General features: G+C 68.7%; 412 protein-coding genes, 6 tRNA genes, 7 pseudogenes and 1 riboswitch (1 of these 426 only partly in view). Of the genes and pseudogenes, 221 read left to right on the top strand and 204 right to left on the bottom strand.

Annotated elements, in window-relative coordinates:
- Both H1Q64_RS07485 and H1Q64_RS07480 read left to right on the top strand, forming a co-directional pair.
- On the top strand, nt 1–751 hold the 3' portion of the coding sequence (locus H1Q64_RS07485) for a PP2C family protein-serine/threonine phosphatase (protein WP_237903014.1). Its footprint begins 509 nt before the window's first position; 751 of the gene's 1,260 nt are visible here — the last part of the coding sequence; its start codon lies off the left edge, out of view; the stop codon is at nt 749–751.
- Nucleotides 752–844: 93 nt separating this feature from the next.
- Entirely contained in the window at nt 845–1,057 is a 213-nt protein-coding gene (locus H1Q64_RS07480; protein ID WP_014241290.1) for a hypothetical protein, read from the top strand.
- 58 nt (nt 1,058–1,115) lie between these two features.
- Here the strand turns inward: H1Q64_RS07480 and H1Q64_RS07475 are convergent, their stop codons facing one another.
- Nucleotides 1,116–1,586 (bottom strand): ferritin-like domain-containing protein, encoded by a 471-nt coding sequence (locus H1Q64_RS07475; RefSeq protein ID WP_237903013.1) that lies wholly within the window; start codon nt 1,584–1,586, stop codon nt 1,116–1,118.
- 269 nt (nt 1,587–1,855) lie between these two features.
- Here H1Q64_RS07475 and H1Q64_RS07470 point away from each other — a divergent pair, with 269 nt between their 5' ends.
- The 5 genes from H1Q64_RS07470 to H1Q64_RS07450 all read left to right on the top strand — a co-directional run bounded on the left by H1Q64_RS07470 (nt 1,856) and on the right by H1Q64_RS07450 (nt 9,399).
- Entirely contained in the window at nt 1,856–3,622 is a 1,767-nt protein-coding gene (locus H1Q64_RS07470) for an ABC transporter permease (protein ID WP_237903012.1), read from the top strand.
- Between the two features lie 13 nt (nt 3,623–3,635).
- The gene (locus H1Q64_RS07465; protein ID WP_237903011.1) at nt 3,636–4,949 is read left to right on the top strand and encodes a nitrate/sulfonate/bicarbonate ABC transporter ATP-binding protein; all 1,314 of its coding nucleotides are present in this window, start codon (nt 3,636–3,638) and stop codon (nt 4,947–4,949) included.
- 88 nt (nt 4,950–5,037) lie between these two features.
- The gene (gene hrpB, locus H1Q64_RS07460) at nt 5,038–7,578 is read left to right on the top strand and encodes an ATP-dependent helicase HrpB (protein ID WP_237903010.1); all 2,541 of its coding nucleotides are present in this window, start codon (nt 5,038–5,040) and stop codon (nt 7,576–7,578) included.
- A 17-nt stretch (nt 7,579–7,595) separates the two neighbouring features.
- Nucleotides 7,596–8,123: a DNA-binding protein gene (locus H1Q64_RS07455; RefSeq protein ID WP_237903009.1), complete on the top strand. Its 528-nt coding sequence runs from the start codon at nt 7,596–7,598 to the stop codon at nt 8,121–8,123.
- 43 nt (nt 8,124–8,166) lie between these two features.
- Nucleotides 8,167–9,399, top strand: a complete 1,233-nt coding sequence (locus tag H1Q64_RS07450) for an adenylate/guanylate cyclase domain-containing protein (protein WP_237903008.1) — start codon at nt 8,167–8,169, stop codon at nt 9,397–9,399.
- A gap of 114 nt (nt 9,400–9,513) precedes the next feature.
- Here the strand turns inward: H1Q64_RS07450 and H1Q64_RS07445 are convergent, their stop codons facing one another.
- The 4 genes from H1Q64_RS07445 to H1Q64_RS07430 form a co-directional block, all read right to left on the bottom strand.
- Nucleotides 9,514–11,070, bottom strand: coding sequence for a SpoVR family protein (locus tag H1Q64_RS07445; RefSeq protein WP_237903007.1), 1,557 nt, complete (start codon nt 11,068–11,070; stop codon nt 9,514–9,516).
- Nucleotides 11,071–11,191: 121 nt separating this feature from the next.
- Complete coding sequence (locus H1Q64_RS07440) at nt 11,192–12,484, bottom strand: YeaH/YhbH family protein (protein ID WP_035682340.1); 1,293 nt, start codon at nt 12,482–12,484, stop codon at nt 11,192–11,194.
- 50 nt (nt 12,485–12,534) lie between these two features.
- A complete protein-coding gene (locus H1Q64_RS07435; RefSeq protein ID WP_237903006.1) occupies nt 12,535–14,481 on the bottom strand; it encodes a PrkA family serine protein kinase in 1,947 nt (648 codons plus the stop codon).
- An 816-nt stretch (nt 14,482–15,297) separates the two neighbouring features.
- On the bottom strand, nt 15,298–15,687 hold the full coding sequence (locus H1Q64_RS07430) for a response regulator (protein ID WP_014241309.1): 390 nt from the start codon (nt 15,685–15,687) through the stop codon (nt 15,298–15,300).
- Nucleotides 15,688–15,834: 147 nt separating this feature from the next.
- Here H1Q64_RS07430 and H1Q64_RS07425 point away from each other — a divergent pair, with 147 nt between their 5' ends.
- Nucleotides 15,835–16,683, top strand: coding sequence for a DUF4743 domain-containing protein (locus H1Q64_RS07425; RefSeq protein WP_237903005.1), 849 nt, complete (start codon nt 15,835–15,837; stop codon nt 16,681–16,683).
- 27 nt (nt 16,684–16,710) lie between these two features.
- On the opposite strand, the gene H1Q64_RS07420 is transcribed toward H1Q64_RS07425, so the two are convergent.
- The 3 genes from H1Q64_RS07420 to H1Q64_RS07410 all read right to left on the bottom strand — a co-directional run bounded on the left by H1Q64_RS07420 (nt 16,711) and on the right by H1Q64_RS07410 (nt 19,565).
- On the bottom strand, nt 16,711–18,270 hold the full coding sequence (locus H1Q64_RS07420; RefSeq protein WP_237903004.1) for an ATP-binding protein: 1,560 nt from the start codon (nt 18,268–18,270) through the stop codon (nt 16,711–16,713).
- A 168-nt stretch (nt 18,271–18,438) separates the two neighbouring features.
- A complete protein-coding gene (gene gluQRS / locus H1Q64_RS07415) occupies nt 18,439–19,290 on the bottom strand; it encodes a tRNA glutamyl-Q(34) synthetase GluQRS (RefSeq protein ID WP_237903003.1) in 852 nt (283 codons plus the stop codon).
- 107 nt (nt 19,291–19,397) lie between these two features.
- A complete protein-coding gene (locus tag H1Q64_RS07410; RefSeq protein ID WP_014241314.1) occupies nt 19,398–19,565 on the bottom strand; it encodes a hypothetical protein in 168 nt (55 codons plus the stop codon).
- A gap of 332 nt (nt 19,566–19,897) precedes the next feature.
- On the opposite strand from H1Q64_RS07410, the gene H1Q64_RS07405 reads away from it, so the two are divergent.
- Both H1Q64_RS07405 and H1Q64_RS07400 read left to right on the top strand, forming a co-directional pair.
- On the top strand, nt 19,898–20,461 hold the full coding sequence (locus tag H1Q64_RS07405; protein WP_237903002.1) for an HNH endonuclease: 564 nt from the start codon (nt 19,898–19,900) through the stop codon (nt 20,459–20,461).
- A gap of 42 nt (nt 20,462–20,503) precedes the next feature.
- Nucleotides 20,504–20,656 carry a DUF1289 domain-containing protein gene (locus H1Q64_RS07400; protein ID WP_237903001.1) on the top strand — a complete coding sequence of 51 codons (153 nt, stop codon included), beginning with the start codon at nt 20,504–20,506 and terminating at the stop codon, nt 20,654–20,656.
- Nucleotides 20,657–20,692: 36 nt separating this feature from the next.
- Here the strand turns inward: H1Q64_RS07400 and H1Q64_RS07395 are convergent, their stop codons facing one another.
- Both H1Q64_RS07395 and H1Q64_RS07390 read right to left on the bottom strand, forming a co-directional pair.
- Nucleotides 20,693–21,313 (bottom strand): demethoxyubiquinone hydroxylase family protein, encoded by a 621-nt coding sequence (locus tag H1Q64_RS07395; protein WP_237903000.1) that lies wholly within the window; start codon nt 21,311–21,313, stop codon nt 20,693–20,695.
- Nucleotides 21,310–21,837: a disulfide bond formation protein B gene (locus tag H1Q64_RS07390; RefSeq protein WP_237902999.1), complete on the bottom strand. Its 528-nt coding sequence runs from the start codon at nt 21,835–21,837 to the stop codon at nt 21,310–21,312. The genes H1Q64_RS07395 and H1Q64_RS07390 overlap by 4 nt, the downstream gene beginning before the upstream one ends.
- A gap of 137 nt (nt 21,838–21,974) precedes the next feature.
- Here H1Q64_RS07390 and H1Q64_RS07385 point away from each other — a divergent pair.
- The 3 genes from H1Q64_RS07385 to H1Q64_RS07375 all read left to right on the top strand — a co-directional run bounded on the left by H1Q64_RS07385 (nt 21,975) and on the right by H1Q64_RS07375 (nt 23,107).
- A tRNA-Leu gene (locus H1Q64_RS07385) sits at nt 21,975–22,061 on the top strand.
- A gap of 111 nt (nt 22,062–22,172) precedes the next feature.
- Nucleotides 22,173–22,568: a cupin domain-containing protein gene (locus tag H1Q64_RS07380; RefSeq protein WP_237902998.1), complete on the top strand. Its 396-nt coding sequence runs from the start codon at nt 22,173–22,175 to the stop codon at nt 22,566–22,568.
- A gap of 146 nt (nt 22,569–22,714) precedes the next feature.
- Nucleotides 22,715–23,107: a c-type cytochrome gene (locus tag H1Q64_RS07375; RefSeq protein WP_014241321.1), complete on the top strand. Its 393-nt coding sequence runs from the start codon at nt 22,715–22,717 to the stop codon at nt 23,105–23,107.
- 15 nt (nt 23,108–23,122) lie between these two features.
- Here H1Q64_RS07375 and H1Q64_RS07370 read toward each other — a convergent pair whose 3' ends face one another.
- Nucleotides 23,123–23,680 (bottom strand): PQQ-dependent catabolism-associated CXXCW motif protein, encoded by a 558-nt coding sequence (locus tag H1Q64_RS07370; RefSeq protein WP_237902997.1) that lies wholly within the window; start codon nt 23,678–23,680, stop codon nt 23,123–23,125.
- 441 nt (nt 23,681–24,121) lie between these two features.
- On the opposite strand from H1Q64_RS07370, the gene H1Q64_RS07365 reads away from it, so the two are divergent.
- From H1Q64_RS07365 to H1Q64_RS07350, 4 genes are all read left to right on the top strand, one after another.
- The gene (locus tag H1Q64_RS07365; protein WP_237902996.1) at nt 24,122–25,108 is read left to right on the top strand and encodes an ABC transporter substrate-binding protein; all 987 of its coding nucleotides are present in this window, start codon (nt 24,122–24,124) and stop codon (nt 25,106–25,108) included.
- Nucleotides 25,108–25,866, top strand: coding sequence for an ABC transporter permease (locus H1Q64_RS07360; RefSeq protein ID WP_237902995.1), 759 nt, complete (start codon nt 25,108–25,110; stop codon nt 25,864–25,866). Before H1Q64_RS07365 ends, H1Q64_RS07360 begins: the two co-directional genes overlap by 1 nt.
- Nucleotides 25,796–26,566: an ABC transporter ATP-binding protein gene (locus tag H1Q64_RS07355; RefSeq protein WP_237902994.1), complete on the top strand. Its 771-nt coding sequence runs from the start codon at nt 25,796–25,798 to the stop codon at nt 26,564–26,566. The genes H1Q64_RS07360 and H1Q64_RS07355 overlap by 71 nt, the downstream gene beginning before the upstream one ends.
- 90 nt (nt 26,567–26,656) lie before the next feature.
- A complete protein-coding gene (locus tag H1Q64_RS07350) occupies nt 26,657–27,091 on the top strand; it encodes a hypothetical protein (protein WP_237902993.1) in 435 nt (144 codons plus the stop codon).
- A gap of 19 nt (nt 27,092–27,110) precedes the next feature.
- On the opposite strand, the gene H1Q64_RS07345 is transcribed toward H1Q64_RS07350, so the two are convergent.
- From H1Q64_RS07345 to pedF, 6 genes are all read right to left on the bottom strand, one after another.
- Nucleotides 27,111–27,776 (bottom strand): response regulator, encoded by a 666-nt coding sequence (locus tag H1Q64_RS07345; protein ID WP_014241328.1) that lies wholly within the window; start codon nt 27,774–27,776, stop codon nt 27,111–27,113.
- 227 nt (nt 27,777–28,003) lie between these two features.
- A complete protein-coding gene (locus H1Q64_RS07340) occupies nt 28,004–29,755 on the bottom strand; it encodes a methanol/ethanol family PQQ-dependent dehydrogenase (protein ID WP_237902992.1) in 1,752 nt (583 codons plus the stop codon).
- Nucleotides 29,756–30,027: 272 nt separating this feature from the next.
- The gene (locus H1Q64_RS07335) at nt 30,028–30,960 is read right to left on the bottom strand and encodes a quinoprotein relay system zinc metallohydrolase 1 (protein ID WP_237902991.1); all 933 of its coding nucleotides are present in this window, start codon (nt 30,958–30,960) and stop codon (nt 30,028–30,030) included.
- Nucleotides 30,957–31,772 (bottom strand): quinoprotein dehydrogenase-associated SoxYZ-like carrier, encoded by an 816-nt coding sequence (locus H1Q64_RS07330; protein WP_237902990.1) that lies wholly within the window; start codon nt 31,770–31,772, stop codon nt 30,957–30,959. The genes H1Q64_RS07335 and H1Q64_RS07330 overlap by 4 nt, the downstream gene beginning before the upstream one ends.
- Nucleotides 31,773–31,912: 140 nt before the next feature.
- Nucleotides 31,913–32,773 carry a substrate-binding periplasmic protein gene (locus H1Q64_RS07325; protein WP_237902989.1) on the bottom strand — a complete coding sequence of 287 codons (861 nt, stop codon included), beginning with the start codon at nt 32,771–32,773 and terminating at the stop codon, nt 31,913–31,915.
- Nucleotides 32,770–33,213, bottom strand: coding sequence for a cytochrome c-550 PedF (gene pedF / locus H1Q64_RS07320; RefSeq protein ID WP_237902988.1), 444 nt, complete (start codon nt 33,211–33,213; stop codon nt 32,770–32,772). Before pedF ends, H1Q64_RS07325 begins: the two co-directional genes overlap by 4 nt.
- Before the next feature lie 263 nt (nt 33,214–33,476).
- Between pedF and H1Q64_RS07315 the strand changes: the two genes are divergently transcribed.
- The 4 genes from H1Q64_RS07315 to H1Q64_RS07300 are packed head-to-tail and all read left to right on the top strand — an operon-like array spanning nt 33,477 to nt 37,207.
- Nucleotides 33,477–34,649, top strand: coding sequence for an ABC transporter substrate-binding protein (locus H1Q64_RS07315; RefSeq protein WP_237902987.1), 1,173 nt, complete (start codon nt 33,477–33,479; stop codon nt 34,647–34,649).
- Between the two features lie 38 nt (nt 34,650–34,687).
- On the top strand, nt 34,688–35,656 hold the full coding sequence (locus H1Q64_RS07310) for a YVTN family beta-propeller repeat protein (RefSeq protein WP_237902986.1): 969 nt from the start codon (nt 34,688–34,690) through the stop codon (nt 35,654–35,656).
- A 4-nt stretch (nt 35,657–35,660) separates the two neighbouring features.
- On the top strand, nt 35,661–36,401 hold the full coding sequence (locus tag H1Q64_RS07305; protein WP_237902985.1) for an ABC transporter ATP-binding protein: 741 nt from the start codon (nt 35,661–35,663) through the stop codon (nt 36,399–36,401).
- Nucleotides 36,398–37,207 carry an ABC transporter permease gene (locus H1Q64_RS07300; RefSeq protein WP_237902984.1) on the top strand — a complete coding sequence of 270 codons (810 nt, stop codon included), beginning with the start codon at nt 36,398–36,400 and terminating at the stop codon, nt 37,205–37,207. The genes H1Q64_RS07305 and H1Q64_RS07300 overlap by 4 nt, the downstream gene beginning before the upstream one ends.
- A 32-nt stretch (nt 37,208–37,239) precedes the next feature.
- Here H1Q64_RS07300 and H1Q64_RS07295 read toward each other — a convergent pair whose 3' ends face one another.
- From H1Q64_RS07295 to adh, 4 genes are all read right to left on the bottom strand, one after another.
- Complete coding sequence (locus H1Q64_RS07295) at nt 37,240–39,969, bottom strand: NahK/ErcS family hybrid sensor histidine kinase/response regulator (protein ID WP_237902983.1); 2,730 nt, start codon at nt 39,967–39,969, stop codon at nt 37,240–37,242.
- On the bottom strand, nt 39,966–41,219 hold the full coding sequence (gene nosP, locus H1Q64_RS07290) for a nitric oxide-sensing protein NosP (RefSeq protein ID WP_237902982.1): 1,254 nt from the start codon (nt 41,217–41,219) through the stop codon (nt 39,966–39,968). Before nosP ends, H1Q64_RS07295 begins: the two co-directional genes overlap by 4 nt.
- Before the next feature lie 328 nt (nt 41,220–41,547).
- A complete protein-coding gene (locus tag H1Q64_RS07285; protein ID WP_237902981.1) occupies nt 41,548–41,931 on the bottom strand; it encodes a DUF779 domain-containing protein in 384 nt (127 codons plus the stop codon).
- 95 nt (nt 41,932–42,026) lie between these two features.
- Nucleotides 42,027–43,547 (bottom strand): aldehyde dehydrogenase, encoded by a 1,521-nt coding sequence (gene adh, locus H1Q64_RS07280; RefSeq protein WP_237902980.1) that lies wholly within the window; start codon nt 43,545–43,547, stop codon nt 42,027–42,029.
- A 253-nt stretch (nt 43,548–43,800) separates the two neighbouring features.
- On the opposite strand from adh, the gene H1Q64_RS07275 reads away from it, so the two are divergent.
- The 6 genes from H1Q64_RS07275 (at nt 43,801) to H1Q64_RS07250 (ending at nt 47,677) form a co-directional block, all read left to right on the top strand.
- On the top strand, nt 43,801–44,208 hold the full coding sequence (locus H1Q64_RS07275; RefSeq protein ID WP_237902979.1) for a winged helix-turn-helix domain-containing protein: 408 nt from the start codon (nt 43,801–43,803) through the stop codon (nt 44,206–44,208).
- Nucleotides 44,209–44,265: 57 nt separating this feature from the next.
- Nucleotides 44,266–44,661: a c-type cytochrome gene (locus tag H1Q64_RS07270; protein WP_237902978.1), complete on the top strand. Its 396-nt coding sequence runs from the start codon at nt 44,266–44,268 to the stop codon at nt 44,659–44,661.
- 72 nt (nt 44,662–44,733) lie between these two features.
- Nucleotides 44,734–44,979 carry a hypothetical protein gene (locus H1Q64_RS07265; RefSeq protein ID WP_237902977.1) on the top strand — a complete coding sequence of 82 codons (246 nt, stop codon included), beginning with the start codon at nt 44,734–44,736 and terminating at the stop codon, nt 44,977–44,979.
- Nucleotides 44,980–45,088: 109 nt separating this feature from the next.
- Entirely contained in the window at nt 45,089–45,667 is a 579-nt protein-coding gene (locus H1Q64_RS07260; protein WP_145677520.1) for a YqaA family protein, read from the top strand.
- Nucleotides 45,668–45,763: 96 nt separating this feature from the next.
- On the top strand, nt 45,764–46,747 hold the full coding sequence (locus H1Q64_RS07255) for an SDR family oxidoreductase (protein ID WP_237902976.1): 984 nt from the start codon (nt 45,764–45,766) through the stop codon (nt 46,745–46,747).
- 66 nt (nt 46,748–46,813) lie between these two features.
- A complete protein-coding gene (locus H1Q64_RS07250) occupies nt 46,814–47,677 on the top strand; it encodes a TrmH family RNA methyltransferase (protein WP_237902975.1) in 864 nt (287 codons plus the stop codon).
- Between the two features lie 12 nt (nt 47,678–47,689).
- On the opposite strand, the gene H1Q64_RS07245 is transcribed toward H1Q64_RS07250, so the two are convergent.
- Nucleotides 47,690–48,139 (bottom strand): RNA polymerase sigma factor region1.1 domain-containing protein, encoded by a 450-nt coding sequence (locus tag H1Q64_RS07245; protein WP_237902974.1) that lies wholly within the window; start codon nt 48,137–48,139, stop codon nt 47,690–47,692.
- A gap of 151 nt (nt 48,140–48,290) precedes the next feature.
- Here H1Q64_RS07245 and msrA point away from each other — a divergent pair, with 151 nt between their 5' ends.
- From msrA to H1Q64_RS07225, 4 genes are all read left to right on the top strand, one after another.
- On the top strand, nt 48,291–48,932 hold the full coding sequence (gene msrA / locus H1Q64_RS07240; RefSeq protein ID WP_237902973.1) for a peptide-methionine (S)-S-oxide reductase MsrA: 642 nt from the start codon (nt 48,291–48,293) through the stop codon (nt 48,930–48,932).
- Nucleotides 48,933–49,138: 206 nt separating this feature from the next.
- Nucleotides 49,139–49,888 (top strand): PAS domain-containing protein, encoded by a 750-nt coding sequence (locus H1Q64_RS07235; RefSeq protein ID WP_237902972.1) that lies wholly within the window; start codon nt 49,139–49,141, stop codon nt 49,886–49,888.
- Nucleotides 49,885–51,939 carry a DNA translocase FtsK gene (locus H1Q64_RS07230; protein WP_237902971.1) on the top strand — a complete coding sequence of 685 codons (2,055 nt, stop codon included), beginning with the start codon at nt 49,885–49,887 and terminating at the stop codon, nt 51,937–51,939. The genes H1Q64_RS07235 and H1Q64_RS07230 overlap by 4 nt, the downstream gene beginning before the upstream one ends.
- A 33-nt stretch (nt 51,940–51,972) precedes the next feature.
- Complete coding sequence (locus tag H1Q64_RS07225) at nt 51,973–52,464, top strand: DinB family protein (protein WP_237902970.1); 492 nt, start codon at nt 51,973–51,975, stop codon at nt 52,462–52,464.
- Nucleotides 52,465–52,477: 13 nt separating this feature from the next.
- On the opposite strand, the gene H1Q64_RS07220 is transcribed toward H1Q64_RS07225, so the two are convergent.
- The 3 genes from H1Q64_RS07220 to H1Q64_RS07210 all read right to left on the bottom strand — a co-directional run bounded on the left by H1Q64_RS07220 (nt 52,478) and on the right by H1Q64_RS07210 (nt 54,516).
- Nucleotides 52,478–53,206: an MgtC/SapB family protein gene (locus tag H1Q64_RS07220; RefSeq protein WP_237902969.1), complete on the bottom strand. Its 729-nt coding sequence runs from the start codon at nt 53,204–53,206 to the stop codon at nt 52,478–52,480.
- 84 nt (nt 53,207–53,290) lie between these two features.
- Entirely contained in the window at nt 53,291–53,641 is a 351-nt protein-coding gene (locus tag H1Q64_RS07215) for a hypothetical protein (protein WP_237902968.1), read from the bottom strand.
- Nucleotides 53,642–53,700: 59 nt separating this feature from the next.
- A complete protein-coding gene (locus H1Q64_RS07210) occupies nt 53,701–54,516 on the bottom strand; it encodes a hypothetical protein (RefSeq protein ID WP_237902967.1) in 816 nt (271 codons plus the stop codon).
- A 322-nt stretch (nt 54,517–54,838) separates the two neighbouring features.
- Between H1Q64_RS07210 and carB the strand changes: the two genes are divergently transcribed.
- Both carB and greA read left to right on the top strand, forming a co-directional pair.
- Nucleotides 54,839–58,090: a carbamoyl-phosphate synthase large subunit gene (gene carB / locus H1Q64_RS07205; protein ID WP_237902966.1), complete on the top strand. Its 3,252-nt coding sequence runs from the start codon at nt 54,839–54,841 to the stop codon at nt 58,088–58,090.
- Nucleotides 58,091–58,172: 82 nt separating this feature from the next.
- Nucleotides 58,173–58,646, top strand: coding sequence for a transcription elongation factor GreA (greA, locus tag H1Q64_RS07200; RefSeq protein ID WP_079285121.1), 474 nt, complete (start codon nt 58,173–58,175; stop codon nt 58,644–58,646).
- 134 nt (nt 58,647–58,780) lie between these two features.
- Here the strand turns inward: greA and H1Q64_RS07195 are convergent, their stop codons facing one another.
- Nucleotides 58,781–59,740 carry a dienelactone hydrolase family protein gene (locus H1Q64_RS07195; protein ID WP_237902965.1) on the bottom strand — a complete coding sequence of 320 codons (960 nt, stop codon included), beginning with the start codon at nt 59,738–59,740 and terminating at the stop codon, nt 58,781–58,783.
- 190 nt (nt 59,741–59,930) lie between these two features.
- Entirely contained in the window at nt 59,931–60,485 is a 555-nt protein-coding gene (locus H1Q64_RS07190) for an Lrp/AsnC family transcriptional regulator (protein ID WP_035675586.1), read from the bottom strand.
- 176 nt (nt 60,486–60,661) lie between these two features.
- Here H1Q64_RS07190 and H1Q64_RS07185 point away from each other — a divergent pair, with 176 nt between their 5' ends.
- The 4 genes from H1Q64_RS07185 to trxB all read left to right on the top strand — a co-directional run bounded on the left by H1Q64_RS07185 (nt 60,662) and on the right by trxB (nt 64,276).
- Complete coding sequence (locus H1Q64_RS07185) at nt 60,662–61,651, top strand: mitochondrial fission ELM1 family protein (protein ID WP_237902964.1); 990 nt, start codon at nt 60,662–60,664, stop codon at nt 61,649–61,651.
- A gap of 164 nt (nt 61,652–61,815) precedes the next feature.
- A complete protein-coding gene (locus H1Q64_RS07180; RefSeq protein WP_237902963.1) occupies nt 61,816–62,472 on the top strand; it encodes a 2OG-Fe(II) oxygenase in 657 nt (218 codons plus the stop codon).
- Between the two features lie 25 nt (nt 62,473–62,497).
- Nucleotides 62,498–63,142, top strand: coding sequence for a 2OG-Fe(II) oxygenase (locus H1Q64_RS07175; RefSeq protein ID WP_237902962.1), 645 nt, complete (start codon nt 62,498–62,500; stop codon nt 63,140–63,142).
- A gap of 147 nt (nt 63,143–63,289) precedes the next feature.
- Complete coding sequence (gene trxB, locus H1Q64_RS07170) at nt 63,290–64,276, top strand: thioredoxin-disulfide reductase (protein WP_035675595.1); 987 nt, start codon at nt 63,290–63,292, stop codon at nt 64,274–64,276.
- A 32-nt stretch (nt 64,277–64,308) separates the two neighbouring features.
- Here the strand turns inward: trxB and H1Q64_RS07165 are convergent, their stop codons facing one another.
- From H1Q64_RS07165 to H1Q64_RS07155, 3 genes are all read right to left on the bottom strand, one after another.
- A complete protein-coding gene (locus H1Q64_RS07165) occupies nt 64,309–64,764 on the bottom strand; it encodes a DoxX family protein (RefSeq protein WP_237902961.1) in 456 nt (151 codons plus the stop codon).
- A gap of 153 nt (nt 64,765–64,917) precedes the next feature.
- A complete protein-coding gene (locus H1Q64_RS07160; protein WP_035675596.1) occupies nt 64,918–65,385 on the bottom strand; it encodes a Dps family protein in 468 nt (155 codons plus the stop codon).
- A 265-nt stretch (nt 65,386–65,650) separates the two neighbouring features.
- Nucleotides 65,651–66,142, bottom strand: coding sequence for a cache domain-containing protein (locus H1Q64_RS07155; RefSeq protein WP_237902960.1), 492 nt, complete (start codon nt 66,140–66,142; stop codon nt 65,651–65,653).
- A gap of 247 nt (nt 66,143–66,389) precedes the next feature.
- Here H1Q64_RS07155 and H1Q64_RS07150 point away from each other — a divergent pair, with 247 nt between their 5' ends.
- The 3 genes from H1Q64_RS07150 to nhaA all read left to right on the top strand — a co-directional run bounded on the left by H1Q64_RS07150 (nt 66,390) and on the right by nhaA (nt 70,980).
- Entirely contained in the window at nt 66,390–67,313 is a 924-nt protein-coding gene (locus H1Q64_RS07150) for a ketopantoate reductase family protein (protein ID WP_237902959.1), read from the top strand.
- A gap of 246 nt (nt 67,314–67,559) precedes the next feature.
- On the top strand, nt 67,560–69,599 hold the full coding sequence (locus tag H1Q64_RS07145; protein ID WP_237902958.1) for an elongation factor G: 2,040 nt from the start codon (nt 67,560–67,562) through the stop codon (nt 69,597–69,599).
- 154 nt (nt 69,600–69,753) lie between these two features.
- Nucleotides 69,754–70,980 (top strand): Na+/H+ antiporter NhaA, encoded by a 1,227-nt coding sequence (gene nhaA, locus H1Q64_RS07140; protein WP_269145329.1) that lies wholly within the window; start codon nt 69,754–69,756, stop codon nt 70,978–70,980.
- 75 nt (nt 70,981–71,055) lie between these two features.
- Here nhaA and H1Q64_RS07135 read toward each other — a convergent pair whose 3' ends face one another.
- On the bottom strand, nt 71,056–72,261 hold the full coding sequence (locus tag H1Q64_RS07135; RefSeq protein WP_237902956.1) for a pyridoxal phosphate-dependent aminotransferase: 1,206 nt from the start codon (nt 72,259–72,261) through the stop codon (nt 71,056–71,058).
- A 263-nt stretch (nt 72,262–72,524) separates the two neighbouring features.
- Here H1Q64_RS07135 and H1Q64_RS07130 point away from each other — a divergent pair, with 263 nt between their 5' ends.
- A complete protein-coding gene (locus H1Q64_RS07130) occupies nt 72,525–72,953 on the top strand; it encodes a c-type cytochrome (RefSeq protein ID WP_038529411.1) in 429 nt (142 codons plus the stop codon).
- A gap of 63 nt (nt 72,954–73,016) precedes the next feature.
- Here the strand turns inward: H1Q64_RS07130 and H1Q64_RS07125 are convergent, their stop codons facing one another.
- Nucleotides 73,017–73,724, bottom strand: a complete 708-nt coding sequence (locus H1Q64_RS07125) for a cytochrome b/b6 domain-containing protein (RefSeq protein ID WP_237902955.1) — start codon at nt 73,722–73,724, stop codon at nt 73,017–73,019.
- A 212-nt stretch (nt 73,725–73,936) separates the two neighbouring features.
- Here H1Q64_RS07125 and H1Q64_RS07120 point away from each other — a divergent pair, with 212 nt between their 5' ends.
- The 3 genes from H1Q64_RS07120 (at nt 73,937) to H1Q64_RS07110 (ending at nt 76,119) form a co-directional block, all read left to right on the top strand.
- Complete coding sequence (locus H1Q64_RS07120; RefSeq protein WP_035675610.1) at nt 73,937–74,176, top strand: DUF4170 domain-containing protein; 240 nt, start codon at nt 73,937–73,939, stop codon at nt 74,174–74,176.
- A 149-nt stretch (nt 74,177–74,325) separates the two neighbouring features.
- A complete protein-coding gene (locus H1Q64_RS07115) occupies nt 74,326–74,712 on the top strand; it encodes a hypothetical protein (protein WP_237902954.1) in 387 nt (128 codons plus the stop codon).
- A 570-nt stretch (nt 74,713–75,282) separates the two neighbouring features.
- On the top strand, nt 75,283–76,119 hold the full coding sequence (locus H1Q64_RS07110) for a DUF4344 domain-containing metallopeptidase (protein ID WP_237902953.1): 837 nt from the start codon (nt 75,283–75,285) through the stop codon (nt 76,117–76,119).
- Between the two features lie 427 nt (nt 76,120–76,546).
- Here the strand turns inward: H1Q64_RS07110 and H1Q64_RS07105 are convergent, their stop codons facing one another.
- The 8 genes from H1Q64_RS07105 to arcD all read right to left on the bottom strand — a co-directional run bounded on the left by H1Q64_RS07105 (nt 76,547) and on the right by arcD (nt 86,015).
- Entirely contained in the window at nt 76,547–77,071 is a 525-nt protein-coding gene (locus H1Q64_RS07105) for a DUF3106 domain-containing protein (protein WP_237902952.1), read from the bottom strand.
- A gap of 97 nt (nt 77,072–77,168) precedes the next feature.
- Nucleotides 77,169–78,191 carry an alcohol dehydrogenase AdhP gene (adhP, locus tag H1Q64_RS07100; RefSeq protein ID WP_237902951.1) on the bottom strand — a complete coding sequence of 341 codons (1,023 nt, stop codon included), beginning with the start codon at nt 78,189–78,191 and terminating at the stop codon, nt 77,169–77,171.
- Between the two features lie 133 nt (nt 78,192–78,324).
- Nucleotides 78,325–79,548 carry a porin gene (locus tag H1Q64_RS07095; RefSeq protein WP_237902950.1) on the bottom strand — a complete coding sequence of 408 codons (1,224 nt, stop codon included), beginning with the start codon at nt 79,546–79,548 and terminating at the stop codon, nt 78,325–78,327.
- 104 nt (nt 79,549–79,652) lie between these two features.
- Nucleotides 79,653–81,158 carry a Na+/H+ antiporter NhaC family protein gene (locus tag H1Q64_RS07090; RefSeq protein WP_237902949.1) on the bottom strand — a complete coding sequence of 502 codons (1,506 nt, stop codon included), beginning with the start codon at nt 81,156–81,158 and terminating at the stop codon, nt 79,653–79,655.
- 43 nt (nt 81,159–81,201) lie between these two features.
- Entirely contained in the window at nt 81,202–82,155 is a 954-nt protein-coding gene (arcC, locus tag H1Q64_RS07085; RefSeq protein ID WP_237902948.1) for a carbamate kinase, read from the bottom strand.
- A gap of 16 nt (nt 82,156–82,171) precedes the next feature.
- The gene (locus H1Q64_RS07080; RefSeq protein ID WP_038529468.1) at nt 82,172–83,176 is read right to left on the bottom strand and encodes an ornithine carbamoyltransferase; all 1,005 of its coding nucleotides are present in this window, start codon (nt 83,174–83,176) and stop codon (nt 82,172–82,174) included.
- 47 nt (nt 83,177–83,223) lie between these two features.
- A complete protein-coding gene (locus tag H1Q64_RS07075) occupies nt 83,224–84,453 on the bottom strand; it encodes an arginine deiminase (protein ID WP_237902947.1) in 1,230 nt (409 codons plus the stop codon).
- A gap of 71 nt (nt 84,454–84,524) precedes the next feature.
- On the bottom strand, nt 84,525–86,015 hold the full coding sequence (gene arcD, locus H1Q64_RS07070) for an arginine-ornithine antiporter (protein WP_237902946.1): 1,491 nt from the start codon (nt 86,013–86,015) through the stop codon (nt 84,525–84,527).
- A 949-nt stretch (nt 86,016–86,964) separates the two neighbouring features.
- On the opposite strand from arcD, the gene H1Q64_RS07065 reads away from it, so the two are divergent.
- The 4 genes from H1Q64_RS07065 (at nt 86,965) to glgX (ending at nt 95,112) form a co-directional block, all read left to right on the top strand.
- Nucleotides 86,965–87,759, top strand: coding sequence for a cyclic nucleotide-binding domain-containing protein (locus H1Q64_RS07065; protein ID WP_237902945.1), 795 nt, complete (start codon nt 86,965–86,967; stop codon nt 87,757–87,759).
- A 136-nt stretch (nt 87,760–87,895) separates the two neighbouring features.
- A complete protein-coding gene (locus H1Q64_RS07060) occupies nt 87,896–90,388 on the top strand; it encodes a phosphoketolase (RefSeq protein ID WP_419468801.1) in 2,493 nt (830 codons plus the stop codon).
- A 69-nt stretch (nt 90,389–90,457) separates the two neighbouring features.
- On the top strand, nt 90,458–92,983 hold the full coding sequence (locus H1Q64_RS07055; protein ID WP_237902944.1) for a glycogen/starch/alpha-glucan phosphorylase: 2,526 nt from the start codon (nt 90,458–90,460) through the stop codon (nt 92,981–92,983).
- Nucleotides 92,968–95,112, top strand: a complete 2,145-nt coding sequence (gene glgX / locus H1Q64_RS07050; protein ID WP_237902943.1) for a glycogen debranching protein GlgX — start codon at nt 92,968–92,970, stop codon at nt 95,110–95,112. The genes H1Q64_RS07055 and glgX overlap by 16 nt, the downstream gene beginning before the upstream one ends.
- A 155-nt stretch (nt 95,113–95,267) precedes the next feature.
- On the opposite strand, the pseudogene H1Q64_RS34095 reads toward glgX, so the two are convergent.
- From H1Q64_RS34095 to H1Q64_RS07035, 3 genes and pseudogenes are all read right to left on the bottom strand, one after another.
- Nucleotides 95,268–95,573, bottom strand: a pseudogene (locus H1Q64_RS34095) (transposase); the annotation flags it as partial.
- A tRNA-Ser gene (locus H1Q64_RS07040) sits at nt 95,539–95,629 on the bottom strand. The gene H1Q64_RS07040 and the pseudogene H1Q64_RS34095, both read right to left, overlap by 35 nt.
- 119 nt (nt 95,630–95,748) lie before the next feature.
- Entirely contained in the window at nt 95,749–96,552 is an 804-nt protein-coding gene (locus tag H1Q64_RS07035; RefSeq protein ID WP_237902942.1) for an alpha/beta hydrolase, read from the bottom strand.
- A gap of 42 nt (nt 96,553–96,594) precedes the next feature.
- Here H1Q64_RS07035 and H1Q64_RS07030 point away from each other — a divergent pair, with 42 nt between their 5' ends.
- Both H1Q64_RS07030 and H1Q64_RS07025 read left to right on the top strand, forming a co-directional pair.
- On the top strand, nt 96,595–97,821 hold the full coding sequence (locus H1Q64_RS07030; RefSeq protein ID WP_237902941.1) for a glycosyltransferase family 4 protein: 1,227 nt from the start codon (nt 96,595–96,597) through the stop codon (nt 97,819–97,821).
- A gap of 38 nt (nt 97,822–97,859) precedes the next feature.
- Nucleotides 97,860–98,735, top strand: a complete 876-nt coding sequence (locus tag H1Q64_RS07025; RefSeq protein ID WP_237902940.1) for a TIGR01459 family HAD-type hydrolase — start codon at nt 97,860–97,862, stop codon at nt 98,733–98,735.
- Nucleotides 98,736–98,760: 25 nt separating this feature from the next.
- Here the strand turns inward: H1Q64_RS07025 and H1Q64_RS07020 are convergent, their stop codons facing one another.
- Nucleotides 98,761–99,081, bottom strand: coding sequence for a ribbon-helix-helix domain-containing protein (locus H1Q64_RS07020; protein ID WP_082188189.1), 321 nt, complete (start codon nt 99,079–99,081; stop codon nt 98,761–98,763).
- 269 nt (nt 99,082–99,350) lie between these two features.
- On the opposite strand from H1Q64_RS07020, the gene H1Q64_RS07015 reads away from it, so the two are divergent.
- Together H1Q64_RS07015 and H1Q64_RS07010 are read left to right on the top strand one after the other, a co-directional pair.
- Complete coding sequence (locus H1Q64_RS07015; protein WP_237902939.1) at nt 99,351–100,487, top strand: hypothetical protein; 1,137 nt, start codon at nt 99,351–99,353, stop codon at nt 100,485–100,487.
- A gap of 8 nt (nt 100,488–100,495) precedes the next feature.
- Nucleotides 100,496–101,170 carry a hypothetical protein gene (locus H1Q64_RS07010; RefSeq protein WP_237902938.1) on the top strand — a complete coding sequence of 225 codons (675 nt, stop codon included), beginning with the start codon at nt 100,496–100,498 and terminating at the stop codon, nt 101,168–101,170.
- Here H1Q64_RS07010 and H1Q64_RS07005 read toward each other — a convergent pair.
- The 6 genes from H1Q64_RS07005 to H1Q64_RS06980 form a co-directional block, all read right to left on the bottom strand.
- Nucleotides 101,167–103,008 carry a transglycosylase domain-containing protein gene (locus H1Q64_RS07005; protein ID WP_237902937.1) on the bottom strand — a complete coding sequence of 614 codons (1,842 nt, stop codon included), beginning with the start codon at nt 103,006–103,008 and terminating at the stop codon, nt 101,167–101,169. The two genes, H1Q64_RS07010 and H1Q64_RS07005, sit on opposite strands and share 4 nt — an antisense overlap.
- Nucleotides 103,009–103,196: 188 nt before the next feature.
- Nucleotides 103,197–103,724, bottom strand: coding sequence for a translation initiation factor IF-3 (infC, locus tag H1Q64_RS07000; RefSeq protein WP_035675720.1), 528 nt, complete (start codon nt 103,722–103,724; stop codon nt 103,197–103,199).
- Nucleotides 103,725–103,808: 84 nt separating this feature from the next.
- Nucleotides 103,809–105,773: a threonine--tRNA ligase gene (thrS, locus tag H1Q64_RS06995; RefSeq protein ID WP_237902936.1), complete on the bottom strand. Its 1,965-nt coding sequence runs from the start codon at nt 105,771–105,773 to the stop codon at nt 103,809–103,811.
- A 151-nt stretch (nt 105,774–105,924) separates the two neighbouring features.
- On the bottom strand, nt 105,925–107,133 hold the full coding sequence (locus H1Q64_RS06990) for an EAL domain-containing protein (protein ID WP_237902935.1): 1,209 nt from the start codon (nt 107,131–107,133) through the stop codon (nt 105,925–105,927).
- A gap of 8 nt (nt 107,134–107,141) precedes the next feature.
- Nucleotides 107,142–108,215, bottom strand: coding sequence for a quinone-dependent dihydroorotate dehydrogenase (locus H1Q64_RS06985; protein WP_237902934.1), 1,074 nt, complete (start codon nt 108,213–108,215; stop codon nt 107,142–107,144).
- Nucleotides 108,212–108,574, bottom strand: a complete 363-nt coding sequence (locus H1Q64_RS06980) for a DUF952 domain-containing protein (RefSeq protein ID WP_237902933.1) — start codon at nt 108,572–108,574, stop codon at nt 108,212–108,214. Before H1Q64_RS06980 ends, H1Q64_RS06985 begins: the two co-directional genes overlap by 4 nt.
- 306 nt (nt 108,575–108,880) lie before the next feature.
- On the opposite strand from H1Q64_RS06980, the gene H1Q64_RS06975 reads away from it, so the two are divergent.
- Nucleotides 108,881–109,129 (top strand): hypothetical protein, encoded by a 249-nt coding sequence (locus H1Q64_RS06975; RefSeq protein ID WP_237902932.1) that lies wholly within the window; start codon nt 108,881–108,883, stop codon nt 109,127–109,129.
- Nucleotides 109,130–109,226: 97 nt separating this feature from the next.
- On the opposite strand, the gene H1Q64_RS06970 is transcribed toward H1Q64_RS06975, so the two are convergent.
- The 9 genes from H1Q64_RS06970 to H1Q64_RS06930 form a co-directional block, all read right to left on the bottom strand.
- Entirely contained in the window at nt 109,227–109,709 is a 483-nt protein-coding gene (locus H1Q64_RS06970) for a cell wall hydrolase (RefSeq protein WP_237902931.1), read from the bottom strand.
- On the bottom strand, nt 109,706–110,041 hold the full coding sequence (locus H1Q64_RS06965) for a hypothetical protein (RefSeq protein ID WP_237902930.1): 336 nt from the start codon (nt 110,039–110,041) through the stop codon (nt 109,706–109,708). The genes H1Q64_RS06970 and H1Q64_RS06965 overlap by 4 nt, the downstream gene beginning before the upstream one ends.
- 88 nt (nt 110,042–110,129) lie before the next feature.
- Complete coding sequence (gene terL / locus H1Q64_RS06960) at nt 110,130–111,674, bottom strand: phage terminase large subunit (RefSeq protein ID WP_237902929.1); 1,545 nt, start codon at nt 111,672–111,674, stop codon at nt 110,130–110,132.
- Nucleotides 111,674–113,704, bottom strand: coding sequence for a glycosyl hydrolase family 28-related protein (locus tag H1Q64_RS06955; protein ID WP_237902928.1), 2,031 nt, complete (start codon nt 113,702–113,704; stop codon nt 111,674–111,676). Before H1Q64_RS06955 ends, terL begins: the two co-directional genes overlap by 1 nt.
- A gap of 37 nt (nt 113,705–113,741) precedes the next feature.
- Complete coding sequence (locus H1Q64_RS06950; RefSeq protein ID WP_237902927.1) at nt 113,742–114,407, bottom strand: hypothetical protein; 666 nt, start codon at nt 114,405–114,407, stop codon at nt 113,742–113,744.
- Nucleotides 114,407–116,302 (bottom strand): hypothetical protein, encoded by a 1,896-nt coding sequence (locus H1Q64_RS06945; protein WP_237902926.1) that lies wholly within the window; start codon nt 116,300–116,302, stop codon nt 114,407–114,409. Before H1Q64_RS06945 ends, H1Q64_RS06950 begins: the two co-directional genes overlap by 1 nt.
- The gene (locus H1Q64_RS06940) at nt 116,302–116,871 is read right to left on the bottom strand and encodes a hypothetical protein (RefSeq protein ID WP_237902925.1); all 570 of its coding nucleotides are present in this window, start codon (nt 116,869–116,871) and stop codon (nt 116,302–116,304) included. Before H1Q64_RS06940 ends, H1Q64_RS06945 begins: the two co-directional genes overlap by 1 nt.
- A gap of 176 nt (nt 116,872–117,047) precedes the next feature.
- Nucleotides 117,048–117,317 (bottom strand): hypothetical protein, encoded by a 270-nt coding sequence (locus H1Q64_RS06935; protein ID WP_237902924.1) that lies wholly within the window; start codon nt 117,315–117,317, stop codon nt 117,048–117,050.
- A 37-nt stretch (nt 117,318–117,354) separates the two neighbouring features.
- Nucleotides 117,355–118,173 (bottom strand): phage capsid protein, encoded by an 819-nt coding sequence (locus H1Q64_RS06930; RefSeq protein WP_237902923.1) that lies wholly within the window; start codon nt 118,171–118,173, stop codon nt 117,355–117,357.
- Between the two features lie 420 nt (nt 118,174–118,593).
- Here H1Q64_RS06930 and H1Q64_RS06925 point away from each other — a divergent pair, with 420 nt between their 5' ends.
- Complete coding sequence (locus tag H1Q64_RS06925) at nt 118,594–119,031, top strand: PRC-barrel domain-containing protein (protein ID WP_237902922.1); 438 nt, start codon at nt 118,594–118,596, stop codon at nt 119,029–119,031.
- Nucleotides 119,032–119,076: 45 nt separating this feature from the next.
- On the opposite strand, the gene H1Q64_RS06920 is transcribed toward H1Q64_RS06925, so the two are convergent.
- The 7 genes from H1Q64_RS06920 to H1Q64_RS06890 form a co-directional block, all read right to left on the bottom strand.
- Nucleotides 119,077–121,416, bottom strand: coding sequence for a putative bifunctional diguanylate cyclase/phosphodiesterase (locus H1Q64_RS06920; protein WP_237902921.1), 2,340 nt, complete (start codon nt 121,414–121,416; stop codon nt 119,077–119,079).
- 230 nt (nt 121,417–121,646) lie between these two features.
- Complete coding sequence (locus tag H1Q64_RS06915; protein ID WP_237902920.1) at nt 121,647–122,348, bottom strand: capsid assembly protein; 702 nt, start codon at nt 122,346–122,348, stop codon at nt 121,647–121,649.
- 25 nt (nt 122,349–122,373) lie between these two features.
- On the bottom strand, nt 122,374–122,646 hold the full coding sequence (locus H1Q64_RS06910) for a hypothetical protein (RefSeq protein WP_237902919.1): 273 nt from the start codon (nt 122,644–122,646) through the stop codon (nt 122,374–122,376).
- The gene (locus tag H1Q64_RS06905; protein ID WP_237902918.1) at nt 122,639–124,156 is read right to left on the bottom strand and encodes a portal protein; all 1,518 of its coding nucleotides are present in this window, start codon (nt 124,154–124,156) and stop codon (nt 122,639–122,641) included. Before H1Q64_RS06905 ends, H1Q64_RS06910 begins: the two co-directional genes overlap by 8 nt.
- A gap of 4 nt (nt 124,157–124,160) precedes the next feature.
- The gene (locus H1Q64_RS06900) at nt 124,161–124,472 is read right to left on the bottom strand and encodes a hypothetical protein (RefSeq protein ID WP_237902917.1); all 312 of its coding nucleotides are present in this window, start codon (nt 124,470–124,472) and stop codon (nt 124,161–124,163) included.
- A 186-nt stretch (nt 124,473–124,658) separates the two neighbouring features.
- Nucleotides 124,659–125,087 (bottom strand): hypothetical protein, encoded by a 429-nt coding sequence (locus tag H1Q64_RS06895; protein WP_237902916.1) that lies wholly within the window; start codon nt 125,085–125,087, stop codon nt 124,659–124,661.
- Nucleotides 125,088–125,095: 8 nt separating this feature from the next.
- On the bottom strand, nt 125,096–125,461 hold the full coding sequence (locus tag H1Q64_RS06890) for a hypothetical protein (protein ID WP_014241595.1): 366 nt from the start codon (nt 125,459–125,461) through the stop codon (nt 125,096–125,098).
- 196 nt (nt 125,462–125,657) lie between these two features.
- Here H1Q64_RS06890 and H1Q64_RS06885 point away from each other — a divergent pair, with 196 nt between their 5' ends.
- Entirely contained in the window at nt 125,658–126,290 is a 633-nt protein-coding gene (locus tag H1Q64_RS06885) for a S24 family peptidase (RefSeq protein WP_014241596.1), read from the top strand.
- 74 nt (nt 126,291–126,364) lie between these two features.
- Nucleotides 126,365–126,706, top strand: coding sequence for a hypothetical protein (locus tag H1Q64_RS06880; RefSeq protein WP_237902915.1), 342 nt, complete (start codon nt 126,365–126,367; stop codon nt 126,704–126,706).
- 13 nt (nt 126,707–126,719) lie between these two features.
- Here the strand turns inward: H1Q64_RS06880 and H1Q64_RS06875 are convergent, their stop codons facing one another.
- A complete protein-coding gene (locus H1Q64_RS06875) occupies nt 126,720–127,301 on the bottom strand; it encodes a hypothetical protein (RefSeq protein ID WP_237902914.1) in 582 nt (193 codons plus the stop codon).
- 137 nt (nt 127,302–127,438) lie between these two features.
- Nucleotides 127,439–128,287, bottom strand: coding sequence for a branched-chain amino acid aminotransferase (locus H1Q64_RS06870; protein ID WP_237902913.1), 849 nt, complete (start codon nt 128,285–128,287; stop codon nt 127,439–127,441).
- A gap of 153 nt (nt 128,288–128,440) precedes the next feature.
- Between H1Q64_RS06870 and H1Q64_RS06865 the strand changes: the two genes are divergently transcribed.
- Nucleotides 128,441–128,644: a hypothetical protein gene (locus H1Q64_RS06865; protein ID WP_035675800.1), complete on the top strand. Its 204-nt coding sequence runs from the start codon at nt 128,441–128,443 to the stop codon at nt 128,642–128,644.
- A gap of 88 nt (nt 128,645–128,732) precedes the next feature.
- Here the strand turns inward: H1Q64_RS06865 and H1Q64_RS06860 are convergent, their stop codons facing one another.
- The 5 genes from H1Q64_RS06860 to H1Q64_RS06840 form a co-directional block, all read right to left on the bottom strand.
- On the bottom strand, nt 128,733–129,509 hold the full coding sequence (locus H1Q64_RS06860) for a succinate dehydrogenase iron-sulfur subunit (RefSeq protein ID WP_145622811.1): 777 nt from the start codon (nt 129,507–129,509) through the stop codon (nt 128,733–128,735).
- Between the two features lie 30 nt (nt 129,510–129,539).
- On the bottom strand, nt 129,540–131,321 hold the full coding sequence (gene sdhA, locus H1Q64_RS06855) for a succinate dehydrogenase flavoprotein subunit (RefSeq protein WP_035675802.1): 1,782 nt from the start codon (nt 131,319–131,321) through the stop codon (nt 129,540–129,542).
- A 6-nt stretch (nt 131,322–131,327) separates the two neighbouring features.
- Nucleotides 131,328–131,723 carry a succinate dehydrogenase, hydrophobic membrane anchor protein gene (sdhD, locus tag H1Q64_RS06850; protein WP_014241602.1) on the bottom strand — a complete coding sequence of 132 codons (396 nt, stop codon included), beginning with the start codon at nt 131,721–131,723 and terminating at the stop codon, nt 131,328–131,330.
- A gap of 11 nt (nt 131,724–131,734) precedes the next feature.
- Entirely contained in the window at nt 131,735–132,124 is a 390-nt protein-coding gene (sdhC, locus tag H1Q64_RS06845; RefSeq protein ID WP_237902912.1) for a succinate dehydrogenase, cytochrome b556 subunit, read from the bottom strand.
- Between the two features lie 248 nt (nt 132,125–132,372).
- On the bottom strand, nt 132,373–132,636 hold the full coding sequence (locus H1Q64_RS06840) for a hypothetical protein (protein WP_014241604.1): 264 nt from the start codon (nt 132,634–132,636) through the stop codon (nt 132,373–132,375).
- Nucleotides 132,637–132,768: 132 nt separating this feature from the next.
- Between H1Q64_RS06840 and H1Q64_RS06835 the strand changes: the two genes are divergently transcribed.
- Nucleotides 132,769–133,788: an aspartate-semialdehyde dehydrogenase gene (locus H1Q64_RS06835; protein ID WP_237902911.1), complete on the top strand. Its 1,020-nt coding sequence runs from the start codon at nt 132,769–132,771 to the stop codon at nt 133,786–133,788.
- Entirely contained in the window at nt 133,785–134,252 is a 468-nt protein-coding gene (locus tag H1Q64_RS06830) for an acetyltransferase (protein WP_237902910.1), read from the top strand. The genes H1Q64_RS06835 and H1Q64_RS06830 overlap by 4 nt, the downstream gene beginning before the upstream one ends.
- A 4-nt stretch (nt 134,253–134,256) precedes the next feature.
- On the opposite strand, the gene H1Q64_RS06825 is transcribed toward H1Q64_RS06830, so the two are convergent.
- Entirely contained in the window at nt 134,257–135,126 is an 870-nt protein-coding gene (locus H1Q64_RS06825) for an NAD(P)-dependent oxidoreductase (RefSeq protein WP_237902909.1), read from the bottom strand.
- Nucleotides 135,127–135,152: 26 nt separating this feature from the next.
- A complete protein-coding gene (locus H1Q64_RS06820; RefSeq protein WP_014241609.1) occupies nt 135,153–135,557 on the bottom strand; it encodes a tellurite resistance TerB family protein in 405 nt (134 codons plus the stop codon).
- A 147-nt stretch (nt 135,558–135,704) separates the two neighbouring features.
- On the opposite strand from H1Q64_RS06820, the gene H1Q64_RS06815 reads away from it, so the two are divergent.
- From H1Q64_RS06815 to H1Q64_RS06800, 4 genes are all read left to right on the top strand, one after another.
- On the top strand, nt 135,705–136,652 hold the full coding sequence (locus H1Q64_RS06815) for an AEC family transporter (RefSeq protein ID WP_237902908.1): 948 nt from the start codon (nt 135,705–135,707) through the stop codon (nt 136,650–136,652).
- A gap of 253 nt (nt 136,653–136,905) precedes the next feature.
- Entirely contained in the window at nt 136,906–138,597 is a 1,692-nt protein-coding gene (locus H1Q64_RS06810) for a HAMP domain-containing methyl-accepting chemotaxis protein (RefSeq protein ID WP_237902907.1), read from the top strand.
- Nucleotides 138,598–138,797: 200 nt separating this feature from the next.
- Nucleotides 138,798–139,196, top strand: a complete 399-nt coding sequence (locus tag H1Q64_RS06805; protein ID WP_237902906.1) for a hypothetical protein — start codon at nt 138,798–138,800, stop codon at nt 139,194–139,196.
- 66 nt (nt 139,197–139,262) lie between these two features.
- Nucleotides 139,263–139,367: riboswitch (SAM-I-IV-variant riboswitch) on the top strand.
- A 49-nt stretch (nt 139,368–139,416) separates the two neighbouring features.
- The gene (locus H1Q64_RS06800) at nt 139,417–140,340 is read left to right on the top strand and encodes a homoserine O-succinyltransferase (protein ID WP_237902905.1); all 924 of its coding nucleotides are present in this window, start codon (nt 139,417–139,419) and stop codon (nt 140,338–140,340) included.
- 7 nt (nt 140,341–140,347) lie between these two features.
- Here H1Q64_RS06800 and H1Q64_RS06795 read toward each other — a convergent pair whose 3' ends face one another.
- On the bottom strand, nt 140,348–140,836 hold the full coding sequence (locus H1Q64_RS06795; protein ID WP_237902904.1) for a hypothetical protein: 489 nt from the start codon (nt 140,834–140,836) through the stop codon (nt 140,348–140,350).
- A gap of 751 nt (nt 140,837–141,587) precedes the next feature.
- Between H1Q64_RS06795 and H1Q64_RS06790 the strand changes: the two genes are divergently transcribed.
- The gene (locus H1Q64_RS06790; RefSeq protein WP_237902903.1) at nt 141,588–143,267 is read left to right on the top strand and encodes a methyl-accepting chemotaxis protein; all 1,680 of its coding nucleotides are present in this window, start codon (nt 141,588–141,590) and stop codon (nt 143,265–143,267) included.
- Between the two features lie 25 nt (nt 143,268–143,292).
- Here H1Q64_RS06790 and H1Q64_RS06785 read toward each other — a convergent pair whose 3' ends face one another.
- Nucleotides 143,293–146,061 carry an ATP-dependent DNA helicase gene (locus tag H1Q64_RS06785; RefSeq protein WP_237902902.1) on the bottom strand — a complete coding sequence of 923 codons (2,769 nt, stop codon included), beginning with the start codon at nt 146,059–146,061 and terminating at the stop codon, nt 143,293–143,295.
- 118 nt (nt 146,062–146,179) lie between these two features.
- On the opposite strand from H1Q64_RS06785, the gene mtgA reads away from it, so the two are divergent.
- Together mtgA and H1Q64_RS06775 are read left to right on the top strand one after the other, a co-directional pair.
- A complete protein-coding gene (mtgA, locus tag H1Q64_RS06780) occupies nt 146,180–146,866 on the top strand; it encodes a monofunctional biosynthetic peptidoglycan transglycosylase (protein WP_237902901.1) in 687 nt (228 codons plus the stop codon).
- Nucleotides 146,867–147,020: 154 nt separating this feature from the next.
- Nucleotides 147,021–147,824, top strand: coding sequence for a hypothetical protein (locus H1Q64_RS06775; RefSeq protein WP_237902900.1), 804 nt, complete (start codon nt 147,021–147,023; stop codon nt 147,822–147,824).
- Nucleotides 147,825–147,828: 4 nt separating this feature from the next.
- Here H1Q64_RS06775 and H1Q64_RS06770 read toward each other — a convergent pair whose 3' ends face one another.
- Complete coding sequence (locus H1Q64_RS06770) at nt 147,829–148,152, bottom strand: DMT family transporter (RefSeq protein ID WP_145622824.1); 324 nt, start codon at nt 148,150–148,152, stop codon at nt 147,829–147,831.
- Between the two features lie 143 nt (nt 148,153–148,295).
- Here H1Q64_RS06770 and H1Q64_RS06765 point away from each other — a divergent pair, with 143 nt between their 5' ends.
- On the top strand, nt 148,296–149,864 hold the full coding sequence (locus H1Q64_RS06765; RefSeq protein WP_237902899.1) for a lysine--tRNA ligase: 1,569 nt from the start codon (nt 148,296–148,298) through the stop codon (nt 149,862–149,864).
- Nucleotides 149,865–150,472: 608 nt separating this feature from the next.
- A complete protein-coding gene (locus H1Q64_RS06760) occupies nt 150,473–151,702 on the top strand; it encodes a DUF2336 domain-containing protein (protein ID WP_237902898.1) in 1,230 nt (409 codons plus the stop codon).
- Nucleotides 151,703–151,732: 30 nt separating this feature from the next.
- On the opposite strand, the gene H1Q64_RS06755 is transcribed toward H1Q64_RS06760, so the two are convergent.
- Entirely contained in the window at nt 151,733–152,221 is a 489-nt protein-coding gene (locus tag H1Q64_RS06755) for a hypothetical protein (protein WP_237902897.1), read from the bottom strand.
- A 272-nt stretch (nt 152,222–152,493) separates the two neighbouring features.
- On the opposite strand from H1Q64_RS06755, the gene mdh reads away from it, so the two are divergent.
- From mdh to odhB, 5 genes are all read left to right on the top strand, one after another.
- Nucleotides 152,494–153,462: a malate dehydrogenase gene (gene mdh, locus H1Q64_RS06750; protein WP_237902896.1), complete on the top strand. Its 969-nt coding sequence runs from the start codon at nt 152,494–152,496 to the stop codon at nt 153,460–153,462.
- Between the two features lie 250 nt (nt 153,463–153,712).
- Nucleotides 153,713–154,909, top strand: coding sequence for an ADP-forming succinate--CoA ligase subunit beta (sucC, locus tag H1Q64_RS06745; protein WP_237902895.1), 1,197 nt, complete (start codon nt 153,713–153,715; stop codon nt 154,907–154,909).
- 1 nt (nt 154,910) lies between these two features.
- On the top strand, nt 154,911–155,786 hold the full coding sequence (gene sucD, locus H1Q64_RS06740; RefSeq protein WP_109469207.1) for a succinate--CoA ligase subunit alpha: 876 nt from the start codon (nt 154,911–154,913) through the stop codon (nt 155,784–155,786).
- A 149-nt stretch (nt 155,787–155,935) separates the two neighbouring features.
- A complete protein-coding gene (locus H1Q64_RS06735; RefSeq protein ID WP_237902894.1) occupies nt 155,936–158,860 on the top strand; it encodes a 2-oxoglutarate dehydrogenase E1 component in 2,925 nt (974 codons plus the stop codon).
- 42 nt (nt 158,861–158,902) lie between these two features.
- Nucleotides 158,903–160,153 carry a 2-oxoglutarate dehydrogenase complex dihydrolipoyllysine-residue succinyltransferase gene (odhB, locus tag H1Q64_RS06730; RefSeq protein ID WP_237902893.1) on the top strand — a complete coding sequence of 417 codons (1,251 nt, stop codon included), beginning with the start codon at nt 158,903–158,905 and terminating at the stop codon, nt 160,151–160,153.
- A gap of 128 nt (nt 160,154–160,281) precedes the next feature.
- Here odhB and H1Q64_RS06725 read toward each other — a convergent pair whose 3' ends face one another.
- A complete protein-coding gene (locus H1Q64_RS06725) occupies nt 160,282–162,558 on the bottom strand; it encodes an ATP-binding protein (RefSeq protein ID WP_237902892.1) in 2,277 nt (758 codons plus the stop codon).
- A 247-nt stretch (nt 162,559–162,805) separates the two neighbouring features.
- Between H1Q64_RS06725 and H1Q64_RS06720 the strand changes: the two genes are divergently transcribed.
- From H1Q64_RS06720 to H1Q64_RS06695, 6 genes and pseudogenes are all read left to right on the top strand, one after another.
- Nucleotides 162,806–164,176 (top strand): diguanylate cyclase, encoded by a 1,371-nt coding sequence (locus H1Q64_RS06720; RefSeq protein ID WP_237902891.1) that lies wholly within the window; start codon nt 162,806–162,808, stop codon nt 164,174–164,176.
- Between the two features lie 101 nt (nt 164,177–164,277).
- Nucleotides 164,278–165,432 (top strand): cell division protein ZapE, encoded by a 1,155-nt coding sequence (gene zapE, locus H1Q64_RS06715; RefSeq protein WP_237902890.1) that lies wholly within the window; start codon nt 164,278–164,280, stop codon nt 165,430–165,432.
- A gap of 231 nt (nt 165,433–165,663) precedes the next feature.
- Complete coding sequence (locus H1Q64_RS06710) at nt 165,664–167,328, top strand: anti-phage dCTP deaminase (RefSeq protein ID WP_237902889.1); 1,665 nt, start codon at nt 165,664–165,666, stop codon at nt 167,326–167,328.
- A gap of 646 nt (nt 167,329–167,974) precedes the next feature.
- Nucleotides 167,975–168,631 (top strand): annotated as a pseudogene (locus tag H1Q64_RS06705) (transposase); the annotation flags it as partial.
- 260 nt (nt 168,632–168,891) lie between these two features.
- Nucleotides 168,892–169,858, top strand: a protein-coding gene (locus tag H1Q64_RS06700) for an IS630 family transposase (protein ID WP_419468825.1) whose coding sequence is annotated in 2 segments (ribosomal slippage) — nt 168,892–169,259 and nt 169,258–169,858 — 969 coding nt in all. Because the reading frame shifts where the segments join, the coding sequence is not laid out codon by codon here.
- A 194-nt stretch (nt 169,859–170,052) separates the two neighbouring features.
- Nucleotides 170,053–170,217 (top strand): annotated as a pseudogene (locus H1Q64_RS06695) (ISL3 family transposase); the annotation flags it as partial.
- Nucleotides 170,218–170,399: 182 nt separating this feature from the next.
- Here H1Q64_RS06695 and H1Q64_RS06690 read toward each other — a convergent pair.
- The 5 genes from H1Q64_RS06690 to H1Q64_RS06675 all read right to left on the bottom strand — a co-directional run bounded on the left by H1Q64_RS06690 (nt 170,400) and on the right by H1Q64_RS06675 (nt 178,955).
- On the bottom strand, nt 170,400–173,222 hold the full coding sequence (locus tag H1Q64_RS06690) for a site-specific DNA-methyltransferase (protein WP_237904890.1): 2,823 nt from the start codon (nt 173,220–173,222) through the stop codon (nt 170,400–170,402).
- Nucleotides 173,223–173,294: 72 nt separating this feature from the next.
- Nucleotides 173,295–175,211, bottom strand: a complete 1,917-nt coding sequence (locus tag H1Q64_RS06685) for a GmrSD restriction endonuclease domain-containing protein (protein WP_237904889.1) — start codon at nt 175,209–175,211, stop codon at nt 173,295–173,297.
- A gap of 13 nt (nt 175,212–175,224) precedes the next feature.
- Entirely contained in the window at nt 175,225–178,260 is a 3,036-nt protein-coding gene (locus H1Q64_RS06680) for a BPTD_3080 family restriction endonuclease (RefSeq protein WP_237904888.1), read from the bottom strand.
- Between the two features lie 214 nt (nt 178,261–178,474).
- Nucleotides 178,475–178,684, bottom strand: a complete 210-nt coding sequence (locus H1Q64_RS34090) for a helix-turn-helix transcriptional regulator (protein ID WP_419468824.1) — start codon at nt 178,682–178,684, stop codon at nt 178,475–178,477.
- On the bottom strand, nt 178,674–178,955 hold the full coding sequence (locus H1Q64_RS06675) for a helix-turn-helix domain-containing protein (RefSeq protein ID WP_237904887.1): 282 nt from the start codon (nt 178,953–178,955) through the stop codon (nt 178,674–178,676). The genes H1Q64_RS34090 and H1Q64_RS06675 overlap by 11 nt, the downstream gene beginning before the upstream one ends.
- Before the next feature lie 103 nt (nt 178,956–179,058).
- Here H1Q64_RS06675 and H1Q64_RS06670 point away from each other — a divergent pair, with 103 nt between their 5' ends.
- The 6 genes from H1Q64_RS06670 to H1Q64_RS06650 all read left to right on the top strand — a co-directional run bounded on the left by H1Q64_RS06670 (nt 179,059) and on the right by H1Q64_RS06650 (nt 182,681).
- The gene (locus H1Q64_RS06670; RefSeq protein WP_237904886.1) at nt 179,059–179,397 is read left to right on the top strand and encodes a hypothetical protein; all 339 of its coding nucleotides are present in this window, start codon (nt 179,059–179,061) and stop codon (nt 179,395–179,397) included.
- A gap of 238 nt (nt 179,398–179,635) precedes the next feature.
- A complete protein-coding gene (locus H1Q64_RS34085) occupies nt 179,636–179,827 on the top strand; it encodes a helix-turn-helix domain-containing protein (RefSeq protein ID WP_419468823.1) in 192 nt (63 codons plus the stop codon).
- A complete protein-coding gene (locus H1Q64_RS06665; RefSeq protein WP_237904885.1) occupies nt 179,814–180,038 on the top strand; it encodes a hypothetical protein in 225 nt (74 codons plus the stop codon). The genes H1Q64_RS34085 and H1Q64_RS06665 overlap by 14 nt, the downstream gene beginning before the upstream one ends.
- The gene (locus H1Q64_RS06660; protein WP_237904884.1) at nt 180,038–180,286 is read left to right on the top strand and encodes a hypothetical protein; all 249 of its coding nucleotides are present in this window, start codon (nt 180,038–180,040) and stop codon (nt 180,284–180,286) included. Before H1Q64_RS06665 ends, H1Q64_RS06660 begins: the two co-directional genes overlap by 1 nt.
- Nucleotides 180,283–181,701, top strand: a complete 1,419-nt coding sequence (locus H1Q64_RS06655) for a DnaB-like helicase C-terminal domain-containing protein (RefSeq protein WP_237904883.1) — start codon at nt 180,283–180,285, stop codon at nt 181,699–181,701. The genes H1Q64_RS06660 and H1Q64_RS06655 overlap by 4 nt, the downstream gene beginning before the upstream one ends.
- A gap of 20 nt (nt 181,702–181,721) precedes the next feature.
- Nucleotides 181,722–182,681 (top strand): hypothetical protein, encoded by a 960-nt coding sequence (locus H1Q64_RS06650; RefSeq protein WP_237904882.1) that lies wholly within the window; start codon nt 181,722–181,724, stop codon nt 182,679–182,681.
- Nucleotides 182,682–183,400: 719 nt separating this feature from the next.
- Here H1Q64_RS06650 and H1Q64_RS06645 read toward each other — a convergent pair.
- Nucleotides 183,401–183,652 (bottom strand): hypothetical protein, encoded by a 252-nt coding sequence (locus H1Q64_RS06645; RefSeq protein WP_237904881.1) that lies wholly within the window; start codon nt 183,650–183,652, stop codon nt 183,401–183,403.
- Entirely contained in the window at nt 183,649–183,966 is a 318-nt protein-coding gene (locus H1Q64_RS06640; protein WP_237904880.1) for a hypothetical protein, read from the bottom strand. The genes H1Q64_RS06645 and H1Q64_RS06640 overlap by 4 nt, the downstream gene beginning before the upstream one ends.
- A 350-nt stretch (nt 183,967–184,316) precedes the next feature.
- Between H1Q64_RS06640 and H1Q64_RS06635 the strand changes: the two genes are divergently transcribed.
- The 8 genes from H1Q64_RS06635 (at nt 184,317) to H1Q64_RS06600 (ending at nt 189,303) form a co-directional block, all read left to right on the top strand.
- Nucleotides 184,317–184,676, top strand: coding sequence for a hypothetical protein (locus H1Q64_RS06635; RefSeq protein WP_237904879.1), 360 nt, complete (start codon nt 184,317–184,319; stop codon nt 184,674–184,676).
- The gene (locus tag H1Q64_RS06630; RefSeq protein WP_237904878.1) at nt 184,673–184,909 is read left to right on the top strand and encodes a hypothetical protein; all 237 of its coding nucleotides are present in this window, start codon (nt 184,673–184,675) and stop codon (nt 184,907–184,909) included. Before H1Q64_RS06635 ends, H1Q64_RS06630 begins: the two co-directional genes overlap by 4 nt.
- On the top strand, nt 184,906–185,232 hold the full coding sequence (locus tag H1Q64_RS06625) for a hypothetical protein (RefSeq protein WP_237904877.1): 327 nt from the start codon (nt 184,906–184,908) through the stop codon (nt 185,230–185,232). Before H1Q64_RS06630 ends, H1Q64_RS06625 begins: the two co-directional genes overlap by 4 nt.
- Nucleotides 185,232–186,656, top strand: coding sequence for a hypothetical protein (locus tag H1Q64_RS06620; protein ID WP_237904876.1), 1,425 nt, complete (start codon nt 185,232–185,234; stop codon nt 186,654–186,656). The genes H1Q64_RS06625 and H1Q64_RS06620 overlap by 1 nt, the downstream gene beginning before the upstream one ends.
- A 52-nt stretch (nt 186,657–186,708) precedes the next feature.
- Nucleotides 186,709–187,236 (top strand): hypothetical protein, encoded by a 528-nt coding sequence (locus H1Q64_RS06615; protein WP_237904875.1) that lies wholly within the window; start codon nt 186,709–186,711, stop codon nt 187,234–187,236.
- A 197-nt stretch (nt 187,237–187,433) separates the two neighbouring features.
- Complete coding sequence (locus H1Q64_RS33795) at nt 187,434–188,057, top strand: DUF5681 domain-containing protein (RefSeq protein WP_330874517.1); 624 nt, start codon at nt 187,434–187,436, stop codon at nt 188,055–188,057.
- Nucleotides 188,044–188,370 (top strand): hypothetical protein, encoded by a 327-nt coding sequence (locus tag H1Q64_RS06605; protein ID WP_237904873.1) that lies wholly within the window; start codon nt 188,044–188,046, stop codon nt 188,368–188,370. Before H1Q64_RS33795 ends, H1Q64_RS06605 begins: the two co-directional genes overlap by 14 nt.
- Before the next feature lie 123 nt (nt 188,371–188,493).
- A complete protein-coding gene (locus H1Q64_RS06600; protein WP_237904872.1) occupies nt 188,494–189,303 on the top strand; it encodes a DUF7662 domain-containing protein in 810 nt (269 codons plus the stop codon).
- A gap of 99 nt (nt 189,304–189,402) precedes the next feature.
- Here H1Q64_RS06600 and H1Q64_RS06595 read toward each other — a convergent pair whose 3' ends face one another.
- Nucleotides 189,403–189,678 (bottom strand): hypothetical protein, encoded by a 276-nt coding sequence (locus tag H1Q64_RS06595; RefSeq protein WP_237904871.1) that lies wholly within the window; start codon nt 189,676–189,678, stop codon nt 189,403–189,405.
- Nucleotides 189,641–190,978 carry a tyrosine-type recombinase/integrase gene (locus H1Q64_RS06590; protein WP_237904870.1) on the bottom strand — a complete coding sequence of 446 codons (1,338 nt, stop codon included), beginning with the start codon at nt 190,976–190,978 and terminating at the stop codon, nt 189,641–189,643. Before H1Q64_RS06590 ends, H1Q64_RS06595 begins: the two co-directional genes overlap by 38 nt.
- Before the next feature lie 452 nt (nt 190,979–191,430).
- On the opposite strand from H1Q64_RS06590, the gene H1Q64_RS06585 reads away from it, so the two are divergent.
- Complete coding sequence (locus H1Q64_RS06585; RefSeq protein WP_237904869.1) at nt 191,431–191,844, top strand: hypothetical protein; 414 nt, start codon at nt 191,431–191,433, stop codon at nt 191,842–191,844.
- Nucleotides 191,845–191,856: 12 nt separating this feature from the next.
- On the opposite strand, the gene H1Q64_RS06580 is transcribed toward H1Q64_RS06585, so the two are convergent.
- Nucleotides 191,857–192,435 (bottom strand): TIGR00730 family Rossman fold protein, encoded by a 579-nt coding sequence (locus H1Q64_RS06580; protein WP_014241640.1) that lies wholly within the window; start codon nt 192,433–192,435, stop codon nt 191,857–191,859.
- A 48-nt stretch (nt 192,436–192,483) separates the two neighbouring features.
- Entirely contained in the window at nt 192,484–193,344 is an 861-nt protein-coding gene (gene pdxY / locus H1Q64_RS06575; protein WP_237904868.1) for a pyridoxal kinase PdxY, read from the bottom strand.
- A 156-nt stretch (nt 193,345–193,500) separates the two neighbouring features.
- On the opposite strand from pdxY, the gene H1Q64_RS06570 reads away from it, so the two are divergent.
- The gene (locus tag H1Q64_RS06570) at nt 193,501–194,382 is read left to right on the top strand and encodes an HpcH/HpaI aldolase/citrate lyase family protein (protein WP_237904867.1); all 882 of its coding nucleotides are present in this window, start codon (nt 193,501–193,503) and stop codon (nt 194,380–194,382) included.
- 29 nt (nt 194,383–194,411) lie between these two features.
- On the opposite strand, the gene H1Q64_RS06565 is transcribed toward H1Q64_RS06570, so the two are convergent.
- The gene (locus tag H1Q64_RS06565; protein ID WP_237904866.1) at nt 194,412–194,930 is read right to left on the bottom strand and encodes a hypothetical protein; all 519 of its coding nucleotides are present in this window, start codon (nt 194,928–194,930) and stop codon (nt 194,412–194,414) included.
- A 199-nt stretch (nt 194,931–195,129) separates the two neighbouring features.
- On the opposite strand from H1Q64_RS06565, the gene H1Q64_RS06560 reads away from it, so the two are divergent.
- Nucleotides 195,130–195,450 carry a general stress protein gene (locus tag H1Q64_RS06560; RefSeq protein WP_079285003.1) on the top strand — a complete coding sequence of 107 codons (321 nt, stop codon included), beginning with the start codon at nt 195,130–195,132 and terminating at the stop codon, nt 195,448–195,450.
- A gap of 105 nt (nt 195,451–195,555) precedes the next feature.
- Here the strand turns inward: H1Q64_RS06560 and leuB are convergent, their stop codons facing one another.
- Together leuB and leuD are read right to left on the bottom strand one after the other, a co-directional pair.
- Complete coding sequence (gene leuB / locus H1Q64_RS06555) at nt 195,556–196,671, bottom strand: 3-isopropylmalate dehydrogenase (RefSeq protein WP_145622841.1); 1,116 nt, start codon at nt 196,669–196,671, stop codon at nt 195,556–195,558.
- Nucleotides 196,672–196,810: 139 nt separating this feature from the next.
- Complete coding sequence (gene leuD, locus H1Q64_RS06550) at nt 196,811–197,422, bottom strand: 3-isopropylmalate dehydratase small subunit (protein ID WP_145677319.1); 612 nt, start codon at nt 197,420–197,422, stop codon at nt 196,811–196,813.
- A gap of 261 nt (nt 197,423–197,683) precedes the next feature.
- Here leuD and H1Q64_RS06545 point away from each other — a divergent pair, with 261 nt between their 5' ends.
- The 32 genes from H1Q64_RS06545 to H1Q64_RS06385 all read left to right on the top strand — a co-directional run bounded on the left by H1Q64_RS06545 (nt 197,684) and on the right by H1Q64_RS06385 (nt 232,011).
- Nucleotides 197,684–199,312, top strand: coding sequence for a hypothetical protein (locus H1Q64_RS06545; RefSeq protein ID WP_237904865.1), 1,629 nt, complete (start codon nt 197,684–197,686; stop codon nt 199,310–199,312).
- 55 nt (nt 199,313–199,367) lie between these two features.
- Nucleotides 199,368–200,414 carry a glycosyltransferase family 2 protein gene (locus H1Q64_RS06540; protein WP_419468822.1) on the top strand — a complete coding sequence of 349 codons (1,047 nt, stop codon included), beginning with the start codon at nt 199,368–199,370 and terminating at the stop codon, nt 200,412–200,414.
- A gap of 2 nt (nt 200,415–200,416) precedes the next feature.
- A complete protein-coding gene (locus tag H1Q64_RS06535; protein WP_237904864.1) occupies nt 200,417–200,851 on the top strand; it encodes a GtrA family protein in 435 nt (144 codons plus the stop codon).
- Between the two features lie 155 nt (nt 200,852–201,006).
- Entirely contained in the window at nt 201,007–201,321 is a 315-nt protein-coding gene (locus tag H1Q64_RS06530) for a hypothetical protein (RefSeq protein WP_237904863.1), read from the top strand.
- A gap of 74 nt (nt 201,322–201,395) precedes the next feature.
- Complete coding sequence (gene dapF, locus H1Q64_RS06525; RefSeq protein ID WP_237904862.1) at nt 201,396–202,232, top strand: diaminopimelate epimerase; 837 nt, start codon at nt 201,396–201,398, stop codon at nt 202,230–202,232.
- Nucleotides 202,233–202,277: 45 nt separating this feature from the next.
- A complete protein-coding gene (gene mtaB, locus H1Q64_RS06520) occupies nt 202,278–203,537 on the top strand; it encodes a tRNA (N(6)-L-threonylcarbamoyladenosine(37)-C(2))-methylthiotransferase MtaB (protein ID WP_237904861.1) in 1,260 nt (419 codons plus the stop codon).
- Between the two features lie 16 nt (nt 203,538–203,553).
- Nucleotides 203,554–204,774 carry a signal recognition particle-docking protein FtsY gene (gene ftsY / locus H1Q64_RS06515; RefSeq protein WP_237904860.1) on the top strand — a complete coding sequence of 407 codons (1,221 nt, stop codon included), beginning with the start codon at nt 203,554–203,556 and terminating at the stop codon, nt 204,772–204,774.
- Nucleotides 204,775–204,868: 94 nt separating this feature from the next.
- Nucleotides 204,869–206,398 (top strand): AMP nucleosidase, encoded by a 1,530-nt coding sequence (locus H1Q64_RS06510; RefSeq protein WP_237904859.1) that lies wholly within the window; start codon nt 204,869–204,871, stop codon nt 206,396–206,398.
- A gap of 87 nt (nt 206,399–206,485) precedes the next feature.
- Nucleotides 206,486–207,559, top strand: a complete 1,074-nt coding sequence (locus H1Q64_RS06505) for a lipid A deacylase LpxR family protein (protein WP_237904858.1) — start codon at nt 206,486–206,488, stop codon at nt 207,557–207,559.
- 66 nt (nt 207,560–207,625) lie between these two features.
- Complete coding sequence (locus H1Q64_RS06500) at nt 207,626–208,201, top strand: septation protein A (protein ID WP_237904857.1); 576 nt, start codon at nt 207,626–207,628, stop codon at nt 208,199–208,201.
- A gap of 34 nt (nt 208,202–208,235) precedes the next feature.
- Complete coding sequence (gene puuE / locus H1Q64_RS06495) at nt 208,236–209,153, top strand: allantoinase PuuE (RefSeq protein WP_237904856.1); 918 nt, start codon at nt 208,236–208,238, stop codon at nt 209,151–209,153.
- A 192-nt stretch (nt 209,154–209,345) separates the two neighbouring features.
- Nucleotides 209,346–210,491 carry an SPOR domain-containing protein gene (locus tag H1Q64_RS06490; RefSeq protein WP_237904855.1) on the top strand — a complete coding sequence of 382 codons (1,146 nt, stop codon included), beginning with the start codon at nt 209,346–209,348 and terminating at the stop codon, nt 210,489–210,491.
- 219 nt (nt 210,492–210,710) lie between these two features.
- Nucleotides 210,711–211,115: a response regulator transcription factor gene (locus H1Q64_RS06485; RefSeq protein ID WP_237904854.1), complete on the top strand. Its 405-nt coding sequence runs from the start codon at nt 210,711–210,713 to the stop codon at nt 211,113–211,115.
- Nucleotides 211,112–213,319 carry a 3'-5' exonuclease gene (locus tag H1Q64_RS06480; protein ID WP_237904853.1) on the top strand — a complete coding sequence of 736 codons (2,208 nt, stop codon included), beginning with the start codon at nt 211,112–211,114 and terminating at the stop codon, nt 213,317–213,319. The genes H1Q64_RS06485 and H1Q64_RS06480 overlap by 4 nt, the downstream gene beginning before the upstream one ends.
- Entirely contained in the window at nt 213,316–213,549 is a 234-nt protein-coding gene (locus tag H1Q64_RS06475) for a hypothetical protein (RefSeq protein ID WP_237904852.1), read from the top strand. Before H1Q64_RS06480 ends, H1Q64_RS06475 begins: the two co-directional genes overlap by 4 nt.
- 1 nt (nt 213,550) lies before the next feature.
- Nucleotides 213,551–216,289, top strand: a complete 2,739-nt coding sequence (locus H1Q64_RS06470; RefSeq protein WP_237904851.1) for a sensor histidine kinase — start codon at nt 213,551–213,553, stop codon at nt 216,287–216,289.
- 180 nt (nt 216,290–216,469) lie between these two features.
- Nucleotides 216,470–216,781 (top strand): STAS domain-containing protein, encoded by a 312-nt coding sequence (locus H1Q64_RS06465; protein ID WP_237904850.1) that lies wholly within the window; start codon nt 216,470–216,472, stop codon nt 216,779–216,781.
- Nucleotides 216,766–217,143, top strand: coding sequence for a response regulator (locus H1Q64_RS06460; protein WP_014241666.1), 378 nt, complete (start codon nt 216,766–216,768; stop codon nt 217,141–217,143). Before H1Q64_RS06465 ends, H1Q64_RS06460 begins: the two co-directional genes overlap by 16 nt.
- 30 nt (nt 217,144–217,173) lie before the next feature.
- On the top strand, nt 217,174–219,408 hold the full coding sequence (locus H1Q64_RS06455) for a chemotaxis protein CheA (protein WP_237904849.1): 2,235 nt from the start codon (nt 217,174–217,176) through the stop codon (nt 219,406–219,408).
- A gap of 10 nt (nt 219,409–219,418) precedes the next feature.
- On the top strand, nt 219,419–219,976 hold the full coding sequence (locus tag H1Q64_RS06450; protein ID WP_014241669.1) for a chemotaxis protein CheW: 558 nt from the start codon (nt 219,419–219,421) through the stop codon (nt 219,974–219,976).
- Nucleotides 219,977–220,267: 291 nt separating this feature from the next.
- Entirely contained in the window at nt 220,268–222,838 is a 2,571-nt protein-coding gene (locus H1Q64_RS33965; RefSeq protein WP_330874515.1) for a methyl-accepting chemotaxis protein, read from the top strand.
- Nucleotides 222,835–223,743, top strand: a complete 909-nt coding sequence (locus tag H1Q64_RS06435; RefSeq protein WP_237904848.1) for a CheR family methyltransferase — start codon at nt 222,835–222,837, stop codon at nt 223,741–223,743. The genes H1Q64_RS33965 and H1Q64_RS06435 overlap by 4 nt, the downstream gene beginning before the upstream one ends.
- A 3-nt stretch (nt 223,744–223,746) precedes the next feature.
- Entirely contained in the window at nt 223,747–224,373 is a 627-nt protein-coding gene (locus H1Q64_RS06430; protein ID WP_014241672.1) for a chemotaxis protein, read from the top strand.
- 3 nt (nt 224,374–224,376) lie between these two features.
- Entirely contained in the window at nt 224,377–225,441 is a 1,065-nt protein-coding gene (locus H1Q64_RS06425) for a protein-glutamate methylesterase/protein-glutamine glutaminase (RefSeq protein WP_237904847.1), read from the top strand.
- Nucleotides 225,442–225,452: 11 nt separating this feature from the next.
- Nucleotides 225,453–226,619, top strand: a complete 1,167-nt coding sequence (locus H1Q64_RS06420) for a methyl-accepting chemotaxis protein (RefSeq protein ID WP_237904846.1) — start codon at nt 225,453–225,455, stop codon at nt 226,617–226,619.
- A gap of 109 nt (nt 226,620–226,728) precedes the next feature.
- Nucleotides 226,729–227,034, top strand: a complete 306-nt coding sequence (locus H1Q64_RS06415; protein WP_014241675.1) for an STAS domain-containing protein — start codon at nt 226,729–226,731, stop codon at nt 227,032–227,034.
- Nucleotides 227,035–227,039: 5 nt separating this feature from the next.
- Nucleotides 227,040–227,768, top strand: coding sequence for an ATP-binding protein (locus tag H1Q64_RS06410; RefSeq protein ID WP_237904845.1), 729 nt, complete (start codon nt 227,040–227,042; stop codon nt 227,766–227,768).
- Nucleotides 227,768–228,961, top strand: coding sequence for a fused response regulator/phosphatase (locus H1Q64_RS06405; protein ID WP_237904844.1), 1,194 nt, complete (start codon nt 227,768–227,770; stop codon nt 228,959–228,961). Before H1Q64_RS06410 ends, H1Q64_RS06405 begins: the two co-directional genes overlap by 1 nt.
- Nucleotides 228,958–230,160: a PP2C family protein-serine/threonine phosphatase gene (locus H1Q64_RS06400; RefSeq protein WP_237904843.1), complete on the top strand. Its 1,203-nt coding sequence runs from the start codon at nt 228,958–228,960 to the stop codon at nt 230,158–230,160. The genes H1Q64_RS06405 and H1Q64_RS06400 overlap by 4 nt, the downstream gene beginning before the upstream one ends.
- A 24-nt stretch (nt 230,161–230,184) precedes the next feature.
- On the top strand, nt 230,185–230,637 hold the full coding sequence (locus tag H1Q64_RS06395; protein ID WP_237904842.1) for a putative toxin-antitoxin system toxin component, PIN family: 453 nt from the start codon (nt 230,185–230,187) through the stop codon (nt 230,635–230,637).
- Between the two features lie 114 nt (nt 230,638–230,751).
- Nucleotides 230,752–231,180 carry a hypothetical protein gene (locus tag H1Q64_RS06390; protein ID WP_237904841.1) on the top strand — a complete coding sequence of 143 codons (429 nt, stop codon included), beginning with the start codon at nt 230,752–230,754 and terminating at the stop codon, nt 231,178–231,180.
- A gap of 255 nt (nt 231,181–231,435) precedes the next feature.
- The gene (locus H1Q64_RS06385; RefSeq protein ID WP_237904919.1) at nt 231,436–232,011 is read left to right on the top strand and encodes a DedA family protein; all 576 of its coding nucleotides are present in this window, start codon (nt 231,436–231,438) and stop codon (nt 232,009–232,011) included.
- 73 nt (nt 232,012–232,084) lie between these two features.
- Here H1Q64_RS06385 and H1Q64_RS06380 read toward each other — a convergent pair whose 3' ends face one another.
- From H1Q64_RS06380 to H1Q64_RS06370, 3 genes are read right to left on the bottom strand one after another with little or no spacing between them, the layout of a single operon-like run.
- Entirely contained in the window at nt 232,085–233,242 is a 1,158-nt protein-coding gene (locus tag H1Q64_RS06380) for a PP2C family protein-serine/threonine phosphatase (RefSeq protein WP_237904840.1), read from the bottom strand.
- 19 nt (nt 233,243–233,261) lie between these two features.
- On the bottom strand, nt 233,262–234,044 hold the full coding sequence (locus H1Q64_RS06375; RefSeq protein WP_237904839.1) for an ATP-binding protein: 783 nt from the start codon (nt 234,042–234,044) through the stop codon (nt 233,262–233,264).
- A 7-nt stretch (nt 234,045–234,051) separates the two neighbouring features.
- The gene (locus H1Q64_RS06370; RefSeq protein WP_014241684.1) at nt 234,052–234,357 is read right to left on the bottom strand and encodes an STAS domain-containing protein; all 306 of its coding nucleotides are present in this window, start codon (nt 234,355–234,357) and stop codon (nt 234,052–234,054) included.
- Nucleotides 234,358–234,594: 237 nt separating this feature from the next.
- On the opposite strand from H1Q64_RS06370, the gene H1Q64_RS06365 reads away from it, so the two are divergent.
- The 3 genes from H1Q64_RS06365 (at nt 234,595) to H1Q64_RS06355 (ending at nt 241,318) form a co-directional block, all read left to right on the top strand.
- Entirely contained in the window at nt 234,595–236,931 is a 2,337-nt protein-coding gene (locus tag H1Q64_RS06365) for a PAS-domain containing protein (protein ID WP_237904838.1), read from the top strand.
- A gap of 10 nt (nt 236,932–236,941) precedes the next feature.
- Nucleotides 236,942–239,893 (top strand): hybrid sensor histidine kinase/response regulator, encoded by a 2,952-nt coding sequence (locus H1Q64_RS06360; RefSeq protein WP_237904837.1) that lies wholly within the window; start codon nt 236,942–236,944, stop codon nt 239,891–239,893.
- Between the two features lie 84 nt (nt 239,894–239,977).
- Complete coding sequence (locus H1Q64_RS06355) at nt 239,978–241,318, top strand: DUF1329 domain-containing protein (protein ID WP_237904836.1); 1,341 nt, start codon at nt 239,978–239,980, stop codon at nt 241,316–241,318.
- Nucleotides 241,319–241,367: 49 nt separating this feature from the next.
- Here the strand turns inward: H1Q64_RS06355 and H1Q64_RS06350 are convergent, their stop codons facing one another.
- Both H1Q64_RS06350 and H1Q64_RS06345 read right to left on the bottom strand, forming a co-directional pair.
- Entirely contained in the window at nt 241,368–241,592 is a 225-nt protein-coding gene (locus H1Q64_RS06350) for a hypothetical protein (RefSeq protein WP_014241688.1), read from the bottom strand.
- Nucleotides 241,589–242,059, bottom strand: a complete 471-nt coding sequence (locus tag H1Q64_RS06345; protein WP_237904835.1) for a Fur family transcriptional regulator — start codon at nt 242,057–242,059, stop codon at nt 241,589–241,591. Before H1Q64_RS06345 ends, H1Q64_RS06350 begins: the two co-directional genes overlap by 4 nt.
- 465 nt (nt 242,060–242,524) lie before the next feature.
- Here H1Q64_RS06345 and H1Q64_RS06340 point away from each other — a divergent pair, with 465 nt between their 5' ends.
- Complete coding sequence (locus tag H1Q64_RS06340; RefSeq protein WP_237904834.1) at nt 242,525–243,961, top strand: DEAD/DEAH box helicase; 1,437 nt, start codon at nt 242,525–242,527, stop codon at nt 243,959–243,961.
- A gap of 37 nt (nt 243,962–243,998) precedes the next feature.
- Here the strand turns inward: H1Q64_RS06340 and H1Q64_RS06335 are convergent, their stop codons facing one another.
- The 9 genes from H1Q64_RS06335 to H1Q64_RS06290 form a co-directional block, all read right to left on the bottom strand.
- The gene (locus H1Q64_RS06335; protein ID WP_237904833.1) at nt 243,999–244,508 is read right to left on the bottom strand and encodes a hypothetical protein; all 510 of its coding nucleotides are present in this window, start codon (nt 244,506–244,508) and stop codon (nt 243,999–244,001) included.
- 262 nt (nt 244,509–244,770) lie between these two features.
- The gene (locus H1Q64_RS33785; protein ID WP_269145364.1) at nt 244,771–245,400 is read right to left on the bottom strand and encodes a calcium-binding protein; all 630 of its coding nucleotides are present in this window, start codon (nt 245,398–245,400) and stop codon (nt 244,771–244,773) included.
- A 445-nt stretch (nt 245,401–245,845) separates the two neighbouring features.
- Nucleotides 245,846–246,280, bottom strand: a complete 435-nt coding sequence (locus tag H1Q64_RS06320) for a VOC family protein (protein ID WP_237904832.1) — start codon at nt 246,278–246,280, stop codon at nt 245,846–245,848.
- A gap of 48 nt (nt 246,281–246,328) precedes the next feature.
- Nucleotides 246,329–247,402, bottom strand: coding sequence for a sn-glycerol-3-phosphate import ATP-binding protein UgpC (locus H1Q64_RS06315; RefSeq protein ID WP_237904831.1), 1,074 nt, complete (start codon nt 247,400–247,402; stop codon nt 246,329–246,331).
- Between the two features lie 3 nt (nt 247,403–247,405).
- A complete protein-coding gene (ugpE, locus tag H1Q64_RS06310; protein ID WP_237904830.1) occupies nt 247,406–248,278 on the bottom strand; it encodes a sn-glycerol-3-phosphate ABC transporter permease UgpE in 873 nt (290 codons plus the stop codon).
- Complete coding sequence (gene ugpA, locus H1Q64_RS06305; RefSeq protein ID WP_237904829.1) at nt 248,275–249,159, bottom strand: sn-glycerol-3-phosphate ABC transporter permease UgpA; 885 nt, start codon at nt 249,157–249,159, stop codon at nt 248,275–248,277. The genes ugpE and ugpA overlap by 4 nt, the downstream gene beginning before the upstream one ends.
- Before the next feature lie 254 nt (nt 249,160–249,413).
- Nucleotides 249,414–250,751 (bottom strand): sn-glycerol-3-phosphate ABC transporter substrate-binding protein UgpB, encoded by a 1,338-nt coding sequence (gene ugpB / locus H1Q64_RS06300; RefSeq protein WP_237904828.1) that lies wholly within the window; start codon nt 250,749–250,751, stop codon nt 249,414–249,416.
- Between the two features lie 314 nt (nt 250,752–251,065).
- Nucleotides 251,066–251,458, bottom strand: coding sequence for a hypothetical protein (locus tag H1Q64_RS06295; protein ID WP_237904827.1), 393 nt, complete (start codon nt 251,456–251,458; stop codon nt 251,066–251,068).
- 206 nt (nt 251,459–251,664) lie between these two features.
- Nucleotides 251,665–252,795: a PAS domain-containing sensor histidine kinase gene (locus H1Q64_RS06290; protein ID WP_237904826.1), complete on the bottom strand. Its 1,131-nt coding sequence runs from the start codon at nt 252,793–252,795 to the stop codon at nt 251,665–251,667.
- A 198-nt stretch (nt 252,796–252,993) separates the two neighbouring features.
- Between H1Q64_RS06290 and H1Q64_RS06285 the strand changes: the two genes are divergently transcribed.
- Entirely contained in the window at nt 252,994–253,812 is an 819-nt protein-coding gene (locus tag H1Q64_RS06285) for a M48 family metallopeptidase (protein ID WP_237904825.1), read from the top strand.
- A 63-nt stretch (nt 253,813–253,875) separates the two neighbouring features.
- Complete coding sequence (locus tag H1Q64_RS06280) at nt 253,876–255,060, top strand: multidrug effflux MFS transporter (protein WP_237904824.1); 1,185 nt, start codon at nt 253,876–253,878, stop codon at nt 255,058–255,060.
- Here H1Q64_RS06280 and H1Q64_RS06275 read toward each other — a convergent pair.
- The gene (locus tag H1Q64_RS06275) at nt 255,044–255,517 is read right to left on the bottom strand and encodes an MgtC/SapB family protein (RefSeq protein WP_237904823.1); all 474 of its coding nucleotides are present in this window, start codon (nt 255,515–255,517) and stop codon (nt 255,044–255,046) included. The two genes, H1Q64_RS06280 and H1Q64_RS06275, sit on opposite strands and share 17 nt — an antisense overlap.
- Nucleotides 255,518–255,959: 442 nt before the next feature.
- On the opposite strand from H1Q64_RS06275, the gene H1Q64_RS06270 reads away from it, so the two are divergent.
- A complete protein-coding gene (locus tag H1Q64_RS06270; RefSeq protein ID WP_237904822.1) occupies nt 255,960–257,108 on the top strand; it encodes a type III PLP-dependent enzyme in 1,149 nt (382 codons plus the stop codon).
- A gap of 165 nt (nt 257,109–257,273) precedes the next feature.
- Here H1Q64_RS06270 and H1Q64_RS06265 read toward each other — a convergent pair whose 3' ends face one another.
- A complete protein-coding gene (locus H1Q64_RS06265; protein ID WP_014238561.1) occupies nt 257,274–257,492 on the bottom strand; it encodes a DUF1127 domain-containing protein in 219 nt (72 codons plus the stop codon).
- A 311-nt stretch (nt 257,493–257,803) separates the two neighbouring features.
- Here H1Q64_RS06265 and H1Q64_RS06260 point away from each other — a divergent pair, with 311 nt between their 5' ends.
- Nucleotides 257,804–258,490 (top strand): HAD family hydrolase, encoded by a 687-nt coding sequence (locus H1Q64_RS06260; RefSeq protein ID WP_237904821.1) that lies wholly within the window; start codon nt 257,804–257,806, stop codon nt 258,488–258,490.
- A gap of 29 nt (nt 258,491–258,519) precedes the next feature.
- On the top strand, nt 258,520–258,876 hold the full coding sequence (locus H1Q64_RS06255; RefSeq protein WP_237904820.1) for a cupin domain-containing protein: 357 nt from the start codon (nt 258,520–258,522) through the stop codon (nt 258,874–258,876).
- A gap of 150 nt (nt 258,877–259,026) precedes the next feature.
- Here H1Q64_RS06255 and H1Q64_RS06250 read toward each other — a convergent pair whose 3' ends face one another.
- The 6 genes from H1Q64_RS06250 to H1Q64_RS06225 all read right to left on the bottom strand — a co-directional run bounded on the left by H1Q64_RS06250 (nt 259,027) and on the right by H1Q64_RS06225 (nt 262,667).
- Entirely contained in the window at nt 259,027–259,416 is a 390-nt protein-coding gene (locus H1Q64_RS06250) for a hypothetical protein (RefSeq protein WP_237904819.1), read from the bottom strand.
- A gap of 162 nt (nt 259,417–259,578) precedes the next feature.
- Nucleotides 259,579–259,983, bottom strand: coding sequence for a gamma-butyrobetaine hydroxylase-like domain-containing protein (locus tag H1Q64_RS06245; protein ID WP_038529747.1), 405 nt, complete (start codon nt 259,981–259,983; stop codon nt 259,579–259,581).
- Nucleotides 259,983–260,219, bottom strand: coding sequence for a Trm112 family protein (locus H1Q64_RS06240; protein WP_237904818.1), 237 nt, complete (start codon nt 260,217–260,219; stop codon nt 259,983–259,985). Before H1Q64_RS06240 ends, H1Q64_RS06245 begins: the two co-directional genes overlap by 1 nt.
- A gap of 44 nt (nt 260,220–260,263) precedes the next feature.
- A complete protein-coding gene (locus H1Q64_RS06235; protein ID WP_237904817.1) occupies nt 260,264–260,956 on the bottom strand; it encodes an LON peptidase substrate-binding domain-containing protein in 693 nt (230 codons plus the stop codon).
- Between the two features lie 127 nt (nt 260,957–261,083).
- Nucleotides 261,084–262,046, bottom strand: a complete 963-nt coding sequence (locus H1Q64_RS06230) for a thioredoxin family protein (protein WP_237904816.1) — start codon at nt 262,044–262,046, stop codon at nt 261,084–261,086.
- 54 nt (nt 262,047–262,100) lie between these two features.
- Entirely contained in the window at nt 262,101–262,667 is a 567-nt protein-coding gene (locus tag H1Q64_RS06225) for a prolyl-tRNA synthetase associated domain-containing protein (protein ID WP_014238570.1), read from the bottom strand.
- Between the two features lie 163 nt (nt 262,668–262,830).
- Here H1Q64_RS06225 and H1Q64_RS06220 point away from each other — a divergent pair.
- From H1Q64_RS06220 to H1Q64_RS06200, 5 genes are all read left to right on the top strand, one after another.
- Nucleotides 262,831–262,905, top strand: a tRNA-Gly gene (locus tag H1Q64_RS06220).
- A gap of 669 nt (nt 262,906–263,574) precedes the next feature.
- On the top strand, nt 263,575–264,252 hold the full coding sequence (locus H1Q64_RS06215) for an RraA family protein (protein ID WP_237904815.1): 678 nt from the start codon (nt 263,575–263,577) through the stop codon (nt 264,250–264,252).
- A gap of 78 nt (nt 264,253–264,330) precedes the next feature.
- Nucleotides 264,331–265,260 carry an AEC family transporter gene (locus tag H1Q64_RS06210; RefSeq protein ID WP_237904814.1) on the top strand — a complete coding sequence of 310 codons (930 nt, stop codon included), beginning with the start codon at nt 264,331–264,333 and terminating at the stop codon, nt 265,258–265,260.
- A 546-nt stretch (nt 265,261–265,806) separates the two neighbouring features.
- Complete coding sequence (locus tag H1Q64_RS06205) at nt 265,807–266,790, top strand: Bug family tripartite tricarboxylate transporter substrate binding protein (protein WP_237904813.1); 984 nt, start codon at nt 265,807–265,809, stop codon at nt 266,788–266,790.
- Nucleotides 266,791–266,946: 156 nt separating this feature from the next.
- The gene (locus H1Q64_RS06200; protein WP_237904812.1) at nt 266,947–268,644 is read left to right on the top strand and encodes a methyl-accepting chemotaxis protein; all 1,698 of its coding nucleotides are present in this window, start codon (nt 266,947–266,949) and stop codon (nt 268,642–268,644) included.
- Nucleotides 268,645–268,761: 117 nt separating this feature from the next.
- Here the strand turns inward: H1Q64_RS06200 and H1Q64_RS06195 are convergent, their stop codons facing one another.
- Entirely contained in the window at nt 268,762–269,733 is a 972-nt protein-coding gene (locus H1Q64_RS06195; RefSeq protein ID WP_237904811.1) for a Bug family tripartite tricarboxylate transporter substrate binding protein, read from the bottom strand.
- Between the two features lie 247 nt (nt 269,734–269,980).
- Entirely contained in the window at nt 269,981–271,648 is a 1,668-nt protein-coding gene (locus tag H1Q64_RS06190; protein WP_237904810.1) for an HD-GYP domain-containing protein, read from the bottom strand.
- Nucleotides 271,649–271,867: 219 nt separating this feature from the next.
- Between H1Q64_RS06190 and H1Q64_RS06185 the strand changes: the two genes are divergently transcribed.
- From H1Q64_RS06185 to H1Q64_RS06160, 6 genes are all read left to right on the top strand, one after another.
- Nucleotides 271,868–276,724: an NAD-glutamate dehydrogenase gene (locus H1Q64_RS06185; RefSeq protein ID WP_237904809.1), complete on the top strand. Its 4,857-nt coding sequence runs from the start codon at nt 271,868–271,870 to the stop codon at nt 276,722–276,724.
- A gap of 128 nt (nt 276,725–276,852) precedes the next feature.
- Entirely contained in the window at nt 276,853–278,487 is a 1,635-nt protein-coding gene (locus H1Q64_RS06180; RefSeq protein ID WP_237904808.1) for a tetratricopeptide repeat protein, read from the top strand.
- A gap of 69 nt (nt 278,488–278,556) precedes the next feature.
- Nucleotides 278,557–278,796 carry a hypothetical protein gene (locus H1Q64_RS06175; RefSeq protein ID WP_237904807.1) on the top strand — a complete coding sequence of 80 codons (240 nt, stop codon included), beginning with the start codon at nt 278,557–278,559 and terminating at the stop codon, nt 278,794–278,796.
- 102 nt (nt 278,797–278,898) lie between these two features.
- Entirely contained in the window at nt 278,899–279,669 is a 771-nt protein-coding gene (locus H1Q64_RS06170; RefSeq protein ID WP_237904806.1) for a hypothetical protein, read from the top strand.
- A gap of 93 nt (nt 279,670–279,762) precedes the next feature.
- Nucleotides 279,763–281,073, top strand: coding sequence for an MFS transporter (locus H1Q64_RS06165; protein ID WP_237904805.1), 1,311 nt, complete (start codon nt 279,763–279,765; stop codon nt 281,071–281,073).
- An 81-nt stretch (nt 281,074–281,154) separates the two neighbouring features.
- Nucleotides 281,155–281,406, top strand: coding sequence for a hypothetical protein (locus tag H1Q64_RS06160; protein WP_237904804.1), 252 nt, complete (start codon nt 281,155–281,157; stop codon nt 281,404–281,406).
- A 129-nt stretch (nt 281,407–281,535) separates the two neighbouring features.
- Here the strand turns inward: H1Q64_RS06160 and purH are convergent, their stop codons facing one another.
- The 6 genes and pseudogenes from purH to htpX form a co-directional block, all read right to left on the bottom strand.
- Nucleotides 281,536–283,140: a bifunctional phosphoribosylaminoimidazolecarboxamide formyltransferase/IMP cyclohydrolase gene (gene purH / locus H1Q64_RS06155; protein WP_237904803.1), complete on the bottom strand. Its 1,605-nt coding sequence runs from the start codon at nt 283,138–283,140 to the stop codon at nt 281,536–281,538.
- A 219-nt stretch (nt 283,141–283,359) separates the two neighbouring features.
- Nucleotides 283,360–284,991 carry a heparinase II/III family protein gene (locus tag H1Q64_RS06150; RefSeq protein WP_237904802.1) on the bottom strand — a complete coding sequence of 544 codons (1,632 nt, stop codon included), beginning with the start codon at nt 284,989–284,991 and terminating at the stop codon, nt 283,360–283,362.
- A gap of 149 nt (nt 284,992–285,140) precedes the next feature.
- A pseudogene (locus H1Q64_RS06145) lies at nt 285,141–286,455 on the bottom strand (RsmB/NOP family class I SAM-dependent RNA methyltransferase).
- A gap of 86 nt (nt 286,456–286,541) precedes the next feature.
- Nucleotides 286,542–287,306, bottom strand: a complete 765-nt coding sequence (locus H1Q64_RS06140) for a hypothetical protein (RefSeq protein ID WP_237904801.1) — start codon at nt 287,304–287,306, stop codon at nt 286,542–286,544.
- A gap of 8 nt (nt 287,307–287,314) precedes the next feature.
- Nucleotides 287,315–288,247 carry an exopolyphosphatase gene (locus tag H1Q64_RS06135; protein WP_237904800.1) on the bottom strand — a complete coding sequence of 311 codons (933 nt, stop codon included), beginning with the start codon at nt 288,245–288,247 and terminating at the stop codon, nt 287,315–287,317.
- A gap of 91 nt (nt 288,248–288,338) precedes the next feature.
- On the bottom strand, nt 288,339–289,229 hold the full coding sequence (htpX, locus tag H1Q64_RS06130; RefSeq protein WP_237904799.1) for a zinc metalloprotease HtpX: 891 nt from the start codon (nt 289,227–289,229) through the stop codon (nt 288,339–288,341).
- 154 nt (nt 289,230–289,383) lie between these two features.
- Between htpX and H1Q64_RS06125 the strand changes: the two genes are divergently transcribed.
- From H1Q64_RS06125 to H1Q64_RS06115, 3 genes are all read left to right on the top strand, one after another.
- Nucleotides 289,384–289,581 (top strand): DUF1674 domain-containing protein, encoded by a 198-nt coding sequence (locus tag H1Q64_RS06125; protein ID WP_237904798.1) that lies wholly within the window; start codon nt 289,384–289,386, stop codon nt 289,579–289,581.
- Nucleotides 289,582–289,743: 162 nt separating this feature from the next.
- Nucleotides 289,744–290,229, top strand: coding sequence for a thermonuclease family protein (locus H1Q64_RS06120; protein ID WP_237904797.1), 486 nt, complete (start codon nt 289,744–289,746; stop codon nt 290,227–290,229).
- An 80-nt stretch (nt 290,230–290,309) separates the two neighbouring features.
- On the top strand, nt 290,310–290,666 hold the full coding sequence (locus H1Q64_RS06115) for a hypothetical protein (RefSeq protein ID WP_237904796.1): 357 nt from the start codon (nt 290,310–290,312) through the stop codon (nt 290,664–290,666).
- A gap of 69 nt (nt 290,667–290,735) precedes the next feature.
- Here the strand turns inward: H1Q64_RS06115 and acs are convergent, their stop codons facing one another.
- A complete protein-coding gene (acs, locus tag H1Q64_RS06110; protein WP_237904795.1) occupies nt 290,736–292,676 on the bottom strand; it encodes an acetate--CoA ligase in 1,941 nt (646 codons plus the stop codon).
- A 311-nt stretch (nt 292,677–292,987) separates the two neighbouring features.
- On the opposite strand from acs, the gene H1Q64_RS06105 reads away from it, so the two are divergent.
- Nucleotides 292,988–293,335, top strand: a complete 348-nt coding sequence (locus tag H1Q64_RS06105) for a hypothetical protein (RefSeq protein ID WP_237904794.1) — start codon at nt 292,988–292,990, stop codon at nt 293,333–293,335.
- A gap of 45 nt (nt 293,336–293,380) precedes the next feature.
- On the opposite strand, the gene H1Q64_RS06100 is transcribed toward H1Q64_RS06105, so the two are convergent.
- The 7 genes from H1Q64_RS06100 to H1Q64_RS06070 form a co-directional block, all read right to left on the bottom strand.
- On the bottom strand, nt 293,381–293,794 hold the full coding sequence (locus H1Q64_RS06100; RefSeq protein ID WP_237904793.1) for an EVE domain-containing protein: 414 nt from the start codon (nt 293,792–293,794) through the stop codon (nt 293,381–293,383).
- A 16-nt stretch (nt 293,795–293,810) separates the two neighbouring features.
- Entirely contained in the window at nt 293,811–294,095 is a 285-nt protein-coding gene (locus tag H1Q64_RS06095; protein WP_014238599.1) for a YciI family protein, read from the bottom strand.
- A gap of 537 nt (nt 294,096–294,632) precedes the next feature.
- Complete coding sequence (locus tag H1Q64_RS06090) at nt 294,633–296,042, bottom strand: heme biosynthesis protein HemY (RefSeq protein ID WP_237904792.1); 1,410 nt, start codon at nt 296,040–296,042, stop codon at nt 294,633–294,635.
- Complete coding sequence (locus H1Q64_RS06085; protein WP_237904791.1) at nt 296,039–297,886, bottom strand: mitofilin family membrane protein; 1,848 nt, start codon at nt 297,884–297,886, stop codon at nt 296,039–296,041. Before H1Q64_RS06085 ends, H1Q64_RS06090 begins: the two co-directional genes overlap by 4 nt.
- A gap of 62 nt (nt 297,887–297,948) precedes the next feature.
- A complete protein-coding gene (locus tag H1Q64_RS06080; protein WP_237904790.1) occupies nt 297,949–298,704 on the bottom strand; it encodes a uroporphyrinogen-III synthase in 756 nt (251 codons plus the stop codon).
- 13 nt (nt 298,705–298,717) lie between these two features.
- The gene (gene hemC / locus H1Q64_RS06075) at nt 298,718–299,644 is read right to left on the bottom strand and encodes a hydroxymethylbilane synthase (RefSeq protein WP_237904789.1); all 927 of its coding nucleotides are present in this window, start codon (nt 299,642–299,644) and stop codon (nt 298,718–298,720) included.
- An 87-nt stretch (nt 299,645–299,731) separates the two neighbouring features.
- A complete protein-coding gene (locus H1Q64_RS06070) occupies nt 299,732–300,568 on the bottom strand; it encodes a class I SAM-dependent methyltransferase (RefSeq protein ID WP_237904788.1) in 837 nt (278 codons plus the stop codon).
- A gap of 72 nt (nt 300,569–300,640) precedes the next feature.
- Between H1Q64_RS06070 and tsaD the strand changes: the two are divergent.
- The 3 genes and pseudogenes from tsaD (at nt 300,641) to H1Q64_RS06055 (ending at nt 303,291) form a co-directional block, all read left to right on the top strand.
- Nucleotides 300,641–301,715 (top strand): annotated as a pseudogene (tsaD, locus tag H1Q64_RS06065) (tRNA (adenosine(37)-N6)-threonylcarbamoyltransferase complex transferase subunit TsaD).
- Nucleotides 301,716–301,993: 278 nt separating this feature from the next.
- Entirely contained in the window at nt 301,994–302,197 is a 204-nt protein-coding gene (locus H1Q64_RS06060) for a GNAT family N-acetyltransferase (RefSeq protein WP_237904787.1), read from the top strand.
- Between the two features lie 83 nt (nt 302,198–302,280).
- Nucleotides 302,281–303,291, top strand: a complete 1,011-nt coding sequence (locus tag H1Q64_RS06055) for an NAD(P)H-dependent glycerol-3-phosphate dehydrogenase (RefSeq protein ID WP_237904786.1) — start codon at nt 302,281–302,283, stop codon at nt 303,289–303,291.
- A 91-nt stretch (nt 303,292–303,382) separates the two neighbouring features.
- Here the strand turns inward: H1Q64_RS06055 and H1Q64_RS06050 are convergent, their stop codons facing one another.
- A complete protein-coding gene (locus H1Q64_RS06050; RefSeq protein WP_237904785.1) occupies nt 303,383–304,621 on the bottom strand; it encodes a pentapeptide repeat-containing protein in 1,239 nt (412 codons plus the stop codon).
- A 43-nt stretch (nt 304,622–304,664) separates the two neighbouring features.
- Nucleotides 304,665–305,642, bottom strand: coding sequence for a protein phosphatase CheZ (locus tag H1Q64_RS06045; RefSeq protein WP_237904784.1), 978 nt, complete (start codon nt 305,640–305,642; stop codon nt 304,665–304,667).
- 510 nt (nt 305,643–306,152) lie between these two features.
- Between H1Q64_RS06045 and H1Q64_RS06040 the strand changes: the two genes are divergently transcribed.
- Both H1Q64_RS06040 and H1Q64_RS06035 read left to right on the top strand, forming a co-directional pair.
- Nucleotides 306,153–307,202, top strand: a complete 1,050-nt coding sequence (locus tag H1Q64_RS06040; RefSeq protein WP_237904783.1) for a Do family serine endopeptidase — start codon at nt 306,153–306,155, stop codon at nt 307,200–307,202.
- A gap of 34 nt (nt 307,203–307,236) precedes the next feature.
- Complete coding sequence (locus H1Q64_RS06035) at nt 307,237–307,959, top strand: hypothetical protein (RefSeq protein ID WP_237904782.1); 723 nt, start codon at nt 307,237–307,239, stop codon at nt 307,957–307,959.
- A gap of 19 nt (nt 307,960–307,978) precedes the next feature.
- Here the strand turns inward: H1Q64_RS06035 and H1Q64_RS06030 are convergent, their stop codons facing one another.
- Both H1Q64_RS06030 and H1Q64_RS06025 read right to left on the bottom strand, forming a co-directional pair.
- Nucleotides 307,979–308,248: a DUF2934 domain-containing protein gene (locus H1Q64_RS06030; RefSeq protein ID WP_237904781.1), complete on the bottom strand. Its 270-nt coding sequence runs from the start codon at nt 308,246–308,248 to the stop codon at nt 307,979–307,981.
- Nucleotides 308,249–308,325: 77 nt separating this feature from the next.
- The gene (locus H1Q64_RS06025) at nt 308,326–308,991 is read right to left on the bottom strand and encodes an NnrU family protein (protein ID WP_237904780.1); all 666 of its coding nucleotides are present in this window, start codon (nt 308,989–308,991) and stop codon (nt 308,326–308,328) included.
- Between the two features lie 220 nt (nt 308,992–309,211).
- Here H1Q64_RS06025 and H1Q64_RS06020 point away from each other — a divergent pair, with 220 nt between their 5' ends.
- The 4 genes from H1Q64_RS06020 to H1Q64_RS06005 all read left to right on the top strand — a co-directional run bounded on the left by H1Q64_RS06020 (nt 309,212) and on the right by H1Q64_RS06005 (nt 312,790).
- Complete coding sequence (locus tag H1Q64_RS06020) at nt 309,212–309,736, top strand: hypothetical protein (protein ID WP_237904779.1); 525 nt, start codon at nt 309,212–309,214, stop codon at nt 309,734–309,736.
- A gap of 229 nt (nt 309,737–309,965) precedes the next feature.
- A complete protein-coding gene (locus tag H1Q64_RS06015; RefSeq protein WP_237904778.1) occupies nt 309,966–310,442 on the top strand; it encodes a DUF4398 domain-containing protein in 477 nt (158 codons plus the stop codon).
- A gap of 26 nt (nt 310,443–310,468) precedes the next feature.
- The gene (locus H1Q64_RS06010; RefSeq protein ID WP_237904777.1) at nt 310,469–311,209 is read left to right on the top strand and encodes an OmpA family protein; all 741 of its coding nucleotides are present in this window, start codon (nt 310,469–310,471) and stop codon (nt 311,207–311,209) included.
- A 273-nt stretch (nt 311,210–311,482) separates the two neighbouring features.
- Nucleotides 311,483–312,790, top strand: coding sequence for a methyl-accepting chemotaxis protein (locus H1Q64_RS06005; RefSeq protein WP_237904776.1), 1,308 nt, complete (start codon nt 311,483–311,485; stop codon nt 312,788–312,790).
- Nucleotides 312,791–312,811: 21 nt separating this feature from the next.
- Here H1Q64_RS06005 and H1Q64_RS06000 read toward each other — a convergent pair whose 3' ends face one another.
- A complete protein-coding gene (locus tag H1Q64_RS06000; protein WP_237904775.1) occupies nt 312,812–314,395 on the bottom strand; it encodes a phospholipase D-like domain-containing protein in 1,584 nt (527 codons plus the stop codon).
- 316 nt (nt 314,396–314,711) lie between these two features.
- On the opposite strand from H1Q64_RS06000, the gene H1Q64_RS05995 reads away from it, so the two are divergent.
- A complete protein-coding gene (locus H1Q64_RS05995; RefSeq protein WP_237904774.1) occupies nt 314,712–315,131 on the top strand; it encodes a hypothetical protein in 420 nt (139 codons plus the stop codon).
- A 59-nt stretch (nt 315,132–315,190) separates the two neighbouring features.
- Here H1Q64_RS05995 and H1Q64_RS05990 read toward each other — a convergent pair whose 3' ends face one another.
- From H1Q64_RS05990 to H1Q64_RS05975, 4 genes are all read right to left on the bottom strand, one after another.
- On the bottom strand, nt 315,191–317,521 hold the full coding sequence (locus H1Q64_RS05990; protein ID WP_237904773.1) for an ATP-binding protein: 2,331 nt from the start codon (nt 317,519–317,521) through the stop codon (nt 315,191–315,193).
- A 125-nt stretch (nt 317,522–317,646) separates the two neighbouring features.
- Nucleotides 317,647–318,360 (bottom strand): gamma-glutamyl-gamma-aminobutyrate hydrolase family protein, encoded by a 714-nt coding sequence (locus tag H1Q64_RS05985; RefSeq protein ID WP_237904772.1) that lies wholly within the window; start codon nt 318,358–318,360, stop codon nt 317,647–317,649.
- A gap of 10 nt (nt 318,361–318,370) precedes the next feature.
- Nucleotides 318,371–319,384, bottom strand: a complete 1,014-nt coding sequence (locus H1Q64_RS05980; protein WP_237904771.1) for an amidoligase family protein — start codon at nt 319,382–319,384, stop codon at nt 318,371–318,373.
- A 52-nt stretch (nt 319,385–319,436) separates the two neighbouring features.
- Entirely contained in the window at nt 319,437–321,134 is a 1,698-nt protein-coding gene (locus H1Q64_RS05975) for an ATP-binding protein (protein WP_237904770.1), read from the bottom strand.
- A 286-nt stretch (nt 321,135–321,420) separates the two neighbouring features.
- On the opposite strand from H1Q64_RS05975, the gene H1Q64_RS05970 reads away from it, so the two are divergent.
- Together H1Q64_RS05970 and H1Q64_RS05965 are read left to right on the top strand one after the other, a co-directional pair.
- Nucleotides 321,421–322,077: a hypothetical protein gene (locus tag H1Q64_RS05970; RefSeq protein WP_237904769.1), complete on the top strand. Its 657-nt coding sequence runs from the start codon at nt 321,421–321,423 to the stop codon at nt 322,075–322,077.
- A gap of 325 nt (nt 322,078–322,402) precedes the next feature.
- Complete coding sequence (locus H1Q64_RS05965) at nt 322,403–325,360, top strand: PAS domain-containing protein (RefSeq protein WP_237904768.1); 2,958 nt, start codon at nt 322,403–322,405, stop codon at nt 325,358–325,360.
- 21 nt (nt 325,361–325,381) lie between these two features.
- Here the strand turns inward: H1Q64_RS05965 and H1Q64_RS05960 are convergent, their stop codons facing one another.
- Complete coding sequence (locus H1Q64_RS05960; RefSeq protein ID WP_237904767.1) at nt 325,382–325,603, bottom strand: hypothetical protein; 222 nt, start codon at nt 325,601–325,603, stop codon at nt 325,382–325,384.
- Between the two features lie 289 nt (nt 325,604–325,892).
- On the opposite strand from H1Q64_RS05960, the gene H1Q64_RS05955 reads away from it, so the two are divergent.
- The 3 genes from H1Q64_RS05955 (at nt 325,893) to H1Q64_RS05945 (ending at nt 328,561) form a co-directional block, all read left to right on the top strand.
- A complete protein-coding gene (locus H1Q64_RS05955; RefSeq protein ID WP_237904766.1) occupies nt 325,893–326,843 on the top strand; it encodes an ABC transporter substrate-binding protein in 951 nt (316 codons plus the stop codon).
- 131 nt (nt 326,844–326,974) lie between these two features.
- Nucleotides 326,975–327,763, top strand: a complete 789-nt coding sequence (locus tag H1Q64_RS05950; protein WP_038529855.1) for an ABC transporter permease — start codon at nt 326,975–326,977, stop codon at nt 327,761–327,763.
- A 9-nt stretch (nt 327,764–327,772) separates the two neighbouring features.
- Nucleotides 327,773–328,561 carry an ABC transporter ATP-binding protein gene (locus H1Q64_RS05945; protein ID WP_237904765.1) on the top strand — a complete coding sequence of 263 codons (789 nt, stop codon included), beginning with the start codon at nt 327,773–327,775 and terminating at the stop codon, nt 328,559–328,561.
- Between the two features lie 77 nt (nt 328,562–328,638).
- Here the strand turns inward: H1Q64_RS05945 and H1Q64_RS05940 are convergent, their stop codons facing one another.
- Nucleotides 328,639–329,031: a hypothetical protein gene (locus H1Q64_RS05940; RefSeq protein WP_237904764.1), complete on the bottom strand. Its 393-nt coding sequence runs from the start codon at nt 329,029–329,031 to the stop codon at nt 328,639–328,641.
- A 418-nt stretch (nt 329,032–329,449) separates the two neighbouring features.
- On the opposite strand from H1Q64_RS05940, the gene H1Q64_RS05935 reads away from it, so the two are divergent.
- On the top strand, nt 329,450–329,677 hold the full coding sequence (locus H1Q64_RS05935) for a YMGG-like glycine zipper-containing protein (RefSeq protein ID WP_014238634.1): 228 nt from the start codon (nt 329,450–329,452) through the stop codon (nt 329,675–329,677).
- Between the two features lie 116 nt (nt 329,678–329,793).
- Here H1Q64_RS05935 and H1Q64_RS05930 read toward each other — a convergent pair.
- Nucleotides 329,794–329,867 (bottom strand) — tRNA-Gly (locus tag H1Q64_RS05930).
- Between the two features lie 35 nt (nt 329,868–329,902).
- Nucleotides 329,903–330,562 (bottom strand): GNAT family N-acetyltransferase, encoded by a 660-nt coding sequence (locus H1Q64_RS05925; RefSeq protein ID WP_237904763.1) that lies wholly within the window; start codon nt 330,560–330,562, stop codon nt 329,903–329,905.
- A gap of 417 nt (nt 330,563–330,979) precedes the next feature.
- Between H1Q64_RS05925 and apaG the strand changes: the two genes are divergently transcribed.
- The gene (gene apaG, locus H1Q64_RS05920) at nt 330,980–331,372 is read left to right on the top strand and encodes a Co2+/Mg2+ efflux protein ApaG (RefSeq protein WP_014238636.1); all 393 of its coding nucleotides are present in this window, start codon (nt 330,980–330,982) and stop codon (nt 331,370–331,372) included.
- 295 nt (nt 331,373–331,667) lie between these two features.
- Nucleotides 331,668–332,333: a GTP cyclohydrolase I FolE gene (folE, locus tag H1Q64_RS05915; protein ID WP_014238637.1), complete on the top strand. Its 666-nt coding sequence runs from the start codon at nt 331,668–331,670 to the stop codon at nt 332,331–332,333.
- Between the two features lie 12 nt (nt 332,334–332,345).
- Here folE (H1Q64_RS05915) and H1Q64_RS05910 read toward each other — a convergent pair whose 3' ends face one another.
- A complete protein-coding gene (locus tag H1Q64_RS05910; RefSeq protein ID WP_237904762.1) occupies nt 332,346–332,933 on the bottom strand; it encodes a helix-turn-helix domain-containing protein in 588 nt (195 codons plus the stop codon).
- Nucleotides 332,934–333,168: 235 nt separating this feature from the next.
- Here H1Q64_RS05910 and ybaK point away from each other — a divergent pair, with 235 nt between their 5' ends.
- Nucleotides 333,169–333,651, top strand: coding sequence for a Cys-tRNA(Pro) deacylase (gene ybaK / locus H1Q64_RS05905; protein WP_103040437.1), 483 nt, complete (start codon nt 333,169–333,171; stop codon nt 333,649–333,651).
- 19 nt (nt 333,652–333,670) lie between these two features.
- Here the strand turns inward: ybaK and H1Q64_RS05900 are convergent, their stop codons facing one another.
- The 4 genes from H1Q64_RS05900 to H1Q64_RS05885 form a co-directional block, all read right to left on the bottom strand.
- Nucleotides 333,671–334,603 carry a DMT family transporter gene (locus H1Q64_RS05900; RefSeq protein ID WP_237904761.1) on the bottom strand — a complete coding sequence of 311 codons (933 nt, stop codon included), beginning with the start codon at nt 334,601–334,603 and terminating at the stop codon, nt 333,671–333,673.
- Complete coding sequence (gene folE, locus H1Q64_RS05895; RefSeq protein WP_237904760.1) at nt 334,584–335,273, bottom strand: GTP cyclohydrolase I; 690 nt, start codon at nt 335,271–335,273, stop codon at nt 334,584–334,586. The genes H1Q64_RS05900 and folE (H1Q64_RS05895) overlap by 20 nt, the downstream gene beginning before the upstream one ends.
- Nucleotides 335,274–335,345: 72 nt before the next feature.
- Entirely contained in the window at nt 335,346–336,890 is a 1,545-nt protein-coding gene (locus H1Q64_RS05890; RefSeq protein WP_237904759.1) for a sensor histidine kinase, read from the bottom strand.
- A gap of 11 nt (nt 336,891–336,901) precedes the next feature.
- Nucleotides 336,902–337,372, bottom strand: coding sequence for a molybdopterin-dependent oxidoreductase (locus tag H1Q64_RS05885; RefSeq protein ID WP_237904758.1), 471 nt, complete (start codon nt 337,370–337,372; stop codon nt 336,902–336,904).
- A 244-nt stretch (nt 337,373–337,616) separates the two neighbouring features.
- Here H1Q64_RS05885 and H1Q64_RS05880 point away from each other — a divergent pair.
- Nucleotides 337,617–337,982: pseudogene (locus tag H1Q64_RS05880) on the top strand (2-amino-4-hydroxy-6-hydroxymethyldihydropteridine diphosphokinase); the annotation flags it as partial.
- Nucleotides 337,983–338,153: 171 nt separating this feature from the next.
- On the opposite strand, the gene H1Q64_RS05875 reads toward H1Q64_RS05880, so the two are convergent.
- Nucleotides 338,154–338,882 carry an SDR family NAD(P)-dependent oxidoreductase gene (locus H1Q64_RS05875; protein ID WP_237904757.1) on the bottom strand — a complete coding sequence of 243 codons (729 nt, stop codon included), beginning with the start codon at nt 338,880–338,882 and terminating at the stop codon, nt 338,154–338,156.
- A gap of 60 nt (nt 338,883–338,942) precedes the next feature.
- Nucleotides 338,943–339,019 (bottom strand) — tRNA-Arg (locus tag H1Q64_RS05870).
- 162 nt (nt 339,020–339,181) lie between these two features.
- On the opposite strand from H1Q64_RS05870, the gene H1Q64_RS05865 reads away from it, so the two are divergent.
- Nucleotides 339,182–340,861 (top strand): hypothetical protein, encoded by a 1,680-nt coding sequence (locus H1Q64_RS05865; protein WP_237904756.1) that lies wholly within the window; start codon nt 339,182–339,184, stop codon nt 340,859–340,861.
- A 26-nt stretch (nt 340,862–340,887) separates the two neighbouring features.
- Here H1Q64_RS05865 and H1Q64_RS05860 read toward each other — a convergent pair whose 3' ends face one another.
- The 5 genes from H1Q64_RS05860 to H1Q64_RS05840 all read right to left on the bottom strand — a co-directional run bounded on the left by H1Q64_RS05860 (nt 340,888) and on the right by H1Q64_RS05840 (nt 346,531).
- Nucleotides 340,888–342,186 (bottom strand): bifunctional folylpolyglutamate synthase/dihydrofolate synthase, encoded by a 1,299-nt coding sequence (locus tag H1Q64_RS05860; RefSeq protein WP_237904755.1) that lies wholly within the window; start codon nt 342,184–342,186, stop codon nt 340,888–340,890.
- Nucleotides 342,187–342,193: 7 nt separating this feature from the next.
- Nucleotides 342,194–343,189, bottom strand: a complete 996-nt coding sequence (gene accD / locus H1Q64_RS05855; RefSeq protein WP_237904754.1) for an acetyl-CoA carboxylase, carboxyltransferase subunit beta — start codon at nt 343,187–343,189, stop codon at nt 342,194–342,196.
- Between the two features lie 35 nt (nt 343,190–343,224).
- Nucleotides 343,225–344,067: a tryptophan synthase subunit alpha gene (gene trpA / locus H1Q64_RS05850; protein WP_237904753.1), complete on the bottom strand. Its 843-nt coding sequence runs from the start codon at nt 344,065–344,067 to the stop codon at nt 343,225–343,227.
- A complete protein-coding gene (trpB, locus tag H1Q64_RS05845) occupies nt 344,064–345,281 on the bottom strand; it encodes a tryptophan synthase subunit beta (protein WP_014238652.1) in 1,218 nt (405 codons plus the stop codon). The genes trpA and trpB overlap by 4 nt, the downstream gene beginning before the upstream one ends.
- A gap of 209 nt (nt 345,282–345,490) precedes the next feature.
- Nucleotides 345,491–346,531: an amino acid ABC transporter substrate-binding protein gene (locus H1Q64_RS05840; protein WP_237904752.1), complete on the bottom strand. Its 1,041-nt coding sequence runs from the start codon at nt 346,529–346,531 to the stop codon at nt 345,491–345,493.
- Nucleotides 346,532–346,722: 191 nt separating this feature from the next.
- Here H1Q64_RS05840 and H1Q64_RS05835 point away from each other — a divergent pair, with 191 nt between their 5' ends.
- Together H1Q64_RS05835 and H1Q64_RS05830 are read left to right on the top strand one after the other, a co-directional pair.
- Nucleotides 346,723–350,367: an ATP-binding protein gene (locus tag H1Q64_RS05835; RefSeq protein WP_237904751.1), complete on the top strand. Its 3,645-nt coding sequence runs from the start codon at nt 346,723–346,725 to the stop codon at nt 350,365–350,367.
- Between the two features lie 87 nt (nt 350,368–350,454).
- Complete coding sequence (locus tag H1Q64_RS05830) at nt 350,455–352,866, top strand: PAS domain-containing sensor histidine kinase (RefSeq protein ID WP_237904750.1); 2,412 nt, start codon at nt 350,455–350,457, stop codon at nt 352,864–352,866.
- Nucleotides 352,867–352,876: 10 nt separating this feature from the next.
- On the opposite strand, the gene H1Q64_RS05825 is transcribed toward H1Q64_RS05830, so the two are convergent.
- The 3 genes from H1Q64_RS05825 to H1Q64_RS05815 form a co-directional block, all read right to left on the bottom strand.
- A complete protein-coding gene (locus H1Q64_RS05825) occupies nt 352,877–354,238 on the bottom strand; it encodes an NAD(P)/FAD-dependent oxidoreductase (protein ID WP_237904749.1) in 1,362 nt (453 codons plus the stop codon).
- A gap of 297 nt (nt 354,239–354,535) precedes the next feature.
- On the bottom strand, nt 354,536–355,915 hold the full coding sequence (locus H1Q64_RS05820) for an ATP-binding protein (protein ID WP_237904748.1): 1,380 nt from the start codon (nt 355,913–355,915) through the stop codon (nt 354,536–354,538).
- Nucleotide 355,916: 1 nt separating this feature from the next.
- Nucleotides 355,917–356,642: a response regulator gene (locus H1Q64_RS05815; RefSeq protein ID WP_237904747.1), complete on the bottom strand. Its 726-nt coding sequence runs from the start codon at nt 356,640–356,642 to the stop codon at nt 355,917–355,919.
- Between the two features lie 186 nt (nt 356,643–356,828).
- On the opposite strand from H1Q64_RS05815, the gene H1Q64_RS05810 reads away from it, so the two are divergent.
- A complete protein-coding gene (locus H1Q64_RS05810) occupies nt 356,829–357,407 on the top strand; it encodes a Spy/CpxP family protein refolding chaperone (protein WP_237904746.1) in 579 nt (192 codons plus the stop codon).
- 66 nt (nt 357,408–357,473) lie between these two features.
- Here H1Q64_RS05810 and H1Q64_RS05805 read toward each other — a convergent pair whose 3' ends face one another.
- A complete protein-coding gene (locus tag H1Q64_RS05805; protein ID WP_237904745.1) occupies nt 357,474–358,496 on the bottom strand; it encodes an NAD(P)/FAD-dependent oxidoreductase in 1,023 nt (340 codons plus the stop codon).
- Nucleotides 358,497–358,707: 211 nt separating this feature from the next.
- Between H1Q64_RS05805 and H1Q64_RS05800 the strand changes: the two genes are divergently transcribed.
- From H1Q64_RS05800 to H1Q64_RS05760, 9 genes are all read left to right on the top strand, one after another.
- Entirely contained in the window at nt 358,708–359,139 is a 432-nt protein-coding gene (locus H1Q64_RS05800) for a hypothetical protein (RefSeq protein ID WP_237904744.1), read from the top strand.
- A 32-nt stretch (nt 359,140–359,171) separates the two neighbouring features.
- Nucleotides 359,172–359,684, top strand: a complete 513-nt coding sequence (tsaE, locus tag H1Q64_RS05795) for a tRNA (adenosine(37)-N6)-threonylcarbamoyltransferase complex ATPase subunit type 1 TsaE (protein WP_237904743.1) — start codon at nt 359,172–359,174, stop codon at nt 359,682–359,684.
- Nucleotides 359,681–360,694 carry an aminoglycoside phosphotransferase family protein gene (locus H1Q64_RS05790; protein ID WP_237904742.1) on the top strand — a complete coding sequence of 338 codons (1,014 nt, stop codon included), beginning with the start codon at nt 359,681–359,683 and terminating at the stop codon, nt 360,692–360,694. Before tsaE ends, H1Q64_RS05790 begins: the two co-directional genes overlap by 4 nt.
- A 2-nt stretch (nt 360,695–360,696) precedes the next feature.
- Nucleotides 360,697–361,476: a nucleotidyltransferase family protein gene (locus H1Q64_RS05785; protein ID WP_237904741.1), complete on the top strand. Its 780-nt coding sequence runs from the start codon at nt 360,697–360,699 to the stop codon at nt 361,474–361,476.
- Between the two features lie 114 nt (nt 361,477–361,590).
- On the top strand, nt 361,591–364,569 hold the full coding sequence (addB, locus tag H1Q64_RS05780) for a double-strand break repair protein AddB (protein WP_237904740.1): 2,979 nt from the start codon (nt 361,591–361,593) through the stop codon (nt 364,567–364,569).
- A gap of 148 nt (nt 364,570–364,717) precedes the next feature.
- Nucleotides 364,718–368,188: a double-strand break repair helicase AddA gene (gene addA / locus H1Q64_RS05775; protein WP_237904739.1), complete on the top strand. Its 3,471-nt coding sequence runs from the start codon at nt 364,718–364,720 to the stop codon at nt 368,186–368,188.
- A 211-nt stretch (nt 368,189–368,399) separates the two neighbouring features.
- Nucleotides 368,400–368,723 carry a thioredoxin TrxA gene (gene trxA / locus H1Q64_RS05770; RefSeq protein ID WP_014238663.1) on the top strand — a complete coding sequence of 108 codons (324 nt, stop codon included), beginning with the start codon at nt 368,400–368,402 and terminating at the stop codon, nt 368,721–368,723.
- A gap of 93 nt (nt 368,724–368,816) precedes the next feature.
- On the top strand, nt 368,817–369,713 hold the full coding sequence (gene gcvA, locus H1Q64_RS05765) for a transcriptional regulator GcvA (protein WP_237904738.1): 897 nt from the start codon (nt 368,817–368,819) through the stop codon (nt 369,711–369,713).
- A 107-nt stretch (nt 369,714–369,820) separates the two neighbouring features.
- Nucleotides 369,821–370,018, top strand: coding sequence for a DUF1127 domain-containing protein (locus tag H1Q64_RS05760; protein ID WP_237904737.1), 198 nt, complete (start codon nt 369,821–369,823; stop codon nt 370,016–370,018).
- Nucleotides 370,019–370,028: 10 nt separating this feature from the next.
- Here the strand turns inward: H1Q64_RS05760 and H1Q64_RS05755 are convergent, their stop codons facing one another.
- Nucleotides 370,029–370,502, bottom strand: coding sequence for a low molecular weight protein-tyrosine-phosphatase (locus tag H1Q64_RS05755; protein WP_237904736.1), 474 nt, complete (start codon nt 370,500–370,502; stop codon nt 370,029–370,031).
- A gap of 69 nt (nt 370,503–370,571) precedes the next feature.
- On the opposite strand from H1Q64_RS05755, the gene cobB reads away from it, so the two are divergent.
- Entirely contained in the window at nt 370,572–371,333 is a 762-nt protein-coding gene (gene cobB / locus H1Q64_RS05750; protein ID WP_237904735.1) for a Sir2 family NAD+-dependent deacetylase, read from the top strand.
- 14 nt (nt 371,334–371,347) lie between these two features.
- A complete protein-coding gene (locus H1Q64_RS05745; RefSeq protein ID WP_237904734.1) occupies nt 371,348–371,938 on the top strand; it encodes a uracil-DNA glycosylase family protein in 591 nt (196 codons plus the stop codon).
- 1 nt (nt 371,939) lies between these two features.
- Here the strand turns inward: H1Q64_RS05745 and H1Q64_RS05740 are convergent, their stop codons facing one another.
- Complete coding sequence (locus H1Q64_RS05740) at nt 371,940–372,353, bottom strand: metallopeptidase family protein (protein WP_035669725.1); 414 nt, start codon at nt 372,351–372,353, stop codon at nt 371,940–371,942.
- A gap of 150 nt (nt 372,354–372,503) precedes the next feature.
- Between H1Q64_RS05740 and H1Q64_RS05735 the strand changes: the two genes are divergently transcribed.
- Nucleotides 372,504–372,806, top strand: a complete 303-nt coding sequence (locus H1Q64_RS05735; protein WP_137139450.1) for a 4a-hydroxytetrahydrobiopterin dehydratase — start codon at nt 372,504–372,506, stop codon at nt 372,804–372,806.
- Between the two features lie 21 nt (nt 372,807–372,827).
- On the opposite strand, the gene modD is transcribed toward H1Q64_RS05735, so the two are convergent.
- From modD to H1Q64_RS05710, 5 genes are read right to left on the bottom strand one after another with little or no spacing between them, the layout of a single operon-like run.
- On the bottom strand, nt 372,828–373,655 hold the full coding sequence (modD, locus tag H1Q64_RS05730) for a ModD protein (RefSeq protein ID WP_237904733.1): 828 nt from the start codon (nt 373,653–373,655) through the stop codon (nt 372,828–372,830).
- Between the two features lie 20 nt (nt 373,656–373,675).
- A complete protein-coding gene (locus H1Q64_RS05725) occupies nt 373,676–374,665 on the bottom strand; it encodes a magnesium transporter CorA family protein (protein ID WP_237904732.1) in 990 nt (329 codons plus the stop codon).
- A complete protein-coding gene (gene folD / locus H1Q64_RS05720) occupies nt 374,662–375,570 on the bottom strand; it encodes a bifunctional methylenetetrahydrofolate dehydrogenase/methenyltetrahydrofolate cyclohydrolase FolD (protein ID WP_237904731.1) in 909 nt (302 codons plus the stop codon). The genes H1Q64_RS05725 and folD overlap by 4 nt, the downstream gene beginning before the upstream one ends.
- Entirely contained in the window at nt 375,563–375,922 is a 360-nt protein-coding gene (locus H1Q64_RS05715; RefSeq protein WP_237904730.1) for a DUF167 domain-containing protein, read from the bottom strand. Before H1Q64_RS05715 ends, folD begins: the two co-directional genes overlap by 8 nt.
- A complete protein-coding gene (locus H1Q64_RS05710) occupies nt 375,922–376,206 on the bottom strand; it encodes a YggT family protein (protein WP_237904729.1) in 285 nt (94 codons plus the stop codon). The genes H1Q64_RS05715 and H1Q64_RS05710 overlap by 1 nt, the downstream gene beginning before the upstream one ends.
- Nucleotides 376,207–376,413: 207 nt before the next feature.
- On the opposite strand from H1Q64_RS05710, the gene H1Q64_RS05705 reads away from it, so the two are divergent.
- Nucleotides 376,414–376,489 (top strand) — tRNA-Ala (locus tag H1Q64_RS05705).
- 140 nt (nt 376,490–376,629) lie between these two features.
- On the opposite strand, the gene H1Q64_RS05700 is transcribed toward H1Q64_RS05705, so the two are convergent.
- The 7 genes from H1Q64_RS05700 to H1Q64_RS05670 form a co-directional block, all read right to left on the bottom strand.
- Nucleotides 376,630–377,676, bottom strand: a complete 1,047-nt coding sequence (locus tag H1Q64_RS05700) for a DMT family transporter (protein WP_237904728.1) — start codon at nt 377,674–377,676, stop codon at nt 376,630–376,632.
- An 83-nt stretch (nt 377,677–377,759) separates the two neighbouring features.
- On the bottom strand, nt 377,760–378,449 hold the full coding sequence (locus H1Q64_RS05695; RefSeq protein WP_137103661.1) for an ABC transporter permease: 690 nt from the start codon (nt 378,447–378,449) through the stop codon (nt 377,760–377,762).
- A gap of 3 nt (nt 378,450–378,452) precedes the next feature.
- Entirely contained in the window at nt 378,453–379,157 is a 705-nt protein-coding gene (locus H1Q64_RS05690; RefSeq protein WP_014238679.1) for an ABC transporter permease, read from the bottom strand.
- A 122-nt stretch (nt 379,158–379,279) separates the two neighbouring features.
- Nucleotides 379,280–380,116: a transporter substrate-binding domain-containing protein gene (locus H1Q64_RS05685; RefSeq protein ID WP_200475413.1), complete on the bottom strand. Its 837-nt coding sequence runs from the start codon at nt 380,114–380,116 to the stop codon at nt 379,280–379,282.
- A 121-nt stretch (nt 380,117–380,237) separates the two neighbouring features.
- Complete coding sequence (locus H1Q64_RS05680) at nt 380,238–381,044, bottom strand: ABC transporter ATP-binding protein (RefSeq protein ID WP_237904727.1); 807 nt, start codon at nt 381,042–381,044, stop codon at nt 380,238–380,240.
- Between the two features lie 139 nt (nt 381,045–381,183).
- On the bottom strand, nt 381,184–382,863 hold the full coding sequence (locus H1Q64_RS05675) for a putative transporter (RefSeq protein WP_237904726.1): 1,680 nt from the start codon (nt 382,861–382,863) through the stop codon (nt 381,184–381,186).
- 35 nt (nt 382,864–382,898) lie between these two features.
- Nucleotides 382,899–384,578: a putative transporter gene (locus H1Q64_RS05670; RefSeq protein WP_237904725.1), complete on the bottom strand. Its 1,680-nt coding sequence runs from the start codon at nt 384,576–384,578 to the stop codon at nt 382,899–382,901.
- Between the two features lie 409 nt (nt 384,579–384,987).
- On the opposite strand from H1Q64_RS05670, the gene ccmA reads away from it, so the two are divergent.
- Both ccmA and ccmB read left to right on the top strand, forming a co-directional pair.
- Entirely contained in the window at nt 384,988–385,677 is a 690-nt protein-coding gene (ccmA, locus tag H1Q64_RS05665; protein ID WP_237904724.1) for a heme ABC exporter ATP-binding protein CcmA, read from the top strand.
- Nucleotides 385,674–386,339, top strand: a complete 666-nt coding sequence (ccmB, locus tag H1Q64_RS05660; protein WP_014238686.1) for a heme exporter protein CcmB — start codon at nt 385,674–385,676, stop codon at nt 386,337–386,339. Before ccmA ends, ccmB begins: the two co-directional genes overlap by 4 nt.
- 10 nt (nt 386,340–386,349) lie before the next feature.
- Here the strand turns inward: ccmB and H1Q64_RS05655 are convergent, their stop codons facing one another.
- From H1Q64_RS05655 to H1Q64_RS05645, 3 genes are read right to left on the bottom strand one after another with little or no spacing between them, the layout of a single operon-like run.
- A complete protein-coding gene (locus H1Q64_RS05655; RefSeq protein ID WP_237904723.1) occupies nt 386,350–386,529 on the bottom strand; it encodes a type II toxin-antitoxin system VapC family toxin in 180 nt (59 codons plus the stop codon).
- 33 nt (nt 386,530–386,562) lie between these two features.
- Complete coding sequence (locus tag H1Q64_RS05650; RefSeq protein ID WP_237904722.1) at nt 386,563–386,796, bottom strand: type II toxin-antitoxin system VapC family toxin; 234 nt, start codon at nt 386,794–386,796, stop codon at nt 386,563–386,565.
- On the bottom strand, nt 386,793–387,044 hold the full coding sequence (locus H1Q64_RS05645) for a FitA-like ribbon-helix-helix domain-containing protein (RefSeq protein ID WP_237904721.1): 252 nt from the start codon (nt 387,042–387,044) through the stop codon (nt 386,793–386,795). The genes H1Q64_RS05650 and H1Q64_RS05645 overlap by 4 nt, the downstream gene beginning before the upstream one ends.
- 216 nt (nt 387,045–387,260) lie before the next feature.
- Here H1Q64_RS05645 and H1Q64_RS05640 point away from each other — a divergent pair, with 216 nt between their 5' ends.
- The 8 genes from H1Q64_RS05640 to H1Q64_RS05605 all read left to right on the top strand — a co-directional run bounded on the left by H1Q64_RS05640 (nt 387,261) and on the right by H1Q64_RS05605 (nt 394,258).
- Nucleotides 387,261–387,980 (top strand): heme ABC transporter permease, encoded by a 720-nt coding sequence (locus tag H1Q64_RS05640; RefSeq protein ID WP_137103663.1) that lies wholly within the window; start codon nt 387,261–387,263, stop codon nt 387,978–387,980.
- Nucleotides 387,981–388,011: 31 nt separating this feature from the next.
- Nucleotides 388,012–388,230 carry a heme exporter protein CcmD gene (ccmD, locus tag H1Q64_RS05635; protein ID WP_035669739.1) on the top strand — a complete coding sequence of 73 codons (219 nt, stop codon included), beginning with the start codon at nt 388,012–388,014 and terminating at the stop codon, nt 388,228–388,230.
- Nucleotides 388,227–388,682, top strand: coding sequence for a cytochrome c maturation protein CcmE (gene ccmE, locus H1Q64_RS05630; RefSeq protein WP_038525715.1), 456 nt, complete (start codon nt 388,227–388,229; stop codon nt 388,680–388,682). The genes ccmD and ccmE overlap by 4 nt, the downstream gene beginning before the upstream one ends.
- A gap of 55 nt (nt 388,683–388,737) precedes the next feature.
- A complete protein-coding gene (locus H1Q64_RS05625; protein WP_237904720.1) occupies nt 388,738–390,729 on the top strand; it encodes a heme lyase CcmF/NrfE family subunit in 1,992 nt (663 codons plus the stop codon).
- Nucleotides 390,730–390,742: 13 nt separating this feature from the next.
- The gene (locus tag H1Q64_RS05620; RefSeq protein WP_014238694.1) at nt 390,743–391,279 is read left to right on the top strand and encodes a DsbE family thiol:disulfide interchange protein; all 537 of its coding nucleotides are present in this window, start codon (nt 390,743–390,745) and stop codon (nt 391,277–391,279) included.
- Nucleotides 391,276–391,764 carry a cytochrome c-type biogenesis protein gene (locus H1Q64_RS05615; RefSeq protein WP_237904719.1) on the top strand — a complete coding sequence of 163 codons (489 nt, stop codon included), beginning with the start codon at nt 391,276–391,278 and terminating at the stop codon, nt 391,762–391,764. The genes H1Q64_RS05620 and H1Q64_RS05615 overlap by 4 nt, the downstream gene beginning before the upstream one ends.
- Complete coding sequence (gene ccmI, locus H1Q64_RS05610; protein WP_237904718.1) at nt 391,764–393,206, top strand: c-type cytochrome biogenesis protein CcmI; 1,443 nt, start codon at nt 391,764–391,766, stop codon at nt 393,204–393,206. Before H1Q64_RS05615 ends, ccmI begins: the two co-directional genes overlap by 1 nt.
- 122 nt (nt 393,207–393,328) lie before the next feature.
- On the top strand, nt 393,329–394,258 hold the full coding sequence (locus H1Q64_RS05605) for a DMT family transporter (RefSeq protein ID WP_237904717.1): 930 nt from the start codon (nt 393,329–393,331) through the stop codon (nt 394,256–394,258).
- Between the two features lie 4 nt (nt 394,259–394,262).
- On the opposite strand, the gene H1Q64_RS05600 is transcribed toward H1Q64_RS05605, so the two are convergent.
- Complete coding sequence (locus H1Q64_RS05600; protein WP_237904716.1) at nt 394,263–394,676, bottom strand: YkvA family protein; 414 nt, start codon at nt 394,674–394,676, stop codon at nt 394,263–394,265.
- A 156-nt stretch (nt 394,677–394,832) separates the two neighbouring features.
- Between H1Q64_RS05600 and H1Q64_RS05595 the strand changes: the two genes are divergently transcribed.
- The 3 genes from H1Q64_RS05595 to H1Q64_RS05585 all read left to right on the top strand — a co-directional run bounded on the left by H1Q64_RS05595 (nt 394,833) and on the right by H1Q64_RS05585 (nt 397,572).
- Complete coding sequence (locus H1Q64_RS05595; RefSeq protein ID WP_237904715.1) at nt 394,833–395,246, top strand: rhodanese-like domain-containing protein; 414 nt, start codon at nt 394,833–394,835, stop codon at nt 395,244–395,246.
- Entirely contained in the window at nt 395,247–395,681 is a 435-nt protein-coding gene (locus tag H1Q64_RS05590; protein ID WP_237904714.1) for a VOC family protein, read from the top strand.
- Nucleotides 395,682–395,901: 220 nt separating this feature from the next.
- Complete coding sequence (locus H1Q64_RS05585) at nt 395,902–397,572, top strand: methyl-accepting chemotaxis protein (RefSeq protein WP_237904713.1); 1,671 nt, start codon at nt 395,902–395,904, stop codon at nt 397,570–397,572.
- A 79-nt stretch (nt 397,573–397,651) separates the two neighbouring features.
- On the opposite strand, the gene H1Q64_RS05580 is transcribed toward H1Q64_RS05585, so the two are convergent.
- From H1Q64_RS05580 to H1Q64_RS05560, 5 genes are all read right to left on the bottom strand, one after another.
- Nucleotides 397,652–398,887, bottom strand: coding sequence for an argininosuccinate synthase (locus H1Q64_RS05580; protein WP_237904712.1), 1,236 nt, complete (start codon nt 398,885–398,887; stop codon nt 397,652–397,654).
- A 78-nt stretch (nt 398,888–398,965) separates the two neighbouring features.
- On the bottom strand, nt 398,966–399,277 hold the full coding sequence (locus H1Q64_RS05575) for a hypothetical protein (RefSeq protein ID WP_114857868.1): 312 nt from the start codon (nt 399,275–399,277) through the stop codon (nt 398,966–398,968).
- Complete coding sequence (locus H1Q64_RS05570; protein WP_014238704.1) at nt 399,277–399,513, bottom strand: hypothetical protein; 237 nt, start codon at nt 399,511–399,513, stop codon at nt 399,277–399,279. Before H1Q64_RS05570 ends, H1Q64_RS05575 begins: the two co-directional genes overlap by 1 nt.
- Nucleotides 399,514–399,540: 27 nt before the next feature.
- A complete protein-coding gene (gene rlmN, locus H1Q64_RS05565) occupies nt 399,541–400,710 on the bottom strand; it encodes a 23S rRNA (adenine(2503)-C(2))-methyltransferase RlmN (protein ID WP_237904711.1) in 1,170 nt (389 codons plus the stop codon).
- Between the two features lie 78 nt (nt 400,711–400,788).
- A complete protein-coding gene (locus tag H1Q64_RS05560) occupies nt 400,789–401,337 on the bottom strand; it encodes an invasion associated locus B family protein (protein WP_237904710.1) in 549 nt (182 codons plus the stop codon).
- Between the two features lie 404 nt (nt 401,338–401,741).
- Between H1Q64_RS05560 and H1Q64_RS05555 the strand changes: the two genes are divergently transcribed.
- Together H1Q64_RS05555 and H1Q64_RS05550 are read left to right on the top strand one after the other, a co-directional pair.
- The gene (locus tag H1Q64_RS05555) at nt 401,742–402,317 is read left to right on the top strand and encodes a sigma-70 family RNA polymerase sigma factor (RefSeq protein WP_237904709.1); all 576 of its coding nucleotides are present in this window, start codon (nt 401,742–401,744) and stop codon (nt 402,315–402,317) included.
- The gene (locus H1Q64_RS05550) at nt 402,314–403,000 is read left to right on the top strand and encodes a ChrR family anti-sigma-E factor (RefSeq protein ID WP_237904708.1); all 687 of its coding nucleotides are present in this window, start codon (nt 402,314–402,316) and stop codon (nt 402,998–403,000) included. The genes H1Q64_RS05555 and H1Q64_RS05550 overlap by 4 nt, the downstream gene beginning before the upstream one ends.
- Nucleotides 403,001–403,050: 50 nt before the next feature.
- Here the strand turns inward: H1Q64_RS05550 and H1Q64_RS05545 are convergent, their stop codons facing one another.
- Nucleotides 403,051–403,635 (bottom strand): RNA methyltransferase, encoded by a 585-nt coding sequence (locus H1Q64_RS05545; protein WP_114857863.1) that lies wholly within the window; start codon nt 403,633–403,635, stop codon nt 403,051–403,053.
- A gap of 130 nt (nt 403,636–403,765) precedes the next feature.
- Here H1Q64_RS05545 and H1Q64_RS05540 point away from each other — a divergent pair, with 130 nt between their 5' ends.
- Nucleotides 403,766–404,875 (top strand): asparaginase, encoded by a 1,110-nt coding sequence (locus tag H1Q64_RS05540; RefSeq protein WP_237904707.1) that lies wholly within the window; start codon nt 403,766–403,768, stop codon nt 404,873–404,875.
- Between the two features lie 104 nt (nt 404,876–404,979).
- A complete protein-coding gene (locus H1Q64_RS05535) occupies nt 404,980–406,218 on the top strand; it encodes a class I SAM-dependent methyltransferase (protein WP_237904706.1) in 1,239 nt (412 codons plus the stop codon).
- A 105-nt stretch (nt 406,219–406,323) separates the two neighbouring features.
- On the opposite strand, the gene H1Q64_RS05530 is transcribed toward H1Q64_RS05535, so the two are convergent.
- Nucleotides 406,324–407,640 carry an ammonium transporter gene (locus H1Q64_RS05530; protein ID WP_269145362.1) on the bottom strand — a complete coding sequence of 439 codons (1,317 nt, stop codon included), beginning with the start codon at nt 407,638–407,640 and terminating at the stop codon, nt 406,324–406,326.
- Nucleotides 407,641–408,189: 549 nt separating this feature from the next.
- On the opposite strand from H1Q64_RS05530, the gene glgC reads away from it, so the two are divergent.
- From glgC to H1Q64_RS05510, 4 genes are all read left to right on the top strand, one after another.
- Nucleotides 408,190–409,461 carry a glucose-1-phosphate adenylyltransferase gene (gene glgC / locus H1Q64_RS05525; RefSeq protein ID WP_237904705.1) on the top strand — a complete coding sequence of 424 codons (1,272 nt, stop codon included), beginning with the start codon at nt 408,190–408,192 and terminating at the stop codon, nt 409,459–409,461.
- A gap of 40 nt (nt 409,462–409,501) precedes the next feature.
- Nucleotides 409,502–411,019: a glycogen synthase GlgA gene (glgA, locus tag H1Q64_RS05520; RefSeq protein ID WP_419468821.1), complete on the top strand. Its 1,518-nt coding sequence runs from the start codon at nt 409,502–409,504 to the stop codon at nt 411,017–411,019.
- Nucleotides 411,020–411,161: 142 nt separating this feature from the next.
- Entirely contained in the window at nt 411,162–412,964 is a 1,803-nt protein-coding gene (gene lepA / locus H1Q64_RS05515; protein ID WP_237904704.1) for a translation elongation factor 4, read from the top strand.
- Nucleotides 412,965–413,113: 149 nt separating this feature from the next.
- Nucleotides 413,114–413,860 (top strand): hypothetical protein, encoded by a 747-nt coding sequence (locus H1Q64_RS05510; RefSeq protein WP_237904944.1) that lies wholly within the window; start codon nt 413,114–413,116, stop codon nt 413,858–413,860.
- A gap of 7 nt (nt 413,861–413,867) precedes the next feature.
- Here the strand turns inward: H1Q64_RS05510 and H1Q64_RS05505 are convergent, their stop codons facing one another.
- Nucleotides 413,868–414,038, bottom strand: a complete 171-nt coding sequence (locus tag H1Q64_RS05505; RefSeq protein ID WP_237904703.1) for a hypothetical protein — start codon at nt 414,036–414,038, stop codon at nt 413,868–413,870.
- A 144-nt stretch (nt 414,039–414,182) separates the two neighbouring features.
- Here H1Q64_RS05505 and H1Q64_RS05500 point away from each other — a divergent pair, with 144 nt between their 5' ends.
- The 3 genes from H1Q64_RS05500 to H1Q64_RS05490 all read left to right on the top strand — a co-directional run bounded on the left by H1Q64_RS05500 (nt 414,183) and on the right by H1Q64_RS05490 (nt 417,900).
- Nucleotides 414,183–415,067, top strand: coding sequence for a LysR substrate-binding domain-containing protein (locus H1Q64_RS05500; RefSeq protein WP_237904702.1), 885 nt, complete (start codon nt 414,183–414,185; stop codon nt 415,065–415,067).
- 129 nt (nt 415,068–415,196) lie between these two features.
- A complete protein-coding gene (locus H1Q64_RS05495; RefSeq protein WP_237904701.1) occupies nt 415,197–416,156 on the top strand; it encodes an SH3 domain-containing protein in 960 nt (319 codons plus the stop codon).
- 157 nt (nt 416,157–416,313) lie between these two features.
- A complete protein-coding gene (locus H1Q64_RS05490) occupies nt 416,314–417,900 on the top strand; it encodes a DUF3369 domain-containing protein (RefSeq protein ID WP_237904700.1) in 1,587 nt (528 codons plus the stop codon).
- 28 nt (nt 417,901–417,928) lie between these two features.
- Here the strand turns inward: H1Q64_RS05490 and H1Q64_RS05485 are convergent, their stop codons facing one another.
- From H1Q64_RS05485 to H1Q64_RS05455, 7 genes are all read right to left on the bottom strand, one after another.
- Nucleotides 417,929–418,438, bottom strand: a complete 510-nt coding sequence (locus tag H1Q64_RS05485) for a response regulator (protein ID WP_237904699.1) — start codon at nt 418,436–418,438, stop codon at nt 417,929–417,931.
- Nucleotides 418,439–418,964: 526 nt separating this feature from the next.
- Complete coding sequence (gene pheT, locus H1Q64_RS05480) at nt 418,965–421,361, bottom strand: phenylalanine--tRNA ligase subunit beta (RefSeq protein ID WP_237904698.1); 2,397 nt, start codon at nt 421,359–421,361, stop codon at nt 418,965–418,967.
- A 13-nt stretch (nt 421,362–421,374) separates the two neighbouring features.
- Nucleotides 421,375–422,442, bottom strand: a complete 1,068-nt coding sequence (pheS, locus tag H1Q64_RS05475; RefSeq protein WP_109072671.1) for a phenylalanine--tRNA ligase subunit alpha — start codon at nt 422,440–422,442, stop codon at nt 421,375–421,377.
- A 122-nt stretch (nt 422,443–422,564) separates the two neighbouring features.
- The gene (gene rplT, locus H1Q64_RS05470) at nt 422,565–422,936 is read right to left on the bottom strand and encodes a 50S ribosomal protein L20 (RefSeq protein WP_014238729.1); all 372 of its coding nucleotides are present in this window, start codon (nt 422,934–422,936) and stop codon (nt 422,565–422,567) included.
- A 21-nt stretch (nt 422,937–422,957) separates the two neighbouring features.
- Entirely contained in the window at nt 422,958–423,158 is a 201-nt protein-coding gene (gene rpmI, locus H1Q64_RS05465; RefSeq protein WP_014238730.1) for a 50S ribosomal protein L35, read from the bottom strand.
- 165 nt (nt 423,159–423,323) lie between these two features.
- A complete protein-coding gene (gene pip, locus H1Q64_RS05460; RefSeq protein WP_237904697.1) occupies nt 423,324–424,274 on the bottom strand; it encodes a prolyl aminopeptidase in 951 nt (316 codons plus the stop codon).
- Nucleotides 424,275–424,404: 130 nt separating this feature from the next.
- A complete protein-coding gene (locus H1Q64_RS05455) occupies nt 424,405–425,244 on the bottom strand; it encodes a thermonuclease family protein (RefSeq protein ID WP_237904696.1) in 840 nt (279 codons plus the stop codon).
- 207 nt (nt 425,245–425,451) lie between these two features.
- On the opposite strand from H1Q64_RS05455, the gene H1Q64_RS05450 reads away from it, so the two are divergent.
- Both H1Q64_RS05450 and H1Q64_RS05445 read left to right on the top strand, forming a co-directional pair.
- Entirely contained in the window at nt 425,452–426,966 is a 1,515-nt protein-coding gene (locus H1Q64_RS05450) for a M48 family metalloprotease (RefSeq protein ID WP_237904695.1), read from the top strand.
- Nucleotides 426,967–427,057: 91 nt separating this feature from the next.
- Nucleotides 427,058–429,031 carry an adenylate/guanylate cyclase domain-containing protein gene (locus tag H1Q64_RS05445; protein ID WP_237904694.1) on the top strand — a complete coding sequence of 658 codons (1,974 nt, stop codon included), beginning with the start codon at nt 427,058–427,060 and terminating at the stop codon, nt 429,029–429,031.
- Nucleotides 429,032–429,151: 120 nt separating this feature from the next.
- Here H1Q64_RS05445 and H1Q64_RS05440 read toward each other — a convergent pair whose 3' ends face one another.
- From H1Q64_RS05440 to H1Q64_RS05420, 5 genes are all read right to left on the bottom strand, one after another.
- Nucleotides 429,152–430,054 (bottom strand): RNA polymerase factor sigma-32, encoded by a 903-nt coding sequence (locus H1Q64_RS05440; protein WP_145675807.1) that lies wholly within the window; start codon nt 430,052–430,054, stop codon nt 429,152–429,154.
- 273 nt (nt 430,055–430,327) lie between these two features.
- Nucleotides 430,328–431,143: a hypothetical protein gene (locus H1Q64_RS05435; RefSeq protein ID WP_014238738.1), complete on the bottom strand. Its 816-nt coding sequence runs from the start codon at nt 431,141–431,143 to the stop codon at nt 430,328–430,330.
- Nucleotides 431,144–431,341: 198 nt separating this feature from the next.
- On the bottom strand, nt 431,342–431,842 hold the full coding sequence (locus tag H1Q64_RS05430; protein ID WP_014238739.1) for a CarD family transcriptional regulator: 501 nt from the start codon (nt 431,840–431,842) through the stop codon (nt 431,342–431,344).
- 319 nt (nt 431,843–432,161) lie between these two features.
- A complete protein-coding gene (fdxA, locus tag H1Q64_RS05425; RefSeq protein ID WP_014238741.1) occupies nt 432,162–432,494 on the bottom strand; it encodes a ferredoxin FdxA in 333 nt (110 codons plus the stop codon).
- Between the two features lie 144 nt (nt 432,495–432,638).
- The gene (locus tag H1Q64_RS05420) at nt 432,639–433,562 is read right to left on the bottom strand and encodes a LysR family transcriptional regulator (protein ID WP_237904693.1); all 924 of its coding nucleotides are present in this window, start codon (nt 433,560–433,562) and stop codon (nt 432,639–432,641) included.
- 70 nt (nt 433,563–433,632) lie between these two features.
- Between H1Q64_RS05420 and H1Q64_RS33780 the strand changes: the two are divergent.
- The 4 genes and pseudogenes from H1Q64_RS33780 to H1Q64_RS05405 form a co-directional block, all read left to right on the top strand.
- Nucleotides 433,633–434,340: pseudogene (locus H1Q64_RS33780) on the top strand (YbfB/YjiJ family MFS transporter); the annotation flags it as partial.
- A gap of 88 nt (nt 434,341–434,428) precedes the next feature.
- Entirely contained in the window at nt 434,429–434,884 is a 456-nt protein-coding gene (locus tag H1Q64_RS33775; protein WP_330874519.1) for a YbfB/YjiJ family MFS transporter, read from the top strand.
- 9 nt (nt 434,885–434,893) lie between these two features.
- A complete protein-coding gene (locus H1Q64_RS05410) occupies nt 434,894–435,508 on the top strand; it encodes a DUF938 domain-containing protein (RefSeq protein WP_237904691.1) in 615 nt (204 codons plus the stop codon).
- Nucleotides 435,509–435,642: 134 nt separating this feature from the next.
- A complete protein-coding gene (locus tag H1Q64_RS05405; RefSeq protein ID WP_145623349.1) occupies nt 435,643–436,071 on the top strand; it encodes a cyclic nucleotide-binding/CBS domain-containing protein in 429 nt (142 codons plus the stop codon).
- Between the two features lie 73 nt (nt 436,072–436,144).
- Here H1Q64_RS05405 and H1Q64_RS05400 read toward each other — a convergent pair whose 3' ends face one another.
- From H1Q64_RS05400 to H1Q64_RS05390, 3 genes are all read right to left on the bottom strand, one after another.
- Nucleotides 436,145–436,876: a TerC family protein gene (locus H1Q64_RS05400; RefSeq protein WP_237904690.1), complete on the bottom strand. Its 732-nt coding sequence runs from the start codon at nt 436,874–436,876 to the stop codon at nt 436,145–436,147.
- A 122-nt stretch (nt 436,877–436,998) separates the two neighbouring features.
- Nucleotides 436,999–437,433: an RNA-binding S4 domain-containing protein gene (locus H1Q64_RS05395; RefSeq protein ID WP_237904689.1), complete on the bottom strand. Its 435-nt coding sequence runs from the start codon at nt 437,431–437,433 to the stop codon at nt 436,999–437,001.
- Nucleotides 437,434–437,566: 133 nt separating this feature from the next.
- Nucleotides 437,567–440,077 (bottom strand): helicase-related protein, encoded by a 2,511-nt coding sequence (locus tag H1Q64_RS05390; protein ID WP_237904688.1) that lies wholly within the window; start codon nt 440,075–440,077, stop codon nt 437,567–437,569.
- A gap of 172 nt (nt 440,078–440,249) precedes the next feature.
- Between H1Q64_RS05390 and H1Q64_RS05385 the strand changes: the two genes are divergently transcribed.
- On the top strand, nt 440,250–441,884 hold the full coding sequence (locus H1Q64_RS05385; RefSeq protein ID WP_237904687.1) for a hypothetical protein: 1,635 nt from the start codon (nt 440,250–440,252) through the stop codon (nt 441,882–441,884).
- Between the two features lie 278 nt (nt 441,885–442,162).
- A complete protein-coding gene (gene htpG, locus H1Q64_RS05380; protein ID WP_237904686.1) occupies nt 442,163–444,052 on the top strand; it encodes a molecular chaperone HtpG in 1,890 nt (629 codons plus the stop codon).
- Between the two features lie 56 nt (nt 444,053–444,108).
- Here the strand turns inward: htpG and H1Q64_RS05375 are convergent, their stop codons facing one another.
- A complete protein-coding gene (locus tag H1Q64_RS05375) occupies nt 444,109–445,302 on the bottom strand; it encodes a sensor histidine kinase (protein WP_237904685.1) in 1,194 nt (397 codons plus the stop codon).
- 103 nt (nt 445,303–445,405) lie between these two features.
- Complete coding sequence (locus tag H1Q64_RS05370; protein ID WP_237904684.1) at nt 445,406–446,347, bottom strand: transglutaminase family protein; 942 nt, start codon at nt 446,345–446,347, stop codon at nt 445,406–445,408.
- Nucleotides 446,348–446,391 lie beyond the last annotated feature (44 nt).

Below are 446,391 nucleotides of genomic sequence, written 5' to 3'. Positions count from 1 at the left end.
CGCCTTCCACGAGCGGGTGGAGCGCGACCTGCGGCAGGCCCGCGCGATGCAGCTCGCCCTGGTCCCGGAGGCGGCGGAGCTGGCCGCCCTCGCCGAGCGGAACGGGCTGGCGGTGGATTCGGTCTTCCGCGCGTCGGACGAGATCGGCGGCGATTTCTGGACGGCCTTCGCGTTCGACAGGACCCGCGTCGGGGTCTTCGCCGCCGACCTGTCGGGCCACGGCATCGCCGCGGCGATCAACGCCTTCCGCCTGCATACGCTGCTGACCCGCACCCCGCCGGAGGATTTGCGCGATCCCGCCCGCCTGTTGCGCCAATTGAACGGTCGGCTGTGCGAGATCCTGCCGCTGGGCCAGTTCGCCACCGCCTTCTACGGGGTGATCGACCGGGCCGACGACACGCTGCTCTACACCGCCGCCGCATCGCCCAGCCCCCTCCTGATGACCAACTTCGGCATCCAGCCGCTGGACGCCTCCGGCCCGCTCCTCGGCGCCTTCCCGGATTCGGCCTACACGAACCAGCGCGTGCCGCTGCGGCGCGGCGACAGCCTGTTCCTCTATTCCGACGGGCTGAGCGAAGCCCGGGACGCCGAGGGCGCCATGCTGGGCGAGGACGGCCTGCTCCGTCTGGCCGAGCGGGCGGCGGCGGACGCCCCCGAGCGCCCCCTGCCCGCCCTTATGGCCCGCCACGCCGCACTTCATGGCGAACATTTGAACGACGACGTGACCGCGCTCTGGATCACCCGCCGCTGACGCGCCGCAGCAATTTATCCATTGGCCCCATATCCTTATTCGAGTTATGGATATTGCTGCGTCGGGCGACGTGTAACAGGAGACGGAACGGATATGGCTTCGATCATGATCAAGAAGGCCGGCGAGGGCCTGATTTCCCAGGCTCACCGCAACGCCGACGTTGGCCCGACCAGCGGCAGCTCGGTCGTGTACGAGATTCTCAACGTGCCGGCGGGCGTGTCGGTGGACGACGTCATCGCCGCCTTCAAGACCTTCAAGCCGGCGGACAAGAAGTACGAGTACGACTACGCCGACCTGTCCAAGTAAGGCGCTCGTTCGCCCTTCCCGCGGTTCCCGCAAGGGCGGAAACCGCGGGAAACGGCCTTTACCCCTTCTTGGGGAAGCGCTCGATCCAGCGCTCCAACTCCGCCACATGCTCCGCCTCTTCCGAGGCGAACTCCTCGGCCATCATGCGGACCTCCGGGTCCGTGGTGGAGGCCGCCACGTCGGCGTAGAAGGCGTGCCCGCGCTTTTCGCTGTCGAGCGCCAGTTCCAGCGCGTAATCCACCGTCATCAGATAGTGCGAGCCTTCCATGGAGGCCGCTTCCGGGCTCTCCTCGTCCGGCCACTGGAAGTCTTCCGGGGCGAGCGCCGGCACATCGCGGAAGGCAGAGCGCTTGCGGGCGTCCGCCAGATGCAGGCGCGAGAACTCGGCCATCTTGGCGAAGAAGGCCGCGACGTCCGCATTGCCGTAGGTCTTCATGGCCTCCGACAGGTCGGCGAAACGGTTGGCGGCGTCCTCCTCCAGCGCGCAGGCGTGGGCGAGGAACAGGGCAGGGTCGTGAATGTTGGCCATAGGGTCCCGAGATCGTTAAGTCACAAATGGATTGTGGTTATTTGAACCATAACGCCTTGTTGCGAAAGGTTCTCGGATCGCTGGCCGGTTGCGGGTGTCTGCGACACTTTGACACGCCTTCGATGATCTGCGTCCGGAGGCGCGCCTGCTGACCGCCCTCCCCCACCCTTGACGCCAATCCGACGCCGCACGGCTCCGGGTGCCCGCACACGCCGATTGCGCATGCCGAAGGCGACCGGACTCCGATCCGGCCGCAGGATGGAGGGGCCATGGTCTGGACCCAGACAAGCGTTTCCGTGAAGACGGCGGCCGCCATGCCCAACCGCTGGGACCTCGTGGCCCTGCCGCTGGTCGTCGGTATGCTCGCCCTGGCCGCCGTCGGCGGTCACCAGATGGCCGCACCGCTGGCGAGCCTCGATGCGCCGGCCGTCTCGCTCGACCCCTGGAGCCTGCCGGACTACGCGCTGCGCTCGACGCTGCGCATGCTGGCGGCGATGGCGGCCTCGCTGCTGTTCACCTTCATCTACGCCACATTGGCGGCCAAGAGCCGGCGGGCCGGCATGGTGCTGATCCCGGTTCTGGACGTGCTCCAGTCGGTGCCGGTGCTCGGCTACATCTCCTTCACCGTGGTCTTTTTCCTGTCGCTGTTCCCCGGCAGCGTGCTGGGCGCCGAGTGCGCGGCGATCTTCGCCATCTTCACCAGCCAGGCCTGGAACATGACCTTCAGCGTCTACCAGTCGCTGCGGTCGGTGCCTCGCGACCTTGACGAGGCGGCGACCAGCTTCCGCTTCTCCGGCTGGCAGCGCTTCTGGCGGCTGGGGGCGCCCTTCGCCATGCCGGGGCTGGTCTGGAACATGATGATGTGGATGTCCGGCGGTTGGTTCTTCGTCGTCGCGTCGGAGGCGATCACCGTCGGCGACCGGACCGTCACGCTGCCCGGCATCGGCTCCTATCTGGCCGAGGCGATCGCGCAGAAGGATCTCGGCGCCGTCGGCTGGGCGGTGCTGGCGATGCTGGCGGTCATCCTGCTCTATGACCAGTTCCTGTTCCGCCCGCTGGTCGCCTGGGCCGACAAGTTCCGTTTCGAGCAGACCGGCGCGCAGGAAACGCCGCAGTCCTGGGTGCTGCGGCTGTTCCAGCGCACCCGCGTCTGCCGCTCGCTGCTGGCGCCGGTCGAGGCCCTGCTCGGCCGGGCGGCGTGGCTGCGCCTGTCGCCGCTTTCCTCCCTCGCCGCCGCCCTGCCCCCGGCCCTGACGCGCCGGTTCGCCGACCCGCCCTCCCCCGCGCTCGAACGCTGGCTCGACCGGCTGTGGTACGCGGTCATCGCCGCGGCGGCGCTCGCCCTGGGCTGGCCCCTGGTGCGGTTCATCGCCGGCGGCGCCGGCTGGGGCGACGTCGGGACCGTGCTGCTGTTCGGGACGGCGACGCTGCTGCGCGTCGTGGTGCTGATCGCCATCGCCTCGCTCGTCTGGGTGCCGCTCGGCGTGCTGATCGGGCTGCGCCCGCGGCTCGCCGAAAAGGTCCAGCCGCTGGCCCAGTTCCTGGCGGCATTCCCGGCCAACCTGCTGTTCCCGGTCGCCGTGGTCACCATCCTGCGCTTCGACCTGAACCCGGATGTCTGGCTCAGCCCGCTGATGATCCTGGGCACGCAGTGGTACATCCTGTTCAACGTCGTCGCCGGGACGTCCGCCTTCCCCAGCGACCTCAAGGAGGCGGCCTCCAGCTTCCGCATCCGCGGCTGGCAGTGGTGGCGCGACGTCATGCTGCCCGGCGTCTTCCCCTACTACCTGACCGGTGCGGTGACCGCGGCGGGCGGCTCGTGGAACGCCAGCATCGTCGCCGAGGCGGTACGCTGGGGCAACGCCGAGGTCACCGCCCACGGGCTGGGCAGCTACATCGCCAAGGCGACCGCCGCCGGAGACTACCCGCGCATCGTGCTCGGCATCGCCGTGATGTCCCTGTTCGTCATCCTGCTCAACCGGCTGCTCTGGCGTCCGCTCTACGGCTACGCCGAACGCCGCCTGCGCCTTGCCTGACGGAGGCCGTACCATGACGCAGAACTCGCCCCTCTTCGAACTCCACGGCGTCCGGCAGGCCTACCGCAAGCCGTCCGGCCAGCAGTATGTCGTGCTCGACGGCGTGGACCTGACGCTGCGCAACGGCGAGATCGTCGGGCTGCTCGGCCGCTCCGGCTCGGGCAAGTCCACGCTGCTGCGCATCGTCGCCGGGCTGGCGCGGCCGACCTCCGGCGAGGTTCTGCACCACGGCGCGGCGGTGGCCGGGCTGACCGGCGGGGTGGCGATGGTGTTCCAGTCTTTTGCGCTGTTCCCCTGGCTGACCGTCGAGGAGAATGTGCTGGCCGGGCTGAAGGCGCTGCGCGTTCTCGCGAACGAGGCGGCGGCGCGCGCCGGGGAGGCCATCGACCTGATCGGCCTGTCAGGCTTCGAGAGCGCCTACCCCAAGGAGCTGTCCGGCGGGATGCGCCAACGCGTCGGCTTCGCCCGCGCGCTGGTGGTCCAGCCGGAGATCCTGCTGATGGACGAGCCCTTCTCGGCGCTCGACGTGCTGATGGCGGAGACGCTGCGCACCGACCTGCTCGACCTGTGGATGGAGCGCAAGCTGCCGACCCGCTCGATCCTGATGGTCACCCACAACATCGAGGAGGCGGTGCTGATGTGCGACCGCATCCTGGTCTTCGCCTCCAACCCGGGCCGCGTGGCGGCGGAGATCCGGGTGGACATCCCGCACCCGCGCAACCGGCTGGCTCCGGACTTTCGCGATCTGGTCGACGACATCTACGGCCGGATGACCGCGCGCAAGCCGCTGACCGCACCGGCGGCGGCACCGGGACCGGCGACCGGGCGGCCGCGGCCGGTCTACGCCGAGCCGCTCCAGCACGTCTCGACCAACCGGCTGTCCGGCCTGATGGAGACGCTGGCCGCCCCGCCCTACCACGGCAAGGACCTGCCGCACCTCGCGGCGACGCTGCGGCACGAGATCGACGACCTCTTCCCCATTGCCGAGACGCTCCAGATGCTGGGATTCGCCGAAGTGGCGGAGGGCGACATCCGGCTGACCGAGCCGGGCCGCCTGTTCGCCGAGGCCGGGACGGACGACCGCAAGGCGCTGTTCGCCGAGCATCTCGTCCATTTCGTGCCGCTCGCCGCCCACATCCACGCGGCCCTGTCGGAGCGCGCCGACCACCGCGTTCCCTACGCCCCGTTCGCCCGCGAGCTGGAGGCCTTCATGAGCGAGGACTACACCGAAGAGACGCTGAACGCCGTCACCGGCTGGGCGCGCTACGCCGAACTGTTCACCCACGACACCGAGGCCGGAGTCTTCTGCCGGGAGGAGGCCGAATAGCCGCCAGGACCCGGCGGAAGGCTTGACCGGGGCGCCCGCCGCTGCCAGGAACACGGGCGGCGCCCTTCTCCACCATCTTGCAGTGTCCATGAGCTTCCCGCCCCTTCCCATCGACCCCGTGCTTCCCGAGCTGCTGGCCGCGCTGGACGGGCGTGGCGTGGCGGTGCTCCAGGCGCCGCCGGGGGCCGGCAAGACCACCCGCGTGCCGCTGGCGCTGCTCGACCAGCCCTGGCTGGCCGGGCGCAAGGTGATCGTGCTGGAACCGCGGCGGCTGGCCGCCCGCGCCGCCGCCCGCCGCATGGCCGCGATGCTGGGGGAAAGCGTCGGCGAGACCGTCGGCTACCGCGTCCGGCTGGATACCAGGGTCGGGCCGAAGACCCGGATCGAGGTGGTGACCGACGGCCTGTTCCTGCGCCAGCTTCAGGAGGACCCGGAACTGCCGACGGTCGGCGCCGTGCTGTTCGACGAGTTCCATGAGCGCGGCATCGACAGCGATCTGGCGCTGGCCCTGGTGCAGGAGGCGCGCGGCGCGCTGCGCGACGACCTGCGGCTGGTGGTGATGTCGGCGACGCTGGACGGCGGCCCGGTCGCCGCCCTGCTCGGCGACGCCCCGATGGTGACCAGCGAGGGCCGCGCCTTCCCGGTGGAGACCCGCCACCTCGACGCCCCCGCTACCGGCACCCGCGTCGAGGACGCCGTGGCCGCCGCCGTCCGCCGCGCCCTGCGCGAGGAGAGCGGCAACGCGCTGGTCTTCCTGCCTGGCGCCGGGGAGATCCGGCGGGTGCAGAGCCTTCTGGAGTCGGCGGACCTCGGCCCCGGCACGGTGATCGCCCCGCTCTACGGCGACCTGACGGCGGACGCCCAGGACCGCGCCATCGCCCCCAGCCCGCCGGGCACGCGCAAGATCGTGCTCGCCACCCCCATCGCCGAGACCAGCCTGACCATCGAAGGCATCCGCATCGTCGTGGACGGCGGGCTGATGCGCGTCCCCCGCTTCGACCCGCGCAGCGGCATGACGCGGCTGGTCACCGCCAAGGTCTCCCAGGCGTCGGCGGAGCAGCGGCGGGGCCGCGCCGGCCGCCTGGAGCCCGGCGTCTGCTACCGCCTGTGGCTGGAGCCGTCGCACAAGGCTCTGGCCGCCTTCACCCCGCCGGAGATCATGGACGCCGACCTCGCCCCGCTGGCGCTGGAGCTGGCGGTGTGGGGAGTCGCCGACCCGTCGTCGCTCGCCTGGCTCGATCCGCCGCCCGCCGCCGCCATGGCCCAGGCGCGGGAGCTGCTGCGCGAGCTGGGGGCGCTGGACGCCGACGGCGGCATCACCGCCCATGGCCGCCGGATGGCCGGCTTCGGCGTGCATCCGCGGCTGGCCCACATGATGCTGAAGGGCAAGGCGATGGGGCTGGGGGCGCTGGCCTGCGAGGTCGCCGCCCTGCTCGGCGAGCGCGACATCGTCCGCGCCCAGCCCGGCTTCCGCGACGCCGACCTGCGGCTGCGGGTGGAGTTGCTGCGCGGGCTCGACCATGAGGGCCGGGTGCGCGGTGCCGGGCGCGGCCTGACCGTGGAGCGCGGCGGCGCCCAGCAGGCGTTGAAGCAGGCCCGCAACTGGAAGCGCCAGTTGGGCGTCAAAGGCAACAGCGGAGACCTCGGCGCCACAGGCCTGCTGGTCGCCCTCGCCTATCCCGACCGCATCGGCCAGCGCCGCCCCGGCGGCAACGCAGGCGGGGCCGCCGCGCAGTACCGGCTGTCCAACGGGCGCGGCGCCTATTTCCAGGACGCCGAGCCGCTGAGCGCCGAGGACTGGCTGGCCGTCGCCGACCTGGACGGGGCCGCACGCGAGTCGCGCATCTTCCTGGCCGCCCCGCTCTCCCTGGCGGAGCTGGAGGAGGCCTTCGCCGAGCACATCCACAGCGAGACCGTGGTTGCCTGGGACGGGCGGGAGCAGACGGTGCTGGCCCGCCGCCGCCGCATGCTGTTCGCCCTGGCGCTGGAGGACAAGCGCCTGCCCAACCCGCCCGCCGAGGCCATCGCCGCCGCCATGCTGGAGGGCATCCGGGAGATGGGGCTGACCGCCCTGCCCTGGACCGACGAGCTGCGCAAGTGGCAGACGCGTGTCCTGTTCCTGCGCCGCCGCGAGGGGGAGGAATGGCCGGACGTCTCCGACTCCGCGCTTCTGGAATCCATGGAGGAGTGGCTGGCGCCCTTCCTGAACGGCGCGTCGCGCCGCGCGCATCTCGACCGGGTGGAGCTGGGCAACGCGCTGCGCGGGTTGCTGCCCTGGGCCATGCAGCAGCGGCTGGACAAGGAGGCGCCGACCCACGTCGAGGTGCCCAGCGGCTCCCGCATCCCAATCGATTACAGCGGGGACGAGCCGGTGCTGGCCGTCCGGCTGCAGGAGATGTTCGGGCTGGCCGAGACACCGCGCATCGCCGGCGGCCGGGTGTCGCTGCTGCTGCACCTGCTGTCCCCGGCCCGCCGCCCGGTGCAGGTGACGCGCGACCTCGCCAGCTTCTGGGCCAACGCCTACAAAGCGGTGAAGGCCGACCTCAAGGGCCAGTATCCCAAGCATTATTGGCCCGACAACCCGCTGGAGGCCGAACCCACGGCGCGGGCGAAACCACGCGGACGGTAAAAGGGAGGCGGATGGAGATGGCGATCATCGGGGTGATGGGGTCGGGGCAGGAGGAATGGGCGGATTACGCGGAGCCGCTCGGCGCGTGGATCGCCGGGGCCGGGCACGACCTGCTGACCGGCGGCGGCGGTGGGGTGATGCGATCGGCCGCGCGGGCCTTCCACGGCACGCCGGGGCGCCGCGGCCGCTCCATCGGCATCCTGCCGTCCGAGCCCGATCCGGTCCGCGGCCATGTGCCCCTGCCCGGCTTCCCCAACCCCTACATCGACCTGCCCATCCTGACGCCCTTCGCGCGCAAGCCGGCCGGCGCGCCGCCGGCGGAGCTGAGCCGCAACCACGTCAACATCCTGACCAGCGACGTGATCGTCGTCCTGCCGGGCCGCCACGGGACCTTGGACGAGGTGCGGCTGGCCCTGCGCTTCGGAAAGCCTATGATCGGTTTCGGACCGGAGCTTGACTTTCAGGCCATGCCCGCCGAATTGCGGACAACCGGCGACTTCGGAACGGTCACGGCCTTCATCGCGGACGCCCTGTCCCGCCGCTGACCCTCCGTTCCCGGACAATACGACCTGTGGCAGGATGGCGGGCATGGATGCGCAAGGGATTCTCGACCTCAGCCGCTGGATCGCGGAGGCCGGGCTGCGGGGGGTGCCGGAGACGGACCTCATCGGCGGCTTCTGCGAGCGGCTGGTCGCGGCGGGCGTGCCGCTGACCCGGACGGTGGTCGGGGCGGACACGCTGCACCCGACCATCGCCGGCCATGTCGTCACCTGGGACAGCAGCGGGCGCAACGCCGCCGAAGTGCGCCGGACCGAGTATGGCGGCGACGGCAGCGATCCCGACATCGACGAGAAATGGCTGCGCAGCCCCTTCCACCGGCTCTACACCTCCGGCGAGACGATGCTGCGCCTGCGGCTGACCGATGGCACGGAGGGCGGCGAGTTCCCGATCGTCGACGAGCTGCGGGCGCAGGGCGCCACCGACTACATGGCCATCGTCAACCGCCTCGGCCCCCGCGCCGCCATCGGGGAGCTGGACTGCATCTTCTCCTCCTGGGTGTCGCACCATCCCGACGGATTCAGCGACGCCCAGCGCGACGCTCTGCTCACCCTCACCGGCAGCTTGGCGCTGGCGTTGCGCGGCCACGCCATGGCGCACATCGCCAACACGCTGGCGGAGACCTATCTGGGACGGGACGCCGGCCACCGGGTGCTGCGCGGCCACATCCGCCGTGGCGTCGCGGAGGAACTGGACGCCGTGCTGTGGTTCAGCGACCTCCAGGGCTTCACCCGCATCACCGACACGGCGGCCCCGGAAACCATCCTGCCGCTGCTGAACGACTATGCGGAGCTGGTGGTGACGGCGATCCATCGGCACCACGGGCAGGTGCTGAAGTTCATGGGCGACGGCATCCTGGCCGTCTTCGACCGCTCCAATGCCGAGGACGCCTGCCGGGCCGCCCTCGACGCGGCGGAGGAGGCGCGGGAGCGCTGCAAAGAGCTGAACGCCCGCCGCTCCGCCGCCGGGCTGCCAGTGACGCGCTTCTATCTGGGGCTGCACCAGGGGAAGGTGTTCTACGGCAACATCGGCGGGGTGGACCGGCTGGACTTCACCGTGGTCGGCCCCGCGGTGAACGAGGCCAGCAGGATCGCCGCCATGTGCCGGTCGCTCGACCAGGACATCCTGCTGTCCTCCGCCTTCACGGAGTCCGCTCCGGAATGCCGGGAGCGGCTGATCTCGGTCGGGCGCTACCTGCTGCGCGGCGTGGGCCGCCCGCAGGAGCTGTACACGCTGGACCCGGAGGCGTCGCCCCCACCCTAACCCTCCCCCGCTCTCGCAGGGGAGGGGACTGCCGCCGCCTCGCTAAAATCTCCCTCCCCTGCGAAAGCGGGGGAGGGCCGGGGTGGGGGCAACACGCAGCCCCACCCTGCCCCATCACCCCCCGATGCCGCTGGGCGCGGTGACCGCGTGCTCCTTCAGGATGGCGTCGGACAGGGCCGATACCTCGACGAGCTGGACCTCGTAGCCCCACAGGTTGGCGATGTGGCGCAGCACCGCCTTGGCGTCGCTCTCGTCCAGCAGCACGCCGTTGGTCACGCGGTGGTGCAGTATCAGCTTGCGGTCGCCGGCCAGATCGACGTCGACGATCTGGATGTCCGGCTCCAGGAAGCCCAGGTCGTACTGCCGCGCCAGCAGCTTGCGGATGCCGCGGTAGCCGCGCTCGTTGTGGATGTTCTCGACCAGCAGATAGGGGTCTTCCGCGTCGTCGCGCACGCTGAACATCTTGAACTTCCGCATCAGGTGCGGGCTGAGGTACTGGAGCACGAAGCTCTCGTCGCGGAAGTTGGCCCAGGCGTCGCGCAGCGCGCCCATGCCATCGCCCCGCCCGGCGAGGTCGGGGAACCAGTAGCGGTCCTCGTCGGTCGGGGTCTCGGCGATGCGCTGGATGTCCTGCATCATCGCGAAGCCGAGCGCGTAGGGGTTGATGCCCGAGAAGCGCTGGTCGTCGAACTCCGGCTGGAACACCACCGAGGTGTGCGAATGCAGGAATTCCAGCATCGCGCCTTCGCTGATCATCCCGCGCCGGTGCATCTCGTTCAGGATCGTGTAGTGGGTGTAGGTCGCACACCCCTCGTTCATCAGCTTGGTCTGCTTCTGCGGGTAGAAATACTGCGCCATGTGGCGGACGATGCGGAGGATCTCGCGCTGCCAATGCTCCAGCCGCGGCGCCTTCTTCTCCAGGAAATAGAGCAGGTTCTCTTCCGGCAGGCCGAGCAGCTTCTTGCGCTCCGACACCGACTTGGACGGGCGGTTGCCGCCGACAGCGACCTTCGGCACGGTGCGCCACAGGTCGTTGAAGGTCTGCTCCTGGTACTCCTGCCGCTCCCGCTCGCGCTTCTGCTCCAGCCGCAGGTCGAGGCTGCGCTTCTTCGGATACTTGTGCACGCCCTGGTTCATCAGCGCGTGGGCGGCGTCGAGCACCCGTTCCACCGCGTGGTGGCCATAGCGGTCCTCGCACTGGGCAATGTAGGACTTCGCGAATTCCAGATAGTCGAGGATGCCCTCGGCGTCCGTCCACTGCTGGAAGAGCTGGTTGTTCTTGAAGAAGTGGTTGTGGCCGAAGGCGGCGTGGGCGATCACCAGCGTCTGCATCGTCATGGTGTTCTCTTCCATGATGTAGCTGATGCAGGGGCTGGAGTTGATGACGATCTCATAGGCGAGGCCGCGATAGCCCTTGCGGTAGAGCATCTCGTCGCGGGCGAAATGCTTGCCGAAGGACCAGTGCTTGTACATCAGCGGCATGCCGATGGACGAATAGGCGTCGAGCATCTGCTCGGCGGTGATGACCTCGATCTGGTTGGGATAGACGTTGAGGCCCATATCCTTCAGGGCGATGTCCTCGATGGCGTCGTAGACGCGCTTGATCTGGTCGTAATCCCAGTCCGCCCCGTCGTAGAGCAGGCTGTTGGGCTTGTCGATCACAGCGCTCATGCCTCACATCCTCTCGATGCTCTGCGGGGCGTTGGCCCCGATTCTTGGTGCAGCCTCGCGGTGGCGGCTGTCGCCCCCTCCCCGACCCTCCCCCGCTTCGCAGGGGAGGGGGAAAGTGTGCCTAAGCCCCCGCCTTCTCGCGGGCGAACAGGTCGCGGAAGACCGGGAAGATCTCCCGGCGGGAGCGGACGCGGCGCATGGCGATCGGCAGGTCCGGCCCCTGGACCGTTTTATAGGTCCGCCACAGCTCCGTCTCGCGGCCCAGCGCCGACAGGCCCATGTTGTGCTCCGCCGCCACCTCGATGTAGGCGAAGTACTGGCACAGCGGCAGGATGCCGTCCCGCAGCAGACCCGCCGACCGCGCGTTGTCCGACGACATGTTGTCGCCGTCCGACGCCTGGGCGGCGTATATGTTCCACTCGTTCTCCGGATAGCGCTCCTTGACGATGCGCTGCATCTCCTCCAGCGCCGTGGACACCACGGTGCCGCCGGTCTCGGTGGAGTAGAAGAAGGTGTCCTCGTCCACCTCCTTGGCCTCATGGGTGTGGCGGATGAAGACGATGTCCACCGAGCGGTAGCGCCGCTTCAGGAACAGGAACAGCAGCATGAAGAAACGCTTGGCGAGGTCCTTCATGTGCTCGGTCATCGAGCCGGAAACGTCCATCAGGCAGAACATGACCGCCTGCGCGATGGGCTTCGGCACCGTCTCGAACCGGTTGTAGCGGACGTCGATCGGGTCGATGAAGGGGATGCGCTTGGAGCGGAGATAGTGCCGCTCCAACTGGTCGCGCATCTCCCGCAGCTTCTCGGGATCCTCGCCGCGGTCCTCCGCCTCGCGCAGAAGGGCCTCCAACTCCAGCATGTCCGCCGGCTTGGGCCGCTTCAGCGCGATGCGCCGGCTGAGACTGTTCCGCATGGTGCGGACGAGGTTCAGGTTGGCCGGCGAGCCGGTCACCGAATAGCCCGCCCGCGTCAGCGAGTGGGACTCCGTCTGCTTAACCTTCTGCTTGACGAGGTCGGGAAGCTCCAGGTCCTCCAGGAAGATGTCCAGGAACTCCTCGCGGGACAGGACGAAGCGGAAATCGTCGTCGCCCTCCCCGTCCGGACTGCCTTCGTTGCCGCCGCGACCGCCGCCGCTCTCCGGCCGCGCGATGGTGTCTCCTTCCACATACTCCTTGTTGCCCGGCACGACGTAGTCGCGCACGCCGCCGGCCCCGGAGCGGTGGAAGGAGGGCTCCCGCACGCCGCCGGTCGAGATGGTCACCTTCTCGCCGTTTTCGATGTCCTGGATGCCGCGTTTGCCGGAGGCATCCCGCACCGCCTTCACCACCTGCTCCTTGGCACGGCGCAGGAAACGCTGGCGGTTGGCCAGGCTCTTGCCTTGCGGATTCAGGCGACGGTCGATGATGTTCATCAAGGGGGAGCCCCTCCTACCCGTTCACGCTCGTGTGGCGAAGCGGGCCGTCAACCGGCCTGCTTCACGCGCATGTACCACTCGACCAACCGGCGGACCTGCCGCTCGGTGTAGCCGCGCGACATCATGCGCGACACGAACTCGTTGTGCTTCTTCTCGGTCTCGCCGTCCTTCTTGGACCCGAAGCTGATGACCGGAAGCAGATCCTCCACCTGGGAGAACATGCGTTTCTCAATCACCTCACGGATTTTCTCGTAGGACGTCCAGGAGGGATTGCGCCCGGCATTCGCCGCCCGCGCACGCAGCGCGAACTTGACGACCTCGTTTCGGAAGTCCTTCGGGTTGGCGATCCCGGCGGGCTTCTCGATCTTGGTCAGCTCCTGGTTCAGAAGCTCGCGGTTCATCAGCTGGCCGGTGTCCGGGTCCTTGAAGTCCTGGTCCTCGATCCACGCGTCGGCGTAATCCACATAGCGGTCGAACAGGTTCTGCCCATAGTCGCTGTAGGATTCCAGATACGCCTTCTGGATCTCGTTGCCGATGAACTCCGCGTAGCGCGGCGCCATCTCGGCCTTGATGAACTCGATGTATTTCTTCTCGGTGTCGTCGGGGAACTGCTCCCGCTTGATCGACTGCTCCAGGATGTACATCAGGTGGACGGGATCGGCCGAGATCTCGTTGGAGTCGTAGTTGAAGGTCGCGGCCAGGACCTTGAAGGCGAAGCGGGTGGAGATGCCGTCCATGCCCTCGTCCACGCCCGCCTGGTCGCGGTATTCCTGCATGGACTTGGCCTTGGGGTCGGTCTCCTTCATGCTCTCGCCGTCATAGACGCGCATCTTGGAGTAGAGGCTGGAGTTCGGATGGTCGCGCATGCGCGACAGCACCGAGAACTTCGCCAGCATCTCCAGGGTCGACGGCGCGCAGGGCGCGGTCGCGAGGTCGGAGCCCTTGACCAGCTTGTCGTAGATCCGCTGCTCCTCCTGCACGCGCAGGCAGTAGGGGACCTTGATGACGCAGATGCGGTCGATGAAGGCTTCGTTGTTCTTGTTGTTCTTGAAGGACTGCCACTCCGCCTCGTTCGAGTGGGCGAGGATGATGCCCTGGAACGGGATGGCGCCGATGTTCTCCGAGCCGACGTAATTGCCCTCCTGGGTCGCCGTCAGCAGCGGGTGGAGCATCTTGATCGGGGCCTTGAACATCTCGACGAATTCCAGCAGGCCCTGGCTGGCCCGGTTCAGGCCGCCGGAGAAGCTGTAGGCATCGGGATCGTTCTGGCTGTAGACCTCCAGCTTGCGGATGTCGACCTTGCCGACCAGCGAGGAGATGTCCTGGTTGTTCTCGTCGCCCGGCTCCGTCTTGGTGACGCAGATCTGGCGCAGCTTGCTGGGGTGCAGCTTGACGACGCGGAAGCGGGAGATGTCGCCGCCGAACTCGTCCAGCCGCTTCACCGCCCACGGGCTCATCAGGCCGGTCAGGCGGCGGCGCGGGATGCCGTAGCGATCCTCCAGCAGGTCGCCCATCTCGTCCGGGTTGAACAGGCCGAGCGGGCTTTCGAAGACCGGGCTGATCTCCTTGCCGGCCTTCAGCACATAGACCGGGCACTTCTCCATCAGCGACTTCAGCCGCTCCGCCAGCGACGACTTGCCGCCGCCCACCGGACCCAGCAGGTAGAGGATCTGCTTGCGCTCCTCCAGACCCTGCGCGGCGTGGCGGAAGAAGCCGACGATCCGCTCGATCGTCTCCTCCATGCCGTAGAAGTCGGCGAAGGCCGGATAGATCTTGATCGTCCGGTTCATGAAGATTCGGCCAAGGCGCGGGTCCTTGGCGGTATCGACGATTTCCGGTTCGCCGATGGCGGCGAGGATGCGCTCCGGTGCGGAGGCAAACATCATCGGGTCGTCGCGGCATTCCTGGAGGTATTCCGTGAGGCTCATCTCAACCTCACGGCGCCCCTCATAGGACTGTGTGTAGCGCGTGAACAGTTCGTCGGCCGGGAACATTCCGCTCTCCGTGTCTCTTAGTCCGATGCGTCGGGGCTGCCGCCGGGAGACCCGGGCGGCGGGGGCGGCACCTGCCGCAGGTGCGAACTCTGGGGTGTCACGGACACAACGGTCCCGCGGCACCCCCGCTCACCGTCGAAAGCCAGACCTTTTATCCAGTTGCCCTTCAAATGAAGCGCCCCCTTCGGAGTGCTAAACTCGAATGCTTCAAAACTGAATGTAATGCTCGACCTAGAGCTTTCCAGGAGGAAAGCCTTGATAGTCTGAAAAGAGAGGCGGCCGGAGACACCGGTCATTTGTAATAGACCACGCGGCCGGGTTGTCCGGAATGGCCGGGGTGCAAGCACCGGCGGAGCGGGCAGCAAGAAAAACGAAGGTCGGCCGGGCTGAGACTTGCAACCGGCTTCCGGAGCACAGCCCGGATGCCGTTTGTCGGGGACTCGCTGGACCTTGCCGATCACCCATCGACCTCCAGTGCATCCTCGCGCCTTAACCAACTAAGGCGCTACGGTTAACAGCAAGCGTGACGGATATTCCTTAACAACCCGCTTCCACGCCCATCGCCGCCGCCTTGCCTCAGGATATTAACGCATGGGCGACGGGCATGGTCCACACCTTCCAAAGAAGGATGGTGAGCCTCATCACAGCAGATCAACAAGGCAGAATTTGGGTGAGCCGCCTTTGCCATTGCGGCGCACAATCCGTAGGGAATCCGGAAGGCGGCTGGAATCAAGCACTTGGCCGCGTTTTTGCAGTCCTGCCACAGGTCGGGGAAAAAGTGTGACCGACGGGGCCGCCCCAGGTCGTCCCGCGTCCTCAGCCGAGCTTAGCGCCCAGCGTCCCCTTCAACGACTCCGGCGTGGCCGGCTTGACAATGAAGGTGTCGGCGCCGAAGGCTGCGGCCTCGTCCATGCGGCTCTGGTCGGCGCGGTTGGTCATGAAGACCACCGGCAGCGCGCGGTGGCGGGCGTCCGTGCTGGCCCGCAAGGCCTTCAGGAACCCCAGCCCGTCCATCGGCTGCATTTCCACGTCGCAGACGACCAGATCGGGTTCGTGCGCCTGCACCGCGGCCAGCCCGGCCTCGCCGTCGGCGGCCTGATGGACGGAGCGGAAACCCAGCGTGGCCAGCATCTTCGCCAGCACCATGCGGGTGAAGCTCTCGTCCTCGATCACAAGAACCGAAAAATCCCCGAACGCCGCCGGCATCGCCTTGTTCCCCCGAGTCCGATAGGTCGTGTGTGTACGCCGCAAGCACGTCCTTTGCAACCGGCTCGCAACGCCTCCGGCCGGCTGGGAATCGTCTCGCGGAAGAACGGTTGCACGGCGGGGGGCGCTGGGGCTACACGGAGTCGCATGAGCTATCTCGACCACATCCGCGCGTGCAACGCGCACGACCTCTCCGGCTTCCGTCCGTTCGAGCTGGAAGGCCATCGCCTCGGCTGGATCCGCCACGCGCTGGCCGAGCAGCTTCCCGGCGTCGATCCCGGCTTCGTCGTCACCGCCGACCGGGTGACGCTGGCCCCGGAGGTCCGCGATTTCGAGGCGCGATCCTCGGTGCTGGCGCACGCCGCCCAGTTCCTCGTCGAGACGGGGGCGGTCTCCGCCCTGCGCGGCGAGTTCTACCCTGTCACGCCGGCCTGGGGAGCGGAGCCGCTGATGCGCATCGACCGCGCGGTGGTGGCGCAGTTCGGCACCCCCGCCTACGGGCTGCACGTCAACGGTTTCGTCCGCCAGCCGGACGGCGGCCTGTCGCTGTGGATCGGGCGCCGCGCCCGCGACCGCGAGGTGGCGCCGGGCAAGCTCGACAACATGATCGCCGGCGGCCAGCCGATCGGCCTGACGCTGGCGGAGAACCTCGTCAAGGAAGCGCAGGAGGAGGCCGGGATCGACGCCGCCCTGGCGTCCCGCGCCGTCCCCGTCGGGGCCGTCACCTATCGCATGGAGACGGAGGCCGGGCTGAAGCAGGACACGCTGTTTCTCTACGACCTGGAACTCGACGCGGATTTCGTCCCGCAAAACACCGACGGCGAGGTCGAGCGGTTCGAGCTGTGGCCGCTGGACCGCGTCGCGGAGTCGGTGCGTGCGACGAAGGACTGGAAATTCAACGTGAATCTCGTCGTCATCGACTTCATGGTCCGTCACGGCTGGCTGACGCCGGATGAGCCGGACTATCTGGAGATCGTGACCGGCCTTCGGCGGTAGACGCCGCCTCGGCAGCCATCGCCACGGTCACTCCGCCGCGGCCCGCGCCCGCGCCTCCTCCAGGTGGGACGACAGCTCGGACAGGGTGACCGGCTTGTGCAGGACGGTGAAGCCGCTGCGCCGGGCCTCGCGGATGCGGTCGGGGCTGGTGTCGCCGGTCAGCAGGATCGCCGGGATGAGGTCGCCGGCGAAGGCGTGGATGTCGCGGATGGCGTCCACCCCCGTCCGGCCAAAGCGCAGGCGGTAGTCGGCAATGATGACGTCGGGAAGCCGCTCCGCTCCGTCGAGCTGGCGCAGCGCCTCCTCCCCCGATGCAGCGGCCAGCACGTCCCATCCCCACTGCTCCAACACCAGCCGCAGGCTTTGCAGGATCAGTTCCTCGTCGTCGATGATCAAGGCCAGCGCGCCGGGACGGTCCAGGGACGGCATGGCGCGTTCCGTCCCGTTGGGATTCCAGGAAGCGTGCAAGGGAACCTCCACCGTAAAGCATGTGCCCCGCCCAGGACGCGACCGCACGCGAACCGGCAGGCCGAGCAGACGTGACAGCCGCTTCACCACCGCCAGCCCGAGGCCGAGGCCGCGGCTGCGGTCGCGTTCGGCGTTGCCGAGTTGGACGAACTCCTCGAAAATCTCATCGAGCTTGTCGGTGGGAATACCGACGCCCGTGTCCGCCACCTCGATGCACAGCATCATGCCGCGCCGCCGGCAGCCCAGAAGCACACCGCCCGACGCCGTGTAGCGCACCGCGTTGTCGAGCAGGTGGCGCAGCAGCCGTTCCAGCAGAGTGGCGTCGCTGCGGACTTGCGCCTTGAGCGGGCGCACCCGCAGCTTCAGTCCCTTGGCGGTCGCGCGCGGACCATAGTCGGCCTCCAGCCGCTCCATCATCTCGGCCACCGCGAAGGGCGCCATGTCGGGCGACACGATCCCGGAGTCGAGCCGGGCCACGTCCAGCAGCGCGTCGAGCAGGCCGCGCATCGCCTCGACCGCCCGGTTCATCGTCTGGACCAAGGGCAACTGCGGATGGCCGGACAGCCGCTCCGCCAGGACCGCACCGAACAGGGTCAGCGACTGGGCGGGCTGGCGCAGGTCGTGGCTGGCGGCGGCCAGGAACCGCACTTTGGCCTGGCCGGCGCGCACCACCTCATCCCGCGCGGCGCGCAGGGAATCCTCCTGCCCACGCAGCCGCGCCTCCACGCCCATGCGGTGACTGGCGTCCGCCGCGGTCATGACGATGCCCGTGGGCTCGCCACCGGGCTCCGCCGTCAGCGGCGTCAGCGCGATGTCGAACCAGTTTCCGTCACCCGTCAGGGTCAGTTCCTGGACCAGTCCCCGGCCCGCGGCGGCCATCGCCTGGGTGAAGCGCTCCGCCGCGTCCTCCCGGCCGCCCCAGACGAACGCGCCAACCATGGGTTGCCCGATCAGCAGAGCTTGCGGGCATCCGATGGCGCGCAGCATCGCCGCGTTGAGATCGGCAATGCGCCCCTGTCGATCGAGCAGGGCGATCGCCACGCCGATCGTGTCAAAAACCCGCCGCAGCCCGGCGGGGTCGGCGGGACAAGGGTTGTCCTGCGCCTCCTCCTCTCGCATTGCTTGCCTCCTTCGGATTGCAAGCCGACCGACCGTTTGGCGCCAACCATTGGGCGGTGCAAACAATCGGTCGCGATTCAAAAGATACGTGCAAGAGGAAGAAGATTCCAGACAACCCGCCTCAAACGGATAGTTTGATCATCGTTGTAATACACACTTGGTGGTAGATCATAATTCTTCTGGAAAGCCGGCCTGGACGCGCACCGCCGCCGCCGTCAGCCCTGATTCCCGAAGGGATCGCAAGGTCTTGGCGTTGTCCCGCTTGGCAAGACGCTCGCCCCGCTCATTCACCAGCAGAGAGTGATGATCGTAATCAGGAGGGACGACTCGAAGAAGTTCCTGAAGAAGTCGATGCGCGTGTGTCGCGAAAAAGAGATCACTTCCACGCGTAACCAGCGTCACGCCCTGGAGGTGATCGTCCAGGGTGACCGCCAGATGATAGCTTGTCGGGACGTCCTTGCGGGCCAGGACGATGTCGCCGAGGAGGCTCGGCATGGCGTCCTGCCAGCCGCGCCGCCGGTCGTGCCAGCGCAGCGGCCCGGTCATCGCCATGGCCTTTCCCACATCCAGTCGCACGGCATAGGCCGCCCCTGCGGCGATGCGGTCCTGCCGCTCCGGCTCCGACAGACCGCGGCAGGTGCCCGGATAGAGCGGACCGTCCGGACCGTGCGGCGCGTGGCCGGCGCGGGCGATCTCCGCGGCGATGTCCTTGCGGGTGCAGAAGCAGGGATAGACGGCGCCCAGATCGGCGAGCCGCGCCAGCGCGGCGCGGTAATCGTCCAGATGCTCCGACTGGCGGCGCACCGGCTCCTCCCAGGTCAGGCCCAGCCAGGCCAGATCCTCGCGCAGGTCGCGGTCGAACTCGGGACGGCAGCGCTGCGGATCGATGTCCTCGATGCGCAGCAGGAAACGCCCCCCGGCCTTGCGGGCGGTGATCCAGCCGAACAGGGCGGAATGGGCGTGCCCGAGATGGAGGTGGCCGGTCGGGCTCGGCGCGAAGCGGGTGACGACGTCGGTCATTTCCGCCTTATACCCCAACCGCGCCCGGCCCGCATGCGGGACCGCGGGCGCAGCGGGTGGGAGTGCAACGGGCGGTCAGATGTGGGGGCGGTCAGATGTGGGGGCGGTCAGATGTAGGGATTGTCCTTGATCGGTTCGACCGGGATGTCCTCGCCCTCCAGATACATGGCGAGGCGGCGGCGCAGTTCGCGGTCGAAGGCGTCGATGCGGCGCTGGCGGTCGCGCTCCTCGCGCTCGGCGCGTTTCTCGGCAAGGTCGATGATCGTGGCGCTCATGGATGTTCCCTTTGAAAGCGTCCCCCTCGGGCGCCGCCACCATCTCAGAGCATGGTTAACGCTCAGTAACCACGATGTCGGAAAATGCATGTTCAAGGCACCACAACCAAATGTCACAGGTTTCCGGTCGGCCTGCCGGAAACGCCGGAACCCAGTCCATCGAAAGGGTTACAGGATCGTGAAGAAATGACGCAGTGCGGCGCGACATATTGAGTTCGAAGCACAAATCAACTATGTATCTGGTGTTCCGGTCACCCGGCGGCGTGTCATCCCGCAAGGGGGAGCGGAACACCAGAAAGGTTCCAGACACGTCTCAGATAAGGGAGTGGCCATTGGCTCCACCACCCGATCACTGTCCGGCCCTGGTGCTGAACGCCGACTTCCGGCCGCTCAGCTACTTCCCTCTGTCGCTCTGGTCCTGGCAGGAGGCGGTTAAGGCCGTCTTTCTGGACCGGGTGAACATCATCTCCGAGTATGACCGCGTCGTCCGCTCCCCCACCTTCGAGGTCAAGCTGCCGAGCGTCATTTCGTTGAAGGAGTTCATCCCGGCGACGCGGCGGCCGGCCTTCACCCGATTCAACGTTTTCCTGCGCGATCGCTTCGCCTGCCAGTATTGTGGTCACCACTTCCCCACCCAGGAACTGACCTTCGACCACGTCATTCCACGGTCGCGCGGCGGGCGCACCACCTGGGACAACGTCGTCACCTCCTGCTCGGCCTGCAATCTGGCGAAGGGAAACAGGCTGCCGCACAGTTGCGGCATGATCCCCCTCAGTCCCCCGTTCCAGCCGAGTGCCTACCAGCTTCAAGAGAACGGACGTGCATTCCCGCCAAACTTCCTTCACGAAAGTTGGCGGGATTTTCTTTATTGGGACACCGAACTCGATCCGATGTAGAAACGCCGCGATCGGAAAGGCTGGACCGGGAAAGATTTGGGTATGGACGACGAGAACCCCTGCGTGGGCATCTGCATCATCGGCGAGGATGGCTATTGCGAAGGCTGCGGGCGGAGCGAGGACGAGATCTACGGGACTCCGCCCGCCCCGTCCCCCATTCCGGCGGAAACGGGAGTGGACGATAAGGCCGCCTGAGTCCGCTCCACCCGCCCCCGGTCACACCCGCGCCCGTCATACCCGTTCTGCCACCCAGATGACCGCCTTGGTGCCGGCCTTGATGGCGGCGGACAGCACCGGATAGGCCGGGGCCTGCTCCGCGCCGTTGAGCAGGCCGATGTCGCGGTGCTCCACCTCCTCCGCCTGGAATTTGAGGATGGAGGTCTTCAACTCCTTCTCCTCCGGGCCGAGGTGCTTCAACTGCGCCTCGTAATGGCCGTCGATGACCTGCTCAACGGCGACGGTGCAGGCCATGGCCGCCCGCTCGCCCATCACCGCGGTCCCGGCGCCCAGCAGGAAACCGGCCACGTGCCACAGCGGCTGCAGCACGGTCGGGCGCACCTGACGGGCGACGAGCTGCTTCTCGAAATACTGGAGATGCTCCAGCTCCTGGTCGGCCATGTGGCGCAGGGTCTTGGCGTGCCGGCCCCGGCCCATGACGGAGAGCTGGCCTTCGTAGATGCGCTTGGCCCCATACTCGCCAGCATGGTCCACGCGCACGATCCGCGCCAGCCGCTGCTCCGGAGTCGGGTCGCCGGGCAAGCGCCCGCGCGGACGGGGCCGGGGGGCGGGAGACTCGCCGGTGGACGGGGCAGCGGCGGACGGAACAGCGGCAGCGGTGTCGAGCGGGGTCATGCGAAGGTCCTGGAAACCGAGGTCCGGATGTAGGCGGCGCGGGCCGCCGCGAAGGCGAAGGCGGACAGCGCCAGCGAAATCACGACGTTGTAGCCCGCCATCGAAATCCCGAACAGCGACCACGCCACTTCGTCGCAGCGGGTGACCGGGGCGGCGAGCACCTGGGCGCGCAATTCCTCCAGAGTCTGGGGCGCGCGCCCGCCGGCGCCGCAGGCCGAGGTGCCGGCCCACCAATGCTGCTCCACCCCCACATGATAGGCGGCGATCCCCGCACCGGCCAGCAGGGCCAGCCCGCTCGCCACCAGCAGCGCGTCGCCCAGCCCGCGCCATTGGCGGAACAGCAGGGTGACGATGCCGAAGGCCATCACCGCACCGTAGGGCACGCGCTGCCACAGGCACAGCACGCAGGGCTGGTAGCCCAGCACGAACTGGAAAAACAGCGCGGCGGCCAGCACGCCGGCACTGGCGATGGCCAGAAGCCCGGCGGTGTAGCGCGGATCGTCGATCGGGAGGCGGTTCATCATGCGGGTGAGATTAGCGCGCCCCACAGGCTTAGGCCAGACACGCCGACGCATCCGCACAAAACACTTTGTCCCAGGGCGATTTCCCCTCTATATAGCGGGCACCGGTCGCCGCGAGCGCCGGGTCCGGCAGGCACCGTGCGGGCGTGGCGGAATTGGTAGACGCAGCGGACTCAAAATCCGCCGTCCTCACGGATATGTCGGTTCGAGTCCGACCGCCCGCACCACCTTCCCTCCTGTGCCTGCTCCACGGACCGCCGCAAGGCCACATCCGCCCTCCCCGCTTGTTTCCGTCACGCAGCCCCGGCCTTGGGGACCACAGCGGAGGATTCGCGACCATGGAGATCACTCGGGTTGGCGCTCAGCCATCCGTCACCGGACCGGCCGACTGGTTCACCGGCACGGTCCGCATCGACCCCCTCGTTCAGACCGAAGCCCCGGCCCGCACCGCGGCGGCCAACGTCACCTTCGAACCCGGCGCCCGCACGGCGTGGCACACCCATCCCCTGGGGCAGACCCTGATCGTCACCGCCGGCTTCGGCCGGGTCCAGCGCGAGGGCGGCCCCATCGAGGAGATCCGCCCCGGCGACGTCGTCTGGTTCCCGCCCGGCGAGAAGCACTGGCACGGCGCATCGCCGACCATGTTCATGACCCACATCGCCATCCAGGAGCAGTTGGACGGCAAGACCGTGGACTGGATGGAAAAGGTCTCCGACGAACAGTACGGGGCGTGAAGCAACAGGACCGCCCCAAAACCTCATTGCGTATGCGGGCTTGTTCCAAAGTCCAATTCGGCGGCCCGCCCCAGCCACTTAAAATGCGCAGCATCGACCGCCGCCGCGACCGGCGCCGCGGAGTTTTGGCTGGGGAGCCATCTCACATGACCGTTTCCAGATTCGTCATCGCCGCCGCCCTTCTGCTTGCCGCCGGCACGGCCAACGCCGAAAGCGGGCCGCAGCCCAAGACGGCCGAGGAGGCCGCCGGCAAGCAGATCTTCCATCAGTGCGCGGCCTGCCACTCGCTGGATTCCAGCAAGAACGCCTTCGGCCCGAGCCTGTACAACGTCGTCGGGCGCAAGGCCGGCTCGATCCCGCGCTTCGACTATTCCAACGCGCTGAAGACGTCCAACATCACCTGGACCGAGGACAACCTGCGCCACTGGATCGCCGGCAACGACAATTTCGTCCCCGGCACCCGCATGCGCCACGTCGCCATCACCGACCCGGCGGAGCAGGACTACCTGATCGCCTTCCTGAAGTCGCTGAAGCAGTAAGCATCGAAAAGCCGGTTACGGTGCGGCGACCGGAACCGGCTTTCCCTCCTCGGTCGGCAGGCCCGCCTCGGCCCAGCCGTCCGCCCCGTCGCGGTACCAGAGGACGCGGCGGTAGCCCATCTCCAGGGCTCGCTTGCCCGCGTTCCACGACATCCAGCAATCCGCCAGACAGTAAAACAGCAGGCCGCGCCCGCGGTCGCCGCCGGTCAGCCGCTCCAGGCTGGACCGGAAATAACCGTCCAACTCCGGCGTCAGAGTTCCAAGCCCGACGTTGGGAAGCCAGACGCTGCCGGGGATCTGCGGAAAGGGCTTTGGAACCAGCCAGGGACCGCCGGGCAGCGTGCTGCGATCCAGCTTCATCACGTTGATGGGAAGAGCGGCACCCGACTCCACCAGCGCGCGGGCCTGCGCCGTGTTCACCGTCTCCGCCCCGGGCAGCGACGCCGGGGTCGGCGACCGGTATTCGGTCATCCGGTAGCCGTCGGGCACCGGAACCGCGTCCGCTGCGGCGCCTCCCGCCGGCCCGGCCAGCAGCAGCGCCAGTCCGGCGGCGCTCAACCAACGTGCGCGCACCACATCCCTCCCCCATTGTTCTGTGGCATCCACGAAATCCCCCCGTGCCCGACAGGGTCAAGTTGCCCGATAGTCGAATACCGGGGACCGGCGGGCGGGGCCTAAGCTCAGCGTTCGCCATCGTGGGATTCCCGCGTTCCGCTGCGCCACCGCACCGCAGAGGCCTGCCTTGCAAACGACCGCAGGACGCATCATCATCAGGCTAGGGAGACAGGGGTGGCTAGACCCCTGCCTCCCGGCCCGATCCTTAGCGGTTCAGGAGATCAAGGATGTCCTTGATCAACCGAACCAGCAGGATCAGGAGAGTGAGGATCTTTTCCATCCTCGACGCCTCCTTGTGATGGGACGCGGGCGGTGGCCGATCCGCCGCCCGGTCCGCCGCACAACCATGGCGCGGCACACTACCCATACAAATGCAATTTTTGACGCAGGGGCGGAGCCATGCGCCTGATGCCCCTCGTCCGGCTGTTTCTGCTCCTGGCACTGGTCTGCGTCGCCACCGTGGCGCGTGCGGCGGACCGGCCCGCGGTGACCATCGGGGTGCTGAAGTTCGGCACGGTCAGCTGGGAGCTGGACGTCATCCGCCACCACCGGCTGGACGAGGCCGCCGGCTTCGAGCTGAAGCTGATGGAGCTGGCGAGCGGTCAAGCCGCCCAGATCGCCCTGCAGGGCGGCGCGGTGGACATGATCGCCAGCGACTGGCTGTGGGTGGCCCGCCAGCGCGCGACGGGGGCCGACCTGACCTTCATCCCTCATTCCGCGGCGGTCGGCGCGCTGATGGTGCCGGCGGCCTCGCCCATCGCCTCCGTCGCCGACCTGAAGGGCAAGCGCATCGGCGTCGCCGGAACCCCCATCGACAAGAGCTGGCTGCTGCTGAAGGCGCTGGCCCGCGACCGCTACGCGCTCGACCTCGACGCCGCGGCGACGCCGGTCTTCGCCGCCCCTCCCCTGCTCAACCAGAAGGCCACGACGGGGGAACTGGACGCGGTGCTGAATTTCTGGCCCTACGCCGCCCGTCTCCAGGCGGCGGGGATGCGGACGGTCATTGGGGTGGACGGGATGATGCGGGATCTCGGCCTGTCGGCCAGCGTGCCGGCGGTCGGCTTCGTCTTCCATGAGGGCTGGGCCAGGACCAACCCGGCGGCGCTCGACGCCTTCGTCGCCGCCTCGCGCAAGGCCAAGGCGATCATGGCTCAATCGGACGCAGAATGGGACCGGCTGCGCCCGCTGATGAAGGCGGAGGACGAGGCCACCTGGGCGGCGCTGCGCGACCAGTTCCGCGCCGGCATCCCGCAGCGCTGGACGGAGGAGGAGCGGGAGGCCGCCGCCAAGCTCTACGGGCTGATGGCCAAGCTCGGCGGGCGGGAGCTGGTGGGCAACGCCATGGCCCTGCCGAATGGCACCTTCTGGCCGGGGGTCCGCTTCTGATGCGGTGGCGGCGGCTGGCCCCGGTCCTGTCGCTGGCTCTGCTGGTCGGGCTGTGGGCCGTCGCCGCGGAGCTGGCGGCAAGCCGCAGCCTGCCCGGCCCCGCCGCCGTGCTGTTCGTGCTGGTCCGCGAGGCGGCGGACGGCGCGCTGTTCCATCACCTGGGGATCACGCTGGCGCGCATGGCCGCGGCCTTCGCCATCGCCATGTCCATCGGCTCGGCGCTGGGCATCCTGCTCGGCCGCTCGGCCACGGCGGACCGGCTGTTCGGGCTGTGGCTGACCGTGTTCCTGAACATCCCGGCGCTGGTCGTGATCGTGCTCGCCTATGTCTGGTTCGGCCTGACCGAGGCGGCGGCGGTCGGCGCGGTCGCCGTCAACAAGATCCCCAACGTCGTGGTCGTCCTGCGCGAGGGAACGCGCGCCATCGACGAGCAGTATGTCGAGATGGCGCGGACCTTCCGCATGGCGCGGTCCGACGTGCTGCGCCATGTGCTGCTGCCCCAACTCACCCCCTACTTCGCCGCGGCGGCGCGGTCCGGCCTTGCGCTGATCTGGAAGATCGTGCTGGTGGTCGAGCTTCTGGGCCGCAGCGACGGGGTGGGATTCCAGATCCACCTTTACTTCCAGATGTTCGATGTGGCCGGCATTCTTGCGTACACCGTCGCCTTCGTGGCCGTCGTCCAACTCCTTGAACTCTGCGTCCTGCAACCCGTCGAGCACCGGCTCACCCGGTGGCGGCCGGTGCGCGCTGAGGCTTGATATCCGCTCCAAGCGCTTCGCCGGGCGGGAGGTCATCCGTGGCCTGTCGCTGACGGCCGCGCCGGGGGAGTTCCTGGCGCTGGTCGGCCCGTCCGGCTGCGGCAAGACCACCGCGCTGACCATCGCCGCCGGGCTGGACCGTGATTTCGACGGAACGCTCGACTTCGGCGGGCCGGAGCCGATGCTGGGCTGCGTGTTCCAGACGCCCCGCCTGCTGCCCTGGCGCACGGTGCGGCAGAACGTGGCGCTGGTGCTGCCCAAGGAGCGGCGCGGCGACGGCACCGCGGAGCGCTGGCTGGCCGCCATGGGTCTGGAGGCGGTGGCCGACGAATACCCGGGCCGCCTGTCCGGCGGCATGGCGCGGCGGGTGGCGCTGGCCCGCGCCTTCGCGGTCGAGCCGGGCCTGCTGCTGATGGACGAGCCCTTCGTCTCGCTGGACGAGCCGACGGCGCAGCGGATGCGCGCCCTTCTCGCAACGATGCTGGAGCGGTCCCCGGCCACCGTGCTGTTCGTCACCCACAATCTGCGCGAGGCGATCCAGCTGGCCGACCGCATCCTGGTGATGGCCCCCGGCCCGACGCGGGTGGCGGCGGAGGTGCCGCTGGAGACGCCCCGTGCCGTGCGCGACGACGCGCTGGTCGAGCGTGTGCGGGCGGACCTGCTGGCCCGGCCCGAACCGGCCTTCCGGCTGCTCGCCTGACTCTTTCGCCGAAACTGTGAAGCGGCTCACACCCGCCGCCGTCCACCCGGCGCAGTCTGTCCCGCTGTGATGACACCGGCGGAGACGACGATGCGCACCCTGTTCCTGCCCCTATTGCTGCTGGGCGCCGGCCTGACGCTCCTGTCCGGCGCGACGCTCGCCGGGGAGATCGTGATCCTCGACTCGCACGGTCCCGGCCCCAACCACGCGGACCGGTCGCGCGATCTGGCGATCATCGGCGATTCAGCCACCGCCTCCTCCATCGTCATCATCGAACGGACGACGCGCGACGAACAACTCGGGCGGCGAGACCCCGGCCTGGAGGCCCGGCGCGCCACGCGCAAGGCGGAGGCGAAGCGGCGCAGCAAGGACAAGGACTGGTCGGATTGGGCGGAGTTCGACGGCCACGCCCTGGACGGCTTTGGCTGGCTCGACGGCCCGGTGCCGCTCGGCTTCGGGCGGGGCGATCCGGGACAGGAGGCGGCGCGCGCCGCCGCGGACGCGCGGCGGATGCGGAACCGCTGAACGGTAAAGGCCCGCCGACTCAAATGCCGAAGCGGGCCTTCTCCAGTTGCAGGCGGTTGGCGAAGACCACGGCCTGGGTGCGGCTGTAGACCTTCAGCTTTTGCAGGATCGCCGAGACGTGGGCCTTCACGGTGGTTTCCGTGATGCTCAGCTCATAGGCGATTTCCTTGTTCAGCTTGCCGGTGCCCAGCATCTCCAGCACGCGGAGCTGCTGTGCGGTCAGGGTCGACAGGCGGCGGGCGATCTCCGCCGTTTCCTCGTCCTCCGCCGCAGCTCCCTCCTCGACCGAGGCGGGCAGATAGACCTCCCCGGCCAGGATCTGGCGCAAAGCGCCGGCGATGGCGTCCCGGGGCGTCGATTTCGGGATGAAGCCCGCAGCGCCGCAGCGCACCGCCTCCAGCATCACCTTGCGGTCCTCGTGCGCCGAGACGACGGCGACGGGGATGGCGGGGAAGCGGCGGCGCAGGGCGATCAGCCCGGTCAGACCGTTCATGCCCGGCATGTTGAGGTCGAGCAGGACGAGGTCCGGCTCCCCCTTGCCGCCGTGCATGGAGTCGAGGATGGAGATGGTTTCGTCCAGGCAACCAGCCTCGTGGATCTCCTGCGCTTGGCAGGAATAGAGGACGGCGCTGCGCAGGGCGTCGCGCACCAGCGGATGATCGTCCGCAATCAGAATTCGGCTCATGGCGTGGTTCCCACGCTCATCGTTTCGGGGCGTTTCCGGGTGCGATCATGCCGGACTGTTCAAGAATGCGCAAGGACGGGAACGGGCATTCCCCAAAACAGCCGATCGTAGGCAATTCCGTTTTAAATCCATGCCCAAATCCTCTTGCAAGCGGTTCGCAAGAAAAGACGGCCCGAAGTTTTCGGGCCGCCCTTTCCTGGTCCGGTCACGGCACGGGGTTTCCCCCGTCAGGCCTTCGGCAGCTTGAAGACCCAGAGCGAGCCGCCCTGGTTGATGTCCTTGACCAGCTTGGCGACGTCGCCGCCCCACAGCGGCACCGCACCGCCCCAGCCGGAGACAACGGCCACATACTGCTCGCCGTCCTGTTCCCAGGTGACCGGGGAGCCGACGACGCCGGAGCCGGTGTTGAACTTCCAGACTTCCTTGCCGGACTTCGCGTCGAACGCCTTCAGATAGCCCTCCGGCGTGCCGGTGAAGACGAGGTTGCCGCCGGTGGTCAGCACGCCGCCCCACAGCGGCGCCGGGTTCTTGTATTCCCAAACGATCTTGCCGGTCTTCGGGTCGATGGCACGCAGCGCGCCGATGTAGTCGTCATAGAGCGGCTTGATGGTGAAGCCGGCGCCCAGATAGGCCGCACCCTTCTTGTAGGTGATCGGCTCGTTCCAGATGTCCATGCCCCACTCGTTGGCCGGGACGTAGAACAGCTCGGTTGCCGGGCTGTAGGCCATTGGCATCCAGTTCTTGGCGCCGAGGAAGGCCGGGGCGGCGAAGACCGACGTGCCCTTCTCCGCGCCGACCGGGGTGCCCGGACGGTTGTCGTCGTTGTAGACCGGCCGCCCGGTCTTCACGTCGATCTCCTTGGCCCAGGTGATCTTGGTGACGAAGGGCGAGGCGCTCAGCAGCTTCCCGTTGGTGCGGTCGAGCACGTAGAAGAAGCCGTTGCGGTCGGCCTTGGCGCCGGCCTTGATGGTCTGTCCGTCCTTCTTCAGGTCGAAGGACACCAGCTCGTTCACGCCGTCGAAGTCCCAGCCGTCGTGCGGCGTGGTCTGGTAGTGCCACTTGATGTCGCCGTTGGCCGGGTCGATGGCCAGCGTCGAGGAGGTGTAGAGGTTGTCGCCCGGACGCAGGTGCGAGTTCCAGGGCGCCGGGTTGCCGGTGCCGAAGAACAGCGTCTTGGTTTCCGGGTCGTAGGTGCCGCCCAGCCAGGTGGCGCCACCGCCGGTCTTGTAGAGATCGCCCGACCAGCTCGCGTTCATGACGCCGGTCATGGTCGATTCCTTGCCATTGAGGGTGCCCATGTTGCCCTCGATGGTCGGGCGCTGCCAGACCAGCTCGCCCGTCTCGGCGTCGCGCGCCTCGACCATGCCGATGATGCCGAACTCGCCGCCGGAATTGCCGGTGATGACCTTGCCGTCGACGATCAGCGGGGCGGCGGTCGCCGAATAGCCGGCCTTGTAGTCCTCGATCTTCTTCGACCAGACGACCTTGCCGGTGTCCTTGTTCAGCGCGACCAGACGGGCGTCCAGCGTCGCGAAGTAGATCTTGTCCTTGTAGAGCGCGGCGCCGCGGTTCACGACGTCGCAGCAGGGCATGATGCCTTCGGGCAGGCGGTGGTCGTACTGCCACTTCTTCTGCCCGGTCTTCACGTCCACGGCGTAGAGACGCGAGTAGGAGCCGGTGACGTAGATCGTGCCGTCATGGATGATCGGCTGCGACTCCTGCCCGCGCTGCTTCTCGCCGCCGAAGGAGAAGGACCACACCGGGGTCAGCCCCTTGACCGTGTCCGGGTTCAGCTTGTCGAGCGGGCTGAAGCGCTGCGCCTGATGGCCCATGCCGTAGGTCAGGACGTCGCCCGTCGACTTGGCGTCGTTCAGCAGGTCGTCGTTGCTCGGCACATCGGCTGCCAATGCGGGGCCGCTCAGGCCAAGGCCGGCGGCCATGGCGCTCGCAAGCAGGCAGGTGCGGAAGAGACGCTTCATGGTGCGGATACCTCCCAGGGGAATGGACAGCCGGAGTCGCGGGCAGAGATCATGCGCAGACGAATTGGCGGAACCCGCCTGCTTTGTCCGCCCGGCCTCGGCTTCTTTTCGGAACATTCAGGGGTTCGACGCGGGGCGACGCGGCATCGCGAAGCCCGTATCCTTTTGACAGTAAAGCAGTCTATCGGCGTCCCGGATGGGGTCCATTGGCAAATAGTAGGATGGGCGGAGCGTTCTGCTGATGGACGAGAACCGTTTCATTACGAACGGCCTCAATTCACCCGCGGCAACACAGCCTTCTCGATCCGTGGCCAGAGATGCGAGACGGAGCGCCGGTACTCCTCGCGCAGCACGCCCATCCCGGCAAACCGCTCGGGGATCGGCGCGTCGAGCAGCTCGGCCATGTCGGCCCCGGCCTCCGCCCGCTCGCGCAACTTGCGGTCCAGCCACGTCAACCAGTCGCGGGTCTGGGCGATGGCCGCCTTGTCGGTGCGGATGCGGCCATGGTTGGGAACCAGCACCGTCACGTCCAGAGCGTCCAGGGCATCCAGCGCCGCCAGCCATTGGCCGATGTCGGCGTGGGGCGTCGTCGGCGTCCGGTCGGAGAAGACGACTCCACCGGCGAACAGAACGCCCGTCGTCTCGTCCAGGATGGCGAGGTCGGCGGCGGTGTGGCCCTCCAGCGGGATCAGCCGCAGCCGGTGCGCGCCGAAGACGACTGTGGAGCCGTAGACCGTCTCGGTCGGGACCAGCGGCTCGGTGCCGCGCATCCAGTCGCCGACAAGGCGGTACATATTCTCGGTCATCCCCGGACCCTCGGCCTTGATGCCCTCGATGGTGCCGGGCAGCGCGGCGATGGGCACGTCGGCGAAGGCGCGGTTGCCCAGCCAATAGTCGGGGTGCAGGTTGCTGACGAAGACCTTGCGGATCGGCTTGTCGGTGACCGTCGCGATGGCCGCGCGCATCTCCTCGCCGAAGCGGCGCGACGGGCCGGTCTGGATCACGATCACTCCGTCGTCGGTCACGATGAAGCCGGGGTTGAGGATGTTGCCGCCGTTGCCGCGGGTGAAATGCTCCCGAGTGCCCTCGAAGACCCAGGTGTCCGGCGCGATGGCGACGGGCTTCAGGTGATAGCTCAGCGGACCGGCGGCCCAGCCGGGCGCGGCGGAGACCGCCAGCAGGAGAAGGGCGAGAAGCGCTCTCATGGCAATGCCCCCTGCACCCAAGGAAGCGGGATGGCCGCCTTGACCTCGCCGCCTTGGTTGTCGCGCCCGTCGAGCGTCAGGCTGCGCGCGCCCGCGCCGGGCTGCACCTCCAGCGTGAAGACGGGGTTCTCGGACAGCGGCTCCGCGGTCTGGAGCCGGGCCAGCGCCCGCCCATCGGCGTCGCGCAGGGTCAGCGCCTCGATGAAGTAGGCGGGGATGCCGGCGACCAGACCGGTGTCCATGGGGTGGCGGACGAGGAAGCGCACGCGCGTCGCCTTGTCCTCACCCGCAGGAGCCCAGGCGCGGCCCTGCACCTCCCCCACATGGTCGGCCCAGTCGGCGGCGGCGTAGGTGGCCGGCGGCGCGGTGCAGCCACCGCCCGCCGCGTCGAGCAGCTTGCCGCCGATGTGCCACACCCCGTCCGGCGTGCGGGCGGCGGCGCGCAGCGGTGTGGCCTGCTGGACCTTGAAGCGCGTGGCGATCACCGGCTTCGCCGCCAGCGGCTGGAAGCGCAGGATGACCGGGAAGGGGTTGAGGTCGGCGAACAGCACCATCTCCTCCACCGCGCCCAGAGCCGTGGCGTCGGCCATCACCGGGACGGCGGCGGCGTTCTCGGCGTTGTCGGGGGCGGTGACGGTCACCCGCTCGTCGAACTGCACGGGGGCGGTGCCGAACAGCTCCGGCCGCAGCACGTCCCACATGACGGAGGCCAGCGGGTCGGCGGGGTCCGGCGGGCCGGCCACCGCCTGGACGGACAGGGCTGGGTTGGAGAGCGCGGCCAGGAGCGCCGCGGCGGCGAGATGGCGGTTCATGGCGGTTTTCCCCTCCCTTGCGTCGTTCTTCTTGTGCGGGCTCTTGCCCCCTCCCTAACCCTCCCCCGCTTCGCAGGGGAGGGAATCTAGTGCCTCCTCCCCCGCCCAGCGGGGGAGGGCCGGGGTGGGGGCACGGATCGTCACTCCAGCGGAATCGCGTTGTGCGTCACCCCATGCGTCCGGAAGATCGCCGGCAGCGTCCCGTCCTCCAGCATCGCCGTCACCGCGTCGCCCACCGCGTAGGCGAGGTCGCGGGAATTCTCCTTGACCGCCATGCCGATGTCCCAGTTCGACGCCATCATGCCGGGGAAGGTCACCGGGGTGATCGGGAAGCCGGCGGCGCGGTCGCCCAGCGCGGCCTCCACCTGGCTCTGCGTTGCGACGACGGCGGCGACGTCGCCTTTGACCAGGGCCTCGACCGCCTCGGGGATCGTCATGTAATGGACCAGCCGCTCGCGCAGCCGACCGCCGAAGGCCCCCAGCAGGTAGAAGTCGGGGATGCTGTCGATCTCCACCCCCACCGGCTCGTCGGGCAGGGAGGCCAGCATCGGCTGGGTCATGCGCATCGGGTTGCGCGCCAGCGCGAAGCCCTCCCGCTGGTAGGGGCCGAACAGCACGGCCTCCGGGTTGCGCAGCCCGAACTCCTTCTGATAGGGCACATGCATCATCACGTCGGCCACGCCGCCCCCGACGACCGGGCCGCGCCACACCGCGTTGCGCAGGTCGTCCGACACGGCCTCCCCGGCGGTCAGCTCCATGAACTCGACGCCGACGCCCAGCCGCCCGGCGATGGCGCGGGCAATGTCCACGTCCACACCGACCAGGGCGCCGCCCTTGCGGTGGGAGAAGGGCGGGTTGTCGCGGTAGACCGCGACCATCAGCCGCCCGGCCGCCACCACATCGTCCAACGGGCGCGCGCCGGCGCGCCGGGGGAGAACCCCGGCGGCCAGCGCGGCGGCGGCGAAGGACAGCAGGTGGCGCCGCGTCGGAAGCGCCGTCATTCCTCGTGCACCGTCTCCAGCCACGACCGGATGGCCCACAGCGCCTCCTGGCCCAGCGCCTCGCCGAAGCGCGGCATGTAGGTGACGCCGTTGCGGATGGAACCGTTGATCACCCGCTCCTTGAACCACTCGTCCCCGGTGTCGCCCTTGTCCAGAAAGCGCAGGTCCGGGGCGATGCCGCCCGACACCGCGCCCAGCCCGTGGCAGCGCGCGCAGTTCTGGTTGAAGGCGGAGGATCCGATCTCGATCGCCCGTGGGTTGCCGCGGTAGGGGTTCGCGTCGCGCCAGTCCTCGCCCAGCTTGTCGAGGCCGGTGGTGTCCACCGCCTGGGGGGTCACGTCGCCGTGGGCGAAGGCCGCCGTGGGGACAACCGTGGAGGCGACGGCGGCCGCGCCGGTCAGGAAACCGGCCATCGCAAGCCGGAGAAGCCGTGCGTTCATAAGGGGCGTCCTCATTCAGAAAAATGCGAAGGGAGCGTTGTCCGTTGCCGCGGAGCATAGCGGGCGGTCCGTGCCGCCAATAATTGGACTTTGGTAGCAACCGTGCGTCGAGCCCGCCGCGATCGGACCGAACCGCAATTTTCCGACCGCGCAATCGTACCAAAGTTGCATTCCGGGACGTTGCCCGGCGGGGATACCCTGGTCTCCCGAAACCAGGCGAGTGCAAACCCGCGATGCGTTTCAGCCTTTGGTTACCCTCCTTGATGCAGATCGCCTTGCTGGCCGGCGGGCTTTGCGCCTCGCCGGCCGCCCTTTCGCAGGAGGCGGCGCCAGCGGACAACTCCACGGTCCGCATCGCCTACCTGACGCAGGAGGTCGAGCATCCCCCCGCCCTGTCCAACCTCGACGAACCGCCCGCCGACGAAGGACTGGCCGGCGCCCAACTCGCCGTGGCGGACAACAACAGCACAGGCCGCTTCCTCAAGCAGCGGTTCGAGTTGGAGGCGGTGACCGTCCCCATCAACAGCGACCCGGCGCAGGCGCTGCGCGACCTCGCCGCCGCCGGCCACCGCATCGTCGTGCTGGACCTGCCCGGCGAGGCGCCCGGCGCGCTGGCCCGCCTGCCCGAGGCGGCGAACCTGCTGCTGTTCAACGCCGGCTCGACCGACGACAGCCTGCGCAACGCGCTGTGCGCGCCCAACCTGCTGCACACGGCCCCCGACCGCGCCATGCTGGCCGACGCGCTGGCCCAATATCTGGCGGTCAAGCGCTGGACGAAATGGCTGCTGATCGTCGGCACCCGGCCCGAGGACCGGCTCTACGCCGCCGCGGTGAAGCGGGCGGCCAAGCGCTTCGGCGCCGAAGTGGTCGAGGAGAAGACCTGGAGCGAGGACCACGACGCCCGCCGCACCGCCCAGGCCGAAATGCCGGTCTTCACCCAGGGCAAGCGGCACGACGTGGTGATCGTCGCCGACGAGATCGGCGACTTCGGCGACTATGTGCTGTACCGCACCTGGGAGCCGCGCCCGGTCGCCGGAACGCAGGGCCTCGTCCCCACCAACTGGCACCGCGCCCACGAGGCCTGGGGGGCGGCACAACTCCAGTCCCGCTTCAAGGCCGCCGCCCAGCGCATCATGTCGCCCCGCGACCACGCGGTCTGGGCCGCCATCCGCGCGGTGGGCGAGGCGGCGACCCGCACCCGCTCCACCGATCCGGCGGCGCTGGCCGCCCACATCCGCGGGCCGGATTTCACGCTGGCCGCCTTCAAGGGCGTGCCGCTGTCCTTCCGCAGTTGGGATGGGCAACTCCGCCAGCCGGTGCTTCTGGCCGCCGACCGCTCGCTGGTGTCCGTCTCGCCGCAGGACGGCTTCCTGCACCCGAAGACCGAACTCGACACGCTGGGCCACGACCAGCCCGAAACAGGCTGCCGCCGCTGATTCTTCCCAATCATTTCCGCCAAAAGGACGCCGCATCGATGACCACCGCCCGCTCCCTTCTCCTCGCCGCCCTGCTGGCCGGCTGCGCCGTTCCTGCTTTGGCGGAGACCGTCTATATCTCGAACGAGAAGGACAACACCCTGTCCATCATCGACGGCGCGACCCTGACGGTGACGGAAACGGTGAAGGTCGGGCGGCGCCCCCGCGGCATCACGCTGAGCGCGGACGGCAAGCACCTCTACATCTGCGCCAGCGACGACGACACGGTGCAGGTGATGGATCTCGCGACGAAGAAGATCCTGCACAACCTGCCCTCGGGCGAGGACCCGGAGCTGTTCGCCCTGCACCCCGACGGCAAGCACCTGTTCATCGCCAACGAGGAGAGCAACGTCGTCACCATCGTGGACGTGCCCAGCCGCAAGGTCGCCTATCAGGTGGATGTCGGGGTGGAGCCGGAGGGCATGGCGGTCAGCCCCGACGGCAAATGGGCGGTGAACACGTCGGAGACGACGAACATGGTCCATTGGATCGACACCGAGAAGCGCGCCGTCATCGACAACACGCTGGTCGACGCCCGCCCGCGCTACGCCCAGTTCAACAAGGACGGCAGCCGCCTGTGGGTGTCGGCGGAGATCGGCGGCACCCTGTCGGTTATCGACACGGCCGACCGCAAGGTGGCGCAGACCATCCGCTTCAAGATCAAGGGCGTGCCCCAGGACCGCATCCAGCCGGTGGGCATCAAGCTGACCGACGACGGGCGCTACGCCTTCGTGGCGCTCGGCCCGGCCAACCACGTCGCGGTGGTGGACACCCAGACCTTCGCGGTGAAGGACTATCTGCTGGTCGGCCGCCGCGTCTGGCAGCTCGACCTGTCGCCCGACCAAAAGCGGCTCTACGCCACCAACGGCGTGTCGGGCGACGTGTCGGTGATCGACGTGGACAGCCTGAAGGTCGTCAAGTCGATCAAGGTCGGCCGCTACCCCTGGGGCGTCGCGGTGAAGGGGTAACGGAATGGGGACGCCCGCGCTGTCGATCGAAGGGCTGAGCTACGCCTACGGGCGCGGGACCTTCGCGCTGAAGGATGTGTCGCTGTCGGTCGGGGCTGGGTCCTTCACCGCCCTACTCGGCCCCAACGGAGCGGGCAAGACGACGCTGTTCGCTCTGGTCACCCGCCTGTTCGAATCGCCGGGCGGCACCATCCGCATCGGCGGCATCGACCTGCGGCGGGAGCCGGCCAAGGCGCTGGGCCGCATGGGGGTGGTGTTCCAGCAGCCGACGCTCGACCTCGACCTGACGGTGCGGCAGAATCTGCTCTATTTTGCGGCCCTGCACGGCATCCCCCGCCGCACCGCCGAGGCGCGGGCACGGGAGTCGCTGGAGCGGCTGGGCATGGCGGAGCGCATCGGCGAGACGGTGCGGGCGCTGAACGGCGGGCACCGCCGCCGGGTGGAGCTGGCCCGCACCCTGCTGCACGAGCCGGCCCTTCTGGTGCTGGACGAGCCGACCGTCGGGCTGGACGTCCCGGCGCGGCGCGCCATCGTCGAGCATGTCCACGCGCTGTGCCGGGAGCGCGGCATCGCCGTGCTCTGGGCCACCCATCTGATCGACGAGATCGGCGACGGCGACCGCGTGGTGGTGATCCACCGCGGCCGTGTCCGCGCCGCCGGGCCGGTGACGGAGGTGAACCGCGCGACCGGGGCGGACACGCTGACCGAGAGCTTCACCCGGCTGACCGCGAAGGAGGCGGCGTGACGGCTTTTGCCCATTATACGCGCGCGCTCGGCGGGATCGTCGGGCGCGAGGTGCTGCGCTTCGTCCACCAGCGCGAGCGCTTCCTGTCGGCCCTGGTCCGCCCGCTGTTGTGGCTGTTCGTCTTCGCGGCGGGCTTCCGCGCGGCGCTGGGCATCGCCATCACCCCGCCCTACGAGACCTACATTCCCTACGAGGTCTACATCGTCCCCGGCCTTGCCGGGATGGTCCAGCTGTTCAACGGGATGCAAAGCTCGCTGTCGATGGTCTACGACCGCGAGATGGGCAGCATGCGGATGCTGCTGGTCAGCCCCCTGCCCCGCTGGTTCCTGCTGACGGCGAAGCTGCTGGCCGGGACGGCGGTGTCGATCCTCCAGGTCTATGCCTTCCTCGCCGTCGCCTGGGTCTACGGGGTGCAGGCGCCGCCGCTCGGCTACCTCACGGTGCTGCCGGCGCTGGTGGTCAGCGGGCTGATGCTGGGGGCGCTGGGGATGCTGCTGTCCTCGGCCATCCGGCAGCTGGAGAATTTCGCGGGCGTGATGAACTTCGTCATCTTCCCGACCTTCTTCCTGTCCACCGCGCTCTATCCGCTGTGGAAGATGCAGGAGGCGGGGGAGCTTCTGTATTTCCTGTGCACCGTCAACCCCTTCAGCCAGGCGGTCGAGCTGATCCGTTTCGCGCTGTATCTGGACGTGAACCTGCCGGCACTGGGCTGGACGGTGCTGGCGCTGGCGGTGTTCCTGGGCGGTGCGGTTTACGGCTACAACCCGGCTCGGGGCTTCCTGGCGCGCAAGGCGGGTGGGGAGTAGGTGGGGCCCGTCGCCACCACTCCCCACGAAGGCTACCCCAGCAACCCCGTCATCACCGCCCGCAGCTGCGCCGGCCGCACCGGCTTGTTCAGCACATGGCAGCCCTTGGCCTGCGCCTCCTCCACCACCTCCGCGGTGCGGTTGGCGGTGATGAGGACCGACGGCAGATCGGCCCCGCAGCGCTCGCGCACCCGTGCGATCTCGGTGAAGCCGATCACTCCATCGTCCAGGTGGTAGTCGGCGAACAGCACGTCCGGAGCCACCGCCCCCAGCCCGGCCAACGCCTCGTCGCCCGACGCCGCGGTGGCGACGCTGCACCCCCAGCCCTCCAGCAGCGCGCGCATGCCGGCGAGCACCGCCGGCTCGTTGTCGATCACCAGCACCCGCGTGCCGGCCAGCCGGTTCGAGGCGGTCTGCACCGGCGCCTCCAGCGCGCGCACCGGGCGGGCGTAGCGCCCGAAGGGCACCGTCACCGCGAAGACTGAGCCCCGCCCCGGCTGCGACCGCACGGTGATGGGATGGTCGAGCATCCGCGCCACCCGCTCCACGATGGCGAGGCCGAGGCCCATGCCGCGGACCCGCTCGTTGGCGCAGGGCGTGTCGAGGCGGCGGAACTCCTGGAAGATCTCGCCCAGCTTGTCGGCGGGCACGCCGGGGCCGGTGTCCCACACCTCGATCCGCAAACCTTCCGGCGTCCGTCGGCAGCCGACCAGCACACGCCCGGCCCCGCCCCGCGCCCCTCTCTTCGCCTGGGTGTAGCGCAGGGCGTTGGACAGGAAGTTCTGCAGGATCCGGCGCAGCAGACGGATGTCGCTGCGCACCACGGCGTGGCTGGGAACGACGCAGAGGTCCAGCCCGCGCTCCTTCGCCACCGCCGCGTATTCGGTGGCCAGCGCGCCGAACAGGCTCTTGATCGGGAAATCGGCGATCTCCGGTCGCACCGCACCGGCGTCCAGCTTGGAGATGTCCAGCAGCGCCGACAGCAGATCCTCGACCGAGGCCAGGGCGACGTCGATGTTGTCGACCAGCCCGCGGTTCGGCTCCGGCTGCTCCAGGTCGCCCAGCGCCGAGACGAACAGCCGCGCCGCGTTCAGCGGCTGCAGCAGGTCGTGGCTGGCCGCCGCCAGGAAGCGCGTCTTGGACAGGTTGGCCTGCTCCGCCTCCGCCTTGGCCAGCCGCAGCGCCTCCTCCGCCGCGATGCGCTCGGCGATCTCCTGCTGGAGCTGGCCGTTGAGCCGGGTCAGCTCGGCGGTGCGCTCGACGACGCGGCGCTCCAGGCTGTCCTTGGCGTCGGCCAGCGCCTCTGCCGCCATGCGCCGCTCGGTGATGTCGTGGATCAGGCCGAAATAGCCCAGCACCTCCGGCTTGCCGCCGCCGCGCCGCTCACCGAAATGCGGGATGTAGGTGGCGACGGCGTAGCGCGGCGACCCGTTCTCGCCGGGCAGTTCCAAGTCGAAGGTGACCTCCTCGCCGGCCAGCGCGCGCAGCACGTAGGAGCGCCGCACCTCGTAATAGAGGTCGCCCAGCGCCGCCCACATCGGCTGGCCCTCGATCTCCTCGCGCTTGCGGTTGAACCAGCCCTCGTAGGCCTTGTTGACGAAGCGGAAGCGCTGCTCGGCGTCGACGTAGGCGATCAGCGCCGGCACGGCATCGGTGACCAGCCGGATGCGCTCCTCGCTGTCGCGCAGCGCCTGCTCGGCGCGCTTGCGCTCGGTGATGTCGGTGAAGGTCAGGACGAAGCCGCCGCCCGGCATGGGGTTGCGGCTGATCTCCAGGACCGTGCCGTCCAGCCAGGGCTGCTCGACGAGGCAGCTCGGCATCATCAGCGCCTTCAACGACAGGCCACGGTCGCCGAGCGCCGCGTGGTGCAGCACGAAGTCGGCGAAGCCCGCCCCGCGCTCCGCCACGTTGGCGGGCAGGCGCAGCAGGCCGGTGAAGCGCTCGTTCCAGGCGACCAGCCGCTGGTCGCGGTCGTACACCCCGACCCCCTGGGCGATGTTGTCCAGCGTCGCCTGCAAAAGCGCCGACTTCTCGGCCAGCTCGCGCTCGCGGCGGCGGGTCTCATGCTCCTTGATGTCGGTGATGTCGGTGTAGACGCCGACCACCCCGCCGTCGCGGGTCCGCCGCTCGTTCACCTGGACCCAGCGCCCGTCGGCCAGCCGGTAGACGTAGGGGCCCTTCAGCGCGCGGTGCTGGGCCAGCCGCTCCGACAGCCAGCGGTCGGGCCGCGGGTAGGCGTCGGCGATGGTGCGGGAGGAGGCCGCCAGCTCGGCGATCTCCTGGAAGCGGATGCCCGGCAGGATGCGGTCGCGGATCTCCGGCCACAGGGCCAGATACTTGCTGTTGCACAGGACCAGCCGATCGTCGGCGTCGAAGATGGCGAAGCCCTCGTTGACCGACTCGATGGCCTCCGACAGGCGGCCGCGCATGGTGTCGGCCAACTCCTTGGCGCGGGCCAAGGCGCGGTGGCTGTCCTCCAGCTCGCGCAGGGCGCGCTCCAGCTCCAGCGTGCGCTCGCGCACCTTCTGCTCCAGGACGATGGCGGTCTGGAACAGGGAGAAGGCGCCCCCCTGCACGTCCATCGACCGCTCCACCCGGTCCATCAGCACTTGGTTGATGCGGCGGAGCTTGGCGTTCTCGCGTTCCAGCGCCTCCAGTCGGCCGCGCTCGTCGGGTGACGACGGACGTGCGGACAGCGGAGCGGGAGACGGCGGTTCGGCGGGTGGGCGGGACGGTTCCCGCCAGTCGAAGATGAGCGTCATCGCGCACCTATCGCAACACCGGTGAAGGTCTGGTTGACGTGCATGGCGTTGTACTGCTCGCCGTAGGCGCAGAAGCCGACGACGTTGTGCCGCGCCAGCGCCGCCGACATGACGTGCTTGAGCTGCCGCTGCTCCAGCTCCAGCCGGCGCAGGATGCAGTCGCAGCCGAGCACGAGGTCCGGCGGCCCGCCGACCTCCGCGGCCAGCTTGCGCATCATCTCCTCCAGGTTCTCCACCGGGTCGACGCCGCGCGCGACGGTCAGCACGATCCCTTCGTCGATGGCGCAGTAGAAGGTCAGGCTCTCGTCGTCGTTGACCTTCTGGATGGAGCGGACATGGTACTCGCCCCCCACCCGTACGACGACGGGATAGGCGGCGAAGATCAGGGGGGTCAGCGGCTCCCCCTCCAGCCCGACCATGCGGGCGTATTCGCGGCCCGCCGGCTCGGCGTTGATCTCGGTGACGATGCGGCGCTGCGGATCGGCGCCGGTCACCACCATCTTGGCGTCGGACGCCACGAAATGCTCGGTCCGGAAGACCACGAAGCGGCGCGCGGTGGTGACCAGCATCAGCACGGCGGCGTTGGTGTGGAACCGTCCCTCGTGCAGAACGAAGGTGCGCTCGAAGCGCAGCTCGTCCCCGGCGGAGCCGCCGAACAGCGGGATGTCCATCAGTACGCTGTGCAGCGCGCTGACCACCATCTCCTCCGCCCGCGACATGCCGTCGATCATCAGGAAGGCGAAGCTGCCATGGTCGGGGAAGGCGTCGGCGCGGGCGGCCAGCGCGACGTCGCGCTGCTCCATCAGGTTGCGCAGGACGCGCGGCGCGTCGGCGATGGAGAAGCGGTCGAGATCGTCGATGCGCTGGGTGGCGATGGTGAAGTCGGCGCGCGGAAAGCCGATCCCGACCAGCGACCCGGCGGCGTAGCCGAAGGGCGTGATCTCGCCCGCCGTGGTGCAGCCGATCACCGGCACCGGCCCGAACAGCTCGGCCAGGGCCGCCGCCAGCTCCACCCGGTCGTAATGGGCGGAGCAGAAGACCAGCACCATCTCCAGCTCGGCCACGGCGGCGGGGTTCCGTCCGCACAGCCCCTCGAACAGGTCACGCGCGGCGGCGCGGGCGTCCTCCGCCATCGAGACGGCCCGCGGCAGGGACGGGCTGGGCGCGGGGGAACTGGGCGGAGCATCGGAGAGAAGAGCGTCCGAGGCCGGATGGCTGGTCACAATGCGGGTCCCGAAAAGCATCGGCATGGCATCCAACACCCCAGACGGCCACCCGACGCCGGAAGGCCGGCCGGGAAACGTGGGCGGATGACCTATAGGTTACTTCAGCGATGCCCGCCGGGCAAAGCCGGCGCGGGGGTGCGGGCATGCGACCATGGTCTAAGGTTCGGCGTGGGACTGTTTCCCAAGCAACGAAAAAGGCGCCTTCCGCCGTCGCGGAAAGCGCCTGAGTTCGGTTCCATATGCACCACCACGCGGGGGAGCCGGTCTGAACACGGATCAGACCGCCCGGCGGCCGTGCCGACTGGGAAAGTCCCGAAGTCGAATCCTGAATACCGCATTCCACGGAACAGCGCTATGCCTTTTTAATCATATCGCGCGGATCGGAACGCAGCGCCTCCACCTCGCCATCGGAGAACAAGCGCGAGCGGGTGAGGAAGCGCACGCCCTCCGGCGCCTCCAGCGAGAAGCTGGCGCCGCGGCCCGGCACCACGTCGATGATGAGTTGGGTGTGCGACCAGTATTCGAACTGCGCCGCCCCCATGTAGAAGGGACAGCCGCCGATCTCCCCCAGCCGGACGTCCTGCCCGCCGGGGCGGAACTCCCCGTCCATGAAGCACATCGGCGCGCTGCCGTCGCAGCAGCCGCCGGACTGGTGGAAGAACAGCGGCCCGTAGAGCCCGCGCAGCTTTTCAATCAGTTCCAGGGCCGCCGGTGTGGCGACGACTCGTTCGACCATGGGCGAATGCTCCCAGAAGGAATTCAGCCGGACGAGAAAAGGGCCGGAGGCCGAATGGCCGCCGGCCCAAGGTCGTCAGGGAGGAGACAGGGAGGTTAGAAGAAGCCCAGAGCCTTCGGGCTGTAGCTGACCAGCAGGTTCTTGGTCTGCTGGTAGTGGTCGAGCATCATCTTGTGGTTTTCGCGGCCGATGCCCGACTGCTTGTAGCCGCCGAAGGCCGCGTGGGCCGGATAGAGGTGGTAGCAGTTGGTCCACACGCGCCCCGCCTGGATGGCGCGGCCCATGCGGAAGGCGCGGTTGCCGTCACGGCTCCACACGCCGGCGCCCAGGCCGTAGAGCGAGTCGTTGGCGATGGCGAGCGCCTCTTCCTCGGTCTTGAAGGTCGTCACGGACACCACCGGCCCGAAGATCTCCTCCTGGAAGATGCGCATCTTGTTGTGGCCTTCGAAGACCGTCGGCTGGACGTAGTAGCCGCTCTCCAGCTCGCCGCCCAGATGGGCGCGCTCGCCGCCGATCAGCACCTTGGCGCCCTCGGCCTTGCCGATGTCGATGTAGGAGAGGATCTTTTCGAGCTGGTCGATGGAGGCCTGGGCGCCGATCATGGTGGCGGGGTCCAGCGGGCTGCCCTGCTTGACCGCGGCGACGCGGGCCAGGGCCCTCTCCATGAACTTGTCGTAGATGCTCTCCTGCACCAGGACGCGCGAGGGGCAGGTGCAGACCTCGCCCTGGTTCAGCGCGAACATGGCGAAGCCTTCCAGCGCCTTGTCCAGGAAGTCGTCCTCCTCGGCCATCACGTCCTTGAAGAAGATGTTCGGCGACTTGCCGCCCAGTTCCAGCGTGACCGGGATGATGTTCTCCGTGGCGTACTGCATGATCAGGCGGCCGGTCGTCGTCTCGCCGGTGAAGGCGATCTTGGCGATGCGCGGGCTCTGGGCCAGCGGCTTGCCGGCCTCGACGCCGAAGCCGTTGACGACGTTGATGACGCCGTCCGGCAGCAGGTCGGCGATGATCTCCATCATCACCATGATGGCCATCGGGGTCTGCTCGGCGGGCTTCAGCACGACGCAGTTGCCGGCGGCCAGCGCCGGAGCCAGCTTCCACACGGCCATCAGCAGCGGGAAGTTCCACGGGATGATCTGGCCGACGACGCCCAGCGGCTCATGGAAATGATAGGCGTAGGTGGTGTTGTCGATCTCCGCGATGGAGCCTTCCTGGGCGCGGATGCAGCCCGCGAAGTAGCGGAAATGGTCGATGGCCAGCGGCAGGTCGGCGTGGGTCGTCTCGCGGATCGGCTTGCCGTTGTCCAGCGTCTCGGCCAGCGCCAGCACGTCCAGACGCTCTTCCAGCCGGTCGGCGATCTTGTTGAGGACGCGGGCGCGCTCCGCCGGGGAGGTGCGGCCCCAGGCGTCCTTGGCCTTGTGGGCGGCGTCCAGCGCCTTTTCGATGTCTTCCGCGGTGGAGCGGGCGACCTCGCACAGCGGCTTGCCGGTGATCGGGGTCAGGTTGGTGAAATACTGGCCCTTCGTCGGCGCCACCCACTGGCCGCCGATGAAGTTGTCGTAGCGCGGCCGGATGGCGACCTGCTTGCTGAGCGTTTCCAGGGCCTGATGGATCACGGCGGTTTCCTCCCGAAGCGGATTGCCCGAACTGAATGTCGTGGAATGACGTTTGGCGGGTTGTGCGCCCTGTGTCCGTTCGTCCGATGATCGGTATCCGTCACAGCGCCCCGCCGTTATCGCGGTTTCGGGGAAGGCCGGTAAATTCGACTTTGGTTGCAGAAGCTCGGACCCCCAGATTCGGGACCGACCGTTGGCCGACAGATGATACCTTGGGCGGAGACCCTTCCGTTTCCCGGCGAGACTTCAGGACATGACGACCGACATCCGGCTGCGCTTCCTCCACCCCTCCGGCGCCATCGGACCCGGCAAGGTGTCCCTGCTGGAGGAGATCGACCGCACCGGCTCGATCTCGGCGGCGGCACGGGCGCTCGGCATGTCCTTTCGCCGCGCGTGGTTCCTGGTGGAAACCATGAACTCCGCCTTCCGCGAGCCGGTGGTGCGCACCAACGTCGGCGGGCGGGAGGGCGGCGGGACCGGCCTGACCGCCTTCGGCCAGGAGGTGATCGCCCGCTACCGCCGCATGGAGGAGGAGGCCCGCCGGGCCGCCGCCCCCCACCTCGCCTGGCTGGACGAGGCGCTGAAACCGGAGGCGGCGCTCGAAAAAGGCGCGGAACCCGCTGATCCAAAGTCCAATGGCCCGGACTCCGGCGATCCGTAAAGTCTCCCTCGACGCCGCGACCTTCCGCCGCGGCGAAACGAAGGAGGCCCCCGACCCATGCGCACCGCCGCCCGCACCGCCGCCCGTACAGCCTTGGCCGCCCTGGTCCTTCTCGCCGCAGCGCCGCTCCCGGCCCTGGCCGACGGCGATCCGGCGAACGGCGAAAAGCTGTTCCGCCAGTGCAAGGCCTGCCACACCGTGGAGGCGGGCAAGAACCGCGTCGGCCCCACGCTGCACGGGCTGTTCGGGCGTAAGGCCGGAGCGGTGGACAACTACGCCAATTACTCCGAGGGGCTGAAGGCGTCGGGCATCGCGTGGGATGCCAAGACGCTCGACCCCTATCTCGCCAACCCGAAGGCGGTCATCGCCGACAGCCGCATGGCCTTCGCCGGGGTGGCGAAGCCGGAGGACCGCGCCGACCTGATCGCCTATCTGGAAGCCGCGACGAAGTGAGCGTCAGCGGGACGGGAACCGGGACCGCGGCCAGCCTGTTGCCCGGTTTCCCCCCGCAGCCGGAGAACGGCCATGGCCGACGACACCGCAGGACAAAAAGGCGCCGAGCCCAAGGACATTCACAAGACCGACATCGAGCCTCTTTGCGACGAGCAGAGCGGCGGCGGCGGGTCCAACCCGGACACGCGCTACCGCGGCATGCCGGGCGGTCATCCCGGCGGTTCCCGCGACGGCGACTGCGATCCGGTGTCGCGCGCCGACCCTGAGAAGGCGGAACCGCACACCGCCGAATCCGGGAGCAAGCCAGCGCCCCGCTAGGCCGATGGCTTAGCCTTTCCGGGGCCGCCCCGAATTGGTCGTAGCCGCTGACACGGTCCCCCGCTAAAACAGGGGCTCCCTCACCGGCACAACACGGGCTGCGACCGGCATGCTGAAGCGCCTTTACGACTGGACGATGGCCAAGGCGGCCTCGAAGAACGCCACCACCTGGCTGGCGGGGGTTTCCTTCGCGGAAAGCTCCTTCTTCCCGATCCCGCCGGACATCCTGATGGTGCCGATGGTGCTCGCCAATCGGCAGGCGGCGTGGCGGATCGCGACGATCTGCACGCTGGCCTCGGTGGTGGGCGGCATCGCCGGCTACATGATCGGCTTCTTCCTGTACGAGGCCATTGGCAAGGCGGTCATCGACTTCTACCACCTGGAAGCCCAGTTCGAGACGCTGCGCCATACCTTCGTCGAATACGGCGCGGAAATTCTCATCATCAAGGGCATGACGCCCATCCCCTACAAGCTGCTGACCATCACCGCGGGTGTGGCGAAGCTGAACATCTGGGTGTTCATCGGCGCCTCGATCCTGTCACGGGCCATCCGCTTCTATCTGGTCGCCGCCCTGCTCTACTGGTTCGGGGAGCCGGTGCGCGCCTTCATCGAAAAGCGGCTGACGCTGGTCACCACCGCCTTCGCCGTCGCGCTGATCGGCGGCTTCCTGGCGATCAAGCTGATCTGATCCACGGCAACGCCACCCCAACTCCACCGCGGCACCGCGACGCCGGGCCGTCCTGTCCTGTTGATGCGGCATCGAGGCATTGACGGGAGAGGATGGATGGACAGCGTGCGCGGGGCCGTGGTGGTCATCACCGGCGCGTCGAGCGGAATCGGGCGGGCCACCGCCCTGACCTTCGCGCGGGAGGGCGCCCGGCTGGTTCTGGCCGCCCGGCGGGAGGCCCTGCTCGGTGAGGTCGCCGAGGAATGCCGGGAGCTGGGCGGCGAGGCCGAGGTGGTGCCCACCGACGTCACCGATGCGGAGGCGGTGCGGAGGCTCGCCAACCGGGCGGTGCAAATGTTCGGCGGCATCGACGTCTGGGTGAGCAACGCCGGGGTCGGCGCCGTCGGGCGGTTCGAGGACACCCCGCTGGAGGCGCACCGCCGCGTCGTCGAGACCAACCTGTTCGGCCCGCTGCACGCCGCCCACGCCGTGCTGCCGCTGTTCCGCCGGCAGGGCCATGGTGTGCTCATCAACACGGTGTCGGTCGGGGCCTGGGCGCCCGCCCCCTACGCCGCCGCCTACGCGGCCAGCAAATTCGGACTGGAAGGGCTTCTGGAAAGCCTGCGGGCGGAACTGGTCGACGCGCCGGGCGTCCATGTCTGCGGCGTCTATCCCTTCTTCACCGACACGCCGGGCATGTCCCACGGCGCCAATTACACCGGCCATCAGCTGGACGCGGAAAGTCCCTTCTACGATGACCCGCAGGACGTGGCGGACACCGTGCTGGCCGTGGCGCTGCGCCCGCGCGCCCAGGCGATGGTCGGTGCGATGACCCCGCTGACCCGGCTGGGGCACGCGGTGGCGCCACGCCTGATGGAGAAGATCGCCGGCCACGGCGCACACCGCCATTTCAGTCGGACCCCGCCCGCCGCGACGAGCGACGGCAACCTGTTCCGTCCGGTGGAGCGCGGCCGCGGCGTCACCGGCGGCTTCCGCACCCCGCCGCCCGCCTGGGTGTCGCCCCTGCTCGTCGCCGGGGTCGCGGCCGCTGCGGCGGCGGCCTACGCCGGCTACGCGCGGAGCAAGAACGGAAACCACTGAGGGCTTTGAGTTCGGGAACGGGTTGGTCCAGAATGCCGGCCCGTTCCCCCAAACCCTGAGTCCATCATGCCGAAGCCGGCGACCCCGCGCGGCCGTCCGCCCGCCCCTGCCCCTGCCCGCTCCCCGCGTCCGGGTCCGGCCCGCGCTGGCAAGGAGATGCGCCGTGAAGAGGTGCGGGAGGAGCCGGGGAAGCTGTTCCGCGTCGCCGGCCTGTCCGCCGTCTCCGCCCTCTTCGCCCATGACGCGGCGCAGGTGGAGCGGCTGTTCTTCGAGGAGCGGCTGAAGGCGAAGACCGGCGACTTCTGCAAGGCGATGGCCGCGGCGCGCAAGCCCTACCGCATGGTGGAGGCCGATGAGCTGGCGAAGGTCGCCGGGACGGTCCTTCACGGCGGGGTGGTCGCGCTGATCCCGCCGCGCCCGGTGCCCGCCTTCGACACCGAAGCGGCGAAGCGCTGGGCGGCGGACGGGCAGCCGCTGCTGATCCTTGACGGAGTCGGCAACCCGCACAATCTGGGCGCCATCCTGCGCACCGCCGCCTTCTTCGGCCTGCGGCGGGTCGTGGTGTCGGACCATCCCGGGCAGGCCCTGCCGTCGGAGTCCGCCTACCGCGTCGCCGAGGGCGGGTTCGAATGGGTGGAGCTGTACCGGGCGTCCAACCTGCCGACGGTCCTGAAGCGGCTGCGCGACTCCCACCGGGTGGCCGGAACCGCGCTGGGCCGGGGCCGGGCGGTGGTCACCGACCCGGCGGTCCTCGCCACGGGGGAGCGGCCCGCCGCCGTCGTGCTGGGCAACGAGGAGGACGGGCTTCCCCCCGCCACCCTCGCCGCTTGCGAGGACATCCTGACCTTGCCCGGCACCGGCCGCATCCAGTCGCTGAACGTCGCGGCGACCGCGGCCATCCTCATCCACGCGCTGGCGAAGCCGGGTTGACAGTCTGGCTGATCAGCCGCCCAGGGCGATGATCAGCACCAGCGCCACCACGATGACCGAGACGACGGGCAGCATGTCCACACCGCCGCGGTCCCAGGTCGGCGCCCGGCGTGAGCCGTGATGCGCGCCATGGGCATGGCCCAGCCCCTCGTCGGCCCAGCCATGTTCGGACGGGCGGGCGCCGGGTGCGGAGACGGCGGGAGCCGCCGGGCTGGCGATGGTGACCACCCCGGCCCCGCGCTGGTAATCGCCACCGCCGCCGCCGCGTGGGCGCTTCAGCCGCTCGTCGGTCAGCTCCACGTCGATGCCCGCGGCCTCCAGCCGTTCCACCACCACGGCGACCTCCTCCGGGGTCATCGTCTCCACCGGCACGTCCTGGCCGAGCTGCTCGACGCTGAGCCGGTTGCCGTGCTGGCGCCCCTTGTCGATCAGGCGCTGGAGGGTGGCGTCGTCGATCGTCATGATTCTCTCCCCGCGGTTCCACCTTGGACTGAACATTCCGAAGGGTAAACACGCGGGGCCGCGGAAGGCTCCCGCGCAAAGGCGCCGACTTGCCTCCGGGGCGGGGCGACCCGACATAATCCCCAAATCCTACGCCATCGGAGAGGCCGAGATGCTCGGAATGTTCATGCGCAAGCCCCTGGCGCTGCCCAGCGCGGAGGAGGCCCTGCCCGGGCGCGACACGCCGGTTCCCGTGCCGCCGCGCCACCATGTCAACGGCAACCCGCTGACCCCGCCCTATCCGGAGGGGCTGGAGGTCGCCGACTTCGGGCTCGGCTGCTTCTGGGGGGCGGAGCGCAAGTTCTGGAAGGTGCCGGGCGTCTGGACGACCATGGTCGGCTATCAGGGCGGCCACACGCCCAACCCGACCTATGAGGAGGTCTGCTCCGGCCGCACCGGCCACACCGAGGTGGTGCGCGTCGTCTACGACCCGGCCAAGGTCGGGTTCGAGGAGCTGCTGCGCGTCTTCTGGGAGGCGCACGACCCGACCCAGGGGATGCGCCAGGGCAACGACGTCGGCACCCAGTACCGCTCGGCCATCTACACCCACACGGACGCCCAGCGCACCGCAGCCGAGGCCAGCCGCGAGTCCTATCAGGCCCGCCTGGAGCAGGCCGGTTTCGGCCCGGTGACGACGGAGCTGCGCGAGGCCCCGCCCTTCTACTACGCCGAGGACTATCACCAGCAGTATCTGTCCAAGAATCCCGCGGGCTACTGCGGGCTGGGCGGCACCGGGGTGACCTGCGCGGCGTGACGCGCTCTTGCGGTGCGGGGGCTGAACCATGGAGACGGTTCCCGCCCCCCACTGCGGCATCCGGGCGACAGGGTTAAGCCGGCTTGAACGGGGCGGTCCCTTGCGGTTGCGCCTGCCCGTCGCTTGCGGGTATGGTTCCGGCGGTCCATGAAAGCTCCAGGGGGTAGCCCCGCGGGGCGCCGCCCGAGACATTCCGCGCCCAATCCATGATCAAGGAAAGAACCGAGCTGGCGACGCCGCACCTGAGCGGCCTGCTTGACTTCTGGCTCACCAAATGCATCGGCGGGAAGCCGCCGGTGTCCAGCAGCATCGCCCCGGCCGACCTGCGGCCGTGGAAGGATAATATTGTGATTTTCGAGGTCATCGGCGACGACGACTTCGTTTATTCCTATTACGGCCAGTCGCTCGCGGCGGCCTTCGGGCATTCGCGCCTGGGCGCCACGCTGGACGATCTGCCGGAGGAGCAGCGGGCCATCCTGCGCCCCGAATACGCCTCGCTCCTGCGCGAACGGCTGCCGGTCGCCCGTGTCTACACCGCCGATTTCAGCGGCGTCATGCGGACCTGGGAGCGGCTGGCGCTGCCGATGTCCAGCGACGGCGAAACCATCGACAAGATCCTGGTCGCCGCCTATGAGCTGCCGCCGGACGAACCGCCCTGCGCCGTGCTCGTCCCCGACGCGACGGAGGATGAGGCGGAGGTGGAGATCGACAGTCCGGATGATGACGGGCCGGATGATGACGGGCCGGATGATGACGGGCCGGAGGCGGACGACACGGTGGACGGCGAATCCGAGTCCCTTGCGGACGAGGGCACCGACATCGACGACGATACGGACGGGGCCGCGGACACTGAAGCCGGAACCGAGACCGAGACCGAGACCGACGATACCCCCGACGACGACGCCGACGACGGCGAGTCCTTCTCCACCGAACAGAAACCGGGAGCCCCGGCATGACGCCGCGCACGCCCCACCTGACCGCGCCCGCGACCCAGTCGGGAGTCGTCACCGCCGACGAGTTCAATCTGTGGTGCGCGCTGAACGGCCGCCCCTTCAACCTGATCCCCAACGCGCGCCCGGACGGGCGGCTGCTGTGGGACGTGGAGGTGCTTCCCGGAACCCCGCGCGCCGGCACGGTCTATTCGACCAACCTCGGCGACGAGGCGCTGGCGGTGGTCGCCGGCTTCGCCTTCCTGTCCGGCGTCGAGTGGGCCTATGAGGCGCGCCCCGCGGAAACCGCCGTCCCGCCCCCGGCGTCGGACGCGGCGGTGGACGCGCCGGACGAGGTGGAAGACGTCCTCATTCCCGACGCCGAGGATCTGCCCGAGGCCCTGTCCGAGGAAGCGGAGTCGGAGGAAGCCGAGGACGACACCTTGGCCCACGAGGACGACGCGGCCTATGAGGACGACGCGGAGGACATCGACGACACCGACACCTTCGACGACGAATCCGAGCCCGAATCCGACGAGGCAGCGCTGTCCGTCGGCGAGGATGATCCCTACGCCCTGCCCGGCACCACGCTTCTCCAGAACCCGCCGCCGCGGCCGCCGCAGCAGCATGACGAGACGGTCCTGGCCCGCAACGCGCGGATGCTGGAGACGGTGCTGCGGAACTTCCGCGTCCGCGGCGAGATCATGGACGTGCGCCCCGGCCCCGTCGTGACGCTCTACGAGTTCGAGCCGGCGCCGGGCACCAAGTCGGCCACGGTCATCAACCTGACCGACGACATCGCCCGCTCGATGAGCGTGGTCACCGCCCGAATCGCCATCGTGCCGGGCCGCAGCGTGATCGGCGTCGAGTTGCCGAACCCGGTGCGCGAGATGGTCTATCTGCGCGAGATGTTCGATCACACGGCCTTCGCCGAATCGCAGGCCCATCTCGCCATCGCGCTCGGCAAGGACATCAGCGGAGAGCCGGTGGTCGCCGACCTCGCCCGCATGCCGCACCTGCTGGTCGCTGGCACCACTGGCTCGGGCAAGTCGGTCGCCATCAACACGATGATCCTGTCGCTGCTCTACCGGCTGCCGCCCGACCGCTGCCGCTTCATCATGGTGGACCCGAAGATGCTGGAGCTGTCCGTCTATGACGGCATCCCGCATCTGCTGACCCCGGTGGTGACCGACCCGAAGAAGGCCGTCATCGCGCTCCGCTGGGCCGTGCGCGAGATGGAGAGCCGCTACGAGGCGATGTCCAAGCTCGGCGTGCGCAACATCGAGGGCTACAACGCCCGCATCGCCGAGATGATCGCCAACGGCGAGCCGATGCCCCGCCGCACCGTCCCCGGCGAGGCCGAGGCCGTCTTCGACCTGACCCCGCAGGAGCCGACGCCGCTCCCCTACATCGTGGTCATCGTGGATGAGATGGCCGACCTGATGCTGGTGGCCGGCAAGGAGATCGAGGCGGCGATCCAGCGCCTCGCCCAGATGGCCCGCGCCGCCGGCATCCACCTGATCATGGCGACGCAGCGCCCCTCGGTGGACGTCATCACCGGCACCATCAAGGCCAACTTCCCGACCCGCATCAGCTTCCAGGTCACCAGCAAGATCGACAGCCGCACCATCCTCGGCGAGGCCGGGGCGGAGCAGCTGCTCGGCCAGGGCGACATGCTCTACATGGCCGGCGGCGGCCGCATCACCCGCGTCCACGGCCCCTTCGTCTCCGATTCGGAGGTCGAGGAGATCGTGCAGTTCATCAAGTCGCAGGGCGCCCCCAACTACGTCACCGCCATCACCGAGGAAGAGGATGAGGCGGTCGCCGACGAGGACGACGAGAGCGGCGGCGGCAACTCCGGCGACGACCTCTACATGCAGGCCGTCAACCTGGTGGTGCGCGAGGGCAAGGTGTCGGTCAGCTTCATCCAGCGTCAGCTCCAGATCGGCTACAACCGCGCCGCCCGTCTGGTCGAGCGGATGGAGACGGAGCGCGTGGTCGGCCAGGCCAACCACCAGGGCAAGCGCGAGGTGCTGCTGTCCCCCGCCGGCCTGTCGGCCAAGCGCGCCGGGGTCTGAACGCAGGAGCCTTCGAACACAGGAGTCGGAGCGATGAAGGCGCATTTCGAACGGTTCGCGCGCTACAACCGCTGGGCCAACCGCCGCCTCTACGCGGTGGCGGCCGACTTGTCGGACGCCCAGTACCGCGAGGACCGCAGCGCCTTCTTCCGCTCGGTGCGGGGAACGCTGAACCACATCCTGGTGGCCGACCGGGTGTGGCTGCGCCGCATCGAGGGGGACGGGCCGACGCCCTTCGCCCTGGACGAGATCCTCTATGACGGCTTCGAAGAGCTGCGCGCCGCCCGTGACGCGGAGGACGAGCGCATCGTCCGCGTCGTGGCGGAGCAGGAGGAGGCGCGCTTCGCTACGGACCTCCACTACCGCTCGCTGGCCGGGCAAGCCTTCACCATGCCCTTTTCCGCGGTGCTGGCCCATGTCTTCAACCACCAGACCCACCACCGCGGGCAGGCGCACACGCTGCTGACGCAGTTCGGGCTGGCCGCGCCCAGCATCGACTTCGCCTATTTCCTGTTGGACAAGTAAAGGCGCCGGCCCCTCACATGCGCGACGGCGACAGGCGGAATTCCACCACCCGGCTGGTGTGGGCGAGCTTGTCGATCAGCTCCATCGGGTCCGGCGTGCCGTTGGCCTGGAGCGTGAGCTGATACTCCAGGTGGCCGCTGCCGTTGCGCAGGTGGAAGGCCCAGGACACGATCTCGTAGCCGTGCTCCAGCGCCTTGACGCGGATCACCTCCGCCGGGGGCGCCTGGTCGCGCTCGAAGACGAGCATCACCTGGACCACCGTGTGGTGGGGCAGCACCGCCTCCAGCCGGCGGAAGGCGCTCATCACCAGAATGACCAGAAAGGCCAAGCCGATGGCCGCGGCGTAGAAGCCCAGCCCGATGGTCACCCCGATCGCCGCCGCCGTCCAGATCGATGCCGCGGTGGACAGGCCGCGGATGGAGAAGCCCTCCCGCATGATGACCCCGGCGCCGAGAAAGCCGATGCCGGTCACGATGCCCTGGATGACCCGCGTCGGGTCCCCGCCCCCGCCGCTTCCGCTCCCGATGCCGCCGTACCACAGGCCGGGATAGGCGTTGACGACGGTCAGCGCCGTCGAGGCGAGGCAGACCAGCGCGTAGGTGCGCATCCCCGCCGCCCGCCCGTGGAAGGAGCGCTCGTACCCCATCAGGATGCCGAGCCCCAGCGCCCCGACCAGATGCAGCAGGATGATGCCGTTCACGGCCAGTTCGGCCGGCGACCAGTAGGCGGACAGGTTCAGCATGACGCCCCTCCCCCCAGGACGATCGGTCCCGGAAAGCACAGTGTAGCGCCGATTGGTTGGCGAAGGATCACCCTACCCCCCACCCTAGCCCAGCGCACCCAGCGTCCAGCGGGCGAACAGGGCCACCAGCATACCCTCCGCGATGGCCAGCATCAGCCGCAGCATCAGGCTCACGAGGTCGGTGAAGCGGTCGCGGCGGGGGAATACCTCGGCCAGCATGCCGGCGACGGCGCGGCGCAGGCTCAGGCTGACGAGGCCGATCACCAGCGCCACGACGGCGGTGCCGACCACATAATAGAGTGCGCCCTTCCAGCCGGCGAAGCTCTGCGGATGTTCCAGATAGAAGAGCGTGCCGACGACGATCCAGACGGCGGACGGCCAGACTCCCACCATGTCGGCGCCGCCGGCCGGCCCGGCACCGCCGGGCGCCGGCATCGGAGACTCCGGTGGGGGCTCCGGCGGGGGCTGCGCGCTCCAGGGCACCGCGGCCTCCGTCAGCCCCCCGGCACGTGCCGGAAGGCCAGCACGCGGGCCGGGCGGCCGTCCTCGTCGGACAGCGGCAGCAGCAGTTCGACGAAGCGCGCGCCCGGCAGCATCGGGTCGTCGCGCACCAGCAGGCCGCGCGGCTCCCCCGTCTCCAGACAGGCGCGCAGGTCGGCGTTGAAACGCGCCGCCGCTTCGGCGGGGTGGCAATCGCTGACCGGGCGCGGCACCGCGCGCTGGCCGATCCGGCGCTGCACCGCCCGCCCGCAGGCGCGGTAGAGGAAACCCTCGCCGCCGCGCAGCGGCTCCATCAGGCACAGGCGCGGCACGCATTCGCGGATCTGCGCGGTGTCGATGTCGCGTGCCTCCGGCATCGCGCGCCCGCGACGGACGCGCCGCCAATGGACGTAGATCAGGCTGGCGATCTGCGGGATCTGCTCGAGGTCCAGCGGCTCCGACCGGCAGACCGGCGGCGCGGGCGGCGGCGGCGGAACGGCGGCGGCGGCCGGAACCGCGCGCACCGGCGCGGCCACCACGGCCTCCGCAACCGGCTTCGCGGCGGCGGGCGCCGGGCGGCTGGCGAAGACCGGCTGACGCTCCGGCCGTCCGCCGTGCTTCTTCAGCATCGGCAGCGGCGCCCAGGTCTGGCAGGTGTGGTAGGAGCGCGTGACCTTCCGGTAATCCTGGCTGGTCGCCGTCCGGCACTCCCCCTCCGCGCTGTAGCGGTCGACGTGGACGAGCGTGTTGTCGTCCGACAGGGCGCGGTCACCCCCCCACGAAACGCAGGCGGCGCAGGCGCGGCTGTCCTTGGCGAAAGCGTGGGTCATCGTTGGGCACGAACTCCGGCGGCAATCAGGATCAGGTGTGCGGGTTTCTCCCGCTGGACGAATTCGGAACACGCCGGGTTTCCGGCGCACCCCGATTGATGACGCCCTTTCGGCGCGGGTTCAAGCCTTGCCTCGCCGCCCGCTGGCGATGTTTCAGACATGTGGCCCGCGCATCATCCCACCCCTTCCCCCGCGCCGCCTTGTTCCCTATAAAGGGGCCTCGCAACGACATATTGATCCGTGCCCTCTCACACCCGCGCCCCTGCCAAGGGGCCAATGGCGCGAGGGGGCTTTTGCTGCACGAACGTCGAGAAGCGGACCCATGCCCAAGCGCACTGATATCAAATCCATCTGCATCATCGGCGCGGGGCCGATCGTCATCGGCCAGGCTTGCGAGTTCGATTACTCCGGCGTCCAGGCGTGCAAGGCGCTGCGCGAGGAAGGCTTCCGCGTCATCCTGGTCAACTCCAACCCGGCCACCATCATGACCGATCCGGGTCTGGCCGACGCCACCTACATCGAGCCGATCACCCCGGCCGTGGTGGCGAAGATCCTGGAGAAGGAGCGCCCCGACGCCCTGCTGCCGACCATGGGCGGCCAGACCGCGCTGAACACCGCCATGGCGCTGTCCGACGATGGCACGCTGGAGCGGCTGGGCGTGGAGATGATCGGCGCCAAGCGCGACGTCATCGCCAAGGCCGAGGACCGCATCCTGTTCCGCGACGCCATGGACAAGCTGGGCCTGGAATCGCCGCGCTCGCGCCTCGTGCGCAACATGCAGGAGGCGACCGAGGCGCTGGAGTTCGTCGGGCTGCCCGCGATCATCCGCCCCAGCTTCACGCTGGCCGGCACCGGCGGTGGCATCGCCTACAACCGCGCCGAGTTCGAGGACATCGTGCGCGGCGGCCTGCGCGCCAGCCCGGTCGGCGAGGTGCTGATCGAGGAATCGGTGCTGGGCTGGAAGGAGTATGAGATGGAGGTCGTCCGCGACAAGGCGGACAACTGCATCATCGTCTGCGCCATCGAGAACATCGACCCGATGGGCGTCCACACCGGCGATTCGATCACCGTCGCCCCGTCGCTGACGCTGACGGACAAGGAATACCAGATCATGCGCAACGCCTCGATCGCGGTGCTGCGCGAGATCGGGGTGGAGACCGGCGGTTCCAACGTCCAGTTCGCGGTGAACCCGGCGAACGGCCGCCTGATCGTCATCGAGATGAACCCGCGCGTGTCGCGCTCCTCCGCGCTGGCCTCCAAGGCCACCGGCTTCCCGATCGCCAAGATCGCCGCGAAGCTGGCCATCGGCTACACGCTGGACGAGCTGACCAACGACATCACCGGCACCACCCCGGCCAGCTTCGAGCCGACGATCGACTACGTCGTCACCAAGATGCCGCGCTTCACCTTCGAGAAGTTCGCCGGCACCGAGCCGCTGCTGACCACCTCGATGAAGTCGGTGGGCGAGGCCATGTCGATCGGCCGCACCTTCCAGGAGTCGGTGCAGAAGGCGCTGCGCTCCATGGAGACCGGCCTGACCGGCTTCAACGAGGTGCGCATCGGCGACAGCGACACGCCGGACGCCGCCGCCATCCGCGGCGCGCTGGCCCGCCCGACGCCGGACCGCCTGCTGGTCATCGCCCAGGCCTTCCGCCACGGCTTCACCGTCGCCGAGGTCCAGCAGGTCTCCAAGTACGACCCGTGGTTCCTGGAGCAGATCAAGGCCATCGTGGACCGCGAGCAGGCGATCCGCAGCGGCGGCCTGCCGACCGACAAGGCCGGCTGGCAGGCGCTGAAGCAGATGGGCTTCTCCGACGCCCGTCTGGCCGAGCTGGCCGGCACGAGCGAGGGCGAGGTCGCCGAGGCCCGCCGCGCCGCCGGGGTCACGCCGGTCTTCAAGCGCATCGACACCTGTGCCGCCGAGTTCGCCTCGCGCACGCCCTACATGTACTCGACCTACGAGACCGACGGCACCGGTGCCGCCGAGTGCGAATCGGACCCGACCGAGAAGAAGAAGGTCGTCATCCTGGGCGGCGGGCCGAACCGCATCGGCCAGGGCATCGAGTTCGACTATTGCTGCGTCCACGCCGTCTACGCGCTGCGGGAGGCCGGCATCGAGACCATCATGGTCAACTGCAACCCGGAGACGGTCTCCACCGACTACGACACCGCCGACCGCCTGTATTTCGAGCCGTTGACCGCCGAGGACGTGATCGAGCTGGTCCGCGTCGAGCAGCGCAACGGCACGGTGCTCGGCTGCATCGTGCAGTTCGGCGGCCAGACCCCGCTGAAGCTGGCCGACGCGCTGGAGAAAGCCGGCATACCGATCCTCGGCACCTCGCCGGACGCCATCGATCTCGCCGAGGACCGTGAGCGCTTCCAGAAGCTGCTGCACCAGCTCGACCTGCTCCAGCCGGCCAACGGCCTCGCCCGGTCGCTGGAGGAGGCGGAGACGGTCGCCGCACGGATCGGCTTCCCGGTGGTCATCCGCCCGTCCTACGTGCTGGGCGGCCGTGCCATGGAGATCGTCCACGACATGGCCGGGCTCAAGCGCTACATGGGCAACGCCGTGAAGGTGTCGGGCAAGAACCCGGTGCTGATCGACAGCTACCTGCAGGACGCCATCGAGGTGGACGTGGACGTGGTGGCCGACGCCACCGGTCAGGTCTACATCGCCGGCATCATGGAGCACATCGAGGAGGCCGGCATCCATTCCGGCGACTCGGCCTGCGCGCTTCCGCCCTACTCGCTGCCCGCCGAGACCATCGCCGAGATCGGCCGCCAGGGCGAGGCGCTGGCCCGCGCCCTGCACGTCGTCGGCCTGATGAACGTCCAGTTCGCGGTCAAGGACGGCACGGTCTACATCCTGGAGGTCAACCCGCGCGCCAGCCGCACGGTGCCCTTCGTCGCCAAGGCCACCGGCACCGCCATCGCCAAGATCGCCGCCCGCGTCATGGCCGGGGAGAAGCTGGCCGACTTCACGCTGAACGGCCCGACCCCGCCGCACACCGCCGTGAAGGAGGCCGTGTTCCCCTTCGCCCGCTTCCCCGGCGTGGACATCGTGCTCGGCCCGGAGATGAAGTCGACGGGCGAGGTGATGGGCCTCGACCACAACTTCGCGCTGGCCTTCGCCAAGTCGCAGCTCGGCGCCGGCGTCACCCTGCCGGTCCAGGGCACCGTCTTCATCTCGGTGAAGGAGCGCGACAAGCCGTCGGCCGTGCAGATCGGGCAGAAGCTGCACGCCATGGGCTTCCGCGTCCTGGCGACCACCGGCACCGCGGCGGCGCTGCGCCAAGCCGGCGTCCCGGCGGAGTCGATCAACAAGGTGGTGGAAGGCCAGCCGCACATCGTCGACGCGATGATCAACGGCGAGGTGCATCTGGTCATCAACACCACGGACGGCGCGCAGGCCCTGTCCGACAGCTTCAGCCTGCGGCGCACGGCGCTGACCTACAACCTGCCTTACTACACCACCATGGCCGGTGCACGCGCGGCGGTGGAAGCGATTGCCGCACTCCGGAACGGCAGCCTTGAAGTCGCGCCGTTGCAGTCGTACCTTAGCGGTTCCTATTAGGACAGTTTACGGCGCGGCGGACCTCCTCCGCCGCGCCGTAGCTTTCCCAGGGCGCTGCGTCGGCATGGTGATGGATTGAACGATGGAAAAAGTTCCAATGACTGCGGCGGGATACAACCGCCTGCAAGAGGAGTTGAAGCACCTCAAGACTGTCGAACGGCCCAACGTCATCAAGGCGATCGCCGAGGCGCGTGAGCACGGGGACCTGTCGGAGAACGCCGAATACACCGCCGCTCGTGAACGCCAGAGCTTCATCGAGGGCCGCGTCGCGGAGCTGGAGGACAAGATCAGCCGCGCCGAGGTTATCGACCCGACGAAGCTGTCCGGCAGTTCGGTGAAGTTCGGCGCCACTGTCACGCTCGCGGACGAGGACACCGACGAGGAGATCACCTACCAGATCGTCGGCCAGGACGAGAGCGACATCAAGAACGGCATGCTGTCCATCCAGGCGCCGCTGGCCCGCGCGCTGATCAACAAGTCGGTCGGCGACAGCGTGGAAGTCTCCACGCCGGGCGGTTCCAAGGTCTACGAGATCGTCACCGTCGCCTTCAAGTAAGCGCGGGTTCAAGCTTGAGGGGCCGGTTCGCAAGACGCGGCCCCGCCACCGACCGCGAACCGAAACGCCCCGCACCGACAACCGATGCGGGGCGCTTTGTTTTTATCCTTTGTTTCCATCCTTGGAACAGCCTGCTAGCCCCGCAGCCGCTCCGCCAGGAAGGCGCTGACCCGTTCGATGGCATCCTTGCGGGCGGACTCGTCGGTGCCGACCGTCGCCTCGCCCGCGGGGGCGGTCGCCAGATTGCGGCGCTTGCGCAGCGGCGCATGGGGGGAGTCGAAGCCGTGATGGGCGTCGGGATAGACCACCACCTCGGTGCGCTCCTTCACCGGCTCGCGGCTCGCCAGTTCCAGGCAGCGCTCGGCCGGGGTCCATTCGTCCTTGCCGCCCAGCAGCATCAGCAACGGCCCTTCCGGCTGCCAATCGGCGTCGCTCAGCGGCGTCCGGCAGCCGGGATAGAAGGCGATGGCGGCGCGGAATCCGTTCCCCTGCCCGCCCGGCCCATAGGCGGCCAGCACCGTGCCCGCCCCCTGCGACCAGCCCATCAGGGCGATCCGGTCGCTGTCCACGTCGCTGCGCGCGCGCAGATAGGCCAGCGCCGCCCAGGCGTCGCGCTTGCGCTCCTCCGTCGCCCGGACAGGGCGGTCCTTCACCGTGCAGACCTCCGCCACGCCGCGCGGGCCGAAGCTGTCGACCATCAGCACCGCGTAGCCCTGCTCGCGCAGCGTCAGCGCCCAGTCGATGTGCCGGGAGGCCACCCGCCCGGTCTTGGCATAGAGGCCGCTGCAGCCATGCAGCAGGACGACGGTGGGATAGGGGCCGTCGGCCCTGGGGCGCAGGAAGCGCCCGGTCAGGGGCGTCGGGGCGCCACTGTTCAGGTCGGCGTCGAGCGAGGGGAAGCGGACGATCTCCTCCGCATGGACGCCCGGCGTGGCCGCCACCGCCGGCGGGGAGCCGAGCAGGGGCGGCAAGGCCAAGGCGGCGGCGAGCGCCAGCGTCGGCAGGAAAAGGCGCGGCGGAAGGGCACGGCGTCGGGGTGAGGCCATCATCGTCTCCCGGTCACGGGCAAAATCGGCATAGTCGGTTGCGCGCAAGTTTATCACCTTCGCCGTGGAAAGCATCGCACGTGCGAAGATGGGCAGAAATCCATTTTCGGAAACGCTCGGTGTTACGAAATTGCGCGAGGGCCGCGCTCCCGAAACGCGAACAGCCGACACCACATCCCATGCGCGGGGTACGGTGCCGGCTGTCCTGGAAAAGGCTTCGCGTCGGTGCGGCGCCGCGTCAGCGGCGCGCCACTCGGGTCGAGGACTCGCCCTCGTCCTCCTCGTCGTCATCCTCCAGCGAGTCGGGGATGTCCGGCGAGTCGACGTCGATCGGCACACCGGGGGTGTGCTTCGACGTGCGGATCGACAGGGCCGACTTGACGTGCGCCACGTTGGGCGCCGCCGTCAGCTTCGTGGTCAGGAAACGCTGGTAGTCGTCCCAGTCCTCCGCCACGATCTTCAGCAGGAAATCATACTCGCCCGCCAGCATGTTGCATTCACGCACCATGGGCCAGGAGTTGACGAGTTCCTCGAATTTCTTTAGGTCCACTTCAGCTTGGCTGGACAGGCCGACCTGGGCGAACACGGTGACACCGAACCCGAGCGCGTCGGGGTTGATGTCGGCGTGATAGCCGCGGATGAAGCCCGCCTCTTCCAAGGCGCGGACACGCCGCAAACACGGAGGGGCAGAGATGCCGGCACGCCTCGCGAGTTCTACGTTGGTCATCCGGCCGTCATTTTGCAGGTCGCGCAAAATCCGCCGGTCAATTCGGTCGAGTTTGACCCGCCGCATGGTTTGCTCGGTCGCTCCGGGGGTGATTTGAAGAAAGGATATTACACGGCGAAGCCATCCACGCCAAGCAAGAAACCCGTATCGGCGTTGGTGGAAAAACTTTCTATCGATGTATCCGGCCCCGACGCCCACCCAGACGCGACAACCAGCCGCACCCCCAAACCATTCGTGTGACGATGCAGTCCTCTCTTTCCGGTTCCCTTACCTGCTGGGTCGTGTCGGACGGCAAGCCCGGCATGGAAAACCAGTGCATCGGCCTTGCCGAGGCGCTGGGCCTCACTCCCGTCGTGAAGCGCGTGCGGCTGCGCAGCCCGTGGCGTCAGCTCAGCCCCTTCCTGCGGCTGGGAAACCGCTTCGCCGCCGGGCCGGAGGGCGATCCCATCCGCGCGCCCTGGCCCGACCTGATGATCGGCTCGGGTCGCCAGGCCATCGCGCCGCTGCTGGCCGCCAGCAAGCAGTCGCGCGGGCGGACCTTCACCGTCTACATCCAGGACCCGCAGATCAACCCGCGCCATTTCGGTCTCGTCGTGGTGCCCCGCCACGACCGGCTGCGCGGCCCCAACGTGATGGCCACCCGCGGCGCCCTGCACCGGGTGACGCCCAAGCTGCTGGCCGAGGCCGCGCAGCGCCACGCCCCCCGGCTCGCCGACCTGCCGCACCCGCGCGTCGCCGTGCTGATCGGCGGCACCAACGGCGTCTACGCCCTGACCCCGACCATCATGGGCGACGTCGCGGAGAAGCTGTCGGAGCTGGCCCGCAGCAAGGGAGCCGGGCTGATGGTCACCCCGTCGCGCCGCACCGGCGCCGACAACGAGGCGATCCTGCGCGCGCGCCTGAACGGCCTGCCGGCGGAGGTGTGGGACGGCACGGGGGAGAATCCCTATTTCGCCTATCTCGGTCTGGCCGACGCGGTGGTGGTGACCTGCGACAGCGTGTCCATGACCTCGGAAGCCTGCTCCACCGGAAAGCCGGTCTATGTGATCGAGCTGGAGGGCGGCTCGCCCAAGTTCCGCAGTTTCCACGAAGAACTCTACAAGGAAGGCATCACCCGTCCCTTCACCGGGGCCCTGGAACACTGGACCCATCCAACGTTGGACGACACCCGGCAAGTCGCCGAGGAGTTGCGCCATCGCCTTCTGGCCCACCGCGCCAAGCACGGCGCCTGAAATCCGGCGCGCACCACGCTCCGCGATGCCACGGCGTGTTGTTGTTTGCTTGCGCTGTTCAGGAAGGAATCCTGTCAAACGGTTCATGAACGCTAATTCATTTAGCGCGTGTGCCGCCCTATGGTAGTTCGCCTTTACCGCTGGGACGCATTGGATCTTTTCGCATGGTTTCGCCTGACGCGGTCCAGGATGCCTTCATCCGCTCCCTGGACGGTGCCCCGACCAAGGATGACCCCTACCGCCACTGGCTGCTGTCGCGCGCGCTCACCGACGAGGCCGCGGACGGCATCGCCGCCTTGCCCTGGGCGCCGCCGCCGATCGGCGACAGCATGGGCAAGCGGGACACCAACAACGCCACCCGCAGCTATTTCTGCGCCCGCAGCCGGGCCGAGCATCCCGTCTGCGACGCGGTCGCCACGGCCTTCCAGCGCCGGGCTGTGACGGAGGCGATCGAGCGGACCTGCGGCGTCGATCTGGCCGGCACCTCGCTGCGCATCGAATACTGCCAGGACACCGACGGCTTCTGGCTGGAGCCGCACACCGACATCGGCGTCAAGAAGTTCACGATGCTGATCTATCTCTCCAAGGGGCCGGACTGCGCCGACTGGGGCACCGACGTGCTGAACGCCACCCGCACCGTCGTCACCCGCGCGCCCTACGCCTTCAACAGGGGATTGGTCTTCGTTCCCGGAACGAACACGTGGCATGGCTTCGCCCCGCGCCCGATCCGCGGCGTGCGCAAGTCGATCATCGTGAACTATGTCGGCCCGGAATGGCGCGCGCGCCACGAGCTGGCCTTCCCCGACACGCCCGTGGCCTGAATTGCTGCCGTCTGGAGACCGCCCCATGTCCATGCCCACCTCCCTGCTGGATCTGGACCGCTTCCGCGCCACCCCGCTGCAGCACGAGCCGTTCGATTTCCTCTGCGTCCCCAGCTTCGTGAAGCGGGAGCATCTGGAGGCCCTGCACCGCGACTACCCCAAGGTGGACAAGCCCGGCTCCATCCCCCTGGGCGTCTTCCCGCAGGGGCCGGCCTTCGACGCCCTGATCGGGGAGCTGCGCGGCGAGGCGGTCTGCCAGGCCTTTTCGGAGAAGTTCGGGCTGGACCTGTCGCGCTACCCGACCATGTTCACCGCCCGCGGCATGTGCCGGGCGACCGACGGCAAGATCCACCCCGATTCGGCCAGCAAGATCGTCACCGTCCTGATCTACATGAATCCGCCCTGGGAGGCGTCGGGCGGACGCCTGCGCGTGCTGCGCAGCCCGAACATGGAGGATTACGCCGCCGAGGTGCCGCCGGACGAGGGCACGCTGCTGTGCTTCCGCCGCTCCGACACCTCCTGGCACGGGCACCATTCCTTCGAGGGCCGGCGCCGCGCCGTGCAGATGAACTGGGTCCGGAACAGCGTCTACATCTGGCACGAGCAGTGGCGCCACCGCGTCGGCGCTTGGCTGAAGAACCGCAAGGGCGCCGCGCCGGCCCACTATTGAGGGGCATTCCCCGGGCGGTCGGGGTGAAACATCGTCCCCATGATGGGCCGGCATGGCAGGCTTTCCGATGACAGCGCGCCGGAACTGGACCATATGTTCGGCGCGGCCCTATGGTCCGCGTCAGATCAGATCGTGACGGACAGAGCGATGCCCAGCACCCACCACACCAAGGTTCTCATCATCGGCGCCGGTCCTGCCGGCTACACCGCGGCCATCTACGCGGCGCGCGCCAACCTGCAGCCGCTGATGGTGCAGGGCATGCAGCCGGGCGGCCAGCTCATGATCACCACCGACGTCGAGAATTATCCCGGCTTCGCCGACCCCATCCAGGGGCCGTGGCTGATGGAGCAGATGCAGAAGCAGGCGGAGCATGTCGGGACCAAGATGGTCTTCGACCTGATCACCGACGTCGACTTCAGCCAGCGCCCCTTCGTCTGCAAGGGCGACTCGGGCGACACCTACACCGCCGACAGCGTCATCATCGCGACCGGCGCGCAGGCCCGCTGGCTGGGCATCTCCAGCGAGGAGATCTACCGCGGCTTCGGCGTGTCGGCCTGCGCCACCTGCGACGGCTTCTTCTTCCGCGGCAAGGAGATCGCGGTGATCGGCGGCGGCAACTCCGCGGTGGAGGAGGCGCTGTACCTCACCAACCACGCCTCCAAGGTGACGGTCATCCACCGCCGCGACAGCTTCCGCGCCGAACGGATCATGCAGGACCGGTTGTTCCGCAACCCCAAGATCGAGGTGGTCTGGGACAGCGTCGTCGAGGAGATCGTCGGCGAGGGCGACGGCTCGCTGGGCAACCCGCGCGGCGTCACCGGCGTGCGCGTGAAGAACGTGAAGTCGGGCGAGGAGCGGGTGATCCCGGTGGCCGGCGTCTTCGTCGCCATCGGCCATGTCCCGGCCACCGCCGTCTTCCAGGGCAAGGTGGAGACCGACTCCGAGGGCTACATCGTCACCGCCCCCGACTCGACGGCCACCAACGTGCCGGGCGTCTTCGCCGCGGGCGACGTGAAGGACAAGATCTACCGGCAGGCCGTCACCGCCGCCGGGATGGGCTGCATGGCCGCCCTGGAGGCCGAGCGCTGGCTGGCCCACCACGAGGGCGAGCCGAGCCCGGCGGGCAATTGGTAAACTGTTGGCGGGGCCGGGCGACCGGTCCCCTCTTACCGCCGATGCATCATCCCATCGACGCTGAACCGCCCGGCCCCGGAGGCGATCAGCGCGAGGAAGCCGCCGATGATGGCGAGGTTCTTCATGAACTGGATGCGCTGCATCCCCTGGGCCTCCGGCGGGTAGGTCCAGTAGCGGTGAGCGATCAGCGTCGCCATGATGGTGAAGAGGACCAACGCCGCGGCGGCCAGCCGCGTCCAGGCTCCCAGCACCACGGCCAGCCCGCCGAAGCACTCCACCGCACCGCCCAGCGCGGCCAGCAGCATCGGCATCGGCAGCCCCTGCCCGCCCAGACTTTCAGCGAAGCCGCCGAGATTCATCAGCTTGCCGAAGCCGCTTTCCACGAAGATCGCTCCGATCAGAAGCCTTGCGGCCAGCAGCAGCGCGTCCTGCGCGCCCGTCGCCTCGCGGTCCGCTCCCCGCGTCCGGTCGAAATTGTAGGAGGTCATGGCGCCCTCTCCCGCGTCCATAGGACATCCCTTAAGAACGCGTGCCGCCACCCTCTTGTTTCGCCCCCTGTTGTATTGTCTGGCCCCAAAAGGACGGGGCGCCGCCCCGAAGGACGGCGCCCCATCAAATCGCAAACTGCTGTTCAGCGCCGACTACTCCAGCATGGAGCGCAGCATCCAGGCGGTCTTCTCGTGGATCTGCAGGCGCTGGGTCAGCAGGTCGGCGGTCGGCTGGTCGTTGGCCTCCTCGGCGGTCGGGAAGACCTTCCGGGCGGTGCGGGCGACGGCCTCATGTCCCTCGACGAGCTGGCGCAGCATCTCCTGGGCGTTCGGAACGCCCTGCTCCTCCTTGATCGAGGCGAGCTTGGTGAACTGCGAGAAGCTGCCCGGCGCCGGATAGCCGAGGGCGCGGATGCGCTCCGCCACCTCGTCCAGGGCGGTCCACAGCTCCGTGTACTGGGTCATGAACATGGTGTGGAGCGTGTTGAACATCGGCCCTGTGACGTTCCAGTGGAAGGAGTGCGTCTTCAGGTACAGGGCGAAGGTGTCGGCAAGCACGTTGTTCAGGCCTTCGGCAATGGCCTTGCGGTCGGCTTCCGCGATCCCGATGTCGATCTGCATGGTTTCTCAATCCTCCGAGGGGTTGTCTTCCATTCTTGGCTGCAATCGAGGCTACGCCCCGCTGCGCCCCGGGTAAAGACCCTACTTTAGAAACTTTCTAAAAAGCAGCCCTGCGCAACCCGCATGCCCCGGCATGCCGTGAAGGCCACCCCGACAAGCTTGGGCGCACCCGGTGCGGGTCAAGATGTGCGCCGCAACAGCATCCGTATCAAGCATCGGGATCGGGCATCGGTATCGAGCGCCCCGAACGCGCGGCCCCACGGCGTCAATGGTACAGCCCGACATAGGCGACCAGATCCTGGCCCGGCACCCGTTTCACGAAGGTGGTTTTCGGCTCGATCCGGTCGCTGGCCGGGTTCAGCCAGCGGTATTCCACCCAGCCCTCGCCCGCGTCCCGCGCCACCGACAGGATGTCGCGGACGATGTCGCGGCCGTCCGGGTCCTTCACGTTGATCACGCTGACCCCGACCCCGGCGGGCCGCGGCGGATAGACCTTCCACACCCCGGCGAAGTCGATGACCGTGACGTAGAGCGCCCCGTGCTTGAACTCCCCGTCGCGGTTGAACGCCGCCGCCGCGGCCTCCAGCCCCCGGGCGGCGATCAGCTCCGCCGCCTTCAGCGCAACGGCGCGGACCTGCTCCCGCTCCGGATCACCGGGCTGGGCGTGGGCACCCGCGGGGTGGAGCGCTACGATCAGAAGGGCGGTCAGCAAGCCCCGTAGGACGCGGAGCGGCGGCACTCGGACGAAGGCGCTCATGGCAAATCCCCCGGACCGGCCAATGCGGGAACGTCATGCGGAAAAGGGCGCCGATCGGTTCGCCCACTGTCGAAAGAAAGTCGGCCTCCGGCAATCCGCCAATCCTGCGGCCTATTGCCGCAAAGTTCCGCGCGGGCCACACTGTCCCCAGCGTCCGGCACCACGAAGGCACGCCCGGCCTCTGCCGATCCCTCGGCCCCATCCAACGGTGCGCGCCGGCCCGGACCGTATTTGGGAGGAGCATCGCATGCGCATCGCAATCATGGGGGCGGGCGCGGTCGGCGGCTATTTCGGCGCGCGCCTCGCGGCGACCCACGGAGCCGAGGTGCATTTCATCGCCCGCGGCCGGCATCTGGAAGCCATCCGCCGCGGAGGCCTGCGCATCAAGAGCGAGGCCGCCCCCCTGCATCTGACCGACGTCCGCGCGACCGACGACCCGGCGGAGGTCGGGCCGGTCGACCTCGTGCTGTTCGCCGTCAAGCTGTGGGACACCGACCGCGCCGCGGAGGCCTGCCGCCCCCTGGTGAAGCCGGGCACCGTGGTCGTCACCGTGCAGAACGGCGTCACCGGGATGGACACGCTGTGCCAGCTCCTCGGGCGGGAGCATGTGGCGGGCGGCGTCGCCCACATCGGCGCCACCATCGCCGCCCCCGGCGTGATCCGCCACACCGGGACGCTGGCCCGCCTGACCTACGGGGAACTGGACGGGCGCCCCTCGCCCCGGCTGACCGCCTTCCACGCTCTGGCCGAGGCGGCCGGGTTCGAGGCGGTGCTGTCCGCGGCGATCCTGCGCGCGCAGTGGGAGAAGTTCGCCTTCCTGGCGCCCTTCAGCGGGGTCACCGCGCTGACCCGCCAGCCCGCCGGGGTGATCCGCCGCGTTCCGGAAAGCCGCGCCCTGTTCCTCGACGCGGTGGCGGAGGTCGCCCGGCTGGCCCGCGCCCGCGACATCGATCTGGGCACCGGCATCGTCGCCCGCGTCGAGGCGCTGCTCGACGGCCTGCCGCCCGCCATGACCTCCTCCATGCTGAACGACCTGACGCGGGGCGGGCGGCTGGAGCTGCCCTGGCTGTCCGGGGCGGTGGTGCAGCTCGGCTCGGAGCTGGGGGTGCCGACGCCCGTCCACCGGGTGGTCGCGGCGGCCCTGGCACCCTACGCCGACGGACCGCCCTGAGGAAGGACACCCCAGCGGGGGCGGCGTGACGTCATGCCGCCCCTTTTTTCCATCGACACGTCCCCCGCCACGGGTGGACCATAACCTTGAAAAGGCACTGTTTTTAAAGCACCGGACCAGTCCGGCACCCTGTCAGGGCCATGCGCGCCGCCGGTGATTCCGGCCACAGCGTCCCACCCGGCCCACCCAGGCCACCCGGCGTTCCGGCCGATGCCCACTCGGGAAGACGCCATACGGGAGGTGTGCATGCCCCATACTCAGATCCAGACGGCCCGCTGCGCTGCGCTGGTCGGCCCCTATCTCAGCGGCAAGACATCGCTTCTGGAAAGCCTGCTGTCCGCCGCCGGGGCGACCACGCGCAAGGGCAGCGTCCGCGACGGCAACGCGGTCGGCGACAGCTCCCCCGAGGCCAAGGCCCGGCAGATGAGCGTCGAGGTCAACGTCGCCTCCTTCGAGTTCCTGGGCGAGCGCTGGAGCGTGCTCGACTGCCCCGGCTCGGTGGAACTGGCCTGCGAGACGCAGAGCGCCCTGATGGTGGCGGACGTCGCCGTGATCGTCGCCGAGGCGGTGCCGGAAAAAGCCGTGCTGCTCGCCCCCCTGTTCAAGTTCCTCGACGACAACCGCATCCCCCACCTGCTGTTCATCAACAAGGTGGACAGCCTGGGCGACCTGCGGGTTCGCGACGTGGTGCAGGCCTATCAGGCGGTGTCGGCGCGCAAGCTGGTGCTCCGCGAGGTGCCGATCCGCGAGGGCGGGAAGATCACCGGCTTCGTCGATCTGGTCAGCGAGCGCGCTTGGCACTTCAACCCGCACAAGCCGTCCAACCTCGTCCAGATCCCCGACAGCCTGAAGGACCGCGAGCACGAGGCCCGGCAGGAGATGCTGGAGGCGGTGGCCGACTACGACGATGCCCTGCTGGAAAAGCTGCTGGAGGACGTCGCCCCCGACACGCAGGAGGTCTATGACCGGCTGGCCAGCGAGCTGGCCGACGATCTGATCGTCCCGGTCTTCTTCGGCTCGGCGGAGAACGACAACGGCATCCGCCGCCTGCTGAAGGCGTTGCGCCACGAGGGGCCGGACGTCGCCACCTCGGCGGAGCGCGCCGGCATCCCGGCGGATGCCACGGTGGCGGCCCAGGTCTTCAAGACGTTGAACGGCTCCCACGCCGGCAAGATCAGCCTCGCCCGGGTCTGGCGCGGTACGGTCAACGACGGCATGACGCTGGGCGGGGAGCGGGTGTCCGGCGTCTTCCGCATGATGGGCCACAATCAGGAGAAGCTGTCCCAGGCGGCGGCCGGCGAGGTGGTGGCGCTCGGCCGGCTGGACAAGGCGGCGACCGGTGACTTGCTGACCGACAAGGGCAACGCCGGCCGGGCGGCGCTGTGGCCGGAGCTGCCGCCGCCCGTCTTCGGCCTCGCCCTGCACGCCCAGAACCGCAACGACGAGGTGAAGCTGACCGCCGCCATCCAGAAGCTGGTCGAGGAGGACCCGTCCCTGCGTCTGGACCAGTCCACCGACACCGGCGAGCTGGTGCTGTGGGGCCAGGGCGACATCCATCTCCAGATCGCCATGGACCGGCTGCGCAACAAGTTCAACGTCTCGGTCAAGGGCGTGCCGCCGCAGGTGCCCTACCGCGAGTCGATCCGCAAGGGCACGGCCCACCACGCCCGCTACAAGCGGCAGACCGGCGGACACGGCCAGTTCGCCGACATCCATGTCGAAGTGAAGCCGTTGCCCCGCGGCACCGGCTTCCAGTTTGAGGACGGCATCGTCGGCGGCGTCGTGCCGCGCCAGTTCATCCCGGCGGTGGAGACCGGCGTGCGCGACTACGCGGTGCGCGGGCCGCTGGGCTTCCCCGTGGTCGATTTCGCGGTGAAGCTGACCGGCGGCCAGTTCCACGCCGTGGACAGCTCCGAGATGGCCTTCAAGACGGTGGCGCGGCAGGCGATGACCGAGGCGCTTCCGGCCTGCGAGCCGGTGCTTCTGGAACCGATCCTGACCGTCTCCATCGCCGTGCCCAGCGACTTCACCTCGAAGGTGCAGCGGCTGGTCAGCGGACGGCGTGGGCAGATCCTCGGCTACGACGCGCGCCCCGGCTGGCAGGGCTGGGACGAGGTGAAGGCCTATCTGCCGCAGGCAGAGATGCACGACCTGATCGTCGAGCTGCGCTCCCTCTCCCTCGGCGTCGGCACCTTCACCTGGAGCTTCGAGCGGCTGCAGGAGCTGACCGGCAAGGCCGCCGACAAGGCGGTGGAGATCCGCAAGGAGACGCTGGCCGCGCAATAAAACCTCGAATTCCCTCTCCCGCCCCTTTCCGGGAGCGGGAGAGGGGAGCCGTTTTCGGTCCAAACCGGTCGATTCAACCTGTCCGTGGCCCTTCCGCATCCCCAAGTGTCGTCCGATCCATTCAATCGACCGCATACGAAAGGAACAGCGCGCCATGGATGCTCACAGGCAACCCGCCGGCCGGCGCCCGGCAGCCTTCATCCGGGAGTTCATGAGCAACGAGGCCTCGGGCGGCATCCTGCTGATGGTCGCCGCGGCGCTGGCTCTGGTGGTGGCGAACTCCCCCCTGTCCACCGCTTATTTCGACACGCTCCACACCTACATCCTCGGGCTCAGCATCGGCCATTGGATCAACGATGGCCTGATGGCGGTCTTCTTCCTGCTGGTCGGGCTGGAGATCAAGCGGGAGATGCTGGATGGCCAGCTTTCCACTTGGTCGTGCCGCGTCCTGCCCGGTGTCGCGGCGGCGGGCGGCATGCTGGTGCCGGCGCTGGTCTATCTCGCCTTCAACGCCGGCAACCCGGCCACGGTCAACGGCTGGGCCATCCCGGCGGCGACCGACATCGCCTTCGCGCTCGGCGTCCTGTCGCTGCTCGGGCCGCGCGTCCCCGTCTCCCTGAAGATCTTCCTGACCGCCCTGGCGATCATCGACGATCTGGGCGCCGTCATCATCATCGCCCTGTTCTACACCGCCGACCTGTCCCTGCCGGCGCTCGGCGTGGCGGCGCTGCTCCTGGCGGCGCTCATCGGCCTGAACCGGTTCGGCGTGCGCAGCCTCTTTCCCTATCTGGTCCTCGGTGCGGGCCTGTGGGGCGCGGTCCTGCTCTCCGGCGTGCACGCGACGCTGGCCGGCGTGACCCTGGCCCTGACCATTCCGCTGCGCCCCGCCGCCGGCGAGGCGGCGGACCCGCACGCGCCGCTGCTCCGGCTGGAGCATGGCATCCACCCCTGGGTGGCCTTCCTGATCGTCCCAGTCTTCGGCTTCGCCAACGCGGGCGTGTCCTTCGCCGGAATGGACGCCTCGATCCTCACCGGCCCGCTGCCGCTGGGCATCGCGCTTGGCCTGTTCCTCGGCAAGATGGTCGGCGTGTTCGGCACCGCCTGGCTGACCATCCGGCTGGGCTTCGCCGGCATGCCGGCCGGGGCCAGCACCGCGCAGCTCTACGGCGTCGCCCTGCTGTGCGGCATCGGCTTCACCATGAGCCTGTTCATCGGAGCGCTGGCCTTCCCGACCTCGCCGGAGCTGGGCGACGCGGTGAAGGTGGGTGTCTTCGCCGGCTCGATCCTGTCGGCGACGGCGGGCGCCTTGGTTCTGCGGCTGGTGTCGGCCAAGGACGCCGCGCCGGCCCTGCAGGCCGCGGGCACCGACCGCCGCGCGTAAAACAGAAGCGCACAAACGAAAAGAGGGGGCCTTGCGGCCCCCTCTTCCTTTTCCACCGGTCGCGAGCGCCGGGGATCAGTCCTTCAGATTGCCGCAGGCGCGCTGGATGCGCTTGCAGGCCTCTTCCAGGGCCTCGGTGCTGGTCGCGTAGGAGATGCGGAAGTGCGGGGCGAGGCCGAAGGCCGAACCCTGGACGACCGCCACACCTTCCGACTCCAGCAGGTAGGTGACGAAGTCCTCGTCGGTCTCGATCACCTTGCCGTCCGGCGTCGTCTTGCCGATGGTGCCGGCGCAGGACGGGTAGACGTAGAAGGCGCCTTCCGGCTTCGGGCAGGAGATGCCCTTGGCCTGGTTCAGCATCGACACCACCAGATCGCGGCGCTGGGCGAACACCGCCGCACGCTCCGCGATGAAGTCCTGCGGGCCGTTCAGCGCCTCGACGGCGGCGGCCTGGGCGATCGAGGTCGGGTTGGAGGTCGACTGGCTCTGGATCACGCCCATCGCCTTGATCAGCGCCTTCGGGCCGCCGGCGTAGCCGATGCGCCAGCCGGTCATGGCGTAGGACTTCGACACGCCGTTGACGGTCAGCGTGCGGTCGTACAGCGCCGGCTCGACCTGGGCCGGGGTCACGAACTCGATGCCGTCGTAGAGCAGGTGCTCATACATGTCATCGGTCATCACCCAGACCTGCGGGTGCTTCACCAGCACGTCGGTCAGGGCCTTCATCTCGTCGCGCGTGTAGGCGGCACCCGACGGGTTGGACGGGGAGTTCAGGATCAGCCACTTGGTCTTCGGCGTGATCGCCTTCTCCAGGTCGGCGGGCTGCAGCTTGAAGCCCTGCTCGGCCGGGCAGGACACGAAGACCGGCGTGCCTTCCGCCAACTCCACCATGTCCGGGTAGGACACCCAGTAGGGGGCCGGGATGATGACCTCGTCGCCGGAGTTCAGCGTCGCCATCAGGGCGTTGTACAGCACCTGCTTGCCGCCGACGCCGACCGTGATCTGGTCGGGCGCGTAGGTCAGGCCGTTCTCGCGCTCGAACTTGGCGCAGATGGCCTTCTTCAGCGCGGGCGTGCCGTCCACGGCCGTGTACTTGGTGTCGCCGGCCTGGATGGCCTTGATGGCGGCGTCCTTGATGTTGTCGGGGGTGTCGAAGTCCGGCTCGCCGGCGCCGAGGCCGATGACGTCGCGACCGGCCGCCGCAAGCTCGCGGGCTTTCTGGGTGACGGCAATGGTCGGCGAGGGCTTGATGCGCGACAGACGGGACGCGATGATCGACATGGCGTACTGGCCCCTATGACGAAGGTGGCGGAAGGTTCGGGTGAGAACTTGGTATGACCGCGCGAACGCGACGCGGGACCTTACTTCCGCCTTATTGCTCTTGCAAGCCGATCACTCCCTGAGCGGAGCGGTTTCCCGGCCGGCGGACGCGCCATGCGGCGCGGAAGCCGCTTGCTGCACCGCACAGGCCCGGCTTGACAGCCGGCGCGGCGGACGGGGTATCTTACCTCTTTCTAATCAAACCCATCATCCGGAGGATCTGCATGCTCACCCGCGTCACGCTGGCCGCCACGGCCGCCCTGCTCCTCGTCGGCGGCACGGCGATGGCCCAGGACTCGATCAAGGCGCGCAAGGACGGTTTCCAGACCAGCAAGAACGCGATGGCCGAGATCAAGGACCTGCTGGGGAGCGACAAGGTCGCCCAGGTCGGCCCGGCCGCCCAGCGCATGAGCGCCTTCGCCGCCCAGATCCCCACTCTGTTCCCGGCGGGCAGCGACAAGGGCGACACCAAGGCCAAGGCCGACATCTGGGCGAACAACGCCGACTTCACCGCCAAGGCCCAGGCCTACGAGGCGGCCGCCAAGGGGCTGGAAGCCGCCGCGGCGTCCGGCGACAAGGCCGCCACCGCCAAGCAGTTCGCCGCCGTGGGCGGCGCCTGCAAGGCCTGTCACGAGCGCTACCGCGCCGACTGATCCGGCCGGTCCGCAAACGCGTCCTTCCCCGCCAAGCGTGGGGAAGGACCCTTGCGGCGACCCTCAGCCCGCCTGCACCACCGCCGCCACCAGACCCGCCGCCGCGGCCAACACCGCCAGGGCCAGAGTGGCCGGACGGCGCTTCGGCGATTCGATCGGCGCATCCGCCGGAATCGCCTTCCGCCCCGTGACCATCGGGCGGATCAGATTGTCCCGCTTGACCAGCAGATAGGCCAGCACGGCCAGCACATGCACGCCGATCAGGATGAGGATTCCGTCGGCCAGGATGCGGTGCAGCGTGCTGAACCCCGCCACCATACTCCCCGATGCCAGCGCCACCAGCGGCCCGTCCACCAGGATGTCGTCGGAGGTGAAGAGGCCGGCCACCGCCTGGAGCGTCAGCGCCCCCAGCAGAGCCAGCACCATCAGCCCGCCCATCGGATTGTGCCCGACGACCGGCGCGGGTTCCTTGCCGCCGCGACCGGCGCGGAGCATCCCGCAGGCGTAGGCGAGGACGGCGCGCGGACCCTTCACGAAGTGGCTGAAGCGCGCCGTCTGGCTGCCGATCAGCCCCCAGACCAGCCGGAACAGCAGGAGCGCCAGGATCGCCTCCCCCGCCAGCATGTGGATGGTCATGCGGTCGGTCTTGGCGGAGACGACCGCGACCGTCACCAAAAGGACCAAGCTCCAGTGAAACAGGCGCGTCGGCAAGTCCCAGACGGCCACGTCGCGCCGGGCCTTCGTGCGATTTGTGGTATTACCAACAACCATGAATCACCCCTCGCTTCGTCTGTTCTTCCTTAGACTATGCCCCAAGGCGGTGCCTTTTGCCCAGCTTTCGGAAAAAAAGCGACAATCGAGAGGGTAGGCGGCGGCGCAGCACTGTCATTGCACTTGAAGAAGCGGGTGGACGACGGATATGACGTACTCAAAAATCCGGCCCAACCCCGTTCCACCCCCGTCCAATCAAGGATGCCCGCGTCATGCCCGACAAGCAGCTTCTCCACCTCGTCTTCGGCGGCGAACTCGTCCGTCCCGATTCCGACCAGTTCGTCGATCCGACGAAGGTCCACATCGTGGGCATCTTCCCCAACTACGACGAGGCGTACAAGGCGTGGCGCGGCGCCACCGGGATGACCATCGACGACGCCCACACCCGCTATTTCATCGTGCACCTGCACCGCCTGCTCGATCCGTCGGCGGATGGGCACAAGCACGATTGACGGACGGCCGCAGCGGCGGCGCGGGGAACCCTCCGCGCCGCCGCTGTGTTGAGGCCTCCCGATGGCGGTTCTTATTCACCAGCGACACGCATTTCGGCCACGCCGGCGCACTCAGCCGCTTCCGCCGCCCCTTCACGTCGGTCGCGGAGATGGACGAGGTCATGGCGGCCAACTGGAACGCCACGGTCGGCCCGGACGACGAGGTGTGGCACCTCGGCGATTTCGCCCTACACCGCAAGCCGGACGCCATGGCGGCGCTTCTGGAGCGGTTGCACGGCACCAAGCACCTGATCACCGGCAACAACGACGGCCCCGCCACGCTGGCCCTGCCCGGCTGGGCGAGCGTCCAGCCTTACGCGGAACTTTCGCTGGGCGAGCGGCGGCGTGCTGTGCCACTACGCCTTTCGCACTTGGAACGGCATGTACAAGGGCGCTTTGAACCTGCACGGCCACAGCCACGGCCAGTTGAAGGGTATGCCCCGGCAATTCGACGTCGGTGTGGATGTGTGGGATTTCCGCCCGGTGACCGTCGATGAAATTCTTGCCTCACGGCAACGGACGAAGAAACGGGAATAGTCCATGCGACGCCCGCCTCGGCCTTCCGCAAAGAAAGGGCGGCGCAGCGGGAATGGCGTGGATGGCGTCCGATGGAAATCGGCTGAGCCGGCTTGGTCTATGGACCGGCTCCACTCAGCGGCTTGCTGAGAAAATCTGGCGGAGGGCGAAGTCCGAGGCGAGGTTCCCTGACCCCAACAAGGCCGACAAGAGACAGGTTCCGTCGGAGTCCGAGACCGTTCCACTGCTCAACAGGGAAAATACAGGGAAATGCGGCTGGTGCGCTGACGTGGGCTAGCTTCGGGGATACCGTTTGGTGCTGACATTTTCAGCCTTGCGGCGCGCTCAACCGATTCGGACGCCAATCGGAAACAGGGAATTCCTGTTCGTTGTATCCGCGGCCCTGAACGCTTGGTCGTGCCCCACAGTTCCTACACCACGCTCGGGGACGCGACCCCCCTCAGGATATCTGTACAGCGGATTGGAGATCATGTTGGATGATCTCTGTGGGACTGATTAATGTCCCCTTGGCCGACAGAGGAGCGCGGCCCATGCGTACTCATTCACGTTGCACCCGTTTCGCTTACACGTTTTGCGGCGTTCTTCTGATCGCACTGGCGACCGTTGCCATTGCTTGCCCGGCGGACGCCCGTCCAGGCGATGTCCGGACCGTCTACGCCGTGCCAAAAAACCCTTCGCACGAGGCGATTTACCGGACGTTGCAGGACAAGCGCGTGTTGGAACGCATCCGCGACCGCGTTGAGGGAATCGACCTGCCGCGCGTGCTGACCATCAGGACCGAGGGGTGCGACGGTGAGATCAATGCCTCCTACGAGACCTCCGACGCCACGCTGACCATCTGTTACGAATATCTCGCCTACATCCAGGAACTCGGACAGAACATCCCACCGGCCGGTGTCAGCGAGGGGCTGACGCCTGCGAACTACATCGTCGGCCCCTTTCTGGAGGTCGTGCTTCACGAACTCGCCCACGCCATTTTCGATCTGAAGAAAGTGCCGATCCTGGGCCGTGAGGAGGATGCCGCCGATCAAATTGCCGCCTACACGTTGTTGCAGTTGGGTAAGGACGAGGCCCGCCGGGTAATCGCCAGCGTTGCCGTGATGTACGCGAGCGAGGCGAAGGAAGCGCCGACGGAGTTGAAGGACTTCGCGAACGAGCACAGCTTGCCAGCCCAACGTTTCTACAACTTGATATGTATCAGCTATGGCTCCGACCGGAAGAGCTTCGGCGATTTCGTGGAGAAGGGCTATCTGCCGGCCGAACGGGCCGAACTGTGCGAAGAGGAGTACCGGCAGGTCAAGTTTGCCTACGAAAAGCTCGTGGCGCCCCATTTGAAGGGGGTGCGAAAGGCGAACCGCTCCGGGTGAGCATCCGCTCCGACCTTCCCGCGTTGGAAAGGCCAAATGAAGTTTGACCATCCCCGTTTTCCGTGCAGAGGGAAGCTGGTCAAGTGGCCTCAAGACCGCGATGGCAAAAAAGATAAAATCAATTCCAATGAAAACCTGCCTCTATCGCAGAAGCGGCACGACCATAGGTTTGCTCTCGAGCAGGTGGACATCATTATTATAGCCAAAAATTAGATACCCTGCGATGGCTATTGCCCCAATGACAACGACCGTTTTTGCTATCAGGATGATGAGGTATTTATACTGTGATTTTTCCATTGGCTTCCTGCGGTTGTGCATCATGTTCATTGTCCCGAGAGAACCGAATGTTTTTTTTGGAACGCGAGGCGCCCGGACGTTCGCAATTTTTCCTGATCTGCGAACGCCGAAGCCCGTTTGATCCATGCCGCTAACGCCGACCACCCAACCGACCACCACCCAGCCTGCCGCCACCAAAGCTGCCGCGATCAAACGAGCCGGTCCGGGTTCCTGCACCACTGCGATCCAGGCCACCGCTGGATCCTGCCGGGAAGCGCGATGGCCCGGCCGCGGCAGGCGTCACGGAACGGAGCGTCCCATCGCGGACGCGGGTCTGCATGCTGGAAACCACCTGTTGTCGCTTCTCCGCATCCAAGCCGCTCCATGCTTGTTGCACGCGCTCGCGCTCGTCGGCACTGAGAGCGTTCCACCGGTCACGAATCTGCTCCTTCTCCTCGGGTGAGAGCGTGTCCCACTTCTGCTTGAGCGCAGCCTTCTGCTCGTCGGTCAGCCCGGCAAGGAAGTCCACGTCACCCTCATCATAGTAGTAGACCCAATCGTCATCATAGAACGGGTAGCCCCAAGGGTCGTTCACATAAGCAACGCTTCCCGATCCGGCACAGCCGGCCAGGACGACCCCCAGTGCCCCCGCCAGAAACCTGCGTCGCGACCACATGCCGATCTTTCCCTCGTTTGCAGGTTGGAATAACGTAAGTCTTGGTCGAAATCACGGGCGTTCTACCGGTCACATGGATTGGCTGCCATTTGGTTTTTTACATCCGCATGACCACCCGCCCGTCGATCTCGTTGTTGCGCATCCGGCTGAACACGTCGTTGATGTTTTCCAAGTGCTCGACCGAATAATGAACCTTCACCTTGCCGTCACCGGCGAACTGGAGGCATTCGGCGAGGTCCAACCGGGTGCCGACGATCGATCCGCGGATCGTCTTCCGCATCAGAACCGTGCTGAAGATGTCCAGTTCGAACGATCCGGGCGGCAGGCCGACAAGGGCCATGGTGCCGCGCTTGGCGAGCATGCCGAGAGCCTGGTTGAAGGCATGCCGGGACACGGCGGTGACGAGCACGCCCTGGGCGCCACCGCACAATGCCTTGACCTCGGCAACCGGATCGGCCGTCTTCGCGTTGATCGCGGCGTCCGCGCCCATGGCACGGGCGAGCGCCAGCTTTTCGTCGGAAATGTCGACGGCGATCACGTCGAGCCCCATGGCCTTCGCGTACTGCACGGCAATGTGGCCGAGCCCGCCGATCCCGGAGATCACAACCGTGTCGCCGGGCTTGGTGTCGGTTTCCTTCAGCCCCTTGTAGACGGTTACGCCGGCGCACAGGATCGGGGCGGCCATTTCCCAGTCAAGCCTGTCCGGCAGGTGGCCGACATAGTTGGGATCCGCGAGCGTGTACTCCGCGAAGCCGCCGTTGACGGAGTAGCCGGTGTTCTTCTGCAGGTCGCACAAGGTTTCCCAGCCGGCGAGACACTGCCGGCAGTGCCCGCAGGCCGTGTGCAGCCAGGGAACGCCGACCCGGTCGCCCTCCTTCACCGCGGTCACGCCGGCGCCCACCGCGGCAACGGTGCCGACGCCCTCATGGCCTGGAATGAAGGGCGGGTTCGGCTTCACCGGCCAGTCGCCGTCGGCCGCGTGCAGGTCGGTGTGGCAAACACCCGAGGCTTCGATCTTGACCAGGATCTGGCCCGGACCGACCTCCGGCACCGGAACCTCTTCGATCGACAGCGGCATTTTGAATTGGCGGACCACCGCCGCTTTCATCGTTTTTGCCATGGTTCACTTCCTTGCCGTGGCTTCCATAGGAACGTTGATGATATCCAGCATGGCGGCGACGCCGTTGCCGGGCATTCCGGCGCTTTTCGGTTCAACGCTCCACGCTGGATCAGCTTTTCCGCTCCCTTGACGATCAGAACGCCAGGACCGTGCGAAGCACGATGACGTGCGCCTTGTCATCCGGCGAGCCCGTGGCCGCGGTCTCGGGGCGATCGCTGTTGGCGAGCACATAGTCGTACTGGGCGTTCACGGTCAGGCCCGAAGCGACCGTGTAACCGGCACCAACTTCGTAGGCCGTCACCCGCCGGCTGCCCGGATCGACCATGGAACCGGGGTCGACGCCGTACTTGTAATTCGCACCCACCACGATGGCTCCGGCGGTGTACTGCACACCCGCGGTCCAGTTGTACATATCGTCCGCGAAGAAACCCGAACGCTTGTTCTGGCCCGATTTGCCGAAACTGGTGTAACTGCCACCCACGGCGAAGCCGGCATAACCGAACTGCGCGCCAACCTGCCAAGCGTTCAGGTCGCGAAAGGAGTCCGCAGCCACCGTGCTGTCCGAGGACGTGCCCCAGAAATAGCCGGCACTGGCCTTGACGTCGAAGCCGAAGACGTTGCCGTCATAGTTCGCGCCGACCTCGACCAGATCGGTGAAGGAGTTGGTGACGCCCTGGTCGGCGATGGCGGAAGACGCTTTCGACCGGTTGACGTCCTGATTGAAGGAGTCGTTGCGCGGGGTGTAGCTGGCACCGAACTGCACGCCGGCAAAGCGTGGGGAGAAGTAGACGATCTTCGTTGCGTTGGCGTCCGGCGTCAGCGACGGCCACAGGATGCTGGCGGCATTGACGGCTTCGGCGACCCCACCGAGCACGTCGGAGCCCTGATACCGTCCGTTCGTCGGGTTGATGGACTGCCCGGCCGTCGTCGGGCCGACCCAGTTCGTCACCTGATCGAGATCGATGATGCTGGTCGGCAGATAGTCGCCCGGCGTCGAAATGAAGGTCTCATCGTTGAAGGAGTTGGACACGCCGAGGCGCACCTCGCCAAGCCTGCCCTGTGCGAAGATGAAGGCACGGTCGGCGTTGACGCCGGTGTCGGAACCGGAGGCGCGGAGGCGGATGCGGCCACCGTACTCCAGGCCGTTGTCCGCTTTGGCGACCGGCGTGATGTGCACGCGGAAGCGGTTGCGGAACTCGGTCGAACGCAGGCCGGAGTCAAGGTCCTGATTGACGAAGCCGGCTTCGAAGAAGGCATCGCCACCGATTTTTATCTCGTACTTGGCCTGAGCATTGGCTTCCCCGGCGGCCATTGCCAGAGCAGCGGCAGCGCAGCCTGCCAGAAAACAGCGGTTCATGATTGTCCCCTCCATCCTGGCAGTGATCACTCCACACGTTGAGCCAGAAGACGGAACTGCTCCTATCCGCGCCGGGCAGCGGTCGACACCATGTGCAGGGCTCGTCAGCCTTGCAGCGGCGGTGCGTTGCCCGGAGGCGTGTCGATGGTCGTTCTCCAAACCCGCAGACCGGAGACAGCGAAGAGAATCGTCACCAAGGGATTGAGAATGTTGAAGAAGCAGTACATGGCGAAGCCGGTCGCCGACACGCCGAGCGCTGCCGCCATATAGGCCCCGCAACTGTTCCAGGGGATCAGCGGTGAGGTCACCGTCGCCGAATCGCCGACGACGCGCGACAGCAGCACGGGAGCGAGGCCCCTCTTCGCGAATTCCGCCTTGAACAACCGGCCCGGCAGGGCGATCGAAATATACTGGTCCGAGGTGACGATGTTGGCGCCGATGCAGGTGGCGACCACGGTCGCCACGAGCCCGCCGACGGACCTCATCCGATGGATCACCGGGTCGATCAGGCGATTGAGGAGCCCGGCATGCTCCACCGTCGCGCCGAACGACAGCGCGGTGATGATCAGCCACACCGTGTTCATCATGCTGGACATGCCGCCCCGCGTCAGGATGACATCGAGGGACTCGTTGCCGCTGTGCGCGACGTAGCCGTTGGCGAGCGCCATCCACACCCCCTTCAGCATGGCGACGGCGGCAGGCATCTCCGGTGCGGCGGCGAAGGCGACGACGCGCGCCGGCTCCAGGACGACCGCCAGAAGCCCGCCCGCCAGGGCGCTGAAGAAAATCGTGATGAAGGGCGGAAACCGGGCGATCGACAGGCCGAGGACCAGAAGCAGGGGCGTGAAGGCCCAGAGCGACACCGTGAAGTGGCTTTCGATGCCGGACATCATGGCGGTCGCGTCGAAATCGCCGGGCGCCCCCAGCATCCCGAAGAGAAGGATGGCGACGAGCAGCGCCGGAACCGAGGTGAACAGCGATTCCCGGATGTGCTCGTAAATCCCGGCCCCCGTCACCGCGGTCGCCAGATTGGCGGTGTCGGACAGCGGGGAGGCCTTGTCGCCGAAATAGGCGCCGGAGATCACTGCTCCGGCCGTGATTTCCGGCGACAGGTTCATGCTGGCCGCCACGCCCATCAGGCCGATGCCGATGGTACCCGCAACGGTCCAGGAGCTTCCGATGCTGAAGCCGACCAGGGCGCAGATGATTGCGGTCGTCGCGTAGAAATAGTGGGGACTGAGGATCTGGAGGCCATAATAGACCATCGCCACGATGGTGCCGCTGAGCGCCCAGGTGCCGATCAGCGCGCCCACCGCCAGCAGGATCATGATGGCCGCGAGCCCGGTGGCGATGCCGTCGACCACGGCCTGGCGCACCCCGTCCCAGGGCATCCCGTTCTTGTAGGCGATCCCCGCCGCGATGATCCCGGAGAACAGCAGCGCCACCTGGTTCGGCCCGGCGGAGGCGTCCTTGCCGAACAGGAGGTAGGACAACGCGAGCAGGGCGATGAGGGCGATCATCGGAAGCAAGGCGTCAAGCAGGGTGGGCTGACGCGCCTTCCGCTTTTCTCCAGCCGCTGTCGGGATATGGTTCGAGACGTGGTTCGTCATGGTCGCAGCCCCCTTTTCCGGATCGCCGCCCCAATCAGGCCGACTACCCGTGCCAACTCGTCGTCGTGAAGGCGTTGTCGATCAGCGTGCCCTTCTCCCCGCGCACGATCGCCGGAATGTCGGCGAGCGACCCGATCGCCGCGGTTCGCCCCGTCGCCGTCGCGAACCGGCAGGCGGCGTCCACCTTCGGCCCCATGGACCCGGCCGGGAACGTGTGCCGGCCCATCGCGTCGGGGCTCGCGCGGTGGATGGCCCGCGCATCCGGCGTTCCCCAGCCGAGGAACACGGCCTCGGCGTCGGTCGCCATGATGAGGAGGTCGGCACCCAACTCGCGCGCCAGCAGCTCCGAGCAAAGGTCCTTGTCGATCACCGCCTCGACGCCGACCAGCGTGCGTTCCTTGTCCGGCTGGTGCATGGCCGGCTGGTACATGGTGGGTATCCCGCCGCCGCCGGCGCAGATCACGATGGTTCCCTGGTCCAGCAGCCAGCGGATCGGCCGGATCTCGAAGATGCGCTTGGGGGCCGGCGACGGCACGACCCGCCGCCAGGACGCGCCGTCCGCCTTGAACACCCACCCCTTCTCGGCCGCGATGCGCTGGGCCTCGGCGGCCCCGTAGACCGGCCCCACGAACTTGGTAGGGTCGTTGAAGGCCGGGTCGTCGCCGTCGACCTCCACCATGGTCAGCAGCGTGGCGAAAGGCACCTCGAACGGCAGCAGGTTGCCCAGCTCCTGCTCGATCATGTAGCCGATCATGCCCTCGGTCTCGGCCCCCAGGACGTCCAGCGGATAGGCCTCGTCCGGCCGGTAGGCGGCGCCCTGGAGCGCCAGCAGCCCGACCTGCGGCCCGTTGCCGTGGCTGATCACGAGCTGATGCTCCCGGGCGACGGGGGCCATGGCCTCGGCGGCGATGCGGATGTTGCGGCGCTGCACGTCGGCGGTCATCGGCTCGCCGCGTTTCAACAGAGCGTTGCCTCCCAAAGCGACGACGACGCGCATAGTCTCATTCTCCCCCTCATTCCCCCAGCGTGGCGACGAGAAGCGCCTTGATCGTGTGCATGCGGTTCTCCGCCTGCTCGAAGGCGATGTTCGCCTCCGATTCAAAGACTTCGTTGGTCACCTCGAGCCCGTTGGGCATCCCGTAGTCCTCGGCGATCTGCCGGCCAAGCGTCGTCTCGCTGTCGTGGAAGGCCGGCAGGCAGTGCATGAACTTGACCTGCGGGTTGCCGCTTGCCGCCATCAGCTCCGGGTTGACCTGATAGGGCTTCAGCAGCGCGATCCGCTCCCGCCACACGTCCTTGGGCTCGCCCATCGAAACCCAGACGTCGGTGTGGATGAAATCGACCCCGGCCACCGCTTCGGCGGTGTCGCTGGTGATGGTCAGCCGTGCGCCCGAGGCAGCCGCGAGCTTGTGGGCGATGGCGGTGTACTCCTCCGACGGCCACAGGCTCTGCGGTCCGCAGATGCGTACGTCCATGCCCATCAGGCAACCGACGATCATCAGCGAATGGCCCATGTTGGACCGGGTGTCGCCGACATAGGCGTACGTGATGTCGGTGATCGGCTTGTCGCTGTGCTCGCGCATCGTCATGACGTCGGCGAGCATCTGGGTCGGGTGGTATTCGTCGGTGAGGCCGTTGTAGACCGGTACACCCGCGTACTTCGCCAATTGCTCCACGCCGCCCTGCGCGGCGCCGCGGTACTCGATGGCGTCGTACATCCGGCCGAGGACGCGCGCGGTGTCCTTGAAGGACTCCTTGTGGCCGATCTGCGAGCCCGCGGGATCGAGGTAGGTGACGTTGGCGCCCTGGTCGTGGCAGGCGACTTCGAAGGCGCAGCGGGTCCGCGTCGACGTCTTTTCGAAGATCAGGCAGATCTCCTTGCCGCGCAGGTGCTGCTGCTCGGTCCTGGCGTACTTCGCACGCTTGAGGTCGCGCGCGAGGTCGAGCACATAGCGGAACTCCCGCGGCGTGTAATCCTGAACGGTGAGCAGCGACCGGTTGCGCAGATTGAAGCTCATCTTTTCCTCCTGGGGTTCCCTCCGGGTTCGTTGGCCGCGGCGGGTCGTCAGTAGGCGGGCTCCCGCCAGATCGGGCAGGTCATGCAGTGGCCGCCGCCCCGTCCGCGGCCGAGTTCCGCCCCGCGGACGGTGATGACCTCGACGCCGGCCTTGCGCAGCAGCGTGTTGGTGTAGGTATTGCGGTCGTAGGCCACGACCACGCCGGGTTCGAGGGCGACGACGTTGTTGCCGTCGTCCCATTGCTCGCGCTCCGCCTCGTAGGCGTTTCCGCCGGTGCCGACAATGCGGAGCCTGGAATAGCCCAGCGCGTCGGCCACGACCTCCAGCAGCGGCCTCGCCTCGGGCCTCACCTCGAAGCGCCCCTCGTCGTCCAGGGGATAGGCGCTGTAGCAGCGGATCTGGTCGACGACTTCCCGGAAGACCGTCACCAGATCGCGGTCGCAGAACGAGAACACCGTGTCCAGATGCATCGCCGCGCGGCTTTTCGGCATCAGGCAGGCGATCACCCGGGACGCCGCGTTGTTGCGGAACAGCGCGCGGGTCACCTGGCCGACCGCCTGACGGTTGGTACGCTCCCCCATGCCGATGAGGACGATGCCCTTGCCGATCGGCATCACGTCGCCGCCCTCCAGGGAGGCGCCGGTGAAGTCCTCGTCGGAATCGCCCCACCAGATCGTGAAGCCGCCGTCCCGGAAGCGGGGATGGAACTTGTAGACCGCCCGCTGCAGCAACGTCTCCGGCTTGCGGGCCGGCCAGAACATCGGGTTGCAGGTCACGCCGTTGTAGATCCAGCAGGACGGGTCCCGCTGGAACAGCGTGTTGGGAATCGGCGGCAGCACGAAATCGGTGCCGCCGAACGCCTCGTTCAACAGCACGCTCACGGTGTTGTCCGGCAGGTCCGATATGGCGATGCCGCCGATGAGATGGACGGCGAGTTCCCTGGACGGCATCTCGTCCAGCCAGGGGCGCATGACCTCCACGGCGGCGACCCCGACGGTGTTGGCGGTGACGCGGCGGTCGAGCACGAACCTGCGCGCCTGAGGATCGTCGAGCGTTTGCGCCAGCAGATCGTGCAGGTCCAGCACCTCGACCCCCCGCTCCTCCATCTTCAGCACGAGGTCGTGGTGGTCCTTCTGCGCCTCGTGCACCCAGATGACGTCATCGAACAGAAGGTCGTGGCAGTTGCCGGGGGTGAGGCGCTGGTGCGCCAGCGACGGCCGGCAAACCAGGACGGTCCGCAGCTTGCCGACTTCCGAATGCACGCCGACTTCAGACATGACGCATCTCCCTGCTTCGATGGCCCGGTATTCCGTGCGGGCCTTGTTGTCTTGTGACGGCGCGGCGGCCATCACAGCGGGCTGATCGTGCCGGTCCACATGAGCCAGGCGGCGAGCACGGCGAGGACAGCGATGGCCGCCGCGATGACTATCTCCACGCTGGTGAAGGCGCGCTCCCCGTGCTCGCGTCGGGCCCGGACATAGACGAGGATTCCCGGTGCGAAGAGGACCGCGCACATCAGCAGGTACTGAAGGCCGGCCGCGTAGACGAGCCAGAGGCCGTAGGCCATCGCCAAGGCACCGACCAGGATGCCCTTCGTCCGCGATTCGGCACCGTAGCCCTCGCCGGTCAGGGCCAGTTTCAACGCGTAGGCGCCGGACAGGACGTAGGGGGGAAGGATCGCGACCGAGGCGATGAAGTAGAAGAACTGGTACGCGCTGCGCGAAAAGAAGCTGAGCGCTAGGAAGAGCTGGATCAGGAGATTGGTCGCCCACAGCGCGTTCACGGGCGAGCCGTTGGCGTTCTCAGCAGCGAACCATTTCGGGAAGGTCCCGTCGCGGCCGCAGGTGTAGGGAATCTCCGCGCACAGCAGCGTCCAGGAGAGGAAGGCGCCGCCGACCGAGATCACCAAACCGATGTTGATCAGGGCGGCGCCCCACGGGCCGACGAGGGACTCGAACACGCCGGCCATGGACGGCACCTTGAGGTCGGCGAGTTCGGGTTGCCGCAGAACGCCCGTCGCCAGCAGCGAGACCAGCACGTAGATTCCCAACGCGCCGACGAAGCCGATCACGGTCGCCCGCCCGACGTCGGAGCGGCGGGCCGCGCGGGCGGAATAGACGCTGGCGCCCTCGATGCCGATGAACACCCACAGAGTCACCAGCATGGTGCTCTTCACCTGCTCCATGACCGAGCCGAGGCCGCCCGTGCCGGACCCGGCGCCGGTTCCCCAGAAATCCACCGTGAAGCGATCCCAATGGAAGCCGACGATGGCCACCAGGACGAACAGGAACAGCGGCACCAGCTTGGCGATCGAGGTGACGACGTTCACGAAGGCCGCCTGTTTGATGCCGCTGAGCACGAGCGCGTGGATCAGCCACAGGCACAGCGACGCGCCGACGATGGAGGGCAGGTTGTTGCCGTCGCCGAAGATGGGGAAGAAGTGGGACAGGGCCGAGAAGATGGCCACCGCGTAGGCCACGTTTCCAAGAAAGGCGCTCAGCCAATAGCCCCAGGCGCTGTTGAAGCCGACGAACGGGCCGAAGCCGGCCTTGGCATAGGCATAGGGGCCTGCGTTCAGGTTCGGTTTGCGCACGGCCAGGTTCTGGTACACGAAGGCGAGCATCATCATGCCGATACCGGTGATCATCCAGCCGATCAGGATGGCGCCGGGCGACGCGCCCTTGGACATGTCCGATGGAAGATTGAAAACGCCGCCGCCGATCATCGAGCCGACAACGAGCGCAACGAGTGGGAGCAAGGTCAGTTTGTCCGACTTCCGGGTCTGCGCCACGCCAGCGTTCTTCACCGACACGAGATCGTTCACGTCAGCCGTCGTCATCGCCGTCTCTCCGCTATCCTCGCCTCCCTGCCGTCATCTCCCTGTCGTCAAGGATTTCCTCCAATGAGGCGGGCAATGAGGCGGGGCGTCTTCCGCTCCAGCGCCGACCGGTCACGTCCATTGAATGGCCTTCAAGGAATGGAGACCGAGAATGGAAGTCCCAAACTTGACTGTTCGACGGCCCGTTACATAAGTTCGATACGGTTTCCACGTCGCTATTCGTCGCTTGCATTGTTTTCTAAGGACTTTGCGGAGCAAAAAGGGCTTTTGCCACGCCGTGAACAGGGGCGTGATACGGTATCTCAACCGATGACTTTTGGCATATCAAAGGAAAAGCTCACTTGCGCAATATATTTATTTCGCAATTGCGAATTTGCAGTTGCGAAATAAGAGGACCGCTTGGCTCCAGCTTAAGGAAGTGCGATTTTACTTTTCATCGACCGCCAAATTTTGATGAATCCGCCGTCGGCAGAACGCAGCTCCAAAGGACTGCGGATTTTCGGCGGTGATCTGGGGCGGTGATCTGGGTAGTCTTGAAACCGTACGTCTTGAGCATCCTGTGTGTCAGCGCGAGGAGCGCGGCTGGATAACGAAAACCGCGGTACGGGTTGGTGAGCATGCCTGGCAACCAGCCATGCCGGACCGTTTACCACCAAACTGACAACACCCGACCGTTCACTGGAAACGGCGAAGTGCCGGTTTATGCTTGGGTTGATCCGATGGATGACATGAACTGCGTGTTCAATCGAACGCGCGATGGAAAGAATCACGGCCGTACAGTCATGACCGTCTGGTCGTCTGATGAAACGATGCACCAAAAGAAAGGAGAGTTGGAACTCTGTCGTGTGCGTCCATTTTCTCGGTGGGTTTCGCTTCTGCTTTCATCGTACAGAATCCCCGTCTGTCGTGCCATTGCGACGCACGGCCAAACAGCGGAGAACTTCCGGATATGGCCAAATCCATTCAGTTCAAATCAGGCGATTTGCTGTTCCGGCGGGGGGACGCGAGCGACTGCGTTTTTTGGGTCAGGCACGGTGAAATTGAAGTCCTGCGCGAGAATGGAGACAACGCCATCCTGATCGGGCATGTGCGGGGCGGCGAGTGGCTGGGCGAGATGGGCGTCATTGAAGGCCGCAGCCGGAGTGCCACCGCCCGAGCCGTCAGCGATGGCGCCGCGGAAGTCCTCACCCCGCAGGAGTTCCTGGACCGGGTGAGCCGGGACGCATCCCTGGCGCGCGGGTTGATCCAGCGTCTCAGCATCCGCCTGCGGACGATCGAGGACAAGATTGCCGGCGATCTGCTGCTCTCGACGCGCGAGGCGGAAACGTCAGAGAACGGCGCGCCGTCGTCGGAGGCACTTCCCAACGACAACGAACGCATTCTATTGACCGCCGGGTCGGACTCCCTGCGCAGCCGGATCGGTCCAAGCTCAATTCAGGTTGGACAACTGCCCTTCGTGGTCGGTCGGCTCCCGATCAACGGCGAGGCACCGCCCCAACGGTCACCCGATCTGTCCATAGACGATCAGCCGCCGTTTCGCCTGTCGCGCGATCACTTCATGATCAGCCGCAGCCAGGGCCGGCTGCTCGTGTCCGATCTTGGCAGCACGCTTGGGACGGTCGTTAACGGACAGCCGATCGGGCACGATTTCATGAGGGACACCGCCCTTCTGAACCACGGTGAGAACCGCGTCGTTGCGGGCGGCTGGGGATCGCCCTTCGAGTTCAACGTTTCCATCGGCTGAAGGGGCGTTGCCGGACAAAAGCGCTTTTTCGCATCCCGCGAAGCGGATGCCGGACCCAGGTCATACACCGATGAGACCGAGACGGAATGGGCGGTCACTGGCACTCTGACCGCTGCCACGCTTGGTGGAATGATGGATGCCGCACACCGACCCGATCCAACGCCGAGAGGCCGGGCATGGCATCGCAGAGGACCGCGTCACATCACTAGGGCTGCGGGAGGCGGGCATGGCCGAAGCGCTGTCAGTCAAGGAAAAGGCTCTCATCGACGCATACTGGCGGGCAGCAAACTATTTGTCCGTCGGGCAAATTTATCTTTATGACAATCCATTGCTCAAAGTTCCCCTTACCCTCAAACACATAAAGCCGAGGTTGTTGGGGCATTGGGGAACCACACCCGGCTTGAATTTCATCTATGTCCATCTGAACCGGATGATCCGGCAATTGGATCTGAACATGATCTGTATTGCCGGTCCCGGGCATGGCGGACCGGCCATGGTCGCGAATGCCTATCTTGAGGGAACATACAGCGAAGTCTACCCGAACATCTCGCCGGATGAGGAGGGCATCAAGCGCCTCTTCACGCAATTCTCGTTTCCCGGCGGGATTCCCAGCCACGTGGCGCCGGAGACGCCCGGTTCGATTCATGAAGGCGGCGAACTCGGATACGCCGTGTCCCACGCGTACGGAGCCGCCTTCGACAACCCCGACCTGATCGTCGCCTGCATCGTCGGCGACGGGGAGGCGGAAACCGGGCCGCTGGCGACGAGCTGGCATTCCAACAAATTCCTCAATCCACTCAGCGATGGCGCCGTTCTGCCGATCCTGCACCTCAACGGCTACAAGATCGCCAACCCCACCATTCTCTCCCGGATCAGCCACGAGGAGCTGGAGCAGCTGTTCCACGGGTATGGATACATCCCCTATTTCGTGGAAGGCCACGAACCTGACGACATGCATGAACGCATGGCCTCCACTCTGGACACGGCCATCGCCGACATTCGGCGGATCAAGGACGACGCGCGCCGAAACGGGGTCACGCAGCGTCCCCGCTGGCCCCTGATCGTGCTCCGCACACCGAAGGGATGGACATGCCCGAAGGAGATCGACGGCAAGCGGGCCGAGGATTTCTGGCGTTCGCATCAAGTCCCGATGGGGGAAATGCATGAGAACCCGGACCATGTGCGTGTTCTCGAAGAGTGGATGAAAAGCTACCGACCCGAGGAGCTTTTCGACGAGGGAGGCCGCCTCCGCCCCGACCTCGCCGACTTGGCCCCCCGCGGCATTCGCCGTATGAGCGCCAACCCGCACGCCAACGGCGGCACGCTCCTGCGCGATCTGCGCCTTCCGGATTTCCGCGACTACGCCGTCCCGATGGAGGCTCCCGGCGTGGCCGTCGCAGAAGCCACCCGCGTGATGGGGCAGTTTCTGCGCGATGTGATGAAGCTGAACCTCGACGCGCGGAACTTCCGGCTCTTCAGTCCCGATGAGAACAACTCCAACCGCTGGCAGGACGTGCTCCAGGTCACGGATCGGACATGGGTTGCCGATACCGTCCCGTGGGACGACCATCTCGCCCCGGACGGACGGGTCATGGAGATGCTCAGCGAACACCAATGCCAGGGGTGGCTTGAAGGCTATCTGCTGACGGGTCGTCACGGTTTCTTTTCCTGCTACGAAGCTTTCATCCACATCGTCGATTCGATGTTCAACCAGCACGCCAAGTGGCTGAAGGTCTGCCGGACCATTCCCTGGCGGCGTCCCGTCGCCTCGCTGAACTACCTGCTGTCCAGCCATGTCTGGCGCCAGGACCACAACGGCTTCAGCCACCAGGACCCTGGCTTCATCGACCATGTGGTGAACAAGAAGGCCGACGTCGTCCGGGTCTATCTGCCACCCGATGCCAATTGCCTGCTGTCAGTCACGGACCATTGCCTGCGCAGCCGGAACTGCGTCAACGTCGTCGTCGCCGGGAAGCAACCGGCCCCGCAGTGGTTGACGATGGATGAAGCCATCAGGCATTGCACGGCCGGTCTGGGGATCTGGGAATGGGCCAGCAACGACCGCGGCGGCGAACCCGATGTGGTGATGGCCTGCTGCGGCGACGTGCCGACGTTGGAGACCCTGGCGGCGGTTGATCTCCTGCGCCATTACGCCCCGGACCTGAAGGTCCGCGTCATCAACGTCGTCGACCTCATGACCTTGCAGCCCCCGGGCGAGCATCCGCACGGACTTCCGGACCGCGACTTCGACGCGCTGTTCACCACGGACAAACCGATCATCTTCGCCTTCCACGGCTATCCCTGGCTCATTCATCGGCTGACGTACCGGCGGACCGGCCACGGCAACCTGCATGTGCGCGGCTACAAGGAGGAAGGCACCACCAGCACGCCCTTCGACATGTGCGTGCTGAACGATCTCGACCGGTTCCACCTCGTGGGCGACGTGATCGACCGGGTTCCGGCGCGCGGCGCGAGCGCCGCCTACGTCAAGCAGGCAATGCGCGACAAGCTCATCGCGCACAAGGAACACATCAGACGGTATGGCGATGACATGCCCGAGATTGCGGGATGGACCTGGGGCCAACCCGGAGCGGTCGCAGCCGCCTCGACCGAGGCCGACAATGTTTGAACCATAAGACGATGGTCGGGCCATCCGTCGAACGGCGCGGCGGCTGCGACCGGGCGAGGAGGAAACGCCATGAGCAGCGACATGACCATGGCCGACGCAACGGCGTCGAATGTCTCCGGATCGACGGACCTGCTCCAGCAATATGGATGCGGCCCGATCCACTTCACCGGAACGCACGATGCGCTTTATGAGCGGCACCTGATGTTCGACCATGTGGTCGATCCCACATCGGTCGGTCCCCGCGAACGCTACGAGGCGGTCGCCCGCTCCGTGCGCGACGTGCTGTCACAGCGGTGGCTTCGCACCGAGCAGACCTACGAACGCGAGAATCCGAAACGCGTCTATTACCTTTCCATGGAGTTCCTCATCGGGCGCTCCCTGGCCAACAACGTCATGAACCTCCTTCTCGATCCGGTCGTGGCGCGGGTCGCCGACGAGAAGGGGATCGACTGGCTTGCCCTGCTCGACGAGGAGCCCGACGCCGGACTGGGGAACGGGGGGCTTGGCCGGTTGGCGGCCTGCTTCATAGACTCCATGGCCACAATGCAGATCCCGGCCATGGGATATGGGCTCCGCTACGAATACGGCATTTTCCGGCAGAGCCTGCGGGATGGCTGGCAGCAGGAACAGCCCGACAACTGGCTGCGCCGGCCCGATCCCTGGGAGGTCGCCCGGCCCCAGGAGGCCGTGGAGATCACGCTCGGCTGCTCGTTCGAGGTGCGCAACGGGACGTTCGCCGCCGTGCCCGGCCGGCCGTCCAACCTGCTCGGCATTCCGTTCGACCGCCCCGTTGTCGGGTACGGCGGCCGAACGATCAACACGTTGCGGCTCTGGGCGGCGGCGGCACCGCACGCGCTGGACTTCCAGGCGTTCAGCGCCGGCGACTTCGTCAGTGCGCTCGCCGAACGGCTCTCGGCGGAGTCCCTCACACGGGTCCTGTACCCCGACGATTCGACGAGCATGGGGCAGGGCCTGCGCTTCGTGCAGGAGTATTTTCTGGTCGCCTGCTCCCTGGCGGATCTCGTGCGGCGCTTCCGCCGGACCAATTTGGTCGGTAGCCCGGCCGATTGGCGGGTGCTTCCCGACAAAGTCGCCGTCCAGCTCAACGACACCCACCCGAGCCTGACGGTGTCCGAACTGATGCGGATCCTGCTCGACGACGCGGGGCTCGGCTGGGAGGAGGCGTGGGACATCACGCGGCGGACACTCGCCTACACGAATCACACCCTGCTGCCCGAAGCGCTCGAAAAATGGCCGCTGCCCTGGTTCGAGCTTCTGCTGCCGCGCCACCTGGAGATCATCCTGGAGATCAACCGCCGGCTTCTCGACGAAGTGCGGGCCCGCTTTCCCGGCGATGAGGGCCGTATCGAGCGTGTGAGCTTGGTCGAGGAGGGCGGTCCGCGGAAGATCCGGATGGCCAACCTCGCCATCGTCGGATCGCACAGCACCAACGGGGTCGCTGCGATCCATTCCGATCTGCTGCGCACCGTGACGGTCAAGGATCTGGCCGAACTGTATCCCGAGCGCTTCAACAACAAGACCAACGGCGTGACGCCCCGGCGTTGGCTTCGGCTGGCCAACCCCGCCCTCTCCCGCTGCATCACCGACGCCATTGGGGACGGATGGATCACCGACCTGTCCCAATTGGCCAAGCTGACGCCGCTTGCGGACGACGGGGCTTTCCAGGACGCCGTGCGGGAGGCCAAGCGCGCCATGAAGCACCGCTTCGTGGCGTGGCTTGCATCGACCAACGGCATCACCGTCGATCCCGACACGATCTTCGACTGCCAGATCAAACGCATCCACGAATACAAGCGGCAGCTTCTGAACGCGTTGCGGATCGTCGTGCTCTACAACCGGATGCGGCAGAACCCCGGCCTCGACATGGCGCCGCGGACCTTCTTCTTCGCGGGAAAGGCGGCTCCCGCCTACCGTCTCGCCAAGGTGATCATCAAATTCCTCAACAACCTCGCCGTCGCCATCGACGACGACCCGGTGGTGCGCGGCCGTCTCAGGGTGGTGTTCCTGCCCGAGTACGGCGTGTCCCTGGCCGAGAAGCTGATTCCCGCCTCCGACGTGTCCAACCAGATCTCGACGGCGGGCTATGAGGCGAGCGGCACCAGCAACATGAAGTTCATGATGAACGGCGCATTGACGATCGGCACGCGCGATGGCGCGACGATCGAGATGGCGCAAGCCGCAGGCGAGGAAAACTTCTTCCTGTTCGGGTTGACGGCGGATCAGGTGAGCGGCAGCGCCGGCTGGTACAGCCCTTTCTGGCATCACCACAACGAACCGGAAACCCGCGCCGCGCTGGACCTGGTATTTTCCGACCATTTCAACCGCAACGAACCAGGCATCTTCGAACCTCTGCGCGACGCGCTGCTGACGGGCGGGGACCGCTTCATGCATCTCGCCGATCTCACGGCCTATCTGGAGGCGGACCGGCGGTTGCTGGCGTCCTACGCGGCCCCGCAGGACTGGACGCGCAAGGTCATCATGAACATCGCCAACTCTGGCCGGTTCTCCAGCGATCGCACCATCGCCGAATACGCCGCCGAGATATGGGATGCGAAGCCATGCCCGGTGCCGTAAGGGCCGGATCGGCGGTTCAGGTGGACGCGGATACGGGGCGGGCCGGCACGCCCAGTCCTCCCGCTCGGGGAACCGCGGCGCCGCTGGGAGCGATCCCCACCGGCCAGGGGACGAACTTCAGCGTGTTTTCGAAGCACGCGACCGGAATGGAGTTGCTGCTTTTCGACCGCGCCGAGGATGCGAGGCCTGCGCGCGTGATCCGCCTCGATCCCTCCACCCATTGCACCTATCATTACTGGCACGTGTTTCTTCCCGACGTGACGGCCGGCCAAATCTATGGTTATCGCGCCGAGGGGCCATGGGACCCCGCCAACGGCCTGCGCTTCGATCGGGACAAGCTTCTCCTTGATCCCTATGGCCGCGCGGTGGTCGTTCCGGACCGCTACAGCCGCGACGGCATCCGCAAACCCGGTGACGATTGCGGCGGCGCCATGAAAAGCGTGGTGGTGGATCCGGGGTCCTACGATTGGGAAGGCGACGCACCGTTGCGCCGGTCGTCCGCGCAGACCATCGTGTATGAGATGCATGTGCGCGGATTCACACGCCATCCCAGTTCCGGCGTCGGCGAGAAGACCCGCGGCACGTTTGCCGGACTGATCGAGAAGATTCCGTACCTGCAGAAATTGGGCGTCACCGCGGTGGAGCTGCTGCCGGTGTTCCAATTCGATACGCAGGATTGCCCGCCGGGAAAGGTCAATTACTGGGGATATGCGCCGGTCTCGTTCTTTGCGCCGCATGCGGCGTACAGTTCGCGTTCCGATCCGCTCGGTCCGCTGGACGAGTTCCGCGACATGGTCAAGGCGCTGCACCGCGGCGGCATCGAGGTCATCCTCGACGTCGTTTTCAACCACACGGCGGAAGGCGACCACAACGGGCCGACCCTGTGTTTCCGAGGGTTGGACAATCCCACCTACTATCTTCTCGAGGACGACCGATCCCGCTACGCCAACTACACGGGCACCGGGAACACCTTGAACGCCAATCACCCTGTCGTCCGGCGCATGATTGTGGACAGCCTTCGATACTGGGTCGAGACGATGCATGTGGACGGCTTCCGCTTCGATCTGGCCTCGGTACTGTCCCGCGACACATCGGGACATCCGATCCCGAACGCGCCGATCCTGTGGGACATCGAAACGGAACCGGCGCTGGCCGGTACGAAGCTGATCGCCGAGGCTTGGGATGCGGCGGGCCTTTATCAGGTCGGCAGTTTCGTCGGCGACAGCTGGAAGGAATGGAACGGACGGTTCCGTGACGACGTGCGTGCGTTTTTCCGCGGTGAACCGGGATCGGTGACCCAGATCGCGGACCGCATCCTCGGCAGCCCGGAGATCTATGGGCATGAGGAGCGGGAGGCTGAACAAAGCGTCAACTTCGTGACCTGCCATGACGGCTTTACGCTCAACGACGTGGTGTCCTACGACCGCAAGCACAACGAGGCGAACGGCGAAGGCAATCGCGATGGCGCGGACGACAACCGCAGTTGGAACTGCGGCGTCGAAGGCCCGACCGACGACCCGGCAATCGAGCGGCTGAGAAACCGTCAGGTAAAGAATTTCCTGACCGTGACGATGCTATCGCTCGGCGTCCCGATGATCACGATGGGCGACGAGGCGCGGCGCACTCAGTCCGGCAACAACAACGCCTACTGCCAGGACAACGAAACCAGTTGGTTTGATTGGACGCTGGTCGAGACGCACGCGGACGTGCACCGGTTCGTAACTGCGCTCAACACACGCCGAAGCCTGCGGGACAGGATGTACGAGCGTGTGCCTTTGCGGCAGCTGCTCCGGAAGGCGAAGATAACCTGGCACGGCGTGACCCCCGAGCAACCGGATTGGAGCCGCGATTCCCACAGCATCGCCGTCGAAGCGAAGGTGGAGCAGGGCCGGCTTCGCATTTACCTGATCCTGAACGCCTACTGGAAACCGCTTCGCTTTGAACTTCCGCCAGCAAATGACGGCCGTGTTGGCCCATGGCGCCGATGGATCGACACCTCGCTCGACCCCCCATGTGATATCGTCGAGTGGAGCTTAGCGCCGACGCTGAGTGAGTTGTCCTATCTGGTGGAAGCGCGGTCCGTCGTCGTGCTGATCCATGACACCGGCGAACCGACCCACCTGTCGTGACCCGTACCAAGCGTTGGTGTCTGGTTTTGGTGGAGGGAGACCGTGAGCATCCCCCGGCACAATGGACGGCGGGTTATGCGACCTGCAACTTGGCCTGCTCAGGAGTTCTGTAGCCAATCGCCGAGTAGAGGCGTTGGCGATTGTAGTAGGGCCTGTTAGCGCTTGATCCAATCGAGGGCGGCGGCGAGGCAAAGGACGCCCGTGAAGGAGTTGGCAGTTTTCTCATAGCGGGTGGCAATTGCCCGCCACTCCTTGATCCCGGCCCAAAAGCGCTCGACGAGGTTGCGGTTGTTGTAGATCCATGCCGGACAGGCGACCGGCGCATCGGTCTCGCTTATGCGTGATGCACTCTCTCGCATAAGCACCAATTGCCGCTTAAAGAGGAAAGCGACAAAAGTCCCTTGTTTCCAAAGGGAAAAGTTGAACTGGCGGAGGGAGAGGGATTCGAACCCTCGATACCCTTTTGAGGTATACACACTTTCCAGGCGTGCGCCTTCAACCACTCGGCCACCCCTCCGCAGAGGCCGCGTTTATATCCAGCCCGAAGGCGGCGCGCAAGCCCCTGATATCACTTTTTTGGAAAAATCTTGCGCCGCCTTCGTGATGATCCGCGGGGCGGATCGAAGCCACCTTCCCTCAGCCGAGGCCGCGGACGAGATCGCCCACCGTGCGGCACAGCAGGTCGATGTCCTGGTCGCGCGACAGGCGGTGGTCGCCGTCCTTCACCAGCGTCACCCGCACATCCGAACTGCTAAGGCGATCGGCCAGGGTCAGGCTGACCTGCCAGGGCACGTCCGGGTCGGCCATGCCGTGCAGCAGGCGCACCGGCTTGTCGAAGGCGATGGGCTGGCGCAGCAGCAGGTGGTTGCGCCCGTCCTCGATCAGGGCACGGGTGATCGGCTGCGGCTCCGGCCCGTAGTCGGAGGGGCGCAGCCAGCGGCCCGTCTCCAGGATCTCGCGGCGGACGGACTCGTCGAAGAGGTCCCACATCAGGTCCTCGGTGAAGTCCGGGGCGGCAGCGATGCCGACCAGCCCGGCCACCCGCTCCGGACGGCGCAGCGCGGTCAGCAGCATCATCCAGCCGCCCATGGAGGAGCCGACGAGGATCTGCGGCCCCACCGTCACGCGGTCCAGGACGGCCAGCGCGTCGTCGGCCCACAGCCCGATGGTGCCCTCGTCGAACCGTCCGCTGGAGGCGCCGTGCCCCTGATAGTCGAAACGGGTGAAGGACAGCCCCTCGCCCGCCGCCCATTCCTCCAGGGCCAACGCCTTGGTGCCGGTCATGTCGGACATGAAGCCGCCGAAGAACATCACGCCGGGGGCCAGCCCTTCCGGGTCGCGGCCCGGGGTGTGACGATAGGCTATGGTCGCGGCGCCGCGCTTCAGGCTATGGTGCGCGCCGCCCGGCGACGGGACGGGGCCGGCTGCGGGTTCGTTCATATCGGACACCTCTGTGGGCCAGGACTTTAGGAATCTGTGACTATGGACGTCGAATCCCAGCTTAGCACCGGCGAGGACCCGCGCAACCCGGCCGGCGCCTTCGCGGCCGCCGGCCGCCGGCCCGTCGTTCTCCAGGTGCTGCCGGCGCTGGTCACCGGCGGGGCCGAGCGCGGCTGCATCGACGTGGCGCTGGCGCTGGCCCAGGCCGGAGCCTTGCCGCTGGTGGCGTCCGAAGGCGGGCCGATGGCGGCGGAGCTGGACCGCGCCGGCATCCGCCACATCACCCTGCCGCTGGCCTCCAAGAACCCCCTGGTCATCCGCCGCAACGCGCGCAAGCTGGAGGCGATCATCCGGGAGAACGGCGTGGACATCGTGCACGCCCGCTCCCGCGCCCCGGCCTGGAGCGCTTGGCTGGCCTGCCAGGCGACCGGCGCACGCTACATGACCACCTTCCACGCCCCTTACAATTACAAGAACGGGCTGAAGCGCTGGTACAATTCGGTGATGGCGCGGGGCGAGCGGATCATCGCCATCTCCGGCTTCATCCGCCGCCACATCCTGGAGAATTACGACGTCGATCCGGCGGTCATCCGCACCATCCACCGCGGCATCGACCCGCTGTCCTTCGCGCCGGAGCGGGTCAGCTCCGCCCGCATGATCCAGCTCGCCCAGAAATGGCGGCTGCCGGACGACAAGCCGGTGATCCTGCTGCCCGGCCGCCTGACCCGCTGGAAGGGCCAGACGGTGCTGATCGACGCGCTGGCGAAGCTGGGGCGCAAGGACGTCTGCGCGCTGCTTGTCGGGTCCGATCAGGGCCGCACCGGCTACCGGCAGGAGTTGGAGGAGCAGGTGCGCCGCGCCGGGCTGGAAGGCGTCGTCACGATGACCGACCATTGCAACGACATGGCCGCCGCCTACCGGCTGTCCACCGTCGTCGTCTCCGCCTCGCAGGAGCCGGAAGCCTTCGGGCGGGTGATCGTGGAGGCGCAGGCGATGGGCCGCCCGGTGATCGTGTCCGCCATCGGCGCCTACCAGGAGACGGTGATTCCCGGCGAGACCGCCTGGGTGGTGCCGCCCGCCGATCCCGACGCGCTGGCCAAGGCGCTGGACGAGGCGCTGTCCCTGACGACGGAGCAGCGCGACGCCATCGGCGCCCGCGCCCGCGCCTTCGTCGCCGAGCGCTACACCAAGCAGCGCATGTGCGCCGACACGCTGGCCGTCTATGCGGAGCTTCTCGCCGAGCCCAAACGCGCCGTAAAAGGCCGCTGAGCCGCCCTTTCTTCCCGCCCGTCACACCACCGGACATCATGACCGACATCGTCCAGCTTTCCGGAATCGCCTCCGTCATCGACCGTTACGACGGGGTCATCCTCGACCTGTGGGGCGTCCTGCACGACGGGGAGCGGCCCTATCCCGGCGTGCCGGAGTGCCTGGACCGGCTGCGCGCGGCGGGCAAGGTGATCTGCCTGCTGTCCAACGCGCCGCGCCGCACCGGCGGCGTCATCGCCAAGCTCGACGGCATGGGAATCGGGCGCGAGCGCTACCACCATGTCATGACCTCGGGCGAGGCCGCCTACGACGCGTTGCGCGACCGCGACGACCCGTGGCACGCAGCACTGGGCCGGCGGCTGTACCACATCGGCCCCGACCGCGACATGGACGTGTACGAGGGGCTGGGCTACACGCTCGCGGCATCGCCGGACGAGGCCGATTTCGTCGTGAACACCGGCATCGTCGACTTCGGGGAATCGCTGTCGGTCTACGAGCCGGCGCTGGAAGCCTGCCGCCGCCGCAACCTGCCGATGGTCTGCGCCAACCCCGACCTGATCGTGATGGTCGGCGAGCAGATGGTCATCTGCGCTGGCACGCTGGCCCAGCGCTACGAGGCGATGGGCGGCGACGTCTTCTGGCATGGCAAGCCACACGCCCCGGTCTATGACCGCTGCCTGTCGCTGATGGGCATCAAGGACAAGCGGCGCATCCTGGCGGTGGGCGACAGCCTGCGCACCGACGTGGCCGGAGCCAACGCCGCCGGGATCGACGTGGCGCTGGTCACCTTCGGCATTCATCGCGAAGAGCTGGGAGGGGCCTGGGGCGAGGCGGTCGACCCGGACAAGCTGGCCGCCGCGGCGGCGGCGGCCGGCCACCAGCCGACCTACGGCCTGCCCAGCCTGCGCTGGTAAGAGGGACGGCGTCCCGCTCCTCGATTCAATCGAAGGGCGGGATGGCGTCGTCCATGGCCTTGCGCAGAATGCTGGACGGCCCATCTTCGGAGAAGCCGCGGCTTCCGATGGCGTTGCGGAAATAGCTGACAATGAAGACGCGGATCGAGGCGGTCAAATTCGCCTCCCCGCGCCTTTGATCGATCTGGGTGCAGATGTCGTTCAGAGTCAGCCCCTCACGCTCACAGATTTCCTTCAAGGAGTCCCAAATATAGGGCTCCATCCGAAGACTGGTGCGTCGGCCCGAAACCTTGACATTGCGACAGACCAGGACCGGCCCTTCCTTGTTCCCCTGTCTGCCCGCCATATCGTTGCCCTTGGTCCCCTGCCGTTGCGGAAAGGCGCTCGCGTTTCCGGCGAATATACATTCACTTGTATGATGATATTGCAAGCGGCGTGTGGGCACAAAGCCAATTTCGACCGGGGGTCGCGATCCCGGCCCGGGGTTCACCGTTCCCGCCACCGCGCAACCTTGGCCCGGGCAAAAGCCGCTTCCCTTCCCGGGCGCCTTCGCTGTACCAGTGCTTCGATGGGCCGACACAAGCTGTAGTGGTCACTTCCGGTGGAGAACGAGCGATGGTGCGACCGGCGGCGTGGGGGATCGCGGTGACGCTGATGGCCGGGCTGGCGCCCGTCCTGCCGGCCCGCGCGTCCGACCTGCCCATCGACCGCATCCGCGCCGAGGTGTCGCGCCTCGTCCCGCCGCTCTGGACCGTCGAGGAGATGACGGCGGACCCGGTTCCCGCGCCAGCGCCTGAGGGCAGGACCGCCGCGAAATCCGCCGAATCGCGGGCCGCCGTCCGAATCGGGGCCAAGCTTCGGCTCGCCAAGCCGACCTATATGGTGGAAAGCCGGGACGGCGCCATCACCTTCATCCGCCCCGTCGCCGAGGCCGGTCTGGAAAAGACGCTCACCGCCACGGCGCTCGCCACGCTTGGCCCCAACGGCTGGAATGCCCGCATCGAACTGCGCAACCCGGAGGTGCTGGAAGGCATCGGCCAGCCGCTGGAAGAGCTTCCCGGCCGCCCGGTGCTGGCCGGCTCCGCCGAGGCCAACCGCTTGCGCGAGCAGATCGCCCGCGACGCCGAGGCCCGCGGCGCCGAGGAGGACGCCCGCCGCCGCCGCGAGGAGGATCTGCTCGCCCGACAGGCCGCCGCCACCAAGGCGGAGGAGGAGCGCGCCGCCGCCGAACGGCGGCAGGAGGAGGCCCGTGCGGCGCGGATCGCCGACCTGCGCACCCGGATTCAGGGCGCGGACCGCCCGGCGCGGATCGCCGCCTACGAGGCGGCGCTGGGCGGCAACGACCCGTCGCTGCGCCAGATCGCCATGGAGGCGGCGCTGCAGGGCCGCGACCCGGTGCTGGGGAATCTGGCGCTGAAGGACTGGATCGCCCGCCGCAAGGCGGTGCCGGTGCAGCTCTACGCGACGAAGGAGGACCCGCATTCCGAAACGGTGCTGAACAACCTGGGTCCGCTGACGCTGGAGATCGATTCCGTCAACCCCGTCAACGGCGCGCTCGCGGGACGTCTGGGCGCCCCCGGCTACAGCATCGCCAAGCCCTCCGCCGCCATCGGCACGCTGGCGCAGACCACCCTGACGGTGAACGCCTACGGCTGCGTCCTGTCGCTGCGCCTGACTGAGCAGCAGGCCCTGGACGGGCTGTTCCGCTGCCAGACCCTGCCTGCGCTGATCGCCCGCGTCGTCGTGGACTGAGGCGGCGGATGCGCCGGGTCGCCCTTCCCCTTCTCGGACTTCTGGCGCTGTTCGGCGGCCCCTCGGCGCGGGCGGACGAGGCCGAAGCGACCTTCACGCCACGCCCGCCGCCGACCGCCGTTCTGCCCCGGCTGACGCCGCTGGGAGCGGCGGGGAAGGCGACGCCGCAGCCCCTGGCGCCGCTGCTTCCCTTGCCGGTGCTGACGCCACCCGCGTCGGCGACGGCGCCGGAGCCGGTTACCCCCGTTGCCTCTGCCGCTGCCGGGGTGGAGCCTCCGGCGCAGGCGACCACCGACACCGTCGCCATCCCTCTGCCCGCCCGCAAGCCTTCCGGTCCGGCGCCCGCGGCGGTCGCCGATGGCACCCCGACGAACCGCTTCAAGGGCGGCTACGCCAAGGCTTCGAAGGAGGACCGCGGCTGTGCCCTGCCCGGCCATATCACCGAGGAACGCGGCACCGACACGCGCCGCCCGGCCATCACCATGGGAACACGGGTGCGCGTCCGCGCCGCCGCGAACCTGCGCGTCGCCCCCTTCTGCGACGCCAAGGTGGCGGACGTCCTGGAGCGTGGGGAGACGGTCACCGTGATGGCCGCCTTCGGCTCCTGGTACGAGGTCGGGCGGAACGGGCGGGCGCTGGGCTTCGTCGGCGCATCCCTCCTCGCCGGGACGAAGGGCCGCTAACCCTTCACCCGGGCGGCCTCGACCATGAAGCGGCGCCAGATCTCCGCCGGGACGGAGCCGCCGGTAACCCCCTTCATCGGCGTGTTGCCGTCGTTGCCGACCCACACCCCCACCGTCAGCCCGCGCCCGGCCACGCCGTCGGCGAAGCCGATGAACCAAGCGTCCCGGTAATCGTTGGTGGTGCCGGTCTTGCCGCCCGCCCCGCTCTTGGCGAGCGCCGCCGGCAGGCGGGCCGTCTTGCCGGTGCCGTCCCGCATGACCGACGCCAGCATGGATTTCAGGGTGGCGGCGGTCTGCGGGTCGATCACCCGGTCCGCTTTCGGCGGGGTGTAGCTGTAGATCGTCCGCCCGGCGGGATCGCCGATGCGCTGGAACAGATGGCCGCTGACCGTGCTGCCGCCGTTGGCGACCACCGCGTAGGCCTGGGTGATCTCCAGAAGCGACACCTCGCTGACCCCCAGCGCGAGGCCGAGGTCCGGCTCCAGCGGCGACTCGACGCCGAGACGGCGGGCGGCGGCGGCGATCTCCTCCGCATGGCCACGGGTCAGCCGGGCCGAGGCCGTGTTGGTCGAATGGGCGAAGGCGTCGGCCAGCGTCAGCGAGGACGGGTAACGGTTGTCGAAGTTGCGGATGGCCCGCCCGTCGGTGAACTCCATACGCGAGCCGTCGACGCGGGAATCCGGAGTCAGCCCGCGCTCCAGCGCCGCCAGGAAGACGAACAGCTTGAAGGCCGAGCCGGGCTGGCGGCGCGCCTGGAGCGCGCGGTTGAAGTGGTCGCGCCGGGCCGCCGCGTCGCGCCCGCCGATCATCGCCAGGATCGCCCCGTCGCCGTCCAGCGCGACCAGGGCGACCTCCGCGTCCCCCAGGCTCTTGGCGTGGCGCTTCAGGGTGGCCTCCACGCTGCGCAGGGCGGCCGCCTGAAGGTCGCGGTCGAGCGTGGTCCGCGCGGTAAAGGTCGGCCCCGGAAGGTCGCCGCCGTAGCGGTCGGCGGCGAAGCGGTCGAAACGGGCCTTGGCCGTCTCGCGGAAATGGCCGGTGGACAGCACCGCTGCCTTGTTGGCGGCGGCCAGCATGGGGCGCTGGCGCTTGGTCTGCTCCGCCGTGCGCTCGGTGATGAAGCCCACGTCGGCCATGGCGTCGAGCACCAGGGCGGCCTTGGCCTCCGCCTTCTCCAGGTCGGCGAAGGGGTTCAGGCGGGAGGGGGCGGGCAGCGCGCCGATGAGCATCGCCGACTCCTTCAGCGACAGCTTGCCCGCCGGCTTGCCGAAGAAGACACGTGCGGCGGCGTCCACCCCGTACGCGCCGAAACCGAAATAGGCGCGGTTGAGGTACAGGTACAGGACGTTCTTCTTGCCGAGCTGCTCCTCGAAATCGCTGGCGCTGTACAGCTCATACGCCTTGCGGGACCAGCGGTTGTAGCGGTTGAGGAAGATCAGCTTCATCGTCTGCTGGGTCAGCGTGCTGCCGCCCTGGCTGAAGCGGCCGGACGTCACCGCCACGGCCAGCGCGCGGGCCAGACCCTGGAAGTCGATGCCGTCATGCTCCAGATAGCGCCGGTCCTCCTTGGCGATCAGCGCCTGGATCAAATGCTTCGGCAGCTTCTCCAGCGTCAGCGTGTCGCCGTACGTCTCGCCGATGGAGCCAATGAAGCGCCCCTGCCGGTCGAGGAAACGCACACCATGGCCGCGGTTGTACGCCAGCACATCGTCGACGGTGCGGAACTCGTCCCCGAACAGGTCCATCGCCTGGGCGGGGGGCGGCACTGGGAGGCCGGACAGCAGCGGCAGCGCGAGCGTCAAAGCCAGGGCAGCGCGGCGGAGCAGGGATGATCGGAGCATCGGCCGAATGGTGGAGGCGGAATGAGCCTCACGTCGGCGCACCGTCCCGCTTCCGCAATGCCGCTACCCCGTAATTGCGGAGCGTCGGAACGGCCCCGCCGCCCAACAAAAAAGCCCGCCGGAACCGGCGGGCCTTTTTGGGGACGCGTGTGCTCTGCGGACGGCGGGCGGGCCATCGCGCCGAAGGGTCACCTCGGCGCCAGGACCATGACCATCTGGCGGCCTTCGAGCTTCGGCATCTGTTCGACCTTCGCCAGTTCGTCCAGCTCGTCGCGCACGCGGACCAGCACGTTCATGCCAAGATCCTGGTGCGCCATCTCACGCCCGCGGAAGCGCATGGTCACCTTGACCTTGTCGCCTTCCTCAAGGAAGCGGCGGGCCGAGCGCATCTTCACGTCGTAGTCGTTGTCATCGATGTTGGGTCGGAGCTTGATCTCCTTCACCTCGATGATCTTCTGCTTCTTGCGCGCCTCGGCAGCCTTCTTCTGCGCCTCGTACTTGTACTTGCCATAGTCGAGGATCTTGCAGACAGGAGGCTCAGCCTGGGGGGCGATCTCGACGAGGTCGAGACCCGCATCCTCAGCGGCCAGCAGCGCATCGCGCAGCGAAACGACGCCCACCATCTCGCCGTCGGCACCGACGAGACGGATCGAGCGAGCCGTGATCTCCCGGTTTACCCGCGGTCCATCGCGGGTCGGAGCGGCTTCGGACGGTATCCTGGCTATGGACGCTTCTCCATGACTGGAAACCCACCGGGGCGCGACCTCCCGGAGGGAAGCCCGCCCGAACGGTGCGGTCGGTTAAAACGGCGAATCGAAGGCGGCGGCGCCCGCGGGGGACCGCGCCTCCTCACTCAGTTTATTGAGAGCGGCGTCGAGGGCAAGAACTTCCTGATCCTTACCACCGAGGGTACGCAGCGCGACCGTCCGCTCCTCCGCCTCGCGCTTGCCCACAACCACCAGGACGGGAACCTTCTGAAGGCTGTGTTCGCGGACCTTCAGGTTGATCTTCTCGTTCCGGGTGTCGAGTTCGGCACGGATGCCGCGGCGCTTCAGCAGGCTGACCACCTCCTGCCCGTAACCGTCAGCCTCGTTGGTGATGGTGCAGACCACCGCCTGGACCGGGGCGAGCCACATCGGGAACTTGCCGGCGTAGTGTTCGATCAGCATGCCGATGAAGCGTTCCAGCGACCCCAGGATCGCCCGGTGCAGCATCACCGGGCGGTGGCGGGCGCCGTCCTCGCCGATGTAGGAGGCGTCGAGCCGCTCGGGAAGGTTCGGATCGTACTGGAGCGTGCCGCACTGCCAGGTGCGCCCGATGGCGTCGGTCAGGTGGAACTCCACCTTCGGGCCGTAGAAGGCGCCCTCGCCCGGCAGGTCCTCATACTCCAGCCCGGCGGCGTCGAGCGCTTGGCGCAGCGCGCCCTCCGCCCGGTCCCACAGATCGTCGGAGCCGGTGCGCACGTCGGGACGCAGCGCCAGCTTCACCGCGATCTTGTCGAACCCCAGATCCCGGTAGACGCCGAGCTGCAGCTTGAAATACTCCGCCGCCTCGCTCGCCACCTGATCTTCCGTGCAGAAGATATGGGCGTCGTCCTGGGTGAAGGCGCGCACGCGCAGGATGCCGTGCAGCGCGCCCGACGGCTCGTTGCGGTGGCAGGACCCGAACTCCGCCATGCGGATCGGCAGGTCGCGGTAGGAGCGCAGCCCGTGCTTGAAGATCTGCACATGGCCCGGACAGTTCATCGGCTTGATGCCGAGCATCTTCTCGCCGTCGTCCGCCGAGACCTTGAACATGTTGTCGCCATACATGTCCCAGTGGCCCGACGCCTTGAACAGCGAGCTGTCGATGAGCTGCGGCGTCTTGACCTCGACGTAGTCCGCCTGGCTCAGCTTGGTGCGGATGTAGGTCTCCAGCGTGCGGAACAGCGTCCAGCCCTTCGGGTGCCAGAAGACCGAGCCGACGGCCTCCTCCTGCACGTGGAACAGGTCCAGCTCCTTGCCCAGCCGGCGGTGGTCGCGCTTCTCCGCCTCCTCGAGCTGGTGCAGGTAGGCCTTCAGCTCCTTCTCATCGCGCCAGGCGGTGCCGTAGATGCGCTGGAGCATGGGGTTCCGGCTGTCGCCGCGCCAGTAGGCGCCGGCCACCTTCATCAGCTTGAAGCCGTTGCCGACCTTGCCCGTGGTCGGGGCGTGCGGGCCGCGGCACAGGTCCAGCCAGTCGTCCTGGCGGTAGACGCTGATGTCCTGGTCCGCCGGGATCGCCTCGATCAGCTCGGCCTTGTAATGCTCGCCGAGCTTCTTGAAGTAGGCGACCGCATCGTCGCGGGTCCAGACCTCGCGCACGATGGGAACGTCCTTGGCGACGATCTCGCGCATCTTCGCCTCGATCTTCTGCAGATCGTCGGGCGTGAAGGGCTCCTCGCGCGCGAAGTCGTAATAGAAGCCGTTGGCGATCGCCGGACCGATGGTCACCTGCGTGCCCGGATAAAGCTTCTGCACAGCGTCGGCGAGGACGTGGGCGGCGTCGTGACGGATGACCTCGAGCGCGTCGGGATGACTGCGCGTGACGATCTCGATCTTGGCGTTGGTGGTGACGGTGGTGGTGAGGTCCTTCACCTCGCCGTCGAGCTTGACGGCAAGCGCATCCTTGGCAAGGCGCGGTCCGATCGACTGGGCAATCTCAAGCCCCGTCACCGGCCGGTCGAACTCCCGCACGCTGCCGTCGGGCAGCGTGATGGCGATGTTGGACGTCACCGAAGTCACCATTTGACTGTTTGCATCGCACCCGGCGGATGCCGGGAGGCGAAATCTCTAATGCGGGCGGGCTTTCTGTCAAGGGCGCCGCGGGCATTTCCGGCCCGAATCCGCCGCCCGAACCGCGAATTTTCTTGCACTATTAATTCACGGCAAAATTATCTCATGACGGTTTGCGCGCCGGACGCGGCCCGCCGAACAGGTAGCCCTGGCCGAAATCGATGCCGCTGCGCAGGATCGCGTCGAGCTGCGCCTCCGTCTCGATCTTCTCGGCGATGAGGTCGATCCCCGTGCCCTCCAGGCGATGGCGCAGCGCCTCGACGCGCGGCGCCAGCGCGGGGTCGAGCAGCAGGGTGCAGTCCAGCTTCAGATAGCGGATCTCGTGGCGCAGCAGCGAGTCCAGGTCGATGTCCAGATCGCTCACCCGGTCCATGGAGAAGCGGAAGCCGATGCGGGACAGCTGCGACAGAATGCCCATCATCACCGCCCCGCCCGCCCGCAGTTCCTGCTGGCTCAACTCGAACACCAGCTTGGGCACCAGCGTCGGGTTCTGGGCCAACAGATCGAGGAACTGCCGCATGAACGCCGCGTCGCTGAGCGTGGCGGCGGACATGTTGCAGAAGAAGCCGATGGCGTGCTGGCGCCGCTCCGTCTCACGGATCAGCTGAATGCAGCGGACCAGCAGGAGATTGTCGATGGTGGCCATCAGCCCCGCGCGCTCCGTGATCTCCAGATAACGGTCGGGCAGGATCAGCGCCCCGTCGACGGCGCGCACGCGCGAGAACACCTCGAAGAAGCGGTGCTTGCGCTGGGGCAGGCTGACGATGGGCTGGAGGTGGATGTCGATCCGGTCGGCGGCCAGTGCCTCGCGCACCGCTTCCAGAACCGCGGCGTCGTCCATCGGCGTCGCTTCGGCTCCGGCCGCGGGCGGTGGATCCGGAATGCGCGGGGCTTGTGCCCCTGGCCGGGCCGGGCGGGATGCCGCCGGCGGTTCATGCTCTCGCGGCGATCGGGATTCGCCGAGCCGGGCAACCAGCGTGTGCAGGAGCTTGACCTCCTGAAGCACGGCCTCGTGGGCGGCGGAAGAAGGAGTGTTGTCGGTTTCCTCCCTTGGTGCGATCCGCTGCTCCAGCCGTTCGGCCAGCGCGTCCACGCTTTTCTGAAGGTGGCCCAGCCGGCGCAGGGTGTCACGCTGCCCGCGGGCCAGGCGGCGGTGCAGGTCCGCGACGCCGCCCGCCAGAAGGACCAGCCCACCGCCGATCCAGCCCACCGCCGGGTCGGTGCCGGGTCGCAATTCCGGCAGGCCAAGGGCGACCGAGGCCGCCGCCGTGGCGACGGCCAGCCCATGCAGGAAGGCCGCCAGGGCCGCCATGCGCCCGCTCAGCGGTGATCCGCCCCCACGGCGTCGCTCAGCGAGGCGAAGCCGTCGCGGCGCAGCAGGGCGGCGAGGTCGCGCCGGATCGCCAGAACCAGCGCCGGCCCGGCATAGACCAGCGCGGAATAGAGCTGCACCAGCGAGGCGCCGGCGCGGATCTTGGCGTAGGCGTCGGCGCCCGACGCGATGCCGCCGACTCCGACCAGCGGCAGCTTGCCGCCGGTCAGCCCGTACATCTCGCGCAGGACCGCGGTTGAGGGCGCGAAGAGCGGCTTGCCGGACAGGCCGCCGGCTTCCCCGCGCAGCGGCTCCGGGATCTCCGCCGGGCGGGCGATGGTGGTGTTGGAGACGATCAGCCCGTCGATGCCCGACTCCAGCGCGACCGCGGCGATGTCCGCCTTGTCCTCGTCGGTCAGGTCCGGGGCGATCTTCAGCAGGACGGGCGGCGCTTTGGCCAGCCTGCAGGCGGTCCGGGCGTCCAGCACGCGGCCCAACAGGGTGCGCAGCGGGTCGCGCCCCTGGAGAGCGCGCAGGCCCGGCGTGTTGGGGGACGACACGTTGACGACCAGATAGTCGGCCAGAGCCGCCACCCGGGTCACGCCGAGGACGTAATCGTCGGCCGCCTCCACCGTGTCCTTGTTCTTGCCGAGGTTGGCCCCGACAAGTCCCGGCGCCTTGCGCCCGCCGGACAGGCGTCGCTCCAGCCGTTGGGCGAAGGGTTCCAGCCCCTCGTTGTTGAAACCCATGCGGTTGATGACGGCCCCCTGCTCCGGCGCGCGGAACAGGCGCGGCTTGGGGTTGCCGGGCTGCGGGCGGGGCGTGACGCTGCCCGCCTCGACGAAGCCGAAGCCCAGCCGCAGCATGGCGTCGACCACCTCGGCGTTCTTGTCGAAGCCGGCGGCGAGGCCGACCGGGTTGGCGAAGTCCAGACCGAACACCCGGCTCCGCAGGATGGGATCGTCCTTTTCCCGCACCAGCGGCATCAGCCCGCTCGACAGGGCCTTGATGGTCAACCCGTGCGCCGTCTCCGGATCGAAGCTGCGCAGGACGGGGCCGACGATGGGAAACAGGTCGATCACGGTGTGGTGTCCTTGAAGGTCGCCGGAAAGATGTGACGGCCGTCCGGCCCCAGCGGCAGCGGGTCGGCGCGCAGCACCGCCGCGGGCGGCAGCGGGCCGTAGAGATGGGGGAAGAGCTGGCCGCCGCGCGACGGCTCCCACTTGAGCGCGTCGCCCAGCGCGGCGCCGTCCACGGTCAGCAGGACGAGGCCGTCCTGCCCGGCGCGGTGCTTGGCGGCACTTTCCTCGACCTGGGCACCGGTGGAGAAATGGATGAAGCCGTCCGCCGCATCCTGCGACGAGCCGTGGTAGGCCCCGGCGGCGAGCGCCCGCTCCCACTCCGCGGCGCGGCACATATGAAAGATGATCCGTTCAGTCATGGCGGGGCGACCTTACCGCAAAGCCCTCCGCCAATGCCAGCCGTGGCAAAAACGGGAGAACCGGCGGAGCGTTGATAACTTCAGAATGGGACGTTGCGCTGTTTGCTTCGCAATTTGCAAACGTGGCTTTGGGAATCCCCCGACATTTTGCAGAAGGAAAACTCGCCGTTCCGCCGCATCGCACCCCGGCGACCACACGGAAAAGCCGCAGAATCAAGGATTCTCCAGGGCATCCACCCCTTCTTCGGCAACTTTTCGGAGTTGGCATCGGGATTGCTGAGAGGTGGGCAAGCAAGGAGATGCCCCATGAACGCGATTGCGATGAATGTTGTGAAGGAACGCCACCCGGTGGAGCATGCGCTCGACTCGCGCATCCATGGGGTGATCGTGTCCAGCGTGGACAGCGCCCCCCTGGCCGCCACCGTCGAGCCCAGCAGCACACCCGTTCCGCTGAAGCCCTCGGCGGCGATGCTGGCCGCCGGGTCGCGCGCCGGCGGCGTCTCGGTCGAGACGGCCTGGAAGATCTATCTGGCGATGATCAAGGAAGCCGCCTGACCGGTCTGTTCCAGCCTCTCCTTCCGCGGCGGCGGTCCGGACCCGGATGTCCGGCCCGCCGGAACGCGGCCGGGAGACGTAGGTGCAGAACGATCGGTCATTCGACGTCGTCGTAGAACTGGAACCCGCCGATCTCGGCACAGACGCTGCGCCCTTGCGCCCATTGCGGGTTCGCCCCCGCCCGGTGCAGGTGAGTCGCTCCGCCCGTCGGGTCGTCGAGCAGACCGGCCACCGCGCGGCGGGCGATCCGCTGGGCGACGGCGAAGACCGGGTCCGCGGCGGTCACCGACAGCAGCCCCAGCCGCCCCGGCGCGTCCGGGTCCCAGCAGGGGAACTGCCCCGGCAGTCGGCAGACGGCGACCACGTCGTTCCCCCACCACCACCCGCCATGGTCGCGCGCCCGGCCGACGCGGTTCATCACGACCGCCGCCACCGCCTCCATGGCTCGCACGGACTCGCCGCGCGCCTCACCCCACAGGGTGCGGGCGAGCGTGTCGACGGCTTGGCCGGGCGCATCGGCGGCCGGCCCCTGCGGCGCGGCCATCGGTCCGGGTTCCGGCTTCAGGACACGCGGCCTCATCGGCGGCCCCCGTCGCCGTAGGGCGGGGCGTAGGGCTGGACGAGCGGCGCGCAGCCGTTCTCCAGCTTGGTCTCGATGCGCAGCAGATGGTCGGTCAGCCGCCGCTCCACATCCTTCAACGTCGCGACCGAGACATAGGTCTTGGCGACCTCCAGCTTGTAGGCGGCCAGGCTCTCACGCACCTGCAACTGGGCGGTCTCGGCGCGCGCCCGCACCGTCTCCAGCGCGGTTTCGGCATCCCGGCGCAGCCGCGCGATCAGCCAGAACAGCCCGCCCATCACCGGCAGTTCGACCGCCGTGATCCACCAGGACAGGTCGATGGACTCCTGCATCTCCGTTCTCCAAGGAAAAAGGCAAAAGAAAAGGCCGCCGTCCGGTCAGGAAGGCGGCCCGTCGGACCAAGGGGCTTTGCGGGCATGGTCACACGTCCCAGCTCTCCGCCGAGGTCGACGCCGCCGTGGCGCGCCAATCCGGCTTCCGCCCCGGCGCCGTCTGGCGGTCGAAGCGGAACGGCTCGCAGGACAGCGCGCCGGCCACCGCGTCCAGCCCGTCGTCGCGGCCCGTATAGCGCCCGTCCGGCGACCATTCGCGCATCTCGCGGATGAAGGGCGTCTCCCACACCGCGGCGTGGGCGAGCAGCCGGCGGTCAGCCAGCAGGGCGTCGAACGCCTCGCGGATGCGCAGCGCCTTGGCGCGGCGGCTCGCCTCCTCGACCACGGCGGCGCCGACCTTCTCCGTGCGCAGCGCCTTGCGCAGCAGACCGGGCAGGAAGCGCCCGATGCCGTTGATCTCCACATGCACCGCCGGCAGGTGGTGCCGCTCCAGGAAGCGGGCGACCTGGAGGCACTGCTGCTCCGCCTCGGTGTCCGGATCGCCCGGGTCCACCGACAGGTAGAGCACGCGGTGCAGGTAGAAGCGCCCGTCCGCTCCGCCGAACACCGCGGCGACGACGCTGGAATCGCCGGGCTTGCCGCCCTCCGCCGCCGGGCGTGCGAAGGCCGGGTCCCACCAGCAGGAGGCCGAGGCCATGCGCTGGCCGTTCAGCGTCAACACCGCCCGCCCTGCCGATTCCCGGTAGTCCAGCTCGCCGTCGTAGCGGCCCAGCCGGTCGGGGTCGAGGAAACCCTCCGCCTCGTTGACCGGCTGGAGCAGCATCTGGCTGGTGAACTTGTTGGGGCCGGTTGTCTTGCGGATGCGGTTGACGTGGGCCTCGCCGAAACGCTGGGGCCAGGCGTAGCGGCGCCGGCCGTCCGGACCGTCGGTGTAGACCGGCAGGAGCAGCCGCGCGAAGCCGTCCAGGAAGGGCCGCGTCTCCCCCGCCTCGGTCCGCGGCTCCTCCGCGTAGATGGAGTAGTAGCTGTGCGGCGTCCCGACATAGAGCTGCACCCCGCCCGGCACCAGCAGATAATCGATCTCCGCCAGCCTCTCGCGCAGGTCGGCGCGCTTGCCCGGACTGCCGGAGGTGCGCGGCACCTCGACGTCGTCGCAGATCACCACGTCGGCGCGGCTGCCCGTGATGTTGCCGCCAACACCCGCCGCCACCATGGAGGGATCGCGCAGCTCCTGCGCCCGCACCACGGTGAACTGGTCGGCCGCCCATTGGTCACGCTCCTTCGCCGGAGGCTTCAGGCCGCGGGTGTCGGGATGGCGCTCGATGATGCGCTTGACGTTGCGCACCATCTTCTTGGCCAGCTTCAGGTCCGCCGCCAGGACGAGCAGCCGCCGGTTGGGATCCTGGTAGAGCATCCAGGCCGCGAACAGCCCGACGATGGACGACTTGCCCGCCCCGCGGAAGGCCATCAGCAGCAGGCGCGGCCCGATGCCAAAGGACCCGACTCCGACGGCTTGCCGCTCCAGCCACGCGGCGATCTGCAGATGGTGGCGGGGTGTGGTCAGTTCCGATTGCCGGTTCCAGTCCTGGACGAAGGCGAAGAAGCCCTTCTTGCGCGTTTCCGCCGCCTCCATCACACCACCCGTCCCAGAATGTGCCAGCCGGCGCCGTTGGACATCGCCGTGACCGCGCTGCCGGTGGAATTCAGCGACACCGGGGCGTTGTCCGGCCCACTGCCGCCCAGCACGGTGACGGTGACCGGGTTGCCCGAGACATCGGCCTTCTTGATCGTCACCGTGCGCCCGACCGCGTGCAGCGCCCCCGGCGGCGGCAGCCTCACCGTGACCGCGCCATTGAAGGCGCTGACCAGATACAGCGCCTGGTTCAGGTCCGGCTCGAACAGGCCCGGCCGGTCGTGGAAATGGGCGTTGCCCGGCCGGTTGTTGCCGGCCACCACCCACCAGCCGGCCCCGTTCGAGACGATGGTCACGAAGTCGTAGCGGTTGCCCAGCGCCATTGTCCCCCCGTCCGGCCCCGGCCCGCCCTCCTCGGTGAGGATCAGGCGGTGGGTGGAGGCGTCGATCCGCTTCACCGTCACCGCATGGCCATTGGCCGCCCCCGCCGCCGGCAGCCGAAGCTCCACGTCGCCGCTGTAGGCGCTGACCAGATAGACGGAGCTGGTCAGGTCAAGCGCGACCACCCCGCCCACCTGCGGCTCCACGAATTCCGTGTCGTAGCGCAGGGCCTCGACGACCAGTTCGGAAACGCGGCTGCGCGCCAGCCGGTTCTTCTCCGGGTAACCGGCGTTCACCGCCGTGTAACGGCCGCCCGACAGATCGTAGATGGCCGGGCCAGCGGACATCGACAGCAGGTTGACGATGGCCGTTTCCACCGACCCGGCGTCGAGCTGCACATTCGGTACGCCGCCCAGCGACTCCGCGTAGAAATTCAGGATCAGCGTCTTGTCGGTGTTGGCGCCGACGCGGAAGCAAGCCAGCGCCATGGTCGACAGGTTGGCCTCGCAGTCCTGGAAGCTGTTGTTGTACTTGCCCTGCTCCACGAAGAAGCCGCAGCCGGCAATGGGCGCCGACAGGGAATAGACGCGCACCATGGAAAAGCGGTTGGCGTTGGGCGTGTCGCCCTCCCCCGTCCGGGTCAGCCACACCCCGTGCAATGACGGACGGGCCACCAGCACGCGCGACACCATGTTCCAGTAGCAGGGCCAGTTGGGGTCGGCGTAACCGTCGAACAGCAATCCGACCCGCGGGTCCCAGATGGTCAGGTCGCTCAGCGTGTTGTGCACGCAGGGGCCGTCCCGCCCGAACAGCCGCACCGCGGCGTCGCCCCGCTCCAGCCGCAGGCCGCTCACCGTGGCGTAGCCGTCCGGCAGATGGATCAGGTCGAACCCCGCCGAGGCTCCGGCGATGACCGACCTCTGCCCCGCCCCATACAGCGTCTGGCCGTAGCCAACGGTCAGCGTGTTGGTGATCCGGTAGGTGCCCGGCGGCATATAGACGGTGTCCGCGCCGGTCAGCGCCGCCTGGATTGCCCGCGTGTCGTCCACGACCCCGTCGCCGACCGCGCCGAAATCCCTCACCGACAGGGTGTCGGCCAGCTTCTCGCGCACCGGGCGGCGCACCGCGCCGGCGCCGGGGGCGACGAAGGTCGACAGCGCCTCCTCGTCCACCGGCGGACGGGCGATGGGGTTTCCCGTGCTGTCGAAGGCGAGGAGCTGACCGGCCCGCACCGTCCGCTCCGGCAAGCGGTTGGAGGCCGGCAGGTCGGTGTCGGTGTAGCGCAGCATCAGCTCCTGATCCCCGGCCACCTGCTGGAGCGCGGCGGTGAGCTGGTCGAACTCGCGATTCAGGCTGGCGGCCGGCAACGGCCCGCTCTCCAGGAAGTCGCTCATCCGCTCGATGGGCAGGCGGCGGCGCAGCAGCACGGGCGTCCCGGCCTCCGGCGGCTCCGCGAAGGCCACCGTGCCGCCCGCCGTCTCCCCGGCGCCGCTCACCGCATAGCCCGTGGTCTGCCGCGCCGCGCCCAGGAAGACTTGGAGGTCGTTGTACTCGAAGACCGGGAACGGGAAGGTGAAGTCCGTCTGCACGCCGTCGGCAAGATACTGGACGCGCGGGTTGCCGCGCGGAACGTCGAGTGCGCTGGGCATGGGGCGCCCCTCCTGCTGCGTGGGTTGACCGGAAGCGTCAGTAGAAGCGGCTCATGAACTCCAGCCGCTGGCGCTCGGCGAGCTGCGCCTGTTCCAGCAGGTTGCGGCGGCGCACGCTGTCCACCTCCTGCTGGATGGCCTCGCGCTTCAGCCGGTCGGCGCCTTCCGCCTCCCCGCGCTCCGCGGCGCTGTCCTTGACGACACCGAGCAGGATCGCCTCGCCCGAGCCGTCCGCCGCGCTGACCCCGTTGGAGCCGAGCGTCGCGCGGGTGCGCGCCACGGTGCGGCGCAGGGCGTCCACACGCCGCCGCTCATCGGACTGCGCGGCGGCGGACATCTGGGCCAGCCGCGTGCGGGCGTCCCCTTCCTTGTCGGCCAACGTGGCGGCCTGCCCGGTGCGGAGCTGCTGGGCGGCCAGGTTCTGGCTCTGCGCCAGCCAGTCCATCTCCCGGCTGCGCTGCCGCTCCGCTTCGGCGCGGGCCTGCTCCTCCTTCTGGCGCTGAAGCTCCTGGTCCTGGCGGCGCAGTTCGTCCTCGCGCTGCCATTCCAGCCGTTGCTGCTCCGCCTGATAGGCGTATCGGCGCTCGTCGGCGGCCTGCTGGCGGCGCGCGCTGTCCGACGTGCCGGAGACACGGTCCACCGTGTCGGCGACGGCGTTGGCCAGCGGCAGCGCCGTGGTGGCCAGGGTCGTGATTCCGCCCATCAGTCGTTCACCCTCAGTTCCATGGTTACGGACAAAAGCGTGAAGGGCAGCGGCGCGTCCTGCCGGATGCTCCACAGCGGCCGGTCGCTGTCGCGCCGCCAGCCCAGCGCCCGCAGCCTGCGGTCGCCGGAGACCAGCGCCGGGACACCGCCCGCGGGCTGCGGCCCCGTCCGGTGCAGCGGCAGTTCCTGAAGGCCGCGCCCCAGGTCGGCGTGGAGCGCCGCCGTCTCCTCCAGCCGGAAGCCGACGGACACCAGCCGCACCGCGTCGGTTCCGCCCGCCTGCCCGAGCAGGCTGACCGGCAGCGGCTCGATGCGGTGGCTGTAGGGCAGACCGGCCTCGACATGGCGGGCCGGCGGGTCGAGCACGACCTTGCCGGCGGCGACGGTGGCATCGGCGCGGACCGTGCCGTCGGCGACCACCGCGACGGTCCGCCCCTCCAGATGGTCCAGCCCGCTCCACACCGCGGTCGGGGCGTCGTGGTCGCCGACCAGGGCGGCGTCGAGGTTCAGCCCGTCGTCGAAGCGCTCCACGCTCCACCGCCCGGCGCGGTCGACCAGCGCATAGACCTCGTCCCCGACCACCGCGACGGAGCGCACCGCCCCGTCGGTCTCCAGCCGGGTCCAGGCGGTCACCTGCTCCAGCCGGTAGACGGTCAGGGCGCACAGCGCGCCGTCCTCCATCACCACGAACATCAGGCGGCGGCCCTGGTCGTAATCCTGGTCGCGCGGCTTCACCACCAGATGGCGGGCGAGCAGCGCCAGATCGTTGGCCTGATAGGCGGCCTCGGTGTCGGTGTAGAGGAATTCGCGGATCTCCCGCCCGTTGCGCGAGACGAACAGGGTGGCCCCGTCCACGTCGCGCGGCGGGACAGAGCGGTCGACGGGTGAGCCGATGCGCGTCTGCCGGTGGACCTGGATGTTCTGCGGAGTCAGCGGATCGCCCGACACCATGTATTCGGCGCCCGAGGTGAAGACCTGGAGATGCCGCCCGGAAAAGACGGCGCGCACCGCGTTCACCTGATCGGACAGGATGCCGAACTCGATGGCCTCGTCGTCCTGCCCGGTGCCGAGGTCGAAGTTCCACAGATCGGCGGAGCGCGACAGCCACAGCCGGTTGGGCAGGTCGCGAGACCCGCCGATGACCAGCCGGTCCTGGTGGAAGGCCGCCGACACCGGCCAACCGCGCAGCGGCGAGAAGGACTGCTCGTCCCAGGCCGTCGTCGCGGCGTGGCTGGCCAGCGTCTCCAGCACCGTCGCGGTGACCTGCGTCGCCGACACCACCCCCTCGACGCGGAGCTGTTTGCCCTGGATGCGCAGGCGCGTACCTTCCTGCTTCGGATCGAAGACAGCGGCGGAGGCGGTCACCGTCACCAGCCCGTCCGTTCCCGACGGGGTCAGAGTCACGGCGGGATCGGCGAAGCGGTAGAAGGGCATCGCCACCCGCTCCCCGTCCGCGACGTAGCTCCAGCCGCTCAGCGCCCAGGCGTCGGCGCCGCTGCGGGTCAGCTTGCGCGGCGGCACGTCGGGGTGGCAGACCAGCAGCGTGTCGGCGCTCTGCGTCCAGGTGATCTGGGAAAGCTGGGCGGCGGTCCAGGGAGCCTCCACGCTGGCGATGGACGTGTCGTTGCCATAGACGTCGATCCGACCCTCGGAGAAGACCAGCAGATAAGTCTGCTCGGTGTTGAACTCGAAGGCGACCAGCCGCCCGTCACCGCGGGCCGGATCGACGAAGGCGAGGCCGGAACGGCGCGTCACCCCGCCGGTCGGGTGGATGAACAGGTTGCGCAGCGCCAGCGCCCCGTTGTCGTAGGCGCGCAGGTCGCCGCGCCCGAGCAGCCGGCGGGAAATCTCCCCCGCCGTGAAGTTGGTCTTCACCTGACGAACCCGCGCCATCAGCCCCTCGCGTCGATCAGGGTGAAATCCTCGAAACCCGGCTGGCTGTCCTGCAGGGCGTCGATCTGGCGGGCGCGGCGGAACTCGCTTTCGGCTAGCCGCTGCAGCAGCTCCGCCCGGCTCGTGCTCTCGGTCAGCGGAATGCAGAATTCCGCGGCCAGCCGGGCGATCAGCGCCTGGTCGAAGAAGGCGGGGAAATCCTCCTCCGCCGGGCGCCCGACATAGGTCAGCACCACCGCGTCGGACGCCGCCTGCAGCGTCCGCCCGGCGATGCGGTAATCCAACCCGCGGCCCCGTCCACCCGCCCCGGCGCCGAGCGCGCGCAGGAAATCGGCGGGAAGCTGGAAGGCCACGCCGTAATCGGCAACCGGGTCATCGGCCAGCCGCGCCAGCCGGGCCTGCCGGGTGGCGAAGCTCCAGGCGTTGGCCGACAGCAGCGCGTCGCGCGCCGGCTCAAAGAGCGCCCCCGCGACCTCCGCCTCGGCGGAGCCCTCGTCGAAGGCGGTGATCGCCGTCGCCCCGATCTTGATGAGCGCGCGGCTGCACAGCCCGATAGCCGTCAATGCCATGAGGTCGATCCTTCGGATCAGAGGGAGGCACGTCGCCTTAGCCCTCTCCCCCCTGGGGAGAGAGTGGCCCGCAGGGCCGGTGAGGGGGTTGCGCATGGCGAAACGTCCGGCAAACGCGCATCCCCCTCACCCTGACCCTCTCCCCAAGGGGGAGAGGGGACATCGAAGGGAACCCGTCAGTCCGTGTTGGACGCGCCGAAGGGCGACAGGTTGGTGACGTCCACCACCCCCGCCGCGTTGGCGGCGACCACGAGGACGCCGGCGGCGGGGGTCCCGGCGGTGCCGGTGTTGGCCAGGATCATGTCGCCGCTGCGCAGCAGGTCGGACGCGCCGTTGAAATAGCCGCTGTTGTCCACCAGCGCGGCGGCGTCCGGCGTCGTGTAGTGCCACAGGGTGAAGCCGTTGGCGTAGGCAAGGACACTCAGGTCCTTCGGAAGATAGGCCATGGGGAAAACTCCATTTCGATCGTCGGCAGGGAGGGCGTCAGGCTTCCAGGCAGCGCATGGTGACGACGCCCGCCGCGTCGATCAGGCCGGCGCCCTGCGACATCATGTTATTCACAAAGTGCGCGGCCCTATCCCCGTGCCACGAGATGTCCGTCTTCACATCGGCGCCGGAGGCGTGGCCGACGGCCGTCTTGTGGTACCAGTGGCACAGCCGCACCCCGCCCTCCGCCTTCAGGCCGGAATGGGGCATCCACAGCGTGCCCAGCCAGCGCTTGGCCTGCGTGCCGCGCCAGGGCAGCTCGTCGGCGCCGACATATTCGGTGCTGGCGAACTCGTCGATGCCCAGAAGCTGGCTCCACTGCTTCCAGCCGACCACGGCGTAGCGCTGGCCGTCGTCCGGCACGTCGGACTCGCCCAGCTTCTCGAAGGCCGTCAGCACCTTCGCCTTGGTCAGCCCGTCGTTGGAGCCGCCCGCGAAGTTGGTGGATTTGTTCAGCTCGCCGAGGATGAGTTCGTCGGTCTTGCGGCCCAGCGCGTAGGCGCCGGCGCTGGCGATGATCTGCCGCTCGTCGATGTTGGTCTTCAGCTCGTCCAGCCGGTCGACCCAGTCGCCGGCGTAGAAGTCGTAGAGGGTGCATTCGACCGGCGTGTGGTCGAGGTTCATCACCGGAACCGCGCCGTGGCGCGCCTTGGTCGACGCGGTGCCCTTGCCGACCTTCTGGAAGACGGTGGAGGCGCCCTGGACGTTGTTCTTGGTGCGCACCGTGTTGCGCAGCTTGGAGCCCATGCGCTGGTAGGCGTCGTGCACTTCGCGTTCGAACTGCTTGACGAAAGCCTGGGCGACCGAGGTGGACATTGGACTGTATTCCTTTCGCGTTCTGCGGGGATCCCGTCCGACGGGAAGCATTCCGCCACCCGGTTGTCAGGCGCGCCCGATCCCGGAACAGGACGAGGGGACGCGCGCCCGGCCGCGGGCGAAGCGCGAAAAAGAAAGGGGCTGGCCGGGCCTTTCGGTTGTCCGGTCAGCCCCTTTCAGGACAGGCGTGGAGGGGAGGTTCGGGATGCCGCGGCCCGTCGTGTGAGGGGACGCACGACGGGCGTTGGCAAGTCCGTTTCTAGGACAACTGCCCTGCCATGTCAAGAATATTTTCCTCTATCGAACAGCCATTCCCTTGCCGCGGTACCTCCTCGGGAAACGGAATATCCCCCGGAGCCACGCTGTTGAATGGTTGGCCTCAACGGCCCGAAAACACGGCATAAAAAAGGAATACGCTTCATGAAGACGATCATCACCGCCTGTGGCGTCGCGGCGCTTCTGCTCGCCACGCCGGCTCTGGCCGAAAGCATGTCCGGAACCACCGCCAAGGAGGTTCCGAACAACAAGGCGACCGGGCAGGTCGCGGCCACCCATGGTTCGCTCGACCCGGCGGTCGCAAAGATGACCGCGGCCCAGCTCAAGGGGAAGGACGTCTACGGCAGCGACGGCAAGGACATCGCCGAGATCGAGGGCATCGTCCGCAAGGGCGGCCAGACCTTCGCGGTGATCGACGTCGATCACATCGCCGACATCAGCGACAAGGACGTCGTCCTGCCGCTGGAGCGGCTGCACATGAAGGGTAAGCGTCTGACCGTCGACATGACGGAGAACGACCTCAAGGGTCTGGAATCCTGGCAGAAGGACAAGTACGAGGACGTCAAGGGCGCGCTGCGCTGACGTCTTGAACGGTCCGGGGGCATCAGCCCCCGGACACCCCAATCATCACGCCGACCGGCGCAGGCGCACGGCCAGCAGATCGGCGGCCTGACCGGCGGGGACCGGGCGCCCGGTCAGCCAGCCCTGGACCAGGGTGCAGTTGTGGTGGCGCAGGAAATTGGCCTGCTCCTGCTTCTCCACCCCCTCCGCCACCACATCCAGCCCCAGCATGTCGGCCATGGCGATGATGGTGGAGACGATGCCGTTGTCCTCCCGCTCGCTCGGCACGCCGTTCACGAAGGAGCGGTCGATCTTCAGCGTCGTCACCGGCAGCCGTTTCAGGTAGCTCAGCGAGGAATGGCCGGTGCCGAAATCGTCCACCGCCACGCGGATGCCCATGGCCTTCAGCGCGGCCAGGACGGACAGGGCGTGGTCCATGTCCTGCATCACAGCACCCTCGGTGATCTCCAGCTCGACCAGATCGGGCGACAGGCGGTGGCGGTCGATGATCCGGCGGAAATCCTCGGCGGAGCGCTGGCGCAGGTGGCGCGGCGAGATGTTGACGGCCACCGGCACCGGCTCCAACCCGCGGTCGATCCAGTCGCGCAACTGGCGGCAGGCCTCATCCAGCACCCAGTCGCCGAGCGGCACGATGAAGCCGGTGTCCTCGGCGACCGGGATGAACTCGCCGGGCGGGATCATGCCGAAGCCGGGCTTGTCCCAGCGCAGAAGCGCCTCGAACCCTTCCAGCGCTTGGTCGATCAGCGACACCTTGGGCTGGTAGTGGAGCTGGAACTCCCCGCGCGCCAGCGCCGCCCGCAGGTCACGGTCCAGCGCCAGATGGCGGTGCGCCTGGTCGGCCAGCTCCTTGCGGAAGAAGGCGTGGCGCTTGCCGCCGGCCCGCTTGGCCGCATAGAGCGCCGTGTCGGCGGAGCGGATCAGTTCCTGCGCGCTGTCGGCATGGTCGGGGAACAGGGCGATGCCGATGGACGGGCGGACGTAATGCTCCGTGCCCATCAGCAGCACCGGCTCGTCGAAGGCCGCCAGGATGCGCTGGGCGGCGATCTCCGCCTCCTTCGCCTCGCCCACCTCGTCCAGGATCACCGCGAAGTCGTCGGTGCCGATGCGCCCCACCGTGTCGCTGGCCCGCACCGTGACGACGATCCGCGAGGCGACCTCCTGCAGCAGCAGGTCCCCGGCGTGGTGGCCCAGCGTGTCGGTGATCAGCTTGAAGCGCGACAGATCCAAGCACAGGACCGCGAAGCGGCGGCCATGGCGCCGCGCCCGCTCGATGGAGGTGTCGAGCAGCGACTCGATCAGGGCGCGGTTCGGCAGGCCGGTCAGCCGGTCGCGCGTGGCGAGGCGCAGCAGTTCCCGCTCGTGACGCATCCGCTCGGTCATGTCGGCCAGCGCGCAGACGTAGCTGCGCCGCCCCTGCACGTCCAGGCAGGACAGGGAGAGCGAGGCGTCGATCCGCCCGTCCTCCCGCTCGATCGCCAGCTCCTCGGCGCGCTCCGTGCGGACGCCGCCCGTCCCCGCCGCGCCCGCCGAACCGCCCCCAGCCAACGTCCCCAGGCCGAACAGCCGGGCGACCCGCTCGCGGTCCTCCTCGACGAACAGGTCGGCGAAGCGATGGCCGTCGAGTCGCTCCGCGGGCACGCCGAACAGCGCGACGGCGGCGGGGTTGTGCTCCTGGACCCGACCGTCCTCGCCGACCAGCACGATGGCTTCGCCGATGTTGTTCATGATGCCGAACAGCCGCTCGTCGCGCACGATCAGCGCCTCGGCAGCCTGCCGGAAATAGTCCATGGCGCGGGCCATGGCGCCGAACTCGTCCTTGCGGTCGCGGCCGGGGATGTCGATGCCGGTCTGCCCTTCGGTCAGCCGCTCCATCCGCTCCGACAGCGCCTCGATGGGACCCAGCACATGCTGCGACAGGAACACCGACAGCGGCCAGCTCAGCACCAGCAGAACGGCGATGAACAGGACGAAGGCCAGGGCCTCCATGGCGAATTCGCGGTCGAGGTCGTCGGTCCCGCTGGCCGCCGCGATGGCCCAGCCCCAGGGTTCGAAGGTCAGGCTGGCGCGGACCGAATGGCCCTCGCCCATCCAGCCCTCGGATACGCGCCCGTCGGTGAACACGCTGACATGAAAGGGATCGCGCCCCAGCGCCCGCAGCGCCAGACGCGCCTGCCCCTGGCCTTCGTCCCGCGGCAGGGCGCCCGCCTCGATGGCCGCGTTGATCTCGCCAAGCATGGCGTGGGCCGACCCGACCAACGCATGGGTCAGCCGTCCCCGCTCCGTGATCAGACCGCTGCGCAGCAGGTAAAGCGCAGGGATTGCCGCCATGAGGCAGCCGATCAGGCCAATCCAGGTCAGCCAACGGATCTTGCGGCGCAGCGTCATCACGGTTCCGGCGGCAATCGTCGCACCCGGCCTGTGCTTCCGGCCGGTTGTCATTCTGCGCGAAAGCGTCGCTTTTTTATTTCAAACACGCAACGGCCAAGTTGCCCGCCCCGCCCCCCCTGCGTTCTTTTCAATCCGGCTGCGACATTTTGCCCATCCGGCGCGGCGGGGCATCGCAAAACCCTCCCGAGAGGCCGCGCAATGCCACGCCGCGCCAACGGTCCACAGGCTCAGGCGGTCGGATAAAGGCGCCGGAACCCGTCGGTCACCTTCGACACCACCGCCGGGTCGCGGTCCCGCCAATAGCGGGGGTCGCGCATCAGCGCCTGCAGTTCCGCCTCCCCGCCGGCGGACGGCGCGCCAGCCGGCATGGACAGGGCGGCGGGCTCGCCACCGGTCATCATCCGGTGAAGCGCCATCACCCCTTCATAGGTGGTCGACAGCCCCTCCACCGCCGCTGGCGGCAGGTTCTTCACCGCCCAGGCGTGGAGTTGCCGCGACACCTCCCGCCAGCGCTCGGCCCCGCCGAACTGGGCGGACAACCGTTCGACCTCGCGTTCCGCCTGGAACTCGGCGGCCAATTCCTGAATCAGCGGGACCAGCCGCTCAGCGGCGAGGTCGTAGACGAGTTGCGCCTGCTCCGGCGTGAAGCCGGCGCCGTGCAGGCGGCCGTTGATCGCCGGATCCGGCTCGAACAGCCCGTGGTCGCAGGCGATGCAATAGCCCTCCGGCCCATCGGGCACACCCGGCGCCACCAGCAGGCCGGGCCGCTCGCCATCACCAGAGGCGGGGGCGGACAGCTTGCGCTCCAGCTCCAGATAGGATTTCAGCAGCGTCTCCACGCGCACCGCACCGGTTTCCGGGTCGCGGAACTTCTCGGGCACCGCGGGCGGGGCGCCGGGAACGGTCGACGTCAGCAGGTTCTCGGCCATGGATAGCTCCTTATCGATGAAAGACTCAGGCGCCCTGCCCACGGGCGGTCAGGGCGAGGATGAGGGCGACCAGACGGCGCTGGCCCTCCAGGTCGCGCAGCGCGGCGTCGGAGGCGTCGGGGCCGAGCACGCGTTCGAGCGTCATGGCTTTCAGCGTGTCCAGCACCCGCGCCCCGTCCGGCCCGGCGAAGCAGCGGGCGAAGCTGGGGGCCGGATCGCCGGCCGGAACCGCCTCGGCGGGCGAGGCTCCATCCAGCCAAGCCCAGCCGCCGTTGTTCCACTCCGCCGGATCAGCCATGGGGCGCCTCCGCCCGCACCAGCTTGGCGGGCACGCCGAAGGCCTCGCCCAGCCAGCGCGCGGTCGCCGCGACGTCCACCGCGGACAGTGCCTCCGGGCCGAGCTGGCGGGCGGTGTCCAGCCAGCGCAGCGTCACCTGGACGTCCCGCTGCGCCTGCGCCTGGGCCAGCGGGGAGCGGTGTTGCAACGCGACGGTGCGCCCATCCACCGCGATGTCCGGGATCTCGCCGCGGCGGCGCAGGATGCCGACGGCGCGCAGCACCAGCGGGGTCAGCAGCTCCGCCTGGAGCCGTCCATAGGTCGCGCCGAGCAGCCGGGCCATCTCGGCGGAGCGTTCGACCACCTCGGTCGCGGTCATGCGCGGCTGGTCCAACGTCCCCAGCCGGTCGGCCAGCAGCGCGTGGCGGATGCGCGCCCGCAGGTCGTCGAGCACGAGCTGCGACACGTCGAACCGGCCGGGATTGGCGAGCGGCGTCAGCCCGGCCGACCCCACCGCCTTGGGGATGATCGTCCCCGGCACCAGCCGGATCGTGGCGGGGTTCAGCACCCCGTCGTCGTCGGCCTGCCAGATGCCGGTGACGGCGACGGAGGCGTTCTTCAGCACCAGCTCGACCACCTTGTTGGCGGTCTTAATGTCGGGCAGCGCCTTCATGACCGGCGACCGGCCATAGGTTTCCCCCGGTGCCTTCAACCAACGAAAGTTGATGAACGGCGATTGCGCGAAGCGTCCCTCGGCCAGCGTAGCGGGATCGGCCGGACCGCTGTCCAGCACCACCGTCCAGCGGTAGGCCAGCCCGTCGGGCAGCACCGCCTCGACCAGCGGGAAACGGCTGTCCGGCTCCGCGCCGCCGCGCTCCCGCACCTCGTCCGGCAGGGCGGCGCCGGGAAAGCGCCGCTCGATCTGGGCCAGCGTCGCCTCGCTGCGCCGGAAGGTGCCGTCCAGCCGCCCGTCCGCCCCCTCCTCCAGCACCGCCTCGGCCAGCGGCACCGCGGTGAAGCGCAGGCTGGACGCGGCGCCGGGCGGGGCCTCCTCCATCAGCAGGCAGGCGGTGCCCACCGTCACAAGGTCGAGGAAGGCCTGGTGGATCTCCACGGCGAAGTTGGAACGGTCGACATGGGCCTGCACGATGCCGGCGGCGCGGTCGAGCATCGGGGCCACGCGGTCGCGCTCCCCATCGGGCAGCGACGGGCCGGGCTGCAGCCCGAACCAGCGCGACCAGGGCGGGGTCAACTCGGCGAGCAGGCTGGCGGCGAGCTGCTCCACGGCGTCAGGCGCGGTCCCGTCGAACAGCCGGTCCACCCGCCGCTCGCCGGGAGTGCCGCCGCCGCGGAAGGGCTGCCCGTTGGGCAGGGCGTGGTCGTAGCAGTCCTGCCAGTGGCTTTCCCAGACCGACCGGCGCTCCCGCGCCGCCCGGTAGCGCTCCAGCAGACGCTCCGGCCCGTTCGGCGGCGCGGATGCGGCATCCCCCTTGCGGCGTTTCCGAACAGCGTCGTGTGTGGTGTCGCTCATGGCCTCACTCCCCCAACAGGCGCTTGCGCAGCGGCACCAGCGCGCCGACGTCCAGCGCTCCCCGCCAGGAGGTCTGGACCGTCCCCGCCCGTCCCCGGTTGCGCCGCTGGATCAGCGCTTCTGCGGCCTTGGCCGGGTCCTTCTCCTCCTCCGTCGCCGAAGGCCGGGTGACCGGGTCGGCGGTGGGCGGCACCGCGGGAGCCGGGGGCTCGTCCACGGGGGCGGAGGGTGCCGGCACCAGTTCCGGGGCCGTGTTCCACCAGGGCGTCGTGACCGGAACCGGAGCTGGAGCTTCCACCGGCGCCGGGGTCGGCACGGGGGCAGGCTCGGGAGCGGGGGCAGGCGGGGGTTGAGGGACCGGCGCGGGATTTGGGGTGGGGTCCGGGGCAGGCGCGGGCGGCGCCGTTGGCCGCGGCGCCTTGAACAGGTTCGCCATGGGCAGGGTTTCCTTGTTCTTGGTGAGACAGGGCGACTGGAGGCGGGGGCGGGACGGCGGCGCGGATCAGGACGCGGCGGGACGCGCCAGCCGCCGGTAAAGCTGCCACGGCGTCAGGACCGCGGGCGCGTGCAGCCCCAGCAGACGCTTGACCGCCTCGACGCAGGTGAAGGGCGCCCAGGGGGCCGGGCGAGTCAGACCGCGCCGCACCGACGCCGGGGCCACCGCCATCCCAATTCCGCGGTACCAGCCCGGCAGGTCGAAGGCCGCGGGCAGGTCGAGGACCGACACGTCGGTGAAGGGCGAAAGGGGATCGACGATCACCCAGTGGCGCCCGTCATGCAGCAGCGCGAAGCAGTGGCGGAATCCCGGCTTCAGCAGGCGCAGCCACCACAGCTCCGCCTCGCCCCGGAAGACCACCCAGGCGCGCGGCGCGTCCGCTCCGGCCCGGCTGGGCCCCACCTGGCAGAGCCCCACTTGGCACGGCTGGGGCATCGGCGCGCTCACTGGACGATGCCCTTCTCGCGCAGCACCGGGCGGAGCCGGTCGAACGCCTCCTGCCAGAGGGTGTGAGCGCGCTGCTCGCGGTACCGCGCCGGGTCCGGCGCCATCAGCCGGCGCCCGTAGTGGACCAGCACGTGCAGATGGTCGCGGATCAGCAGGCGGCGACGGTACAGCCGGTCCACCGCGCACAGCACGTCGCCGGGCTCGCAAGGACGTTGGACCAGCCCCCGCCCGGCGGCGATGCGCGCGCCGGCAGCCTTGGCGTCCTGCGCCTGGACCGACCAGAACCACGCCTCCTCCGCGCTGCCGAACGGTTCCCCGACGGCGTCGGACAGAACCATGAACGTGTTGCGGTGCTGGACCATGCGTGAGGTCTCCCTGAGAATTGCAGCTTTTGGGTTCGCGGGCGCAGCATCGCTCTCGGGCGGAGCGCCGGATGGGCCGCGGCACGCGCGGCTGGCGAACACATGTTCACGTTATGTACTGATTAAAGTCCTTCGTCAAGGACAATATGAATAGGTTCCTAGGGACGGGCTGGTTCGTTTATGTGATTATCCTCCCATGCTCAAACATGCGGACATTTGGCGGGCGATCGACCGCCTCGCGGCCCAGCACGGGCTGTCGGCCTCCGGACTCGCGCGGCGCGCGGGGCTGGATCCGACGACCTTCAACAAGAGCAAGCGGACCACCGGCGACGGCAAGCTCCGCTGGCCCTCGACGGAGAGCGTGTCCAAGGTTCTGGAGGCGACCGGTGCGTCGCTGTCGGAGTTCGTCAGCCTCGTCGGCGATGCCGCGGGCGCCGGCTCGCTCCAGCGGGTGCCGGTCATCGGCTATGCGCAGGCGGGCAACGCGGGTTTCTTCGACGACGCCGGCTTTCCTTCGGGCGTCGGCTGGGACGAGCTTCTGTTCCCCAGCATCGGCGACCCGCACGCCTACGCGCTGGAGATCGCGGGGGACAGCATGGATCCCGTCTACCGTGACGGCGACACCATCATCGTCTCGCCCGCTGCGCAGATCCGGCGCAACGACCGCGTCGTCGTCCGCACCAAGGGCGGCGAGGTGATGGCGAAGCAACTCCTTCGCGAAACCGCCACCAAGATCGAGCTGATCTCCATCAACCGTGCCCACCCGGACCGCAGCATTCCGCGCGCCGAGGTGGCCTGGATGGCCCGCATCGTCTGGGCAAGCCAGTAAACGTCAGCCCTGCGGCACTCTGTCCTAGGATATTTATCCTTTAAATTGGTCATCAAAAGGCTTACCGTCCGAGGATGACCGGATCCACCGGGGCGCCGTCGCGTCCACTCCCCGCCCCGCTGTCCCTCATTTCACATCGTTTGGATGATCTCGAACGCCGTCACGACGACGCGCCGCCCCGCGGCGTGCTTCGGACGGCGCTTCTCGACGGGGCGGACCGGCACGCCACCCTGGCCCGCGCCGCGGTGCTTCGCCTGCACGACCGCTTGGCCGCCGAGGCCCGGCAAGGCGCAGCGCGGCGGCGCCGCACCCTGCCCGCCGACCGGACCGCCGACGACGCGTGGCTGTCCCGCCTCACCGCCGCTTTGGCCCACCATCGCAACGCCGCCAGCCTCCTGCTCCTTGTGGGGGCTTGAGCGGGTGCCGCCGTCACGCGGCCGGAGGAGCGCCGGTCTCGTCCGCCTTGGAAACCTCTGTATTCAGGGCAACGACACGGGCGGTCTTCGCCTTCCTTGCGCGCGGCTTGCGAACCGGCGCCTCGGCAGGCGGAACTTCCGCCGGTTCGGCCACCTCCTCCGCAGCGACCTGTACGGCGACCGGCGCCGCCTCGGCCCGCTCCGTGGCTTTCTTCAACAGCTTGTTCCTTGAAAAGCCAGAGTCACGCAACGCCGTTTTCAACTCCTCCCACGCCAGGCGGATTTCCGTGGCGAAGGCCCGCGCGTCGTCGTCGCGGTGGGTGCGGAAATACTCCGCCGCCTCCCGCATCTGGGCCGGCAGGGTTTCCGCCCCGGCGCGCACCGCCTCGTTGCGCAGGCGGTTGTGGCGGTCGTCCAGATAGGTGAGGATCTCCGACAACTCCTCAGCCGTGCAGCTTTTCTGGAGCCTGTCGGTGACCACGGGCGCGGCCTTGTCGATCTTCCCGACCAGCTCCGATCGCCCGCGCTTCAGGTCCGGATCGTAGACGGTGCGGATCACCTGGATCACGCGGCGCCGTTCGCGGAATTGCATCATCTCCCCCCTCGACAGAGTCCTTCGATGGACCGATTCACCGTTTCGAAGGAATCATGCCGTGGAACGGATCACCTATCAAGCCAGTTTTTGGGCCGCATACCGCCCGGAAACCGGCATTCCGGGTCATCCGAAGCGGATCAGCGGAAGGCGAACTCCCAATAGAGCCCGCGCGCCCGCGCCGCCAGGGGACCGGGCTGCAGGGCGCGCTCCTCGACGCGGGTGACCGGCACCACCTTCGCGTAATTGCCGGTTGAGAAGACCTCGTCCGCCTCCAGCACGTCGCGAGGGCTCAGGGTGACCTCCTCCACCGCCACGCCGTCGTCGCGCAGCAGGGCGATCACGCGCTGGCGGGTGATGCCGTTGAGGAAGGTACCGTTGTGTACCGGCGTGCGCACCACCCCGTCCTTGGCGATGAACAGGTTGGCTGTCGCGAACTCCGCCACGCTGCCGATGGGGTCGAGCATGATGGCGTTGTCGAAACCGCGCTCCCGCGCCTCCTTCAGTGCCAGCCCGGCGTTGGGGTAGAGGCAGGCGGCCTTGGCCTCGGTCGGCGCCATGTCCGGCATCGGACGGCGGCGGCTGGACAGGCAGGCGGTGAAACCCCCGGCGCTGGGCAGCGGCGCCTCGTAGACCGACAGGACGAAACGCGTGCTCTCGGCGTCGGGCGCGACGAAGCCCTCCTCCGCGTAGAACATGGGCCGGATGTAAAGCTCGGCCTCCTTGGGGAAACGGCGGATGCCGTCCCAGCACAGCTCCTCGATCTCCCCGGCGGTCAGCATGGGGGCGAGGCCCATCACCTGGGCTGAGCGCACAACGCGGGCGCAGTGGCGGTCGAGGTCGGGGGCCACGCCCTGGAAGGCGCGGGCACCGTCGAAAACGACCGAAGACAGCCAGAGCGCGTGAGTCATCGGGCCGACGATGGCGGGGTTGCCCGCGATCCATTCGCCCTGGATGTAGCTCAACGCCTGACCGGCCGTGCTGCCCATGATCTTCTCCCTTTTTGGCTTCGGGTTGGTTCTATCCGGATGGTTCGCTCCCTCGAAAAGCATACCCCCTCATCGCCGCCGGTCAACCTGCGCAGACGGGCCAGCCGGACGGTTGATGCAGGACACCCTCACCACACCGGGAGCGACCGACCCATGGGCTGGACCTACTCGAGCGCCTTTCCGCAGCCGTTGCGCGCGGCCCCGCCCTTCCCGCCGCCGGGACAGGACGTTCCCACCCCGGGGCCCCTGACCGACAACCCGGACCTGCCGACCCCCGGCCCGCAGGAGGACATGCCCTCCCCCCTGCCCAACGACGACCTGCCGCCGTCCCGGCCCACCGATCCCGACTTCGCCTGAGCCGCCACGACGCCGACGGGCCAAAGCAAACGGGGCGCCCCCTTGCGGAGGCGCCCCGTTCTTTAATCAACGAACCGAAGCGGACGGATCAGCGGCGCTGAACCATCAGCTTCTTGATCTCGGCGATGGCCTTGGCCGGGTTGAGGCCCTTCGGGCACGCCTTGGTGCAGTTCATGATGGTGTGGCAGCGGTAGAGGCGGAACGGGTCCTCGAGGTTGTCGAGGCGCTCGCCCGTCATCTCGTCGCGGCTGTCGACGATCCAGCGGTAGGCCTGGAGCAGGATCGACGGGCCGAGGTAACGGTCGCCGTTCCACCAGTAGCTGGGGCAGGAGGTCGAGCAGCAGAAGCACAGGATGCACTCGTAGAGGCCGTCCAGCTTGGCGCGGTCCTCCGGCGACTGCAGGCGCTCACGGCTCGGGGCCGGCGACTGCGACTGCAGCCACGGCTTGATCGAGGCGAGCTGGGCGTAGATGTGCTTCAGGTCGGGGACGAGATCCTTGACCACCGGCATGTGCGGCAGCGGGTAGATCTTGACGTCGCCCTTCACCTCCTCGATGGCCTTCAGGCAGGCCAGCGTGTTGGTGCCGTCGATGTTCATCGCGCAGGACCCGCAGATGCCCTCGCGGCAGCTCCGCCGGAAGGTCAGGGTCGAGTCGATGTTGTTCTTGATGTAGATGATCGCGTCCAGGATCATCGGGCCGAACTTGTCGAGATCGACGACGTAGGTGTCGACCCGCGGGTTCTGGCCGTCATCCGGCGACCAGCGGTAGATCTTGAAGGTCTTCGCCCGCTTGGCGCCGGTGGCGGCGTTGATGGTCTTGCCGACGCCGACCTTGGAATTGGCGGGCAGGTTGAATTCGACCATGGTTCGTATCCTTGCCTTGCTCTTGCCGCCTTAGTAGACGCGGGCCTTGGGCGGGAACACCTGCACCTCGTCGGTCAGGGTGTAGAGATGGACCGGGCGGTACCCGATTTTCGTCTCGCCCTTGTCCGACACCTCGATGACGGTGTGCTTCATCCAGTTCTCGTCGTCGCGGTCCGGATAGTCCTCGCGAGCGTGGGCGCCGCGGCTCTCCGGCCGGTTCTTCGCCGAATGGAGCGTGGCGACCGCCTGGTACAGCAGGTTGTCCAGCTCGATGGCTTCGACGAGGTCGGAGTTCCAGACCAGCGAACGGTCGCTGATCGCCATGTCGCTCTTCTTGGCGAAGGTCTGGTCGATGAGCTTGACGCCCTCCTCCAGCACCTCGCCGGTGCGGAAGACCGCGCAGTTGTTCTGCATGGTCCGCTGCATTTCCAGGCGAAGCTCCGACGACTTGATGGAGCCCTTGGCGTTGCGGATCCGGTCGAAGCGCTCCAGCGCGACGTCGGTCGCGGCGGCGGACGACGACACCGACTTGCCCTTCTCGACGATCTCGGCGGCGCGGATGGCCGCCGAACGGCCGAACACCACGAGGTCGAGCAGCGAGTTGGAGCCCAGGCGGTTCGCACCGTGCACCGACACGCAGGCCGCCTCGCCGATGGCCATCAGGCCGGGCACCACGCGATCCGGGTCCTCGGCGGTCGGGTTGACGACCTCGCACCGGAAGTTGGTGGGGATGCCGCCCATGTTGTAGTGCACCGTCGGTAGAACCGGGATCGGTTCCTTGGTGACGTCCACGCCGGCGAAGATCTTGGCCGTCTCGGCGATGCCGGGCAGGCGCTGGTGGATGATCTCCGGCGGGAGATGCTCCAGGTGCAGGTGGATGTGGTCCTTGTGCTCACCGACGCCGCGGCCCTCGCGGATCTCGATGGTCATCGAGCGGGACACCACGTCGCGCGAGGCGAGGTCCTTGGCCGACGGCGCGTAACGCTCCATGAAGCGCTCGCCGTTGGAGTTGGTGAGGTAGCCGCCCTCGCCGCGCACGCCCTCGGTGATGAGGCAGCCGGAGCCGTAGATGCCGGTCGGGTGGAACTGCACGAACTCCATGTCCTGCAGCGGCAGGCCGGCGCGCAGCACCATGCCGCCGCCGTCGCCCGTGCAGGTGTGGGCCGAGGTGGCGGAGAAGTAGGCGCGGCCGTAGCCGCCCGTCGCCAGAACAACGAGCTGGGCGCGGAAGCGGTGGATGGTGCCGTCGTCGAGGTTCCAGGCCACCACGCCCTTGCAGACGCCGTCCTCCATGATGAGGTCGAGCGCGAAATACTCGACGAAGAACTCCGCCTCGTGCTTCAGCGACTGCTGGTAGAGGGTGTGCAGGATGGCGTGGCCGGTGCGGTCGGCGGCGGCGCAGGTGCGGTAGGCCTGCTGCTTGCCGTAATGGGCGGTCATGCCGCCGAAGGCGCGCTGGTAGATCTTGCCTTCCGGCGTGCGCGAGAAGGGCACGCCGTAGTGCTCCAGCTCGATGATCGCCGGGATGGCCTCGCGGCACATGTACTCGATGGCGTCCTGGTCGCCCAGCCAGTCCGACCCCTTGACGGTGTCGTACATGTGGAAGCGCCAGTCGTCCTCGCTCATGTTGCCGAGCGCCGCCGAGATGCCGCCCTGGGCGGCCACGGTGTGCGAGCGGGTCGGGAAGACCTTGGTGATGCACGCCGTCTTCAGGCCCTTCTCGGCCATGCCGAAGGTGGCGCGCAGGCCCGCACCGCCGGCACCGACGACGACGACGTCATAGGAATGATCGATAATATCGTAGGCGGCCATGGCTCGTCAGGCTCCGAACGAAATCTTGAGGACGGCGATGACGCAGGCGGCACCCAGCACGAAGCACAGGGCTTTCACGGCCAGGATGCTCAGGATCTTCGCCATCTCGTTGTGCACGTAGTCCTCGATCACCACCTGCAGCCCGGCCTGGGCGTGGTGGAAGGTGACCACGGCGGTCAGCACCATCATCAGCGCCGAGAAGGGCGACTCCAGCCACGCGACGAAGGCCGCATGGTCGGCGCCCAGATGGCGGATCACGCCGAAGACGAACCAGATGGTCAGCGGAACCAGGGCGATGGCGGTGACGCGCTGGTGCCACCAATGCTCGGTACCGTGCTTGGCGGAACCCAAGCCGCGCGCGATCTGCAGCGGCGAGCGGAGGGTCTTGCTGTTGGACGCCATGTCTTCTCTCCTCACCACACGGCCAAGCCGATGATCCAGGTCAGCACGGTCAGCACGGCCGCCGCACCGATGACGATCTGGTTGCCGCGGTCGGCCTCGCTCAGCTCGAACGCCTTGCCGGCGTCCCACACCAGATGCCGGATGCCGTTGCACAGGTGATAGTAGAGCGCCAGCGACCAGCCGAACATCAGCAGCAGCCCGATGAAGGAGCCGATGAAGTGCTGCGCGCGCTCGTAGGCGGCGGGGCTGGTGGCGGCGGCGACCAGCCACCAAGTCAGCAGAAGGGTGCCCACGGCCAGCCCCACGCCCGTGATGCGGTGCGTGATGGACAGGAGCGCGGTCCTGGGGAGTTTGTAGACCTGCAGATGCGGAGAGAGCGGCCGACCGCTGCCGTTTGCCATTGCGTCGTCCTCAGTTCGGCGACCGGTCGCGGCAAGGAGGGCTGTTGCCGCGACGGCGGGTGATGCGAGACCGAAAGTTTTAAGCCCTGCTGTGTTTGGCGATTGAATTACGCCTCTACCGCACACGAGTCAACGGCAGGGACTTGGCCGTGGCCAAAATGGCGCACCGCGGGAAGTGCCTGAAAACTAACGGGCTTTGCTGCAGCTGGTATTACCAGGGCCGAAACCCGGTTTCGCCGTTCAGCCTATTACTTGTCGAAGCGGCGAACATTCTCCACCATCATCGAATACATCTGGGTAATCAGCTCCGCCGGACGCAGCCGGCCGAAGGGAATGTTCTCCTTGGCCCACTCCACCAGCCCCTCGGGCGGGCGGACCGGAGCGACCTCGTAGCCGGCCTTCTTCAGCGCGTTCATCACCGAACGCGCCTGCTTGGTGTAGTCCTCGTTGAAGAAGGACTTGTCCGCGTCCTTGATCGCCTTGGCAATGATGTCTTCGAGCGGAGTGGCCATGCCCCGGTGTGCCGGTCGCGGTCGTTCGTGATGGGGCGGACACGGTGTCACAACGCGGGCGCTGTTGCAATTCCATTGGGAACCGCATACCTCAAGCCCTCTTCGCACCGCATATCACAGGGATTAACCGCCATGGGCTACACAGTCGCGGTCGTCGGCGCCACCGGCAACGTCGGCCGGGAAATGCTGAACACCCTCGCCGACCGCCGCTTCCCGGCCGACGCGGTGATCGCCCTGGCCGCCGACAGCGCGGTGGGCAAGGAAGTGTCCTTCGGCGAGGACGCGGTGCTGAAGGTCGAGGACGTCGGCCGCTTCGACTTCAAGGGCGTGGACATCGCTCTGTTCGCCGCGGACGCCAAGGTTTCGGCGGCTCATGCGCCGCGCGCCGCGGCGGCGGGCGCCGTGGTGATCGACGCCAGCCCGCAGTTCCGCATGGACCCCGACGTCCCGCTGGTCGTTCCGGAGGTCAACGCCGACGCGCTCGCCGGTTACGCGAGGAAGAACATCGTCGCCAGCCCCGGCGGCGCGGCCATCCTGTTGGCCATGGCGCTGAAGCCCCTGCACGAGCAGGTCACGGTGAGCCGCGTCGTCGTCTCCACCTACCAAGCGGCCTCGGACGCCGGCAAGGAGGGGATGGACGAGCTGTTCAGCCAGACCCGCGCCATCTACGTGAACGACCCGGTGCAGAAGTCCGTCTTCTCCAAGCAGATCGCCTTCAACGTCATCCCGCACATCGGCCCCTTCATGGAGGACGGCGCGACGCGGGACGAGTGGGCGATGAACGTCGAGACGAAGAAGATCCTCGACCCCAAGATCAAGGTGAGCGCGACCTGCGTCCGTGTCCCCGTCTTCATCGGCCATTCCGCCGCGATCACCATCGAGTGCGTCGAGCCGGTGACCGCCGAGGAGGCCCGCCGCATCCTGCGCAAGGCGCCGGGCATGCAGGTGATCGACCAGCAGGAGAACGACGGCTACATCACCCCGGTCGAGATCGCCGGCGACGACCCGGTCTTCGTCAGCCGCCTCCGCGAGGACTACACGGTGGACAACGGCCTGTCCTTCTGGGCGTCCACCGACAACCTGCGCAAGGGCGCCGCGCTCAACGCCGTGCAGATCGCCGAGCTGCTGGTGAAGGAGTATCTCGACGCGTGATCCCGATCCGTTCCTCCCGCCCGGACGACGCCCCGGCGCTCTTTGCCGTCTGGCTCGCCGCGGTGCGCAGCACGCACGACTTCCTGAGCGAGGAGGACATCGGCTTCTACGCCGACCTCGTGCGCGACCAGTATCTTCCGTCGGCGGCGCTCATGGTCGCGGTGGACGGCGACGACCGGCCGGTCGGCTTCCTGGGCATGAGCGGGTGCCGGATCGACACGCTGTTCGTCGATCCGGCGTGGCACGGCCAGGGGATCGGCCGTGCCCTGGTCGCTTACGCGTTGGACAGCGGGCAGGGACTGACGGTCGACGTGAACGAGCAGAACAGCGCCGCACGGGCTTTCTATCGGCGCCTCGGCTTCCGGGAAATCGGGCGCTCCGCGCTGGACGACAGCGGCCGCCCGTTCCCCTTGCTGCATCTCGCCCTCGATAGCTCCGGCCAAGGCGGCCCGACCGGAGCCTGAAGGCTTACTTGACGAACAGCCGATACAGCGCAGAGTGGTCCAGCCCGCCGTCGCCCTGCTCGGCCAGCAGCTCGAACAGCTCCAGGCTGAGGCCCAGCGCGGGAAGCTGGATTCCGGACTCCTCCGCCAGTTCCTCCGCCTGTTTCAGGTCCTTGATCTGGGTGACCACGCGGCCGCCCGGCGTGAAGTCGTCGGAGACCATGCGCTGGCCGTGCAGCTCCAGGATGCGCGACTCGGCGAAGCCGCCGCGGATGGCGTCGCGGACCTTGCCCGGCTCCACCCCCGCCGCCTTGGCCAGCGCCAGCGCCTCGGCCACCGCGCCGATGCTCAGCGCCACGATCACCTGATTGGCCATCTTGGCGACCTGCCCGGCCCCGCTGTCACCGACATGGGTGATGCGCTGGCCCATCGCCTGGAACAGCGGCAAGGCGCGGGCGAAGGCCTCCTCCGTGCCGCCGGCCATGATGGTCAGGGTGCCGGCCTCCGCCGCCACCGTGCCGCCGGACACCGGGGCGTCCACCCAGTCGGCGCCCCTGGCGCGGACGGCCTCGGCCAGCTTGCGGGTCGCCCCGACCGCCGTGGTGCCCATGTCAATGACGAGATGGCCGGGCCGCAGCGCGTCGATCAGGGATGCTGCCACCGCCTCCACCGCCACGGTGTCCGACAGCATCAGCACGATGGCGTCGGCGCGGGCGGCGACCTCGGCGGGTCCGGCGGCGGGGCTCATGCCCTCGCCGGCCAGTTCCTCGACCGGGCCGGGGCTGCGGCTGCTGATCACCAGGGCCGCACCGGCCTTCGCCAGATTGCGGGCCATCGGCCGGCCCATCAGGCCCAGCCCGATGAAGCCGACCGTACGGTCCTTGAGGTCTGCCATGTCCCTGGCCGCCATGTCCCCGGCCGTCACAGGCGGGTGTGGCGCGCCCGCGCGCCGCGTTCGATGGCGGCGGCGCACAGCCGGTCCACGCCCAGCTTGTGCCGGATCAGCTCCAGCATCCGCAGTTCCTCCTGCGAGGCCGACGGATCCGCCGCGGCGATGTCGCAGGCGAGCGCATAGGCGGTCTCGGACAGCTTGGACGGAATGGCCTCCTTGACGATCTGGAGCGTCGTCTCCAGCCCGTCGGCGTCGGCCAGCAGGCCGGAGCATTCGCGGGTCACATCGGTCAGCCGGTCGATATCGAAATCCTTGAAGATCGGCAGGTAGCGGACGTTTTCGCCGATGGCCTCAAGCTCCGCGTCCGTCATGTCGCCGTCGCACGCCGACACCAGCACCATGACGTAGATGAGCGCGCTGTGATGGTTGATCATCGAAACTCCTGCGGAAAAAGGGCCCCGCCCAATCTTGCCCGCCCCCCGCGCGCCGTCAAGGGAGGGAGCGCCGTCAAGGGAGCTATGCCCGCGACGGACGGGTGGGTCCCTCGACAGGGGACGGGTTGCCCCTTAAGGTCGGGTCCCATGTCGGTGGTCTTCAACGTGGCGCTCCCGGTCTTCGCCATCATCCTGGCGGGCGTCCTTTCCGGTAAGGCGAAGCTGCTCGGTCCCGCCTCGTCGGAGGCGCTGAACAAGTTCGTCTACTGGATGGCCCTGCCGCCGGTGCTGTTCCTCGGCACCGCGAAGCGCTCGCTGTCGGAGATCTTCAACGGCCCCTTCATCGGCGCCTTTCTCGGCTCGATGCTGGCGGTCTACGCGCTGGGCGCCCTGCTGGGCTGGCTGATCCACCGGGAGCGCACGCAGATCCAGTGCATGCAGGGGCTGAACGCCTGCTTCTCCAACACCGGCTACATGGGCATCCCGCTGTTCCTGGCGGCCTTCGGCCCGGACCGTCTGGCCCCGGCCATCCTCGCCACCGTCATCATGAGCGCGATCATGGTCGGCATCGCGGTGATCTGGCTGGAGTTCGCCAACAGTCAGGGCGGCGGCATCGGCAAGGCACTGCGCGACGTCGGCCGGGCGCTGCTCAAGAACCCGCTGATCATCTCCACGGCCCTGGGGCTCGCCTGGTCGGTCTTCCTGTCCGGCGTGCCGGTGCCGCGCCCGATCGCCATCTACTGCGACCTGATGGGCGCCTCCGCCGGTCCCTGCGCCCTGTTCGCCATAGGCCTGTTCCTGGCGACCCAGAGCCTGAAGGCCAACCTGCTGGAGGTCGGCTGGATCAGCGCCCTGAAACTGGTGGTGCAGCCGGCGCTGGCGTGGTTCCTCATCCAGACGCTGTTCCCGCTGGACCCCTTCTGGGCCGGATCGGCCATCATCCTCGCCGGGCTGCCCACCGGCGCCCTGACCTTCGTGGTGGCCAGCCAGTACCGCATCTATGTGGAGCGCACCTCCGCCGCGATCCTGATGTCCACCATCGCCAGCGTGGTCACCCTGTCCTTCCTGCTGGCCACCTACGCGCCGCCGCTCTGAACCTTGGCTTGCGGTCGTCTGGTCGCGCTCGCCTCTTCAGACATTCATTTTTCTTAAAAGAAAGAAACGATTTGAAAAGCGGGAGGCAGCCTCCCTGCGTCATTCTTGCGTCTTTCTTAAGATTTGCTGTTCAATCATTTGATCACGGCAAATCCAGCGCCCAACGCGAGGGCGCTGGTCTGCCGAATCCTTTCGTTCAGACTCATAACAATCGACCGCCGCCGCATCGTTTCGGGGGAAAGAGATACGCGCCATGTCCATGCTGAGTTCCATGACCATCCGGACCAAGGTGGTCGCCGCCACCGTCTGTGTCCTGCTGATGTCAGTCGCCCTGGGACTGTTCGCCGTCGACCGGCTGAGCACCGTCAACCACGCCGCGGAGGAAATCCGCTCCAACTGGCTGCCCAGCGTCACCGCCATCGGAGAGATCGACGGTGCGGCCAACGATTACCGCATCCTGGAGGCGTCCCACATCCTGGCGCTCTACCCGGCGGAAATGGCCGAGGTCGAAAAGGAGATGACCACGGTTCTGAACCGCCTGGCGGAGGCCCGGCGGAAGTATGAGCCGCTGCTGGCCCCCGGTTGGGAAACCCAGACCTTCAGGCGCTGGGAGGCGGCTTGGGATGGCTATCTGAAAATCAGCCAGGGCAAATTGCTTCCCCCCTCACGAGCCAACGAGAACGAGAAGGCCACAGGCATCTACCGGGACGAATCGCGCAAGGCGTTCGATGAATGCTCCGCGCTCGTCAATGACCTGACCACCTCCAACGTCCAGAACGCCACGAAGGCGGCGGACTCGGGGCGGGCCACCTATGTCGGAGCGCGGAACTGGATTCTGGGCGCCATCGCGTTCGTGGCGGTCCTCTGCCTGTTCGCCGGCATCGCCATGACGAAGTCGGTCGCCCGGCCCATCGTCGCCCTGACGTCCATCATGGACCGTCTGGCCAGGCGCGACCTCGGAGTCGCGGTGGAGGGCGGCGCCCGCCAGGACGAGATCGGCGCCATGGCCCGCGCGGTGCAGGTCTTCAAGGACGGCCTGATCGAGGCGGAGCGCCTGACCGCCGCCCAGGCCGCCGAGGAGGAGAACAAGCGCCGCCGCACCGAGCGGATCGATTCGCTGATCCGCAACTTCGACGGCGCGGTGCACAGCGTCCTGCAGACCGTGGGCGCCGCGGCGTCGCAGCTCGACACCACCGCCCGCAGCATGACCGACATCGCCGAACACACGCGGGCCGAGGCGGGCAGCGCGGCGGCGGCGGCGGAGCTGACCTCCGCCAACGTGCAGACCGTCGCCGCCGCGTCGGAGGAGATGGCCGCCTCCATCACCGAGATTTCCCAGCAGGTGTCGCAGTCGGCCGGCATCGCCGGCAAGGCGGTGGACGAGGCGGACCGCACCAACGCCACCGTGCAGGGGCTCTCGGAAGCGGCCCAGCGCATCGGCGACGTGGTGGACCTGATCCAGAACATCGCCGCCCAGACCAACCTGCTGGCTCTGAACGCCACCATCGAGGCGGCACGGGCGGGCGAGGCCGGCAAGGGCTTCGCCGTCGTGGCGAGCGAGGTCAAGAGCCTCGCCAACCAGACCTCCAAGGCGACGGAGGAGATCGCCCAGCAGATCGGCGCCATCCAGGCGGCCACCGGCGGGGCGGTCGGCGCCATCCGCGGGATCGGGGCGACCATCTCCTCGATCAACGACATCTCCTCCTCCATCGCTGCCGCCATCGAGGAGCAGGGCGCCGCGACCCAGGAGATCAGCCGCAACGTCCAGCAGGCGGCGCAGAGCACCCAGGAAGTGACCAGCAACATCGGCCGCGTGTCGCAGGCCGCGACCGAGACCGGCAGCGCAGCGACCCAGGTGATGTCGGCCTCCGGCGACCTGAACCAGGGGGCGATGCGCCTGAAGAGCGAGGTCGAGAACTTCCTCGTCGCCATCAAGGCGGCCTGAGCATTCTGCAACCGGAACCGGTGGGCGGCCGCGGGACCGCCTACCGGCGGCCCCGCCACGGCATGGGCTCCGGCGTCCCGCGTCTCCTCATACTTTCGAAGAAGCGCGCGGCAATCGGTTTGACAACCGGCGGCTGTCACGGCACTCCATGACCCTCACTGGTCATTGTTTCATCAACAATACAAAATGGAGGAGCCGCCATGCTGGGCATCTATGCGCAGCACGCGCAGACCTATTTGCTTGTCCTGATGATAAGCACGACGCTTTTCTTTGCCCTGCCGATTTTCATCGCACCGCTCGCCTGGGCTCGACTGATGCTGTGGCGCATCCCGCAGGACACCGACCTCGCCGTCTATTTCGGCCGCTGCCTCGGGGCGTTCATCCTGATCGTCGAGTTCCTGATGTTGCGCGGTGCGACGACGGTGGAGGCGACCGCCTATGCCTTCGACATCCTGTTCGGCGTGTTCGGGCTGATGCTGGCGGTCCATGTCTACGGCGCCATCCGGCGCATCCAGCCGATCACCGAGACGCTGGAGATCGGCTTCTGGGCGCTCCTGCTCCTGCTCAACACTTGGTTCTACCCCGCCCTTCCCGCCTGACGGAATCGCGGCCCACTACTATGGTCCCGCCGCTGTTGCCAAGCCGCCGCTGCCCGTATAATGTGCACCGCGCATCAAGAGTTGAGCGGACGCTCAACGCCAACCTGCTTACCCGAGCAAGGTGGCGTCCCGAAGGGGGATGTGGCCGGACCGGCAATCAAACGGGGTTCGCCATGACGTCTGTTCCGACCGATGCACCGACAGCGGAGCCGGACGAGTCATGCCCATCAGGATCCCCAACGATCTTCCCGCCTTCACCGCCCTCCAGACCGAGGGCGTCATGGTCATGCAGGAGGCTGACGCCATCCGGCAGGACATCCGGCCCCTGCGCTTCGGCCTGCTCAACCTGATGCCCGACAAGATCCGGACCGAGACGCAGATCGCCCGCCTGCTGGGCAACACGCCGCTTCAGGTCGAGCTGTCGCTGATCCGGATCACCAACCATGTGCCGCGCAACACCGCGGCGGACCACATGAGCGCCTTCTACCGGTCGTGGGAGGACGCGCGCCGCGAGACGTTCGACGGCTTCATCATCACCGGCGCCCCGGTCGAGACGATGCCCTTCGAGGAGGTCTCCTATTGGGACGAGTTGTGTTCGGTCTTCGACTGGACGCAGAGCCACGTCCATGCCTGTTTGAACATCTGCTGGGCGGCGCAGGCTGCCGTCCATCATTTCCACGGCGTGCCGAAGCATCTTCTGCCGCGCAAGGCATCCGGCGTCTACCGGCACCGCAACCGCGCCCCCGCCTCGCCCTATCTGTGCGGCCTGTCCGACGGCGTGCCCATCCCAGTCTCGCGCTGGACCGAGGTGCGCGAGGAGGACCTCCCGGCGGAAAGCGGCCTGCGCGTGCTTCTCGACGCCCCGGAGACCGGCCCTTGCCTGCTGGAGGACGCCGCCCACCGCTCGCTGCACATGTTCAACCACATCGAGTACGACACGGACACGCTGCGCAACGAGTATGTCCGGGACGTCGCCAAGGACGCGGCGACGCCTGTTCCCCAGGGCTATTTCCCCGACGACGACCCGAGCCGCCCGCCCGAAAACCGGTGGCGGAGCCACGCCCATCTGCTGTTCGCCAACTGGATCAACCAAATCTACCAGACGACGCCCTTCGAGCTTTCCCGCATCGGCACGGCCGGTTAGGCGGCCGTCAGGGCGACCGAACCGCCCCGTCACCCTCCCCCACCGGCGGCACAGCGTCGTCCATCTGCAAGGCGAGCCAGAGCAGATGCGCCGCGGCGGACGGGCTGACGCACGGCGGACGGGAGCCGCTCCCTCCGCCGTCCTCCCCCACCGCCGCCAGACCATACAGGGCCGCCACCAGATTGCCCTTGGCGCGGGGCGACAGGCGCCGACCCCGGTCGGCCAGTCCCTGCTCCACAAGGGCGATCGCCTCGCTCAACAGCGCGAGGTCAAGCACCGGCCGCGGAAGGGCAGCCTCCCGCGGCGGAAGCGGAAGGGCGCCGTCGCCGGACTCCAGGCGGCCGGCCACCGTCCGCATGCTGCCCCGGCCGGTCAGCAGCCAGTTCATGTCGATGCCGAGGGCGGCCAATTCCGACAGGGTCTCTCCCTTCGGCAGCTTGCCGTTCAACTCGTAAGACTGCCACGTGTTCTCCCCGAGACGGAACCGGCGAGACATTGTTTTCTGTGTCTCACCGAGAAATTCGCGCACGGTCTTGAGTCGATCCCCAAGCTGCACCATGCCGGTTTCTCCCAGGCCTGGAGAGGAATCCTCCATTTCCACGGTGAATTTGCTTCCCACGGCGCCCCGCTCGCGACGAGGCCAATCGTCGGTTGCACGTTTTCTCATGTTGCGACGATACGTATTGTCGTGTAGAAAACGCTGGGATACGCGGTGCGCAGCACTTTTACGCATGGATACGACATGGCCATTCTCGGTGTGCGCTCCATTTATTCCGCCTTCGGTCCAGGCTCCGCGGGGCCGCCGGCCAAGGCCCGCACGCGACACTAGAAACCGTGTGCCCCGAAGGGCGTCCAGGTTCTGCACCGGTAGAGTAGCGAAGTCTCCTTCACCGCTCGCGGGAACAAGGCGGCCATGATGACTGTGGGACGCCAGTTTCTTCCGGACCAACGTCTTCGGAAGCGTCCCACGAATCTCTCCGCATGGCCGCCCCTTGGCCACCGACCAATCCTTCAACTTATCGCAGAACATGTAAGCTTTTGCATTGCCCATCCGCGCGCCCATGCGGCCGGGCGTGCGGAAGCATGTGAGGCATCCCTCCACTGTCACACAATGAACAATTTTGCCGCAACCGGTTCATTGCGAAATTGATCGTTTTCAACGAAGAAAAACAAAAATACAAAATCCTCCTTTGGTGAAAGCGCGAGGAAACCGATCACCTTCACGACAGAAAAGAGAAAAACAAACCATGAATGACATCAGCGTCAGAACAAAAACCTTCGCCGTTTTTGCATTTCTATCCCTGCTTCTCGCTGGAATTGGAACCCTCGGAATCAACCGCCTGTCGGTGGTTAACGACAGCTCGACGGAGATCGCCACCTTTTGGATGCCGCGGGTCGTGCAGGTCAACACCGTGAACGACGCGGTGTCGAACTTCCGCATCCTGCAAAGCGCCCACATCCTCAGCACCAGCGAGCCGGAAATGGCCGCGGCGGAGAAGAGGATGGACGAGATGGAAGCCAGCATCGCCAACGCCCGCCGGACCTACGAGGCAACGCTACGCACCGCCGAAGGGCGCGGGTTGTTCGCCCAGTTCGAGCAGCAGTGGGCGCAGTATTTGACGTTGCAGCGTCAGATCACCGCCCTGTCGCGGCGCAACGAGAATTCCGCCGCCAACGCCCTGTTCCGCGACGCGGCCGACAAGGGCTTCCAGGAGGTCGGGCGGACTCTCGACGCCATGATCGACCACAACAACCGCGGGGCCGCCAAGGCGAGCGACGACGCAGACGCCGTCTACGCCCAGTCCAGCACGATGCTCATCGTCGCGCTGCTCATCGGCATCGCCGTCTGCCTGGGCGGTGCGCTGATGATGATCCGCGGGGTCTCCTCGCCGATCGGCGCGATGACCGAAGCGATGCGCCGGCTGGCCGGTGGCGACAAGACGACGGCGATTCTCTTCGCCAACCGGGGCGACGAGATCGGCGCCATGGCCACCGCGGTCCAGGTCTTCAAGGACGGGATGATCGAGGCCGAGCGGCTGGCCGCCGACCAAGCCGCCGACCAGGCCGCCAAGCTGCGCCGGACCGAGGCGGTCGAACGGCTGATCGCCTCCTTCGAGGAGCAGGTCGCCGACGCGCTGCGCAACGTCGCCGCCGCCGCGACCGAGCTGGACACCACCGCCCAGAGCATGGCGGCCACCGCCCGCCAGACCAACGACCAGGCGGCCAACGCCGCCGCCGCCGCGGAGCAGACCAGCGCCAACGTGCAGACGGTCGCCAGCGCCGCGGAGGAGATGTCCAGCTCCATCGGGGAGATCGGCTCGCAGGTCACCCGCTCCACCGGCATCGCCGGACAGGCGGTGCAGGAGGCCGGGCGCACCACCGACTCCGTGCGCGGGCTGGCCGACGCCGCGCACCGCATCGGCGCCGTGGTGCAGCTCATCACCAACATCGCCGGCCAGACCAACCTGCTGGCGCTCAACGCCACCATCGAGGCGGCCCGCGCGGGCGAGGCCGGCAAGGGCTTCGCCGTCGTGGCGTCGGAGGTGAAGCAGCTCGCCAACCAGACCGCCCGCGCGACGGACGAGATCGCCTCGCAGATCCAGGCGATCCAGGAGGCCACCGCCGGCTCGGTCGGCGCCATCGAGGGGATCGGCCGCACCATCGCGGCGATCAACGAGATCTCCACCTCCATCGCCGCCGCGATCGAGGAGCAGGCCGCGGCGACCAACGAGATCTCCCGCAACGTCCAGCAGGCGGCGATCGGCACGCGCGAGGTGTCCAGCAACATCGCCCAGGTGACCGAGGCCGCCGGCACCACCGGGGCCGCCGCCCATCAGGTGCTGGGTGCGGCCGGCGGGTTGGCCTCGCAGGCGGAGAACCTGCGTCGCGACGTGGAGAGCTTCCTGGCGGCGATCCGCGCCGCCTGAGGCGCTGTCCGGTTCCTGCGGGGTCTCACCAGCCCCGCAGGAATTCCGCCGTCGCCTCCACCGCCTCCTTGATGCCGACGCGGCGGACCTCCACACCCTCGGGGAAGGCGCCGAACAGGCGGCTCGGCATCATCGGGTCGAGCAGAACGAACACCCCGGTGTCGTCGGCCCGCCGCACCAGCCGGCCGAAGGCCTGCTTCAGCCGCAACCGCGCGATCATGTCCTCGTAGCGCCGCCGCCCGAAGGCGTCGCGCCGGGCGCGGTGCAGGATGTCGGGGCGCGGCCAGGGCACCCGGTCGAAGACGATCAGCCGCAGCGAGCGGCCCGGCACGTCCACCCCGTCGCGCACCGCGTCGGTGCCGAGCAGGCAGGCGTGCTCCTCCCCCCGGAAGATGTCGATCAGGGTCGCCACGTCCAGCGGGTCGACATGCTGGGCGTAGAGCGGGACGCCGGTGGCGTCCAGCGGCTCGACGATGCGGTCGTAGACGGCGCGCAGCCGGCTGATCGCGGTGAACAGCCCCAAACCCCCGCCCCCCGCCGCCTGGAACAGCGTGCGGTAGGCCGACGCCACCTGTCCCAGATCGTCCTTGCGCACGTCGGTGACCACCATCACCCGCGTGCGGTTGGGATAGTCGAAGGGTGAGGGCACCTGGGCGCGCAGCGCCGGCTTCGGCAGATGGCTGGCGCCGCAGCGGTCCTCCGCGGCCTGCCAGTCCATGGCGGTGTCGCCGGTGCCGTCGGTCAGCGTGGCGGAGGTCACCACCATCCCATGCGCCGGCCCGGCCAGCGCCTCGGCGAAGGGAACGGTCGGGTCGATCCAGTGGCGGTAGAGCCCGACATCCACGTCGCGCCCGTCGATCCGCTCCACCGCGAACCAGTCCACGAACTGCGCCGGGGTTTCCACCGGCAGGGTCTTCAGCATGGCCCGCCACGCCTCGACCGTCAGCACGCCGCGCCGGGTCAGGCTGCGCGCCATGGCGTCGATGCGCCGCCGCTGGTCGCTGTCCAGTTCCGCCGTCTCGTCCTCCAGCCTTGCCGCCAGCCGCTTGGCCAGCCCGGCCAGCGGTTCCGCCAGCCGGACCAGCGCCGCCTCCAGCGCCTCCGCGGCGTCGAGCAGCCCGTCCACCGGATAGGCCTTGTCGGCCTCCAGGCTGTAGGGACCGCCTTGCCCCGCCGTGCGGGAATAGACCTGACGCCGCGCGGCGAGCAGAAAGGCTTCGGTCGGCCCCTGCGGGTTGTCGGCGGACAGCCGCGCCGCCCAACCCTCCGCCGGCAGGACGCGGGCGCCCAGCATCACCGCGTCCATGAGCTCCTGCGCCTGTTCGTCGCTGGCGACCAGATCCTCGATGCGGCGCTTCAGCCCGCGGGCGCGGCTGCGCCCCGTCTCCTCGGCCCCCAGCAGCCAGCGCCGCAGCTCCTGGGTCTCGCGCCCGGTCAGATGCCCGGCGAAGGCGCTGTCCGCCGCGTCGAAGACATGGTGCCCCTCGTCGAAGACGTAGCGGGTGGGCAGCGTCGGCTCCTCGCCGCCGCCGAGCGCCGCCTGCACCATGACCAGCGCGTGGTTGGCGATCACCACGTCAGCCTTGCGGGCGCGGCGCACGCTCTTCTCGATGTAGCAGCGGGCGTAATGGTCGCAGGCGGAATAGATGCACTCGCCCCGCCGGTCGGCGAGGCCCAGCGTTCGCCCGCGCCCGGCGATGTCGACCAGCCAGCCGGGAAAATCGCCGCCGGTCAGGTCGCCGTCGCGCGTCGCCGCCGCCCAGCGCGCCATCAGCCCCACCCCAATGGCGTGGTGGGGCTGCATCGGCATGCCGCGGACGGCCTCCTCCAGGTTCAGCAGGCACAGGTAGTTTTCCCGGCCTTTGCGCAGCACGACCTTGCGCGCCTTGGTCGCCGGCTCGGGGTAGAGGCGGTCCAGCTCCGCGTCGATCTGGTGCTGGAGGTTGCGGGTGTAGGTCGAGATCCACACCGTGCCGCCGTTCTTCTCCGCCCACACTGTGGCCGGCGCCAGATAGCCGAGCGTCTTGCCGACGCCCGTTCCGGCCTCCGCCAGCACGACGTTCGGCGTGTCGGGCGCGGGGCGCGGGGCGAAGGCGGCGGACACCGCGCTGGCGTAGTCGGCCTGCTGCGGACGCGGCTCGGCCACCTTGCCGGGCACGCTGGCCGACAGCATCACCGACAGCCGGCGCCGCGCCTCGTCCGGCTCCACCGGATGATGGGCGGGCGGCGGCTCGGGCGGGCCGTCCTGCCATTCCTTGATGCGGGTCCAGACGCGCAGGCCGGCGCGGCCGGCCCCCTTCTCCGGCCCGTCCGGCTTGCCCAGGGCGGCCAGAACGGCGGGCGCCCACAGCCAGCCGGCGCGTCCCATCTCCCAGGCGAAGGCCACGGGGTCGGAGGCTTCCTCGCGCCCCGGCGATCCCAGCAGGCCAAGCAGCTTGCGCACCGCCCGGTGAAGGGCCAGCGCGTCGTCCTCCAGCCCGTCGGGGATCGGCAGGTCCAGCGCCTCGGCCAGACCGCGCGGGGTCGGCACGCAGAAGCGGGCGGGCAGGACGAAGGCGAACAGCTCCAGCAGGTCGAAGGCGGCGAAGGGCTCGGTCCCCAGCCGCCGCGCCATCGCCCGCGCGTGGCAGACCAGCGGCGGCTGGCGGCGCGCCCGCTTCGCCGCAGCGGCGGGCGGCAGTTCCTCGACCTCGCCGTCGCCGGTCAGCAGAACCACGCGCCGCGCGCCGGCGACCAGTGCCGGCGCGTCATCGAGGCTGAAGGACGGGAGGGAGGGCGCCGAGGTCAGATCCATGGCGCGCAGTATAGTGGTCCCCGTCGCCGCAATGCGAGCAAACCCGTGTTGACCGATCGGCCCGCCCCCTCGAAAGTGCTCCCCCGTCCTTGAGCGTCACAGAGGAGAGGTCGAGCGCATGCGGTTTCCGGTCCGGCGTCTGCTGAGACTCCTGATGGCCCTGGCCGTCGCGCTGGTGGCCTTCAGCATCGGCTGGGTGGCGCTCTACCGCGTGGTGCCGGTGCCGGCCACGCCGCTGATGCTGATCCGCGCCGCCGGAGGGTCCGGGCTGGAGCACGACTGGGTGCCCATGTCGCAAATTTCTCCCCACCTCGCCCGCGCCGTCATCGCGTCGGAGGACACGCTGTTCTGCGGCCATGGCGGCTTCGACTGGGCGGCCATCGAGGGCGCCTTCGAGGACAACGAGGAGGGCCGGCGCCTGCGCGGCGGCAGCACGATCAGCCAGCAGACCGCCAAGAACGCCTTCCTCTGGCCGGACCGCAGCTGGACCCGCAAGGGGGTGGAGGCGTGGTTCACCCTGCTGATCGAGACGCTGTGGCCGAAGAGCCGCATCCTGGAGGTCTATCTGAACAGCGTGGAGTGGGACGACGGCGTCTACGGCGCCGAAGCCGCCGCCCGCCACCATTTCAAGAAGCCGGCGTCGGCCCTGACCCGCCGCGAGGCCGCGCTGCTGGCCGTCGTCCTGCCCAATCCGCGCAACTGGTCCCCGAACCCGCCCGGCGCCTACGTGGCGCGGCGGGCGGCGGTCATCGAACGGCGCATGGCGGTGGTGGAGCGGGACGGGCTGGCCGATTGCGCGCGTTAAGTCCCGACAAGCCCCACTCAACCTGAAAACTTGTTAATCGACCATCAATACAGCCGGTGGTAAGTTGCCCCGATTGCCCTGCATGGGCTCGGAGTGGTCCGGCGCGCCGACACGCTCCGTCATTGGCAAGCCTCGGCAACGGGAGGGCCGCCTGATGAACGTCATGGAGCCATCGGTGGGTGCGGCTCGGCAGCCGACCACCTTGTTCGCGACGACACCGTCCGCTTCCAAGGCGGCGGGAACTAAAGATACGGCCGGCGGCTCCGCAAGCGCGCGCGATGCGGCGGCCGTCGTCACGCTGTCGGAGACGGCCCAGGCATCCCTGGTGACCCAGACGGCACCCCAGACCGCGGGCAAGAAGGATTTCGCGACCGTCGCCAAGGACGCGCGGGCGGCCATCGACGCCAAGTACGCGGAGCTGGCCGCGAACGGCAAGCCGATGGACTACATGCACGCCACCCAGGAAAGCTGGGACACCGTCTATGGCGGGCTCGACCGCCGCTCCCTCTTCGCCATCGCCAGCAACAGCGACGGCAGCTTTTCCAAGGACGAGCAGGACACCGCCCAATCGATCATGTCGCAGCAGCAGGGGCAGGCCATGATGGCCGCGGACCCGACGGGCAACGATCACGCCGCCCGCTTCCGGGCCGGCGTCGCCTTCCTGGAGGGCGTCAGCGACGAAGAGAAGGCATCGGCCAACTGGGCGGTCCAACGCGCCGCCAACCAGTTCGGCTATGAGCAGACGATGCGGAGCAGCGACCGGGAACCGGACGATCTCGACAGCGAGAGCCCGCTGGTCGCCATGATCAAGGGCGCGATGGATCGTCTCAAGGACAAGTCGCCCGAGGCCGTCGCCACCGGCGGCTATGTCAAGGATCTGAAGGACATGCCTCTGTTCCGCGACGGCGTGCCGGTGGTGGCGGCCGGCCCTGGTCCGTCGCTCGACATCCGGGCATGAGGGCCTACGCCCCGCCCCCCGACATGCGGAGGCTGACCACCCCCGCGACGATCAGCAGAATCCCGGCCAGCTTCAGGAAACTGAGCGACTCGCCGAACACCCACACCCCGATCGCCGCGATAGCCGCGGTGCCGACCGCCGACCAGATGGCGTAGGCCACGCCGACCTCGATCTCGCGCAGCGCCTGGGCCAGCATCGCGAAGGCCACCAGATAACAGGCCACCACCGCCAGGCTGGGCCACAGGCGGGTCATGCCGTCGGACATCTTCATGGCGACGGTGCCCACGATCTCGAAGGCGATGGCGACGGACAGAAACAGCCAGCTCATGCGGGTCCTCGGCGGGTGATCCACATCCAGAAATGCGCCCGAACCGCGGTGCGGACAAGCGCGGCGCCCGTTGACGGACGGCGCGGTCCGCCCTAGGGTCGCTGCCTTTCTACATATCCGTCGAGTTTTGAAGGGGCTCTACCATGACCGGCGAGCGGGAATTGGCGTTGCAGGCGAAGGCGTGGCCGTTCGAGGAGGCGCGCAAACTGGTCGCGCGCTTCGCGAAAGAGCCGCCGGCCAAAGGCTACGTCCTGTTCGAGACCGGCTACGGTCCGTCGGGCCTGCCGCACATCGGCACCTTCGGCGAGGTGGCGCGCACCACCATGGTCCGCCAAGCCTTCCAGCGGATGAGCGACATCCCGACGAAGCTCTTCTGCTTCTCCGACGACATGGACGGGCTGCGCAAGGTCCCGGACAACATCCCGAACAAGGAGCTGGTCGCCGCCAGCCTCGGCAAGCCGTTGACCCAGGTCCCCGACCCGTTCGGCACGCACGACAGCTTCGGCGCGCACAACAACGCACGCCTGCGCGCCTTCCTCGACAGCTTCGGCTTCGAGTACGAGTTCCAGTCCTCCACCGACTGGTACAAGTCGGGCCGCTTCGACGAGGCGCTGCTCGGCGTGCTGCGGCGCTATGACGAGATCATGGCCGTCATGCTGCCGACGTTGGGCGAGGAGCGCCAGCAGACCTACAGCCCGTTCCTGCCCGTCTCCCCCTCCACGGGGCGCGTGCTGCAGGTCCCGGTGCTGGAGCGCGACGTGGACGCCGGCACCATCGTCTTCCAGGACGAGGACGGAAAGAAGGTCGAGGTCCCCGTCACCGGCGGCCATGTGAAGCTCCAGTGGAAGCCCGACTGGGGCATGCGCTGGTACGCGCTGGGCGTCGATTACGAGATGTACGGCAAGGACCTGATCCCGTCGGCCGAGCTGGCCGGGAAGATCGTCAACATCCTCGGCGGCACCCCGCCGCAGGGCTTCAATTACGAGCTGTTCCTCGACGACAAGGGCCAGAAGATCTCCAAGTCCAAGGGCAACGGCCTGACCATGGAGGAGTGGCTGGCCTACGCCCCGCCGGAGAGCCTCGCCCTCTACATGTTCCAGAAGCCGAAGTCGGCCAAGCGCCTCTACTTCGACGTGATCCCGCGAGCGGTGGACGAGTATCTGGCCTTCGTCGCCAAGCTGCCGGTGGAGGAGCCGGCCAAGGCGCTGGAGAACCCGGCTTGGCACATCCACAACGGCACGGCGCCGGCGGTGCGCTCGGACGTGTCCTTCAACCTGCTGCTGAACCTCGCCGGGGCGGCGAACGCCGAGACCAAGGACGTGATGTGGGGCTTCATCAGCCGCTACGCGCCCGAGGCGACGCCGGAGAATAGCCCCTTCCTGGACAAGCTGGTCGGCTACGCCGTTCGCTACTACCAGGATCAGGTGAAGCCGACGAAACGCTTCCGCGCCCCCACCGACGCCGAGCGCGCCGCGCTGGAGGACCTGCTGAAGCGTCTGGACACCATCCCCGCCGACGCGGCGGGTGACGTCATCCAGAACGAGGTCTTCGCCGTCGGCAAGGAGCACGGCTTCACCGAGCTGCGCGCCTGGTTCCAGGCGCTCTACGAAGTTCTGCTCGGCCAGACCACCGGCCCCCGCATGGGCTCCTTCATCCAGCTCTACGGCCTGGACGAGACCAAGGCGCTGATCCGCGAGAAGCTGGCCGCCTGAGCACCGTCCATCGGCCTTTTCCCCTCCCCCGCGCCGCGGCCCGCCGCAGGGGAGGGTTTTCCCAGCGGACCGGCAAGCCTCACGAACAATCCGCCCAGCATGCAAACCGCCTTCAAGGAAGGTGGCGCCCAAGGGCATGCCCGGATGGATGTCGCTCAGCATTCGACGAGACTTCACCCGCCATAGTTCCGGTCACAAACAATATTCCCAATCCGATCGTTTGCGTTTCCATCATCCGCCCGTTCGGCTCGAATGTGTGCAAACGGTCGAAATCCTGCCCACCCGCTGGGCAAACAACATTTTATTCCCGCATCGCCATGCGCATACCGCACCGCACCAATACCAACTTGGTATTACCATCCGCCAAGGTCGAAGCCTATGATCTGCCCCGTTACTGCTTTTGCAGTGCGTTTCCTCCCTAAACTCTTCAAGGCCGCGCCCCATCGGGGTTGCGGCCCTTTTTCTTTTCAACCTTCGCTTTTCGACGCTTTGACAGCATCAACCGATGGCAGGATTGGCGGCGCAGGGTATAGTTGCGCACAGCGGACGCCGGTGACAAGTTCGGCCCCATTAGCGGCCCGTTAACCGGCCCGTCGTTGGATATCCGGATGCAGCCACGTCAGGCCCCACCCTCCGATCACGGGGACCACCGTCCCGGCGCGGCCCGCTCGGCGCCGCGGGTCCACCCCTCCGCGGACGACGGGGTGGACCCGGACTTGCTCGGCTATCTGTTCGACGATTCTCCCCCCGCTCCTCCTGTGCTGGAACCGGCGCGCCGCCGCGTTGGCACGGCGCTGGTCGAATCGCGGCGGGCCGGGATGGGCGATACCGGGGTTCGCGCGCATTTGGCGCGCAAGCTGTGCCGGCTGCTGCCCGACCTGCCCCCGGACCGCCAAGACAAGGCCACCGCCACCGCCCTGCGCACGTTGGAGCGGCTGGCCCGCGATCATGCGGCCCATGTGCGGACGGCGCTGGCCGGGGCTTTGAAGGACGTCGCCTGCGCTCCGCCCGCCGTGGCGCGCACGCTGGCCCGCGACGTCGAACGCTCCGTGGCGGAGCCAATCCTGCATTGCTGCACCAGCCTGACCGACGAGGACCTGCTGGAGATCATCGCCAGTCCCCCCGCGGGCTGGGCGCTGTCGGCCATCGCACGGCGGCCGGCGGTCAGCGAGCCGCTGTCCTGCGCCATCGTCGACACCGGCGATGCGGAGGCCACGGGCGTCCTGCTGGACAACGACGGCGCGGTCATCCCCGAAGACCGGCTGGAGGATCTGGTGGAGCGTTCGGGCGGCCATCCGGATTGGCAGGCCAAGCTGGCCGGCCGCCCCGCCCTGTCGCAACGGCTGGCCCTGCGGCTGGCGGAGTTCGTCGACGACTCGGTGGCCGACCTGCTGCGCCGCCGCACCGATCTGGACGCGGTAACCGCGGCGGAGGTCGCCGCCGTGACCCGCCGCCGCGTCGCCTGGGTCGAAGGGCGCGATCCCGCCGAGTCGCCGGGGCGTCGCGCCGTCCGTCTGCACCGGCAGGGCGCCTTGGACGAGACGGCGCTCGGCGACGCCCTGTCCTGGGAGGAAACGGACTTCGTCCGCGCCGCCCTGGCCCTGCGCGCCGCCGTCCATCCGGGAATCGTGGACGACATCCTGCGCTCCGGCGATGCCCGCGCCGTCACCGCCCTGGTCTGGCGCGCGGGCTACTCGATGCGCTGCGCCATGCGGGTGCAGGTCCGTGCCGCCGGTATCCCGCCGCGCGCCGTGCTGAACGCCCGCCAGGGCACCGACTACCCGCTGCCCGCGGCGGACATGACCCGCCACCTCGCGCTCTACGGCGTCCGTTCCTGACGCCGTGGAGCGCTGTCCACGTTATTTCCCTTACTGGATCTCCAGCGGCCGGCGCGCCGGGGCACGCCGCGTGTCGGGGGCCAGCGTCGGATCGTTCTGATACAGCGGGCGCGACGGATCGGTGTCGATCAGTTGCGGTGGGGTGACGATCTCCTCGCCCGACCCGGAATCGAACTGGATCACCGCCATCCGGCGCACATCCTCGCATAGGGCGCGCTTGCGCAGGGTCGCCGGGTCGCTCGGCCCGTCGAAGGCCACCAAGGGCACCACGATGCCGCTGCGCTCCCCTGGCGGGACGGAGGTGTACACATAGTTCGACACGGGCCGGCAATACAGGATGTCGGTGGCCGACGGGGTATTCACTGGAGCGCCGGCCGCCGCCTCGCCCGGCGGCGCACTGGCCAATGGAGCCTTGGCCAGTGCGGTCTCATAATCTGCGACGGTTTGTCCCAAGGCCGCGCCGCCGCTCCCCAGGGCCAGCGTTACGGTCAGGCAAAATGCCGGTGCAAAGCGAATCATGGTTCTTCCCCCCATCCCAAACGGCCTTGAAAACCTATCCAAAGAATAGTGCGCCGCACCCGCAACACCAAATTCCTGTTTGCCGTTGCGGCCATTCGCCGTAATCGATTGCACAGTTCCGCGCCCCGTGCTTGCGGTCACGCTTGCCCTCGGGCCGGAATCGCGCTAGGAACCGCCCTCGAAATCTCAGGGCGCTGGACCCCTAGGACGCTACACTCAATCGGTTCTGTCCTCCGCTGAATGGGGGACGCTCACGCTTAGGGAAACGCTCCATGGCTCGCAAGAAGATTGCGCTCGTCGGCGCCGGCCAGATTGGCGGCACGCTGGCTCTGCTCGCTGCCCAGAAGGAACTCGGCGACGTCGTCCTGTTCGACATCGCGGAAGGCATGCCGGAGGGCAAGGCCCTCGACCTGGCTGAGACCTCGCCGGTCGAAGGCTTCAACGCCAAGCTCAGCGGCGGCAACGACTACTCGGTCATCGAAGGCGCCGACGTCGTGATCGTCACCGCCGGCGTGCCGCGCAAGCCGGGCATGAGCCGCGACGACCTGATCGGCATCAACACCGGCGTCTGCCAGACCGTCGGCGAGAACATCAAGAAGTACGCCCCGAACGCCTTCGTCATCGTCATCACGAACCCGCTGGACGTGATGGTTTGGGTGCTCCAGCAGGCCTCCGGCCTCCCGCCGGAGCGTGTCGTCGGCATGGCCGGCGTGCTCGACTCGGCCCGCTTCCGCTACTTCCTGGCCGACGAGTTCAAGGTGTCGGTCGAGGACGTCACCGCCTTCGTGCTGGGTGGCCACGGCGACACCATGGTCCCGCTCGTCCGCTACTCGACCGTCGCCGGCATCCCGCTGCCGGATCTGGTCAAGATGGGCTGGACCACGCAGGAGAAGCTGGACGCCATCGTGCAGCGCACCCGCGACGGCGGTGCGGAAATCGTCAAGCTCCTGAAGACCGGCTCGGCCTTCTACGCCCCGGCCGCGTCCGCCATCCAGATGGCCGAGTCCTACCTGAAGGACCAGAAGCGCGTTGTTCCGGTCGCCGCCTACCTGACCGGCCAGTACGGCCAGAACGACCTCTACGTCGGCGTCCCGACGATCATCGGCGCCGGTGGCGTCGAGAAGATCATCGAGATCGAACTCTCCGCGGAAGAGAAGAAGATGTTCGATCACTCGGTCGACGCTGTGAAGCAGCTCGTCGAGGTGGTCAAGAAGCAGCAGGCTGAGAAGGCCGCCTCTTAAGGCGGCCTGTTTTTTGCCTGCGCGACGGCCTGCGGCCTTGTCGCCCCGGCGCGGACGGTTGAACCGTCCGCGCCGGGTGGTACAGTGACCGCGGACGTTCGCGCCAGCCGGCGTAAGGCTTCCTGAAGGACTCGTTCTCACGAAGACTTGCGCCCTGGCGCGTCCGCCAGCAGGAAACGCCTGCCCGATCTTCGCCCATCGTCAGCCGACCACACTCTGTCAGCCGACCATAAAAACAGATGGACGCCCGATGAACATCCATGAGTATCAGGCCAAAGGCCTGCTGAAGAAGTACGGCGTCGCGGTGCCCCGCGGCGGCGTCGCCTACACCCCGCAGGAAGCCGAGACCGTCGCCCGCGAGCTGGGCGGCCCGGTGTGGGTCGTGAAGTCGCAGATCCATGCGGGCGGCCGCGGCGCCGGCCGCTTCAAGGACAACCCCGAGGGCAAGGGCGGCGTCCGCGTCGTCAAGTCCATCGAGGAGGTCGGCAAGAACGCCGCCGAGATGCTGAACCACGTGCTGGTCACCAAGCAGACCGGTGCGGAAGGCCGCGAGGTCAAGCGCCTCTACGTCGAAGAAGGCGCCGACATCAAGCGCGAGCTGTATCTCGGCATGCTGACCGACCGCGCCACCGGCCGCGTCACCATCATGGCGTCCACCGAAGGCGGCATGGAGATCGAGGAGGTCGCCCACAACACGCCGGAGAAGATCGTCAAGGTCGCCATCGACCCGGCCACCGGCATCCAGGGCTACCACACCCGCAAGGTCGCCTTCGCGCTCGGCCTCGAGGGCAAGCAGGTCTCCGCCGCCGCCAAGTTCATCGTCGCCGCCTACCAGGCCTTCGTTGACCTGGACTGCGCGATCGTCGAGATCAACCCGCTGATCGTCACCGGCTCGGGCGAGATCCTGGCGCTCGACGCCAAGATGAGCTTCGACGACAATGCCCTGTTCCGCCACAAGGACGTCGAGGAGCTGCGCGACGAGGCCGAGGAGGACCCGGCCGAGATCGAGGCGGCCAAGCACAGCCTCAACTACGTCAAGCTGGACGGCAACATCGGCTGCATGGTCAACGGCGCCGGCCTGGCGATGGCGACCATGGACATCATCAAGCTGTACGGCGGCGAGCCGGCCAACTTCCTCGATGTCGGCGGCGGCGCCACCAAGGAGCGCGTCACCGCGGCCTTCAAGCTGATCCTCTCCGACCCGAACGTCGAAGGCATCCTGGTCAACATCTTCGGCGGCATCATGCGCTGCGACGTCATCGCCGAAGGCGTGGTCGCGGCCGCCCGCGAGGTGCACCTGCACGTTCCGCTGGTCGTCCGTCTGGAAGGCACGAACGTCGAGCTGGGCAAGAAGATCCTTGCTGAGTCCGGTCTGCCGATCCTGTCGGCCGACAACCTCGCCGACGCCGCCGAGAAGGTGGTCAAGGCCGTGAAGGAGGCCGCGTAAGATGGCTGTTCTCGTCGATAAGAACACGAAGGTGATCTGCCAGGGCTTCACCGGAGCCCAGGGCACCTTCCATTCCGAGCAGGCGATCGCCTACGGCACCAAGATGGTCGGCGGCGTCACGCCGGGCAAGGGCGGCACCAAGCACCTCGACCTGCCGGTCTTCGACACGGTGGCCGACGCGGTCGAGAAGACCGGCGCCAACGCCAGCGTCATCTACGTGCCGCCGCCGTTCGCCGCCGACGCCATCCTGGAGGCGATCGACGCCGAGATCCCGCTGGTGGTGTGCATCACCGAGGGCATCCCGGTGCTCGACATGGTGCGCGTCAAGCGGGCGCTGGGCAACTCCAAGACCCGTCTGATCGGGCCGAACTGCCCGGGCATCATCACGCCCGACGAGTGCAAGATCGGCATCATGCCGGGCCACATCCACAAGCGCGGCAAGATCGGCATCGTCTCGCGCTCGGGCACGCTGACCTACGAGGCGGTGGCGCAGACCACCGCGGCGGGGCTGGGCCAGACGACCTGCATCGGCATCGGTGGCGATCCGGTCAACGGGACGAACTTCGTGGACAGCCTGGAGCTGTTCCTGAAGGACCCGGAGACCGAGGGCATTATCATGATCGGCGAGATCGGCGGCGACGCCGAGGTCAAGGGCGCGGAGTTCATCCGCGACTCCGGGACCAAGAAGCCGGTCGTCGGCTTCATCGCCGGGCGCACCGCGCCTCCGGGCCGCCGCATGGGCCATGCCGGCGCGGTGATCTCCGGCGGCAACGACACCGCCGACTTCAAGATCGACTTCATGAAGTCCGTCGGCATCGCCGTCGCCGACAGCCCCGCCAGCCTGGGTTCCACCATGCTGAAGGTCTTCAAGGGCTGATAAAGCGGTAGGCGGGACCCCATATTCCCGCCGACTGCCGAAGGACCGGCGGCCCCCTGTCTCCTCCCGGAGATCCGGGGGCCGCTCGGTCCCAGCGACAAGCAAAAAAAACTCTCTGAGGGAACCGGGCAAACGCCCGAGGCAAACATATGTCCGCTAATCTGGAGAAGACCTCGTTCCTGTTCGGCTCGAACGCCGAATATGTCGCGGAGTTGTACGCGCGCTTCCTGAAGGACCCCTCCTCGGTGGATTCGAGCTGGAACGGCTTCTTCAGGGAGCTGGACGACGACTCCCGCGCCGTCCTGAACGAGCTGAACGGCCCGTCCTGGAGCCTGGAGGAGGGCACGCTCGCCAACGGCGCGCTCGACCCCGTCGCCGCCTCGCTGGAAAGCATCGGCGCCCCGGCCGCGACCAACGGCAACGCCGGCCTCGTCGCCCACGCCCAGCAGGTCTATGGCGGCATCAGCCACCAGCAGCTGCGCGCCGCGACGCTCGACAGCATCCGCGCGCTGATGCTCATCCGCGTCTACCGCGTGCGCGGCCACATGAACGCGCATTTCGACCCGCTGGGTCTCGAGAAGCGTGAGCCGCACCCGGAACTGGACCCGGCGACCTACGGCTTCGGTCCGGGCGACATGGACCGCCCGATCTTCCTGAACTACTCGCTGGGCCTGGAGACGGCGTCGCTGCGCCAGATCCTGGAGATCCTGCAGAAGACCTACTGCGGGAACATCGGCGTCGAGTTCATGCACATCCAGGATCCGGAAGAGAAGGCCTGGATTCAGGAGCGCATCGAGGGCGGCCGCAACCACACCGAATTCACGGTGAACGGCAAGCGCGCCATCTACGAGCGCCTGATCGCCGCCGAGGGCTTCGAGAAGTTCCTCCAGCTCAAGTACACCGGCACCAAGCGCTTCGGCCTTGAGGGCGGCGAGTCGATGATCCCCGCGCTGGAGCAGGTCCTGAAGCGCGGCGGCCAGCTCGGCCTCAAGGAGGTCGTCGTCGGCATGGCCCACCGCGGCCGGCTGAACATGCTGACCAACTTCATGGGCAAGCCCTTCGCCGCGGTCTTCTCGGAGTTCCAGGGCAACCCGTCCAGCCCGCAGGACGTGCAGGGCTCGGGCGACGTGAAGTATCATCTCGGCACCTCGTCGGACCGCGATTTCAACGGCAACATCGTCCACCTGTCGCTGACCGCCAACCCATCCCACCTGGAATGGGTGAATCCGGTCGTGCTGGGGAAGGTGCGCGCCAAGCAGGCGCAGCGCAACGACCTGGACCGCGAGCAGGTCATGGGCGTTCTGATCCACGGCGACGCCGCCTTCGCCGGCCAGGGCATCGTGGCCGAGACGCTGGGCCTGTCGGAGCTGCGCGGCTACCGCACCGGCGGCACCGTCCACTTCATCATCAACAACCAGATCGGCTTCACCACGAACCCGACCTATTCGCGGTCCGGCGTCTATTGCTCGGACATGGCGAAGATGGTCCAGGCGCCGATCTTCCACGTCAACGGCGACGACCCCGAGTCCGTCGTCCACATCAGCCGCATCGCCGCCGAGTTCCGCCAGAAGTTCAAGCGGGACGTGGTGATCGACATGGTCTGCTACCGCCGCCACGGCCACAACGAGGGCGACGAGCCGGGCTTCACCCAGCCGCTGATGTACAAGAAGATCCGCGCCCACGGCACCACGCGGGAGCTGTACGGCAAGCAGCTCGTCGAGGAGAACGTCCTCACCCAGGCCGAGTCCGATCAGATGATCCAGGACTTCATGAAGAAGCTGGAGGGTGAGTTCGAGGCCGCCAACTCCTTCAAGCCGAACAAGGCCGACTGGCTGGAAGGCAAGTGGTCGGGCCTGGAGGCCGCGAAGACCGACGACGAGCGCAAGGGCAACACCGGCGTGGCGATCGACGTGCTGCGCGAGGTCGGCAACAAGCTCTGCGAGTACCCGAAGGACTTCGCGATCAACTCGAAGATCGCCCGCCAGCTCGAGGCCAAGAAGAAGTCGCTGGAGACCGGCGAGGGCATCGACTGGGCGACCGCGGAAGCGCTCGCCTACGGCACGCTGCTGGTCGAGGGCAACGGCGTCCGCCTGTCGGGCCAGGATTCCGGCCGCGGCACCTTCTCGCACCGCCATGCGGTGATGTACGACCAGAACACCGAGAACAAGTACATCCCGCTGAACCATCTGCGTCCCGACCAGGGCCCGTTCGAGGTGCATGACAGCCCGCTGTCCGAGGCCGCCGTGGTCGGCTTCGAGTACGGCTACTCGCTGGCCGAGCCGCACAGCCTGACCCTGTGGGAAGCGCAGTTCGGCGACTTCGCCAACACCGCCCAGACCATCATCGACCAGTTCCTCTCGTCGGGCGAGTCGAAGTGGCTGCGCATGTCCGGCCTCGTGCTTCTGCTGCCGCACGGCTACGAGGGCCAGGGTCCGGAGCACTCCTCGGCCCGTCCGGAGCGCTTCCTCCAGATGTCCGCCGAGGACAACTGGCAGATCTGCAACCTGACGACCCCGGCGAACCTGTTCCACGCCTTCCGCCGCCAGATGCGCCGGCCCTTCCGCAAGCCGCTGGTGCTGTTCACGCCGAAGTCGCTGCTGCGCCACAAGCTGTGCGTCTCCAGCCTGTCGGAACTGGCCGAGGGCACGAACTTCCGCCGCGTGCTCGGCGAGACGGCGACGGACCTGCTGCCGAACGAGCAGATCCGCCGCATCGTCGTCTGCACCGGCAAGGTCTATTACGACCTGCTGCAAGAGCGCACCGCGCGCGGCATCAAGGACGTGGCGCTCGTCCGGTTGGAGCAGCTCTACCCGTTCCCCCGCTCCGCCCTGACCGAGGAGTTCGCCCGCTATCCGAACGCCGAGGTCGTGTGGTGCCAGGAGGAGCCGGAGAACCAGGGCTACTGGACCTTCGTCGACCGCCGTCTGGAAGGCGCCCTCACCTCGATCGAGCACAAGGCCTCGCGCCCCAGCTATGTCGGCCGTCCGGCCTCCGCGTCGCCGGCCACCGGCCTGCTCAAGCGTCACAACCAGGAGCAGGCGAAGCTTCTGGAAGACGCGCTCGTCATCCGCTGACTCGACGCCCAGGCGTAGAACAAGAAAGTACGAGAGGAACTTATGGCTACCGAAATCAAGGTCCCCACCCTGGGCGAGTCCGTCTCCGAGGCGACCGTTGCCCGCTGGCTGAAGAAGGTCGGCGACGCGGTCGCCGCCGACGAGGCGCTGGTCGAGCTGGAGACCGACAAGGTCACGCTTGAGGTGAACGCCCCGTCCGCCGGCACGCTGGCGGAGATCGTTGCCGCCGACGGCGCCAACGTCGGCGTCGGCGCCCTGCTGGGTGTCCTCGGCGAGGCCGGCGCCGCCGTGGCCGCTCCGGCCCCGGCCGCGGCTCCCGCCGCCGCCCCGGCCAAGACGGCCGCCCCGGCGGCGGCTCCGGCCCCGGCGGGCGCTGCCGCCCTGGCCGACGCCGGCCCGGCCGCCCGCAAGCTGGTCGCCGAGAAGGGCCTCGACGCCGCGCAGATCGCCGGCACGGGCAAGGACGGGCGCATCACCAAGGGCGACGTGATCGACCACGCCGCCAAGCCGGCCGCGGCCTCCGCCGCCGCGCCGGCCGCCGCGCCGCAGAAGTACCAGTGGACCGCCGGCACCGCGGGCGACCGCCCGCGCGCCGCGCAGGAGGAGCGGGTCCGCATGACCCGTCTGCGCCAGCGCATCGCCGAGCGTCTGAAGGAGGCCCAGAACAGCGCCGCCATGCTGACCACCTTCAACGAGGTGGACATGACCAACGTCATGGCGCTGCGCAACGAGTACAAGGACTTCTTCGAGAAGCGCCACAAGGTGCGTCTCGGCTTCATGTCCTTCTTCGTGAAGGCGGCCATCCAGGCGCTGAAGGAAATCCCGGCGGTCAACGCCGAGATCGACGGCACCGACCTCGTCTACAAGAACTACTACGACATCGGCGTCGCCGTCGGCACGCCGCAGGGTCTGGTGGTTCCAATCGTCCGCGACGCCGACAAGCTCGGCTTCGCCCAGATCGAAGGCAAGATCGGCGAGCTGGGCAAGAAGGGCCGCGACGGCAAGCTGTCGATGGACGAGCTGACCGGCGGCACCTTCACCATCTCCAACGGCGGCGTCTACGGCTCGCTGATGTCCACCCCGATCATCAACCCGCCGCAGTCGGCCATCCTGGGCATGCACAAGACCCAGGAGCGTCCGGTCGTCGTGAACGGGAAGATCGAAATCCGCCCGATGATGTATCTGGCCCTGTCCTACGACCACCGCATCATCGACGGCAAGGAGGCGGTGACCTTCCTCGTCCGCATCAAGGAGAACATCGAGGACCCGCGGCGCCTGCTGCTGGACGTCTGATCCGCACAAGGGAACTGCGGGGGCACCGTCCTCCCGCACCCGACCGCCGGGGACGAAAGCCTCCGGAACCTGAAAAATAAGGCGCCGCAAGGCGCCTTATTTTTTGCCGTCACGCCGTCGAACGCCCATCACACCAGCACGGCGGCGATCCGCGCGGCGGTGTCTTCCGGCTTCACCACCCGCTCGGCGGGCAGGCGCAGGGTCATGGTGGTGCCGGCGCCCAGCGTGCTGGCGCAGGTCAGCGAACCGCCGTGCAGTTCCATGAAGTTCTTGGAGATCGACAGCCCCAGCCCGGTGCCCTCGAACTGGCGGCTGGCGGAGTTGTCGGCCTGCCGGAAGGGCTGGAACAGATGATCCATGAACTCCTTCGGGATGCCGATCCCGGTGTCGGTCACCGACAGGGCCAGGGCGCCGTCCTCCTCGACGCGGGCGGCCAGGGTGACGCTGCCGCCCTCCGGCGTGAACTTCACCGCATTGGACAGCAGGTTGAGCAGCACCTGCTTGAACGCGCGGCGGTCCACCCAGACGGTGGGAAGGCCACCGGACAGGCCGTTGCGCAGGTCCACCCCGCTGTCGGCGGCACGGTCGCGGACCATGGTCAGGCATTGGGCCACCGCCTCGCAGGGGTCGATCACCTCTTCGGACAGCTCGTAGCGGCCCGCCTCGATCTTCGACATGTCGAGCACCGCGTTCACGATGTCCAGCAAATGCTTGCCGCTGTCGTGGATGTCCTTCGCGCAGGACTTCTGGCGCTCGTTCAGCTTGCCGAAGAACTCGCTGTCGAGGATTTCCGAGAAGCCGATGATGGCGTTCAGCGGCGTGCGCAGCTCGTGGCTCATGTTGGCCAGGAAGTCGGACTTGGCACGGTTGGCCATCTCCGCCTGACTCTTTGAGGCGAGCAGCTCGGCCTCCTGCTGCCGGCGCTTGGTGACGTCGCGGATGACGCCGACGAAGACGCGGCGCGGCGCGCCATTCTCCTCCGGCCCACCCTCCCCGTCGGGCCCGCCCAGCCGCAGCGCGCTGACCGCCAGATTCATCGGGAAGGTGCTGCCGTCGCGGCGCAGCGCCAGAACCTCGCGGTCGTTGCCGATGATGCGCGATCCGGCGTTCGGACGGTATTCGGCCATCGAGCGGTCGTGGCCGGCGCGGAAACCTTCCGGCAGCAGGATGTTGACGCTCTGCCCCACCACTTCCGCCTCGGCATAGCCGAACATGCGCTCCGCCGCGGGGTTGAAGGTCTCGATGATGCCGCGGGAGTCGATGGTGACCACCGCGTCCACCATGGATTCCAGGATGCCGCGGATGCGCCGGGAGGCGCGCTCCAGCCGGTTCTGGTCCTGCTCCCGCCGGGACTGCTGCCGCTCCACGTACCAGGTCAGCAGGGCGATCACCATGGACATGGCAAGGCCCATGGCGACCCACACCGCGCTGTCGCGCTTCCATTCGCCCAGCGCCTCGGCCTTCGGCAACGTCGCAGCGACGGTGAAGGGATAATCGGCGACGCGGCGGACGCTGGCGATGCTGGGGCGCCCGTCGGTGGGCAGCACGCTGTCCAGCGTCGCCGCGTCCCGTGTGCGCAGCGCGGCGTCGACCTCCGGCCAGTCGGCAAGGGTGGCGAGGCGTCGGCGGCCCTCGTCCCAGGGGCGGTGGATCAGCACCGTGCCATCGGCAAGCGCCAGGGTGACCGTGCCCTCCAGACCCAGCCGCAGTCCTTCGAAGCCGGCCCCGAGCCGCAACGGGTTGATCATGGCGACGACCACCCCGGCGAAACTCCCGTCCGGGTGGGACCAGCGACGGCTCATCGGAATGACATAGGTCCCGGGGAAGGCCATGCTGGGAATCGGCGCGCCGACGTGAAGCCCGCCGTCCGAGGCACCCTCGTCCCGGTGGACCGCGAAATAGGGCCGGTTGGTCAGGTCGAAGGCCGGCGGGCTGCTGTCGGCGGAGTGGTGCAGGACGCGCCCCTGCTCGTCCACCACGATCAAGCCGGAGACCGGGCCGATGGCGTCGCGCCGGTTGCGCAGAAGGGCGTTCACCGACGGCGCCGCCACAGTGCGGGCCTGCGGATGGGTGTCCAGGACGGTGACCAGATCGGACAGCAGCAGATCCACGCTGAACACCGTGCGGACGGCCTGCTCCTCCAGGATGCGGGCGAGGTTCCGGGTCGAGCGTTCAGCCCCCTGGACGGCCTCGGCGTGGCGCTGCCAGACGCCGTAGGCGATCATCGCGTTCACCACGACGATGAAGGCCACGCCGGACGCCCTCATCAGGAAGCGCACCGACCCCAGAACCTCGAACAGCCGCTCCCCCAATCCGGAGGGGGCCAATCCGGAGGGGCCCAGTCCGGCGGGCCCCATTCCAGAGGGCGGCGAGGTCGCGTCGCGAACCGGATTGCGGCTGGCCATGGCTGTGAACAACTCTCCGCACGCAGTACAACAGGGCCGTTGAGGGACCGCCCGCATGGCATTGCCCAACGTAAGACGGTACCGCCCCCGGCCACCGCCAATCTCGCGCGAAAACCATAATGGAAGTTTAACCTTAATGCATCAATGAACCCGATCAGTCGCACGAGCGATTGCCGCTTTGCCTGACGGTCTCCGGGCGTTAAGAATCCGGACGGGTTGGAGACGGTTGCGCAAAGGAACAGGAACGATGGACAGCCAGAAAGACCGCAAGGCCGCGATCCTTGCCGCCACGCTGTCGTCGCTGTGGACGGACACCGAACCCGCCGTGCGCGAGCGCGTGACGGCCATCGCGCTCGCCGACGCCGATGCGATCTCGGACACCTTCTACGCGATCCTGCTGGACCGCCCGGACAGCAACGCCTTCCTCAGCCACACGCTGGTCCAGGAACGGCTGCGCCCGTCGCTGGCGCGGTGGATCGGCGCGCTGTTCACCGCCTCCTCCGACGAGGCCATCGCGGCGGTGCTGGAACAGAATTACCAAGTCGGGCTGATCCACGCCCGCATCAACATCCCGCTGACGCTGGTCAACGCCGGGGTGCGGATCATCAAGAAGGAGCTGTCCGCCCGCCTGCTCGCCGCCGACCTCAGCCGCACCCAGACCGCCTCCGCCATCCTGTTCGTCGGCGAGTTGCTGGACACCGTGCTGGACAACATGCACGAGGCCTATCTGGGCGACCTGCTGGGCAACGTCCGACACCAGCAATCCCTGAAGATGTTCATGAGCGGCCCCAATCTGGCGCTGGAGGGCGAGCGGCTGAAATCGTCGCTGTTCGATTGGCTGCGCAACACGGTGGTATCCTTCTACGCGCATGAGGACAGCAACCACGCGAGCCCGCCGCCCATCGAATCCTCCGATTTCGGCCTGTGGCTGAACCACAAGGCGGAGCTGACCTTCGGCCGCGTCACCGAATTGGACCTCATCCGCGAGCGCACCAACCGCATCAGCGCCAAGGTGACCGCCGCGGTGGAGGGCGGCTGGATCACCCCTGCCTTCGTGAAGGAGTTGAACAACGACGTCACAGAGATCGCCTACGTCCTCGGTACCATCATCGAGAAGGCGATGGAGATCGAAAGCGGGCGCGACCCGCTGACCCGCCTGCTGACGCGGCGCTTCATGCCGGCGATCTTCCAGCGCGAGGTCGCCATCAGCCTGCGCCACGGCAAGCCTTTCGCCGTGCTGCTGATGGACGCCGACCATTTCAAGACGATCAACGACACGCTGGGCCATCAGGCGGGCGACTCCGTCCTGTCGGACATGGCGGAACTGCTGCATACCCACGTCCGGGCCGGCGATTTCGTCTTCCGCTATGGTGGGGAGGAGTTCCTCATCCTGCTGACCGAAATGGACGAGGCGGCGCTGCGCGTGAAGGCCGACCAGCTGCGCCGAACGGTCGAGGAGCACCGTTTTCACGGTGCCGGGAACGGGCTGCGGGTCACCGCCTCAATCGGAGCGGCCCTGCACGAGGGGCACCCGGATTACGAACACACCGTCCGCCGGGCTGACGCCGCCCTCTACGAGGCCAAGCGCCAGGGACGCAACCGCGTGGTGATCGTCTGAATGGTAATCGCCTGAGCGCATCTGTATCCCGGCATCGGGCGTTGCCCCGCAGGGATGCATCGGCTACGTAAGACCTTTCCCTGCCGAGACCCGCGAATTCCATGTCTGACGGACCGCTTTCGCTCTACCGGGCCCGCCGCGGCACCGGAACGCTGCGCCCCGACCCCGACCAGGAACTGGCCGCCGAGAAGCTCCAGAGCCTCCACAAGGCGCTGAAGGGCTACAGCCCACAGCCGGCCGGGAAGGCCGGCGGGGCGAAGGCCGGCTGGCTGGAGCGGTTCGGGCTGGGCCGCCCGCGCTCCGAACCGGCGGAGGCGCCGCAGGGCCTCTACATGTACGGCGGCGTCGGGCGCGGCAAGTCGATGCTGATGGACCTGTTCTTCGACACCGCTCCGGTGGAGAAGAAGCGTCGCGTCCATTTCCACGAGTTCATGCTGGAGGTGCACGAGCGCATCCACCAGCACCGCCAGTCGGGCAAGAGCAAGGGCAAGGACGCCGACGACGCCCTGCCCGAACTGGCCCGCGCGCTGGCCGACGAGGCGTGGCTGCTCTGCTTCGACGAGTTCCACGTCACCAACGTCGTCGACGCGATGATCCTGGGCCGGCTGTTCACCAGCCTGTTCGACCTCGGCGTGGTGGTGGTCGCGACCTCCAACTGGCCGCCGGACATGCTCTACAAGGACGGGCTGCAGCGTGAGCTGTTCCTGCCCTTCATCGCGCTGCTCAAGGAAAAGCTCGACGTTCTGGCGCTGGAAGGGCCGACCGACTACCGGCTGGACCGGCTCCAGGGCAAGCCCGTCTATTTCTGGCCGCTCGGCCCGGAGAGCGACGCCAAAATTCGCCAGACCTTCGCGACGCTGACCGACGGCGCCCGGGGCGAACCGACCCATTTGTCGGTCCAGGGCCGGAAGGTGGAGATCACCTGCGCCGCCAAATGCGTCGCGCTGGTGGATTTCTGGAGCCTGTGCGGCAAGCCGCTGGGCGCCGCCGACTACATCGCCATCGCGACGCACTTCCACACCGTGCTGATCCACGGCGTGCCGACGATGAAGGACGAGCTGCGCAACGAGGCCAAGCGCTTCATGACGCTGATCGACGCGCTCTACGAGCACAAGGTCAACCTCGTGGTCGCCGCCGAAGGCCCGCCGGAGCGGCTGTACCCCGAGGGCACCCACGCCTTCGAATTCGAACGCACGGTCAGCCGCCTGATGGAGATGCAGTCCGAGGACTACCTGCGCCAGCAGCATTTGACGTGAAGACCAACACAATAACGCACATTGGTGTCACGGCGGTGTCACGATGGTTGAGGGTGACCGTGTAGGATTAACACATTTCCCAAATGTTAAACCTAGAGGGTGTGGTGGAAGAGCCGTCCGCCACATGAGCTCGTGTCACTAGCTAATTCCATCTTCCCTTGAAAGAGTGTATCAGCGCTTATCCGTTCCGACGGGAACAAATGATCTGCGCATATGCTATAGGAGGTGCAAATGGCTCTCGCCCAAGCAAAAACCACGCCAACGGCCGCACCACGGGGCGAGAGCAGCCAGGAAATGCTGAAGCGCTCCCGTTCTAACGAGCTCTTTATTGCTATCGTTGGGCCGGCCGGAGCTGGCGTTGGAACCTGTGCTCTGGCACTGAAGAGCCTTTTGGAATCCGAGGTCGTAAACAGCACCCCCTTTGACGTAAAAATTGTGAAAGGGAGTGAAGTTATTCGGGAATGGGCGAACTCTAAAGGCCTAGCCCTGCCGTCGATTGCAGACGGTGGGCAAAAAACGCTAGACGCCATGGAAATGATGCAAGATCGCGGCGATGATATGCGGCGGATGACTAATGATCACGCGGCTGTCGCCCGCGCGATCATTAAAAAAATCATGGTTCTTCGCGCCGATGCAACGGGTGTCAAGGTCGAGGAGCAAGCACCCGTTATTCCTGATGGCAAACCAAGGGCGTTCATAATCGATTCCCTTCGCCACCCCGCCGAAGCTCATCTCCTCCGGCGCGTTTACCAGGACGCTTTTGCGCTAGTGGGTGTTGTATGTGCGCCGGAAGAGCGGGAACGGCGTCTATTAGAAAACTGCTTTCGCTTTAACGTTCGGTCGCAACCAGAGGCAAAAGAAAAAGTTGCGAAATTCATGGATCGCGACGCTGATGCACCTGACAAACATGGTCAGCATGTTACGGAAACTTTTCATGAAGCTGACTTCTTTGTTGATAATTCAGACAAAGCCCATCCGAACCAAACGAATATGAACGAGCCGCTGCGTCGTTTCGTGCAGTTGATGACTATGAACAAAGTTGTCCGGCCGACTATCGCCGAGACGGCAATGCACCACGCTCATTCTGCAAGACTTCGTAGCGCGTGCATGTCTCGCCAAGTCGGAGCCGCACTCGTTGATCCGCGCGGAAACATTGTGGCTACGGGCACTAATGAGGTGCCAAGAGCAGGCGGTGGGGTTTATGGCGAAGGATTCGACCGAGCGCAAGAACTACATGATTATAGATGTATTTTTCGCGAAACCCCATATTGCAGCAGCAATAAGGAACAGAACAACATCATTCAAGAGCTTTTCAAGGCATTTCCGGAATTGCTCAATATCCGCTCCGAAAAAGAAGCTACTGACGCTATCCGAAAAACCCGCGTAGGCGGCTTGATTGAATTCAGCCGGGCAGTGCATGCAGAAATGGACGCCATCCTTTCGGCTGCTCGCGTTGGTGTTTCCCCGGTTGGCTGCCGACTGTTTGTGACAACATTCCCCTGCCATTACTGCGCCCGACATATTGTCACAGCGGGCATTGATGAGGTGCAATACATCGAACCCTATCCCAAAAGCCGCGCAATGCACCTTCATAGTGACTCCATTGTGACCACGGAGGTAGGCTGGGCAGTCCCATCGCGCGCTCTGGCGCGTCAGGAGATTGATGACGAGCAAACGGCTAAGGAGGCCCGTGAGGCGGAACACGCTCGGGTTCTCTTCCGTCCCTTCACCGGCGTCGCTCCACGGATGTACGCCCGAGCCTTCCTTAAGGATCGAGACTACAAGGACAAGACCACTGGAGATATGCAGCTTGGCACACCGGATTGGGGTGGTCCTTGGGACCTTTTCCAAGTACCTTATACGAAGCTAGAGGCGGAGCTCTCCGAGGCATTTTGACCATGCACAGAGCAGCTATCAGGCTGGTGACGGAAAACGGCACTCCGGTGACCAACGCCGCTTCGGCTGGTCCCGACCCATATGTTTCGCCAGTCCAGCTTCCCTTATTCGATCCCGACGCCCCAGGTCGGCTCTTATGCTGTCCAATGAACGAATTGCATGGCAATACGTTCAGGAACGCTCTGAGTGCCTTGCGACCGCGGGCCGTCATCGATCTGCGTCCCTTTCCATATTTTGACTTGGTTACAATGGACCGCAACCGGGCCTACGCACTTTTCGTTAGCTGCGGAGCTTCTTATTTGCACGAACCACTAAACCTAAACGATCCAGCAGACCAAGCAGCTCGATGGTTGCTTCGCCGTTCTGTCTTTGAACTGCTCAATCGCGTAGTAAGGGACACAGGAAGCTCCAAGGGACCTTTTGCATTGCTGGTCAACTCTCGCAGAGACGTTGAGGCTCTCGAAGGATACCTCCCCGAACCGCCAGATGGCCGACGGATACGTTGGGCTATCGAGTCGGTATAACGGCTCTGCAGACTCATTCCGCCACGCTCGATGGAGAAGGTTTGAGATTTGGGCAGAGTTACAGGTGGTCAGACCGTGGATGAGCGAAGGGTGCTGACCTGCTCCCCTGAAGCTCCTCCGGTCTGAAGATCATCGGGACCTTGCGCGAGCAGGAGGCCGGCAGACCGACGGCGGAAACCTGCCGCAAGCTCGGCATCAGCGAGGCTACATTCTTCCCGTGGAAAGCGAAGTCCGGCGGGTTGGAGGTGTCGGAAGCCAAAGACCTGAAGACACTGGAAGACGAGAATGCCCGCCTAAAGCGCTTGCTGGCCGAAGTGATGCTCGATACGCGTTGCTCAAGGACTTGGCCGCAAGAAATGGTGACGCTTGCGGCGGGCGTGCGCCATTCTTGGAGAGGACCGCTCGTCAGTCCGCTACTGCTCCTGGCATCCCGATGACGCGCCGTTCCGGGCTCGGCTGCAAGAACTGGCGGCTGAGCGGCGCCAGTTCGGCTATCGGCGTTTGGGACTTCTGCTGACGCGCGAGGGTTTGGGAGTGAATGCCAGGAAGCCACTGCGGATCTACTGCGAGGAGGGTCTGCCGGTGCGCCGGCGCGGTGACCGCAAGCGAGCCCTAGGCACACGAGCCCCGCGCGCCGTGCCCTAGGGGCTGAACCAGCACTGGTCGCTGGACTTCGCCAGCGACGCCCTAATGACGGCCGCCACTTCCGCATCCTGGCGGTGGTGGACGACTTCACGCGCGAATGCCTGTGCCTAGTGGCGGACACCTCACTGTCGGGCCGTAAGCGGCCGGGAAACGCCCCTGAAGCTACGCAAGGCCGTTTTCCTTGTGTAATTTTCTTTTCCTGGATTTTGGCTTTGGCGGATCAGGCTCGGGGACTTTGACCTTTTTGATCGTTTCCTGTGCGGCGATACGGGCCAGCAGCCTAACGATCTGGAATAGCTTTTCCTGCACACGCGGAGGCAGTTCGCTAGAGCCCTTTCAGGAGTTACCGATTCAGGAGGAATTTACGGCGACTGGGCTGCGTGATTCACCGTCCTTGGCGGATGGAGGATCAGCATGGCCCGAGCCTACAGCCAGGTATTTGCGGGATCGCGTGTTGAAGGCGGTGGCGGATGGCCTGTCGGCCCGGCAAGCCGCTGCGCGCTACCAGGTTGGCATCGCCACGGCGATCGTGTGGGTGCGCCGGGCACGCAGCACCGGCGAGACGGCGGCGCGGCGTCAAGGCCCGCCGCGCGGCTCGAAGCTCGATGCTCATGCGGCGTTCTTGCTCGGTCTCGTCGCGGTGACGCCCCACCTCACCTTGGCCGAGTTGCAGGCGCGCCTGCGTGAGGAGCGCGGCGCGTCCGCCAGCATTGGCACGCTGTGGCGCTTCTTCGCCGCGCGCGGCATCACATTTAAAAAAAACCGCGCATGCGGCCGAGCAGGACCGCGCGGACGTCGCCGCGGCACGGGAGGCGTGGTTTGAGGCGCAGCCCGACCTTGATCCGACCAAGCTGGTGTTCCTCGACGAGACCGGCGCCTCGACCAAGATGGCCCGCCTGTACGGGCGTTGCGCCCGCGGCGAGCGGCTGCGCGCCGGCATCCCGCATGGGCACTGGAAGACCACCACCTTCGTCGCCGGTCTGCGCCTGAGCGGCTTCACAGCACCGATGGTGCTGGATGGGCCGATGACCGGGCGGTGGTTCCTGGCCTACGTCGAGCAGGTCCTGTGCCCGACGCTGCAAGCGGGCGATGTCGTGATCATGGACAACCTGCCGGCCCACAAGAGCGCGGCGGTGCGGGCGGCGATCACCGCCACCGGCGCACACCTCCTGCTCCTGCCGCCCTATTCGCCGGACTTCAACCCCATTGAGAACGCCTTCGCCAAGCTCAAGGCGCTCCTGAGGAAGGCCGCAGCCCGAACCAAGGAGGCCCTTTGGCAAACCATCGGCCAACTTCTCAATGAGTTCCCTCCCAACGAATGCGCCAACTACTTTACTGCCGCTGGCTATGAGCCGGAGTAACTGGAAAATGCTCTAGTAGTCATGGGATCTCCCTTGAGGGAAGATTAGGCTCCAGCGGCATGCTCTGGGCACGGTCACGGAACCAAATTATCCCCACTTCGCCATCCGGAGTAGCGGTCTCCCGGTGGAATTACTCACGGCACCGGGGGCTGGTCGTGACCGAGGACAACGAGATCAATGCAACCGAACGCGCCTTCGCCGCAGGCACCAAGTGCCATTTGGCGGCGGTGCGCGCGGCGTTGGCCTTGCCGTGGAGCACCGGACTGGTGGAACGGCAGATCAGCAAGCTGAAGACGGCCAAGCGCACGATAAACCTCGGCGGCTTCGATCTGCTGCGCCATCGTGTTCTCGAAGCCGCCTCGATTTCTTTCGGCGCTATGTCGTCCTCCAGACGTCCGGCGATCCACAGCGCGACAGGTCGTCGCGATAATTGCGCAGGAATCACCCCTCCTGCCCAGCGGGACGAATGGCGTAGACGCCGCTTGTTGCCTCCTAATCGCCGGAGCCGCCCTTCCCGCCGTTGCCTTCGCTGTCCATCGCCTCATTCCACCGAGAACACCTTCATCACCTCGTCGCCGAGGTGGTTGATGACCTTCACCGCGATGCGGCCGGACGAGGGCAGGTCGAAGGGACGGCTGGTGTCGCTGTTCAGGCTGGCCCAGGCGTCGGCATCGATCTCCGCCTTCAACGTCGTGCGCAGGGCCTTGTAGGGGTCGGACGCGCCCAGGAAATAGGCGTGGCGGACGAAGAAGCTCTCCTCGTTGTAATCGGTGTCGATGAACCAGACGGCGATGGTGTCGGGGCCGCCCGAGGTGATCTCGCCGGTGGAGGGATGGAAAACGTCGATGCCCTTGATCCGCACGCGCAGGCGACCGTCGGCGTCCTTCAGGATGTCGATGTCCGGTTCGCCGAACACGACGAACAGGTTGCCCGCTCCCGTCGTCTTCAGGTCGCCGCCCATGTGCAGGTCGGGGTTCATCCGCGCCTTCAATACCGGGATGCGGCCCAGCTTCTCGAAATCGGCTGAACGGGCGTCGTAGTTGAAGGCGCAGGCCACCACCACGTCAAACCCGGCGTCGCCCGCCTCGCGTGCCGCCGCCACCAGATCGGCGCGCGACACCGTGCCGAATTCAGGCCCAATCAGGATGCCCGCGCGGCGTTCACGCTCGCCCTCCATGTAGCGCCCTTCGGCGGCGATGAAGTCACCCGGCCAGGGGGTCAGCGACGTGAAGGCGATGCGGTCCTGCTTGTGCGCCTGCTGCACCCCGGCGGCCCGCAGATTGTCGAGGATCATCGCCGCGAAGTCGTCGGGAGCGAGGTCGGACGGCTTGCGCTTGCCCTCGGCCGCGTCGAGCAGGTCGATCAGTTCGTCGTCCTCGTCCACCGCCAGCACGCGGTGAGGCGACAGGCTCTCCACCGTAAAGGGACCGGCAACGCGGACCTTGTCCTTGTCGACATAGGGCTTGTCGTAGAGATACTCGAACTCGGCCTTGGCGGAGATCGAGGCGTCGATGTCGGTCTGGCGCTTGATGCGCAGCGTCCACCACTCGGCGTGGAGCGCCTTGGCCGCCTGCGGCCAGCCCTCCTCCGCCGCGCGGGGGATCTGCCACTCCTCCCAGCCGGTGCTGAGCGCCGCGTTCAGTTGGGCGCGCAGCGGCTCCAGGGCCTTCTGCGCCTCCTCCCAGATCACGTCGATCTCGGCGTTGTTGGCGATGGATTTCAGGGTGATGTGGGGCACCCGGTCATAGACGAAGCCCAGGCGGATGTCGCCGCGCGTCGGGGCGTCCTTGGGCGGGGTGCGGGTGATCTCGCCTTCCCTGATCTGGCCCTCGCGGCTGTCGGCCAGCAGGTAATAGGGATAGCGCGCGCCCATGATGCGGGCGCGGGCCAGCGCCAGCGCCACCCGCGAGGTGTCGATGGTGATCCACCGCCGCCCCCATTGCTCGGCGACATAGGCCGTCGTGCCCGACCCGCAGGTGGGATCGAGCACGAGGTCGCCGGGGTCGGTCGCCATCAGGATGCAGCGTTGAACCATCCGAGCCGCAGTTTGGACAATATATGCCTTGTCTTCTGCACGACTGGAAAATTTCACATCTCTCCAAATATTATTAATCGGAACAACTGGAAAGTCTTCAACAAAGCGCACATAGCTCAAACTGCTTCCACGTGCCTCAACTCGGCGCGCCATTACGAGGCGGGACATCCCCGTTTTATTGGTCTTCCACCTATTTTGCAGGCTTGGTCGGAAGACGCTGCCGTCAACTTGGACATCGAACCAAGATGCAGCACCCTCCCCTTTCTCGCGCCCCATACTCTGACTGGTCAAGTTATCCTGACGATAAATGCGCGCGCCGTTGGGGAGAGATTCATTGCCTGTTGCTTCATCATTCGTCATCCGTCGCCGAGACATATCCGACAATGCAATTCGACTATACTCTGCGAAGCCTGCTTGGCCCGATGCTTTATCCATCCAGGCTGGCCTATACTTCATGCGCGCCTTATCTCGCGCATACCACAGGATATAATCCGTGACGGGGGAAATATAATCCTGCGTTTGGCTGCTTGTTTTCTCAATGCTTACCTGCGCAACGCAGTTCTCATCCCCGAACACCTCATCCATCAGCGCCCGCACGCGATGCACGTTCTCGTCGCCGATCTGGACGAAGATCGACCCGCTGTCGGTCAGCAGGTCGCGGGCGACGGTCAGGCGGTCGCGCAGATAGGTCAGGTAGGAGTGGATGCCGTCGCGCCATGTGTCGCGGAAGGCGCGCACCTGCTCCGGCTCGCGGGTGATGTGGTCCTTGTTGCCGTCCTTCACGTCGCGGCTGGTGGTGGACCACTGGAAATTGCTGTTGAACTTGATGCCATAGGGCGGGTCGAAATAGATGCACTGGACCTTGCCGCGCAGCCCCTCGCGCTCCGCGAGGCTCGCCATCACGGCAAGGCTGTCGCCCAGCACCATGCGGTTGGTCCAGTTGGAGTCGTGGCGGTAGAACTCGGTCGCCACATCCTTGGCGGGCAGGCCGTTGAAATCGGCGAACAGGTCGAAATTGCTGCCCTTGGGCTTGTTCGCGTCGGCCCGCGCGCGGGTTTCGCGCTTCAGTTCCTCGATCAGAACCTTCGGGTGGACTTTCTCCTGGATGTAGAGCGGCGGGGCCTGGACGATCAGGTCCGACCAGTCCTGGTCATCCTTGCCGCGCCACACCAGTTGCGGATCGAGATCGCGGTTGCGCCGTTCATAGGCGACGCGCACGGGCGCCTTGTCGGCTTCGTCCATCACCGACTGCAACTCCGCCGTCGGGATCAGCCGCCGCTTGGCGTCCTTGTGCGTCAGCGCCTCGACCTCGATGTCTTTCTTCGCCATACCCGATGCGTTCCCAACTGGATCAATTCAATGCAACCCGGCGGTCGGACAAGCCGCCAGCCGGTTCGGTCGTCATTCGGCGGCCATGTCCATCATACCGGCGTCGCGCAGCAGATCATCCGGCGCGTCGTCGCCGTCCAGGCCAGCGATGTCGGCGCCCATGACGGGATGTCCGGTGGCCTTGGCGATCAGCGACAGCAGCCACCGCTCGCGGTCGGCCAGAAAATCGTCGAAGCGGTCGGCACGCAGCAGGGCGGGGTCGATGCCGTGCGAGCGCAGATGGCCGTCGATGACCGCCGGGGCCAGCGGGGGATCGCCCGGCGGCTTGCCGTTTTCCAGCTTGGCGATGTAGGCGGACGGCGCGACGCCGCCGATGATGCGGTTGGTGCGGTAGGACAGCGGCGTCTTGTTGATGATGGTATCGAAGATTTTCGCGTCGATGCCGCGCTGCTTGCACCATGCCTGCGGGAAGATGTGGTGGATGTCCACCGCCTCGTCGAAGAAGACGGTCTGGTCGTAATTCTGGCCGGACCGGAAATCCTGGGCGCCTTCCCGCATCAGAAGGGCGTGGATTCCCTTGTAGGCGGCGGACAGGCGGGTCCGCATCGTCTTGAGCCGGTCCGGCAGGAACACGCCGTCGGCGACCGTGGTCGGGGCGGCGCCACCTTCCAGCCATGCGGGCACCTCCATCACGTCCTTGGCGAAACGGGAGTCGGTGGCGGAGCCGTAGAGTTCGCCGAATATCCCGCACCAGAACCAGCGCGACAGCTTTTCCCGGTTGGCGGCATGCTCCCACCGGGGGCCGATCTCCGCCAGGATCGCGGCCATCGGCACCAGTTGCGACTGGTAGGGCAGATCGATGACCCGGTAGATGCCGTTCAGCCGCAGGAAACGCGCCGCCGTCTTGAAGCCCTCTTCGACAGCCGCACGGTGCGCGCGGTAGGCGTCCAGCGGCAACTCCAACAGCGATTGCCGCGTGGCGCGGACGGGGGGCAGATCGGCGTCGTTCACCCCCTCAGCCTTCGCCTGCTGCCGGACCTGCTTTGTGTGGAGCAGGGAAATCGCCTGAAGCAGATCGGTGCTCGACACCTTTTCCAGAATGCCGAAGGGTTGGTCGCCGACCCGGCCGAAGGTCTGAAGCCTCTGCTGGAGGCCCGGTTCCCCGTTATGGCCGAGCCAATCGTCCCGCAAGCGGAACCCCCTGGCGGCATACATCGACGTGACCAACTCGAAGGCGTCTAGGGGCTTGCCACCGGTGTTCACCTTCTCGAAGACAAGGCACACGGCCTCGTGGGAGGTGGTGTCGCCAAGCGCGATTACCGGAACCTGATAGCCCTTGATGTTCTGGAGCACGTCGTTCTTGAACTGCTTGAAGATTTCGCGCTTCGCCGATTCGCCACGGGCAATCCAGTAATCGCCATACGCCTCCTGCCATTCGTCCCAGTCGAAGGTCCGGTTCAGCGGGAACATCAGGGCGCCGTATTCCAACTCCGGCGTGGACAGGTCGAGAACGATCCGGCGGTTGAAATCGGCTTTGAGCGCCCGGTCTTCCGGCACGGTGACAATGGCGTCGATGCGGTCGAGACCAGGGGTCAGCGCCTTGACGATGTCGATGTAGAACCAGCGGCGAACCACCCGCTGTTTCGGTGTGACCGTCTTCACGACCTCGCGCCGCAAGCAGGTCTGGTAGAGTGAGGTCATCCGTTGCTGGCCGTCCAGCAGCAGTTGCTCCGGGTGCCGTCCTGTCGCCTCCGGCGGCGTGCCGTGCAAGGGGCGGCGGGCGAAGGTTTCCGCCGCGCCAGCCCTCATCTCCAGCGTCATCAGTGCGCCAACCGGAAAACCCAGCGATACCGACGCGATCAGGCTGAGGATGCGATCCTCGTCCCACACCCAACTGCGCTGGAAATCGGGCAACTGGATCTTGCCGGACTCGCAATCGGACAGAAGCTCTTCCAGCTTGATCGGGTTGGTCTTGAATGCGGTGGGCATGGCTGCTCGACTCCTAGGCGGCCTGTAACTGCGTGAAGGATTCGACCAGCGCCGCGAACGCTGTTTCCATCTCGTAGACGGCGGTGAATTCCACGAAGGCCCAGCGGCCGAAGTTGCCCAGGTTGTTCACCCCCGGCACCCAATAGGCGCGCATGGTGTCCGCCTTGTCCTTGGCGTCCTCGCCGCGATAGCCCTTCACCTCGACGATCAGGTTCAGCGGATCGTCGGGGCCACGTCCGTCATCGATGCGGACGATGAAGTCCGGCAGATAGCGGCGCGGGGTGGAGCCGTGGCGATAGGGCACCTCGAAGCCCAGGACGTGGTTCTTCACATAGGACAGGACGCGCGGATGGGCTTCCACCACCCGGCACAGTTCCATCTCCCAATCGCTGTCGCAGATTACCCAATTGACGTGGCATTTGCGGGGGTCGGTCTGCCAGCGCGTGGCCTTGGACGTGGTGAAGCTGACGAAGGCGGTGGAGCCTTTGGGGTTGTAGCTGTCGAGCACCGCCTTGACCGGCCGGTCGCCGACATGCGCCAGCGTGATGGCGGCGGTGATGCGCTCCGCCGCCATGTCGGCGATCTCCCGGTAGATCACCTGCGCCGGGTAGGTGCCGCCGGTGCAGCGCAGATAGCCGCCGTCAAGCCATTGCTTGGTGATCCGCTTCAACTGGCCGAACAGGTGGAGCTTCGGCTCCGCCCCCGGATCGCGGAACTTCTGGAACAGCAGATGGCGGGCCAGATGGAACAGGATGGTGGACTGGCGCATGTCCTCCAGATGGGCGACGGTCAGGTCCACGCCCTCGCCGATGATACCCCGGTTCTGGGTGACGGACGGGCCGACCAGATCGGGGTTGAGGTCGAGCACCGAGTCCGGGCCGAAGGCGGCGGTTAGCCGCTCCTCCGGCAGTTCGACGCGGTAGCCCTCGACGCGGGGGAAGGTGATTTCCAGCGCGTCGCGGTCGGGGCGGACCGCCTGGACCGTCACCGTCTCGCGCGGCTTGGCGGGCGGGGCGATGACCGGCTTGGCGTTGAAGTTGAAGGGCACGCCCAGCACGTCGGCATATTCGACGTTGAACAGCCCTTCGCCGTTCAGGTCGTAGGACTGGCGCCGCAGGGCGCGGCCGACCACCTGTTCGCAGAGCAACTGCGTGCCGAAGGCGCGCACGCCCAGCACATGGGTGACGGTGTTGGTGTCCCACCCCTCGGTCAGCATGGAGACGGAGACGACGCAGCGGATCGACTCGCCGAGCTTCCCCTTCTTGCCGACGGTGTTCATCACCTCGCGCAGCAGATCCTGGTCGGTGATCGCCTCGCCCTTGCGGATATCGCCGGTGCGCTCGACGATCTCGCGGCGGAACCGCTCGATCTCGTCGCCAGCCATGGCGCGGAAATCCTTGTCCAGCGCCTCGCCGGATTCCAACTGCTCGCTGTCGATCAGCAGGGTGCGCGGACGGGCCAGCCGGTTGCCGGACTCGTCGAAATTGCGGAACAGTGGGAGGCGTCCGTGCTCCAACGTCGCGGACCCGTCGGGGTTGGGGCGGTGGAAGCCGGAGATGTAGTCATGCACCAGCTTCGACGTGGCGGTGTTGTTGCAGACGACGATGAAGACCGGCGGAACGCCGATACCTTCATGCTCCCACAGGTCGAAGGTCTTGGCGTAATGGCCGTAGAGCGCCTCCAGCGCGGTCTGTAGCTCCACCGGGATCGCCAGCGGATCGAGCGTCTTGCCAGCACCACGCCCGGCCTTGGGCATGCGCTTGCCGATGTGGGTCCACAGGTCGCGGAACTTCGGCACGTCGGCGCCGGGGATGTTGTCGGCCACCGGCACGCGGGGCAGCTTGACGATGCCGCACTCGATGGCGTCCATCAGCGAGAAGTCGCTGACCGTCCAGGGAAACAGGGTTCCCTCGGCGTAGCCGGAGCCGTTCAGGAAGAAGGGCGTGGCTGACAGGTCGTAGACGGCGCGCAGGCCCAGCTTGCGCTTGACCGTCTCCAGCCCGGAAATCCACAGGCGAGCGGCCTCGTTGTTGCGCTTGGCCTCGTCCTTCTCGTCGCCTTTCAGCGGGGCGACATCATCGGTGCCGCCCTGTTCGGGAGGTTTTTCGCGGTAGCAGTGGTGTGCCTCGTCGTTCAGCACGACGATGCTCTTCAAGCCCATCAGGTCCGGCATGACGCGCTGGAGCATCTGGCCTTCGGTTTCCAGCGTGTCGAGGTCCGGGCCGCGCCCCTTCAGCAGCGCGCGCCCGACCTTCGAAACCTCCATGCGCTCGCGGCGCTTGAAGGCATGGTAGTTGGTGATGACGATCTTGGCCCGCTCGATGTCGGCGAGCATGTCGCCCGGAACGATCTCGCGGTTGCGGTAGTAGCTCTCGGGGTCGTTGGGGAGCAGCACGCGCAGCCGGTCACGAATAGTGATGCCGGGCGCCACGATCAGGAAGCCGCGTGAGAAGGACTTGGCGTTCGGATGGCGAACGGCGTTGACCGTCTGCCATGCGATCAGCATCGACATGACGGTGGTCTTGCCCGCGCCGGTGGCGAGCTTCAGCGCCATGCGCAGCAGTTCCGGGTTGGCTTGCTGGTTGGCGCCCTTGATGTGCTGCCAGATTTCGCCGCGCTGCGGGGCGACCTCGGTCAACCAGATCGCGGTTTCAACCGCCTCGATCTGGCAGAAGAAAGGGCGGACCCCCTGGAACGGATGGTGGCGCCAATGCTGGAGCAGGCGGGCGGTTTCCGGTGTGACGCCCCAGTCGTTGGGGTTCGGCAACCGGCGCCAGGATTCGACCTCGCTGCGGATCTTGTTGATGTAGGGGGTCGGGTTGTATTCCTGCCCGTCGTGCGTCAGGTCGGCAGTGTGGTCGAGGTCGAGGCTTGCCTGAGTCGAGCTGCGGCGTTTCTTCGTCTTCGGGATCGGGCTGATGAGTTCGGACCGGCGGCGATGCTCGACGATCCGGTTCGTCGGCTGGCCGTCAGCGTCCAGTTCCCAATGGCGTGCAGGGTAGGCATAGGGCGAGTTCAGGATCGGCCGCTCGAAAAACGCTTCGCTCATACCCCTGCCACCGGATTTGCCTTAATTGCGGCTGGAGCATGCCACCGCAGGAACTCCAAGGGCAAGTGCAACCGGCCGATGCAGTTCGCGTGCTGGTCGTTCCGACAGCCGCCGCCGTGGCCCTTGGGCCAAAAGCTCGGCCGCGCGCTCCAACCTGTGGCGGCAGAGTGCCGCGTTTTGACTGGGGGCGCCCTCAAGTTGCCCAGCGACGGATCTACATGTCACCGACCATATGCGACTTAAGCCAAGACTCCAGGTCGGAGCGGTCGTAAACTAATCGGCGCGCACTCAAGCGGATGAAGGATGGACCTTTTCCATTCTGGCGAAGTCGTTGTAATGTCCGAGTACTTAATCGGGTAAGCTCCGCCGCCTCATGTTCGGTTAGATAACGCTTCTCTTCAGATTCCGGATCGTCACTGTTCATTTGCATTGAGCTCCGGCGCAATCTGCCTGTCATCTCGGCGCTGGCGAAACCTCACCCCCTCGCCCCCGCCGTTCTCCGGGATGAATTCGATGCCGGCGTTCTCGAAAGCACGGCGGACGGCCGTCACGTTGTCCGCCGAACTACGTCCGGGCCCGATTGGCCCTTCCATACGTTTGATTGTCGGAAGGGATAGGCCGGTTGCTGCCGCCAAGTCGCTTTGGCTCCACCCGAGCAAACCACGCGCACCCCGCATCAATGCCGCCGTCATCATGCGCGAGATCCTTTTTGCACAGTTCATTATCCAAAATGGTTGACGCTTTTGGGCTAGTGTATTAGACATTTCGTATCACGTCACGTAGATACGGAAGCCACAGATGACCGATGCCCCCAACGCGCCTCACGGGCGTGAATACCCATACATTGCCATCGCCTCGCATCCCGATGCCCGGCTGATCGCCTTTGGCCTGCTTTGGGAAGATGCTGGCGCCGAGATCGAGATGCTGGAACGTCAGGGCGCCGCCCCGCAGAAGATGGACGACGCGCTGTCTCGGAAGATGGACATTACCGAGGCTATCGGCCACGCCACGTGCAGCTCGCCCGAAGGTGCCCGCATCCTCCTTCGGACCGCCGTTGATGCCGCGCACATCGAGCTTGGCGCCGAGCTGCCCCACCACTGGCTCTTGGTCAAGCGGGCGCTCGCGGCGCTCGATTGAGCCGTTTGGTGCGTCGCACCGCAACAGTCAGCCGAATCGACTAGGTAGGATTTTCGAAATTAGTAAGCTTTATCAAAGTGATGAAGAACCGCACCAGCGGTCAACATCAGTTTGTCACGAACTTCTAGTGTCAAGAAAAATCGTCCCTCCTGGCTTCCGCCGAAAATAACCCGCTCCCATTCAGAGGTCGTGACGACAGCCTTGGGCCATCCGAAACAGCCCGAAGCAGTTGGCAATCATGGAAACCACACCCCTCACTCTGAGCTTGAAGGAAACCTGTCTGAAGACGGGGCTGAGCCGCACGACGCTATGGAGACTCGCCAAAGCTGGCCAACTTCCCGTCGTTAAGATCCGAGGCCGTGTGCTGGTGCGTGTGGAAGCTCTGGATGCCTTCCTCCAATCCCAGGAGGTGCGGCATGAGGCAGCCTGATTCTGATGAGCGCCACCTTGAGCGGAAGGGCCTTAAACTACCCAACATCAAGGCCGCCACCCGCAATGTCCACCGGCCAACGGTGCAACAGCAAATTCACGGCGTCGTGCAGGAACTAGAGGCGTTGCCACAGCACCCGACGGCCGACCAGGTGCGAGCCTGCATCGACCGTCTGACCGCGATCTGCAACCGCATCGAGGGGCGCGCGTGATGCAGCTCACCGACCAGCAAAAGGCGCTCGGTCGCGCGCAGGGTGAGGCCACGGCGCGATTCATAGCCGATCCCTCGCCGATCAACCGGGCCGCGCTCATGCACGCCATTCGGCGCAGCCTGCGCGCGCTCTACGGCGACGACAAGAAGGCGATCCAGTTTCTGGACGACGCCTACCAACACTTCATTCTGGATGCGCTGGTGATCAATCACGCAGCGCATCCAGACGAATCCTCGGAGGTCGCATGATCACCGTCGACCTGCCGCACAACGAGCGGGTGGAACAGGCGCTGTTGGCGGAGCTGTTGACCGACAACAGCCGCGTGCCTTTGGTCGCCGACCGGCTCTCGGCCGATCATTTCTATGACCCGCTGCACGGCCGCATCTTCGCCGCTGTCATCGCCCTAGTAAACAATGGCGGCGAGGCCAACCCGACGACGCTGTGGGGGGTGCTGCGCCGCGCTCCGGAGGCGGCGGACGCGCCGGGTGGGGTGGATGCCTACATCGCCAAGCTCTACGAGGCCTGCGCCTTCGGCGACGTCAAGGGCTACGCCCGCGTGTTGGAGGACCTGTACCAGCGCCGATGCCTAATCGAAATTGCGCAGCGCGTGATCGCCGACGCGCAGGAACTGGCGGTCAGCCGCACGAGCGGCGACATCATGGACGAACTGGAATCATCGCTGCTGCTGCTGGACGAGGCCACGCCGCGGGCGCAGCCGCTGGTCATCGTCAAGGACGCGGTCCAGGAGGCGATCGACGCCGCGGAGGCCGCCTGCAAGGCCGGTACCGCCCTGACCGGCGTCACCACCGGCTTGAAGGATCTCGACTGGCGCCTGGGCGGACTTCAACCGGGTGAGCTGATCGTCCTCGGCGCGCGGCCGTCGATGGGTAAGTCCGATCTGGCCTGGAACATCGCCGTCAATGCCGGCGACGCTCTGGCGCGCGGCCTGCACGGCGGCGCTGGGGTCCTGATGTTCTCGCAGGAAATGGTGGCGCGCCAGCTCGGCGCCCGATTCCTCGCCCGGGCCGCCGGTGTCGCCACCGACCGGCAACGCCGCGGGGAAGTGACCGACGCGGAGTTCATCGCGTTCACGCAGGCCATTCCGAACCTGCCGGTGTGGATCGATAGCACGGCGCGCGTCACGCCGGCCCACGTCATGCGCCGGGCCCGCCGGCTCAAACAGAAGCATGGGCTTGGCATGGTTATCATCGACCACCTCAACATCATGGGCGCGCCTGACGGATTCCGCTCGAAGGGCGAGACCGAAGTCATCACCGAAATCACCCGCGAGCTGAAGGGCGTCGCCACGACGCTCGGGGTGCCGGTCCTACTGCTCTCCCAGCTCTCCCGTCAGGTCGAGACGCGCGACGACAAGCGGCCGACGCTTGCCGACCTGCGGCAATCCGGCTCCATCGAACAGGACGCCGACACGGTCATGTTCTTATACCGCGACGAATACTACCTGGGCCGCTCCGAACCGGCCCAGCGCTCCGACGAAACGACCGAGAAATACAACGACCGTCTCCAGCACTGGCAACAGCGCAAGGAGGCGTCGCGCAACCTCGCCGAGGTCATCGTTGCCAAACAGCGCATGGGAGCCGTCGGCACGGTCTCCCTCTACTACGACGGCGCCCGTAGCGCCTTCTTCGACCTCGAACGGTAACCCGGCGGGAGGGTATGACGATGCAGTGGTTCCGCTACTATCACGAGACTCCAACCGATCCGAAATGGCGCGCTGTCGCCATCGAAGCCGGCGTTCCTGTTCACGCGGTTCTAGCCGTGTGGGATTGCATGATGGTCAACGCCAGCGAGTCGTCAGCCCGCGGCACGCTGGAGGGATGGAACCATCGCGTCACTGGCGCAGCAATCGACCTCAAGGCCGCAGACGTTGAGGCTATCTACAACGCCATGCAGGGCCTGACGCTGGACGGTGACCACCTGACCGGCTGGGGCAAGCGGCAGCGTTGCAGTGACGATGTCGCAGCAAGGGTGAAACAGCACCGCGAGCGGACGAAACAGGAGCGTAACGTTACACCCGCCGAAGGTAACGTTACAGGAACGGATTTCCCTCTGCGCGCACAGACTCCAGATTCAGAACATATACAGATTCCTCCGCCGCCAAGTGCAGACACCTCTGTGCGCGTGAAGGGCGCCGATGGGGCGGCGGCGGTGGCCAATCGCTTCCTGGAACTGCGTGAGGAGCGTTGGCCGAACGACACGCGCTTTCCTGCCCCGCTGATCACGCTGCGCACCGAGGCGCAGCAATTCCTGGACAGCGGTGGCACGGTCGAGCTGCTGGGTGAGGTTTTGGAGCGTGGCATGGCGACCTGGAAAAGCCCGTCGCCCCCACGCAGCCTCCGTGCCTTCGCCGAATCCGTCGCCGACCGTGTCGCCGAGTTCAAACGCGCCTCCGAACAGCCCGTTGCCCGTCCGGCGAACAAATCCGTCGCAATCATGGCGCCCGGCATCATCGACCGCATGACCCGCATCCGCGGCCGGCTGCGCCTCTACCGCGATACCGGCAAGTGGGACTACGGCAGCGACCCGGCGCCGACGCACCCGCGCTGCGGCATTCCCCTCAAGGTCCTTGAGGAGGAGCTGGGCCAGGATTTCGTGGACAAGCATCACCGCGGCGCGGCGTGACCGAAACCGAGAAATGGGAAACCGTGAAAGTGGGAGAACCAAAAATGGGAGAGCCCAAAATGGGAAGCGATCGGGAGAATCAAAATTCCGAGCCCGCGCTGATCTCGACCATACAGAGTGCTGCGCTGGAAGTGTTTTTCGCTCAGCCCGTCGATGGTGCCCGCTACACCAGTCCGCCGCCTACCCGCACAAACGTGCAAGCCCCAAGCCGTTTCCTCAGGTCCGTGATGTACCGAGTCACAGGCTCGAGAATGGCGAGTTCATCGAGCGAGCCAATGATCTCAGAGATTCATCGACGGCGCAATTCGGTACATCACCAACCCCAACTCGGTATAACGCGGACCTCACGCTTTGGAACATCGTTCCTGCGCGTGGTCGAGCGCGCCGGCGGACCGTAGTTCGTCGCGGTGGCGGGGTGCCGCTGGGCCCGTGGGCACAATCACCGTGAGGTCCGCGATGTACCGAGTTAAGGTTAGCGAAATACCGAGTCACAGTCTTAGAGTCGGGGGTTCCGTTCGGCATGCCGGCGTGTCTGCTAATGGCCAATATCCCTGTTCGGTACATCGCCAACCTCAACTCGGTATATCGCGGACCTCAAAAGGCAGGCCGGCCTTCAGGACGAGGCTACCATGCGCAGGGACTGTCGGCACGGTTCTGTGAGCCGCCAACCCCGAGGCAGTCCAGTTTCTCACGCATGAAGTGGCGTTTGGCCGATGGGGTCAGAAGGACGCTGCGCCGGCGGTGACGATGACCACGAGCGCTGGATTGGTCGGCGTCGGCGTCGGATTGAGCGCGCACCGGAGCAGCCGCTTTCCGGTCTCTCGATTGACCACCCCACACCCGCAAATCGGGTCGGGCCGGCCAGCGGACTCGGCTCCGCAGGTTGCGCACAGAAACGTGCCGGCACTCTCCAGGACCCGGCTCAGGCAAAACCGGCAGGCGTGATCCGTGAGGGCAAAACCGCCGGTCATGGCTCCACCCCGGGGCGGCCGAAGGCGACGGGTCCGGCCGCCGACTTGGCCAGGATCATCATGGCCTCCAAGGCGCCGGCCACGTCGGCAACGTGCTCGCGCTGCGCAGCACCATCTCGGGTGACGACGAGGCCCACCGTGTGGAGCTGAAGGCGCGGCTGGCTGCCCTTGGCGTTGCGCCCGATTCGGACTTCCCGCGTCCTATTCCAGCAACTCGGACAGTAACGCCGCGGGCCAATCCGCCGGCTGGAGAGGCGCAGGCACCGTGGGCAGACGCAGAGGAGGGCATCCGCAACCGCCGCAGCCGTGTCCATCGGTTTGCCGGCATTCGCCGCGCCGACGGGGCAACTCCGGCAGTGCCAGAGCCCGTCCCAAGGCTCCGGCCGACGCCGCTGCGCGGCATTCCACGAGGTCGCGCAGCTCGTCACAGACAGCGAACAGGACCGCCGTTCACAGCGAAAGGAGGAAACTTCGAAGTTGGCCATGGCCTTCCCGGTCACATTGCGACACAGGACGCCATCAAGCCGTCACGACCGATTTCCGGGAATCACGACGAAGTGGCCGGCAACGCCCAATGCAATGGAGGGCATGGCGCTGCGGAGGTCGTGACGGGAATCTCCCACAAGGCGGGGTTAATCCCCCATCAAGCCAAGGGGGCGTCAAGTTGAGAAAAAATGAATTCCAACTGCTCGTCGAGGAGCTGGCCGCTTACAAGCGGGAGCACGACTCACAGATGGCCAAGGCGCTGCGAGCGCCAAAGATCACCCGCCTAGACGGGTCCGACATCCAGGGCATGTTCAGGCTCACCAAGGCACGGAAGGAGCAGGCCGAGCGCGAACGGCTGGAACGACAGCGGGCCCAGCGGGCGCAGGAAGCGCAGGCGCGCCGGCAGCGGTTCACGGAGACCCTGACCAAGGCGCACCTCGCGCTACGCTCCGAAGTTCTTGCCGGTCATGTCTCGGCTCACGAAGCCGCCAAGGGGGAAGCGACACTTCACCGACTCGCGGGTGCGGTGATCCGATGATCTTCGACAACATGGATGCTGCCGCGACCAAGCTGGAAGCCAGTATGAAGCGGTTGAACCAAGCTCTTGCAGCCCGGGACGATAAGGCCATTGAGGCGGCTATCCCTAGCGTCGATCGGGCGCTTGATGCCGTGGAGGCTGCCGTCCCGAAACCGGCTGACATCGTCGCCTACAGCGTGCGCCGCCTCGTGGACAGATTGACCGATATGCTTGCGGAAAGGAGCCAGACATGAGGCGGAACGTGATCCCCGCCCGCCCCGACCTGGAGAAGACCCAGGCGGACTTGGTGGCCCAGATCGAAACCGCTCAGGCAGACCTTCGGCGGGCCCTCATCGAGGCCGGCGACACGGTCACCGCACGCGCCCAGTTGCGGGACTTGGAACAGAGAGCAGCGGCCGTTGCTCGGGAGTTGGCCGACCTGGACGCCGCGGCAGAGCAGGAGGCGCAGCATTGTCTCCAGCAGACCGCCAACGCTATGGCCACCGCCGCCAGCCGCCGGCTGTCAGATCGTCTCGCGGCTTTGCAGCCGCCTGTTCAGCCCTTGGGAACCCGCTGATGGCCATCAAAACCTACCACCCAAAAATCGAGGTTCGGCTGATCAAGCTGGTCGCGCGCAAGAGCGGCGTGTCGGCGCGCTACCAGGCCAACCCGCGCGACGTCGATCTGACCCCGTACCTCGGTGAGGCCGGGGCGGTTCGGACGGTTAAGGGCCTGTCCGAACCGGCCGGCGGCTTCACCGTGTCCTTCGCCGACCAGTCGCGCGGCGGCCTGGACTCGGTCTACAGCCTGGTCGAGCCGATGGACATGATCGAGATCCGCGGCGCCCGGGAGCCGCACCGCCATGCCGGCGGCAAGCTGCCGCTGCTGATGCGCGGCTACGTGTCCACGGTGCACCGCTCAGAAACGATGGGGGCGAACGGGGAACCCGACCGCGTGGTGACGATCGCTGGCCAGGACTCCGCCAAGCTGCTGCTGATCCACCAAATCAATTTCGAGCTGGGGTGGATCATGGAGACGCCCTACCTGACCAAGTACCAGCTCCAGGCGCAGACGGGCATGGTCGCCGGCGTGGTCCGGGTGAAGGACTACGTAACCGACGTGGTCAAGGCGGTCGCGAATAAGAAGCTGGAGGAGCTGGCCGGCTACTCCTGCCGCCTGATGTTGCCCTTCGACGTGAAGGCGACGGTGCCTGACGGTTCGCTGACGCCCGGCTCCATCGCACCGCTCCAGGGCTCGATCTGGAACCTGCTGGAGGCGCATACCGACCGGCCGTGGAACGAGCTGTTCGTGGAGGACACGGAGGAGGGCCCGGTAGTGGTCTTCCGCCCGGCGCCCTTCAAGGACCTCGCCGGCACCCTGATCCTGCCCGGGGCGACGGCGCCGGACGTGGTCGAGCTGGACGCCGCTGCGGTGCAGTCGCTGGCGATGGCCCGCTCCGACAGCCGTGTGGGCAACTGGTTCTGGGTGCCGCCCGGCACCTCCACGTTGGACAGTTCCGGATGGATCAGCAGGGGCACGCTGCACGACGGCAGCCAACTCGATTTCGAGCACGGCAACAATAAGCCGGACCTGTACGGCGTCAAGCGCGTCCAGCACAAGACGACGCTGATGCCTGACCTGGACCGGCCGCTGCCGCAGGCTCCGCCGGACCAACAGGCGGCGGGCAACACTGCCTACGTCACTTGGCACATTCGGCGTGCTCAACAGCTCCGCGAGCTGAACCGCGATAACGTCGTCTTCGAGGAGGGCAGCGCCACGGTGCGTGGCTCGGAGGATCTCAAGCCCGGGCGCTACCTCCGCCTCACGCGCGGCGATCAGACCAGCGAGAGCTACATCAGCCGCGTCGAGCACAGCTTTTCTCCGCTGCGGTCCTGGACGACGCTGCTGCGCCTGGAGCGCGGCACCGGCTTCCTGGAGCGCAGCAAGGCCACGCAGAACCCGTACTTCACGGAAGGTCGCCGCGGCCCCTATTCGCTGTGAAGGCGCCTTTCCCTTCGATTTCCCGTTTCCCTCCCACTCTATGAGACCCCAGATGAACGTGAATTCCGCTATCCACGCCGTCGCTCTCCAACTCGCACAAACTGAGGCATGGGTGGAGCGCACCGCTGAACCGCTTGCCGCGGCCAACAAAAAATACGAGCGCATCCAGATCAGGATGGCCGATCTGGACCGTCAGCGTGCCGACCTGATCGCGCGCCGGCAACGCGGTGAACAGCACCCCGATGACGCCGCGAACATGACGCTGATCGACGCGGACCGCGAAGGCTTGGCTGCCCTCCTGGAGGAGGCGAGTGCCGCTGTCGCCGCTGCCCGCAAGCTCCACGAAGACGCCAAGCGTGCCGTTGACGTCGCCCGTCATCAACTTCAGCGCACGGAGAACGAAGGTGTGGAGGAGTCCCTGATCGAGCATGCGAGCAAGCTGGACGAACTCCTGCTGGCGACGGTGAAGCAACTCGACGAGGTGCGGAAGCGGTTGGGTGGTGGCCGGCCGACTTGGTCCCCATCGAACGCCATCATGAACGAGTTCAACCGTCTCCGTCTCCAGCGGGGTGTGATGTGAACGCTGCGACTGGCAAGCGCCGTTCGGGTCCTCCAGGCCCGCAGCCACTGTCGGTGACCACTCGACACCGGCTCCTCCGCCAGCTCCTGGACCGGGCCGAAGGAGGGGATGCAGTTGCCGCTGCGGAACTGGTCCGGCTGTCCTGGGAAGCCGAGCGCCTGATGAAGGCGCCGGCTGAGGCAGCCTGATGGACGCCGATGATGCCAAGGTCCGGCGGTACGCGCCGCCGGATCTTCCGGCCGCTCCGGACGGCGCCGCGGCCGACCACCTCATCAAAAGGTGCGCGGGGGAATCCCGCGCTGCCGACCACCCGGACTCGGACCACAACATTCGAGTCGCGGCAGGGCGGCATTCCCTGTTCTTTCCCTGTTAATTACAGGAGACGAGTCACCGTGAGCCGATTTTCGCAGGGTCAATCCGGGAACCCAAAAGGAAGGCCGAAAGGGTCGAAGGATTGGCGCGCCGAGATGCGCACCATGATCGAGGCGAAGGCTCCTGAGATCGTCGAGGACCTGTTGCGCCGTGCCGTCGTTCAAAAGAACCTCAAGGTCCAGCTCGCTCTCCTCGACAAGGTCGTTCCGCCGGCGAAGTCGATGCCGATCAGCACCAGCTTGAAGCTGGCTGGAGGACCGGGCGAGCAGGCGGACGCCATTGTTGCTGCGCTTGCCGCCGGCCGTCTCACGCTCGATGACGCCAAGGCGCTGCTGGACGCCATCAAGGCTGCCATGGAGATCCGGGACGCGGCCGCGTTGGCCGATCGGGTCGCGGAACTGGAGCGCAAAATTGCCGCTTTCGGAGGTGGTGGCCATGACCGCTCGTAAACAGGCCCTGCGCCGTCGGCTGGAGGAGGCTGAGTTCGCAGCTCACGAACTCTGGCTCGAACGCTTCTATGCAGAGCTGCGACGGATGCTGATGGACCGCCCCCAGGACACCCGGCAGCGGATTATTGTCGCCCTTCGAGCCTTCCATACTGCACTCGGCGCGTGGTCACCAGCGACCACGGCGGCCGACATCGAGGCAGGGCTTCTCTCCGCCGTAGAAGGAGCTGGCCAGGACGCCGGTGCTGAACTGCGCCGGTGCATGGCCAGCGGTGACCGTGGTGCGCCTGCACCGCTGCGTCCGGAGCGTTCTTGATCATGCCGCCGTGCGGTATGTGGGCAACATCACCCGCAGGTTGACGAACCCCGTTATGGCGCGATATTCGGTGCCGGTGCCGACGAGACCATAACCATCGCGGCCAGCAGCGCGCCGAAGTTCATGACAGGCAAGGCTCTCAAGAACACGGCCAATGCCTCATTCCAGCCGACGGAAAGCAAAGTGGCCCAGGGAAAATACACTTCGCTTTCGCAGTATCTGACCCGGCTTGCCTGCGACGAGTGGCGCGCAACGTTCGCTGAGGTGGAGGCGGTGCTCGGCTTCCCGTTGCCCGGAAGTGCGCTCCAGTATGCCGCATGGTGGGCCAACAACCGTCAAGACGGTCGCCACAGTATGGCGTGGCTCGATGTCAATTGGCGAACCGAGGAGCTGGATCTCGCCACGCAGCGCGTCATCTTCAGGCGGTCGATCCACAAGGCTCAAGACCCAGTCCCGGTAGCTGCCCAGCCGAAGCTGGCACTCCCGCCCGACCCCATTGGAAACACCCTCAGGTGCAGTGTCTTCTTGACCTGGGCGCCCGTCGGCTTGCTGGCGGTCGACGAGGCGGGCAAGCTGGTCTTCCCTAAAGTGACGACCGTCCCTGCCATCTATGAGTTCCGCGTCCGATATTCCGATGGGCGCCGGTCGCGATATGTTGGCGAGACAGCTAACCTTCGCCAACGCTTCAGCGGCTATCGCAACGCCGCTGAGACACAGGACACGAATGTCCGTCTTCAGCGGGTGTTCACGGAAGCAATGGCGGCAGGGGGCATGATCGAGGTCAGCGCCGTGTTCGAGAACCCCTGGCTAGAGGATGCCAGCGGCAGACGGCAGGTTGTGCTGTCCTCGCAGAGCGTCCGCCGCCTCATGGAGAACGTTGCCATCTTGACCGGCGGCGGCACAGAGGTGGAAGCGTTGAACCTCGCCACCTAGGGGCTGATCTTCCAACTTGAGGCGGCCTCCGGACACAGTTTATGTCTCAATGCATCGTCTGGCGCTCAGCAGCTTTCGTGCGTGATGAAATAGTACAGATCACGCCCTATGGTCTTCGCCAGCCTCATCACCGTTGACAAGGATGCGATCGCCGAACATCACCGGCGCAGTGCGATCGCCCTTGTACGAGGCCCAGCCATTGCCGTCGCGGATGTGAGTCACACCACCGGGCCGCCCCGCCGGCCGCCGGAAAAGAACTCCCTCATGCTCGAAATAATCCCAATCGCCGTCCATGCCCCCTGCCTTCTTCAGATCGCTGCCGACTTCGTATGCTGATTTATCGCCGCCCATCGAGAGGAACAGCGAGAATCGCACCTGAAGCTTTGCCCGCTCGACCTAGGACCCACGCCTCGACTGCCCGAAGTGCGTCCTGCATCTGCTTGAGACGCTTGCTGCGATCGTAGACACGACTTGTAACATCTGCCCCCGCATGACCAAGGATACGTTTTTGGATTGCCTCAACGGTATCCAGTTCGCCAAGGATGCTGGCCAGGGTTCGGCGCAGATCATGCGGTGTCCAATAACGTCCTTCCGCATCTCGGTGCTTGAGCTTTGTCGCCAATTGCTTTGCAGCAACACCAAGGGCGCCAACGGACAAACCGTCACGCGTTTTCCCGCTTGGGCTTGGAAACAGCAAGTCACCCCGGACGGTCTGTTGCCGACGGCGGACGATCGCAAGAGCTAACGGCGGTAGGGGAATATCACGCCGCGCCGCCGCGGTCTTCCCCCCACGCGAGGCGATGCGGAGAGTTGTCATGTTGGTTTCGGCATCCTCCACAACGTCGTCACGCCGAAGTGTTGTAATCTCGCCCCCGCGTAACCCGAGGAGCAAAGCCAGAGCGAGGGCGTCCAGTGTCCCCTTGTCAGGAGGCCGAAGGCCGCTGTTCTCCCGATCATAAACGGTCTTCCCGTCCAGCAAGCCGAGAGCTAAGGCAAGCTCTCCCAACTCTAAGTCCGTAAGCGTACGATCCCGTGTCTGTTCCGCCGCAACTGATACCAGCAACCGATCCGCTTCTCCGCGGCGTGTAATCCAGCCTTTATCTTCAAGAAAACGCCACATCGCTGTCACAACACTAGCGAGACGGCGCGCCTGAACACCCTTCTGCTTCGCCTTGGCCTGTCTCTTTGTCTCTCGGTCGACGATCGCAGAAAGCATTGCGCGGTCAACATCGTCGATGGAAAGGCTACCCACGGCCGGCAAGAAGAGGCGGCCCAGGAGTCGATTACGCTCAGTGTGGTAGCTCTCAGCCCGTCCAGCGGCTTTGAGATGGTCGATGTAACAATCCGCTGCTTCTGTCACAGTCCTAGGCTTGCCCGTCCCCAAGGCGGCCCGAACTTCAACAGCCTTTGGATCGCGTCCAGAGCGTGCAGCAGAAACGATCTGTGCCGCCTCCCGACGAGCGTCGGCCAAGGACACTGCAGGGTAGGCTCCCAGCGAGACACGGCGTTGAACGCCTTCTCCGCCATCTTTCCGCCGCACTCGCGCCCGGACATACCAAGTTTTCGATCCGTTCGGGGTGATCTGCAATTCCAACCCGGCGCCGTCCCGCAGTACTCGACGCTTTTCACCGTCCGCTCTTGCGCGCCGGATCATGGTGTCAGTCAGCGTTCCCATTCACACCTCGACTTCAGCTTCGGCTGATATGGCTCACCTGGTGTCACGGCCAGTGTCACGCCCACGCAAGACAAAAGCAAACAACTCCTGGCGACTCCTTGCCGCTGTATGCCGGTTATGTCCGAGCAATCACCACACTGTCAAGTGTCTCAATTTTCTTCGAAAGTGCCGATATTACTGGACTCCGTGACCTAGCATGAACTCCCATCTCCAGGGTTATCGCCACAAATCCGCGTGGCGTTCCGGATGAGGTGGAGCATAGGAAAAAACTGTTGGAGATGCAGAGCGAAGACTACCTGCGCCAGCAGCACCTGACCTGAGGGGCCGGGGGGCCGCGCCCCGCCCGTGTTACCACGGGGATGCCGCCCTACTCCCGTTTCGCGCCGAAGATATGCGGGCGCCCGACGTTGTATTGCTGAACGTCGGTCCAATGGCGAGGGAGAGGGCGAAGCATGCCTTGGCGGTCGCGGTGCGGTGCACTGACGCTGGCGCTTTTTCTGACGGCACCGATCCATTCCGCCCCCGCCGCCGCGGCGGGCAGCGTCGATTGCTGGCTGCTCGATGGGGACGCACTGACCAGGGCGCGCGAAGGCGGCTGGTGCAAGGACGCCTTTTCCCGGAATTCGCAGACCGGGGAGGCGCCGGTCGTCACGGTGACCGCAGCCCCCCTGCCCGCCCGCAAGCCCGACCCGCCCCCGAAGAAGCGGGTCGTCACCGTCCAGCGCAAGGCGAAGGCGCAGCCGGACTCCCAGGCGGCGGCCATCGTCCGGCCCGCGGGCCGGAGCGGAGCGGTCGCCGAGGTGGATTTCGGCACCCAGTTCAAGCGCGACTGGAACGCCCTGATGAAGAAGCTGCTTGAGCCGTAAGGCCCCGCCGGGTCAGGTGCGGGCCTCGTCCAGCCACTTCCGCACCGCCGGCGGCTCGTAGGCGGCGAAGGCATCCAGGATGCCCGGCGCGGTGTCGCGGACGATCAGCATGTCGCGGTGCTTGGGCTGCATGAAGCGCTCCCCCGCCACATGGTCGAGGAATCCGGCCAGCCCGTCGTAGAAACCGGAGGCGTTGAGCAGGCCGCAAGGCTTGTCGTGGCGGCCGAGCTGCGCCCAGGTCCACACCTCGAACAGCTCCTCCAGCGTGCCGATGCCGCCGGGCAGCGCGATGAAGCCGTCCGACAGCTCGGCCATCAGCGCCTTGCGCTCGTGCATGGTGGCGACGATCCGCAGCTCCTGGAGACCCTGGTGGCCGACCTCCTTGTCCATCAGGAATTGCGGGATGATGCCGGTGACCGTGCCGCCGGCCGCCAGGACCGAGTCGGCGATCCGCCCCATCAGGCCGGTCCGCCCGCCGCCGTAGACGAGGCCGATGCCACGCTCCGCCATGTGGCGGCCAAGCTGCTCCGCGGCCTCGCCATAGGCCGGATTGGTGCCGGGGTTGGACCCGGCGTAGACGCAAATCCGCATGTCGTTCCTCTGTTCGCGCCGTCTCTCGGGCGCGTGGTCGTAAGGGGCTTACCGGACGCGGGTGACCGTGAAGCGCTGGGCGGGGTTCACGAACTCGTCCTGAGCCGCGATCAGCTGCAGCTCCCGCGTGCCCATCCGGCGGGTGGTCTGGAAGATGGCGTAGATGGCTGCCGCCGCCTGCTCCAGCGCGTCGGCCGGATCGAAGGCCTTCAGGTAATGGGCCAGGAACAGGGCGGCCACCGCGTCGCCCGACCCGTTGGGCGGCGGGTCCAGCGGCAGGCGCGGGGTGGAGACCAGCCACGCGCCGTCCCGGTCGTCGGCCAGCATCTCGATGTGGCCGGGGTCGGCGTCCTTGCAGGTCAGGCTGGTCACCAGGACCAGCCGCGGCCCGCGCTCCCGCAGGGCGGCGGTGGCGGCCAGCGCGTCGTCCAGCGTCTCCACCGTCCGGCCGGTCAGATACTCCAGCTCGAACTGGTTGGGGGTCATGAGGTCGGCGGCGGGGACGGCGTGGTCGCGGATGAACTCCGGCAGGCCGGGGCGCACGAAGAAGCCGCGCCCGACGTCGCCCATCACCGGGTCGCAGGCATAGACGGCGCGTGGGTTGGCGGCCTTCAGCCGGGCCGCCGTCTCGACGATCACCTGTCCCAGCCCGACGTCGCCCATGTAGCCGGAGAGCAGCGCGTCGCAGGTGGGCAGGACGCCGCGCGCGGCGACGCCGTCCATCAGGTCTGCCACATGCTCCGCCGTGAAGACCTGTCCGGTCCATTCGCCGTAGCCGGTGTGGTTGGAGAACTGCACCGTGTTCACCGCGATGGCGTCGCAGCCCAGCCGTTGCAGCGGGAACACCGCGGCGCGGTTGCCGACATAGCCGTAAGCGACGTGAGACTGGATCGAAATGACGGTCTTCATGGGCGGACGATCCGAAAGGTTGGGCGCGCATCCTAAACCGTCCGCACCACACGCTGGAGATGTTTCCATGCAGACCAGCCCTACGCACCGCATGGACAGCCCGCGCTCCTGCGGCTAATGCTGCGGCAACGACACAAGACCGCTTGAGGGAATGCCATGGCCGCCACCGCCCGCCCGCGCCGCAGCGCGCTCTACATGCCCGGCTCCAACGCCCGCGCCCTGGAGAAGGGGCGCAGCCTGCCCGCCGACGGGCTGATCCTCGACCTGGAGGACGCCGTCGCCCCCGACGCCAAGGCGGAGGCCCGCGCCACCATCAGGGCGTCCATCGCCGCGGGCGGCTATGGCGGGCGGGAACTGGTGGTCCGCACCAACGGGCTGAACACGCCCTGGGGCTACGACGACCTCGTGATGGCGGCTGCCAGCGGCGCCGACGCGGTGCTGCTGCCGAAGGTGGAGAGCCCCGACATGGTCCGCCAAGCCGAGGCGGTGCTGCGCGCCAACGGCTCGCCCGACGGGCAGACCATCTGGTGCATGATGGAGACGCCGCTGGGCATGCTCAACGCGAAGGAGATCGCCGGGGCCAGCCCGAAGCTGGGCGGGCTGGTGATGGGCACCTCCGACCTCGCCAAGGATCTGCACGCGGCGCACACGCGTGACCGGCTGCCGATGCTGACCAGCCTGGGCCTTTGCCTGCTGGCTGCGCGGGCCTACGGCCTCGCCATCTTGGATGGGGTGCATCTCGACCTGAACGACGATGCGGGCTTCGCCGAGTCCTGCACCCAGGGGCGGGAGCTTGGCTTCGACGGCAAGACGCTGATCCACCCCAAGACCATCGCCGCCTGCAACGCCGCCTTCGCCCCCGGCGCGGAGGAAGTCGCCCAGGCCCACCGCATCATCCAGGCCCACGCCGAGGCCGTCGCCCAGGGCAAAGGGGTGGTGCTCGTGGATGGGCGGCTGGTGGAGAATCTGCACGTCGAGAACGCCCGGCGCCTCGTCGCTCTGGCCGAGGCGATCCGGGCGCTGGAGGCGGCGGGCTGACGCCACCGCCCCTCTCATGAACTGAGCGCTCAGGAATCGCGGCGCGCCTGGGCGTCCTTGACGAACTGCGACACCCGCCCGATCTCGCGCGGGTCGGTTTCGACCGTCCGGCGCCCGCTGGGGATCGGGCGCATGCCCTTGCGGGGGGTGCGTCCGGGGGACGGATGCTGGGGCTCCGCGTCCTTCCTGCGCTTCAGGGCGTCCTGAAGGTTGGCCTTGATGATCTCCCGCCGCCGCTCGGCACGGAACCGCTCCAGCCGCCCGTTCACCCGCTTCAGCGCCCGCGCGTAGACCTGTTTCTTGGCGGACAGGCCGCGCTCGCTGGCGTCGGCCGATTGCTGGCCGGTGCCGCTGGCCTTGCCCCGCCGCCCGCGGCGGCGCGAAGCGATGATGTCGCGCGCCCGGTCGCGCTCCCCACGCAGCCAGCGGGCGAGCGTCAGGGTCTCATCGGGCGGCAAGCCCTCCAGCTCCGGGTAATGGCTCCTGCGGACCTGTTCGAATTCCTTTTCGGACAACAGCCGCCGTTCGGCCGTGAGTTCGACTCCCATCGTTGAACCTCCCTGCATCGTGGTCCCGCTTCGGCTTACCCCCGTCCGCTCAACCGATCGGGAGGCGAAGCGTTCCCGGATGCCGTCCGATGGATCCTGCTGCCACTTAGGGGTGCCGAAGAAATCGGAATCACGACCTCCCCGGAACCAAGTCGCCCCCCATCGGTTTTCCGACATGTGGCAGAGGTGGAGGTTGAAGATGGCCTCGAAAGACAACGGCCAAGACGAAGTCCAATCCGGGAGCGGTCGCACATCGAACCGCGGCTTCGCGTCGATGGACCGTGACCGGCAACGCCAGATCGCCAGCAAGGGCGGGGAAAGCGTGCCAGCCGACAAGCGCAGCTTCTCCAAGAATCCGGAACTCGCCGCGGAGGCGGGGCGGAAGGGGGGTCGGAGTGTACCGGCGTCCTCCCGCAGCTTCTCCAAAAACCCGTCCCTGGCCGCCGAAGCCGGGCGGAAGGGCGGGCAGGCGAGTCATGGCGGACGCGGGGCCGCCCTGCGTCCGGGCGAAGGCGACTGACGGCACCAACGAAAAAGCCCCTCTCCGAAACCGGAGAGGGGCTTTCTTTTCATCGTCCGCCGGTCGGCGTCCTCCAGCCCGTCAGGCCGGGGCCGCCGCAACCGGTCAGGAGGCCAGCTTGTCCAGCTCGCGCAGGATCGAGTCGCCCATGACGGTCGTGGAGCAGCGGGCCATGCCCGGCGCCATGATGTCCGCCGTGCGCATGCCGCCCGACAGCACGTTCTGCACGGCCTTCTCCAGCATCTTCGCCTCCTCGTCCATGTTGAACGAGTAGCGCAGGCACATGGCGAAGGACAGCAGAGTCGCGCAGGGGTTGGCGAGGTCGCGGCCGGCGATGTCCGGGGCGGAGCCGTGCACCGGCTCGTAGAGAGCCTTGCGCTGGCCGTTGGCGTCCGGGGCGCCGAGCGAGGCCGACGGCAGCATGCCGAGCGAGCCGGTCATCATCGCCGCTTCGTCCGACAGGATGTCGCCGAACAGGTTGTCGGTGACGATCACGTCGAACTGCTTCGGGTTCTTAAGAAGCTGCATGGCGCCGTTGTCGGCGTACATGTGCTCCAGCGTGACGTCGGAGAATTCCTCCTGATGGAGCTTCGTGACTTCCTGGCGCCACAGGAGGCCCGACTCCATCACGTTGGCCTTCTCCATCGAGTGGAGCTTGTTGCCGCGCTTGCGCGCCAGCTCGAAGGCGACTCGGGCGACGCGGCGGATCTCGCTGGTCGTGTAGACCTGGGTGTTGACGCCGCGGCGCTCGCCGTTGCCGATGTCGGTGATGCCGCGCGGCTCACCGAAATAGACGCCGCCGGTCAGCTCGCGGACGATCAGGATGTCCAGACCCCTGATGACGTCGGCCTTCAGGGTCGAGGCGTCGACCAGAGCGTCGAACACCACCGCCGGGCGCAGGTTGGCGAACAGGTTCAGCTCCTTGCGGAGCGTCAGCAGGCCGGCTTCCGGACGCTTGGTGTAGTCGGTGGGGTTGTCCCACTTCGGGCCGCCGACGGCGCCCAGCATCACCGCGTCCGCCGCCAGCGCGTCGGCCAGCGTCTCATCCTTCAGGGGAACGCCGTAGGCATCGATCGCCGCACCGCCGACCAGCCCCTCGGTGACGTCGAAGGTGACGTTGCGCTTGCGGTCGAGCCAGTCGATGACCCGGCGCACCTGGCGCATGACCTCCGGACCGATCCCGTCGCCGGGCAAAAACAGAAGCTTCTTGTTGGCGGGCATGGCGCACGCACTCCCCATTGGAGACTTTATCAGTGTTGTCTAATTCGCGGACCGACAGGCCGGAAGTTGGGTCCACCCCCGCCGGTCCGCAAGGCCGTCATGGCCTGATGCCATTGGGCCGGTATCGGTTTGGCTTGGTTCAGCCCCAGAGCCAGGGCTGGCCGCCGCGCTGCTTGCCTTCATACTGGTCGATGAAGGCGGCCTGCTGCATGGTCAGACCGATGTCGTCCAACCCGTTCAGCAGGCAATGCTTGCGGAAGGGATCGACCTCGAAGCTGATCTTGCCGCCGTCCGGACCGGTGATCTCCTGTTTCTCCAGATCCACCGAAACGATGGCGTTCGACCCGCGCGACGCGTCGTCGAGCAGCAGGTCCACCTGTTCCTTCGGCAGCTTGATCGGCAGGATGCCGTTCTTGAAGCAGTTGTTGAAGAAGATGTCCGCGAAGCTCGGCGCGATGATGCAGCGGATGCCGAAATCGGCCAGCGCCCACGGCGCATGCTCACGCGAGGAGCCGCAGCCGAAATTGTCGCCCGACACGAGGATCTTGGCGCTGCGGTAGGCCGGCTTGTTGAGGACGAATTCCGCGACCTCGGCGCCCTCGGGGGTGTAGCGCATCTCGTCGAAAAGATGCTTGCCCAGCCCGGTCCGCTTGATGGTCTTCAGGAATTGCTTGGGAATGATCATGTCGGTGTCGACGTTGATCATCGGCAGCGGCGCCGCAACACCGGTGAGAACCGTAAACTTTTCCATCGCCAGAATCCTGTCGCGCAAAAGAGGCGCAAGCGTGTGCATGCGGAGTTCGGTGAATAGCAGACCCGTCCCGCCATTGCCAGAGGAAGCTTGCCGCAAAAGCCGCTCGCGGCGCGCGATTCCGCATCCCGGAACACAGCCGGACGCAACGAAATTGCTCCCGAATTCCCTCCGCCGCCGTCGACCCGGCATCCCGTCCTTGCTGCGGGGCGCTCCCTCGCCTACCAAGGGGCGGACGTTCCCCTGGGTTCCGCGATCTCCATGACCTTGCTCCCCGCCGCCCGCCGCCCGCGCACCGCGGCGCTCGCCTTTCTGCTGCTGGCCCCGCCGCTCTACGGCCTGCTCGGGTTGGCGCTCGGGATGGACGCCAACTGGGACCTGCGGAACTACCATTGGTACAACGCCTACGCCCTGCTGACCGGGCGACTGGGCATGGACATGCTGGCGGCGCAGATGCCCAGCTTCTACAACCCCCTGCTGGACGTGCCCTTTTATCTGCTCGCCAGCCATCTTCCGGCGCGCGCGGCGGGCTTCGTCTGGGGGACGCTGCACGGGCTGAATCTGGCGCTGGCCTTCCTGCTGGCCCACGCCACGCTGCGCGTCGGCGGCGCGGGGCCGCGGGTGGTCCTGGCCGCCCTGCTGGCGGTGATGGCCGGCTTCGGGGGCGGCACGCTGGGGCTGCTCGGCACCACCTTTCACGACAACATGGTCAGCCTGGGCGTGCTCGGCGCGCTGGTCGTGGTGGCGGGATCGCTGCCTCGGCTGATCGACGGGCCGGCGCCCGGCGCCTTCGCGCGGGCGGCGGCGGCGGGGCTGCTGGCCGGGGCGGCGATGGGGATGAAGAACCCAACGGTGATCTACGCGGTCGGTCTCTGCCTCGCCTTCCTGGCTCTGCCGGCGCGGCCTTGGCGGCGGCTGTGGCTGGCCTTCTTCTTCGGCGTCGGTGTGCTGGGCGGGCTGGCGCTGTGCGGCGGCTTCTGGATGGCCCATTTGTGGGTGGAGTACGGGAACCCCGTCTTCCCGCACATGAACCAGATCTTCAAATCGCCCTTCGCCGCGCTGTCCGGCTACGTCAACGTCGGCTTCTTCCCGGACTCGCGGCTGGAGCGTCTGTTCTTCCCGCTGGTCTTCCCCTTCGCACCGCTGAAGGTCGGCGAGGTCCCCTTCTTCGACCTGCGCGTCCTGGTGCTGTTCCTCCTCGTGCCCGTCGCCGCGGCGCTGGCACTGCTCGGGCGGCTGTTCCGCCGCCCCTCTGCGGGATTGACCGAAACAGCCGCCACCCGCTACCTGCTCACCGCCCTGGCTGTGACCTACGCGCTGTGGGTGGGGATGTTCTGCATCTACCGCTATCTGGTGCCGCTGGAGATGCTGGCCCCGCTGGCCATCGTCATGGCGGCGGGTCTGCTGCCGGTGCCGCGCCGGGGGGCGCTCGCTCTGGCGGCGGCGCTCCTGCTGCTGGTCCAGGCCACCGCCCGGCCCGCCGACTGGGGCCGCCTGCCGTGGAGCGAGCGCTGGGTGGAGGCCGCCGTGCCGCCCATCGAGGACCCGGACGACACGATGGTGCTGATGGCTGGCTACTGGGCGATTTCCCACGTCATCCCGGCCTTCCCGCCGCGCATCCCCTTCGTGCGCATCCAGTCCAACTTCCTCCAGCCGGACTCGGTCGGCAACGGCTACCTCGCCCTGATGCAGGACAAGGTGGGGGCGCACCGCGGGCGCTTCCTGACGCTCAGCACGATCCCCGACACGCCCGGTGCTGCGAAGGCCGCCGCCCTGCTGGGGCTGCGAGTGGCGCAGGACAACTGCCGCGTCATCCCCAACAACCTGGGCGAGCCGCTGAACCTCTGCGCCGTGCAACGAATGGCGGACCTTGAAAGGTCAGTGGATTAAATCAGGCGATTGTGCTGTTTAACCTTACACCGGCACCGTTTCGAAGCGCATCGCCATGACCGTCTCCACCATTGATCGACCGGCCGACCATCAATCCGACCGGGCCGTAGCGTCCGTTGCTCCAGCCATGGACCCGGACACGGCGCCCGCAATGACCCCCGTGGTGGCGGTTCTGATCCCCTGCTACAACGAGGAGACGGCCATCGCCGCCGTCGTGCAGGATTTCCGCAAGGCGCTGCCTGACGCGACGGTCTACGTCTACGACAACAACTCGTCCGACCGCACGGTGGAGGTGGCGAAGGCCGCCGGCGCCGTGGTCCGGCACGAGCCGTTGCAGGGCAAGGGCAACGTCATGCGCCGGATGTTCTCCGACATTGAGGCGGACGTCTACGTGCTGGTGGACGGCGACGACACCTACCACGCCCCTTCCGCGCCGCTGATGGTCAAGCGGCTGTGGGACGACCAACTCGACATGGTCAACGGCGCCCGCGTCACCGAGATCGTCAAGGCCTACCGGCCCGGCCACCGCTTCGGCAACAAGCTGCTGACCGGCATGGTCGCGCTGATCTTCGGCAACCGCATCCAGGACATGCTGTCCGGCTACCGCGTCTTCTCGCGGCGCTTCATCAAGTCCTTCCCGGCGCTGGCCAGCGGCTTCGAGACGGAGACGGAGCTGACCGTCCACGCGCTGGAGCTGAACATGCCCATCGCCGAGATCAAGGCCCCTTACAAGGACCGCCCGCCGGGGTCGCACAGCAAGCTGAACACCATCCGCGACGGCGTCCGCATCCTGCGCACCATCGTCAATCTGGTGAAGGAGGAGCGTCCCCTGCCCTTCTTCTTCGCCATCTTCGCCGCGCTCGCCGCGGCGTCGGTGATCCTCGCCTGGCCGGTGGTGGCGACCTATCTGCAGACCGGGCTGGTGCCGCGCCTGCCCACCGCCGTGCTGTCCACCGGGCTGATGCTGCTGGGCTTCCTCAGCCTGACCTGCGGGCTGATCCTCGACACGGTCACGCTGGGCCGCCGGGAGGCCAAGCGCATGCGCTACCTGTCAATTCCCGCGCCCGGCGTCCATCCGGTCCGCAAGGCCGCTGGCTCCTGACCATGGGCGATCTCCTCGGCCCCCTGTCCGACAGCCGGCTCGGCCGGCTGGCCGTGCAGTTCGGCAAGTTCGGCCTGGTCGGCGTGGTCGGTCTGGTGGTCGACACGGCGGTGGTCTACGCGCTGGTGTTCGGCGCCGGGCTGGAGTTCTTCGCCGCCCGCATCCCCGCTTATCTGGCCGCCGCCACCACGACCTTCGCGCTGAACCGCGCCTTCACCTTCCGCGGGGCGGCCGACGCGCCGCTCTACCGGCAATGGGCGACCTTCCTGGCCGCCAACGCCTTCGGCGGAGCGGTGAATTACGGCGTCTCGGTCGGGCTGGAAGCCGCCCTGCCGCTGGCCGAGGCCCACCCGGTGCTGGCCGTCGCCGCCGGCTCGCTGTCCGGCATGGCGCTGAACTTCGCCGCCTCCAAGCATCTGGTTTTCAAGGGCGCCTGATCCTTAGAGTCTCTCAGGCTCCCCCCTCTCCTTCCGGATATCTCCCGAAGCCTCATTGTGCGCCGCCGCAAACACCCGAAGTCCATGGGATGGGGCGCATCCAACGGGAATGGCCCCGACACCGACCTGCCTTGGCAAAGAGCCGGGAGGGAGCCATGAACAACAGCGACGTGCTGTGGGCCTGGGTGGCCGGAGTCACCGTGTCCGCAGCCCTGCTGGTCGGGCTGTCCCGCGCGCACGGACCGCCGACCCACGCCACAGACGGGCATTTCATGCTGCCCGACATGGCGATGGGCGCCGCGGGCTGGGATTACGAGGCGTGGGAGCGGACCGGCGGAACGCCGCCGCGGCCCGAGTCGGAGGATGCCCTCGCCCGGATGCTCGACCTGCTGGAAGGCATCCCGCCGGCGTCCGGCGCCCCCCTGCCCGATGGCGACACGGCCGACACCGGCGGGGCCGAAACCCAGTGACCCCGTGAACTGTTTGCCTCGCCCCCCCGTGCAGCCATGGACTCCGCAGGCCCGGTCGCCATATAACGGCGGTCATGACGCGCGAATTCCTGAAGATGCACGGACTCGGCAACGACTTTGTCGTGATCGACGCCCGCAAAACGCCGTACTCGCCGGCCGAGGCCGAGGTGCGTGCCATTGCCGACCGCAAGACCGGGGTGGGCTGCGACCAGTTCATCGTGATCGAGCCGGCGAAAACGGACGGCACGGCGGGCTTCATGCGCATCCGCAACGCCGACGGCGGCGAGGTGTCGGCCTGCGGCAACGCCTCGCGCTGCGTCGGCTGGCTGCTGATGGAGGAGGCGGGGGCGGAGCGCGTCGCCTTCGAGACCAACGCCGGCGTCCTGCGGGCCAGCCGCGCCGACAACGGGCGCATCACCGTGGACATGGGTCAGGCCAATCTGGACTGGACGCAGATCCCGCTGGCGGAACCGGCGGACACGCTGCGCCTCGACGCGGTGTCGCACGGCGGCTTCGCCGGTCCGGTCGCCGTCAACATGGGCAACCCGCACGCCGTCTTCTTCGTGGACGACGCCGAGGCGGTGCCGCTGGCCGAGGTCGGCCCGGTGTTTGAGAACCACCCGGCCTTCCCCGAGCGCACCAACGTCGAGTTCGTCCAGGTGCTGTCCCCCACCGCCGTCCGCATGCGGGTGTGGGAGCGCGGGGCCGGCATCACCCAGGCCTGCGGAACCGGCGCCTGCGCCACCGCGGTCGCCGCGATCCGCCGCGGGCTGACCAACCGCAAGGTCGACGTGATCCTGGACGGTGGCACCCTGACCATCGAATGGCGTGAGGATGGCCACGTCCTGATGACCGGCCCGGTCGCCCTCAGCTACACCGGGCGGCTGTCTCCGGAGCTGGTCGCCGTCTGAGCGCCCTCCATTGAAGCGTAGGGCCGCCCGTTAGGCTGAAAGAGCATGAGCGACACTGTGACCAACGAGCCGGAGATCGTCACCTTCGGCTGCCGCCTGAACACCTACGAATCCGAGGTGATGCGTACCCACGCCCGCAACGCCGGGCTGGAAGACGTCGTCATCGTCAACACCTGCGCGGTGACCTCGGAAGCGGAACGGCAGGCCCGCCAGACCATCCGCAAGCTGCGCCGTGAGCGGCCGAACGCCCGCATCGTGGTGACCGGCTGCGCCGCCCAGATCGACCCGCAGCGCTACGGCGCCATGCCGGAGGTCGATCAGGTTCTGGGCAACCAGGAGAAGCTGCAGCCGGAAAGCTGGGGTCTGGCCCCGGCGGAGAAGGTGCTGGTCAACGACATCATGTCGGTCAAGGAGACCGCCGGCCATCTGATCGGCGGCTTCGAGGACCGGGCGCGCGCCTTCGTCCAGGTCCAGCAGGGCTGCGACCACCGCTGCACCTTCTGCATCATCCCCTATGGCCGCGGCCCGTCGCGCTCCGTCCCCATCGGCGCGGTGGTGGAGCAGGTGCAGGCGCTGGTGAAGGCCGGCTACAACGAGGTCGTGCTGTCCGGCGTGGACATCACCAGCTTCGGCCCCGACCTGCCGGGCACGCCGACGCTGGGCCAGATGGTGCGCCGTCTGCTGGCGCTGGTGCCGGACCTGCCGCGGCTGCGCCTGTCCTCGCTCGACTGCATCGAGATCGACGACGACCTGTGGCGGCTGATCGAGACGGAGCCGCGGCTGATGCCGCACCTCCACCTCTCGCTCCAGGCCGGCGACGACATGATCCTGAAGCGCATGAAGCGCCGGCACAGCCGCGCCGACGCCATCGCCTTCTGCGAGCGTGTGCGCTCCCTGCGCCCCGACATGGTGTTCGGCGCCGACTTCATCGCCGGCTTCCCCACGGAAACCGACGAGATGTTCGAGAACACGCTGCGGCTGGTCGAGGAGTGCGGCCTGACCTGGCTGCATGTCTTCCCTTACAGCCCGCGCCCCGGCACCCCGGCCGCCCGCATGCCGCAGGTCGACGGCGGCCTCCGCAAGGAGCGCGCGGCCCGTCTGCGCGCGCTCGGCGCCGAGGCAGAGGCCCGCACGCTGGCCTCGCTGGTCGGGCGCGAGGTGTCGGTGCTGGTCGAGAAGGACGATCTCGGCCGCACCCAGCATTTCGCCGAAATCCGCCTGGGCACGCCCCGGCCCCCCGGCTCCGTCCTGCGCGCCACGGTCACCGGCGTGGCCGGCGGCGCGCTGACCGGCACCCCCCTTTGAGAACAGTGGACACACCATGATCCTGCGTTGGTTCGGCCGCAAGAAGCCCGAAGAGCAAGCCCGCAAGGACGAGACGACCGCCCCGCTCCCGGAGCCGGTTGTCCAGGAGCCGCCTGTTCCGGAGCCGGTCGCCGAGGAGCCGCCCCCGGTGCCCGAGGTGGTGCCGGAACCCGAACTCCCGCCCCCGCCCGCGGTCGAGACCCCGCCCCCGCCGCCCATCGCTCCGCCGTCCGAGCCGGAGGAGCGCGAGGACGCGCCGGAGATCGTCCGTGACGACCTCCCCGCGGCCCTGACGGCCGAAGAGGAGAAGCCCAAGAAGGGCTGGTTCGCCCGGCTGAAGGACGGCCTGTCCAAGTCCTCGTCCAAGCTGACCGAGGGCATCTCCGGCATCTTCACCAAGCGCAAGCTCGACGACGAGGCGCTGGAGGAGCTGGAGGAGCTGCTCATCACCGCCGACCTCGGCCCGACCACGGCGGCCAAGGTGACGGCGGAGCTGGCCCGCACCCGCTTCGGCAAGGAGGTCAGCCCGGAAGAAGTCAAGGCCACGCTGGCCGCCGAAGTGGCGAAGATCGTCGGTCCGGTGGCCAAGCCGCTGGAGATCGACGGCGCGCTGAAGCCCCACGTCATCCTGGTGGTCGGCGTCAACGGCACCGGCAAGACCACGACCATCGGCAAGCTGGCCCGCCAGTTCCGTGCTGAGGGCAAGACGGTCATGCTGGCCGCCGGCGACACGTTCCGCGCCGCCGCGGTCAGCCAGCTGAAGATCTGGGGCGAGCGCACCGGCTGCCCGGTGATCGCCCGCGACACCGGGGCCGACGCCGCCGGCCTCGCCTTCGACGCGCTGGAGGAGGCGCGGCGCCAGGGCGTGGACATCCTGCTGATCGACACCGCGGGCCGCCTGCAGAACAAGGCCGGCCTGATGGAGGAGCTGCGCAAGATCGTCCGCGTCATCAAGAAGGTGGACGAGAGCGCCCCGCACACCACCCTGCTGACGCTGGACGCCACCACCGGCCAGAACGCGCACAATCAGGTCGAGGTGTTCCGCGACATGGTGAACGTCTCCGGCCTGATCCTGACCAAGCTGGACGGGTCGGCGCGCGGCGGCGTGCTGGTCTCGCTGGCCGAGCGGTTCAAGCTGCCGGTGCACGCCATCGGCATCGGCGAGGGCGTCTACGACCTGCGCCCTTTCGACGCCGACCAGTTCGCCAAGTCGCTGATGGGGTTGCCGTCCCAGTAACGGCGCCCCCCAAGGCACAGGCAGGGGGCACAGGCAGGGGGGCCGGGCGAGAAAGGGACTTCCGACAGCTTCGCCCAAGCCCTATCTGAAGACTATGACGGCTGCCAAGATCTCCCCCTCCCCCGTGCCCCCCGGTCCTGTCGAGCGCTTCACCGACGCGGACGCCGCCCTGGCCCTCGTCAAGGACCTCTACGACCGCAACACCGCCTATCTGCGCGACCGCTTCGCCGCCTTCACCCGCGGCGAGGACGGTGGACGGCGGGAACAGGCCCATTATCCCTACGTCCGCCTCTCCACCGCCTCGGCGGCCACGGTGGACACGCGGCTGGCCTACGGCTTCGTCGAGGGGCCGGGTACCTATTCCACGACGCTGACCCGCCCCGACCTGTTTGACCGCTATTACCGCGAACAGCTCTCGCTCCTGCTGCGCAACCACCATGTTCCGCTGGAGGTCGGAATCAGCGACGAGGCCATCCCCATCCATTTCGCCTTCCCCCAGGGCATGCATGTCGAGGGCGACCTGACGCCGGAGCGGCTGGCCGGGCTGCCTGATCTGTTCGACCTGCCCGACCTCGCCCGCATGGACGACACCATCGTCAACGGCACCTACGAGGAGTCGCTGGACGCGGTGAAGCCGCTGGCCCTGTTCACCGCGCCGCGTGTGGATTTCTCGCTGCACCGGCTGCGCCACTACACGGCGACGGCGCCGGAGGATTTCCAGAACTTCGTCCTGTTCACGAACTACCAGTTCTATGTGGACGAGTTCATCCGCATGGCCCGCGAGATCATGGAGCCGACCGCCGATGCCGAACTGGCCGCTTACCGCAGCCAGTACGACCGCTTCGTGGAGCCCGGCGGCGTCATCGTTCAGAACGCCAATCTGGGTGGCGGCCCCGGCGAGGCGCCCACCAACGGCGCGCGGCTGCTCCGCCTGCCGCAGATGCCCGCCTACCACCTGACCCGCCCGGACGGCAACGGCATCACGCTGGTCAACATCGGCGTCGGCCCGTCCAACGCCAAGACGATCACCGACCACATCGCCGTGCTGCGCCCGCACGCATGGATCATGCTGGGCCATTGCGCCGGGCTGCGCAGCACGCAGCGGCTGGGCGACTATGTGCTGGCCCACGGCTATGTCCGCGACGACCATGTGCTGGACGCCGACCTGCCGACCTGGGTGCCCGTCCCGGCGCTGGCCGAGGTGCAGCGCGCGCTGGAGACGGCGGTGGAGCGGGTGACCGGCCTGTCCGGCTACGCGCTGAAAAGCATCATGCGCACCGGCACTGTGGCGACCATCGACAACCGCAACTGGGAACTGCGCGACCACCGCGAGCCGCTGATGCGCTTCAGCCAGAGCCGCGCCGTCGCGCTGGACATGGAAAGCGCCACCATCGCCGCCAACGGCTTCCGCTTCCGCGTTCCCTACGGCACGCTGCTCTGCGTTTCCGACAAGCCGATGCACGGGCAGTTGAAGCTGCCGGGGATGGCCGACCGCTTCTACCGCGAGCGGGTGGACCAGCACCTGAAGATCGGCGTGCTGGCCATGGAGCTTCTGCGCGAGCACGGCATGGAAACCCTGCATTCCCGCAAGCTGCGCAGCTTCGCCGAGGCCGCCTTCCAGTAAGCCATCTTGCCTCATCCGAAAGTGCAGGCGCCGAAGGGCGGCTGCGTACTATCTTAGGATGCCCGGCAACAAGGAAACTCGACGATTATGGCCGTGCGTGCAGGTTGGAGCGTCATCGCCGCCCTTTCTCTCGGGCTGGCGACGGGGCCGGTGCTGGCCCAAAGCGCACCAGAGGCGGACAGCGTTCCGAACAAGGACACCACTCCGCCAGCGGAAACCACGCCCCGGTCCGGCCCGTCCATCGGCTTCTGGGTCGACAACGACCTGTTCGGCGGCGGGACGGACCGTTACTACACGAACGGAGTCCAGTTCTACTACGTCTCCGGCGAGCGCCCGACCTACGGCAACATCGACTGGCTGGCTAACCTCGTCCCCTGGATCGGGGAGCATGGGGTGCGGCGCTACGGCATCGCCTTCGGCCAGAACATGTACACCCCCAGCGACATCACCAAGCCGATCCCCGACGCCACCGATCGCCCCTACGCCGGCTGGCTGTACGGGCGCCTGTCGGTGATTTCCGAAGAGACGCGGCAGGTGGACCGCATCGACCTGGACATCGGCATGGTCGGCCCGGCCTCGCTGGCGGAGCAGACCCAGAAGACGGTGCATCGCATCGTGCCGGGCGCCCGCTGGCCGGAGGGCTGGGACTACCAGCTCAAGAACGAGCCGGGCATCATCCTGAGCTACGAGCATGTCTGGCGCACCGAGCGCCCGGCGCGCATCGGCCCCTTCGAGGCGGACATCAGCCCCCACGTCACGGCCAGCGTCGGCAATGTCCTGACCTTCGGCGGGGCCGGCGTCACGATGCGGCTGGGCGGCAACATGGCGCCGCCGGTCGGCGCGCTGATCCTGCGCCCGACCGCCAGCATCCCCTATCAGGACAGCGTGGCCGCGGGGGCGCCGCGCCCGCCCTTCTCCTGGTACGTCTATGCCGGGGCGGAGGGGCGCGCCGTCGCCCGCAACATCTTCCTCGACGGCAACAGCTTCCGCGACAGCCGGTCGGTGGACAAAAACAACTTCATCGCCGCCTTCCAGCTCGGCGTGACGCTGCGCTACGACCGGTTCGGAATCTCCTACGCCCAGAATTTCCTGTCGCCGGAGTTTAAGGGGCAGAAATCCTACAGCAACTACGGTTCGATCCGCGCCTCCTACCGGTTCTGACCGGGCGCGGGGGCGTCCCCTCGCTTCCCTCTTTATCCCAGGCCCGGTTCGGTCTATGTGAGGATCATGAACCAATACGCCCGACTGCTGATCGAAGCCGGCCCGCTGGCGGCCTTCTTCATCGCCAATTCCCAGGCCGGCATCATGATCGGCACCGCCGTCTTCATGGTGGCGATCAGCATTTCCGTGCTGGTCTCCTGGCGGTTCGAACGCAAGGTGCCGGTGATGCCGGTGGTCGGGGCGGGCTTCGTCCTGCTGTTCGGCGGGCTGACGCTGTGGCTTCAGGACGACCTGTTCATCAAGATCAAGCCGACGCTGGTCAACCTGCTGTTCGCCGCGGTCCTGTTTGCGGCGCATCTGACGCGGCGCAACGTGCTGAAGCACGTTCTGGGATCCGTCCTGAACCTGTCCGACGCGGGCTGGCGCACGCTGGCGATCCGCTGGGCGTGGTTCTTCCTGTTGCTGGCCGCGCTGAACGAGGTGGTGTGGCGCACCATGACCACCGACGCCTGGGTCAACTTCAAGGTGTTCGGCATCATGCCGCTGACCCTGCTGTTCAGCGCCTTCCAGGCCCCGCTGATCCTGCGCCATCAGGTGCCGGAGGAGCAGTCCACCGAGAAGTCTTCGTCCTCCGCCTCCTGACCGCCCCCCTCCTCCCTGACGGAGCGCCTCCACCATGTCACATGACTACCCGCGCGACCTGATCGGCTACGGGTCCCGTCCGCCGCACCCCTACTGGCCGGGCGGGGCGCGGGTGGCGGTGCAGTTCGTCATCAACTACGAGGAGGGTGGAGAGAATTGCGTCCTGCACGGCGACGCCGCGTCGGAAGCCTTCCTGTCGGAGATCGTCGGTGCCCAGCCCATCGTCGGCATGCGGCACATGAACATGGAGTCGATCTACGAGTACGGGTCCCGCGCCGGCTTCTGGCGGCTGCACCGGATGTTCACGGAGCGCGGCCTGCCGGTGACCGTCTACGGCGTCGCCATGGCGCTGGAGCGCAACCCGGACGCCGTCCGCGCCATGCAGGACGCCGGGTGGGAGATCGCCACCCACGGCTACCGCTGGATCGACTACCAGCATCTGCCGGAGGAGGTGGAGCGCGAGCACATGCTGCGCGCCATCGAGGTCCACACCCGCGTGACCGGCTCCCGACCGCTCGGCTGGTATCTCGGGCGGTGCAGCCCCAACACCTGGAAGCTGGTGTCGGAGGAGGGCGGCTTCCTCTACAACGCCGACAGCTACGCTGACGACCTGCCCTACTGGGACGACCGCTTCGGCCGGCCGCAGCTGATCGTGCCTTACACGCTCGACGCCAACGACATGCGCTTCGCGACCAACCAGGGCTTCAACACCGGCGAGCAGTTCTTCACCTATTTGAAGGACAGCTTCGACGTGCTCTACGCCGAAGGCGAAGACCAGCCGAAGATGATGTCGATCGGGCTGCATTGCCGTCTGGTCGGGCGGCCGGGACGCGCCGCGGCGCTGGCCCGCTTCCTCGACTATGTGCGGGGCCACGATAAGGCGTGGGTTGCCACCCGGCTGGACATCGCCCGCCACTGGATGGCCGAGCATCCCTACCGCCCAACGGCCTGAACCGGCCTGAGCCGGGAAGAAGCGACCCGAGCGCGCTCCCGGCCCAACTTTCTCACGCCAATTCGTCGCATCGGCGTTTGAACGAACGTCGAAATACAGTAGAAGGTCTTTGGATCGCGGCGCGGCCCTTTCGGACCCGCGGTCCCGTGACTGCCGATTCCTTGCGATCTTCAACTGGGTGCGCACGCCGCCGTGACGTTCAAGGATGAGATGAAGGCCGCCGGTCAGACGGCGGATCACAAGGCGCGTCCCATGGCGGATGCCCTCGCCGACGATGGCGGGGAGGCCCGGGACGACATCGCCCGCCTTCTGCGCGCCCTCAACGACGACCTGAAGGCCGACCCGGCGGAGGAGGACGATCTCCTGTCCCCGGACGCCGGGCGGAAGGCGGAGCGGCACCTGCCCATCGGCAAGATCGCCGCGGCGCTGGCCGCCGCCATCGGCATCGGCGCGGTCGTCGTGATGCTGGATCAGGGCGGGGAGGCGCCGTCCGCGCCCCCGGCACCGCTCATCACCGCCGTCCCCAGCGCCCCGGCCCCCGGCGGTGCCTCGCCCAGCGCCGTGGCTCCGGCAAAGCCGGAGGCGTTGATCACCCGCGCGGCCCCTGCGCCGGCCCAACAGACGCCGGCCCAGCCGCCGATGCAGACGCAGACCGTCGTCGCACCGGCGCCCGCCGTGGCCACGCCGCCCATGGCGCTGCCGCAGATTCCGCCGCCGGCGCTGAAGGTGCCGGAACCGCCGGCCCTGCCGTCGCCCGCTCCGGCCGTCACCAAGCCGGCCGACCCCGTCCCCGCGCCGCACCCCGTGGAAACAGCGGAGAGCGCGAAGACCTCGGCGCATCCGCCGGCTTCGGCCACGGCCTCGCCCCCGGCCGAGCCCGCCAAGGCCCCGCCCCCCGTGAAGACCACGGAAACGGCGGAGCTTCAGGCCATGCTGTCGGCCCCGCCGGCCGCGGCCCAGCGCCAAGCCGCCGCGGCGCGCCCGGCGCCGCAGCCCGCCAAGCCAGCGCCCAAGATCGCCTCCACCCCGCCTGCCACGGCGCCCGCTACGGCGTCATCGTCGGGCGTGCTGACGCCGCCGGCGTCCACCGCCGCTCCGGACGGGCGCTACACCGTGCAGGTCGGGTCCTTCCAGCAGGCCGACAACGCCGAAGGGCTGGTCCGCCGCCTGCGCGGTCTCGGCTTCAACGCCTACGCGCTGGACTGGACCGACGCCGAGCAGCGGTCCTGGCACGTCGTCCGCGTCGGCGGCTATGCCGACACCGCCGCCGCCCGTCAGGCCGCCGCGTCGCTGAAGGGCAAGGTGGAAGCGCAGCCCATCGTCGTCTCGACGCGCTGACCGCAGGCAACGGCGCCGCCGCGACAAACTGTCGCTCCTCTCTATTCCGCTTCTTTCCTTTGGAAAAGCCCGCCCGCAATTTCGGTATTGCGGGCGGGCTTCGTCTTGATCTGTCCTTCTCCTTGCCGCTAACATGGGATTGAACAGGCACGCATATTAGAACAAGCGCAGCCGCAAGAAGCCGGCGCATCAGACCGGCGAACCGGAGGAAACCCTGGTATGAAGCCGACGATCCTGGTCGCCGACGATGAGCCCAGCATCGTCCTCTCTCTGCAGGTCCTGCTGCAGAAGGCGGGCTTTGCCGTACGCATCGCCCGCAACGGCGAGGAAGCCCTTGAATCGGTTGCGGAAAGCACGCCTGACCTGATCCTGCTGGACGCCATGATGCCGCGGCGCGACGGGTTCGACGTCTGCCAGTCGCTGCGCGCCAATCCCGCCTACCAGTCGCTGCCCATCATCATGCTGACGGCCAAGAGCCGCGACGTGGAGCGGCAGAAGGGCATGGCGCTGGGCGCCACCGACTACATCACCAAACCCTTCTCGACCCGCGACCTCGTCACCACCGTCCGCAAATACCTGAACCCCGAAAGCAACCAGGGCGGAACCGCGGAGCCTCAGCCATGAGCGCCCCGGCGACCACCGGAACCGCCGGAGCCGCCGCTCCGGCAACCACCCCGGCGGAGCCGCGCCGGATCATTCCCCTGGCCTTCCGCGCCGCTGGCGTCGGCCTGCCCCTGCTCTCGGTGGGGGCCGCGGTCGGCTTCAGCGCGAACGGCGACCCGAACGCCTTCGTCACCTACGCCATCACCATGACCGCCGCCGTCACCGCTGCGGTCTGGGGCCTGTGGGGGCTGGTCGACCGGCGTCTGCTGCGCGCCTCGGAAACGCTGAGCCGCGAGGCCGGGCTGATCGCCCATGGCACGGCGGACGGCAAGACCGGCGCACGCATCCCGCTGGCGCGCTACGGCGACCTCGCCCCGGTGGCCAAGGCGGTCAACGAGCTGTCGGACAAGCTGGCCGCCGCCCGCCGCGACACCGCGCGCACCGTCGCCGAATCGACCGCCAAGGCGGAGGAGCAGAAGACGCGGCTGGCCGCCGTCCTGCGCGACCTGCACGAAGGCGTCCTGGTCTGCAACCTCAAGCACCAGATCCTGCTCTACAACCAGACGGCGCTCGACATCCTGCATCTGGCCGGCGACCTCGGGCTGGGCCGCTCCCTGCTGCATTTCGTGGTGGCGGAGCCGGTCACCCACACGCTGGAGCGGCTGACCCTGCGCGTGCGCGAGGGGCGGCACGTCAACCACGAGCACGGCACCACCGCCCAGTTCGTCGGCGCCACCACCGACGGGCGCATCCTGCTGGCCGGGCGGATGAGCGCCATCCTGCAGGACCCGCCGGAGGGCTCGGACGAGCCGCCGACCATCACCGGTTACGTCATCACGCTGTCGGACGCGACCAGCGAACTAGCCGCGCTCGGCCAGCGCGACGCCCTGCTGCGCGAGGCGACGGAGGGCTTCTGCGCCCCCATCGCCAACCTGCGCGCCGTGCTGGAGACGCTGGACGACACGCCGGAGCTGGGGCCGGAGGAGCGCGCGGCCTTCCAGGCCGCGCTGATGGAGTCGTCCAACACCCTGTCGGAGCGGCTGACCCACGTCACCAACGCGTACCGCAGCGTCGTCACCGGCTCCTGGCCGATGAGCGACATCCACTCCACCAACCTCATCAACCTGATCCGCCACCGCGTGGGGCCGGACGCCCAGTACGGCGTGACGCTGACCGGGCTGCCGCAATGGGTGCACGGCGACAGCTACAGCCTCGTCATCCTGGTCGGCTATCTGATCGAATACGTCTACGCGCTGACCGGGGTCCCTGCCTACGACCTGTCGGTGGAGCCGGGGGACAGCTGGGTCTATCTGGACATCACCTGGTGCGGCCCATCGGTGCCCAGCGGCATCGTGGACAGCTGGCTCGACCACCCGCTGCCCGACGCGCTGGGCGGCCTGACGGTCGGCGACGTGCTCCAGCACCACAAGAGCACGATGTGGAGCGAGCCGGTGAAGGGGCCGGGATCGGAAGGCGAGCTGCTGTCGCGCCTGCGCGTGCCGCTGCCGCCCGCGCTGAAGCCGCCCTCCGCCCACACCGCGGCGCGCGGCGGGGCGCGGCCGGAATTCTTCGACTTCAACCTGCTGCACCAGCCGCTGGCCACCAGCGAGCTTGGCCGCACGCCGCTCGACCAGCTCCATTACGTGGTCTTCGACACCGAGACGACGGGCCTCTCCCCCAGCACCGGCGACGAGATCATCCAGATCGCCGCCGTGCGCGTCGTCGGCGGGCGCATCCTGACCGGCGAGACCTTCAACACGCTGGTCAACCCGAAGCGGACCATCCCGCCGGAATCGATCCCCTTCCACGGCATCACGGACGCGATGGTCGCCGACAAGCCGACCATCGACAAGGTGCTGCCGCAGTTCCGCGGCTTCGTGTCGGGCGCCGTGCTGATCGCCCACAACGCCGCCTTCGACCTGAAATTCCTGAAGATGAAGGAGCGGGCCTCGGGGGTGCGCTTCGACAGCCCGGTGCTCGACACCATGCTGCTGTCGCGGATGCTGCTCGGCGAGGGCGGCGACCACACGCTGGACGGCATCGCCGAGCGGCTGGGGATCGAGGTGGTGGACCGCCACACGGCGCTGGGCGACAGCCTCGTCACCGCCGCGGTCTTCCTGCGCATGGTCGAGATGCTCAAGGAACGCGACGTCCGCACGCTCGACGACGCCATCCGCGGCGCCAACATCATCGTCGAGCTGGCGGCGCGGGAGCGCGCCTTTTGACCGGGGGCCCCGCCCCGCAACCCGCACCCCCTCCACCGCGCCGGGCGGGCGCCGACAGCCTGATCGCGCTGTTCCTGTTCGGCGTGGTCGCCTTCAACCCGCCGCTGCTGCGCGTCTTCGGCGCCGGCGACACGCTGCTCGGCCTGCCGCTGCTGTACGTGTACGCGTTGGGGGTGTGGGGCGGGGTGATCGCGCTGTCGGCGGTGCTTCTGGAACGCGGGGGGCGCTGACATGCCCTGGCCCGCCATCGTCGCCGCCAGCTTCGCCTACCTGCTCCTCCTCTTCGCCATCGCCTGGTGGGCGGACCGGCGGGCCGACGCGGGGCGCAGCGTCATCGCGTCGCCGTACGTGTACGCGCTCTCGCTGGCGGTCTATTGCACCACCTGGACCTTCTACGGTTCGGTCGGGCGGGCGGCATCGCTGGGCATCGGTTTCCTGCCGATCTATCTCGGCCCGACTCTGCTGATGCTGCTGGGGCCGCTGGTGCTGCGCAAGATCCTGCGCATCGCCAAGGCGCAGCGCATCACCTCCATCGCCGACTTCATCGCCTCCCGCTACGGGCGCAGCCAGGGGCTGGGCGGGCTGGTGGCGCTGACCGCGGTGATCGGGGTGACACCCTACATCGCCCTGCAGCTCAAGGCCGTGGCGGTCAGCTTCGACGTGCTGTGGGGGACCGACCCGTCTGGCGCCACCGGCGGCCTGTCCCTGCCCGTCGTGCTGGACAACGCCTTCTATGTGGCGGTCGTCATGGCGGCCTTCGCCATCATCTTCGGCACGCGCCACATCGACGCGGCGGAGCATCACGAGGGCATGGTGGCGGCCATCGCCTTTGAATCGGTGGTCAAGCTGGTTGCCTTCCTGGCGGTCGGCGCGGCGGTGGTCTGGGGGCTGCACGACGGCCCGACCGAGCTGTTCGCCACGGCCGCGGAGCATCCTGAGATCCGCAACCTCTTCACCTCCGCTCCGGCGCTGGCCGACGGGTCGTGGCTGACCATGACGCTGCTGTCGATGGCGGCGGTGCTGTGCCTGCCGCGCCAGTTCCAGGTGACGGTGATCGAGAATGTGGACGAGCGGCACCTGACCCGCGCCCTGTGGCTGTTCCCGCTCTACATGCTGCTGATCAACCTGTTCGTCCTGCCGGTGGCGGTGGCCGGGCTGATGCGCTTTCCCGACCGGGCGGTGGACCCGGACATGTTCGTGGTGGCGCTGCCGCTGGCCGCCGGGAACGAGTGGCTGGCGTTGCTGGCCTTCATCGGCGGGCTGTCGGCGGCCACCGGAATGATCGTGGTCGAGGCCATCGCGCTCTCCACCATGGTGTGCAACGACATCGTGATGCCGTTGTTGCTGCGCGCCCGCAGCGCCCGGCTGGAGCGGCTGCACGACCTGTCGCCGTTGCTGCTGGCCATCCGGCGCGCCGCCATCGTGGCGATCCTGCTGCTCGGCTACCTGTATTTCCGCATCGCCGGCTCGGCCTACGCGCTGAGCGCCATCGGCCTGATCTCCTTCACGGCGGTGGCGCAGTTTGCCCCGGCGCTGATCGGCGGCGTCTATTGGGCGGGGGCGACCCGGCGCGGCGCGCTGGTCGGTCTCGGCACCGGCATCCTGACCTGGGCCTACACGCTGCTGCTGCCCAGCTTCGCACGGTCCGGCTGGCTGCCCGCCGCCTTCATCGACCAGGGGCCTTGGGGCATCGCCCTGCTGCGGCCCTACGCCCTGTTCGGGCTGGACGGCATGGACCCGCTGACCCACGCCCTCTTCTGGAGCATGCTTCTCAACATCGGCCTTTACGTCGTGGTGTCCCTGCTCGACCGCCCCGGCCTGGGCGAGCGGGCGCAGGCCACCGCCTTCGTCGAGGTGTTCCAGCACCGCGACACCCACCCGCCCGCGGGCGCGTGGCGCGGCACCGCCACGGCCGGCGACCTGCAACGGATCGTCGCGCGCTTCCTCGGTCCGCAGCGCGCCGAGGCCGCCTTCGCCCAGCATGTCCGCCGTCACGGCCCGCTGGAGCCCGATCGCCGGGCCGGAGCGGAGCTGGTGCGCTTCGCCGAGCGGCTGCTCGCCGGGGCGATCGGCGCCGCCTCCGCGCGGGTGGCGCTGGCCTCCGCGGTGGAGGGCGGCGAGGTCAGCTACCCCGAGCTGATGCGGATGCTCGACGAGACCAGCCACGTCATCGAATACAGCCGCCAGCTCGAACACAAGACGGCGGAGCTGCAGCGCGCGTCGGCCGCGCTGCGCGCTGCCAACTTGCGGCTGACGGAGCTGGACCGGCTGAAGGACGAATTCCTGTCCACCGTGACGCACGAGCTGCGCACGCCCCTGACCTCCATCCGCGCCCTGACCGAGGTGCTGCACGACAACCCCGACATCGAGCTGGAGCAGCGGCAGGAGTTCCTCGGCCTCGTCATCACCGAGAGCGAACGGCTGACCCGCCTGATCAATCAGGTCCTCGACATGGCGAAGATCGAGGCCGGGGAGATCGACTGGCAGGTCCGTCCGATGGACCTCGGGGCCGCGCTGGAGCAGGCGGCGGCGGCCACCGCCCGGCTGTTCCACGAGCGCGGCATCGCGCTGGCCGTCACCATCCCGCAAGGTTTGCCGGCGGTGCGCGGCGACCATGACCGGCTGGTGCAGGTGGCGGTGAACCTGCTGTCCAACGCCGCGAAATTCACCCCAGCCGGCGGGCGGGCCTCGCTGTCCGTGACGGTGGAAGGCGACCACCTGCGCGTGTCCGTCACCGACAGCGGCCCCGGCATCGCCGCGGAGCATCAGGCCATCGTCTTCGAGCGCTTCCGGCAGGTCGGCGACACCATGACCGACAAGCCGCAGGGCACCGGGCTGGGTCTGGCCATCTGCAAGCGCATCGTCGAGCATCTCGGCGGCCGCATCTGGGTGGACAGCGCCCCCGGCCGCGGCGCCACCTTCGCCTTCACCGTGCCGCAGGCGGAAGCGCGTGCGGAAGCGGCATCCTGAATCAATCGTAAGACGAAACGATCGGGACACCCCGCCCGATAACACCCTTGGTTGACACAGGTCAGTCCAGTTGCCTTAACGAATCCTTATACGTGTTTCTGGCAGGTTTTTTCCCAAATGCCGGACATGGAAGCCCTCCCGGTGCCGGTTCTGCCCGGTCGGGTGGCAAGGAGACGAGCGGTGACACTGATCAAGTGGAGCGACGAGGGGGGGGCGGTGCGCCTGGGCCTGCCCAGCGACCTCGACCTCGCCATGGCTCAGCCCCTTCTGGACAGCCTGCGCGCCGGCTTCGCCGCCTCCGAGACCGTCATCGCCGAGGCCGCCGCCGTGGAGCGGGTCAGCACCGCCTGCGTCCAGGCGCTTCTGGTCGCCTCCCGGCATGCCGCCGAACACAACCGGACGTTCGCCATCGCCCAGCCGTCCGAAGTCCTGGCGGAAGCCTGCGAGGATCTGGGGCTGGACGGCTGGTTGAAGCAATGGAGCCAAGCGTGAAGAAGAAGGTACTCACCGTCGACGATTCGCGGACCATGCGGGACATGGTCTCCTTCACGCTGAAGGGCGCCGGTTACGACGTGGTCGAAGCCGCCGACGGCCAGCAGGCGCTGGGCGTCATCGGCGCCAACAAGGTGGACCTCGTCATCACCGACCTCAACATGCCGGTGATGGACGGGCTGACCCTGATCCGCCGCCTGCGCGCCACACCGGCGCACCGCACGCTGCCCATCCTGATGCTGACCACCGAGGCCGACGAGAAGAAGAAGTCCGAAGGCCGGGCGGTGGGGGCGACCGGCTGGATCGTGAAGCCCTTCAACCCGGAGAAGCTGATCTCCGTCGTGCAGAAGGTGTGCGGCTGACGCCGCGTCCTGGCTTGTGAGGTGGCGCCCGTGGAAGACCTGAGCCGGTTCAAGCAAACCTATTTCGACGAAAGCGCGGAGTTGCTGGAGGTCGCCGAATCCGGTCTGCTGCGGCTGACGCCGGGCGAGGTCGATTCCGACGAGGTCAACGCCATCTTCCGCGCCGTCCATTCCATCAAGGGCGGCGGCGGCGCCTTCGGCTTCACCGAACTGGTCGCCTTCGCGCACGAGTTCGAGACGGTGATGGACGGGGTGCGCAACAACACCGTCCCCGTCACGACGGAGCTGGTGGACACGCTGATCCGCGCCAACGACCTGCTGGGCCAGATGCTGGCCTACGCGCGCGAGGGCGACCCGGCCCCGGCGGGGACCACCGACGGCACCGTGGCCGCCCTGCGCCGCCATCTGTCGGGCGGGGCTCCGCAGGCCCCGGCCCCGGCGGCCGCTCCCGCCGCTCCGCCGCCTACCCCCGTCTACGCCGACGACGAGGACGACGAGGCCGGGCTGTTCGGCGACGCCATGGCGGCCATCGCCGCCGCCCGCGCGGAGGAGGACCCGGTTCCCCCCGGCAAGCTGCGCTGGACCATCGTCTTCCGGCCGCGGTCCGACCTGCTGATGTCGGGCAACGAGCCGGCCTTCATGCTGCGCGCTCTGCGCCGGCTGGGCGACGCCACCGTCGAATGCCACACCGACGCCCTGCCCAACCTCCAGAACCTGGAGGCGGAGCTTCTCCACCTCTCCTGGACGGTCACGCTCATCGCCGATGCGGACGTCGACCTGGACAAGATCAACGACGTCTTCGAGTTCGTGGCCGACGACTGCGACATCCGCATCACCGCGGAGGCGCCGCCGCCCGCCGCCCCCGAGGCGCCGCCACCCGTCACCGATCCGGTGCCCGTCGCCGCCGCGGTCCCGTCGGCGGTCGCTGTCACGATCCCCGAAGCGTCCCCCAAAGCCCCTGGGGCTGAAACCCCGAAAGCCGAAGCCGCCCGTCCGCGCCCCAACGGCGGCGGGGCGGAGCATGCCGGGCTGACCAGCCACACCATCCGCGTCGATCTCGACAAGATCGACCGGCTGGTCAACATGGTCGGCGAGATGGTCATCACCCAGGCGATGATCGCCGAGCATGTGCGCGAGCTGCCCCCCGGCGAGTTCCAGGAGCTTCTGGAAGGGCTGGAGCAGCTGGCCCAGCACACCCGCGAGCTGCGCGAGAGCGTGATGTCGATCCGCGCCCAGCCGGTGTCGAGCGTCTTCTCCCGCATGCCGCGGCTGGTCCGCGAATGCGCCGCCACGACCGGCAAGGAGGTCCAGCTCGTCACCAGCGGCGAGACGACCGAGGTGGACAAGACGGTGGTGGAGAACCTCGTCGATCCGCTGACCCACATGATCCGCAATTCCATCGACCACGGGCTGGAAGGGCCGGAGGAGCGGGAGCGCGTCGGCAAGCCGCGCGCCGGCACCGTGCACCTGTCGGCGCAGCACCGCTCGGGCCGCATCGTCATCGAGATCACCGACGACGGGCGCGGCATCAACCGGCCCAAGGTGCTGTCCAAGGCCATCGAGAAGGGCCTCGTCCAGCCGGGCGCCACCCTGTCGGACGAGGAGATCGACAACCTGATCTTCCTGCCCGGCTTCTCCACCGCCGATCAGGTGTCCAACCTGTCGGGCCGCGGCGTCGGCATGGACGTGGTGCGGCGGAACATCACCTCGCTCGGCGGGCGCATCGGCGTCTACTCGACGCCGGGTGAGGGCTCGCGCTTCGTGCTGTCGCTGCCGCTGACCCTGGCCGTGCTCGACGGCATGGTGATCTCGGTCGGCGAGGAGCGCTTCGTCCTGCCGCTGACCAACATCGTGGAAAGTCTGCGCCCCAAGGCGGCGGACCTGCACGGGCTGGTCGGCAAGTGCGACGTGATGATGGCCCGCGGCGAGTATGTGCGGCTGGTCTACCTGCACCAGCTGTTCGGCATCCCCGGCGCGGTCGCCGACCCTACCCGCGCGCTGGTCGTGCTGGTGGAGACGGAGGACGGCTCCCGCCTCGGCCTCGTCGTGGACGAGGTGCTGGGCCAGCAGCAGGTCGTCATCAAGAGCCTGGAAGCGAACTTCCGCCGCCTCGATGGCGTGGCCGCCGCGACCATCCTGGGCGACGGGCGCGTCGCCCTGATCCTGGACGTCGCCGGCCTGCGCGAGATGAGCCGGCACATGGACTCCAGGGCGCCGCGTCCGCCGGTGGCCGCGCTGCCCGCACCCGCACTCGAACCGGTCTGAGGCCACAGCGATGAGCAGTTCCACCGCGCTCGCCACCGTCGGCGGTAGCCGCACCGACGCCCGCAACGACGTCATGGCGGTCAACGCCGCCGAGGAGCAGTACGTCACCTTCACCGTCGGCAGCGAGGAATACGGCGTCAACATCCTGTCGGTCCGCGAGATCCGCGGCTGGACGCCGGAAAGCCGCCTGCCGAACCTGCCGGACTATGTGCGCGGTGTCATCAACCTGCGCGGCATCATCATCCCCATCTTCGACCTGCGCGCCCGCTTCGGCGGCGGCGCCACGTCGGTCACCAAGCGCCACGTCGTGGTGGTGATCCAGGTGGGGGAACGCACCCGCGGCATCCTGGTCGACGCCATCTCCGACATCCTGGCGATCGGCCACGACGCGATCAAGCCACCGCCCGACGTGGACGGCGGCATGGTCGACGCCGAGTATCTCAGCGGCCTCTACACCGCCGACGATCGCATGGTCACGCTGCTGAGCGTCGAGAAGCTGTTCTCGGTCGAGAACAGCGAGCTGGACTCCGCGACCAAGGCCCTGCCGGCGCTGGAGCGGGCGTCCTGATTGGATAGCCCTCTCCCCTCCGCTCACGCGCAAACTTCGTTTGCGCTGACGCGACAGGCGGACCTTCGGTCCGCCGAAAGCGGGGAGAGGGTGGCCCGAAGGGCCGGTGAGGGGGTCGCGCTTGTGCGGACGTGGCGCCACGCACAACCCCCTCACCCTAACCCTCTCCCCAGAGGGGAGAGGGGACATCAAAAGCAGCGACACAGGGGTGCGTCATGTCGCGGCTTTTCACACGGGTTTGTTTCAAATAAGGGCTAACGCCGGTACGACACGGCGGGCAAGGGGGATGGCATGGCGAAAGGGGTCGGTTCGTTCGTTGGGGCGATGGGCATCTCGAAGCGGCTGTGGCTGGCCTTGGCGCTCCTGCTTGCCCTGCTGGCCGCCCAGGTCGCCGCCAGCCTGCTGAGCATCCGCAGCCTGAACGGCAGCGTCGACGCGGTGCTCACCGGCGGCGAACTCGCCACCTTCGCCAAGGACCTCTCGGCCCGGCTCGCCAACCAGCGCATCCACGGGCGCGACTATCTGGTTTCCGGCGACCCCGCCGCGCTCAACCGCCAGAGGGCGCTGCGCACCGAGTTCGATCAGGCGCTGGCCGCTCACGGCGCGGCCATCCAGCGCTCCAGCCAGGCGGCGGCCTTCGCCGAGCTGGCGCGGCTGCACACCGAGTACCACACCCAGTTCGAGGCGATCCGCGTCGTCCGCGACCGCTACGACGCGGCCATCCGCCAGACCATGGACCCGCTGGGCACCCAGATCACCGGGACGCTGGAGCGCATCGTCGAGGGCGCCCAGGCCACCGGCGACAAGGACGCCGCCTTGGTCGGGGAGGAGATGGAGAAGCACTGGGTGCTGAGCCGCCTCTTCGCCAACCGCGCGCTCGGCATGCGCGACGCCGCCGCCGCGGGGCCGATGGAAAAGAACCTGGACGAGATGCTGGAGCATGTGCGCGAGGCGCAGGCCCTGCTGACCGAACCCCGCGTGGCGGCGATGCTGCGCGAGGTGGCGGAACGGGCACCGGGCTACCGCACCGCCTTCCGCGACGCCGTCGCCGCCGACAAGGAGATCGACCGCCTGCGCGTCGAGGTCGTCGCCAAGGTCGTCACCGCCCTGAACGCGACGCTGGACTCCATCGCCACCGCCATCCACGCCGAGCAGAAGGGGATCGAGTCCCGCGCCGAGGCCGAGGTGGAGAACAGCGTCCTGCTGGCCCTGGTGCTGGGCGGCCTGTCGCTGCTGCTGGGCATCGGCGCCGCCCAGGTCATCGCCCGCTCGATCACCGGCCCGGTCCAGGGCATCCGCAAGGTGATGACCGACCTCAGCGACGGCCATCTGTCGGTCACCGTCCCCCACACCGACGGGCGCGACGAGCTGGGCGCGATGGCCCGCGCCGTCGCCGCCTTCAAGGAGGACGCGGTGACCGCCGTGCGGGCGGGAATCGCGCTCGACCGCGTGTCGTCCTGCATCATGACGGTGGGCGAGGACGGGACCGTCACCTATTGCAACGCCGCCGCGCTGGCGATGTTCAAGACCGCCGAGAGCGACCTGCGCAAGGCCCTGCCCGCCTTCGACGCTGCCGGGCTGATCGGGACGACTCTCGACGCGCTCGACACCGAGGCCCCGCGCCTGCGCTCCAGCCTGACCGGCCTCGCCAGCCCCTACAAGGGCATGGTGAAGGCAGGCCGCCGCAGCTTCGAGATCACCGCCAGCCCGGTCGCCGGACGCCACGGCGAGAAGCTGGGCCTCGTCGTCGAATGGCGCGACCTGACGGCGGAGCTGTCCATCGAGGCGGAAATCGCCGCCATGGTCGACAGCGCCGTGCGCGGTGACTTCAGCCAAAGCATCGCGCTGGACGGCAAGACCGGCTTCTTCCGGCTGGTCAGCGAGGGCATGAACCGGCTGGCCGCCAACGTCTCCGGCGTGACCGAGGATCTGGCCGCCATGCTGGAATCGCTGTCGCAGGGCGACCTGTCGCGGCGCATCGACAAGCCGTACGAGGGCGTGTTCCTGCGCCTGAAGGACGATTTCAACGGCACGGCGGAAAAGCTGTCGGAGATCGTCCGCCGCATCAACGGCGCCGCCGAATCCATCGCCGCGGCCAGCCGCGAGATCGCCGACGGCAGCCTCGACCTGTCCGAGCGGACCGAGCAGCAGGCCTCCTCGCTGGAGGAGACGGCGGCGAGCATGGAGGAGCTGGCGGCCACCGTCCGTTCCAACGCCGACAACGCCCAGCAGGTCAACGCCTTCGCCAACGACGCCCGCCGCGCCGCCGAGAAGGGCGGTCAGGTCGCCGCCAGCGCCGTGGAGGCGATGCGCGGGATCGAGCGCTCGTCGCAGAAGATTTCCGACATCATCGGGGTGATCGACGAGATCGCCTTCCAGACCAACCTGCTGGCGCTGAACGCGGCGGTGGAGGCGGCGCGGGCCGGCGATGCCGGGCGCGGCTTCGCGGTGGTGGCGCAGGAGGTGCGCAACCTCGCGCAGCGCTCCGCCCAGGCGTCCAAGGAGATCAAGACGCTGATCCTCGACAGCGGGGCGCAGGTCAAGGACGGGGTGGAGCTGGTCCGCTCCGCAGGCTCCTCGCTGACCGACATCGTGGCGGGCATCGCGCGGGTCGCCGACCTCGTGTCGGAGATCGCCCGCGCCACCGCCGAGCAGGCGTCCGGCCTGGACGAGGTCAACACCGCCGTCGCCCAGATGGACGAGATGACCCAGAAGAACGCCGCGCTGGTCGAGGAAAGCACCGCCGCCGCCCGCTCGCTGGAGGAGCAGGCCGGTCAGCTCCGCCAGCAGATGGCCTTCTTCTCCCTGGACGCCGGCCAGACCCACGGCGGCTCCGAGCTGGCCCGCGGACGGGCGGCATGACGACCGCCCCCAGCCCTTCCCCCGATTCAGCCGACCGCGGCGCCATTCCCCCGGCGACGTCCGGCCGGCGGGAGTTTCCGTTCGAGCGGCGGCACTTCGACTTCATCGCCCGCATGCTCTACCAGCTCGCCGGGATCGCGCTGGCTCCGCACAAGATCGAGATGGTCTATTCCCGCCTCGCCCGGCGGCTGCGCGACCTGCGCCTGGGCGACTTCGACAGCTACTGCGCCCTGCTGGAGAGCGAGGAGGGGGCGAACGAGGTCGGCTTCCTGGTCAACGCCCTGACCACCAACCTGACCAGCTTCTTCCGCGAATCGCACCATTTCGACTTCCTGGCGAAGACCGCGGTGCCGGAGATGCGCGCCCGCCACGCCGGGGAATCCTCCCACCCGCGGCTGCGCATCTGGTCCGCCGGCTGCTCCTCCGGGCAGGAGCCCTACACCATCGCCATGGTTCTGGCCTCCAGCTTCGGGCCGGAGCTGCGGCGCTGGGACGCCCGCATCCTGGCGACCGACATCGACACCCACATGGTCGACACCGCCCGGCGCGGCGTCTATCCCGCCGATCTGGCGAACAGCATCCCGGCCCCCCTGCGCGACCGCTTCACCCGGCGCCAGCGCGAGGGCGGCGAGCCGATGGTGGCGATGGAGGAGGAGCTGAAGCGGCTGATCACCTTCAAGCCGCTGAACCTGCTGGAGCACTGGCCCATGAAGGGGCCGTTCGACGCGATCTTCTGCCGCAACGTGCTGATCTATTTCGACCGCGTCGGGCGGACCCAGGTCATCGGCAACTTCGCCCGCATGCTGGAGCCCGGCGGCTACCTGTTCCTCGGCCATTCGGAGAGCCTGTACGGCGTGTCGGACCGCTTCCGCCAGACCGGCCCCACCATCTACCGGAGGCTGTGACGCATGACCGCATTCGCAAGCCGCCGTGCGGCGGAAGCCCGGCAGACCGGCGGCTACTTCCACCCGCAGTTCCGCGCCCACACGATGAAGGTCTTCCTGGGCCATCATCTGGTCAGCGACCGCTCGGACGTGATGATGGTGACGACGCTGGGCTCCTGCGTGGCCGCCTGCGTCCACGACCCGGCGACGGCGATCGGCGGCATGAACCATTTCCTGCTGCCCGAGGTGCCGGAATCCGAGGACGCCGGCACCGGGGCGGCGGCGCGCTACGGCTCGGTCGCCATGGAGCGGCTGATCAACGACCTGCTGGCGCGCGGCGCCCAGCGCGGGCGGCTGGAGGTCAAGCTGTTCGGCGGCGCCCGCGTCATCGACTCCAGCTTCGACGTCGGCCAGCGCAACGCCGCCTTCGCGCTCGACTATGTCCGGCGGGAGGGGCTGAAGCTGATGGGCCAGGATCTGGGCGGCGCCTCGGCCCGGCGCATCCACTATTTTCCCCACACCGGCAAGGCGATGCGCAAGATGCTGCGGCCGGAAGCCCTGTCGGAGACGGCGAACCAGGAACTGCATTTCCGCTCCAGCCTGCGGCACCAGCCGATTGAGGGCGACGTGGAACTGTTCGGGGAGGACTGAGCCATGACACGCTCCATCCGCGTCGTGATCGTGGACGACAGCAGCCTGATGCGGGAGATGCTGAAGGCCGTCATCTCGGACGAGCCCGGCATCGAGGTCGTCGGCGTCGCCCGCGACCCCTACGAAGCGCGGGACGTCATCAAGCGGACCAACCCGGACGTCGTGACGCTGGACGTCGAGATGCCGCGGATGGACGGGCTGTCCTTCCTGGAAAAGATCATGACGCTGCGCCCGACGCCGGTCGTCATGGTCTCCTCCCTGACCCAGGAGGGGTCGGAGGCGACGATCCGCGCGCTGGAGATCGGCGCGGTGGACTGCGTGGCCAAGCCCGACGGCTCGGAGGGCCACGGCTTCGAGGCAATGGCGCACGAGCTGGTCGGCAAGATCCGCATCGCCGCCACCGCCCGCCTGTCGATGCGACGGCCCAAGCCCGCGGCCTCGCCCCTTCAGACGCCGCGCCGCGCCGGGTCGGGCACCCGCTTCATCGCCATCGGCGCCTCCACCGGCGGGGTGGAGCGCATCCGCGACGTGCTGGCGGTCATGCCCGCCGACTGCCCGCCCATCGTCATCACCCAGCACATGGGTCCCAGCTACGTCCCCAGCTTCGCCGCCCGGCTCGACCGCATCTCGCCGCCCTCGGTGGAGGTCGCAACCCAGGGCGCCCGGCTGGTCCAGGGCACGGTCTACATTGCCCCCGGCGACCGGCATCTGGTGGTCATCCGCGACGCCCAGGGCTATTCCTGCCACATCCAGGACGGCCCGGCGGTCAGCGGCCACCGCCCGTCGGTGGACGTGCTGTTCTCCTCCGTCGCCAAGGCGGCGGGGGCGAACGCGGTGGGGGTGATCCTGTCAGGCATGGGCCGCGACGGGGCGTCGGGCATGCTGGCGATGCGCGACGCGGGGGCCTATACCATCGGCGAACAGGAATCGAGCTGCGTCGTCTACGGCATGCCGCGCGCCGCCCGGGAAGCCGGGGCGGTCGCCGTCGAACTGCCGCTGGCGCAGATACCGGCCGAGATGCTGCGCGCGTTCGACGCCATCGGCGAACACCGCACGCGCGCGAACTGAGGAGCAGCACCATGTCTTTCTACGGCCGCGCGCCCCGCCTGGAAGCCGGACCGGAACCGGAGAAGCCGGACCTTCCCGACGATGGCGCTCCCGTGCACAGCCTGCCCGAGATCGGCGAGAAGATCGCGGTCACCGGGGAGCTGCTGGCGACCTGGATGGGCTATGCCGACATCCAGCGCCGCACGCTGGAGGCCGTGCAGAACGAGCTGACCCGCACCTCCTCGACGGTCGAGGACGCCACGCTTGACCTCTCCTCCCGCTTCCGCGAGCTGGCCGAGAAGGCCATGCAGCAGTCGGAGCGGGTGGAGGAGATCGTCGGCATGGCCGGCTCCGTCTCCATCGACGGAGAGCGGGTGCCGATGGACCAGCTGGTCACCGGCATGCAGCAGATGATCGCGGACATGATCTCCAACATCGTCATGCTGTCGCGCCACGCCATGAGCATGGTCTATCTGCTCGACGACGTGCAGAAGGACGTGGCGGAGCTGGAGAAGTCGATCGGCGACATCGACGCCATCAACCGCCAGACCAACTTCCTGGCGCTGAACGCCACCATCGAGGCGAGCCGCGCCGGCGAGGCCGGACGCACCTTCGCGGTGGTCGCTCAGGAGGTGCGCCACCTCTCCCGCAACACCGGGGCGCTGGCCGACCGCATGCGCTCCAAGGTCACCGCGGTGGTCAAGGGCGTGCGCAACGGCCACGACATCCTGCGCCAGATCGCCGACACCGACATGTCCCCCCAGATGCTCGCCAAGGAGCGGGTGGACAAGACCATGGACAGCCTGGTCGACCAGACCAACCACTTCCAGGCGGTGCTGGAGACGGCGGCGACCGTGTCGTCGGACATGTCCGCCACCATCAGCCGCATGGTCACCGGGATGCAGTTCCAGGACCTGACCAAGCAACGGCTGGAGGCCATCAACGACAGCCTCGCCATCATGGCGGAAGGGCTGAACGAGCTGGAAAACCGCACCCGCGTCGAAATGCCCGCTTCCTTGGGGCCGCAGGTTCCGCAGGAATGGCTCGACGAACTGCTGGGCCGCTTCAAGCTGAGCGAGATGCGCCAGCGCTTCGTGCGCCGTCTGCTGCTGGAAGGGACGGCGCTGGACGAGCATGGCGTCCTTGACGTCGATGCCGGCCAGGACGACAGTTCCGGCGGCGACATTGAACTTTTCTGAAGCCGAGGGATTCTCTGGAATCCCCGGCCTGTCTTGCTCCATTCTGGCGTGGTCCGCAAAGGCCACCCGCCCCAATGCCCCAAGAACACCCTTCAGGAACACCGGACCGATGGACTACGGAATTGAGGACAAGGAGCAGGAGACCCTGGTTCGGTTGCGCGGTCGTCTGACCTTCAACGACCACGCCAAGCTGCGCGCCCTGATCCGGGAGATGCTGCAGAACAAGGCCAAACGTCAGGTGCTCGATCTTTCCACGCTGGAATTCGTCGATTCGGCGGGAATCGGCATGCTGCTGATCGCGCGGGAGGAAATGGCGAACGCGGACAAGCAGCTCGTCCTGCGCTCCGCCGCCGGACAGGTCAAGCGCGTGCTGACCGTGGCCCAGCTCAACAAGATCGTCACGATCGAGGACTGACCGCCTTGGTCCCCTCCCCCACCCGCGTCGCCGCCCTGCAAGGCCTGGGCGTGCCGGCCGACCGGCTGGACCGGCTGTCGGCGGCGCTTCGGCTTCCGCCCCGGCGACCCGGCTCCCCGGCGGGGGAGGCGTTCGGCGCCTCCGTTCTGCTTCTGGTGGGCGATGCCGGCGCCGTGGAGGCGCCGGAGTTCTGGCAGCGGCCCTTTGGCGCCTGGATCGAGATCACCGGACTGTCCGACGCCCAGATCGTCGAGGCCGCGCACCGCGCCGCCCGCGCCGACCTGTTCGCCTGCGTGACGACGGTGACCGCCAACCGCCTGCATCTGGCCGGGCGCATCCTGAACGGGCTGGCCGCCCTGCATCCCATGCCGGAAGCCCAGCGCGACGACATGGAACTGGCGCTGCACGAGGCGATCAGCAACGCGGTGGTCCACGGCAACCTTCAGGTCGAAGGCATGAAGGGGCTGAGCGTCGAGGCGCTGGAGCGCTTTTCCCACGACTTGGCCGCGCGCATGGCCGACCCCGCCTTCGCCGAGCGCCGGATCGAGGTCACCGCCTGGCTGGAAAGCGCTTGCGCGGTGGTCGAGGTGGCCGACGAGGGAACCGGCTTCGCCCGGCCGGAGCGCATCGACTACGGCGCCTCGGGCCGCGGGCTGGACCTGATCGCCGCCATCGTCGAGGAACTTCAGCTTCTCGACGGCGGGCGCCGCATCCGCATGAGGTTCCCTCTCTGATGGACGACGCCATCGCCGCCTGCCGCATCCTGGTGGTGGATGACACCGACTTCAACCGCACACTGATCGGCGCCCTGCTCACCGAAGCCGGCTTCCAGAACATCGCTTATGCCAAGGATGGCTTCGACGCGCTGGAGCAGATCGCGGCGGAGGCTCCGGACCTGCTGATCCTCGACATCATGATGCCGGGGATGGACGGGTTCGAGGTGTGCCGCCGCCTGCGCGCCGACCACGCCTACGCCGACCTGCCGGTGCTGGTGCAGACCGCCCTGTCGTCCAGCGACGACCGCAACCGTGCCTTCGCCGCCGGCACCACCGACCTGATCTCCAAGCCGCTGGACCGGACGGAGCTGGTCGCCCGCGTGCGCATCCATCTGCAGAACCGGGTGCTGATCCGCGACCTGCAGACCTACCGGGCGCGGGTCGAGGGGGAACTGGCGATGGCCCGCTCCATGTACGACCATCTGCTGCCCTCCGCGGCCCTGTGCGCCGCGCTGACGAACAGCGCAGGGGTGACGCTGCGGTCGCACACCGCGCTGTCCTCCGATCTGGGCGGCGACCTCTGGGGGGTGCTGCCGCTGGCGGGCGGGCGGTTCGGTCTGTTCCTGCTGGACATGGCCGGGCGCGGCGTGTCGGCGGCGCTGAACGCCTTCCGCATGCACACGCTGATCCACGAACTGGCGCCCCATCTCGGCGAGCGGCCCGGCGCCTTCCTGACCGAACTGAACGAGCGGGCCGTCTGCCTGCTGGAGCTTGGGCAGCACGCCACGGTGATCTACGGCGTGGTGGACGGCGCGGCGGAACGCTTCACCTACGCGGCGGCGGCGGCGGCCCCACCGGTCCTGATCCCGCCCGGCAACGCGGCGTTGGTCTTCGGCGAGGGGGCTGGCCAGCCGGTGGGCATCACCGCCGGCGCCCGCTACGAGGAGCAGAGCCTGCCCTTCCCTCCGGGCTCGGCGTTGGTCCTGCACTCGACCGCCGTGCTGGAGGCGCTGGACGGGGGCAGCGCCGGCTTCGCCGCCCTGCTGCAGAGCGCCGCCGTCCAGACCGCGATGGCTGACGACGATGGTGGCGGGGGCAGCGGGAGCGGCGGCGCCTTCACCGCCGTGACGACGGCGCTCGCCGCCGCCCAGGGCGACGTGCCGCTCGACGACCACACGCTGGTCTGGATCGGGCGCGGGGGTGCGCGATGAACGACCTGCCGGAGGTGCCGGGGCTGGAAACGGCCCGCGTCCTGGTGGTGGATGACAACCGGGTGAACCGTCATCTGCTCCAGGCCCTGCTGGAACGCGGCGGTGTCACCCGCATCGATATGGCAGAGGACGGCAACGACGCGCTGGCCCGGCTGGACGCCTTCCAGCCCGACCTGATCTTGCTCGACCTGATGATGCCGAACCTGGACGGGTTCGAGATGTGCCGGCGCCTGCGCGCGCTTCCCGCCTGGAAGGATCTGCCGGTCCTGGTGCAATCCAGCCTGAACCGGGCGGAGGACCGCGCCAAGGCCTTCGCCGCCGGGGCCACCGATTACGTGACCAAGCCGATCAATGCGGTTGAGCTGCTGGCCCGCGTGCGCATCCATCTGCAGAACCGCGCCCTTCTGCACGATCTCCAGCGCTTCCACGAACGGACGGAGAGCGAGCTGTCGCTCGCCCGCAAGATGCAGGAACGGCTGATGCCCTCGCCGGAGCGGCTGGCCGAGGTGGAGGCCGCGGCGGGGGTGGGCATCGCCGCCCATTTCGCCCCCTCGTCGGAGCTGGGCGGCGATTTCTGGGACCTGCGGCACGACGTCGTTGCGCCGGGCCAGGGACAGGTGCAGGGACAGGGCCGGACCATGCTCTACATGGTCGATTTCTCCGGCCATGGCGTCGGGGCGGCGCTGAACACCTTCCGCCTGCACGCGATCTGCCAGCAGATGGGAGTGTCCGGCCTGACCCCGGGCGAGTTCCTGTCCACCATCAACCGCCGACTGTGCGCGCTGCTTCCCAACGGGCAGTTCGCCACCATGCTGGCCGGGGTGGTCGAACCGGCGGGGAACCGTTTCGTCTACGCCTCCGCCGGGTCCACGCGCCCGATGGTCTGGGCGCCGGGCGATTCCGCGCCGCTGCTGGGCGACAGCGCTGGCCTGCCGCTCGGCCTGCTCGCGTCGGCGGAGTATGAGGAGCGCTCCCTCCCCCTGCCCCCCGGCGGGCGCCTGTTCCTTTATTCGGACGGTGCCATCGAGATCCCGGTCGGCAGCGACGTTCTCGACGAGCCGGGCCTTGCCGCCCTGGTCGCCGAGCGGATGGACGAGACGGATGGTGGCCGTTTCCTGGACGGGTTGCTGGACCGCCTGCGCGCCGTCGGCCCGATCGACGACGACCTGACCGCGCTGCTGCTGACCCGCAAGGGCTGACCGGCCCATGGAACCGACGGGCGCATGACCGCCAGCTCGCCCCACGCCGCCCCCTTCCGGGTCGTTCTGGACACCAACATCCTTGTCGGCTACGCCCTGCTTGGCGCCGAGGTGCCCCGCCGCAGCCTGGCCATCCAGCGCAGCGTCGAGGCGGTGCGGGCGCAAGGAACCGCCTTCGTCTCCGACGCCACGCTGGCGGAACTGCGCGAGGTGCTGATGCGCCCGGACTTCGACCGCTACCGCCCGGCCGGGGAGCGTGCCGCATTCCTGGCCGCCTTCGCCGCGGAGGCCCGGCGGGTCGAGCCCGCCCCGGTGGAGCGGCTGTGCCGCGACCCCGAAGACGACATGTTCCTGGCCGTGGCGCTGGCCGCCGACGCCGACTGGCTGGTGACGGTGGACCGGCAGCTCCTGTCGGTGCGTCGGGTGGGCCGCACCCGCATCCTGCGCCCCGAGCGGTTCCTGGACGCGATCGCATGACTCCACGTTTCGCGTTTCCGCCTGCAAAATTTCCGCTCGATTTCCAGCATCCGTTCCCTAGAATGAAAAGAGAACACTTCGCAAACTAGCGGTGAACGGATCGCGGGTGACCGGATGAGCACGCAACCTCTCCTGTTCGACAGCCTGCCCGAGACGGAGCGGGCGCGCAAACCGGCGCGCCGGTCCCGCGCCTCCACCGTGGCGGCGCCGGTGGCCGTCGACGTGGTGCGGGAGGACGTTCCGTCACCATCGGCGCCGCCACCGATGACCCTCGCGCTCGTCCCGCCGCCGCCCGTCCCGATGGCGCCGCGCGCCGACTTCAACCCGGCGGCCCTGACCAACGCGGAGTTGCGGGCGCTGGCGCAGGCATTGCCGGACCACAAGCTGGCCCATTTGCTGATCGAAGCCGCACGCGAGTTGAAGCGCCGCGCCGCGCCGGGGGCTTGGGAGGAGGAAGGAGAGGACGGCCCGTCCGAACCGAATCCCCTGTTGCTGCGCGCTGCCCGGCAGGCGGTCGGCGAATTGTCGGGCGAGGATGGCTGACCAAGTCACGAACACTGACCGATTCACAGAATACGTGTCTGGAAACAAAATAATCCCGCCGCAATAGATCGTTTCGTACCCCAACTTTGTACGGTTCCCTCCCCCCGATTCGGGAATGATGGCGCGACAAGACACGCACTTATGTGCAATGATGTGTCCGTAGCCTGACCAATGGCCGCGTCTGCGTTTCCCTGGCGCATCGCCGGCGGTCCGAGCCGAAAAGGAACGACCCGCGGGGAGGGTGATTTGGACTGGATGACCTGGCTCCAGGATTGGGGCGATGCCTTCTATCCCCTGGCCTTCATATGGGCCTTCTTCGAAGGCGAGACCTTCGTCATTTTCGGCGGGATGGGCGCGCATCTGGGGATCATCAACCTATACTGGTTGGTTGCCGCCGTGTGGATCGGCAGCTTCATGGGCGACCAGTGCTATTTCTGGATCGGCCGCAAATGGGGCGGCAAGGCTCTGGCCCGCTTCCCGGCGGCGGAGGCCCGTGCGACGCGCGTGCTGTACTGGCTGGAAACCTACGGCGTCGGCTTCATCCTGGCCTTCCGCTTCCTGTACGGGGTGCGCAACATCGCCTCGGTCGCCGTCGGCACGTCCCGCATGCCCTGGCGCAAGTTCCTGTTCTGGAACTTCATCGCCGCCGGCATCTGGGCCTGGAGCTTCGCCGGGGCCGGCTATCTGTTCGGCGAGGCCGCCGCCGCCATCGGCGAGAACGGCCCGAAGATCCTCCTGCTCATCGCGCTGGGCATCGGCGTCACCATCTTCGCGGTGAAGAGCGTGATGTGGGTCCGCCGCCGCTACGCCGCCTCTGAGACGCAGGCGTAACACCCCTCTCTCCTCGAGGATCAGGCAAAGAGCCGCCGCGGGCAACCGCGGCGGCCTTTCTGTATCGGCTCCCTCACGCCCGGCGGGCGATCCATACGGCGGTCAGATCGTCGCGCAGCGGCAGGCTGGTGCGGGCGTAGAAGCGCTCCAGCAACGGCCCCAGCGGGCGGGCGCGGTTGGCGGCGATGGCGCCACGCAGCAGGCCGGGGACCCCATCCTGGCCGATCGGTTCGTTGTCCGGGCCGCTGCATTCGATCAGCGCGTCGCTGTAGAGGAACAGGCAGCTCCCGCGCGGCAGGCGCAGGCTGCGGTCGGCATAGACGGCGCGACGCGACGCCCCCAGCACCAGCCCCGCCGAGTCGAGCAGCCGAAGCTCCCCCGCGATCCCCACCACCGGATTCGGCGCCCCGGCCGAGGCGTAGGTCAGCGTGTCGGTGTGCAGGTCGAGGATGCCGAAAAAGGCGGTGGCGAACTGCCCGACCGGCAGCACCTCCTTCAGCGCCAAGTTCAGCCCGGCCAGCCACTCCGAGGGCGGCACATGCTGCATGGGGAAGCGGTCGATCAGCGTGTGCAGACGGAAGGTGTTGATTGCCGCGGTGATGCCATGGCCGGCAAAATCGACCAGCAGGAAGGCGACGCGGTGGCTGTCCAGCGGATAGACGTTCCAGAAATCGCCGCCCAGCTCCGATGAGGTTTCGAAATGGGCGTCCAGCACCAGCTCGTACCGCTCGGCGACGGCCTCCAGCTCCTTCGGCTCGGGCAGCAGGGACAGCTGCATCGCCTTGGCGTGCTTCAACTCCCGCTCGACCCGCCCGCGGAAATTGGCGAGGTCGGTGAACAGCTTACGCTTTTCAAGCTGGTGGCGGACGCGGGCGACGCATTCGCCGGGCTTGATCGGCTTGGAGATGAAATCGCTGCCGCCGGCCTCGAAGCAGCGGACCTGCTCCTCGTCGCTGTCCAGCGCCGTCTGGAACAGGATCGGCAGCTCCTCGTGGGTCAGCCGCTCGCGCAGGCGCCGGCACATCTCCAGCCCGTCCATCACCGGCATGCTGACGTCGAGCAGGACGAGGTCGGGGCGGAAGCTCTCCACCTTGCGCAGCCCGTCCACCCCGTTCTCGGCGACCTCGATCTGGGTCAGCCCGGCGCGGCGGATCATCAGGGCCAGCGACTTCCTGTTGAATTCGTTGTCGTCAACGATCAGGACACGGCTGGCGGCGAGGGAAATGGGCATGCGCGGACCCGCCCGCCCGTCACAGGTCGAACTGCAGCAGGGTGCAGCGCCCGCCGTCGGTCACATGGATGCGCCGGGCCAGCGCCCGCATGAACACGAAGCCGCGGCCGGAATGGGCGCCGCTGTCGGTGTCCTGCGGCAGGGCCGCGGCGTCGAACCCGTTGCCCTGGTCGACCACCGCGATGGACAGGCTGTCCGCGGTCCAGCGTGCGAAGATGTCGATCCGCCGCTGCCGCACCGCGCCGTCGCCCAGCCGTTCGCGGAGCAGCCGGCTGAACAGGCGGTAGCCCTCCAGCTGCTCCTTGGTCGCACTGGGGATGCCCAGATTGCCGTGAACGATGGCGTTGGCGATGGCCTCGTGCAGGCACAGCTCGACGTTGCCGCGCCGCTCCGGCGTCAGCACGCCGCGCCGGGTCAGCTCGTCGCAGACCAGAACGGCGCACTGCAGGCCATAGGCCGTCCCGGTGGTCAGCGACAGGTAGAATCCCCGCTCCACCGGCGGAGCGCCCAGCCAGTCGGCGTCGATGGCGCCGCTCCCCTCCTCCCGCTCCGTCAACTCCACCGTCAGAAAGGGGTTGAGCCCGAAGGCGCCGCGCAGGATATCCCGGTCGGCCTGGGCCAGCAGCACCGCGGCGGCGGCCCGACCGTCAATGGCGTCATCAACGCCTCCACCCAGGCCGAAGCGTGCCGCGACCCGCGCGGCGATGTCCGCCGGCACGCGGTCCCGCACCACGCTGAAGGGTCGCACGGCGCCGGCCGGACCGGGGGGGTGGCTGGCGGAGGGGGCTGGGAAACCGTCCATCACCCGCTCACCGTTCGATGGTGACGACTTCGCCGATCCGCGCCAGGTCGATGGATCGCAGCACATCGCCCTGCAGCTTGCGGAGGACCAACTTGATGTTGCGCTGCTCCGCCTCGTCCTGAAGGATCAGCAGCATGCCGATCCCCGCGGAGTCGATGAAGGTCAGCCCGTCCATGTCCAGGATGAAGCGGCGCGCGCCCTCGCCGTTGAGCAGATCCACGATGTCGGGAAGGCTGTCATGGTCGGTGAACTCCAACCGGCCGCTCAACAGCACCTCGATGGTTTCAGAGGTCCGGCGCACCTGGAAATTCATGACATCCTCTTGTGTTGCACCGCGCAAGCGGCTCCCGCGAACAGTAGTGCAAGGCCGATCCCCCCTCAAGCTTCAAGTGTACATTTCGCTAATTTTATCGACCATAGGAAGAATTTTCACGCTTCACACGCCATAGACGGACAGCACCGGTTGATAGTACAACCGCATTGCCGGTGAAGGCGGCGCCGTGCCGCCGCCCCGCTCCGGTCATGCGACCCCGCAGCGGGATACCCCTTCATGACGGTGATCGAGCAGGCGTGGAAGACGGTGCCGACGGTGTCGGCGAAGTTCCTGCTGATCCTGATTCCCATCCTGATGCTGACCACGCTCGGCTTCTCCTCGATCTTCTTCTACGGCAAGTACAAGGATCTGCGCGGCGCCCTGCGCGACCGGATCGAGGCGGTGGCGGAGATCAACGCCGTCGCCCTGTCCTCCAGCCTGTGGGCCGTGGACGTTCCGGCGATCCGCAACATCATCCAGGCGATTTCCGTCAACCGCGAGCTTCTGTGCATCGAGGTGGCGGACGAGTTGGCCGACGGCCGTTTCGCGTGGCCGGACAATGACTGCCGCTCCTTTGCCGGGCGCGAGACGGTGCGCCGTCCGATCCAGGTGCAGAACCGCCGGCTCGGCACGCTGACCCTCCATTTCAGCTACGCCCCGGTCGACGAGCAGATCCGGCAGGAGATGGTCAACACGCTGTGGCTCCTGCTTCTGATGCTGGTCGGCACGCTGGTCACCGCGCTGACCGCCCACCGGCTGACCATCGGCGTGCCGCTGAGCCGGCTGATCGCGTCGATCCGCACTGCGGAGCAGGAGCATCTGCGCCAGCCCGTGCATTGGTCGTCGGCCGATGAGCTGGGGCGGGTGATCGCCGCCTACAACGGCATGCTGACCCGGCTCGACGAGGAGGAGGCCGCCCTGCGCCAGAGCGAGGAGCGGCTGGGGCTGGCCATCGCCGCCACCCGCTCCTCCGTCTGGGATTACGACCTGCGGACCGGTGAGTACTGGTGGTCGAAAGAGTTTCCCGCCCTGCTGGGCTACGGCCCGGCCGAGCTGGCGATGACCGCGCGGACCTGGGAGTCGCTGATCCATCCGGAGGAGCGGCGGCGCGTCGTCGCGGAGTCCCGCAGCCGCGTGCGCGACAAGGACAGCGCCTACGCCACCGTCTACCGCATGCGGCGCCGGGACGGCGGCTGGAGCTGGATCGAGGATCGCGCGACCGCGCTGCGCGACGGCGAGGGAACCGCGGTCCGCCTGACCGGCACCATGTCCGACGTGACGGAGCGCATGCAGGCCGAACGGGATCTGGCGCGCGAGCGGAACGTCCTTCAGATCACGCTCGACAACACCGACCAGGGCATCATCATGGTGGACCGCAACCTGCGGGTCGTCATGTCCAACCGCCGCGCCGCGGAGCTTCTCGACGTCCCGGCGGCCTTCCTGGCCCGCAACCCGCTGTTCCCCGAGATCATTCAGCTCCAGCGCGCCCAGGGTGCCTTCGAGGATTTCAGCATCGATCCGGACCTGGAGCTGGACGAGACCGCCGTGGTCCCCGACCAGCCCTTCGCCTTCAAGCGGCGGCGGCCCGACGGCACGATCATCGAGGTGCGGTCCAACCCTCTGCCGGAGGGCGGATTCGTCCGCACCTTCACCGACGTGACGGTGGAGGCGCGCTCCGCCGAGGAGGTGTTCCACGCCATGGAGGCGCTGGAGACCGCCTATGCCGACCTCAAGGAGACCCAGGACAGCCTCGTCCAGGCGGAGAAGATGGCCTCGCTCGCCCTGCTGGTGGCCGGCGTCGCGCATGAGATCAACACGCCGGTGGGCATCGCCTACAGCTGCTCCACCCATCTGGCGTCGAAGACGCGGACGCTGACCGAGGCCTTCGCGAAGGGCACCCTGAAGAAGTCCGACCTGACCGCCTACGTGGCGGCGGCTGGCGAATCCTCGCGGCTGATCGAACAGAACCTGACCCGCGCGGCGGAACTGATCCAGAGCTTCAAGCGCGTCGCCGTCGACCAGACCAGCCAGGAGCGCCGCCGCTTCGACCTGCGCTCCTATCTGGACGAGATCATCACCTCGCTGGGACCGCGCCTGCGCAAGAGTCCGCACCGCATGACCGTCGCCTGCCGGGACGGCATCACCATGGACGGCTATCCCGGAGCGCTCAGCCAGGTCATCACCAATCTGGTCATCAACGCGCTGATCCATGCCTTCCCCGACGGCCGCGAGGGCACGATGGCGCTGAGCGTGGAGGAGCTGCCGGACGGCGAGCTGGACATCCGCTTTTCCGACGACGGGGTCGGCATCGCCCCGGACAATCTGCCCAAGGTGTTCGAACCCTTCTTCACGACGAAGCGCGGCACCGGGGGCAGCGGACTCGGCCTTCACATCGTCTTCAACCTGGTGACGCAATCGCTGGGCGGCCGGATCTCGGTGGACAGCCCGGCCCCAAACGACTCCGCCCCCGACCACCCCACAGGCGGGGGCACCACCTTCCTCCTGCGGATTCCCGTGACGGCGCCCCGGATGGCCAGCGCCACCGGGAAAGAACCGGCAACCGACGCAGCATGACGGACGCAGCATGACCGACGAGCTGATCATGCCCGACACCGCCCCCAACTCAGACGACGAGATCCTGTTCGCCGACGAGGAGGGCGAGGACGGGGACGAGACCCCGCCCTGGCCCATCCTGGTGGTGGACGACGAGGACGACGTCCATTCCATGACCGCCCTCCTGCTGGACGACGTGGAGTTCCAGTGCCGCCGGCTGGAGCTGATCGGCTGCCGCTCCGCCGCCGAGGCGCGCGCCGTTCTGCGCGCCCGCCGGGACATCGCCGTCATCCTGCTGGACGTGGTGATGGAGGAGGACGACGCCGGGCTGACGCTGGTCCGCTGGATCCGCGGCACTCTCGGCAATCTCGACGTCCGGATCATCCTGCGCACCGGCCAGCCGGGGCAGGCGCCGCAGCGCGATGTGATCGTCGGCTGCGACATCAACGACTACAAGTCGAAGGCCGACCTGTCGGCGGAAGGGCTGTTCACCGCGGTGATCGCGGCGCTGCGCGCCTACGACCACATCCGCTTCATCGAGACCAAGGTGGCCGAACGAACGCACGAGCTGCGGCAGAGCCGCGAGCAGATGCGCGCCATCCTGGAGTCGAGCCCGGTCGGCGTCTGCGCCTATACCCACGACGGCGTCCTGGTGATGTGCAACGACCGGCTGGTCCATCTGCTGGGCGTGCCGAAGGAGCGGCTGGTCGGCGTCTCCATCGCCGACCTGTTCATCGAGCCGGACAACACCGAGGCGCACGAGACGCACTGGACCTTCTTCCGCCGCTCGCTGCGCGACGCCGAGGTGAGGGTGCGGCGGGCCGACGGCTCCGTCTTCTGGGCGCTGGTGTCGGTGGACCCGACACTGCTCGACGGCCGCCCGGTCCATCTCGCCTGGGTCTACGACATCACCCGGCGCAAGCTGGCCGAGCGCCGGATGGAACAGGCCAAGGAGCAGGCCGAGCAGACGACCACCGCCAAGTCCGCCTTCCTCGCCACCATGAGCCACGAGATCCGCACCCCGATGAACGGCGTGCTGGGCATGCTGGAGCTGCTGGAGCGCACGCCGCTGGACGGCGGGCAGCGCGACACCGTGGCGACCATGCGGGAATCGGCGACCTCGCTGCTGCGGATCATCGACGACATCCTCGACTTCTCGAAGATCGAGGCCGACAAGATGGACCTGGAGCAGGTGCCCGTCTCCATCCCCGCCCTGGTCGAAGGGGTGGCCGAGACGCTGGCCCCGGCGGCGCGGGCCAAGGGGCTGGCGCTGCTGACCTACGTGGACCCGGCGATCCCGCCGGCGCTGACCGGCGATCCGGTGCGGCTGCGCCAGATCCTGTTCAACCTGTGCGGCAACGCCATCAAGTTCACCGAGCGCGGGCGCATCGTCGTCCAGGCCACCCTGGCCGCCAGGACGGACGGCGGCAGCCAGGGCGGCGCCCGGCTGCGCATCGAGGTGGCGGACACCGGCATCGGCATTTCCGAGACGGCGCGCCGCCAGCTCTTCCAGCCCTTCACCCAGGCGGAAAGCTCGACCGCCCGGCGCTTCGGCGGCACCGGGCTGGGCCTGTCGATCAGCCGGCGGCTGGTCGCGCTGATGGGCGGGACGATCGGGGTGGACAGCGCACCGGGGGCGGGCTCCACCTTCTGGGTCGAGCTGACGCTGAGCGCCACGGCCGACACCCCCCCGCCCCAGCCTCCGCCCGGTCCCTCGGCGGTGGACGATCCGGGCCTCGCCGGCCTGACCGTCCTGGTCGGCCTGCCGGACACGGAGGAGCGCCGGATCGTCACCCACTATCTGGAAGCGGCCGGGGCGCGCGTGCTGGCCGCCGGACAACCGGACACCCTGGCCGAACAGGCCCGCATGGCCCAAACGGAACGCGGCGCCCTGAACGTCGTGGTGGTGGACGAGGCTCTGCACACCCCCGCCGCCGCCCAGGCGCCGCAATTGCTGGGCCGCCGCGTCGGGGAAGCGCAGGTGCCGACGGTGCTGCTGCAGGACCCCACCACCATCGGCGGCCGCCTCGCCGACGGATCGGTCCCGGTGAGCCGACCGGTCCGCCGCACGCCCCTGGTGCGCGCCGTGGCGGTGGCCGCCGGACGCGCCCTGACGGACGCGGCATCCGGCGAAGACCCGCCGCCGGCCGTGCGCTGCGCCCCGGCCGTGCTGAGTCCGGAGCGCGCCATCGCCGAGGCGGAGGCCCGCGGGCGGCTGATCCTGGTGGCGGAGGACAACGCCATCAACCGGAAGGTCCTGCAGATGCAGCTCACCTCGCTGGGCCACACGGCGGAGTTGACCAACGGCGGGGCGGAGGCCCTGGCCGCGCTGGGGCGGCGGCGCTACGCCCTGCTGCTGACCGACATCCAGATGCCCGAAGTGGACGGGTTCGAGCTGACCCGCCGCATCCGCGCGGCGGAGCGCGCCACCGGCGCCCATCTGCCGATCGTCGCCCTGACCGCCAACGCCGCCCCGGCGGACATCGAGAGCTACCGCGCGGCCGGCATGGACGAGGCGCTGAGCAAGCCGCTGGATCTGGCGAAGCTCGACGCCGCACTGTCCCGCTTCCTGCCGCCCGCAGTGGCCGACCCGGTGGCGCCCTCCCAGTCATTCCCACACGCGACGAACCCGTCGCGCGACCTGCCCCCGATCAACCTCGATGTCCTGCGCCGGCTCTGCGGCGACGACCGGGCGCTGATGGACGAGTTGCTGAGCGACTTCGTCGGGATCGGCCGCCACATCGCGGACGAGGTCAGCGACGCCGTCGCCGCGCGGAACGGAACGGCGATCCGTGCCGGCGCCCATAATCTGAAGGGCTGCTCCCGCAACGCCGGGGCGACGCCGCTCGGCGACGCGGCGCAGGCGCTGGAGCAGGCGGTGATGCAGGACGCCCCCTGGGAGCGGGTGACCGCGCTGGCCGCGGCGCTGGAGCAGGCGATGCGGGAGGTCGAGCGCGTCATCGCCACCGCATCGGATCCCTGAACGCCCCTAAAACACCCTTTGTCCGTTCGAACCGGCGCGCGATTGGGGTATCGTCCCCGCGACCCGCCACGCCGCGAGACGCGCATGAACCGCCGCCAGTTCTCCAGCCTGCTGCTCTCCCTGCCGGTGCTCCCCTACGCGGCCCCGATCGCCGCGCAGGAGAAGGTTCCCACCCTGGGAGAGGAGCTGACCCCCTTCGGCGCGGTGCGCGGCGCCAGCCGGACGCGGGCCATTCCGCCCTGGAAGGGAGGGCTGACCCGCGTCCCCAACGGCTGGAAGCCGGGCGCCCATCTGCCCGACCCCTACGACGAGGATGGGCGCTGGTTCACCGTGGGTCCGGCGGATCTGGACCGCTACAAGGTCCGCCTGTCCGCCGGCCTGCAGGCGATGCTGACCAAGTATCCGTCCTTCGAGATCCCAGTCTTCCCCAGCAACCGCAGCGCCGCCGCTCCCCAGCGCGTCTACGACGAAACGATCGAGAACGCCCGGCGCGCCAAGCTGGGCGAGAACGGTCTGGCGTTGAGCGGGGCGCGGGTGGGCGTGCCCTTCCCCATCCCGGCCAACGGCGTGCAGGCGATGTGGAACCACATCCTGCGCTGGCGCGGCAATTCCTTCAGCCGCACCGGCGCCACCGTCCTGCCGGAATCCGGCGGCATCTACACCGCGGCGGTCTACCGCGAGGACTGGCAATCCAGCTACGCCGCCGGGATCGACGGCGGCCGCCCCTTCCACTACCGCCGCACCACCCTGATGCCCAAGGCGGAGGCCGGGACCACCCTGCTGCTGCACGGCACGCTGAACCCGATCCAGGCCGGTTTCGCCGCCTGGTTCCGGCAGGGGGAAACCGGCAAGCCCGTCCGCGCGCCCGACTTCGTCTACGACACGCCGGACCCGGCCAGCGGCGGCATCCGCACCGCCGACATGCTGGACATGTTCGGCGGCCCGCTCGACCGTTTCGACTTCGCCCTGGTGACGCGCCGGGAGATGTATGTGCCCTACAACGCCAGCCGGATGAACACGCCCAATCTGGCTCCGGCGGATTTCCTGTGGCTGGGCCACCCCAACCCACAGTTCCTGCGCTACGAGATGCACCGGGTGTGGATCGTCGAGGCGCGGCTGAAATCCGGCTTCCGCCACGCCCTGCCGGAACGCACCTATTATCTGGACGAGGATTCCTGGCAGATCGTCATGGCCGACCATTACGACGCCAAGGGCGATCTGGTCCGCTACGCGGAGGCGCACGGGATCGCCTATCCGCAGGTGCCCGTCTTCGCCCCGGCCTTGGAGATCACCTACGACCTCACGGGCGACCGCTATGTGGTGAACGGCCTCGACAACCAGCTCGCCCCGCCGGACTTCGCCAAGCCCCTGCGGCCCGAGGACTTCGCCACCGACACGCTGGAACGCAAGCGGCGGCCCTGGTGAGAGATTGGCAGAGTGAGACGGGCGGAGAGAGACGGGCACCGGGCGGCGGTCAGTGCCGGACCGGACCGGCCACCCACTGGCTGACGATGGTTTCCGCCTGGAAGGGCGGGGTTTCCGGATGGTGGTAGCGGAAGACGGTCACCGCCGCCTCCAGCGCGTAGCGCTCCGGCTGGCCGCAGTCGCACAGGCCGGCGTAGCAGCGCTGGACCGCGTCGCGGCAATTCAGGCTCACCGCCGGGTAGGGGTCGATCGTCAGCCAGCGCATGCTTTTCATCGACGCTCCCCGCCTTCCCCAGAGTTGCCGTCCAGCGCGTCGCCGCCGTCGAGAGACACGCTGTCGAGCGGAACGCCGTAGATTTCCAGCCGGTGACCGACGATGCGGTAGCCCAGCTCCCGGGCGATGCGCTCCTTCAGCGCCTCCAGTTCCGGGCTGGCGAATTCGATGATCCGCCCGCTGCGCGTGTCAATCAGGTGGTGGTGATGGTCGGTGGAGGCTTCTTCATAGCGGGCACGGCCGTCGCCCAGGTCCACCTTCTCGATCACCTGCGCGTCTTCCAGGAGGCGCATGGTGCGGTAGACGGTGGCGATGGAGATGCGCGGGTCGATCAGGACGGCGCGGCGGTGGACCTCCTCCACGTCGGGATGGTCCTCCGATTCCGACAGGACCTGGGAGATGACCCGGCGCTGGCCGGTCATCTTCAGTCCCTTTTCCAGGCACAAGGATTCGAGACGCGACGTCATTGCCCCACCGCCTTTGCCATCCGTTGCGGCGCCGTGTCCCGCGATCCGGGGCGCCATGCTGCAGCGCCCATCATAATACTGAAATTCATTCGCAATCCTATACCCCGTTTTTTTATCCGGGAATTAACGCGGCAAAATGCCTCACCCGCCGACGCGGCACGCCCTACCACCCCCATCGTCCCCTGGAACCGCCGCCCGACCCAGGGACATTTCCGGTCCGGAACGCGGCCAAGGTCCTTGTTTGCTTGCCAAAAGCCGCCCCACCGCCTATGTGTGTCCGGTCGATTTTGCTTTGGGGCTGCCGGCTCCTCGTCGTCCCGGTACCGGCGCCGCTTGCGCCTTCCCACGGTGAATTGATGGCTCCGCGCACTCCCGCGGCGGAGCGCCCCAAGCCACGCCGCCCCCGGCCATGTCCGGGCACGGCCCAGGTGCAGCCTCTGTTCACGTGACCAGGACCCTCCCCGTATGACCGAATTCAGTGGCCTCGGCCTGATCGAGCCCCTTCTGCGCGCCGTCGCCGAAGAGGGTTACCAGACCGCCACGCCGATCCAGGCCGGCGCCATCCCCGTTCTTCTGGAGGGCCGCGACGTGCTCGGCCTCGCCCAGACCGGCACCGGCAAGACCGCCGCCTTCACCCTGCCGATCCTGCAGCGGCTGTTCCAGAACAAGAAGCGCGTGCAGGCCAAGGCGCCGCGCACGCTGATCCTGACGCCGACGCGCGAGCTGGCGCTGCAGATCGGCGAGAGCTTCCGCACCTACGGCCGGCACCTGCCGATCCGCCGCACGGTGATCCACGGCGGCGTCGGGCAGAGCCCGCAGGTCGCCGCTCTGGCCCGCGGCACCGACGTGCTGGTGGCGACTCCGGGCCGCCTGCTCGACCTGATGGCCCAGAAGCAGTGCATGCTCGACCAAATCGAGATCTTCGTCCTGGACGAGGCCGACCGCATGCTCGACATGGGCTTCATCCGCGACGTGCGGAAAGTCGTCGCGGTCCTGCCGAAGCAGCGCCAGACCCTGCTGTTCTCCGCCACCATGCCGGAAGCCGTGGTCGAGCTGGCGCACAGCATCCTGACCGATGCCGAGCGGATCGAGGTGGCGCCGCAGTCCACCACGGTGGAGCGCATCGCCCAGCGCGTGCTGTTCGTGGACCGCGCCGACAAGCGCCGCCTGCTCGCCGACCTCCTCCAGGAGGGTGCCATGGAGCGGACGATCGTCTTCGCCCGCACCAAGCACGGCGCCGACCGCATCGCCGACCATCTGAAGAAGGCCGGCGTCCCGGCCGACGCGATCCACGGCGACAAGTCGCAGTCGGCCCGCGTGCGCGCGCTGGAGTCCTTCCGCAGCGGCGACCTGAAGGCGCTGGTGGCGACCGACATCGCAGCGCGCGGCATCGACATCGACGGCATCACGCACGTCATCAATTTCGACCTGCCGAACGAGCCGGAAAGCTACGTCCACCGCATCGGCCGCACCGCCCGCGCCGGCACCGACGGCAGCGCGGTGTCCTTCTGCGACGCGGAGGAGGTGGCTTATCTGAAGGCCATCGAGAAGACCATCCGCCAGCCGGTCCCGGCCGACCACGACCATCCCTACCACGCGTCGGTGGTGGCGGCGATCCATGCCTCCTCGGCCAAGCCGCCGAAGCCGGCGCCCAAGCAGCCCCGTCCGGGCCGCGGCCAGCCCCACCAGCAGCCGGGCGGCGGCAAGCCGCAGGGCCAGAGGGCTCAGGCGCCGAAGGCCCAGGGCGCGAAGCCGCAGCCGCAGCAGGGCGCGCGGGTTGCCGGCGCCACCGGCGACCAGCCGCTGAAGGCCAAGGTGTCGGCCAACCAGCAGAACCGCCACAACCGCCGCCCCGCCCCGCACGGCGGCCAGCCGGGCGGGAACAAGCGGTCCGCAGCCTGAGTCTAAACAGCCTGTGCCTGTTGGGCGCGCGGCGGGATCACCGCCCGCCGCGCGCCGCCCGATTTGCCGTGGCCTGCTCGTCGATCACCGCGCCACGGGTCGGCGCCGCGCCGCTGTCGCCGTAGCGCTGGACCTGGGCGCTCCCGCCGAGCTGTTTGGCGATGGCCGCGGCGATCACGTCCCGCCGCTGCGCTTCGGACAGCGCGGCGGTCTGCCGCTCCAGCGCGGTCCAGTCGAGCCGCGACGCAAGCCCGTCGCTCATCTGCGTCTGGCCGTCCCGCCAAACGGCGGCGACGACCTGACCGCCCTGCCGGAACACGGTGTGGGCCTGCACGGCGCGGCTGCGCGCCGCGACCGCCGGGTCCACGGCGTTGGGATCACCGGCAATCCTCATCTGCTGCTGAAAGGCGGAATCGCCGACCCCGACCCGCGCCATCATCTCCGGCGTGGCCTTGGTCACCGTCGAAAAGCGGGTGACCCCGCCACCGTTCAGTGCGTACGCGCCTGACGGGCCATATCCCGGCGCGGAGACGGACAGGCTGCTCATGAAACACCCCTTGGTTGATCGTTGACTCCCCCTCGGCAACCTTCCCCTTAGCAGTTTCCATGCCATCACCGGCAGCGCCTGACCGCAGGCATCCGCCAGAGCGGAAGGGGGGCGGAAGGGACGGTGGAACCGGATGCGCAGAGCCGAATTTTCCCAGCGAGGGTGAAAGAAATGCCGATGGCGTCGAACCATTTCCTTGCCCATCAAAGAAAAGCCGCCGCGATGGCCGCGGCGGCTTTGCCGTTTGGTGATGATGGACCACTCAGAGCAGCGTCGTCAGATTGACTGCGTAAGAGTCGGAGCTGTACAGATACTCGATGGTGTTGTTGCCACCCAGATAGAAGTCCTGGATGATCACGCCATCATTCAGATAGCCATCGCTGAAATCGGCCACGCTGGAGATCCACAGGTCGTTGCTTCCCATCGGACGGAAGAAGGCGAGGTTCGCCATCGTTACATCGGTGAAGTACACGACGTCGGACGTTCCGCCGCCATAGCCCGGCATTCCGGCTTCCGACTTGTCATCGTTGATGAGATCAACGCCGCCATTCGCCGAATGATAATAGACGTCGTTGCCCGCCCCGCCATACAGCGTGTCGTCACCGGCTTCGCCCAGCAGGTGATCGTTCCCCGAACTGGCCAGAAGGCTGTCGCTCCCGTTGCCGCCATACAGCGTGTCGTTGCCGTCGTCGCCGACCAGAATGTCGTTTCCATTGAAACCGTAGAGGAGATCGTTTCCGCTCCCGCCCTGGATCAGATCGGGATAGCTGCTGCCATACACGGTGTCGTTGCCGGCACCCGCCGCGGAGCCGTTGGCGGTCTCGTACGGTCCGGGGACCAATCCCCGCAGATCGATCACTTCGGACGCGGACGTTCCATTGATGACGCTCATGTCGAATCCCCACTTATTTTATGCATCGTCGAATGAATGTTCGGAAAGTTTGCTTGTTTGGCCGACCGTGCAGCGTTCACCGGATCGGTCGATCATGGTTTCCGAACAGAGGCTCTTCAGCTGCGCTCGCTCATGCACACAACAGCATGTGGTTGAGCACAAGTCCTGAAATGCTCTCAAAACGAGATCTGTCATGAGAAAAGAAAACAGTCAACAACCATAAATTACACACGAAAGCACTAACTTCATTACTTATCTATCTAATCAAAAACAAAACAGAAACAGGCACGACAAAAGTTACACTCAGCCCTGCACCCTTTATCTGTGTTTCTATTGATATACGAACAGAACAGGGAGAGTCTGCGGATCGACAGGAAAAGGCCCTCCACCCGGTGGGGAGGAGGGCCGATGTTCCGTTGAAAGACAAACCGTCCCTACGCGTCCATCACCGCGCGAAAATCTGCCCCATGTCCTGGAAGCTCTTGAACTCCAGAGCGTTTCCGCTCGGGTCGAAGAAGAACATGGTGGCCTGCTCGCCTGCCTGACCCTTGAAGCGGATCTGCGGCTCGATGAGGAAGCGCACGCCTTCGGCCTTCAGCTTGTCGGCCAGCGCGTGCCAGTCGTCCCAATCCAGGATCACGCCGAAATGGCTGGCCGGCACGTCCTCGCCATCGACCGGGTTGGTGGCGCGGGTCCCGGCCTCCTCCGTCACATGAGCCACCACCTGATGGCCGTAGAGGTCGAAGTCGATCCAGCGGTCGGATTCCCGCCCCACACCGCAGCCCAGCAGGCCGGCGTAGAAGGCGCGCGCCTCCTCCTTGTCGCGGACGGGGAAGGCGAGGTGGAAGGGCGGAACGGGTTTGCGGTCGGTTGCGCTCATGCTCGTCGGGGTCTTCGCCCCCTCCCTGCTGGTGATTGACTAACCAACTCAATCCGGCAAACGCCGTCCCGTCTCGGCATCGAACAGATGCAGGGCGTCGGGCGGCGCGCCGACGCGCAGGGTCTCGCCCTCGCGGCAGAACGGCAGGCCGGCGACTCGGACCACCATTCCCTCGCCGTCCGGCAGGCGGCCATAGACTACTGTATCGGCGCCCAGAGCCTCCACCAGATCGACCGTGACGATCAGCGGCCCGTCACCGGACGTGACGGCCAGATGCTCCGGCCGCACGCCCAGCTTGATCGGCCGCCCGGCCATGTCGGGCCGCGGGCGCGGCAGAAGGAAGGCTGTGCCGCCGGGCAGCGCCACCCCCTGCCCGGCGGCGTCGAAGCGCGCGTCCAGCACGTTCATCGGTGGCGACCCGATGAAGCCGGCCACGAACAGGCTGGCCGGGCGCTGGTAGACCTCCAGCGGCGTGCCGACCTGCTCGGCCACCCCGTGATTCATCACCAGGATGCGGTCGGCCAGCGTCATCGCCTCGACCTGATCGTGCGTCACATAGAGGCTGGTGATGCCCAGCCGGTCCTGGAGCCGCTTGATCTCGACGCGCATCTGGGTGCGCAGCTTGGCGTCCAGGTTCGACAGCGGCTCGTCGAACAGGAAGGCGGCGGGCTCGCGCACGATGGCGCGGCCCATGGCGACGCGCTGGCGCTGCCCGCCGGAGAGCTGGCTGGGTCGGCGGTCGAGGAAGCGGCCAAGTTCCAGGATCTCCGCGGCCTTGGCGACGCGCGTCTGGATCTCCGCCTTGGGCAGGCCGCGGATCTTCAGCCCGTAGGCCATGTTGTCGAACACGCTCATGTGCGGGTAGAGCGCGTAGTTCTGGAACACCATGGCAATGTCGCGGTCCTTGGGCTCCAGCCCGTTGACCACCCGCCCGCCGATGGCGATCTCGCCGCCGGTGATGCTTTCCAGCCCGGCGACCATGCGCAGCAGCGTGGACTTGCCGCAGCCCGAGGGGCCGAGCAACACGAGGAACTCCCCATCCGCGACGCTGATGTCGATGCCCTTGATAGCTTCGACGGCGCCGTAGGACTTGCGGACCCGATTCAGATCGACCGTTGCCATTTCTTATTTCTCGCTGTCCACAAGGCCTTTGACGAACCAACGCTGCATCAGCACGACCACCGCCACCGGCGGCAGCATGGCCAGCACCGTCGTCGCCATGATGAGGTTCCAGTCGGTCGCGGCCTCGCCGTTGCCGATCATCTTGGTGATGCCGATGACCACCGTCTCCATCTCCGCGCTGTTGGTGATCAGCAGCGGCCAGAGATACTGGTTCCAGCCGTAGATGAAGAGGATGACGAACAGCGCCGCAATGTTGGTGCGCGACAGGGGCAGCACCACGTCCACAAAGAAGCGCAGCGCCCCCGCCCCGTCGATCTTCGCGGCCTCCACCAGCTCGTCCGGGATGGTCAGGAAGAATTGCCGGAACAGCAGCGTCGCCGTGGCCGAGGCGATCAGCGGGATGGTCAGCCCGGCGTAGCTGTCGATCAGCCCAAGGTTGGCCACCACCTCGTAGGTCGGGATGATTCGCACCTCAACCGGCAGCATCAGCGTGATGAAGATCATCCAGAAGAAGACCATGCGCAGCGGGAAGCGGAAGAAGGCCACCGCATAGGCCGAGATGATCGAGATGGCGATCTTGCCCAGCGCGATGACCAGCGCCATGACGAGGCTGTTCCACATCATGATGCGCACGGGCGTGTGCATGACGCGGTTGCCCTGCGATTCGCTCCAGGCCGAGGCGTAGTTGTTCAGCATCTCGCCGCCGGGCGTCAGCGGCAGGTTGCCGCGCCCGATGGTGGCGGCGTCCCAGGTCGAGCCGATGACCGTCACGTAGATCGGAAAGGCGAAGATCAAGACGCCCAGCATCAGGATCAGGTGCGGGACCATGTCCATCAGGCGCCCGCCGGAGCGCGGGTTGTCGCGGTCGCGGTTCATGAGTAATGCACCTTGCGCTCGACGAAGCGGAACTGTATGGCGGTCAGCGCGATGACGATGACCATCAGGATCACCGACTGCGCCGAGGAACCGCCCAGGTCGTGGTTGACCACGCCGTCCTGGTAGACGCGGAAGATCAGCGTCTCCGTGGCCTTGCCCGGCCCGCCGTGGGTCAGGGCGTGGATCGTGCCGAAGGTCTCGAAGAAGGCATAGACGATGTTCACCACCAGCAGGAAGAAGGTGGTCGGCGACAGCAGCGGGAAGGTGATCGTCCAGAAGCGGCGCACCGCCCCCGCCCCGTCGATGCTCGCCGCCTCGAGGACGGAGCGCGGGATGGCCTGCAGCCCGGCCAGGAAGAAGATGAAGTTGTAGGAGACCTGTTTCCAGCTCGCCGCCAGGATGACCATCGTCAGCGCCTGCCCGTCGTTCAGCCGGTAGTCCCAGGCGTAGCCGAGGTTGTTCAGCGCGCGGCCCAGGATGCCGATGTCCGGGTTGAAGATGAACATCCACAGCACCGCCGCCACCGCGGGCGCCAGCGCGTAGGGCCAGATCAGCAGCGTCTTGTAGGCCGCCGCCGCCCGGATCTTCGCATCGGCCAGCACCGCCAGCCCCAGCGCGGAGACCAGCGACAGGAAGGTCACCGACGCGCTGAAGACGATGGTGGTCTTGACCGTCTCCAGATAGTTCGGGTCGCTCAGCACCGCCTGGAAATTCTCCAGCCCGACGAACTGGCTGCGCAGGCCGAAGGCGTCCTGGAGATGCACCGACTGCCACAGCGCCTGCGCCGCCGGCCAGATGAAGAAGATCAGCGTCACCGCCACCTGCGGCGCCAGCAGCAGGTAGGGCAACGCCCTGTTGTCGAAAATCACGCGACGTTGCATGGAATCCTTCGGTTGCTCCCGGTTCTTTCTGCCGTCTCCCGCCCCGGGAGAGGGAAGGGACCCGCGCGAAGCGTGGGAAGGGTGAGGGTACGGCCAAGGATCAGCTCTCCGATCCTCGGTCGACCCTCACCCGGCTCTCAGCGGATGCCATCGGCATCCGCCTGACGCCGTCAGCGCTGGCCTTCGGCCAGTGCGAGAGGCCCTTCGGGCCACCCTCTCCCGGGACGGGAGAGGGAACAGCCCATAAGCCTTGCTCAGTTCTTGTTGGCGCGCTCGAAGTTGCGCAGGACCGTGTCGCCGCGCTTCACCGCGTTGTCCAGCGCCTGCTGGGCGGTCTGCTGGCCCTGGAACGCCCGCTCCATCTCCTCCTGGATGATGTTGCGGATCTCCGGCAGGTTGCCCAGCCGCAGCCCCATGGTGTTCTCCGTGGTGGCGGTCCGGGTCAACTGCTCCGCCGGCACCTCGGCGCCGGGGTTCTTGTCGTAGAAGCCCTCTTTCTTCGCCAACTCGAAGCCCTGCAGCGTCACCGGGACGTAGCCGGTGTCCATGTGCCACTTGGCGTCCACCTCCGGGCGGGCGAGGTAGCTGAAGAAGGCGGCGACGGCCTTGTACTCGTCGGCGGTGCGCTTGGGCGAGGTCATCACCCAGAAGGCGGCGCCGCCGATGATCGAGTTCTTCGGCGAGGAGATGGCGTCCGGCCAGTAGGGCAGCGGCGCGGCACCCCAATTGAACTTGGCCTCCTTGACGATGCGCCCGCGCAGGCCGGACGAGGCCTGGATCATCGCGCATTCGCCCGACGGGAACAGCGAGTCCGCGGCGTTGTCGCGGCCGCCGTAGCGCAGCGCGCCTTCCTTCTGCAGGTCGATCAGCGTCTGGAGATGCTTCACGAAGAACGGGTCGTTGATCTTCAGCGTGGCGTTCAGCCCGCCGAAGCCGTTGGCCTCCGACGCGAAGGGCTTGTCGTGGAGCGCGCCGACCTGCTCGAACTGCGTCCAGGTCGGCCAGGAGAAGGTCATCGGGCAGGTCACGCCCGCCGCCTTCAGCTTGCGCGCCGCGTCGGCCACCTCCGGCCAAGTCGCCGGCGGCTTGTTGGGGTCGAGCCCGGCCTTCTGGAAGGCGTCCTTGTTGTAGAAGGTGATGGTGGTGGAGCTGTTGAACGGCAGGGCCATCATCTTGCCGTCCTTGGAGCTGTAATAGCCCCGGACCGCCGGGATGTAGGCCGCAGCGTCGAGCCCCGACCCCGTCTCGCTCATCAGCTGGTGCACCGGCTTGATGGCCGGGCCGGCGGACAGCATGGTGGCGGTGCCGACCTCGAACATCTGCACGATGTGCGGGGCGTTGCCGGCGCGGAAGGCGGCGATGGCCGCCTGCATCGTCTCTGGATAGCTGCCCTTGAAGGTCGGGTTGACCTGGACCTTGTCCTGGCTGTCGTTGAAGCCCTTCACCACCTGCTCGAGCTGGCCGCCGAGCGGCTGGGGCAGGCCGTGCCAGAATTCGACGACAGTCTTCTGCTGGGCGTAGGCGGCGCCGGTGAAACCGGCGGCGAGCGCGAAGGCGGCCGTCGAGACGGCGAGCTTGCGGCGGGTCAGCATGGTGGTCTCTCCCTGGAAGCAATCGATTGCGTGATGTGCTGACATGCAGGGCGCGGGTTGCGGTCCCGCGACGGTCTTGTGAAGATTTGGTGACGTGTCCGGAACACGCGCGCAGGGGCGCGCCGCATCCGCTCCGCGCGGTTGCAACGTCGGTCCTGCGTAAGGCATGGAACGGGACTTAAGTCGGTGATGGATGCTGCGCCGGCATCAATGGTTTTCCTCCCCCCATGTGTGTTTCTTTTTTGCAAGCCTTAAGGATAGAGGGGGAGGCTGTCAATCAGCCGTACGTATCAGTACGGACTATCACCCTTACGTCATCTCTCGGGGTGCCATGTTTGGGCGAGCGCCCACAATGCGGCGTCGTCGCGGCACAGCGACCCGGCCAGTTGTGACAGGCTGTCCCCCATCAGGCCGGAGGAGCGCAACAGGCAGTAGGACCGGCTCGGCGCCGACAGATAGTGCGACGCCGCCGGGGCCGCGACCGGCGGCGCGGGATACAGCGCGGCGGGCGGCGGGCAGTAATAGGGCTGCGCACCGGGGTTGTAGCCGGGTACCAGCCGGTCCAGGCCGGCCCGGGGACCGAAGACGCAGCCGCGCTGGTCCCAGTCCAGGCTCGTCGTCTGCGCGGCGGCGGGCAGGACGACGAAGGCGGCCATCGTCATCCCCGCCAGACAACCGGCCAGCCGGCACCCTGCTTTGCGATGCATGCTTCCCTCCGATCCCAGGCCGCGCCCATGGCGCACCCAGACCATGACGCCAGGGCCGGCGAGCCGTGAACGGCGCCGGCCTTCGGAGGAAGTATGCGCGCTCCATCGACGCCCGGCGCGGCGCCGATGGACGGGTCGGCAAGCGCAAGCGAGGACGGCGCTCTCTGTTCGTTCGGTGGGAGGGAGGAAACGCGTCCCCCGCCCTGTCACGCCGCGCTGCTGCTCTCGACCGGCAGTTCCGCGGCGCTCGCCGCCGCCAGCGGGACGTCCACCGCAAAGACGGAGCCCTTGCCTGGCACCGAGCGCAACGAGACCGGCAGGCCCAGCAGCGTCGCCAGACGCCGCACGATGGCGAGGCCGAGCCCCAGCCCGTGCCGGCGGTCGCGGTTCGGGTTGCCGAGTTGGCGGAAGTCGTCGAAGATCGCCGACTGGTCGGCGGGGGCGATACCGAGGCCGGTGTCCCACACCTCGATGCGCAACGCGCCGCCGCGCCGCCGCGCCGCCAGCAGCACGCCACCCGACTCGGTGAAGCGCAGGGCGTTGGACAGGATCGGGCGCAGAAGCTGCTCCAGCAGCACCGGGTCGGTGCTCACCTCCGCATCCGCGGGGCGGACGTTGAAGCGCAGGGCCTTGGCGTCGGCCTCCGGCGCGAACTCGTTGAGCAGGCGGCCCAGCGTCTCGTCGATGGGGAAGGTCTGAACCTGCATCCGGACCAGCCCGGCCTCCAGCTTCGACACGTCCAGCAGGGCGCGCAGGAGCGCTTCCGCCGCCTCGATCGACATTTCCAGCTTCTCGCCCAGATCGCGCGCGCCGGGATCGGTCAGGCGGCCCATCAGCAGATGGTGGAACAGGTGCATGGCCTGGAAGGGCTGGCGCAGGTCGTGGCTGGCCGCCGACAGGAAGCGCCCGATGGCGGTGCGTCCCGTCTCGGCTTCCTGGCGGACCCGCTCGGTCTCGGTCTTCGCGCGCTCGGCTTCGGCGCGGGCGGCAGCCAGAGCAGCGGCGTTGGTGTCGGCGATAGCGGCGACCGCGGTCACGACCCCGTCCGCGTCGCGCACCGGGCTCAGCACCATTTCGCCACGGGGCAGCAGGCCGAAGGCCGACACCGGGGTCCTGGTGAGGACGACACGGCGGACCTGCGCCTCCACCTGGGACACGATGGCCGTCGGAACGCCCAGTTCGGTCAGATCCTTGCCGTCCGCCTCCTCCGGCAAGCGGCCGAAAGCCGCGGCGAAAGCCTGGTTGACCACGAGAAGCCGCGCGTCCAGCCCAAGCAGAGCGTGAGCGGCGCCATTGGCGGAGACCAGAGCCTCAAGCCAGATCGCACGATCCGTCATATGACCTTCGGTTGAGCTCTTTCTGGTATACTCGACCACAACTTCACCGCAAAAACTGAGATTACAGCACACTTATCCGGCCACTTGGGCATCGGAGTCAAATATCACATGCAAAACTCACTTGGGACAAATTCCGTTTGAATGTGAAGGACAACGCCCCCATTGGCCCAAGCCGGCCGCGCGGGCTATAAGTCAGGTATGCTTTTCCGCCGCAAATCCCACCCCTCCAAAACCCAGGCCAAAACCCAGGCTCCACGCCCCAAGGCCCCGCGCGCCCTGGCGGTCGCCGGCCTGCCCGTGCCGCTGGAGTTGCGGGAAAGCGCCCGCGCCCGCCGGATGACCCTGCGGGTGGACGCCGGACGCGGGCTGATCCAAGTGGTGATCCCGGTGGGCGTCCCGGAAGCCGAGGCGCTGCGCTTCGTCGGGCGGCACGACGGCTGGGTCCGGGCGCGGCTGGCCGCCCTGCCGCCGCAGCTTCCCTTCGCCGACGGGGCGGTGGTGCCCTATCTGGGGGTCGACCACATCATCCGGCACAGCCCGGACCTGCGCGGGGCGACCCGGCGCGAGGACGGCGCGATCCTGGTCGGCGGCCGGGCGGAGCATGTCGCCCGCCGGGTGCGCGACTTCCTGATGGCGGAGGCGCGGCGCGAGCTGGCCGAGCGGTCGCGCACCAAGGCCGCGCTGATCGGCGCGCGGGTCGCTGCCGTCACCGTGCGCGACACCAAGAGTCGTTGGGGAAGCTGCTCGGCCACCGGACGCCTCTCCTTCTCATGGCGGCTGATCCTGACGCCGGAGTCCGTGCTGGATTACGTGGTGGGGCACGAGGTGGCGCATCTGCGCGAGATGAACCACTCCCAGCGGTTCTGGACGCTGTGTGCGCAGCTGACCGGCGACGTGCGCACGCCCCGCCTCTGGCTGAAGGCCAACGGCACGCGGCTGCTTCGTTATGGCGAGGGCAGCGGCGAGGGGACGGAAATGGTTTCACCTGCAAATGACGGTCATGCCGAAACGCCGTGACGGAGTCGCGCCGAGCCTCTGCTAGAGTGCGCCTCCCCCATCGTTCCCGGCCCGACTCCCTCCATGCCCCGTCCCGATTCCCTGACCGTCCGCGTGCTGCTGACGGCGCTCGTCGCCTTCGGCCCGCTGTCCACCGACCTCTACCTGCCCTCCCTGCCCACCTTGGTCACCGTGTTCGGCACAGACATGGCCACGGTGCAGCTCACCCTGTCGGTCTTCCTCGCCGGCTTCGCGGTGTCGCAGCTCGTCTACGGGCCGGTGTCGGACCGGTTCGGACGGCGGCCCGCCCTGCTCGGCGGCATTCTCATCTATCTGGTGGCGAGTGCCGCCTGCGCGCTGACCGACGACATCGAAACGCTGATCGTCGCGCGCTTCTTCCAGGCGCTGGGCGCCTGCTGCGGCCCGGTGGTGGCGCGGGCCGTGGTGCGCGACGTCTTCGGACGCGACCGGGCCGCCACCGTGCTGGCCTACATGGCGATGGCCATGACGCTGGCCCCCGCCGCCGGCCCCATCCTGGGCGGCGTCCTGACGGAGTGGTTCGGCTGGCGGAGCAACTTCCTGCTGCTGACCGGCTTCGCCGCCCTGATCCTGGCCGCCACCTGGGCTCTGATGGCGGAAACCAACGCCAACCGCGACGAGACGGCACTGCAACCAGGCCGGTTGTTCGCCAACTACGCGCTGCTGCTGCGCGACCGCGGCTTCGTTGGGCAGATGCTGACGGTGGCCTTCGCCTACAGCGGCATCTTCGCCTTCATTTCCGGGTCCAGCTTCGTCCTGATCGGGCGGCTGCACCTGACGCCCGCGCAGTTCGGGGCGAGCTTCGGCGCGGTGGTGCTGGGTTACGCGGTGGGGTCCTTCCTCGCCGGGCGGCTGAGCGCGCGGCTGGGCGGGCCGCGGATGATCCGCACCGGCACGGCGGTCTCGCTGGCCGGCGGGCTGCTCGGGGTGGGGCTGGCGCTGGGCGGGGTGCTGCATCTGGCGGCGGTGGTGGGTCCCGTCTTCCTTTTCATGCTGGGCGCCGGGCTGACCCTGCCCAACGCCATGGCCGGGGCGGTCGCCCCCTATCCGATGATGGCCGGGCTGGCCTCCTCGCTGGTCGGCTTCGTGCAGATGACCGTGGCGGCGCTGATCGGCGTGGCCCTCGGACACAGCCACGCGGACAGCCAGCTTCCCATGATGACGGCGATCGGGCTGGTCGCGCTCGGCGGTGCGCTGGCGCACCGGCTTCTGGTCAGTCCTCGGACTTGACGGACTCAGGTATCCAGCGCAGGGCGTAGGAGAAGACGATCGTCACGGCCAGGCAGAGCGCCAGCGCCATCCCCGCCAGCACGTAGAATCCGGCTCCGCAGGCGATGCCCAGCGCGCCGGCCATCCAGATCACCGCCGCGGTGGTCGCTCCGCGCACCGTCGTCCCGGCGCGGAACATCACCCCGGCGCTGATGAAGCCGATGGCCTGGGCGATGCCCTGGATGACGCGGGTGGGGTCCATGTCGCCCCCGCCGGTCCCCTTCCCGGCCATGCCCCAGTAAAGCTCCAGCGCAACCAGGGTCGTCACCGCCGCGCTGATGGCCACCAACGTGTGGGTGCGCAGCCCCGCCGCCTTGCCCCGGACCTCGCGGTCGAGTCCCAGCGCCGCGCCGCAAACCGCCGCCGCAGCCAGCCGGGCCGCCATGTCCCAGACCGGAATGGCCGTACTCAAGTCCATGTTATTCCTCCTTATTTTTACCTTTGCGTAACGCTTGCTACTTTTTTGCGCCCGGTCGCATTTTTCACTTTAAAAGGCGGCCCGTTCGATCTATGTAACCGCAACTCGCAAGCGCACGTGCCGCTGGCCCGCCCCTCGTCCTTTTCGAGATGTGGTTATGCAACGACGTAACGCGTGATCCCCGACCGTCCCTTAAGCAAGGCGGCGTCTTGGAGGTTACGATGGTTCATGTTGTTGTGGGTGGGCGCCGGCTCACCCGTCTCCGACTCTTTCCGGTTCTGTCCAGTCCGGTCCTTCCCCGCAAGGCAACACGGCAGTCCAGTATGGGCGGCCTGAGCGCCTGACCGTCTTTTCTTTTTGACCGGTCAGCAGCGCGCGGCCGCTCCGCCCCTGCTTTTTCACAATTCGTCCGACACCTTCATCTTGCGTCCGGGAGACTGAGATGACCGATAAGATTGCGCGCTTTTTCGAAGAGCAGCGCCCGCAGACCCCGTGCCTCGTCGTCGATCTGGACGTCGTGGAAGCGAACTACCACGACCTGGAGGAAGCGCTCCCGGACGCCCGGATCTTCTACGCCGTGAAGGCCAATCCGGCGCCGGAGATCCTCGGCCTGCTGACCCGTCTGGGCTCCGCCTTCGACACCGCCAGCGTCCCGGAAATCCAGATGGTGCTGGCCGCCGGCTGCGCGCCGGAGCGCATCTCCTACGGCAACACCATCAAGAAGGAAGCGGACATCCGCCGCGCCTTCGAGCTGGGCGTACGCCTGTTCGCCTTCGACAGCGAGGCGGAGCTCGAGAAGATCGCCCGCGCCGCCCCCGGCGCCCGCGTCTTCTGCCGCATCCTGACCTCCGGCGAGGGCGCCGAGTGGCCGCTGTCGCGCAAGTTCGGCTGCGACCTCGCCATGGCGCGGGAGCTGCTGCTGAAGGCCAAGGGCATGAACGTCGTTCCCTACGGCGTGTCCTTCCACGTCGGCTCGCAGCAGAAGGACCTGATGCAGTGGGACCACGCCATCTTCCAGGTGGCGCAGCTGTTCCGCGAGCTTGAGGTGCTGGGCGTCGACCTCGGCATGATCAACCTGGGCGGCGGCTTCCCCACCCGCTACCGCACCGACGTGCCGGAAACCACCGCCTACGGCCAGGCCATCTTCGAGTCCCTGCGCACCCACTTCGGCAACCGCCTGCCGGAAGCCATCGTGGAGCCGGGCCGCAGCATGGTCGGCAACGCCGGCATCATCGAGAGCGAGGTCGTCCTCGTCTCCCGCAAGTCGGCCAACGACGTGAAGCGCTGGGTCTATCTGGACATCGGCAAGTTCAGCGGTCTCGCCGAGACGATGGACGAGGCGATCCAGTACCCGATCCAGGTGATGGGCGCCCCTGAAGGCGAGGGCGGCGAGGGCGACACCGAGGCGGTCGTGCTGGCCGGCCCGACCTGCGACAGCGCCGACGTGCTCTACGAGCGCGCCGAGTACAAGCTGCCGATGGACCTGAAGGCTGGCGACCGCGTGCGCATCCACGCCACGGGCGCCTACACGACCACCTACTCGGCGGTCTGCTTCAACGGCTTCGCCCCGCTCCAGCAGATCTGCATCTGATCGAGCGGCGTTTCGGCTAAGAAAAAGGCCACTCTTCCTTCGGGAAGAGTGGCCTTTTCTTTTGACCGCTTGCGGAAAACCCCAAGACCCGGATGCGAAAAGGGCCGCTCCCTTACACAGGGGCGGCCCTTTTCCTTGCGGTCTCCCGCAGCCGTGACGGCGGCATTACGCCTTCCAGAACGGCTTGCTGATCTCGCCTTCGACGTCGATCTGGGAGATGCCGATGTCGTGCAGCATCCGGTCGTCCAGCCGAGCCAGCTCGCGGCGGGTGATGGTGCGCTGCCGCCACAGGGCGAACGTGTCCAGAACGCTGTCCAGCACATACGCCACCGGAGCAGGGCGCAGGGTACGGCCGGCGGGGGCCGTGCGCAGAGCGATTGCCATGGTGGTCATCCTATCTTTGAAGGTCCCGAGGGGGCCTGCCGGAAGTGGCCGCCGCGCCCTCGCTTTGTGAGAAAGAATATTGCTCATCCCGCGCAAACCCGCCACCGCCATGTGGGTATGCGAGCCGTGAGCTTTCTCGATAGCTGTCGTAGGAATATCACCGATGCAAGAATAATGGACGAATGCACAGCTTTTGGGCGCCACAAATTGTGCAGTTCACCAACAAACAGTGTTTGAAACGGAACGCTGGACAGCCGCCGCGGGGCGTCCTACCTGTGATCCCGACCGTCGTCCGATACCGAGTTCTTCCCATGATCGATACCATCGCCTTCGACGGCGACGACACGCTGTGGCACAACGAATCCCTGTTCTCGATGACGCAGGACCGCTTCCGCGCGCTGCTCGCCAACCATCTGGCCGATCCCGCGGACATCGACCGGCGGCTGCTGCAGGCCGAGCGCGAGAACCTCCGCGTCTACGGCTACGGCATCAAGGGCTTCGTCCTGTCGATGATCGAGACGGCGGTGGACCTGACCGACGGGCGCATCGGCGGGCGGGACATCCAGAGCCTCGTCGAGTTCGGCAAGGCGATGCTGGAACACCCGGTCGATCTGCTCGACGGGGTGCAGGAGGTGGTGGAGGGGCTGTCCGGGCGCTACCGGCTGCTGCTCGTCACCAAGGGCGACCTGTTCGACCAGGAAAGCAAGATCGCCCGCTCCGGCCTCGCCGAACGATTCGACGCCATCGAGATCGTCAGCGAGAAGGACCCGGCCACCTACCGCCGCCTGCTCGACCGCCATGGGGTGGACCCGGCGCGCTTCGTCATGGTGGGCAATTCCGTGCGGTCGGACATCCTGCCGGTGCTGGCCGTCGGCGGCCACGCCGTCCATGTGCCCTACCACGTCACCTGGGCGCACGAGGTGGCCGAGCCGCCCACCGAGAATTACCGCCGCATCGACAGCCTGCACGGCCTGCCGCCGCTGCTCGCCGCCTGGTGAACAGAATCTGGTGAATGGGAGACCGCGTGATGAGCTTCGCCCTGCTGACCGATCCCGCCCGCCCCACCGTGGAACCCGAAACCGGCAGCCCGTCCCCCGACCGCGTCCTGTCCGGCGCACCGGTCTTCACCACCTGGAACGAGTACGAGTCGGCGGACGGCAAACGCTACGCCGGGGTCTGGCGCTCCACCCCCGGCTCCTGGCGGATCGTCTACGACGAGTGGGAGTATTGCGAGATCCTGGAGGGCACCAGCACCATCAGCCACGCCGACGGACGCCGCTGGACCGTCGGCCCCGGCGACCGCTTCACGCTGGAACCCGGCTTCGACGGCGTGTGGGAGGTGCTGGAGACCACGACGAAACGCTACGTGGTTATCCTTCCCTGAGGAGATCACGCCATCCTTAGCCCTCTCCCCTCTGGGGAGAGGGTGGCCCGGAGGGCCGGTGAGGGGGATGCGCGTGACGGTGCGTCCGGCACAAGCACAACCCCCTCACCCTAACCCTCTCCCCAGAGGGGAGAGGGAACACCAAGCGCTTCAGCCGGGCTCCCCGAACAGGTGGACGATGCCCAGGTCGGCGCGGTTCAGCACGACCACCGCCTTGCGCCCGATCTCCACGGCCAGCAGGCACAGCGCCATGATCGACACCACCAGGACGAACCGCGCGATATCACGCGCCCAGGCCCGCCGTTTGCGGCGCCGGGCCGCCAGATGGGCGGCCAGCTTCTGCCGCAACGCGCTGCCGCGCCGCCCATAGCCGCGCGTCCACCCACCCCAGCCACGCTCCACGGGCGGCATATCATCGGACGGATCATTCGGTGCGGGCGTGGCGGGAACAGGCAGTCCGGCGCCGTCCGCAGGCGGCGAACCGGTGTTGGGCGCGGCGGTTTGGCTGGCGGTCGCGCCGGGCGGGTCGGTCGCGGTCACGGCGGTCATCCTGCGGCGGAGGAACGGTCGATGAGCCGTTATCTACGCCCTTTTCATGAAAGCGCAACACGCCGCGCCCGAACACCCGGAAAGGCCACATGGAAACAAGCGGGGGGAAACAAGCGGGGCGGCGGCGGAATGCCGCACCCCGCCTCCACCGCCTCAGCGCCGGCCGCGCGGATCGCGGCTCAGGCCCTTGGCCTCCAGCTCCGCCAGATACTCCGCCCACAGGCGATCCTGGTCCTCGCCCAGCTCGTACAGCAGCTTCCAGGAGTAGATGCCGCTGTCGTGCAGGTCGTCGAAGACGATCCGCAGAGCATAATGGCCGATGGCCTCCAGGCTCATGATGCCGACATGGCGGCGGGCCGAGACGGTCTGCTTCTGGCCGGGACCGTGGCCCTGCACCTCGGCACTCGGGCTGTGGACGCGCAGGAACTCCGCCGGGTAGGAGAAGGTTTGGCCATTGTCGAAATCGACCTCCAGCCGCTTCTCCTCCTTCTTCAGCCGGACTTCCACCGGCCAGTGCTTGGTGCCGAAGGCGTCCGACGCGAATTGCTCGTCGGACATCAGGCCGCCCCCGGCTTCCCGTCGAGGCTGCGGGCCTCGTCGATCAGCATGATCGGAATGCCGTCGCGGATCGGATAGGCCAGCCCGGCGCGGTCGCTGATCAGCTCGGCGCGCTCGGCGTCGTAGCGCAGCGGCCCCTTGGTCAGCGGGCAGACGAGGATCTCCAGAAACTTCGGATCGACGCGCGCCTGCGTCTTGCCGTCGGCGGGCGTGTCGTCGTGGGGGTGGGCGCTCATGGATCGGGCCTCGCAGTCGGAAAGTGCAGTGTCGAAGGAAACGGTCAGTGACGCAGCGCGCCGCCGTCGCCCTCATGGCCGTCGAGAATGGCCATCTCGACCAGGGCGATCAAGAGCTTCGCGCGCTCCGGCAGGTCCGGCGTCTCCAGAAGGGCCTGCTTTTCGCTGGGCGAGAAGGGGCAGATCATCGCCAGCGAGGTAACCAGCCGCTCGTCCGGCGTGCCGTCGATGGCCTTCCAGTCCACCGACAGGCCCTGCATCTTGAAATAGCCCTTCAGCCCGGCCAAAAGCCGTGGGCGGTCCAGCCCGCAGCCGTCGCTCAAGTTCCCGGCGCGCTCCAGCGGGTCGATCAGATCGCCGGTGAAGCGGTCCCAGTCCGCGGCGACCCGGCGGTAGCCGCGCTGGCCCTCCAGCTCCCGCATGATGGCGAAGCGGCTGACCCCGGTCAGGGTGATCAGGTAGCGGCCGTCCTCGGTCTCGGCGAAGCTGGTGATGCGTCCGGCGCAGCCGGTGCCGTAGACCGCCGGCTCGCGCAGGCGGCAGGCCGGATCGGTCGGCTGGACCATGCCGATCATGCGGTCGCCGGCCAGAGCGTCCTCGACCATCGCGAGGTAGCGCGGCTCGAAGATGTTCAGCGGCAGACGCCCGCGCGGCAGCAGCAGGACCCCCGCGAGCGGGAAGATCGGGAGCTGCCGCGGGAAGCGGTCCAGTGACGGGTCGATGGGGTTCCGGCTCATGCGACGAATATAGAACCCCCGGACACGGCGAACAGAGCGACCGCGAACGAAGCGGCCTCCAACAAAACAGACTCGAACGAAACAGACTCGCGGCCCGGAGTCGCCCCCGGGCCGCGAGGCCCCGTGATCAGCGGAACAGGATCGACGACAGCTTGCGGCGGCTCTGCACCGTCAGCGGGTCGGTCGGACCGAAGGCCTCGAAGAACTTGACGAGCTGCTTACGGGCGGCCTCGTCGTTCCAGGCGCGATCGCGGCGCACCAGTTCCAGAAGCTCGTCCACTGCGGCCTCGCGCTGGCCGGCGGCGAACAGCGCGAGCGCGAGGTCGAAGCGGGCCTCGTGGTCGTCCTCGTTGCGGGCGACCTTTTCCGTCAGCTCCGGGATCGGGCCGGCGTTGGCGGCCTGCTCGGCGACCTCCAGCGCGCTGCGCACCGCGGCGATCTCCTTGTCCTTGGCGATCTGCTCCGGCACCTTGTCGAGCATCTGCTTGGCGCGGGCCAGCTCGTCGTTGACGATCAGGCAGCGGACCAGCCCGGCGTAGGCCACGGCGTTCAGGTTCTCCGGATCGGCCTGCAGGATCTCGCCGTAGATCTCCGACGCGGTCTGGGTGTCGCCGGCCTCCAGCGCCTCCTTGGCCTGGGCCAGCGCCTCCTCCAGGATGTCGCCCTCGCCACCGCCCGCGGCGCCGGCCAGCTTCACCAGCTTCTCCACGAAGGCCTTCACCTGCGACTCCGGCAGGGCGCCCATGAAGCCGTCCACCGGACGCCCCTGGAAGAAGGCGTAGACCGCCGGGATCGACTGCACGCGGAGCTGCGAGGCGATCATCGGGTCCTTGTCGGTGTCGATCTTGACCAGCCGCACCTTGCCCTTCGCGGCCAGAACCGTCTTTTCCAGGATCGGGCCGAGCTGCTTGCACGGGCCGCACCAGGGCGCCCAGAAATCGACGATCACCGGCACGGACTGCGACGCCTCGATGACGTCGGCCATGAAGGCGCGGTCGCTGCTGTCCTTGATCAGGTCACCGGCGGCAGGGGCGGCGGCGGGGGCGGCACCGGCGGCGACGGGCTTGTTGGCGGGCGGAATGGAGAACATGGCGGTCACGTATCCCTTTGCGATCTCGCGTGATAGATGAGCGCACGGGGCGCGTTAAGCAAGCGTCGGCTGAGAGTCCGGCGGCTCCTCGCCGAAGGGCACGATCAGCGGCTCGTGCCCGCCGGCCCGCAGGAAGCGCAGCAGGTCCGCAGCGGCGATGGCCGTGGTGCGGTCGTTCAGCAGCGGGTGGTAGTTCAGCGGGTCGTGGGCCAGCATCTGCTCCTGCAGCACCACCCTCACCCGCCGCTCGCGGTCGTTGAACAGCGCGAATGGCGTGACCGAGCCGGGCCGCACGCCGAGATGCCGCCACAGCCGGTCGGCGGAAGCGAAGGACAGCCGCGCCGACCCGATCACCTTGTCGAAGCGGTTCAGCTCCACCCGCGCGTCCTCCAGCGCGACGACCAGCCAGTGCTGCTCCTTCTTGTCCTTCAGGAACAGGTTCTTGCAGTGGCCGCCGGGCAGCGCGCCGCGCAGCGCCTTGCTCTCCTCCACCGTGTGCAGCGGCGGGTGGCGGTGGGTCACGGTGCGGATGCCGAGCGCCGCGAGATGCTCCAGGAGCTGCTCCGGGCTCGTCGGCAGCGGCTCCTCGGCCCTGCCCTCGGGGGTGTCGCGGGTGTCCATGGAGCCATCTTTAGCGGCGCCGGCAACATTCGTCCGGGAAAATCTGTCCGGGCGCCCTAGAAAAGTGAAACATGACGCTTGCATTGCGCCGATCCATGAGTATAGTCCGCCGCACGCCGCCGGACGGCACCGAACAACGGTCCTAACGGCAGCGAAACGGAGCGCGGGCGTAGCTCAGGGGTAGAGCACAACCTTGCCAAGGTTGGGGTCGAGGGTTCGAATCCCTTCGCCCGCTCCATTCTCCCGACGGAGGCGGTGGTCCTTCGGAGGGAAACAGGACGGTTGATGGAAAGGCTGGACCTTCGGGTGCCGGCCTTTTTCGTTTTTTCCCTCTCGGCCGCATCACTTCCCCGCGCGTTGCGATTCCGCAACCGACGCCATCGCTTCCGACGCCGAGTCTGCGCCGCGGCGCTCCGCCGCCTGCAACCGACGCCTTGGCCCCGACGTTCCCAACCTCGAACCAGCGCAGCCATACAGGGCGGGCAACGTCGAAATTCGCAACCATAAGGCGTTAATCCTAGCGAACAGCATGCTTTTGTAGGTCATTCCCGGCGCACATACCCCATATGATCGCGTGAATAAATTTACTTCTCGGCAACCTACTTGCGTATGACCGCCCGAAAGACTATGCTTCAAATACGAAACAAATAGAACTTCTATCCGGTTAGGGTTGTATGCACCATGGATGGTCTGGTGGCGTCGGACGGGCTGAGCCCGTGATTTTCCCGGACAGGACGCTCCTGTCCGGCCGGCGTCCGCCGCTCCGGCAACACCGGCCCTCCCCCGCCTGATCGTCATCGGCTCCGCTGTCGTCGCACTGCGACCGGCGGTGCCGCTGGTCGCGCTTCCAAGCCCCGCTTCGTACAGCCCAGACGGCAATCCGCCCAGACGACAAGAGGTCCTTCCCATGGCTATGCAACGCTACATCGTGAATTTTCCGCGCCTGTCCCCGGACATGCTGGAAATCTGGAAGACGGTCCCCAGCAGCATCGCGTCCGACGTGCAGAACCGCTGCCAGAGCATGGACGCCCGGATCAAGCCCTGTGCCCCGGGCATGCGCATCTGCGGGCAGGCCCGCACCGCCGTGTCGATGCCGGGCGACAACAGCATGCTGCTGACCGCCTGCAGCCTGGCCGAGCCGGGCGAGGTGGTGGTGGTCGCCGGCGCCGGCCTTGAAGAGGTGGCGCTGGCCGGCGAATGGGTGGTCCGCGGCTGCAAGTCGCGCGGCCTGGGCGGTCTGGTGATCGACGGCTCCGTCCGCGACCTTCAGGAAATCCGGACCATCGGTTTTCCGGTCTTCGCCAAGGGCTCGGTCCCGCGCGGCCCGCACAAGGCCTTCGGCGGCAAAATGGATGTCCCGGCCGGCGTCGGCGGCATGGTGGTCAACCCGGGCGACCTGATCATCGGCGACGATGACGGCGTGACCGTGGTGCCACTGGCCGTGATGGACGAGGTGCTGCGGCGCTGCCTGGAGCTGATGGCCAAGGAGAAGGTGTGGTCGCAGCAGCTCGACGCCGGCAAGTCGCTGATGGAGGTGCTGGGCGTGCCGGAACCGGAAATCGTCGAGACGCCCACCCTGCGCTGATCCCCGGCATCCGCCGGACCACGCGAGCCGGCGAACCTCACAGCCCTTCGAGCCGCCCCGAGACCGGTTTCCGCCGCCATGACGCTCATCTTTCAAATCGTGCTGCCGATGTTCGTCCTGGTCGCGCTCGGCTTCTACGCCGGGAAATCGGGCAATTTCAGCAACACGGCGGCTCAGGGGCTGTCGCGCTTTCTCGGCATCTACGCCCTGCCGGCCCTGCTGTTCGCGGCGATGGCCAAAGCAAAGATCCCCGATCCCATCGAATGGGGCTTCGTGGCGTCCTTCTTCGTCGCAGCCTTCATCATCTTCGCACTGGGAGCCGCCTGGATGCTGTCGATCCGGCGGCGGGACGAGGCGGCGATCGGCGGCTTCGCCCCCTCCTTCTCCTCCATCGGCCTGCTCGGCGCGCCGATCCTGATGGACGCCTACGGATCGTCGGTGGCCATCCCGGTGATGCTGCTGATCCTGTTCCAGTCGCCGCTGCTCTTCACCACCGCGACGATGATCGCCGAGGCGCAGCGGACGGCGGGCGGGCGGCCGGTCGCCGCCGCGGTCAACGCCGTCAAGGCGACCCTGCTCAGCCCGATGATCCTGTCGATCGTCGTCGGCATGGGCTTCAACCTGAGCGGCGTCCATGTGCCGGACGCCGTCATGAAGGCCGCGGACTACGCCGCGGCCACCGTTCTGCCCTGCGCCTGCTTCACGCTGGGCACCTCGCTCTCCTTCGGGAAGCTGTCGGGCAAGTTCGGCCAGGCGCTGGTCCTGGCGATGATGAAGACGGTCCTGCACCCGGTGCTGACCTGGGTGCTGGCGGTGGAGGTCTTCCACCTGCCGCCGGACTGGCTGGCCCCCGCCGTGACCGCCGCGGCGCTGCCCATCGGCGTCAACGTCTACGCCTTCGCCGAGCGCTATCAGACGGGGCGGGAACTGGTGTCGATGTCACTGCTGCTGTCCACCCTGATGTCCCCGATCTCGATTTCCGTCGCCTTCATGGTGGCGATGGGCTGACGCGGTCATTTCGACGCAGGCAATTTTCATTATGCGTCCATTTGACGCTTGCCGCGCACGCCTGAACGCGCGGAACTCCAAGAAACCACGCCAGATAGAAAGCATTCGTCGAAAATCTCTGTGATTTCCGGATATCCGATCCGGTCAGCACGATTGATACACGAATAGAGACTCTGTATCTTCCACTTTGAAGCGTCAAAGTCGCTTCCATCGGGTCGATTTGACAGCGCTGGGCCTATGAACCGCTCCTTTTCGCGAGAATGGCGACCAAACTCCGCCGCTGTGCCGGCAATGGGATCGGCCATCCACGAAGATAGACATACCGAAGTATGCGCTCATCAAAATCAAGGTGATGACGGATCTTCGTGTCGTTCATGATCCAACATTTCAATGCTGCCAAAATCAATGACCGACGATCTTTACGAGAATTTCAGAAAAGGAGGCCCAGCCTGTGTCCGCATCGGGACGGGCGGGATCTCCCGGGATCCCACCGCGTCCGCGGCCAAGGGGGTCTTCCGCAATAACGCAGGAAAGAAGGGCATCCAGATGATCATTCGCAGCAAGTTCCTGGCGCTGGCGACCGGGACCCTGGCGCTGGCCATGTCGACGACCGCGCTGTCGACGGCCCGGGCCGCCTATCCCGAGAAGCCGATCACCGTGGTCGTCGCCTACGACGCCGGCGGTTCGACCGACGTGACCGCGCGCCTGCTGGCTCCCTTCATCGAGAAGCATCTGGGCGGCACCCGGATCGAAGTGGTGAACAAGCCGGGGGCCGGCGGCGAGATCGGCTTCGCGGCCATCGCCGACGCCGCGCCGGACGGCTACTCCATCGGCTTCTGCAACACGCCGAACATGGTGTCGATCCCGATCGAGCGTCAGGCCCGCTTCTCGGCGGACCGGCTGGACGCGCTGGTCAACGTCGTCGACGATCCCGGCGTGTGGAGCGTTCCCGGCGACAGCGCCTTCAAGACGCTGAAGGACGTCGTGGAGCACGCCAAGGCCAACCCGAACACCGTCACCGTCGGTACCACCGGCGTGGGCTCGGACGACCAGCTTGCCATGCTGCTGGTGCAGCGCCAGGCGGGCGTGCAGTTCACCCATGTGCCCTTCTCCGGCTCCGCCGCCAACTACAAGGCGATGCTCGCCAAGAAGATCCAGATCAGCGGCCAGAACCTCGGCGAGGGGCTGCGCGGTCAGGCCTCCGACCAGATCCGCGTGCTGGGCGTGATGAGCAAGGAGCGCTGGAAGGCCGCCCCGGACATCCCGACCTTCGCGGAGCAGGGCTACCCGGTGCTGATGGCCTCGCTGCGCGGCGTCTGCGCGCCGAAGGGCCTGCCCGCCGACGTCCGCGCCAAGCTGGTGGACGCCGTCACCAAGGCCGCGACCGATCCGGAGTTCGTGGCGAAGGCCGAGGCCAAGGAGACCTTCCAGCCGCTCCGCGTCCTCGGCCCCGACGCATTCGCGGCGGAGCTGAAGCAGCTCGACACCGAACTGAAGTCGCTGTGGCAGTCGTCGCCCTGGCTGAAGTGATCCGGGGCTGACGCGACCCGGGCGGGCTGGTCCGTCCGGGTCCGGCCCATCCGCGAAACCACCCGCCGCCGGCCGCCCGGCCTGCGTCGGGTGCGGTTCAAGCCCCCCTGACCATCCGGCGCCAACGGACCGGCCAATGGTTGAAGCAGGTGCTCCATGACTTTCCTCAATCACCTCCACATTCCCACCAAAATGGGAATCCCGGCGGCGACAGCGATCCTGGGCATGCTTGCCATCGCGTTGCTCGGCGGCTCCGCCATCACGGAACAGTCACGCCTGCTGGACACGCTGTTCAACCGCTCCTTCACGCGGGAAGCGGATGTCCAGGCGTTGACCGACACGCTGACCGTCGCCCACGCCGGCCTCTACCGGACGGTGATCCTCAGCACCGCCAATGCCTCCCCCAAGGCGGTCGAAGATGAATCGAAGGCCCTGACCGAACAGATCACCAAGCTGAAGACCCAGGCGGACAAGATGAAGGGCCAGTCCGCCGCGACCGAGGAGGAGGGGCAGATCCTCCAGCGCTTCGGCTCCGACACCGCGGCCTATCAGGCGAAGGTGACCAGCTTCCTCGACCTGCTGAAGATGGGCGTCGATCCGCTCGACTTCCTGCAGGAGGTCCAGGCGGCCTACGGACGCCTGAACGGCACCGCCCGCGACTACCTGACCTACCAGCGCCAGCAGTCGGCCGACGCCTACGCCAACGTGAACGCGTCGGTCGACGCGACCACCCAGGCCTTCGTCGCCTCGGCGATCGTCGCCCTGCTGATCACGGTGGGCGTCGCGCTGTTCATCGGCTTCAACATCGTCCGTCCGGTGGTCCGCCTGACCACGGTCATGGAACGGCTGGCCCAGGGCCGGCTGGAGGACGAGGTGCCCGCCGCCGAGCGCGGCGACGAGATCGGCCAGATGGCCCGCACCGTCCGCGTCTTCAAGGAGAACGCTCTGCGCGTCCAGGAGATGGCGCGCGAGCAGGAGGCCATGCGCGCCCGCGCCATGGAGGAGCAGCGCCGGGCCATGAACAGCCTCGCCGCCGACCTGGAGGCGTCGGTCAAGGCGATGATGGGCGAGGTGGTGCGGTCCGCCACATCCATGCGCGGCGAGGCCAACGTCATGCTTGAGAACGCCCGTCAGACCAGCCACCACAGCGATTCGGTCGCCCACGCCGTGCAGGAGGCGACGAGCGAGGTGGAGAGCGTGGCCGCCGGCGCCGAGCAGCTCCGCGCCTCCATCGACGAAATCACCCGGTCCATCACCCAGTCGACCCAGCTCGCCCGCGGCGCGGTGGACGAGGCCGGGCGGACCGACTCGATCGTCCAGGGCCTCAGCGAGGCCAGCCGGAAGATCGAGGAGGTGGTCGGCCTCATCAACAACATCGCCGGCCAGACCAACCTGCTGGCGCTGAACGCCACCATCGAAGCGGCGCGCGCGGGCGAGGCCGGCAAGGGCTTCGCCGTGGTGGCGCAGGAGGTCAAGAGCCTCGCCAACCAGACCGCCAAGGCCACCGACGAGATCGGCGCGGAAATCGCGGCGGTGCAGGCGGCGACCACCGCGGCTGTCAACGCCATCCGCGCCATTGTCAACACCATCCGGCAGGTGGACGAATCGCTCAGTACCGTCGCCGCGGCGGTGGAGGAGCAGGACGCCGCCACCCGCGACATCAGCGAGCGCTCCCAGCGCGCCGCCACCGACACGGTGGCCGTGCTCCAGGAGATGCGGCTGGTGCAGCAGGCGGCGGAAACCACCGGCCATTCCGCCGGCGCCGTCCAGACCACGACCGAGGAGCTGTCGCGCAGCTTCAACCGGCTGGACAACGAGATCGAAGCCTTCATCACCCGAATCACCGCGGCCTGACTTGGCCCGATGCGGGGGGACGCCGTGGCGTCCTCCGGCACCGCCCATGAAAAAGGCCCCTCTTCCACGTGGAAGAGGGGCCTTTCCTATGCGGCCTGTCCCGTTCGCCTCACCCGATCACTTCAGCCAGGGGAACTCGCGCCAGAGGTTGCGAAAATCGCCGTCCAGCTCCTTCAGCTCCGCGGAGAAGGCTTCCGAATCGAGGATGCGCAGCGGCTGGTAGGTGTCGCGGGCCTTGCTCTGGAACTCCGGATCGTTGGCGGCCTTGGTCACCGCCTCGACCAGCTTGGTGCGGATCTCCGGCGGCAGGCCCTTCGGCGCGCCGACGCCGCGCAGCGACGCCATGGTGATGTTGTAGCCCAGTTCCTTGAAGGTCGGCAGGTCGGGCGCCATGTCCCAACGCTGCGTGCTCATCACGCCCAGGATGCGGATGTTGTCGCCGCCGGCTTTGCCGCGCAGCCCCTCGCCCAGATTCTGGCCGCAGATCTGGGTGTGGCGGCCGAGCATGGAGCGGTAGTTCTCCGCGCTGCCCGGAAACGGCACGTGGGTGAAGCGGACATTCGCCTGCCGCTGGAGCAGCAGCATGCCCAGATGGTCGTCCGAGCCGACGCCGGTGGAGCCCAGCGTGATGGTGTTCGGGTTGGCCTTGGCTTGGGCGACCAGATCCTCCACCGTCTTATAGGGGCTGTCGCCGTGGACGGTCATGATCCCTGGGTCGTCGACGATGTTCACCAGCGGGTCCAGCCGGTCGAGCGTGAAGCGGGCGTTGCGCTCGATCGGGATGGTGACGACGTTCGGCGTGTTGATGAAGCCGATGGTGTAGCCGTCCGGCGTGGCGTCGGCGATGGCCGCGAAGCCGATCTCCCCCCCGGCGCCGCCGCGGTTCATCACCACGATCCGCGCGCCGCCGCCCAGGTATTTCTCGATAAAGGGCGCCAGCATGCGCGCGGTCACGTCGGTCGATCCGCCCGCCCCGTAGGCGACGATCATGGTGATCGGCTTCTCCGGGTAGGCGGCCTGGGCCGCCGTCGCGCCCAACAGCAGGGCACAGGAGGTCAGGAGGCTGGAAAAGAAACGTCTGGCTTTCATGGTCGGCTCCGCCAAATGCTGCCGCAAGATCACCACACGGGAGCGCCACCAAGGAACGCCTCTGTGGTATCGGTTGCGCAATTCATAGTAACACGATTTTTTGTACACAATAGTATTTAAGGCGCAACCAGAGTGAGAGAAACGGACACATTGCCGCGCCGCCCATCGTCACCGAAAGGCGACGGCAAAACGGCCTTTCCACCTGGGAAAGGCCGTTCAGTCCCGTTCCGTCACGCGGCAACGGAAATCAGTTGATCGGTTCGGCGCGGTTGCCGAACAGGGCGCGCAGCTTGCGCCCGATGGCCGCCACCAGCATGCCCTGGTTGCCACCCTCCGGCTTGGGGAACCAGTCCGGCTCCTCGGTCTGGATGCGGCGGACCACCGTCAGGAACGCCTCGACCACCAGCGGGTCGAAGTCCTTGCCCGCCCGCTCGGCGATCCAGGCGATGGCGTGCTCCACCCCCCACGCCTTGCGGTACTGGCGGTCGGTGATGAGGGCGTCGAACACGTCGGCCACGGCCATGATCCGCGCCGACACCGGAATGGCCCCGCCGCGCAGCCCTTCCATGTAGCCCGACCCGTCGTAGCGCTCGTGGTGGTAGCGGGCGATCTCCGCGGCGATCGACAGCAGGCTGCGCCCGCGCAGGGGCAGCGCCGCCTCGCTGAGGATACGGTGGCCGATCACGGTGTGGCGTTGGATGGCGGCCATGTCGTTGTTCGCCAGCTCGCCCGGAATGCCCAGCGTCTCGTCCGACACGCTCAGCATGCCGACGTCGTGCAGCAGGGCGGCCAGCCCGACCTTCTCCACCAGTTCCTCGTCCAGCTCGTCGGCGAAGCGGCCGTGGACGCGCAGTTCGCGCGCGATGTCGCCGACCAGCCGCTCGATGCGCTGGAGATGGCCGGCGGCGGCGTTGTCCTTGTATTCGGCGAGCGACCCCATGGCCAGGACGGTGGCCTTCTGGGCGGTGTTCAGCTCCTCGAACAGCAGGGCGTTCTCGAAGGCGATGGAGCATTTGTTGCGGAACAGCTCCAGCAGCTGCCACTCGCGCGCGGTGCCTTCGTTGTTGTGGCCCTCGACGTAGATCATGCCGATGATCCCGCCATGGGCGCGCAGCCGCAGGGCGCAGTAGCCCGGCTCCACGATGGTTTCGGAACTCGGGCTCAGCCGCTCCAGCGCGGCGGCCACGTTGGGCTCGCCCAGCTCGGCGACGTCCACGTCCTTCCACTTGGCGAAGCGCCCGGTGGAGGCGCGCACGCGGATGCGCCGGTCGCGCGGCAGCGTGTCGCCCTGGATGCACAGCAGGGCGTGCCGCCCGATGCCCAGCAGCCCGACGGCGCGCGGCAGGATGTTGGGGAACAGCACGTCCGGGGTGCGCATCTCCAGCAGGCCGGTGGTCGCCACCAGCATGCGGGCCAGCGCCTTGCGCCCGGCCGCCTGGGTCTGCAGGTTGGCGAAGGCGCGCAGCCGCGGGACGACGGCGGTGCGCAGCGTGCGCGCCGTCAGCCCGCCCTTCAGGCGGTAGTCGCTGACGTCGTGCCCCTCCACCACCTCCTCTTCCGGCGCCCGCTCGGGATGGCCGGTGCAGACCAGGATGCGGACGCGGCTGTTCCCTAGATCCTTGCGGATGTGGTCGATGAGGCCGAGCCCTTCCGGCACCCCTTCTGCCGCGGGGTCCAGCACCGGCTCCAGCAGGACGGCGGCGGTGCCGGGGTTGCGGTACAGCGCCTCGCGCGCCTCGGCGGCGGTGGCGGCGGTCAGCACCGTCACCGGCGCCCCATCCAGCGCGAAGCCGTCGAGCGCGGCGCGCGTCAGCCCGGCCAGCGCCGGGTCGGGATCGACCACGAGGACGTGCAGGCGGGGCTTGGCGGGCGGAACCGGGGTGGCCTCCGGCGGGCGGGCGTCGTCGTTGGGCATAACCGTCTCGATGGTTGCGCGCGGTGCGCGCGCCTGCACAAAAAATACGCCCACTTCCTGATTCATTCAACTTTCATCGGTTTGGACACGAAGGGCTTCTCCGTAATAACCGCCTCTTCCGGTTACGCCCCTCCGCCTGTTGCCTGTCGCGGCAAATCGGCTACCCTTTGCCTACAACGGCGGCAAACCGCCGCAAAAAATCAGGGAAGGATTGGAGCGATGGCTCTCAGGGCCGAACAGCTCAAGGACGAGCTGACCGAAGAGGTCGTGCGGCAGGTACGCGAGCGGCTGGGCCGCAGCCGCGCGGCACCGGCGGAGCGCTTCGTACGGCAGTTCTACGACAACGTCCCGCCCGACGACATCATCCAGGCTCCGGCGGAGCAGCTCTACGGCGCCGCCCTCGCCATGTGGCAGTGGGGCCAGCAGCGCGAGGCGACGGACCGCGCCAAGGTCCGCGTCTACAATCCCCGCGTCGAGGAGCATGGCTGGCAATCCCACCGCACGGTGGTGGAGATCGTCAACGACGACATGCCGTTCCTCGTCGACTCGGTGACCGCGGAGCTGAACCGCCAGGGGCTGACCGTCCATCTGGTCATCCACCCCGTGGTGCGGGTCAAGCGCGACGCCGACGGCCAGCTCGTGGAGCTGTACGAGCCGGCGGCGGCCCCCACCGACGCGGCCCCCGAATCCTTCATGCATGTCGAGGTCGGCGCGGTCACCGGCGCCGCCGCGCTGGACCAGGCCCGCGACGGGCTGGAGCGCGTGCTGGCCGACGTGCGCGCCGCCGTCGCCGATTGGCGGGCCATGCGCCAGCAGGTGCGCGCCGCCATCGTGGAGGCCGACTGCGCCCGCGCCGCCGTCCCGGCCCTCATCCCGGACGACGAGGTGGACGAGGCCAAGGCCTTCCTGTCCTGGGCCGACGACGACCATTTCACCTTCCTCGGCTACCGCGAATACCGCTTCGAGAGCGGTGCCGACGGGGCGGACTCCTCGCTGGGTCTGGTCGCCGGCAGCGGTCTGGGCATCCTGCGCGACGACTCCGTCACCGTCTTCGACGGGCTGCGCAACTACGCCACCCTGCCGCCCGACGTGCGCGACTTCCTGCGCAACCCGCGCGTCCTCATGGTGACCAAGGGCAACCGCCCCTCCCCCGTGCACCGTTCCGTCCCGATGGACGCCATCCTCGTCAAGCGCTTCAATGCCGAGGGGCGGATCGTCGGCGAGCGGCTGGTCGCCGGCCTCTTCACCTCCGTCGCCTACAACCGCAGCCCGCGCGAGATCCCCTACCTCCGCCGCAAGGTCGCGGAGGTGATGGAGCTGGCCGGCTTCGACCCGCAGGGCCATGACGGCAAGGCGCTTCTGCACATCCTGGAGACCTACCCGCGCGACGAGCTGTTCCAGATCCAGGTGCCGGAGCTGCTCGACATCGCGGTCGGCATCCTGCACCTGCAGGAGCGGCAGCGGCTGGCCCTGTTCGTGCGCAAGGACCCGTTCGAGCGCTTCGCCTCCTGCCTCGTCTACGTGCCGCGCGACCGCTACGACACGACGCTGCGCCGGCGCATCCAGTCCATCCTGGAGGCCGCCTACGACGGCACCTGCACCGGCTTCACCACGCAGCTGACCGAAAGCGTGCTGGCCCGCCTGCATTTCATCATCCGGACCGAGCCGGGCCGCGTGCCCGCCGTCGATGCCACCGATCTGGAGGCGCGGCTGGTCCAGGCGTCGCGCGGCTGGGACGACCATCTGCGCGACGCGCTGGTCGAGGCCCATGGCGAGGAGCAGGGACGCACCCTGTTCCGCCGCTACGCCGACGCCTTCCCCACCGCCTACCGCGAGGAGTTCAACGCGGAGGCCGCCGTCTTCGACATCGACCGCATCGAGAAGGCGACGGCCCAGGGCACGCTGGGCATCAACCTCTACCGCCCGCTGGAGGCCGAAGGGGACGAGCTGCACGTCAAGATCTACCACGAAGGCCGCCCGGTGCCGCTGTCCGACGTGCTGCCCATGCTGGAGCACATGGACCTGAAGGTGATCACCGAGGCCCCCTTCGAGATCGCCATCGCCGGCCACGCCGCCCCGGTGTGGATTCACGACTTCACCGCGCGGTCGCAGAACGGGCTGCCCATCGACTGCGCGATGGTGAAGGAGAAGTTCCAGGACGCCTTCGCCGCCGTCTGGGACGGCCGGATGGAGGATGACGGCTTCAACCGCCTCGTCCTTCGCGCCGGCCTGACCGCGCGGGAGGTGACGGTGCTGCGCGCCTACGCCAAGTATCTGCGCCAAGCCCGCATCCCCTATGGGCAGGACGTGGTGGAAAGCACGCTGGCCGGCCATCCGGCCATCGCGCGCAAGCTGGTCGCCCTGTTCCACAGCCGCTTCGACCCGGCCCGCCGTTCGCAGAACGATCCGGGGCTGGCCGCGGAAATCGAACGCGCGCTCGACGGGGTGAAGAATCTGGACGAGGACCGCATCCTGCGGCGCTTCCTCAACCTGCTGTGCAACACGCTGCGCACCAACGCCTATCAGAACGGGGCGGACGGGCGGCCCAAGACCTACCTCTCCTTCAAGATCGACAGCCGCCACATCGACGACCTGCCGCTTCCCCGCCCGATGGTCGAGGTGTTCGTCTACAGCCCGCGGATGGAGGGCGTCCATCTGCGCGGCGGCAAGGTGGCGCGCGGCGGCATCCGCTGGTCCGACCGGCGCGAGGATTTCCGCACGGAGATCCTCGGCCTGATGAAGGCCCAGATGGTCAAGAACACCGTCATCGTGCCGGTCGGCTCCAAGGGTGGCTTCGTGGTCAAGCGTCCGCCGCCGCCGTCCGCCGGGCGCGAGGCGGCGCTGGCCGAGGGCATCGAGTGCTACAAGACGCTGATGCGCGGCCTGCTGGACATCACCGACAACCTCGATGCCGAGGGCGCGGTGGTGCCGCCGCCCGAGGTGGTCCGCCACGATGAGGACGATCCCTATCTGGTGGTCGCCGCCGACAAGGGCACGGCGACCTTCTCCGACATCGCCAACTCGGTGTCGGTGGACCACGGCTTCTGGCTGGGCGACGCCTTCGCGTCGGGCGGCTCCGCCGGCTACGACCACAAGAAGATGGGCATCACCGCCCGCGGCGCCTGGGAATCGGTGAAGCGCCATTTCCGCGAGCTGGGACACGACACCCAGACGCAGGACTTCACCGTCGTCGGCGTCGGCGACATGTCGGGCGACGTGTTCGGCAACGGCATGCTGCTGTCGAAGCACATCCGCCTGCTCGCCGCCTTCGACCACCGGCACATCTTCATCGATCCCGACCCCGACGCCGCGCGGAGCTGGGAGGAGCGGCAGCGCCTGTTCGACCTGCCCCGCTCCTCCTGGGCGGACTACGACGCGGCGCTGCTGTCCGCGGGCGGACGTATCTTCGACCGCTCCGCCAAGTCGCTGGAGCTGACGCCGGAGATCCGCCAGCGCTTCGGCATCGCCAAGGACCACGTCACCCCGCTGGAGCTGATGCAGACCCTGCTGAAGGCCGAGGTGGACCTGCTGTGGTTCGGCGGCATCGGCACCTACCTGAAGGCGGCGGAGGAGACCAACGCCGAGGTTGGCGACAAGGCCAACGACGCGCTGCGCATCGACGGGCGCGACGTGCGGGCCAAGGTGATCGGCGAGGGCGCCAACCTGGGCGTCACCCAGCGCGGCCGCATCGAGGCGGCGCAGCACGGGGTGCGGCTGAACACCGATGCCATCGACAATTCGGCGGGCGTGGACACCTCCGACCATGAGGTGAACATCAAGATCCTGCTGAACGACGTGGTCGTCCGCGGCGACATGACGCTGAAGCAGCGCGACCAGCTGCTGGCCGCCATGACCGACGAGGTGGCCGGTCTGGTGCTGGCCGACAACTATCTGCAGAGCCAGGCGCTGACCGTCGCCCGCGCGCTGGGTCCCGACGCGCTGGAGGCGCAGGCCCGGCTGATCCGGTCGCTGGAGAAGGCGGGGCGGCTGAACCGCGCCATCGAGTATCTTCCCGACGAGGAGGAGCTGTCCGCCCGCATGGCCAACCGCGAGGGGCTGACCCGGCCCGAGCTGGCGGTGCTGCTGGCCTACGCCAAGATCACGCTCTACGACGATCTGCTGGCGTCGGACCTGCCGGACGATCCCTTCATGGCCGACGACCTCACCCGCTACTTCCCCAAGCCGCTGCGCAAGGCCCATGCGGAGGCGGTGGGGCGGCACCGGCTGCGGCGGGAGATCATCGCGACCAGCGTCACCAACAGCCTCGTCAACCGCACCGGCCCGACCTTCGTCAAGGAGATGATGGAAAAGACCGGCATGGGTCCGGCGGACGTCGCCCGCGCCTACACCATCGTGCGCGACGCCTTCGGCCTGCGCTCGCTGTGGACGGGGATCGAGGACCTCGACACCGTCGTCCCGGCCGCGCTACAGACCGGCATGATCCTGGAGACGGTCCGCCACATGGAGCGCGCCGCCGCCTGGTTCCTGGCGAGTTGCCCGCAGCCGCTGGACATCGCCCGCGAGACGGAGGCCTTCCGGCCCGGCATCGAAACGCTCCTGGCCGGTCTGGACAACGTGCTGGACGCCGAGGAGACGGCCCGCCTGACCGCCCGCGTCGCCTCCTACCAGGAGCAGGGCGTCCCCGCCGAGTTGGCCCGCCGCATGGCGGCGCTGCCGGTGCTGGCCGCCGCCCCCGACCTCGTCCGCATCGCCGGGCGCACCGGGCGCGGAGTCGCGGACGTCGCGGCGGTCTACTTCATGCTGGGCCGCCGCTTCGGCCTGGAATGGCTGCGCGACAAGGCCGCCGCGGCGAAGACGGAGAACCATTGGCAGAAGCAGGCGGTGGCCGCCCTGGTGGACGACCTGTTCGCCCACCAGACCGCGCTGACCACCCGCGTTCTGGAGGCGGTGGACCAGCTTCCCGCGGAAGCCCCCGTGGAGACCTGGATCGCCCACCGCCGCCCGGTGGTGGAGCGGGTGGAGCAGCTCCTGTCCGAGTTGCGTACCCAGCCCAACGTTGACCTGTCGATGCTGGCGGTGGCGAACCGGCAGCTCCGCGGCCTGACGGCGGGGTAAATGGCTTGAAAACCCCTCGTCCGGCCCCCTTCGGGCGGGTCCGGACGAGGGTTTCCCATGCGTCCCGCCCGCTTTCCGGCTATGGTGCGGCCATTCCAAGGAATGTCCGCCCAACCGGAGCCGCCGCGATGACCGACCCCCAGCCGACCCTGAACGACGCCATCCGCCTGCTGCGGACGAACGATCTGGGCGGGGCGGAGGCAGCCTGCCGGGCGATCCTGGCGACCGACCCGCACAACGCGCAGGCCCTGCACCTGCTGGGCGTCGTCGCCGCCCACACCGGCCATCCCGACGGCGCACTCGACCTCTTCACGCACGCCATCGCCGAGGACGGCAAGGACCCCTCCTTCCACAACAGCCGCGGCAGCCTGCTCTTCCAGCTCGGCCGCGCGGCGGAGGCGGAGGCGGCGTTCCGCGCCGGCATCGCCCTCAACGACCGCCTGCCGGAGCTTCACGGCAACCTGGGCAACGCTCTGAAGGCACTGGGTCGGCTGGAGGACGCCGAGGGCGCCTTCCGCGCCGCCCTGGCTCTGCGCGGCGACGCGCCGGAGATGCACAATTTCCTCGGCACCACCCTGCGCGAGCTGGGCCGGCTGGACGAGGCGGAGGCCGCCTTCCGCGCCGCTCTGGAACGGGCGCCGGAGTATCTGGAGGCCCGCTACAACCTCGCCGAGGCGCTGAGCACCCGCGGCGCCCTGGAGGAGGCGGAGGAGGCGTTCCGCGTGGTGATCGCGGCGGCGCCCCGCTTCGTCCCCGCCCATGTCGGCCTCGCCCACACGCTGCAGAGCCTCGACCGCGCCAACGAGGCGGTGGAGGCCATCGAGGCCGCCCGCGCCATCGCGCCCGACCACCCGCTGGTGCAGTTCACCCGCCGGCTGATCTATTCCAACGCCGTCCCCGGCTGGCATCTGCCGATGATCAACGATTTCGAGCGCAACGACGCCTACGAGGCGGCGCTGAAGCGCGCGGTGACCCCGGACTCGCTGGTCCTGGAGATCGGCACCGGCTCCGGCATCGTCGCCATGATGGCGGCGCGCGCCGGGGCGCGGAAGGTGGTGACCTGCGAGGTGAACCCGATCCTCGCCCGCATCGCCCGCGAGACCGTCGCCAACAACGGCTACGCCGACCGCATCGACGTGGTGCCGAAGCTGTCCACCCGCCTGTCGGTGGGCGAGGGCGGCGACCTGCCGGAGAAGGCCGACGTCTTCGTGTCGGAGCTCATCAACATCGGCATGCTGGCGCCGCGCATGCTGTCGGTGCTGCAGCACGCGCGCACCCATCTGGTGAAGCCCGGCGGCGCGATCATCCCGCGCGCCTCGACCGTCTACGCCATGCTGGTGGAGACGCCGGAGCTGGCCCGCATCAACCCGGTGAAGACCATCGGCGGCTTCGACATGTCGACGTTCGACGTGTTCCGCTCCCCCGGCTACCAGCAGATCGACCTCGGCGCCGAAACCCACACGCCGCTGTCGGCCGCCTTCACCGCGCTCGATTTCGACTTCACCCGCAACATGCCCGAGGAGGGCGCACGCGAGATCGCCGTGGAGATCACGGCGGAGGGCACCTGCCACGGCGTGGCCTTCTGGTTCGACCTGCACATGGACGAGGAGGTCGTCTACCGCTCCGAAAGCCGGGCGCGGACGAACCACTGGAAGCAGGCGATGACCTATCTGGAGACGCCGATCCGCGTGCGCCCCGGCGACCGGCTGACCATCGTCGCCCGCTACGACAACAACCAGATTTCGTTCGGCGTGGGCGGCTGAGAGGACCCGAGCCTTCGGGTTTTCCCGCGGGCCGAAGCCAGCCGATCGACGACGAACCGGAGAGGCCGCATGAGCACCGACAAGACACCCGACCGCATCGCCACCGCCCTCGCTGCCCCCTTGCCCGACCTGTCCGACCTGGAGCGGCAGAAGGCGGAGATCGAGGCGATCCAGGCACAGATGATGGACTTGCGCGCGCGGATCGACACACGCCTGGACGAGCAACGCCCCACCATCGACGCCGTTCCGGTTCGCCTCGACGAGTCCTTGCCGCCGAACCCACCCACGGCCATTCGCCATAAGGAATAAAAAGCAGCCCTTTTGACAACTTCAGCCTGAACACGATACGCTGCCATCAATGAATGGCGGCAACGGCAGAAACGCCCGCCTGGATGGTCGGGAGGGCTTCTCATGTCGATCACGACGCCAAACGCACAAGCGTCCGGTTTCAGCCTCGCGGGTTTCAGCCTCAAGGCGGCCTTGACCGTGCTGAGGGGTGCCGACAAGGGAAGCTCCACGACCACGCCCGCCGGCCAACCGGCCGCCGCCGGCGGTTCCGCCGTCTTCGTCACCCTGTCCGTCGAGGCCCAGGCCTTCATGGCGACCACCACCGCGTCCAAGGCCGGCAAGACCGCGACCAGCGCGGCGGCGGGCCCTTACGCCGCCTATTTCCCGACGCGCGACGGCAAGCCCGCCACGGCGCTGGCGAAGGCGGTGTCCGACCCGGGGGCGGTGTCCAGCTCGGCGGGGCTGAGCGGGCCGGCCCTCGCCAAGGACGCCCGCGCCCGCATGGATGCGCAGTACGAGGCCATGAAGTCCAGCGGCAAGCCCTTCGACTTCGACAGCTTCGAGGGCCGGGACTGGTACTCCCTGATGGGCGATCTCGACCGCCGCACGCTGGAGGCGGTCCGCAGCAACGCCGGCGGCCAATTCTCCAAGCAGGAGCAGGACATCGCCCAATCGATCATGGCGCAGCAGGAGGGGCTGGCCATGGGCCTCTACAACGGTCCGATCAGCCAGGAGGCCAGCTTCACCGATCCGTTCCGCGGCGACGAGGCCGCGCGGCGCAAGGCGAATCTCGCCTTCCTGGACGCCGTCAGCACGGAGGAGAAGAGTTCGACCGAATGGGCGACGCGGCGGGCGGCGGCGCAGGCCTTCGACGACCCTCTCGCCAGAGACTAAGGCATGGGGCCGACGCAGCCCCCTGCGGTTGGCAATCCCGGCCGCTTTGCCTAGAGTGGGCCATCCCGGACAACAGATGGCCGATCCTTCAGCATGCCCCACACCGCCGAGGCGCCGAGCCGCCGTGCCATCGCGTCCTGGTGCCTCTACGACTGGGCGAACTCGTCGTACAACACCATCATCACAACCTTCATCTTCTCGGTCTATTTCGCCCGCGGCGTGGTCGGGGACGAGGTGGCCGGGGCCTCGCGCTGGAGCGCGGCGCTGACCGTCGCCGGGCTGCTGATCGCCCTGCTCAGCCCCGTGCTGGGCGCGGTTGCCGACCGGACGGGGCGGCGCAAGCCGTGGATGGCGCTGTTCACCAGCCTGACCGTGGTCTTCTGCGCCGCGCTCTGGTGGGTGAAGCCCGACCCGTCCCACGCGCTGTTCGCCCTGGTCTGCGTGGTCGTTGGCACCATCGCCTTCGAACTGGCGAACGTCTTCTACAACGCCAGCCTGACCGCGCTGGCGCCGCCGCGGATGCTCGGGCGGATCTCCGGCTGGGGCTGGGGCATCGGCTATTTTGGAGGGCTGGCCTGTCTGGTGGTCGCCCTGTTCGTCTTCGTGAAGTCGCCCACCCCGCTGTTCGGCCTGCTCGACACCGCGGAGCAGGCGCCGGTGCGCGCCACCGCCCTGCTGGCCGCCGCCTGGTACGGGCTGTTCGCCCTGCCCTTCTTCCTGTTCGTTCCGGACGTGCCGGCGACCGGCCTCGGCATCCGGCAGGCGGCGCGGGAGGGCATGGCGACGCTGCGCCGGACGCTGGCGGAGACGCGCAAGTACCGCAACACGCTGCGCTTCCTGATCGCCAGCACGATCTACCGCGACGGCATCAACACCATCACCGCCTTCGGCGGAATCTTCGCTGCTCACGCCTTCGGCATGAGTTTCGAGGAGATCCTGCTCTTCGCCATCGCGCTGAACGTGGTGGCCGGCGTCGGGGCCATCGGCTTCGCCTGGGTGGACGATCGGATGGGGGCCAAGCCGACCATCCTGGTCAGCCTGGTCGGCCTGACCGCCTTCGGCGTGCCGCTGCTGCTGGCGACGGAAAAGGCGTGGTTCTGGGTGCTGGCCCTGGGGCTGGGCGCCTTCTTCGGGCCGGCCCAGGCGGCCGGGCGGTCGATGATGGCGCGGCTGGCCCCGCCGGGCATGGTGGGCGAGATGTTCGGGCTCTACAGCCTGACCGGCCGCATGGCCGGCTTCGTCGGGCCGCTCGCCTTCGGGCTGGCCACCGCGCTGTTCGAGAGCCAGCGGGCCGGCATGGCGAGCGTTGTGGCTTTCTTCGTCATCGGTTTTGGGCTTATGCTGACGGTTCGGGAGCCGGCACCGGGCGATGCGAATACGGTGCGACAGTCCGCCGCGGCATGACGGCGGATTCACCCAGCGGAAGCTGCTAACTTGCCTTTTGCTGCGACGCACAACGAACTTTGCGCGGAGGGCGGAACGGACATGTTGCACATCAAGGACATCGAGGCCTTCGCGCACATCAACGAGGCGCTGGCCCGCGACCACGCCGCGGCGCGTGGGGAAGACGAGTCGACAGGGCGTCCGTCGGGGCATCATCCAGCGATGCATCCGGCGATGCTGATCGCCATGGCGGCGACCGGGCGCCTGAAGCCGGAAGACGGTGCGGACGGAAAAACGCCGCAGACCGAAGCCGCCCTGCTGGCGCGGCTGATGGGGGCGCGGCGGGGGTCGTAAGCGCACTGGGGGTGTCGGCGTAACGCCCCCACCCCGGCCCTCCCCCGCTGGGTGGGGGAGGGAACAGCTCCCCCAAATTCCCCTCCCCCGCCCAGCGGGGGAGGGTCAGGGTGGGGGTAATCGAACGGCTCAGTGCCGGAAGTGGCGCATCCCCGTCAGCACCATCGCCAGACCCTTCTCATCGGCGGCAGCGATAACGTCGTTGTCGCGGATCGAGCCGCCGGGCTGGATCACCGCCGTCACGCCGGCTTCCGCTGCGGCCAGCAGGCCGTCCGCGAAGGGGAAGAAGGCGTCCGACGCGACCACCGAACCCTTGGTCAGCGGCTCGCTCAGGCCGGCGGCCTTGGCAGCCTCCGCCGACTTGATGGCGGCGATGCGGGCCGAGTCGACGCGGCTCATCTGGCCGGCGCCGACGCCCACCGTGGCGCCGTTCTTCGCGTAGACGATGGCGTTCGACTTCACATGCTTGGCGACGCGGAAGGCGAAGAGTAGGTCGGCCAGCTCCTGCTCGGTCGGGGCGCGCTTGGTCACCACCTTCAGATCGTCAAGGGAAATGCGGCCGTTGTCGCGGTTCTGCAGCAGGAAGCCGCCGGAGAGCTGCTTCACCATCATCCCCGGCTCGGCCGGGTTCGGCACGTCCTTGGTCAGCAGGACGCGCAGGTTCTTCTTGGTGGCGAGCAGGGCGCGGGCCGCGTCGTCGGCGTCCGGGGCGATCACCACCTCGGCGAACAGCTTGGCGATCTCCTCCGCCGTGGCGGCGTCCAGCGGACGGTTGACGGCAATGATGCCGCCGAAGGCGCTGACCGGATCGCACAGCAGGGCCTGCTTGTAGGCGTCGAGCAGGTTCGCCCCCTCGGCCACGCCGCAGGGGTTGGCGTGCTTGATGATGGCGACGGCCGGACGCTCGAACTCGGCGACCAGCTCGAAGGCGGCGTCGGTGTCGTTCAGGTTGTTGTAGGACAGCTCCTTGCCCTGGAGCTGGATCGCCGTCGCCACACCCGGACGCTGCTCGCCGGTGACGTAGAAGGCCGCCTGCTGGTGCGGGTTCTCGCCGTAGCGCAGGGTCTGGCTGAGCTTGCCCGACAGGGTGGTGCGCGGCGGGAAGGTCTCGCCGAGCTGGCCGGCCAGCCAGGAGGAGATGGCCGCGTCGTAGGACGCCGTGCGGGCGTAGGCGCGCTGGGCCAGCATGCGGCGGAGCTTCAGCGTGACCGCGCCGTCGTGGGTCGCCAGTTCGTCCAGCACCGCCTCGTAATCCTCGGGGTCGGTGACGACGGTGACGAAGTCATGGTTCTTGGCCGCGGCGCGGATCATCGCCGGGCCGCCGATGTCGATGTTCTCCACGCAGTTGGCGTAGTCGGCGCCCTTCGACACCGTCGCCTCGAACGGGTAGAGGTTCACCACCACGAGGTCGATCGGCGGGATGTCGTGGGTGGTCATCGCCTCGGCGTGGATGTCGCGGCGGGCCAGGATGCCGCCGTGCACGCGCGGGTGCAGCGTCTTGACGCGCCCGTCCATGATCTCCGGGAAGCCGGTGTGGTCGGAGACCTCCTTCACCGGGATGCCGGCCTCGGCCAGCCGCTGGGCGGAGCCGCCGGTGGACAGGATCTCCACGCCCTTGGCCGCCAGCGCCTGACCGAGCGCGACGAGGCCCGTCTTGTCGGACACGGAGATCAGCGCGCGCGTGATGCGGACGAGATCGGGGGCGGGCGAGTGGGCGACGTTCGGCGGGCTCATCGGGGCATCCTGGCTGTCATGGAACCGGCTGCGGCGGACCGGGCATGGGAAGACGGGACCTGAGCCGTCGGGGACCTGACCGATCCGGAAAAGCGAAACACCCCGCTTCGTCCCCCCCGCCCGGGCGAGGGTTACGGTCGCAGGGCGAACACTCCACAGACTCTCGAAACAGGCACCGATCCGTATTCCCACGGCCTGTCCGCCGCGGATGCGCGCGGTTTACCCCCCCTTGCGCTCGCGGCGCAAGGCCCATTTCACCGTCTTGATGGCGGAGCCGGTATGTCCGGAGACGGCGATCTGGGTGGTCCGCCGCGGCTCGTCGCCGCTGCCCAGATAAATGCTCTCCTCCAGCTCCAGCGTGCCGCCCGAGGCGCGCAGCCGCCAAGCGGCCCCGCTCGGCAGCTTCAACTGCACCTGCCCGCCCTGGACGAGGGTCGCCTGGACCGCGGGGTGCAGGTGGAAGCGGATGGTAAAGGGCCGCGGCTCAGGCGTGGCGCCGATCACCGGCTCCAGCATGTCCTCGCCGCGCAGGTCCTCGCCGTTCTCCGCCAGATAGACGCGGCGGCGGTGCAGATAGCCGAAGTTGCGGCTGTAGCCGTTGTGGGTGGCGACGACCAGCACCGCCCCGTCGTTCTCCTGCCGCTCGCAGCCGACATGGGAGGGGCGGCGGCCCAGCCCGCCCTCCTCGATCACCTCCGACGAGTTGGTCTCGGCCAGCACGACGGTGGAATGGGCGGCGGTGCCGGCCAGCGCGGCGCGCCAGGGACCGGTCTTCACCGGATGGGCGCCGCAATTGACGATCAGCCGCTCCTTGCCGACCGACATCTCCAGCGACAGGGTGCCGGCGTGGGCGGTGGCGTCCAGCCCGGTGACCGGCGGCACGCCGGTGTCCATCAGCACCATGGTCCGCCCGGCGATCAGCCGCTCGAAGCCGGTGTGCGGCGCGCTCTTCAGCGGGCGCCCGCGGGCGTCGGCCTGGGCCAGCACCGTGTCGACCAGCGCCGCGTCCTCCTCCCGCCCGCCGTTGAACAGGGCAAGCCCGCCGTCGCCGTGGCGGAAGAAGCGCAGGGCCGGGGTCATGCGGTCGATGGCGTGCTGCAGCGCCTCCGGCACGTCGGCGCGGGCGGTGCGCAGGACCGACCGCATGTCGATCAGGTCGCGCAGGATGCGCAGCTGCACCGAGGGGCAGCGTTCGACATGGCCGCCGTCCGGCAGGATCTGGCGCGGCAGTTCCCGCTCCAGCAGCTTCAGCGCGTCCTGGCCGATCCGCTCATGCTCCGGCAGGCAGAAGCCGCCATAGACGAGGCCCTTGGCCGCGGTGACCAGCGCCTTGCCGTCCAGCGCGCCGGGCACCACGCGGGTCAGATGCTTGACCTGACGGGCGAGGCTGTCGAAGACCGCGGCGCGGAATTCGTCGTCGGCGGAGGCGCAGTAGAAGTCGTGCAGACCGATCCAGGCGGCGATGCGGGCGCCCAGCACCTCTGGCGCCCACGTCTGGGCGTTCCAGCCGCCGTTATGGTCCAGCCAGGACAGCACCAGCGCGCGGGCGCGCCGCCGCGCCGTGTCGCCGCCGACCGCGCGCAGATCGCGCAGCCATTCGAAGCCGTGCAGGGCGTCCTGCCAAACGGCGCTGCCGGCCCGCCAGTTCGGCGCGCCGTGGGCGTCGGCCGCCGCGGCTTGCCCGCCGAAGCGGAAGACGCCGGCCAGGATCGCCGAGCCGTCCCCGGCGTCGCCCGGCCAGGGGTCCGGCGGCACGGCGGACAGGGCGGTCGGCGCGCGGCCGCCCAAGGTCAGCTTGTAGATCGGGTTGCCGAAGGCGATCTGCGCGACGCCGTCCCGCAAGCGGCCCATTTTCCCACGGCCCGGCGCTCATCGGCTCACCCCGTCACACGGCAGGGGAAGGCGATGACCGGCGCTTCGCTGAAGGCATTCGGGCGATCGGGGGGATGCATCCTGTTGTCGTATCAAATTCGCCTCGACCCCCGCAAGCCGGTGGTGCCCTAATCGTGCAACCGTCGCAGCCTTGCCACGAAGAACCCGTCGATGCCGCCGAGGTCCCCGAGCATGCCCGGCAGGGATCGTACCTCACCGCGCTCGTTGATCAACTCGGCCAAATTGCCATCCCCCGCATGGCCGCCACCCAGATCGGCCGGCGTGATGGGCAGGCGCTCGACCCGCTTGTCGCGGGCTAGGATGCGGTCGATCTGCGCCTCGCCCTCCTCCGGCTGGATGGCAGGTGCAGTAGATCAGCGTTCCGCCCGGCTTCACCAGATCGACGGCGTGGGCCAGCAGGCGGCTCTGCGCCTTGGCCAGCTTGGCGATGTCCTCCGGCGACTTGACCCGCAGGATGTCGGGATGGCGGCGGATCGCCCCGGTGGCCGAGCAGGGAGCATCGAGCAGCACCGCGTCGGCGGGCTGGTCGGGGGTCCAGGTGGCGGCGTCGGTCGCCAGCACCTCCGCCGACAGGTTGAGGCGGGCTAGATTCTCCCGCACCCGCTCCAGCCGCTTGGCGGAGCGGTCGACCGCCGTCACCTCTGCACCCTGTGCGACGAGTTGCGCGGTCTTGCCGCCGGGCGCCGCGCACAGGTCGTAGACGCGCTTGCCCGCCAGATCGCCGAACAGCTTGGCCGGCAGCGAGGCGGCGAGGTCCTGCACCCACCACGCGCCCTCGGCGAAGCCCGGCAGCTCCGTCAGGTTGCCGCCGGCGGCGCGGCGCAACGTGCCGGTGGGCAGCAGCCGGGCCTCCAGCCGCTCCGCCCACACCGCGGGATCGGCCTTGACGGTGATGTCCAGCGGCGCCTCGTGCAGGTGCGCCTCGACGATGCCGCGGGTGCGGCCGATGCCGTAGGCCTGCCGCCAGGCCAGCCACAGCCAGTCCGGCGTGTTCAGGCGCCCGGCGTCCTGCTGGGCGGCCAACTCCGTCCCCTCGCGCCCGATGCGGCGCAGGACGGCGTTGATCAGGCCCTTGTAGGGTTCGGCTCCCCGGGCCGCGGCCAATTCCACCGCCGTGTCGACGGCGGCGTGGGCGGGCGTGCCGAGGAAGACGAGTTGGGCCGCGCCCAGCCGCAGGATGTCGTGCACGGTGGCCTTGGGCAGACCCGGCTTGGCGAGGCTGCCCTGGATCAGCGCGTCGATCTGGCCGAGCCGGCGCAGCACGGTGGCGGTCAGAAGCCGCACGAAGCCGCGGTCGCGCGGGTCGAGCCCACGCAACTCCGGATGCGCCTCGAACGCATCGTCGAAGGGGATGGACTTGCGCAGCACATCGCGCAGAAGATCAAGCGCGGCGGAGCGCGCGGCAAGGGAGGCGTCGGACATGCCGCTGGATGTAGCGCGCCGGGCCGCGGGTGTCGAGTAGCCGCAGCGCGGGGCCGAGCGGATTCGGACTCTTCTCGGCAAGGGCCTCAGCGGGCCAGGGCGCCCCGCCGTCCGCCTTCGTGGTCGGGATAGGGGCCGACGTCCTCGACGAAGAAGCAGGCGACACCCCGCAGCTCACCCCGGCGCAGGATGAAACGGTTGCCGTTGCCCGCCTTCATCGCCCACAGCCCCGCCCCTTCCAGACCTGTTCCCTCCAACGCGGTCAGCTCCAGCTCTGGCGGCACCGGGTCCTCGCCCAGCCGCTTGAGGAAACGGTCGGCGCGCACGCGGTCGTCCGGCGGCAGGCTGCGCGCGGCGCGGGCGTCGTAGCGGTCGCTCTTGACGTAGCGGGTCCCGGTTCCCTGGATGGGGCTGGACGGCCCGCCGGGGTCGGCGGCGGCGCGCTCCAGCATCAGCGCCCAGCGCGCGTCCCGCGCCATGGCCAGGGCGCGGCGGTGGACGGCGCGGCAATGCTCGGCCAGCTCGTGGAAGCGGGGCATCAGGTCGCGCTTGCGGAAGCCGACCTCCATCATGACACGCTCCACCGCCCCGTCCGCCGCGGCGCCGGAAGCGGGGATGCCGCGCGTCTCCAGCGCCAGCAAGGCGTCGATGCGCCGGTCGCGCTCCGCCGCCGCACCGGAAGCCGGAATTCCGCCCTGGCTCAGCGTCTGTCCGAGTTGCTCCACCGCCGCCTCGGCACGGCGTTCGGCCTCGGCGATGCGGAGGAGCACGTCATCCCGGCTGGTGGCGGTGGAAACGCTCAGCCAGCCCGCATCGAACAGCGCGGTCTTGTCGAGAAACAGATCCGGCACGATCCCCGTCAGCCGTCGGCGCGCATGCGCCCGACGATCTCCTCCAGCACCGCCTCGGCCTTGTCGTTGTCCACTTGGCAGGTGCCCGCGGCCTCGTGGCCGCCGCCGCCGTATTCCAGCATCAGCGGGCCGATGTTGGTCTTGGAGCTGCGGTTGATGATCGACTTGCCGCAGGCCAGCACCGTGTTCTGCTGCTTCAGACCCCACAGCACGTGGATCGACACGTTCGCTTCCGGGTACATGGCGTAGATCATGAAGCGGTTGCCTGCGTAGATGGTCTCCTCCCGCCGCAGGTCGATGACCACGACATTGCCGCGGATCGTGCTGCAGCGGGCGAGCTGGTCGGAGAACTTCGCCTCATGCTCGGTGTAGAGGTCCACCCGCTCCTTCACGTCGGGCAGGGCGAGGATCTCGTCGATGCCGTGGCTGCGGCAATAGTCGATCAGCTCCATCATCAGCTGATAGTTGGAGATGCGGAAATCGCGGAAGCGGCCGAGGCCCGTGCGCGCGTCCATGATGAAGTTCAGCAGGGCCCAGCCCTGCGGCTTCAGGATGTCCTCGATGCCGTACTGGGCGGAGTCGGCCTGATCGACCGCGGCCATCATCGCGTTGGAGATGGTCGGGAAGCGCTCCTTGCCGCCGTAGTAATTGTAGACGACGCGAGCGGCGGAGGGGGCGTCGGCCTCAATGATGTGGTTGTCGCGCTTGCCGACGCGGATCGTCTCCGACAGATGGTGGTCGAAGGCGAGATGGACGCCGGGCACATAGGGCAGATTGGTGGTGATGTCGCGGTCGGAAATCTCGACCTTGCCGTCCTGCATGTCCTTGGGATGCACGAACTTGATCTCGTCGAGAATGCCCAACTCCTTTAGGAGCACGGCGCAAACCAGCCCGTCGAAGTCGGACCGGGTGACGAGGCGGTATTTCGTGACGTCGGACATGCGGTTCCCCCTGATCGCCCCACAATCGGCAAGCAGGGGGAAAGTAGTCTTACGCCTTTCGTCACGCAACCGCGAACCGAGCCGTCTCCGCTCACCCCCAGGGGCTGCGCGGCATGAAGGAGGGACCGGCCATGCCGCGCAGGCGGCGCACCCGCTCCTCCATGTTCGGATGGGTGGAGAACAGGCTGTCGAGGCTGCGCCCGTGCAGCGGGTTGGCGATGAACAGGTGTGCCGTGGCCGGGTTGGATTCCGCCGCGTAATTGGGGATCTGGTGGGCGTAGTTGTGGATGCGGGTCAGCGCGTCGGCCAGCCACAGCGGACGCCCGCAGATCTCCGCGCCGATGCGGTCGGCCTCGTACTCGCGGGTGCGGCTGATCGCCATCTGCACGATCATCGCGGCGAAGGGGGCCAGGATGGCAACCAGGATGCCGCCGATCAGCCCCAGCGGGTTGCCGCCCTGCCCGTTCTGGCTGTTGCTCTGCGACGCGCCGAAGAACATGCCGAAGTTGGCGAGCATGGAGATGGCGCCCGCGATGGTCGCGGTGATCGTCATGATCAGCGTGTCGCGGTTCTTCACATGGGCCAGCTCATGCGCCATGACGCCGGCGATCTCCTCCGGGCTCAGCAGGCGCAGCAGGCCGGTGGTGGCGGCGACCGCGGCGTTCTCCGGGTTGCGCCCGGTGGCGAAGGCGTTGGGCTGGTCGTTCTCCATGATGTAGACGCGCGGCATCGGCAGGCCGGCGCGCTCGGCCAGCTGCTGGACGATGCCGTAATATTCGGGAGCGGTGTAGGCGTCGACCTCCCGCGCGCCGTACATGGACAGCACCATGTCGCCGGAGTTCCAGTAGCTGAACAGGTTCATGCCCAGCGCCATGACGAAGGCGATCATCATGCCGCCCTTGCCGCCGATCAGATAGCCGATGCCCATGAACAGGGCGGTCAGGCCGGCGAGGAGGATGGTGGTCTTCACGTAGCTGGTCATGGCGATGTTCCGGGCGATCTTCTGGACGGTTTCACTGTTGGTTGGACGAGATGGCCCCGGCGGGGCTTTCCGCCGGGCCTGTCTGGTGATATGGGCTTGGCGGAAGGCATCGTTCAAGATGGCCCGGCACCGCACCCGACCCCAGAGGACGGCCATGACCGAGACGAAGACCACCAGCCCGGCACCACAGGACACCCCGAAGCCCGACACCCCGAAGCCCGACGCCGAAACGACCCCCGAGACCGGCGCCAAGGGACCCGAGCAGATGCCCGGCGAAATCGGCGGTCCCCAGGGACCGGAGCCGACCCGCTTCGGCGATTGGGAGTTCAAGGGCCGCTGCTCGGACTTCTAAGCCGACACCCTTAGGATCAATTGCCTTCGCATTCCCGTTCGAGAATTGAATACATACGCATTCAGGACATAATACCTAGATTGTGCTTGATGTGTTCTGGTTCGCGCGCTACTCTGTGACCGGTTCGCCCTTTCGCGAACCGGTGCCCGGTGAGGTCGCGCCATGGGATCGCCCAAGTTCATCACCCCATGCCCGCCCCGCTCCACCCGGTTATGGCTGGCGTTTCTCTCCGCATTGCTGGCCGGCACCGTCCAGGCCGCTCCGCCCGCCCTGCCCGGCCCGATCCCAGCGGAGGTGTTGGAGGTTCTGGATGGCGACACGCTGCTGGTGCGCGCCACCATCTGGCTGGGTCAGGTGGTGGAAACCCATGTCCGGATGGACGGGCTGGACGCGCCGGAGATGCGCGCCCGCTGCCCCCGTGAGCGCGAACTGGCGGAGACCGCCCGCGACCACGCGCGCCGCCTGATCGGAGCCGCCCCGGTGCGGCTGCTCGACGTCCAGCCTGACAAATATGGCGGGCGGGTGCGCGCCCGCGTGCTGACCGGCGGAGGCACCGACCTATCGGCCGCGCTGATCGAAGCGGGGCTCGCCCGTCGCTATCACGGCGACCGGCGCCAACCCTGGTGCGACGGGACGGGCATGGGCTAACCCGGCTCCACCAAAGGATGATTCGGGAACCCGCCGTCTCGCTCCGCTGTTGCCCCTCCCACCAAGGAGGAGAGCGAACCATGACGACCCAGGCCTCGTCTTACGTCCCCGGCGCCATCGCCTTGCTGGCCGCCAGCCTCGCCCTGTCCGGAGCCGTCGTGGCGCAGGACGCCAAGACGATGGAGGGCGGTCTCGGTGCCGCCCCGCCGTCCCAGGGCGAAGCCTGGATGGAATCGACCGGCGCCCAGGACCCGACTCTGGGCGAGCGCCGCACCGAGAAGCAGAAGAACGCGGCGGAGACCCGCGCGCAGGGCCGCATCGGCTCCGTCCCCGACGCGGCGAGCGGCGAGTCCGGCCTGAAGCCCGGCACCGCCGAAGCCGTGAAGACCCAATCCGGCAGCGGCGCGTCCGGCGGATCGGACACCGCTCCCAGATAACGGCCCCAAAACGAAACCGGGGGCCACGAAGGCCCCCGGTCCGTAGACAAACCCCGATGAACGCCGCGATCAGGCGTTGTTCATGCGGTTCTCGATCAGGTCGGTCACGACGGTCGGATCGGCCAGCGTTGAGGTGTCGCCCAGGCTGTCGTGCTCGTTCGCCGCGATCTTGCGCAGGATGCGGCGCATGATCTTGCCCGAACGGGTCTTCGGCAGGCCCGGCGACCACTGGATCAGGTCCGGAGAGGCGATCGGGCCGATCTCCTTGCGCACCCAGGCCACCAGTTCCTTGCGCAGCTCCTCCGTCGGGCTTTCCCCGGCGTTGAGCGTGACGTAGGCATAGATGCCCTGGCCCTTGAGATCGTGCGGGTAGCCGACGACGGCGGCCTCGGCCACCTTCGGGTGGGCGACCAGCGCGCTTTCCACTTCCGCCGTGCCCATGCGGTGGCCCGACACGTTGATCACGTCGTCCACGCGGCCGGTGATCCAATAATAGCCGTCCGCGTCGCGGCGGCAGCCGTCACCGGTGAAGTAGTAGCCCGCGAAGGTCGAGAAGTAGGTCTGGACGAAGCGCTCGTGGTCGCCGAACACCGTCCGCATCTGGCCCGGCCAGCTGTCGGCGATGCACAGGTTGCCTTCCGTCTCGCCCTCCAGTTCCTTGCCGTCGTTGTCCACGACGACCGGCTTGACGCCGAAGAAGGGCTTGGTCGCCGAACCCGGCTTCTGGCCGATGGCGCCCGGCAGCGGGGTGATCAGGATGCCGCCGGTCTCGGTCTGCCACCAGGTGTCGACGATCGGGCAACGGCCATCGCCGACGACGTTGTAGTACCACAGCCAGGCTTCCGGATTGATCGGCTCGCCCACCGAACCGAGGATGCGCAGCGAGGAACGGGACGTCTTCTTTACCGGACCCTCACCCTCGCGCATCAGCGAGCGGATGGCGGTCGGGGCGGTGTAGAAGATGTTGACCTTGTGCTTGTCCACCACCTGCCAGAAGCGGGAGATGTCCGGATAGGTCGGCACGCCTTCGAACATCAGCGTGGTGGCGCCGTTGGCCAGCGGGCCGTAGACGATGTAGCTGTGGCCGGTGACCCAGCCCACGTCGGCGGTGCACCAGTAGACCTCGCCGTCCTTGTAGTCGAAGACGTACTGGTGCGTCATCGACGCGTAGACGAGATAGCCGCCGGTGGTGTGCAGCACACCCTTCGGCTTGCCGGTCGAGCCCGAGGTGTAGAGGATGAACAGCGGGTCCTCCGCGCTCATCTCCTCCGGCGGGCAGTCGGCGGAGACCGACGCGATCTCCTCGTGGTACCAGAGGTCGCGGCCATCGGTCCAGGCGACGTTGCCGCCGGTGTGCTTGACGACCAGCACATGCTTGACGCCCGGCGCCGCGGCGACGGCCTTGTCGGCGTTCGCCTTCAGCGGAACCTTGCGGCCGCCGCGCAGACCCTCGTCGGAGGTGATGACGAAGTGGCTGTCGCAGTCGACGATGCGGTCCTTCAGGCTGTCCGGCGAGAAGCCGCCGAACACGATGGAGTGGATGGCGCCGACGCGCGCGCAGGCCAGCATGGCGTAGGCGGCCTCGGGGATCATCGGCAGGTAGATGGTGACGCGGTCGCCCTTCTTGACGCCGTTCTTCTTCAGGACGTTGGCGAGGCGGCAAACCTGCTCGTGCAGTTCCTTGTAGGTGATGTGCTTGGAAACGCCCGGATCGTCGCCTTCGAAGATGATGGCGGTCTGGTCGCCGCGCGTCGCGAGGTGGCGGTCGACGCAGTTGGCGGACACGTTCAGCGTGCCGTCGTAGAACCACTTGATGTGGACATCGCCGGTATAGCTGACGTCCTTCACCTTGCTGTAGGGCTTGATCCAGTCGATGCGCTTGCCCTGCTCGCCCCAAAAGGCTTCCGGATCGTTGATCGATTGCTCGTACAGGCGGGCGTAGGCGGCTTCGTCCACGTAAGCGGTCTTGGCGATTTCCTGCTTAACAGGAAAAAACGAATTGTCGGACATTGGCTCGCGATTCCCCCGTAGTGCTTCTGGTTACGCCCTGAAGGGCTGTTGGGGAGCGGTTTCCGGCCGCCCCTGTTGCGGGACATTATCCACACAAGTTCCCGTCACCACAAGCAGAACGGCTGATTGTCCGCCCCCTCCATCGGGGCTTTCCGTTCCACTTTGTTGCAGCGCACCGCCCGTTCTTTTGAATTCACCGGCTTCCGCGGCGACACGACAGCGCGACTATTTGTCGCGCATAGCACGAAAGCATGAGAACGCCCCGCGGAGGGCCGCTTAACCCGGTCTTAACCGCCTCATCGTTAGCGTGCATGCTGTTCACCCAACAGCAGGGCACCGGCATGGCCAGCACGACCAACGCGGACGGCACCACCGGAAACGGCACGACTGGTGGCGGCGCCGGACAGGGCATGGAACCGGGCATGGAACTGGCCGGGCGCCTGTCGGAGATGGGCAGCCGCACCAGCCTGATGGTGATCGACGCTGCCCTGCGCACGGCGTCGCTGGCCGAGTTGGAGGCGTCCGGTTCGGCCGCCCTGGCCCCGTTCGGCGAAGACGCGGGCTTCGCCGGAGCCGCGGCGGAGATGCAGGCGCTGGCCCGCCGGATGCTTCAGGCCACGCAGGATTTCCAGGCGGCCATCTGCGAACCGGCGGACTGATCCGCCGCCGCAGACGGCCGCGTTCTTGATAGATCCAGGGAACCGTCAGGCCTCGATCCCGGCCAGCGCGCAGACATGCGCCCATTCGGCGTCCGACACCGGGCAGACCGACAGGCGCGACTGCTTGACCAGGGCCATGCCCTGAAGAAGCGGGTCGGCCTTCATCGTCTTCAGCGTGACCGGCGTCTTCACGGGCAGCAGCGCCCGCACGTCGACCATGCCGAAGCGCCCCGCCTCGTCGCTCGGGTCCGGGTAGTACTCCCGCGCGACCTCGACGACGCCGACCACCTCCAGCCCCTCGTTCGAGTGGTAGAAGAAGGCCCGGTCGCCGACCTTCATGGCCTTCAGGTTGTTCGACGCCTGATGGTTGCGCACGCCGTCCCAATGGGTGGAGCCGTCGGCGACCATGCGCTCCCACGAATATTTGAAGGGCTCCGACTTCAGAAGCCAGCGGGCCATCGCCGTCCGCCCCCGGTCAGGACTTCGGGTAGACCCGGCGCCACGCCCGGATCTCCACGCTCTCGAACAGCCCGGCCTGGGCGTAGGGGTCGTTGGCGGCGAAGTCCTTCGCGGCGGCCTCGTCGGCGCACTCCACGATCAGCAGGCTGCCGGCCATGCCCTGGCCATCGTCGGACAGCAGCGGGCCGGCGGCGAACAGGCGGTCGGCGTGCGCTTCCAGATAGGCCAGATGGGCGGGGCGGTTGTCGGTCCGCACCTGGGCGGCGCCGGCCTTGTCGGTGCAATGGAACATGTAGAGCATGGCTTGGGTCTCCCGTTCGGTTGGGCGGGAGCCTAGCGCAGCCGCGACCGCCGCGGAAGGTGCCGCGACGCGCGGCCTATCCGCTGGCGGTGGTGTCAGCGATGCAGCCAGAGGAAAGGCGCGCGCAGCGGCGGCGGACGGCCGAGACGTTCCGGACCGCCTTTGCAGCGGTTTCGTTCAGGCCTCGCGCTGTTTTCGCCCGTCCACGCTCCGCCCCGCGGCGGTCATCCGCCCGGCCTTCAGCAGTGCGGCGGCGCGGAGCGCCAGCAGGGCGAGCGGGTGCGGTGGGGCGAACATGAAACGGACTCCGATTGCGGCTAGGCCGAAGTCTTTCACATTATATCCGATGTTGCAATAATTACAGACTTGCTCATGATTTCCCGGAAAGCGAAGCGCCACCGGACGGCTCCCCGTGCGTCCGTCTCCGTGGCTCACCGTCCCGGCAAAGAAAAAGCCCCTTCCCGGCGGACCGGGAAGGGGCTTTCTGCTGATGCGACCGGGACCGCCGTCGCGGTCCGAAGCGAAGCACGCCCCGCTTCAGGTCGCTCCCTGGGGAGCGATCTGGCCTCCGGGCGCGACGCCCGGCTGGCCGGTGACCGGCTCCGTCGCATGGTGGGCGATGGCCGTCGGAGCGGACTCCGGGCTCATCAGCGACATGCTGACGGTCGGGGTCTTCCATTCCAGGCTGTCGAAGGCGCCGCAATGGCCGCACAGGCCGCCCCAGCTCGGGCTGACCGCGTTGCAGGCGGTGCAGGTCCAGGCCGCGTCCGCCGGGGCGTTGGCCGCCTGAGCCAGCCAGGCGCGCGCCGCCTCCTCGTCCTGCCGCTCCGCCCGCTCCAGCTCGGCCAGGAGTTGGAAGACGCGGCGGGAGGGCCGCATCTCCAGCGCCTTGGTCAGATGGGCGCGGGCCTCGCCCCACAGCTGGGCGTCGAGGGCGGCGCGGGCCACGGCGAGCAGCGACTCGACGTCGTTGGGGGCGTGGTTGCGCAGCTTCTCGAACATCTTCACCCGGGTCATCGGGTCGTAGCTGGAAACCACCTCCCGGTAGGCCGAGGTCAGATCCGGGTGCGGGTTGACGCGCCAGCAGCGCTCGAGGGTCTTGGCGGCGTTCTTGTGTTTGCCGATAGCCATCTGCAGCCGGGCCGCGCGGGCCGCCGCCGGGACGAAGCCGGACAGCAGGTCGTGCGCCGCCTGGGCGTGCGAGAGGGCCGAGTCGGACCGGCCGCGGCGCTCCGCCTCGAAGCTGCGCTCCAGAAGCAGGGTGGCGCGGTGGCGGCGGCCGTCATCGGGGTTGATGGCGCCGGCCTGCACGGCCTGCTGCAGCGTGCCTTCCGCCGCTGCCCATTCGCCCGAGCGGGCTTCCAGGTCGTACAGCGTGCCGAGCAGCCAGGGTGTGTTGGGCTGGAGCGACTGGGCACGGCGGGCGAGCTGCAGCGCCTCCACCCGGTCACCGGCCTTCAGCGACTGCGTCAGCAGGCCGCGCAGGCCGAGGAAGGCGGTCTCCGGCCGGTCGAGCATGGCGGTGAAGTATTCCTTCGCCGCGCGGTCGTCGCCCTGGAGCTGGGCGGCCTGGGCCGACAGCAGCATGGTCAGCGGCGGCTCGTTGAGCAGCCCGTCGGCCTTGCGCGCCATCTTGCGGGCGGTCGTGGCGTCGCCGGCGGCGACGGCGACCATGCCGCGGGTCAGCGCCTGATAGCCGCGCTCGCGCCGCCGCGACCGGCGGTAGCGGCCGAAGTTGCGCGGCGCGCCGAGGATGGCGCGGCCCAGCCGGTAGAGGACGATGCCCGCCGCCAGGGCGGCGATGCCGATCAGGATGGCGATGCCGAAGCCGGTCTCGACGACGTAGCCCTGCCAGTTGATGGCGACGGTGCCGGGGTGGTTGGCCAGCCAGACCGCGATCGCGACGACGATGGCGACCTTGATGATGAACCAGATGGCGCGTGTCATTGGGCCGCCCCCTTGACACCGGCGGACTGCGACAGCAGGCCGATGGCGCGGTTGGTGAGCTGCTGGCCGGCCTCGTTGGCGGCCAGACGGGCCTTGGCGTCGGCGATCCACGGGGCGGCGACCTGCGCCGCCGGACCCTTCAGGGCCGCCAGCTCCTTGACCGCGCCGCCGAGGTTGCCGGCCTGCAGGGCGGCTTCGGCACGGGCGACCACCGCCGAGACGCCGTCGCCGACCGCGTCGCCGCCCGAGCGGCGGACGGTGACCAGCGTGGCGATCTTGCCGGTGACCTGCTCCACCCAGTCGTTGCCCTCGCCCTGGTTGTCGGCGCGCACGATGTCGGAGGCCATGGCGGTGAAACGGTCGGTGAGCTGCGGCTGCGTCGGCACGCCCTTGGCGGCGTAGCCGGTGACGGCCTCCAGCGGCTGCGTCACCTGCGCATCGCCCGACGCCACGGCGCGGACGGCCTGGAGTTCCTGCTGGAACGGTTGCCCGGCGGCCAGGGCGGAGCGGAGCTGCCCGGCGGCGAGCACCAGCGCCTGGGCGGCGGTGGCGGCGTCGCGGCGGGTCTCCACCGCCTGGTTGACGGCGGCCAGCTCCTGCTTCAGCGCGTCCACCTCCTGGCGGATCTGCCCGGCGGCCTGGGCCTCGCTGCCCACGGCCTCGACGCGCTGCTGGACTTGGCCGAGCTGCTCGGTCAGCTGGGCCACACGCGGGTCGGGCTCGGCGGGGGCGGAGGCGGCGGCGGCCTGCGGACGCTCCTCAAGCTGCTGGATGCGGGCGGTGAGCTGGCCGACGGCGTTGTCCAGCGTCTGCTGGTCGATGCCGGCGGCGGCGTTGCCCTCGGCCGGGGCGGCGGAGCGCTGCTCCAGCTTGGCGAGGCGTTCGGACAGCTGCTGGATCTGGTTGCGCAGGGCCGGGTCGGGCTGCGGCGCTGGCGCCGTGGCAACCGGAGCGGCGGGACCGCCGGCGGTGGGCCAGCCGGGGACGCGCGGACCCCACCAGGGCTGCGAGAGGGCGGCGGCGCCAACCAGCAGGGCGATCAGCGAGACGGCGGTGGCGAAGCCGGCGCCGGACTTGCGCTCCTCGCGCGGCGCCTCGTAGCGCGGCGGCTCATAGGAGGAGGTGTAGGCGGGGGCGGGGGGTTCCACCGGCGGCGGTGTCTCGCTCTTGACCTCTTCCGGCTTGAAGGGATCGGCCTTGGCCTCCTCGATCCGGGTCTCCTCGACCTTGACCTCTTCGGAGCGGATCTCCTCGCCCTTGATCGTCTCGGCCTTCACGCCGTCGCTGGGCAGCGTGTCGGCGCCCGACAAAGTGGAGGGCGGCAGAGTGTCCGCGGCGGGCGGCAGGATGGAGGGCGGCAGGTCCGTGGCCGGCACCGGGCCACCGCCCGGCAGCGTGTCGGCGCCCGGCAGGGTGTCCTCGGCCTTGACGGGCTCGGCGCTTTCGGAGAGGGGAGCGGTCGACGCGATGACAGGGGCGTCCGGCGGCAGCGGGATCACCGACCCGGCGGCGTCGGGAGCGTTGCGGTCCTCGCTCGGCGTGGCGGCTTCCAGGTCGGCTTCGCTCAGCTTGATCCGGTGCTTGGCGGCGGAGGCGCGGAGATCGGCGTGGCGGGCCAGCGGAATGGCGCCGCGCTTCTTCCAGCCCTGCACCGTGGTGACCGGGATGTCCAGCTTGTGGGCCATGGGGCGGATGCCGCCGAAGCGTTCGATGATGCGCTCGACGGCGGGGCCGCCGCCCACTTGATTCTGGTCGGCCATCTGGTTCTGGGGCGTCTGGTTCTGGTCGGACGGCGTGTGGCCGTTCGGGTCAGCCTCGTGTTCGGAGCCTGGGCGAGAGGTCATTGGGTGCCTTCTGGTCGCAGTTGTTCTCAACGAACGCCACACAAGCCCCCAAGCGGATGCGCTCAAGCCCGGCCCGTGCCGCCGGATGCTTCCGGCAGCAGGCCGAGCAGAGAGTCCTGCTCCGGCCGTGGCGCCACCCGTACGTTCTGCCACGGTGTCACTCCCAGCTCACCGTACGCGCGGGCAGCCTCCGCGACCGCGGGGCTGAGGCAGAGCGCGTCCACTGTACGACAGCGGTCGATGAGCCCGGCCTCGGCGACAAGCCTAACAAACGAACGGGCGGTACGGGGAGAGAAAAACAACACGGCGTCCAGTGTTCCCGTACGCAACAGCGCCGCCGTGCCGTCCGACAGCCGCACGCTCGGAACGGCGTCGTACAGCGTTTCCCGCAGGATGGAAAATCCGGCCTCGCCCAGCAGCGCCGACAGGTCGCCGGCAAGCTTGGTTCCTGCGACATGAAGTAGCGGTCCCGCCGCTGCGCTGCAGCGTCGGCGCACCAGATCGGCCAGCGCGTACACGTCGCCGGACGCGCTTTCCACCCGCGTGAAACCGGCCGCGCGGGCGGCGGTCGCGGTGGCGTCGCCGACCGCATAGACCGGACGGTCAAGCCGGTTCGTACGTCTGGTGTAGCCCCGTACGCCGTTTGCGCTGGTGAAGAGGAGGGCCTGTACGTTCCCCATGTCCGGCTCCGGCCCGTCCAGCCAGCGGATGTCCAGCATCGGTTCCACCGACACGGCGAATCCCAGCGCGCGCAGACGGGCCGCCAGCGGCTCGGAATCCTCCGCCGGACGGGTGACCAGGAGGTGGGGGCCCGCCATCGCCGGCCGCCCGTCAGCTCTTGAAGAAGTCGGGCGGCAGGACCGCCTTGATCTCCGCACCGGCGTCGGCGCCGATGGCGGCGGCATCGCTTGCGTTGCCGCTGCGCTCGGCCCGGAAGACCTGCCGCCCGTCGTTGGACAGCACCTTGGCCTTCAGGTGCAGCCGGTCGCCGTCCAGCGTGGACAGAGCGGCGATGGGGGTGCGGCAGGAGCCGTCGAGCATGGCGAGCAAGGCGCGCTCCGCCGTCACGCGGGCCGCGGTGGCGGCGCAGTTCAGCGGGGCGAGCAAGGCGCGGGTGGCGTCGTCGGCGCTGCGGATCTCGATGCCGATGGCGCCCTGGGCGACGGCGGGAAGCATTTCGTCATGCTCCAGCACGGCGGTGATGCGGTCGGTCAGGCCGAGACGGCGCAGCCCGGCGAGCGCCAGCAGGGTGGCATCGACCTCCCCGGCCTCCAGCTTGGCGAGGCGCGTCTGCACGTTGCCGCGGAAGGGCACGACCTTGAGGTCGGGGCGCCGCTCCAGGATCTGGGCCTGACGGCGCAACCCGGCGGTGCCGACGACGGAGCCGGCGGGCAGCGTGTCCACCGTGTGTCCGCCGCGCGAGAAGAAGGCGTCGCGTGTGTCCTCGCGCGGCAGGAGCGTGGCGATCTCCAGCCCCTCCGGCATCCAGGTCGGCACGTCCTTCATCGAATGGACGGCGAGGTCGGCGCTGCCTTCCAGCAGCGCGTCCTCCAGTTCCTTGGTGAACAGGCCCTTGCCGCCGGCCTCGGCCAGCGTGCGGTCCAGGATGCGGTCGCCGGTCGTCTTGAAGACGACGATCTCGATGGCGCCGGGGGCGGCCAGATGCGGGTGCGCCGCGATCAGCCGGTCGCGGGTCTCGTGGGCCTGCGCCAGCGCCAGCGGGCTGCCGCGCGTGCCGATGCGGAGCGGTTGGGTCATGAGGCCAGTGTTCTAGGCGATCCACCGCGGTTTGCAAGCCCTGGTGACGGGCGTGCTACTCTTTGGTGAAACACTTTGCTGCGCGTCTCAGGATGCGCGCCGCGCCGTGACGATCATGCGGCGGCTGTCCACCGTCCAGGCGGCGTCTTCGAAATCGCCGGCCAGCCGTTCGATCGCGAATCCGGCGCTTTCCAGCATCAGCTCCAGCTCGTAGCGGAAGATCATCCGCCAGGTGAAGCCGTATTCGGTCACCACGATCTTGCCGTCCGGCAACAGCTCGTCGTACCAGCCGTGGATGCGCTGGCACTGCTCCTCGTCGAGGCGGGAGGCCATCGTGTTGCGGATGTAGCTGTTGCCGTTGCGCGGGCTACGCCGCGGCTCCGACGGGCTGGGCTTCGTCTCGGCGTCCATCGGCAGCGTCAGCGGATTCATCACGTCCAGCGCCAGCGTGCCGCCCGGCGCCAGATGGGCGGCGGCGGCGGCCAGCGCGCGGCGCTCCGCCGCCAGTTCCGGGATCAGCATCAGCACGTTGAAGGGAATGACGGCGAGCCGGAAGTCCCGCACCGGCAGATCGAGCGCCGTGGCGTCCTGCCGCACCGGATGGACGCGGGCCTGCACCTCCGGCGCCTCGCGCGCCAGCTTGGCGCGGAGCTGGTCGAGCATGGCGGCGGAAACGTCCACCGCCCACACCTCGTGCCCGGTGCGGGCCAGCGGGATGGTCAGGCGCCCGGTGCCGCAGCCGATCTCAAGGACCGGGCCGCCGGTCTCCGCCGCGCGCTCCTTGTAGAAGGGCACGTCGCCCAGCATGCCGAGCCGGGCGAGCGTCGCGGCGTGCTCCGCCCGCGCCTCCCCGATCTCCAGCGACGGATAGTCGCCGTCGTAATAGACGATGCTGGCGTCGTCGTCGGGGACGTCTTTGTTCATGAAGGTCGAAACCCTGAGGAATCCGGGTCAAGACCCTATACCAGAGCGGTGGAGACGGCTAGTTTGGCGGCCATGATCGTTCTTGGAATCGAAACGAGCTGCGACGAGACGGCGGCGGCCATCGTGACCGACGCGCGGGAGATCCGCGCCGACGTGGTGCTGTCGCAGCTGGACGACCACACGCCCTATGGCGGGGTGGTGCCGGAAATCGCCGCGCGCGCCCATCTGGAGCATCTGGACGGGCTGATCCGCCGCGCCATGGCCGACTCCGGGCTGGGCTTCGCCGACATCGACGCCGTGGCGGCGACCGGCGGGCCGGGGCTGATCGGCGGGGTGATCGTCGGAGTGATGACCGCCAAGGCCATCGCCGCGGCGCGCGGACTGCCCTTCGTCGCGGTGAACCATCTGGAAGGCCACGCGCTGACCGCCCGGCTGACCGACGACGTGCCCTTCCCCTACCTGCTGCTTCTGGTGTCCGGCGGGCACTGCCAGCTTCTGGTGGTCGAGGGGGTGGGCCGGTACCGGCGGCTCGGCACCACCATCGACGACGCGGTGGGGGAGGCGTTCGACAAGACGGCCAAGCTGCTCGGCCTCGGCTATCCCGGCGGGCCGCTGCTGGAGAAGGCGGCGGCGCTGGCGACGAATCCGGGCCGCTTCGACCTGCCGCGCCCGATGGTCGGGCGCCCCGGCTGCGACTTCTCCTTCTCCGGCCTGAAGACCGCGGTGCGGCGCCATGTCGAGGAGCTGGGGATGCCCCTGTCCGGGGAGGATCAGGCCGACCTCGCCGCCGCCTTCCAGACCACGGTGGCCGAGGTGATGGCCGACCGCTGCGCCCGCGCCATGCGCCAGTTCAAGGAGATGCACCCGCAGAGCGGCGCCCTGGTGGTGGCCGGCGGCGTGGCGGCCAACAAGACGCTGCGCGCCCGCCTGCAAAAGCTGGCCGACCGCGAGGGCATGCCCTTCGTGGCGCCGCCCGCTGCGGCTGTGCACCGACAATGCGGCGATGATCGCCTGGGCGGGGATCGAGCGATTGCGGCTGGGCCAGACCGACCCGCTGGACTTCGCGCCGCGCCCGCGCTGGCCGCTCGATCCGACCGCGAAGCCGGCCATCGGCAAGGCCGGGGTCGGCTCCGGCGTGAAGGCGTGAGGATGATTTCGGCATGGCCCTGACCTTCCGCACCGCCGGGCGCGACGACGTGCCGGCGATCGTCCGGCTGACCGCCGACGACGCCCTGTCCACGGGTGGCGACGTCTACGGCGAGCCGCTGGACCCGCTCTATTGGGACGCCTTCGACCGCATGGCGGCGCAGCCGGGCAATGCCATCGTGCTGGCGGAGCGGGACGGGCGGATCGTCGGCTGCTTCCAGTTCACCGTCACCCACGGGCTGGCCCGCCGGGGGGCGGCGCGGGGCGACGGTGGAGGCGGTGAAGGTGGACAGCGCGCTGCGCGGCCAGGGCATCGGCAGCGCCATGATGCGGCACGCCATCGCGCTGGCCCGCGCCGAGGGCTGCGTGATGGTGCAACTGACCAGCCAGACCCGGCGCACCGACGCCCACCGCTTCTACGAGCGGCTGGGCTTCCGGGCGAGCCATGTCGGGATGAAGCTTCTGCTGACGCCGGAGGCTTGACCGTCCGGGTTGCGGACGGGGGACGCTCCGCCTAAACAGGCGGGCAAAACCTTACAAGGCACATCTTACAATCGGGGGCATTCATGGCGGCAACGGACTTCCGGCGCATCGGCGTGATCGGCGGCGGGGCCTGGGGCACGGCGCTGGCTCTGGCCGCCCTGCGCGCCGGGCGGGAGGCCCTGCTGTGGGCGCGCGAGCCGGCGGTGGTCGAGTCGGTCAACGCCGCACGGGAGAACCGCGACTATCTGCCGGGCGTGACCCTGCCCGCCGAGTTGCGCGCAACCGGCGACTTGGCCGAGGTTGCCGCCTGCGACGCCATCCTGCTCGTCACCCCTGCCCAGCATCTGCGCAGCGCCTGCGCCGGCCTCGCAACGCATCTGCGGCCGGGCACCCCGCTGGTCATCTGCGCCAAGGGGATCGAGCTGGACAGCCACGCGCTGATGAGCGAGGCCGCCGCCGCCGCGCTGCCGGTGGGCACCCCGCTGGCCGTGCTGTCCGGTCCGACCTTCGCGGCGGAGGTGGCGCGCGGCCTGCCGACCGCGGTGACGCTCGCCTGCGCCGACGCCGCGCTGGGCGCCCGGCTGGTCGAGGCGCTGGGCAGCCGCACCTTCCGCCCCTACCTGTCCGACGACGTGGTGGGCTCGCAGATCGGCGGGGCGGTGAAGAACGTGCTGGCCATCGCCTGCGGCGTGGTGGAGGGCCGCAAGCTGGGCGACAACGCAAGGGCGGCGCTGATCACGCGCGGGCTGGCGGAGATCACGCGGCTGGCCCTGGCGCTCGGCGGACGGCCGGAGACGCTGATGGGGCTGTCCGGGCTGGGCGATCTGACGCTGACCTGCTCCAGCCTGCAATCGCGCAACATGTCGCTGGGCGCCGCCCTGGGCGCCGGCCGGACGCTGGCCGAGGTGCTGGCGGAGCGCCGCTCCGTCGCCGAGGGCGTCTACACCGCCGCCGCGGTGGTCGGGCTGGCCGGGGAGAAGGGCGTCGACATGCCGCTGTGCGCCGCCGTGGACGCCATCCTGAACCACGGCGCCGGGCTGGACGCGACGATCGACGGGCTGCTGTCGCGGCCGTTCCGCGAAGAGGGACGCTGAGGGGCGTCGTCTTTTTCACCGCGAAGACCCGAAGGCGCGAGGGACCGCAGGAAGGGGCCTCCGCGCCTCTGTGGCGAATCGGCCCCGAACCCTACGCATTGCCCAGCCGGGCGCCGTCCAGAATGGCCTCGTCGAAGATCGCGCTGCTGCGGTCGCAGCCGGTCAGGTCGGCCAGCGTCAGGTCGCAGCCCTTCATGTTCGTCGCGCTGAGCGAGGCGCCGGCCATGCGGGCGCGCACCAGCGAAGCGCGCATCACCTTCGCCCCGGCGCTGATCAGCAGCATCCCCAGGTTGGCCCCGTCCAGACACCCGTCGATGAGGATCGCGCGGTCCAGCTTCGCGCCGCGCAGGTCGGCGCCGCGCAGGTCGGCGGAGCGCAGATCGGCGCCGTCGAACTGGGCCGCCTGGAGCTGCGCGCCGTTCAGCCGGGCGTGGCGCAGCCGAACGCCGGAGCCCTTGGCGAGCGTCAGCACCTTGCCCGACAGGTCCGCTCCGTCGAGGTTCAGGCCGGTCAGGTCGAGCTGGCGCCCCTTCTGGCCGCTGGTGCCGAGCCACAACAGGTGCTGGTGCAGCAGGATCTCGATGTCCGCCGCCGGGATTGCCGGATGGGCGGGCTCCGCCGCCGGGTCCTCGTCCGGCTCCGGAATCGGCTGGGGCATCTGGGCCGCCACCGCCGCTTCCTCGTCGGTGCGGATGGAGGTGACGAGGTCCAGCTCCGACACCTTGGCACCGTCCAGGATGGCGCCGCGCAGGTCGGCGCCGTTCAGGTCGGCCCCCTGGAGGTCGGCGCCGGAGAAGTTGCAGTCGCGCAGGTCGGTGCGCTGGAGCCGCGCCCCCGACAGGCGGGAGTTGGTGAAGTCGGCCGCCCGCGCGAAGCTGCCCGACAGCTTGGCCCGCGCCATGTCGGCGTTGGTCAGCTTGGCCGAGGCCATGTCCGCCGGTCCCGGCTCGAACCCGACCACCTTCAGCTCGCCGGACGCGCTGCGGTTGGCGACGCTGCCGTCGCGCAGGTCGACCTCCACCATCACCGCGCCGTCCAGGATGGCGCCGCGTACGTTGGCGCCGCGCATGTCGGTGCGGTAGAGCCGCGCCTCCGTCAGGTCGGCGCCGCGCAGGTCCGCGCCGTAGAGGTCGGCGTGGTCCAGGATCGTTCCCTGCATCCGGGCGTCGCGCAGGATGGCGCCGGACAGATGCGCGCCGGTCAGGTTGCGGCCCGACAGGTCGAGCCCGGTCAGGTCGAAGAAGGGCAGGTTGGCGCGGGCGCCGTTGGGCCGCCCCTCGGTGAAGCGGACATGGCGCTCGCACACCCGGTCCAGCTGCTCCTGGCTCAAGCGTATCCGGGACTTGTGGGAGCCGTCGTTCGCCATCGGCGCCTCAGGCGAACAGCGCGTCGATGTCGGCCTGCGAAATCTCGCTGCCGCCGCCCGACGGTTCGGGCGCCGGGGCGGCGGGTCGCGGGGCCGGCTTCGCAGCGGCGGGAGGCGGAGACGGAGGTGGAGGGGGCGGTGCTGGCGCCTCGGCCGGTTCCGCCCGTTCCAGCACCTGGGGGATCTGGGTGGCCAGCGTGTCGAACAGGGCGTCGATGTCGTCCTGGCTGACCTCCGGCCCGCCGAGCTGCGGGCCGTTCAGCAGATGCGCGTCGGGCCGGGTGTCGCCCAGCTTACGGTGGGACGCTCCCTCGCCCATGGACGCGGTTTCCGAGGCGGTGGCGATGCGGTCGACGCCCCAGATCTCGATCATCGTGTTCACGCGCTGCTCGATGTAGCGCAGCGTGTTGACCACCTTGGTGGTGCGCTGACCGGTGATGTCCTGGAAGGCGCAGGCGGTCATGATCTCGATGCTCCAGGCGTCGATGGCGTCGACCATCTCCGCGATGTCGGGATCGGTGCGCGGGATGCCCTGGGTGATCTCCTGGATCTTCTCGGTGGCGTTCAGGATGTCGGTGGTGGCGCGCTCGGTCGCTGCGACGATCTCGTCCAGCTCGCCGGTCGCCGCCTCGATGCGGTTCGAGCCGGTGTCGGCGGGGCGCAGTGCGGCGATGTCGCTGCGCGTCTCGCGCACCACCTGGGTGATCGACATCAACTCCTGCTGAAGCTGCAGGCCATCCCCCAAGCCTTGCCCCACCCCGCCACCCGGCACCGGACGGGGCAAGGCGCCGGGGTCCACCCCGCGCAGCCGGTTGACCTGCTGCTCCAGCGCGCCGGTCAGCCGGTGGAACTCGTCCACCGCGACCACGCGGGATCGTCGGTCGCGCATGCGCAGGAACGCGCGGCCGCGCGCGGTCTGCGACAGCGCCTCCTCCATCTGGAGGTAGTCATGCTCGGTCAGTTCCATCAGAGGAACGTCGCTCATCGTCGTCACCGTCGGCGGGCCGCTGTTGAGAATCCGCCATGGAGGAAAGCACGTCTTAGGAAAACTGAGGTTACACCAGACATGGCCTGGATTTCAGACAAATCCTGCACATCTCTGCCTCGCAGATCCCGCTGAACAAAGTCTTAATGAAGTCATGGGCGGTGCCTCGATGCCGCACCCCGCCATCATGCAACCAATCATGGAGAACACGCATGGGAGCCAATCAAGGGATGAGGCCGGGAACGGAGGCCGCACCACGGCATCAAGGATTCTCCCGCCGCCGCCGCTGCCCTATACTCCTCCGCCCCGTCGCGGTGCGCGGTGGGGCAAAGGGGGCGCAGGCTTGATCCGCCAGCGCCCTTCGCCCACATCAGCCGCGCCAAGCCCGGCATGCCAGGCTCGGACAGGCACAGCCGCTTGAGCACGGTTCGGAACAACAGGAACGGGGACAAGATGCCGATGAGGACGACGCTTCGGTTCGCGGCGCTTCGGTTTGCGGGGGCGGCGTGCATGGCCGGGCTTTTGGGGATCGGCGTTCCGGGCGCGGGTCTGGCCCCCGCCGCCGCGGCCCTGCCCGCCGGGGTCACCGGGGTGACGACCATCGCGCCGATGCTGGAACAGGTAACCCCCGCCGTCGTCAACATCGCCGTCCTGTCGCGGGCGCCGCAGGCCGAGAACCCGCTGCTCCGCGACCCCTTCTTCCGCCGCTTCTTCAACGTTCCAGAGCAGCAGGCCCGCCCGCAGGTCAGCGCCGGGTCGGGCGTGATCGTGGACGCGCGGCGCGGCTACGTCATCACCAACGCCCATGTGGTGGAGAACGCGCAGGAGATTGCCGTCACCCTGAAGGACCGCCGCCGCCTGCGCGCCAAGTTGGTCGGGCGGGACGCGGCGACCGACATCGCGCTGCTGAAGATCGAGGCGGAGAAGCTGACCGCCCTGCCCTGGGGCGATTCGGACCAGCTCAAGGTCGGCGATTTCCTGGTCGCCATCGGCAACCCCTTCGGGCTGGGCCAGACGGTGACCTCCGGCATCGTCTCGGCGCTCGGCCGCAGCGGTCTGAAGATCGAGGGATACGAGGACTTCATCCAGACCGACGCCTCCATCAACCCCGGCAATTCCGGCGGCGCGCTGGTGAACTTCAACGGGGAGCTGGTCGGCATCAACACTGCCATCATCGGCCCGGCGGGCGGGTCGGTCGGCATCGGCTTCGCCGTCCCGGTCAGCATCGTCCGCTCGGTGATGGAGCAGTTGGTCGAGTATGGCGAAGTGCGGCGCGGCCGGCTGGGTGTCTCCATCCAGGACCTGACCCCCGATCTGGCGGACAGCATGAATCTGGCCGGCGACGCCGGGGCGGTCATCGCCCAGGTGGAGCGCGGGTCCGCCGCCGACCGCGCCGGTTTCCGCAGTGGCGACGTGGTGACCGCGGTGAACGGACGCCCGGTGCGCAGCGCCACCGACTTCCGCAACCGCATGGGGCTGGTGCGGGTCGGCACGCCGCTTCAGGTGACCGTCCTGCGCGGCGGCAGCGAGCGGGTCCTCAACGTTCGCACGGGGAATTAGACCCGGCGCGCCAGAGCATGATAACCAGTTCCTGATGATCGGCCGCCCCTCCCCTCCCCGCCGGCAGGCACCGCCCGCCCCCATGGTCAGCGCGGCCCAGCGCCAGCGCGAGGTCGCCCGCATGCTGATGCGGCTCGACGACATGCTGAAAAAGTGCGCGGATCTGGCGGCGGCGGCGCGGGAGCGGGTGTCGGTCGGCGGGATGGGCCGCTACCGCAAATTCTCCCGCAAGGTGCGCGACTTCTTCTCGCTGGCGGCGGTGACCCAGGAACGGCTGGACGCCGCCCCGTCGGAGATGGAGGAGCTGATCGGCCCGATGACCACCGCGCTGGAACGCCTGCACGCCCGCATGGTGATCCTGTTCGTGGAGGAGAGCCTGGGCTTCTTCAACACCTTCGCACGGGTCAAGGCACTGCCCATCGGCACCCATGAGACGGTGGGGGTGGAGTTCCGCGCGCTGATGGAGATCCGCAAGTTCCTCGACGACCCGCTCTACGACGGGGAGCGTGGGCAGGGCCTGCGCAAGCAGACGGACCGCGTCGCCGTGCTGATGCGCGCGGTGATGGACCGCTGCCCGCCCCTGCCCGACTTCGGCGACGAGCAGAGCATCGGGCCGCGGGGCACGGTGAACAAGCCGCTGCGCCCGCCGCGCGCCGCCGCGCCTCCCGCCGCGGGCCGGGCGGCGGAGCCGCGCCCGCTGCCGCAGCCCGATCCGCGACTGGAAGTCCGTCAGCTGTCCCTGGACGACGAGGACTGACGATCAGCCTTCCGCCCGATCAGCCTTCCGCCGTCGACGACTGGCGGTGGTGGCTGTGCGCGTCCACGCCGCGCAGATGCTCGGCGGCCTCGTGCAGAGCGCGCTCGCTGGCGCTGTCGGGGGTTTGCAGCCCGGCCTCCGGACCGGGGACGGCGTCCTCCTCGGCGATCTCGCGGGCGGCCTGCTGCCAATGCTCGATGTGGCGCCCCTCGGGACGGCCCTCCCGCTCCCAGATGGCATGAGCGCGCTCGCGGACGCGGGGGTCGTCGGGGCCGGTGTGATGCTCCATGGCGCTGTCCCTCCTCGGCGGTCTGCATTCATGACCGTCAACAGGCGGAGCGGCGCGGCGTGCCGCAAACCTTCCCGCTACAGCCAATAGAGCGGGCTGACTCCGAACAGCCAGGGATGCACGGCGATCATCGCGGCATAGGCGGCGAGCGCGCCCAGAACACGGTCCCAGCCGATCTCTCCGGGACGGAAGCTTTGGCGTCCGGCCAGGATGGCGGCGAAGGGAAGCGCGGAGGTCTCTGCCCGGTAGGCCCGCCCGGCAGCACCGCGGCGCAGCAGCCAGTCGTTCTTGACCATGGCGAACAGGGCGATGGCCGCCATCGCGACGAACAGCACGACCCGCCGCCCGTCCCCGGTGGCTTGCAGATGCAGCAGCGCCCACAGCAACAGCCCCATGCTGCCGGGAAAGCGGGTGATCCGGTAGATGCCGCGCGGCGGGTTGGGGGCGTCGGGCTCGCCGGCCTTGCTGGTGACGCGGGCGGCGATCAGCAGGAAGGACAGCGGCATCAGCGCGACGACGAGCGGCGGCGCCCATCCGGCGGGAAGGAACAGCGGCTCTCCGCCCCCGGCCTCGCGGTAGGCCCAGACGAACAGGCCGAGCGCCAGCAGCGAGCCAAGCGAATGCAGGGCGACGAACCCGCCCCGTCCCATCCGGGCGATCAGCCACGGCCGCACCCCCGGCCAGGACGGCACGGCGTGGGTGGCGAACAGGAACAGGGCGGCGAGGAGAAGGTCGGTGGTCATGGGCCGCAAGGAAACACCGCTTTGCCGGACGGAGTCTTGATGAACGTCAAGCATACGGCACCGAAAGCAAACCGCGTCCGGGTGTGGCGCAGGCCACAGCGGGGATGGGCGGCGGGGCGTACTGTCTGGTCATCGAACAGGCCGGGCCCCGACGCAGACGGAACCGGCAGTCAAATCCTCCAGAAGCCAACTCCCCCAGACACCGGAAGGAAACCACACCATGCGCCGCATCACCCTGATCGCCGCCGCCGTCGCCGTCCTGTGCTCCGCCCCGGCCTTCGCCGGCGACCTGATGACCGGCGGCATCCCGATGGGCAGCACCAGCAACCTGGGCGTCATCTCCAACACCGCCGCGGGCATCCAGAACAAGGCGCAGCAGCAGGTCTTCGGCGTGCAGGCCGGTGGCGGGCTGGCCGGGCCCTTCGGCACCGCCTCCAACCTGGGCAACGTCTCCAACCTCGCCGCCGGCGTCGGCAACAAGGCCAAGCAGCAGGTCTTCGGCGTCCAGACGGGCGGGATGGGCGGCGGGGTGAAGACGCCCTTCGCTCTGGGCGGCTTCAACAGCAACGCCGGCAACGTCAGCAACAGCGCGGTCGGCATCGGCAACACCGCCCAGCAGCAGGTCAAGGCCATGCAGTTCGGCGCGCCGGGCGCCCTGTTCAACCAGAACCTCGGCACCGTCTCCAACCTCGCCGCCGGCATCGGCAACAAGGCCCAGCAGCAGGTCATCGGCATCCAGAAGTAAGTTCCTCCTCATCCCCCCTCCCATCCAGGCAGACCTGCGGCCGGGGCACTCCCCCGGCCGTCTTTTTTGTGCGCAAGCGGGGCGTTTCCCGGCGCGGATGTGCGGACAAGGAACCTTCCACCCGGCGGCGCGTTGGAGCGGCGTTCACTCTCCCGCGGCCGTGCGCCGCGGTCATTCGGGAAGCCGCAGCATGAACCGCAACAGCACTTCGACATTCGGATGGCCCAGGGTGGGATGGAGGGCCGCCGTCATCCTGTCGGCGTCGGTCGGTCTGGCCGCCTGCGCCGGCAGCGTGCCACCGCCGACCGCCCAGCTCGGCGCCTCGGCGCAGGCCATCCAGCAGGCCGAACGGGCCGGCGCCCTCCAGCACGCCCCCGCGGAGTTCCAGTCCGCCCGCGAGAAGCTGGCCGCCGCCGACGCCGCCATGCGCGAGGACGAGCGGACCCAGGCCCGCCGCCTCGCCGAACAGGCGCAGGCCGACGCCGAACTCGCCACCGTGCGCTCGCAGCGCGCGACGGCGCAGCAGGCCGCCAGCGCGGTGCGCACACTCGCCAACCCCAACGCCGGCCTGCCCAACACTGGTATGCCGGGCGCTTCGGTTCCGGGCCGGGCGCCCGCCGCCTCCGCCACCGCTCCCCTGGCCCCGTCGGGCATGAGCGGAACCTCGACTTGGGACTCCCCGCGCACGCTGGAGGGCACGCCGTGATGCACACCACAAGGAAGTCCCAAACGGTGAGGAAAAGCCTGGTTCTGGCGTCGCTCGGCGTCGTCGCCCTGTCGCTCGGCGCCTGCGCCACCCCGGACGACACCCCGGCCCTGGCCCAGGCGCGCCAGTCCTATTCCGGCGCCGCCGCCAACCCGCAGCTGGCGAGCAACGCCACGCTGGAGCTGCGCCGCGCCGAAGAGGCGCTGCAGCGCGGCGAGCGGGCGCGCAGCGACGGCAACACCGCGGAGATGGACCATCAGGCCTATCTCGCCAACCGGCAGCTCCAGATCGCCCAGGATGTGGCGGCGATGAAGGGCGCGCAGCAGGTCGTCGCCAACGCCGAGACCTACCGCCTCCAGGACCAGATCCGCGCCCTTCAGGCGGAGCGGACGGAGCGCGGGCTGGTGATGTCGCTGGGCGACGTGCTGTTCGCCACCGGCAGCGCGCGGCTGACCTCCGGCGCCGACGCGCGGCTGGGGGAACTCGCCAACTTCCTCCAGCGCAACCCGGAACGGACCGTCCGGATCGAGGGCTACACCGACACCACCGGCTCGTCGGCCACCAACCTGCGCCTGTCGGAGGAGCGGGCCATGGCGGTGCGCGACGCGCTCACCGCGCGCGGCGTCAACCCCAGCCGCATCGCCGCCCAGGGCCTGGGGTCGGCCCAGCCGGTCGCATCCAACAGCACGGAGTCGGGACGCCAGCAGAACCGGCGGGTGGACATCGTGATCTCCGAGCCGGGCTCGGTGGCGGAGACGCGCTCCTGACGGGCCATGCTGCGATTTGACGCACATTGCGCTTGAACAAGAACGGGCGGGCCGGAAACGGCTCGCCCGCTTCTATTCCGGCCTGATTTCGGTCGTTTTTCCCGTTCCGACTTTCCCGTCCCGCATCACCATTGCGCCGGAAGCGCGGTCATTCGGAAAAATTGTCTCGAATGCAGAGCAAAATCAATGCTTCTTTACCTTTTACGGTATGTGGTTTTACGATGCGCGAACATGAGTGACCACAGCGTCCTTTTGATTGCGCGGGGATTCGGAATGACCACTGGACAGGGTGACGAGGGAGCGATGCTCAGCAGGGGATTTTTGAAGGCGCAGGCTCTGCTTCTCCTCATCATCGGCCTTCCGGTGATCGTGGTGGTGGTTCTCCTCAACCCGCTGTGGAACGCCACGCTGCACCGTTTCGGCGTGCCGGAGGGGCCGGCGGCGGCGCTCGGCATGATCGTCACCATCATGGTGGTGATGGTCGTGCAATATTGGGTTCTGGAAACGCGGCGGACGATGGTCACGTCGCTGTTCAACTTCATTCCGCACGAACATCTGACCTTCGACGGCGAGACGCTGACGACGGACGAGGCCAACCGCCTGTTCGTCACCCTGCACCGGGATTCGGAGGACTGGCGCCGCCTGCTGCGCGACAACGGCATGGACGGCCCGCTGGACGAGTTCGGCAGCCTGTGCGCGGCCCGGCTGGCCTTCGCGCGCCGCCCCCAGGGCATTCCACCGGAGGCGGAGCGCGCCATCGCCGAGGTGCCGCAGGCGGTCGAACTGGCCAAGGTCCGCGTCGGCGGGGCGCTCGATCAGGCGGAGCGGGAGGTGCAGGCCCTGTGCGCCCGTCTGTCCGACACGCAGGACGCGGTGGCCGCCCTGGTCGGCTTCATCCGCGACAGCGGGGTGCAGATCGCCGGCCGCCACGACGACGCCCAGCGTTGCGCGACGGAAAACCACGCGCTTCTCGCCAACCTCCAGGAGCATCTGGACCGCCGCCGGGCGGAGGCGACCTCCGACCTGACGCGGTTCGAGCAGATCGTCGCGGAGTCCCGCGCGCTGGAGGATTCGGTCAACGCCATCACCCGCATCATGTCCGCCACCAACATGCTGGCGTTGAACGCCGCCATCGAGGCGACGCGGGCCGGGGAGTACGGCCACGGCTTCCGCGTGGTGGCGAACGAGGTGCGCGATCTGGCCCGCCAGTCGAACGAGGCCATCCAGGTGATCCAGAAGGGCATCGACCGCATGCAGCAGGCGATCGCCCAACAGATCGCCGGGCAGGACGCCCAGGCGAAGGTGGCCGCCGAGCACGCGCTGCTGTCCGATCTGGCCGACCGCCTGCAAAGCCTCAGCGCCGGCCAGCAGGACGTCGCCGGGCACGAGCGGCGGCTGATGGGCGAGTTGGACCGGCTGGGCGACTCCCTGGCCGACACGCTGGCCGGTTTCGCCGGGGACCTGCGCGTTCCCGAGGGGCTGCGGCGGGAGCTGGACGCGATCAGCGGCGGGCTGGCCCGGCTGAACGGGCTGGAGGAGGATCTGCGCGGCCTGTCCGCCATCCGGAAGCGCGCCGCCTGACCGACCTGTGCGCCGCGCCGCTCAGCGGTCGCCGCGCTCGGTCTCGACCATCGCCCGCGCGACGGCGTAGACCCCGGCGATCGCCCCGGCGGTGAACAGGGCCGCCCCCACCGCGCGGGTCAGGGAGCGGGCCGGCGCCGGGGCCGGAGGCATGCGCTTCCACACGGCCCAGGCTTCCTCCGGACGATCGGGATCGGCGATGCGCAGGGCGGCGAAGGCCTGCTCGGTCAGGCCGGGGTCGGTGTCGGGCAGCGGCGCCAGACGGCGTCCGGACGGTTTGTTCAACCGGTCGATGGCGGCCACCAGACGGCCGGTGGCGCGGACGGCGGCGGTCATCTCCGACGGGTCCACGCCCATATGCTCGGCCAGCAGGCGGTTGCGCACCGCGCCGATGGCGCTGGCGGTGCTGCGGTCGCCGGGCGGCGCCTCCACCGCCAGATCGCATTCCGTGTCGTAGCCCATGGAGCGGTTGTTCAGGTTGCTCGACCCGATGCGCAGCAGCCGGTCGTCCACCACCATCAGCTTGGAATGCACGACGATGCCGTTGCCGCCCTCGGTCAGCGGGGTCATGGCGCGCAGCCGCCCATGACGGTCGGCGGCGCGCAGCTCCTGAAGCACCACGCCGCGCGGCGTGTCCATGGCCATGCGGTCGAACCAGCTCGGGCTTTCCATGGGGACGACGACGACCACCTCCGGCCCGTCCGGCTCGTGCAGCCGCCGGGCCAGCGCCTCGGCCACGCGGAAGGAGGCGAAATATTGGTTCTCCAAGTAGATGCTGTGGCGCGCCTCGGCGATGGCGGCGAAGGTCAGCGCCTCGTTCTCGCGGACCGGACGGCCGACCAGACAGTCGGGAAGCGTGCGGGCAATGCCCACATCCGCGTCGGTGATCAGCGGGTGCAGCCCCTCCGGCCAGGGATCGGCGCCCCAATCCGAAACAACGTCCGGCGGCGGGGGCGGCAGCGCCTGCCCCGTGGCGTGGCTCCAGCGCTCGCGCGCCATCAGCCCCAGCGCGCGGGCGGCGGGGCCGTCCACCGCCATCATCACGTCGTGGCGCGGGGCGTGAAGCTCCCCGGTCGGCCAGCGGCGGCGCGGGTCGTTGTCGCGATGCTCGGGCGTGTCCCAGCGGTCGCCGGCCAGATCGATGCCGCCGCAGAAGGCCAGCGCGTCGTCGACCACCACCAGCTTCTGGTGCTGCGCCGCGCCCACCGGCAGGGCGTCGTCCAGTTCCAGTGTCAGCCGCGGGCCAGTGCGCCGATTCAGCCGCTCCAGCGGTCCGTGGGGATGCTCCAGCGAAATGGGGAACGGCATGTCCCACTTCAGCGCGTGGATCTGCAGCGACGGGCGGTGATGGATCAGGCGGGCAAGGAAATCGCCCAGCGTTTCCGGGTCGTGGGGGTCGAGGCGCATCCGCGGATCGATGTCCCAGCCGAGCAGGATCACCGACCGCCGCGCCCGCAGCAAGGCGGCGCGCACCGCCGCGAAGAAGGCGGCGCCGTCGACCAGCACGGCCACCCGGTCCGCCCGCTCGGTCCGCCAGCAGGTGGCGCCGGGGCGGAGGATGGGCCGCGCCCCGGCAAGGTCCGCCGCATCCCGATGTTCGCTCATTCCTGCCTCGACGTGCCGTAGCGGTGCTTGCGTCAACTCTTCCGGCGGCGGCCTGTTCCGCAAGGCGACCGGCTGCTCCGGAATCGCCCGGCATCCGCATCCGGGTGGGGGCGGACGGAACGCCCGGACGGCGGGCGGCCCGCCAAAAGATCGGACCAAAAGATTGGATGACCGTCCGGTTTCTCCGCAACGATGCGCCGGGCCTTCTGTTGGGGATGGGCGAATGGGGGACGGGCGCGCCGCAGGGCGCCGGACTGAAACCCCCGCCAGGAAGGCGCCCGGCCAAAGGGCGCCGCCACCAGATGGAGAGATGAGGATGCGTACCCTGTTGATCGCCGCCGCGTCGGCCCTCGCCCTGATGGCCGGCTCCGCCGTCGCCCAGTCGGGCGGCACCGCCGTGAGCCCGACCGTTCCCAGCACCACCACATCGCCGTCCACCGGCCTGAGCACCTCCGGCCCCGGCTCCACCCCGGGCAGCGTCACCACGCCGGGCACCGCCGGCTCGACCGGCACCATGAACACCCCGGGGACCACCGTGCCCGGTTCGTCGGGCAGCACCATGGGCAACGGCACCATGGGCAGCGGCTCGTCGGGCGGCACCTGGCAGGGCCAGACCACCGCGCCGTCGGGCCTGGGCAGCGCCACCAGCAGCAACCCGGCCCGCGACAACCAGACCGCGACCGGCACCCACTGCCCGCCGGGCACCCCGAATTGCGGCCCGGACGGCAGCAAGTAACGGCCTTCAAGCTTTGCAGCGAAGGGCGCGCCGGGACCTCCGGCGCGCCTTTTTTCGTTTCAGATTGCGGGCTCCGGCCTGATCGCAGCCGGTTCGCCGGCATCAACCACGGGAGGGGCCTCGATGGGGAAGCGCAGGACGAAGCAGGTGCCTCCACTCTTCTGGGCGCTCTCCTGGCCGCACTCCCGGCTTTCCACCCGGATGCTGCCGCGCAGGCGGGTGGTCATGATGTTGTAGACGATGTGCAGGCCGAGCCCGCTTCCCCCCTCGCCACGCCGCGTCGTGAAGAAGGGGTCGAAGACGCGCCCCAGATGCGCGGCGGGAATGCCGCAACCGTCGTCGCAAAAGCGCAGCTCGACCTCCTGCGGGGTGGGGCGGGTCACGGCGACGGTCAGCGTGCCGGCCCGCCCGTCCGGATAGGCGTGGACCACCGCGTTCATGGTCAGGTTGGTCAGGACCTGGAACAGAGCGCCGGGATAGCTGTCCACCCACAGGCCCGCCGGACAGTCGATCACCACGCGGTGGGGAGTCTGCTTCAGCCGCGGGCGTAGGCTGGTCAGCACGTCGTCCAGGTAGGCGGCCAGATCGACGCGGCGCCGCTCCTCGCTGGTCTGGTCCACGGCGGTCTGCTTGAAGCTCTGGATCAGCTCGGCGGCGCGGTTCAGGTTGCTCTCGATCAGCCGGCAGGCCTCCCCTGCTGTGGTCAGGTAGCCGGTGAAGTCGGCGCGGCGCAGCGTGTTGGCCTCGACCCCGCGGACCACCTTCCGGGTCTGGTCGGCCAAGTGGGTGATGCCGGTCAGGGCGATGCCCACCGGCGTGTTCACCTCATGCGCCACCCCCGCCACCATCCCGCCGAGCGAGGCCATCTTCTCCGCCTGGATCAGGTGGGCCTGGGTGTCGCGCAGGTCGGCCAGGGCGCTCTCGGCGCGCTGCTTGGCGGCCTCCGTCTCCTCCTCCGACCGCTTGCGCAGGGTGATGTCGTTGACGGCGATGAGGATGGCCGGCTCGTCCACGTCGTGGATCTCCACCGCGGAGATCATCGCCCAGAAGGGCCGCCCCCCGGCGGTGCGCATCTCCATCTCCAGATCGCTCGCCGCCCCCTGCTCGGCCACCAGACGGGACAGTCGGGCGGCGTCGGACGGGCGGACGAAGAAGCGCGCGTTGCGCGTCAGCGCCAGCCGCGGCCCCCCGGTCCCGAACAGCGCCTCGGCCTGCGGGTTGGCGAACAGGACGGCGTCGTCCGACCGCCGCGCGATCACGATGGGAAAGGGCGAGGCCGCCAGGATCGCACGCATCCGCTCCTCCCCCGCCTTCAGCGCCTCGGCATAGGCGTGGGTTTCCACCAGCGCCGTGCCGAACCGCTCCACGCTGGTGGAGATGGCCTGAAGCTCGGCGAAGAGGGCCGGCGGCAGGCGGACGGTCCGGCGCTCCTTCTGCACCATGGCCAACGCCTGCGAGGCGCGGCGGATCGGGCGAACCACATGAACGCGCAGCAGCACGTAGAGCACCGTCTGCACCGCCGAGGCGATGCCCAGCCCGACCAGCACGATCCACAGGCCGCTGCGCGCCTGATCGGTCAAGGTGTCGGCGATGCGCCGCGTGTTGGTCGCGGCGGCGTCGGTCAGGCTGCCGCTGAGGTCGTTCAGCACGCCGTGGGCGATTTCCGTCTCCAGCCCCATCAGCCCCGCCTCCGACAGGATGGTCCGGCGCAGGGTGAACAGCTCGCCCAGCCCGTCAAGGTCGCGCGCCGTGCGGGCCAGCGGCGCCCGGTCCCCCGGCTCCAGCGGGATCAGCGCGTTCACCACCGCGGCGGCGTGCTCGTGGAAGCGGGCGACCTCACCGGCGAGCTGTTCCGTGTCCGTCGCGATCAGGCCGGCGGCCAGCGCCTCCAGCGCGCGGTGGTAGGGCTCCTGCACCGCCAGGGGCGCGCCGGAGCGCAGCAGGCTGAGGAACGCCTCGTCCCCCTTGCGCTGCAGAGCGACGGCCCGGGCCGCCAGGGCGTCGATGGCGTCGGCCCGCTCCGCGGTGCGGCGGACCGCCTGGATGGCCTGCTCGAGCCGTTGCAGCAGTTCCGGGGCCGCCGCGTCCGCCGCGAAGCGTTGCGACACGCCCTCCACCTCGGCCAGAGCGCCGGCACGCTCCTCCGGCGAGCGGGAGCGCAGGACGGCCTCGGCGAGCTGGCCCATGCGGGCGGCGAAGACGGCGTATTGGTGCTGGCGGGCGATCTGGGGAACGATGGCGCGGTCCGCCTCCTCCGCGAGGTCGAGCACCCGGACGAAGGCGCCGCCCACCCCGAGCGTCAGCCCGGCCATCAGAAACGCCGTGGCCAGCGCGGTGATCATCGTCACCGTGTGCAGCCGAAGCCGCCGGCCCGTCTGTTTCTCCGTCACGCCCTTGCCCCTCCGCCGTTGCGGCGGCCCGATCGTTAGGCCCGATCGTTAGGATAACCGCTTCCGCGCGCGAGGGAAATGGTGGCACAACGAACAGTTAAGGAGCGGTTGCACAGAAGGAGCGATCACAAGGCCGCGGCGTCCTCCAGGCTGGCCGCACCGGCGGCGGTGGCGGCCAGGGTGCGGAACAGCGCCTGCTGGCGTTGGTCGGCGACCAGATATTCGGGATGCCACTGCACCCCGATCAGGAAGGGGTGGTGGATCGCCTCAATCCCCTGGACGATCCCCACCGTCTCGCGCGCCACCACGCGCAGGCCGTCGCCCAGCCGGTCCACCGCCTGATGGTGCAGGGCGTTGACCCGGCATTCGGCGATGCCCAGGATGCGGTAGAGATGGCTGCGCGGGTCGATGCGGATGCGCTTGCGCGGCAGGACGGTGCGCAGGCGCGGCGCCTCCTCGTACACTTCGTGGATGTCGGTGAGCAGCGAGCCGCCGCGGTGCACGTTGATCATCTGCGAGCCCCGGCAGATGCCCAGCACGGGAAGCCGCCGCGCCGCCGCGCCGTCCAGCGCGCACAGCTCCAACCGGTCGCGCTCCGGATCGATGCGCATCTTCGGGAGGGCGGTCTCGCCGTAGAGGGCGGCATCGATGTCGTCGCCGCCGCCGACCACCAGGCCGTCCAGCCGCTCGATGGGAAAGGGGTCGCGCGCCGTGATGCGCACCGCCCGCGCCCCGGCGCGGCGCAGCGCCAGACGGTTCGCCCACCAGGCGATGCGGCTGCCGTGCACCGACGCGGTGACTCCGATCAGGGGGCGTCCCCTTGCGATGAAGGCGGCCATGTCGCCCCCGTCAGACGGCAAGCCGCCGGCCCGCCTCGGCGGCCCAGCCGTCCAGCGCCTTGCGCACGGCGAAGGCGCGGAAGTCAGCCCCCAGAGCGTCGAGCCGGTCGCGGTCCGCCGCCAGGTCCTCCACCGCGACCCAGCGGTTCCAATCCTGGGCCAGACTCCAGTCCGGGTCGCCCAGCCGGGCGTTCGGCAGACGGTAATGGAAGGTCGGGCGGGGCCGCACATGCGGGTCGTTCAGCTTGGCCGCCATCGTCTCCGGGGCGAGATGGGCGAACAGCGGAAACAGGTCCAGCTCGCGGTTGCGGGTTGGATTGGCCTCCAGATAGTCGCCGATCAGCCCGTCGAGGTCGGGACGGTAGGCGGGATCGACCACCTTCACCGCGTAGTCCGTCGGGAAGGCGGCGATGAAACCGGTCAGGCGCCGGGTCGGGTCCACGCGGATCTCGCGGCGCAGCCAGGGGGCCAGCAGCAGAAAGGCCTTCAGATGGTCCAGCACATACGCGCCGTCGGTGCGCGCCACCTGCGGGTTCAGGTGCAGGCCGAAGGCGAACAGCGGGCTGGCGTCCGTGCCGGCGGCCCCCTGGGCGCTCAGGGCGGTGAACAGCGGTTCCAGTTCGGCCAGCCGGGCGATGGGAATGGGCGGGGCGGCGATCTCGAAGGGCATGACGAGGCTGCCGATGTTGCCCCACCAGGGCCGCAGCGCCTCCACCACGCCATCCACCGCCTTGCCCACCGCTTTTCCCAGCGGACCGGCGTCGCCGTCTTCCGCATTGCCGGCCTCCGGCTTGCCCGGATGCGCGGAGCGCATGTCCAGCTCCACCGCGAAATCGCCCAGCCGCGTGCCGGTCACCCGGCAGCGGTGCGGACTCTCCGGCTCCAGCGCGCCGCCGTAAAGGCCGCGCACCACCGCCGCCGCGGACGGGGCGTCAAGGTTGGCGAATTCGACCTCCACGCCGACCGTGCGCGGGGCGCCGTCCGTCGTGGTGGAATGGGGGGGCGTGCGGAATGCGGTGTCCATGGCGCCCGTTCAACACGGCGCGCGGCATGGCGGTTCCCCGCCGCCCTCATCACTATTCCGGCTGCGGCCCGGGTCGGCCGGCACCGTCGTCCGTCGCCGCCCGCGGCAGATAGAGCGTGACGGTGGTGCCGGCCCCGACCGTGCTGGTCACCGTGACCGTCCCGCCCGACTGCCGGGCGAAGCCGAAGACCTGGCTGAGCCCCAGCCCGGTCCCCTTGCCATCTGGCTTGGTGGTGAAGAAGGGTTCGAAGATGCGGCGCAGATGCTCCGGCGGGATGCCGGTTCCGGTGTCGCGGACGGCCAGCGCCACGAAATCGCCGGTCAGGCCGGTGTCGTCGCTCCGCCGCCCCGACAGGGCGCGGTTTTCCGCCATGACGGTCAGCGCGCCACCCTCCGGCATGGCGTCGCGCGCGTTCACCGCCAGATTGAGCAGCGCCACCTCCATGGCGTCCGGATCGGCGATGATCGGCCAGAGGTCGTCCGGAACGATCAGGACGGTGCCCACCGCGCTGCCGGCGGAGCGCGCCAGCAGGGCCTCCAAAGACGCCTTGCGGCTCTGAAGGCGGAAGGGCACCGGCTCATAGACGCTGCGCCGGCCGAAGGCGGCCATCTGCCGCATCAGCGCCTGCCCGCGCGCCACGGCACCCTCGATCTCGGGCAGCACGCGGGCGATGCGCTCCGGATCGTCGGGACGGCTGCGGATGGCGGCGATGCCGCTCATCACCACGGTCAGCAGATTGGCGATGTCATGGGCGACGCCGCCGGTCATGCGGCCCAGGGCCTCCAGCCGCAGACTTTCCTCCCGCGCCGCCTCCTGGCGGCGGCGCAGCCGCAACTCGCGGGCGAGGAGCAACAGGAAGGCGCCGGCCATCAACAGGCTGGCCAACGTCCCCGCCCCGGCCAGCCACAGCGCGTTGGAGACCGGTGCCCGATAGGCGTCCTGGGGGATGGCGAAGTGAACCGACCACCCGTAGTCGGGCAGCGAGCGGAAGGCGACCACCGTCGGCGCGCCCTCCAGGCTCATTCCCTCATAGACGCCGCTGCCGGCGGCGCGGCGGGCGCGGAGCGCGTTTTCGCTGGCGTGGCGCCCGATCATGTCCGCGTCGCCGCCGGCCCGTGCCACCAGACGCCCTTCAGCGTCTATGACCGCAGCGATCCAGCCCGTCGGCAGGCTGTTACCGAACAGCAGGCTCTGGAATGCCTCCGGCATCACCACCGCCGAGAGGACGGCGACCGGCGCGCCGTTGCGCGTCACCGGAACGCGGATGGGGAAGGCGTAGCCGCCGCGCGGGCCGCGCAGGATCGTACCGACCGCCGGCTTGCCCGTCTCCACCACGCGCCGATGGCTGTCCATCTCCAGCACCCTGCCCCGGACACCGCCCACCAGGAAGGGAGCGTCGACCAGCCGGTTGCCCTCGACATCGCTGAGGACGATGGTCGACCACAGGGGAAGCGCGCTCTGCACCCGCTCGGCGTATTCGAAGAAGGTCACGGCGTCGAGTTCGCGGCCCGCGGCCAGACCGTCCAGCAGGGGCGACGCCGCCACCGCCTTCAGCGCGTCCGTCTGCGCGGACAACTCGCGGTCCACAAGGGCCGACAGGCGGTCCACAAGGGCGACGGCGTTGGCTTCCATCGCGCTCTGCTGCCCGCGCAGCCAGGCGCCGCCGAGAACCGCGGACAGGACAACCAGCGGCAGCAGCGCGGCCAGCACCAGAAGAACCAGCGGACGATGATGGGACTTCAAGGGCAAGCGGGTCTTCCGGAGCGGCGAGGTGTGCACTGTAGCACGCCCCTGCTCCTCTGGAAGTGGGTGATCCGGTTCAGCGGCGGCATGCTTTCCGCATTCACCATGGGTTGTGGCAGACACGCACATCCACCCAAGGTAACGCTTCGCCAAAGAGTTGCAGAGAAATATTTCCTGGACGCCGCGCAGGAATCGCGGCGGACGCGCGTCCAATCCGGCATCCGCAACCCGCCCCGTCCAGACCGAACTCCGTCCGCACGGCGGAGTCCGGCACAGGACGAAGGAGAACGCCATGTCCATCTCAAGCGTGACGTCATCGGCCATGTCCGGCATCGCCCAGCAGCGGGCCGCCGGACCGGGCAAGGACATCCGCGACGGCATGCATCAGTTGAAGGACGCCGTAAAATCCGGTGACCTCGATTCGATCCAGAGCGCTTATGATTCGCTGTCCAAACTGCAAAGCCAGAGCGGTTCGGCGTCCGACGCCAACTCCCCCCTCAACAAGATGCTGACCGCCGTGGGCGACGCGCTGCAGACCGGAGACGTCTCGCAGGTCCAGCAGGCCTTCGAGGCGAACGGTCCGAAGGGCGCCAAGGGACAGGGCGGCCCCGGCGGTGCTGGCGGTCCGCCTCCCGGTCCGCCGCCGGGCGGCGCGGATGGGCCGCCGGACGCGATGAAGGACGCCATGGGCAGTCTGTCGCAGGCTCTGCAATCCGGCGACCTGTCGGCCGCGCAGGAGTCCGTCTCGTCGCTGCTTTCCTTCCTGCAGGAGACGTCGGACGACAACGCGTCCTCCTCGTCATCCTCCTCCTCGTCGGTGGCCGACCTGTTCAAGACAGCCCTGCAAAGCATGAGCGGCGCGCTTCAGTCGGGTGATCTGTCCGGCGCGCAGAAGGCTTTTTCATCCCTGGCGCCGCGCGGTTCGCAGGGCGTGGACACGCTGGCCTGATCCGCCACGACGCACCGGGTGCCTTGTCTTGGAGACACCCGGTGCCGACCTGCGTCGGCTCCCCCATCGAAAGGACTGGTGATTACCTCCTTCGATAACAGAATTCCAAAAATTTTAGGAGAACTTCAGAAGTAAATCTTCAACGCCACGATCCAAACTACCCCTTTATTGCCCGCAGGAACCCTGTAAGTTGCCGGCCTGAAAGAAAATAAATCCTGCTCATTAACTGCGATTTAACCATGCAAAGGTTATTCGGAACACAGGCGAAACGATAGCGGACTTTTGGTTCCGGCTGCTTTCCCGCCCGATGGGAGCCTGTGACACGATGACCTTGCTGGCCCGCCTTTTCCTCCTGGTGCTTCTGGCCGTCCTGCCGGCCCTGGGCATCCAGGCCTACAGCGTGTTCCAGTTCCGTGCGGAACGCGCCGAGGAAGTCGCGGCCCAGGCCCAACGGCTGCTGCATCTGGTCGAGGGAGAGCAGGCGCGGATCGTCGACGGCGCGCGACTGATGGTCACCTCCATCGCGGAATCGGCCGCTCTGCGGTCCGGCGACTATGCCCAATGCCAGGCCCATCTGATCCGGTTGGCCCAACGCGCCCCCGAATACCGCAACCTGACCGTCCTGGACCGCGACGGCGCCGTTCTGTGCAGCGCCATCCCCAGCAGCGCCCCCGCCGCCGTCGACCTTCCCTACGTCCGCCGCGCGTTGGAGGAAGGCCGCTTCGTCGTCGGCGAATGGACGACTCCCGGCCCGGCGGCGGAGCCCGGCACCGCCATGCTGCCCTTCGCCGTTCCCTTCCGCGACGAGGCCGGCACGGTCGCCGGGGTAGTGACGCTCGGCCTCGACCTGCCCTGGCTGGCCACCAACTTCGCGGCGCGCCCCCTGCCCGAGAACGCCAGCCTGCTGGTCACCGACCGCAACGGCACCATCCTGGTCAAGCTGCCCAACGGCATCGCCCAGCGCGGCGAGCGCGTGCCGCAGCCCTATATGAATCTGCTGGGCGAACCGCGCGGCGGCGTCATCACCCTGCCGGGAATGGACGGGGTGGCGCGGGTGCTCGCCTATTCGCCGTCCCGCCAGGGCACGCGCGACCTGTTCATCAGCGTCGGACTCGACCACACCGCCGTGGCCGGCACCATCGACCGTGCCACCCGCCAGGGCCTGCTGATGACGCTGACCGGGCTGCTGGTCGCCATCCTGGCCGCCTGGATCGGCGGCACCCTGTTCATCCGCCGCCCGGTCGAGGCGCTGATCCGCGCCACCCAGGGGTGGAGCGCCGGCAACTCCAGCGCGCGGGCCGGTCTGGTGGACCGCAAGTCGGAGATCGGCCAGCTCGGCCGCGCCTTCGACGCCATGGCCGAGACGCTGGAGGCCCGCGAGCGCGCGCTGCGCGGTTCGGAGGAGCATCTGCGCGCCGTCCTGGACGCCCTGCCGACCTTCGTCGGAGTGCTGAGCCCGACGGGCGACGTGCTTCAGGTCAACCAGACCGCCGTCCAGGCGTCCGGCCTGCCGGTCGAGCAGATCGTCGGCCACCCCTTCCACGAGGCCTGCGGGCGCGCCTTCGCCGGGGCCGCGGGCGACCGCCTGCGCACGGCGGTGGAGCGCGCCGCCCACGGCGACTCCGCGCGCTTCGACGCGCCGGTGCGCATCGCCGGAGACCGCGCGGCGATCATGGAGATGCGGGTTACCCCGATGCGCGGAGCCGAGGGGCGGATCACCCACCTGATTGTCTCGGGCATCGACATCACCGAGCGCAAGTCCACCGAGGAGGCGCTGCGCGTCGCCAACGAGCGCTTCCGCACGGCGCTGCGCAACTCCGGCGTCGTGGTGTTCAACCAGGATTGCGCCCTGCGCTACACCTGGATGCACAACCCGGCGCTCGGCTACACGGCGGAACGCGTCGTCGGCAAGACCGACTTCGAGGTGTTCGAGGACGCCGCCGACGCCGAAGCCCTGACCGCCATCAAGCGCCGCGCGCTGGACACCGGCGAGGGCGTGCGCGAGGAGGTCCGCATCCGCCACGCCGGGCAGGACCATTTCTACGACATGACCATCGACCCGCTGCGCGGCCCTGACGGCGCGCTGGCCGGCATCACCTGCGCCGCCGTCGATGTGACCGGCCGCAAGCAGGCCGAGGCCGACCTGCGCCGCGCGCGGGAGGAGGCGGAGCAGGCCGCCGCCGGCAAGTCGAAGTTCCTGGCCGTGGCCAGCCACGACCTGCGCCAGCCCGTGCAGTCGCTCTACCTCTTCGCCGCCGCGCTGGGCGACCGCCTGCAGGGCCACCCCAGCCTGCCGCTGCTCGACAACATGCGCCAGGCGCTGGACACGCTGAAGGGCCTGCTGGACGGCCTGCTCGACATGTCGCGGCTGGAATCCGGCAAGATCGCCGCCAACCCGGCGGAGGTCCGGCTGGGTCAGGTCCTGGGCCGTCTGGTCGCCGAATACGCGCCGCGCGCCGCCCAGAAGGGGCTGGAGCTGCGCGCCGTCCCGACGCGGGCCTGGGTGCGCACCGACCCGTCGCATCTGGAGCGCATCCTGCGCAACCTGATCGAGAACGCGCTGCGTTACACCCGCCAGGGCCGCATCCTGATCGGCTGCCGCCGCAGCGGCCCCGACCGGCTGCGCGTCGAGGTGTGGGACAGCGGCGTCGGCATTCCCGCCGACCGGCTGGAGGACATCTTCGAGGAGTTCACCCAGATCCAGGGCAGCGGCGACCGCGGGCTGGGCCTCGGCCTCGCCATCGTCAAGCGCCTGTCGAAGCTGCTCGACCACCGCGTGCGCGTGCGCTCGAAGGAGGGGATCGGCTCCGTCTTCTCGGTGGAGATGCCGCGCGTCGTCGTGGAGAGGCCCCGCGCCGCCGTCCCGCCGCCCGCCATGGACCTCTTCCGGCAGGCCGCCAACGACTGCGCGACCAAGGGCATGGTGCTGGTCATCGACGACGAGGCGATCATCCTGCTCGGCCTGAAGGCGATGCTGGAGGGCTGGGGCTACAGCGTGCTGACCGCGCGGTCGGGCGATCAAGCGCTGGAACGGTTGCGCGCCGACGGGCGCCGTCCGCAGATCGTGCTGGCCGACTATCAACTCCAGCAGGGGCGGACCGGTCCGGAAGCGCTGGCCGCGGTGCAGGGTCTGGTCGGCAAGGACGTGCCGGGCATCATCCTGACCGGCGACACCGCCCCGGAACGGCTGGACGAGGCCCGCCGCAACGGCTTCAGCATCCTGCACAAGCCGGTCTTCCCCAACGACCTGCGCAAGATGATGGCCAACGCCGGAGCGGCGTAAACGGCCGAAAGACGTGCGGCGTCAGCGCCGCCGGACGATCCGCCGCCACAGCGGCACCGGGCGCTCCTCCTCGGCCTTCTCCGCCAGCCACTGGTCGGCCAGTTCGCGCACCTGCCAGCCGCCCAGGTAACGGTCGCAGTCGATGGCGCTGTACAGCCGCACCTTGTCCCGGCCGAGTCGTTCGAAATAGTCCAGCGTCCGCTGGCGGTCCATCGCGTTCATCGGCGGGTTCATCGGGTCCATGGAGCGCATCCTGTCCGGCCTCCCCTCTGTGGTGCCCAAAAGAACGGCATACACCCGTCGCGGTTTGTTCAGTTGGTATATGGATTGGGCACGCAAGCATCCCAATAAGCCTTTGGTTGCAAGGGCTTCCATTCGCACCATCCGACGAAGGTCAGGTCTGCGGCCAAGGTGGTGCCCATCCCTTCCCACCCACCCCACAGGCGTGCACAATGCGGCACACGGATGCGTGGGCGGCGGGCCGCCGCCCGGCGCGATCAAAAGACACCTTCAGAACCGGGAGCGGGGGATCATGAGGAAGACGTCGTGGATGGCCGGAGCCCTTGCGGCGGCCGTCGCCGGGCTGTGCGCGGTTTCGGCCTCGGCGCAGACCAAGGTGACCGTGGCGATGAGTGGCTGGACCGGCTTCGCGCCGATCACGCTGGCCAAGGAGACCGGCATCTTCAAGAAGAACGGCATCGAGGTCGAGATCAAGAAGATGCCGACCTCCAACCGCCACCAGGCGATGGCGGCGGGCGAGGTGCAGGCGATCACCACCACGGTGGACACGCACCTGCTCTACGCCTCCTCCGGCGTGGACGTGACGCAGGTCCTGGTGCTCGACAGCTCGCACGGCGGCGACGGCATCGTCGTGCGCGACGCGATCAACGGCCTCGCCGACCTGAAGGGCAAGCAGGTGGCCGTGCAGTATGGCGGCGTGCCGCAGTTCTGGCTGGCCTATGTGCTGAAGAAGAACGGGTTGTCGATCGGTGACGTGCAGACCGTCAACCTCCAGCCGTCCGACGCCGCCAACGCCTTCGTCGCCGGCCAGTTCGACGCCGCCGTGACCTACGAGCCGTACCTGTCCAAGGTGCGCGAGGCCAACGGCAAGATCATCGTCACGTCGGACCAGACGCCGGGCGTCATCATCGACACGCTGGCCTTCCAGCCCGACTACATCCAGAAGAACCCGAAGGTCGTGAAGGCCTTCGTCGACAGCTGGTTCGAGGCGCTGGACGCGATCAAGCAGGACGAGAAGAAGGCCTTCGAGATCATGGCCCGCGACGTCAACCAGACGCCGGAGCAGTTCGCCTCCTCCGCGAAGACCGTGCTGTGGTACGACAAGGCCGGCAACGTCGAGTATCTGACCAAGACCATGCCGACCTTCATCAAGGAGGTCCAGGACGTGATGCTGGAGGCCAAGCTGATCCGCAAGGCGCCGCCGAGCCTGGACAGCATGACCGACACGTCCTTCGTGAAGTAAAGTCTTGCCCCCACCCCAGCCCTCCCCCGCCTTCGGCAAGGGAGGGAGCTATCCCCTCCCCTGCGCAGCGGGGGAGGGTTAGGGTGGGGGCCCGTGTTTTCATAAGATTCCGACAACGGTCCACCAATCCCATGTCCCCCCTCTTCACTCCGCTGAAGCCGGTCGCTCCGGCGCTGCGCACGGTGCTGGGCATCGCCTGCTTCGTGCTGTTCTTCCTGGGCTGGGGTATCGCCACCTACGGCGGCTTCGTGAAGCCGCTGTTCCTGGCCTCGCCCGGCGACACGCTGACGGCGGGCATCGCGCTGTTCCGGGAGTTCGGCTTCGCCGAGGACATCGCCGTCACGGTCTGGCGCGTCTTCGCCGGCTTCGTCATGGCCGCCGCCCTGGCGGTGCCGCTGGGCATCCTGATGGGGGCCTTCAAGCCGGTGGAGGCCTTCTTCGAGGCCTTCGTGTCCTTCGCCCGCTACCTGCCGGCCTCGGCCTTCATCCCGCTGCTGATCCTGTGGGCGGGTGTGGGGGAGCTGCAGAAGATCCTCGTCATCTTCATCGGCTCTGTCTTCCAGCTCATCATCATGGTGACGGTCATCGTGTCGGGCATCCGCAGCGATCTGGTGGAGGCCGCCTACACGCTGGGCGCCAAGCGCGACGGCGTGGTGCTGCGCGTCCTGCTGCCCGCCGCCTCGCCGCAGATCTTCGAGGCGCTGCGCCTCGTGCTCGGCTGGGCATGGACCTACGTGATCGTGGCGGAGTTGGTGGGCGCGTCGCGCGGCATCGGCCACATGATCATCGACGCCCAGCGCTTCCTCGACACCGGGCAGATGATCTTCGGCATCTTCATCATCGGCGTGATCGGCCTGATCACCGACCTGCTGTTCCGGGCGCTCAACGCCCGTCTCTTCCCGTGGGCCAAAGGACGATAAGCGCCGGCCATGAGCAAGCTGTCCATCCGCAACGTCGAGAAGACCTTTCCCAGCCGCAACAGCACGGCGCCGACCCGCGCGCTGATGCCGACGAGCCTGGAGGTCGCCGACAACGACTTCATCACCATCCTGGGGCCATCGGGCTGCGGCAAGTCCACGCTGCTGCGCATCGTCGCCGGTCTGGAGACACCGAGCGCCGGCGAGGTGCTGCTGGAGGGCAAGGCGGTGTCCGGCCCCGGCCCGGACCGCGGCATGGTGTTCCAGTCCTACACGCTGTTCCCCTGGCTGACCGTGCGCGACAACGTCTGCTTCGGCCTGCGCGAGCGCGGCCTGCCGCGGGCAGAGCAGTTGGCGATCGCCGACCGCTTCCTGGCCCAGGTCGGGCTGAAGGGATTCGAGAACCACCACCCGGCCCAGCTGTCCGGCGGCATGCAGCAGCGCACGGCGCTGGCCCGCGCGCTGGCGAATGATCCGAAGATGCTGCTGCTCGACGAGCCCTTCGGCGCGCTGGACCACCAGACGCGCGAGCTGATGCAGGAGCTGCTGCTGGGCATCTGGGAGGCCGACCGCAAGACGGTGATGTTCGTCACCCACGACATCGACGAGGCCATCTTCATGGCCAGCCGCGTCGTGGTGATGTCGGCCCGCCCCGGCCGCATCAAGTGCGACATCCCCATCGAACTGCCGCACCCCCGGTCCTACAAGGTCAAGACCACCCCGGAGTTCGCCGCCTACAAGGAACGGCTGACCGAGGAGATCCGTGTCGAGACCATCAAGGCCGTGACGATGGAGCGCTGACGCGGCACCCTTCCGGACCGGAACATGCAAAAGAGCGGCGCTTGCGGGCGCCGCTCTTTCGTTTTCTCACCACCGGATCAGAGCTGGCGACCGGTGTTCACAACCAGATCGGACAGGGCGACGCCGGCGCGCTCCGCGTCCGACGCGAGGGAGCGCTGACAGCTCCAATGCATCCGTCCTTCGATTTCGAGCATCCGGCCCTGGCGCTTCACCACCCACACGCCGGTGGTCGCCATATGGATGACGCGGGCCAACGGCTCCCCGCCGGAGACTGGGCGGGGCTGGGACGTGGATTGGGCAACCGCCGGAACCGCCGCCGGAACAGCTGGATGAATCGCCGCATCCGAACGTTCAAAGGCCGGCGCGCAAGGATGGACACGGACCGGCTGCAGCGGATGCCGTTCGCGGCGATCACTCGGACGGCTCGCCGGGGGAACGGCAAGGGCCTGCAGCCTGGAAAGATGCAGCATGGGGGGCATCCTGGGACGTTTCCGATGAGCCTGCGCCTACCATGTGACGCAGATCGTTAGAAGACTGAACTTTCCATGCAACTTTGGTGATGTAAAGAGGAAACGCGCCCAAATCAGTGCAACGTTTCAACGCGGCATGATGGTAAACAAGCAATAACCAGAAAATTATTAAAGTTTTTCATTGGAGCCTGCATGCTGTTCCCATTAGCTTTGCTGAACGACCCCGCACACCTATCTTAGAGAGAGGGAAAGAAGGCGAAATCACCCTATTAGGGATGGTTTTTATGCCTTTCGTCCCGGAATAGTCACACGCAGACGTGTGTTCATTCCGTAAGCATGCGACGCAAGCGCAGGCTTGGCCGCTGGCTCCCGAGGCTGGCGGCACCCAAGAATGCAGGGAAAAAAAACGGGTAGGATCATGGTGAAGAAACTGGCAGTGATCGTGGTTGGCGGCCTTGTTCTGACGGGCTGCTCAAACCTCAGCCACCGCGAACAGCGCACGCTGTCGGGCGGCGCCATCGGCGCCGCGGGCGGTGCCGCGGTCGGCGCCCTGACGGGGGGCAGCGCCGTGATGGGCGGTGTGATCGGTGGCGCGGCCGGCGCCGCGGTGGGAGCCCTGACCTCCAACAACGGCAAGCACCGGTAAACACCGGTTTCACAACGGGGATCAGGCCGCCGGACCAGTGTCCGCGGCCACCCCACACGCCTGCGCGCCCTCAATGTCAGGGCTTTAGCAGACTTCTGATTTCTTAGGGAAGGTGTTGGAGCGGGTGAAGGGAATCGAACCCTCGTCGTAAGCTTGGGAAGCTTCTGCTCTACCATTGAGCTACACCCGCGCGCCGCATGTTTATAGGCGACGCTTTCGCCGCTTTCAAGCGGTTCGAGCATGCCACAGGCGGGATTCGGCAAGTTCCCGCGAGGAAGCGGCGAAAACCGACACCAGCGGCGAGATCAGTCGCGGAAACAAGGCGGTGCCGCCGGCCTCCTGCCGAACGTCCTCGTTCGCGGGCACCCCGTAGCCCTCGTCCACCGTCGGGGCGGCCACCATGCCGGCAGCACCGGCCAAGGCGCCGGGGACCAGTTCCAGGCCGAGGAAACGGTCGAGATCCACCGGACCCGGCAGCGCCATGTCCAGCGTCAGCTCCCGCGTGAAGCCGAACCGTGCGTAATAGGGCGCGTCACCGACCAGGATCACCGCCCGGTGACCCAGCGCCGCCGCCTTGTTCAAGCTCATCCGGATCAGTTTGCTGCCAAGCCCGCCGCCCTGCAGCCGGTCCGACACCGCGATCGGGCCGAGCAGGAGCGCCGGCACCGTTCCGCCGACGGTCACCGGCCAGTAGCGGATCGTGCCCTCCAGAATCTCGTTGCCCAGTTCGTCATGCTCGATGGCGACGAAGCCGAGCTCCGGGATCGGGGCGACGCCCTCCCGCAGCTTGTAGGCGGTCTTCTTGAAACGATCCGGGCCGAAGGACCGGTCGAGCAGGGCTTCGATCGCCGCGTCGTGCCGCGGCTCTTCCAGGGAGATCATCATGTCAAGGGGGCTTCCCGGCAGAAAGACTGTGGTCGGAGGCGGATCGCGCCGCCGCGCCGGGGGAGCGCCGGATCAGTGCCGGCGGAGACCCGAAGCGTCCGCACGCGACCCAAAGACGGCCGCAACCGCGCGCAGCGCGGCGTGGCGTCGTCGTCGGATGCTGATGCTGTGCGGACGAGACATGGGCAAGGCTCTTCGGCCGTTGCAGGGACCTCGCATATAACACCAGCCGACAGGGGGTTCAAGCGATCGTGAAAGGGCCGGAAGCGGCCCGTTGCGCATGGCTTCCCGGTGTGTCCTGCATGCATCGCCGCGGCCCCGCCCCGCTGCTTCGGGGCATCCGGAGGGGGTGTCCCCCGCTCCACCACTGGACAGGCGCTTTCCCCCACCCCTATTCTCAGGACTGGGAGTGCCGCCATGTACACGAAAGTCACCCGCGCGATCCGCGTCACCGTCCAGCCGGTCTTTCTCGACGAGCAGTCCATGCCCGCCGAAAGCCGCTATGTCTGGGCCTATCACGTCCGGATCGAGAACGAAGGCCAGGAAACCGTCCGGCTGCGCACACGCTATTGGCACATCACCGACGCGCTGGGGCGCGTGCAGGAGGTTCGCGGGCCGGGCGTGGTGGGCGAACAGCCGGTGCTGGAACCCGGCGGCAGCTTCGAATACACCAGCGGAACGCCGCTTCCCACGCCATCCGGGATCATGGTCGGCTCCTACCGCTTCGAAACGGGCGGCGGCGAGGCCTTCGACGTGGCGGTCCCCGCCTTCTCGCTCGACAGCCCGCACCAGCCCCGCCAACTGAACTGACGCCGGGCGCATGACAGGCGCCCGACGGCCGGCATTGAAAAACCACCGGGCGCGTGCAACCAATCGCCGCAGCACGCGCTGAAAGGCTGCGCCCGGCGCCTTGACTGTGGGGCCATCGAACCCACTTGCGCCATACTCCGCCCTGCGGCCTGCCGGCTTTCTCGAAAATCCCGGTGATCCGGGCGAGCAGTGGGCCGTATTCATACCTGACTTGCCGGCTCCGGCATTGTGTGCCGCGGCGACGGCCCGCATGTGATCAGAACCTGTTTGACCAGGAATCGAAAGGCTTCGCCCCGTGACGGCTTCCAAGACTCCGCACGCCGACAATGTCCTCCGCGGCCCCGGCCACCCCGCCGGCACCGGCCATGGCGAGATCGCGCGCCCCACCCGTGCCGAGGCCGAGGATGCCGTCCGCACACTGATCCGCTGGGCCGGCGACGATCCGGCGCGTGAGGGTCTGGTGGGTACGCCGGACCGGGTGGTCCGCTCCTACGAGGAGTTCTTCGCCGGTTACGCCATCGACCCGGAGGAAATCCTCGCGCGCACCTTCGAGGAGACCGACGGCTACGACGAGATGGTCGTCCTGCGCGACATCCGTCTGGAGTCCTACTGCGAGCACCACATGGTGCCGATCATCGGCAAGGCGCACGTCGCCTACCTGCCCCGGCAACGGGTCGTCGGCATCTCCAAGCTGGCGCGGCTCGTCGAGGCCTATGCCAAGCGCCTGCAAATCCAGGAGAAGATGACGGCGCAGATCGCCAACGCCATCGATCAGGTGCTTCAGCCCGAAGGCGTCGCCGTGGTGATCGAGGCGCAGCACCAGTGCATGACCACCCGCGGCGTGCACAAGACCGGCGTCACCATGGTGACCAGCCGGATGCTGGGCGCCTTCCGCAGCGACCCGTCCACCCGACGGGAGTTCCTGTCGATGATCGGCAATCCCGGCTCGCGCGCCGAATGACGCGTCGCTGCGTCAATCGGCGCGGATGCCGTGCTGGCGCAGCAGGCTGTAGAGCGTCGGGCGGCTGACCCCGAGCAGGCGGGCCGTCGCCGACAGGTTGCCGCCGGAGCGGGCCAGCGTGTCGAGCAGGGCGCGCCGCTCCGTCTCGTCACGCAGGACGCGCAGGGTCGGCGGGGCGTCCCCTGTGGCCAGCCGGCGCCCTTCCAGCTCCAGGTCGGCGCGCTGGAAGGCGCGCTGCACCACCCCGGCCAGCTCCTGCGCGTCGATCGGCTTGCCGCACACCTCGTGGGCGCCGCGGGCCACCGCGCGCACCGCCAGCACCCGTTGGTCGCGCGGGGCGAGCGCGATGACCTTGATCGACGGCGCCTCCCCAAGGATCAGCGACAGGACGTCCAGACCGTCGCCGCCTTCGCGCGGCGACTCGTCGAGCCGCGCCAGATCGACCGACAGGGCGACCACCGGGGGCCGGTGCGCCCGCACCGCCTCCAGCGCGTCCGCCACGCCGCCCGCGGCCACGATCCGGCACACCGGCAAGGCGTCCTGGACCCGAACCTCCAGGGTGGGATCGTCATCGACGACAAGCAGCGTGCGTGGGACCATGATTCTCCAACTCTCCGACCGGGGAACGGGCCGGCGGTCAGAATCGCGGCAGGCGCCCCGTCTGTCCAAGGCGCGTTGGCATGAACACCGGCGCAATTTGGGCAAAATTGCGTCGTCGAAAGGGGTGCACCGCGGCGTTGCGCCCTCCCCTCCGTCCCCCTCTCCCCCTCGCTGGGGCGGTCTGCTAAGCTCCCGGCATGAAAGGGCGAATCCGCGCCTGGGGAGCAAGGTCGAGATGGCGGCGAAGGTCACACCGGCGGTGAACGCGGCGAAGGCGGCAGGGATGGCCCACCGCCTGATGGAGTATGAGTACGACCCCTCGGCGGACGCCATCGGCCTGCACGCCGCGGCGGCCATGGGGCTGGACCCGGCGGTGGTCTACAAGACGCTGATCGTCCAGCTGGAGCCGAAGGCGCTGGCCTGCGTCGTCATCCCCGTCGCGGCGAAGCTGGACCTGAAGGCGCTGGCCGCCGCCGCCGGGGCCAAGAAGGCCGATCTCGCCGACCCCGCCCTGGCGGAGCGCACCACCGGCTACATGGTCGGCGGCATCAGCCCGCTGGGCCAGCGCAAGGCCCTTCCCACCTTCATCGATTCCAGCGCCGAGACCCTGCCGGAAATGGTCGTCAACGGCGGGCGGCGCGGCCTGCAGATCGCCCTGGCCCCGGCGGATCTGGCCCGCGCCACCAAGGCCGTGGTGCGACGGATCGTGGTGCAGTAGGCGAAACAGGCGGAAGCCGTCAGCGCCGGGCGCCGGTCCACAGGGTTCCCAGCCCGGCGGCAGCGATCAGCCCCCCGCCCAGCAACACCGCGGACGACGGGCTTTCGCCCCACCATAGGAAGCCGATGGCCGCCGAGGCCGCAATCCCCAGATAGTCGATGGGCGCCAGCAGCGCCGCCGGCGCTCGGCGGAAGGCGGCGGCGTTCAGCAGAATGGCCGCCCCCGCGGCGAAACCCAGCAGCAGGAAGACCGGCAGATCCGCCGGCTCGGGCATCCGGAAGCCGGTCAGCAGGGCCGCCGGGGCGGTCAGCAGGCACCCAGCCAGCACGAAGACCAGCCCGGTGGCCGCCGGCCCGTCGGCCTGGGCCGTCCGCCGGGTCGCCAGGATGCAGACCGCGTTGAGGAAGGCCATGACGAGCATGGCGAGGCTCCACGGCTCCAACCGCGTCGGCGGGGCGATCAGGAAGACCCCGGCCATCCCCAGCGCGACGCAGACGGCGGAGGCCGCCCCCACCCGTTCCCCGATGGCCGGGCCGGACAGCAGCACCACGAACAGGGGCGCCGCGTAGGACAGGGCGACCAGATCGGCGAAGGGCAGATGCTGGGTCGCCGCGTAGAAGATCAGCGCGGCGCCGACGCCGCTCAGCGCCCGCACCGCGTGGCCGCCGGGCCGGGTGACGGACAGGGCACGCCGCCCGGCCATCGCAAAAGCCGCCACGGCGACCACCGGCAGCGACAGCAGGAAGCGCAGGAAGAGAACCTCCGCCGCGCCGTAGCGGGCGCCGAGTTCGCGGGCCAGCGCCCCGGCGGTCAGCACCAGGGCGAGCGACGCCGCCATCAGCAGCGCCGCCCCCGCGATGCCGAACCGCCTTTCCACGCCCGCGAAGACAGTCAGGCACTTCGCACCCGTCGGGGCGGGCAGAACAGTCCGCTCAGCGGGCGGAACGTTCAAGCGTCGCGCACTCCCTCAGGAACTCCTCACGCAGCTCGCGCGATTCCAGCATCTCGCCGTGGAAGGAGCTGTTGACCATGCGGCTGTCATGGCCGGCGCGCACGCCGCGGTGGGTCTTGCACATGTGAACGGCGCTGATGCGCACGGCCAGCCCGCGTGGCCGGGTGGCCTCGACGATGAAGTTGCCGATCTGCTTGACCAGTTCCTCCTGGATCTGGAAGCGGGCTGCGAAATGGTCGACGATCCGGTCGTACTTGGACAGGCCCAGGATGTTCCCGCCCTTGGCCGGCAGGATGCCGATAAAGGCCGTGCCGTAGATCGGCATCAGATGGTGCGCGCAGGTGGAACGCACGGCGATCGGACCAGTGACGATCAGATGGTCGAATTCCTCGGCGTTCCGGAATTCGGTCAGTTCGGGCGCCGCCGTGAAACGGCCCTTGAGAAGCTCGCGCACCAGCATCTTGGCGACGCGGCGCGGCGTGTCGCGGGTGTTGTGGTCGTTGCGGTGGTCGATCCGCAGCACGTCGAGCAGTTCTTCGACCTTCCGCGCCGCGGCGTCGATCATGGCCGCCTCGCCCGCGGCGTCCAGCGGCGTGTCGAGCGCCTCGTTCGAGCGGCGCGCCTCCATCGCCTCCTGCACGAGGGCGAGAACATTTGCCTGCACCGTCATAAAACCCGATCCCTTCTTTGCTTTGCTTATTTCCGGCAAGTCCGACGCCGCTCGATCTCAAACCTGGCTTGCTCAAACCTGGCTTGCCGGGTCCGGACGCGGCGCCGGCACGCCGACCCGTTCCGCCGGAAAATGGAGGGAGGCCCGCAGGCCGGCCCCCGCCGCGCCTTCCAGCAGCAACCGGCCGCCATGCGCCTCCATCAGGCTCTTCACGATGCTGAGCCCCAGCCCCGATCCCTGGAAACGGCGGGTCGCGCCGTCCTCCGCCTGATAGAACGGCTGCGCGGCCTTTCCAATCTGCTCCGGCGTCATGCCGATGCCCTGGTCCTGCACGGCGATGACGAAGCCGCCCTGCGGGTCCAGCCACGCCTGCACCTCGATCGCCGACGGGGCAGTGCTGAACTTCACCGCGTTGGACAGCAGGTTCAGCATCATCTGCCGCACCGCCCGCTCGTCGGCCTGAAGCACCGGCCAGACCGCCCCCGCCGCCGTCCGGATCGTCCGGCCCCGCCCGGCCTGGGTGCCCAGCACCGTGGCGATGGCGGTGCCGACCACCTTGCGCGGGTCCACCGAATCGAAGGTCAGGTTGGCGTGGCCCGACTCCATCTGGGCGACCGTCAGGATGTCGATAACCAGACCCAGCATGTGCCGGGCGCTGGTCAGGATGTAGCCCGCATACTGGGCGTGCTCCCGCTGGGCGTTCTCCCGGCGGGTGGTTTCCTTCGTGCTGCCGGACGGGACGGCGGTGGCGCGGCCGCCGCCGCCGATGTCGCCGTCTTCGCGGATCAACTCGGAAAAGCCGATGATCGCGTTCAATGGGGTGCGCAGCTCGTGGCTCATGGTCGCCAGGAAGCGGGTCTTGGCCTGGCTGGCCTCCTCCGCCTGGGCGATGGCCGTTCGCAGGGCGCCGGCCATCGCCTCCATCCGGTCATGCGCCTTCCGGATGGCCCGGTTCTGGATCAGCAGCACCGTGATGAACAGAACGCCGCAGACCGCCAGACCGGCCGACAGCATGGAGAACAGCCCATGCAGATAGAGCAGATGGTCGTGCCCCTCGTCCACCAGCTCCCCGCCGAACTGGGAGGCGACGGAGGCGAAGGCGTTCAGTTCGCGGTCGACGGGCTCCAGAACCGCCAGGGCGGCCAGCGCCTTGTCCGCCGGCGGCAGCGGCCCGGCCAGGATCGTGCCGACGCTGTTCAGCGCCTCCTCCAGCCGGGCCACCGTGCGGCGATGCTGCGGGTAGCGGTCCATGAAGAGGGAGGCCTGTCCCCGCCCCAGCACGGCGATGCGGTTGCGGACGATGTCCAGGCGGAGCTGCACCTCGTCCGCGTCGACCTTGGCCCCGGGAAGCGCACTGGCCAGGATGCGCTGCTCCAGCCGCGTCACCTCCCCCACCGTCTGGCTGGCGGCCCAGGCGAAGTTGTAGGGCGCGGCGCCCCGCAACGCCTCGCCGTAATTCACCACCAGCAGCGACAGATAGGCGGCCGCTAGGCCGAACGCGCCGGTCAGGATCGCCAGCCAGAGCCCAATGCGGCGCGTACGGTCCTCCGACGCCCAGCCCAGCAGGCGGGACAGCCGCGAGCTTCCTTTCGGCGCGGTCTCGGTCGGCGGACTCACAAGGGCTGCCTTCACTTCACGGTCAGCCGGGCGACCTGCCAGACCGAGCGTGCGAAATATTTCTGCCGGTTCGCTTCCGGATCATGGTCGAAATCATAGACGATGAACAGCGGCCCCTTGTCGCTGACCGGCATGTAGGCCCCGTCGCGCTTCAGCGCCAGGATCACCTTGCGGTTCCGCACGTCGTCCATGGGGATTTCGCCGGTGTAGTCGTTCAGCGCCGTCGCGGTCAGCGTTTCGCCGCGCGCCTCCACACGCTCCATCAGGCGGGCGAGCGGCACGCCTTCGAAGGTCACCGGCTCCTTGTACCAGGGGGTGGCGGTGGTGAAGGACACCATGCCCAGCGCTTCCAGCATGGGACGGTCGAAGACCGCCGCACCGTCGCGGTTGGTCGCCCCAATCTGCCCCGACACGACCAGAATCGGCTTTTCCGTCGGTTCCGGCAGCGTCCCGGCGCTGGCCGCGCCGGCAAGTACAAACAACGTCAGGGCGACAAGACGGCAAACAACTCTATCCACCATATCGGCTAACCGTCCGCTATTCGGCCATGCAACCTTTATCATGATTGCATTCTACGAACGATCCAACGAAAATTCTGTAAAAATCAGCCGCCGAATTTTCACATACGGAAAGGTGTATCGAAATTCGTTCATATTTGTCCCGTGAAATGATCAACCCGCAACGATCCGGCATCATTGTTTCCGCCTGGATTTTCACATCTTCTCCATGCACATCCCGCCCGACGGAACGCTTATGGACGCATTGATTCCGGTTTCGGCCGCCCCGCTGCCGCTGGACGGCTACATTCTGGGAATCGGAACGAACGTGGAACCCGATCGGAACGCGGCACGGATCGCGGCCCGTCTGGCCGACCTGTTCGGTTCCGTCCTGGTCAGCCGCTTCTACCGCACGGCTCCGGTCGGCATGACGAGCGCCCACCCCTTCGTCAATTACTGCGCCTATGTGCCGAGCGCGCTGGACCCCTCCTGCTGCAAGGGGCTGTGCGTGGGTGTCGAACTGGCGCTGGGCCGCGACCGCGCCCACCCCTGCTGCAAGACGCGCGACCGCCCTGCCGACATCGACCTGATCGGGCGGGTGAACCGCTCCTTTCCGGTGGACAGCTTGGCGGCCCTGCGCCCGGACGCCTATCTGGCCGTCCCCTTCGCGGAGATCGCCGCTCTGCTCGCCGGGCGCCCCGTTCCGCCACCGCAGGGCGAGTTGTGCGCCGCCGTTCTGCCGGGTTGCCGCGACGGCTCCCCCCGGTTAGGCGAGACGCCGGCCACCGTCCACCGCGACGACGGCGCCGGTCTGATAGTGGTTCCGGAGGATGGCCTCCACCGCCATGCCGATGGCCTCCACCCCGCCCTCCTCGCCGAGCAGAGTCTCTGACAGCACGCGCGCCCGCGCCTCGGGGCCGTGCCACTCCTTGAACAGGATCGGCCCCGGCTGGACGACGTTGACCTTCACCTTGGGCGCCAGCCGTTTGGCGAAGGACAGCGCGAGGTTCTGTAGCCCGGCCTTGCTGGCGCAATAGGCGTCGAAGGCCGGGTTGGGGTTGTCGGCATAGATGTCGGTGATGTGGACGATGTCGGCCCTTCGCGCCGAACCGGCGTCCAGCAGCGGCGCCAGTTCGCGGTTCAGCGCGAAGGGCGCGCGGACATGAACGGCGTGGAAGACATCGAGCTGCCGCAGCGCGTCCGCGGTGTCCGCCGCCGTCACCTCGAAGGACGAGGCGTTGTGGATCACCGCCCGCAGGCTGGCCGCCACGCCCCGCACGGCATCGGCCAGCCGCGGCCCGCCGTCCGGATCGGCCAGATCGCCTTGCAGACAGACCGCCCCGGCCGCGCGCAGCCGCTCCACACCGTCGGTAGGCGTGCGGTAATGGGCGACGACGGGGTGCCCCAGCGCCATCATCCGCTCGGCCAGATGCAGACCGACGCGGCGACCCGCGCCGGTGACGAGAACGGCGTCCTGCAACAGGGATGCGATCATGGGAAGGCCTTCCATCAGATTGCGGGGCCAGCAGGCTGCGGAACCGGTCGCGGAAGGAGGTGGTGACCCCGGCTGGACTCGAACCAGCTGCCTACGGTTTAGGAAACCGTCGCTCTATCCAGATGAGCTACGGGGCCACGGCGCTGAACATAGCGGCTCCGCCGCGACTTGCCAACCGTCCGTCTCGGGACGGCCCGTCGGGACGGCCGACCGAAAAGGTCACCGCCGGCACCGGCGCGGCACGTGGCGCGGGCGGCGAATCCGCTGGGCTTGGGCACGCCGCTGCGTATACTGCGCCCATGGCACGCATGCTTTACCTGCGCGACATCGAGGTCGATGTGCACGTCCGTTGCCGCGCCTGCGGCCACGAGGGCGTGTTGCCGCGCGCGGACATGAACCGGCGCTTCGGACCCAACTACCCGGTCCTGTCCATCGCCCCCCATTACCGCTGCTCGCGCTGCAATTCCCGCGACACCGAAAGCCGCCCGGCGCCTCCGCCCTTCGCAACGCCGGTGACGGCGATGACCATGGAGGAGGACGCCCCGTCCTTCGCCGCGCCGCTGGCCGCCCTGCAAGGGCTGCTCGACGCGGTGCGGACCCGCGGCGACGCGATGGGCGAGCCGGAGGCGGAGGACGCGGCCCCGGCCATGCGGGCGCCGATCCCCTTCCCCGCCGCTCAGCCCGAACCCGACACTCTGGCAACGGATCTGGAACTGGAACGGTTGGCCGCGGACGGTGATGCCGCTCCCGAGTCGGGCCGGCGCCCGTTGTGGGAACCGGTGTCGCTCGCCGATCTCGCCGGCCACGAGGATGACACGGCGGACACCGCCGAGCGGGACGCCGACGGGACGGAGTGGGACGACGACGAGGACTGGAGCCCGCGCCGCTGGACACTCGTGGACCAAGATGCGGACGAGGATGACGGTGAGGGCGAGGGCGACGAAGCGGATCGGGTCGAGGGCCTGCCGCCGGCTCCGCCCGCCCGGCAGAACCACCCGGCGGTCGAGGACGATGCGGACGGCGAGGCCTCCCGCTCCTTCGACCGCACCATCGCGGCGCTGCGCAGCATTCTAGATGGCCGCGGCGACGGTGCTCCGGCTGTGGATGTTGCGTCCCCACCGCCAGCCTTTTCGATCGAGGACGACGCCGGCAGAACCAATGCCCGGAAGGCCGATCCGGACGATGACGACGACGACGCGGAGCCGTCCAACGATGACATCCTGGGCTTCGCCATCCGTGATCCGGACAAGGCCCCGCCGCCGTGGGAGCGCCCCCGGGAGCGCGACCCCGCGCCCACCGGCAGCGAACCGCTGGACCGCACCATCGCCGCCCTGCGCAGCATGGTCCAGAAGGCCGCCGCCGACCGTGATGAGGACGAGGACGACCGCGACAGCGGCGTGGTGACTCCGCTGTTCGGCCGGTCGGGCAAGCCGGCCGACGACGTCGATGTTGATCGTGATGACGACGGTCCGGAGGACGACGAAGCGGAGGACCAGAAGGCCGACGCCGACGATGCCTTTTGGAACCGCAAGGGCGCGGATACAGCGGATAGGGACAACGAACCCGACGAGGACGGCGCCCCTGTGCTGCGCAAGTCCGCCCAGGAACAGGAGATGGAAGAGGCGTTGCGCGCCCTGCGCGCGCTCGTCGAAGCGGAAAGCGATCTGGACGACCCGCCCCACCCGGCCTGGAAAAGCGAGGCGCCCACCCGCCCCGACGCGGACGCCTTGCCCGGCTTCAAGCCGCTGCCGCGCCGCGCGGCGGAGCCGGAAGCGGAGGCGGACGATGCCGACGAGCCTCTGGACCTCGTTGAGCCGGTCCCCAAGAACGCGCCGCAAAAGCCCAAGCCCGACTCCATCAGGCCGGCGGAAGGCAACGAGTCCGGCAAGAGAACCGCCAAGGACGATTCGGGCACGCTCGGCAAGACCCTCGCCGCGCTGCGCAACATGCTGGAACTGGACGGCAAGCAGGGGCGCTGAGCCCCCCGCTTGCCCGGCCCTTCGAATCAGCCGTTTTCCGCCAGGACCGTGCCCGCCAGATAGAGCGAGCCGCAGATCAGCACGCGGGCCGGCCCTTCGACCCGTCCCTTCAAATCCTCCAAGGCACCGCTGACATCCGCCGCCGCCGCGCTGTCGGCGATGCCGCAGGCGCGCGTGGCCGCAGCGGTGTCCTCCGCCGTCAGCGACGCCTCCTCGCCGGGGATGGCGACGGTGCGGGCGGCGGTGACGAAGGGCGCCAGCGGACCCAGGAACTCCCGCGGCTCCTTGCTCGCCAGCATGCCGTAGACCAGCAGCAGCGGCCGTTGCGGCTCCTCCTCCGCCCAGCGCGCGGCCTGGATCGCCAGAACCTCACCCGCCGAGTCGTTGTGGCCGCCGTCCAGCCACAGCTCCCAGCCGGCGGGCAGGTGGTCGGCCAGCGGGCCGCGGGTCAGCCGTTGCAGACGGGCGGGCCATTCCACGGCGGCAAGGCCGCGGCGCACCGCCGCGTCATCCACTGCCTCGGCCACCACGGCCGGCAGATGGTCCAGGCAGGCCAGCGCCACCCCGGCGTTGATGATCTGGTGCGCCCCGGCCAGCCCCGGCAGCGGCAGATCGATGCGGCGGCGGGCGCTCTCGAAGCGGAAGCCGCCCTCGGTCGGGGTGACCGACCAGCCGGCAACCGGCGCGCCCACCGTCTCGGCCCGGATGGCCAGGGTGCGGGCGGCCTCCTCCGCGGGCTGCGGGAAGATCACGGCGGGGACGCCCGGCTTGAAGATGCCTGCCTTCTCGCCCGCGATGGCCTCCAGCGTGTCGCCGAGGAACTGGCGGTGGTCGTAGGAGATGCGCGTGATGGCGGTGACCGCCGGGCGGTCCACCACGTTGGTGGCGTCCAGCCGCCCGCCCAGCCCGGTTTCCAGCAGCACCACGTCCGCCGGTTCCCGCGCGAAGGCGAGCAGGGCGGCGACCGTCGTCACCTCGAAGAAGGTGATGGGCCCGCCGCCGTTGGCGGCCTCGCATTCCTCCAGCAGGGCGGCCAGCCGGTCGTCGTCGATCAGCGTGCCGGCCAGCCGGATGCGTTCGTGGAAGCGCACGAGGTGCGGCGAGGTGTAGACATGCACCCGCAGCCCGGCGGCCTCCAGCATTGCCCGCAGAAAGGCGAGCGTGGAGCCCTTGCCGTTGGTGCCCGCCACATGGACCACCGGCGGCAGGCGCCGCTCCGGATGGTCCAGCGCGGCGAGCAGCCGGTGCACGCGGTCCAGCGACAGGTCGATGACCTTGGGATGCAGGCTCTTCAGCCGGTCGAGAACCGGATCGGCGAGCGACATCGCGGGATCAGGCCGGCTGCTCGGAGCCGGTCCTCTCGGCGCCGGCCCTTTCGGCGCCGGCCTGGGTCGGCGTCTCGTCGGCGGCCTCGGCCTGGCTGCGCGGCTCCTCCGCCTGGACGGCCGCGACCGGCAGCGCTTCCGTCGCGACGGCCAGGACCGGCTGCATCAGCAGGGTCAGAACGCGCGACAGGGTCGGGCGCAGGTCGCGGCGATGGACGACCATGTCCACCATGCCGTGCTCCTGGAGGTATTCGGAGCGCTGGAAGCCCTCCGGCAGGGTCTCGCGGATCGTGCTCTCGATCACGCGGGCGCCGGCGAAGCCGATCTGCGCGCCCTTCTCGGCGATGTGGATGTCGCCGATCATCGCGAAGGAGGCGGTGACGCCGCCGGTCGTCGGGTCGGTCAGCACCACGATGTAGGGCAGGCCGGCTTCCTTGACCATCTCCACCGCGATGGTGGTGCGTGGCATCTGCATCAGCGACAAGATGCCTTCCTGCATGCGCGCCCCGCCCGAGGCCGGGACGACGATCAGCGCCGCCTTCTGGGCGATGGCGGTGCGGGCGGCGGCCAGGATGCCCTCGCCCACCGCGATGCCCATGGAACCGCCCATGAAGCCGAAGTCGAAGGCCGCGACGACCGCCGGTTGCCCGCCGATCAGGCCGGAGCCGACGACGATGGCGTCATGGCGGCCCGTCTTGGTCTGGGCCTCCTTGAGGCGGTCGGTGTAGCGCTTCTGGTCGCGGAACTTCAGCGGATCGACCACCGACTTCGGCAGCTCCACCGACTGGTAGTCGCCCTCGTCGAACATCGAGGCCAGCCGCTTGATCGGGTCCAGCCGCATGTGGAAGCCGCAATGCTGGCAGACGTTGAGGTTCTCCTCCAGATCGCGGTGGAAGAGCATCGCCTCGCAGCTCGGGCACTTGTGCCAGAGGTTGTCGGGAACCTCCTTGCGGGCATAGAGGGCGCGGATCTTGGGACGGACGTAGTTGGTAAGCCAGTTCATCGAATTCTTCCTGATATCCCGCTCGGCCGACGCACTCAGACGCGCGCGCCGCGCACGCCGCCGGCCAGTTCCCGGACGAAGCCCAGCACATCCTCGGCCAGACCCGGACGGGCCTTGCCGTCCGCGTCCAGCCCGCCGGCCAGCCGCGTGACGATGGCCGAGCCGACCACCGCCGCGTCGGCGACGCGGGCGACATCGGCCGCCTGCTCCGGCGTCTTGATGCCGAAGCCGACCGCCACCGGCAGGTCGGTGTGACGCTTCAGACGCTCCACCGCGGCACCCACCGCGGCGTTGTCGGCGCTGGCCGCGCCGGTGATGCCGGCGATCGACACGTAATAGACGAAGCCCGAGGTGTTCTGGAGAACCGCCGGCAGGCGCTTGTCGTCGGTGGTCGGCGTCGCCAGCCGGATGAAGTTCACCCCGGCCTTCAGCGCCGGAATGCACAGCTCCTCATCCTCTTCGGGCGGCAGGTCGACGACGATCAGCCCGTCCACCCCGGCCTCGATGGCGTCGGCCAGGAAGCGGTCCACCCCATAGGCGTGGATCGGGTTGTAATAGCCCATCAGGATCACCGGCGTGTCGGCATCCGTCGCGCGGAAGCCGCGCACGAGGTCCAGCGTCTTGCGCGCCGTCGTCCCGGCGTGGAGCGCGCGCAGGCTGGCCGCCTGGATCGCCGGGCCATCGGCCATCGGGTCGGAGAAGGGCAGCCCCAGCTCGATCAGGTCGGCGCCGGCGGCGGGCAGGCCGTGCAGGACGGCGCGGCAGGTCTCCAGATCCGGGTCGCCCGCGGTGATGAAGGTGACGAGGCCGGCGCGGCCCTCCGCCTTCAGCGCGGCGAACCGCCGGGCGATGCGGCCATTGTCAACAGCGACACTCACAGCTTCACTCCCAGATGCTGGGCGACGGAGAAGATGTCCTTGTCGCCGCGGCCCGACAGGCAGAGCACCATCAGGTGGTCCTTGGGCAGTTTCGGGGCGCGCTTCACGATCTCCGCCAGCGCGTGCGCCGATTCCAGCGCGGGGATGATGCCCTCGGTGCGGGCGCAGAGCTGGAAGGCGTCCAGCGTCTCCTGGTCGGTGGCCGAGACATACTCGACGCGCCCAATGTCGTGCAGCCAGCTGTGCTCCGGCCCGACACCCGGATAATCCAGGCCGGCGGAGATGGAGTGGCCTTCCAGGATCTGCCCGTCCTCGTCCTGCAGCAGGTAGGTGCGGTTGCCATGCAGAACGCCGGGGCGCCCGCCGGTGATCGAAGCGGCGTGGGCAAGCGGTCCCTTGTCGATGCCGTGGCCGGCGGCCTCGACCGCGACCATCTGCACCGACGGGTCGTCGAGGAAGGGATGGAACAGGCCGATGGCGTTGGACCCGCCGCCGACGCAGGCGACGAGGCTGTCCGGAAGGCGGCCCTCCAGCTCCTGCATCTGGACGCGCACCTCGTCGCCGATCACCGACTGGAAGTCGCGGACCATGGCGGGATACGGGTGCGGGCCGGCGGCGGTGCCGATCAGGTAGTAGGTGTCGGCGACGTTGGTGACCCAGTCGCGCAGCGCCTCGTTCATCGCGTCCTTCAGCGTCCGCGCGCCGGAGGTCACCGGAACCACCTCGGCCCCCAGCAGCTTCATGCGGAAGACGTTGGGCTGCTGGCGGGCGATGTCGGTCTCGCCCATGTAGATGACGCAGGGCATGTCGAACAGCGCGCAGACCGTGGCGGTCGCGACACCATGCTGGCCGGCGCCCGTCTCGGCGATGATCCGCTTCTTGCCCATGCGGCGGGCGAGCAGGATCTGGCCGATGCAGTTGTTGATCTTGTGCGCGCCGGTGTGGTTCAGCTCCTCGCGCTTGAAGTAGATCTTCGCGCCGCCGAGCTTCTCCGTCAGGCGTTCGGCGTAGTAGAGCGGGTTCGGGCGGCCGACATACTGCTTGAGCTGCTCGCGGATCGCGCCCTCGAAGGCGGGATCGGCCCGGGCCTCGCGGTAGGCTTTCTCAACCTCAAGGATCAGGGGCATCAGCGTCTCGGCGACGAAGCGTCCGCCATAGATGCCGAAATGCCCGCGCTCGTCGGGACCGGAACGGTAGGTGTTGGGTCTGGTCATGGCCTGGGAAACTGCCTGAAGCGGGCCGCGCGGCGCCCGGAAGGCGCCACCATAGCGGCGGATCGCCCGGATTTGAAGCGTTCGCCGAACCTTTCGCCGAACATGCCCACAACATGGGAAAAGCCGCGGCGAAGGCAATGAGGCAATGCGGCATGGCCGGCCAAGCGGCATGGCGGAGCGCCGCCGCCCGCCGCCCGCCTCACCCGCCCTCATCCCCCAAGCGGCGGGGCGTAGTGCAGGCCGCCGTTCATCCACAGCCCGTTCATCCCGCGGTCGATGCCCAGCGGCGAGGCGGCGCCCAGATGGCGGTCGAAAATCTCGCCATAGTTCCCGACCTGCGTGACCACGCGGAAGGCCCAGTCGTCGTCCAGCCCCAGCCCCCAGCCGACCCCGGTGGTGGCCCCGAGGAGGCGCCGCACCTCCGGATCCTCGGCCTCCTCCTTCAGACGCGGGGCGTTGGCGGCGGTGATCCCCTTCTCCTCGGCCAGGACGGTGGCCAGGAACACCCAGCGCACGACGTCGAACCACCGCCGCTCGTCCGGGCGGACCATCGGGCCCAGCGGCTCCTTGGAGATCGTCTCCGGCAGGATGACGTAGTCGTCGCGCTCGGGGGCCTTCAGCAGGCGCTGGGCGTGCAGCCCGATGCGGTCGCTGGTGTAGAGGTCGCAGTGATGGTTGAAGAAGGCTGACAGCGCCCCCTCGGTCGAGCGCACCGGCTTCAGGCGGAAGCGCACGCCGGTGCGGGCCATCCAGTCCTCCAGGTTGCGCAGGGTGGTGGTCTGCTCGATCACGCAGACGGAAGCGCCGGGCGGCAGATCGGACAGGCGGGCCACGCCTTGGGCGCGGTGCGCGATGAATCCCTGGCCGTCGAACAGGTAGACCGCCGGGAAGTCGATGCCGAAGGTGGCGTCGCGCTGCAGGGTCCAGGTCGTCCCCTCCATCACCACGTCCACCTCGCCGTTGCGCAGGATGGCAAAGCGGTTCTCGGAGTTGGTCTCGACGAACTCCACCCGGTCGGCCTTGCCGGCGATGGCGGCGGCCAGCGCCCGGCACATGTCCACGAAGAAGCCGCGCCAGTTGCCGCTGTCGTCCACCGCCGCCAGACCGGCGCCGCTGGACGACACGCCGCAGCGCAGCAGCCCACGCTCCCGCACGTCCTCCATGGTTTCGGCCCGCGGACCGCCGGATGGCGCGGACACCGCCGCCAGAACCGCGGCGACCACCGCGGCGCGCGCGAAAGACCGGACCAAGCCCATCGACCATCCCTCTTTGCCGCCCACGGATCAGCTTTGGTCCGGCAACCGGCGCGGGTCAAGCCCGCCCGGCGCTCCCTTGCCCAGCGCCCCATTGCCCAGTGTGCGATTGCGACGCGGGGGTGTGAATTGCGCCCGGTCGATTGCCCGTGTTATCTCAAGCGGACGACAAGAATCGAGGGACGGGCATGCGGCTTCCCCGGCTGGGCGTGGCGTTTCGCATCCTGGCGGGTCTGACCGTGATCGCCGGCCTGACCGCCGCCACCGGCGTGGTGGCCGTCTCCCTCTTCGGCCGCTTCCATGAGGGGTTCGAACAGATCGCCACGGCCAAGGTGCCGGGCCTCGTCAACGCCTCGCAGCTGGCCCAGCAGAGCGGCACCCTGGCCGCCAACGCCCCGGCCCTGGTGGCGGTGCAGAGCCAGTCGGTGCGCGAATCGGTGATGGCCCGGCTGAGCGACCAGATCGCCCTGCTGGAAGACCTGATGAACCGGCTGCGCGACCGCGGCACCGACGTGGCCGACGTGGCCGAGCTGCAGCGCCGCAAGAACGAGCTGATCGCCAACCTGATGACCCTGAACACCCAGGTGGAGCGCCAACTCGCCGCCGCGGCGGAGACGGGCGGGCTGGTCGGCCGCCTGATGCAGCTGGCCGAACGCATCCGCAACGCCGAGGAAGCGCTGCGGGACAAGGCCACCGTCCCCCGGACCCTGGAGGAGTGGGAGGAGGCCCGGGGCGTCGAACGGCGGATCGACCTGTGGACGGCGGAGGCGCAGCACGCCGTCCTGCTGATGCTCGCCGCCTCCCGCGCCGACCACGAGGCGCGGGTGGACCGGCTGCGGCAGGACTACCGCGCCGCCATGGACCGCGCGGCGGAGGTCGTGGCCGCCCTGCCCCCCGGCGCCGCCTTCGACCTGGAGCCGCTGTACCGGGAGCTGGAGGCGCTGGGGCTCGGGGAACACAACCTGTTCAACAGCCGCCTGACGGAAATCGGGCTGGCCCGCGCCATCAAGGGCTCCATCGCGCGCAACCAGAACGTCTCCGACCAGCTGGTCGGCGCGGTGTCCGATCATTTCCTGGCCATCGAGCAGGACATCGCCGCCCGCTCCGGCGAGTTCGAGCGGGTGATCCGCGACGGCAAGAACGCCATCCTGGCGATGGCCGTGGTCTCCATCCTCGGGGCCCTCGGCATCTTCCTCTACATCCACCGCAACGTGGTGCGGCGGCTGCGCGGCCTGCAGACGGCCATGGCCGCGTCGGCCGCCGGGCGGTCCGTCGCCATCCCCATCCACGGGCAGGACGAGATCGCAGACATGGCGCGCGCCCTGCACTATTTCGTCGCCACCATCCGCTCGCGCGAGCACGCCCTGTCGGACAGCGAGCGCCGCCTGCGCGCGATCCTGGAGCAGAGCCCGGTCGGCGTGTCGATCGGGCGGCCCGACGGCTCGGTGGCCTTCGCCAACGCCCGCGCGGCGGAGCTGGCCGGGCTGCCGCCGGACGCCTTCGTCGGGCGCCGCCACGCGCTGGCCCTGCCCGGCGCCACCCTGCAGGGACGCGCCCTGCCGCAGGACGGCCCCGGACTGGTCGCCCGCGACGTCGAGGTGGCGGTGGACCGGCCCGACGGCAGCCGCGTCTGGGCGCTCCAGACGCTGCAGCGCACGGAGTTCGAGGGGGAGCCGGCGATCCTCGCCTGGAGCTACGACATCACCGGCCGCAAGCGCGCCGAGGAGGATCTGCGCCACGCCAAGGAGCAGGCGGAGGTCGCCGCCCGCTCCAAATCGGAATTCCTGGCGACCATGAGCCACGAGATCCGCACCCCGATGAACGGCGTGCTGGGCATGCTGGAGCTGATCGCCCTGACCCCGCTGGACGCCGAGCAGACCGAACTCGTCACCACCGTGCGCGACAGCGCGACGGCGCTTCTGCGGATCATCGACGACATCCTGGACCTGTCCAAGATCGAGGCGGGCAAGCTCGACCTCGACGAGATGGACCTCGACCCGCGCGAGCTGGTGGAGGGGGTGGCGGAGCTGCTGGCCCCGCAGGCCCACCAGAAGGCGCTGCTTCTCGTCTGCGACCTCGACCGCAAGGTGCCCACGGCGGTGCGCGGCGATCCCGGACGGCTGCGCCAGATCCTGTTCAACCTGACGGGCAACGCCATCAAGTTCACCGACGCCGGCCGGGTCGTCCTGCGCACCCGGCTGGAGCCGTCCGACGCCGGGTCGGACCGGCTGCGCCTGCGCTTCTCGGTGGAGGACACCGGCATCGGCATCAGCGGCGCCGGCCAGGCCCGACTGTTCCAGCCCTTCAGCCAGGCCGACAGCTCGACCACCCGCCGCTTCGGCGGCACCGGGCTGGGGCTGGCCATCTGCGCCCGTCTGGTGGAGATGATGGGCGGGCGCATCGGTGTGGAGTCGGCGCCGGGCTGCGGCGCCACCTTCTGGTTCACGGTCGATCTGGCCCCGGGGGACCCGCGCACGGTCCCCGGCGACGACACCGACCTGACCGGCCTGTCCATCATCGTGGCGGACCCGGACCCGGTGCAGCGCGCCGTTCTGATCCGCGCGCTGGAGGACAAGCGCGCCGCCGTCGCCGACGCCACGACGGCGGACGAGGCGGTGGAGTTGCTGACGATGGCCGACGCCGACCTGCTGGTCCTCTCCGACGGCCTGCTGGAGCACCATCCCGACGACGCGCCCGGCGCGCCCAACCCGCGGCTGTCGGCGCCGGCGGTGCTGGCCCGCGTCGTCGCCGCCGGGGTCCGCCCGCCGCCCACGCTGCATCTGGTGGACGGGCGGGAGCAGGCCGGCGACTGCCCGTCGGATACCGACGAGGACGGCGCGCCGTCCGCCGGACAGCCGCCGCGCCACGACCATCTCGGCCGCCCGATCCGCCGCGACGCCCTGTTCCGCCGTCTGGCCGCTCTCGCCGGGCGCGCCGTTCCCCCGGATCGCCACGCCGATTCCCCGCTTGCCGTGACGGATGGTGGTCCGGCGGCCATCAACCCGGCGATCAACCCGGCGGCGGCTCCGCCGATAATCCTGGTGGCGGAGGACCATCCGACGAACCAGCAGGTGATCCTGCGCCAGCTCCGCCAGCTCGGCTTCGAGGCCGATCTGAGCGGCGACGGGCTGGAGGCGCTGACCGCCTGGCGGACGCGGCCCTACCGGCTGCTGATCACCGATTGCCACATGCCGCGCATGGACGGCTACGAGCTGTCGCGCCAGATCCGCAGCGCCGAGGCGGCTCCCGACCCCGAATCGGCATCCGGTCCGGTGGCCGCTCCCCGCCCGCGCACCGCCATCATCGCCATGACCGCCAACGCCCTGGCCGGCGAGATGGAGCGCTGCACCGCCGCGGGGATGGACGACTACATCGCCAAGCCGGTGACCCTGAGGCAGCTCGCCGCCGCCCTGAACCGGGCGCTGGGCGAGGGCAGCGCCGCCGCCCCCGACGAGCCGCCCGCGGCGGAACCCGCCGCGACGGCGGAGCAGACGCTGGACCTCGACCATGTCCGCACCACCTTCGGCGGTTTCGACGCGGCGTCGCTGGACATGCTGGATTTCTTCCTGGAAACCACCCGCCCCCTGCTGGACGAGGCCGCCGCCGCCCTGCAACGGTGCGACCTGGAGGCCGTCCGCGGCACCGCCCACACGCTGGCCGGGGCGGCGCGCACGGCGGGGGCCAACCGGCTGGGCCGTGCCGCGTCCGCCCTGGAACTCGCCGCCCATTGCGGCGACCCGGACGGGGCCGGGCACGCCCTGGCCGCGGTGTGCGCCGCCTACCCGGCGGTCGAAGCGGCGATCCGCGCCCTGCGGATCGGAGAAGCGGTTTAGCCGGGAGAAAGGACCGCACCACCCCGAAAGTGGCACCACCGCCGGCCCGCCTTGCTCCGCCGGGAGGCGTGGACTAGTCTCACCCGCGTGAGTGTCCTGACCCGATCATACGCCTTCGCCGCGCTGGGGCTGGCGGTGGGAGTCGGCCTGATGGCCGGGCCCTCCGGCTCGCCCGCCGTGCTGGGCTTTGCCGGCGTCCTCGGCGCCGCCGGGTTCGGCGGACTGTTCTGGACCGGCAGGGAGCGCCGCCGCAGCGACCGGCTGGCGGCCGATGTGGCGCGCCTGGAGGCCCTGCTGGCCGCCTCCCCCCACCCCTGGTGCGCCTGGAGCGCCGATGGCGCCGTCAGCGCGGCGCCGGGCTGCGCCGGGCTGCTCGGTGCCGCGCTCGGCCAGGACATCGCGGGCGCCTTCGCCGACACCGACGCCCCTCGGGTCGCTGAGGCCATCCGCCGCCTGCGCGGCGGGGGCGAGGGCTTCCGAATCGAGGCCACGACCCGTGGCGGGCGGCGCCTGCTGCTGAGCGGGCGGCGGGCCGGCGGGCTGTCCGAAGGAACGGAAGGCGCCGGGCACCGGGACGCCGGACACCAGAACGTCGTCTGGCTGGAGGACATCACCGACCGTTGCACCGAGCGGGAGACGCTCACCCGCGAACAGCGCGACGCCGAATCGGCGCTGGCCGAGCTGCGCGCGGCGGTGGACGCCCTGCCGTTGCCGGTGTGGCTGCGCGGCGCCGGGCAGACGCTGTCCTGGTGCAACCGCTCCTACGCCCGTGCCGTGGATTCCGACCCCGCCGCCGTGCCGGAAAGCGGCAAGGAGCTGAGCGACGCCGGGCGCTCCCTGGCGCAACGCGCGCTTCGCAGCGGGGTCGCCCAGTCGGAGCGGGTCTCCACCGTCATCGGCACCGAGCGTCGCCTGCTGGAGGTCACCGAGGCCCCCCTGCCCGCCCCCGACGGCGGCGGCACGCTGGTCGTCGGCTACGCGCTGGACGTCACGGCGGTGGAGGAGATGCGCGGCGAACTGAGCCGCCATCTCGCCGCCCATGGCGAGGTGCTGGAGCGGCTGGGTGCGGCCATCGCCATCTTCGGTGCCGACACGCGGCTGACCTTCTTCAACCAAGCCTACGCCCGGCTGTGGGACCTGGAGGAGTCCTGGCTGCGCAGCCAGCCCACCCACGGCGAGATCCTGGAGGAGCTGCGCACCCGCCGCCGCCTGCCCGAATACGCCGACTACCAGAGCTACAAGCGCGAGCGGCTGAGCCGCTACACCCGCCTGCTGGAGCCGGTCGAGGAGCTGATGCACCTGCCGGACGGCACGACTCTGCGCAGCCTCGCCGCCCCCCACCCGCTGGGCGGGCTGATGCAGATCCTGGAGGACGTGACCAACACGCTGGCCCTGGAATCCTCCTACAACACGCTGATTGCCGTGCAGCAGGAGACGCTGGACAATCTGGCCGAAGGCATCGCGGTGTTCGGCGGCGACGGGCGGCTGAAGCTGTCCAACCCGGCCTTCGCGCGCGTCTGGGACCTCGACGACGAGGACCTGCTGGGCGAGCCGCACATCTCTGGCCTGTTCGAGCGGATGCGGCCCTTTCTGGAGAACGGCGGCGACTGGGACAGCCTGAAGGACGAGATGATCGGCGCGACCCTGGAGCGCGCCGTGCGCTCGGGCCGTCTGGAGCGGGCGGACGGGTCGGTGGTGGAGTTCTCCACCCTGCCGCTGCCCGACGGGGCGGTGCTGAACAGCTATCTGGACGTCACCGACAGCGCCCGGCTGGAGCAGGCGCTGCGCGCCTCCAACGCCGCGCTGGAGGCGGCCGACCAGCTGAAGAGCGAGTTCATCGCCAACGTCTCGCACCATCTGCGCAACCCGCTGAACGGCATCATCGGCTTCGCCGAGGTGCTGGCGAACCAGTATTTCGGGGAACTGAACCCGCGCCAGATCGAGTATGTGAAGGGCGTGCTGAACGCGGGCGAGCGGCTGCTGGAGCTGATCGACGACGTGGTCGACATGACCAGCCTGGGGGCCGGGGTGACCACGCTGGACCGCGGCACCGTGGACGTGCCCGACCTGCTGGAGACGGTGGGCGAGCTGACGCGCGAATGGGCGCGGCGCGAGGGGCTGCGCCTCGACCTCACCGCCCCGTCGGCGCTGGGCGAGGTGGAGGGCGACGAGCGGCGGCTGAAGCAGGCGCTCTTCACCCTGGTCGTCGGCGCCATCCGCCACCCGCCGACGGACCGCCGCATCCAGCTGTCGGGGGAGCGGACCGCCGGCGCCCTCGTGCTGACCGTGGGCAGCGGCGCCGGGCCGGGCGAGGCCGCCCTGCCCTCGCGCTACGACCGCAACGACCCGCGCGGGGCCGCGGCGCTCGGCCTGTCGCTGGTCCGCAACGTCATGGAGCTGCACGGCGGGCGGCTGGAGGTCGAGGAGTGGCCGGGCCACGGCACCCGCTTCCGTTGCGTCCTGCCGCTTCCGCCCACCTCCGATCCAAAGCTCTCCTGATCCGAAGCCGTCAGCCCTGGCCGCGCCTCACGTCCCGGAAGGGCTCGGCGCTCCCGCCATGCGGCGAGGTGACGGACTCGGCCGCCGACACCGGACGGTCGGTGGTGATCAGCCGCGCGCCGCGCTGGTAGGTGGCCCAGCGCCACAGCCACTGCATGGTGACCAGCATCCGCTTGTGGAAGTTCACCAGCAGATAGACATGGACGATCGCCCACAGCACCCAGGCGAACCAGCCCTTCAGCTTGCGCGTCCCGAAATCGAAAACGGCGGCGCTGCGCCCGACGATGGCGGTGTTGCCGCGGTTGCGGAAGCGGAAGGGCTCCAGCGGCTGGCCGCGCAGCAGGCTGGCCTCCAGCCCGCCGCCGAGATGCTCGCCCTGCTGCTTGGCGACCTGGGCCAGACCGGGCAGCGGCGTGCCATCGTCGCCAGCCAGCGCCGCCGTGTCGCCCAGCGCGTAGACGTCCGGCACGCCCGGCACCGACATGTCGGCGTTGACCGGGATGCGCCCGCTGCGGTCGGTCTCCACCCCCAGCCAGGAGCCGGCGGGCGATGCCTTGACCCCGGCGCCCCACACGATGGCCCCCGCCGGGATGAAGCGCCCGCCGACCGTGGCGCCCTCCGGCGTGATGCTCTCCACCGCCTGCCCGGTCAGCACGACGACGCCCAGCTCCTCAAGCTTGCGGCGGGCGTACTGGCCGAGGTCGTCGGGGAAGGTGGACAGGATGCGCGGCCCGGCCTCGACCAGCAGGACGCGGGCGGTGCGCGGGTCGATGCGGCGGAAGTCGCGGGCCAGCGTGAAGCGGGCCAGCTCGGCCACCGCCCCGGCCATCTCCACGCCGGTGGGGCCGCCGCCGACCACGATGGTGGTCATCAGCGCCTTCTGCCGGGTCGGGTCCTCGCACATCTCGGCCTGCTCGAAATTCATCAGCAGCCGGGCGCGGATCCGCCGGGCGTTCTCGATGGTCTTCAGGCCGGGGGCGATCTCCGCCCAGTCGTCGTGCCCGAAATAGCTGTAGGAGGAGCCGGTGGCCAGCACCAGCCGGTCGTAGGGGACGAAGCTGCCGTCGGCCAGCTCCACCCGCTTGGCCGCGCGGTCGACACCGGTCACCTCGCCCATCACCACGTCGATGTTGGGGTGCCGGCTGACGATGCGGCGGATCGGCTCGGCGATGTCGGCGGGCGACAGGGCGGCGGTCGCCACCTGATAAAGCAGCGGCACGAACAGGTGATAGTTGTTCCGGTCGATGATGGTGACGCGGATGTTCGTCCCCCCCAGGGCCTCCGCACAGGCCAGTCCGCCGAACCCCGCGCCGACGATCACGACATGGGGGCGGCTGTCCACGGGCGAGGGGGTGCGGTCGATCTGCGGCACGGCGATGGTCTCCGGTCAAGACGATCCTGCACCGATAACCAGCGATGCCCCGCCGATGTTGCGGTGCATTCCGGAACCTAAACATAGACCACCGTTGCCTCCACCCCGGCCCTCCCCCGCTTCGCAGGGGAGGGAGGGGATCGCGAAGCGGCGGCAGTCCCCTCCCCTGCGCAGCTCTCGCGCAAACCACAGGTTTGCGCTGACGCGACAGGCGGACCTTCGGTCCGCCGAGAGCGGGGGAGGGCTAGGGTGGGGGCAACGTTTCCGAGACCTATGCCTAGGCGAGGTCCATGAGGCTCACCGTGGCAGGGTCACCGTCACCCGCAGGCCGCCTTCCGGGCGGTTCGCCAGCGCGATGTCGCCGCCGTGGCCGCGCACCACCGTGCGGGCGGTGGCCAGCCCCAGCCCCACCCCGCCGGTGTCGCGGGAGCGCGAGCGCTCCAGCCGGTAGAAGGGGGCGAAGACCTTCTCGAACTCGGCCTCCGGGATGCCGGGGCCGCTATCCTCGATCTCCACCCGCAGTTCCCCGTCCGCGGGCCGCAAGCGCACGGTCAAGCCGCCGCCATAGGCGATGGCGTTGTCCATCAGGTTGGCAAAGGCGCGGCGCAGAGCCACCGGGCGCCCGTCCACCGTCGCGTGCGCCGGCCCCTCGTAGGCCGCCTCGTGACCGGCGTCCACGCGGTCGTCACACAGACTCTGCAACAGGTCGGCGAGGTCGAGTGGGCCGCGCGGCTCGTGCTTGGCGTCGTCGCGGGCGAAGGCCAGCGTGGCGTTGATCATCGCCGCCATCTCGTCGAGGTCGGCGAGCATCTTGCGCTGCATCTCCGGGTCCTCGACCAGTTCGGCGCGCAGGCGCAGGCGGGTCAGCGGGGTGCGCAGATCGTGGCTCATCGCCGCCACCATCTGCGTGCGGTCGGCGACAAAGCGGGCCAGACGCGCCTGCATCCGGTTGAAGGCGCGGGTGGCGGCGCGCAACTCCTGGGGGCCGGCTTCGGGCAGGGGCGGTGCCTCGCCGTCCACGCCCAGCCGCTCCGCCGCGTCGGCGAAGCGCGCGATGGGGGCGGTCATGCGGCGCGCCGTCCAGACCGAGACCAGAGCCACCGCCCCGACGATGCCGGCCATCCACAGCGCGAAGCGCAGCAGCCGGAACGGCCCCTCCAGCGGGTCGCCGCCGACGAAGGTCAGCCAGGACCCGTCCTTCAGCCCCACCGACAGCCGGACATCGGTGCCCCAACGGTGCTCGTCCACCGGGAAGGGGCCGGGCATCGGGCGTTCCCGCCGGACCTCGACCACCACGGCGCGGTCGGGATCGTCCAGTTCGCCACGGATGGCGCGGCGCAGCCGGTCGAAGGGAAAGCCCTCGCGCTGGTTGGCGAAGCGCGGCGTCTCGGGATTCCAGTCCACCCGCAGCACGGGGTCGTCAATCGCTTTGACCAGCCGCCGCCGCTCCTGCGGCGGGGTGCTCTCCACGAGCTGGACGATGGCGGTGACGCGCTGGACGAGGACACGCATGCTGTGGGCCGGCGGTCCCGGAGGGCGGTCGGTCAGATAGACCAGCGCGCTGACCGCCTGGGTCAGCAGCAGCGCCAGCACCACGGTCAGCACCAGCCGCGAGGCGATGCTGTCCGGCAGCCAGCGCCGGGCCACCAGCAGGCGGCTCTTGCGGGCTGTCTCCATCTCAGCCCCCCGTCACCGCCGGGGTGAACAGATAGCCGCCGCCGCGCACCGTCTTGATCATCGTGGGATCGGCGGGATCGGGCTCGATCTTGCGGCGCAGGCGGCTGACCTGCACGTCGATGGAGCGGTCGAAGGGCACCGCCGAGCGGCCGCGCGCCAGATCGAGCAGCTGGTCGCGGGTCAGCACCCGCTGCGGATGCTCCACGAAGGCGACCAGCAGGTCGTACTCCCCGGCGGAAAGCTGCACCAGCACCCCGTCGGGCGAGCGCAGCTCCCGCTTGGCGAGGTCGAGCGTCCAGCCCTCGAAGCCCAGCGTCTTGCCCGCCGCACCGCCGGCCACCGGCGGGCCGGAGGCGCGGCGCAGCACGGCCTTGACGCGGGCCAGAAGCTCGCGCGGGCTGAAGGGTTTCGCCAAATAGTCGTCGGCGCCCATCTCCAGCCCGACGATGCGGTCCGTCTCCTCGCCCATCGCGGTCAGCATGATGACCGGCGTCTGCACCGTGTCGGGGGCTGCGCGCAGGCGGCGGCACAGGCTCAGCCCGTCCTCCCCCGGCATCATCAGGTCGAGCACGATCAGGTCCACGCGCGCGCTGTCCAGCGTGCGCATCATCTCCACCCCGTCCTTGGCCCCGGTGACGCGGAAGCCGTGCCGCGTCAGGAACTGCGACAGGAGGGTGCGGATTTCGCGGTCGTCGTCGACCACCAGCAGGTGAGGGGTGCGGTCCATGGAACGCATGATCCGACGCGCGGGCGCCGGGGTGAAGAAGAAATGTGTAACGCCACGTTACGGGGAGGCTGGCTGTTACACAGCGTTACCAATTCACGGAAGGCCGGACATCAACCGGATACGTTGCCGGCCCATCATCGGGGTCATCGGGAACGCAAGACCCCGTCGATAACAAGGAGCATCCCCATGAAACGCGCTATGATGACCACCGCCGCGCTGGTTCTCGGCCTCGGCCTCGCCGTGCCGGTCTTCGCCCAGCAGCAGCCGGGTCCCGGCGCCGGCCCTGGCCCCGGTCCGGACGGCGGCCGGCATTTCTCCCGGATGTGCGAGGATCAGGACGCCCGGCTGGCCGGCATGCTGGCCTACGCCGAGAAGAAGCTGAACATCACCGACCAGCAGCGCGCCGCCTGGACCAAGTTCGTCGACGCCGCGAACGCGAGCCAGAAGCCCACCCAGGACCTCTGCGCCAAGTACAAGGACCAGCCGATGCCCGCCGCCGCCCCGGCCCGGTTGGAGCGCATGGAGGCCATGATGTCGGCCCGCCTCGCCCAGCTTCAGCAGGTGCGCCCGGCGCTGACCGACCTCTACGCCCAGCTTACCCCGGACCAGCAGAAGCAGGCCGACCGCTTCCTCGACCGCGCCGGGCACGGCATGATGGGCGGTGGCATGGGTGGTCCGGGCATGCGCCACCACGGTCACGGCCCGATGCACGGCGAAGGCCCCGGCCGCGGTCCGGGTCCGGGTAATGGCCCCCGCGGCGGCTGATCTCATGCCTCCCGTCAGCCGCTGACGGAGCGGGCCGCCGGTACCCCCGGCGGCCCGTTTCCGTTCTTACTCAGCGCCGGGAACGCCCTTGGAGGTCGAGTATTCGAAGTGCAGCGCCTCGCCCGGATGGACCAGCGGGTGGATGGCGTGGGCCGCCTGCGCGGCCTCGGAGAAGCCGCAGAGGATCAGCTTCAGCTTGCCGGGGTAGGTGGCGATGTCGCCGATGGCGTAGACGCCGGGGGCGCTGGTGGCGCAGCCGGGCAGGCTGACGCCGATGTGGCTGCGCTCCAGGTTCAGGCCCCACTCGGCGATCGGCCCCAGATTCATCGACAGGCCGAAGAAGGCGAGCAGCGCGTCGGCCGGCAGGTCCTTCTCCTCGCCGTCCAGCGTGGCGACGCGCACGGCGGAGAGCTGGCCGTTCCCGCCGACCAGACCGGAGAGCTGATAGGGCACCACCATCTCCACCTTGCCCTCGCGGACCAGGACGTCCATGCGGGCGACGCTTTCCGGGGCGGCGCGGAACTTGGGCCGGCGGTGGACGACATAGACCTTCTCCGCCACGTCGGCGAGCGACAGCGTCCAGTCCACGGCGGAGTCGCCGCCGCCGGCGATCACCACGCGCTTGCCGGCGAAGTCCTGCTTGCGGCGGACCATGTAGAAGACCGACGTGCCCTCATACTGCTCCAGCCCGTCCAGCGGCGGGCGGTTGGGGCCGAAGGCGCCGCAGCCGGCGGCGATGATCACCGCCTGGGTGTCGATCCGGGTGCCGATGCTGGTCTCCACCAGCCAACGTCCTTCGTCCGTCCGGGTCAGCTTCTCGACCTGCTGGCCGAGATGATAGGTCGGGTTGAAGGGGGCGGCCTGCTCCGCCAGCTTGTCGATCAGGTCGGCGGCCTCGATGGCCGGGTGGGCCGGAATGTCGTAGATCGGCTTTTCCGGGTACAGCGCAGTGCACTGCCCGCCCACCATGTCCAGCGCGTCCACCACATGGCATCGCATCTTCAGCATGCCGCATTCGAACACGGCGAAGAGACCGACGGGGCCGGCGCCGACGATGACGACGTCGGTGCGATGGACGGTGTGCGACATGGGACGCGCTGCCTTGTGCAAACGGGGGGAACGATGACGCCTTCAATTGTCCGGTTTCGCGCCCCCGGTCAACCCCGCCCTGCACGGGGTAAGCGAACGGCGCGCGCAAAATGGGTGCGGTTCCGCCGATTTCCTTCTGGGAGTGCGGTTGCGGTGGGGTAGGATTTGCGCGTTTTCCCCGTGCCGGAGCGCCCGCGATGAAGGACTGGCGATGAAGGAGCTGCGCTGCCTCGTGTTCACCGACCAGGAGGTCGTGAAGGCCGTGCTCGACCGCCGCCGCCGGATGCGCGAGCCGCTACCCAACGGCACGGTCGGCAAGGTCACCTACCGTCCCGGCCAACCCGGCGGCGGCGGGGTGGAGACGCTGATCCAGGTCACCGGGGACGAAGGTGACGACCGCAGCATGACCCTGCACGAGTCCGAGGTCGCGGCGGCGCTGGTGTCCTATTGCATGGGGCGCAAGATCCCCCTGCCCGTCGAATCCGACAAGATGATCCACCTGATCAACGGCGCCCTGACGCTGATGATCACCATGAACTTCAAGAAGCCCCCGCGCTTGGTGGAGGACCGCATCGAAGGGGCGGAGCCCGCCCCCTCCCCCTCCCCCGGCCCGGTGCCGCGCAAGGCCGCCTCGCGACGTTGATTGCCGCCGTTGATTTGACCGCATCCCGTGACATGACCCAGACCGATTCCCCCCACACGCGCGCCGTCACGCTGCCGAGCGAGGAGGCGACCGCCGCGCTGGCCCGCCGTTTGGCCGCGGCGCTGGCTCCCGGCGACCTCGTCGCCTTGCGCGGCGACCTGGGCGCCGGCAAGTCCGCCCTGTGCCGCGCCCTGATCCGCGCCGTGACGGAGGAGGACGCGGAGGTGCCGTCCCCGACCTTCACGCTGGTGCAGACCTACGACACCGACATCGGCCCGGTCTGGCATTTCGATCTCTACCGCCTGTCCGGCCCCGACGAGGTGACCGAGCTGGGCTGGGACGAGGCCCGCGCCGAGGCCGTCCTGCTGGTGGAATGGCCGGACCGGCTGGGTCCGCTGCTGCCCGCCGACCGTCTCGACGTCGCGATGAGCTTCGCCGGGCCGACCGAGCGCCGCGCCACCCTGACCGGCCATGGCGTCTGGGAAGCGCGCTTGCACGCCCTCGACCTCACCGGACTGGGCCTTTCCGGACTGGAGGGGCCGTGACCGACCGTGCGTCGCAGATCGCCGCCTTCCTCGCCCGCCACGGGCTGGAGGGGGCCAAACGCGAGCCGCTGGCCGGCGACGCCTCGGCACGCCGCTACGAGCGCCTGACCACGCTGGACGGCGACACGCTGATCCTGGTCGACACCCCCGTCCCGGCCGAGGATCTGGTGCCCTTCATCGCCATCGGCGCGACGCTGGACCGGCTGGGCTTCTCCGTCCCCGCCATCCTGGCGGCGGAGGTCGAGGCGGGGCTCGCCATTCAGGAGGATTTCGGCGATGGCACCTTGACCCGCCTGCTGAACGCGGGGGAGGAGCCGCGCCCGCTCTACGAACTGGCGACCGACGTTCTGATCGAGCTGCACCGCCGCTTCCCCGTGGAGGAGGCGGCCTGCCTGAACCTGCCGCTCTACGACGCGGCCCTGTTCACGCAGCAGGTGGCGCTGTTCGCCGACGTCTACCTGCCCGCGGCGACGGGAAAACCCCTGTCGGACGAGGCCCGGTCCGACTTCGACGCGGCCTGGGCCGCCGTCGTCCCGGAGGCTTGCGCCGGGCCGCAGTCGCTGCTGCTGCGCGATTACCATGTCGACAACGTCATGCGGCTGCCCCGGCCCGGCCTGCGGGCGGCCGGGCTGATCGATTACCAGAGCGCCGGGCTCGGCCCCGTCGCCTACGATCTGGTGTCGCTGCTGGAGGACGCCCGCCGCGACCTGCCCGCCGGGCTGGAGGGCGTTCTGCTCGACCGCTACCGGACGGCCTTCCCGGATCGGGACTGGGGCGCCTTCCGCCGCTCCTACGCGGTTCTGGGCGCGATCCGGCACACCCGCATCGTCGCCATCTTCGTGCGTCTGGCGTTGCAGCGCCGACGCGGCTATCTCCTTCACCTGCCGCGCGTCTGGCGGCTTCTGGAAGGCCAGCTTGCCAAGCCCGAACTGGCCCCGGTCGCCGACTGGTTTGCCCGTCATCTGCCGCCGGGTACCCGCGCGGAGCTTGTCGTTCCGGAGCCGGATTGATTATGTCGCCTGTCTCGAAGAAGACCCGTACCAAGACGCCGCCTGTGGCGACCGTCCCCCATAAGGCCATGGTGATGGCCGCCGGGCTGGGCCTGCGGATGCGCCCGCTGACCCTGGAGCGCCCGAAGCCCCTGATCCCGGTGATGGGCAAGCCGATGCTCGACCACGCGCTCGACCGGCTGGAAGAGGCCGGCGTGGCCTCCGCGGTGGTCAACAGCCATTACAAGGGCGAGATGATCGCCGCCCATCTGGCGGGGCGGACCACCCCGGCCATCACCCTGTCGCCGGAGGACACGCTGCTGGAGACCGGCGGCGGCGTGAAGAAGGCCCTGCCGCTGCTCGGCGCCGACCCGGTCTATGTGGTCAACGCCGACATCCTGTGGCTCGACGGCCCCTCCCCCACCCTGGCGCGGCTGGCCCGCCACTGGAATCCGGACGAGATGGACGCGCTCCTCCTGCTGATGGCGACCACCAAGGCGGTGGGCTACGAGGGGCGCGGCGATTACCACATGGACCCGCTGGGCCGGCTGACCCGGCGCGGCGAGATGGAGATCGCCCCCTTCGTCTACGCCGGCGTCCAGATCGTGAAGCCGGAACTGTTCGCGCAGGACACCCCCGACGGCGCCTTCTCGACCAACCGCGTCTGGGACCGCGCGCAGGAGGCCGGGCGTCTTTTCGGCCTCGCCCATGACGGGTTGTGGTTCCACATCGGCACCCCCGACGCGCTGGCCGAGACGGAGGAGATGCTGTCGATGAGCGACGTGTCGGTGGTCACCACCTGACAGGCCACCCAACCGTCCCTTTGTGAGAATTTTTGTATTCCTTGACGCTTTGTGGTCTCATTGCCCCACATCTAGTATCCTCGCGCGTCTGACGATACAGCTTCCGGGGCAGGCATGAGCGGCAGGGCGGAGCCCAAGGTCTATTCGATTCCCACCGGCGTGTCCTTCGTGGACCAGCTCGCCGCGGGCATCCTGGACCGCGTGGGGAACGACCCGCTGGCGCTGGCCGGGGTGACCGTCCTGCTGCCGACGCGCCGCTCCTGCCGCTCGCTGCGCGAGGCCTTCCTGCGCCGCTCCGGCGGGCAGCCGATGCTGCTGCCGCGGATGAGCCCGCTGGGCGAACTGGACGCCGCCTCGCTCAGCCTGACCTCGGCGGAGGAGCTGCCCGGCGTGCCGCTGGAGTTGCCCGACCCGATCAGCGGGCTGAAGCGCCAGATGATGCTGGCCCGGCTGATCCTCCAGGCGACCGGCGTGTCGGCCACCACCGCGCAGGCGGTGCGGCTGGGCGCCGACCTGGGGCGGCTGATCGACGCGGTGTGGACGGAGAACGTCGCCTTCGACCGGCTGGCCTCGCTGGTGCCGGAGGATTACGCCCAGCACTGGCAGGTGACGCTGGAGTTCCTGAAGATCGTCACGGAGCACTGGCCGGCCATTCTCGGCGCCAGCGCACTGACCGATCCCGCGCAGCGCCGCAACCTCGTGCTTCAGACCCAGGCCGCGCTCTGGCGGGCGGAGCCGCCGCAGGGGCTGGTGATCGCCGCCGGCTCCACCGGCTCCATCCCGGCCTCCGCCGACCTGCTGGCGGTGGTCGCCGCCCTGCCGCAGGGGGCCGTCGTGCTGCCCGGCCTGGATCTGGAGGCCGACGAGGCGAGCTGGGACGCCATCCGCGCCGACGAGGCGCACCCGCAACACGGCCTCGCCCACCTGCTCGACCGGCTGTCGGTTGGCCGCGCCGCCGTCCGCCGCTGGAACGACGCGGAGGAGCCGCGGGCCGCCCGCGCCCGCCTGCTGGCGGAGGCCATGCGTCCCGCCGCCACCACGGAAAGCTGGCGGGAGCTGGACGGGCTGGACGCCGCGGCCCTGGACGGGCTGACCCGCATCGACGCCCCGACCGCGGAAGAGGAGGCGTCGGTCATCGCGCTCCTGCTCCGTCACGCGCTGGAGACGCCGGGCAAAACGGCGGCGCTGGTCTCCCCCGACCGCAACCTCGCGCGCCGGGTCGCCATGGCGCTGACCCGCTGGGGCATCGCGGTCAACGACTCGGCGGGCCAGCCGCTGGTCCACACCGCGGTCGGCACCTATCTGCGCCTGACCGCCGAGCTGGCCGCCAGCCGCGCCCACCCGCTGGCCCTGCTGGCGCTCGCCAAGCACCCGCTGGCCGCCGGCGGGCACGACCCGGCGGAGTTCCGCCGCTCCGCCCGCGCGCTGGAGCGCACCGTGCTGCGCGGCCCCCGCCCGGCGGAGGGCTTCGCCGGGCTGATCGCCGCGCTGAAGGCCGCCGACCGCTTCGACCACCCGGACCAGCAGGCCACCCTGCTCGGCTGGCTGGAAAATCTCGAAACGCTCGCCACCCCCTTCATGGAGGTGCTGTTCAGCGACGCCCCGCTCAGCGACCTCGTCCGCGCGCACGTCGCCTTCGCGGAGGCGCTGGCCTCGCGCACCGACGCACCGGGGTCGGAGTTCCTGTGGCGGCAGGACGACGGCGAGGAGGCCGCGACCTTCGTCCATGAGCTGCTGGAGGCGGCGGACGGTTTCCCCGCCGTTCCCGGCAAGGACTATCCGGCGCTGCTCGACGCGCTGATGGCGATGCGCCCGGTGCGCCCGCGCTTCGGCCTGCACCCGCGCCTCTACATCCTCGGCCCCATGGAGGCGCGCCTCCAGCATTTCGATCTGCTGATCCTCGGCGGGCTGAACGAGGGGACTTGGCCGCCCGACCCTGACGCCGATCCCTGGATGTCGCGCCCGATGCGCCGCGACTTCGGCTTGCCCAGCCCGGAACGCATGGTCGGCCTATCCGCCCACGACTTCACCCACGCCTGCGGCGCCGAGGAGGTCGTGCTGACCCGCGCGGAGCGGGTGGACGGCACGCCCACCGTCCCGTCGCGCTGGCTGCTGCGGCTGGAGACGGTGCTGCGCGCGCTGGGTCTGGACGGGCGGATCGAGCTGGCCGGGGAGCCCTGGCTGGCCTGGGCGCGCGGGCTGGACGAGCCGGACGCCGTGCGCCCCGTCGCCCCGCCGGAGCCGCGCCCGCCCGTGTCCGCCCGCCCGCGCAAGCTGTCGGTCACCAAGATCGAGAAGTGGATGCGCGACCCCTACGCCATCTACGCCGAGCATGTGCTGCGCCTGCGCAAGCTCGACCCCATCGCCGCCGACCCCGGAGCCGCCGACCGCGGCCAGTTCATCCACGCGGCCCTGGACGCCTTCGTGAAGGCCTATCCCGGCCAGTTGCCCGACGGCGCACTGCACCGGCTGCTGGCGATGGGGCGCGAGTCCTTCGGCCCGCTGCTGCACAGCCATCCCGACGTCTGGGCCTTCTGGTGGCCGCGCTTCGAGCGCATCGCCGAGTGGTTCGTCGGGCAGGAGCGCGACCGCCGCCGCACCCTGAAGCCGCTCGCCACCGAGGTGTCGGGCGAGTTGGCGCTGAGCGGCCCCGCCGGTCCCTTTCTGCTGACCGCCAAGGCCGACCGCATCGATTCGGGCGGCGAGGGGCTGGTCCTGATCGACTACAAGACCGGCACCCCGCCCTCGACCCGCGAGATCGAGCTGGGCTTCGCCCCGCAGCTCCCGCTGGAGGCCGCCATGGCCGAGGCCGGCGGCTTCGCCGGGGTGGCGAAGAACCGGGTGGCCGAGCTGGCCTTCTGGCGCCTGTCCGGCGGCGACCCGCCGGGCGAGGAGAAGGCGGTGAAGGGCGACCCGGCGACGCTCGCCACCGAGGCCCGCGCCGGGCTGGAGGAACTGATCCGCCATTTCGACGACCCTGCCACCCCCTACCGCTCCTGCCCCCGCCCGGCAATGGCCCCGCGCTACACCGACTACGCCCACCTCGCGCGGGTGCAGGAATGGTCGGCGGGTGGCGATGGGGGTGAGGGGTGATGAGCACACATCTTAACCCCCACCCTAACCCTCCCCCGCTTTCGCAGGGGAGGGAATCAAGGCCCTCCCCTGCCCAGCGGGGGAGGGAGGGGACCCATGCGCAGCATGGGGAGGGTGGGGGCAACGCCTCACACATGACGACCCGCCCATGACCGTCCTCGACTTCCCCGTCCGCGAGCTTCCGCTGGACCCCAACGTCGCGCAGCGGCTCGCCTCCGACCCGCTGTCGTCGGTCTGGGTGGGCGCCTCCGCCGGGTCCGGCAAGACGAAGGTGCTGACCGACCGCGTGCTGCGGCTGATGCTGTCCGGCACCGCGCCGGCGCGCATCCTCTGCCTGACCTTCACCAAGGCGGCGGCGGCGGAGATGTCCATCCGCATCAACCGCACGCTGGGCATCTGGGCGACCCTGCCCGACGAGGGGCTGGAGGATCGGCTCGCCGACCTCTGCGGCGAGCGGCCGAGCGTGGAGACCCGCACCATCGCCCGGCGGCTGTTCGCCCAGGTGGTGGATTGTCCGGGCGGCATGAAGATCCAGACCATCCACGCCTTCTGCCAGTCGCTGCTGCGCCGCTTCCCGCTGGAGGCCGGACTCGCCCCGCATTTCGAGGTGATGGACGAGCGCACCGCCGCCGGCCTGCTGACCGAGGCGCGGGACGAGGTGCTGCACGCCGGGCGCGCCGCCCCCGACAGCCCGCTCGGCAAGGCGATGGCCCGCCTGACCGCCGAGCTGAACGCCGAGGAGTTCGCCGACATCCTGGCCGAGCTGGCCAGCGAGCGCGGGCGGATCCAGCGCCTGTTCGAGAGCTTTCACGGGCTGGACGGCGCGGTGGACGCGGTCCACGAGGCTTTGGGCGTGCCGCCCGGCATCACCGAGGCGGCGATCCTGCGCGAGGCCTGCGCCGACCACGCCTTCGACGGGACGAGCCTGCGCGACGCCTGCCGCGCGCTGTCCACCGGCAGCAAGACCGACGAGGAGCGCGGAGTCGGCATCCAGAGCTGGCTCGACGCCGCGGAAAACCGTGTGCGCGCCTTCCAGATCTACGCCCGCCATTTCTTGACGGCGGAGGGCGGTGCACGCAAGACCCTGATCACCAAGAAGCCGGCCACATCCTTCCCCGCCGCCCTGACGGCGCTGGAGCGTGAGGCGGAGCGGCTCGTTTCGCTGATGAAACGGGTTCGCTCGGCCGGTGTCGCCGCCTCCACCACCGCCCTGCTGACCCTGGCCGAGGCCCTTCTGCACGCCTACGAGGCGAAGAAGAAGGCCAAGGCGCTGCTCGACTACGACGACCTGATCCTGTCGGCCAACGCGCTGCTGCGCGGCAAGGACGGCGTGCCCGCCGTGCCCTGGGTGCTGTTCAAGCTGGACGGCGGGCTGGACCACATCCTGATCGACGAAGCCCAGGACACCAACCCGGAGCAATGGCAGGTCGTCGGCTCCATCGCCGAGGAGTTCTTCGCCGGCCTCAGCGCCCGGGACGGGGGCGAGACGACGCGCACCGTCTTCGCCGTGGGCGACGAAAAGCAGTCGATCTTCAGCTTCCAGCGCGCCGATCCCGCCGAATTCGCCCGGATGCGCCGCCATTTCCAGACCCGCGCCAAGGCGGCCGAGCGCGACTGGCACGCGGTCGAACTGGACATCTCCTTCCGCTCCACCGCCACCGTGCTGCAGACCGTGGATGCGGTGTTCCGGCTGGACGGCGCCAAGGATGGTGTCGCGTCCGAAACGAACCCGGTGATCCGCCACCGCGCCTTCCGCCGCGGCCATGCCGGTCTGGTCGAGCTGTGGCCCCCGGTGAAGCCGGCGGAGGCCGCCGACCCGCCCGCCTGGGCGCCCCCGGTGGAGCGCGAGGCCGCCGATTCGCCGTCGGCCCGGCTGGCCGCGGTCATCGCCGACACCATCCGCGACTGGACCCAGCGCGGCGAGTCGCTCGAGTCGCGCGGCCGGCCGATCCAGCCCGGCGACGTCATGGTGCTGGTCCGCCGCCGCACCGCCTTCGTGACGGAGCTGGTGCGCGCCCTGAAGGACCGCGCCGTTCCCGTGGCCGGCGTGGACCGCATGGTGCTGACCGAGCAGCTGGCGGTCATGGACCTGATGGCGCTGTGCGAGTTCCTGCTGCTGCCGGAAGACGACCTGACGCTGGCCACCGTCCTCAAGGGGCCGCTGATCGGCCTGACCGAGGACCAGCTCTTCGACCTCGCCCACGGGCGGCGCGGCACGCTGTGGCGGGCGCTGGTGGCGAAGGCGGAGGACGACCCGGCCTACCGCCCGGCCCGCCGCTATCTGGGCGGCCAGCTCGCCCGCACCGACTTTCTGGCGCCCTACGAGCTGTTTGCCGGGCTGCTGGCCGCCCCCTGCCCAGCCGATCCGGACGGGTCGGGCCGCCGCGCCCTCCTGAAGCGGCTCGGCCCCGACGCCCAGGACCCGCTGGACGAATTCCTGGCCGTATGCCTGGCCTTCGAGAAGACCGAACCGCCCTCGCTGCAGAACTTCCTGGCTTGGCTGGCGGCCAGCGAGGCGGAGATCAAGCGCGAGCTGGAGCAGGGCGGCGGACGCGTACGCATCATGACGGTGCACGGCTCCAAAGGGCTCCAGGCGCCCATCGTCTTCCTGCCCGACACGCTGGGCACGCCGACCCAGAGCCCGCCGATCCTCTGGCCCGACGAGGGCTGTACCGTCCCTCTCTTCGCCGCCCGCCGCTCGCAGGAGGACGCGCTGTGCGCCGAGGCGCGCGCCCGCGCCAACCGCCGCCGCGACCAGGAGTACAGGCGCCTGCTGTACGTCGCCCTGACCCGCGCCGAGGACCGGCTGTACGTCTGCGGCTACCAGGGCAAGAAGGAGCCGTCGGAGGCCTGCTGGTACAAGCTGGTCGAGGCCGCGATGGGCGAGATCGGCGTGCCGCACCCCTTCGACTTCTCCACCCTCTGCCCGGACGGCTGGAGCGGCGAGGGCTGGCGGCTGGCCGACCCGCAGACCGCCGTGCCCAAGCCGGACGGCGCCGGGGCCGGCCGCGTGCTGGCGGCGCAGGAAGCCCCGCCCTGGCTGACCGCCGCCGCCCCGGAGGAGCCGGAGCCGTCGCGCCCCCTCACCCCCTCCCGTCCGGACGGGGACGAGCCGGCGATGCGCTCCCCGCTCGGCGAGGACGACGGGGCGCGCTTCAAGCGCGGCCTGCTGATCCACCGGCTGATGCAGACCCTGCCCGACCTGCCGCCCGACGCGCGGGAGGCTGCCGCCCGACGCTACCTCGCCCGCCCCGGGCATGAGCTGACGGCGGAGCGCCAGGATGAAATCGCATCCGAAACGATGCGCGTCCTGACCGATCCGCGCTTCGCCCGGCTGTTCGGCCCCAACTCCCGCGCCGAGGTGGAGGTGGTCGGTCTGGTGACCGGGCGCGCCCTGTCGGGCCGGGTCGACCGGCTGGTGATCGAGGAGGACGCGGTGTGGATCGTCGACTACAAGACCAACCGCCCGCCGCCCGTCCGGGCGGAGGATGTGCCGCCCGTCTATGTCCGCCAGATGGAGGCCTACCGCGCGGCGTTGCGCGCCATCTACCCGGACAAGGCCGTGCGCTGCGTCCTGCTGTGGACCGACACCCCGGCCCTGATGGAACTTCCGGAGTGAGGCGCGCGCGATAGTCCGCCTTTGGAACTTTTCACCCCCGGCCGCGTTGCACGGGGCGGCGGATTGGGTTGACGAGACCGCATTCGCGCCCCGGCTTGACCGGTGAGGGGGGTCGGTCATACATTTTGCCAAATTCCACCGATGAGGGATGGGTCCGCCGCCGGTGGAAAATCGGCGCGGCGGTGCCCCTGAACCCAGGCATAGAGGTCACATGAGCGATCCCATCAAGGTCACCGACGACAGCTTCGAGCAGGACGTGCTGAAGGCCGACGGTCCGGTCCTGGTCGATTTCTGGGCGGAGTGGTGCGGCCCCTGCAAGATGATTGCTCCCGCGCTCGACGACCTCGCCAAGGAGTATGGCGGCAAGGTCACCGTCGCCAAGCTGAACATCGACGACAACCCCGGCACCCCGACCAAGTACGGCGTGCGCGGCATCCCGACGCTGATGCTGTTCAAGAACGGCAACGTCGCCGCCACCAAGATCGGCGCCCTGCCGAAGACCGCCCTGTTCACGTGGGTCGACGAGGCTCTCTGAGCCAAGCGGTCCCCGGACGATCGAAAAGCCCCGCCCCTCCGGCGGGGCTTTTTGTTTGCGCGGCCTTGCGGCCTGTCGGAGACTGCGCGGACCATGGCCTACCGACTGCCGCCCCTCAACACCCTGCGCCTGTTCGAGGCCGCCGGCCGCCACCAGAGCTTCAAGGCGGCGGCGGAAGAGCTGCATCTTACCCCCAGCGCGGTCAGCCACGGCATCCAGACGCTGGAGGACTGGCTTGGGGTGGAACTGTTCCTGCGCGGCAACCGCAGCCTGTCGCTGACCCCCGCCGGCCACGCCTATCTGCCCCGCGTGCGCGACGCGCTGCAGTCGCTGGCGCTGGCGACGGAAAGCGTGCCGGGCCGCAAGCCCAACGGGCGGCTGTCGGTCAGCGCCGCCCCGACCTTCGCCCTGCGCTGGCTGATTCCCCGCCTTCCCGCCTTCCAGGAGCGTCACCCGGCGATCACGGTGGCGCTCGACACCGCCCACCGGGTGGTCGAGTTCCCCCGCGACGGCATCGACGCCGGCATCCGGCTGGGCCGTGGCGACTGGCCCGGTCTGGCCGCGCTGAAGCTGATGGAGGAGGATCTCGTCCCGGTGGCCGCCCCCGCCCTGGCGGCGCGCATCGCCTGCCCCGCCGACCTCGCCACCGTCCCGCTGCTCCACGTCGCCGACGTGTCGGAGGACTGGACCGCCTGGGCCGAGGCGGCGGGCCTGCCGCCGTCGGCGCTGGACGACGGGCTGAAGCGCGGGTTGCGGCTGGACGCGATCCATATGGCGGTGGACGCCGCGGTGCGCGGGCTGGGCGTCATCATCGGACGGCGCCCGACCATCGACCCGGAGCTGGCGTCCGGCCAGCTGGTCGAGGTGATGGGGCCGCGCCTGCGCGCGAAAAGCGCGTATTGGCTGGTCACCGCCCAAGACAGCCTGCGCCGCCCGGAGGTCGCCGCCTTCCGCTCCTGGATGCGGGCGGAGTTCGCTCAGGGGCGGTGACCCGCTTCGGGTGAAATCCGCTCACCCGACGATGAAAAGGTCCCGTTTGCCGGAGCGGCGGGGACAGCCCGATGCTGGTGCTTCCATCGCACCCCCCGGAGGTCACCATGACCCTGCACGTCCTCCCCCGCACCGCACCGTCACCGGCACACCGCCTTCACACGCTGCTGGCCTGGATCGCCCGCTTCCGGGAGGAGCGCCGCCAGCGCGACGCCCTGCTGTCCCTCTCCGACTATGAACTGCGGGACATCGGCATCACCCGCTACGACGCCGTCACCGAGGCGCAGAAGTCTCTCTGGCGGTGAAGGTCGCGGTTTACAGACGGTCCCGCCGGATCGCCTCCAACAGCCCCTCGGCCCCGGCCTCGCAGAGGTCCAGAACCTCGGTGAAATGCAGCCCCTCGCCGTAATAGGGGTCGGGCACCTCGCGCTTCGGTGCGTCGGGGGCGTAATCGAGGAACAGGGCGACCGTCGCCCGGCTGTCCGGCGGGGCCATGCGCCGCAACTGCGCCAGATGCCCGCCGTCCATCGCCAGGATGTAGTCGAAGTCAACGAAGTCCGCCGCGGTCACCTTGCGGGCGCGCAGGTCCGACAGATCCACCCCGCGAGCCTTGGCCGCGCGCTGGCTGCGCGGGTCGGGCGCCTCTCCCACATGATAGCTGTGGGTGCCCGCCGAATCGGTGCCGATGCGGCCCGCCAAACCGGCTTGCCGAACCCGGTCGCGGAACACACCTTCCGCGGTGGGCGACCGACAGATGTTGCCCGTGCACACGAACAGGACCTTGACCATCCCGGCCTCCTCCTCTCTGCTTTCCCGGTCCGAGATCTAGCAGCCGTTCCCCGAACCCGCCAGGGCGCCATGACCATCGCCAATATGACCGCCGCCATCACGACCATCGCCAATCATCTGAAGCCGACCGACTCCATCGTCATCCTGACCGGGGCCGGCATTTCCAAGGAATCCGGCCTGGACACCTTCCGCTGCGCCGACGGTATCTGGGCCAAGGTCGATCTGGAGGACGTCGCCACGCCGGAGGGCTTCGCCCGCGACCCGGTTCTGGTGCACCGCTTCTACAACGACCGGCGGCGCGGCCTGCGCGACCCCGCGGTGCAGCCGAACGCCGCCCATCGGGCGCTGGCCGAGTTGGAGCGGCGCTGGAAAGGCGACCTGCTGCTGGTCACCCAGAACATCGACGATTTGCACGAGCGCGGCGGGTCGCAAACGCTGATCCACATGCATGGGGAGCTGAACGCCGTCTTCTGCCGCCATTGCCACAACAAGGTGGAAAACTGGACCGGCGACCTGTCGGTGGAGGACGTCTGCCCGTCCTGCACCCGCAAGGGCGGCATGCGCCCCGACGTGGTGTGGTTCGGCGAGATGCCCTACCAGATGGAGCGGATCTACCGCGCGCTGGGCGCCTGTGACCTGTTCGTCTCCATCGGCACCTCCGGCAACGTCTACCCCGCCGCCGGCTTCGTGGCCGAGGCGCGCAACGCCGGCGCCCTGACGGTGGAGCTGAACCTGGAGCCGTCGGCGGGCGCCAGCCTGTTCGCGGACTCCGTCAACGGCCCGGCGACCGAGCTGGTCCCGGCCTTCGTGACCGAGCTGCTGAGCCTTTGACTGGTGACCTGAAGGTGACTGGTGACCTGAAGGAACTGTTCGAGCAGGCCCGCGCCTGCCGGCTGTGCGCGGGAGTGTTGCCGCACGGCTGCCGCCCGGTGCTGCGCGGCAGCCCGTCCGCCCGCCTGCTGATCGTCGGGCAGGCGCCGGGCGCGCGGGTGCACGCCAGCGGCATTCCCTGGAACGACCCGTCCGGCGACCGGCTGCGCCAGTGGCTGGCCATGGACCGTGACGCCTTCTACGACGAGAGCCGGATCGCCATCGTCCCCATGGGGCTCTGCTACCCCGGCACGGCGCCGAAGGGCGGCGACTACCCGCCGCGCCCGGAATGCGCGCCGCTCTGGCACCCGCCTCTGCGCGCCGCCCTGACCGGGGTGCGGCTGACCCTGCTGGTCGGCAGCTACGCGCAGGCCCACTATCTGGGAAACCGCCGCCGACGCACGATGACCGACACGGTGGCGGCGTGGCGGGATTACCTGCCGGAGTTCCTGCCCCTGCCCCACCCGAGCTGGCGCAACACCGCGTGGCTGAAGAAGAACCCCTGGTTCGACGCGGAGCTGGTGCCTGCCCTGCGCCGCCGCGTGGACGAGGCTCTGGACGGGTGACTCACCCCTCCATGGCCTCGATGCGCTCCATGTCCTCGTCCGACAGGCCGAAATGGTGGCCGATCTCGTGGATCAGGACGTGGCGGACGATGGCGAACAGGTCCTCGCCCGTCTCGCACCAGTAGTCCAGGATCGGGCGGCGGTAGAGGAAGATCATGTCCGGCCCGCTGCGCAGGTCGGCGACGCTCTGCCGCGTCATATCGACGCCCCGATAGAGGCCGAGCAGGTCGAAGGGGCTCTCCAGCTCCATCTCGCGTTCGGTCTCCTCGTCGGGGAAATCCTCGACATGGATCGACAGATTGGCGATGGGGGCCAGGAGTTCCCGCGGAATCGTCTCCAACGCGTCCTCGGCCATCCGCTCGAGGTCGGGGGTGGAGGGGGGAACGGTGTGGGTGTGTGCCGGTTTGCGCATCATACGGGGGAAGGTAGCGCCGCTTGCCGCCCAGGCCAAGCGGCGCTAAACCGGAAGGCGGACCGGAACACCGATTTGATCCACAATCGATCCGTGTCCGTTACGCCTTGCACAGACCAACGAAGTACAGGCCAACCAACAACGGGGGAAGGAATGTCGGACAAGCTGGTGGGCGCCAAGCGGCAGACCGCGCTGAAGGAACTGCACGGCTGGGCGGAGGTTCTGGAGCGCGACGCGATCCGCAAGACCTACCATTTCCCCGACTTCCCCGCCGCCTGGGGCTTCATGAGCCAGGTCGCCCTGCTGGCGGAGCGGGTGAACCACCATCCGGAATGGTTCAACGACATGGGCCGGGTGGAGATCATCCTGTGCACCCGCAGCGCCGACGGCCTGACCCAGGCCGACGTCGATTTCGCCCACCGCGTGGACCAGATCGCTCCGAACCGCGACCGCTGATCGTCGCACGCCCGGAGCGCGTCACGCCGGTTCCAGAACCACCTCCACATCCGCCGGGCGCCCGAAGAAGGGGGCGGTGGTGACCAGCAGCGGACAGCCGGCGGCGGCGTAGGCCGCCGCGTTGTCCTCCGTCACGCCGCCGGCCGCCGCGACGACCGGCGGACGCGGCAGGCCGCGCGTCGCCGCGACCACCGCGCGGGCCTCCTCCGGCGTGCGCTTCTCCAGTTGCAGCACGTCGGCCCCGGCCCGGGCGAAGGCAATGGCGTCCGCCACCGTGTCGACCTCCACCACGATCTTCTTTTCCGGCGCCCGGCGGCGCAGATCGGCGATCCAGGACTCCGGCGATCCGGACAGGAAGGCGCGGTGTTCGGGGAAGACCAGGATCGTTTCCGACAGGCCCAGCCGGTGCATCACCGCCCCGCCGGCCAGCACCGCCTTGACCGACAGGTCCTTGGCGCCGGGAAAATTCTTGCGGGTGCAGGCGACGGTCACCCCGGGGGCGGCCTCGACGATGCGGCGGGCGCGGGAGGCGATGCCGGAGGCGTATTCGACCAGCGTCTGCGCCACCTTCCAGCCGCGGTGCAGGGCGCCCGCCGGTTCGTGCCCCTCCAGGAAGGGCGCCCCGGCCTCAACCGCCGTGCCGCTGGGTCGGACGGACGTCACCGTGCCGCCGGCCTTCTCGATCAGGCGGGCGGCTTCCTCCGTCCCGGCCAGCACCATGGCGCCGCGCGCCGTGAACCGGATGCGCGCCGGGGCGGCGGCGATGCCCAGCGAGTCGGTGGTCAGGTCGCCGTAGGGAACGTCCTGGGCGAGGAGCGCGTCGAGCGCGGCATCGGACAGGACGATCATCGGCGGTTCCCTTCTTCTTGTTAAAGCCACCCGCGGCGGCGGAAGTACCAGAGCGGCACCACGGCGGAGAGCACCATCATCACGATGGCCATGGGATAGCCGAAGTCCCAGTCCAGCTCGGGCATGTGGCGGAAGTTCATGCCGTAGGCCGACGCGATCAGGGTCGGCGGCATCAGCGCCACGGAGACGACCGAGAAGATCTTGATGATCGCGTTCTGCTCGATGTTGATCAGGCCGAGCGTGGCGTCGAGCAGAAAGTTCGCCTCGTGCGCCAGGAAGCCGGCGTGCTCGTTCAGGGACCGCAGGTCGCGCGTCAGGGTCTTCAGCGCGGCCTTCTGCTCCTTGGTCAGCCGCCCGGCGGCGACGGAGGAGAGGAAGGCGACCAGCCGGTCCAGCCCGGCGAGGCTGTCGCGCACCTTGTGCGTCAGGTCACCGGCCCGCCCGATGCCGCGCAGCACGTCCTGCAGCTCGTCCGGCTTCTTGGAGCTTCCGACCCCCTTGCTGTTCAGCGAGTCGGTGAAGATGCGCGCGGACAGCCCGTCGATGCGGGCGCCGATCAACTCCAGCACGTCGGCAACCCGGTCGATCACCGCGTCGAGGATGCCCAGCAGCGCGTCCTCCGCGCTGGCCAGAAGCTCCGGCTGGCGGATGGTCCGCGCGGCGAAGGTGGCGACGGAACGCGGCTCGGTGAAGCGCACCGTGATCATGTGCCGGGGGGTGAGGACGAAGGTGACCTCGCCCTGCTCCGGCATCGGCGAATCGGCCCGCGCAATCACCGAGGAGGTCAGGTAGACGGCCTCCCCCTCGGTGTAGAGCTGGCTCGACGCCTCGATTTCCTTCATTTCCTCGCGCGTCGGCAGGTCACAGCCGGTGACGGCGCCGACATGCGCGCGCTCCGCCTCGTCGGGGCGGAGAAGATCGATCCACACCGTGTTGGGCGGCAGCGGCTCGCCGAGGGCGAGCGGCTGCTCGACCACGCGGCCGCCCACCCGGGCGTGGACCGTGATCATGCAAGGGCCTCGGCGGGGACCGGGGCGCCGGCGGCGCGGCAGGCGGCGGCCAGCGTGTTCAGCATCAGGCAGGCGATGGTCATCGGCCCGACGCCGCCCGGCACCGGGGTGATGGCGCCGGCGACCTTGACCGCCTCGTCGTAGGCGACGTCGCCGACCAGCCTGGTCTTGCCCGGCTCGGTCGGGTGTGGCACGCGGTTGATGCCGACGTCGATGACCACGGCGCCCGGCTTGATCCAGTCGCCGCGCACCATCTCCGGACGGCCCACCGCGGCGACCAGGATGTCGGCGCGCCGGCATTCGCCGGGCAGGTCCTGGGTGCGGGAATGGGCGACGGTGACCGTGCAGTCCTGCTGGAGCAGCAGTTGCGCCATCGGCTTGCCGACGATGTTGGAGCGGCCGAGCACCAGCGCCCGCTTGCCCTTCAGGTCGGCGCCCAGCGTGTCGCGGAGCAGCAGCAGGCTGCCCAGCGGCGTGCAGGGCACGATGGCGCCGGGGCTGCCGGTCGCCAGCAGGCCGGCGTTGACGACGTGGAAGCCGTCCGCATCCTTTTCCGGAACGATGCGGGCCAGAACCTTTTGGGTGTCGATGTGGCTCGGCAGGGGAAGCTGGACCAGGATGCCGTGCACCGCCGGGTCGGCGTTCAGCCGGTCGATCAGGGCCAGCAGCTCCGCCTCGCCGAGATCGGCGGGCATATGATGGTCGAAGCTGTTCATGCCGAGATCGGCCAGAGCCTTTTCCTTGGACCGGACATAGACCTGGCTCGCCGGGTCCTCGCCCACCAGCACGACGGCGAGGCCGGGGGTGACGCCGTGGCTGGCCTTGAGCGCGGCCACACCCTCCGCCACGCGGGCGCGCAGCCCCGCGGCGAACGCCTTGCCGTCGATGATCCTCGCCTCAGCCATCGCTCTTCCCCGTATCAGGCTTTGCTGTTTCCACCAGCACCGTCAGCCGGCGCATCAGGTCGGCCGGGTCGCCGGCCACATGGACAATCTTGTTCCGGTCGGTGGCGCCGGCCACCACCGTCAGGCTGGTCTTGGGCAGTTTCCACGCCTTGGCCAGCAGCTTCACCACCGCCTCGTTCGCCTTGCCGTTCTCCGGCACGGCGGTGACGGTCACCTTCAGGGCCGTTCCTCCGGACGCCGTGGCGGCCAGCCCGGCGATGGCGTTGCGCGACGCCTTGGGCGTCACCCGCAGCGCCAGTCGGACACCGTCCGCCACGGCTTCGAAAGGAACAGCTTCCAAAGGCCCCGTCATCAGAAGCGCGGCCAGTATTCCGCCATCAGGTTGCGGATGAAGAAGATCAGCAGGATCAGCGCGATCGGCGACAGGTCCAGGCCGCCCATGTTCGGCAGAACGCGGCGGATCGGGCGCAGGACCGGTTCGGTGACGCGGTAGAGGAAGTCGCCGATGACATAGACCGCGCGGTTGCGGGTGTTGACGACGTTGAAGGCCACCAGCCAGCTCAGCACCGCCGAAGCGATGAGCAGCCACACATAGAGGCTGAGAACGGTGTCGATCAGCAGGTAGAGCGCAATCATGCCCGGCCCGTCCCTTTATTGTCCGATTTTGCGGGGCACCCTAAGCACAAGCGGCGAGTGCTGTCCAGTGCCGCGCGGCGGGCCGCCACCATCCCCTTGGCCATGCCCTTGCGCGCAACCGCCGATGCCCGCAATCAGGCGCGTTCAGAGGGCTTGACAGGCTCCCTCCGCATCACCATTATCCGCCGCACGCCGGTAACGGTGTGTGGGGCCGTAGCTCAGCTGGGAGAGCGACGCGTTCGCAATGCGTAGGTCGGGAGTTCGATCCTCCTCGGCTCCACCAATCACCCCCAAGACATTGATGCGACACAGGAATTCGCCCGAAAGCGGCGGAATTCCCCGCGGTGTGACACCGCCCTGTCGCACGCGGTGTCGGCCGATTCTTCCCCATTTTTTTAAACGTTCGCCGATCCGGTCCAAGCCTCAATGCCTGTGCACGTGGTGGGCATCCGGAAAGTGGGCGTGCCGGTGCCGCAGGCGCACGTGACGATGCCGGTGGGTGTGCGGCTCGGTCACCGGGCCATCGTGATGGTGCCGGTGGTGCTCGTCATGGACGTGCGGATGGTCGTGCTCCATCTCCTCGTGGTCATGCTCATGGTCGTGATCCTCGGTCAGGTGCAGCCAGACGCCGAGTCCCATCAGAGCCGAGGCCACAGCCAGCCCGACCGTCAGCGGCTCTCCGAAGATCACCAGGGAGGCGATGCCCCCGACGAAGGGGGCCGTCGAGAAATAGGCCCCGGTGCGGGCGGCGCCGATGTGGCGCAGGGCGACCACAAACAGCACGAGGCTGACGCCGTAGCCCAGCAACCCGACCAGCATCGCCGCCGCCGCGGTCAGCGCCGCGGGCGGGCCGTCGCCGAGCGCCAGGGCGATCCCGACATTGACGGTGCCGGCCACCAGCCCCTTGATCGTGGCGATGTCCACCGGGTCGGCCAGGGACACCTTGCGGGTCAGGTTGTTGTCCACCGCCCACATCAGACAGGCGGCGGCGACCGCGGCCGGTCCCCAACCGCCGTCCAGGCTGACCGTTCCGCCCCAGGACAGCACGACCGCCCCCGCCACGATGGCGATCATGCCGGCGACGAGCCGCCGGTCGACGCCCTCCCGGAAGACGAACCACGCCAGCAGGGCGGTGAACACCCCTTCCAGATTGAGCAGCAGCGAGGCGGTGGATGCCGGCGTCGCCGTCAGGCCGGCCATCAGCAGCACCGGCCCGGCAATACCCCCGGCAGCGACGGCGGCCAGCAGCCACAGCCATTCGGCACCGCGGAGGCCGCGTTCGCTGCGTTTTCGCGACCTTGTCAGCCCGCGGGCCAGCCGGACCAGCCCCAGCCCGATGCCGGAGCCGAGATACAGCAGGCCCGCCAGCATCCAGGGAGACAGGTCGTGGACCAGCAGCTTCGCCAGCGGCGTGCTGACGCCGAAGAGGACCGCGGCCAGGATGGCGGTCGTCGCGCCGGTTCGGAGCATGAGCGCCTCGCACGCCTGTTGAGTGAGGGAAGCGTTGCCCCCACCCTAACCCTCCCCCGCTTTCGCAGGGGAGGGGATGAAGGCTAACTCCGCGCCCGCAGGTAGGGGGTCATGCGCCACTCCGCGTAGCGGATCAGGCGCGAGGCGATGAAGTTCAGCAGCAGATAGATGCTGCCGGCCACGATGAACACCTCGAACACCGCGAAGCTCTGCGCGATGATCTTGCGGGCGATGCCGGTGATCTCCAACAGCGTGATGGTGCTGGCGAGCGAACTGGCCTTGACCATCAGGATCACCTCGTTGCCATACGCCGGCAGCATCTGGCGGATCGCCACCGGCATCACGATCCGGCGGAACAGCAGCGTGCGCGACATGCCGCAGGCCCGCGCTGCCTCGATCTGGCCCTGCGGCACCGACAGGATGGCGCCGCGCAGGATCTCGCTGGTGTAGGCGCCGGTGTTCAGCGTCAGCGCCAGGATCGCGCACCAGAAGGGCTCGCGCAGGTAGATCCACAGGAAGCTGCTGCGCACCAGCTCGAACTGGCCCATGCCGTAATAGATCAGGAAGATCTGCACGAGCAGCGGCGTGCCGCGGAACACGAAGACGTAGGCGGCCATCAGCCGCTCGGTGACGCGGTTGCCGTACAGCCGCAGCAGCGCCACCGCGAAGGCAACGCCCGCGCCGAACAGCAGCGCCAGCCCGACCAGTTGCAGGGTCACCGGCACGCCGCGCAGGAGGGTGGGCACGCTGTCCCACATCAGTTCCCAGTTCATGGGTCAGGCTCTCCGCACGCCGCGATTGGCGTAGCGCTCCGCCCGCTCGAACGCCACCGTGGAGACGGTGGTGAGCAGGAGGTAGAGCACCGCCGCGGTGGTGTAGAACAGGAACGGCTGGCGGGTCGACCCCGCCGCCACATGCGACACGCGCATGATCTCGGCCAGCGCCGTCACGGAGATCAGCGCCGTGTCCTTCAGGGTGAGCTGCCAGACGTTGCCAAGCCCCGGCAGGGCGTAGCGCAGGGTCTGCGGCACCAGGATGCGGCGCAGGATCAGCCAGCGCGACATGCCGCAGGCGCGCGCCGCCTCGATCTGGCCGTGGGGCACCGCCTGGACCGCGCCGCGGATCACCTCCGTTGAATAGGCGCCGGAGATCAGCCCGACCGCCAGCACGCCGATGGAGAAGGCGTTCAGCTCGATGTAGCCCTCGTAGCCGAAGACCCGGCCGACGGCCATGACCGCGCCGCTGCCGCCGAAGAACAGCAGGTAGATGACCAGCAGTTCGGGCACGCCGCGGACGACGGTGGTGTAGACCTCCGCCACGCCGGTGAGGGCAAGGTTGCGGCTGAGCTTCGCCGACGCGCCGAGCGAGCCGAAGACGAGGCCGAGGACGAAGGCCGACACCGACACGGCGACCGTCATCGCGGCCCCGCCCAGAAGCTGGCCGCCCCACCCGTTCGGGCCGAAGGAGAGAAGTTCGAACATGCGCTCCGAAATGGGCTCCGAAAGGGCTCCGAACCGGGTTCCCCTCCCCCCGCGACGGGGAGAGGGGACATCCCTTCACATGATGGCCGGTTGCTTGATCGACCGGTTACTTGATCGACCAGTTACTTGATCGAGATGTCGTAGCCGAAGTGCTGGGTGCTCAGCTTCGTGATGGTGCCATCCTGGTTGGCCTCGGCGATGGCCTTGTTGAACAGCTCCTTCAGGTCGCCGTCGGCCTTGCGCAGGCCCACGCCCACGCCCTTGCCCAGCACGCCGCGCGCGAAGGCCGGGCCGAACAGGGTCATGCCGTTGCCGGCGTCGGCCTTGAGGATGGCGTCCACCGCCGAACGGTCGCCGAAGATGGCGTCGACGCGGCCGGCGGCCATGTCGATGCCGGCGTTGTCCAGCTTGTCGTAGGTGCGGACCGCCACCTGCGGCAGAAGCTTCTCCATGAAGTTCGCCTGGATGGTCGAGGTCTGCACGCCGACCGTCTTGCCCTTCAGCGCGTCGGCCAGGGCGGCGATGGCGGCCTTCGGGTCGTCCTTGGACAGGTCGTAACGCTCGCCGGGGAAGGTCGCCTTGGCGAGCGGCGAATTCTTCATGGTGCCGAACATCGACGGCTCGGTGCCGTAGGGGCCGGCGAAGGCGATGACCTTCTCACGCTCGTCGGTGATCGACATGGCCGCCATGATGGCGTCGTACTTGCCCTGCTGGATGGCCGGGATCATGCCGTCCCAATCCTGGGCGACGATCTCGCACTCGGCCTTGATCCGCTTGCACAGTTCCAGGGCGAGGTCCGGCTCGAAGCCGACCAGCTTGCCCGACGGGTCCGTCGCGTTCCAGGGGGCGTAGGCGCCCTCGGTGGCGATGCGGATCTTCTTCCAGTCCTTGGCTTCGGCGGCGGTGCCGGCGACCGCCACAATGGCGCCGAGCGCCAGGGCCGCAACGATCTTCTTCACGGGAAAACCTCCTCTGTTCTGATGCCCTTATGGATGGCTCTTATGCTCGGGCAGGCTCTGAGGTTTACGGTTTTACAACGCCAGTCAAGGGAATTGAGCGGGCCGACTTCGCGCGACCGATTCAGCCGCCGCCGGACAGGTGGCGCGACAGGAACTGTCGCACGCGGTCCGTTTCCGGATTGACCAGAACCCGGTCGGGCGGCCCCCGTTCCTCGATGCGGCCCTGGTGGAGGAACACCACCTCCGACGCGACCTCGCGGGCGAAGCCCATCTCGTGCGTCACGAGAATCATGGTGTTGCCCTCCTCGGCGAGCTGGCGGATGACCAGCAGCACCTCGCCCACCAGCTCGGGGTCGAGCGCGGAGGTCGGCTCGTCGAACAGCATCACCTTGGGCTGCATGGCCAGCGCGCGGGCGATGGCGGCGCGCTGCTGCTGCCCGCCGGAGAGCTGCACCGGGTAGGACTCGGCCTTGGCCAGGATGCCCACCTTGTCCAGCAGCTTGCGGGCGCGGTCCACCGCCTCCGCCTTCGGGACGCCCAGCACATGGACCGGCGCCTCGATGACGTTCTCCAGGATGGTCATGTGGGTCCAGAGGTTGAAGCTCTGGAAAACCATGCCCAGCCGGGTGCGGATGCGGTCCACCTGCCGGGAATCGGCGGGGACGGTCTGGCCGCCGCGCGCCTTCTTCAGGCCGATGGCCTCGCCGCCGATGACGATCCGCCCCTCGTCCGGCACCTCCAGCATGTTGATGCAGCGCAGAAGCGTGCTCTTGCCGGAGCCGGAGGAGCCGATCAGCGTGATGACGTCGCCTTCGCGCGCGGTCAGGGAGACGCCCTTCAGCACCTCCAGCGGGCCGAAGCGCTTGTGGACATTCTCGACGAGGACGGCTTCGGGGGCGTGGGGATTCGTGGGCGGGTGTCGGTGCATGCGGGGCTTGTCGGCGGGGAGCGGTCTGGACCGGCCAACCATGGACGGTGCCGCTAGGCTAGACCGCCGGACAAACTCCCGCAACGCGGATTTTGCAGGCCCCGGGGCAACCGCGCGACGGGGTAAGCTGATGTGTTTTTCACCACAGCATCAGCACCAGAAGCTGCGGCGCCAGGATGCGCAGGCACATGGCCAGCGGGTAGACGGTGGCGTAGGCCAGCGCCGGCGCCTCAGACGCGACCACCGCGTTGGCGTAGGCGAGGCCCGGCGGGTTGGTCTGCGCCCCGGCCAGCACGCCGCAGATGCTGAGGAAGTTCAGCTTCATCACGCCGCGCGCCAGCAGCCCGGTCAGCAGCAGCGGCACCAGCGTGACCAGGACGCCCCAGGCCATCCAGGGCAGCCCGGCGCCGCTCGCCATCGTCTCGACGAAGCGGTCGCCCGACGCGATGCCCAGCACGGCGAGGAACAGGACGATGCCGATCTCGCGCAGGGCGAGGTTGGCGGCGGGCGGCATGAACCAGACCAGCGGCCCGATGTGGCCGATGCGTGCCAGCACGATGGCGACGATCAGCGGCCCGCCGGCCATGCCCAGCCGCAAGGGCGCCGGCATGCCCGGCAGGAACAGCGGGATGGCGCCCAGCAGCGCCCCCAGCGTGATGCCGACGAAGACCGGGATCATCTCCACCGTCTGCAGCCGCCGTTCGGAGTTGCCGATGATGCAGGCGGCCGCCTTGAGGTCGTCGGGCTTGCCGATCACCGTCAGGATGTCGCCGAACTGCAGCTTCAGCGCGGCGTTGGGCACCAGTTCCACCCCGGCGCGGTTGACGCGGCTGACCACCACGTCGCACGCCCCCTTGAGGTTCAGCGCGGCGATGGACTTGCCCAGCACCGGGTTGGCGGTGACGACGATGCGCTCCCAGCGCAGGTCGCTGCCCTTGGTGGTCAGCCGGACGTCGGCCTCCCGCCCCATCAGCAGGCGGACCTGCTCCAGCTTCGGGCGCGGGCCGACCACGTGCAGCACGTCACCCTCCTCCAGCCGGGTGTCCTCGCCGGGCACGCGGAGCTGGCCGCCGCGCAGCAGCCGCGACGCGCAGACCCCCAGGCTCGGCAGCAGGGTCAGGTCGCCCAGCCGCACCCCGCCCAGGGCCGGATTGGTGACGGCGATGTCCATGGTGTCGAGCGCCGCAACCTCGGCGCGCCGGGCGGCCTCGAAGGCCCTGGCCTCCTCCTGCGGGTCGATGCGGAAGACGATCCGCACCACCGCCATGGCCAGCAGGTTGCCGGCGATGCCGAAGGGGTAGGTGACGGCGAAGGCCAGACCGGGCAGGGCCATCACCGCGGCGTCGGCCCCGACCTCCTTCAGCACCTGCTGCGAGGCGGCCAGCGCCGGGGCGTTGGTCACCCCGCCCGCGAAGACGCCGAGGCCGGAGCCCAGCGGCACGAGGTCGAACAGCACCAGGAGGGCGGTCAGCAGGATGCTCGACCCGACCATCAGCAGCGCCAGCCCGTTCAGCGCCAGCCCGGACTTCTTCAGCGCCGCGAAGAAGCCGGGGCCGACCTGGATGCCGATGGTGTAGACGAACAGGATCAGGCCGAAGTCGCGGATGAACTCCATCATCTCGGGGTTCAGTGTCACCCCCGCCTGCTTGGCGAAGTGGCCGACCGCGATGCCCGCGAACAGCACGCCGCCGATGCCCAGCCCCACGCCGCGCAGCCGTATGTGCCCGAGCGCAAGCCCCAGGGCCGAGGTGATGCCCAGCATGAACACCACGCGCGCGATCGGCGGCATGGCCAGGAAGAGTTCGATGAGCGCGTGCATGGCCGCGTCTCCTCACGCGAGGACAGACCGCCCTGCTACCAGAGGAACAGGACGATCAACTGCGGCGCAAGGATACGCAGAAACATAACCATAGGGTAAACAGTGGCATAGGCGAGGGCGGGAGCCTCCGATGCGCTCATTGCGTTTGCAAATGCGAGCGCGGGCGGGTCCGTCATGCTGCCGGACAGCAGCCCGCAAATCGTCAGATAGTTCTGCCGGGCGAAGGCCCGCGCGATGAAGCCGACGACCAGCAGCGGGATCAGCGTCACCAGCACGCCGCAGCCGATCCACAGCAGCCCGTCGCCGTGCACCAGCGTCTCCACGAAGCGGTCGCCGGACATCAGCCCGACCACCGCCAGGAACAGGACGATGCCGATCTCGCGCAACGCCATGTTGGCGGCGGGCGGCATGAACCAGACCAGCGGCCCGATGTGGCCGACGCGCGCCAGCAGGATCGCCGCCACCAGCGGCCCGCCAGCCAGACCCAGCTTCAGCGGCGCCGGCATCCCTGGAATGTAGAAGGGGATGGAGCCGAGCAGCACGCCGAGCAGGATGCCGATGAAGACCGGCACGAACTCCACCTGCTGGAGTCGCCGCGCCGAGTTGCCCATCAGCGCCGCCACCCGCTGGAGGTCGGACGGCTTGCCGATGGCGGTCAGGATGTCGCCGAACTGGAGGTGCAGGGCCGGGCTCGGCACCAGCTCCACGCCCGCGCGGTTGACCCGGCTGACCACCACGTCGTAGGCGTCGGCGAGATCGAGCTGGCCGATGGCCTTGCCCAGCACATGCTCGTTGGTGACGACCAGCCGGTCCCAGCGCATGGCGGTGCCCTTGGTGGTCAGGGTGATCTCCGCGGCCTCGCCGAGCAGCCGCTTCGTCGCCTCCAGCTTGACCCGCGGCCCGACCAGATGCACGACGTCGCCGGCGCGCAGGCAGGTGTCCGGGTGCGGCACCTGGAGCCGCCCCTCGCGCAGCAGGCGGGACACCATCACCCCCTGGTCGCCGAACAGCTCCATGTCGCGCAGCGGCAGCCCCATGGCCGACCGGTTGCGCACGGCGACGTCCAGCGTCTCCAGCGTCTCCACCTGGGCGCGGCGCTTGCGTTCGAAGGCTTCGGCCTCCGCCGCCGGGTCGATGCGGAAGACGACGCGGATCAGCCCCATGGTGATGAGGATGCCGACGATGCCGAAGGGATAGGCGACGGCGTAGCCGAGGCTCGGCGTGTTGATCTCCGCCGTCGAGGCCCCGACCTCGCGCAGCATTTCCTGTGCCGCACCCAGCGACGGCGTGTTGGTCACGGCACCGGAGAAGATGCCCAGCACCGCCGGCAGCGGCACCCCGCCGATCTCGTGGATCGCCACCGCCACCAGCACCCCCAGACCGACCAGCGAGGCGGCCAGCAGGTTCAGCGTCAGGCCGGACTTCTTCAGGGCGGCGAAGAAGCCGGGGCCGACCTGCACGCCGATGGTGTAGACGAACAGGATCAGGCCGAACTCCCGCATGAAATGCAGGACGTGATGGTCGAAGGTCAGGCCCAGCGCCTTGGCGACATGCCCCGCGGCGATGCCGGCGAACAGCACCCCGCCGATGCCCAAGCCCACGCCGCGCAGCTTGATCTGCCCCAGCGCCAGCCCCGACGCCGCCACCACGCTGAGCATCAGCATGATACGGGCGATGTCGGGAAGGCCGTTGAACAGGTCGATCAGCACGGTCATGGCAGGCACCCGGTCCGGTTGAGCCGCGAAGGGCGAAGGCGCCTATGAATGCCCGCTCCGCTTCGCCCGGGCAATGCCCTGGAATGGAAAGGGACATTCATTGGATCAAAATTTCGCCACTTTCTGGCCCTAAACCGGACGGAGCCTTACGGCATCAAGTGGCTGGCCGGACCCGTGAACCCCTGCGGCCCGGCCCCTAAGCGACGATCAGGGCTCCGGTTCTCCGGCGCCCCCAGCCAGGCCCCGGCTGGATCGGCGGCCATCGCAAGAACCCCCTTGCGATGGCCGTTTCTTTTTGGGGCCGTTTCTGTTTGGCCCGACCATTTGTGAGGCCGTTTCTTTTTGGCACCCGGACGGGCTGTGCTATAGCTCCCCCCGCCCCGTACACCGCAAGAGCCCGCCCGCTGCCATGCCCGTTTTCGCCGGTTCCGCGCTGACCTGCCTCCGTGGCGACCGGCTGGTCTTCACTGGGCTGGACTTCCGGATTGCGCCGGGGGAGGCGCTGTTCCTGCTCGGCCCCAACGGCAGCGGCAAGTCCAGCCTGCTGCGCGTCATGGCCGGGCTGCTGAAGCCGATCCGCGGCCAGCTGTCCTGGGACGGCGTGCCGGTCTCCGACGATCCCGACGCCCACCGCGGCCGCATCCACTATGTCGGCCATCTCGACGCGGTGAAGCCGGTGCTGAGCGCGGTGGAGAATCTGTCCTTCTGGGCCACGCTGGGCGGCGCCGCCGACCCGCGGGGCAACGCGCTGAAGGCGCTGGACCGTCTGGGCGTGCCGCACATTGCCAACGTGCCGGGGCGCTACCTGTCGGCGGGGCAGAAGCGACGCCTGAACCTCGCCCGCATCATCGCCGCCCCCGCCGCCCTGTGGCTGCTCGACGAGCCGACCGTGGCGCTCGACCGCGCGGCGATCGCCCTGTTCGAGGAGATCATCGCGGAGCATCGGGCCGGCGGCGGCATGGTCGCCGTCTCCACCCATGTGGACATCGCCATGCCCGGCGCCGGCGAACTGCACCTCGACGAGTTCACCCCCGTCCCCCACGGCGAGGACGACGGGGGCGAGGACGACGACGTTTTGGAAGAGGAGGACGCGGCGTGACCCGCTTCCTGCGCCTGATCGGGCGCGACCTGCGGCTGGCGCTGCGCCAGGGGTCGGACGCCAGCATCGCCGTGATGTTCTTCGTTCTGTGCGTGGTGCTATTCCCCTTCGGCGTCGGGCCGGAGCCGAACATCCTTGCCCGCATCGCTGCCGGGGTGATCTGGGTGGCGGCCCTGCTCGCCTCGCTGCTGTCGCTGGAGCGGCTGTTCCAGAACGACTACGAGGACGGCTCGCTGGAGCTGCTGTCGCTGTCCACCCTGCCGATGGAGGCGGTGGTGCTGGCCAAGACGCTGGCCCACTGGCTGGTGACCGGCCTGCCGCTGATCGCCGCCGCCCCGCTTCTGGCGCTTCTGCTGAACATGGACGCGGAGGGCTTCGGGGTGCTGGTGCTGACCCTGCTGGTCGGCACGCCGATCCTCAGCCTGATCGGCAGCATCGGCGCCGCCCTGACGCTGGGCGCCCGGCGCGGCGGCGTGCTGCTGTCGCTGCTGATCCTGCCGCTCTACATCCCCGTGCTGATCTTCGGGGCCGGGGCCATCGACGCCGCACTGAACGGCCTGACTCCACGCCCGCATCTGCTGCTTCTGGGCGGCCTTCTGGCCGGCGCCCTGCCGCTCGCCCCCTGGGCCAGCGCCGCCGCCCTGCGTCAAGCGGTGGAGTAGGTCCGGTCCGTCAGCCCACCGTGTCGAGCCCGACGATCAGACCGCGCAGAGATAGGAAGCGGTCGGCAAGCTGAATGAAACGCCGGTCTGCCGTCACGACAGGAATGCCGAGCCGTCTTGCCAAGGCGAGATACAGACAATCATATACAGGATGGCCGAATTCCAGTGCCAGAACCTGCGCATCGTCCACAAGCTCCGCATCGCGATGAAAGACGAACGGCGCTCATTTGAGGTCGGCAAGCCCGGAAATGGCATCATAGCGGGGGAATTCCCCTTTTTGAACGCGGCGCCAGAGGATGTTGGCACACTCGACCAGAAGAAGTTCCGGCGCAAAGATGTTTCGGCCTTCCGCAACGGCTTCGGCAGCTGCACTGTCCGCTTCCGGCACAAGCCATTTCACGGCCACGCTGGCATCGAGAATGACCGCGCTGCCGATGTTCGGGGGCGGGGGCATCATTCACCCAGCCGCTCGGATCGCTCGTCCCGCATCTCCCTCAGGATATCAGCGCTGTCTGAAAACACCCGACCGCCATAAGCAGCCCGGCGCGCACGCATGCGCTCCCAGAAATCCTCATGGCTCCGGCGGACGGATTGGGCCAGCGTTTCGCGCACCTCCTCCTCCAGCGACCGGCCGGCGGCGCTGGCGCGGTCGGTCAGCGCCTTCAGAACCGAATCGTCGATGTCGCGCACGGTGATCATGCCCATGGCAGCCCCTCGGACTTTTTTGCCCATCCCACACCAACGTAGCATGGAAAGGCCGCGTCAACCCGTCGTACCGTCAGTGCGGCAGGCCGCCGCACCGTCCTGAAAACACCACGGTGTGCAGCCATGTTTCCTGACCAAGATCAAGGCGAAACCCCTCGCGCTGGGGCATCACTGAGCTTATATCGTCCGCAGCACGACCAGAGGCCCATAGGTCCTATGCATCGATTTGCAAATCCTGCCCGCTTCCAGCGCCTGTCGGCGGCGATCCTGCCCTGGACGGCGGGGGCGACCGTGATCCTGCTGATCGTCGGGCTCTACATCGCGCTGATCGGGTCACCCCGCGACTATCAGCAGGGCGACACCGTGCGGATCATGTACATCCATGTCCCCGCCGCCTGGATGAGCCTGTTCGTCTACGTCAACATGGCCATCGCCGCGGCCTGCGGTCTGGTGTGGAAGCATCCGCTGGCCGACCTGTTCGCCAAGGCCGCCGCCCCGGTCGGCGCCGGCTTCACCTTCATCTGCCTCGTCACCGGCTCGCTGTGGGGCGCGCCGATGTGGGGGACGTGGTGGGTGTGGGACGCGCGGCTGACCAGCGTGCTGATCCTGTTCTTCCTCTATCTGGGATACATGGCGCTGGTGAACGCCTTCGACGACCCGCAGCGCGGGACGCGGGCGGGCAACGTGCTGCTTCTTGTCGGCATCGTGAACGTGCCGATCATCAAATTCTCGGTGGACTGGTGGAACACCCTGCACCAACCGGCCAGCGTCATCCGCATGGGCGGACCGACCATCGACGGGTCCATGCTGGTCCCGCTGCTGGTCATGGCGCTGGGCTTCACCGCCTACTTCATCACGGTGGTCCTGCTGCGCCTGCGGGCGGAGATCGTGCAACGCAAGATCCAGACGATGCGCCTGACCGAGGCGCAGGGCTGAGGCACGGGAACAGGCTGGGCCGGAGGCAAGGATGGCAGAGTTTTTCGCGATGGGCGGCTACGCCGCGTATGTCTGGTCGTCCTACGCGCTGGCGGCGCTGGTGATGGTCGGCCTTCTGGTCGCCACGCTGAAGGCGCTGCGCGGCGCCGAGACGACCCTGAAGGCGCTGGAGGGCAGCCGCCCGCCACGGCGGCGCCGGGCGCGCAACGGAGCCGCGGCGTCGCCCGCGGCGGAGGTTGGTGAAGGATGACCCGCAAGAAACGGCGCCTCTACATGCTGGGCCTCGCCCTGCTGGGCCTTGGCGCAGCCACCGCCCTGACGCTGACGGCGTTCGAGGACAACATCGTCTTCTTCTTCAGCCCGACGCAGTTGCAGACCCAGGACATCGGCGACCGCAACTTCCGCCTGGGCGGCCTCGTCGAGGAAGGCAGCGTGAGCAAGATGCCCGACGGGGTGACGACGCAGTTCCGCGTCACCGACACGGTGCACACCGTGGCCGTCAGCTACCGCGGCCAGCTTCCCGACCTGTTCCGCGAGGGCCAGGGCGTCATCACGGAAGGCCGCATGATCAACGGCGTCTTCCAGGCGCGCGAGGTGCTGGCCAAGCACGACGAGAACTACATGCCGCCGGAGGTCGCCGCCGCGCTGAAGGAGGCGGAGCACTTCAAGGCGAACTCGAAGGAGCAGAAGCCCAGCTCGTGACGCTGGCGGCTTCTCCACTCCTCCTCATTCCGTTCTTTTAGGGAGCATCGGGCCCGTGATTCCCGAACTCGGCCATTACGCGCTGGTGCTGGCGCTGTTCGTGGCGCTGGTGCAGTCCGGCGTCCCCCTGGTCGGCGCCGCCACCGGCAACTCCGCCTGGATGGGCGTCGCCCGCCCCGCCGCCGTCGCGCAGTTGCTGCTGGTGCTGGTCGCCTACGGCGCCCTGACCTGGGCGCATGTGGTGTCGGACTTCAGCGTGTCGAACGTGGTCCAGAACAGCCACTCGATGAAGCCGATGCTCTACAAGGTGTCGGGCGTGTGGGGGAACCACGAAGGCTCGATGATGCTGTGGGTCGTCATGCTGACCGCGTTCGGCGCGGCGGTCGGCATCTTCGGGCGCAACCTGCCGCCCTCGCTGAAGGCCCGCGTCATCTCCGTCCAGGGCATGATCGGCGTCGGCTTCCTGCTGTTCATCCTGATCACCTCCAACCCCTTCATCCGCGTGGTTCCGGCGCCGCTCGACGGCAACGACCTGAACCCGCTGCTGCAGGACCCCGGCCTCGCCTTCCACCCGCCCTTCCTCTACGCGGGCTATGTCGGCTTCTCCATCGCCTTCTCCTTCGCGGTCGCCGCCCTGATCGAAGGGCGGGTGGACCCGGCCTGGGCGCGCTGGGTGCGTCCCTGGACGCTGGCCGCCTGGTCGACCCTGACCGCCGGCATCGCGCTCGGCTCATGGTGGGCCTATTACGAGTTGGGCTGGGGCGGCTGGTGGTACTGGGACCCGGTCGAGAACGCCTCCTTCATGCCCTGGCTGGCCGGCACCGCGCTGCTGCACTCCGCCATCGTGGTGGAGAAGCGTGACGCGCTGAAGACCTGGACCATCCTGCTGGCGATCATCACCTTCTCGCTGTCGCTGATGGGCACCTTCCTGGTGCGGTCAGGCATCCTGACCTCGGTCCACGCCTTCGCGGTGGACCCGGCGCGCGGCGTCTTCATCCTGGTCCTGCTGGCGATCGCCACCGGCGGCTCGCTGCTGCTCTACTCCGTGCGGGCGCCCAGCCTGAAGACCGGCGGCCTGTTCGCCCCGGTCAGCCGTGAGGGCTCGCTGGTGCTGAACAACCTGCTGCTGTCCACCGCGACGGCGACGGTCTTCATCGGCACGCTCTACCCGCTGTTCCTCGACGTGCTCGACCTCGGCAAGGTGTCGGTCGGCCCGCCCTTCTTCAACGCCACCTTCATCCCCGTCGCCATCCCGATGGTGATCGCCATGGTGGTCGGCCCCTTCCTGGCCTGGAAGCGCGCCGACCTGCTGGGCGCCCTGACCCGGCTGTGGACGGCGGGCGTGGCGACCGTGGCCTGCGTCGCCATCGCCGCCTACGTCACCAACGGCGGCGGGCCGCTGCTGGCGCTGGTCGGGGTCGCGCTCGCCGCCTGGGCCTTCTTCGGCTCGCTGGCCGAGTTCGCGGAGCGCATCCGCCTGTTCCGCATCCCGGTGAAGGACAGCTGGAACCGCGCGGTCAACCTGCCGCGCAGCGCCTGGGGCATGACCATCGCCCACGCCTCCATGGGCATCGCCATCGCCGGCATGACCGGCACCTCGGCCTGGCAGAGCGAGACCATCCAGGCGATGAAGCCGGGCGACAACGCCACGGTCGGCGCCTACGCCGTGCATTTCGACCGCGTCGGCACGATGCAGGGGCCGAACTACAGCGCCGAGCAGGGCGTCTTCACCGTCACCCGCGACGGCAAGCACATCGCCACCCTGACGCCGCAGCGCCGCAGCTACCCGGTCACCCGCATGACGACGACCGAGGCGGCGATCCACACCACCTGGCTGTCCGACGTCTATGTGGCGCTGGGCGACCCGACGCAGAACGGCACGGCCTGGACCGTGCGGCTGTACCACCACCCGCTGGTGCCGTGGATATGGATCGGCTCGCTGGGGATGATGCTGGGCGGGCTGGTCAGCCTGTCAGACCGCCGCTTCCGCGTCGGCGCCCCGGAGCGCCGCCGCGCCGCCAAGGGCAATCTTCAGCCCGCCGAGTAAGGACACGCTTCCGATGCGCCGCCTGATCTATCTGTTGCCGCTGCTGCTGTTCGTCGGTGTCGGCGTGGCCTTCCTGCGCGGGTTCGACCGCGACCCGCGCGACATCCCCTCCGCCCTGATCGACAAGCCGGCGCCGGAATTCTCGCTGCCGCCGCTGCCGGGCCACAAGGAAGGGCTGTCCAACGCGACGCTGAAGGGCGACGTCACGCTGGTGAACGTCTTCGCCTCCTGGTGCATCCCCTGTAAGGCCGAGCACCCGATCATCACCCGGCTGGCCCGCGAGCAGGGCGTGACGGTGCGCGGCATCAACCACAAGGACAAGGCGGAGGACGCCATCGCCTGGCTGAACCGCAACGGCGATCCCTACGCCAGCATCGGCGTCGACCTGGACGGCCGCGTGTCCATCGACTGGGGGGTCTACGGCGTGCCGGAGACCTTCCTGCTCGACCGCCAGGGCCGCATCCGCTTCAAGCATGTCGGCCCCCTGACCCCGCAGGTGGTCGAGGAGCAGATCCTGCCCATGGTCAAGCATCTGCGGAGCGCGTCGTGAGAGCCCTCCTTTCCGCGACCCTGACGGCCGCCCTGCTCGCCCTGAGTCCCGTCTCGGCCTCCGCCGTCCAGCCCGACGAGGTGCTGAAGGACCCGGCGCTGGAGGGCCGCGCGCGGGAGATCAGCAAGGATCTGCGCTGCCTCGTCTGCCAGAACCAGTCGATCGACGATTCCAACGCCCCGCTCGCCCGCGACCTGCGCGTGCTGGTCCGCGAGCGGCTGACCGCCGGCGACAGCAACCAGCAGGTGCTGAGCTTCGTCACCGACCGTTACGGCGACTATGTGCTGCTGCGCCCGCCCTTCAAGGCGACGACGCTGTTCCTGTGGATCGGTCCCTTCGTGATCCTGGCCATCGGCGGTGTCGCCACGGCCCTGTACCTGCGCGGGCGGAAAGGGGCTGCCGTTGCTGCGGGCGGCGACACCGCCCCGCTGACCGAGGACGAGCGGCGGCGCCTGGACGCCCTGCTCCGCAAGGACAAAGCCTGATGCTGTTCTGGATCGTCGCCGCTGCCCTGACAGCGGCCGTGGTGCTGCTGATCGTGCCGCCGCTGCTGAGGAAGCCCGAGGGCGCCGCCGAGGAGCGCGCCGCCTACGACCTTGAGGTCTACCGCGACCAGCTGGGCGAGCTGGAGCGCGACCAGGGCCGCGGTCTGATCAGCGAGGCGCAGGCCGCCGCCGCCCGCGCCGAGATCGGCCGCCGCATGCTGGCCATCGCCGACCGCGGCAAGGGATCGGCGAAGGGCAGCGCGAAAGGCAAGGCGCCCGCCGCCCGCGCCCCGCGCAGTGCGATGGCGCTGGCCGCCCTGCTGGCCGTTCTGCTGCCGCTCGGCACGCTGGCCGTCTACGGCAAGCTCGGCCGCCCGGAGCTGCCGGCCCAGCCGCTGGCCTCGCGCAACCTTGACCATGAGCGCGGCGGGCCGCCGAAGAACGTGCTGGCGGCGATGGACAAGCTGAAGGCCCAACTCGCCGAGACCCCCGACGACCCGCAGGGCTGGGCCATCCTCGGCCAAGCCTACGCCAAGATGGGCCGCCTGCCCGAAGCCGCCGACGCGCTGGGCAAGGCCGTGGCCCTGGCCGGCGACGATCTGGAGCTTCTCGGCAGCTACGGCGAGGTCCTGATCTCGGCCAACGGCGGCACCGTGCCGGACGAGGCCCGCAAGACCTTCGACCGTGTGCTGGCGAAGGACCCGACGGAGCCGCGCGCCCGCTTCTACGCCGCGCTGGCCCGCTTCCAGGCCGGCGACACCAAGGACGCTCTGGAACGCTGGAGTGCCCTGCTCGCCGAGTCCCACGCCGACGCCCCCTGGGTGCCGGTCGTCCGGACGCAGATCGCGGAGGCCGCCAAGGCGCTGAACCTCGACCCGGCCAAGGTGACGCCGGAGCCACTGCCCGCCCAGCAACAGCCGCCGGTCGCCCAAAACCAGGGCCAGAATCAGGGTCAGGGCCAAGCGCAAGGTCAGACCGAGGGCGAGGACCAGCAGCAGATGATCCGCGGCATGGTCGACGGGCTGGCCGCCCGGCTGGAGGCCAACCCGGACGACGTGGACGGCTGGCTGCGGCTGTCGCGCTCCTACGGCGTGATGGGCGAGTCGGCGAAGGCCATCGACGCCGCCCGCAAGGCGCGGGAGCGGGCGCCCACGCGGCCCGACGTGTTGGTTGCCTACGCCTCCGCCCTGTTGTCGGCGGAGCCGCGGAGCAGCAAGCCCGGTCCGATGCCGGAGGAGGCCGTCGCCTCGCTCCGTCAGGCGCTGGCGGCCGAACCCGACAACCGCGACGCGCTCTGGCTGCTCGGCCTGAACGCCGCCGGCGTCGGCCAGACCGCCGAGGCTACCGATCTCTGGACCCGCCTGCTGGCCCAGTTCAAGCCGGAGGAGCCCGAGTACACGCTGATTCGCGCCCGCCTCGAGTCGCTGAAGGCCGGCGGCTGATCCTCTCCCGAATGTCCCTTGCACCCTGGCCGGTCCGAAGAGCAGGATAGCGATGCACGCTGGGGTGGCGTTTCCGGCAATGGAGCGCCACCCGCAGGCCGATCCGCCAGGGACGCGACCGATTGCCCACCCACGCGCTCACCGCCAAAGGTCCCGCCACCGGCCCCGGCATGGCGGGAAAGCCGCTGGAGGCGGCCTTCTGGATGCTGGGGGCCGCCCTGTTCATCGCCATCGGCAACGCGATGATCCGCCACGTCAGCGGCGAGTTGCATCCCTTCGAGATCGTCTTCTTCCGCAACCTGTTCAGCCTGATGTTCATGCTGCCCTGGATCGCGGCGGTGGGGCTGGGGCGGCTGCGCACCGGGCGGGCGGGGCTGTACGCCTCACGCTCGGCGACCAGCCTGGTGGCGATGCTGTGCTGGTTCTACAGCGTCACCCACATGCCGTTGCCGGACGCCACGGCGCTCAGCTTCACCATTCCCCTTTTCGTCACCGCCGGAGCCGCGCTGTTCCTGAACGAGACGGTGCGGGCGCGGCGCTGGGCCGCCGTCCTGGTCGGGCTGGCCGGGGTGATGATCGTCGTCCGCCCCGGCGACACCACCCTGGACCCGGCGATCCTCGTCATGCTTCTGCATTGCGTCGCCGCCGCCGCCACCACGCTCCAGGTGCGGGCGCTGGCGACCTCCGACGGGGTGATGGTGGTGGTCGCCTACATGGGGCTGTTCCTGACCCCGATGGCGCTGGTGCCGGCCCTGTTCGTGTGGGAGTGGCCGAGCTGGACGGCACTCGGCTGGCTCGTCCTGCTGGGCGGCATCCTGACGCTGGGGCAATTGGCGATGACCCGCGCCTTCAAGCTGGCACCGGCTTCGGCGATGATGCCCTACGATTACGCCCGCCTGCCCTTCACCGCCCTGCTCGCCTGGCCGCTGTTCGGGGAGGCCATGGACCTGTGGGGCTGGGTCGGCGCCGGGGTGATCGCCGCCTCCGCCCTCTACACCGCGCACCGCGACGCCGCGCAGTCACGCGCGGAGCGGAGTGCGGCCAAGGCGTGAGCCGTCAATGCTCCGCGGCAGGCTTCATCTGCTGTTCCTTGCGCAGGGCGGCGCGTGCGCGATCCTCATGCTCGGGCTTCAGATTGCTCCGCACCGCATGGACGGCCGTGGCCAGAACCGCTGCGTCGTCCACGAAACCGACCGCGATCAGCCAGTCCGGGATCGAATCCGCGGGCAGCACGAAATAGGCCAGCGCCGCCATCAGGATCGCCTTCGCCTTGAAGGGAGTCTGCGGGTCGGTCGCGCAGAAGAAGGCGGCCAGCGCCTGCTCCAGGAAGGGAACGCGGTGCAGGTTGGCGCGCAGCGTGTTCCAGAAGCGGCGGCGGACGTAGCGCTCGTTCCGCTCCACGCGGACGGGATCAATGACGGTGGGCAAAGCGGCGGCGGCTTCGGTGGGTCCGTCGGTGGCGATCGGCATGGCTTTCCCTGGGCTCCCCCTGCACCGGCCGCCCTTCCCGGTGGACCGGGCGGGGCGGCCTGTTGCACAGTTGCGTGGAGTGACAACAGCGCAGACGCGCCAACGGTCCCGCCAAGGGTTCGACTACGGCCAAAGGGTCAGAAGGAGGAAACCGCCATGCCGATGAAGAAGGGCTACAAGGAGTTGCTGGCCGAAGCGAACGCCCGCATCGAGGCGATCACGCCACAGGAGGCGCTGTCGCTGCACGGTGACCCCGACGTGGTCTTCGTCGACATCCGTGACCCGCGCGAGCTGACGCGCGACGGCATGATTCCCGGCGCCTTCCCGGCCACCCGCGGCATGCTGGAATTCTGGGTGGACCCGGACAGCCCCTATCACAAGCCGGTCTTCGCGTCGGGCAAGCGCTTCGTCTTCTACTGCGCCAGCGGCTGGCGCTCGGCGCTCGCCACCGACACCGTGCAGTCGATGGGGCTGGAGAACGTCTGCCACCTCGAAGGCGGCTTCAAGGGCTGGAAGGAGGCCGGGCTGCCCGTCGCCATGCCGCCCGCCATGGAACGGAAGGGCAGCTGAATGGAACAAAGAGTCAGCCTGATCACTCTGGGCGTTGCCGACCTCGCTCGCAGCCGCCGCTTCTACGAGGAGGGGCTGGGCTGGACCCCCTCCCCGGTCAGCCAGAATGCCATCACCTTCTACCAGTTGGGTGGCGTGGCGCTCGCCCTGTTCGGGCGGGAGGCGCTGGCCGAGGACGCGCATCTGGCGGAGTCCGGCCCGACCTCGGGCTTCGGCGGCATCACGCTGGCCCACAACCTGCGCAGCAAGGCCGAGGTGGACGCCGTGATGGCCCAGGCCGAGCGGGCCGGCGGGCGCATCCTGAAGCCGGCGCAGGAGGTCTTCTGGGGCGGCTACAGCGGCTATTTCGCCGATCCGGACGGCCATCCCTGGGAGGTCGCCTGGAACCCCTTCGCTGCGCTGGGCGAGGACGGGAGCTTCAGGCTGGAAGGGTAAGCGGCACGTCGTCCATCTGCAATCTTTGATCGAAGATGCGGTGGAGGCATCTGACGCCGTTCGGAGCAGGACACCGTCATGACACCCATGACGGTGTCGTTCAAAAACGAGGAATGTTACTTTTTGACGAAATATATTTTCGTTAAAATGTAGACCAATATTAATATGTACCATCCACGATGCAATGACCTGCAACGTCAACGCATCGTGGAACCAGCCGATGTCTACGGTCAAAGCACGCCTTTTGGTTGCCCTCTCTGTTCTGTGCTTCTTTCTTTTCGCGATTGCGGCCACCGGCTGGCTGGCCCTTGGGCAGTCGCACCAGGGCATGGAGACGGTGTTCAAGGACCGCGTCGTCCCGCTGCGCGACCTGAAGGTCGTCTCCGATATGTTCGCCGTCAACATCGTCGACACCACGCACAAGGTGCGCGGCGGCGCCGAGACGTGGGAAGGCGGTCTCAAATCCATCGATGCCGCGCTCGGCGAGATCGCGACGCGCTGGTCGGCCTTCACGACCACTTCGATGAACGCCCGCGAAAAGGAGCTGGCGAACGAGGCCGAGCGCCACATGGGCAAGGCGCGCGCCGCCGCGACGACCGCCCGCGCGCTGATGCAGGCCAGGGATCAGGCCGCGCTCGACGCCTTCGCGGTGTCCACGCTCTACCCCAGCATCGACCCGGTGGCGGCGGCCGTCGGCAAGCTGGTCGACCTGCAGTTGAAGGAGGCCGAGGCCGAGTATGGGCGGACCAACGCCGCTTACGACGCCTCCCGCTGGATCTTGGGGATCGCGGTGCTGTTCGGCGTGATCGCCGCGGCCTTTGCCGTGACGACGACGCTGTTCCGCGTGGTCGGCCCGCTGCGCGCCATGGCCGAACTCATGCAGCGCCTCGCCAAGGGCGATCTCGGCATCACCGTCGACGGCACGGACCGGAAGGACGAGGTCGGCACGCTCGCCCGCTCGCTGGCGGTGTTCAAGGACTCCGCCGTCGCGAACCGCCGGATGGAGGAGGAGCAGCGCCAGGAGCAGGCTCGCAAGGAAGCCCGGCAAACGCTCGTGGAGACATACATCGTCGGCTTCGACAACACAGTTCACGCGACGCTGAAGATGCTGGCCTCCGCCGCCACCGAGATGCGCGCCACCGCGGAGTCCATGTCGTCCACCGCCGAGGAGACCAGCCGGCAGGCGTCGACGGTCGCTGCCGCGTCGGAGCAGGCGACCACCAACGTCCAGGCGGTCGCCGGGGCCACCGAGGAGCTGTCCGCCTCCATCACCGAGATCGGCCGCCACGTCGCGACCTCCACCACCATCGCCGGCAACGCCGTGGAGGAGGCCGCCCGCACCGACCGGACGGTCCAGGGGCTGGCGGAGGCCGGTCAGAAGATCGGCGAGGTGGTCGGGCTCATCAAGGCCATCGCCGACCAGACCAACCTGCTGGCGCTCAACGCCACCATCGAGGCCGCGCGCGCCGGGGAGGCCGGAAAGGGCTTCGCCGTGGTGGCCTCGGAGGTCAAGTCGCTGGCCAACCAGACGGCCAAGGCGACCGAGGAGATCGCCACCCAGATCCAGACGATCCAGGGCGTGACCACCGAAACCGTCCGCGCCATCAAGATCATCGGCGGGACGATCGGCGAGATCAACGGCATCGCCACCACCATCGCCGCCGCGGTGGAGGAGCAGGGCGCGGCCACGGGAGAGATCGCCCGCAACGTCCAGCAGGCCGCCCACGGCACGACGGAGGTGTCGGGCAGCATCGTCCAGGTCCATCAGGCCGCGGTGGAGACCGGGTCGGCCGCTTCCCAGGTGCTGTCGTCCGCCGAGGAACTCAGCCGGCAGGCGGAAACGCTCCGCCTGGAGGTCGAGCGCTTCCTCGTCAACATCCGGGCGGCGTGAGCGCCGCCCCACGGCCATTCCCAAAACGAAACGAGGGGGCCCAAGCCCCCTCGTTCCACATCCGCAACGGGTCTCGCGCTTACTTGACGTTCGCGCGGGCCATGGCGCCCAGACGCAGGCGGAGCGCGTTCAGCTTGATGAAGCCTTCCGCGTCCTTCTGGTTGTAGACGCTGTCTTCCTCGAACGTCACATAGTCCATGCGGTAGAGGCTGTTCGGCGACTTGCGGCCGACGACCGTGACGTTGCCCTTGAACAGCTTCAGGCGGACCACGCCGTTCACCGGCTCCTGGGTCTGGTCGATCAGGGCCTGGAGCGCCAGACGCTCCGGGCTGAACCAGTAGCCGCAGTAGATCAGCTCGGCGTAGCGCGGCATCAACTCATCCTTCAGATGGCCGGCGCCGCGGTCGAGCGTGATGCTCTCCATCGCGCGGTGAGCGGCCAGCAGGATGGTGCCGCCCGGCGTCTCGTACACGCCGCGCGACTTCATGCCGACATAGCGGTTCTCGACGAGGTCGAGGCGGCCGATGCCGTTCTCGCCGCCCAGGCGGTTCAGCTCGGTCAGCAGGGCCGCCGGGGACAGGGCCTTGCCGTCGATGGCCACGGCGTCGCCGCGCTTGAACTCGACCTCGACGTAGGTCGGGGTGTCCGGGGCCTTCTCCAGGGCGACGGAGCGGGTGTACATGTCCTCGAACGGCTCGACCCACGGGTCCTCCAGCGCCTTCCCCTCGTAGGAGATGTGCAGGAGGTTGGCGTCGGTCGAGTACGGGGCCTCGCCGCGCTTGTCCTTGGCGATCGGGATCTGGTTCTTCTCGGCGTAGTCGATCAGCCGGGTCCGGCTGTTCAGATCCCACTCGCGCCACGGGGCGATGATCTTGATGTCCGGGCGGAGCGCGTAGTAGCCCAGCTCGAAGCGGACCTGATCGTTGCCCTTGCCGGTGGCGCCGTGGGCCACGGCGTCGGCGCCGACCTGGTTGGCGATCTCGATCTGGCGCTTGGCGATCAGCGGCCGCGCGATCGAGGTGCCGAGCAGGTAGGTGCCCTCATAGAGGGTGTTGGCGCGGAACATCGGGAACACGAAGTCCCGCACGAATTCCTCGCGCAGGTCATCGATGAAGATGTTTTCCGGCTTGATGCCCAGAAGCTCGGCCTTCTTGCGCGCCGGCTCCAGCTCCTCGCCCTGGCCGAGGTCGGCGGTGAAGGTCACCACCTCGCATTGATAGGTTTCCTGAAGCCACTTCAGGATCACCGAGGTGTCGAGGCCGCCCGAATAGGCGAGCACCACTTTCTTGATCTGTTTGCCGGACGCACCGCTCATGGGACTACTCACGCGGGTGGGGAAAAATATCGGTGCCGGACAGTAGCCCTACGGCAGGAGCGAATCAATCGGTCCCGCTCAATCCGTTCCGGCGTCGGCCGCAACGGTGCTCTCCGCGGCGGGGCGGGCGGGCGCCCGGTCCACGAAGGGCCAGCGGATGTAGGCGTAGAGCCACATCGCCAGGATGTCCGCCCCGTTGATCAGCAGGACCAGCGCCCACAGCGGGCTGCGCCCGCCCTTGGCCAGCACCCAACCGCCGAAGATCAGCTTCAGCATCAGCAGGATCGCCATGACGAGGTTGGCCGTCCACGGGTCGGTGGACATGATCGCCGCCCAGGGCTGCCAATAGACGGCGTTGAGCAGGGCCACGACGGAATCGAGCATCTCCATCACGCGGCCCTCCGCGCCTTGCGCGGCCGCGCCGGCCCGTCGACCAGGACCCGCGCCGGCCAGCGCCGCACCGTCAGCAGGCCCAGCACGCCGACCAGCCCGATCACCGGCACGAAGATCACCAGCGCCCACCAGGGCGAGAAGCCCGCCCGGCGGAAGATGCGCATCAGCGGCCAGACCGCCGCCGCGTTGAACAGGAACAGGATCAGGCCGGGATCGACGGCGAACTCAGGCACGGAGCACTCCCAGGGATAATTCCGGCCTTATCCGGCCAGCGCCGCGTCCTTCTCGGCCAGCACCTTCTCGATGGCGGCGCGGTCGGCAGCGGACAGGCGGACGGACGCGCTCTTCAACTGGCCGCAGGCGGCCATGATGTCCTCGCCGCGGGTGGTGCGGACGGGGCTGGCGTAGCCGGCGTTGTTGACGATATCGCCGAAGACCTGGATCGCCCGGTCGGCCGAACGCTCGTAGGGTGCGCCCGGCCAGGGGTTGAAGGGGATCAGGTTGATCTTCGACGGGATGCCCTCCAGCAACTTGACCAGGGCGCGGGCGTCCGCCGGGCTGTCGTTGATGCCCTTCAGCATCACGTATTCGAAGGTGATGCGCCGCGCGTTGTTCAGGCCGGGGTAATTGCGGCAGGCGTCCATCAGCTCCTTCAGCGGATATTTCCGGTTAATGGGCATGATGATGTCGCGCAGCTCGTCCGTCACGGCGTGCAGGCTGACGGCGAGGTTGACGTTCAGCTCCTCGCCGCAGCGCTTCATGGCCGGGACGACGCCGGAGGTCGAAAGCGTGATGCGGCGCTTCGAGATCGAGATCCCGTCGCCGTCCATAACGATCTTCAGCGCCTTGGCGACGTTCTCGTAGTTAAAGAGCGGCTCCCCCATCCCCATCATGACGATGTTGGAGATCATCCGCCCGTCCGGCGGCGCCGGCCATTCGCCGAGCGCGTCGCGGGCCAGCATGACCTGCGCCACGATCTCCGAGGCGTCGAGGTTGCGCACCAGACGCTGCGTGCCGGTGTGGCAGAAGCGGCAGGTCAGCGTGCAGCCGACCTGCGAGGAGACGCAGAGCGTGCCGCGGTCCTCCTCAGGGATGTGGACGCTCTCCACCTCCTGGCCGTCGGGCATACGCAGCAGCCACTTGCGCGTGCCGTCCACCGACTTCAGGTCGCGCACGACCGTCGGGCGGGCCACGGCGTAGCTTTCCGCCAACTTCTCGCGCACCGGCTTGGCGAGCGTGGTCATCACCGCGAAGTCGGTGGCTCCGCGGTGGTAGATCCAGTGCCAGAGCTGGCGGGCCCGGAATTTCTCCAGGCCGACGGACAGCATTTCGGCTTCCAGCTCGTCGCGGGACAGGCCGACAAGGTTCTTGCGCCCGTCAGCGTCGGTCGCCGGCAGGGCAAAGGCAGCAGCATGGTTGGAGGCGCTCATGGCCCCCTAAATAGGGCCACGAGCGTCCGGAGTCAAAAGACGAAACGAGGAGCGACCAAGTGAAAAGAGCAGCGCTGCTCAGCGCTTCACGCCGCAGGCCTGGTTGATCGCGTCGTAAGCCTGGGCGAAGCCGTCGGTGCCGTAGGTGTCGGTGGTCTTCGTGCCGCGGGCCGAAACACCCTTCACCACCATGGACTTGCCCTTGGCGTCGCGCATCGCGGCGGTGACGGCCTTGTCGGTGTCGGCGTCGCGCGCCCAGGCGGTCTCGCCGTCGGTGAACAGCTTGAAGGACTTGCCGGCCACGTCCAACGTGGACTCGCTGTCCTTCTTGAGGGGGTAGCCGACGACGACGCTGACGACGTCCAGCGCCTTTTCCGCCGGGCGGTGGGTGACCAGCACATAGATGTCCCCGCGCTTGGCCGCGGCGGGCTCCTTCTTCTTGGGCTGGCTGGACAGATAGCAGACCTTGTGCCCGCCTTCGTCGAAGGCGAAGGCGTTCCAGTCCTTGAAGGTCCCCAGCAGGCGCGGGTCGGCGGCGCCGGCCGTGGTAACGGTTGCGGCGAGGATCGGACCGGCCAGAAGCAGAGCGGCGCCGGCGGTGCGACGGATGGTGCGAATGGGCAACATCGGTTGGCGAAGGCTCGAATGGTTTTGCGGACGGGTTCGGGAGTGGGTCGGACCCTACCCCAATTCGGTGAGGCTTTCCAGGGCCGCCGCCCCGTCCCGGCGGCGAAGTCACGGGTTGTTCCACGAGGCGGTCCTGCAATCGATCGCTCGATTTCGCGTCGAAAGCCGGTGATCCGACCGAGAACAGGACGCGTAGAAGGTCCATCGAACGCTGGACCGAACGCCGCAGCACACCCATAAGACCACTGGCCGCCCGACCACTCGACGGTGCACACGACGCGGAGGAGCGCCAAACACGCTTTGCAGCGGGGCGCCCCGCGCACCATGTGATGCGGGGCTTGCCCTTGTGCGCAAAGCCCATGCGCGCAGAGACGGCGCTCCCGAAGACGTGCCCGAAGACGTGGATGCAGGATCTTGGTTCCTCAGCCGCCGGCGCCGACCGGACCTTCGAAGAACTGCTGACCGCGGTCGGGCGGGACCGCGACCGCACGGCCTTCGCGGCCCTGTTCGGGCATTTCGCCCCGCGGTTGAAGGCCTATCTGCGCCGCCAGGGCTGCGATGCGGGCGGTGCGGAGGAGTTGGTGCAGGACGTGATGCTGTTGGTGTGGCGCCGCGCGGAAACCTATGACCCGACCCAGGCGTCCGCCGCCACCTGGGTGTTCACCATCGCCCGCAACCGGCGGATCGACGCGCTGCGGCGGGAACAGCGGCCCGAGATCGACCCCGCCGACCCCACGCTGGTGCCCGCCCCGGTGGAAAGCGCCGACGACGGGATGGCGGCGCGCGAAACCGCCGGACGCCTGAAAGCGGCGCTGAAGACCCTGCCGCCGGAACAGGCCGACCTGCTGCGGCTGGCCTATTTCGAGGACAAGCCGCACAGCCAGATCTCCGCCGAACAGGGCATTCCGCTGGGCACCGTCAAGTCGCGCCTGCGTCTGGCCATGGAGCGGCTGCGCAAGGCCATGAGGGACTCCCGATGACCGTGCCCACCCACCATCCCGGCGACACCCTGCTGATCGACTATGCCGGCGGCGCTCTGGGTGAGGCGGCGTCGCTGATCGTGGCGACGCATCTGGCGCTGTGCCCCTGCTGCCGCCTGAACGTCGCCGAGATGGAGGCGGTCGGCGGCGCCCTGCTGGAGAGCATCGAGCCGGAGGAGGTCGACCCCGCCTGCCTGGAGACGGTTCTCGCCCGGCTGGACGACTTGCCGCCCCTGCCCCGCGCGCCCCGGCCGAAGCTGGTTTGCCAGCCGGCCGAAGTGCCGCTGCTGCCCGAGCCGCTGCGCCGCTACATCGGCAACGACCTGTCGCGCCTGCCCTGGAAGCGGCTTATGCGCGGCATGGACTGCTACGACATCCCGCTGGGGTCCGGCTTCGGCTGTGATTCCGAACGCCGCGGCAAGGCCCGGCTGATGCGGCTGGCGAGCGGCGTCGGGCCGCCCCACCACACCCACTGCGGGATCGAGCTGACGCTGGTGCTCGACGGCGGCTTCACCGACGATCTCGGCCAGTTCGCCCGCGGCGACCTGTCCGTCGCCGACGACTCCGTGCGCCACCGCCCGGTGGCCGACGACGAGGGCTGCCTGTGCCTGGCGGTGACCGACGCGCCGCTTCGTTTCACCGGCGCGCTGGGGCTGATCCTCAACCCGTTCGTGAAGTTCTGAGCCGGATCACTCGTCGTCGCGGACGAAATCAGTCATCGTCACGGACGAAATCAGTCATCGTCACGGACGATCACCGGCTTCTGGATGCCGCGCATGCGGCGGCGGCGCTCCGGGTTGCGCATGATCTGGCGGCCGTGCTGGTGATCGCGCAGCGGCTCGGTCGGGCCGCCGACGCGCACCGGGCGTTCGGCGAAGCGGCCCAGGCTGATCATCCGGTCGTACATCACCAGGGCGCCGGCCACCCCGACGTTGATGCAGAACTTCATCGGGATCTTCACCGTGAAGTCGCAGCGCTCCAGCAGCGGTTCGGACAGGCTGCCGCGCTCCGGCCCCAGCACATAGGCGGCGCGGGTCGGGTGGCGGAAGCTGGGCAGCTCCACCGCGTCCTCGGTCAGTTCCACCCCGACGAGTTGGCAGTCCTTGGGCAGGGCCAGATCGGCCACCCGGTCGTAGACGTAGAGCGGCAGATGCTCCGACGCGCCGGACGTGTCCACGATGTGGGCCTCGTGCAGGTCGGGCTCCGGGTCGATGGCGAAGAAGAAGGAGGCGCCGAAGGCGTGGGCGGAGCGCATCAGATTGCCGACATTGCCCGGCTTGCTGATCCGCTCCACCCCGATGGCGAAATATCCACGCATGGCTTGCACAATCACTCGTAGTTTCGGCCCGCACACACACCGAGAATCGGCCGCGAATCGGCCATGATCCGGCGGGTCCGACGGTGCGACACCTTGCCTCGCGCCCCGGACAGAGGCAAGCTCTCCACCCATGAGCCACGACCATTCCTCCTGCTGCGGCGGCCACGGTGACCACCACGGCCACGCCGACCATCCCCCACCCGCCGAGGTCCACGCCGACCTGTCCGGACCGCCGGAGGCGCCGATCCTCGTCGAGGTGACGCGCGGCGGCATGGTGGAATCCGTCCATCGCGGGCGCGCCTGCATCGTCGATTCCGACGGTCGTGTGCTGGCCCAGTGGGGCGACATCCAGGCGCCGGTCTACCCGCGCTCCGCCATCAAGGCCATCCAGGCGATCCCGCTCGTCGAGACGGGCGCGCTGGACGCCTACGAGCTGGGCGACCAGGAGCTGGCGCTGGCCTGCTCCTCCCACCATGGGGAGATCCGCCACACCCGCATCGCGGAGGCCTGGATAAAGCGCATCGGCCTGACGGTGGGCGATTACGAGTGCGGGGCGCATCTGCCGACCGACACCGAGACCGCCCACGAGATGATCCGTCACGGCGAGACGCCGACCGCCTTCCACAACAACTGCTCCGGCAAGCACGCCGGCTTCCTGACCACCGCCCTGCACAAGGGCGAGCCGACCAAGGGCTATGTCCGCTTCGACCACCCGGTGCAGCAGCGCATCCTGGGCGTGATGGAGCAGATGACCGGCCAGGACCTGTCGCAGGCCCCCTGGGGCGTCGACGGCTGCGCCATTCCGACCATCGGCATCCCGCTGGGCGCCATCGCCTACGCCATGGCCCGCATCGGCGACCCCAAGGACCTGCCCGACTCCCGCGCCGAGGCGGTGGCCCGCATCCGCCGCGCCTGGCGGTCGCACCCGCACCTGATCGCCGGCAAGGACAGCTTCGACACCGGCATGATGCAGGCGGCGGGCGGGCTGGTGCTGGTCAAGGGCGGGGCCGAGGGCGTGGGCTGCGCCGTCCTGCCCAAACAGGGCCTGGGCATCGCCCTGAAGATCGACGACGGCACCCCGCGCGCCCGCGAGGTCGCCCTGGCCGCCCTGATCCGCGCCACCAAGGTCCTGTCGGACGAGCAATGGGCGCGGGCCGCTCAGCTCATCAACCAGCCGGTGACCAACCGCAACGGCCTGGAGGTCGGCGTGGTCCGCCCGGCAGAGGGTGCCGCGGGGTAAGGTTGGAGGTGTTGGGTGGGGGGAGCAGCGCAACCACTCCCCCCACCCTCCCCCGCGTTGATGCTATGGTCCGGCACCCGTCCACCTGACCGGTTGCCTGATCCATGAGCATCGACACCCTGCGCGCCCAGTACGAAGCCTTCCCCTATCCCGCGCGCAACCCCGCCGACGAGAAAAAGCGCCTGATCACCGGGTCGCCCAGCCATCTGGACGAGGTGAACCACAACGTCTTCGGCGGGCGCATCGACCACGCCAAGCCCCTCAAGGTGCTGGTGGCCGGCGGCGGGACCGGCGACGGGACAATCATGATCGCCCAGCAACTGGCCGACGCCGGCAATCCGGGGCACGTCACCTATCTCGACCTCTCCGACGCCGCGCGGGACATCGCCGAGGCACGGGCCAAGGCGCGCGGGCTGACCAACATCGACTTCCGCCGCGGCTCGCTGCTCGACCTCGGCGGGCTGTTGGAGGAGGGGGGGCCGTTCGACTACGTCGACTGCTGCGGCGTGCTGCACCATCTGGACGAGCCGGCGGCGGGCATCCGCTCGCTGGCCGGTGCGCTGAAGCCGGGCGGCGGGATCGGGCTGATGGTCTACGCGCCTTACGGGCGCACCGGCGTCTATCCCATGCAGGCGGCGCTGCGCACCATCGCGGCGGACCTGCCGCCGAAGGAGCGGGTGGCGCTGGCCCGCAGGCTGATCGAGCGCCTGCCGACGTCCAACTGGCTGCTGCGCAACCCCTTCATCAACGACCACAAACAGGCCGACGCCGACCTCTACGACCTGCTGCTGCATTCCTGCGACCGGCCCTTCACCGTGCCGGAGTTGGCGGAGCTGGCCGCGGTGGGCGGTCTGGCCATCGCTGCGCTGGTGGACCCTTACCGCTACGACCCCGCCGTCTGGGTGAAGGACCCCCGCGTGCTGAAGCGGCTGGACGGGCTGTCCCGGCTGGAGCGCGCCGCCTGGGCCGAGCAGGTCACCGGCAGCATGACCAAGCACATCGCCTATCTTGTCCGCCCCGAGGACGCCGAGGGCGCCGTCGCCCGCCCCGACGGGCCGGAGGTGGTGCCGGTTCTGCGCGACCTCGACGGCGCCGCGTTGGCCAAGGGCCTGCCCCCCGGCGGCGTGCTGGAGGCCGAACTGATGGGCGCGGTCATCCCCCTGCCCCTGCCCCGTCTGGCCGGGCCGATCCTGGCGCGGGTGGACGGGCGGACCAGCCTGGGGGCCATCCACCAGGCGGTGGCGGAGAAGGCCGGGCCGCTGGCCTGGGACGCTTTCCTGGCGCAGTTCGCGCAGCTTTTCACGGCGCTGAACGGCGTCGGCAAGATGTATCTGCGCCGCTGAGCGCGTCACGGCCTCTGTCGTCGGGACTCCGACATGAAAAATCCGCCGCCGGGAGCCCCCGGCGGCGGAAGTTCATGGAGGAAACAACCAGGCTGCAAAGGGTGCTTAGTGGATGGTCTCGCCGTGCAGGGCGAGGTCCAGGCCATCGCGCTCGACGTCCTCGTCGACGCGCAGACCCATCACCACGTCGATAACCTTCAGGATGATGAAGGAGCCGACCGCCGAGTAGGCGATGGTGGCCAGGATGCCGTAAACCTGCGTCCAGATCTGGCCGACGTTGCCTTCCAGGGCGCCGGCGGTGCCGCCGATGGCTTCCTGGGCGAAGACACCGGTCAGGATGGCGCCGACGATGCCGCCCACGCCGTGCACGCCGAAGGCGTCCAGCGAGTCGTCATAGCCGAGGGCGCGCTTCAGGCCGGTGGCGCCCCAGTAGCAGATCACGCCGGCGGCCAGACCGATGACCAGGGCGCCGGTCGGACCGACGAAGCCCGAGGCCGGGGTGATGGCGACCAAGCCGGCGATGGCGCCGGAGATGATGCCGAGGACCGAGGGCTTGCCCTTGGTGGCCCACTCGACCAGCAGCCAGGACATGGCGGCGGTGGCGGCGGCGATCTGCGTGACCAGCATGGCCATGCCCGCACGGCCGTCGGCGGCCACGGCGGAACCCGCGTTGAAGCCGAACCAGCCGACCCACAGCATCGAGGCGCCGATCAGGCTGAGCACCAGGTTGTGCGGAGCGAAGTTCTCGTTCGGGTAGCCCTTGCGCTTGCCCAGCACGATGGCGGCGACCAGACCGGCCACACCCGCGTTGATGTGCACGACGGTGCCGCCGGCGTAGTCGAGCACGCCGTCACCCATCAGATAACCGCCCGGACCCCAGACCCAGTGGGTGATCGGCGCGTAGACGATCAGCGACCACAGGCCCGTGAAGACCAGCATCGAGGAGAACTTCATGCGGTCGGCGAAGGCGCCGGTGATCAGGGCCGGCGTGATGATGGCGAAGGTCATCTGGAAGACGACGAAGATCGTCTCCGGAATGACGCCCGTCAGGCTGTCCTTGGTGATGCCGGCCAGCATGAACTTGGACAGGCTGCCGAAATACGGGGTGCCTTCGGTGAAGGCGATGCTGTAACCGGCGAAGAACCACAGGATGCTGACCAGACAGCAGATCGCGAAGCTCTGCATCACGACCGACAGCACGTTCATCTTGCGGACCATGCCGCCGTAGAACAGGGCCAGACCCGGGATGGTCATGAACAGAACCAGCGCCGTGGCGACCAGCATCCAAGCCGTGTCGCCGCTGCTCAGGGTCGGCTCGGCCGCGGCGGCGGCCGCTTCCTGGGCGAGGGCGGCGGCAGGCAGACCGGCCAAGCCCAGAATCGCCGCCATCGTCGGCGCGGCGAGGGTGAAGAGACGGCTCATCGAGGCTCCTCTTTATTCGAATGCTTCTGGCCCGTTTCGCCCCGTCCCCGGTACAGACGGGGCGGCGGGAGGGGACCGTGTACGCCGATTTCTCTTCAAGAAGCGTGCCAACCCAAAAGGGCTAGGAATCGCGGTGGTTGCGGCCTTTCGGATGACCGCAAAGCAGCATAGGACCCGAGTCGCCGGACTACCTTGCCCAGAAATTGAGCAGAAAATCGGAACACCCAAAGCCTTGCACCGCAGCGTGATTCGCCCATGGATTGCAGGTTGCCTGCCCCCTGTTGAGGCGCCGCGCGCCCGTTTCCCACGCGCTTGCCTGTTTTTTATGCACAGCGATGCGCCTGAATTCCGCACAACCGTTGGGCAGCCCCCCTCTATTTCCGGCCTGTTCCCCTCGGCCTATTGGCCCGCCCCCGTGAAATGTGGCACGGTCACCCTCTCAACCGGCGGAGCCGGACGGGGCCGGGGACAAGCGGCCTCCGCCCATACGGGTCCGCCGGACGCTTCCGGATGGCCGACAGCAAAAAAGAGAACCGAAAGGGGAGACACATGCTCGACAAACGGGATCTGCGGCTGGCGCCGCGCCGCGCCGTGGCACTTGTCCTGGCCGGCGGCCGGGGCAGCCGGCTGAAGCAGCTGACCGACCGTCGCGCCAAGCCGGCCACCTATTTCGGGGGCAAGTTCCGGATCATCGACTTCGCCCTGTCGAACTGCATCAATTCGGGTTTCCGCCGCATCGGCGTGCTGACGCAGTACAAGTCGCACAGCCTGCTCCGCCACCTGCAGCGCGGCTGGAACTTCTTCCGCGGCGAGATGAACGAGTTCTGCGACCTGCTGCCGGCGCAGCAGCGCATCAGTGAGACCGCCTGGTACCAGGGCACCGCCGACGCGGTGTACCAGAACCTGGACATCCTGCGCGACCACGAGCCGGAATACATCCTGATCCTGGCCGGCGACCACATCTACAAGATGGATTACGGCGCGCTGCTGCTCGACCACATCGCCAAGAAGGCCGACGTGACGATCCCCTGCATCCAGGTGCCGCGCGCCCAGGCGACCGGCTTCGGCGTCATGCATGTGGACGAGACGCAGCGCGTCATCGACTTCGTCGAGAAGCCCGCCGACCCGCCGCCGATGCCGGGCAACCCGGACAAGTCGCTGGCCAGCATGGGCATCTACGTCTTCAACGCGCAGTTCCTCTACGACCAGCTGGAGCGCGACTTCAACGATCCCGGCTCATCCCGCGACTTTGGCAAGGACATCATCCCCCATCTGGTGACCAGCGGGGCGCGGGTGATGGCCCACGACTTCGCCGATTCGGCCATCCTGAACGGCCACGAGTCCGAGCCCTACTGGCGCGACGTCGGCACCATCGACGCCTATTGGGAGGCCAACCTCGACCTCTGCCACGTCACGCCGCAGCTCAACATGTACGACCGCGAGTGGCCGATCTTCACCTACCAGGAGCAGCTGCCGCCGGCGAAGTTCGTCTTCGACGACGAGAACCGGCGCGGCATGGCGGTGGACAGCCTGGTGTCGGGCGGCTGCATCGTTTCCGGCTCGCTGGTGAAGAACTCGCTGCTGTTCAGCGAGGTGCGCGTCAACTCCTTCAGCGAGCTGCATCAGGCGGTGGTGCTGCCGGATGTCGACATCGGTCGTCATTGCCGCCTGACCAAGGTGGTGATCGACCGCGGCGTGGTGATCCCCGAGGGGCTGGTCGTCGGCGAGGACCCGGAGCTGGACGCCAAGCGCTTCCACCGCAGCGAGGGCGGCGTCTGCCTGATCACCCAGGACATGATCGATCGCCTGCCCAAGGACTGACCCTTCCCATCCCCCTTCGCCCCCCTGGGGCGAGGGGGCGATGAGCAAAACCAAGAAGAAACCGAAAGACCCCGCCTCCATGCGCGTCCTGTTCGTCACGCCGGAATGCTACCCCCTGGTGAAGACCGGCGGGCTGGCCGACGTTTCCGCCGCCCTACCCCCCGCCCTGAACCGCGCCGGAGCCGAGGTCCGCCTGCTGCTGCCCGGCTATCCGGCGGTGCTGAACGGGCTCGCCGACCTGCAGCCGGTCGGCACGCCGCTCACTGATCTGCCCGGCGGCGCCCCGGCGACGCTGCGGATCGGACGGATGCCCGACGGGGTGCTGGCCTATGTGCTGGACGCGCCGGCGCTCTACGACCGGCCTGGCAACCCCTATCTGGGACCGGACGGCAAGGACTGGCCGGACAACGCGGAACGCTTCGCCGCCCTGTCCTGGTGCGCGGCGGGCTTCGCGGCGGAGGACGGCCTCGATCCCTGGTGGCGTCCCGACGTGCTGCACGGCCACGACTGGCAGACCGGCCTGATCCCGGCCTATCTGGAGCTGCGCCCCGACCGCTTCGCCGGGCCGTTCCGGCCGGGCACGGTGACGACGATCCACAACATCGCCTATCAGGGCCTGTTCGGCGCCTGGATGATGAGCGACCTCGGCCTGCCGTCCGCCGCCTTCCGGATCGACGGGGTGGAGTATTACGGCGGCGTCGGCTTCCTCAAGGCCGGCTGCTTCTACTCCGACCGCCTGACCACGGTCAGCCCGACCTACGCCCACGAAATCCAGACGGCGGAGCACGGTTCGGGCCTGGAAGGGCTGCTCGCCACGCGGGCCGAGGCGCTGACCGGCATCCTCAACGGCGTGGACTATGAGATCTGGGACCCCGCCACCGACCCGCACATCGCCGCCCGCTACGGCGCCGCGGACCTCGGCGGCAAGGACCTGTGCAAGGCCGACCTCCAGGCGGCCTTCGGCCTGGACCGCCGGGCGGACGCCCCGCTGGCTGCGGTGGTCAGCCGCCTGACCGGCCACAAGGGGCTGGATCTGGTGCTGGAGGCGGCGTCGCAATGGATCGCCTGGGGCGGCCAGCTCGCCGTTCTCGGCAGCGGCGAACCGGCGCTGGAGGCCGGCTTCCGCCACCTCGCCACCTGGTTCCCGAAGTCGGTCGGCGTGCGCATCGGCTACGACGAGGCGCTGTCCCACCGCATCCAGGCCGGCGCCGACCTGTTCCTGGTGCCCTCGCGGTCGGAGCCCTGCGGCCTGACCCAGATGTACGCGCTGAAGTACGGCACGCTGCCGCTGGTCCGCCGCACCGGGGGCCTCGCCGACACCATCGTGGACGCCAACCCGGCGGCGGTGAACGACGGCAGCGCCACCGGCTTCCAGTTCGTCAACGCCACCGTCCAGGAGCTGACCTGGGCGTTGCGCCGCGCCGCCGCCCTCTACCGCAAGCCCGAGCGCTGGCACGCCATGCAGCAGCACGCGATGACCCGCGACTTCGGCTGGCACAGCCCGGCGGAGGAGTACATGGAGCTGTACCGCACGGTGGCGCCGGTTCTGGTGGCGTAGGAGAGCGCGGGGCCGATCCCCGCGTTTCCCGCGAAAGGAGTGGAACGGGGACAGGGCCATTCCATAGGGCTTGTCCACGCCGCCATTGCGCGCATCGTCCGTCCGCCCTATGTTCCGCCCCAAACCAGGGCTCCGGGCACCGATGACTGACCTTTCGCACATCCGCAATTTCTCGATCATCGCGCACATCGACCACGGCAAGTCGACCCTTGCCGACCGGCTGATCCAGCAGTGCGGCGGCCTCGATTCGCGCGAGATGCGCGAACAGGTGCTCGACAGCATGGACATCGAGCGCGAGCGCGGCATCACCATCAAGGCGCAGACCGTCCGCCTCCTCTACAAGGCCAAGGACGGGCAGCAGTACACGCTGAACCTGATGGACACGCCGGGCCACGTCGACTTCGCCTACGAGGTCAGCCGCAGCCTCGCCGCCTGCGAGGGCTCGATCCTGGTGGTGGACGCGAGCCAAGGCGTTGAGGCGCAGACGCTCGCCAACGTCTACCAAGCGATCGACAACAACCACGAGATCATCCCGGTCCTGAACAAGATCGACCTGCCGGCGGCGGAGCCCGACCGCGTGAAGCAGCAGATCGAGGACGTGATCGGCCTGGACGCCACCGACGCCGTGGAGATTTCGGCCAAGACCGGCCTGAACATCGACGCCGTGCTGGAAGCCGTGGTGCAGCGCCTGCCCGCGCCCAAGGGCAACGCCGACGCCGAGCTGAAGGCCCTGCTGGTCGATTCCTGGTACGACCCGTATCTCGGCGTGGTCATCCTGGTGCGTGTGGTGGACGGGCGGCTGAAGGTGAACCAGAAGGTCCGCTTCATGTCCACCGGCAGCGCCCACGAGGTGGACCGCGTCGGCGTCTTCACCCCGAAGGCGCTGCTGACCGGCGAGCTGGGGCCGGGCGAGATGGGCTTCATCACCGCCGCCATCAAGGACATCACGCTGACCAAGGTCGGCGACACCATCACCGAGGACCGCCGCCCGGCGGCCGAGCCGCTGGCCGGCTTCAAGCCCTCCATCCCCGTGGTGTGGTGCGGCCTGTTCCCGGTCGACGCCGCCGACTTCGAGCGACTGCGCGATTCCTTGGGCAAGCTGAAGCTGAACGACGCCAGCTTCCATTACGAGGCCGAAACGTCGGCGGCGCTGGGCTTCGGCTTCCGCTGCGGCTTCCTCGGCCTGCTGCATCTGGAGATCATCCAGGAGCGGCTGGAGCGTGAGTTCAACCTGGACCTGATCACCACGGCGCCGTCGGTGGTCTACAAGCTCCACATGACCGACGGCACGGTGATGGATCTGCACAACCCGGCGGACATGCCGGACGTGATGAAGATCGACCGCATCGACGAGCCGTGGATCAAGGCCACCATCATGCTGCCCGACGAGTATCTGGGCGGCATCCTCCAGCTCTGCACCGAGCGGCGCGGCCAGCAGATCGAGCTGACCTACGCCGGCGCCCGCGCCATGCTGGTCTACCGGCTGCCGCTGAACGAGGTGGTCTTCGACTTCTACGACCGGCTGAAGTCGATCAGCCGCGGCTACGCCAGCTTCGACTACCAGATGGACAGCTACGAGGAAGGCGACCTCGTGAAGATGTCGATCCTGGTGAATGCCGAGCCGGTGGACGCCCTGTCGATGATCGTCCACCGCTCCCAGTCGGAGCGGCGCGGCCGCCAGCTCTGCGAGCGGCTGAAGGAGCTGATCCCGCGCCAGCTCTTCAAGATCGCCGTGCAGGCGGCCATCGGCGGCAAGATCATCGCCCGCGAGAGCATCGGCGCGCTGCGCAAGGACGTGACGGCCAAGTGCTACGGCGGCGACATCAGCCGCAAGCGCAAGCTGCTGGACAAGCAGAAGGAAGGCAAGAAGCGCATGCGCCAGTTCGGCCAGGTCGAAATCCCGCAGAGCGCCTTCATCGCCGCCCTCAAGATGGGCGACGAATAAGCGCCGGCTTCGCGGCGGCATGACGGAAGGCGGGTCCGAAAAGGCCCGCTTTCTTTTTGTCCACGCATCCCGGAGCCCACAAAAAGTCGAATGACTCGCCACGCGGAATCGCCTATCACCCGGTCAGGCTTCCAAACGGATGATGTCCCGTGACGCGCACTGTCATGTTCGGCCTGCCCGCCGCCGCGATCGTGGTCGGCATCCTTGCAGGCTGCACCCCGAACTACTCGCCCAACACCTACGCCGCCACCGCCACCCAGCAGGCGAACAAGGTGGAGCGGGCGGTCGTCATCGGGTTCCGTCAGGTCAAGATCAGCACCAGCGGCACCGTCGGCGCGGTCACCGGCGGGGCCGCCGGCGGCGTGCTGGGCTCGCAGTCCGGCACCTTCGGCATCAATTCGGCGCTGGGCGCGGTCGGCGGAACAGCCATCGGCAGTCTGCTCGGCACCTCCATCGAGCATGTGACCGGCGACACCACGGGTTGGGAATACATCGTCCGCAAGCCGGACGGGGAGCTTCTGTCGGTCACCCAGCGGGAAGAGACGCCCATTGAGATTGGGCAGAAGGTGCTGGTCATCGCCGGCAGCCAAGCCCGCATCGTCGCCGACTATTCCACGGACCCGGAGCCCACTCCCGCCCCCAAGGACGCGGTGAAGGAAGCGGCCAAGGACGACGCCCAAAAGGACGCCAAGCCCGCCGAGGCGATCGAGGCGAAGGAGCTTCCCGCCCCGCCCCCCGCGGAGGCACCTGCCGAGGCTCCGGCGGCCTCGACTCCCGACAGCGGCGGGCCGGCGCCCATCCGCCTCACCCCACCTCCTGTGACGCCGACTCCCGAGCCGGTGCCGGCCGCCGAGGCCCCGGCGGACAAGCCCGCCGACGGCACGCCCGCCACCTGAATCGCGCTCACCCCACCAGGATCGTCAGCAGCAGCACCGGCAGAGCCGGCATTCGGGGCAGCCGGAAGCGCCTCGGCGGCGGCGCTGCCACCATCACCGTCATCGGGCGGCGCTCCTCCTCGCGGTCGAGCCGTCCGGCCTCCAGCACCACCGTCGTCATCGCGTCGAACACGCCCATCGCTCCGTCCTCCCAAGATTGGAGGGCACCCTGCGCCCGCATGGAAAATCTTGGAAACGAATAGGCTTTATGAGGATCATCACAGATCGTGATGGTCCTTTCGCGCGTTGAACCCGCGCGCCCCCTCTGTTTGAATGCGTGACCATGCCGGCCAACCTCGACACCGACCTTCTGCGCGCCTTCGTCGCCGTCGCCGACGCGCGCAGCTTCACCCGTGCCGGCGACACGCTGGGCCGCACCCAGGCCGCCGTCAGCCAGCAGGTCCGCCGGCTGGAGGAGGTGGTGGGCACCCGCGTCTTCCAGCGCGACACCAAGAGCGTCCACCTGACCCAGGAGGGCGAGCTTCTGCTGACCTACGCCCGGCGGATGCTGACCCTGAACGACGAGGTTCTGGCCCTGATGCGCCGGCCCGCCTCGATCGCCAGCGTGCGCATCGGCACGCCGGACGATTACGCCACCATGCTGCTGCCCGGCGTGCTGGCCCGCTTCGCCGCCGCCTACCCCGACGTGCCGGTGGAGGTGATCTGCGACAACAGCCCCGATCTGGTGGCGGAGATCGACAAGGGGCGCTACGACCTCGCTTTGGTCACCCGCCACCCTGACAGCCGCAGCGGTGAGCTGGTCCGGCGGGAGCCGGTGGCCTGGGTCGCGCCGCCGCGCTCCACCGTCGTCGATTCCACCCCCATCGAGCGCGAGGACCCGCTGCCGCTGGCCCTGTTCCCCAAGGGCTGCGTGGTGCGCGACCTCGCCGTGGCGGCGCTGGAGGGCATCGGGCGCGGCTGGCGCGTCGCCTTCATCAGCAAGAGCGTCGTGGCGGTGCACGGCGCCGTGCTGGGCGGGCTGGGCGTCACCGCCATGGAGGAATGCACCGTCCCGCCCAGCCTGCGCCGGCTGACCGCGGCGGACGGTTTCCCCGACCTGCCGGACATCGACATCGCGCTGCACCGCGCCCCCGGCATGGCCGCCAAGCCAGTCCGCCTGCTGGCCGAGGCCATCCACGATCTGGTGGGCGGGGGACGTCTGGCCTGACGCCCGGCCTGACGCCCAGCCTGAAGCTTGGCCCCGCTTCGTGACATCCGCCACGCCGGACGCGCGCCGGGTTGCCCCGGCGGGCCGGACCGATGCAGAATGGCCCCTCCTCCATGGGGGCAAACCGCCGTGCGCACGCGTTCCACCACCGCCTTCCGCGCCCTGGCGCTGCGGCTGCTCCTGGCCGCGGCGACGATGTGGTTCGCCCCGGACGCCGCCCTGGCGCAAAGCCCCGTCGCCATCGGCGCGCCGCTGACCGGCGAGGTGGTGCTGAATCGCGACATCGAGGTGCGCATCGGTCCCAACGCCGACGCCCGGATCATCCAGACCCTGCCGCGCGGCAAGGCCCTGAACGCGCTGGGCACGCCCCGCGGCACCACCTGGACGGAGGTCGCCATCGGCGGCCAGCCCATCGGCTACGTGCCCTCCGACTCGCTGGACCCGGCGCTGATGGTGTCGCGCTCCATCACCGCCGCCATGGGCGCCACCGCCGCCGGGGCCAACGCCGGTGGGGCGCCCCCGTCGACCGGCAAGCCGCCGGTCATTCACCGCAGCGCCGCCGTGGTGCCGCGCAGCGCCTGGGAAATCGCCGCCCAGGTGCCGGCCCAGGGCTATGTCGTCGCGGCGGACGCCATCAAGGCGACGGAGATCCTCGACAACAAGAAGCGGCGGAGCTTCACCCTGCGCAAGGGCGACGTGGTCAGCCTGATCGACTCCGCGAACGGGCGGGTGACGCTGGGCATGCCCGGGCGGACGCGGGCGGTCGCCACGGCGGAAAGTCTGATCGGGGTGGTCGCCCCCTACCCGCTGCCCGGCATGCCGCCGATCGAGCCGGGGGCGCTGTTCGCCGCGCGGCTCGGCGAGTATGTCAGCCACGCCGAGGGGCTGCGGGCGTGGCAGGAATTCACCTATGGCCCCGGAACCGCCTACCGCGACCTGCCGCCGATGGTCTGGCCGGTCTTCCGCGGCGCCCGCACCACCTACCAGATGGGCGTCGGACCCTTCACCCGGACCCAGGTGGACAATGTCTGCGGCGCGCTGGCGCAGCGCTCCATGGACTGCTGGGTGATCGAGCTGGAGACCTTCTGATCCTCGCGCCGCTTTCCACCAAGCGGAACAGTCCCTGCGCTCGATGCAAATTATTGAGCTTTTTCGTCGAAAATGCATCGATCGTGGCGGTAGGCGGGCACCGCCGTGCCGTGTTAATCTTTCTTACCCCCTGCCCGCTCCGCCCCAGGCTTTGCCCATGACCGACTCCGACGACGAGTTCCTCTTTCTGGACGATCAGGACGGCGACGGAAACGGCGAAACCGGGTCGCCGGCCACCGGGAACCGGTGGAAGATGATGATCGTGGACGACGAGCCGGAGGTGCACTCCATCACCAAGCTCGTCCTGGCCGATTTCGCCTACAAGGGTCGCTCCGCCCAGTTCATCTCCGCCTATTCCGCCGCGGAGGCACGGACGATCCTGGAGCGGGAGGAGGACATCGCCATCATTCTGCTGGACGTGGTGATGGAGACCGACGACGCCGGGCTGCAGCTCGTCCACCACATCCGGGAGGAGCTGAAGAACCGCCACGTCCGCATCATCCTGCGCACCGGCCAGCCCGGGCAGGCGCCGGAGCGTGCGGTGATCCTCGACTACGACATCAACGACTACAAGGCCAAGACGCAGCTCACCGCCCAGCAGCTGTTCACCACCACGGTCGCCGCCCTGCGCTCCTACGAGGACATCATGGCGATCGAGATGAACCGGCGCGGGCTGGAGAAGATCATCGAGGCGTCATCATCGCTGTTCCAGGCGCGCTCGATGAAGCTGTTCGCCGCCGGCGTGCTGACGCAGCTGTCCGGCATCCTCGGCGTCGGGCCGGACGCCATCCTGTGCGTGCAGCGCGGTCCGGTCATCAGCGGCGCGGCGGACGGCCTGTACGTCCTGGCCGGGTCCGGCCGGTTCGAGACGCTGATCGACGAGCCGGCGGCCAACCATGTCGAGCCCGCCGTGCTGGCGGAGGTGAAGCGCTGCCTGGAGTCGCGCAGCAACCGCTACGCCGCCGACCATTGCACGCTTTACATCCGCACGCCGAACGACCGGGAGAATGTGGTCTATCTGAGCTCCGACCGGCCCCTGTCGGACCTCGACCGCAACCTGATCGAGGTGTTCTGCCGCAAGATCTCGGTCGGTTTCGACAATCTGCATCTGTATGAGCAGCTGCGGCGCAGCCAGGAGCACACGGTTATCGCCATGGCCGATCTGGCGGAGCGCGCCGGTCATCCCAGCGCGGAGGCCGAAACCGGCCCGCGCATCGCCATGGTGACCGACCGCATCGCCCGCCGGCTGGCCGAAGAGGGGCGCCATCCCTCCGTTCTCGACACGGTGTTCCTGGAGTCGGTCGGTCTGGCCGCCATCCTCCACGACGTCGGCAACGCCACACTGGACCCCGCCATCCTTGGCAAGACCGGGCCGCTGACCCCGGAGGAGCGGGCCGTCATGCAGGCCCACACGACCACGGGCTGGGATTTGCTGGACCGCGCGAGCCAGCGGTCCGAAGGACGGACGCATCTGCATCTGGGGGCGGAGATCGCCCGGTCGCATCATGAGAATTGGGACGGCACCGGCTATCCCGACCACCTGCAGGGCAATGCCATCCCGCTGAGCGCCCGCATCGTCGCGGTGGCCGACAGCTTCGACGCCATGACCCGCGACCGGCCCTACCGCAAGGCGCTGGACCATGACGTGGCGGTGGCCGAGATCCGGCGCCTGTCCGGCAGCCGGTTCGATCCGGTGGTGGTCGACGCCTTCCTGGCGGTGTCCGGCAGCCTGCGCCGGGGGTGACCCCCTTAGGAGAAGGAGGCGGACGGGATCAGCCGGCGCCGCTCATCAGCGTGTCCACCATGTCCTTCAGCGGACCGATCTGCACCGGCTTGTGCAGCAGCCGGCAGCCCAGGGCGGCGGCTTCGGCCTGACGCTCCGGCATCGTGTCGCCGGTCAGGATCAGGGCGGGCACCGGGGCGCCGACATGGGCGCGAACCATCTCCACCGCCTGGGCGCCCGTGCCGCCGGCCGGAAGGAAGTGATCGGCCAGGACCAGCCCGGGACGGCCGGGCGCCTGGGGCAGCCGCTGCGCCAGTTCGTTCAGTGACAGGGCGGTCAGCACGTCGTACCCCCAGGCTTCGAGAAGCAGCGCCAACCCTTCCACGATCGACCGGTCGTCGTCCACGACGATGACCAGCCGGCTGGCTTCGGCCGGCGCTCCTCCATCTCCGTCTTCACGGCGGAAGGCACCGCCGCCGTCCACCGAACCATTGCCGGCATCCCCGGTCATGGCGAGGACGGAGGCGGTTCTGGCGTGGTCGTTCGTTAAGCTCAGCATCGGATTCTTCACCAGCTCTGAGGGCGGCGGAGCCAGGGCACCCCGCGCCGTTTTCCACATGGCCGCTTCAAAAAAGAATGAAAAATATTAAAAAAATAGAAATATCAGCCAGACGAATTTTCTGAAACACCTGCCATGTATCGTGGAAAGAAAACATTCCATTCTTGAAATTTATAGGCAGCGATGCGCAGCATCGAGACAATACGGACGCATGATTTGAAAACTTACGTTCATTCGCTTTATCTGATGGACCAATTCCATTCAACTCTGAAAAAGCGCATATGAGGCACGTCCGGATGCCGCACCGAAACGTGCTTCAAACAACGGACCGCGGCATGTTCCGCGAATCCAGACGTGTCGCTTCCGGAACAATCCTTTGAACTGTCCGGATTGGGAGCCGTTCCATCCGGACATGGAAAAACAATGGGCCCCCGCCTTGCGGCGGGGGCCCAAACTTTGTCTTACGAAATTGAACCCTTTCCGGGATCCGCAGCCTTTGGATGCGCCCGTGTCAAGAGCGTAGATGTCAGCTGCGCAGGCTGCCGCCCGTGGCCTTGGCGACCGCGGCGACGATCTTCTGGCCGATGGCCTCGATCTCCGGCTCGGTCAGGGTGCGCTCGGTCGGCTGCAGCGTGACGGAAAGGGCGACGGACTTCTTGCCCTCCTCCAGGTTGGTGCCCTGGTAGACGTCGAAGACCGTCACGTCCTTGACCAGCGCCTTGTCGGCGCCCTTGGCGGCGCGGATCAGCTTGTCAGCCTCCACGTCCTTGCCGACGACGAAGGCGAAGTCGCGCTCCAGCGGCTGGAAAGGCGAGAGCTGGACCAGCGGACGCGCCGTGCCGCCCTTCTTCTTGGGCAGCGGAATGGCGTCCAGGAACACCTCGAAGCCGACCACCGGACCCTTGACGCCCAACGTGCCCAGTACGGTCGGGTGGATCTCGCCGAAGCGGGCCATCACCGTCGGGCCGAGGCGCAGCACGCCCGAGCGGCCCGGATGGTACCAGCCCGGCGCGTCGGTGGTGACCTGCAGGTTGGTCACCGGCGCGCCGGCGGCCTCCAGCACGGCCATCGCGTCGGCCTTGGCATCAAAGGCGTCGACGCCGCGGGCCTTCTCCGCCCAGTGGCGGGGCACCGCGTTGCCGGCGCGGATGCCGGCGGCCACGAGGTCCTGCCCGTCCGGCGACGGCTTGCGGAAGGCCGGGCCGACCTCGAACAGACCGGCGTCGGCGTAACCGCGGTCGGCGTTGCGCCCGGCGGCCTGGATCAGGTTGCCGAGAATGGACGGGCGCATCACGTCAAGGTCGGCGCTGATCGGGTTGACCAGCGTCAGCCCCTCGCCGACGCCGCCGAACAGCGCGGCCACAGGACCGGCCATGAAGGACCAGGTGACGGCTTCCGACAGGCCGCGGACGGCCAGCGTGCGCTTGGTTAGCCCGACGCGGCGCTGCTTGGTGGTCAGGGCCGGGCGGGTCAGCACGCTCTCGCGCGGCAGCGGGGTCGCCGGGATGGCGTCGAAGCCGTGGATGCGCAGCACCTCCTCCACCAGATCGGCCTCGCCGTGGATGTCGGCGCGCCAGGAGGGCGGAACGACGCGCAGGGTGCCGTCCACATCCTCGCCGACGATCTCGCAGCCGAGGTCGATCAGGATGCGGGTCTGCTCGTCGCGCGGCACCTCGACGCCGCCCAGCGCGGCGACCCGGCCCGGACGCAGCGTCAGGGTGCGGCGCCACTGCGGCTCCTCGCCGGCGATCACGAGGTCGGAGGCCTCACCGCCGCAGATCTCCAGGATCAGGCGGGTGGCCCGTTCCATCCCCGACACGACCGCCGCCGGATCGACGCCGCGCTCCAGCCGGTAGCGGGCGTCCGACTCGATGCCCAGCTTGCGGCCCGTCTGCGCCGTGCGCACGGTGTCGAAGATCGCCGCCTCCAGGAAGACGTTGACCGTCGTCTCGGTGCAGCCCGACGCCTCGCCGCCGATGATGCCGCCCAGCGCCTCGGCCCGCTCATGGTCGGCGATGACCGTCATGCTCGGGTCGAGCGCGTATTCCTTGCCGTTCAGCGCCGCCAGCGTCTCGCCCTCGCGGGCCATGCGGACGACGATGCCGCCCTTCACCTTGTCGGCGTCGAAGGCGTGCAGCGGGCGCGACAGGTCGAAGGTGATGAAGTTGGTGATGTCGACCAGCGCGGAGATCGGGCGCAGGCCGATGGCGACCAGCTTGTCGTGCAGCCACTTCGGCGACGGGCCGTTCTTCACGCCGCGGAAATAGCGGCCGACATACATCGGGCAGGCGTCCGGCGCCTCGATGGTCACGCCGAACGGGCTGGCGAAGGCGCCCTTGACCGGCTCGGCAGCCAGCGGCTTCAGCGTGCCCAGACCGGCGGCGGCGAGGTCGCGGGCGATGCCGCGCACCCCGGCGCAGTCGGCGCGGTCGGGCGTCAGGCTGATGTCGATGACCGGGTCGCCGAGGCCGGCGTAGTCGGCGTAGGCGACGCCGACCGGCGCATCGTCCGGCAGCTCGATGATGCCGTTGTGCTCCTCCGACAGCTTCAGCTCGCGCTCGGAGCACATCATGCCGTTCGACTCGACGCCACGGATGACGCCCTTCTTCAGCGTGATGTCGGAGCCGGGGATATAGGCCCCCTCCGGCGCGAAGACGCCCTTCAGGCCGGCGCGCGCGTTGGGCGCGCCGCAGACGACCTGGAGCTTTTCGGTGCCGGTGTCGACGACCAGGACGCGCAGCTTGTCGGCGTCCGGGTGCTTCTCGGCAGAGACGACGTGGGCGACGCGGAAGGGCTTCAGCTCCTTCGAGCGGTCCTCCACCCCTTCGACCTCCAGGCCGAGGGCGGTCAGCTTCTCCACGATCTGGTCGAGCGTGGCGTCGGTCTCCAGATGGTCCTTCAGCCAGGACAGCGTGAACTTCATGGGTCCGGCTCCTTTAGCGCGTCAGGCCCTGGGCCATGCTGGGAACGTCGAGCGGCACGAAGCCGTAATGCTTCAGCCAGCGGAGGTCGGCTTCGAAGAAGGTGCGCAGGTCGGGGATGCCGTATTTCAGCATCGCCACGCGTTCGATCCCCATGCCGAAGGCGAAGCCCTGGTACCTGGTGCTGTCGATGCCGCAGGCTTCCAGCACGTTGGGGTGCACCATGCCGCAGCCCAGGATCTCCAGCCAGTCGCCGTAATTGCCGAGCTTCAGCTCGCCGCCCTTGCGGGAGCAGCCGATGTCCACCTCCGCCGACGGTTCGGTGAAGGGGAAGAAGCTGGGGCGGAAGCGCAGCGGCAGGTCGTCCACGTCGAAGAAGGCGCGGCAGAACTCGATCAGGCAGCCCTTCAGGTGCCCCATGTGGGTCGCCTCGTCGATGACCAGCCCCTCGATCTGGTGGAACATCGGGGTGTGGGTCATGTCGTAGTCGGACCGGTAGGTGCGGCCCGGCGCGATGATGCGGATCGGCGGCTTCTTGTTCAGCATGGTGCGGACCTGCACCGGGCTGGTGTGGGTGCGCAGCAGCATCTTCTTGTCGCCGGCATCCGGCAGATAGAAGGTGTCGTGCATGTCGCGGGCGGGGTGGCCCGGCGGGAAGTTCAGGGCGGTGAAGTTGTGGAAGTCGTCCTCGACGTCCGGCCCCTCGGCGACGCTGAAGCCCATTTCCGCGAAGATCGCCACCATCTCGTCGATGGTCTGGCTGATCGGGTGGATGCGCCCCTCGGTCTCCGGACGGACCGGCAGGGTGACGTCGATGCGCTCGGCCTGGAGGCGGGCCTCCAGATGGGCGCGGGCGAGGTCGGCCTTGCGGCCGTCGATGGCGGCGGCGATCTCGTCCTTCAGCGCGTTGAGCTGCTGGCCGCGCTCGCGCCGTTCGTCGGGCGACAGGCCGCCCAGCTCCTTCATGAAGCCGGTGATGCGCCCCTTCTTGCCGAGCGCGGTGACCCGCACCTCTTCGAGGGCCGCGAGGTCGCCAGCGGCGTTGACCTGCGACAGGAGTTCGTCTTTCAGCGCATCGAGCATGTCATTTCCCGCGAGCCATAAGGAAGTGCGAGCGTAAAGAAAAAGGGAGCCGGCCCAGAGGCACGGCTCCCTTCTTTCGTGTCCGGCGCCGGACCGGGGTTCCCGCTTGCGCGGCGTACCCTTTAGGCGGCGGCCTTGGAGGCGAGAGCGGCCTGGGCCTGATCGACGATGGCCTTGAAGGCCTCCGGCTCACGGGCGGCCAGATCCGACAGGACCTTGCGGTCGATCTCGATGCCGGCCAGCTTGATGCCGTTGATGAAGCGCGAGTAGGTCAGGCCGTACTGGCGGACACCGGCGTTGATGCGCTGGATCCACAGGCCGCGGAAATCGCGCTTTTTGTTGCGGCGATCGCGATACGCGTATTGAAGGGCCTTTTCGACCTTCTCAATCGCGATGCGGAAGTTCTTGGAATTGCGACCCCGGTAGCCCTTGGCGAGCTTCAGGATCTTGCGGTGACGGGCGTGCGTGGTGACGCCGCGCTTAACACGAGCCATGGTTCAGATTCCCTTACGATATCAAGCGTTGCGCAGCCAGTTCTTCAGCACGATCTTCTGGTCCGGCTCGGCCAGGGTCATCATGCCGCGCGCATTGCGCTTCATATTCGGGCTCTTCTGCTCCAGGCAGTGGCGCTTGAAGGCCGCCTGGGCGCGCACCTTACCGGACGCGGTCACCTTGAAGCGCTTCTTGGCGCCGCTCTTCGTCTTCAGCTTGGGCATTTTCAATCCTTGCGTTGGATGTTCCCGACTGACGGTTGGGCATGCCCTGGGTCTCGGACCCGGCCTCGCCGCCCGTTGGAGCGCAGGGTTATACGCGCGGCCACGCCGCAACGCAAGGGGGAGCGATTGCGGGAGAGGTATGAAGGTGAGCCGGCGCCCCCTCCCCTACCGGTACTCCTTGAACCGCTCCGTCGCCTGGACCAGGGCGGCGCGGATGCCCGGCTCCATGGCGGAATGGCCGGCGTCGGGCACCACGCGGTAATCGGCCTCCGGCCAGGCGCGGCGCAGGTCGTCGGCGCTGGTGATGGGGCAGACGATGTCGTAGCGGCCCTGGACGATCGCCCCCGGCAAGTGCCGGATGCGGTGCACGTCGCGCAGCAGCCTGTCCTCCGGGGTGAAGCGGTTGGAGCGGAAGTAATGCGCCTCGATGCGGGCGAGGCCCAGGGCGTGGGTGTCCTCCGCGCTCGTCGCAATCAGCTCCGGCGAGGGCAGCAGCGAGGAGCAGGAGCCCTCATACAGGCTCCACACCCGCGCCGCCGCCATGCGGGTCGCCGCATCCGGCGCGTTGAGCCGCCGCCAATAGGCCTCCAGCAGGTCGCCGCGCTCCTCCGGCGGGATGTGACCGGCGAAAGTGGCCCAGGCCTCCGGGAAGATCGTGCGCATGGAGTAGAGGAACCAGTCGATCTCCGTCTTCCGCATCAGGAAGATGCCGCGCAGGATCAGCCCCAAGCAGCGCTCCGGATGGGTCTGCCCGTAGGCCAGCGCCAGCGTCGATCCCCAGCTTCCGCCGAACAGCAGCCAGCGCTCGATCCCCAGATGGCGGCGCAGCCGTTCGGCGTCCTCCACCAGCAGCTCGGTCGTGTTGCGCCGGACCTCGCCCAGCGGAGTGGAGCGGCCCGCCCCGCGCTGGTCCATCACGACGATGCGGTAATGGCCGGGATCGAAGAAACGCCGGTGCGTCGGCGAGGCGCCCGCCCCCGGCCCCCCGTGCAGGAACAGCACCGGCACGCCGCGCGGGTTTCCCGACTGCTCCCAATAGAGTGTGTGGATCTCGTCCACGGGCAGGAAGCCGGTCTGGTAGGGGTCGATGGGCGGGAAAAGCTCGCTGCGGGGCATGAAGAGGTCCTGTCAGTCCGGGCCGGATCGTCCGGCCCACAGAGTAGCCGATCCAAGGAATCCGGCCCAATCATTCCCGATGCCGGTCCTCAAGCGAGTGTAGGGCGCCGGTCCGGCCCCCGCCACCGGCTCACTCCTCATCCTCCTCATCAGCGGCATCCGGCGACGGGGCCGTGTCATGCCCTGCGGTGCGGGCAGGCGGGCCGGCTCCGTCCAGCCGCTCGATCTGCTCGGGATGGGTCGCCTCGATCAGCGGGCCGGCGCGCAGGCCCACCCAGCCGCGCACCCGGACGACCCGCCCCTCGTAGGACAGCGGGTCGATGCCGGCGGCCACGAACTCGCGCAGCGCGGCCCGCCCGATGTGAACCGTGACGTCGGTCCGCCAGTCCTCGCCGAAATCCAGATAGGCGTCGCCGCCCGCCTTGCTCACCCGCAGCACCCGCCCCTCGACGATCTGGAAGCTGTCGCGGTTCCGGCGCAGCGCGTCCGGGTCGGCGGGCCGCACGGCGTAGGCGCGGGTCCGCCAGATGCCGCGCTCGGCCGCCCGCGCGCCGGCCTCCGCCGCCAGCATCTCACGGGCCAGGGCGCGGGCGTCGGGCCGGGTGTGCACGCGGGCGAGGCCGCGCGCCAGCAGCTCGCCCTGGAGCCAAAGCCCGTCGCCGCGCACCACCTGGGCCAGCAGGCGCCCGTGCCGGTCGGTCCGCGCCTCCCCCCGCACGCTCAGGCGTTGCCCGACGGCCAGTTCTGCCAGCGCCTGCCGCGCCGCCTCGGCCAACGGCCAGGGGTCGCCCGGCTCCGCCCCCATGGGCGGTGCGGCGGGCTCGATGCCGGCCAGACGCAGGCTGCGCCCGTCCTCAAGCAGCAGCGTGGCGCCGTCGGTCACCGCGGCGACGCGCAGCTCCGGCGGCCCGGCGGTGTTCGCCATCAGCAGCAGGGTGGACAGCGTCAGCGAGAGAATGCGGCGCGGCATGGCGGGCGAAGGGAGAGAGCCGTGGAACAGGCGGGCCGGACGGGGAGTTTGATCTCTGCGAGCCCCCTTCCGATATGACGACTCATGACGCCCGAACCGACGACCGAACGCAAGCCGTCTTCCCTGTTTCCGCCAAGGCAATCGGCCGATCCAGCCCTCTCCCCTCTGGGGAGAGGGTGGCCCGGAGGGCCGGTAAGGGGGTTGCGCATGGCGGTAGGTCCGGCAAAAGCGCAACCCCCTCACCCTAACCCTCTCCCCAGAGGGGAGAGGGGATTTCAAACGCAATCATCTGCCCCGTCCCCGCTGCACCGGATCGCCGCCGCGGGGCTAGCCGTCCTGCTGCTCACCTCGGCCTGTGCCCCGGCCAACGCCCAGCTCCTCGGCGGCAGCGAGGAGTCGATCGGCGCGCAGGAGCATCCCAAGATCCTCGCCCAGTATGGCGGAGCCTACCCCGACCAGCGGCTACAGGCCTACATCACCGGCATCGGCAACCGGCTGGCCGCCCAGACCGACCGCTCCGGCCCCTGGACCTTCACCGTTCTGGACAGCGACGTGGTCAACGCCTTCGCCCTGCCCGGCGGCTACGTCTACATCACCCGCGGCCTGCTGGCGCTCGCCAAGGACGAGGCGGAGGTGGCGAGCGTTATGGGGCACGAGATCGGCCACGTCATCGCCCACCATGGCCAGGAGCGGCAGACCAACCAGACCATCGCCGGGCTGCTCGCCGCCGGCATCGGCCTCGTGCTGGGCAGCCCGGAGCTGGCGCAGATCGCCAACATCGGCGGCACCGCCCTGCTCGCCCGCTACTCCCGCGGTCAGGAGTCGGAGGCCGACCGGCTGGGCATCGAGTATCTGCACCGCGCCGGCTACGACCCCTTCGCCATGGCGACCTTTCTGGAGACCATGCGCCGCGATACCCAATATTCCGGCCTGCGCTCCGGCAAGGGTGCGGGAGAAGGCGGCTTCGACTTCTTCGCCACCCACCCGCAGACCGCGTCGCGCGTCGACGAGGCGGCGGCCATCGCCCGCGAGCTACCCCGCGGGGCGCGGCCTGTCGATCCCTACATGACGGCGATGGACGGGGTGATCTACGGCGACAGCCCGGAGAACGGCTTCGTCCGCGGCCGGACCTTCGCCCACCCGCAGCTCGGCATCGCCTTCGACGTGCCGCAGGGCTACAGCCTGCTCAACGGGGCGCAGCAGGTGATCGCCAAGGGGCCGAACGGCGGGGCCATCGTCTTCGACGGGGGCAAGGCGCCGGGCGTGCGCGACCCCGCCGCCTACCTGACCGGCAGCTGGGCGCAGGGGGCGCCGTTGCGCGACCTGCAATCCTTCACCGTCAACGGCATGCCGGCGGCCACCGCGCTGACCCAGGGCAAGACCGATGCCGGGGCGGTGGACGTGCGGCTGGTCGCCATCCGCGCCGACTCCGGCACCCTCTACCGCTTCACCTTCCTGGCCCCCGGCGGCGCGCTGTCGCGCTTCGACGCCGATTTCCGGCAGACCGCCACCAGCTTCCGCCGGCTGACCCGGCAGGAGGCCGCGTCCTACCAGCCCCGGCGCATCCGCGTGCAGACCGCCCGCCCCGGCGACAGCGTGGAATCCTTTGTGCGCCAGATGCCACGGGAGCCATACGCGGAGGAATTGTTCCGGATCATCAACGATCTTCCGCCGGGCACGCCGATCCAGCCCGGACGCCCGCTGAAGATCATCACCGATTGACAACCGCTTGGTTGAAGGCGGGGTGACCGTTGCGGGACGCGGCGCGATGGCCGATTGCCGATGGCCGCGTGCGTCCTGTAGGCTCCGCGCCATGGCTGACCACCCCACCAAACGGCGTTTTCTGCAAACCGGCTTGCGCGTCTCCGGACCGAAGGAGGCCGTGCGCAAAAAGGGTGGTCCGCGCCGGACGCGCCCGCCCGCGCTGGGCCGCCCACGCCTGCGCCTGCCCATCGCGGCGGTGCTGGTGGCCGGCTTCGGGTCGCTGATGCTGCTGGCGGTGGCGAGCGTGCTCGTGCTCGGCCTCGTCAGCGCCAGCCGGAACACCTTCGCGCTGCTGAACGACCGCGCCGACCTCGCTTTGTCGGGGGTGGAGGTGCGCATCCGTAACCAGCTCAACCCCGCGCGGGACATGGCCCGTTTCGTGGCCGGACTGATGGAGCGGGGGGAGCTGGATCCCGCCGATTCCCGCTCTCTCCAGGACACGCTGCGCGGCGCGCTGGCCGGGGCTCCGGACGTGACGGGCATCGCCTTCTTCCACCCCGACCGCACCGGCCTGCGTGCCGACCGGCTGGGCAACCAGCTCCACATCGGGCGGGAGGACCTGCGCCACGAGCCGGAACTGGCGCCGGAGCTGCGCAACGGCGCCGACCGCACCACCGCCGTCTGGGCCGACCCGCTGTGGTCGAAGGAGGCGGGAACCAGCTTCGTCACCCTGTTCCAGCCCGTGCGGCGCAACGGCACCTATCTGGGGCAGGTGATCGTCGGGGTGTCGCTGGGCGACCTGTCGCGCTTCCTGTCCACGCTCTATGTGGAGCAGGGGCTGAATGCCTTCGTCCTGTTCGATCGGCAGCACGTTCTGGCCCACCCGTCGCTGGCCGGCATGAAGTTCGACTTCTCCACCAAGACCGACGGCCCGCCTTTGCCGCGAATCGATCAGGTGGCCGACCCGGCGCTGGCGGCGCTGTGGCAGACCGGCCAACCGGTGGACGCCCTGAAGAAGCGGGTGGAGGGCCGGATCGTCAACGTGCTGGACGAGGATTACCTGTTCCTGATGCGCAGCATGGCCGGCTACGGCCAGCAGGACTGGACCATCGGCATCGGCTTCCGCGCCAACGAGGCCAGCGCCGAGGTCCGCCGCCTCTACACCACCGGCCTCGCCGGGCTGGGCATCCTGCTGATCTCGGTGGCGGTGGCCCTGATCGTCGGGCGGCGCATCAGCACCCAGGTGGCCCATCTGGCCGAAGCGGCCGACCATGTCCGGACCTTCGACTTCCGCGCGATCGACGAGCTTCCCGATTCGCGCCTGCGCGAGCTGGCCCGCGCCAACAGCGCCTTCAACGCCATGGTTGCCGGGCTGCGCTGGTTCGAGACCTATGTGCCGAAGGCCCTGGTGTTGCGGCTGATGCACCGCCGCGGCGGCCTGACCAGCTTCCAGTCGGAGGAGCGGGAGGTGACGGTGATGTTCACCGACATCCGCGGCTTCTCCCGCATGGCCGAGCATATGGGCGCCGCCGACACCGCCGCCCTGCTGAACGAGCATTTCACCCTGCTCGCCAACTGCATCGAGGCGGAGGGCGGCACGGTGGACAAGTTCATCGGCGACGCCATCATGGCCTTCTGGGGCGCGCCGGAGGAGCAGCCGGACCACGCCGCCCGCGCGCTGCGCGCCGCCCACGCCATCACCCGCGCCGTGCGCGAAGGCAACCGCCGCCGCGCGGCGGAGGGGCTGCCGGCGATCCGCGTTCGCATCGGCCTGCATTCCGGGCCGGTGGTGGTGGGCAACATCGGGTCGGCAAGCCGCATCAACTACACCATCGTCGGCGACACCGTGAACGTCGCCGCTCGCATCGAGGAACTGGCCTCCGCCCTTCAGGGGGACGAGGAGGTCATCGTCCTGTCGAGCGCCGCCACCGCCTTCCAGGGCGATGGCGCGGCTCCGCTGGACTGCGTCGGCGACCGCACGCTTCGTGGCCGCACCGGCACGACGGAAGTGTGGCGGGTGACTTTGGATGGCGATGGCGGGGGGGATGGCGCCGGGGCGGTTCGGGAGGAGGAAAAGGCGTAGCGTGGGCTTGCCCCCACCCCGGCCCTCCCCCGCTGGGCGGGAGAGGGTGCCTTATGCGAAGCGGCGGTCGTCCCCTCCCCCGCCCAGCGGGGGAGGGTTAGAGTAGGGGCACGCGGTCTGCTACGCGTCCGCCAGCAGATCCCCGAACCCTTCCACCCGCTTCAGCATCGACTGGCGCAGCTTCAGCAGGGCGCGGTGTTCGAGCTGGCGCACCCGCTCCTTGCTCACCCCCAGTTCGCGGCCCAGCTGCTCCAGGGTGGCGCCCTCCTCGCGCAGGCGGCGTTCCTGGATGATGGTGCGTTCGCGCGGGCTGAGTTCACCCAGCGCCTCGGCCAGCCATTGGGAGCGGGTGCGGCTATCGCGCATGCCGATCACCACCTCCTCCGGCGAGGGACGCTGGTCGGCCAGGAAGTCCTGCCAGTCCTCGTCGGAGCCGTCGGCGACCGGGGAGTTGAGCGACTGGTCGGAGGCGGACAGCCGCATCTCCATCGCCTCCACCTCGGTCACGTCGACCTGGAGTTCGCCGGCGATCCACTCCCGCCCTTCCTTGGTCAGGCCGTTGCCCCCGCCGCTGTTGCCCTGGGTGATGCTCTCGATGCGGGCACGCAGGCGGCGCAGGTTGAAGAACAGCGACTTCTGCGCGGCGGTGGTGCCGGTGCGGACGATGGACCAGTTGCGCAGGATGTAGTCCTGCATGGCCGAGCGGATCCACCAGGCCGCGTAGGTGGAAAAGCGCACCTCGCGGTCCGGCTCGAAGCGGCTGGCCGCCTGCATCAGCCCGACATTGCCCTCCTGAACGAGGTCGCCCATGGGCAGGCCGTAGTTGCGGAACCGCGCGGCGGTCGCCACCACCAGCCGGGTGTAGGCGCGGACCAGTTCGTGAAGAGCCCGTTCGTCGCCGCCTTCGCGCCATTTGCGGGCCAGATCGAATTCGTGGTCGCGCGTCAGCAAAGGCTCACGCATGGAAGCCTTGATGAAACTCAGATTCGCGCGCTGAGTCTCGGGATCGTCGATGTAGGCCATACGTCCCTTCCTTCCCGTCTGGGCGGCCGCGTTTCAGGCTGCTTGTGCCCTGTGCTGCGGAGTCCGAAGGGACAGGCCCCCTCAGGTCCAATGATCCGTCGGTTCATCACGGCCGGTTCGCCGTGGGGTGCCGACGGTTGGGACAACAGCCGTTCCCCTCGCCCTGTTGCACGTCATACGCAGCACAAGACGTTTCGGATCATCCGGACCGGAAGGGATTCGGTGGCGGAGGCCGAGGGGATGGGTAAGACGGTTAGGAAAAAGGGAGATGGGTCAGACCTGGAACAGATCCAGGATCTCACCCGAAGGCGACAGGCATCCACAAACGAGGTGCCCACCCAACCCGCAATTGCCATCCAGGGTCGCCACGCGGTCGGTCACCGCCACGCCCTTGCGGGCCGGGTCGTAGCCCCGCACGACGCGGGCGAAACCGCCGTAAGGCTCTGACATCTGGGCGAAACCGGGCGCCCCCCACCAGAAGGCGTCGCCCTGGTGGTTCAGCGGGCGGCGGATGTCCACCCCGGCGCTGACCAGCAGCACGCCGCCCTCCCCGCTCTCCGGGCCGGTGCAGTAGGCGGCGCGGCGCAGGGTGTTGAACACATTTTCGTGACCGGGCTGCGCGTGCATCGCCTGACGCAGCCCCTGGGTCCAGCGGCCGAGCGTCATGGTGCCGCCGCGGGCCGCCGCCATACCCTGCTCCACCGTGCCGCCATAGGCGGCCAGCGTGGCCCCCGCGCCGTGGCGGGTCATCCAGTCGAGCACCTGCTGCGGGTCGGGCGCGAATTGGAGTTGGAGCAGCTTGTGCCACATCTCCTCCTGCGCGCCGCGCAGATAGACGATGTCGCCGGCCTCCATGCCCCGCCAGCTCAGCAGCCAGGTGCGGAAGGCCAGCAGCGCGTCCACCGTCTCCAGCACCCGCTCGCCCCAGCCGACCATGTTGCCGAGATAGACGAGCCGGTCACCGGGCAGGAAGCGGGCCGCGATCACCTCGTGCACGGCGTGGAGATGGTCCGTCTGCGCGTGGATCGAGCCGACGGCCCAGATGCGCCGCGGGTTTCGGAGATCGATGAATTTCTGCGCTTCAGACATGCCGGAGACGCTCACCCCATCCAGCGGTCACGGACCGGCCCAGAACAGGCCGGGGGCGGGAGTGTAGGCGCCGCGCAGGCCCGGCGAAAGACGAAAACTTAAGACAAAGGCGCGGCCAAAGCGCCGCGCCTTCATCGTCAACATCACACTCTCGAACCGGTTCCCGCTTCCGGTATGGGAAACGGGACTGAACCGGAGTCAGGCGGCCTTTTTGAGGACCAGCTCCAGCCGCTCGGTGGCCTTGGTCTCGTCGATCTTCTCGACGGCGGCCAGCTCACGGGCCAGACGCTCCAGGGCGGCCTGATAGATCTGGCGCTCGCTGTAGGACTGGTCGGACTGGTCGGCGCCGCGGTACAGGTCGCGAACGACCTCCGCGATGGCCACCGGGTCGCCCGAGTTGATCTTGGCCTCATACTCCTGGGCGCGGCGGCTCCACATCGTGCGGCGGACGCGCGAACGGCCCTGCAGCGTCTCCAGGGCGACCTTGATGCGGTCCTTCGTGCTGAGGCGGCGCAGGCCGGCGGCCTTGGCCTTGCCGACCGGAACCTTGAGCGTCATGCGCTCTTTTTCGAACGTGATCGCGTAGAGCTGAACATCCATGCCAGCGATGCTGTGGGTCTCGATTCCCTCGACCCGACCGACGCCATGGGCCGGGTAGACGACGAAGTCACCGGCCTCGAAGTCAAGCTTGTTCGACATTTGGGTTGGCTCTCACTTCTCGCGATCGCGCCATTTTGCCGCCCCGGTGGAGGGGGCGAAAAAGGCCCGGTGACAACGACACACCGTGGGGATGGGGTCCTCCACGCCGCGCACTGTTGCACTGAGCCCTTGGTCGATGGGAAATCCGGCAATGACGCTGAGGCCGGCTCCGGGCGCGTATTATAGCGATGTTACGGCCGGGTTACAAAGGCTACGCGCGGGCAGCCGTCCGGATTCTGACGTTGCCCGCCGATGGCCGACCTGTCGTTTTTGCATGGCGGCAAAAGAATGCCATGCGCCGCAATAGTCCCGACTCCGCTTAGCCGCCGGCCTTCGGAGAGAAGAACTTGTCGAACTTGCCGTCCACGCCCTTCATGGCGTCGGCGTCGGGCAGCGCGTCCTTCTTGCGGGTCAGGTTGGGCCACTGCGCCGCGTAGTCGCGGTTCAGTTCCATCCACTTCTCCGCACGGCCGTCGGTGTCCGGCACGATGGCTTCGGCCGGGCATTCCGGCTCGCACACGCCGCAGTCGATGCACTCATCCGGGTGGATGACCAGCATGTTCTCGCCCTCGTAGAAGCAGTCCACGGGGCAGACCTCGACGCAATCGGTGTACTTGCACTTGATGCAGTCTTCCGTCACGACGTAGGGCATGATTCGTTCTCCGCTGTTCTCGCCAGTTCCGGCGGTGTTCACGCGCCGGGGTTCGAGTCGCATCGATGGACGCTTCGACTGACGTGCTCGCGCGTGGGTGCGGCCGAGGGCATGAATGGACCATGGCCCGACCGCGGCGCTTGCCTAGCACGCCGCCTGAGACGGGATCAACCCCGCCGGTTGTGTGGGCGCAAGCGACGCAGCCCCACCCTCCATATTCCCCTCCGCGACCGCCTCCAGGAAGGTGCGCAGGGCCACCGTCTCCATGGAATCCACCCGCCGGACGAAACGGGTGGGCATGCGGGCCAGTTCCGGCGGCAGTGGGCGGGCGGTGAACAGGCCGCGCCAGGGCTCCCGCTCCACCACGACGCGGGGCAGGACGGTGACGCCCATGCCGGCGCCGACGCAGCCCAGGATGGCCTCCAGCGCCCCGAACTCCATCACGCGGTAGGGAACCCGCCCGGCCTCGCGCATCGCCGTCTCCGCTCGGGCGCGGTAGGCGCAGCCGCGCCGGAAGGCCAGCAGGGTGTTCCGCCCGGACTCGCTGGTGATGCCGCTGGCCGGTTCGACCAGCACCAGCTCCTCCTCGAAGACGGGCTGGCTGACCAGTTCGGGATGCTCCACCGCCCCGGAGACGAAGGCGCCGTCGATGCGCCCGGCCAGCACCTCCCCCAGCATGGTTTCGGTGGGGCCGGGGACGATGGTCAGATCGACGTCCGGGTTCTCCGCGTGGAAGCGGGCGAGGATCGGCGGCAGCCGCACGGCGGCGGTGGTCTCCATGGTGCCCACGGACAGCCGCCCGCCCCGCCCCGCCGCGTCGGCCACCGCGTCGCGCGCCTGGGCGACGAGGCGCAGCACCCGGTCGGCGTAGTCGGCCAGCACCCGCCCGGCCGGCGTCGGCGCCATACCGCGGCTGAGCCGCAGGAACAGCGGCACGCCGAGATCCTCCTCCAGCCGCTTCAGCCGCGCCGTCACGTTGGACTGGACGCAGTTCAGCGTCTCCGCCGCCCGGCTGACGCTGCCGGTATCCGCCACCGCCTTCACCACCCGCAGGCCCGCGAGGTCCATCGCCTCCTCCCCGATCCGCACGCTTCCCATCACTCACAGTGAAGCATAGCATCGAAACAAATCATTAGAAATGAGGGTTCCGTCACGCCAGGATGGAGCCACACGAAAAAAGAACCTGCAGGAGGAAGCCATGGTCCGGGTGCTGATCGGCGGCGTGCTGGTGCTGGTCATCTCCATGGGGGTGGGGCGCTTCGCCTTCACGCCAATCCTGCCGGCGATGCAGGCGGCCACCGGGCTGGGCACCGACGCCGCGGGGCTGCTCGCCTCGCTGAACTATCTCGGCTACTTCCTGGGGGCGCTGGGCGTCGGGCTGGTCCCGCAGGGCGCGGCGCGCACCGCCGTCTTCCGCACCGCGCTGATCGCCAGCGTCACCTCCACCGCCGGCATGGGCTTCACCGAGGGCATGGCGGCCTGGGCCGTGCTGCGCTTCGTCTCCGGGCTGGCCAGCGCCGGCCTGTTCATCCTGGGCATCGCCATGACGCTGGACGCGCTGGCCCGCGCCGGGCGCGAGTCCTGGACCGGCTGGCTCTACACCGGCGTCGGCCTCGGCATCGCGTCGAGCGGCCTGTTCGTCGCCGTGATGGGCGACCGGCTGGGCTGGCGCGGCGACTGGCTGTGGCTGGGCCTGGCCTGCCTGGGCTTCGGCACCCTGTCCTGGCTGTGGGTGAGCGACCCGCCGCGCGAGCCCGGCCACATGGCCGCCGCCCGGCCCACACCCGCGCCCTCCCTCCGCCCTTCCATTCCCATGGTCCTGCTGACGCTGGCCTATTTCCTGGAGGGGGCCGGCTACATCGTCACCGGCACCTTTCTGGTCGCCATCCTGAAGACCATGCCGGAGACGGCGCAGCTCGGCGCCGCGGCCCTGGATGGTCACCGGTCTGGCGGCCATGCCGTCCGGCATCGTCTGGGCGGCGGCGGGGCGGCGGCTCGGCCTCTGGCGGGCGCTGATCCTCGCCCATGTCGTGCAGGCGGTGGGCATCCTGCTGCCGATCACCGGGTCCCCCGCGGCGGCCCTGCTGTCGGCTGTGCTGTTCGGCGGAACCTTCGTCGGCATCGTCACCCTATCCTTCACGCTGGGGCGGCACCTGTCCGGCGGGGCGTCAGCCCGCGTCATCGGCGCGCTGACCGCCGTCTACGGGCTGGGGCAGATCATCGGGCCGGTGCCGGCGGGGATGGTGGTGGCGCGCACCGGCAGCTTCGATTCCGCCCTGCTGGGGGCCGCCGCCGCGGTGCTGGCCGGCGCGCTTCTCCTCGCCGCCGGGGCCTGGATGGCCGGGCGCCGCAGCCCCGCCGCGGTTGCCCTGGGCGCCGGGCGCGGGTAGCCTGTCGCCATGTTCGATCCGCTGCACCCTGAGGACTCCCGCCGCCACGCCCCCGCGACGGAACGCAACCGCGCCCCCATTCTGGAGGTGCTGCGCCGCGTCCTGCCGCCGCGAGGTCTGGTGCTGGAGATCGCGAGCGGCACCGGCCAGCACGCCGTCGCCTTCGCCGCGGCGCTGCCCGCCGTGACGTGGCAGCCGAGCGACCCCGACCCGGACCTGCGGGACAGCGTCCGCTCCTGGGCCGCCGCCGCGGCTCTGCCCAACCTGCGCGACCCTCTGGACCTCGACGCCGCCGCGGCCGCCTGGCCGGTCGAGGCAGCCGACGCGGTGGTCTGCATCAACATGATCCACATCGCCCCGTGGCAGGCGGCGCTCGGCCTGTTCGCCGGGGCGGAGCGGCTGTTGCCCGCCGGCGCGCCGCTGCTGCTCTACGGCCCCTTCACGCGCGGCGGGCGGCACAGCGCGCCCAGCAACGCCGCCTTCGACGCCGACCTGAAGGCCCGCAACCCCGCCTGGGGCGTGCGCGACCTGGACGCGGTGGAGCGCGCCGCCACTGGCTTCACCCTCGGCGAGCTGGTGGAGATGCCCGCCAACAACCTGACCGTCGTCCTGCGGCGCCGTTAAGCCCCCGGCCGATCCTCCATCCGGACCACCCCATTCGAGGTGCGGTCTTCTGCCGCAGTTTTGCACCCGCGAGATTTGCTATTGTTTCCCTGCAGCGCTTGAGTTTGTAAACAAATTACAAATTGGGGGAAATGATGAAGCGGAAGCTGGTTCCGGACGTGGTGAAGTCGCAGGAACTCATCCTGGTGCCGGAGGACACCTCCGTCCTGACCGTGTCGAAGCTGATGGCGGAAAAGAACATCGGCGCCGTGCTGGTGGTGAACCACGGCGACCTCGTCGGGATCGTCACCGAGCGCGACCTGAACAACAAGGTGCTCTCCACCCAGATCGACGCCCTGGAGACCGAGGTGTCGGCGATCATGACCCGCAACCCGGACACCCTGCCGCCGGACGCGGACGCCATCGAGGCGCTGACCCTGATGCAGTCGAAGCACTACCGCCACCTGCCGATCACCCAGGGCAAGCGCGCGGTCGGCATCGTCTCGATCCGCGACCTGTTCAAGCTCGCCTACGAGCATCTGGTGGAGGAGGTGGAGTTCCGCGACGGTCTGATGCGGACCTGACCCCAAAAGGCGAACGGGCCGCCCCCGATGCAGGGACGGCCCGTCGAAAGACCTGCTCAGAAGAGCCGGAGCGTCAGTGCGCTTCGGCCTTCTTCCGTTTGCGGCGGGCGGCGGCCATCAGGTTCAGCGCCTCGACCAGCGTCGAGAAGGCGATGGCGAAGTACAGATAGCCCTTCGGGATGTGGAAGCCGAAGCCGTCGGCGATCAGCGCCACGCCGACCAGCAGCAGGAAGGCCAGGGCCAGCATCTTCACGGTGACGTGGCGGTTCACGAAGTCGCCCACCGGGCGGGCGGCGAACAGCATCACCGCCATGGCGATGACGACGGCGGTGACCATCACCGGCAGGTCGTTGGACATGCCGACCGCGGTGATCACGCTGTCCAGCGAGAAGACGATGTCCAGCACGATGATCTGACCGACCACCGCGCCGAAGCTGGCGACCTTGGGGGCGGCGCCGCCCTCCTCGTGACCCTCCACGGTGTTGTGGATCTCGATGGTGCCCTTGGCCAGCAGGAACAGGCCGCCGCCGAGCAGGATCAGGTCGCGGCCCGAGAAGCCCATGCCGAGTACGGTGATCAGCGGTTCCGTCAGGGTCGCCACCCAGGAGATGGAGGCGAGCAGCAGAAGCCGCATGACCAGCGCCAGCGCCAGACCGAGCTGCCGGGCCTTCTGCTGCTGGTGGACCGGCAGCTTGGCCGCCATGATCGAGATGAAGATGATGTTGTCGATGCCGAGCACGATCTCCAACGCGGTGAGCGTCAGGAGGCTGGCCCAGACCTGCGGGTCGGAGAGCAGTTCGAGCATGAGGGCGGCGGGCTCCGAAAAAGTCGGCCGTTGCGGGACTATTTTGCGCAGATGAGGTTGCGACCCCTGAATGGCAATGGCCCGGCCCGCGCTTCGCCGCCGCTTTCCCCGGCTGTTCCGGCTTACTCCTCTCCGTACAGCTGGTCGAGCGCCCGGCGGTCGCGCTTGGTCGGGCGCCCGGCGCCGGGCTCCCGCGGGGCCGGCGGCGCGCGGTAGGGGTCGTGGATCGCCTCCTCCCGCACCGGCGGGGCAAGGTCCTCGTAAAGGGCCTGCGCCTCCAGCGCCGGGCCGCGCCGGCTGCCGAGCGCGACCACCTTGATCACACGGATGTGCCGCCCCTGCGCGAATGTCAGCACGTCGCCGGGCTTCACCGCGTAATGCGCCTTGCCGACCACCGTGCCGGACACCCGCACGCCGCCTCCGTTGCACAGCTTCGCCGCGAGGCTCCGCGTCTTGAAGAAGCGCGCGAACCACAGCCACTTGTCGATCCGCAAACGGCCCGCCGGGGTGGGATCGGAGCCGGAGTCGGGGAGATCGTCATCGTCGAGGTCGGTCATGCGGAGCCCCCACCCTTCCCACGGCTGACGCCGTGGGCCCCTTCCCTCCCCCGCTCACGCAGGGGAGGGACTTTCATCCCCTCCCCTGCAAAGCGGGGGAGGGTTAGGGTGGGGGCAAAAGCGAATCTCTTCATCACGTTCCCGAAAGCTGGCGCAGCTTGGCGAAGGGGTGGTCGGCGTTGACGGGGGCCTCGCGGCGGGGCTTGTGGCGCGGGTTGCGACGGCGGCGCCAGGAAACCGCCCCATCCTCCGCCACTGAACGGGTGTAGCCAAGCCCCTTCATCACCGCACCCAGCTCGTCCGGCTTGGCGCCGATCATCTGGGCCAGGGCCGGCTCGGCCACCGCCCGGCCCTCCTTGGCGGCGGTCAGCAGCTCGGTCTCCAGCCGGTCGAGCATGTCCACCCGCAGCGCCCGCGGCCCGGCCGCCGGATAGCCGATGGCCTCCCAGAAGGCGGGCGGCGCGCCGGTGGCCTCCACCGAGACGCGGCCCGGAGGCGGGATCGGCACCGGCAGGGGCAGCCGGTGCTTCACCGCCCACAACAGCCCGCGCAGTTCCACCGCCCCCGGCTTGGCGAGCGCCGTCAGATAGAGGTGCGACACGCCGAGCCGCACCCCGTGGCGGGACAGCGCCTTGCGGTCGGCCTTCTCCAGCCCTTCCACCATCGGAGCAACCGGTGCGCGGGGCATCGCCCCCATGTTCTCGACGAGCTGGAAGGCCAGCCCACGCGCCGTTCCCGTCAGATCGCTCGCATCGCGCAACGCCAGCAGGGGGCGCAGCCGGGCGGCGACGCGGTCCTTCACCCAGCGTTCCAGCCGGACGCGCACGCGGTCGAGCTGCCCCTGGTCGAGCAGCCCCTCGTCGAAGGGCAGAACCGCCGGGGTCAGAACCGACGGGCCGGGGCCGAGCCGGGCCACCGCCAACCCGTCCGCCGTCAGCACCCCGTCCGGCCCGAGGGCGAACACGTCGTCCGGCTCCTGCTCGAAGGCGCGCAGGCGGGACGCCACCTCCTCGCGGAGCGCGCGGCGGGCGGCGGTCAGCAGGGACTTGGCCTCCTCCGAGCGCTCCGGGGCGTCGGGGACGAAGCGGAAGCCCTCCAGCCGGCCCACCGGGTGACCTTCCACCACCACCTCGCCGTCGGCGCGCACGCCGCCGATCAGCTCCCGCCCGTCCTTCAGCGTGCGGGCCAGCGTGGCCGAGCGGCGGTCGATGAAGCGCTGCGTCAGCCGCTCGTGCAGGGCGTCGGACAGCTTGTCCTCGATGGCGCGGGTGCGCGCCTGCCAATGCACCGGGTCGGTCAGCCAGCTCGGCCGGTTGGAGATGTAGGTCCAGGTGCGGATGTGGGCGATGCGGGCGACCAGCGCGTCGATGTCGCCCTCGGTGCGGTCGAGCCGGGCGATCTGCTTGGCCGCCCAGTCCTCGTCCAGCCGCCCGATGCCGGTGCGCAGCTGCCGGAAGATCTGCCCGAGCAGCCGGGTGTGGGCGTCCGACAGCACCTTGCGGAAGTCGGGGACCTGGCAGACCTCCCAGAGCAGGCGCACGTTGTCGCGGCCCTTGGCGAGGTCCATCACCTCATGGTCGCGGACCAGTGCCTGGAGCGCCAGATGGTCGTCGGCGTCGCGGGCGCGCAGCAGCTCCGGGATCGGCGGGCGTTCCTCCAGCGACTTCAGCAGGAAGCCCGGCGTGTCGAAGCGCAGCTTGCTGTTGCGCCACATCAGCGTCTTGATCGTCTCGAACTGGTGGTTCTCGACGCGGTCGACGACGTCGGCCTCCAACTCCCCCACCTCGTCGGTGGTGCCGAAGGTGCCGTCGCGCATGTGCCGCCCGGCGCGCCCGGCGATCTGCGCCACCTCCGGCGCGCGCAGGCGGCGTGGGGCGAAGCCGTCGAACTTCACGATGCGGGCGAAGGCGACATGGTCGACGTCCATATTCAGCCCCATGCCGATGGCGTCGGTCGCCACCAGATAATCCACCTCCCCCGCCTGATAGAGCCCGACCTGGGCGTTGCGGGTGCGCGGGGACAGCGCGCCCAACACCACCGCGGTGCCGCCGCGCTGGCGCCGGATCATCTCGGCCAGCGCGTAGACGTCGGTCGCCGAGAAGGCGACGACGCAGGAGCGCGGCGGCAGGCGCGTCAGCTTGCGGTAGCCGGCGTAGGTCAGCTGCGAGAAGCGCGGCCGGCTGATGAACTCGGCCCGCGGCACCAGCCGGCGGATCAGCGGCTGCACCGTGTCGGAGCCGAGGAACATCGTCTCCACCAGCCCGCGCGCGTTGAGCAGCCGGTCGGTGAAGATGTGCCCGCGCTCCGGATCGGCGCAGAGCTGGACCTCGTCCACCGCCAGGAAGTCCACCGCCCGGTCGAGCGGCATGGACTCCACCGTGCACACCCAGTAGGACGGGCTGGGCGGCAGGATCTTCTCCTCCCCCGTCACCAGGGCCACGGCGTTCTTGCCCTTGATCGACACGATGCGGTCGTAGTTCTCGCGGGCCAGCAGGCGCAGCGGAAAGCCGATCATCCCCGTCCGGTGGCCGAGCATGCGCTCGATGGCGAGATGGGTTTTCCCGGTGTTGGTCGGCCCCAGCACGGCGACCACCCGGCCACCCGCACCCAGACCGCCCCCGGACGAAGAAAGGACAGAGGTCATAAGCGTAAGTTTTGGGCCTGAGGACCGGCAATGCAAGCGTCAGGGCGGCCGTGCCGTGCCGCAAGGACCATCCGGGGCCGCACTCTTTCGGAAACGGTATAAAACCTCGGGCCGATGGACGGGCGCCGGTTATCCCGTCTACCCTGGCGCGCTCCACCCTAAGGGATTCCTCATGCGCCACACCATGCGCCGTTTTCCCGCCCGTCCGCTCGCCGCCGCGCTGATGCTCGCAACCCTGGCGCTGCCGCCCGCCACCGCCCGCGCGGAGGCGCCCCCGGTGACCGAGGACGGGGCCAGGGCGCTCGCCGCCGCGCTGAAGGACGGGCTGGCCCGCTGGTTCCCCAGGAGCGAGGGCGACGCGACCGAGCTGCGCTGGACCGGCGAGCCGGTGGCGACCCCGGCCGGCGACCATTACAAGGTCGCCCTGCCCGCTCTGACCGCGGTGTCGGACGACGGCACCACCGCCGACATCGGCACCATCCGCCTGACGGTGAAGCCGCAGGACGGCAACACCCACGCCGTCACCGCCACCCTGCCCGACCGCGTCGCCATCCTCGACAACGGCAAGCCGTCGGCCACCGTCAAGCTGGGCCGCCAGCGCATCAGCGCCCTGTGGTCCGGCGCCTACGAGACGGCGCTGTCCATGGACGCGGAGCTTGGCGACCTGTCGGTCACCAGCGACCGCAAGGGCAAGAAGGGCAAGAAGGACGAGAGCGCCCTGACCGTCGGCGCCATCACCGTCGCCGGGGAGCTGAAGCCGGACGGCACCGCCGCCGCCGGCACCCCGCTGTGGAGCGGTCCCGGCGCCCTGTCCGTCAGCAATCTGCGCTTCCTCGACGAGACGAAGAAGGAGGTGCTGAATCTCGGCGGCCTGACGATGGAGGGCACCTACACCCGCGTCGACCTCGCCCGCGCCGACGCCATGCAGCGGCTGACCCAGACCCACGCCTTGGCCGGCACCCAGCCCCCGGCGGCGGAGCTGATCCCGCTGATGCAGAACCTGATGGGCGGGGCCAGCGGGCGCGTCCGCCTGTCCGGCCTGACCGCGCTCAACCCGGAGGACGGCACCCGCCTCGCCCTCGGCCAGCTCGTCCTGCGCGGCAGCGCCGAGGATCTGGACAAGCCGATGGCCTCCACCACCTTCGGGATCGAGTCCAGCGGCCTGACGCTGGAGCCGGAGGTGGCGCCGAAGGCTTTCATGCCGGACAAGCTGGACATCCAGATCAGCACCGCGAAGCTGCCGACCGCCTCGCTGTGGCGGGCCTTCGCCGACCTCGCCACGCTGGCCGAATCCCAGGCCGCCGGTGAGGAGGATGAAGAGGAAGACGGCGAGGAGGAGGCCGCCCTGCCGGATGACGGGACCGACGAGGCGGCGATGGCCGCCATCGGCAACCGGCTGATGGGCGCCATGGCGGAGGTCGGGACGGAACTGCGCATCGACCGTTTCGTCGTCAACACCCCGGCGACCTCCGGCACCATGACCGGCGCCCTGCGCATGGCCGCCAACTCCGCCTTCGGCGCGGTGGGCAGCAGCACGGTGCTGCTGCGCGGTCTGGACGCCGCCACCAAGGCGATGCAGCCCAAACCGGGCAAGAAGGCCGACGAGAGCACCCAGAACGCGCTGGGGGTGATCGCCATGCTCCAGGCGTTCGGGCAGGCGTCCAAGGACGACGCCGGCAACGACGTGCGCAGCTACAAGATCGACGTCACCGAGACCGGCCAGTTCCTGCTGAACGGGGCGGACATGAGCGCGATGATGGGCATGGGCCAGCCGGCGCCGGAGCCGATCCAGGGCAAGAAGCGCTGAGGCTTGGGGAGGTTCTTGCCCCCACCCTTCCCACGGCTGACGCCGCGGGCCCCTTCCCTCCCCCGCTGGGCGGGGGCGGGAATCTTAGTCCCCTCCCCCGCCCAGCGGGGGAGGGTCAGGGTGGGGGCAATACTTCCCTCACCCCACCACTCCGGTTGCGAAACTCCAGTGCAACGCCAGCCGATCGCTCTTGCATGGGGCGGCTCGCTCGCACATATCTGCGCCGTCCTCCGGACCCATCGGCAAGCTTACCAACAAGAACGATCAAGGATGACACCATGACCGAGGAACGGCTCAGCTTCCAGGCCGAGGTCAGCCGCCTGCTCGACATCGTCGCGCACTCGCTCTACAGCGAGAAGGAAGTCTTCCTGCGCGAGCTGGTCTCCAACGCCTCCGACGCCTGCGACCGGCTGCGCTACGCCGCGCTGACGCAGCCCGAACTGTCCGCCGACGACCCGAACCTGAAGGTCCGGCTGATCGTGGACAAGGAGGCGCGGACCCTCACCGTGGCCGACAACGGCATCGGCATGAACCGCGAGGATCTGGTCGAGAACCTCGGCACCATCGCACGCTCCGGCACCGCCGCCTTCATGCGCAACCTGAAGGACAGCGCGAAGGAGGGCGACGCCAAGAAGGACGTCAACCTGATCGGCCAGTTCGGCGTCGGCTTCTATTCCGCCTTCATGGTCGCCGACCGGGTGGAGGTGCTGACCCGCAAGGCCGGGGAGACGCAGGGCTGGCGCTGGCTGTCGGACGGCAAGGGCGAGTTCACCATCTCCGACGTCGCCGACCTGCCGCGCGGTACGCAGATCAAGCTGCACCTGCGCGAAGGCGACGACGAGTATCTGGAGGAGCACCGCCTCTCCGGCATCGTCCGCAAGTATTCCGACCACATCGCCATCCCGATCCTCTTCGGCGAGGGGGATGAGGCCAAGCCGCTGAACAGCGCGTCGGCCCTGTGGATGCGCTCCAAGAACGAGATCACGGCGGAGCAGTACAAGGAGTTCTACCACCATGTCGGGCACGCCTTCGACGATCCGTGGCTGACCCTGCACTGGCGGGCGGAAGGCGCCATCGAATACACGAACCTGCTGTTCGTGCCGTCCTCCAAGCCGTTCGACCTGTTCGACCCCAAGCGCGCCCACCGGGTGAAACTGTACGTCAAGCGCGTCTTCATCACCGATTCGGCGGAGGGGCTGCTGCCGCCCTACCTGCGCTTCCTACGCGGTGTGGTGGACAGCGAGGATCTGCCGCTGAACATCAGCCGCGAGATGCTCCAGCACAACCCGATGCTGGCCAAGATCCGCGCCGGCATCACCCGCCGCGTCCTGTCGGAGCTGGGCAAGAAGGCCCGCGACACCGAGAAGGCGGAGGAATATGCGGCCTTCTGGGAGAATTTCGGCGCCGTCCTCAAGGAAGGCCTCTACGACGACTACGAGCACCGGGACGACCTGCTGAAGCTGATGCGCTTCCGCAGCACCGCCGGTGACGGTCTGGTCTCGCTGGAGGAGTATCTGGGCCGCATGAAGGAGGGCCAGGAGGCCATCTTCACCATCAGCGGCGACGACATCGAGACGCTGAAGCGCAGCCCGCAGCTTGAAGGCTTCAAGGCCAAGGGCGTCGAGGTGCTTCTGCTGACCGACCCGGTGGACGAGTTCTGGGTGCCGTCGGTCGGCAGCTTCCAGGACAAGCCCTTCAAGTCGGTGACCCGAGGCGGCGCCGACCTAGGCAAGATCCAGGGCGGCGAGGAGAAGCCGGCCGAGGAGAAGGCCTCCGAGGGCGAGCTGACCGACCTGCTGGTCCTGCTGAAGCTGACGCTCCAGGATGTGGTGAAGGACGTCCGCCCGTCGGAGCGCCTGACCGACAGCGCCGTCTGCCTCGTCGCCGACGAGAACGACATGGACATGCACCTGGAGCGCCTGCTGAAGCAGCACAAGCAGCTCGGCATGGACGCCCCGGCGGCCAAGCGCATCCTGGAGGTCAACCCCGCCCACCCGCTGATCAAGCGCCTCGCCGAGCGCGCCAAGGCGAGCGGTGCGGCGACCTCGCTGGACGACGCGGCCTGGCTGCTGCTCGACCAGGCGCGCATCGTGGAAGGCGAGGCCCTGCCCGACCCCGCCGCCTTCGCCCGCCGTCTGGCGAGCGCAATGGAGAAGGGGCTGGCATAAGGGCCCCCCTCTCCCTCCCCTGCCCAGAGCGGGGGAGGGCCGGGGTGGGGGCAACGCTACCCGCCCACCCGCTCCGCCGGGAAAACCAGCGTCATGGTGGTGCCGCGGTCGGGGGCGGTGTCGATGTCCAGCCTCCCCTCGTGCAGCTCCACCAGCCGCTTGGTCAGAGGCAGGCCGAGGCCGGTGCCGATGTGGTTGCGGCCCAGCGCGCTGTCGATCTGGCCCCAGGGCTCCAGCGCCTTTTCCAGCTCGTCGGCGGTCATGCCGATGCCGGTGTCGTGCACCGACAGGCACAGCGTCCCATCGGCCGCCACGCGGCCGTTCAGAGTGACCACCCCGTCGGGCGGCGTGAACTTCACCGCGTTGGACAGCAGGTTCAGCAGCATCTGCCGCAGCTTGCGCTCGTCGGCGCGCAACGGCGGCAGGTCGGGCGGTAGCTCCGTGTCGATGCCGACCCCGGCCCGCCCGGCGCGGTCGGACAGCAGGCGGGCGCTGCCCAGGGCGACGCGCGGCACGTCCACCAGGGATTCGGCCAGCTCCAGCCGCCCGGCCTCGGCCTTCGACAGGTCAAGCAGGTCGTTGATCAGGTCCATCAGATGGCGACCACTTTCCGCGATGTCGCGGGCGTAGTCACGGTAGAGCGGGTTGGAGATCGGCCCCAGGACCTCCTGTTCCAGCAGCTCCGCGAAACCCATCATGGCGTTCAGCGGGGTGCGGATCTCATGGCTCATGCAGGCGAAGAAGGCGGTCTTGGCCCGGTTGGCTCGCTCCGCGGCGCGGCGGGCCTCGTCAAGCTGGCGGGTCCGCTCGATGATCTGCTCGTCCGTCCGCGCCAGCAGAGCCACCCCCGACCCGATGCCGAGGTACCGCCCGTTTTCCAGCACGACGAAGCCGGACGCCAGCGCGCCGGGATTGTCCTGCATGATCCGCCGCGCGACCTCGCAGAGCGGCAGGTCCTCCTCGACCAGCAGCGGCGCCGGGTCCATCGCCGTCCGCGCCGGCGCCTCCGGGTCGGCCAGCCCCGCCAGCGCCAGACGGTCCACCAGCCCCAGAACACGTCCGTCCTCCGCCGTCACGGCGAGCGCCGGCAGGCGGGGTTGGGCGGCCAGCCGATCCCGCAGGGTGCGGCAGGGCACGTCCGGCCCGACGGACGGCTCACGGACAGCCAGCAGGGCTGCGACCAGGACGGGAGCAGCCTCCGTTTCCGGCGTGCCGCTGGGAGCGGGGCTGGTCGGATCGGGATCGAGCACGGAGTGACGCAGCCTCGCCTGTCGGATGGGACGGTCGGTCCGGAACCGAAGCAGCCCCGGACCCTCCATTCTGTCAGACGTTCGTTTGCAATTGGTTGCCGTATCAGGCGGCGCCAGCCGCCGGCACCGGGTTTTGCGGAGCGCCGCCGACACCCGCCCCGCCGGTCGCGGTGACCTGCACATCCACCGTCATGCCGAGGAAATCCGCCGGCGCTCCGGTCCAGGAGCCACCGAGCGGCACCGCCTGCGAGGGGTCGCGGGCGACGGCAACGCGGATCAGGTTCTTGCCGCCGACGATGCCGTTGGTCGGGTCGAACTCCACCCAGCCGCAGCCCGGCAGGTAGATCTCCACCCAGGCGTGGGTCGCCCCGCCGCCGGTCATCGCCCCTTCCTGCCCGTCCCGCGCGGGATCGTAGAGGTAACCGGACACGAAGCGCGCCGCGAAGCCCAGCGAGCGCACCGCCTCCATCATCAGAAGCGCGAAGTCGCGGCAGGAGCCGCTCTTCCACGTCAGGGTGTCCACCGGACTCTGGGTGCCTTCCAGGTCGCGGGCCTGATAGGTGAAGGTTTCCTTGATGGCCCGGGTCATCGACACCAGCATGTCCTGCGTGTCGGGCGGCCCGCCCTCGCCCAGCGTCACGAACTGCCGGGCCCATTCGTCCACCAGATGCTCGGGGTCCGGGTAGTGCCGCTGGGTGGTCAGCGCCAGATCCGGCACCTCCTCCGCGGAATAGCTGAAGGGATAGGAGCGCGCGTAGTCCTCGATGGGAAATTCCAGCTCGCCCATCGGGTAGTGATCGACCCGGATGTGGCTTTCGAAGCGCAGCTCCGTCGCCGGCTGGTCGAAGCTCGCCACCGCGATGGAGTTGCCAAAGACATCGTGGAGCCAGCGCACGGAGGCCGGCGGCGGGCTGATCACCAGACCCGTCTCGATCAACCGCAGATCGTGGCTGTCGCGGGGCCGGAACATCAGGCGGTGGTCGCCGAAGGTCACCGGGTTGGCGTAGCGGTAGGTGGTGGTGTGGTGGATGTCCAGGGTCATCATGGCGCGCGCCCTTTCCGTAAGCCGACACCAAACGTCGGCGTTTG

It is taken from the genome of Azospirillum brasilense (assembly GCF_022023855.1).
In the GTDB taxonomy this organism is placed as follows: domain Bacteria; phylum Pseudomonadota; class Alphaproteobacteria; order Azospirillales; family Azospirillaceae; genus Azospirillum; species Azospirillum brasilense_F.
The sequence above is the reverse complement of the archived record's forward strand: the minus strand, read 5'-3'. Positions and strand labels throughout refer to the sequence as shown.

Excerpts from the sequence above, each read along its gene's own strand:
- H1Q64_RS06970 (WP_237902931.1), bottom strand. The coding sequence starts at position 109,709 with ATGAGGCCGCGTGTCCTGAAGCCGGAACCCGGACCGATGGCCGCGCCG.
- nhaA (WP_269145329.1), top strand. The coding sequence starts at position 69,754 with ATGGATGCTCACAGGCAACCCGCCGGCCGGCGCCCGGCAGCCTTCATC.
- mtaB (WP_237904861.1), top strand. The coding sequence starts at position 202,278 with ATGAGCGACACTGTGACCAACGAGCCGGAGATCGTCACCTTCGGCTGC.
- H1Q64_RS05395 (WP_237904689.1), bottom strand. The coding sequence starts at position 437,433 with ATGACCGACCTCGACGATGACGATCTCCCCGACTCCGGCTCCGATCCC.
- H1Q64_RS06820 (WP_014241609.1), bottom strand. The coding sequence starts at position 135,557 with ATGATCAACCATCACAGCGCGCTCATCTACGTCATGGTGCTGGTGTCG.
- H1Q64_RS05695 (WP_137103661.1), bottom strand. The coding sequence starts at position 378,449 with ATGAACTGGGAACTGATGTGGGACAGCGTGCCCACCCTCCTGCGCGGC.
- H1Q64_RS07425 (WP_237903005.1), top strand. The coding sequence starts at position 15,835 with ATGAGCTATCTCGACCACATCCGCGCGTGCAACGCGCACGACCTCTCC.
- H1Q64_RS07155 (WP_237902960.1), bottom strand. The coding sequence starts at position 66,142 with ATGAGCGCCTTCGTCCGAGTGCCGCCGCTCCGCGTCCTACGGGGCTTG.
- adhP (WP_237902951.1), bottom strand. The coding sequence starts at position 78,191 with ATGGCAAAAACGATGAAAGCGGCGGTGGTCCGCCAATTCAAAATGCCG.
- H1Q64_RS06800 (WP_237902905.1), top strand. The coding sequence starts at position 139,417 with ATGCCCATCAGGATCCCCAACGATCTTCCCGCCTTCACCGCCCTCCAG.
- H1Q64_RS07400 (WP_237903001.1), top strand. The coding sequence starts at position 20,504 with ATGGACGACGAGAACCCCTGCGTGGGCATCTGCATCATCGGCGAGGAT.
- H1Q64_RS05865 (WP_237904756.1), top strand. The coding sequence starts at position 339,182 with ATGGCACGCATGCTTTACCTGCGCGACATCGAGGTCGATGTGCACGTC.
- H1Q64_RS06710 (WP_237902889.1), top strand. The coding sequence starts at position 165,664 with ATGGCTCTCGCCCAAGCAAAAACCACGCCAACGGCCGCACCACGGGGC.
- H1Q64_RS07265 (WP_237902977.1), top strand. The coding sequence starts at position 44,734 with ATGGCCGACGACACCGCAGGACAAAAAGGCGCCGAGCCCAAGGACATT.
- H1Q64_RS07435 (WP_237903006.1), bottom strand. The coding sequence starts at position 14,481 with ATGTTCCCGGCCGACGAACTGTTCACGCGCTACACACAGTCCTATGAG.
- H1Q64_RS06510 (WP_237904859.1), top strand. The coding sequence starts at position 204,869 with ATGACGGCTGCCAAGATCTCCCCCTCCCCCGTGCCCCCCGGTCCTGTC.
- H1Q64_RS07395 (WP_237903000.1), bottom strand. The coding sequence starts at position 21,313 with ATGACCCCGCTCGACACCGCTGCCGCTGTTCCGTCCGCCGCTGCCCCG.
- H1Q64_RS06775 (WP_237902900.1), top strand. The coding sequence starts at position 147,021 with ATGAACGTCATGGAGCCATCGGTGGGTGCGGCTCGGCAGCCGACCACC.
- H1Q64_RS06675 (WP_237904887.1), bottom strand. The coding sequence starts at position 178,955 with ATGATGACGGCGGCATTGATGCGGGGTGCGCGTGGTTTGCTCGGGTGG.
- H1Q64_RS05575 (WP_114857868.1), bottom strand. The coding sequence starts at position 399,277 with ATGGAGATGCTCGATTCCGTCGTGGCCCTGCTCAACGCCGTCTATTGG.
- H1Q64_RS06955 (WP_237902928.1), bottom strand. The coding sequence starts at position 113,704 with ATGCCCAGCGCACTCGACGTTCCGCGCGGCAACCCGCGCGTCCAGTAT.
- H1Q64_RS05940 (WP_237904764.1), bottom strand. The coding sequence starts at position 329,031 with ATGCTGCATCTTTCCAGGCTGCAGGCCCTTGCCGTTCCCCCGGCGAGC.
- H1Q64_RS06180 (WP_237904808.1), top strand. The coding sequence starts at position 276,853 with ATGACCGACCCCCAGCCGACCCTGAACGACGCCATCCGCCTGCTGCGG.
- H1Q64_RS06945 (WP_237902926.1), bottom strand. The coding sequence starts at position 116,302 with ATGGCGCGGGTTCGTCAGGTGAAGACCAACTTCACGGCGGGGGAGATT.
- ugpA (WP_237904829.1), bottom strand. The coding sequence starts at position 249,159 with ATGCAACGTCGCGTGATTTTCGACAACAGGGCGTTGCCCTACCTGCTG.
- H1Q64_RS07470 (WP_237903012.1), top strand. The coding sequence starts at position 1,856 with ATGGTCTGGACCCAGACAAGCGTTTCCGTGAAGACGGCGGCCGCCATG.
- sdhD (WP_014241602.1), bottom strand. The coding sequence starts at position 131,723 with ATGGCGTCCAACAGCAAGACCCTCCGCTCGCCGCTGCAGATCGCGCGC.
- H1Q64_RS06085 (WP_237904791.1), bottom strand. The coding sequence starts at position 297,886 with ATGACCTCTCGCCCAGGCTCCGAACACGAGGCTGACCCGAACGGCCAC.
- leuD (WP_145677319.1), bottom strand. The coding sequence starts at position 197,422 with ATGGAAAAGTTTACGGTTCTCACCGGTGTTGCGGCGCCGCTGCCGATG.
- H1Q64_RS06890 (WP_014241595.1), bottom strand. The coding sequence starts at position 125,461 with ATGGTCCAGCACCGCAACACGTTCATGGTTCTGTCCGACGCCGTCGGG.
- H1Q64_RS06930 (WP_237902923.1), bottom strand. The coding sequence starts at position 118,173 with ATGTCCACCTCGGTCGCCCAGGCTTTCGTCAAGCAGTTCGAACGCGAA.
- glgX (WP_237902943.1), top strand. The coding sequence starts at position 92,968 with ATGCCCGGTGCCGTAAGGGCCGGATCGGCGGTTCAGGTGGACGCGGAT.
- H1Q64_RS06790 (WP_237902903.1), top strand. The coding sequence starts at position 141,588 with ATGAATGACATCAGCGTCAGAACAAAAACCTTCGCCGTTTTTGCATTT.
- H1Q64_RS06990 (WP_237902935.1), bottom strand. The coding sequence starts at position 107,133 with ATGGCGGCCCTGGCGGCCTTCCTGCATGGGCTGGCCGTCGCCACGGCG.
- H1Q64_RS05580 (WP_237904712.1), bottom strand. The coding sequence starts at position 398,887 with ATGAGCGGTGCGTCCGGCAAACAGATCAAGAAAGTGGTGCTCGCCTAT.
- H1Q64_RS06105 (WP_237904794.1), top strand. The coding sequence starts at position 292,988 with ATGCTGTTCACCCAACAGCAGGGCACCGGCATGGCCAGCACGACCAAC.
- H1Q64_RS05805 (WP_237904745.1), bottom strand. The coding sequence starts at position 358,496 with ATGTCGCACACCGTCCATCGCACCGACGTCGTCATCGTCGGCGCCGGC.
- H1Q64_RS05700 (WP_237904728.1), bottom strand. The coding sequence starts at position 377,676 with ATGCTCCGAACCGGCGCGACGACCGCCATCCTGGCCGCGGTCCTCTTC.
- H1Q64_RS07210 (WP_237902967.1), bottom strand. The coding sequence starts at position 54,516 with ATGACCCACGCTTTCGCCAAGGACAGCCGCGCCTGCGCCGCCTGCGTT.
- H1Q64_RS06935 (WP_237902924.1), bottom strand. The coding sequence starts at position 117,317 with ATGGCCTATCTTCCGAAGGACCTGAGTGTCCTTGCCTACGCCAACGGC.
- glgA (WP_419468821.1), top strand. The coding sequence starts at position 409,502 with ATGAGCAAAACCAAGAAGAAACCGAAAGACCCCGCCTCCATGCGCGTC.
- H1Q64_RS07010 (WP_237902938.1), top strand. The coding sequence starts at position 100,496 with ATGCGCCGGGTCGCCCTTCCCCTTCTCGGACTTCTGGCGCTGTTCGGC.
- sucC (WP_237902895.1), top strand. The coding sequence starts at position 153,713 with ATGAACATCCATGAGTATCAGGCCAAAGGCCTGCTGAAGAAGTACGGC.
- H1Q64_RS05435 (WP_014238738.1), bottom strand. The coding sequence starts at position 431,143 with ATGTCTGAAGCGCAGAAATTCATCGATCTCCGAAACCCGCGGCGCATC.
- H1Q64_RS06175 (WP_237904807.1), top strand. The coding sequence starts at position 278,557 with ATGAGCACCGACAAGACACCCGACCGCATCGCCACCGCCCTCGCTGCC.
- H1Q64_RS05450 (WP_237904695.1), top strand. The coding sequence starts at position 425,452 with ATGGCGGTAGGTCCGGCAAAAGCGCAACCCCCTCACCCTAACCCTCTC.
- H1Q64_RS05620 (WP_014238694.1), top strand. The coding sequence starts at position 390,743 with ATGCGCCGCCTGATCTATCTGTTGCCGCTGCTGCTGTTCGTCGGTGTC.
- addB (WP_237904740.1), top strand. The coding sequence starts at position 361,591 with ATGAGCGGCAGGGCGGAGCCCAAGGTCTATTCGATTCCCACCGGCGTG.
- pheT (WP_237904698.1), bottom strand. The coding sequence starts at position 421,361 with ATGAAGTTCACGCTGTCCTGGCTGAAGGACCATCTGGAGACCGACGCC.
- H1Q64_RS07125 (WP_237902955.1), bottom strand. The coding sequence starts at position 73,724 with ATGGTTGTTGGTAATACCACAAATCGCACGAAGGCCCGGCGCGACGTG.
- H1Q64_RS33785 (WP_269145364.1), bottom strand. The coding sequence starts at position 245,400 with ATGAGCGTCATCAATGGAACGTCCGCGTCCGAAGTGATCGATCTGCGG.
- H1Q64_RS06765 (WP_237902899.1), top strand. The coding sequence starts at position 148,296 with ATGACCGGCGAGCGGGAATTGGCGTTGCAGGCGAAGGCGTGGCCGTTC.
- H1Q64_RS06680 (WP_237904888.1), bottom strand. The coding sequence starts at position 178,260 with ATGAGCGAAGCGTTTTTCGAGCGGCCGATCCTGAACTCGCCCTATGCC.
- H1Q64_RS06240 (WP_237904818.1), bottom strand. The coding sequence starts at position 260,219 with ATGAGCGCCCACCCCCACGACGACACGCCCGCCGACGGCAAGACGCAG.
- H1Q64_RS06185 (WP_237904809.1), top strand. The coding sequence starts at position 271,868 with ATGGCTCTCAGGGCCGAACAGCTCAAGGACGAGCTGACCGAAGAGGTC.
- puuE (WP_237904856.1), top strand. The coding sequence starts at position 208,236 with ATGTCACATGACTACCCGCGCGACCTGATCGGCTACGGGTCCCGTCCG.
- H1Q64_RS07180 (WP_237902963.1), top strand. The coding sequence starts at position 61,816 with ATGGTTTCGCCTGACGCGGTCCAGGATGCCTTCATCCGCTCCCTGGAC.
- H1Q64_RS05390 (WP_237904688.1), bottom strand. The coding sequence starts at position 440,077 with ATGACCTCTGTCCTTTCTTCGTCCGGGGGCGGTCTGGGTGCGGGTGGC.
- H1Q64_RS06210 (WP_237904814.1), top strand. The coding sequence starts at position 264,331 with ATGACGCTCATCTTTCAAATCGTGCTGCCGATGTTCGTCCTGGTCGCG.
- H1Q64_RS06785 (WP_237902902.1), bottom strand. The coding sequence starts at position 146,061 with ATGGATCTGACCTCGGCGCCCTCCCTCCCGTCCTTCAGCCTCGATGAC.
- H1Q64_RS07255 (WP_237902976.1), top strand. The coding sequence starts at position 45,764 with ATGGACAGCGTGCGCGGGGCCGTGGTGGTCATCACCGGCGCGTCGAGC.
- H1Q64_RS07465 (WP_237903011.1), top strand. The coding sequence starts at position 3,636 with ATGACGCAGAACTCGCCCCTCTTCGAACTCCACGGCGTCCGGCAGGCC.
- leuB (WP_145622841.1), bottom strand. The coding sequence starts at position 196,671 with ATGCCCGCCAACAAGAAGCTTCTGTTTTTGCCCGGCGACGGGATCGGT.
- H1Q64_RS07020 (WP_082188189.1), bottom strand. The coding sequence starts at position 99,081 with ATGGCGGGCAGACAGGGGAACAAGGAAGGGCCGGTCCTGGTCTGTCGC.
- H1Q64_RS06905 (WP_237902918.1), bottom strand. The coding sequence starts at position 124,156 with ATGAGCGACACCACACACGACGCTGTTCGGAAACGCCGCAAGGGGGAT.
- H1Q64_RS05970 (WP_237904769.1), top strand. The coding sequence starts at position 321,421 with ATGTCCATCTCAAGCGTGACGTCATCGGCCATGTCCGGCATCGCCCAG.
- H1Q64_RS07430 (WP_014241309.1), bottom strand. The coding sequence starts at position 15,687 with ATGCCGGCGGCGTTCGGGGATTTTTCGGTTCTTGTGATCGAGGACGAG.
- H1Q64_RS06825 (WP_237902909.1), bottom strand. The coding sequence starts at position 135,126 with ATGGCAGACCTCAAGGACCGTACGGTCGGCTTCATCGGGCTGGGCCTG.
- H1Q64_RS05485 (WP_237904699.1), bottom strand. The coding sequence starts at position 418,438 with ATGCTGAGCTTAACGAACGACCACGCCAGAACCGCCTCCGTCCTCGCC.
- H1Q64_RS05675 (WP_237904726.1), bottom strand. The coding sequence starts at position 382,863 with ATGCACGCGCTCATCGAACTCTTCCTGGCCATGCCGCCGATCGCGCGC.
- H1Q64_RS06315 (WP_237904831.1), bottom strand. The coding sequence starts at position 247,402 with ATGGCAACGGTCGATCTGAATCGGGTCCGCAAGTCCTACGGCGCCGTC.
- H1Q64_RS06630 (WP_237904878.1), top strand. The coding sequence starts at position 184,673 with ATGATCTTCGACAACATGGATGCTGCCGCGACCAAGCTGGAAGCCAGT.
- H1Q64_RS06880 (WP_237902915.1), top strand. The coding sequence starts at position 126,365 with ATGACCGGATCCACCGGGGCGCCGTCGCGTCCACTCCCCGCCCCGCTG.
- H1Q64_RS06545 (WP_237904865.1), top strand. The coding sequence starts at position 197,684 with ATGACCTTGCTCCCCGCCGCCCGCCGCCCGCGCACCGCGGCGCTCGCC.
- H1Q64_RS05445 (WP_237904694.1), top strand. The coding sequence starts at position 427,058 with ATGGCTGACCACCCCACCAAACGGCGTTTTCTGCAAACCGGCTTGCGC.
- H1Q64_RS05985 (WP_237904772.1), bottom strand. The coding sequence starts at position 318,360 with ATGGCCGCCTTCATCGCAAGGGGACGCCCCCTGATCGGAGTCACCGCG.
- H1Q64_RS05560 (WP_237904710.1), bottom strand. The coding sequence starts at position 401,337 with ATGTTGCCCATTCGCACCATCCGTCGCACCGCCGGCGCCGCTCTGCTT.
- H1Q64_RS06230 (WP_237904816.1), bottom strand. The coding sequence starts at position 262,046 with ATGTTCTCCATTCCGCCCGCCAACAAGCCCGTCGCCGCCGGTGCCGCC.
- H1Q64_RS07060 (WP_419468801.1), top strand. The coding sequence starts at position 87,896 with ATGCCGCACACCGACCCGATCCAACGCCGAGAGGCCGGGCATGGCATC.
- pedF (WP_237902988.1), bottom strand. The coding sequence starts at position 33,213 with ATGAACGCACGGCTTCTCCGGCTTGCGATGGCCGGTTTCCTGACCGGC.
- apaG (WP_014238636.1), top strand. The coding sequence starts at position 330,980 with ATGTACACGAAAGTCACCCGCGCGATCCGCGTCACCGTCCAGCCGGTC.
- H1Q64_RS05815 (WP_237904747.1), bottom strand. The coding sequence starts at position 356,642 with ATGGACCGCACCCCTCACCTGCTGGTGGTCGACGACGACCGCGAAATC.
- H1Q64_RS05995 (WP_237904774.1), top strand. The coding sequence starts at position 314,712 with ATGCGTACCCTGTTGATCGCCGCCGCGTCGGCCCTCGCCCTGATGGCC.
- H1Q64_RS06270 (WP_237904822.1), top strand. The coding sequence starts at position 255,960 with ATGACCGATAAGATTGCGCGCTTTTTCGAAGAGCAGCGCCCGCAGACC.
- H1Q64_RS05680 (WP_237904727.1), bottom strand. The coding sequence starts at position 381,044 with ATGCACCGACACCCGCCCACGAATCCCCACGCCCCCGAAGCCGTCCTC.
- H1Q64_RS07340 (WP_237902992.1), bottom strand. The coding sequence starts at position 29,755 with ATGAAGCGTCTCTTCCGCACCTGCCTGCTTGCGAGCGCCATGGCCGCC.
- H1Q64_RS07130 (WP_038529411.1), top strand. The coding sequence starts at position 72,525 with ATGCTCACCCGCGTCACGCTGGCCGCCACGGCCGCCCTGCTCCTCGTC.
- H1Q64_RS06720 (WP_237902891.1), top strand. The coding sequence starts at position 162,806 with ATGGACAGCCAGAAAGACCGCAAGGCCGCGATCCTTGCCGCCACGCTG.
- H1Q64_RS06430 (WP_014241672.1), top strand. The coding sequence starts at position 223,747 with ATGACCGCATTCGCAAGCCGCCGTGCGGCGGAAGCCCGGCAGACCGGC.
- rplT (WP_014238729.1), bottom strand. The coding sequence starts at position 422,936 with ATGGCTCGTGTTAAGCGCGGCGTCACCACGCACGCCCGTCACCGCAAG.
- H1Q64_RS07015 (WP_237902939.1), top strand. The coding sequence starts at position 99,351 with ATGGTGCGACCGGCGGCGTGGGGGATCGCGGTGACGCTGATGGCCGGG.
- H1Q64_RS06350 (WP_014241688.1), bottom strand. The coding sequence starts at position 241,592 with ATGAAAAGCATGCGCTGGCTGACGATCGACCCCTACCCGGCGGTGAGC.
- H1Q64_RS05600 (WP_237904716.1), bottom strand. The coding sequence starts at position 394,676 with ATGCCGATCGCCACCGACGGACCCACCGAAGCCGCCGCCGCTTTGCCC.
- ugpE (WP_237904830.1), bottom strand. The coding sequence starts at position 248,278 with ATGAACCGCGACCGCGACAACCCGCGCTCCGGCGGGCGCCTGATGGAC.
- H1Q64_RS06260 (WP_237904821.1), top strand. The coding sequence starts at position 257,804 with ATGATCGATACCATCGCCTTCGACGGCGACGACACGCTGTGGCACAAC.
- H1Q64_RS05385 (WP_237904687.1), top strand. The coding sequence starts at position 440,250 with ATGCGCCACACCATGCGCCGTTTTCCCGCCCGTCCGCTCGCCGCCGCG.
- H1Q64_RS07360 (WP_237902995.1), top strand. The coding sequence starts at position 25,108 with ATGCGGTGGCGGCGGCTGGCCCCGGTCCTGTCGCTGGCTCTGCTGGTC.
- H1Q64_RS05690 (WP_014238679.1), bottom strand. The coding sequence starts at position 379,157 with ATGTTCGAACTTCTCTCCTTCGGCCCGAACGGGTGGGGCGGCCAGCTT.
- msrA (WP_237902973.1), top strand. The coding sequence starts at position 48,291 with ATGCTCGGAATGTTCATGCGCAAGCCCCTGGCGCTGCCCAGCGCGGAG.
- H1Q64_RS06365 (WP_237904838.1), top strand. The coding sequence starts at position 234,595 with ATGACGGTGATCGAGCAGGCGTGGAAGACGGTGCCGACGGTGTCGGCG.
- H1Q64_RS06975 (WP_237902932.1), top strand. The coding sequence starts at position 108,881 with ATGAACGCGATTGCGATGAATGTTGTGAAGGAACGCCACCCGGTGGAG.
- H1Q64_RS06265 (WP_014238561.1), bottom strand. The coding sequence starts at position 257,492 with ATGGCAATCGCTCTGCGCACGGCCCCCGCCGGCCGTACCCTGCGCCCT.
- H1Q64_RS05670 (WP_237904725.1), bottom strand. The coding sequence starts at position 384,578 with ATGACCGTGCTGATCGACCTGTTCAACGGCCTTCCCGACATCGCCCGT.
- H1Q64_RS07150 (WP_237902959.1), top strand. The coding sequence starts at position 66,390 with ATGCGCATCGCAATCATGGGGGCGGGCGCGGTCGGCGGCTATTTCGGC.
- H1Q64_RS06910 (WP_237902919.1), bottom strand. The coding sequence starts at position 122,646 with ATGGCTGATCCGGCGGAGTGGAACAACGGCGGCTGGGCTTGGCTGGAT.
- H1Q64_RS06865 (WP_035675800.1), top strand. The coding sequence starts at position 128,441 with ATGGGCTGGACCTACTCGAGCGCCTTTCCGCAGCCGTTGCGCGCGGCC.
- H1Q64_RS06560 (WP_079285003.1), top strand. The coding sequence starts at position 195,130 with ATGGCCTCGAAAGACAACGGCCAAGACGAAGTCCAATCCGGGAGCGGT.
- H1Q64_RS07030 (WP_237902941.1), top strand. The coding sequence starts at position 96,595 with ATGGACGTCGAATCCCAGCTTAGCACCGGCGAGGACCCGCGCAACCCG.
- H1Q64_RS06685 (WP_237904889.1), bottom strand. The coding sequence starts at position 175,211 with ATGCCCACCGCATTCAAGACCAACCCGATCAAGCTGGAAGAGCTTCTG.
- H1Q64_RS07390 (WP_237902999.1), bottom strand. The coding sequence starts at position 21,837 with ATGATGAACCGCCTCCCGATCGACGATCCGCGCTACACCGCCGGGCTT.
- H1Q64_RS07250 (WP_237902975.1), top strand. The coding sequence starts at position 46,814 with ATGCCGAAGCCGGCGACCCCGCGCGGCCGTCCGCCCGCCCCTGCCCCT.
- H1Q64_RS07330 (WP_237902990.1), bottom strand. The coding sequence starts at position 31,772 with ATGAACCGCCATCTCGCCGCCGCGGCGCTCCTGGCCGCGCTCTCCAAC.
- H1Q64_RS05950 (WP_038529855.1), top strand. The coding sequence starts at position 326,975 with ATGTCCCCCCTCTTCACTCCGCTGAAGCCGGTCGCTCCGGCGCTGCGC.
- H1Q64_RS33795 (WP_330874517.1), top strand. The coding sequence starts at position 187,434 with ATGATGCCAAGGTCCGGCGGTACGCGCCGCCGGATCTTCCGGCCGCTC.
- H1Q64_RS06090 (WP_237904792.1), bottom strand. The coding sequence starts at position 296,042 with ATGACACGCGCCATCTGGTTCATCATCAAGGTCGCCATCGTCGTCGCG.
- carB (WP_237902966.1), top strand. The coding sequence starts at position 54,839 with ATGCCCAAGCGCACTGATATCAAATCCATCTGCATCATCGGCGCGGGG.
- H1Q64_RS06340 (WP_237904834.1), top strand. The coding sequence starts at position 242,525 with ATGACCGAATTCAGTGGCCTCGGCCTGATCGAGCCCCTTCTGCGCGCC.
- H1Q64_RS06645 (WP_237904881.1), bottom strand. The coding sequence starts at position 183,652 with ATGACCGGCGGTTTTGCCCTCACGGATCACGCCTGCCGGTTTTGCCTG.
- trxA (WP_014238663.1), top strand. The coding sequence starts at position 368,400 with ATGAGCGATCCCATCAAGGTCACCGACGACAGCTTCGAGCAGGACGTG.
- H1Q64_RS07095 (WP_237902950.1), bottom strand. The coding sequence starts at position 79,548 with ATGAACCGCTGTTTTCTGGCAGGCTGCGCTGCCGCTGCTCTGGCAATG.
- H1Q64_RS07190 (WP_035675586.1), bottom strand. The coding sequence starts at position 60,485 with ATGCGGCGGGTCAAACTCGACCGAATTGACCGGCGGATTTTGCGCGAC.
- H1Q64_RS07215 (WP_237902968.1), bottom strand. The coding sequence starts at position 53,641 with ATGCCGGCGCCCGGCGGTGCCGGGCCGGCCGGCGGCGCCGACATGGTG.
- ugpB (WP_237904828.1), bottom strand. The coding sequence starts at position 250,751 with ATGCTGACCCGCCGCAAGCTCGCCGTCTCGACGGCCGCCTTCGCGCTC.
- H1Q64_RS06505 (WP_237904858.1), top strand. The coding sequence starts at position 206,486 with ATGGCCGTGCGTGCAGGTTGGAGCGTCATCGCCGCCCTTTCTCTCGGG.
- H1Q64_RS05960 (WP_237904767.1), bottom strand. The coding sequence starts at position 325,603 with ATGGACCCGATGAACCCGCCGATGAACGCGATGGACCGCCAGCGGACG.
- H1Q64_RS06735 (WP_237902894.1), top strand. The coding sequence starts at position 155,936 with ATGTCCGCTAATCTGGAGAAGACCTCGTTCCTGTTCGGCTCGAACGCC.
- H1Q64_RS05455 (WP_237904696.1), bottom strand. The coding sequence starts at position 425,244 with ATGCCGCGCCGCATTCTCTCGCTGACGCTGTCCACCCTGCTGCTGATG.
- H1Q64_RS06035 (WP_237904782.1), top strand. The coding sequence starts at position 307,237 with ATGATCGGCCGCCCCTCCCCTCCCCGCCGGCAGGCACCGCCCGCCCCC.
- H1Q64_RS05965 (WP_237904768.1), top strand. The coding sequence starts at position 322,403 with ATGACCTTGCTGGCCCGCCTTTTCCTCCTGGTGCTTCTGGCCGTCCTG.
- H1Q64_RS07105 (WP_237902952.1), bottom strand. The coding sequence starts at position 77,071 with ATGTGGTCGCGACGCAGGTTTCTGGCGGGGGCACTGGGGGTCGTCCTG.
- H1Q64_RS05585 (WP_237904713.1), top strand. The coding sequence starts at position 395,902 with ATGTCTACGGTCAAAGCACGCCTTTTGGTTGCCCTCTCTGTTCTGTGC.
- H1Q64_RS06615 (WP_237904875.1), top strand. The coding sequence starts at position 186,709 with ATGAACGTGAATTCCGCTATCCACGCCGTCGCTCTCCAACTCGCACAA.
- H1Q64_RS05420 (WP_237904693.1), bottom strand. The coding sequence starts at position 433,562 with ATGGACCTCGCGGGCCTGCGGGTGGTGAAGGCGGTGGCGGATACCGGC.
- H1Q64_RS07225 (WP_237902970.1), top strand. The coding sequence starts at position 51,973 with ATGAAGGCGCATTTCGAACGGTTCGCGCGCTACAACCGCTGGGCCAAC.
- H1Q64_RS06100 (WP_237904793.1), bottom strand. The coding sequence starts at position 293,794 with ATGGCCCGCTGGCTTCTGAAGTCGGAGCCCTTCAAATATTCGTGGGAG.
- H1Q64_RS07345 (WP_014241328.1), bottom strand. The coding sequence starts at position 27,776 with ATGAGCCGAATTCTGATTGCGGACGATCATCCGCTGGTGCGCGACGCC.
- H1Q64_RS05715 (WP_237904730.1), bottom strand. The coding sequence starts at position 375,922 with ATGACGGGGCCTTTGGAAGCTGTTCCTTTCGAAGCCGTGGCGGACGGT.
- modD (WP_237904733.1), bottom strand. The coding sequence starts at position 373,655 with ATGATCGTCCTGTCCGATGCCGCGCTCGACGCGCTCCTCGCCCAGGAC.
- H1Q64_RS07480 (WP_014241290.1), top strand. The coding sequence starts at position 845 with ATGGCTTCGATCATGATCAAGAAGGCCGGCGAGGGCCTGATTTCCCAG.
- H1Q64_RS06620 (WP_237904876.1), top strand. The coding sequence starts at position 185,232 with ATGGCCATCAAAACCTACCACCCAAAAATCGAGGTTCGGCTGATCAAG.
- cobB (WP_237904735.1), top strand. The coding sequence starts at position 370,572 with ATGACCATCGCCAATATGACCGCCGCCATCACGACCATCGCCAATCAT.
- H1Q64_RS07245 (WP_237902974.1), bottom strand. The coding sequence starts at position 48,139 with ATGACGATCGACGACGCCACCCTCCAGCGCCTGATCGACAAGGGGCGC.
- H1Q64_RS05540 (WP_237904707.1), top strand. The coding sequence starts at position 403,766 with ATGAGCCACGACCATTCCTCCTGCTGCGGCGGCCACGGTGACCACCAC.
- H1Q64_RS07035 (WP_237902942.1), bottom strand. The coding sequence starts at position 96,552 with ATGAACGAACCCGCAGCCGGCCCCGTCCCGTCGCCGGGCGGCGCGCAC.
- H1Q64_RS06375 (WP_237904839.1), bottom strand. The coding sequence starts at position 234,044 with ATGGACGGTTTCCCAGCCCCCTCCGCCAGCCACCCCCCCGGTCCGGCC.
- H1Q64_RS06840 (WP_014241604.1), bottom strand. The coding sequence starts at position 132,636 with ATGGCCACTCCGCTCGAAGACATCATTGCCAAGGCGATCAAGGACGCG.
- H1Q64_RS06005 (WP_237904776.1), top strand. The coding sequence starts at position 311,483 with ATGACCACTGGACAGGGTGACGAGGGAGCGATGCTCAGCAGGGGATTT.
- H1Q64_RS06120 (WP_237904797.1), top strand. The coding sequence starts at position 289,744 with ATGGGATCGCCCAAGTTCATCACCCCATGCCCGCCCCGCTCCACCCGG.
- H1Q64_RS34090 (WP_419468824.1), bottom strand. The coding sequence starts at position 178,684 with ATGAACAGTGACGATCCGGAATCTGAAGAGAAGCGTTATCTAACCGAA.
- hrpB (WP_237903010.1), top strand. The coding sequence starts at position 5,038 with ATGAGCTTCCCGCCCCTTCCCATCGACCCCGTGCTTCCCGAGCTGCTG.
- H1Q64_RS06590 (WP_237904870.1), bottom strand. The coding sequence starts at position 190,978 with ATGGGAACGCTGACTGACACCATGATCCGGCGCGCAAGAGCGGACGGT.
- H1Q64_RS05785 (WP_237904741.1), top strand. The coding sequence starts at position 360,697 with ATGTCGCCTGTCTCGAAGAAGACCCGTACCAAGACGCCGCCTGTGGCG.
- H1Q64_RS07025 (WP_237902940.1), top strand. The coding sequence starts at position 97,860 with ATGACCGACATCGTCCAGCTTTCCGGAATCGCCTCCGTCATCGACCGT.
- H1Q64_RS06235 (WP_237904817.1), bottom strand. The coding sequence starts at position 260,956 with ATGAGCCGGAACCCCATCGACCCGTCACTGGACCGCTTCCCGCGGCAG.
- odhB (WP_237902893.1), top strand. The coding sequence starts at position 158,903 with ATGGCTACCGAAATCAAGGTCCCCACCCTGGGCGAGTCCGTCTCCGAG.
- H1Q64_RS06485 (WP_237904854.1), top strand. The coding sequence starts at position 210,711 with ATGAAGCCGACGATCCTGGTCGCCGACGATGAGCCCAGCATCGTCCTC.
- nosP (WP_237902982.1), bottom strand. The coding sequence starts at position 41,219 with ATGCCGATGCTTTTCGGGACCCGCATTGTGACCAGCCATCCGGCCTCG.
- H1Q64_RS06925 (WP_237902922.1), top strand. The coding sequence starts at position 118,594 with ATGAAGACGATCATCACCGCCTGTGGCGTCGCGGCGCTTCTGCTCGCC.
- H1Q64_RS06415 (WP_014241675.1), top strand. The coding sequence starts at position 226,729 with ATGGACTACGGAATTGAGGACAAGGAGCAGGAGACCCTGGTTCGGTTG.
- lepA (WP_237904704.1), top strand. The coding sequence starts at position 411,162 with ATGACTGACCTTTCGCACATCCGCAATTTCTCGATCATCGCGCACATC.
- folE (WP_237904760.1), bottom strand. The coding sequence starts at position 335,273 with ATGACGGTGCAGGCAAATGTTCTCGCCCTCGTGCAGGAGGCGATGGAG.
- H1Q64_RS06280 (WP_237904824.1), top strand. The coding sequence starts at position 253,876 with ATGCCCCGTCCCGATTCCCTGACCGTCCGCGTGCTGCTGACGGCGCTC.
- H1Q64_RS07235 (WP_237902972.1), top strand. The coding sequence starts at position 49,139 with ATGATCAAGGAAAGAACCGAGCTGGCGACGCCGCACCTGAGCGGCCTG.
- H1Q64_RS07375 (WP_014241321.1), top strand. The coding sequence starts at position 22,715 with ATGACCGTTTCCAGATTCGTCATCGCCGCCGCCCTTCTGCTTGCCGCC.
- H1Q64_RS06500 (WP_237904857.1), top strand. The coding sequence starts at position 207,626 with ATGAACCAATACGCCCGACTGCTGATCGAAGCCGGCCCGCTGGCGGCC.
- H1Q64_RS33775 (WP_330874519.1), top strand. The coding sequence starts at position 434,429 with ATGGTCACCGGTCTGGCGGCCATGCCGTCCGGCATCGTCTGGGCGGCG.
- H1Q64_RS07285 (WP_237902981.1), bottom strand. The coding sequence starts at position 41,931 with ATGGTCGAACGAGTCGTCGCCACACCGGCGGCCCTGGAACTGATTGAA.
- H1Q64_RS05910 (WP_237904762.1), bottom strand. The coding sequence starts at position 332,933 with ATGGTCCCACGCACGCTGCTTGTCGTCGATGACGATCCCACCCTGGAG.
- H1Q64_RS06940 (WP_237902925.1), bottom strand. The coding sequence starts at position 116,871 with ATGGCATTGACGGCTATCGGGCTGTGCAGCCGCGCGCTCATCAAGATC.
- H1Q64_RS06605 (WP_237904873.1), top strand. The coding sequence starts at position 188,044 with ATGACCGCTCGTAAACAGGCCCTGCGCCGTCGGCTGGAGGAGGCTGAG.
- H1Q64_RS06390 (WP_237904841.1), top strand. The coding sequence starts at position 230,752 with ATGAGCACGCAACCTCTCCTGTTCGACAGCCTGCCCGAGACGGAGCGG.
- H1Q64_RS06055 (WP_237904786.1), top strand. The coding sequence starts at position 302,281 with ATGGCGGCAACGGACTTCCGGCGCATCGGCGTGATCGGCGGCGGGGCC.
- H1Q64_RS05490 (WP_237904700.1), top strand. The coding sequence starts at position 416,314 with ATGACCGACTCCGACGACGAGTTCCTCTTTCTGGACGATCAGGACGGC.
- H1Q64_RS07310 (WP_237902986.1), top strand. The coding sequence starts at position 34,688 with ATGACCACCGCCCGCTCCCTTCTCCTCGCCGCCCTGCTGGCCGGCTGC.
- H1Q64_RS07055 (WP_237902944.1), top strand. The coding sequence starts at position 90,458 with ATGAGCAGCGACATGACCATGGCCGACGCAACGGCGTCGAATGTCTCC.
- H1Q64_RS06020 (WP_237904779.1), top strand. The coding sequence starts at position 309,212 with ATGCGCCGCATCACCCTGATCGCCGCCGCCGTCGCCGTCCTGTGCTCC.
- H1Q64_RS05505 (WP_237904703.1), bottom strand. The coding sequence starts at position 414,038 with ATGGGCGTGTTCGACGCGATGACGACGGTGGTGCTGGAGGCCGGACGG.
- H1Q64_RS05945 (WP_237904765.1), top strand. The coding sequence starts at position 327,773 with ATGAGCAAGCTGTCCATCCGCAACGTCGAGAAGACCTTTCCCAGCCGC.
- acs (WP_237904795.1), bottom strand. The coding sequence starts at position 292,676 with ATGTCCGACAATTCGTTTTTTCCTGTTAAGCAGGAAATCGCCAAGACC.
- H1Q64_RS06915 (WP_237902920.1), bottom strand. The coding sequence starts at position 122,348 with ATGGCCGAGAACCTGCTGACGTCGACCGTTCCCGGCGCCCCGCCCGCG.
- H1Q64_RS06245 (WP_038529747.1), bottom strand. The coding sequence starts at position 259,983 with ATGTCCGACGAGCAATTCGCGTCGGACGCCTTCGGCACCAAGCACTGG.
- H1Q64_RS05860 (WP_237904755.1), bottom strand. The coding sequence starts at position 342,186 with ATGTCGCTCGCCGATCCGGTTCTCGACCGGCTGAAGAGCCTGCATCCC.
- H1Q64_RS06125 (WP_237904798.1), top strand. The coding sequence starts at position 289,384 with ATGACCGAGACGAAGACCACCAGCCCGGCACCACAGGACACCCCGAAG.
- H1Q64_RS07135 (WP_237902956.1), bottom strand. The coding sequence starts at position 72,261 with ATGTCGATCATCGCGTCCCGTCTGTCGCGCATCAAGCCCTCGCCGACC.
- H1Q64_RS07075 (WP_237902947.1), bottom strand. The coding sequence starts at position 84,453 with ATGTCTGAAGTCGGCGTGCATTCGGAAGTCGGCAAGCTGCGGACCGTC.
- H1Q64_RS06205 (WP_237904813.1), top strand. The coding sequence starts at position 265,807 with ATGATCATTCGCAGCAAGTTCCTGGCGCTGGCGACCGGGACCCTGGCG.
- H1Q64_RS06655 (WP_237904883.1), top strand. The coding sequence starts at position 180,283 with ATGATCACCGTCGACCTGCCGCACAACGAGCGGGTGGAACAGGCGCTG.
- H1Q64_RS05440 (WP_145675807.1), bottom strand. The coding sequence starts at position 430,054 with ATGGCCTACATCGACGATCCCGAGACTCAGCGCGCGAATCTGAGTTTC.
- H1Q64_RS05740 (WP_035669725.1), bottom strand. The coding sequence starts at position 372,353 with ATGATGCGCAAACCGGCACACACCCACACCGTTCCCCCCTCCACCCCC.
- H1Q64_RS07420 (WP_237903004.1), bottom strand. The coding sequence starts at position 18,270 with ATGCGAGAGGAGGAGGCGCAGGACAACCCTTGTCCCGCCGACCCCGCC.
- H1Q64_RS06405 (WP_237904844.1), top strand. The coding sequence starts at position 227,768 with ATGGACGACGCCATCGCCGCCTGCCGCATCCTGGTGGTGGATGACACC.
- H1Q64_RS07450 (WP_237903008.1), top strand. The coding sequence starts at position 8,167 with ATGGATGCGCAAGGGATTCTCGACCTCAGCCGCTGGATCGCGGAGGCC.
- pip (WP_237904697.1), bottom strand. The coding sequence starts at position 424,274 with ATGCCCCGCAGCGAGCTTTTCCCGCCCATCGACCCCTACCAGACCGGC.
- H1Q64_RS07350 (WP_237902993.1), top strand. The coding sequence starts at position 26,657 with ATGCGCACCCTGTTCCTGCCCCTATTGCTGCTGGGCGCCGGCCTGACG.
- H1Q64_RS05755 (WP_237904736.1), bottom strand. The coding sequence starts at position 370,502 with ATGGTCAAGGTCCTGTTCGTGTGCACGGGCAACATCTGTCGGTCGCCC.
- sucD (WP_109469207.1), top strand. The coding sequence starts at position 154,911 with ATGGCTGTTCTCGTCGATAAGAACACGAAGGTGATCTGCCAGGGCTTC.
- rpmI (WP_014238730.1), bottom strand. The coding sequence starts at position 423,158 with ATGCCCAAGCTGAAGACGAAGAGCGGCGCCAAGAAGCGCTTCAAGGTG.
- mdh (WP_237902896.1), top strand. The coding sequence starts at position 152,494 with ATGGCTCGCAAGAAGATTGCGCTCGTCGGCGCCGGCCAGATTGGCGGC.
- H1Q64_RS06895 (WP_237902916.1), bottom strand. The coding sequence starts at position 125,087 with ATGCCCCAGCCGTGCCAAGTGGGGCTCTGCCAGGTGGGGCCCAGCCGG.
- H1Q64_RS06570 (WP_237904867.1), top strand. The coding sequence starts at position 193,501 with ATGGCCGCCACCGCCCGCCCGCGCCGCAGCGCGCTCTACATGCCCGGC.
- H1Q64_RS06965 (WP_237902930.1), bottom strand. The coding sequence starts at position 110,041 with ATGCAGGAGTCCATCGACCTGTCCTGGTGGATCACGGCGGTCGAACTG.
- sdhC (WP_237902912.1), bottom strand. The coding sequence starts at position 132,124 with ATGGCAAACGGCAGCGGTCGGCCGCTCTCTCCGCATCTGCAGGTCTAC.
- zapE (WP_237902890.1), top strand. The coding sequence starts at position 164,278 with ATGTCTGACGGACCGCTTTCGCTCTACCGGGCCCGCCGCGGCACCGGA.
- folD (WP_237904731.1), bottom strand. The coding sequence starts at position 375,570 with ATGGCTGAGGCGAGGATCATCGACGGCAAGGCGTTCGCCGCGGGGCTG.
- H1Q64_RS07220 (WP_237902969.1), bottom strand. The coding sequence starts at position 53,206 with ATGCTGAACCTGTCCGCCTACTGGTCGCCGGCCGAACTGGCCGTGAAC.
- H1Q64_RS06530 (WP_237904863.1), top strand. The coding sequence starts at position 201,007 with ATGAACAACAGCGACGTGCTGTGGGCCTGGGTGGCCGGAGTCACCGTG.
- H1Q64_RS06165 (WP_237904805.1), top strand. The coding sequence starts at position 279,763 with ATGCCCCACACCGCCGAGGCGCCGAGCCGCCGTGCCATCGCGTCCTGG.
- pheS (WP_109072671.1), bottom strand. The coding sequence starts at position 422,442 with ATGCTCGATGCGCTGAAAGACGAACTCCTGTCGCAGGTCAACGCCGCT.
- H1Q64_RS06460 (WP_014241666.1), top strand. The coding sequence starts at position 216,766 with ATGGAGCCAAGCGTGAAGAAGAAGGTACTCACCGTCGACGATTCGCGG.
- H1Q64_RS06755 (WP_237902897.1), bottom strand. The coding sequence starts at position 152,221 with ATGATTCGCTTTGCACCGGCATTTTGCCTGACCGTAACGCTGGCCCTG.
- arcC (WP_237902948.1), bottom strand. The coding sequence starts at position 82,155 with ATGCGCGTCGTCGTCGCTTTGGGAGGCAACGCTCTGTTGAAACGCGGC.
- H1Q64_RS06025 (WP_237904780.1), bottom strand. The coding sequence starts at position 308,991 with ATGACCACCGACCTTCTCCTCGCCGCCCTGTTCCTGTTCGCCACCCAC.
- htpX (WP_237904799.1), bottom strand. The coding sequence starts at position 289,229 with ATGACCAGCTACGTGAAGACCACCATCCTCCTCGCCGGCCTGACCGCC.
- H1Q64_RS05370 (WP_237904684.1), bottom strand. The coding sequence starts at position 446,347 with ATGATGACCCTGGACATCCACCACACCACCACCTACCGCTACGCCAAC.
- H1Q64_RS06380 (WP_237904840.1), bottom strand. The coding sequence starts at position 233,242 with ATGCCCATTTCCCTCGCCGCCAGCCGTGTCCTGATCGTTGACGACAAC.
- H1Q64_RS05875 (WP_237904757.1), bottom strand. The coding sequence starts at position 338,882 with ATGATCGCATCCCTGTTGCAGGACGCCGTTCTCGTCACCGGCGCGGGT.
- H1Q64_RS05535 (WP_237904706.1), top strand. The coding sequence starts at position 404,980 with ATGAGCATCGACACCCTGCGCGCCCAGTACGAAGCCTTCCCCTATCCC.
- H1Q64_RS06435 (WP_237904848.1), top strand. The coding sequence starts at position 222,835 with ATGACGACCGCCCCCAGCCCTTCCCCCGATTCAGCCGACCGCGGCGCC.
- H1Q64_RS34085 (WP_419468823.1), top strand. The coding sequence starts at position 179,636 with ATGGAAACCACACCCCTCACTCTGAGCTTGAAGGAAACCTGTCTGAAG.
- H1Q64_RS05590 (WP_237904714.1), top strand. The coding sequence starts at position 395,247 with ATGGAACAAAGAGTCAGCCTGATCACTCTGGGCGTTGCCGACCTCGCT.
- H1Q64_RS06400 (WP_237904843.1), top strand. The coding sequence starts at position 228,958 with ATGAACGACCTGCCGGAGGTGCCGGGGCTGGAAACGGCCCGCGTCCTG.
- H1Q64_RS06450 (WP_014241669.1), top strand. The coding sequence starts at position 219,419 with ATGAGCAGTTCCACCGCGCTCGCCACCGTCGGCGGTAGCCGCACCGAC.
- H1Q64_RS06920 (WP_237902921.1), bottom strand. The coding sequence starts at position 121,416 with ATGACGCTGCGCCGCAAGATCCGTTGGCTGACCTGGATTGGCCTGATC.
- H1Q64_RS05640 (WP_137103663.1), top strand. The coding sequence starts at position 387,261 with ATGCATCGATTTGCAAATCCTGCCCGCTTCCAGCGCCTGTCGGCGGCG.
- H1Q64_RS07445 (WP_237903007.1), bottom strand. The coding sequence starts at position 11,070 with ATGAGCGCTGTGATCGACAAGCCCAACAGCCTGCTCTACGACGGGGCG.
- H1Q64_RS06870 (WP_237902913.1), bottom strand. The coding sequence starts at position 128,287 with ATGGGCAGCACGGCCGGTCAGGCGTTGAGCTACATCCAGGGCGAATGG.
- H1Q64_RS05760 (WP_237904737.1), top strand. The coding sequence starts at position 369,821 with ATGACCCTGCACGTCCTCCCCCGCACCGCACCGTCACCGGCACACCGC.
- tsaE (WP_237904743.1), top strand. The coding sequence starts at position 359,172 with ATGACCCAGACCGATTCCCCCCACACGCGCGCCGTCACGCTGCCGAGC.
- H1Q64_RS06195 (WP_237904811.1), bottom strand. The coding sequence starts at position 269,733 with ATGAAAGCCAGACGTTTCTTTTCCAGCCTCCTGACCTCCTGTGCCCTG.
- H1Q64_RS06115 (WP_237904796.1), top strand. The coding sequence starts at position 290,310 with ATGACGACCCAGGCCTCGTCTTACGTCCCCGGCGCCATCGCCTTGCTG.
- purH (WP_237904803.1), bottom strand. The coding sequence starts at position 283,140 with ATGAGCCCGCCGAACGTCGCCCACTCGCCCGCCCCCGATCTCGTCCGC.
- H1Q64_RS06225 (WP_014238570.1), bottom strand. The coding sequence starts at position 262,667 with ATGGACACCCGCGACACCCCCGAGGGCAGGGCCGAGGAGCCGCTGCCG.
- H1Q64_RS06295 (WP_237904827.1), bottom strand. The coding sequence starts at position 251,458 with ATGCATCGCAAAGCAGGGTGCCGGCTGGCCGGTTGTCTGGCGGGGATG.
- gcvA (WP_237904738.1), top strand. The coding sequence starts at position 368,817 with ATGGCCTACCGACTGCCGCCCCTCAACACCCTGCGCCTGTTCGAGGCC.
- H1Q64_RS06275 (WP_237904823.1), bottom strand. The coding sequence starts at position 255,517 with ATGGACTTGAGTACGGCCATTCCGGTCTGGGACATGGCGGCCCGGCTG.
- glgC (WP_237904705.1), top strand. The coding sequence starts at position 408,190 with ATGCTCGACAAACGGGATCTGCGGCTGGCGCCGCGCCGCGCCGTGGCA.
- H1Q64_RS07160 (WP_035675596.1), bottom strand. The coding sequence starts at position 65,385 with ATGCAGATCGACATCGGGATCGCGGAAGCCGACCGCAAGGCCATTGCC.
- H1Q64_RS06835 (WP_237902911.1), top strand. The coding sequence starts at position 132,769 with ATGGGCTACACAGTCGCGGTCGTCGGCGCCACCGGCAACGTCGGCCGG.
- H1Q64_RS07295 (WP_237902983.1), bottom strand. The coding sequence starts at position 39,969 with ATGACGCTCATCTTCGACTGGCGGGAACCGTCCCGCCCACCCGCCGAA.
- H1Q64_RS06070 (WP_237904788.1), bottom strand. The coding sequence starts at position 300,568 with ATGAACAAAGACGTCCCCGACGACGACGCCAGCATCGTCTATTACGAC.
- H1Q64_RS06425 (WP_237904847.1), top strand. The coding sequence starts at position 224,377 with ATGACACGCTCCATCCGCGTCGTGATCGTGGACGACAGCAGCCTGATG.
- H1Q64_RS05555 (WP_237904709.1), top strand. The coding sequence starts at position 401,742 with ATGCAGGATCTTGGTTCCTCAGCCGCCGGCGCCGACCGGACCTTCGAA.
- H1Q64_RS07275 (WP_237902979.1), top strand. The coding sequence starts at position 43,801 with ATGACGACCGACATCCGGCTGCGCTTCCTCCACCCCTCCGGCGCCATC.
- H1Q64_RS07475 (WP_237903013.1), bottom strand. The coding sequence starts at position 1,586 with ATGGCCAACATTCACGACCCTGCCCTGTTCCTCGCCCACGCCTGCGCG.
- H1Q64_RS06290 (WP_237904826.1), bottom strand. The coding sequence starts at position 252,795 with ATGACGGATCGTGCGATCTGGCTTGAGGCTCTGGTCTCCGCCAATGGC.
- H1Q64_RS07090 (WP_237902949.1), bottom strand. The coding sequence starts at position 81,158 with ATGACGAACCACGTCTCGAACCATATCCCGACAGCGGCTGGAGAAAAG.
- H1Q64_RS07260 (WP_145677520.1), top strand. The coding sequence starts at position 45,089 with ATGCTGAAGCGCCTTTACGACTGGACGATGGCCAAGGCGGCCTCGAAG.
- H1Q64_RS05835 (WP_237904751.1), top strand. The coding sequence starts at position 346,723 with ATGCGGCTTCCCCGGCTGGGCGTGGCGTTTCGCATCCTGGCGGGTCTG.
- H1Q64_RS05530 (WP_269145362.1), bottom strand. The coding sequence starts at position 407,640 with ATGAGCCGTCTCTTCACCCTCGCCGCGCCGACGATGGCGGCGATTCTG.
- trpB (WP_014238652.1), bottom strand. The coding sequence starts at position 345,281 with ATGACCAGACCCAACACCTACCGTTCCGGTCCCGACGAGCGCGGGCAT.
- rlmN (WP_237904711.1), bottom strand. The coding sequence starts at position 400,710 with ATGAGCGCCTCCAACCATGCTGCTGCCTTTGCCCTGCCGGCGACCGAC.
- pdxY (WP_237904868.1), bottom strand. The coding sequence starts at position 193,344 with ATGAAGACCGTCATTTCGATCCAGTCTCACGTCGCTTACGGCTATGTC.
- arcD (WP_237902946.1), bottom strand. The coding sequence starts at position 86,015 with ATGACGACGGCTGACGTGAACGATCTCGTGTCGGTGAAGAACGCTGGC.
- ccmD (WP_035669739.1), top strand. The coding sequence starts at position 388,012 with ATGGCAGAGTTTTTCGCGATGGGCGGCTACGCCGCGTATGTCTGGTCG.
- H1Q64_RS07005 (WP_237902937.1), bottom strand. The coding sequence starts at position 103,008 with ATGCTCCGATCATCCCTGCTCCGCCGCGCTGCCCTGGCTTTGACGCTC.
- H1Q64_RS05400 (WP_237904690.1), bottom strand. The coding sequence starts at position 436,876 with ATGCTCGAACTGCTCTCCGACCCGCAGGTCTGGGCCAGCCTCCTGACG.
- H1Q64_RS06335 (WP_237904833.1), bottom strand. The coding sequence starts at position 244,508 with ATGAGCAGCCTGTCCGTCTCCGCGCCGGGATATGGCCCGTCAGGCGCG.
- H1Q64_RS05800 (WP_237904744.1), top strand. The coding sequence starts at position 358,708 with ATGAAGGAGCTGCGCTGCCTCGTGTTCACCGACCAGGAGGTCGTGAAG.
- H1Q64_RS06600 (WP_237904872.1), top strand. The coding sequence starts at position 188,494 with ATGACAGGCAAGGCTCTCAAGAACACGGCCAATGCCTCATTCCAGCCG.
- H1Q64_RS06670 (WP_237904886.1), top strand. The coding sequence starts at position 179,059 with ATGACCGATGCCCCCAACGCGCCTCACGGGCGTGAATACCCATACATT.
- H1Q64_RS06815 (WP_237902908.1), top strand. The coding sequence starts at position 135,705 with ATGTCGGTGGTCTTCAACGTGGCGCTCCCGGTCTTCGCCATCATCCTG.
- H1Q64_RS05650 (WP_237904722.1), bottom strand. The coding sequence starts at position 386,796 with ATGATGCCCCCGCCCCCGAACATCGGCAGCGCGGTCATTCTCGATGCC.
- H1Q64_RS07175 (WP_237902962.1), top strand. The coding sequence starts at position 62,498 with ATGTCCATGCCCACCTCCCTGCTGGATCTGGACCGCTTCCGCGCCACC.
- H1Q64_RS06200 (WP_237904812.1), top strand. The coding sequence starts at position 266,947 with ATGACTTTCCTCAATCACCTCCACATTCCCACCAAAATGGGAATCCCG.
- H1Q64_RS06885 (WP_014241596.1), top strand. The coding sequence starts at position 125,658 with ATGCTCAAACATGCGGACATTTGGCGGGCGATCGACCGCCTCGCGGCC.
- H1Q64_RS06000 (WP_237904775.1), bottom strand. The coding sequence starts at position 314,395 with ATGAGCGAACATCGGGATGCGGCGGACCTTGCCGGGGCGCGGCCCATC.
- ccmI (WP_237904718.1), top strand. The coding sequence starts at position 391,764 with ATGCTGTTCTGGATCGTCGCCGCTGCCCTGACAGCGGCCGTGGTGCTG.
- mtgA (WP_237902901.1), top strand. The coding sequence starts at position 146,180 with ATGCGGTTTCCGGTCCGGCGTCTGCTGAGACTCCTGATGGCCCTGGCC.
- H1Q64_RS07455 (WP_237903009.1), top strand. The coding sequence starts at position 7,596 with ATGGCGATCATCGGGGTGATGGGGTCGGGGCAGGAGGAATGGGCGGAT.
- gluQRS (WP_237903003.1), bottom strand. The coding sequence starts at position 19,290 with ATGACCGACGTCGTCACCCGCTTCGCGCCGAGCCCGACCGGCCACCTC.
- H1Q64_RS07080 (WP_038529468.1), bottom strand. The coding sequence starts at position 83,176 with ATGAGCTTCAATCTGCGCAACCGGTCGCTGCTCACCGTTCAGGATTAC.
- accD (WP_237904754.1), bottom strand. The coding sequence starts at position 343,189 with ATGAACTGGCTTACCAACTACGTCCGTCCCAAGATCCGCGCCCTCTAT.
- H1Q64_RS07120 (WP_035675610.1), top strand. The coding sequence starts at position 73,937 with ATGCCCGACAAGCAGCTTCTCCACCTCGTCTTCGGCGGCGAACTCGTC.
- H1Q64_RS05980 (WP_237904771.1), bottom strand. The coding sequence starts at position 319,384 with ATGGACACCGCATTCCGCACGCCCCCCCATTCCACCACGACGGACGGC.
- H1Q64_RS07185 (WP_237902964.1), top strand. The coding sequence starts at position 60,662 with ATGCAGTCCTCTCTTTCCGGTTCCCTTACCTGCTGGGTCGTGTCGGAC.
- H1Q64_RS07440 (WP_035682340.1), bottom strand. The coding sequence starts at position 12,484 with ATGAACATCATCGACCGTCGCCTGAATCCGCAAGGCAAGAGCCTGGCC.
- H1Q64_RS06040 (WP_237904783.1), top strand. The coding sequence starts at position 306,153 with ATGGCCGGGCTTTTGGGGATCGGCGTTCCGGGCGCGGGTCTGGCCCCC.
- H1Q64_RS05410 (WP_237904691.1), top strand. The coding sequence starts at position 434,894 with ATGTTCGATCCGCTGCACCCTGAGGACTCCCGCCGCCACGCCCCCGCG.
- H1Q64_RS05500 (WP_237904702.1), top strand. The coding sequence starts at position 414,183 with ATGCCGGCCAACCTCGACACCGACCTTCTGCGCGCCTTCGTCGCCGTC.
- H1Q64_RS06215 (WP_237904815.1), top strand. The coding sequence starts at position 263,575 with ATGGCTATGCAACGCTACATCGTGAATTTTCCGCGCCTGTCCCCGGAC.
- H1Q64_RS06395 (WP_237904842.1), top strand. The coding sequence starts at position 230,185 with ATGACCGCCAGCTCGCCCCACGCCGCCCCCTTCCGGGTCGTTCTGGAC.
- H1Q64_RS06030 (WP_237904781.1), bottom strand. The coding sequence starts at position 308,248 with ATGGAGCATCACACCGGCCCCGACGACCCCCGCGTCCGCGAGCGCGCT.
- H1Q64_RS06420 (WP_237904846.1), top strand. The coding sequence starts at position 225,453 with ATGTCTTTCTACGGCCGCGCGCCCCGCCTGGAAGCCGGACCGGAACCG.
- H1Q64_RS07380 (WP_237902998.1), top strand. The coding sequence starts at position 22,173 with ATGGAGATCACTCGGGTTGGCGCTCAGCCATCCGTCACCGGACCGGCC.
- greA (WP_079285121.1), top strand. The coding sequence starts at position 58,173 with ATGGAAAAAGTTCCAATGACTGCGGCGGGATACAACCGCCTGCAAGAG.
- H1Q64_RS06950 (WP_237902927.1), bottom strand. The coding sequence starts at position 114,407 with ATGGGCGGAATCACGACCCTGGCCACCACGGCGCTGCCGCTGGCCAAC.
- addA (WP_237904739.1), top strand. The coding sequence starts at position 364,718 with ATGACCGTCCTCGACTTCCCCGTCCGCGAGCTTCCGCTGGACCCCAAC.
- H1Q64_RS05735 (WP_137139450.1), top strand. The coding sequence starts at position 372,504 with ATGTCGGACAAGCTGGTGGGCGCCAAGCGGCAGACCGCGCTGAAGGAA.
- H1Q64_RS06625 (WP_237904877.1), top strand. The coding sequence starts at position 184,906 with ATGAGGCGGAACGTGATCCCCGCCCGCCCCGACCTGGAGAAGACCCAG.
- H1Q64_RS07230 (WP_237902971.1), top strand. The coding sequence starts at position 49,885 with ATGACGCCGCGCACGCCCCACCTGACCGCGCCCGCGACCCAGTCGGGA.
- H1Q64_RS05710 (WP_237904729.1), bottom strand. The coding sequence starts at position 376,206 with ATGATTGCGCTCTACCTGCTGATCGACACCGTTCTCAGCCTCTATGTG.
- H1Q64_RS05550 (WP_237904708.1), top strand. The coding sequence starts at position 402,314 with ATGACCGTGCCCACCCACCATCCCGGCGACACCCTGCTGATCGACTAT.
- trxB (WP_035675595.1), top strand. The coding sequence starts at position 63,290 with ATGCCCAGCACCCACCACACCAAGGTTCTCATCATCGGCGCCGGTCCT.
- H1Q64_RS33965 (WP_330874515.1), top strand. The coding sequence starts at position 220,268 with ATGGCGAAAGGGGTCGGTTCGTTCGTTGGGGCGATGGGCATCTCGAAG.
- H1Q64_RS06565 (WP_237904866.1), bottom strand. The coding sequence starts at position 194,930 with ATGGGAGTCGAACTCACGGCCGAACGGCGGCTGTTGTCCGAAAAGGAA.
- H1Q64_RS06160 (WP_237904804.1), top strand. The coding sequence starts at position 281,155 with ATGTTGCACATCAAGGACATCGAGGCCTTCGCGCACATCAACGAGGCG.
- H1Q64_RS05820 (WP_237904748.1), bottom strand. The coding sequence starts at position 355,915 with ATGGAGACAGCCCGCAAGAGCCGCCTGCTGGTGGCCCGGCGCTGGCTG.
- H1Q64_RS06470 (WP_237904851.1), top strand. The coding sequence starts at position 213,551 with ATGCCCTGGCCCGCCATCGTCGCCGCCAGCTTCGCCTACCTGCTCCTC.
- H1Q64_RS06540 (WP_419468822.1), top strand. The coding sequence starts at position 199,368 with ATGACCGTCTCCACCATTGATCGACCGGCCGACCATCAATCCGACCGG.
- H1Q64_RS05955 (WP_237904766.1), top strand. The coding sequence starts at position 325,893 with ATGAGGAAGACGTCGTGGATGGCCGGAGCCCTTGCGGCGGCCGTCGCC.
- H1Q64_RS05810 (WP_237904746.1), top strand. The coding sequence starts at position 356,829 with ATGAAACGCGCTATGATGACCACCGCCGCGCTGGTTCTCGGCCTCGGC.
- H1Q64_RS06660 (WP_237904884.1), top strand. The coding sequence starts at position 180,038 with ATGCAGCTCACCGACCAGCAAAAGGCGCTCGGTCGCGCGCAGGGTGAG.
- dapF (WP_237904862.1), top strand. The coding sequence starts at position 201,396 with ATGACGCGCGAATTCCTGAAGATGCACGGACTCGGCAACGACTTTGTC.
- H1Q64_RS07305 (WP_237902985.1), top strand. The coding sequence starts at position 35,661 with ATGGGGACGCCCGCGCTGTCGATCGAAGGGCTGAGCTACGCCTACGGG.
- H1Q64_RS06650 (WP_237904882.1), top strand. The coding sequence starts at position 181,722 with ATGCAGTGGTTCCGCTACTATCACGAGACTCCAACCGATCCGAAATGG.
- H1Q64_RS05645 (WP_237904721.1), bottom strand. The coding sequence starts at position 387,044 with ATGGGCATGATCACCGTGCGCGACATCGACGATTCGGTTCTGAAGGCG.
- H1Q64_RS07270 (WP_237902978.1), top strand. The coding sequence starts at position 44,266 with ATGCGCACCGCCGCCCGCACCGCCGCCCGTACAGCCTTGGCCGCCCTG.
- H1Q64_RS06875 (WP_237902914.1), bottom strand. The coding sequence starts at position 127,301 with ATGATGCAATTCCGCGAACGGCGCCGCGTGATCCAGGTGATCCGCACC.
- H1Q64_RS05925 (WP_237904763.1), bottom strand. The coding sequence starts at position 330,562 with ATGATGATCTCCCTGGAAGAGCCGCGGCACGACGCGGCGATCGAAGCC.
- H1Q64_RS05430 (WP_014238739.1), bottom strand. The coding sequence starts at position 431,842 with ATGTCGAACAAGCTTGACTTCGAGGCCGGTGACTTCGTCGTCTACCCG.
- ftsY (WP_237904860.1), top strand. The coding sequence starts at position 203,554 with ATGATCCTGCGTTGGTTCGGCCGCAAGAAGCCCGAAGAGCAAGCCCGC.
- H1Q64_RS06135 (WP_237904800.1), bottom strand. The coding sequence starts at position 288,247 with ATGTCCGACGTCACGAAATACCGCCTCGTCACCCGGTCCGACTTCGAC.
- H1Q64_RS06385 (WP_237904919.1), top strand. The coding sequence starts at position 231,436 with ATGACCTGGCTCCAGGATTGGGGCGATGCCTTCTATCCCCTGGCCTTC.
- H1Q64_RS06640 (WP_237904880.1), bottom strand. The coding sequence starts at position 183,966 with ATGGACACGGCTGCGGCGGTTGCGGATGCCCTCCTCTGCGTCTGCCCA.
- H1Q64_RS05545 (WP_114857863.1), bottom strand. The coding sequence starts at position 403,635 with ATGCGTGGATATTTCGCCATCGGGGTGGAGCGGATCAGCAAGCCGGGC.
- H1Q64_RS07365 (WP_237902996.1), top strand. The coding sequence starts at position 24,122 with ATGCGCCTGATGCCCCTCGTCCGGCTGTTTCTGCTCCTGGCACTGGTC.
- H1Q64_RS07145 (WP_237902958.1), top strand. The coding sequence starts at position 67,560 with ATGCCCCATACTCAGATCCAGACGGCCCGCTGCGCTGCGCTGGTCGGC.
- H1Q64_RS06320 (WP_237904832.1), bottom strand. The coding sequence starts at position 246,280 with ATGAGCGCAACCGACCGCAAACCCGTTCCGCCCTTCCACCTCGCCTTC.
- H1Q64_RS05405 (WP_145623349.1), top strand. The coding sequence starts at position 435,643 with ATGAAGCGGAAGCTGGTTCCGGACGTGGTGAAGTCGCAGGAACTCATC.
- H1Q64_RS06535 (WP_237904864.1), top strand. The coding sequence starts at position 200,417 with ATGGGCGATCTCCTCGGCCCCCTGTCCGACAGCCGGCTCGGCCGGCTG.
- terL (WP_237902929.1), bottom strand. The coding sequence starts at position 111,674 with ATGGAGGCGGCGGAAACGCGCAAGAAGGGCTTCTTCGCCTTCGTCCAG.
- H1Q64_RS06255 (WP_237904820.1), top strand. The coding sequence starts at position 258,520 with ATGAGCTTCGCCCTGCTGACCGATCCCGCCCGCCCCACCGTGGAACCC.
- H1Q64_RS07115 (WP_237902954.1), top strand. The coding sequence starts at position 74,326 with ATGGACGAGGTCATGGCGGCCAACTGGAACGCCACGGTCGGCCCGGAC.
- H1Q64_RS06860 (WP_145622811.1), bottom strand. The coding sequence starts at position 129,509 with ATGGTCGAATTCAACCTGCCCGCCAATTCCAAGGTCGGCGTCGGCAAG.
- H1Q64_RS06285 (WP_237904825.1), top strand. The coding sequence starts at position 252,994 with ATGCTTTTCCGCCGCAAATCCCACCCCTCCAAAACCCAGGCCAAAACC.
- H1Q64_RS05595 (WP_237904715.1), top strand. The coding sequence starts at position 394,833 with ATGCCGATGAAGAAGGGCTACAAGGAGTTGCTGGCCGAAGCGAACGCC.
- H1Q64_RS06585 (WP_237904869.1), top strand. The coding sequence starts at position 191,431 with ATGCCTTGGCGGTCGCGGTGCGGTGCACTGACGCTGGCGCTTTTTCTG.
- H1Q64_RS06045 (WP_237904784.1), bottom strand. The coding sequence starts at position 305,642 with ATGAGCGACGTTCCTCTGATGGAACTGACCGAGCATGACTACCTCCAG.
- H1Q64_RS07325 (WP_237902989.1), bottom strand. The coding sequence starts at position 32,773 with ATGACGGCGCTTCCGACGCGGCGCCACCTGCTGTCCTTCGCCGCCGCC.
- H1Q64_RS06665 (WP_237904885.1), top strand. The coding sequence starts at position 179,814 with ATGAGGCAGCCTGATTCTGATGAGCGCCACCTTGAGCGGAAGGGCCTT.
- H1Q64_RS06480 (WP_237904853.1), top strand. The coding sequence starts at position 211,112 with ATGAGCGCCCCGGCGACCACCGGAACCGCCGGAGCCGCCGCTCCGGCA.
- H1Q64_RS06770 (WP_145622824.1), bottom strand. The coding sequence starts at position 148,152 with ATGAGCTGGCTGTTTCTGTCCGTCGCCATCGCCTTCGAGATCGTGGGC.
- H1Q64_RS07110 (WP_237902953.1), top strand. The coding sequence starts at position 75,283 with ATGCGTACTCATTCACGTTGCACCCGTTTCGCTTACACGTTTTGCGGC.
- H1Q64_RS07315 (WP_237902987.1), top strand. The coding sequence starts at position 33,477 with ATGCAGATCGCCTTGCTGGCCGGCGGGCTTTGCGCCTCGCCGGCCGCC.
- htpG (WP_237904686.1), top strand. The coding sequence starts at position 442,163 with ATGACCGAGGAACGGCTCAGCTTCCAGGCCGAGGTCAGCCGCCTGCTC.
- H1Q64_RS06345 (WP_237904835.1), bottom strand. The coding sequence starts at position 242,059 with ATGACGTCGCGTCTCGAATCCTTGTGCCTGGAAAAGGGACTGAAGATG.
- ccmA (WP_237904724.1), top strand. The coding sequence starts at position 384,988 with ATGCCCGTTTTCGCCGGTTCCGCGCTGACCTGCCTCCGTGGCGACCGG.
- hemC (WP_237904789.1), bottom strand. The coding sequence starts at position 299,644 with ATGACCCAACCGCTCCGCATCGGCACGCGCGGCAGCCCGCTGGCGCTG.
- H1Q64_RS06980 (WP_237902933.1), bottom strand. The coding sequence starts at position 108,574 with ATGACTGAACGGATCATCTTTCATATGTGCCGCGCCGCGGAGTGGGAG.
- H1Q64_RS07335 (WP_237902991.1), bottom strand. The coding sequence starts at position 30,960 with ATGAGAGCGCTTCTCGCCCTTCTCCTGCTGGCGGTCTCCGCCGCGCCC.
- sdhA (WP_035675802.1), bottom strand. The coding sequence starts at position 131,321 with ATGGCCGCCTACGATATTATCGATCATTCCTATGACGTCGTCGTCGTC.
- H1Q64_RS06170 (WP_237904806.1), top strand. The coding sequence starts at position 278,899 with ATGTCGATCACGACGCCAAACGCACAAGCGTCCGGTTTCAGCCTCGCG.
- H1Q64_RS06725 (WP_237902892.1), bottom strand. The coding sequence starts at position 162,558 with ATGGCCAGCCGCAATCCGGTTCGCGACGCGACCTCGCCGCCCTCTGGA.
- H1Q64_RS06080 (WP_237904790.1), bottom strand. The coding sequence starts at position 298,704 with ATGGCGGGCCCCCACCTCCTGGTCACCCGTCCGGCGGAGGATTCCGAG.
- H1Q64_RS06805 (WP_237902906.1), top strand. The coding sequence starts at position 138,798 with ATGCTGGGCATCTATGCGCAGCACGCGCAGACCTATTTGCTTGTCCTG.
- H1Q64_RS06150 (WP_237904802.1), bottom strand. The coding sequence starts at position 284,991 with ATGGGCCGCTTGCGGGACGGCGTCGCGCAGATCGCCTTCGGCAACCCG.
- H1Q64_RS06360 (WP_237904837.1), top strand. The coding sequence starts at position 236,942 with ATGACCGACGAGCTGATCATGCCCGACACCGCCCCCAACTCAGACGAC.
- H1Q64_RS05935 (WP_014238634.1), top strand. The coding sequence starts at position 329,450 with ATGGTGAAGAAACTGGCAGTGATCGTGGTTGGCGGCCTTGTTCTGACG.
- H1Q64_RS06190 (WP_237904810.1), bottom strand. The coding sequence starts at position 271,648 with ATGCCCAACGACGACGCCCGCCCGCCGGAGGCCACCCCGGTTCCGCCC.
- H1Q64_RS06370 (WP_014241684.1), bottom strand. The coding sequence starts at position 234,357 with ATGAATTTCCAGGTGCGCCGGACCTCTGAAACCATCGAGGTGCTGTTG.
- H1Q64_RS06095 (WP_014238599.1), bottom strand. The coding sequence starts at position 294,095 with ATGCTCTACATGTTCCATTGCACCGACAAGGCCGGCGCCGCCCAGGTG.
- H1Q64_RS06355 (WP_237904836.1), top strand. The coding sequence starts at position 239,978 with ATGAACCGCCGCCAGTTCTCCAGCCTGCTGCTCTCCCTGCCGGTGCTC.
- thrS (WP_237902936.1), bottom strand. The coding sequence starts at position 105,773 with ATGGTGACTTCGGTGACGTCCAACATCGCCATCACGCTGCCCGACGGC.
- H1Q64_RS06580 (WP_014241640.1), bottom strand. The coding sequence starts at position 192,435 with ATGCGGATTTGCGTCTACGCCGGGTCCAACCCCGGCACCAATCCGGCC.
- ybaK (WP_103040437.1), top strand. The coding sequence starts at position 333,169 with ATGGCGGCGAAGGTCACACCGGCGGTGAACGCGGCGAAGGCGGCAGGG.
- H1Q64_RS07065 (WP_237902945.1), top strand. The coding sequence starts at position 86,965 with ATGGCCAAATCCATTCAGTTCAAATCAGGCGATTTGCTGTTCCGGCGG.
- H1Q64_RS07165 (WP_237902961.1), bottom strand. The coding sequence starts at position 64,764 with ATGACCTCCTACAATTTCGACCGGACGCGGGGAGCGGACCGCGAGGCG.
- H1Q64_RS06795 (WP_237902904.1), bottom strand. The coding sequence starts at position 140,836 with ATGTCTCGCCGGTTCCGTCTCGGGGAGAACACGTGGCAGTCTTACGAG.
- fdxA (WP_014238741.1), bottom strand. The coding sequence starts at position 432,494 with ATGCCCTACGTCGTGACGGAAGACTGCATCAAGTGCAAGTACACCGAT.
- H1Q64_RS05725 (WP_237904732.1), bottom strand. The coding sequence starts at position 374,665 with ATGATCACGGTCCACGCCCGGGTGGGCGGCCGCGTGGTCGAGCAGCCG.
- H1Q64_RS06810 (WP_237902907.1), top strand. The coding sequence starts at position 136,906 with ATGTCCATGCTGAGTTCCATGACCATCCGGACCAAGGTGGTCGCCGCC.
- H1Q64_RS07410 (WP_014241314.1), bottom strand. The coding sequence starts at position 19,565 with ATGAGCGCCACGATCATCGACCTTGCCGAGAAACGCGCCGAGCGCGAG.
- H1Q64_RS06760 (WP_237902898.1), top strand. The coding sequence starts at position 150,473 with ATGCAGCCACGTCAGGCCCCACCCTCCGATCACGGGGACCACCGTCCC.
- H1Q64_RS06690 (WP_237904890.1), bottom strand. The coding sequence starts at position 173,222 with ATGGCGAAGAAAGACATCGAGGTCGAGGCGCTGACGCACAAGGACGCC.
- ccmE (WP_038525715.1), top strand. The coding sequence starts at position 388,227 with ATGACCCGCAAGAAACGGCGCCTCTACATGCTGGGCCTCGCCCTGCTG.